This is a genomic window from Citrobacter sp. RHBSTW-01013, from assembly GCF_013781985.1.
GTDB lineage: Bacteria > Pseudomonadota > Gammaproteobacteria > Enterobacterales > Enterobacteriaceae > Citrobacter > Citrobacter braakii.
This window is the reverse complement of sequence record NZ_CP056185.1, coordinates 287,083-748,455: the sequence shown is the minus strand read 5'-3', so window position 1 is coordinate 748,455 and position 461,373 is coordinate 287,083. Positions and strand designations below refer to the sequence as shown.

At 52.5% G+C, this 461,373-nt stretch carries 453 protein-coding genes, 6 tRNA genes, 4 rRNA genes, 1 other RNA gene and 5 pseudogenes (2 of these 469 cut by a window edge); 221 read left to right on the top strand and 248 right to left on the bottom strand.

Annotation, left to right across the window (positions count from 1 at the left end):
- On the top strand, positions 1-323 hold the 3' portion of the coding sequence (locus tag HV350_RS03720; protein ID WP_181629800.1) for a multifunctional CCA addition/repair protein. Its footprint begins 913 nt before the window's first position; only the last 323 of its 1,236 coding nucleotides appear in the window; its start codon lies beyond the left edge, outside the window; the stop codon is at positions 321-323.
- A 52-nt stretch (positions 324-375) separates the two neighbouring features.
- Here the strand turns inward: HV350_RS03720 and bacA are convergent, their stop codons facing one another.
- Both bacA and folB read right to left on the bottom strand, forming a co-directional pair.
- Entirely contained in the window at positions 376-1,194 is an 819-nt protein-coding gene (bacA, locus tag HV350_RS03715; RefSeq protein ID WP_016154535.1) for an undecaprenyl-diphosphate phosphatase, read from the bottom strand.
- A gap of 86 nt (positions 1,195-1,280) precedes the next feature.
- The gene (gene folB / locus HV350_RS03710; protein ID WP_003828442.1) at positions 1,281-1,649 is read right to left on the bottom strand and encodes a bifunctional dihydroneopterin aldolase/7,8-dihydroneopterin epimerase; all 369 of its coding nucleotides are present in this window, start codon (positions 1,647-1,649) and stop codon (positions 1,281-1,283) included.
- Positions 1,650-1,755: 106 nt separating this feature from the next.
- Between folB and plsY the strand changes: the two genes are divergently transcribed.
- Positions 1,756-2,373, top strand: coding sequence for a glycerol-3-phosphate 1-O-acyltransferase PlsY (plsY, locus tag HV350_RS03705; RefSeq protein WP_016154536.1), 618 nt, complete (start codon positions 1,756-1,758; stop codon positions 2,371-2,373).
- Between the two features lie 31 nt (positions 2,374-2,404).
- Here the strand turns inward: plsY and HV350_RS03700 are convergent, their stop codons facing one another.
- Positions 2,405-3,346, bottom strand: a complete 942-nt coding sequence (locus tag HV350_RS03700) for a LysR family transcriptional regulator (protein ID WP_016154537.1) — start codon at positions 3,344-3,346, stop codon at positions 2,405-2,407.
- Positions 3,347-3,558: 212 nt separating this feature from the next.
- Between HV350_RS03700 and ttdA the strand changes: the two genes are divergently transcribed.
- The 10 genes and pseudogenes from ttdA (at position 3,559) to ureG (ending at position 11,635) form a co-directional block, all read left to right on the top strand.
- Positions 3,559-4,467, top strand: coding sequence for a L(+)-tartrate dehydratase subunit alpha (gene ttdA, locus HV350_RS03695; RefSeq protein WP_016154538.1), 909 nt, complete (start codon positions 3,559-3,561; stop codon positions 4,465-4,467).
- The gene (gene ttdB / locus HV350_RS03690; protein WP_016154539.1) at positions 4,464-5,069 is read left to right on the top strand and encodes a L(+)-tartrate dehydratase subunit beta; all 606 of its coding nucleotides are present in this window, start codon (positions 4,464-4,466) and stop codon (positions 5,067-5,069) included. Before ttdA ends, ttdB begins: the two co-directional genes overlap by 4 nt.
- 48 nt (positions 5,070-5,117) lie before the next feature.
- On the top strand, positions 5,118-6,581 hold the full coding sequence (locus tag HV350_RS03685; RefSeq protein WP_046276256.1) for an anion permease: 1,464 nt from the start codon (positions 5,118-5,120) through the stop codon (positions 6,579-6,581).
- 123 nt (positions 6,582-6,704) lie between these two features.
- On the top strand, positions 6,705-7,529 hold the full coding sequence (locus tag HV350_RS03680; protein WP_200011998.1) for an urease accessory protein UreD: 825 nt from the start codon (positions 6,705-6,707) through the stop codon (positions 7,527-7,529).
- 10 nt (positions 7,530-7,539) lie between these two features.
- A complete protein-coding gene (locus HV350_RS03675) occupies positions 7,540-7,842 on the top strand; it encodes an urease subunit gamma (protein ID WP_016154542.1) in 303 nt (100 codons plus the stop codon).
- Between the two features lie 9 nt (positions 7,843-7,851).
- Complete coding sequence (locus HV350_RS03670) at positions 7,852-8,172, top strand: urease subunit beta (protein WP_016154543.1); 321 nt, start codon at positions 7,852-7,854, stop codon at positions 8,170-8,172.
- Entirely contained in the window at positions 8,165-9,868 is a 1,704-nt protein-coding gene (ureC, locus tag HV350_RS03665; RefSeq protein ID WP_181630628.1) for an urease subunit alpha, read from the top strand. The genes HV350_RS03670 and ureC overlap by 8 nt, the downstream gene beginning before the upstream one ends.
- A gap of 9 nt (positions 9,869-9,877) precedes the next feature.
- Positions 9,878-10,337, top strand: a pseudogene (gene ureE / locus HV350_RS03660) (urease accessory protein UreE).
- Positions 10,337-11,008, top strand: coding sequence for an urease accessory protein UreF (locus tag HV350_RS03655; RefSeq protein ID WP_016154546.1), 672 nt, complete (start codon positions 10,337-10,339; stop codon positions 11,006-11,008). Before ureE ends, HV350_RS03655 begins: the two are co-directional and overlap by 1 nt.
- 9 nt (positions 11,009-11,017) lie before the next feature.
- The gene (ureG, locus tag HV350_RS03650) at positions 11,018-11,635 is read left to right on the top strand and encodes an urease accessory protein UreG (protein WP_016154547.1); all 618 of its coding nucleotides are present in this window, start codon (positions 11,018-11,020) and stop codon (positions 11,633-11,635) included.
- 48 nt (positions 11,636-11,683) lie between these two features.
- Here the strand turns inward: ureG and tsaD are convergent, their stop codons facing one another.
- Positions 11,684-12,697 carry a tRNA (adenosine(37)-N6)-threonylcarbamoyltransferase complex transferase subunit TsaD gene (tsaD, locus tag HV350_RS03645; protein ID WP_003024694.1) on the bottom strand — a complete coding sequence of 338 codons (1,014 nt, stop codon included), beginning with the start codon at positions 12,695-12,697 and terminating at the stop codon, positions 11,684-11,686.
- 235 nt (positions 12,698-12,932) lie between these two features.
- Here tsaD and rpsU point away from each other — a divergent pair, with 235 nt between their 5' ends.
- The 3 genes from rpsU (at position 12,933) to rpoD (ending at position 17,143) form a co-directional block, all read left to right on the top strand.
- Positions 12,933-13,148, top strand: coding sequence for a 30S ribosomal protein S21 (rpsU, locus tag HV350_RS03640; RefSeq protein ID WP_001144069.1), 216 nt, complete (start codon positions 12,933-12,935; stop codon positions 13,146-13,148).
- Positions 13,149-13,388: 240 nt separating this feature from the next.
- Complete coding sequence (gene dnaG / locus HV350_RS03635) at positions 13,389-15,134, top strand: DNA primase (RefSeq protein ID WP_019077713.1); 1,746 nt, start codon at positions 13,389-13,391, stop codon at positions 15,132-15,134.
- A gap of 164 nt (positions 15,135-15,298) precedes the next feature.
- The gene (gene rpoD, locus HV350_RS03630; RefSeq protein ID WP_016154549.1) at positions 15,299-17,143 is read left to right on the top strand and encodes an RNA polymerase sigma factor RpoD; all 1,845 of its coding nucleotides are present in this window, start codon (positions 15,299-15,301) and stop codon (positions 17,141-17,143) included.
- 45 nt (positions 17,144-17,188) lie between these two features.
- Here rpoD and mug read toward each other — a convergent pair whose 3' ends face one another.
- The gene (gene mug, locus HV350_RS03625; protein WP_103767095.1) at positions 17,189-17,695 is read right to left on the bottom strand and encodes a G/U mismatch-specific DNA glycosylase; all 507 of its coding nucleotides are present in this window, start codon (positions 17,693-17,695) and stop codon (positions 17,189-17,191) included.
- 125 nt (positions 17,696-17,820) lie between these two features.
- Between mug and HV350_RS03620 the strand changes: the two genes are divergently transcribed.
- Positions 17,821-17,896: transfer RNA gene (locus tag HV350_RS03620), tRNA-Ile, on the top strand.
- Between the two features lie 102 nt (positions 17,897-17,998).
- On the opposite strand, the gene HV350_RS03615 is transcribed toward HV350_RS03620, so the two are convergent.
- The 12 genes from HV350_RS03615 to HV350_RS03560 form a co-directional block, all read right to left on the bottom strand.
- Positions 17,999-18,832 (bottom strand): DUF4942 domain-containing protein, encoded by an 834-nt coding sequence (locus HV350_RS03615; RefSeq protein WP_046495848.1) that lies wholly within the window; start codon positions 18,830-18,832, stop codon positions 17,999-18,001.
- A gap of 115 nt (positions 18,833-18,947) precedes the next feature.
- The gene (locus HV350_RS03610; RefSeq protein WP_048215514.1) at positions 18,948-19,289 is read right to left on the bottom strand and encodes a TA system toxin CbtA family protein; all 342 of its coding nucleotides are present in this window, start codon (positions 19,287-19,289) and stop codon (positions 18,948-18,950) included.
- 20 nt (positions 19,290-19,309) lie between these two features.
- Complete coding sequence (locus HV350_RS03605; RefSeq protein ID WP_046495841.1) at positions 19,310-19,627, bottom strand: type IV toxin-antitoxin system YeeU family antitoxin; 318 nt, start codon at positions 19,625-19,627, stop codon at positions 19,310-19,312.
- Positions 19,628-19,645: 18 nt separating this feature from the next.
- Entirely contained in the window at positions 19,646-19,867 is a 222-nt protein-coding gene (locus HV350_RS03600) for a DUF987 domain-containing protein (protein ID WP_000691995.1), read from the bottom strand.
- 8 nt (positions 19,868-19,875) lie between these two features.
- The gene (locus HV350_RS03595; RefSeq protein ID WP_046495838.1) at positions 19,876-20,352 is read right to left on the bottom strand and encodes a RadC family protein; all 477 of its coding nucleotides are present in this window, start codon (positions 20,350-20,352) and stop codon (positions 19,876-19,878) included.
- Positions 20,353-20,367: 15 nt separating this feature from the next.
- Positions 20,368-20,826 carry an antirestriction protein gene (locus HV350_RS03590; protein WP_046495834.1) on the bottom strand — a complete coding sequence of 153 codons (459 nt, stop codon included), beginning with the start codon at positions 20,824-20,826 and terminating at the stop codon, positions 20,368-20,370.
- A gap of 78 nt (positions 20,827-20,904) precedes the next feature.
- The gene (locus tag HV350_RS03585; RefSeq protein WP_046495830.1) at positions 20,905-21,141 is read right to left on the bottom strand and encodes a DUF905 domain-containing protein; all 237 of its coding nucleotides are present in this window, start codon (positions 21,139-21,141) and stop codon (positions 20,905-20,907) included.
- A 77-nt stretch (positions 21,142-21,218) separates the two neighbouring features.
- Positions 21,219-21,629: a hypothetical protein gene (locus HV350_RS03580; RefSeq protein ID WP_046495825.1), complete on the bottom strand. Its 411-nt coding sequence runs from the start codon at positions 21,627-21,629 to the stop codon at positions 21,219-21,221.
- A gap of 88 nt (positions 21,630-21,717) precedes the next feature.
- Positions 21,718-22,332 (bottom strand): hypothetical protein, encoded by a 615-nt coding sequence (locus tag HV350_RS03575; RefSeq protein ID WP_046495819.1) that lies wholly within the window; start codon positions 22,330-22,332, stop codon positions 21,718-21,720.
- Positions 22,329-23,033 carry a WYL domain-containing protein gene (locus HV350_RS03570; protein ID WP_046495813.1) on the bottom strand — a complete coding sequence of 235 codons (705 nt, stop codon included), beginning with the start codon at positions 23,031-23,033 and terminating at the stop codon, positions 22,329-22,331. Before HV350_RS03570 ends, HV350_RS03575 begins: the two co-directional genes overlap by 4 nt.
- Before the next feature lie 201 nt (positions 23,034-23,234).
- Entirely contained in the window at positions 23,235-24,068 is an 834-nt protein-coding gene (locus HV350_RS03565) for a DUF932 domain-containing protein (RefSeq protein ID WP_048215513.1), read from the bottom strand.
- A gap of 91 nt (positions 24,069-24,159) precedes the next feature.
- Entirely contained in the window at positions 24,160-25,023 is an 864-nt protein-coding gene (locus HV350_RS03560; RefSeq protein WP_106105429.1) for a GTPase family protein, read from the bottom strand.
- Between the two features lie 471 nt (positions 25,024-25,494).
- On the opposite strand from HV350_RS03560, the gene HV350_RS03555 reads away from it, so the two are divergent.
- Genes HV350_RS03555 through HV350_RS03535 form a run of 6 tightly spaced genes read left to right on the top strand, consistent with a single transcriptional unit; the run spans position 25,495 to position 33,112 of the window.
- Entirely contained in the window at positions 25,495-26,067 is a 573-nt protein-coding gene (locus tag HV350_RS03555; RefSeq protein ID WP_094169381.1) for a restriction endonuclease subunit S, read from the top strand.
- Positions 26,068-26,114: 47 nt separating this feature from the next.
- Positions 26,115-27,722 (top strand): type I restriction-modification system subunit M, encoded by a 1,608-nt coding sequence (locus HV350_RS03550; protein ID WP_106105428.1) that lies wholly within the window; start codon positions 26,115-26,117, stop codon positions 27,720-27,722.
- Entirely contained in the window at positions 27,722-28,942 is a 1,221-nt protein-coding gene (locus HV350_RS03545; protein WP_106105427.1) for a restriction endonuclease subunit S, read from the top strand. Before HV350_RS03550 ends, HV350_RS03545 begins: the two co-directional genes overlap by 1 nt.
- A 58-nt stretch (positions 28,943-29,000) precedes the next feature.
- The gene (locus HV350_RS03540; protein WP_181544011.1) at positions 29,001-31,916 is read left to right on the top strand and encodes a type I restriction endonuclease subunit R; all 2,916 of its coding nucleotides are present in this window, start codon (positions 29,001-29,003) and stop codon (positions 31,914-31,916) included.
- A 35-nt stretch (positions 31,917-31,951) separates the two neighbouring features.
- The gene (locus HV350_RS26800; protein WP_256435588.1) at positions 31,952-32,086 is read left to right on the top strand and encodes a hypothetical protein; all 135 of its coding nucleotides are present in this window, start codon (positions 31,952-31,954) and stop codon (positions 32,084-32,086) included.
- Between the two features lie 45 nt (positions 32,087-32,131).
- Positions 32,132-33,112 (top strand): IS5-like element ISKpn26 family transposase, encoded by a 981-nt coding sequence (locus tag HV350_RS03535; RefSeq protein WP_000019450.1) that lies wholly within the window; start codon positions 32,132-32,134, stop codon positions 33,110-33,112.
- A gap of 38 nt (positions 33,113-33,150) precedes the next feature.
- Here HV350_RS03535 and HV350_RS03530 read toward each other — a convergent pair whose 3' ends face one another.
- On the bottom strand, positions 33,151-38,130 hold the full coding sequence (locus tag HV350_RS03530; protein WP_249418026.1) for a cadherin-like domain-containing protein: 4,980 nt from the start codon (positions 38,128-38,130) through the stop codon (positions 33,151-33,153).
- A gap of 400 nt (positions 38,131-38,530) precedes the next feature.
- Between HV350_RS03530 and HV350_RS03525 the strand changes: the two genes are divergently transcribed.
- Both HV350_RS03525 and HV350_RS03520 read left to right on the top strand, forming a co-directional pair.
- Positions 38,531-39,454 carry an IS5 family transposase gene (locus tag HV350_RS03525; RefSeq protein WP_346267098.1) on the top strand — a complete coding sequence of 308 codons (924 nt, stop codon included), beginning with the start codon at positions 38,531-38,533 and terminating at the stop codon, positions 39,452-39,454.
- 86 nt (positions 39,455-39,540) lie between these two features.
- The gene (locus HV350_RS03520; protein WP_181629798.1) at positions 39,541-40,128 is read left to right on the top strand and encodes a hypothetical protein; all 588 of its coding nucleotides are present in this window, start codon (positions 39,541-39,543) and stop codon (positions 40,126-40,128) included.
- A gap of 68 nt (positions 40,129-40,196) precedes the next feature.
- Here the strand turns inward: HV350_RS03520 and HV350_RS03515 are convergent, their stop codons facing one another.
- From HV350_RS03515 to HV350_RS03500, 4 genes are all read right to left on the bottom strand, one after another.
- Positions 40,197-40,817: an inovirus Gp2 family protein gene (locus tag HV350_RS03515; protein ID WP_025798974.1), complete on the bottom strand. Its 621-nt coding sequence runs from the start codon at positions 40,815-40,817 to the stop codon at positions 40,197-40,199.
- A gap of 191 nt (positions 40,818-41,008) precedes the next feature.
- Positions 41,009-42,415 (bottom strand): YfjI family protein, encoded by a 1,407-nt coding sequence (locus tag HV350_RS03510; RefSeq protein ID WP_106105424.1) that lies wholly within the window; start codon positions 42,413-42,415, stop codon positions 41,009-41,011.
- A gap of 124 nt (positions 42,416-42,539) precedes the next feature.
- Positions 42,540-42,776, bottom strand: a complete 237-nt coding sequence (locus tag HV350_RS03505) for an AlpA family phage regulatory protein (RefSeq protein ID WP_106105423.1) — start codon at positions 42,774-42,776, stop codon at positions 42,540-42,542.
- Positions 42,777-42,882: 106 nt separating this feature from the next.
- Positions 42,883-43,938 carry a hypothetical protein gene (locus HV350_RS03500; protein WP_106105422.1) on the bottom strand — a complete coding sequence of 352 codons (1,056 nt, stop codon included), beginning with the start codon at positions 43,936-43,938 and terminating at the stop codon, positions 42,883-42,885.
- 233 nt (positions 43,939-44,171) lie between these two features.
- Between HV350_RS03500 and HV350_RS03495 the strand changes: the two genes are divergently transcribed.
- The gene (locus HV350_RS03495; protein WP_106105421.1) at positions 44,172-44,330 is read left to right on the top strand and encodes a hypothetical protein; all 159 of its coding nucleotides are present in this window, start codon (positions 44,172-44,174) and stop codon (positions 44,328-44,330) included.
- Here the strand turns inward: HV350_RS03495 and HV350_RS03490 are convergent.
- From HV350_RS03490 to HV350_RS03460, 7 genes are all read right to left on the bottom strand, one after another.
- Positions 44,327-44,941 (bottom strand): Fic family protein, encoded by a 615-nt coding sequence (locus HV350_RS03490; RefSeq protein ID WP_181544015.1) that lies wholly within the window; start codon positions 44,939-44,941, stop codon positions 44,327-44,329. The two genes, HV350_RS03495 and HV350_RS03490, sit on opposite strands and share 4 nt — an antisense overlap.
- Before the next feature lie 4 nt (positions 44,942-44,945).
- Positions 44,946-46,262 carry a site-specific integrase gene (locus HV350_RS03485; protein ID WP_106105420.1) on the bottom strand — a complete coding sequence of 439 codons (1,317 nt, stop codon included), beginning with the start codon at positions 46,260-46,262 and terminating at the stop codon, positions 44,946-44,948.
- A 510-nt stretch (positions 46,263-46,772) separates the two neighbouring features.
- Complete coding sequence (locus tag HV350_RS03480) at positions 46,773-47,096, bottom strand: DUF1889 family protein (protein ID WP_071524484.1); 324 nt, start codon at positions 47,094-47,096, stop codon at positions 46,773-46,775.
- A 113-nt stretch (positions 47,097-47,209) separates the two neighbouring features.
- A complete protein-coding gene (locus HV350_RS03475) occupies positions 47,210-49,021 on the bottom strand; it encodes a diol dehydratase reactivase subunit alpha (RefSeq protein ID WP_181629796.1) in 1,812 nt (603 codons plus the stop codon).
- A 10-nt stretch (positions 49,022-49,031) separates the two neighbouring features.
- Entirely contained in the window at positions 49,032-49,460 is a 429-nt protein-coding gene (locus HV350_RS03470; protein WP_016154578.1) for a diol dehydratase small subunit, read from the bottom strand.
- A 2-nt stretch (positions 49,461-49,462) separates the two neighbouring features.
- Positions 49,463-50,047 carry a propanediol/glycerol family dehydratase medium subunit gene (locus HV350_RS03465; RefSeq protein WP_016154579.1) on the bottom strand — a complete coding sequence of 195 codons (585 nt, stop codon included), beginning with the start codon at positions 50,045-50,047 and terminating at the stop codon, positions 49,463-49,465.
- A gap of 11 nt (positions 50,048-50,058) precedes the next feature.
- Positions 50,059-51,726: a propanediol/glycerol family dehydratase large subunit gene (locus HV350_RS03460; RefSeq protein WP_016154580.1), complete on the bottom strand. Its 1,668-nt coding sequence runs from the start codon at positions 51,724-51,726 to the stop codon at positions 50,059-50,061.
- 391 nt (positions 51,727-52,117) lie between these two features.
- Between HV350_RS03460 and HV350_RS03455 the strand changes: the two genes are divergently transcribed.
- From HV350_RS03455 to HV350_RS03440, 4 genes are read left to right on the top strand one after another with little or no spacing between them, the layout of a single operon-like run.
- Positions 52,118-52,546, top strand: a complete 429-nt coding sequence (locus HV350_RS03455; RefSeq protein ID WP_181630627.1) for a heme-binding protein — start codon at positions 52,118-52,120, stop codon at positions 52,544-52,546.
- 22 nt (positions 52,547-52,568) lie between these two features.
- Positions 52,569-53,732 carry a 1,3-propanediol dehydrogenase gene (gene dhaT, locus HV350_RS03450; RefSeq protein WP_053389288.1) on the top strand — a complete coding sequence of 388 codons (1,164 nt, stop codon included), beginning with the start codon at positions 52,569-52,571 and terminating at the stop codon, positions 53,730-53,732.
- Positions 53,733-53,748: 16 nt separating this feature from the next.
- The gene (locus tag HV350_RS03445; protein WP_016157512.1) at positions 53,749-54,102 is read left to right on the top strand and encodes a glycerol dehydratase reactivase beta/small subunit family protein; all 354 of its coding nucleotides are present in this window, start codon (positions 53,749-53,751) and stop codon (positions 54,100-54,102) included.
- On the top strand, positions 54,103-54,633 hold the full coding sequence (locus tag HV350_RS03440) for a cob(I)yrinic acid a,c-diamide adenosyltransferase (RefSeq protein ID WP_181629794.1): 531 nt from the start codon (positions 54,103-54,105) through the stop codon (positions 54,631-54,633).
- Here the strand turns inward: HV350_RS03440 and dhaR are convergent.
- Entirely contained in the window at positions 54,611-56,536 is a 1,926-nt protein-coding gene (dhaR, locus tag HV350_RS03435; RefSeq protein WP_016154585.1) for a dihydroxyacetone kinase operon transcriptional regulator DhaR, read from the bottom strand. The genes HV350_RS03440 and dhaR overlap by 23 nt on opposite strands.
- 92 nt (positions 56,537-56,628) lie before the next feature.
- Entirely contained in the window at positions 56,629-57,726 is a 1,098-nt protein-coding gene (locus HV350_RS03430; RefSeq protein WP_016154586.1) for a glycerol dehydrogenase, read from the bottom strand.
- Between the two features lie 562 nt (positions 57,727-58,288).
- On the opposite strand from HV350_RS03430, the gene HV350_RS03425 reads away from it, so the two are divergent.
- Positions 58,289-59,947, top strand: a complete 1,659-nt coding sequence (locus HV350_RS03425) for a glycerone kinase (protein WP_181629792.1) — start codon at positions 58,289-58,291, stop codon at positions 59,945-59,947.
- A 65-nt stretch (positions 59,948-60,012) separates the two neighbouring features.
- Here the strand turns inward: HV350_RS03425 and cfa are convergent, their stop codons facing one another.
- The gene (gene cfa, locus HV350_RS03420) at positions 60,013-61,167 is read right to left on the bottom strand and encodes a cyclopropane fatty acyl phospholipid synthase (RefSeq protein ID WP_019077741.1); all 1,155 of its coding nucleotides are present in this window, start codon (positions 61,165-61,167) and stop codon (positions 60,013-60,015) included.
- A gap of 67 nt (positions 61,168-61,234) precedes the next feature.
- On the opposite strand from cfa, the gene HV350_RS03415 reads away from it, so the two are divergent.
- Positions 61,235-62,083, top strand: coding sequence for a helix-turn-helix transcriptional regulator (locus HV350_RS03415; RefSeq protein WP_016154589.1), 849 nt, complete (start codon positions 61,235-61,237; stop codon positions 62,081-62,083).
- Here HV350_RS03415 and HV350_RS03410 read toward each other — a convergent pair whose 3' ends face one another.
- A complete protein-coding gene (locus HV350_RS03410) occupies positions 62,084-62,857 on the bottom strand; it encodes a siderophore-interacting protein (protein WP_049040510.1) in 774 nt (257 codons plus the stop codon). It abuts the gene before it with no gap.
- A 236-nt stretch (positions 62,858-63,093) separates the two neighbouring features.
- Between HV350_RS03410 and HV350_RS03405 the strand changes: the two genes are divergently transcribed.
- Positions 63,094-63,768, top strand: a complete 675-nt coding sequence (locus HV350_RS03405) for a helix-turn-helix transcriptional regulator (RefSeq protein ID WP_181629790.1) — start codon at positions 63,094-63,096, stop codon at positions 63,766-63,768.
- 53 nt (positions 63,769-63,821) lie between these two features.
- Here HV350_RS03405 and HV350_RS03400 read toward each other — a convergent pair whose 3' ends face one another.
- On the bottom strand, positions 63,822-65,342 hold the full coding sequence (locus HV350_RS03400) for a PAS domain-containing methyl-accepting chemotaxis protein (protein WP_181629788.1): 1,521 nt from the start codon (positions 65,340-65,342) through the stop codon (positions 63,822-63,824).
- 430 nt (positions 65,343-65,772) lie between these two features.
- On the opposite strand from HV350_RS03400, the gene ygjG reads away from it, so the two are divergent.
- On the top strand, positions 65,773-67,152 hold the full coding sequence (ygjG, locus tag HV350_RS03395) for a putrescine aminotransferase (RefSeq protein ID WP_049259762.1): 1,380 nt from the start codon (positions 65,773-65,775) through the stop codon (positions 67,150-67,152).
- A 90-nt stretch (positions 67,153-67,242) separates the two neighbouring features.
- Here the strand turns inward: ygjG and HV350_RS03390 are convergent, their stop codons facing one another.
- Positions 67,243-67,575 carry a tRNA-binding protein gene (locus HV350_RS03390; protein ID WP_131380152.1) on the bottom strand — a complete coding sequence of 111 codons (333 nt, stop codon included), beginning with the start codon at positions 67,573-67,575 and terminating at the stop codon, positions 67,243-67,245.
- A 209-nt stretch (positions 67,576-67,784) separates the two neighbouring features.
- Between HV350_RS03390 and ebgR the strand changes: the two genes are divergently transcribed.
- The 6 genes and pseudogenes from ebgR to HV350_RS03360 form a co-directional block, all read left to right on the top strand.
- Positions 67,785-68,768, top strand: coding sequence for a transcriptional regulator EbgR (gene ebgR, locus HV350_RS03385; RefSeq protein WP_181629786.1), 984 nt, complete (start codon positions 67,785-67,787; stop codon positions 68,766-68,768).
- 207 nt (positions 68,769-68,975) lie between these two features.
- Positions 68,976-72,068, top strand: a complete 3,093-nt coding sequence (gene ebgA / locus HV350_RS03380; RefSeq protein WP_181629784.1) for a beta-galactosidase subunit alpha — start codon at positions 68,976-68,978, stop codon at positions 72,066-72,068.
- Complete coding sequence (locus tag HV350_RS03375; protein ID WP_016154597.1) at positions 72,065-72,514, top strand: beta-galactosidase subunit beta; 450 nt, start codon at positions 72,065-72,067, stop codon at positions 72,512-72,514. Before ebgA ends, HV350_RS03375 begins: the two co-directional genes overlap by 4 nt.
- A gap of 65 nt (positions 72,515-72,579) precedes the next feature.
- A pseudogene (locus tag HV350_RS03370) lies at positions 72,580-73,823 on the top strand (amino acid permease).
- Positions 73,824-73,873: 50 nt separating this feature from the next.
- A protein-coding gene (locus HV350_RS03365; protein ID WP_103215986.1) for an IS1-like element IS1A family transposase occupies positions 73,874-74,571 on the top strand; the annotation gives its coding sequence in 2 pieces (ribosomal slippage) (positions 73,874-74,123 and positions 74,123-74,571; 699 coding nt in all).
- A gap of 17 nt (positions 74,572-74,588) precedes the next feature.
- Positions 74,589-74,789, top strand: a pseudogene (locus HV350_RS03360) (amino acid permease); the annotation flags it as partial.
- A 211-nt stretch (positions 74,790-75,000) separates the two neighbouring features.
- On the opposite strand, the gene HV350_RS03355 reads toward HV350_RS03360, so the two are convergent.
- Genes HV350_RS03355 through HV350_RS03335 form a run of 5 tightly spaced genes read right to left on the bottom strand, consistent with a single transcriptional unit; the run spans position 75,001 to position 80,628 of the window.
- Entirely contained in the window at positions 75,001-76,059 is a 1,059-nt protein-coding gene (locus HV350_RS03355) for a glycoside hydrolase family 130 protein (protein ID WP_181629783.1), read from the bottom strand.
- The gene (locus HV350_RS03350; protein WP_181629781.1) at positions 76,043-77,626 is read right to left on the bottom strand and encodes an alpha-glucosidase; all 1,584 of its coding nucleotides are present in this window, start codon (positions 77,624-77,626) and stop codon (positions 76,043-76,045) included. Before HV350_RS03350 ends, HV350_RS03355 begins: the two co-directional genes overlap by 17 nt.
- A gap of 11 nt (positions 77,627-77,637) precedes the next feature.
- Positions 77,638-78,465, bottom strand: a complete 828-nt coding sequence (locus HV350_RS03345; RefSeq protein ID WP_016154601.1) for a carbohydrate ABC transporter permease — start codon at positions 78,463-78,465, stop codon at positions 77,638-77,640.
- Positions 78,466-79,332, bottom strand: coding sequence for a sugar ABC transporter permease (locus HV350_RS03340; protein ID WP_016154602.1), 867 nt, complete (start codon positions 79,330-79,332; stop codon positions 78,466-78,468). It abuts the gene before it with no gap.
- 9 nt (positions 79,333-79,341) lie between these two features.
- Positions 79,342-80,628 carry an ABC transporter substrate-binding protein gene (locus HV350_RS03335; protein ID WP_181629780.1) on the bottom strand — a complete coding sequence of 429 codons (1,287 nt, stop codon included), beginning with the start codon at positions 80,626-80,628 and terminating at the stop codon, positions 79,342-79,344.
- Between the two features lie 211 nt (positions 80,629-80,839).
- Between HV350_RS03335 and HV350_RS03330 the strand changes: the two genes are divergently transcribed.
- The 4 genes from HV350_RS03330 to HV350_RS03315 all read left to right on the top strand — a co-directional run bounded on the left by HV350_RS03330 (position 80,840) and on the right by HV350_RS03315 (position 86,524).
- Positions 80,840-81,886, top strand: a complete 1,047-nt coding sequence (locus tag HV350_RS03330) for a LacI family DNA-binding transcriptional regulator (protein WP_016154604.1) — start codon at positions 80,840-80,842, stop codon at positions 81,884-81,886.
- 25 nt (positions 81,887-81,911) lie between these two features.
- Positions 81,912-83,300 carry a phosphomannomutase CpsG gene (locus tag HV350_RS03325; protein WP_181629778.1) on the top strand — a complete coding sequence of 463 codons (1,389 nt, stop codon included), beginning with the start codon at positions 81,912-81,914 and terminating at the stop codon, positions 83,298-83,300.
- Positions 83,297-84,364 (top strand): sn-glycerol-3-phosphate ABC transporter ATP-binding protein UgpC, encoded by a 1,068-nt coding sequence (gene ugpC, locus HV350_RS03320; RefSeq protein WP_049040409.1) that lies wholly within the window; start codon positions 83,297-83,299, stop codon positions 84,362-84,364. The genes HV350_RS03325 and ugpC overlap by 4 nt, the downstream gene beginning before the upstream one ends.
- Before the next feature lie 141 nt (positions 84,365-84,505).
- Positions 84,506-86,524: an NADPH-dependent 2,4-dienoyl-CoA reductase gene (locus HV350_RS03315; protein ID WP_181629776.1), complete on the top strand. Its 2,019-nt coding sequence runs from the start codon at positions 84,506-84,508 to the stop codon at positions 86,522-86,524.
- Between the two features lie 56 nt (positions 86,525-86,580).
- On the opposite strand, the gene rlmG is transcribed toward HV350_RS03315, so the two are convergent.
- On the bottom strand, positions 86,581-87,717 hold the full coding sequence (gene rlmG, locus HV350_RS03310; RefSeq protein WP_016157532.1) for a 23S rRNA (guanine(1835)-N(2))-methyltransferase RlmG: 1,137 nt from the start codon (positions 87,715-87,717) through the stop codon (positions 86,581-86,583).
- Between the two features lie 83 nt (positions 87,718-87,800).
- On the opposite strand from rlmG, the gene HV350_RS03305 reads away from it, so the two are divergent.
- The 4 genes from HV350_RS03305 to sstT all read left to right on the top strand — a co-directional run bounded on the left by HV350_RS03305 (position 87,801) and on the right by sstT (position 92,099).
- Entirely contained in the window at positions 87,801-88,301 is a 501-nt protein-coding gene (locus HV350_RS03305; RefSeq protein ID WP_016154609.1) for a M48 family metallopeptidase, read from the top strand.
- Between the two features lie 72 nt (positions 88,302-88,373).
- The gene (locus HV350_RS03300) at positions 88,374-89,372 is read left to right on the top strand and encodes a Gfo/Idh/MocA family oxidoreductase (protein WP_181629774.1); all 999 of its coding nucleotides are present in this window, start codon (positions 88,374-88,376) and stop codon (positions 89,370-89,372) included.
- 271 nt (positions 89,373-89,643) lie between these two features.
- Entirely contained in the window at positions 89,644-90,612 is a 969-nt protein-coding gene (locus tag HV350_RS03295) for a TerC family protein (RefSeq protein WP_016154611.1), read from the top strand.
- Between the two features lie 242 nt (positions 90,613-90,854).
- Positions 90,855-92,099 carry a serine/threonine transporter SstT gene (gene sstT, locus HV350_RS03290; protein ID WP_016154612.1) on the top strand — a complete coding sequence of 415 codons (1,245 nt, stop codon included), beginning with the start codon at positions 90,855-90,857 and terminating at the stop codon, positions 92,097-92,099.
- Between the two features lie 14 nt (positions 92,100-92,113).
- On the opposite strand, the gene HV350_RS03285 is transcribed toward sstT, so the two are convergent.
- The 3 genes from HV350_RS03285 to uxaC form a co-directional block, all read right to left on the bottom strand.
- Positions 92,114-92,668: a YgjV family protein gene (locus HV350_RS03285; protein WP_016154613.1), complete on the bottom strand. Its 555-nt coding sequence runs from the start codon at positions 92,666-92,668 to the stop codon at positions 92,114-92,116.
- Between the two features lie 206 nt (positions 92,669-92,874).
- Positions 92,875-94,362: an altronate dehydratase family protein gene (locus HV350_RS03280; protein WP_016154614.1), complete on the bottom strand. Its 1,488-nt coding sequence runs from the start codon at positions 94,360-94,362 to the stop codon at positions 92,875-92,877.
- 15 nt (positions 94,363-94,377) lie between these two features.
- Positions 94,378-95,790, bottom strand: coding sequence for a glucuronate isomerase (gene uxaC / locus HV350_RS03275; RefSeq protein WP_016157535.1), 1,413 nt, complete (start codon positions 95,788-95,790; stop codon positions 94,378-94,380).
- 473 nt (positions 95,791-96,263) lie between these two features.
- Here uxaC and HV350_RS03270 point away from each other — a divergent pair, with 473 nt between their 5' ends.
- The 11 genes from HV350_RS03270 to HV350_RS03220 all read left to right on the top strand — a co-directional run bounded on the left by HV350_RS03270 (position 96,264) and on the right by HV350_RS03220 (position 103,542).
- A complete protein-coding gene (locus tag HV350_RS03270; protein WP_016154616.1) occupies positions 96,264-97,565 on the top strand; it encodes an MFS transporter in 1,302 nt (433 codons plus the stop codon).
- 134 nt (positions 97,566-97,699) lie between these two features.
- Positions 97,700-98,476 carry a transcriptional regulator ExuR gene (exuR, locus tag HV350_RS03265; protein ID WP_047499647.1) on the top strand — a complete coding sequence of 259 codons (777 nt, stop codon included), beginning with the start codon at positions 97,700-97,702 and terminating at the stop codon, positions 98,474-98,476.
- Between the two features lie 348 nt (positions 98,477-98,824).
- Positions 98,825-99,487 (top strand): DedA family general envelope maintenance protein YqjA, encoded by a 663-nt coding sequence (gene yqjA / locus HV350_RS03260; RefSeq protein ID WP_003024820.1) that lies wholly within the window; start codon positions 98,825-98,827, stop codon positions 99,485-99,487.
- Between the two features lie 18 nt (positions 99,488-99,505).
- The gene (gene mzrA, locus HV350_RS03255; RefSeq protein ID WP_029139667.1) at positions 99,506-99,874 is read left to right on the top strand and encodes an EnvZ/OmpR regulon moderator MzrA; all 369 of its coding nucleotides are present in this window, start codon (positions 99,506-99,508) and stop codon (positions 99,872-99,874) included.
- Positions 99,875-100,021: 147 nt separating this feature from the next.
- Positions 100,022-100,390, top strand: coding sequence for a DUF1090 domain-containing protein (locus HV350_RS03250; RefSeq protein ID WP_016154619.1), 369 nt, complete (start codon positions 100,022-100,024; stop codon positions 100,388-100,390).
- 33 nt (positions 100,391-100,423) lie between these two features.
- Positions 100,424-100,729 (top strand): YqjD family protein, encoded by a 306-nt coding sequence (locus tag HV350_RS03245; protein ID WP_003024832.1) that lies wholly within the window; start codon positions 100,424-100,426, stop codon positions 100,727-100,729.
- 2 nt (positions 100,730-100,731) lie between these two features.
- Entirely contained in the window at positions 100,732-101,127 is a 396-nt protein-coding gene (locus HV350_RS03240) for a phage holin family protein (protein ID WP_016157537.1), read from the top strand.
- The gene (locus HV350_RS03235) at positions 101,127-101,426 is read left to right on the top strand and encodes a YqjK-like family protein (protein ID WP_003024845.1); all 300 of its coding nucleotides are present in this window, start codon (positions 101,127-101,129) and stop codon (positions 101,424-101,426) included. Before HV350_RS03240 ends, HV350_RS03235 begins: the two co-directional genes overlap by 1 nt.
- Before the next feature lie 174 nt (positions 101,427-101,600).
- The gene (locus HV350_RS03230; protein ID WP_003024847.1) at positions 101,601-101,993 is read left to right on the top strand and encodes a DoxX family protein; all 393 of its coding nucleotides are present in this window, start codon (positions 101,601-101,603) and stop codon (positions 101,991-101,993) included.
- A gap of 72 nt (positions 101,994-102,065) precedes the next feature.
- Entirely contained in the window at positions 102,066-103,052 is a 987-nt protein-coding gene (gene yqjG, locus HV350_RS03225) for a glutathionyl-hydroquinone reductase YqjG (RefSeq protein ID WP_181629772.1), read from the top strand.
- 124 nt (positions 103,053-103,176) lie between these two features.
- Positions 103,177-103,542, top strand: a complete 366-nt coding sequence (locus HV350_RS03220; protein WP_016154623.1) for a DUF805 domain-containing protein — start codon at positions 103,177-103,179, stop codon at positions 103,540-103,542.
- A gap of 64 nt (positions 103,543-103,606) precedes the next feature.
- Here HV350_RS03220 and yhaJ read toward each other — a convergent pair whose 3' ends face one another.
- Complete coding sequence (yhaJ, locus tag HV350_RS03215; RefSeq protein WP_016154624.1) at positions 103,607-104,503, bottom strand: DNA-binding transcriptional regulator YhaJ; 897 nt, start codon at positions 104,501-104,503, stop codon at positions 103,607-103,609.
- A 104-nt stretch (positions 104,504-104,607) separates the two neighbouring features.
- Between yhaJ and HV350_RS03210 the strand changes: the two genes are divergently transcribed.
- A complete protein-coding gene (locus HV350_RS03210) occupies positions 104,608-105,309 on the top strand; it encodes a pirin family protein (RefSeq protein WP_016157539.1) in 702 nt (233 codons plus the stop codon).
- Positions 105,310-105,335: 26 nt separating this feature from the next.
- Complete coding sequence (locus tag HV350_RS03205; RefSeq protein ID WP_165501422.1) at positions 105,336-105,485, top strand: hypothetical protein; 150 nt, start codon at positions 105,336-105,338, stop codon at positions 105,483-105,485.
- 53 nt (positions 105,486-105,538) lie between these two features.
- On the opposite strand, the gene HV350_RS03200 is transcribed toward HV350_RS03205, so the two are convergent.
- The 15 genes from HV350_RS03200 to garP all read right to left on the bottom strand — a co-directional run bounded on the left by HV350_RS03200 (position 105,539) and on the right by garP (position 124,960).
- Positions 105,539-106,849 carry a serine dehydratase subunit alpha family protein gene (locus tag HV350_RS03200; protein WP_016154627.1) on the bottom strand — a complete coding sequence of 437 codons (1,311 nt, stop codon included), beginning with the start codon at positions 106,847-106,849 and terminating at the stop codon, positions 105,539-105,541.
- Between the two features lie 24 nt (positions 106,850-106,873).
- On the bottom strand, positions 106,874-108,205 hold the full coding sequence (locus HV350_RS03195; protein ID WP_016157542.1) for an amino acid permease: 1,332 nt from the start codon (positions 108,203-108,205) through the stop codon (positions 106,874-106,876).
- Positions 108,206-108,846: 641 nt separating this feature from the next.
- Positions 108,847-110,195 (bottom strand): IS3 family transposase gene (locus tag HV350_RS03190; RefSeq protein WP_181629770.1). Its coding sequence is split into 2 segments (ribosomal slippage): positions 108,847-109,745 and positions 109,745-110,195, totalling 1,350 coding nucleotides; the frame shifts between segments, so codons are not numbered across the junction.
- Positions 110,196-110,495: 300 nt separating this feature from the next.
- Entirely contained in the window at positions 110,496-111,860 is a 1,365-nt protein-coding gene (gene tdcG / locus HV350_RS03185) for an L-serine ammonia-lyase (RefSeq protein ID WP_047413964.1), read from the bottom strand.
- Positions 111,861-111,947: 87 nt separating this feature from the next.
- Positions 111,948-112,343: an enamine/imine deaminase gene (locus HV350_RS03180; protein WP_016157544.1), complete on the bottom strand. Its 396-nt coding sequence runs from the start codon at positions 112,341-112,343 to the stop codon at positions 111,948-111,950.
- A gap of 13 nt (positions 112,344-112,356) precedes the next feature.
- On the bottom strand, positions 112,357-114,651 hold the full coding sequence (gene pflB / locus HV350_RS03175) for a formate C-acetyltransferase (RefSeq protein ID WP_181629768.1): 2,295 nt from the start codon (positions 114,649-114,651) through the stop codon (positions 112,357-112,359).
- A 28-nt stretch (positions 114,652-114,679) separates the two neighbouring features.
- Positions 114,680-115,888, bottom strand: coding sequence for a propionate kinase (gene tdcD / locus HV350_RS03170; protein WP_016154632.1), 1,209 nt, complete (start codon positions 115,886-115,888; stop codon positions 114,680-114,682).
- Positions 115,889-115,919: 31 nt separating this feature from the next.
- Positions 115,920-117,251: a threonine/serine transporter TdcC gene (tdcC, locus tag HV350_RS03165; RefSeq protein ID WP_049282774.1), complete on the bottom strand. Its 1,332-nt coding sequence runs from the start codon at positions 117,249-117,251 to the stop codon at positions 115,920-115,922.
- Positions 117,252-117,273: 22 nt separating this feature from the next.
- Positions 117,274-118,263: a bifunctional threonine ammonia-lyase/L-serine ammonia-lyase TdcB gene (gene tdcB / locus HV350_RS03160; RefSeq protein WP_003828594.1), complete on the bottom strand. Its 990-nt coding sequence runs from the start codon at positions 118,261-118,263 to the stop codon at positions 117,274-117,276.
- Between the two features lie 98 nt (positions 118,264-118,361).
- A complete protein-coding gene (tdcA, locus tag HV350_RS03155; RefSeq protein ID WP_003828596.1) occupies positions 118,362-119,300 on the bottom strand; it encodes a transcriptional regulator TdcA in 939 nt (312 codons plus the stop codon).
- Positions 119,301-120,298: 998 nt separating this feature from the next.
- Positions 120,299-120,675, bottom strand: an RNA gene (gene rnpB / locus HV350_RS03150) — RNase P RNA component class A.
- Between the two features lie 32 nt (positions 120,676-120,707).
- On the bottom strand, positions 120,708-121,853 hold the full coding sequence (garK, locus tag HV350_RS03145) for a glycerate 2-kinase (protein ID WP_047358544.1): 1,146 nt from the start codon (positions 121,851-121,853) through the stop codon (positions 120,708-120,710).
- Positions 121,854-121,918: 65 nt separating this feature from the next.
- On the bottom strand, positions 121,919-122,809 hold the full coding sequence (garR, locus tag HV350_RS03140) for a 2-hydroxy-3-oxopropionate reductase (RefSeq protein WP_016154635.1): 891 nt from the start codon (positions 122,807-122,809) through the stop codon (positions 121,919-121,921).
- Between the two features lie 30 nt (positions 122,810-122,839).
- Positions 122,840-123,610, bottom strand: a complete 771-nt coding sequence (garL, locus tag HV350_RS03135) for a 2-dehydro-3-deoxyglucarate aldolase (RefSeq protein ID WP_005131731.1) — start codon at positions 123,608-123,610, stop codon at positions 122,840-122,842.
- Positions 123,611-123,625: 15 nt separating this feature from the next.
- The gene (gene garP, locus HV350_RS03130) at positions 123,626-124,960 is read right to left on the bottom strand and encodes a galactarate/glucarate/glycerate transporter GarP (protein WP_181629766.1); all 1,335 of its coding nucleotides are present in this window, start codon (positions 124,958-124,960) and stop codon (positions 123,626-123,628) included.
- A gap of 403 nt (positions 124,961-125,363) precedes the next feature.
- On the opposite strand from garP, the gene garD reads away from it, so the two are divergent.
- Positions 125,364-126,935: a galactarate dehydratase gene (gene garD / locus HV350_RS03125; protein WP_181629764.1), complete on the top strand. Its 1,572-nt coding sequence runs from the start codon at positions 125,364-125,366 to the stop codon at positions 126,933-126,935.
- Positions 126,936-126,994: 59 nt separating this feature from the next.
- Here the strand turns inward: garD and HV350_RS03120 are convergent, their stop codons facing one another.
- A complete protein-coding gene (locus HV350_RS03120) occupies positions 126,995-127,804 on the bottom strand; it encodes a DeoR family transcriptional regulator (protein WP_016157548.1) in 810 nt (269 codons plus the stop codon).
- Between the two features lie 267 nt (positions 127,805-128,071).
- On the opposite strand from HV350_RS03120, the gene kbaZ reads away from it, so the two are divergent.
- The 12 genes from kbaZ to HV350_RS03060 all read left to right on the top strand — a co-directional run bounded on the left by kbaZ (position 128,072) and on the right by HV350_RS03060 (position 138,496).
- Positions 128,072-129,349 (top strand): tagatose-bisphosphate aldolase subunit KbaZ, encoded by a 1,278-nt coding sequence (gene kbaZ, locus HV350_RS03115; RefSeq protein WP_232585341.1) that lies wholly within the window; start codon positions 128,072-128,074, stop codon positions 129,347-129,349.
- 19 nt (positions 129,350-129,368) lie between these two features.
- The gene (gene agaV / locus HV350_RS03110) at positions 129,369-129,842 is read left to right on the top strand and encodes a PTS N-acetylgalactosamine transporter subunit IIB (protein ID WP_181629760.1); all 474 of its coding nucleotides are present in this window, start codon (positions 129,369-129,371) and stop codon (positions 129,840-129,842) included.
- A gap of 10 nt (positions 129,843-129,852) precedes the next feature.
- Positions 129,853-130,632, top strand: coding sequence for a PTS N-acetylgalactosamine transporter subunit IIC (gene agaW, locus HV350_RS03105; protein WP_003839998.1), 780 nt, complete (start codon positions 129,853-129,855; stop codon positions 130,630-130,632).
- Positions 130,622-131,500: a PTS N-acetylgalactosamine transporter subunit IID gene (agaE, locus tag HV350_RS03100; protein WP_003024929.1), complete on the top strand. Its 879-nt coding sequence runs from the start codon at positions 130,622-130,624 to the stop codon at positions 131,498-131,500. Before agaW ends, agaE begins: the two co-directional genes overlap by 11 nt.
- A gap of 16 nt (positions 131,501-131,516) precedes the next feature.
- On the top strand, positions 131,517-131,951 hold the full coding sequence (agaF, locus tag HV350_RS03095) for a PTS galactosamine/N-acetylgalactosamine transporter subunit IIA (protein ID WP_065554769.1): 435 nt from the start codon (positions 131,517-131,519) through the stop codon (positions 131,949-131,951).
- Positions 131,948-133,081 (top strand): N-acetylglucosamine-6-phosphate deacetylase, encoded by a 1,134-nt coding sequence (nagA, locus tag HV350_RS03090; protein ID WP_181629758.1) that lies wholly within the window; start codon positions 131,948-131,950, stop codon positions 133,079-133,081. Before agaF ends, nagA begins: the two co-directional genes overlap by 4 nt.
- 301 nt (positions 133,082-133,382) lie before the next feature.
- Complete coding sequence (locus HV350_RS03085) at positions 133,383-134,537, top strand: AgaS family sugar isomerase (RefSeq protein WP_016157554.1); 1,155 nt, start codon at positions 133,383-133,385, stop codon at positions 134,535-134,537.
- Between the two features lie 12 nt (positions 134,538-134,549).
- A complete protein-coding gene (gene kbaY / locus HV350_RS03080) occupies positions 134,550-135,425 on the top strand; it encodes a tagatose-bisphosphate aldolase subunit KbaY (RefSeq protein WP_181629756.1) in 876 nt (291 codons plus the stop codon).
- A gap of 185 nt (positions 135,426-135,610) precedes the next feature.
- Complete coding sequence (agaB, locus tag HV350_RS03075; RefSeq protein ID WP_181629755.1) at positions 135,611-136,087, top strand: PTS galactosamine transporter subunit IIB; 477 nt, start codon at positions 135,611-135,613, stop codon at positions 136,085-136,087.
- 54 nt (positions 136,088-136,141) lie between these two features.
- Positions 136,142-136,942: a PTS galactosamine transporter subunit IIC gene (gene agaC / locus HV350_RS03070; RefSeq protein ID WP_016157557.1), complete on the top strand. Its 801-nt coding sequence runs from the start codon at positions 136,142-136,144 to the stop codon at positions 136,940-136,942.
- Entirely contained in the window at positions 136,932-137,723 is a 792-nt protein-coding gene (gene agaD / locus HV350_RS03065; RefSeq protein ID WP_047499692.1) for a PTS galactosamine transporter subunit IID, read from the top strand. The genes agaC and agaD overlap by 11 nt, the downstream gene beginning before the upstream one ends.
- 53 nt (positions 137,724-137,776) lie before the next feature.
- A complete protein-coding gene (locus HV350_RS03060) occupies positions 137,777-138,496 on the top strand; it encodes a galactosamine-6-phosphate isomerase (protein ID WP_016157559.1) in 720 nt (239 codons plus the stop codon).
- A 137-nt stretch (positions 138,497-138,633) separates the two neighbouring features.
- Here HV350_RS03060 and rsmI read toward each other — a convergent pair whose 3' ends face one another.
- The gene (gene rsmI / locus HV350_RS03055) at positions 138,634-139,497 is read right to left on the bottom strand and encodes a 16S rRNA (cytidine(1402)-2'-O)-methyltransferase (RefSeq protein WP_016154652.1); all 864 of its coding nucleotides are present in this window, start codon (positions 139,495-139,497) and stop codon (positions 138,634-138,636) included.
- A gap of 63 nt (positions 139,498-139,560) precedes the next feature.
- Between rsmI and HV350_RS03050 the strand changes: the two genes are divergently transcribed.
- Genes HV350_RS03050 through dolP form a run of 4 tightly spaced genes read left to right on the top strand, consistent with a single transcriptional unit; the run spans position 139,561 to position 143,175 of the window.
- On the top strand, positions 139,561-141,612 hold the full coding sequence (locus tag HV350_RS03050; protein WP_181629753.1) for a penicillin-binding protein activator: 2,052 nt from the start codon (positions 139,561-139,563) through the stop codon (positions 141,610-141,612).
- Positions 141,570-141,965, top strand: a complete 396-nt coding sequence (locus HV350_RS03045; RefSeq protein WP_016157561.1) for a YraN family protein — start codon at positions 141,570-141,572, stop codon at positions 141,963-141,965. Before HV350_RS03050 ends, HV350_RS03045 begins: the two co-directional genes overlap by 43 nt.
- Positions 141,966-141,999: 34 nt before the next feature.
- The gene (diaA, locus tag HV350_RS03040) at positions 142,000-142,590 is read left to right on the top strand and encodes a DnaA initiator-associating protein DiaA (protein WP_003024948.1); all 591 of its coding nucleotides are present in this window, start codon (positions 142,000-142,002) and stop codon (positions 142,588-142,590) included.
- Positions 142,591-142,599: 9 nt separating this feature from the next.
- Entirely contained in the window at positions 142,600-143,175 is a 576-nt protein-coding gene (dolP, locus tag HV350_RS03035) for a division/outer membrane stress-associated lipid-binding lipoprotein (protein ID WP_003024954.1), read from the top strand.
- A 49-nt stretch (positions 143,176-143,224) separates the two neighbouring features.
- Here the strand turns inward: dolP and HV350_RS03030 are convergent, their stop codons facing one another.
- Together HV350_RS03030 and HV350_RS03025 are read right to left on the bottom strand one after the other, a co-directional pair.
- Positions 143,225-143,860: an NAD(P)H-binding protein gene (locus HV350_RS03030; RefSeq protein WP_016154656.1), complete on the bottom strand. Its 636-nt coding sequence runs from the start codon at positions 143,858-143,860 to the stop codon at positions 143,225-143,227.
- 37 nt (positions 143,861-143,897) lie between these two features.
- Positions 143,898-144,326, bottom strand: coding sequence for a YhbP family protein (locus HV350_RS03025; RefSeq protein ID WP_016157562.1), 429 nt, complete (start codon positions 144,324-144,326; stop codon positions 143,898-143,900).
- Positions 144,327-144,369: 43 nt separating this feature from the next.
- Here HV350_RS03025 and HV350_RS03020 point away from each other — a divergent pair.
- Positions 144,370-144,679 (top strand): annotated as a pseudogene (locus tag HV350_RS03020) (GIY-YIG nuclease family protein).
- Here HV350_RS03020 and HV350_RS03015 read toward each other — a convergent pair.
- The gene (locus HV350_RS03015) at positions 144,666-145,169 is read right to left on the bottom strand and encodes an N-acetyltransferase (RefSeq protein ID WP_016157563.1); all 504 of its coding nucleotides are present in this window, start codon (positions 145,167-145,169) and stop codon (positions 144,666-144,668) included. The pseudogene HV350_RS03020 and the gene HV350_RS03015 overlap by 14 nt on opposite strands.
- Positions 145,163-145,687 carry an SCP2 domain-containing protein gene (locus tag HV350_RS03010; RefSeq protein WP_016154660.1) on the bottom strand — a complete coding sequence of 175 codons (525 nt, stop codon included), beginning with the start codon at positions 145,685-145,687 and terminating at the stop codon, positions 145,163-145,165. The genes HV350_RS03015 and HV350_RS03010 overlap by 7 nt, the downstream gene beginning before the upstream one ends.
- A 219-nt stretch (positions 145,688-145,906) precedes the next feature.
- Between HV350_RS03010 and HV350_RS03005 the strand changes: the two genes are divergently transcribed.
- From HV350_RS03005 to HV350_RS02995, 3 genes are all read left to right on the top strand, one after another.
- Entirely contained in the window at positions 145,907-146,902 is a 996-nt protein-coding gene (locus tag HV350_RS03005) for a peptidase U32 family protein (RefSeq protein WP_016154661.1), read from the top strand.
- An 8-nt stretch (positions 146,903-146,910) separates the two neighbouring features.
- Positions 146,911-147,789: a U32 family peptidase gene (locus HV350_RS03000; protein ID WP_151222276.1), complete on the top strand. Its 879-nt coding sequence runs from the start codon at positions 146,911-146,913 to the stop codon at positions 147,787-147,789.
- Positions 147,790-147,869: 80 nt separating this feature from the next.
- On the top strand, positions 147,870-148,877 hold the full coding sequence (locus HV350_RS02995) for an LLM class flavin-dependent oxidoreductase (RefSeq protein ID WP_016154663.1): 1,008 nt from the start codon (positions 147,870-147,872) through the stop codon (positions 148,875-148,877).
- 89 nt (positions 148,878-148,966) lie between these two features.
- Here HV350_RS02995 and mtr read toward each other — a convergent pair whose 3' ends face one another.
- The 12 genes from mtr to HV350_RS02935 all read right to left on the bottom strand — a co-directional run bounded on the left by mtr (position 148,967) and on the right by HV350_RS02935 (position 162,927).
- Positions 148,967-150,211, bottom strand: a complete 1,245-nt coding sequence (gene mtr, locus HV350_RS02990) for a tryptophan permease (RefSeq protein WP_016154664.1) — start codon at positions 150,209-150,211, stop codon at positions 148,967-148,969.
- A 153-nt stretch (positions 150,212-150,364) separates the two neighbouring features.
- Positions 150,365-152,296: a DEAD/DEAH family ATP-dependent RNA helicase gene (locus tag HV350_RS02985; RefSeq protein WP_181629752.1), complete on the bottom strand. Its 1,932-nt coding sequence runs from the start codon at positions 152,294-152,296 to the stop codon at positions 150,365-150,367.
- Entirely contained in the window at positions 152,289-152,369 is an 81-nt protein-coding gene (yrbN, locus tag HV350_RS02980) for a protein YrbN (RefSeq protein ID WP_010723222.1), read from the bottom strand. Before yrbN ends, HV350_RS02985 begins: the two co-directional genes overlap by 8 nt.
- 106 nt (positions 152,370-152,475) lie before the next feature.
- Entirely contained in the window at positions 152,476-153,360 is an 885-nt protein-coding gene (gene nlpI / locus HV350_RS02975; protein ID WP_003024982.1) for a lipoprotein NlpI, read from the bottom strand.
- 109 nt (positions 153,361-153,469) lie between these two features.
- Positions 153,470-155,602, bottom strand: a complete 2,133-nt coding sequence (gene pnp / locus HV350_RS02970) for a polyribonucleotide nucleotidyltransferase (protein ID WP_008785911.1) — start codon at positions 155,600-155,602, stop codon at positions 153,470-153,472.
- Positions 155,603-155,848: 246 nt separating this feature from the next.
- Entirely contained in the window at positions 155,849-156,118 is a 270-nt protein-coding gene (gene rpsO / locus HV350_RS02965) for a 30S ribosomal protein S15 (protein ID WP_000059465.1), read from the bottom strand.
- Between the two features lie 272 nt (positions 156,119-156,390).
- Positions 156,391-157,335: a tRNA pseudouridine(55) synthase TruB gene (truB, locus tag HV350_RS02960; RefSeq protein ID WP_047358518.1), complete on the bottom strand. Its 945-nt coding sequence runs from the start codon at positions 157,333-157,335 to the stop codon at positions 156,391-156,393.
- A complete protein-coding gene (gene rbfA, locus HV350_RS02955) occupies positions 157,335-157,739 on the bottom strand; it encodes a 30S ribosome-binding factor RbfA (protein WP_003024988.1) in 405 nt (134 codons plus the stop codon). The genes truB and rbfA overlap by 1 nt, the downstream gene beginning before the upstream one ends.
- A 220-nt stretch (positions 157,740-157,959) precedes the next feature.
- Positions 157,960-160,650 (bottom strand): translation initiation factor IF-2, encoded by a 2,691-nt coding sequence (gene infB, locus HV350_RS02950; RefSeq protein WP_016154667.1) that lies wholly within the window; start codon positions 160,648-160,650, stop codon positions 157,960-157,962.
- A 24-nt stretch (positions 160,651-160,674) separates the two neighbouring features.
- Positions 160,675-162,162 (bottom strand): transcription termination factor NusA, encoded by a 1,488-nt coding sequence (gene nusA, locus HV350_RS02945; RefSeq protein ID WP_003024992.1) that lies wholly within the window; start codon positions 162,160-162,162, stop codon positions 160,675-160,677.
- Between the two features lie 28 nt (positions 162,163-162,190).
- Entirely contained in the window at positions 162,191-162,643 is a 453-nt protein-coding gene (gene rimP / locus HV350_RS02940) for a ribosome maturation factor RimP (protein WP_003024996.1), read from the bottom strand.
- Between the two features lie 207 nt (positions 162,644-162,850).
- Positions 162,851-162,927: transfer RNA gene (locus tag HV350_RS02935), tRNA-Met, on the bottom strand.
- 334 nt (positions 162,928-163,261) lie between these two features.
- Here HV350_RS02935 and argG point away from each other — a divergent pair.
- Positions 163,262-164,605 (top strand): argininosuccinate synthase, encoded by a 1,344-nt coding sequence (gene argG, locus HV350_RS02930; protein ID WP_003024998.1) that lies wholly within the window; start codon positions 163,262-163,264, stop codon positions 164,603-164,605.
- Positions 164,606-164,810: 205 nt separating this feature from the next.
- Here argG and HV350_RS02925 read toward each other — a convergent pair.
- The 3 genes from HV350_RS02925 to HV350_RS02915 all read right to left on the bottom strand — a co-directional run bounded on the left by HV350_RS02925 (position 164,811) and on the right by HV350_RS02915 (position 166,300).
- Positions 164,811-164,897, bottom strand: a tRNA-Leu gene (locus HV350_RS02925).
- Positions 164,898-164,906: 9 nt separating this feature from the next.
- A complete protein-coding gene (gene secG / locus HV350_RS02920) occupies positions 164,907-165,239 on the bottom strand; it encodes a preprotein translocase subunit SecG (protein ID WP_003025000.1) in 333 nt (110 codons plus the stop codon).
- A 167-nt stretch (positions 165,240-165,406) separates the two neighbouring features.
- Positions 165,407-166,300: a LysR family transcriptional regulator gene (locus HV350_RS02915; RefSeq protein WP_181629751.1), complete on the bottom strand. Its 894-nt coding sequence runs from the start codon at positions 166,298-166,300 to the stop codon at positions 165,407-165,409.
- 148 nt (positions 166,301-166,448) lie between these two features.
- Here HV350_RS02915 and iadA point away from each other — a divergent pair, with 148 nt between their 5' ends.
- Together iadA and dcuC (HV350_RS02905) are read left to right on the top strand one after the other, a co-directional pair.
- Positions 166,449-167,582 (top strand): beta-aspartyl-peptidase, encoded by a 1,134-nt coding sequence (gene iadA / locus HV350_RS02910; RefSeq protein WP_181629749.1) that lies wholly within the window; start codon positions 166,449-166,451, stop codon positions 167,580-167,582.
- Positions 167,583-167,592: 10 nt separating this feature from the next.
- Complete coding sequence (dcuC, locus tag HV350_RS02905) at positions 167,593-169,059, top strand: C4-dicarboxylate transporter DcuC (protein WP_019077781.1); 1,467 nt, start codon at positions 167,593-167,595, stop codon at positions 169,057-169,059.
- Positions 169,060-169,103: 44 nt separating this feature from the next.
- On the opposite strand, the gene glmM is transcribed toward dcuC (HV350_RS02905), so the two are convergent.
- From glmM to rlmE, 4 genes are all read right to left on the bottom strand, one after another.
- Positions 169,104-170,441, bottom strand: a complete 1,338-nt coding sequence (gene glmM / locus HV350_RS02900) for a phosphoglucosamine mutase (RefSeq protein WP_047413953.1) — start codon at positions 170,439-170,441, stop codon at positions 169,104-169,106.
- Entirely contained in the window at positions 170,434-171,282 is an 849-nt protein-coding gene (folP, locus tag HV350_RS02895; protein ID WP_181629747.1) for a dihydropteroate synthase, read from the bottom strand. The genes glmM and folP overlap by 8 nt, the downstream gene beginning before the upstream one ends.
- Before the next feature lie 98 nt (positions 171,283-171,380).
- Entirely contained in the window at positions 171,381-173,315 is a 1,935-nt protein-coding gene (ftsH, locus tag HV350_RS02890) for an ATP-dependent zinc metalloprotease FtsH (RefSeq protein WP_019077783.1), read from the bottom strand.
- 99 nt (positions 173,316-173,414) lie between these two features.
- Complete coding sequence (rlmE, locus tag HV350_RS02885; protein WP_003025015.1) at positions 173,415-174,044, bottom strand: 23S rRNA (uridine(2552)-2'-O)-methyltransferase RlmE; 630 nt, start codon at positions 174,042-174,044, stop codon at positions 173,415-173,417.
- Between the two features lie 125 nt (positions 174,045-174,169).
- On the opposite strand from rlmE, the gene yhbY reads away from it, so the two are divergent.
- Positions 174,170-174,463, top strand: coding sequence for a ribosome assembly RNA-binding protein YhbY (gene yhbY, locus HV350_RS02880; protein ID WP_003025016.1), 294 nt, complete (start codon positions 174,170-174,172; stop codon positions 174,461-174,463).
- A gap of 153 nt (positions 174,464-174,616) precedes the next feature.
- Here the strand turns inward: yhbY and greA are convergent, their stop codons facing one another.
- On the bottom strand, positions 174,617-175,093 hold the full coding sequence (gene greA, locus HV350_RS02875; protein WP_016154674.1) for a transcription elongation factor GreA: 477 nt from the start codon (positions 175,091-175,093) through the stop codon (positions 174,617-174,619).
- Positions 175,094-175,341: 248 nt separating this feature from the next.
- On the opposite strand from greA, the gene dacB reads away from it, so the two are divergent.
- A complete protein-coding gene (gene dacB, locus HV350_RS02870) occupies positions 175,342-176,775 on the top strand; it encodes a serine-type D-Ala-D-Ala carboxypeptidase (protein WP_181629746.1) in 1,434 nt (477 codons plus the stop codon).
- Between the two features lie 95 nt (positions 176,776-176,870).
- Here the strand turns inward: dacB and cgtA are convergent, their stop codons facing one another.
- From cgtA to rplU, 4 genes are all read right to left on the bottom strand, one after another.
- Positions 176,871-178,043, bottom strand: a complete 1,173-nt coding sequence (cgtA, locus tag HV350_RS02865) for an Obg family GTPase CgtA (protein WP_016154676.1) — start codon at positions 178,041-178,043, stop codon at positions 176,871-176,873.
- A 15-nt stretch (positions 178,044-178,058) separates the two neighbouring features.
- On the bottom strand, positions 178,059-179,024 hold the full coding sequence (locus HV350_RS02860) for a DMT family transporter (protein WP_016154677.1): 966 nt from the start codon (positions 179,022-179,024) through the stop codon (positions 178,059-178,061).
- 127 nt (positions 179,025-179,151) lie between these two features.
- Positions 179,152-179,409 (bottom strand): 50S ribosomal protein L27, encoded by a 258-nt coding sequence (rpmA, locus tag HV350_RS02855; RefSeq protein WP_003025030.1) that lies wholly within the window; start codon positions 179,407-179,409, stop codon positions 179,152-179,154.
- A 19-nt stretch (positions 179,410-179,428) separates the two neighbouring features.
- On the bottom strand, positions 179,429-179,740 hold the full coding sequence (rplU, locus tag HV350_RS02850) for a 50S ribosomal protein L21 (RefSeq protein ID WP_003025032.1): 312 nt from the start codon (positions 179,738-179,740) through the stop codon (positions 179,429-179,431).
- A gap of 257 nt (positions 179,741-179,997) precedes the next feature.
- Between rplU and ispB the strand changes: the two genes are divergently transcribed.
- Both ispB and sfsB read left to right on the top strand, forming a co-directional pair.
- The gene (gene ispB / locus HV350_RS02845; RefSeq protein WP_046276012.1) at positions 179,998-180,969 is read left to right on the top strand and encodes an octaprenyl diphosphate synthase; all 972 of its coding nucleotides are present in this window, start codon (positions 179,998-180,000) and stop codon (positions 180,967-180,969) included.
- A 221-nt stretch (positions 180,970-181,190) separates the two neighbouring features.
- The gene (sfsB, locus tag HV350_RS02840) at positions 181,191-181,475 is read left to right on the top strand and encodes a DNA-binding transcriptional regulator SfsB (protein ID WP_016154679.1); all 285 of its coding nucleotides are present in this window, start codon (positions 181,191-181,193) and stop codon (positions 181,473-181,475) included.
- A 59-nt stretch (positions 181,476-181,534) separates the two neighbouring features.
- Here the strand turns inward: sfsB and murA are convergent, their stop codons facing one another.
- The 7 genes from murA to mlaF all read right to left on the bottom strand — a co-directional run bounded on the left by murA (position 181,535) and on the right by mlaF (position 186,383).
- A complete protein-coding gene (gene murA, locus HV350_RS02835; RefSeq protein ID WP_181629743.1) occupies positions 181,535-182,794 on the bottom strand; it encodes a UDP-N-acetylglucosamine 1-carboxyvinyltransferase in 1,260 nt (419 codons plus the stop codon).
- A gap of 53 nt (positions 182,795-182,847) precedes the next feature.
- Positions 182,848-183,102 (bottom strand): BolA family iron metabolism protein IbaG, encoded by a 255-nt coding sequence (gene ibaG, locus HV350_RS02830; RefSeq protein WP_003025040.1) that lies wholly within the window; start codon positions 183,100-183,102, stop codon positions 182,848-182,850.
- A 169-nt stretch (positions 183,103-183,271) separates the two neighbouring features.
- A complete protein-coding gene (mlaB, locus tag HV350_RS02825; protein ID WP_016154680.1) occupies positions 183,272-183,565 on the bottom strand; it encodes a lipid asymmetry maintenance protein MlaB in 294 nt (97 codons plus the stop codon).
- The gene (mlaC, locus tag HV350_RS02820; protein WP_016154681.1) at positions 183,565-184,200 is read right to left on the bottom strand and encodes a phospholipid-binding protein MlaC; all 636 of its coding nucleotides are present in this window, start codon (positions 184,198-184,200) and stop codon (positions 183,565-183,567) included. The genes mlaB and mlaC overlap by 1 nt, the downstream gene beginning before the upstream one ends.
- A gap of 18 nt (positions 184,201-184,218) precedes the next feature.
- Positions 184,219-184,776 carry an outer membrane lipid asymmetry maintenance protein MlaD gene (gene mlaD / locus HV350_RS02815; RefSeq protein WP_016154682.1) on the bottom strand — a complete coding sequence of 186 codons (558 nt, stop codon included), beginning with the start codon at positions 184,774-184,776 and terminating at the stop codon, positions 184,219-184,221.
- A gap of 4 nt (positions 184,777-184,780) precedes the next feature.
- A complete protein-coding gene (mlaE, locus tag HV350_RS02810; RefSeq protein ID WP_003025053.1) occupies positions 184,781-185,563 on the bottom strand; it encodes a lipid asymmetry maintenance ABC transporter permease subunit MlaE in 783 nt (260 codons plus the stop codon).
- Positions 185,564-185,570: 7 nt separating this feature from the next.
- A complete protein-coding gene (gene mlaF, locus HV350_RS02805; RefSeq protein ID WP_016154683.1) occupies positions 185,571-186,383 on the bottom strand; it encodes a phospholipid ABC transporter ATP-binding protein MlaF in 813 nt (270 codons plus the stop codon).
- Positions 186,384-186,597: 214 nt separating this feature from the next.
- Between mlaF and HV350_RS02800 the strand changes: the two genes are divergently transcribed.
- The 11 genes from HV350_RS02800 to npr all read left to right on the top strand — a co-directional run bounded on the left by HV350_RS02800 (position 186,598) and on the right by npr (position 194,517).
- Positions 186,598-187,575, top strand: a complete 978-nt coding sequence (locus HV350_RS02800) for a calcium/sodium antiporter (RefSeq protein ID WP_016154684.1) — start codon at positions 186,598-186,600, stop codon at positions 187,573-187,575.
- Between the two features lie 13 nt (positions 187,576-187,588).
- Positions 187,589-188,575, top strand: a complete 987-nt coding sequence (gene kdsD, locus HV350_RS02795; protein WP_016154685.1) for an arabinose-5-phosphate isomerase KdsD — start codon at positions 187,589-187,591, stop codon at positions 188,573-188,575.
- 20 nt (positions 188,576-188,595) lie between these two features.
- Positions 188,596-189,162 (top strand): 3-deoxy-manno-octulosonate-8-phosphatase KdsC, encoded by a 567-nt coding sequence (gene kdsC, locus HV350_RS02790; protein ID WP_181629742.1) that lies wholly within the window; start codon positions 188,596-188,598, stop codon positions 189,160-189,162.
- Positions 189,159-189,734 (top strand): LPS export ABC transporter periplasmic protein LptC, encoded by a 576-nt coding sequence (gene lptC / locus HV350_RS02785; protein WP_016154687.1) that lies wholly within the window; start codon positions 189,159-189,161, stop codon positions 189,732-189,734. Before kdsC ends, lptC begins: the two co-directional genes overlap by 4 nt.
- Positions 189,703-190,251, top strand: a complete 549-nt coding sequence (gene lptA / locus HV350_RS02780) for a lipopolysaccharide ABC transporter substrate-binding protein LptA (RefSeq protein WP_016154688.1) — start codon at positions 189,703-189,705, stop codon at positions 190,249-190,251. The genes lptC and lptA overlap by 32 nt, the downstream gene beginning before the upstream one ends.
- A gap of 6 nt (positions 190,252-190,257) precedes the next feature.
- On the top strand, positions 190,258-190,983 hold the full coding sequence (lptB, locus tag HV350_RS02775) for an LPS export ABC transporter ATP-binding protein (protein WP_003025073.1): 726 nt from the start codon (positions 190,258-190,260) through the stop codon (positions 190,981-190,983).
- 46 nt (positions 190,984-191,029) lie between these two features.
- A complete protein-coding gene (rpoN, locus tag HV350_RS02770) occupies positions 191,030-192,463 on the top strand; it encodes an RNA polymerase factor sigma-54 (RefSeq protein WP_016154689.1) in 1,434 nt (477 codons plus the stop codon).
- A 22-nt stretch (positions 192,464-192,485) separates the two neighbouring features.
- The gene (gene hpf / locus HV350_RS02765) at positions 192,486-192,773 is read left to right on the top strand and encodes a ribosome hibernation promoting factor (protein WP_003025078.1); all 288 of its coding nucleotides are present in this window, start codon (positions 192,486-192,488) and stop codon (positions 192,771-192,773) included.
- Positions 192,774-192,856: 83 nt separating this feature from the next.
- On the top strand, positions 192,857-193,348 hold the full coding sequence (ptsN, locus tag HV350_RS02760) for a PTS IIA-like nitrogen regulatory protein PtsN (RefSeq protein ID WP_016154690.1): 492 nt from the start codon (positions 192,857-192,859) through the stop codon (positions 193,346-193,348).
- Positions 193,349-193,393: 45 nt separating this feature from the next.
- Positions 193,394-194,248: an RNase adapter RapZ gene (rapZ, locus tag HV350_RS02755; RefSeq protein WP_003025085.1), complete on the top strand. Its 855-nt coding sequence runs from the start codon at positions 193,394-193,396 to the stop codon at positions 194,246-194,248.
- Positions 194,245-194,517, top strand: a complete 273-nt coding sequence (gene npr, locus HV350_RS02750; protein WP_003828770.1) for a PTS phosphocarrier protein NPr — start codon at positions 194,245-194,247, stop codon at positions 194,515-194,517. Before rapZ ends, npr begins: the two co-directional genes overlap by 4 nt.
- A gap of 86 nt (positions 194,518-194,603) precedes the next feature.
- Here npr and mtgA read toward each other — a convergent pair whose 3' ends face one another.
- The 4 genes from mtgA to HV350_RS02730 all read right to left on the bottom strand — a co-directional run bounded on the left by mtgA (position 194,604) and on the right by HV350_RS02730 (position 199,633).
- Positions 194,604-195,323, bottom strand: a complete 720-nt coding sequence (gene mtgA, locus HV350_RS02745) for a monofunctional biosynthetic peptidoglycan transglycosylase (RefSeq protein ID WP_016157575.1) — start codon at positions 195,321-195,323, stop codon at positions 194,604-194,606.
- Complete coding sequence (gene elbB, locus HV350_RS02740) at positions 195,320-195,973, bottom strand: isoprenoid biosynthesis glyoxalase ElbB (RefSeq protein ID WP_016154692.1); 654 nt, start codon at positions 195,971-195,973, stop codon at positions 195,320-195,322. The genes mtgA and elbB overlap by 4 nt, the downstream gene beginning before the upstream one ends.
- A gap of 229 nt (positions 195,974-196,202) precedes the next feature.
- The gene (gene arcB, locus HV350_RS02735) at positions 196,203-198,536 is read right to left on the bottom strand and encodes an aerobic respiration two-component sensor histidine kinase ArcB (RefSeq protein WP_181629740.1); all 2,334 of its coding nucleotides are present in this window, start codon (positions 198,534-198,536) and stop codon (positions 196,203-196,205) included.
- A 167-nt stretch (positions 198,537-198,703) separates the two neighbouring features.
- Positions 198,704-199,633, bottom strand: a complete 930-nt coding sequence (locus tag HV350_RS02730; protein ID WP_181630625.1) for a TIGR01212 family radical SAM protein — start codon at positions 199,631-199,633, stop codon at positions 198,704-198,706.
- Between the two features lie 684 nt (positions 199,634-200,317).
- On the opposite strand from HV350_RS02730, the gene gltB reads away from it, so the two are divergent.
- The 4 genes from gltB (at position 200,318) to HV350_RS02710 (ending at position 208,914) form a co-directional block, all read left to right on the top strand.
- Positions 200,318-204,778, top strand: a complete 4,461-nt coding sequence (gene gltB / locus HV350_RS02725) for a glutamate synthase large subunit (protein ID WP_049040924.1) — start codon at positions 200,318-200,320, stop codon at positions 204,776-204,778.
- 12 nt (positions 204,779-204,790) lie between these two features.
- Positions 204,791-206,209 (top strand): glutamate synthase small subunit, encoded by a 1,419-nt coding sequence (locus HV350_RS02720; protein ID WP_016154696.1) that lies wholly within the window; start codon positions 204,791-204,793, stop codon positions 206,207-206,209.
- Positions 206,210-206,393: 184 nt separating this feature from the next.
- Positions 206,394-207,644: a cytosine permease gene (gene codB, locus HV350_RS02715; protein WP_047358527.1), complete on the top strand. Its 1,251-nt coding sequence runs from the start codon at positions 206,394-206,396 to the stop codon at positions 207,642-207,644.
- Entirely contained in the window at positions 207,634-208,914 is a 1,281-nt protein-coding gene (locus tag HV350_RS02710) for a cytosine deaminase (protein WP_181629739.1), read from the top strand. Before codB ends, HV350_RS02710 begins: the two co-directional genes overlap by 11 nt.
- 60 nt (positions 208,915-208,974) lie before the next feature.
- On the opposite strand, the gene nanQ is transcribed toward HV350_RS02710, so the two are convergent.
- From nanQ to nanR, 6 genes are all read right to left on the bottom strand, one after another.
- The gene (nanQ, locus tag HV350_RS02705) at positions 208,975-209,442 is read right to left on the bottom strand and encodes an N-acetylneuraminate anomerase (protein WP_016154699.1); all 468 of its coding nucleotides are present in this window, start codon (positions 209,440-209,442) and stop codon (positions 208,975-208,977) included.
- Between the two features lie 2 nt (positions 209,443-209,444).
- Complete coding sequence (nanK, locus tag HV350_RS02700) at positions 209,445-210,314, bottom strand: N-acetylmannosamine kinase (RefSeq protein ID WP_181629737.1); 870 nt, start codon at positions 210,312-210,314, stop codon at positions 209,445-209,447.
- Entirely contained in the window at positions 210,311-211,000 is a 690-nt protein-coding gene (locus HV350_RS02695) for an N-acetylmannosamine-6-phosphate 2-epimerase (RefSeq protein ID WP_181629735.1), read from the bottom strand. The genes nanK and HV350_RS02695 overlap by 4 nt, the downstream gene beginning before the upstream one ends.
- 47 nt (positions 211,001-211,047) lie before the next feature.
- On the bottom strand, positions 211,048-212,538 hold the full coding sequence (nanT, locus tag HV350_RS02690) for a sialic acid transporter NanT (RefSeq protein WP_016154702.1): 1,491 nt from the start codon (positions 212,536-212,538) through the stop codon (positions 211,048-211,050).
- A gap of 116 nt (positions 212,539-212,654) precedes the next feature.
- Positions 212,655-213,548, bottom strand: coding sequence for an N-acetylneuraminate lyase (gene nanA / locus HV350_RS02685; protein ID WP_016154703.1), 894 nt, complete (start codon positions 213,546-213,548; stop codon positions 212,655-212,657).
- A 134-nt stretch (positions 213,549-213,682) separates the two neighbouring features.
- Entirely contained in the window at positions 213,683-214,474 is a 792-nt protein-coding gene (nanR, locus tag HV350_RS02680; RefSeq protein WP_047358532.1) for a transcriptional regulator NanR, read from the bottom strand.
- A gap of 359 nt (positions 214,475-214,833) precedes the next feature.
- Here nanR and dcuC (HV350_RS02675) point away from each other — a divergent pair, with 359 nt between their 5' ends.
- Positions 214,834-216,201, top strand: a complete 1,368-nt coding sequence (gene dcuC, locus HV350_RS02675; protein WP_181629733.1) for an anaerobic C4-dicarboxylate transporter DcuC — start codon at positions 214,834-214,836, stop codon at positions 216,199-216,201.
- Positions 216,202-216,245: 44 nt separating this feature from the next.
- On the opposite strand, the gene sspB is transcribed toward dcuC (HV350_RS02675), so the two are convergent.
- The 5 genes from sspB to zapE all read right to left on the bottom strand — a co-directional run bounded on the left by sspB (position 216,246) and on the right by zapE (position 219,892).
- A complete protein-coding gene (sspB, locus tag HV350_RS02670) occupies positions 216,246-216,749 on the bottom strand; it encodes a ClpXP protease specificity-enhancing factor (protein WP_016154706.1) in 504 nt (167 codons plus the stop codon).
- A 5-nt stretch (positions 216,750-216,754) separates the two neighbouring features.
- Positions 216,755-217,393: a stringent starvation protein SspA gene (sspA, locus tag HV350_RS02665; RefSeq protein ID WP_003025132.1), complete on the bottom strand. Its 639-nt coding sequence runs from the start codon at positions 217,391-217,393 to the stop codon at positions 216,755-216,757.
- Between the two features lie 316 nt (positions 217,394-217,709).
- Positions 217,710-218,102 (bottom strand): 30S ribosomal protein S9, encoded by a 393-nt coding sequence (gene rpsI, locus HV350_RS02660; protein WP_003025138.1) that lies wholly within the window; start codon positions 218,100-218,102, stop codon positions 217,710-217,712.
- Between the two features lie 15 nt (positions 218,103-218,117).
- Positions 218,118-218,546, bottom strand: coding sequence for a 50S ribosomal protein L13 (rplM, locus tag HV350_RS02655; RefSeq protein WP_003025141.1), 429 nt, complete (start codon positions 218,544-218,546; stop codon positions 218,118-218,120).
- A gap of 218 nt (positions 218,547-218,764) precedes the next feature.
- Positions 218,765-219,892: a cell division protein ZapE gene (gene zapE / locus HV350_RS02650; protein ID WP_047358535.1), complete on the bottom strand. Its 1,128-nt coding sequence runs from the start codon at positions 219,890-219,892 to the stop codon at positions 218,765-218,767.
- 192 nt (positions 219,893-220,084) lie between these two features.
- Here zapE and zapG point away from each other — a divergent pair, with 192 nt between their 5' ends.
- The 3 genes from zapG to degS all read left to right on the top strand — a co-directional run bounded on the left by zapG (position 220,085) and on the right by degS (position 223,176).
- Positions 220,085-220,483 carry a Z-ring associated protein ZapG gene (gene zapG / locus HV350_RS02645; RefSeq protein WP_003025147.1) on the top strand — a complete coding sequence of 133 codons (399 nt, stop codon included), beginning with the start codon at positions 220,085-220,087 and terminating at the stop codon, positions 220,481-220,483.
- Positions 220,484-220,651: 168 nt separating this feature from the next.
- Positions 220,652-222,019 carry a serine endoprotease DegQ gene (degQ, locus tag HV350_RS02640; protein ID WP_016154708.1) on the top strand — a complete coding sequence of 456 codons (1,368 nt, stop codon included), beginning with the start codon at positions 220,652-220,654 and terminating at the stop codon, positions 222,017-222,019.
- Between the two features lie 89 nt (positions 222,020-222,108).
- Entirely contained in the window at positions 222,109-223,176 is a 1,068-nt protein-coding gene (gene degS / locus HV350_RS02635) for an outer membrane-stress sensor serine endopeptidase DegS (protein WP_003025154.1), read from the top strand.
- A gap of 120 nt (positions 223,177-223,296) precedes the next feature.
- Here the strand turns inward: degS and mdh are convergent, their stop codons facing one another.
- Positions 223,297-224,232: a malate dehydrogenase gene (gene mdh, locus HV350_RS02630; RefSeq protein ID WP_008785953.1), complete on the bottom strand. Its 936-nt coding sequence runs from the start codon at positions 224,230-224,232 to the stop codon at positions 223,297-223,299.
- A gap of 436 nt (positions 224,233-224,668) precedes the next feature.
- On the opposite strand from mdh, the gene argR reads away from it, so the two are divergent.
- Positions 224,669-225,139, top strand: a complete 471-nt coding sequence (argR, locus tag HV350_RS02625) for a transcriptional regulator ArgR (protein WP_003025162.1) — start codon at positions 224,669-224,671, stop codon at positions 225,137-225,139.
- Between the two features lie 376 nt (positions 225,140-225,515).
- The gene (yhcN, locus tag HV350_RS02620) at positions 225,516-225,782 is read left to right on the top strand and encodes a peroxide/acid stress response protein YhcN (protein WP_003025165.1); all 267 of its coding nucleotides are present in this window, start codon (positions 225,516-225,518) and stop codon (positions 225,780-225,782) included.
- Positions 225,783-225,838: 56 nt separating this feature from the next.
- On the opposite strand, the gene HV350_RS02615 is transcribed toward yhcN, so the two are convergent.
- The 4 genes from HV350_RS02615 to aaeX form a co-directional block, all read right to left on the bottom strand.
- Complete coding sequence (locus HV350_RS02615; protein WP_016154709.1) at positions 225,839-226,117, bottom strand: barnase inhibitor; 279 nt, start codon at positions 226,115-226,117, stop codon at positions 225,839-225,841.
- Positions 226,118-226,236: 119 nt separating this feature from the next.
- The gene (gene aaeB, locus HV350_RS02610; RefSeq protein ID WP_047499757.1) at positions 226,237-228,204 is read right to left on the bottom strand and encodes a p-hydroxybenzoic acid efflux pump subunit AaeB; all 1,968 of its coding nucleotides are present in this window, start codon (positions 228,202-228,204) and stop codon (positions 226,237-226,239) included.
- Positions 228,205-228,209: 5 nt separating this feature from the next.
- On the bottom strand, positions 228,210-229,142 hold the full coding sequence (aaeA, locus tag HV350_RS02605) for a p-hydroxybenzoic acid efflux pump subunit AaeA (protein WP_016154711.1): 933 nt from the start codon (positions 229,140-229,142) through the stop codon (positions 228,210-228,212).
- A 7-nt stretch (positions 229,143-229,149) separates the two neighbouring features.
- Positions 229,150-229,353, bottom strand: a complete 204-nt coding sequence (gene aaeX, locus HV350_RS02600) for a p-hydroxybenzoic acid efflux pump operon protein AaeX (RefSeq protein ID WP_003025177.1) — start codon at positions 229,351-229,353, stop codon at positions 229,150-229,152.
- Positions 229,354-229,537: 184 nt separating this feature from the next.
- Here aaeX and aaeR point away from each other — a divergent pair, with 184 nt between their 5' ends.
- The gene (gene aaeR, locus HV350_RS02595; RefSeq protein WP_016157586.1) at positions 229,538-230,467 is read left to right on the top strand and encodes an HTH-type transcriptional activator AaeR; all 930 of its coding nucleotides are present in this window, start codon (positions 229,538-229,540) and stop codon (positions 230,465-230,467) included.
- Positions 230,468-230,561: 94 nt separating this feature from the next.
- On the opposite strand, the gene tldD is transcribed toward aaeR, so the two are convergent.
- The 8 genes from tldD to csrD form a co-directional block, all read right to left on the bottom strand.
- Entirely contained in the window at positions 230,562-232,007 is a 1,446-nt protein-coding gene (tldD, locus tag HV350_RS02590) for a metalloprotease TldD (RefSeq protein WP_016154713.1), read from the bottom strand.
- 147 nt (positions 232,008-232,154) lie between these two features.
- Entirely contained in the window at positions 232,155-235,955 is a 3,801-nt protein-coding gene (yhdP, locus tag HV350_RS02585) for an AsmA2 domain-containing protein YhdP (protein WP_181629732.1), read from the bottom strand.
- A gap of 114 nt (positions 235,956-236,069) precedes the next feature.
- Positions 236,070-237,539: a ribonuclease G gene (gene rng / locus HV350_RS02580; RefSeq protein ID WP_003828822.1), complete on the bottom strand. Its 1,470-nt coding sequence runs from the start codon at positions 237,537-237,539 to the stop codon at positions 236,070-236,072.
- The gene (locus HV350_RS02575; RefSeq protein WP_181629731.1) at positions 237,529-238,122 is read right to left on the bottom strand and encodes a nucleoside triphosphate pyrophosphatase; all 594 of its coding nucleotides are present in this window, start codon (positions 238,120-238,122) and stop codon (positions 237,529-237,531) included. Before HV350_RS02575 ends, rng begins: the two co-directional genes overlap by 11 nt.
- Before the next feature lie 7 nt (positions 238,123-238,129).
- A complete protein-coding gene (mreD, locus tag HV350_RS02570; protein WP_003025196.1) occupies positions 238,130-238,618 on the bottom strand; it encodes a rod shape-determining protein MreD in 489 nt (162 codons plus the stop codon).
- Positions 238,619-239,641, bottom strand: coding sequence for a rod shape-determining protein MreC (mreC, locus tag HV350_RS02565; RefSeq protein WP_016154716.1), 1,023 nt, complete (start codon positions 239,639-239,641; stop codon positions 238,619-238,621).
- Positions 239,642-239,705: 64 nt separating this feature from the next.
- Positions 239,706-240,749 (bottom strand): rod shape-determining protein MreB, encoded by a 1,044-nt coding sequence (gene mreB, locus HV350_RS02560; RefSeq protein WP_000913396.1) that lies wholly within the window; start codon positions 240,747-240,749, stop codon positions 239,706-239,708.
- Positions 240,750-241,055: 306 nt separating this feature from the next.
- On the bottom strand, positions 241,056-242,996 hold the full coding sequence (gene csrD, locus HV350_RS02555) for an RNase E specificity factor CsrD (RefSeq protein WP_016154717.1): 1,941 nt from the start codon (positions 242,994-242,996) through the stop codon (positions 241,056-241,058).
- A 225-nt stretch (positions 242,997-243,221) separates the two neighbouring features.
- Between csrD and HV350_RS02550 the strand changes: the two genes are divergently transcribed.
- The 12 genes from HV350_RS02550 to HV350_RS02495 all read left to right on the top strand — a co-directional run bounded on the left by HV350_RS02550 (position 243,222) and on the right by HV350_RS02495 (position 253,696).
- Positions 243,222-244,196 carry an MDR family oxidoreductase gene (locus HV350_RS02550; protein WP_016154718.1) on the top strand — a complete coding sequence of 325 codons (975 nt, stop codon included), beginning with the start codon at positions 243,222-243,224 and terminating at the stop codon, positions 244,194-244,196.
- A gap of 119 nt (positions 244,197-244,315) precedes the next feature.
- Positions 244,316-245,320, top strand: coding sequence for a protein-methionine-sulfoxide reductase catalytic subunit MsrP (gene msrP / locus HV350_RS02545; RefSeq protein ID WP_181629729.1), 1,005 nt, complete (start codon positions 244,316-244,318; stop codon positions 245,318-245,320).
- A complete protein-coding gene (gene msrQ, locus HV350_RS02540) occupies positions 245,321-245,920 on the top strand; it encodes a protein-methionine-sulfoxide reductase heme-binding subunit MsrQ (RefSeq protein ID WP_181629727.1) in 600 nt (199 codons plus the stop codon).
- Positions 245,921-246,312: 392 nt separating this feature from the next.
- Positions 246,313-246,783, top strand: a complete 471-nt coding sequence (gene accB / locus HV350_RS02535; protein ID WP_003025210.1) for an acetyl-CoA carboxylase biotin carboxyl carrier protein — start codon at positions 246,313-246,315, stop codon at positions 246,781-246,783.
- Between the two features lie 10 nt (positions 246,784-246,793).
- The gene (accC, locus tag HV350_RS02530) at positions 246,794-248,143 is read left to right on the top strand and encodes an acetyl-CoA carboxylase biotin carboxylase subunit (RefSeq protein ID WP_003828838.1); all 1,350 of its coding nucleotides are present in this window, start codon (positions 246,794-246,796) and stop codon (positions 248,141-248,143) included.
- 107 nt (positions 248,144-248,250) lie between these two features.
- Positions 248,251-248,493 (top strand): YhdT family protein, encoded by a 243-nt coding sequence (locus HV350_RS02525; RefSeq protein WP_016154721.1) that lies wholly within the window; start codon positions 248,251-248,253, stop codon positions 248,491-248,493.
- Positions 248,483-249,934 carry a sodium/pantothenate symporter gene (gene panF, locus HV350_RS02520; RefSeq protein ID WP_181629726.1) on the top strand — a complete coding sequence of 484 codons (1,452 nt, stop codon included), beginning with the start codon at positions 248,483-248,485 and terminating at the stop codon, positions 249,932-249,934. Before HV350_RS02525 ends, panF begins: the two co-directional genes overlap by 11 nt.
- A gap of 12 nt (positions 249,935-249,946) precedes the next feature.
- A complete protein-coding gene (gene prmA / locus HV350_RS02515; RefSeq protein ID WP_016154723.1) occupies positions 249,947-250,828 on the top strand; it encodes a 50S ribosomal protein L11 methyltransferase in 882 nt (293 codons plus the stop codon).
- 360 nt (positions 250,829-251,188) lie between these two features.
- Positions 251,189-252,154 (top strand): tRNA dihydrouridine synthase DusB, encoded by a 966-nt coding sequence (gene dusB, locus HV350_RS02510; protein WP_003025224.1) that lies wholly within the window; start codon positions 251,189-251,191, stop codon positions 252,152-252,154.
- Between the two features lie 25 nt (positions 252,155-252,179).
- Entirely contained in the window at positions 252,180-252,476 is a 297-nt protein-coding gene (gene fis, locus HV350_RS02505) for a DNA-binding transcriptional regulator Fis (RefSeq protein WP_000462905.1), read from the top strand.
- Between the two features lie 88 nt (positions 252,477-252,564).
- Positions 252,565-253,449: an adenine-specific DNA-methyltransferase gene (gene yhdJ / locus HV350_RS02500; protein WP_047499792.1), complete on the top strand. Its 885-nt coding sequence runs from the start codon at positions 252,565-252,567 to the stop codon at positions 253,447-253,449.
- 82 nt (positions 253,450-253,531) lie between these two features.
- Positions 253,532-253,696 carry a DUF2556 family protein gene (locus HV350_RS02495; RefSeq protein ID WP_003025279.1) on the top strand — a complete coding sequence of 55 codons (165 nt, stop codon included), beginning with the start codon at positions 253,532-253,534 and terminating at the stop codon, positions 253,694-253,696.
- A 46-nt stretch (positions 253,697-253,742) separates the two neighbouring features.
- Here the strand turns inward: HV350_RS02495 and envR are convergent, their stop codons facing one another.
- The gene (envR, locus tag HV350_RS02490) at positions 253,743-254,399 is read right to left on the bottom strand and encodes an acrEF/envCD operon transcriptional regulator (protein WP_181629724.1); all 657 of its coding nucleotides are present in this window, start codon (positions 254,397-254,399) and stop codon (positions 253,743-253,745) included.
- 413 nt (positions 254,400-254,812) lie between these two features.
- Here envR and HV350_RS02485 point away from each other — a divergent pair, with 413 nt between their 5' ends.
- The 7 genes from HV350_RS02485 to HV350_RS02455 all read left to right on the top strand — a co-directional run bounded on the left by HV350_RS02485 (position 254,813) and on the right by HV350_RS02455 (position 264,211).
- A complete protein-coding gene (locus HV350_RS02485; RefSeq protein ID WP_075848814.1) occupies positions 254,813-255,976 on the top strand; it encodes an efflux RND transporter periplasmic adaptor subunit in 1,164 nt (387 codons plus the stop codon).
- Positions 255,977-255,987: 11 nt separating this feature from the next.
- Positions 255,988-259,101 carry an efflux RND transporter permease subunit gene (locus HV350_RS02480; protein WP_181629722.1) on the top strand — a complete coding sequence of 1,038 codons (3,114 nt, stop codon included), beginning with the start codon at positions 255,988-255,990 and terminating at the stop codon, positions 259,099-259,101.
- A gap of 272 nt (positions 259,102-259,373) precedes the next feature.
- Positions 259,374-259,595 carry a lipoprotein gene (locus HV350_RS02475; protein ID WP_003025292.1) on the top strand — a complete coding sequence of 74 codons (222 nt, stop codon included), beginning with the start codon at positions 259,374-259,376 and terminating at the stop codon, positions 259,593-259,595.
- Between the two features lie 460 nt (positions 259,596-260,055).
- Complete coding sequence (locus HV350_RS02470; protein ID WP_003025295.1) at positions 260,056-261,081, top strand: amino acid ABC transporter substrate-binding protein; 1,026 nt, start codon at positions 260,056-260,058, stop codon at positions 261,079-261,081.
- 69 nt (positions 261,082-261,150) lie between these two features.
- Positions 261,151-262,332, top strand: coding sequence for an amino acid ABC transporter permease (locus tag HV350_RS02465; protein ID WP_141895670.1), 1,182 nt, complete (start codon positions 261,151-261,153; stop codon positions 262,330-262,332).
- Positions 262,333-262,341: 9 nt separating this feature from the next.
- Positions 262,342-263,445: an amino acid ABC transporter permease gene (locus HV350_RS02460; RefSeq protein WP_141875726.1), complete on the top strand. Its 1,104-nt coding sequence runs from the start codon at positions 262,342-262,344 to the stop codon at positions 263,443-263,445.
- A 7-nt stretch (positions 263,446-263,452) separates the two neighbouring features.
- Positions 263,453-264,211 carry an amino acid ABC transporter ATP-binding protein gene (locus HV350_RS02455; protein ID WP_016154732.1) on the top strand — a complete coding sequence of 253 codons (759 nt, stop codon included), beginning with the start codon at positions 263,453-263,455 and terminating at the stop codon, positions 264,209-264,211.
- An 84-nt stretch (positions 264,212-264,295) separates the two neighbouring features.
- Here HV350_RS02455 and rrf (HV350_RS02450) read toward each other — a convergent pair.
- The 7 genes from rrf (HV350_RS02450) to HV350_RS02420 form a co-directional block, all read right to left on the bottom strand.
- Positions 264,296-264,411: ribosomal RNA gene (gene rrf, locus HV350_RS02450) — 5S ribosomal RNA — on the bottom strand.
- 38 nt (positions 264,412-264,449) lie between these two features.
- Positions 264,450-264,525: transfer RNA gene (locus HV350_RS02445), tRNA-Thr, on the bottom strand.
- 14 nt (positions 264,526-264,539) lie between these two features.
- Positions 264,540-264,655: ribosomal RNA gene (gene rrf, locus HV350_RS02440) — 5S ribosomal RNA — on the bottom strand.
- Between the two features lie 98 nt (positions 264,656-264,753).
- Positions 264,754-267,660, bottom strand: a 23S ribosomal RNA gene (locus HV350_RS02435).
- Positions 267,661-267,868: 208 nt separating this feature from the next.
- Positions 267,869-267,944, bottom strand: a tRNA-Ala gene (locus HV350_RS02430).
- A gap of 108 nt (positions 267,945-268,052) precedes the next feature.
- A tRNA-Ile gene (locus tag HV350_RS02425) sits at positions 268,053-268,129 on the bottom strand.
- Positions 268,130-268,200: 71 nt separating this feature from the next.
- Positions 268,201-269,742, bottom strand: a 16S ribosomal RNA gene (locus HV350_RS02420).
- The 16S, 23S and 5S rRNA genes sit together here with 3 tRNA genes alongside, the layout of an rRNA operon.
- A gap of 469 nt (positions 269,743-270,211) precedes the next feature.
- On the opposite strand from HV350_RS02420, the gene HV350_RS02415 reads away from it, so the two are divergent.
- Complete coding sequence (locus HV350_RS02415) at positions 270,212-270,766, top strand: gamma carbonic anhydrase family protein (protein ID WP_046274602.1); 555 nt, start codon at positions 270,212-270,214, stop codon at positions 270,764-270,766.
- Here the strand turns inward: HV350_RS02415 and HV350_RS02410 are convergent.
- Genes HV350_RS02410 through dprA form a run of 6 tightly spaced genes read right to left on the bottom strand, consistent with a single transcriptional unit; the run spans position 270,742 to position 274,534 of the window.
- A complete protein-coding gene (locus HV350_RS02410) occupies positions 270,742-270,999 on the bottom strand; it encodes a DUF1488 domain-containing protein (RefSeq protein WP_101701259.1) in 258 nt (85 codons plus the stop codon). The two genes, HV350_RS02415 and HV350_RS02410, sit on opposite strands and share 25 nt — an antisense overlap.
- The gene (aroE, locus tag HV350_RS02405) at positions 270,996-271,817 is read right to left on the bottom strand and encodes a shikimate dehydrogenase (protein WP_016154735.1); all 822 of its coding nucleotides are present in this window, start codon (positions 271,815-271,817) and stop codon (positions 270,996-270,998) included. Before aroE ends, HV350_RS02410 begins: the two co-directional genes overlap by 4 nt.
- Before the next feature lies 1 nt (position 271,818).
- Positions 271,819-272,391, bottom strand: coding sequence for an L-threonylcarbamoyladenylate synthase type 1 TsaC (gene tsaC, locus HV350_RS02400; protein WP_019078184.1), 573 nt, complete (start codon positions 272,389-272,391; stop codon positions 271,819-271,821).
- Between the two features lie 4 nt (positions 272,392-272,395).
- A complete protein-coding gene (locus tag HV350_RS02395; RefSeq protein WP_016154737.1) occupies positions 272,396-272,938 on the bottom strand; it encodes a type I DNA topoisomerase in 543 nt (180 codons plus the stop codon).
- A 26-nt stretch (positions 272,939-272,964) separates the two neighbouring features.
- Positions 272,965-273,438, bottom strand: a complete 474-nt coding sequence (gene smg / locus HV350_RS02390; RefSeq protein WP_003031162.1) for a DUF494 family protein Smg — start codon at positions 273,436-273,438, stop codon at positions 272,965-272,967.
- Positions 273,410-274,534: a DNA-protecting protein DprA gene (gene dprA, locus HV350_RS02385; RefSeq protein WP_047358918.1), complete on the bottom strand. Its 1,125-nt coding sequence runs from the start codon at positions 274,532-274,534 to the stop codon at positions 273,410-273,412. The genes smg and dprA overlap by 29 nt, the downstream gene beginning before the upstream one ends.
- 129 nt (positions 274,535-274,663) lie before the next feature.
- On the opposite strand from dprA, the gene def reads away from it, so the two are divergent.
- The 5 genes from def to mscL all read left to right on the top strand — a co-directional run bounded on the left by def (position 274,664) and on the right by mscL (position 279,429).
- Positions 274,664-275,173 (top strand): peptide deformylase, encoded by a 510-nt coding sequence (def, locus tag HV350_RS02380; RefSeq protein WP_003031159.1) that lies wholly within the window; start codon positions 274,664-274,666, stop codon positions 275,171-275,173.
- 14 nt (positions 275,174-275,187) lie between these two features.
- Positions 275,188-276,135, top strand: coding sequence for a methionyl-tRNA formyltransferase (gene fmt, locus HV350_RS02375; RefSeq protein WP_016157603.1), 948 nt, complete (start codon positions 275,188-275,190; stop codon positions 276,133-276,135).
- A 51-nt stretch (positions 276,136-276,186) separates the two neighbouring features.
- Positions 276,187-277,476 carry a 16S rRNA (cytosine(967)-C(5))-methyltransferase RsmB gene (gene rsmB / locus HV350_RS02370; RefSeq protein WP_181629721.1) on the top strand — a complete coding sequence of 430 codons (1,290 nt, stop codon included), beginning with the start codon at positions 276,187-276,189 and terminating at the stop codon, positions 277,474-277,476.
- Positions 277,477-277,497: 21 nt separating this feature from the next.
- Positions 277,498-278,874 carry a Trk system potassium transporter TrkA gene (trkA, locus tag HV350_RS02365; protein ID WP_003031153.1) on the top strand — a complete coding sequence of 459 codons (1,377 nt, stop codon included), beginning with the start codon at positions 277,498-277,500 and terminating at the stop codon, positions 278,872-278,874.
- Between the two features lie 141 nt (positions 278,875-279,015).
- Positions 279,016-279,429: a large-conductance mechanosensitive channel protein MscL gene (gene mscL / locus HV350_RS02360; RefSeq protein ID WP_016154742.1), complete on the top strand. Its 414-nt coding sequence runs from the start codon at positions 279,016-279,018 to the stop codon at positions 279,427-279,429.
- Here mscL and arfA read toward each other — a convergent pair.
- The 33 genes from arfA to HV350_RS02195 all read right to left on the bottom strand — a co-directional run bounded on the left by arfA (position 279,426) and on the right by HV350_RS02195 (position 296,365).
- Positions 279,426-279,644, bottom strand: a complete 219-nt coding sequence (gene arfA / locus HV350_RS02355; protein WP_181629719.1) for an alternative ribosome-rescue factor ArfA — start codon at positions 279,642-279,644, stop codon at positions 279,426-279,428. The two genes, mscL and arfA, sit on opposite strands and share 4 nt — an antisense overlap.
- A 56-nt stretch (positions 279,645-279,700) precedes the next feature.
- The gene (gene zntR, locus HV350_RS02350) at positions 279,701-280,126 is read right to left on the bottom strand and encodes a Zn(2+)-responsive transcriptional regulator (RefSeq protein ID WP_016154744.1); all 426 of its coding nucleotides are present in this window, start codon (positions 280,124-280,126) and stop codon (positions 279,701-279,703) included.
- A gap of 10 nt (positions 280,127-280,136) precedes the next feature.
- Positions 280,137-280,505 (bottom strand): DUF1992 domain-containing protein, encoded by a 369-nt coding sequence (locus tag HV350_RS02345; RefSeq protein WP_016157606.1) that lies wholly within the window; start codon positions 280,503-280,505, stop codon positions 280,137-280,139.
- A gap of 106 nt (positions 280,506-280,611) precedes the next feature.
- The gene (rplQ, locus tag HV350_RS02340; RefSeq protein WP_001216370.1) at positions 280,612-280,995 is read right to left on the bottom strand and encodes a 50S ribosomal protein L17; all 384 of its coding nucleotides are present in this window, start codon (positions 280,993-280,995) and stop codon (positions 280,612-280,614) included.
- 40 nt (positions 280,996-281,035) lie between these two features.
- A complete protein-coding gene (gene rpoA / locus HV350_RS02335; protein ID WP_003031139.1) occupies positions 281,036-282,025 on the bottom strand; it encodes a DNA-directed RNA polymerase subunit alpha in 990 nt (329 codons plus the stop codon).
- A gap of 25 nt (positions 282,026-282,050) precedes the next feature.
- Entirely contained in the window at positions 282,051-282,671 is a 621-nt protein-coding gene (rpsD, locus tag HV350_RS02330) for a 30S ribosomal protein S4 (protein WP_003031138.1), read from the bottom strand.
- 33 nt (positions 282,672-282,704) lie between these two features.
- The gene (gene rpsK / locus HV350_RS02325; protein ID WP_003031137.1) at positions 282,705-283,094 is read right to left on the bottom strand and encodes a 30S ribosomal protein S11; all 390 of its coding nucleotides are present in this window, start codon (positions 283,092-283,094) and stop codon (positions 282,705-282,707) included.
- A 16-nt stretch (positions 283,095-283,110) separates the two neighbouring features.
- Positions 283,111-283,467 (bottom strand): 30S ribosomal protein S13, encoded by a 357-nt coding sequence (rpsM, locus tag HV350_RS02320; RefSeq protein WP_003031135.1) that lies wholly within the window; start codon positions 283,465-283,467, stop codon positions 283,111-283,113.
- A gap of 146 nt (positions 283,468-283,613) precedes the next feature.
- Positions 283,614-283,730, bottom strand: a complete 117-nt coding sequence (rpmJ, locus tag HV350_RS02315) for a 50S ribosomal protein L36 (protein WP_000868187.1) — start codon at positions 283,728-283,730, stop codon at positions 283,614-283,616.
- 30 nt (positions 283,731-283,760) lie between these two features.
- Complete coding sequence (secY, locus tag HV350_RS02310) at positions 283,761-285,092, bottom strand: preprotein translocase subunit SecY (RefSeq protein WP_001118864.1); 1,332 nt, start codon at positions 285,090-285,092, stop codon at positions 283,761-283,763.
- A 7-nt stretch (positions 285,093-285,099) separates the two neighbouring features.
- On the bottom strand, positions 285,100-285,534 hold the full coding sequence (gene rplO, locus HV350_RS02305; protein ID WP_003031132.1) for a 50S ribosomal protein L15: 435 nt from the start codon (positions 285,532-285,534) through the stop codon (positions 285,100-285,102).
- 3 nt (positions 285,535-285,537) lie between these two features.
- Positions 285,538-285,717: a 50S ribosomal protein L30 gene (gene rpmD, locus HV350_RS02300; protein ID WP_001140434.1), complete on the bottom strand. Its 180-nt coding sequence runs from the start codon at positions 285,715-285,717 to the stop codon at positions 285,538-285,540.
- Positions 285,718-285,720: 3 nt separating this feature from the next.
- Positions 285,721-286,224, bottom strand: a complete 504-nt coding sequence (gene rpsE, locus HV350_RS02295; protein ID WP_003031131.1) for a 30S ribosomal protein S5 — start codon at positions 286,222-286,224, stop codon at positions 285,721-285,723.
- A 14-nt stretch (positions 286,225-286,238) separates the two neighbouring features.
- Positions 286,239-286,592, bottom strand: coding sequence for a 50S ribosomal protein L18 (rplR, locus tag HV350_RS02290; RefSeq protein ID WP_000358960.1), 354 nt, complete (start codon positions 286,590-286,592; stop codon positions 286,239-286,241).
- A 9-nt stretch (positions 286,593-286,601) separates the two neighbouring features.
- Positions 286,602-287,135: a 50S ribosomal protein L6 gene (rplF, locus tag HV350_RS02285; protein ID WP_003031129.1), complete on the bottom strand. Its 534-nt coding sequence runs from the start codon at positions 287,133-287,135 to the stop codon at positions 286,602-286,604.
- 12 nt (positions 287,136-287,147) lie between these two features.
- Complete coding sequence (rpsH, locus tag HV350_RS02280; RefSeq protein WP_003031127.1) at positions 287,148-287,540, bottom strand: 30S ribosomal protein S8; 393 nt, start codon at positions 287,538-287,540, stop codon at positions 287,148-287,150.
- A gap of 30 nt (positions 287,541-287,570) precedes the next feature.
- Complete coding sequence (gene rpsN, locus HV350_RS02275) at positions 287,571-287,876, bottom strand: 30S ribosomal protein S14 (RefSeq protein WP_003031125.1); 306 nt, start codon at positions 287,874-287,876, stop codon at positions 287,571-287,573.
- 14 nt (positions 287,877-287,890) lie between these two features.
- Complete coding sequence (gene rplE, locus HV350_RS02270; protein WP_003031123.1) at positions 287,891-288,430, bottom strand: 50S ribosomal protein L5; 540 nt, start codon at positions 288,428-288,430, stop codon at positions 287,891-287,893.
- 14 nt (positions 288,431-288,444) lie between these two features.
- Entirely contained in the window at positions 288,445-288,759 is a 315-nt protein-coding gene (gene rplX, locus HV350_RS02265) for a 50S ribosomal protein L24 (RefSeq protein ID WP_003031122.1), read from the bottom strand.
- 10 nt (positions 288,760-288,769) lie between these two features.
- The gene (rplN, locus tag HV350_RS02260) at positions 288,770-289,141 is read right to left on the bottom strand and encodes a 50S ribosomal protein L14 (protein WP_000613954.1); all 372 of its coding nucleotides are present in this window, start codon (positions 289,139-289,141) and stop codon (positions 288,770-288,772) included.
- A 163-nt stretch (positions 289,142-289,304) separates the two neighbouring features.
- Positions 289,305-289,559: a 30S ribosomal protein S17 gene (rpsQ, locus tag HV350_RS02255; protein WP_003031120.1), complete on the bottom strand. Its 255-nt coding sequence runs from the start codon at positions 289,557-289,559 to the stop codon at positions 289,305-289,307.
- Positions 289,559-289,750 (bottom strand): 50S ribosomal protein L29, encoded by a 192-nt coding sequence (gene rpmC, locus HV350_RS02250; RefSeq protein WP_000644742.1) that lies wholly within the window; start codon positions 289,748-289,750, stop codon positions 289,559-289,561. Before rpmC ends, rpsQ begins: the two co-directional genes overlap by 1 nt.
- Positions 289,750-290,160 (bottom strand): 50S ribosomal protein L16, encoded by a 411-nt coding sequence (gene rplP / locus HV350_RS02245; RefSeq protein WP_000941212.1) that lies wholly within the window; start codon positions 290,158-290,160, stop codon positions 289,750-289,752. Before rplP ends, rpmC begins: the two co-directional genes overlap by 1 nt.
- 12 nt (positions 290,161-290,172) lie before the next feature.
- Positions 290,173-290,874 carry a 30S ribosomal protein S3 gene (gene rpsC / locus HV350_RS02240; RefSeq protein WP_000529945.1) on the bottom strand — a complete coding sequence of 234 codons (702 nt, stop codon included), beginning with the start codon at positions 290,872-290,874 and terminating at the stop codon, positions 290,173-290,175.
- A 17-nt stretch (positions 290,875-290,891) separates the two neighbouring features.
- Positions 290,892-291,224 carry a 50S ribosomal protein L22 gene (gene rplV / locus HV350_RS02235; RefSeq protein WP_000448832.1) on the bottom strand — a complete coding sequence of 111 codons (333 nt, stop codon included), beginning with the start codon at positions 291,222-291,224 and terminating at the stop codon, positions 290,892-290,894.
- Positions 291,225-291,238: 14 nt separating this feature from the next.
- Positions 291,239-291,517, bottom strand: coding sequence for a 30S ribosomal protein S19 (gene rpsS / locus HV350_RS02230; protein WP_001138115.1), 279 nt, complete (start codon positions 291,515-291,517; stop codon positions 291,239-291,241).
- A 16-nt stretch (positions 291,518-291,533) separates the two neighbouring features.
- Positions 291,534-292,355 carry a 50S ribosomal protein L2 gene (gene rplB, locus HV350_RS02225; RefSeq protein ID WP_016154746.1) on the bottom strand — a complete coding sequence of 274 codons (822 nt, stop codon included), beginning with the start codon at positions 292,353-292,355 and terminating at the stop codon, positions 291,534-291,536.
- A gap of 17 nt (positions 292,356-292,372) precedes the next feature.
- Positions 292,373-292,675 (bottom strand): 50S ribosomal protein L23, encoded by a 303-nt coding sequence (gene rplW / locus HV350_RS02220; RefSeq protein ID WP_000617546.1) that lies wholly within the window; start codon positions 292,673-292,675, stop codon positions 292,373-292,375.
- Positions 292,672-293,277 (bottom strand): 50S ribosomal protein L4, encoded by a 606-nt coding sequence (gene rplD / locus HV350_RS02215; RefSeq protein ID WP_003031119.1) that lies wholly within the window; start codon positions 293,275-293,277, stop codon positions 292,672-292,674. Before rplD ends, rplW begins: the two co-directional genes overlap by 4 nt.
- A 10-nt stretch (positions 293,278-293,287) precedes the next feature.
- Complete coding sequence (rplC, locus tag HV350_RS02210) at positions 293,288-293,917, bottom strand: 50S ribosomal protein L3 (RefSeq protein WP_003031117.1); 630 nt, start codon at positions 293,915-293,917, stop codon at positions 293,288-293,290.
- A gap of 32 nt (positions 293,918-293,949) precedes the next feature.
- Positions 293,950-294,261, bottom strand: coding sequence for a 30S ribosomal protein S10 (gene rpsJ / locus HV350_RS02205; RefSeq protein WP_001181005.1), 312 nt, complete (start codon positions 294,259-294,261; stop codon positions 293,950-293,952).
- Positions 294,262-294,467: 206 nt separating this feature from the next.
- Positions 294,468-294,851: a hypothetical protein gene (locus HV350_RS02200; protein WP_181629717.1), complete on the bottom strand. Its 384-nt coding sequence runs from the start codon at positions 294,849-294,851 to the stop codon at positions 294,468-294,470.
- Positions 294,851-296,365 carry a peptidoglycan-binding protein gene (locus HV350_RS02195; protein WP_181629715.1) on the bottom strand — a complete coding sequence of 505 codons (1,515 nt, stop codon included), beginning with the start codon at positions 296,363-296,365 and terminating at the stop codon, positions 294,851-294,853. The genes HV350_RS02200 and HV350_RS02195 overlap by 1 nt, the downstream gene beginning before the upstream one ends.
- Before the next feature lie 166 nt (positions 296,366-296,531).
- Between HV350_RS02195 and gspC the strand changes: the two genes are divergently transcribed.
- The 12 genes from gspC to HV350_RS02135 are packed head-to-tail and all read left to right on the top strand — an operon-like array spanning position 296,532 to position 307,299.
- The gene (gene gspC, locus HV350_RS02190) at positions 296,532-297,329 is read left to right on the top strand and encodes a type II secretion system protein GspC (protein WP_181629713.1); all 798 of its coding nucleotides are present in this window, start codon (positions 296,532-296,534) and stop codon (positions 297,327-297,329) included.
- A 50-nt stretch (positions 297,330-297,379) separates the two neighbouring features.
- Complete coding sequence (gspD, locus tag HV350_RS02185) at positions 297,380-299,332, top strand: type II secretion system secretin GspD (protein ID WP_225622916.1); 1,953 nt, start codon at positions 297,380-297,382, stop codon at positions 299,330-299,332.
- A gap of 6 nt (positions 299,333-299,338) precedes the next feature.
- Positions 299,339-300,829: a type II secretion system ATPase GspE gene (gene gspE, locus HV350_RS02180; RefSeq protein ID WP_181629712.1), complete on the top strand. Its 1,491-nt coding sequence runs from the start codon at positions 299,339-299,341 to the stop codon at positions 300,827-300,829.
- Positions 300,826-302,037 (top strand): type II secretion system inner membrane protein GspF, encoded by a 1,212-nt coding sequence (gspF, locus tag HV350_RS02175; RefSeq protein WP_181629710.1) that lies wholly within the window; start codon positions 300,826-300,828, stop codon positions 302,035-302,037. The genes gspE and gspF overlap by 4 nt, the downstream gene beginning before the upstream one ends.
- A 54-nt stretch (positions 302,038-302,091) precedes the next feature.
- Positions 302,092-302,484, top strand: coding sequence for a type II secretion system major pseudopilin GspG (gspG, locus tag HV350_RS02170; protein WP_047358922.1), 393 nt, complete (start codon positions 302,092-302,094; stop codon positions 302,482-302,484).
- A 5-nt stretch (positions 302,485-302,489) separates the two neighbouring features.
- Positions 302,490-302,981: a type II secretion system minor pseudopilin GspH gene (gene gspH, locus HV350_RS02165; RefSeq protein WP_181629708.1), complete on the top strand. Its 492-nt coding sequence runs from the start codon at positions 302,490-302,492 to the stop codon at positions 302,979-302,981.
- Positions 302,978-303,364 carry a type II secretion system minor pseudopilin GspI gene (gene gspI, locus HV350_RS02160; protein ID WP_181629707.1) on the top strand — a complete coding sequence of 129 codons (387 nt, stop codon included), beginning with the start codon at positions 302,978-302,980 and terminating at the stop codon, positions 303,362-303,364. Before gspH ends, gspI begins: the two co-directional genes overlap by 4 nt.
- Positions 303,348-303,920: a type II secretion system protein GspJ gene (locus HV350_RS02155; RefSeq protein ID WP_181629705.1), complete on the top strand. Its 573-nt coding sequence runs from the start codon at positions 303,348-303,350 to the stop codon at positions 303,918-303,920. Before gspI ends, HV350_RS02155 begins: the two co-directional genes overlap by 17 nt.
- Positions 303,917-304,903 (top strand): type II secretion system minor pseudopilin GspK, encoded by a 987-nt coding sequence (gspK, locus tag HV350_RS02150; protein WP_181629703.1) that lies wholly within the window; start codon positions 303,917-303,919, stop codon positions 304,901-304,903. Before HV350_RS02155 ends, gspK begins: the two co-directional genes overlap by 4 nt.
- Positions 304,904-304,913: 10 nt before the next feature.
- On the top strand, positions 304,914-306,059 hold the full coding sequence (gspL, locus tag HV350_RS02145) for a type II secretion system protein GspL (RefSeq protein ID WP_181629701.1): 1,146 nt from the start codon (positions 304,914-304,916) through the stop codon (positions 306,057-306,059).
- Positions 306,056-306,523, top strand: coding sequence for a type II secretion system protein M (locus HV350_RS02140; RefSeq protein ID WP_046274617.1), 468 nt, complete (start codon positions 306,056-306,058; stop codon positions 306,521-306,523). The genes gspL and HV350_RS02140 overlap by 4 nt, the downstream gene beginning before the upstream one ends.
- Positions 306,520-307,299 carry an A24 family peptidase gene (locus HV350_RS02135; RefSeq protein ID WP_151222258.1) on the top strand — a complete coding sequence of 260 codons (780 nt, stop codon included), beginning with the start codon at positions 306,520-306,522 and terminating at the stop codon, positions 307,297-307,299. The genes HV350_RS02140 and HV350_RS02135 overlap by 4 nt, the downstream gene beginning before the upstream one ends.
- A gap of 37 nt (positions 307,300-307,336) precedes the next feature.
- Here the strand turns inward: HV350_RS02135 and bfr are convergent, their stop codons facing one another.
- The 11 genes from bfr to fkpA form a co-directional block, all read right to left on the bottom strand.
- The gene (bfr, locus tag HV350_RS02130; RefSeq protein ID WP_016154761.1) at positions 307,337-307,810 is read right to left on the bottom strand and encodes a bacterioferritin; all 474 of its coding nucleotides are present in this window, start codon (positions 307,808-307,810) and stop codon (positions 307,337-307,339) included.
- 71 nt (positions 307,811-307,881) lie between these two features.
- Positions 307,882-308,076, bottom strand: coding sequence for a bacterioferritin-associated ferredoxin (gene bfd, locus HV350_RS02125; RefSeq protein WP_003031111.1), 195 nt, complete (start codon positions 308,074-308,076; stop codon positions 307,882-307,884).
- A 185-nt stretch (positions 308,077-308,261) separates the two neighbouring features.
- Positions 308,262-309,446 carry an elongation factor Tu gene (gene tuf / locus HV350_RS02120; protein ID WP_003031109.1) on the bottom strand — a complete coding sequence of 395 codons (1,185 nt, stop codon included), beginning with the start codon at positions 309,444-309,446 and terminating at the stop codon, positions 308,262-308,264.
- 69 nt (positions 309,447-309,515) lie between these two features.
- Positions 309,516-311,630 carry an elongation factor G gene (gene fusA / locus HV350_RS02115; protein WP_016154762.1) on the bottom strand — a complete coding sequence of 705 codons (2,115 nt, stop codon included), beginning with the start codon at positions 311,628-311,630 and terminating at the stop codon, positions 309,516-309,518.
- Positions 311,631-311,726: 96 nt separating this feature from the next.
- Entirely contained in the window at positions 311,727-312,197 is a 471-nt protein-coding gene (gene rpsG, locus HV350_RS02110) for a 30S ribosomal protein S7 (RefSeq protein WP_016154763.1), read from the bottom strand.
- A gap of 95 nt (positions 312,198-312,292) precedes the next feature.
- On the bottom strand, positions 312,293-312,667 hold the full coding sequence (gene rpsL / locus HV350_RS02105; protein WP_003023654.1) for a 30S ribosomal protein S12: 375 nt from the start codon (positions 312,665-312,667) through the stop codon (positions 312,293-312,295).
- Between the two features lie 125 nt (positions 312,668-312,792).
- Positions 312,793-313,080, bottom strand: coding sequence for a sulfurtransferase complex subunit TusB (tusB, locus tag HV350_RS02100; RefSeq protein WP_016157620.1), 288 nt, complete (start codon positions 313,078-313,080; stop codon positions 312,793-312,795).
- 7 nt (positions 313,081-313,087) lie between these two features.
- Positions 313,088-313,447 (bottom strand): sulfurtransferase complex subunit TusC, encoded by a 360-nt coding sequence (gene tusC / locus HV350_RS02095; RefSeq protein WP_047415984.1) that lies wholly within the window; start codon positions 313,445-313,447, stop codon positions 313,088-313,090.
- The gene (gene tusD, locus HV350_RS02090; RefSeq protein ID WP_016154766.1) at positions 313,447-313,833 is read right to left on the bottom strand and encodes a sulfurtransferase complex subunit TusD; all 387 of its coding nucleotides are present in this window, start codon (positions 313,831-313,833) and stop codon (positions 313,447-313,449) included. The genes tusC and tusD overlap by 1 nt, the downstream gene beginning before the upstream one ends.
- The gene (locus HV350_RS02085; protein WP_003023643.1) at positions 313,833-314,555 is read right to left on the bottom strand and encodes a transcriptional regulator; all 723 of its coding nucleotides are present in this window, start codon (positions 314,553-314,555) and stop codon (positions 313,833-313,835) included. Before HV350_RS02085 ends, tusD begins: the two co-directional genes overlap by 1 nt.
- 167 nt (positions 314,556-314,722) lie before the next feature.
- Positions 314,723-315,541: an FKBP-type peptidyl-prolyl cis-trans isomerase gene (fkpA, locus tag HV350_RS02080; protein WP_181547198.1), complete on the bottom strand. Its 819-nt coding sequence runs from the start codon at positions 315,539-315,541 to the stop codon at positions 314,723-314,725.
- Between the two features lie 233 nt (positions 315,542-315,774).
- Here fkpA and HV350_RS02075 point away from each other — a divergent pair, with 233 nt between their 5' ends.
- The gene (locus tag HV350_RS02075; protein WP_003023639.1) at positions 315,775-315,993 is read left to right on the top strand and encodes a protein SlyX; all 219 of its coding nucleotides are present in this window, start codon (positions 315,775-315,777) and stop codon (positions 315,991-315,993) included.
- A 50-nt stretch (positions 315,994-316,043) separates the two neighbouring features.
- On the opposite strand, the gene slyD is transcribed toward HV350_RS02075, so the two are convergent.
- The 4 genes from slyD to kefG all read right to left on the bottom strand — a co-directional run bounded on the left by slyD (position 316,044) and on the right by kefG (position 319,309).
- Positions 316,044-316,649 carry a peptidylprolyl isomerase gene (slyD, locus tag HV350_RS02070; RefSeq protein ID WP_003023634.1) on the bottom strand — a complete coding sequence of 202 codons (606 nt, stop codon included), beginning with the start codon at positions 316,647-316,649 and terminating at the stop codon, positions 316,044-316,046.
- A 94-nt stretch (positions 316,650-316,743) separates the two neighbouring features.
- Positions 316,744-316,944 (bottom strand): YheV family putative zinc ribbon protein, encoded by a 201-nt coding sequence (locus tag HV350_RS02065; protein ID WP_016154768.1) that lies wholly within the window; start codon positions 316,942-316,944, stop codon positions 316,744-316,746.
- A gap of 8 nt (positions 316,945-316,952) precedes the next feature.
- A complete protein-coding gene (gene kefB / locus HV350_RS02060; protein WP_016154769.1) occupies positions 316,953-318,758 on the bottom strand; it encodes a glutathione-regulated potassium-efflux system protein KefB in 1,806 nt (601 codons plus the stop codon).
- On the bottom strand, positions 318,758-319,309 hold the full coding sequence (gene kefG / locus HV350_RS02055) for a glutathione-regulated potassium-efflux system ancillary protein KefG (protein WP_181630623.1): 552 nt from the start codon (positions 319,307-319,309) through the stop codon (positions 318,758-318,760). Before kefG ends, kefB begins: the two co-directional genes overlap by 1 nt.
- Positions 319,310-319,441: 132 nt before the next feature.
- Here kefG and HV350_RS02050 point away from each other — a divergent pair, with 132 nt between their 5' ends.
- The 4 genes from HV350_RS02050 to HV350_RS02035 all read left to right on the top strand — a co-directional run bounded on the left by HV350_RS02050 (position 319,442) and on the right by HV350_RS02035 (position 323,654).
- Positions 319,442-321,343: an ABC transporter ATP-binding protein gene (locus HV350_RS02050; protein ID WP_053388946.1), complete on the top strand. Its 1,902-nt coding sequence runs from the start codon at positions 319,442-319,444 to the stop codon at positions 321,341-321,343.
- Between the two features lie 150 nt (positions 321,344-321,493).
- Positions 321,494-322,516: a hydrolase gene (locus HV350_RS02045; RefSeq protein ID WP_181629699.1), complete on the top strand. Its 1,023-nt coding sequence runs from the start codon at positions 321,494-321,496 to the stop codon at positions 322,514-322,516.
- Positions 322,513-322,731 carry a YheU family protein gene (locus HV350_RS02040; protein ID WP_153646687.1) on the top strand — a complete coding sequence of 73 codons (219 nt, stop codon included), beginning with the start codon at positions 322,513-322,515 and terminating at the stop codon, positions 322,729-322,731. The genes HV350_RS02045 and HV350_RS02040 overlap by 4 nt, the downstream gene beginning before the upstream one ends.
- 53 nt (positions 322,732-322,784) lie before the next feature.
- The gene (locus HV350_RS02035; RefSeq protein ID WP_003827751.1) at positions 322,785-323,654 is read left to right on the top strand and encodes a phosphoribulokinase; all 870 of its coding nucleotides are present in this window, start codon (positions 322,785-322,787) and stop codon (positions 323,652-323,654) included.
- 93 nt (positions 323,655-323,747) lie between these two features.
- Here the strand turns inward: HV350_RS02035 and HV350_RS02030 are convergent, their stop codons facing one another.
- Positions 323,748-324,155, bottom strand: a complete 408-nt coding sequence (locus HV350_RS02030) for an OsmC family protein (protein ID WP_016154773.1) — start codon at positions 324,153-324,155, stop codon at positions 323,748-323,750.
- 308 nt (positions 324,156-324,463) lie between these two features.
- Here HV350_RS02030 and crp point away from each other — a divergent pair, with 308 nt between their 5' ends.
- Positions 324,464-325,096 (top strand): cAMP-activated global transcriptional regulator CRP, encoded by a 633-nt coding sequence (crp, locus tag HV350_RS02025; RefSeq protein ID WP_000242758.1) that lies wholly within the window; start codon positions 324,464-324,466, stop codon positions 325,094-325,096.
- A 51-nt stretch (positions 325,097-325,147) separates the two neighbouring features.
- Complete coding sequence (locus HV350_RS02020; protein ID WP_016154774.1) at positions 325,148-327,235, top strand: YccS/YhfK family putative transporter; 2,088 nt, start codon at positions 325,148-325,150, stop codon at positions 327,233-327,235.
- Between the two features lie 42 nt (positions 327,236-327,277).
- Here the strand turns inward: HV350_RS02020 and HV350_RS02015 are convergent, their stop codons facing one another.
- From HV350_RS02015 to ppiA, 5 genes are all read right to left on the bottom strand, one after another.
- A complete protein-coding gene (locus HV350_RS02015) occupies positions 327,278-328,495 on the bottom strand; it encodes an aspartate aminotransferase family protein (protein WP_181629697.1) in 1,218 nt (405 codons plus the stop codon).
- An 85-nt stretch (positions 328,496-328,580) separates the two neighbouring features.
- Positions 328,581-329,144, bottom strand: a complete 564-nt coding sequence (gene pabA, locus HV350_RS02010) for an aminodeoxychorismate synthase component 2 (RefSeq protein ID WP_016154776.1) — start codon at positions 329,142-329,144, stop codon at positions 328,581-328,583.
- 31 nt (positions 329,145-329,175) lie between these two features.
- Positions 329,176-329,778 (bottom strand): putative adenosine monophosphate-protein transferase Fic, encoded by a 603-nt coding sequence (locus HV350_RS02005; RefSeq protein ID WP_019078159.1) that lies wholly within the window; start codon positions 329,776-329,778, stop codon positions 329,176-329,178.
- Positions 329,768-329,935, bottom strand: coding sequence for a YhfG family protein (locus HV350_RS02000; RefSeq protein WP_016157626.1), 168 nt, complete (start codon positions 329,933-329,935; stop codon positions 329,768-329,770). The genes HV350_RS02005 and HV350_RS02000 overlap by 11 nt, the downstream gene beginning before the upstream one ends.
- A 106-nt stretch (positions 329,936-330,041) precedes the next feature.
- On the bottom strand, positions 330,042-330,614 hold the full coding sequence (gene ppiA, locus HV350_RS01995) for a peptidylprolyl isomerase A (protein WP_003023595.1): 573 nt from the start codon (positions 330,612-330,614) through the stop codon (positions 330,042-330,044).
- A 264-nt stretch (positions 330,615-330,878) separates the two neighbouring features.
- Between ppiA and tsgA the strand changes: the two genes are divergently transcribed.
- The 6 genes from tsgA (at position 330,879) to HV350_RS01965 (ending at position 338,066) form a co-directional block, all read left to right on the top strand.
- Complete coding sequence (tsgA, locus tag HV350_RS01990; protein WP_016154778.1) at positions 330,879-332,060, top strand: MFS transporter TsgA; 1,182 nt, start codon at positions 330,879-330,881, stop codon at positions 332,058-332,060.
- Between the two features lie 327 nt (positions 332,061-332,387).
- On the top strand, positions 332,388-334,931 hold the full coding sequence (gene nirB, locus HV350_RS01985) for an NADPH-nitrite reductase large subunit (protein WP_016154779.1): 2,544 nt from the start codon (positions 332,388-332,390) through the stop codon (positions 334,929-334,931).
- Entirely contained in the window at positions 334,928-335,254 is a 327-nt protein-coding gene (gene nirD, locus HV350_RS01980; protein WP_016154780.1) for a nitrite reductase small subunit NirD, read from the top strand. The genes nirB and nirD overlap by 4 nt, the downstream gene beginning before the upstream one ends.
- A 139-nt stretch (positions 335,255-335,393) precedes the next feature.
- Positions 335,394-336,203, top strand: a complete 810-nt coding sequence (nirC, locus tag HV350_RS01975; RefSeq protein ID WP_016157627.1) for a nitrite transporter NirC — start codon at positions 335,394-335,396, stop codon at positions 336,201-336,203.
- A gap of 11 nt (positions 336,204-336,214) precedes the next feature.
- Positions 336,215-337,588, top strand: a complete 1,374-nt coding sequence (gene cysG, locus HV350_RS01970; RefSeq protein WP_016157628.1) for a siroheme synthase CysG — start codon at positions 336,215-336,217, stop codon at positions 337,586-337,588.
- A gap of 307 nt (positions 337,589-337,895) precedes the next feature.
- Positions 337,896-338,066, top strand: a complete 171-nt coding sequence (locus tag HV350_RS01965; RefSeq protein WP_016154783.1) for a YhfL family protein — start codon at positions 337,896-337,898, stop codon at positions 338,064-338,066.
- Between the two features lie 77 nt (positions 338,067-338,143).
- On the opposite strand, the pseudogene HV350_RS26585 reads toward HV350_RS01965, so the two are convergent.
- From HV350_RS26585 to HV350_RS01905, 13 genes and pseudogenes are all read right to left on the bottom strand, one after another.
- Positions 338,144-338,221, bottom strand: a pseudogene (locus HV350_RS26585) (hypothetical protein); the annotation flags it as partial.
- Between the two features lie 158 nt (positions 338,222-338,379).
- Complete coding sequence (trpS, locus tag HV350_RS01960; protein ID WP_016154784.1) at positions 338,380-339,384, bottom strand: tryptophan--tRNA ligase; 1,005 nt, start codon at positions 339,382-339,384, stop codon at positions 338,380-338,382.
- Positions 339,377-340,135 carry a phosphoglycolate phosphatase gene (gene gph, locus HV350_RS01955; protein WP_181629695.1) on the bottom strand — a complete coding sequence of 253 codons (759 nt, stop codon included), beginning with the start codon at positions 340,133-340,135 and terminating at the stop codon, positions 339,377-339,379. The genes trpS and gph overlap by 8 nt, the downstream gene beginning before the upstream one ends.
- Complete coding sequence (gene rpe, locus HV350_RS01950; protein WP_003023561.1) at positions 340,128-340,805, bottom strand: ribulose-phosphate 3-epimerase; 678 nt, start codon at positions 340,803-340,805, stop codon at positions 340,128-340,130. Before rpe ends, gph begins: the two co-directional genes overlap by 8 nt.
- A 17-nt stretch (positions 340,806-340,822) precedes the next feature.
- Complete coding sequence (dam, locus tag HV350_RS01945; RefSeq protein WP_016154786.1) at positions 340,823-341,659, bottom strand: adenine-specific DNA-methyltransferase; 837 nt, start codon at positions 341,657-341,659, stop codon at positions 340,823-340,825.
- A gap of 117 nt (positions 341,660-341,776) precedes the next feature.
- A complete protein-coding gene (gene damX / locus HV350_RS01940; protein WP_181629693.1) occupies positions 341,777-343,054 on the bottom strand; it encodes a cell division protein DamX in 1,278 nt (425 codons plus the stop codon).
- 96 nt (positions 343,055-343,150) lie between these two features.
- Positions 343,151-344,239 (bottom strand): 3-dehydroquinate synthase, encoded by a 1,089-nt coding sequence (aroB, locus tag HV350_RS01935; protein WP_047358161.1) that lies wholly within the window; start codon positions 344,237-344,239, stop codon positions 343,151-343,153.
- Between the two features lie 57 nt (positions 344,240-344,296).
- A complete protein-coding gene (aroK, locus tag HV350_RS01930) occupies positions 344,297-344,818 on the bottom strand; it encodes a shikimate kinase AroK (RefSeq protein ID WP_003023552.1) in 522 nt (173 codons plus the stop codon).
- A 404-nt stretch (positions 344,819-345,222) separates the two neighbouring features.
- The gene (gene hofQ, locus HV350_RS01925) at positions 345,223-346,470 is read right to left on the bottom strand and encodes a DNA uptake porin HofQ (protein ID WP_181629692.1); all 1,248 of its coding nucleotides are present in this window, start codon (positions 346,468-346,470) and stop codon (positions 345,223-345,225) included.
- Positions 346,373-346,786: a HofP DNA utilization family protein gene (locus tag HV350_RS01920; protein ID WP_181629691.1), complete on the bottom strand. Its 414-nt coding sequence runs from the start codon at positions 346,784-346,786 to the stop codon at positions 346,373-346,375. The genes hofQ and HV350_RS01920 overlap by 98 nt, the downstream gene beginning before the upstream one ends.
- Positions 346,776-347,231: a hypothetical protein gene (locus tag HV350_RS01915; RefSeq protein WP_016157632.1), complete on the bottom strand. Its 456-nt coding sequence runs from the start codon at positions 347,229-347,231 to the stop codon at positions 346,776-346,778. The genes HV350_RS01920 and HV350_RS01915 overlap by 11 nt, the downstream gene beginning before the upstream one ends.
- The gene (locus tag HV350_RS01910; RefSeq protein WP_181630622.1) at positions 347,215-347,754 is read right to left on the bottom strand and encodes a PilN domain-containing protein; all 540 of its coding nucleotides are present in this window, start codon (positions 347,752-347,754) and stop codon (positions 347,215-347,217) included. Before HV350_RS01910 ends, HV350_RS01915 begins: the two co-directional genes overlap by 17 nt.
- Positions 347,754-348,533: a DNA utilization protein HofM gene (locus HV350_RS01905; RefSeq protein WP_181629690.1), complete on the bottom strand. Its 780-nt coding sequence runs from the start codon at positions 348,531-348,533 to the stop codon at positions 347,754-347,756. The genes HV350_RS01910 and HV350_RS01905 overlap by 1 nt, the downstream gene beginning before the upstream one ends.
- Before the next feature lie 120 nt (positions 348,534-348,653).
- Between HV350_RS01905 and mrcA the strand changes: the two genes are divergently transcribed.
- The gene (gene mrcA, locus HV350_RS01900) at positions 348,654-351,206 is read left to right on the top strand and encodes a peptidoglycan glycosyltransferase/peptidoglycan DD-transpeptidase MrcA (protein WP_016157635.1); all 2,553 of its coding nucleotides are present in this window, start codon (positions 348,654-348,656) and stop codon (positions 351,204-351,206) included.
- 58 nt (positions 351,207-351,264) lie between these two features.
- Here the strand turns inward: mrcA and nudE are convergent, their stop codons facing one another.
- Complete coding sequence (gene nudE, locus HV350_RS01895; protein ID WP_016154795.1) at positions 351,265-351,825, bottom strand: ADP compounds hydrolase NudE; 561 nt, start codon at positions 351,823-351,825, stop codon at positions 351,265-351,267.
- A gap of 322 nt (positions 351,826-352,147) precedes the next feature.
- Between nudE and igaA the strand changes: the two genes are divergently transcribed.
- The 4 genes from igaA (at position 352,148) to hslO (ending at position 356,329) form a co-directional block, all read left to right on the top strand.
- Positions 352,148-354,283 (top strand): intracellular growth attenuator protein IgaA, encoded by a 2,136-nt coding sequence (igaA, locus tag HV350_RS01890; RefSeq protein WP_019078148.1) that lies wholly within the window; start codon positions 352,148-352,150, stop codon positions 354,281-354,283.
- Positions 354,284-354,345: 62 nt separating this feature from the next.
- Complete coding sequence (yrfG, locus tag HV350_RS01885) at positions 354,346-355,014, top strand: GMP/IMP nucleotidase (protein ID WP_019078147.1); 669 nt, start codon at positions 354,346-354,348, stop codon at positions 355,012-355,014.
- A gap of 10 nt (positions 355,015-355,024) precedes the next feature.
- Complete coding sequence (gene hslR, locus HV350_RS01880; RefSeq protein ID WP_019078146.1) at positions 355,025-355,426, top strand: ribosome-associated heat shock protein Hsp15; 402 nt, start codon at positions 355,025-355,027, stop codon at positions 355,424-355,426.
- Positions 355,427-355,450: 24 nt separating this feature from the next.
- Positions 355,451-356,329, top strand: a complete 879-nt coding sequence (gene hslO, locus HV350_RS01875) for an Hsp33 family molecular chaperone HslO (protein ID WP_016157640.1) — start codon at positions 355,451-355,453, stop codon at positions 356,327-356,329.
- A gap of 82 nt (positions 356,330-356,411) precedes the next feature.
- Here the strand turns inward: hslO and HV350_RS01870 are convergent, their stop codons facing one another.
- Entirely contained in the window at positions 356,412-358,130 is a 1,719-nt protein-coding gene (locus HV350_RS01870; RefSeq protein ID WP_181629688.1) for a DUF4153 domain-containing protein, read from the bottom strand.
- Between the two features lie 378 nt (positions 358,131-358,508).
- Between HV350_RS01870 and pckA the strand changes: the two genes are divergently transcribed.
- The gene (gene pckA / locus HV350_RS01865) at positions 358,509-360,131 is read left to right on the top strand and encodes a phosphoenolpyruvate carboxykinase (ATP) (protein WP_181629687.1); all 1,623 of its coding nucleotides are present in this window, start codon (positions 358,509-358,511) and stop codon (positions 360,129-360,131) included.
- Positions 360,132-360,205: 74 nt separating this feature from the next.
- Here pckA and envZ read toward each other — a convergent pair whose 3' ends face one another.
- Complete coding sequence (gene envZ, locus HV350_RS01860; RefSeq protein WP_006687412.1) at positions 360,206-361,558, bottom strand: two-component system sensor histidine kinase EnvZ; 1,353 nt, start codon at positions 361,556-361,558, stop codon at positions 360,206-360,208.
- Positions 361,555-362,274, bottom strand: coding sequence for a two-component system response regulator OmpR (gene ompR / locus HV350_RS01855; RefSeq protein WP_001157751.1), 720 nt, complete (start codon positions 362,272-362,274; stop codon positions 361,555-361,557). Before ompR ends, envZ begins: the two co-directional genes overlap by 4 nt.
- A 225-nt stretch (positions 362,275-362,499) precedes the next feature.
- Here ompR and greB point away from each other — a divergent pair, with 225 nt between their 5' ends.
- From greB to HV350_RS01825, 6 genes are all read left to right on the top strand, one after another.
- Entirely contained in the window at positions 362,500-362,973 is a 474-nt protein-coding gene (gene greB, locus HV350_RS01850) for a transcription elongation factor GreB (RefSeq protein WP_016157642.1), read from the top strand.
- A 98-nt stretch (positions 362,974-363,071) separates the two neighbouring features.
- Entirely contained in the window at positions 363,072-365,405 is a 2,334-nt protein-coding gene (locus HV350_RS01845; protein WP_181629685.1) for a Tex family protein, read from the top strand.
- 431 nt (positions 365,406-365,836) lie between these two features.
- On the top strand, positions 365,837-366,064 hold the full coding sequence (gene feoA, locus HV350_RS01840; protein WP_003023519.1) for a ferrous iron transporter A: 228 nt from the start codon (positions 365,837-365,839) through the stop codon (positions 366,062-366,064).
- Positions 366,065-366,082: 18 nt separating this feature from the next.
- Positions 366,083-368,401 (top strand): Fe(2+) transporter permease subunit FeoB, encoded by a 2,319-nt coding sequence (feoB, locus tag HV350_RS01835; RefSeq protein ID WP_016157644.1) that lies wholly within the window; start codon positions 366,083-366,085, stop codon positions 368,399-368,401.
- An 11-nt stretch (positions 368,402-368,412) separates the two neighbouring features.
- On the top strand, positions 368,413-368,649 hold the full coding sequence (gene feoC / locus HV350_RS01830; protein WP_047358169.1) for a [Fe-S]-dependent transcriptional repressor FeoC: 237 nt from the start codon (positions 368,413-368,415) through the stop codon (positions 368,647-368,649).
- Positions 368,650-368,885: 236 nt separating this feature from the next.
- Positions 368,886-369,848: an Rpn family recombination-promoting nuclease/putative transposase gene (locus HV350_RS01825; RefSeq protein WP_181629684.1), complete on the top strand. Its 963-nt coding sequence runs from the start codon at positions 368,886-368,888 to the stop codon at positions 369,846-369,848.
- A 44-nt stretch (positions 369,849-369,892) separates the two neighbouring features.
- On the opposite strand, the gene bioH is transcribed toward HV350_RS01825, so the two are convergent.
- Positions 369,893-370,663: a pimeloyl-ACP methyl ester esterase BioH gene (gene bioH / locus HV350_RS01820; RefSeq protein WP_016157646.1), complete on the bottom strand. Its 771-nt coding sequence runs from the start codon at positions 370,661-370,663 to the stop codon at positions 369,893-369,895.
- A 37-nt stretch (positions 370,664-370,700) separates the two neighbouring features.
- On the opposite strand from bioH, the gene gntX reads away from it, so the two are divergent.
- The 3 genes from gntX (at position 370,701) to gntT (ending at position 373,714) form a co-directional block, all read left to right on the top strand.
- Positions 370,701-371,384, top strand: coding sequence for a DNA utilization protein GntX (gene gntX, locus HV350_RS01815; RefSeq protein WP_181629682.1), 684 nt, complete (start codon positions 370,701-370,703; stop codon positions 371,382-371,384).
- Between the two features lie 58 nt (positions 371,385-371,442).
- On the top strand, positions 371,443-372,018 hold the full coding sequence (gene nfuA / locus HV350_RS01810; RefSeq protein WP_003023509.1) for a Fe-S biogenesis protein NfuA: 576 nt from the start codon (positions 371,443-371,445) through the stop codon (positions 372,016-372,018).
- Positions 372,019-372,397: 379 nt separating this feature from the next.
- On the top strand, positions 372,398-373,714 hold the full coding sequence (gntT, locus tag HV350_RS01805; RefSeq protein ID WP_003023507.1) for a gluconate transporter: 1,317 nt from the start codon (positions 372,398-372,400) through the stop codon (positions 373,712-373,714).
- A gap of 80 nt (positions 373,715-373,794) precedes the next feature.
- Here the strand turns inward: gntT and malQ are convergent, their stop codons facing one another.
- Both malQ and malP read right to left on the bottom strand, forming a co-directional pair.
- Positions 373,795-375,882, bottom strand: coding sequence for a 4-alpha-glucanotransferase (gene malQ / locus HV350_RS01800; protein ID WP_181629680.1), 2,088 nt, complete (start codon positions 375,880-375,882; stop codon positions 373,795-373,797).
- 9 nt (positions 375,883-375,891) lie between these two features.
- Complete coding sequence (gene malP, locus HV350_RS01795; RefSeq protein ID WP_019078139.1) at positions 375,892-378,285, bottom strand: maltodextrin phosphorylase; 2,394 nt, start codon at positions 378,283-378,285, stop codon at positions 375,892-375,894.
- Between the two features lie 629 nt (positions 378,286-378,914).
- On the opposite strand from malP, the gene malT reads away from it, so the two are divergent.
- Positions 378,915-381,620: an HTH-type transcriptional regulator MalT gene (gene malT / locus HV350_RS01790; protein WP_181629679.1), complete on the top strand. Its 2,706-nt coding sequence runs from the start codon at positions 378,915-378,917 to the stop codon at positions 381,618-381,620.
- Positions 381,621-381,661: 41 nt separating this feature from the next.
- Here the strand turns inward: malT and HV350_RS01785 are convergent, their stop codons facing one another.
- The 3 genes from HV350_RS01785 to glpE form a co-directional block, all read right to left on the bottom strand.
- The gene (locus HV350_RS01785) at positions 381,662-382,420 is read right to left on the bottom strand and encodes a DeoR/GlpR family transcriptional regulator (protein WP_003023499.1); all 759 of its coding nucleotides are present in this window, start codon (positions 382,418-382,420) and stop codon (positions 381,662-381,664) included.
- A gap of 15 nt (positions 382,421-382,435) precedes the next feature.
- Positions 382,436-383,266 carry a rhomboid family intramembrane serine protease GlpG gene (glpG, locus tag HV350_RS01780; protein ID WP_016154811.1) on the bottom strand — a complete coding sequence of 277 codons (831 nt, stop codon included), beginning with the start codon at positions 383,264-383,266 and terminating at the stop codon, positions 382,436-382,438.
- A gap of 170 nt (positions 383,267-383,436) precedes the next feature.
- A complete protein-coding gene (gene glpE / locus HV350_RS01775) occupies positions 383,437-383,763 on the bottom strand; it encodes a thiosulfate sulfurtransferase GlpE (RefSeq protein WP_049040656.1) in 327 nt (108 codons plus the stop codon).
- A gap of 198 nt (positions 383,764-383,961) precedes the next feature.
- Between glpE and glpD the strand changes: the two genes are divergently transcribed.
- Complete coding sequence (gene glpD, locus HV350_RS01770) at positions 383,962-385,470, top strand: glycerol-3-phosphate dehydrogenase (protein ID WP_016154812.1); 1,509 nt, start codon at positions 383,962-383,964, stop codon at positions 385,468-385,470.
- 108 nt (positions 385,471-385,578) lie between these two features.
- On the opposite strand, the gene glgP is transcribed toward glpD, so the two are convergent.
- From glgP to asd, 6 genes are all read right to left on the bottom strand, one after another.
- The gene (gene glgP / locus HV350_RS01765) at positions 385,579-388,026 is read right to left on the bottom strand and encodes a glycogen phosphorylase (RefSeq protein ID WP_181629677.1); all 2,448 of its coding nucleotides are present in this window, start codon (positions 388,024-388,026) and stop codon (positions 385,579-385,581) included.
- A 19-nt stretch (positions 388,027-388,045) separates the two neighbouring features.
- Positions 388,046-389,479, bottom strand: coding sequence for a glycogen synthase GlgA (gene glgA, locus HV350_RS01760; protein WP_016154814.1), 1,434 nt, complete (start codon positions 389,477-389,479; stop codon positions 388,046-388,048).
- Positions 389,479-390,774, bottom strand: a complete 1,296-nt coding sequence (glgC, locus tag HV350_RS01755) for a glucose-1-phosphate adenylyltransferase (protein ID WP_016154815.1) — start codon at positions 390,772-390,774, stop codon at positions 389,479-389,481. The genes glgA and glgC overlap by 1 nt, the downstream gene beginning before the upstream one ends.
- Positions 390,775-390,787: 13 nt before the next feature.
- Positions 390,788-392,764, bottom strand: coding sequence for a glycogen debranching protein GlgX (glgX, locus tag HV350_RS01750; protein WP_019078135.1), 1,977 nt, complete (start codon positions 392,762-392,764; stop codon positions 390,788-390,790).
- Positions 392,764-394,947, bottom strand: coding sequence for a 1,4-alpha-glucan branching enzyme (gene glgB / locus HV350_RS01745; protein WP_181629675.1), 2,184 nt, complete (start codon positions 394,945-394,947; stop codon positions 392,764-392,766). The genes glgX and glgB overlap by 1 nt, the downstream gene beginning before the upstream one ends.
- A gap of 364 nt (positions 394,948-395,311) precedes the next feature.
- Entirely contained in the window at positions 395,312-396,418 is a 1,107-nt protein-coding gene (asd, locus tag HV350_RS01740; protein WP_181629673.1) for an aspartate-semialdehyde dehydrogenase, read from the bottom strand.
- A gap of 191 nt (positions 396,419-396,609) precedes the next feature.
- On the opposite strand from asd, the gene yhgN reads away from it, so the two are divergent.
- The 3 genes from yhgN to HV350_RS01725 all read left to right on the top strand — a co-directional run bounded on the left by yhgN (position 396,610) and on the right by HV350_RS01725 (position 399,571).
- On the top strand, positions 396,610-397,203 hold the full coding sequence (gene yhgN / locus HV350_RS01735; protein WP_003023480.1) for an NAAT family transporter YhgN: 594 nt from the start codon (positions 396,610-396,612) through the stop codon (positions 397,201-397,203).
- A 162-nt stretch (positions 397,204-397,365) separates the two neighbouring features.
- Positions 397,366-398,714, top strand: a protein-coding gene (locus tag HV350_RS01730) for an IS3 family transposase (RefSeq protein ID WP_161623425.1) whose coding sequence is annotated in 2 segments (ribosomal slippage) — positions 397,366-397,816 and positions 397,816-398,714 — 1,350 coding nt in all. Because the reading frame shifts where the segments join, the coding sequence is not laid out codon by codon here.
- A 410-nt stretch (positions 398,715-399,124) separates the two neighbouring features.
- The gene (locus HV350_RS01725; RefSeq protein WP_181629672.1) at positions 399,125-399,571 is read left to right on the top strand and encodes a hypothetical protein; all 447 of its coding nucleotides are present in this window, start codon (positions 399,125-399,127) and stop codon (positions 399,569-399,571) included.
- Between the two features lie 94 nt (positions 399,572-399,665).
- On the opposite strand, the gene gntU is transcribed toward HV350_RS01725, so the two are convergent.
- The 5 genes from gntU to HV350_RS01695 all read right to left on the bottom strand — a co-directional run bounded on the left by gntU (position 399,666) and on the right by HV350_RS01695 (position 404,753).
- Positions 399,666-401,006 (bottom strand): gluconate transporter, encoded by a 1,341-nt coding sequence (gene gntU / locus HV350_RS01720; protein WP_016154820.1) that lies wholly within the window; start codon positions 401,004-401,006, stop codon positions 399,666-399,668.
- Entirely contained in the window at positions 401,006-401,536 is a 531-nt protein-coding gene (gene gntK / locus HV350_RS01715; RefSeq protein ID WP_003023475.1) for a gluconokinase, read from the bottom strand. The genes gntU and gntK overlap by 1 nt, the downstream gene beginning before the upstream one ends.
- A 141-nt stretch (positions 401,537-401,677) precedes the next feature.
- A complete protein-coding gene (gene gntR, locus HV350_RS01710; RefSeq protein ID WP_016157654.1) occupies positions 401,678-402,673 on the bottom strand; it encodes a gluconate operon transcriptional repressor GntR in 996 nt (331 codons plus the stop codon).
- A 223-nt stretch (positions 402,674-402,896) separates the two neighbouring features.
- Positions 402,897-403,592, bottom strand: a complete 696-nt coding sequence (yhhW, locus tag HV350_RS01700) for a quercetin 2,3-dioxygenase (RefSeq protein ID WP_016154822.1) — start codon at positions 403,590-403,592, stop codon at positions 402,897-402,899.
- Positions 403,593-403,715: 123 nt separating this feature from the next.
- Positions 403,716-404,753, bottom strand: coding sequence for an oxidoreductase (locus tag HV350_RS01695; RefSeq protein WP_046274517.1), 1,038 nt, complete (start codon positions 404,751-404,753; stop codon positions 403,716-403,718).
- A gap of 456 nt (positions 404,754-405,209) precedes the next feature.
- Between HV350_RS01695 and yhhY the strand changes: the two genes are divergently transcribed.
- The 6 genes from yhhY to HV350_RS01665 all read left to right on the top strand — a co-directional run bounded on the left by yhhY (position 405,210) and on the right by HV350_RS01665 (position 411,001).
- On the top strand, positions 405,210-405,698 hold the full coding sequence (gene yhhY, locus HV350_RS01690) for an N-acetyltransferase (RefSeq protein WP_016154824.1): 489 nt from the start codon (positions 405,210-405,212) through the stop codon (positions 405,696-405,698).
- A gap of 46 nt (positions 405,699-405,744) precedes the next feature.
- A complete protein-coding gene (locus HV350_RS01685) occupies positions 405,745-406,629 on the top strand; it encodes a hypothetical protein (protein ID WP_181629671.1) in 885 nt (294 codons plus the stop codon).
- 324 nt (positions 406,630-406,953) lie between these two features.
- Positions 406,954-408,168: a PfkB family carbohydrate kinase gene (locus HV350_RS01680; protein ID WP_049283108.1), complete on the top strand. Its 1,215-nt coding sequence runs from the start codon at positions 406,954-406,956 to the stop codon at positions 408,166-408,168.
- Between the two features lie 15 nt (positions 408,169-408,183).
- On the top strand, positions 408,184-408,945 hold the full coding sequence (locus tag HV350_RS01675) for a glutamine amidotransferase (protein ID WP_049283109.1): 762 nt from the start codon (positions 408,184-408,186) through the stop codon (positions 408,943-408,945).
- Positions 408,946-408,998: 53 nt separating this feature from the next.
- Positions 408,999-409,970 carry a DMT family transporter gene (locus tag HV350_RS01670; RefSeq protein ID WP_049283110.1) on the top strand — a complete coding sequence of 324 codons (972 nt, stop codon included), beginning with the start codon at positions 408,999-409,001 and terminating at the stop codon, positions 409,968-409,970.
- On the top strand, positions 409,967-411,001 hold the full coding sequence (locus tag HV350_RS01665; protein WP_049283111.1) for a phosphotriesterase: 1,035 nt from the start codon (positions 409,967-409,969) through the stop codon (positions 410,999-411,001). Before HV350_RS01670 ends, HV350_RS01665 begins: the two co-directional genes overlap by 4 nt.
- Positions 411,002-411,045: 44 nt before the next feature.
- On the opposite strand, the gene ggt is transcribed toward HV350_RS01665, so the two are convergent.
- Positions 411,046-412,791, bottom strand: a complete 1,746-nt coding sequence (gene ggt, locus HV350_RS01660; protein WP_046274514.1) for a gamma-glutamyltransferase — start codon at positions 412,789-412,791, stop codon at positions 411,046-411,048.
- Positions 412,792-412,909: 118 nt separating this feature from the next.
- Here ggt and HV350_RS01655 point away from each other — a divergent pair, with 118 nt between their 5' ends.
- Complete coding sequence (locus tag HV350_RS01655) at positions 412,910-413,350, top strand: DUF2756 family protein (protein WP_016154827.1); 441 nt, start codon at positions 412,910-412,912, stop codon at positions 413,348-413,350.
- Here HV350_RS01655 and ugpQ read toward each other — a convergent pair.
- The 11 genes from ugpQ to livK all read right to left on the bottom strand — a co-directional run bounded on the left by ugpQ (position 413,347) and on the right by livK (position 423,816).
- Positions 413,347-414,090 carry a glycerophosphodiester phosphodiesterase gene (gene ugpQ, locus HV350_RS01650; protein WP_181629669.1) on the bottom strand — a complete coding sequence of 248 codons (744 nt, stop codon included), beginning with the start codon at positions 414,088-414,090 and terminating at the stop codon, positions 413,347-413,349. The two genes, HV350_RS01655 and ugpQ, sit on opposite strands and share 4 nt — an antisense overlap.
- Entirely contained in the window at positions 414,087-415,157 is a 1,071-nt protein-coding gene (locus HV350_RS01645; RefSeq protein WP_016154829.1) for a sn-glycerol-3-phosphate import ATP-binding protein UgpC, read from the bottom strand. Before HV350_RS01645 ends, ugpQ begins: the two co-directional genes overlap by 4 nt.
- A 2-nt stretch (positions 415,158-415,159) precedes the next feature.
- Positions 415,160-416,005, bottom strand: a complete 846-nt coding sequence (gene ugpE, locus HV350_RS01640; RefSeq protein ID WP_181629667.1) for a sn-glycerol-3-phosphate ABC transporter permease UgpE — start codon at positions 416,003-416,005, stop codon at positions 415,160-415,162.
- The gene (gene ugpA / locus HV350_RS01635; RefSeq protein WP_016154830.1) at positions 416,002-416,889 is read right to left on the bottom strand and encodes a sn-glycerol-3-phosphate ABC transporter permease UgpA; all 888 of its coding nucleotides are present in this window, start codon (positions 416,887-416,889) and stop codon (positions 416,002-416,004) included. Before ugpA ends, ugpE begins: the two co-directional genes overlap by 4 nt.
- 112 nt (positions 416,890-417,001) lie before the next feature.
- Positions 417,002-418,318 (bottom strand): sn-glycerol-3-phosphate ABC transporter substrate-binding protein UgpB, encoded by a 1,317-nt coding sequence (ugpB, locus tag HV350_RS01630; RefSeq protein WP_016154831.1) that lies wholly within the window; start codon positions 418,316-418,318, stop codon positions 417,002-417,004.
- Between the two features lie 248 nt (positions 418,319-418,566).
- The gene (locus HV350_RS01625) at positions 418,567-418,848 is read right to left on the bottom strand and encodes a hypothetical protein (RefSeq protein WP_181629666.1); all 282 of its coding nucleotides are present in this window, start codon (positions 418,846-418,848) and stop codon (positions 418,567-418,569) included.
- A 101-nt stretch (positions 418,849-418,949) separates the two neighbouring features.
- Complete coding sequence (livF, locus tag HV350_RS01620) at positions 418,950-419,663, bottom strand: high-affinity branched-chain amino acid ABC transporter ATP-binding protein LivF (RefSeq protein ID WP_085951092.1); 714 nt, start codon at positions 419,661-419,663, stop codon at positions 418,950-418,952.
- A 17-nt stretch (positions 419,664-419,680) separates the two neighbouring features.
- Entirely contained in the window at positions 419,681-420,448 is a 768-nt protein-coding gene (gene livG / locus HV350_RS01615) for a high-affinity branched-chain amino acid ABC transporter ATP-binding protein LivG (RefSeq protein WP_003023438.1), read from the bottom strand.
- Positions 420,445-421,722 (bottom strand): branched chain amino acid ABC transporter permease LivM, encoded by a 1,278-nt coding sequence (gene livM / locus HV350_RS01610; protein ID WP_181629664.1) that lies wholly within the window; start codon positions 421,720-421,722, stop codon positions 420,445-420,447. The genes livG and livM overlap by 4 nt, the downstream gene beginning before the upstream one ends.
- Positions 421,719-422,645 (bottom strand): high-affinity branched-chain amino acid ABC transporter permease LivH, encoded by a 927-nt coding sequence (gene livH / locus HV350_RS01605; RefSeq protein ID WP_003023435.1) that lies wholly within the window; start codon positions 422,643-422,645, stop codon positions 421,719-421,721. Before livH ends, livM begins: the two co-directional genes overlap by 4 nt.
- Positions 422,646-422,706: 61 nt before the next feature.
- Positions 422,707-423,816: a high-affinity branched-chain amino acid ABC transporter substrate-binding protein LivK gene (livK, locus tag HV350_RS01600; RefSeq protein WP_016154836.1), complete on the bottom strand. Its 1,110-nt coding sequence runs from the start codon at positions 423,814-423,816 to the stop codon at positions 422,707-422,709.
- Between the two features lie 424 nt (positions 423,817-424,240).
- On the opposite strand from livK, the gene panM reads away from it, so the two are divergent.
- Positions 424,241-424,624 carry an aspartate 1-decarboxylase autocleavage activator PanM gene (gene panM, locus HV350_RS01595; protein WP_016154837.1) on the top strand — a complete coding sequence of 128 codons (384 nt, stop codon included), beginning with the start codon at positions 424,241-424,243 and terminating at the stop codon, positions 424,622-424,624.
- 157 nt (positions 424,625-424,781) lie between these two features.
- Here the strand turns inward: panM and livJ are convergent, their stop codons facing one another.
- A complete protein-coding gene (livJ, locus tag HV350_RS01590) occupies positions 424,782-425,885 on the bottom strand; it encodes a branched chain amino acid ABC transporter substrate-binding protein LivJ (RefSeq protein ID WP_181629662.1) in 1,104 nt (367 codons plus the stop codon).
- Between the two features lie 529 nt (positions 425,886-426,414).
- On the opposite strand from livJ, the gene HV350_RS01585 reads away from it, so the two are divergent.
- From HV350_RS01585 to dapA, 6 genes are read left to right on the top strand one after another with little or no spacing between them, the layout of a single operon-like run.
- Entirely contained in the window at positions 426,415-426,816 is a 402-nt protein-coding gene (locus HV350_RS01585; protein ID WP_047501419.1) for a PTS sugar transporter subunit IIA, read from the top strand.
- 6 nt (positions 426,817-426,822) lie between these two features.
- A complete protein-coding gene (locus tag HV350_RS01580; protein ID WP_049283116.1) occupies positions 426,823-427,308 on the top strand; it encodes a PTS sugar transporter subunit IIB in 486 nt (161 codons plus the stop codon).
- Positions 427,309-427,323: 15 nt separating this feature from the next.
- A complete protein-coding gene (locus tag HV350_RS01575) occupies positions 427,324-428,070 on the top strand; it encodes a PTS sugar transporter subunit IIC (RefSeq protein ID WP_101700397.1) in 747 nt (248 codons plus the stop codon).
- Positions 428,063-428,917 carry a PTS system mannose/fructose/sorbose family transporter subunit IID gene (locus tag HV350_RS01570; protein ID WP_101700398.1) on the top strand — a complete coding sequence of 285 codons (855 nt, stop codon included), beginning with the start codon at positions 428,063-428,065 and terminating at the stop codon, positions 428,915-428,917. The genes HV350_RS01575 and HV350_RS01570 overlap by 8 nt, the downstream gene beginning before the upstream one ends.
- A gap of 1 nt (position 428,918) precedes the next feature.
- Entirely contained in the window at positions 428,919-429,839 is a 921-nt protein-coding gene (locus HV350_RS01565; protein ID WP_181629661.1) for a phosphoglycerate dehydrogenase, read from the top strand.
- Positions 429,839-430,729 (top strand): 4-hydroxy-tetrahydrodipicolinate synthase, encoded by an 891-nt coding sequence (gene dapA, locus HV350_RS01560; RefSeq protein ID WP_101700400.1) that lies wholly within the window; start codon positions 429,839-429,841, stop codon positions 430,727-430,729. The genes HV350_RS01565 and dapA overlap by 1 nt, the downstream gene beginning before the upstream one ends.
- Positions 430,730-430,967: 238 nt before the next feature.
- Here the strand turns inward: dapA and rpoH are convergent, their stop codons facing one another.
- The 4 genes from rpoH to ftsY form a co-directional block, all read right to left on the bottom strand.
- Positions 430,968-431,822 carry an RNA polymerase sigma factor RpoH gene (gene rpoH, locus HV350_RS01555; RefSeq protein WP_003023425.1) on the bottom strand — a complete coding sequence of 285 codons (855 nt, stop codon included), beginning with the start codon at positions 431,820-431,822 and terminating at the stop codon, positions 430,968-430,970.
- 255 nt (positions 431,823-432,077) lie between these two features.
- Positions 432,078-433,136 carry a permease-like cell division protein FtsX gene (gene ftsX / locus HV350_RS01550; RefSeq protein ID WP_016154839.1) on the bottom strand — a complete coding sequence of 353 codons (1,059 nt, stop codon included), beginning with the start codon at positions 433,134-433,136 and terminating at the stop codon, positions 432,078-432,080.
- Complete coding sequence (gene ftsE, locus HV350_RS01545) at positions 433,129-433,797, bottom strand: cell division ATP-binding protein FtsE (protein WP_003023420.1); 669 nt, start codon at positions 433,795-433,797, stop codon at positions 433,129-433,131. Before ftsE ends, ftsX begins: the two co-directional genes overlap by 8 nt.
- A 2-nt stretch (positions 433,798-433,799) precedes the next feature.
- Positions 433,800-435,326: a signal recognition particle-docking protein FtsY gene (gene ftsY / locus HV350_RS01540; RefSeq protein ID WP_181629660.1), complete on the bottom strand. Its 1,527-nt coding sequence runs from the start codon at positions 435,324-435,326 to the stop codon at positions 433,800-433,802.
- 278 nt (positions 435,327-435,604) lie between these two features.
- Between ftsY and rsmD the strand changes: the two genes are divergently transcribed.
- Positions 435,605-436,201 (top strand): 16S rRNA (guanine(966)-N(2))-methyltransferase, encoded by a 597-nt coding sequence (gene rsmD / locus HV350_RS01535; protein WP_016157666.1) that lies wholly within the window; start codon positions 435,605-435,607, stop codon positions 436,199-436,201.
- Entirely contained in the window at positions 436,191-436,466 is a 276-nt protein-coding gene (locus tag HV350_RS01530; protein WP_016154842.1) for a DUF1145 family protein, read from the top strand. Before rsmD ends, HV350_RS01530 begins: the two co-directional genes overlap by 11 nt.
- A gap of 98 nt (positions 436,467-436,564) precedes the next feature.
- Here HV350_RS01530 and HV350_RS01525 read toward each other — a convergent pair whose 3' ends face one another.
- Positions 436,565-436,939: a DUF2500 domain-containing protein gene (locus tag HV350_RS01525; RefSeq protein ID WP_016154843.1), complete on the bottom strand. Its 375-nt coding sequence runs from the start codon at positions 436,937-436,939 to the stop codon at positions 436,565-436,567.
- A gap of 141 nt (positions 436,940-437,080) precedes the next feature.
- Between HV350_RS01525 and HV350_RS01520 the strand changes: the two genes are divergently transcribed.
- Both HV350_RS01520 and zntA read left to right on the top strand, forming a co-directional pair.
- Positions 437,081-437,707: a lysoplasmalogenase gene (locus HV350_RS01520; protein ID WP_016154844.1), complete on the top strand. Its 627-nt coding sequence runs from the start codon at positions 437,081-437,083 to the stop codon at positions 437,705-437,707.
- Between the two features lie 74 nt (positions 437,708-437,781).
- Positions 437,782-439,980, top strand: a complete 2,199-nt coding sequence (gene zntA, locus HV350_RS01515; RefSeq protein ID WP_047358183.1) for a Zn(II)/Cd(II)/Pb(II) translocating P-type ATPase ZntA — start codon at positions 437,782-437,784, stop codon at positions 439,978-439,980.
- Positions 439,981-440,026: 46 nt separating this feature from the next.
- Here zntA and tusA read toward each other — a convergent pair whose 3' ends face one another.
- A complete protein-coding gene (tusA, locus tag HV350_RS01510) occupies positions 440,027-440,272 on the bottom strand; it encodes a sulfurtransferase TusA (RefSeq protein ID WP_003827551.1) in 246 nt (81 codons plus the stop codon).
- A 168-nt stretch (positions 440,273-440,440) separates the two neighbouring features.
- Between tusA and HV350_RS01505 the strand changes: the two genes are divergently transcribed.
- Both HV350_RS01505 and HV350_RS01500 read left to right on the top strand, forming a co-directional pair.
- The gene (locus HV350_RS01505) at positions 440,441-441,106 is read left to right on the top strand and encodes a 7-cyano-7-deazaguanine/7-aminomethyl-7-deazaguanine transporter (RefSeq protein WP_019078120.1); all 666 of its coding nucleotides are present in this window, start codon (positions 440,441-440,443) and stop codon (positions 441,104-441,106) included.
- 72 nt (positions 441,107-441,178) lie between these two features.
- Positions 441,179-441,736: a DcrB family lipoprotein gene (locus tag HV350_RS01500; RefSeq protein ID WP_016154847.1), complete on the top strand. Its 558-nt coding sequence runs from the start codon at positions 441,179-441,181 to the stop codon at positions 441,734-441,736.
- 3 nt (positions 441,737-441,739) lie between these two features.
- Here HV350_RS01500 and HV350_RS01495 read toward each other — a convergent pair whose 3' ends face one another.
- A complete protein-coding gene (locus HV350_RS01495) occupies positions 441,740-442,957 on the bottom strand; it encodes an MFS transporter (protein ID WP_047358184.1) in 1,218 nt (405 codons plus the stop codon).
- 133 nt (positions 442,958-443,090) lie between these two features.
- Between HV350_RS01495 and HV350_RS01490 the strand changes: the two genes are divergently transcribed.
- The 20 genes from HV350_RS01490 (at position 443,091) to acpT (ending at position 460,336) form a co-directional block, all read left to right on the top strand.
- Entirely contained in the window at positions 443,091-444,137 is a 1,047-nt protein-coding gene (locus HV350_RS01490) for an AI-2E family transporter (protein ID WP_016154849.1), read from the top strand.
- Between the two features lie 470 nt (positions 444,138-444,607).
- Complete coding sequence (locus HV350_RS01485; RefSeq protein ID WP_029139728.1) at positions 444,608-444,985, top strand: hypothetical protein; 378 nt, start codon at positions 444,608-444,610, stop codon at positions 444,983-444,985.
- Between the two features lie 68 nt (positions 444,986-445,053).
- Positions 445,054-446,115 (top strand): class I SAM-dependent methyltransferase, encoded by a 1,062-nt coding sequence (locus HV350_RS01480; protein WP_153646704.1) that lies wholly within the window; start codon positions 445,054-445,056, stop codon positions 446,113-446,115.
- A gap of 40 nt (positions 446,116-446,155) precedes the next feature.
- Positions 446,156-446,878, top strand: a complete 723-nt coding sequence (locus HV350_RS01475; RefSeq protein WP_019078117.1) for a beta-ketoacyl synthase chain length factor — start codon at positions 446,156-446,158, stop codon at positions 446,876-446,878.
- Positions 446,875-447,690 carry a lysophospholipid acyltransferase family protein gene (locus tag HV350_RS01470; RefSeq protein WP_016154853.1) on the top strand — a complete coding sequence of 272 codons (816 nt, stop codon included), beginning with the start codon at positions 446,875-446,877 and terminating at the stop codon, positions 447,688-447,690. Before HV350_RS01475 ends, HV350_RS01470 begins: the two co-directional genes overlap by 4 nt.
- Positions 447,671-447,928, top strand: coding sequence for a phosphopantetheine-binding protein (locus tag HV350_RS01465; protein ID WP_016154854.1), 258 nt, complete (start codon positions 447,671-447,673; stop codon positions 447,926-447,928). The genes HV350_RS01470 and HV350_RS01465 overlap by 20 nt, the downstream gene beginning before the upstream one ends.
- Positions 447,929-447,940: 12 nt before the next feature.
- Positions 447,941-448,192, top strand: coding sequence for an acyl carrier protein (locus HV350_RS01460; protein ID WP_016154855.1), 252 nt, complete (start codon positions 447,941-447,943; stop codon positions 448,190-448,192).
- Positions 448,193-448,198: 6 nt separating this feature from the next.
- Positions 448,199-448,780 (top strand): hypothetical protein, encoded by a 582-nt coding sequence (locus tag HV350_RS01455; protein ID WP_016154856.1) that lies wholly within the window; start codon positions 448,199-448,201, stop codon positions 448,778-448,780.
- Complete coding sequence (locus HV350_RS01450; RefSeq protein WP_016154857.1) at positions 448,777-450,138, top strand: AMP-binding protein; 1,362 nt, start codon at positions 448,777-448,779, stop codon at positions 450,136-450,138. Before HV350_RS01455 ends, HV350_RS01450 begins: the two co-directional genes overlap by 4 nt.
- A complete protein-coding gene (locus HV350_RS01445) occupies positions 450,125-450,478 on the top strand; it encodes a hypothetical protein (RefSeq protein WP_016157672.1) in 354 nt (117 codons plus the stop codon). The genes HV350_RS01450 and HV350_RS01445 overlap by 14 nt, the downstream gene beginning before the upstream one ends.
- Positions 450,469-452,160, top strand: coding sequence for a glycosyltransferase (locus HV350_RS01440; protein ID WP_181629658.1), 1,692 nt, complete (start codon positions 450,469-450,471; stop codon positions 452,158-452,160). The genes HV350_RS01445 and HV350_RS01440 overlap by 10 nt, the downstream gene beginning before the upstream one ends.
- Before the next feature lie 3 nt (positions 452,161-452,163).
- A complete protein-coding gene (locus HV350_RS01435) occupies positions 452,164-452,586 on the top strand; it encodes a thioesterase family protein (protein ID WP_046274504.1) in 423 nt (140 codons plus the stop codon).
- Positions 452,583-453,188 (top strand): outer membrane lipoprotein carrier protein LolA, encoded by a 606-nt coding sequence (locus HV350_RS01430; RefSeq protein WP_019078114.1) that lies wholly within the window; start codon positions 452,583-452,585, stop codon positions 453,186-453,188. The genes HV350_RS01435 and HV350_RS01430 overlap by 4 nt, the downstream gene beginning before the upstream one ends.
- Entirely contained in the window at positions 453,157-455,475 is a 2,319-nt protein-coding gene (locus tag HV350_RS01425) for an MMPL family transporter (protein ID WP_181629656.1), read from the top strand. Before HV350_RS01430 ends, HV350_RS01425 begins: the two co-directional genes overlap by 32 nt.
- Complete coding sequence (locus HV350_RS01420) at positions 455,472-456,146, top strand: DUF3261 domain-containing protein (protein ID WP_225622923.1); 675 nt, start codon at positions 455,472-455,474, stop codon at positions 456,144-456,146. The genes HV350_RS01425 and HV350_RS01420 overlap by 4 nt, the downstream gene beginning before the upstream one ends.
- 1 nt (position 456,147) lies before the next feature.
- On the top strand, positions 456,148-457,317 hold the full coding sequence (locus tag HV350_RS01415) for a beta-ketoacyl-[acyl-carrier-protein] synthase family protein (protein WP_046274502.1): 1,170 nt from the start codon (positions 456,148-456,150) through the stop codon (positions 457,315-457,317).
- Positions 457,314-457,790: a hypothetical protein gene (locus tag HV350_RS01410; protein ID WP_016154864.1), complete on the top strand. Its 477-nt coding sequence runs from the start codon at positions 457,314-457,316 to the stop codon at positions 457,788-457,790. Before HV350_RS01415 ends, HV350_RS01410 begins: the two co-directional genes overlap by 4 nt.
- On the top strand, positions 457,787-458,518 hold the full coding sequence (locus tag HV350_RS01405) for a 3-ketoacyl-ACP reductase FabG2 (RefSeq protein ID WP_016157679.1): 732 nt from the start codon (positions 457,787-457,789) through the stop codon (positions 458,516-458,518). Before HV350_RS01410 ends, HV350_RS01405 begins: the two co-directional genes overlap by 4 nt.
- Positions 458,515-459,744 carry a beta-ketoacyl-ACP synthase gene (locus HV350_RS01400; protein ID WP_016157680.1) on the top strand — a complete coding sequence of 410 codons (1,230 nt, stop codon included), beginning with the start codon at positions 458,515-458,517 and terminating at the stop codon, positions 459,742-459,744. Before HV350_RS01405 ends, HV350_RS01400 begins: the two co-directional genes overlap by 4 nt.
- A gap of 1 nt (position 459,745) precedes the next feature.
- Positions 459,746-460,336 carry a 4'-phosphopantetheinyl transferase AcpT gene (acpT, locus tag HV350_RS01395; protein WP_046274499.1) on the top strand — a complete coding sequence of 197 codons (591 nt, stop codon included), beginning with the start codon at positions 459,746-459,748 and terminating at the stop codon, positions 460,334-460,336.
- Here acpT and HV350_RS01390 read toward each other — a convergent pair.
- Entirely contained in the window at positions 460,328-460,834 is a 507-nt protein-coding gene (locus HV350_RS01390; RefSeq protein ID WP_142418081.1) for a phenolic acid decarboxylase, read from the bottom strand. The two genes, acpT and HV350_RS01390, sit on opposite strands and share 9 nt — an antisense overlap.
- 99 nt (positions 460,835-460,933) lie before the next feature.
- On the opposite strand from HV350_RS01390, the gene HV350_RS01385 reads away from it, so the two are divergent.
- Positions 460,934-461,373, top strand: partial view of a LysR family transcriptional regulator gene (locus tag HV350_RS01385; protein ID WP_046274498.1) — the 5' portion only. 421 nt of this gene lie beyond the right edge of the window; 440 of the gene's 861 nt are visible here — the first part of the coding sequence; the start codon lies at positions 460,934-460,936; the stop codon falls past the right edge of the window.

Genomic DNA, 461,373 nt, shown 5'->3' with positions numbered 1-461,373 from the left:
ACGACCTCATTCATACCTTCCCGATCCTGCAGCCGAAAACCATCGTTAAGCTGTTTGATTCCATCGATGCCTGGCGCAAACCGCAGCGCGTGGAGCAAATCGCCCTGACCAGCGAGGCCGACGTGCGTGGGCGGACCGGTTTTGAAGCGGCGGATTATCCGCAAGGCAGGCTGTTGCGTGAAGCCTGGCAGGTTGCGCAGGCGGTACCAACGAAAGACGTCGTTGAGGCGGGATTCAAAGGTCAGGCTATTCGCGAGGAACTGACCCGGCGTCGGATCGCGGCGGTGGCCGCCTGGAAAGAACAACGTTGCCCAAAAGCGTAGACAGAGCATTGCCGGATAAGCGTTAACGCCGCTATCCGGCAAGCTAGCAAAATCAGAAGAACACGACGTAAACGGCTGCCGCCACAATAAAGCGGTAAATCGCAAACGGAATAAACGAGATGCGCTTAATCAGCTGCAGGAAGGTTTTGATCGCCACCAACGCCACGATAAACGCCGTCACGAAACCAACTGCAAACATCGGAATATCTGATGCGCTGAGGAACGTCCAGCTTTTGTAGAGATCCAGCGCCGTTGCGCCCATCATCATCGGCACGGCCAGCAGGAAGGAGAATTCGGAGGCCGCGTAACGGCTTACTCCCATCAGCATACCGCCAGAAATCGTCGCCCCGGAGCGAGAAAAACCCGGCCACAGCGCCAGACACTGGAAACAGCCAATCATAAACGCCTGGCGATAGGTCATATCATCCAGACCCGGCGCACGCGGCTCTTTCGGCTTCAGGCATTCTGCGGCAATCAGCAGCACGCCCCCTACCACCAGCGCATACATCACGTTGATCGGGTTAAACAGCGATTTGATGATGTCGTGGAAAATCAGTCCCAGTACGACGGCAGGAACCATCCCCAACAGGATATGGCCCAGCGTCAGCCGACCTTTGCCAGTGCCTTCATGTGGGACCTTACCGAAGTGAATGCCAATCAGGCCAAACAGACGTCGCCAGAACATCACCACGACCGCCAGGATAGAGCCCAACTGGATAACCACCTCAAATGTTTTTGCGGTGTCACCCTCAAAACCCAGCAAGTGGCCAACAATAATCATATGGCCGGTACTGGAAACGGGTAAAAACTCCGTCAATCCTTCGACCACACCCAAAATTGCCGCCACCAGCAGCGAGTGCATATCACTCATTAATGAACCTCTAGATAGATAAACCACGGCGAAAACGAGCCGACATAAAGACCCTTTTATACCCGTTTGGTTTAGATATTATTATTTTAATTATTTTCTTTCAGATTATTGCCACGCTCAATGATAACCCCGACGTTGGCCGCACGGGCTACCGCGCCAGGTTTACTGAGTTTGATCCGCACCCATGGAGAATTAAAACGGCTCAGCAGCAGATCCGCCACCTCTTCCGCCACGCGTTCGACCAGCGCAAAGCGCCCGCCTTCCACATGATTAACAACCGTTTGAGCAATATCAGCATAGCTCAGGCAATCAGCCACATCATCGCTTTTAGCCGATTTACGGTTGTCCCACGCCATTTCGATATCGAACACCAACTGTTGTTCGATCGTTTGTTCCCAGTCGTAAACACCAATAGTGGTGATTACAGAAAGTTGCTCTATAAATACAATATCCATCACGACCTGCCTGCTTTTTGGCTAACCCGGATACCACTTCCGGCGAAATATGCGTATTATCCACAGAAGTAGCGTTTTACACGACATTTTCAAAACGGAACAGCTTATGAGTGCAATCGCGCCTGGAATGATTATCTTCGCGTACCTCTGTGGCTCAATTTCCAGTGCTATTCTGGTATGCCGCCTTGCTGGATTACCGGACCCGCGTGACAGCGGATCTGGGAATCCGGGCGCGACAAACGTATTGCGCATCGGTGGCAAAGGAGCCGCCGTCGCGGTGCTGATTTTCGACGTCCTGAAAGGTATGTTACCCGTCTGGGGTGCCTATGCGCTAGGCATTAGCCCCTTCTGGCTGGGATTGATCGCGATCGCCGCCTGTCTGGGTCACATTTGGCCGGTCTTCTTCGGCTTTAAAGGTGGGAAAGGCGTTGCCACCGCCTTTGGCGCAATTGCGCCGATTGGTTGGGATTTAACCGGCGTGATGGCCGGAACCTGGCTGCTGACCGTCTTATTAAGCGGCTATTCATCATTAGGCGCTATCGTCAGCGCGCTGATCGCCCCCTTTTACGTCTGGTGGTTCAATCCCCAGTTCACTTTCCCGGTGTCCATGCTGTCGTGCTTAATTCTGTTACGCCACCATGACAACATTCAGCGTCTGTGGCGTCGTCAGGAGCCAAAGATCTGGACCAAGCTGAAGAAAAAACGCGAAAGAGACCCAGAGTGATTTTAATGTCGGATAGCGACGCAACAGCGTCTTATCCGGCGTGGGGAATGTGATACCCCTCTACCGGTTTGCCTAATCGGTGCTGGCACCACGTCGCCAGAAACTCCACGCACACCCGAAGCTTCACGCTGCGATACAGCGGCTCCTGATAAACCGCCCAGATATTGGCGCTTTGCGCATAGTCCGGCAGCACGCGCACCAGTTCACCGCTTGCCAGAAACGGCTGCAGGTCCCATTCGGAACGCAGCATAATCCCTTTTCCCTGTAGCGCCCACTGCAACACAATCTCGCCGCTGTTAGAGGAAAGATGTCCCGCCACCTTGACCGACTTTTTCTCCTGGCCGTTATCCAGCTCCCACACCCCGTGGGTCATATCGCGTTCTTTAGTGACCAGGCAATCATGACGACTTAATTCCTGCAGCGTTGTCGGCTCACCGTATTTTTGTAAATATGTCGGCGCTGCACATAATATCCTTCTATTTTTCGTTAACAAATGCGCAATATAATAATCCGGAATTTCGTCATTAATACGAATATCCAAATCGATATTATCCTGCGCCAAATCAATTTGCCGATCGTAAAGTTCAAAATGCACCTGTAATTCAGGATAGCTATGCATCAGTTCGGTAATAGCCGGTGCAATATAACTGCGCCCAAAGCCAAAGCTACAGCCGATACGAATCATCCCTGCCGGGCGCGTTTTGAGTTGCGTGACGTCATCGACCAGATGCTGATAGCCCGCAAGAATAGCCTGCGCATGTTCATAACAACGTTGACCACTCTCCGTGAGTGTCACGCCGCGCGCGGAGCGGCTTAGCAGCGTCGTCCCCAGCGTGGACTCAAGGATCTGAATGCGTTTCGTCACAAATGCGGGCGTTTGGCCGAGCGCCGCGGCGGCGGCACTGAAACTGCCGCTATGAACAATTTCAACCAGGACCTGCAGGTCTTTCGCGAGGGGATACGTGTTCAGCATGATCGGTATATCCGTAAAGTTGTTAACTGCAGTGTAATTCCCTCATGCGTATTAAACCCTGCCTTTGCGCAATTTTTATTGCTTATCTGAACATCATTCACGATCTGTTAATTGGATATTCACAGTGGCAAATAATATAAAACCACATTTTTAGTGGTAGTTTGTGGCGGAGAATTTATTTCCAGATAAATAAAAGAACTGGAGTTAACAAGATGAGCAATCAAAATAACCAAAATGCGATAACTACGCTGACAAACATTGTCGCCGATTTTACCGCCATGATTTCTACCCGCATGCCTGACGACGTCGTAGATAAATTAAAACAGCTGCGTGAAGGCGAAACTTCGCCGATGGGTAAAATCATCTACCACACCATGTTTGACAATATGCAGAAAGCTATCGACCTGAACCGTCCGGCCTGTCAGGACACCGGCGAGATTATGTTCTTTGTGAAGGTCGGCTCCCGTTTTCCGCTGCTGGGCGAACTGCAAAGCATCCTGAAACAGGCCGTTGAAGACGCCACGGTAAAAGCGCCGCTGCGCCATAACGCGGTCGAGATTTTTGACGAAGTGAATACCGGCAAAAATACCGGTACCGGTGTGCCGTGGGTCACCTGGGACATCATCCCTGATAACGACGACGCGGAAATCGAAGTCTACATGGCAGGCGGCGGTTGTACGCTGCCGGGACGTTCGAAAGTGTTAATGCCTTCTGAAGGCTACGAGGGCGTGGTGAAATTTGTCTTCGAAAATATCTCCACGTTGGCAGTCAACGCTTGTCCGCCGGTGCTGGTGGGCGTAGGTATTGCCACCTCTGTGGAAACCGCCGCCGTCCTTTCTCGTAAAGCGGTGCTACGTCCTATCGGATCACGTCATCCGAATCCAAAAGCGGCCGAACTGGAACTGCGTCTTGAAGAAGGGCTGAACCGTCTGGGCATTGGCCCGCAAGGGTTGACCGGGAATAGCTCGGTGATGGGCGTGCATATCGAATCCGCCGCACGCCATCCGTCGACTATCGGCGTTGCCGTTTCTACCGGCTGCTGGGCACACCGTCGCGGCACACTGTTAGTTCATGCTGACCTCTCCTTCGAAAACCTGTCTCACACCCGGAGCGCGTTATGAAAAAGATCCTCACAACCCCGATCAAAGCCGAAGATCTGGCCGACATTCGCGTTGGCGATGTCATCTACCTGACCGGTACGCTGGTGACCTGCCGTGACGTGTGTCACCGCCGCCTGATCGAACTGAAGCGCCCGATTCCTTATGACCTGAACGGCAAAGCCATTTTCCACGCGGGGCCCATCGTACGTAAGAACGGTGAAAAATGGGAGATGGTCTCCGTTGGCCCAACCACCAGCATGCGTATGGAAGCGTTTGAGAAAGACTTTATCGAGCAGACGGGCGTCAAACTGGTGGTCGGCAAGGGCGGCATGGGACCGCTAACGGAAGCAGGCTGCAAGCAGTTTAAAGCGCTGCACGTAATCTTCCCGGCAGGTTGTGCGGTCGTGGCGGCAACCCAGGTTGAAGAGATCGAAGAGGTACACTGGACCGAACTTGGCATGCCGGAATCCCTGTGGGTATGTCGGGTGAAAGAGTTCGGCCCGCTGATCGTTTCCATCGATACCCACGGCAATAACCTGATCGCCGAAAACAAAAAGCTGTTCGCTGAACGTCGCGATCCTATCGTCGATGAAATCTGCGAGCACGTGCACTACATCAAATAACCCTCCCGGAGAGGCGCTGCGCCTCTCCCTTTTCGTAGGGATACAACAATGGCACCTTTAGCTGGTTGGTGGCGATACCTGGCTCCGCTGGTGGTCATCGCCATTATTGCTGTACTGCCCGTCCCCAACGGTCTTGAGAACCACACCTGGCTCTATTTTGCCGTCTTTACCGGTGTGATTGTGGGCCTTATTCTGGAACCTGTACCGGGCGCGGTGGTAGCGATGATTGGCATTTCGATCATCGCCGTCCTTTCACCGTGGCTGCTGTTCAGCCCGGAGCAACTCGCGCAGGACGGTTTTAAATTTACCGCCAAATCGCTGTCATGGGCGGTATCAGGTTTTTCAAACTCGGTAATCTGGCTTATCTTCGCGGCCTTTATGTTTGGTACCGGCTATGAGAAAACCGGGCTCGGTCGACGTATCGCGCTGATGCTGGTGAAAAAGATGGGGCACCGGACGCTGTTTCTCGGCTATGCGGTGATGTTCTCTGAACTTATCCTCGCTCCCGTCACGCCATCCAACTCCGCGCGCGGGGCCGGAATAATCTACCCGATTATCCGCAACCTGCCGCCGCTGTATAACTCGCAGCCCAATAGCGCCAGTTCTCGCTCCATTGGCTCGTACATTATGTGGATGGGCATTGTCGCCGACTGCGTCACCAGCGCCATTTTCTTAACGGCGATGGCACCGAACCTGCTGTTAATCGGCCTGATGAAAGGCGCGTCCCACACGGCGCTGAGCTGGGGCGACTGGTTCTTAGGCATGCTGCCGCTGAGTATTTTACTGGTGCTGATTGTGCCCTGGCTGGCGTACGTGTTGTATCCACCGGTGCTGAAATCCGGCGATCAGGTTCCGCGCTGGGCGGATACCGAGCTAAAAGCAATGGGACCGCTCTGCGCACGCGAGAAAAAGATGTTGGTGCTGATGGTCGGCGCACTGGTGCTGTGGATCTTCGGCGGCGATTACATTGACGCCGCGATGGTCGGATACAGCGTAGTGGCGTTGATGCTGGTACTGCGCATCATTAGCTGGGATGACATCGTCAGTAATAAAGCCGCGTGGAACGTCTTTTTCTGGCTGGCCTCGCTGATAACGCTGGCGACCGGGCTCAATAACACCGGTTTTATTACCTGGTTCGGCAAGCTGCTGGCAAACGGGTTGAGCGGCTATTCGCCGATGATGGTGATGGTGGCGCTCATTGTGGTGTTCTATCTGCTGCGCTACTTCTTTGCCAGCGCCACGGCGTATACCTCCGCCCTGGCACCGATGATGATTGCCGCCGCGCTGGCGATGCCGGAAATTCCACTTCCGGTCTTCTGCCTGATGGTCGGCGCAGCCATTGGTCTCGGCAGCATTCTGACCCCGTATGCCACCGGTCCTAGCCCTATCTACTACGGCAGCGGCTATTTGCCGACGGTGGATTACTGGCGACTCGGTGCTATTTTTGGCCTGATTTTCCTTGTGCTGCTGGTGATTACCGGTCTGGTCTGGATGCCCCTCGTTTTACTGTAAAACCCCATTGGGGCGGCATATTGTCGCCCCTTTATCCATAAGCTTCTCATATGATCGATTTCCCGATGTGCTGAGGCATACTTTTTTGTATGCAAACACCCTCATGCTGATAAGGGAAACGCTCTGGACACGGTTGCGCACGAGACACTCACACGGGGCTGGCAGGCCGAACTGGATCTGCACTTCACCCGCACTGGGCACAACACGGTGCTCGCCTCGGCGCGTCATCATGGTCCATTGACGGTTCAGCGTCCGTTTTACCCGGAAGAGGACGTCTGCCACCTCTATTTGCTTCATCCACCCGCGGGGATCGTCGGCGGGGATGAACTACACATTGCCGTAACTCTCAACGAAAACAGCCATGCGTTAATCACCCAGCCCGGCGCGGGAAAGTTTTATCGCAGCGGTGGGCCGCAGGCGTTGCTGCGCCAACATTTCACGCTCGCCCCGCACGCCACGCTGGAGTGGCTCCCCCAGGATACGATCCTCTTTCCTGGCGCCAACGCCACTATCCAGTCCGTCTTTCACATCGCGTCGGAGAGTCGACTGCTGGCCTGGGATCTGCTGTGCCTCGGGCGACCGGTTATGCAGGAGTCCTTCAGCCACGGCACGCTGCAAAACCGTCTGGAAGTGTGGCGAAATGGGCAGCCGCTGCTGATAGAGCGCTTGCAGTTGCAGAAGGGGGAGCTGAGCGGCGTCGCGCACCATCCCTGGGTCGGCACGTTGCTGTGTTATCCGGCCACTGAAAACATGCTGGAAGGCACGCGCGAGCGGCTGACGCCGCTTGGCGATTACGCCGGGGCAACGCTTAACGACTCACTGCTGACGATCCGCTTTCTTGCCGACGACAACCTGATTGTTCAGCGCGTTATGCGTGACATTTGGCAATTTCTGCGCCCGCTTTTGACACACAAACCGCCCGTACTACCGCGAATCTGGCAAACCTAAGAGACCCCGTATGGAACTGACCCCCAGAGAAAAAGACAAGCTGTTGCTGTTTACCGCCGCGCTGGTGGCAGAACGTCGCCTGGCCCGCGGGCTGAAGCTGAACTATCCGGAATCGGTGGCGCTAATTAGCGCTTTCATCATGGAAGGGGCACGCGATGGTCAAACCGTGGCCTCGCTGATGGAAGACGGGCGTCACGTCCTGCGCCGCGATCAGGTGATGGAAGGCGTTCCGGAGATGATCCCAGATATTCAGGTTGAAGCGACGTTTCCGGACGGATCAAAGCTGGTCACCGTCCACAACCCGATCGTTTAAGGAGCGGCAATGATCCCTGGTGAATATCAGATAGCCAAAGGCAATATCGCGCTCAATCAGGGGCGGGAAACCTGTACGATCGTGGTGGAAAACCATGGCGACAGACCCATCCAGGTGGGATCGCACTATCACTTTTCCGAGGTGAACCCGGCGCTGCGCTTTGACAGGCGGGCTGCACGCGGCTTTCGTCTAAACATTCCTGCGGGCACGGCGGTACGTTTTGAGCCGGGACAAAAACGCGAAGTCGAACTGGTACGCGTCGCTGGCGCACAAAGGATCGTGGGTTTTCGCAGCGAAGTGATGGGCGCGCTGGAGGCAAATGATGAGTGAAATTTCACGGCAGGCGTACGCCGACATGTTTGGCCCAACCACCGGCGATAAGGTACGTCTGGCGGATACCGACCTGTGGATTGAGGTGGAAAAAGACTTCACCACCTACGGCGAAGAGGTCAAATTCGGCGGCGGGAAAGTGATCCGCGACGGCATGGGTCAGGGACAAATGCGCGCGCAAGCGTGTGTGGTTCTGGTGATAACCAACGCCCTGATCGTCGATCACTGGGGGATCGTGAAAGCGGATATCGGCATCAAGGACGCCAGGATCTTCGCCATCGGCAAAGCGGGTAATCCTGATATTCAGCCCGACGTCACGATCCCGATCGGCGTGGGAACTGAAGTCATCGCCGGGGAAGGCAAGATCGTCACCGCGGGCGGCGTGGATACGCATATTCACTGGATCTGCCCACAGCAGGCACAGGAGGCGCTGGTCTCCGGTGTAACGACGATGATCGGCGGCGGTACCGGCCCGGCAGCAGGAACTAACGCCACCACCTGCACGCCGGGCCCGTGGTACATCGCGCGCATGCTGCAGGCGGCAGACGCCTTGCCAGTTAACATCGGTTTGCTCGGCAAAGGCAACGGCTCAAACCCTGACGCCCTGCGCGAGCAAATCACCGCGGGCGCCATTGGCCTGAAAATCCATGAAGATTGGGGCGCTACGCCAGCCGCCATCAACTGTTCCCTGGAAGTAGCAGAGGAGATGGATATCCAGGTGGCGCTGCACAGCGATACGCTCAATGAGTCCGGTTTCGTTGAAGATACGCTGGCGGCGATTGGCGATCGCACCATTCATACCTTCCACACCGAAGGCGCGGGCGGCGGCCATGCGCCAGATATCATCACCGCCTGCGCGCATCCAAATATTCTGCCCTCCTCCACTAACCCGACGCTGCCCTATACCGTCAACACCATCGACGAGCATCTCGACATGCTGATGGTTTGCCACCACCTCGATCCGGATATCGCCGAAGACGTGGCCTTTGCCGAATCACGCATTCGCCGGGAAACGATCGCTGCCGAAGATGTGCTGCATGACATTGGCGCGTTTTCCCTGACCTCGTCCGATTCACAGGCGATGGGGCGCGTGGGCGAAGTGATCCTGCGCACCTGGCAGGTGGCGCACCGCATGAAGGTTCAGCGTGGTCCGCTGGCAGAAGAAACAGGCGACAACGACAACCAGCGCGTTAAACGCTACGTCGCCAAATACACCATCAACCCGGCGCTAACCCACGGCATCGCCCACGAAGTTGGCTCCGTTGAGCCTGGCAAACTGGCCGATCTGGTGCTGTGGTCCCCAGCCTTTTTTGGCGTAAAACCAGCGACGATCGTAAAGGGCGGGATGATCGCGTGTGCGCCGATGGGCGATATCAACGCCTCGATCCCCACCCCGCAGCCGGTGCATTACCGCATGATGTTCGGCGCACTTGGCGCGGCGCGGCATCGTACTCGGCTGACCTTTATTTCGCAGGCCGCTAACGCGCAAAACATCCCGCAGCAGCTCAATTTGCAAAGCGCCATCGCCGTCGTCAAAGGCTGTCGGACGGTGAAAAAGGCCGACATGATCCACAACGGCCTGCAACCCAATATCACCGTCGATGCTCAGACTTATGAGGTGCGCATTGATGGCGAACTTATCACCAGCGAACCGGCAGACGTTTTGCCGATGGCGCAACGCTATTTCCTGTTTTGAGGAGTGACGATGATTTATCTGACCCAACGCCTTGACCACGCCCACCGCGTCACCGCAAGCGTCACGCTACCCATTGATATTCGAGTAAAAAAGCCGTGCCAGAGTGACGCTGAACGACGGTCGCGAAGCCGGGCTAATGCTTCCGCGCGGTTTGCTGTTACGCAGTGGTGATCTGCTGACCACCGAAGATGGCAGCGAGGTGATCGAAGTGATCGCCGCGCCGGAGTCGGTTTCCGTGGTGCGCTGCGCCGATCCTTTCCAGCTCGCCAAAGCCTGTTATCACCTCGGCAATCGCCACGTTCCGCTGCAAATTCTGCCGGATGAGTTGCGCTACCATCACGATCATGTGCTGGACGCCATGTTGCGCCAGTTCAGCCTGGAGGTGACGTTCGCTCAACTACCGTTTGAACCGGAAGCAGGCGCTTATGCCAGTAAATCACACGGGCATCATCACGCCCATGCGCACTGATGCATAACATCCAACAGCTGCGTCTGATGCAGCTCGCCAGCAGCGCTCTCCCGGTGGGGTCGTTTACCTGGTCCCAGGGTCTGGAGTGGGCGGTTGAAATCGGCTGGGTGAAAAGCGCCGATGACTTCTCTGACTGGCAAATCCAGCAGATGGAGCAGAACTTCTTTACCGTCGACCTACCGCTACTGGCGAGACTGTATCGCGCCTGCGAGCAGGACGATCTCGCTGCAGCACGCCGCTGGAGCGCTTACCTGTTGGCCTGTCGGGAAACCCGCGAACTACGGGATGAAGAACGCAGTCGGGGCGCGGCGTTTACGCGGCTGGTCACCGACTGGGAAGCAGATTGCTCGCGGGAGTGGCGCGCGCTCTTTGTCGACAGCCAACTCTGCGGTATGGCCTGGCTGGGCGTGCGCTGGAAAATCCCCCTGACGGAGCTGGCATTAAGCCTCGGCTACAGCTGGATTGAAAGCGCAGTGATGGCTGGCGTCAAACTGGTTCCATTTGGGCAGCAGGCGGCCCAGCGTTTGATCATTGCGCTCTGCAATCGGTATGCGCAAGGTCTGGCACAGGCGCTGGCGTGTCCTGACGCCAGCCTCGGCTCCGCAACGCCGTTGGCGGCCATCGCATCTGCCCGGCATGAAACCCAATATTCCCGATTATTCCGCTCCTGAGGAGAAAAAATGAGTAACAACAAGCATCCCCTGCGCGTGGGCGTTGGTGGCCCGGTTGGCTCCGGCAAAACGGCGCTGCTGGAAGCGTTATGCAAATCCATGCGCAGCAGCTATCAACTGGCGGTGGTAACCAACGATATCTATACCAAAGAAGATCAGCGCATTCTCACCGAAGCAGGCGCACTGGAGCCAGACAGGATCGTCGGCGTGGAAACCGGCGGTTGCCCGCACACCGCTATCCGTGAAGATGCGTCGATGAATCTGGCCGCCGTTGAGGCGCTGAGCGAGAAATTCGGCAATCTGGATCTGATTTTTGTGGAAAGCGGCGGCGATAACCTGAGCGCCACCTTCAGCCCGGAATTAGCGGATCTGACGATCTATGTGATCGACGTTGCCGAAGGTGAGAAGATCCCGCGTAAAGGTGGCCCGGGGATCACCAAATCTGATTTTCTGGTGATCAATAAAACCGATCTGGCCCCTTACGTGGGCGCCTCGCTGGAGGTGATGGAGCGCGATACCCTACGCATGCGCGGCGAGCGTCCGTGGACGTTTAGTAATTTAAAATCCGGAGAGGGTCTGGAAAAAATTATCGCGTTTCTGGAAGAGAAAGGGATGCTGCGGGAGTAGAGTATTGCCCGGTGGCGCTACGCTTACCGGGCCTACAATATTATGTACTTATGCCGCCGGTAATTCCGCCAGCGGCCAGCGAGGACGCACGGTCACGCCAAGATCCGCCGTTGCACCCGCTTTAAAACGCACCATGCCCGCGTAGGCGATCATCGCCCCGTTATCGGTGCAAAATTCCGGACGCGCGTAAAACACTTCGCCACGACGCTTTTGCATCATCTCGGCCAGTTTTGCACGCAGCGTACGGTTAGCGCTCACGCCCCCCGCCATCACCAGACGTTTAAAACCGGTTTGATCCAGCGCGCGTTTACACTTGATCATCAGCGTATCAACCACAGCATCTTCAAACGCACGAGCGATATCTGCACGCGTCTGATCGTCATTTTCATTATTACGAATGGTATTCGCGGCGAAGGTTTTCAGGCCGGAGAAGCTGAAATCCAGACCCGGACGGTCAGTCATCGGGCGCGGGAAGACAAAGCGTTTTTCAACGCCTTGCGATGCAAGCTTTGACAGCATTGGGCCGCCAGGATAATCCAGCCCCAGCAGCTTGGCCGTTTTATCGAACGCTTCACCAGCGGCATCATCTATCGATTCACCCAGTAATTCATACTGCCCAATACCGGTGACGCTAATCAGCTGCGTGTGACCGCCGGAAACCAGCAGCGCAACGAATGGGAAAGCAGGGGGATTATCTTCCAGCATCGGCGCCAGCAGATGCCCTTCCATATGGTGCACAGGAATTGCCGGTACGCCCCAGGCGAACGCCAGCGAACGTCCTACGGTTGCGCCGACCAGCAGCGCGCCAACCAGACCAGGACCTGCGGTATACGCCACCGCATCAATCTCTTTTGCCGTCAGTCCCGCTTCTTTCAGCGCGGCCTGGATCAGCGGTACGGTTTTACGTACGTGATCGCGCGAGGCCAGTTCTGGCACTACGCCGCCGTAGTCAGCGTGTAATTTCACCTGACTATACAATTGGTTGGCTAAAAGACCTTTTTCATCGTCGTAAATGGCGATGCCGGTTTCATCGCAGGATGTTTCAATACCCAGTACACGCATGACTTGTTTTACCTCGCTCTATTACCGCGCAGTGTAGGACCAATGCGGGTTGATGTAAAACTTTGTTCGCCCCAGGAGTTCCGCTCGTGTATACTCCTTATCCTTATAAAAGTCCCTTTCAAAATCGCGTCGGTGCTTTACAAAGCAGCAGCAATTGCAGTAAAATTCCGCACCATTTTGAAATAAGCTGGCGTTGATGCCAGCGGCAAACCGAATTTATAAAGGTGAGAGTTACATGCCGGTAATTAAAGTACGTGAAAACGAGCCGTTCGACGTAGCACTGCGTCGCTTCAAGCGTTCATGCGAAAAAGCAGGTGTTCTGGCGGAAGTTCGTCGTCGTGAGTTCTATGAAAAACCGACTACTGAACGTAAGCGCGCTAAAGCTTCTGCTGTGAAACGTCACGCGAAGAAACTGGCTCGCGAAAACGCACGCCGTACTCGTCTGTACTAATCCATTGAGAGCCAAGGCTCTCAATTCAGACAGAGTTGTAGTTGTAAGGCCGTGCTTCCGGAAGGAATGCGCGGCTTGTTTTCGTTTATACGCGTCATCATTCAAGCTGCCTCTGCGTTGGCTGCAGTCGTTCCCTCCAGTCACGTACTGATGTACGCTCCTGAGGATTCGCTCCCTTGCCGTCTTGATGCATCTTGAATGATTTTGTGTATATAAGTCATAAAAAAATAAACGGGGCATATGGCTGGACGAATTCCACGCGTATTTATAAATGACCTGCTGGCAAGAACCGACATTGTCGATCTCATCGACGCGCGGGTAAAGCTGAAGAAGCAGGGCAAAAATTATCACGCGTGCTGTCCGTTCCATAACGAAAAAACCCCCTCTTTCACCGTAAACGGTGAGAAACAGTTTTATCACTGCTTTGGGTGTGGCGCACATGGCAACGCCGTCGACTTTCTCATGAACTACGACAAGCTCGAGTTTGTGGAAACCGTCGAAGAACTGGCCGCAATGCACAACCTTGAAGTGCCCTATGAAGCAGGCAGTGGCCCTAGTCAGATAGAGCGCCATCAACGGCAAAGCCTTTATCAATTGATGGACGGCCTGAACACTTTTTATCAACAGTCTTTGATGCAACCCGCCGCTACCCCCGCGCGCCAGTACCTGGAAAAGCGAGGATTAAGTAGCGACGTGATCACCCGTTTTGCTATTGGTTTTGCGCCCCCCGGCTGGGACAACGTCCTGAAACGGTTTGGCGGCAATGCTGAGAATCGTAAATCGCTGGTCGATGCGGGAATGTTGGTCACCAACGATCAGGGACGCAGTTACGATCGCTTCCGCGAACGGGTGATGTTCCCCATCCGCGACAAACGTGGGCGAGTCATTGGTTTTGGTGGACGCGTGCTGGGCGATGCCCTGCCGAAGTATCTCAACTCCCCGGAAACCGATATTTTCCATAAAGGTCGCCAGCTGTATGGCCTTTATGAAGCCCAGCAGGATAACGCCGATCCGCAGCGCCTGTTAGTGGTAGAAGGCTATATGGATGTGGTGGCGCTGGCGCAATACGGCATTAACTACGCTGTGGCATCCCTTGGGACGTCAACCACCGCCGATCACATCCAGTTGTTGTTCCGCGCGACGAACAACGTAATTTGCTGTTACGACGGTGACCGTGCCGGACGCGACGCAGCATGGCGCGCGCTGGAAACCGCACTGCCCTATATGACAGACGGACGCCAGCTACGCTTTATGTTTTTACCTGACGGCGAAGACCCCGATACGCTGGTGCGTAAAGAAGGGAAAGAGGCCTTTGAAGCCCGGATGGAGCAGGCGCTGCCACTCTCCGCGTTTTTATTTAACAGCCTGATGCCACAGGTGGATTTGAGTACTCCAGACGGACGCGCACAGCTCAGCACGCTGGCATTACCGCTGATTACTCAGGTACCAGGCGAAACGTTACGCATTTATCTGCGACAGGAGTTGGGAAACAAGCTCGGCATTCTGGATGACAGTCAGCTTGAACGTTTAATGCCAAAACTGGCAGAAAATGGGGCTTCCCGCCCTGTTCCACAGCTAAAACGTACGACCATGCGTATACTTATAGGGTTGCTGGTACAGAACCCGGGTCTCGCCCCGCTGGTTCCGCCGTTAGGCGCACTGGATAGCAATAAGCTGCCTGGACTTGGCTTATTCAGAGAACTGGTCAACACTTGTCTGGCTCAGCCAGGTCTGACCACCGGACAACTTTTAGAACACTATCGTGGCACAAATGATGCTGCGACCCTTGAAAAACTGTCGATGTGGGACGATATAGCAGATAAAGATATCGCAGAAAAAACCTTCACCGACTCACTCAACCATATGTTTGATTCGATGCTTGAGCTGCGCCAGGAAGAGTTGATAGCTCGTGAGCGCACACACGGTTTAAGCAGCGAAGAACGCCGGGAACTCTGGACGCTGAACCAGGAACTGGCCAAGAAATAACAGAAAGACAAAAGTATTTAACGGCTTAACTGCCGAATATCGCTCGGGAAGCCCCCGACAGCCGCACGGAGAGGCAGCGGCAAAATATAAGTATGCCCTCGTTTTGCCGTTGGCGGTTTTACCGCCCAACACCAATCAAACGAATTAAGTGTGGATACCGTCTTATGGAGCAAAACCCGCAGTCACAGCTGAAGCTACTTGTCCAACGTGGTAAGGAGCAAGGCTATCTGACCTATGCCGAGGTCAATGACCATCTGCCGGAAGATATCGTCGATTCAGATCAAATCGAAGACATCATCCAAATGATCAATGACATGGGTATTCAGGTGATGGAAGAAGCACCTGATGCCGATGATCTGCTGCTTGCTGAAACCTCCAACAGCACCGATGAAGACGCGGAAGAAGCGGCTGCCCAGGTTCTGTCCAGCGTTGAGTCTGAAATCGGTCGTACAACTGACCCGGTCCGCATGTACATGCGTGAAATGGGTACCGTTGAACTGTTAACCCGTGAAGGCGAAATCGACATCGCTAAACGCATCGAAGACGGGATTAACCAGGTTCAATGCTCCGTTGCCGAATACCCGGAAGCCATCACCTACCTGCTTGAGCAATACGATCGTGTAGAAGCTGAAGAAGCGCGTCTTTCCGATCTGATCACCGGCTTTGTCGATCCGAACGCGGAAGAAGACATGGCGCCAACGGCGACACACGTCGGTTCTGAACTCTCTCAGGAAGAGATGGATGACGATGCAGACGAAGATGAAGAAGATGACGACGACAGCAGCGATGACGACAACAGCATCGACCCTGAATTAGCGCGTGAAAAATTCGGTGAACTGCGTACTCAGTACGAAATCACTCGCGACACCATCAAAGCGAAAGGCCGCAGCCATGCTGCCGCACAGGAAGAAATTCAGAAGCTGTCTGAAGTGTTCAAACAGTTCCGCCTGGTGCCGAAGCAGTTCGACTACCTGGTAAACAGCATGCGCGTCATGATGGACCGCGTGCGTACTCAGGAACGTCTGATCATGAAGCTCTGCGTTGAGCAGTGCAAAATGCCGAAGAAAAACTTCATCACCCTGTTCACTGGCAACGAAACCAGCGAAACCTGGTTCAACGCGGCAATCGCGATGAACAAACCGTGGTCTGAAAAACTGCACGACGTGGCAGATGATGTTCACCGCGGACTGCAGAAACTGCAGCAGATTGAAGAAGAAACCGGCCTGACCATCGAGCAGGTTAAAGACATCAACCGTCGCATGTCCATCGGTGAAGCGAAAGCCCGCCGTGCGAAAAAAGAGATGGTTGAAGCGAACTTACGTCTGGTTATCTCTATCGCCAAGAAATACACCAACCGTGGTCTGCAGTTCCTGGATTTGATTCAGGAAGGTAACATCGGTCTGATGAAAGCGGTTGATAAGTTTGAATACCGTCGTGGTTACAAGTTCTCTACCTATGCAACCTGGTGGATCCGTCAGGCGATCACCCGCTCGATCGCGGATCAGGCACGTACCATCCGTATCCCGGTACATATGATTGAGACCATCAACAAGCTCAACCGTATCTCCCGTCAGATGCTGCAAGAGATGGGCCGCGAGCCGACGCCAGAAGAGCTGGCTGAACGCATGCTGATGCCGGAAGACAAGATCCGTAAAGTGCTGAAGATCGCTAAAGAGCCTATCTCCATGGAAACGCCGATCGGCGACGATGAAGATTCGCATCTGGGTGATTTCATCGAGGATACCACCCTCGAGCTGCCGCTGGATTCTGCTACCACCGAGAGCCTGCGTGCCGCAACGCACGACGTTCTGGCTGGCCTGACCGCCCGTGAAGCGAAAGTTCTGCGTATGCGTTTCGGTATCGATATGAATACCGACCACACGCTGGAAGAAGTCGGTAAACAGTTCGACGTTACCCGCGAACGTATCCGTCAGATCGAAGCGAAAGCGCTGCGTAAACTGCGCCACCCGAGCCGCTCTGAAGTGCTGCGTAGCTTCCTCGACGATTAATCTCGCCGCATAAGCATAAACGCCACCGCAAGGTGGCGTTTTTCTTTATAGTCCCCGCCTGGCCAGGGCGTCATTCACTTCCCGATACGCCTCCACCAGTTTATCCAGCGTAATCCGGCTTAACCCGCTGGGATTCGGCAAAACCCATATTTGCGTCGCGCCAATAGTCAGCGTTTGTTTTCCCCACTGCGCCCCACGCTGGCTGAGGCCCTGCTCAAATGCCTGCTTCCCAAGGATTGCGAGTGCGGCGGGCTGATACTCTTCTATTTTCTCAATGAGCTTACGACCGCCGTTGCGCATCTCTTGTAGCTTCACTTCATTGGCTTGCACCGTCGGTCTGTCGACAAATTTAGTCACGCCGCAACGGAAGTCCAGCAGGTGTTGTGCCTCTTCGGGTTTGAGCTGGCGATCGGTAAATCCCGCCTGATGGATGACCTTCCAGAAGCGATTAGCGGGATGTGCAAAGGGGAATCCTGTACCTGCGGAAGACAACCCCGGATTGATGCCGCAAAACACCACCCGCAGCCCCGGCGCCAGTATGTCCTTAACCATAATTACTCCCATCAATACATCAGAGGAACAAGTATAACGGACTGAAAATACATTGTTTATAAAAACAGCATCCGTACGCTTATGTCTGGATTGCAACGCGGAGTTACTTTATAATCCATCGCCACGGCCCCTTAGCTCAGTGGTTAGAGCAGGCGACTCATAATCGCTTGGTCGCTGGTTCAAGTCCAGCAGGGGCCACCAAATAAAACAAGGAGTTAGATGAGAAATCATCTGACTCCTTTTTCGTTTTATACGAATCAGGTCAGGTAATGGGTCAGGTAAGGAATTGCCTCCCTGCCCTCTTCATCTCGCTGCCAGCATCCCCGGATAGTGCTTCGCCACGATATCATTCATCTTTTCTGTCAGGTCGATACGTTTAAAAGTGATGTGCGCGGTTCCTTTCTGGAAGTAACGTATACTGAAAAAATCATCTTCGTAAATATCCTTCGAAGGGTTATCCCGAATATGTTCCATCAATCGAGTAGTAACATCGCCACGGTTATCGGGTATCGGTTTACCATCCAGCAGAAATAACATTCGTTCCAGGTCCGCTAATTGATCCCGCCGCCATCCCCAGTTCAAACTAAATCCCCAGCGGCTATGCGTCACCAGATTGTTGACGATGATCTTTTTACCAAAGCTGCAGGGACTATTGGTTTTGTAATCCCACGACAGCCCTTTGAAGACATTGATAATGCCACGCTCAAACACATCCATTTTGTTCAGATGTAGCTGCTCAAAAGTACTGAGGATATTTGCCTCGCTGATGGCGGGCAGATCCCCCTCCTCCAGGTTCTTATGCCACTGGTCACGGGCCTGAGCATCCATCAAGGCCATCATGCCAGACTTCAACATCAAGTCTCGCCAGATACTACGGTCAATATTGCGGGTAACGGAAGGCAGCGCTTTGTCTACCTTTTCGGTCATCCAGCTATCGTAACGGTGCCCGGCCTTCATCGCCCAGTCTTGCGCTGTGCCACCGCCAATTTCTGAGGTTAGCCGTGAAATGGCATCAAGCTGCTGAATGAGTTGTTCTATCTGTTTCAGTGCGGCATCGCGGCCAGTCACTATGCGTTCAATACTGGTCGAGCAAATCAGCTCGCTATGATCGGTTAATACTTCAGCTTTAGTTTGCATGACATTTTGTCCTTAAAAAGCAAACGCGCCCGCCGGGTAATGGCAGGCGCATTATGCAATATGTAAACAAGGGAGAAAGCTCAGAAATTTAAATCAGGAAGGTTGTACGCAATATTCACCGTACTACGTTGTTACGGCTTTGCCGCAACAAGCCAGTTGCCTGCCGTGCTCGCAGAATATCTGCTGCCCGAAGATAAGGTGATTGTTCCTGCCAACTAAACCTTCTGCGATCGATACGAACAAGCTCGTATTTTTCCACCAGAAAGTTAACGGCATTGGCCAGCGTGATACCTGCATCGATATGTTCCTGTATAACGGATTCATCCCTGAACGGCGTGTCGTTCAGGGTCAGGCCGTAGTGTTGTTCCAGCAGGCGTGTCAGTAGAATTTGCCAGATAGCCACGGGTGACAGGCAGGGTTTTACCGCCCGCGAAGTTGCTGCAGATTGAGGTTTCATGCTTGCTCTCGTGAAAGTAATTAGCGCTTAGTGGGGTAAATGGCGATGTATACGTAGCCGCAACTGCCGAGGGTGTCGGCTTCGCAGGTAAAACCGGTGTGGTACAGGGTGACGCAATGAACGTGTAGGGGATTCAGTTCACCGGAGGTCAGCATCGATTCCATCTGGCTGATAAAGTGCGGGAATGTTTCATCCAGCTTCTGGCATTCGGCGTCACTGAACTTACCGGTGATACTGGCCCGGTCAGCTAGGTAGTGCAGCCGGTTGCCCTCCTGCACCAGACGTGTTCCCAGGCGCGGCGTGATATCGCGCTGCAAGCCCCAAGTGATGTTGCTCATTACAGTTCTCCACTATTGTCAGTTTAGGGTGATGCTCATCAGGCAGGCATAAGGCCCGTTGCGGTCCTGGCGGCGTTCGGCGTACACAGCCAGGACTCCTGTGATATCCGGAACGTCCCTGCCGGTGTAATGGCAGACGCTACCGTGCCACTGATATTTTCCGGTGCAGTAGCGAAAGATTCGGGACTCAGGATGCTGGCGGTATATCGTCATTGCCCGGCGTTTACTGATAATTTTCATGTCATACCTCACAGCAGACCGTGTTCTGCGAACGAATAGATTTGCCTGCCGCCGACAATCAGGTGGTCAGGGACGCGGATATCCACCAGCTGAAGCACCTGCACCAGTCGCTGCGTGAGGGTTTTGTCAGCCTGGCTGGGTGTTGTCTCACCAGAGGGATGGTTGTGCGCGAGTATCACCGCCGCCGCGTTGAAGTATAGGGCACGTTTTACCACTTCCCGGGGATGCACCTCGGTACGGTTAATCGTGCCTGTGAAGAGCGTCTCATGGGCAATCAACTGATTCTGGTTGTCCAGATACAACACACGGAACTCTTCCCGCTCAAGCGCGGCCATATGCAGTCGCAGCCATTCACGTACGGCGTGGGTAGAGGTGAAGGCCACGCCGGGCTCATGCAGGTGGCGGTCCAGAGCCCTGAGCGCCCGCTGAATGAGACGCCGGTCCTGTGGCGTCATCTCGCCGGGTAAAAAGGAAAGCTGTTTCATCTGTTGCTCCTTCGGTCAGTCGATAATACGCAGAATGGCGTGGGCCTCTGGATGCTGCAGGGCGTAGTCCCGCAGGCGGTAATAGTGTTCAGTCATGGCATCGCATTGGGTGCGACAGGCGTGATGGCTGTACGCAATCAGGCAGACAGCAATACCTGCGGCTTCTGCACTCATTTGGGCATCGTTGCCGTTCAGGCAATTAAACAGACGCCATATCTCATCATTGTCAGACTCGGGAGCCATAAACGCCCCGCCATTGCTGAGGGTGTAAAAGGACCAGATACCACCGCTGTAGGTCGAACAGAAGCGATCCATCCAGGCGAAAATACGGGGTTCCAGCGTTATCCACTGCGGGATAGCGCCAAAGTGCAGTGGCCAGAAGCGGATACGTTGTTCGTCAGGTACTGGTGTTGCAGTAAGGTCTAATTGAGGTTCATTAGCGGATATCAATTCGCATTGAGTTTCTGTCGTCATGGATATTCTCCGTCAATAAAAAACGCCAGCGACGATGGCTGGCGTATGGGGGTATGCAGGAATGATGAATGGGTGTGGTCAGCAGGAGGATGCTCTGAGGATGCCATACTGCCGGATATAGCGGTTAAGTCCTTCACCGGCATCAGGTTCAAAACACCACGCCCGCCAGACCATTCGACCTTCAGCGTCACGAACCACCAGGCGGAAGTGACTGCGCTGGTCATCTTCAATAGAGATGTTTTGATACCGGCTGGTAACAGCTTCGGCCTGCTGTCGGGTGAAAGGTCCCGTTGGCAGTAATTGAAGTTCAGACATTCTGATAACCTTTAAAGACAAAGCCCCTGACGCAGACGCGTCAGGGGCTTTGAGAGAGTGTTGTTGTGCGGATTCAGTCAGAAACCCGTTTGCACCTTATACAAGCGCAAAGTTTTGCTGCCCCGGACAATCTTTACATACAGGGCATTATCTTTTGTGCCACGCACAAACCCGGCCTTCACATCCCCTTTGCAGTCGCCGCCGTCAAAAGGGATGTTAAGTCCGGTGTTAAATACCAGGTCAATAAGCCCGAAACTTAAATCTTCACAGGCTGGACCGGGCATGTCCTGAATCAGGGCAAACTTACGGTCATCACTGACATCGGCCATTGAGCAGACTGTAGTGTTGATGTCATTACCCTGGCACCAGTATTCCTGGCCGGGATTGTCTTTATCCATCAGACTTTCCGGAAGTTGCGCGGCACCGGCGCTGAAAGCCGCGAGCGAGAGAATTAAAGCCGGGATAACAGAGGTCACTATTTTTAGCATGGTCTTCTTCCTGAATAAATGCGAACCGGATTGCGCCAGATATACCTGCAAGCCATCTGGCGCGGTTAAAACATCTGTAACCAGATCCTCAACAGTTACCGGTTCGGCGGCAGAGTTCAGCCATACTCTGCTTTGCCACCCATTGCTGCAGCTCCCTATCTTTTTGAGAACGCTTAGCCTCCAGCGCGGCCTGTTGTTTGGGATTGACGCAGTTATCAGGCACGACCATCAGGGTGTTTGGTTTAAATTTTGTCCGGGCTAGTCGCACTGTCTCTGCCGGGTCATCAGTTCCACTCGCTCGCTGCTGCGCCTCGTCAAGCAATGCAGCCTGTGTATCAATCAGAACGAAACCACATGCCTTTCCCTCACCCTGGTAGACAGATGTCAAATCGGAGGAAGAACCACTGGCTGTTTTGAGCGCCAGTTTGCGTACCGTTTTAGTATTTTTATCGGCCAGAAAATAGCCTCCATTGTATCCCTGACGTAGCAGGAATTGCCGGGTCCAGGGATAATTATCGATCACTCTGGCACCATACAGCGCGTTGCTAAGGGTATGGTTGTCCAGACCATCAGCTGATTTCCAGCCATCTGCCTGCATGTACTGCCAGGCCTTAACCGTACCCACGATATTTTCAGCGGCTACTGGTAAAACTGTTCCGACGCACAGGCTGAGCGCCAGCGTGGTGGCAGTGAGTAATTTCATTTTTGCTCCTTAAAGGGTGAAAAACCGTCGTCACCGACAACGAAAAGTGAATGGAAAGTTTGAAAGTGAGGTAAAACCCGAAGAAAATCTGGGTGTGACAACAGGTTACGTACCTGTGTATCCGGGACAAAAAGCGCAGGGTTGAATGTGACCGTGTGAATATCACCCAGCGTGAAAACCGTTATATGTCCCTCATGTTCACCGGTCAGGTACCAGCAGCCGTCGCTGCACACCAGTCGATAGGGAGCCAGACCAGTGCAACGATGACCCTCTGCCAGTAGCGTTACCCGACGGTGTTCTGTGATGGCGCGAATAAGTCGCGTAAACACTTCAGGCCGTGCTTGCGTCCTGACGTTGGTGCTGTGCCAGATAAGGCAAGGAGACTCGCTGGCGCTCAACAGAGAGTTGACCAGTTGGTTGTCTATATCCGGAAAAAGCGCCTCCACACCGGACTGACGGACAAAGGTCTGCACCGTCAGCTCCCTCTGACGGCTGCCGGACAGCAGACGACATTGCCCGTTACGGAATTCCAGATCGAGATAGGCCAGACGCTCGCGAAAATCCCGACGCAATGTGCGCACTGACACGCCAAATTCGGCGGCCAGTGTCTGTATGATCAGCGTTTCTCCCGCCACAAGACGGCTGATAATCAGCGACAGCCGGACCGCGAGGCGCTCATGGCGGCGCTCAGACTGAGACATGAGAGGCGTTCTCCACCCTGTTAATGGACTGAAAATTAAGTGATTAGTGTAACGAGAGGGTCGGACAGGATACGGACAGCGGAAGCGGTATTTTTTCTGCAGGATGAATGCAATCAGAATGCGGCTTCATCGTCTTTTTGAGGAAAAAATGCCTGGAAATCGATCAACGAACGGACAGGAGGTGTCCGTATGCTGCCGGAGCTAACATCCGTTTGCCTCAAATCTGGAGAGCATAGCTTCCGCCATCACCCATAGCGCCCGGTTGAGCTTAACGTCGCCGTCAATGCCGCGCACGGCACGGGTATGCGTTCGCCCGCCTTTTGCACTACGTCCGCTGAGCCCGCCTTTAATCAGATTTTCCTGAATACGCTGGTAGGTAGTCCACAGGTCGTTACTCTCATCCTGCCAGCGGCGCGGGGAAAGTATCTGCGATTCAGTAACAGGCTGGTGGTCCTCACCAAAGCGATACGTAAGCGCGGCTTTTGCCAGTGCCTGCTGCGCAGGTGGCGGCAACCGCAACGACTGCATCGCATCCCGCTTCTCCTCCACCCGGTCAAAAATGCCCAGCACTTCATACGCGCCTTCAATCACCTGACTCACCACGTCCCCCTTGTGCGGCACCCTGACCTCACCAAACGACTCGCCGCAGACGAGGCCGTTCTGACACACGGCTCTAAATAATCCTGGCAACATCTGGTACGAGCTGGTGCCATCATGGGAGTTGAGAAGAATGATTTCCGGCACCTGTTTACCGGTGATCTGCCCCTCCCGACGCAGGCGCAGCATATGCTTCGTATGTTCACGACGACCCGGGTCACGCACGCGGGTCTGGCAGGCAAAGAACGGCTGGAAGCCCTCCCGCTGCAGGCTATCGACCAGAGAGATGGTGGGTATATACGTGTAGCGTTCACTGCGGGATGCGTGTTTGTCCTCGCTGAACACGCTGGGCACCACGCGAAACAGCTCTTCGCGGGTTAACGGGCGGTCGCGACGAATAAGGTTTGCAGCGCCAAAGCGCGAAGCCAGACGGGTCATAAGCAGACTCCTCATAACGGAAAAACAAATAAAAGAAAGCCCTGTCGCACAGGCGACAGGGCTCGGGAAAGAACAGACAATCGTTAAACGTTCAGAAGAAGAAATTCCAGACGGCCCGGGCAACCGACACCACGGTATCGCGCACCGCGCGTATGACTGCCCTCACCGGAGCCGGTATCAACGGCAGGGCACTTACCGCATCCAGCGCCGTGCCGATCGTTTCACCAAAATCGTCACGCGCTTTTTTCTGGACTGTCGGTGTGCGAAAGGAGGGCTTCAGTTGCGACACCACCGGGCTGCTGGCCTCACGCGGCAGGCACTTAATCATCCGCTCGGCCATCACCCGCAGTCCCCACTTAGCCCGAACTGAAATGGCACACACCGGATGCACGGGCTGGAACAACTCATGCAATAGGCAGATTTTACGGCTGATGTTTTGTTTCTGTTCTGTGGATAATCGTTCTCCTCTGCTGGTGGGTTCAGCCTTGTCCGACTGGCTGATAACAAACAGCACCTTATGCCGGTATGCCTCGCCAATCACCTTGTGATAAAAGTGCTCATCCACTGACAGCGCCCGGTCATCAGCCTTGATCAACCACAGTACCAAGTCGAGGCGAGGAAGCTGTTCACGGTAAAGAGCAGCATATTCGGTATCACGTGCGCCACTTTCCCCGACACCAGGCAAATCCACTAGTGTCATAAACCGCCCTCCAACCTGAAAACGAAAACGCAGTGGCTCACGGGTACAGGCTGCTACATCGCTGACCGGCGATACCTCACCGGCAAACAGAGCATTGCACAGACTGGATTTACCAGCCCCGGTTTTGCCCATAATGCCGACCATTGGTTCATAACTGGTTAACTGGCTTACCTGGTGCAAAATGCGTTCAGACACCCATTGCGGTAACCCAGAAAGTGAGTTCTGCAGCGAATGCAAGCCTTCCCGATTTCTCATGACATCTCCTGAGACAAATAAAACAAAAAAGGCGAATCCTTGAGGAATTCGCCGTAATGATGTTGCGTTCATGGAAATGATATATGTCTGAAAAATTTTAGAGTGCAGGTGTCTTATTAACAAAACCAGGGCTATACCCCAGCTTCGGCTTCGCGGAGAATACTGATGATCTGTTCGTCGGAAAAACGCTTCTTCATGGGGATGTCCTCATGTGGCTTATGAAGACATTACTAACATCGGGGTGTACTAATCAACGGGGAGCAGGTCAGTTCTCATGCTTTAAAACTTGAAGTTATGAATGATTTTTTTAGTGTTCAACCTGATATCTGAGCACTATATAACGCTATTCTTACCAGAAAAAATTTGATCACGATCGCGTGTAATAAATTTAAATTACTTGATTTAATCTATTCGGCATGAGTATGCTACACCGCACAAAGCATATGTAATTTATCTTTATTCGGAGTTTGAATGCTGCTCACCTACAAGGAAATAGCTACGTTTACGGCAGGCTCGCACATCAGCCGTATCCAGGAAAGCGCAGATGGGTCCGCATTTCGTTTCTATGCGACCGAACAGTTTCTGGTAGATGACTGGCAGTCAGCTATTGTGTCAGCCGAGAAAGAACAGTGGGTGAAAACGCATCAGGATGTTGTGCTGGCGCAGAAAGGAGATGTTGTCATCAGCTTGATTCATGGCAAGGCGGTTCGCGTGAGCACCGAAAATGCCGGACGTATTTTAGGTAATAACTACGTCAAAGTGGATGTTGATACCAGTCGGATTGATGCCGCGTGGTTCCTCTGGCATTTCAATGAAAGCCCGGAGGGACGACGTCAGCGGATTCAGACCACCCAGGGTTCTACCGTCGTACAGCGTATCGCGGTTAATGAACTGAAAAATTTTACCGTTACCCTCCCGCCACTCGCACAGCAAAAAGCGATGGGAGGGCTCTATCTGGCGGCGCGAGAAAAACGCTTTTATCAGCAGCGAATTGCCGCCCTGAGTGAACAACAGATCCTGAGCCTGCTCGGTGGTATGATTTGACTTATTACGTCACTCTTTCGTGACGAAGAAAAACAACAGGAACAACTATGTCTCCCCAGATTGAAGCGCAAAATTTAAGTGAACTGCAAGGCCGCCTGTGGAATATCGCCGATACCCTGCGCGGTAAGATGAATGCCGATGAATTCCGCGACTACTGCCTAGGTTTTATCTTCTACAAATACCTGTCAGAAAAATTTGTCGCGTATGCGAACAAAATTCTGGCGGAAGATAGCATTCAGTACAACGAACTGACTGCGGAACATCCCGCTTATCAGGATATCGTTGATGCGGTAAAAGAGGACAGTGTCCAGACCTTAGGCTATTTCCTGCCGCCAACGGATCTGTTCCACACCATGGCAGAACGTGTGGCTAAAGACCCCAAAGGCACAGGTACCGGCTTTATTCTGGAAGACCTCGCGACTACCCTACGCAGCATTGAACAGAGCACGCTGGGTACCGACTCCGCGGATGACTTCAGCAACCTGTTTGAAGATCTTGATTTAGGCTCCAGCAAGCTCGGTAACACGGCGAAAGCAAAAAACGAATTGATCGGCAAAGTCGTCACTGAACTCGACAAACTGAGCTTTAACCTGAGCGAAGCGAGTTCCGACATTCTGGGGGATGCCTACGAGTACCTGATCGGCCAGTTCGCCTCAGGCGCAGGTAAGAAAGCCGGGGAGTTCTATACCCCACAGCCGGTTTCCACCCTGCTGGCTAAAATCGTCACCACCCACAAATTGAAGCTGAAAAACGTCTACGATCCTACCTGTGGCTCGGGTTCATTGCTGCTGCGCGTAAAACGTGAAGCCTCGTCGGTAGGTAAAATCTACGGTCAGGAGATGAACCGTACTACCTATAACCTGGCACGTATGAACATGATCCTGCACGGGGTACACTATGCGGATTTTGAGATCATTCAGGAAGATACGCTGGAGCACCCGCAGCATACGCATCTGAAATTTGACGCTATCGTTGCTAACCCACCGTTCTCCGCCAAGTGGAGCGCCAGCCCGCTGTTTATGAACGATGACCGCTTTGCCCAGTACGGCAAACTGGCCCCTTCCAGCAAAGCGGATATGGCGTTTGTACAGCATATGTTCCATCACCTGGAAGATGACGGCACCATGGCGGTGGTATTGCCTCATGGAGTCTTGTTCCGTGGTGCAGCGGAAGGCCATATCCGTCAGTTTATGATTGAGAAGCTGAACTGCATTGATGCGGTGATCGGCCTACCTGCCAATATCTTCTACGGCACCAGCATTCCGACCTGTGTGTTGGTACTGCGTAAATGCCGCAAGCACAACGACAGCATTCTGTTTATCGACGCCAGCAATGACTTTGAAAAGGTGAAAACTCAGAACCGCCTGTTGCCGGAACATATCGATAAGATTGCCGATACTTATAACGACTGGAAAGCGATTGAGAAATACAGTCATATCGCAACGCTGGAAGAGATCCGTAACAACGATTACAACCTCAATATCCCGCGCTATGTCGATACTTTTGAAGCTGAAGAAGAGATTGATCTCAACGCTGTGGCGCAGGAAATTCGCGATCTGGAAGAGAAAGTGGCAGAGATTGATAAGACCATTGCCGGGTTCTGTAAGGAGCTGGGGATTGACACGCCGTTTGCAGTGGTGGAGGGAGATAAGTGATGGTGCCGAAGCTACGTTTCGAAGGATTCAATAAAAACTGGGCGGTAAAAAAATTAGATAGTATTTTTTCATTTAAGAATGGACTTAATGCCAGCAAGGAAATGTATGGTAAAGGTGTTAAGTTTATCAATGTACTGGATATTATCAATAACGATAAAATAACTTATGATGTTATTAATGAAAGCGTGGGCGCAACTGATGATCAAATATCATCTTATCAAGTAATGCAAGGGGACATTCTTTTTCAAAGAAGTTCAGAAACTAGAGATGAAGTTGGGCAAACTAACGTCTACGCTGACTCCAAAACTGTTTTGTTTGGAGGTTTTGTGATAAGAGGCAGACCGTTAATTAACATAAATAGCACTTTTTTAAATTATCAGTTGAAGACTGATGCGTTAAGAAAAGATATAACTCAGAGAAGTGGTGGTAGTACAAGGTATAACATTGGACAGGATTCTCTTGGGAAGGTCACTGCATTTTTTCCTGAGATTAGAGAGCAAGAAAAAATTGCTAATTTCTTATCCTCTGTTGATGAAAAAATGGCGCTACTGAACAAGCAGTACAACCTGCTATGCCAGTACAAAAAAGGAATGATGCAGAAGATTTTTAGTCAGGAAGTGCGGTTTAAGGATGAAAATGGGGAGGGTTACCCAGAATGGAAATATGTAGATTTAAAAGAAATAGCTTCTAAAGTTAATATTAAAAATAGAGAGGGTTTGGTCAACGTAGTACTAACTAACTCTGCGACACAAGGCATAGTTAGACAAGATAGTTACTTTGAAAGAGAGATTGTAACTGAAAGCAACTTACAAGGATATTATGTAGTTAGTGTTGGTGATTTTATATACAACCCAAGAATATCTGCAACAGCTCCGGTTGGCCCTATAAAAATGAATGAATTAATCCAGGGCGTGATGTCTCCTTTGTATACGGTATTTCGTTTTAAAAAAGGATTATTGAAGTTTTACCAATATTTTTTTGAAAGTTCAGTTTGGCATGACTATATGAAAAGTGTCGCTAATAGTGGTGCCAGACATGACCGTATGAATATTTCTGGAGCAGACTTTTTTGCCCTTCCAGTATCTCAACCTATTGAGGCAGAACAAAGCAAAATAGCCAACTTCCTTTCTGCTATCGATGAAAAAATATCCGCAAAAAAAGCGGAACTAGATAAATTAAAAAATTGGAAGCAAGGCTTGCTCCAGCAAATGTTTATATAATAATCGTGCAGCCCGACCGACTCCGGGCCTGCACAATAACTAAAGGCACTACACACTGATGGCAACGCAAAGCGAATACGAGTTAGAAACGCAGCTGGTGGAACAGCTGGTAGGCATGCACTACGAACGGGTGAATGTCACTGACGAAACCAGTATGAAAGCCAACCTGCGCAAGCAGATTGAAATCCATAACCGACTGGAATCAGCCCCACTAACGGACAGCGAATTTAACCGTATTTTCTTGCACCTGACAAAAGGTAATGAAGTCATCGATCGCGCCAAAATTCTGCGTGATCGCTACCAGTTATTGCGTGATGACGGCACCGAGAAGTGGCTCAGCTTTATCAATAAAGAGGAGTGGTGCCAGAACGAATTTCAGGTAGCGAGCCAGGTGAAGCAGTTCAACGCCGAGCAAAACACGCGTAAAACCCGCTTCGACGTCACGCTGCTGATCAACGGCCTGCCGCTGGTGCAGATCGAACTTAAGCGTCGCGGTCTGGGACTGAAAGAGGCCTTCAACCAGATCGATCGCTACCATCGGGATGCGTTCTGGGTCGGCAGCGGCCTGTTCCAGTATGTGCAGATCTTTATTATCAGCAATGGCGTGGATACCAAATACTACGCTAACAATCGTGCTAACCACTTCGAACAGACCTTCTTCTGGACCGATGAAAAGAATAACCCGCTCAAAGCGCTGGAAAAATTCACAGATGCATTTCTGAAGGTCTGTCACATCGCAAAAATGATCACCCACTACACGGTGCTGAACGAAACCCGTAAGTGCCTGATGGTGATGCGCCCGTACCAGTTTTATGCCTGTGAGGCGATGATCCGCCATGTGAAAGAGAATCTCCACAAGCAAGGGCGGCCGGAGAACGGCTATATCTGGCATACCACCGGCTCCGGTAAAACGCTGACATCATTTAAAGCCAGCCAGGTGATCATGGAGATGCCGGAAGTGGATCGGGTCATTTTTGTGGTCGATCGCCGGGATCTGGATTATCAGACGGCGAAAGAGTTCAACGGCTTTGCGAAAGACAGCGTGGATACCACCAACAACACCAGTACGCTGATAAAACATCTCAAGCAAAGCAGCACCAAACTGACGCTGACCACCATTCAGAAGCTGAATAATGCCATCACCCATGAAGGGTATAAAGCGCAGCTTGCACATCTGCGAAAAGAACGCATCGTTTTTATCTTCGATGAATGCCACCGCAGCCAGTTCGGTGATACGCATAAAGCGATCGTGAACTTCTTCGAGAACGCACAGCTGTTTGGTTTTACCGGGACGCCAATCTTTGCCGATAACGTCAATATCACCAACGGTGTCAAACAGACCACCGAACTGTTGTTCGATAAATGCTTGCATAAATACGTGATTGTCGACGCCATCCGGGATGAAAACGTACTGCGCTTTGCCGTGGAATATGTCGGTACTTACAAGCGTAAAGAGAGCAGCAATGAGATCGATATTGATGTTGAGGATATCGACACCAAAGAGGTGATGGAAAGCGATATCCGGTTGGGCAAAATCACTGACTATATCCTTGCTCATCATAACGCCAAGACCCGCAATCGCGAGTTCACCGCGATGTTCTGCGTCGGGTCAGTCGATATGCTGATCACCTACTACAAACTCTTTAAAGGCAAGCAGGCCGCACTGCAGGCGGCGGATGCTAACTACAAGCCGTTAAAAATTGCCACCATCTTCACATACGCCGCCAATGAAGCCGACAAAAGTGATAAAGAGGCGGTAAACGGTCTGCTGGATGAAGAGGATATTAGCCTGCCGCAAGGGGCTAAAGTTGACACCTCAAGTCGTGATCATCTGGATAGTTTTATCGAGGATTATAACGAGCTGTATGGCACCAGCTACTCGGCCAATGACTCAAAAAGCTTTTACAATTACTACAAAAATATTGCCCAGCGCACCAAAGAGAAAGGCATCGATATTCTGCTGGTGGTGAATATGTTCCTCACCGGTTTCGACAGCCCGGCGCTGAACACGCTGTACGTCGATAAAAACCTGCGTTTTCACGGCCTGGTACAGGCGTTTTCCCGCACCAACCGCATTCTCAACGAGAAGAAAAGCCACGGGAATATCGTCTGCTTCCGCAATCTGAAGAAAGCCACCGACGATGCTATTGCCTTGTTCTCGAATAAAGATGCCTCTTCTACGGTGCTGGTCAAACCCTTTGAGGAGTACTTCGGGGATTATCAGAACGCTGTCGATCGCTTGTTAACGCTGACGCCAACGGTGGAAAGCGTGGACGATTTGCCAGATGAGGAAGCACAGCTGGCATTTGTAACGGCATTCCGCGATGTGATGCGTTTGAAAAACATTCTCGAAAGCTTTGCCGATTTTGATGATGCGGCTAAACCGCTATCGGACCAGACGCTGGCGGATTTCACCAGTAAGTACCTCGATATCCACGACAAGGTGAAAAAACACTCCAGCAAGGAGAAAGTCTCGATTCTTGAAGACGTGGATTTTGAAGTCTCGCTGATTCATCGCGACGAAATTAACGTCGGCTACATTTTGCGTCTATTGGCTGGCATTCAGGCGATGCCGCCAAAAGAACAGCAGGAGCAGAAGAAAAAGATCATGGATATTGTCGACAGCGACGTCACGCTGCGCAGTAAACGTGAGCTTATCGATAACTTTATTGAAAAAAGCCTGCTGCATGCCTCGCATGACGAAGATATCACTCAGGTGTTTGAAGCTTATGTCGAACAGGAAAAAGGTAAGGCGCTGGCAGCCTTGTGTAGCGAAGAGCGACTCGATTCGATCAAACTGACCGGCTTACTGGATAACTACCTCTTTACCGACGTGATGCCGCGAGAGGATGAAGTGGCAGAAACGCTAACCTGGACGCCGAAGATTCTGGAACGCAAGAACGTGCGGGCACGTGTCTACGACCGTGTGCGCAATGTGATTGAAACGTTTATCAATGGGATGCGCGGGTTTTAAAAGATTTTGGTGACGAATATGGCAGAGGTATTTTCATGAGTGAGATAGATATCCAGGGTGATGACGCGTTGGTTCAACTGCTGTTGAACGCAGACAAAGGCGATATAGATCTGCTGATCGATTATGTCACTAACACCGGTAAGCTTGGGAAGGTGCGAACAAGTTCCTGATATGAGATCATCATATTCATCCGGAGCGCATCCCAGAGGGACATCATGAGCCATCAACTCACCTTCGCCGATAGTGAATTCAGCACTAAGCGCCGTCAGACCCGAAAAGAGATTTTCCTCTCCCGCATGGAGCAGATTCTGCCATGGCAGAATATGACCGCTGTCATCGAGCCGTTTTATCCCAAGGCGGGCAATGGCCGACGGCCCTATCCGCTGGAGACCATGCTGCGTATTCACTGCATGCAGCATTGGTACAACCTGAGCGACGGTGCCATGGAAGATGCCCTGTACGAAATCGCCTCCATGCGCCTGTTTGCCCGATTATCCCTGGATAGCGCCCTGCCGGATCGCACCACCATCATGAATTTCCGCCACCTGCTCGAGCAGCATCAACTGGCCCGTCAATTGTTCAAGACCATCAATCGCTGGCTGGCCGAAGCAGGCGTCATGATGACCCAAGGCACTTTGGTGGATGCCACCATCATTGAGGCACCCAGCTCTACCAAGAACAAAGAGCAGCAACGCGATCCGGAGATGCATCAGACCAAGAAAGGCAATCAGTGGCACTTTGGCATGAAGGCCCACATTGGTGTCGATGCCAAGAGTGGCCTGACCCACAGCCTGGTCACCACCGCGGCCAACGAGCATGACCTCAATCAGCTGGGTAATCTGCTTCATGGAGAGGAGCAATTTGTCTCAGCCGATGCCGGCTACCAAGGAGCGCCACAGCGCGAGGAGCTGGCCGAGGTGGATGTGGACTGGCTGATCGCCGAGCGTCCCGGCAGGGTAAAAACCTTGAAGCAGCATCCGCGCAAGAACAAAACGGCCATCAACATCGAATACATGAAAGCCAGCATCCGTGCCAGGGTGGAGCACCCGTTTCGCATCATCAAGCGGCAGTTCGGCTTCGTGAAAGCCAGATACAAGGGGCTGCTGAAAAACGATAACCAACTGGCGATGTTATTCACCCTGGCCAACCTGTTTCGGGTGGACCAAATGATACGTCAGTGGGAGAGATCTCAGTAAAAACCGGAAATAACGCCAGAAATGGTGGAAAAAATAGCCTAAATAGGCTGATTCGATGTGTTTGCGGGAAAAAAATCGGCCCAGATCCGCGAAATTTTAATCAGCGAGTCAGCTTGGGAAGAAATGACCTGCTTATTCGCACCTTCCCTAATGGTGATGTCGGATACGCCGGCGTTACTGTACTGCGCGGCGGTCAGCGGCACGCCGCTGGCGTCGGTGATGCGCACCGTCACCTGCATAAAATCGGTTTCGCCGTCGGTGTAATCCGGGTCGGAAATCACAAAGCCGCCGACTTTGGTGCCGTCGACTACCGCCGGATCGCTGTTGAGGTAAACCGTACCGCCCGTTGCAGAGACAACCGGCGCGTCGTTCACCGGCACAATGGTGAGGTTCAGCGTCTGGTCGGCCGGGTCGGCCTGCACGGTGTCGCCGATATGCGAGTCGCCGTCGTCCAGATGCAGGGTGATGGTGACATCGCCCGCCGCTGCGCCGTTCAGGTCGTGGTTGACGTTGGCGCCGCTCTGCCAGGTGAGGCCGAGCGCCGCGTCGTTCAGCAGCGCTTCAATGTCGCTGGCGCGACCGGTCAGCGTCAGCGTGCCGGAGTTGTCGCCGGAAATCGTAACCGGCTGGCTGCCGGCGGCGCTGGCGGTGGCGCTGGTGTTCACGTCCGCGCCGCCGATGCCGAGGGTGCCGGACGGCGCGGTGATGGTGACGGTCACCGGCGTGCCGAAGGCGGCGGATTCGGTGTCCTGCACCACGATATTGCCGCCGATAAAGCTTGCCTGATCTTCATAAACGGTACGGTCCAGGTTGGTCACGGTCAGCGTGCCCGGATCGTTGATTTCCGAGGCGCGAATGGTGACGGACGCCGCGCTCAGGTTGCCGCTTTTTTCCGGTACGGAGGCGCTGTACCAGTTGTACTCGGTGGCGTCGACGGCGGTGGCCGCCGCGCCTCTGCCAGGCGTCGCGGGCTGGTTCAGCGTGCCGCCGTTAGCGCCTGCCGTCAGCGTGCCGCTTGCGTCGCGCAGGCGGTCATCGGCGATAGTCTGCACCTGATAGGTGGCGTTGCGGTCGGTTCTGAAGGTCACCGTCAGGCCCGCCAGCGCCGCGTTCACCTGGGCGCGGGTGCCGCTCAAGACCAGATAGTCGTGCTGGCCGCCGTGGGCGGTAGAGATCGTCGCGCCGCTGCCGGTCGCGTAACCCAGGGTCACGTCGCTGTATTCGCTGGCCACGAAGGCGCTGCCGTCCGCATGCAGCAGACGCACGGTCACCTGCAAATAATCGCTCTCGCCATCGGTCACGCAGTCTGTCAGATCCCCATCTTTGACCGAGAAGCCCGGCAGGGCGTTGCTCGTCGCCGTGGCGCTGGCGATGTTCTTGATGCCCGACGGCGCGGTCACTTCCGGCGCGTCGTCGGTCGGGCGGGTGTAGATCCAGAACGCGTTGCCGGTCTGCTCTTTGTCGCCGTCAGAAATCGTGAAGGTGAACTTATCGTCCGGGGTGGCGGGTTCGCTGTTGCCGCTGCCTTCGGTGCCGTCGTTCAGGTAGTAAATGTACCCGTTCGCCACATCCTGCTGGGTGAAGGAGGAGCCTTTGCCGATGGGGCTGAAGTTCACACCATCTTTGGAATAGGCCAGGGTGCCGTGGGTCGGCGCGCCGGTGATGGTGTACTGCAGCTGCATTGAGCTGCTGTCGGAATCGTAGGCTTGCAGCATGGCGCTGGTTAGCTGGCCATAGCTTCCTTCGGTGACGTACAGCGGGTTGTTGACTGGCGTGCCGCCAATCAGGTTCGGCGAGCCTGCGGTCACCGTCGGGTCGGCCTGGGTCGGGTCTTTGGCGATCTGCGGCGCGTCGTTGACGTTAGTTATCTGGATTTTCACCGTCGCGTCGCTGGCGGAGGTGGCGCCCCAGCGGTCGGTGGCCGATACGGTAAAGGTGGTGGAGCGCACTTCCGAGCCGTCGCTGACGAAGCGCAGCCCGGTGGTCGAGGCGCTGGCGGTAAGCAGCGAGGCGTTGAGCGTCTGGCCGACGGTAACGTCAACCCACTGCGAGCCGTTGTAGTATTGCAGCGTGCAGCCGTCCGGCAGCGTTTTGATGGTGAACGTCAGGGCGTTGGCGCCGGTCGCGTCGTTGTTATAGGCGTAATTGTTGGCGCTGGCGCTGCCGTCTTTGATCGTCGCGCTCTCTTCCAGCCCGTTGCCGCTGTTGGCGTCGTCCGGGTCGCTTATCGCTATCTGGCCGGTGGTCAGGTAAGCGGTTTCGCCTTCGGCGATGACGGTGGAGGAGGAGCCGGTCACCACCGGCAGATCGTTCACTGGCGTGACGTAGATGTTCAGCGTCGGCGTCCAGATATTGGTCACCGGGTTGCCGTTGGCATCGAGCGTGGTCAGACCCGCCGAGACAGAGAACGCCGCGGCGTAGACAAAGGTCTCTCCGCCGTCGTGCTGGAAGCGAATATTGCCGCTGTCGAGGTCGGCCTGCGTAAAGGTGGCATATTCGCCGAGCGTCACCCAGCTGCCGCCGACATTTTTTTGCAGCTCGCCGCCTCTTGCGCCGTTCGAGAAACCGAGGAAGGTATAGACCACCTGCGAGGCGTCCACGCCCGTGGCGGTGTAGCTCAGGCCCGGCACGCTTGAGAAGTCGCCGCTGGTGCCGTTCAGCACGAGGGTGCCGCCTTCTTCTACTTCGCCGCGGGCGTTGCCGGAGGTGAAGTCCACGCCCGCCCAGGTGGAGTCGCGGTTGGTGATGGTGGTGACGCGATCCGGGATCGTGCCGGGACCGCCGCCCGTGACCACCGCAAGGCCGATGGTAAAGGTAAAGCTGGTCAGCGTTTCGGTGCCCGGCGTGTACACCCCGCCGATGCGGCTGTAGGTCGTGCCGTCGGCGTTCCAGCGCAGCGCAGCGGTGTTGTCCACCACCACAAAGTTGAAGCTGTCGGTGTCACCCGACGCGCTGGCGCTGGCGTACTGCACGTACTGCACTTTGTCGTCGACGATATCCTGCATGGTGAAGGTGCCGCCGTTTTGCAGGCGGTAGCCGTCCAGCGTCAGGTAACCGTGGGTGAGCTTGCTGTCGTCAACGATAAAGCTGAGGTGGTTATCGGTGGAATCCACGTCGCTTGCGCCGATCATCGCAGACGTAAGGGTGACGGCGTTCGCCAGATCGTCCACCTGCGCGTGCAGCGTTACGTTGTCCAGAGTCGGGTCGTCATCCACCGGGCGCACGGTCAGGGTAATGGTGCCGTCGGTGCTGGCCGGCACGCCGGTGCCGCCGCCCTGGTCGGTGACGCGTACGCCAAAGCTGTCGGTGCCCTGGTTTTCACTGCCGTCGTTAGCATAGGTCAGCAGATTGCGATCGGCATAGTCAAAGGTCTGGCCGACGGTGACGGCGACGCCGTTAAACCAGAGCGTGCCGTGGGTCGGCAGGGCGGTAATGGTGAGAGTCAGCGTTGTGTCGCCCGGATCGCCGCCGCCGTCCGCCTCTATATACTGGCCGACGTTGCCGGTGTTGACCGCATTGTTGGGCTGGCCTTCAAAGACCACGCCGCTGCCGCTAAGGATCGGCGCCTGGTTCTGCGGGGTAATGTTCAGCGTGACGTGGACGGTATCGGACTGCGCCTTCGGCGTCGCGCCGTCGTTGATGACCGCCGTAAAGCCGTCGGCGGCGTTCTGGTCTGCGCCCGTGGCGGTGTGGACATACTTCACCTTGCCGTCGATCAAATCCTGCTGGGTAAAGATAGAGCCGACGCCCATCCGGTCGCCGTTCAGCGTCAGATAGCCATACTGCGGCGGGTCGGTCAGATCATAGACAATCTGCACGGGCTGCTGGGTGCCCGCCGTTACTTCCGCATCGATGGCGTTAAGGGTCACGGTGGTGATGACGCTGCCGCCCGATTCGATCTCCGGCACGTTCTGGGTGGCGTCGGCCACGCTTACCGGGTCGTTCGACGGGGTCACGGTCACATCGATGGATTTGCTGGTGCTGACGCCCGCGCTGTCGCGCACCGTGACGTCCAGCTTGCCGCTGGCGGCGGTGTTGCCAAGCTCGACGTCAGCGGAGGTAAAGGTGATGCTGTTAAGCCAGGCCTGCGCTTCGCTGGCAGTGCCGGTCATGGTCAGCGAAGCGTTGCTGGTCTGGCTGTCGCTGAGTTTGCCGATGGCGCTGTTGCTCAGGCTCACCGTGACGATGACGGTTTCGCTGGCGTCCGTGGTGCTGACCTGCCAGCCGCTGAGCGTGGCGGTATCGGCGCCTGCGGCGTTAAGGCTGCTCGGCTCGGCGACGGTGATGCCTTTTTCCGGCGCGGTGACTTCCGGCCCGGCCAGCAGACCGTCGTAATCAAAGGCGAAGGTTTTCGCTTCAATGCTGCCGGTATGGTTTTCCAGCACCCAGTCGCCGGAAAGCGCCGCGCTGCCGGTCATGTCGCTGGAGGCCGCCACGTCCGCCTGAGTCACTTCGGCGAAGCGGGTGATAAAGGCGTTATCCTGGGCGGAGACGTCGCAGCCGTAAAGCAGGATGTCGCCGCTGTCGCTAAGGCTTGCGCCGATAGCGCTGAGCTGTGAAGACCACGCCGAGAGGTTGTCCGCCGTCAGCACATCGGTGCCAAGCGTAATGGTGTCGGACGCGCCGTGGCTCAGAATATGAATGGCGGAAATATTGGTTTCGCCTTTCAGCGCGTCGGCAAGCTGGCTCAGACCCGAGCTGTTTTCATCGATAATCACCACCTGGCTGCCCTGCGGCACCTGGTCCACCAGCGACTGCCAGCCGGAGATATGCTGGTCTATTACATAGACTTCGCTGGCGGCGCTGCCCGGTTTTTCGCTTGCGGCGTCGGCTGTGGCGGCGTGGGGAATATCCAGCGCCTTCGCGGGTTCGGTGGCGCTTTCATGGTGCACCAGATCGCTTGCCGATGCCTCATGGATGGCGGTTTCAGCCAGAGCGGCTCCATCAAAAAGCTGGCGAGACTCAAGAGCAAAACGATGCGCACGCGGACGTAAACGACGGTTCTTTATTGTAGTCATAGGTTTACTGCTCTTAAAAAATAGAGTGACTGGATAAATATTCTGAGTTCAGCGTTGCCAGGAGCGTACACCATGTCGCCAGGCCAGAGGAGGGCAAACAGGGGATATATTCATCGAAATTATCGAATGGACGCTTAGCGCACGAAGAATAAATAAATCTTAAAGGACAAATAAGACAGCGCCCCGCCAGCCCTGAAAAAACCAATACGACGAAAGGCTTAACCGTAAGCAAAATTCTATAATTAATTTCATTAACTTAGCATTTGAATACTTTTAAAACAACTCGCTTTTAGTAACCGAAAACTCTCCTTCACGCCAAATGGGGCTTTGTTGAATAAATCGAACTTTTGCTGAGTTGAAGGATCAGATCACGTATCTTCCCGACAACGCAGACCGTTCCGTGGCAAAGCAAAAGTTCAAAATCACCAACTGGCCCACCTACAATAAAGCCCTCATCAACCGTGGCTCCATAACTTTCTGGCTGGATGATGAAGCTATTCAGGCCTGGTATGAGTCGGCAACGCCTTCATCACGGGGAAGACCTCAGCGCTATTCTGATCTCGCCATCACCACCGTTCTGGTCATTAAACGCGTGTTCAGGTTGACCCTGCGGGCTGCGCAGGGCTTTATTGATTCCATTTTTACACTGATGAATGTTCCGTTGCGCTGCCCGGATTACACCAGTGTCAGCAAGCGCGCAAAGTCGGTTAATGTCAGTTTCAAAACGTTCACCCGAGGTGAAATCGCGCATCTGGTGATTGATTCCACCGGGCTGAAGGTCTTTGGTGAAGGCGAATGGAAAGTCAAAAAACACGGCAAAGAACGCCGTCGTATATGGCGAAAGTTGCATCTGGCAGTTGACAGCAAAACACATGAAATCATCTGTGCAGACCTGTCGCTGAATAATGTGACGGACTCAGAAGCCTTCCCGGGTCTTATCCGGCAGACTCACAGAAAAATCAGGGCAGCATCGGCAGACGGCGCTTACGACACCCGGCTCTGTCACGATGAACTGCGGCGTAAGAAAATCAGCGCGCTTATCCCTCCCCGAAAAGGTGCGGGTTACTGGCCCGGTGAATATGCAGACCGTAACCGTGCAGTGGCTAATCAGCGAATGACCGGGAGTAATGCGCGGTGGAAATGGACAACAGATTACAACCGTCGCTCGATAGCGGAAACGGCGATGTACCGGGTAAAACAGCTGTTCGGGGGTTCACTGACGCTGCGTGACTACGATGGTCAGGTTGCGGAGGCTATGGCCCTGGTACGAGCGCTGAACAAAATGACGAAAGCAGGTATACCTGAAAGCGTGCGTATTGCCTGAAAACACAACCCGCTACGGGGGAGACTTACCCGAAATCTGATTTATTCAACAAAGCCGCCGGTATACTGATTCTTTCGCAACTAAAGATGTTTAACGAAGCTGTTGTTTATTTTGAAAAGCATTTAAGCCCTGCCTTCTGGAAAAGCTTTGATCAGTGTGTTGAACGATTTATGAAAGACAACAGCTGGGTAGGTAAAGCAAATTATGAACATCAGGATTATTGCTGGCTGGCCCATCCAGCTTGGGTCATTGAAGGCGTTAACTGCAAATATTGGTTTGAAAACAGTTCGACTGTTACTGAAGGAAATGATTATATTTTAGCCGTCCTGACGGGTACGGGAACCGAGCAGGGGCTGTTTGGTTTTGAGTTTAAATTGAATGCCGGGTATTTTGGTGGAGTCAAAAAGATTGCTAGTTATGCGAGTAATGTTCAACAATCCTACCGTGAGCAACTGCAGACACTAGGGCTATTGGAACAAGGGAAAGGTAACTATTTCCTACCTGTCACGATTAAACCTAATTTACTCACTGAGTGCTGGAAAGAGCATGGTGAGTTTCCAGTGGAACATGAAGTATTTTTTCCATTGCAAACAGCTCTTGACAAGCTACTACAATCTACAAAAATTTTGGATGCTATATTTTTGTCCGAAGCGCAGATTGCAGTAAGTGAATAAGTTAAATAATTAACGTTATCTGGTTTGATTTGGCCTTTCTCGCATAAGAAAGGCCATTGCAGTAAAAATTATCCCCGACTACACCCGAAACTTCTATCTCCCTCACCAAATACCTTCGTATCAAGCTTGGTCAAGTAATCCAGTCGTTCAAGCAACTCATTGTATATGATGTCAAAATCAGGATCGTTTACGTTGAGCACATACCTGCAATTGTCCGGAAAATGTACAATTTCACGACAATCTTCAAGTTCCAAGCCGAGAGCGCTATACCACGCCCTGACTATCAGATTGCTAAGTGTACCACTATGTTTGAGATGCCCCAGATGGTAGTAAGCATCTTTGTTAAAGAACAAGCAAATGTGGAAATGGCATTTGCCATTCTTTGAGTATTCTCTTGCCCAGACATTACGTACAACGTTCTTATTGACTCTGATCCCAGCAAACTTTCTGCGATGTTCATGTGCTTCCAAAATCGCTTTCATCGAATCCAGAAATCGTGATATTGCACCGGGTTCAAGGTTAGGAAAACAGCATACCGTATCACCATTATCTAAAATAGGTGGGTAATGAAGATCCGCTCTTAATGCCATAGTACGTGGAAACTGATTGATAGCATTACTGACTGTCAGAGCAATTTTATCTCTGTAAGCGAGAATATGATCGCCATGAGTACCTTGGTAAAGTTTCATCATACATCTCTGATTTTAATATCCCTGCTATTCACAGGGATATGTTGTGAGTGATTTATCAAATAAATATATATTACCTTTCCAACATTTAAATTTAGGCAAAAGCTATCACCTGCCTGCGGTGGCAGTTCCAAAATAACTCTGCAATTAGTTAGAACAAGCAAGTATATCGATGGTATTTTTTTACTTCATTAAACCCCCCAGGTATCCATCGCCTGTATAAAGATAGTTTTTCCTTTTTTAGCAGCCTTTATCTTCCCTTGAGAATAAAGAGTGCTTAATAATTCATTTACTTTACCGCGGTCCCTGAACCGGTTAGGCCCATATTGCAGTATGGTATTCTTCCTCATATATGGTAAAAGATTTTGATTGCAATATTCTTTTATCCACCAATAAAGCTCATCTGCATCTGTATTGACCATATCTAGCTCCTGTTGTTTGGAAAATAATTTTATATACTCATCTACGTACCATGCACTTATTTCTATAGCAGCTTCAACAGCGGTAAGTGATACATCCCCTTCATCACCATTAAAATAGTGTAATAATGCAGCAATCCTTGCCATATTTTCAGCGATTTTAGATGCATAATCTTTAAAGTCTGAAAGAAACCCGAGTAACCGCATTTCTGTTTCAACTTGATTATAAAATACAATCCATCTCTGTCTTGCTTCTGGCGAGAAATGAAGGCAAATACGTTCATCTTTGTTTTCGATACTCTCATTGACGATCTCCATTAATCGCTCATGGAACACAGGCAAATGTTCACTTGAGACAACAGGATTAGTTATTTGTCTATATCCTTGTGTTGAAAAGGGACGACAAATAAGTGTACGAGCAAAAAATCCTATCCCTTTTGCTATATCCCCTTTTCTTTCAATATATCTATTGATAACTACAGACTGAACCTGTAGGGATAATGTCAATCTGGCATTTTTTATTAACCTCTCAGGTGCGTTTTTCCTTTCGACTGAATAGGTTGCGCCATCCCACATTTTGTTTACAAACGGCAATTCATTTAATGCATAACCATTAAATATGGTCCCAGCCTCATCTGATAAAATGCCAACTGATCGCCAGTCACCACAGAGATACTCTTTTATCGCCGCTGGTGTGGTATCATTAAACGTCAACTTATATCTGACAGGCTCTACAGGATAACTATCTTGCAGCATACTCAGACTTTCACGTGTTATGGTTGGATCTTTGCCACCACGGATCTCTGACTTCAGTTTTGACATCAAAGCTTTCTCTTCCGCCTTGAAAATCTTTACGTTATACCGCCACTTAATTATTTCTTGTTTATATAGGTCAAATAGCCGTTCCTCTAGTTGGTAAATGGGCTTCATTAACAACTTACTTACCGTGCTCTTCCGTTCCCCAGATTCCGCGATTGTCACAATAAACAGCGATGTAGGGCTACGCAGATTATTCAATCTACAAACATCAATTCTGTTCTGACAAGCAAGAGATATAACGCCAAGCATCTCTGCTGCAACCATGGGAAGCGGTGCATGAGTATGTTGTACTATCTCATAAATTGCATTTCCCACCCTCGCGGGGAACACATGTATGGGGAACTCTTGATCTCCCGACATAAATCCTCATCATCATTTAATGTAAAAAGTACCTCCGGTTGAGTTGCTATTCCGCTATTAATAGTGGAAATAGCAAGATGCATTCCCAACCATTAGATGAAAAATACTAAAAAAACCATGGTTCTTAGCGTTCATTAATCCAGTAGAGTAGATCGCTAAGCAACCACCCGCACGACTTAGCTCCAAGTGATTTGCGTTGAGGAAACCTCCCAGCCTTTTCGAGCTTCCAGGCTGTCGAGCGAGAAATCGAAGTGATATACTGTCGCTCTTTTTCACGCACCAGACGGTCACCTTTCTCACCGTAGACATGCAGAATTTGCAGTCGTTGTTCAGGGGTTGGAATGATAGATTTTGTATTCATATTGCCTCCTTTGTTTTGGTGGAAGCAGTTTGTACGATTCAGATAAAAATATAAAGAAGATAGGTGCTCACTTCATTATCACGCAATGAACACCTTATTGAGCACCTTATTGAGCAGAAAGTAACTTGATATCTTTTAGATAGTGTTTTAATTGTGACCCAGTAATTTCCCCAGGGAAATTTAATTTTTCAACTTCATCTAACAATGAGCTGACTAGCAATTCCAGAATCACATCAGGATTTTCATCCCAACAGTGCTCCTTAGCAACCAGATATATAACTTCGTCTTTTTCAGAAGACCACCGTCCATTTTTCATTTTAACAGATAAAGTACCATCATCATTTGTAAACTCATTAAACCATCGAGAGATGCTTGAGCGGCTTATTTTTTTAATTTCTTTGCAATGTTTTTCCCTGTAAAAATTCAATATATCCGCTGCGGTTAAAAACAAAAGCTTGTCATTATTTGATTTACAATATTTATTAATTAGAAGAATGACAATAACATTTTGAATGTAACTTCTCTCCATTGCAACAAACTCATTGCTTTGAGGTGCAGTTAATTTAAGAAGTTTTTTATAGCTGGCGCTATCAATCTGCAAGTCAGAGTGAGAAATTAAATCATCCTTATTAAAAATTAGATGATCATTGTCATCACGTCCATACACTATAACCTCACTAGGAATACTCCCCCAAACATCATTCGCATTCCTAAGGTTATAATTATCTCTTACCAAGTGGGTCATTTTGGTAGGTTTGATTTTCCAAAAGCCGCAGGCATACCCATCATAGGCATATTTAAAAAATGAACTACCGCTAAAAACTGGATACTCATTTATTTCAGACTGGTCACAAGGTATAAATGTTCTTACTGTAAACTGAGAGCTGCTCTCATGTTGATAAAAGTCCCCTCCAGCTCTGATATCAAATGTATCATAACGATGTTCTTTTTTATTCGCATAACGAATTATTCGGCAGTATTCTGAACGAAGATTAACATAAAGACTTATTTTATCATCCAGCCATATAGATATAATATCTTCCAGGCTCACATTAAATTTTTTCGAGAACTCGCCAGCACGACAAAAAATATCAGGGATATCGAATTGTTCAGATATATTAAACAGATCAGAAGCATCAAAAAAATCAGAGTTACTTGTCATTTATCGCCACCAATGAATTGACCCTATCAATTACAACGGATTGTATCAAGGTAACGCAATGAGTTTAAAAGCTATTTAATGACAAGTCAGTTTTTTCATCATCTCAAATCGAGTTATGTACAGCGCTACTCTGTGAACGATGCAGGCATTTACCGTGCTATCTCACTTGATACCAGCCTTGCGGGCAGTCCCTATCCACACTAGAATCAGAGCAACAAAACGAGGCTTTCACCATGACAAAAAAAACAGCATATAGTCAGATCACCAAGACTCAAATCTACCGCGCCGTTGCCAGCTCAACCGCGATCGAAACGGGTGCTTCTGTGCAAAAAATTGAGCAGCAACTCAAAAAAAACCAGGCACAGGCGAAAGCCGTTGGCCTCGCCCGTTAATCTGGCAAGATGTCGCTCACAAGTTGCTTCATAGGGCTGTAGTTCCCTGATACACCTGCCTGTATTGCCTTGAAGTAAAACGCCTTGTGCTCATCCCACAGGCTGTAATCCAGTAAGCCCTTCCCCGCCATAACCGACAGTGCATCGCAAAGTAGCCGCGACAGACGCCCGTTACCTTCTCTGAATGGGTGGATCAAAATAAACTCCACGTGGCATTCAGCCAGATAACTAACCAGCTCCGGGCGAGCTAGGGATTTCAGTTCACCAGACCGAGAAAGAAATTGCTTCTCGAAACCATCAAGAAGAAGCGGAATCCTGTCGGCAGCAGCAAACTGGAAACCGTCCTTAGTTAAATTGGCATTACGCAATCTCCCCGCCCAGTCGTACACGTTCCCCAGCCATTGACGATGCCAGCCACTGATATGGTCAAAAGCCAGCGCCGTTGGCGGCTGACCTTCGATAAATAGCAGTTCATAAAGCATCAGCAACAGGCCAGATTCCAGAGCCTCCATTTCCTCTTCATCAGTGATCCCTAACTTATTAGCCAGCACCAGGTCTCCAGAGCCCGGCTGATACCGCTCTTCTGCTGAATTAAGCTCATATTTTGCCAAGCTCTTACCTCCGTCCAAACAAGTTCACAACGTTGTTTTCCTGCTGTCGCTGATAGTTGTTGACCCTATCTTCCCAAATCTCAAGCGCCCTGCGCTTTTCAGGCAAGTAATCATAACGGTCATAGTGTTTCGAGCTGACGTCATTCAGAGCGTGATTCTGGATACGATCGCGGATCTCTTTGCTGATCCCCGCCTCCCCCATCAGCGTTTTACAAGTGCGGCGTAAATCTCGTGCTGTAAAAACTTTAAACTCGGGATTAAAGGCCCGAAAATACATAATGGAACGCGCCAGACTATCGGTACGCACCGGTCGTTCGCCGTTGGTCGAGAGCGGGAAGATATAGGGGCTGTTACTTTCCTTAGTCAGTTCTTTCACTGAGGCTAATTCACTTAATGCCGATTCAGTCAGCGGGATCAGGTGCTCCCGTTTGTTTTTCGATACATCGGCAATTACCAGGAGCGTCTTTTGCTGCCAGTCAATCGCGCTCCACTGGCTGGCAATCATTTCAAACGGACGCTGCCCGCCAGCATAAACACAGAAGCGGATTAGGTGCTGCATCAGTGGCCCAACGTTAGTTGCCTGAGCGAACTGCTCCATGACAAAACGTAGCTCTTCCAGCGTTAACCATGTATCACCCACTTTTTCCGCCGAAGACTGTTTCGGTATGGCCGATACCGGATTTACTTCAAGACCGAACGTAATACCCACACTGGTATTCATCGGATCGTTATCGGCTTTTAAGCCGTAGTTAAATGCTGCCATCAGATACGAGCGAATCCGGTTAGCATGCACCACCGCATCACGCTGGATAATGCCTGAGAGGATGGTTTTGATCTGCAGAGGTGTTACATCTTTCGCTTTGGTTTCTCGAGGGATAACCGTGTAGCACTCTTTTTCAAGACGCTTCAGGACATCAGCCCAGGTCCGCTTATTGTCGAGCTTCATCTTGTTAACGTAGCCATGCACCAGCTCATCAAACGATCCTTGAGAGCGATGGATCTGCATAAGGTGCTCTTCGGCCAGGCGTTGTTGCTCAAGCTCTTGTTGGGGCTCTTTTCCTTCAACAAGCCAGGCTCCATACTTTTTCGCCAACTCATTGGCCGTCACCAGCTTCATCTCAGGCCAGATGCCCAACTGGATGAACTTCTCTTTCTTCCCTTTCTCAACGTAATAACGGAAATAAAAAACTTTGCTGCCTGAAGGCTGAACCTTAACGCCAAGCCTGCCGGTGCCACGTTGAGCACTGTTGCTCCACACGTAGTACGACGTACTTTTTGTCTTCAATCCACGTATAGCAGTCTCGGTAAGATTAGCGGCCATGAGGTTACCTTTCTGAGGATAAGCGTTACCTGACCCAATGCCCATTTTGGGTCAGGTAATGGGTCAGGTAAGGATAGTACAATGGGGAAATGAGAGAACCAATCAGAAACAAAAATAACTTCATAACTGATTGATTATAGATAATTAAAAATACAAATAGAGACAATGACGAACAATTAAAAACATACCAATTTTATGACTCATAATCGCTTGGTCGCTGGTTCAAGTCCAGCAGGGGCCACCAAGATTCAAGGACTTGCGAGAAATCGCAGGTCCTTTTTTTTGGGGTTCTTCCGTAGATGTTGGCGCGAGCCAAAAGGATTCCTGCTGGAACAAATCAATATCTGTTCGCGCCAAAATGTGAAATGAGAGCCGGGAAGAATACGGCAGGCGGGGCCTGAAGATATATTACGGGATGCCTCTGTCCAGCAACAAGCTGGTCACTGTCCCCTTCTGGACGTCGCCATCCAGAGATGGAAACGTCCGTTAGAGTTTGATTCGATAGTCAGCTCAAACTAGCTCTTTGAGCTGCTCCTGCATATAAGTTGAAAAATACTCTGGGTTCTTGATAAGGATGCGGTTACCGGAGGCCACTTTTTCTGCCCATCCGGCCACTTTTTTCGTGAACTCTGGATTCCATCCCTCCTGCTCACCCCGTGCCATCACAGCTTCCGGACTTGCTGGCACACCTAAGTCATGCAAATACTTTAAGATTCCCTTAGCGGTACTTTCATCCATTGAATGGGGTACTGACGCCGAAGTGTTCATACCACCAATAAAATCCAATGCTTTCTCAATTGCTGTTGGCATGCTCTTATCCTTAAAATTAACCACGTGAGAGACACATTTATACTATGTACCCAACTCCGCCGGGATATCAAAGAGAACATCACCTTTATTTGATTTACCCCGCAGCTAAACGCTTGCGGCGGCTGTTTTCTGCACGATTAATTCGCTATCCCGGCCAAAACCAGCCCGGTCGCTACCGCATTACGCGGCCCTTCGGTACCACGGATGTTGCCCTGTCCGGCAACCACGCCGTAATGCGCCAGCGCGTCGGTGATCATCTGCGGGATTTCGAAATCCAGCGAGGAGCCGCCCACCAGCACCACAAAAGTCATATCGCGAATAGAGCCGCCGGGTGACACCTGGCGTAAAGCGCGCAGGCAGTTGGTCACAAAAACTTTCTCTTTGGCCTGTCGGCGCACCAACCGAATTTTTTCCAGCGAGGTCTGGTTATCTACTGGGATCAGCTCGCCGTTTTTCAGATAAACGACTTTGGCAAACACTGACGGACTGAGCGGTTCGCGAAAAAACTCCACCGCGCCGTTTTCGTGGCGAATGCTGAACAGGCTCTCCACTTTTGCCAGCGGGTATTTTTTAATTTCCTCCGCCAGAAACGGATCGCTTAAGCCCAGCTCGGTTTGAATCAACAGGCTGACCATATTCCCCGCGCCAGCCAGATGGACCGCTTTCACAACGCCATCGCTATTGATAATGGCGGCATCGGTGGAGCCTGCGCCTAAATCGAGGATCGCCAGCGGTGCAGCACATCCGGGCGTTGTTAACGCACCGGCGACAGCCATGTTGGCCTCCACTCCGCCGACTTCAACCGGGATGTTTAAACGGGCGCTCAGCTCACTGGCGATGGCCTGCATCTGTAAGCGATCGGATTTCACCATCGCCGCAATGCCAACGGCGTTCTCCATTGAACACTCCCCGGCAATACCGCCCTGCACCTTGCGCGGAATAAACGTATCCACCGCCAACAGATCCTGAATATACACCGCGTGCATGTCGTGACCGGTCAGCGAGGCCATCACTTTACGCACCCGCTCCAGCATGCCGCCTGCATGCGTACCTGCTTCACCACGAATATCGCACACGGACGCACAGGTGCTCATCGCCTGCATAATGGCCTGTGCGCCTTGCGCTACGTCGGCTTCACCGCCACGCTTTTCGCCGCGGATAAAGATCTTACCCGCCGGGATCACCCTTGAGCGCACATCACCCTGCGGGGTTTTCAGCACCACGGCGGAACGGTTGCCAATTAGCGCCCTGGCGATGGGGACGATAGTTTGCGTTTCCTCGGGCGTCAGGGTAAAAAAGGTCGCGATGCCGTAAGGATTCGACAGCACTCGCACCACCTGTCCTGGGGCCGCCACTTCCACCGCCGCCAGCACACCTTCCGGCACCTTCTCCAGCAGGGTGACTTCATCTACCACTGGCATTGTTCGACGCAGGCGATTGTTCACCAGCACGCCATCATCTTTTTTCAGGATCGCCGCCACCACGTTGACCCCGCGATCCAGCGCCTCATTGATAAACCAAACCGCCTCGAGGAAATCCCTCTCCTCACCGACCAGTGGGATCCAGCCCTGGGCAAACCGCTCTTCGCTCAACGCCGCCAGCTTCTCCACGGCGATAGTGGTTCCCATTCCCACGCCAACGCCGCCGGGCGTTTGCGGGTTATGCCCAATCATTGTTGATTCGGTAATGATGGTTTCAGTGATGGTTTCCATCGCCACATCGCCAATCACCGGTGCAGCCTCGTTGATGCAGATTTTCGCCACGTCCTGAAGCGACCACGGGGTGTTATTCAGCGCCTGCTGCAGGGAGGCCACCACCCCGGCAATATTGTCCCGTGTACCTTTCATACCGGTCGTAGCGACAATCCCGCTGGAGATAAACCGGCCATGCTGCGCCAACGCCACTTCGGTGGTGGCGTTGCCGATATCAATCCCTGCAATTAACGGCATACAACCTCCGTCACTGGCTGCCTTTACGCAGCTTGTTTCTCTGCTGATACACCTCTGCCGACTCGCGGACAAACCCGGCGTTCACCGTGGCATGCCAGGTATGTTCCAGTTCATCGGCAATGGCCTGAAGCTCGGCGAACGAAGAACGAAACGGCCGCAGCGCGTTGTAAATTTCAAGAATACGGGCATCCGGGATTGCTATAAGCTCCGCCGCACGACGGAAATTACGCGCCACGGCGTGACGCTGCATCTGTTCGGCAATCTGCGCCTGGTACTCCAGCGTTTGCTGAGAAATACGCACATCCTGCGGACCTACACGGCCCGCCAGCACATTCTCAAGGGTAATCTCGGTTAGCGGTTTGCCGGTAGGAGTCTGGATTTTCTCCGGGCAGCGGGTCGCTAATGGATAATCCTGCGCGGTCATGATGTTGTCGTTCATGGTCATTCCCTTACGAGTGCAATATGCAGCGTGACAGGCGCAGCATCCTGCACCACGTGTTTGGTTTCTTTGATATGAAACAGCGCGGCCTTGGCCATAAATTTGGGGCGTACCATCTGGTCATTAACCACTGGCACTGGCGAAGGCGACTCTTTACGTGCATAGCGCGCGGCGTTTTTACCAATCTGGCGATAGGTTTCCAGCGTCAGCAGCGGAGCCTGAGAGAACAGCTCAAGGTTGCTCAGAGGCAGCAGATCGCGCTGATGAATCACCGTGGTTCCTTTCGACTGGATACCAATCCCGATGCCAGAACCGCTGAGATTTGCCGCATCCCATGCCATAAATGAAACATCCGAGGTGCGCAGAATCCTCACCACCCGAGCATGCAGGCCCTCTTCTTCAATGCCGGCAACCAGTTCTTTCAAAATCGCTTTGTGCGGCATATCAATCAATGTTTTGTGCTGATACTTATCAAAGGCCGGGCCGACGCCTATCACGACTTCATCCACGCGTTCGTCCGCTTTAGCCGCCTCGCCTTCGCTCACCTGCAAGGTGAAAACCGGCTTACGTTCAGTTGTGCATTCCACTGTGTACCGCCTTATTCGATCGAGCCGGGCTGAACCACGCCCGCAATATTTTTAATTTCCGCCCAACGTTCGGCAGAGATGCGATAGCCGGTGCCGGGTCCCTGATAGTCGTTGATGTCATTAACGGCGCTGACGACGTCGAACTGACGATCCAGAATGGCCGACGTTTGCAGGTAATCACCAGTAACACGCTGCCTCAGCATGTTGAGGATATTGCTGGCGATGTCTTCGAAACCGCTGGAACTCAACGCGCCGACGATATCCAGCCCGGTGATATTGCGTTTCATCATCTCTTCCACGGCAGCCAAATCTTCCACCACATTGCGCGCGGGCATATCTTTGCTGCCGTGAGCGTAAGTGGCGGCTTCCACCTCTTCATCGCTAATCAGCGGCAGGCCCAGTTCGCGGAACACCGCCTGAATGGCGCGCGCGGCCTTATTGCGGATGGCGATTGTCTCCTCTTCCGTGACCGGACGCAGGCCCCCATCAACCATCAGATCGCGTTGCAGAATGTTGTAATCATCGAAGTCTTCAGCGTCGAAGTTCGACCCGGCAAACATGTTGTCGTAGTTCGGTACCGCGCTATAGCCGGAGAAGATAAAGTCGGTGCCCGGCAGCATCTGCATCAGGGTGCGAGCAGTACGACGAATATCGGAGTGGGAAAAGGTCTGGTCATTGGCGGAGGCCACTTCAAGGTCGAGCATCGAGGCAATCAGGTTTTCCGCCAGCACCGCGCGAATCCCCGACGGCACAGCGCCGGTCATGCCGATACAGCTGACCGCGCCGTTTTGTAACCCCTGTACGCCCGCGCCTTTGGTGATAAAAATGCAACGCGACTCCAGATAAAGCATCGATTTACTTTCGGAATAGCCCATCAGCGCTTCCGAGCCGGTGCCGGAGGTGTAGCGCATCTTCAGACCACGAGAAGCATACGCCGAGGCAAGAAACGCTTTTGACCACGGCGTATCATCGCCATCGGTAAACACCGACTCCGTGCCATATACCGACACCGTTTCGGCGTAGCTGGTTAGCCCGCGCATTCCCAGTTCCAGCTCCGTGGCCTCTTCAACGGAGCATTGCGTCAGCACGCCGGGGCGACCGCATTGGGACCCCACCAGCAGCGCCAGGGCGTTAAACGGCGCATAGCGGGCGATCCCGACCGTTGTTTCCTGTTCGGAAAAGCCACGGATCCCCGCTTCAGCAGCGTCGGCAGCAATCTGTACCGGGTTATCTTTCAGGTTGGTCACGTGGCACTGATTGGAGGGGGTGCGTCTGGCGCGCATTTTTTGCAGCGCCATCATCATCTCCACCACGTTCATTTGCGCCATCACCTCCACCGCTTTCGCCGGGGTGATGGCAGTCGTAATGGCAATGATCTCTTCCCGACTGACGTGGATATCCACCAGCATTCTGGCGATCTCCAGCGCGTCGAGCTGCATGGCGCGCTCGGCCTCGGGCACGTTAATCGCGTAATCGGCAATGAACCGGTCAATCATGTCGAACTCGGCGCGGCTCTTGCCGTCCAGCTCAACAATACGACCATTTTCCACCTTCACCGACGAAGCCGGATCGTAAGGGCTTTCCATTGCGATCAGCCCCTCTTCAGGCCATTCGCCAATTAGCCCATCCTGATTTACAGGCCGCTGGGCAAGCACTTCGAATCGTTTTGATCTTCTCATAGTTTATGGACTCAAAAGATAAAAAATAGGGACGCCGGGCCGTATTGCCGGGGACACAACACCCGGCATTCGCCTTTCATCAGCAATAGCCGAACTCTAAATGAGCAGGACAATAAAAAAATAAAATTAATTTCGTTCCAATTTGGCACGTAATAAAAAACCATCGTTTCATATTGAAACGCGGCGCAGGAATATTCACCGCGAATTGTGACGAGGTTAAATGATCATTATCAACAAACGCCACAACAGGAAACTGAACGTAATATTTTTGAAATCCCCACCCTATTGACTTAATAACGCGGGGCGAGAAAATAAGATAAAGCCAATGATAAAAATAGCTGTTGCGCGATATTTTCGTGACCTCAGCCCTACAACCTTTTCAGGAGAGACTGTGAATAAGAGCCAACAAATCGCCACCATTACGCTGGCGGCTGCAAAGAAAATGGCGCAGGCCGTCGAGGCTAAAGCGCTTGAAATCAACGTTCCGGTGGTTTTTTCCGTGGTGGATCACGGCGGGAACACGCTGCTAATACAACGTATGGACGACGCGTTTGTCACCAGCTGTGATATCTCTCTTAATAAAGCTTATACCGCCTGCTGCCTGCGACAGGGTACCCATGAAATTACCGATGCGGTACAACCAGGTGCCTCTCTATATGGCTTGCAGCTCACCAATCAACAACGAATTGTTATTTTTGGCGGCGGTTTACCTGTCATATTAAACGGCAAAGCAATCGGTGCCGTTGGTGTAAGTGGCGGTACCGTCGAACAAGACAGATTATTAGCAGAAACCGCATTGAATTGTTTCTCTGAATTATAATTTAAATCTAAGAAGGTATATTATGAGCTATCGTATGTTTGATTACCTGGTGCCAAATGTGAACTTCTTTGGCCCCAATGCTATTTCCGTGGTCGGCGAACGCTGCAAACTGTTGGGCGGTAAAAAAGCGCTGCTGGTCACTGATAAAGGTCTGCGGGCGATTAAAGACGGCGCGGTAGATAAAACCCTCACACATCTGCGTGAAGCCGGTATTGACGTCGTGGTTTTTGACGGCGTTGAGCCAAACCCCAAAGACACCAACGTGCGCGACGGCCTGGAGGTCTTTCGGAAAGAGCATTGCGACATCATCGTTACCGTTGGCGGCGGTAGCCCGCATGACTGCGGTAAAGGCATCGGTATCGCCGCGACTCACGAAGGGGATCTCTACAGCTATGCCGGGATTGAAACCCTGACCAACCCGCTGCCGCCGATCGTTGCGGTGAATACCACCGCCGGTACCGCCAGCGAAGTCACCCGCCACTGCGTGCTGACCAATACCAAAACCAAAGTGAAGTTTGTGATTGTCAGCTGGCGCAACCTGCCGTCGGTCTCCATTAACGATCCGCTGCTGATGCTCGGCAAGCCAGCCCCACTGACTGCGGCCACCGGGATGGACGCCCTGACCCACGCAGTGGAAGCCTACATTTCCAAAGATGCCAACCCGGTCACCGACGCTGCCGCTATCCAGGCGATCCGCCTGATCTCCCGTAACTTGCGTCAGGCCGTGGCGCTGGGCAGCAACCTGAAAGCTCGCGAGAACATGGCCTACGCCTCCCTGCTGGCGGGTATGGCCTTTAACAACGCCAACCTCGGCTACGTTCACGCGATGGCGCATCAGCTTGGCGGTCTTTACGACATGCCGCACGGCGTGGCGAATGCCGTACTGTTGCCGCACGTGGCGCGTTATAACCTGATCGCTAACCCGGAAAAATTTGCCGACATCGCAGAGTTTATGGGCGAAAACACTGACGGACTCTCCACCATGGATGCCGCCGAGCTGGCCATTCACGCTATTGCCCGCCTCTCCGCCGACATCGGTATTCCGCAGCATCTGCGCGATCTGGGCGTCAAAGAAGCCGATTTCCCGTATATGGCGGAAATGGCACTGAAGGACGGTAACGCCTTCTCCAACCCGCGCAAAGGGAACGAGAAAGAAATTGCCGAGATCTTCCGTCAGGCATTCTGATAACGCAGGGGGCGCAATGTTACTTTCATCACCGGGCGTACACCTGTTTTATCACTCACGCTGGCAGGGTACTCGCGTGCTTGACGAGTTGTGCTGGGGGCTGGAAGAGCAAGGCGTTCCCTGCCGGGCAATCTGTTGCGACGATCATGACTGCGCGCTGGCGCTCGGCAAACTGGCGGCCAAAAGTTCGGCGCTGCGCGTGGGTCTCGGTCTCAACGCCACCGGTGATATTGCCTTAACCCATGCCCAGTTGCCCGAGGATCGGGCGCTGGTCTGCGGACATACCCGCGCCGGGACAGCACAGATCCGCACGCTCGGCGCCAATGCCGGTCAACTGGTTAAAGTTCTTCCCTTCAGCGAGATAAAATAAATGTACCGCATCTATACCCGAACCGGTGATAACGGCACGACCGCGCTGTTTGGCGGCAGCCGTATCGATAAAGACGACATCCGCGTTGAGGCCTACGGCACGGTGGATGAACTGATTTCCCAGCTTGGCGTCTGCTATGCCAGCACGCGCCAGGCCGAGCTACGCCAGGAACTGCACGCTATGCAGAAGATGCTGTTCGTACTGGGGGCGGAACTCGCCAGCGATCAGAAAGGACTCACACGCTTAAAACAGCGTATTGGCGAAGAGGATATTCAGGCGCTGGAGCAGCTTATTGACCGCAATATGGCGCAAAGCGGCCCGCTCAAAGAGTTTGTTATTCCGGGGAAAAATCAGGCATCGGCACAACTGCACGTTGCGCGAACCCTGACGCGTCGGCTGGAGCGGATCCTCATCGCGATGGGCAGAACGCTGACGTTACGCGATGAGGCCAGGCGTTATATCAATCGACTGTCGGATGCGCTGTTCTCGATGGCCAGAATCGAAGAAACTACTCCAGATGTTTACGCTTAAACTGGCTGGCATCAATGTCGTACTGCTTCATCTTACGCCACAAGGTGGTGCGACCAATATTCAGCAGTTGCGACATCTCCTGAACACGCCCACTGGTCACGCGGGCGGCATGGATAATCGCCTCTTTCTCGATGGCGGTAAAGGTCAGGCTGGCGGGCAGCAGTGAAGATGCCGTCTCCAGACCAGGACGTTCGGCAAACAGATAATCCGGCAGATTGCTCAGCCGAATATGGCCGTTATCGCTGCTGATGGCGATGTTTTCAATAATGCTGTTCAGCTCAAAATCATTACCCGGCCACGAATAGGCCACCAGTTGTGCCAATGCGTCGTCGTCGATCTTCAGGCTGGATGAAAAGCGTTTTTTCAGGCTATTCAACCGCGTATAAATCAGCGATGGAATACTGTTACGCCGCGCCCGCAGCGGCGGGATTACGATCTCAAAAGAGTGCAGCGCGTAATACAACTGACGGCTAAAGCGGTTTTGCTCCACCAGATTCGCGAGATCAACCGTAGTGGTGGCGATCACTTTGACATCCACAGGAATCAGCCGCCGGGCATCCAGGCGGGTTAAAACGCCCTGCTTGATCACCTGCAGCAGCGCGGATTGTAACTCCGGCGCCAGATATTCAATTTTTTCCAGAAACAGCGTGCCGCCGTTCGCCAGTTCAAGACGGCTTAGCCGACCGTTTTCATCATCAGTAGGCGCACTGCCCATAAAATCCTGCCCCAGTACGCTGTTGGCATACAGCTGGCAGTTCACGGCGATATACGGCCCGCTGGCGCGTTCGCTTTCATTGTGAATGGCCTGACTCAATAGCTCTTTACCGACGCCCTCTTCCCCGCACAGCAGGATCGGGAAACTTCCCCTCGCCGCCTGACGACCAAAGTGGATCAAACGTCGGGTTTCTGGATCGTCTGTCGACATCTGCTCAAAGGTGTGGCTCACCTTGCCGAGCTGGCTGGTCATCAGCTGACGCATTTGCTCCACCGGATGCAGCAGCAGGATAAAGCTGTTGCCCTGCTCTTCAACAATCGGTTTCAGGGTGATGACGGCATCAACAAACTGGTGCTGGCTTTCAAAGGTGACTTCGACATGATTCAGGCCGCGGGCATGTTTGATCGCCCGACGCAGCAGCATGGGGAGATTGAGCAGGTCATTAATATTCTTCCCCTGGCTGGCCTGCGCGTCGAGATGCAAAAGCAGCGCCGCGCGCGCATTGAGGAACTGCAATACGCCCTGTTCGTTCCAGGCCATCACGCCATCATCCATACTCTCCAGCAGCCCGTACATCTGGTTCAGATGGCGGTTGGATTCAGCCAGCAGGCTGTCAGTCAGCAATGAGTTGCCGACTTCTCTGGCAATCGCCAGCGTCAGGGATAAATCAGAAACGCACTCATGCTCTACCAGACAGCACAGCGAGATGGAGCCAAACAGTCGACCATGGTTATCGAATACCGGCGTAGAGCAGAACGACCACGGATGCAACGCCTGTTTAAAGTGCTGATCGCCAGAGGTTTTTGTCGGCTGCCCCGGCATCGTCGCCAGCGACAATGCGCAGCTGCCAATAATGCTTTCCGCACAGTAACTGCCGTCGCGAAAACCGAGCTCCGCCAGTTGCTCCACCGTCTGCGGATCGCCGCAACGGCTGAGAATACAGGCCGATTCATCCAGAATTAGCAACGCGCACGGACGGCCGTCCATAAACTCCCAGGCATCTTCCAGCGCGGCCTGAGCAATCGTCAGCAGCGCCGTTTTGCGACGACAGATCGACTCAAAGGTCAGGCCCTGCGCCTGATGCGGCGCCTGCCAGGTTTCCCGCTGCATAAACTTGCTGCAACGATGCCATGACTGGGCAATGACCGAAGAGACTTCCTTCCCAATGTCCTGAGTGTGCGTCGTCATATCCCTTTCCGCTGTTTTACCATAGACAACCCCTCCGGCAGAGACTGTCAGAGGGGGGAGAAGATGCCGGATAAAAACTTACCGACGACTGATTAACGCGCCAGCCACTGCTGTCCCAGCAGGTCTGCCGTCAGAATCGCGGCATGTACGCTCTCAGGCGTCACCGGGAACGGCATATTGTGGATGGTTTCACCTTCTGCGCAGGTCGCTTTGGCCACGGCCATGATCTTGCCGTCAATGTCGTCTTTCACGCCCATTTCCGCTAACGTTACCGGCAGGCCTACTTTCTGACAGAAATTCAGCACGGTTTCGATCTCTTCCATCGGGCTGTTTTGCAGCACCAGCTGCGCCAGCGTACCAAAGGCGACTTTTTCACCGTGGTACAAATGGTGGCACTCTTCCAGAATCGTAAAACCGTTGTGGATAGCATGCGCCCCTGCAAGACCGCTGCTTTCAAAGCCGATGCCGCTGAGGTAAGTGTTCGCTTCGACAATACGCTCCAGCGCATCAGTCACCACGCCAGCCTGCGCGGCAAAGCGTGCCTTTTCGCCTTCCGCCAGCAGGGTATCATAGCACAGGCGCGCCAGGCTCAGCGCCGCTACGGTGGACTGTCCGCCCGCCATGCTGGTCGCTCTGGCGTCATAACAGGCTTTCGCTTCAAACCAGGTTGAGAGCGCATCGCCCATCCCGGCCACCAGCAGGCGTACCGGCGCTTTGGCAATGATTGCGGTGTCCATCACCACCATATCCGGGTTTTTCGGGTAGATCAGATACTCTTCAAACTCACCGGCTTCGGTATAGATAACGGACAGCGCGCTGGTTGGCGCATCGGTAGAGGCGATAGTCGGGATCACCACCACCGGTAGCTTCTGGTAGTAACCAATCGCTTTGGCGGTATCCAACGTTTTCCCGCCGCCAATCCCAACCACGCCGCGGCAACCATGCTGTTTCAGAATGGCAATCAGGCGATTAATTTCAATATGGCTGCATTCACCGTTGAAGCGTTCCGCGTGGCAGCTAATGTCGTGGCTGTGCAGGCCATTGAGTACCTTCTCTCCCGCCAGCTTCATCACGAAGTCATCCGCAATCACGAAAAAGCTGTCCGCCAGATTTTTAGCATATTGACCAAATAAGGTGGAAGCGTCAGGGCCCTGGAGATATTTGGCTGGAGATTGAATAACTTTTAGCATTCCTTTCATCCTCAAATAAGTACATGTTTTTACATGGTGAGCCCTGGCGTTAACCTGTTTGGCCTGTTGCTGTCGGCAAAAACAGGAGGTACCGGAGCGATGCAATAACTGTATGGCGAGGCGTGAACAAAAAAATCTTTCGTCATTTTGTTCTGATATGAAACAGATAAAAACGACGCACGTTCCATTTTGGAACGCTTATCCACAAAAATGATAAGGTTTGCGATCCCGATCCGTACATTTACCCCCAAATCTCCGGCAAACACGAAGCTCAGTTCCTCTTTTACTCATGCAGTTGTATTAAAACCGGCAAAAAAAAGGCTGGCTGCGCCGTATGAGCGGCGCTGATCGCAGGAGAAAAAAGTCGAGCGAGCTCGCATTATGATCATTCCCCGCTTTTTTAAGTTTCATTTCGGAACAAAAAACAGCATCAACGTTCCGTAATGAAACTCATTTTAGCGTTGTTTTTTTCCACGCTGACTTCGCCAGAATCTCTTCATTGCCTCCGCACCATGATCCTACATTCGGGGGTTTGTCTTTCACTCAACCTCGAGGAGCCGTTATGTCTCAATTCTTTTTTAACCAACGCACCCATCTTGTGAGCGACGTCATCGACGGGGCGATTATCGCCAGCCCATGGAATAACCTGGCGCGTCTGGAAAGCGATCCGGCCATTCGCATCGTGGTCCGTCGTGACCTTAATAAAAATAACGTAGCGGTCATTTCCGGCGGCGGTTCGGGACACGAACCCGCGCACGTTGGGTTTATCGGTAAAGGCATGCTAACCGCTGCGGTCTGCGGCGATGTTTTCGCCTCCCCGAGCGTGGATGCAGTACTGACCGCCATTCAGGCGGTGACCGGTGAGGCTGGCTGTTTGTTGATTGTGAAAAACTACACCGGTGACCGTCTTAATTTCGGTCTCGCCGCCGAGAAGGCGCGTCGCCTTGGCTATAACGTTGAAATGCTGATTGTCGGCGACGACATCTCCCTGCCGGATAACAAACACCCACGTGGCATTGCGGGAACTATCCTGGTGCATAAAATCGCAGGCTATTTTGCCGAACGCGGCTATAACCTCGCCACCGTCCTGCGTGAAGCGCAGTACGCAGCCAGCAACACCTTTAGCCTAGGCGTAGCTCTTTCCAGCTGTCATCTGCCGCAAGAAACCGACGCAGCCCCTCGTCATCATCCGGGTCATGCGGAGCTGGGTATGGGCATTCACGGCGAACCAGGCGCATCGGTTATCGACACCCAAAACAGTGCGCAAGTGGTGAACCTGATGGTGGATAAACTGCTGGCCTCCCTGCCTGAAACCGGTCGTCTGGCGGTGATGATTAATAATCTTGGCGGCGTTTCCGTGGCCGAAATGGCCATCATCACCCGCGAACTCGCCAGCAGCCCGCTGCACTCGCGTATCGACTGGCTAATTGGCCCGGCCTCGCTGGTCACTGCGCTGGATATGAAAGGCTTCTCACTGACGGCCATCGTGCTGGAAGAGAGCATCGAAAAAGCACTGCTCACCGAAGTGGAAACCAGCAACTGGCCGACGCCGGTCCCACCGCGTGAAATCAGCTGCATAGCGTCATCTCAGCGTAGCGCCCGCGTGGAATTCCAGCCTTCGGCAAACGCCCTGGTAGCCGGGGTTGTGGAGCTGGTCACCGCAACCCTTTCCGATCTGGAGACTCATCTGAATGCGCTGGACGCCAAAGTCGGCGATGGCGATACCGGTTCGACCTTTGCCGCCGGCGCGCGTGAAATTGCCAGCCTGCTGCATCGCCAGCAGCTGCCGCTGGATAACCTTGCCACGCTGTTCGCGCTGATTGGCGAACGTCTGACCGTGGTGATGGGCGGTTCCAGCGGTGTGCTGATGTCAATCTTCTTTACCGCCGCCGGGCAGAAACTGGAACAGGGCGCTAACGTTGTCGAAGCGCTAAATACGGGGCTGGCGCAGATGAAGTTCTACGGCGGCGCAGACGAAGGCGATCGCACGATGATTGATGCGCTGCAACCGGCCCTGACTTCGCTGCTCACACAGCCGAAAAATCTGCAGGCCGCATTCGACGCCGCGCAAGCGGGAGCCGAACGAACCTGTTTGTCGAGCAAAGCCAATGCGGGTCGCGCATCGTATCTGAGCAGCGAAAGCCTGCTCGGAAACATGGACCCCGGCGCGCACGCCGTAGCGATGGTGTTTAAAGCGCTAGCGGAGAGTGAGCTGGGCTAAGATGTAACAAGGAGCGCTTCTCAGGTATTTACTGCCTGATGGCGCTTCGCTTATCAGGCAGAACGTTAACGATAAACGCGGATCCCGCCCTCTACGCCGCGACTAAACAGCACCTGCCAAAGTTCAATATCTCTGGCGCGGAAAGCCCCGGCGCAGGCGCATAAATAGTAGTTAAACATTCTTCTGAAGGTGGCGGAATAACGTGATGACAGCTCCGGCCACGCTTGATTAAAGCGCTCGTGCCACGCCATCAGCGTTTTATCGTAATCGCTGCCAAAGTTATGCCAGTCTTCCATCACAAACCGTGATTCGCTGGCTTCGGCAATATGGGAGATCGCCGGTAAGCAGCCGTTCGGGAAAATGTATTTATTGATCCACGGATCGACGCTCATCCCTTTTTTATTGCTACCAATGGTGTGTAGCAGGAACAGTCCGTCCGGTTTTAAACAACGGTCGGCGATGCTGAAATAGGTGTCGTAGTTTTTTGGCCCGACATGTTCAAACATCCCCACGGAGACAATGCGATCGTAGTGTTTATCGAGGTCGCGATAATCCTGCAGCAGAATCTTAACGTCCAGTCCTTCACAGCGCTGCTGCGCCATTTTTTGCTGCTCTTTGGAAATGGTGACGCCTTCCACCGCCACGCCATAATGACGCGCCGCATATTCCGCCAGCCCACCCCAGCCACAACCAATATCGAGTAAACGCATACCCGGTTTCAGTTGTAGCTTCTCACAGATCATTTTTAATTTAGCATTTTGCGCATCGTCTAATGTGGTCGCATCTTTCCAGTAAGCGCAGGAATATTGCATATGCGGATCAAGCATCAGCGCAAAGAGATCGTTACCAATATCATAATGTTCTTTGCCGACAATCCACGCGCGGCTCCGCGACTGCAAATTAAACAGGCGTGCGCTGGCAATACGTAAAATATCTTTCAGGTTACCCGGCATCTGCTGGTCAAGTTTTGCTTTCAGGATTTTGCAGAACAGAATATCGAGCCGCTCGCAGTCCCACCAGCCTTCCATATAGCTTTCGCCAAGCCCTAACGAGCCTTGTTGCAGTACCCGTTTAAAGAAACCGGCATGATGAAGTTGAATGTCCCAGGCACGGGAGCCATTAATCCTGATATCTGCTTGCGAAAGCAGCTCTTTTCCCATTCGGGTCCAGTTATCATTTGTTTCATTGACGATGACAGCATCTGAACAAAGCGAGTTCATGGTATTTACCAAAGGTGGGCTAAAAATTCTTACGCAAGATTATTATGGAAAAAAGAGTGTATGTATTATGATCCGCGGACAAGATCTATCGAGCAGCGGACACACCATCGGGAGCATTGACGATCTATTTATGGAAACTCTCGTGCAAAAACAGTGGAACTCCTTCCCGGATAACTCCATGACGGAACTGCCGCAGGATGTTTACTTTCGCTCTTATGTCCTGGAAGCCAATCATCATGTTCCACAGCATTCACACTCTTTTATGCAGTTTCATTTCGCCCGCAAAGGCAGTATGCGTATTGATGTTGCCGGCAAGTGCTGGATAATCCCGGCGCATTATGGCATCTGGATCCCAAATCATACGGAGCATGCGGTTTGGGCATTGGATGATGTGCATTTAGAGAATCTGGATATTAAACCGAGCTTTCTTGAAGAGAGCATCAATGAATGTAAAGTGGTGGCTATCAGTGATTTCGCCAGAGAGTTTATTCATTACGCCACGAATTTAATTTCGGGCCATTATGATAGCCAGTCAAAAGAGGGCAAGCTGGTTAGCGTCCTGGTCGACATTATTCTGCAGCTTCCGGAAGTCGCTTTTGTATTACCCTGGCCGCAGGATCGCGAATTAACCAAAGTTTGCCGAACAATACAAGAATCCCCGGCGCTGGAGCATTCGGTTGAATACTGGGCGCAGCATCTGGGTATGTCTGCCCGTACCTTTTCACGCCATTTCAAAAAAGAAACCGGATTGCCTTTCAGCGTCTGGAAGCAAAAAATGCGTATTCTGGAATCCGTATTAATGCTGAAGAAAAATAAAAGCGTGACCGCCGTGGCACTCGACGTAGGGTATTCAAGCACCGCGGCATTTAGCTACGCATTCCGCCAGGCGTTTGGCGTGCCGCCATCTAATTACTGATTAACGACGCTGATGCCAGTAAGCCGCTGCGCGAACAAGTTGCTGATCGAACGCCTCGGTTTCAAAGCGAGCACTCAGGTTTTTGACCACCTTACCTTCGCCGGTAATCCAGATGTAATAATCATCTGCAGGTACGCTTAGCTGCGATAAGTGTTCATTCACCGCCTGTTCGTCATGGCCGATAAACCACTGAATAGTAAATCCGTCGAGATGGGCAAAATAGTCCTGGTACGCGGCATCCTGCACACTTACCAGCGCCGTGACGTTCGGACGTACCGCTAAACGGCTGAGCGACTCCAGGCGTCGGCGCAGCGCAGGCATTCCCGATTCATCACACACGTAAACCTGATACGCATAGTCCTCTGGCACCACCAAAGAACCGCGCGGTCCGCCTACCGTCAGCTTGTCACCCTCGCGGGCATTCATCGCCCACGTACTTGCCACGCCACCGTCATGAATATAGAAATCCAGTGCCAGCTCATGGCGTGCTTCGTCATACAACGGCGTGTAATCACGGGATATCGGACGCACGCCGTCAGCCCAGACAATACCTTCATCGGTGACAACCGGCGGCACAAAGTGGCTGCCCGGTTCAGGGAAAAAGACCTTGGTATGGTCGTCAAAGCCGTGTGAGCTAAAACCATCCAGAGCGTCACCGCCCAGTACAATGCGCTGAAAGCCCGCGCTAATACGTTCTACGCGCAGGACGGTAAGTTCCCGAAAACGCAGTTCATTGCGAACGCGCTGCGGGTAGCGTGAGGTGTTTTTTGTCATTTTTTCGCCTTCGGAAAGATAATACGATATATCTAAATTAATTTTTAAATGATAATGATTGCTAATCAGAAAGATTGCAAGCACTTTTTTGATATAGTCGACTTCTGATTAACCGGCTAAAACAACCTCTTTAAAACAGATAAAAATCATAAAGTTAAATAAAAAATATTTTATAGCCTTGCGCAAAAATGATATTTAGATATAAATTAGATATATCTAAAACACATCAGGAGACGATGATGCAAAACCATCATGAAGGTTGCTGCAAGCATACAGAGCACCAACACGAAGGCTGCTGCAAGGGTGAAGGACATCACCACGAAGGCCGCCACAACGAACACCATGCCGGTTGCTGCAAAGGTGAAGAACATCGCCATGAAGGCTGCAACAAAGAACATCACCACGAACAGGGTTGTGGACACCGCCACGGTCGCGGCGGCGGTCGTCGCCAGCGCTTCTTCGGTCACGGAGAATTACGCCTGGTCATTCTGGATATCCTGACCCGCGACGCCAGCCACGGCTATGAGCTGATTAAAGCGATTGAAACCCTGACTCAGGGCAACTATACCCCGAGCCCGGGCGTCGTCTATCCGACGCTGGATTTCTTGCAGGATCAAGAGCTGATCACTATCAGCGACGAGGAAGGTGGGCGTAAACAGATTGCGATCACAACCCAGGGCCAGCAGTGGCTGGATGAAAACTGTGAGCATCTGGAACATATCCACGAACGTATTAAAGCCCGCTGCGTGGGTTTTGAATTACGCAAGAACCCGCAGATGAAACGCGCGCTGGAGAACTTCAAAGCCGTGCTGGACCTGCGGGTCAATCATGGTGATACCAGCGATGCGCAGATCAAAAAAATCATCGGTATTATCGATCGCGCTGCGCTGGATATTACTCAACTGGATTAATCTACAGAGCAGGCGGAACGCGTTTGCCCTGCGTTCCGCCTTTATCGTTAATATTAATGCAGCACCGTAACCGCATCTTCCAGACGACCAGCGCGATGTTTCACCATCGCGGAAATCTGGGCGCTCTCTTCAACCAGTTCGGCGTTTTTCTGCGTAATGTTGCTTAATTCATTCACTGCGCGAGTCAGGCTCGAAAGACCATCTGACTGTTCCAGCGTTGAGTGACTGATTTGGGCGATCAACTGCGTCACGTTTTGCACCTGCGCCACAATATCCTCCATCGTGCGCCCTGCGGCGTGAACCTGGTCAGATCCGGACTGCACCTTATCGGCGCTGGCATCAATCAGCTTGCGGATATCATTGGCTGCACTGGCGCTGCGGCTGGCAAGATGACGCACTTCTCCCGCCACCACGGCGAACCCTTTCCCCTGCTCACCCGCCCGTGCGGCTTCAACAGCGGCGTTCAGGGCCAGAATATTAGTCTGGAAAGCAATATCGTTAATCAGCGTGGTAATGGTGCCGATCCGCTGGGTGCTGTTGGCGATATCGTCCATAGTTTTGATGACGGTATCCATCGCCTCGCCGCCGTGCGTCGCCGCGCTGCTGGCTGCAATGGAGAGCTTGTCGGCCGCGGCGGCGGTCTCTGAGTTTTGCTTCACCGATGCCGCCATCTGATTCATGGTGGTCACCGTTTCCTGCACGTTCTCAACGGTCTGCTGCGTATGCTTGTTTAAATCATCGCTGCCTTTCGCCAGCGTTTCGCTGTCGCTGCGCACACAGCTCACCTGACTGGAGACATCATGGATGAGCCAACGGCACATTAGCCCCAGTTGCCCAACCGCTCGCAGCATCAGGCCCAGTTCATCACTGCGGTTAAGATGCGACACGCTGTTTCGTTCACCGGTCGCCACTTTTAGCGCCTGACGAGCGACATTCTCAATAGGACGCACAATCTGCCATTCGAAAATAGCCGTTCCCAGCATCATCACCAGCGCGCTTATCAGCAGTAACGGCCATTCGGCGCCCATTTGCTGCAATGCGGCCGCCAGTACGATAAACATAATTGCCATTACGCTGCGCACTCGCCAGCGAATCGGCAGCGCCGGGAGTTTACCCAGCCAGCCTTTGCGTACCACCAGTCCTTTATGGATACGTCGGTTGCAACGCCCTTCATTCAGCGCTTTATATAAAGGCTCTACCGCCGCAATCTCCTCGTCAGTGGCCCGGGTACGAATCGACATATATCCGGTGACACGACCTTCCCGTACCATCGGCACCGCATTGGCCCTTACCCAGTAGTGATCGCCATTCTTACGCCGGTTTTTCACAATCCCGCTCCATGGCTCGCCCTGTTTCAGGGTGTACCACATATCCGCAAACGCCGCTTTTGGCATATCCGGATGACGAACCAGATTGTGCGGCTTATCAAGCAATTCATTCAGTTGATAGCCACTGACCTGGACAAAAGTATCGTTCGCGTGGGTGATATAGCTTTGTAAATCGGTGGTCGACATGAGGGTGATATCATCATCCAGCGGTGTATTTTGCTGACTAACGTAGGGATGAGAAGACATGATTGCGTCCTGTGCAGGTTATCTGGTTGTTAACTCTTTCGGCTTATGTTATTTCGGCGATAATTTTTTTATCTTTAGTTGTTAAATTTGATTTAGATCGCAATTTGCGATTAAACCTCAAAATCTGTACGCATTCTAATCCATTGATTTAAAATACTTTCATTCAGTAACTATTCAACTGCACTTCTACCAACGCACCGTCACAGTGCAAACATTGCTCACTTTTAGCGCAGAAAAGTGCTTTTCCGATCTGTTTTCGCGGTCTTAACCTGGGCAAAATGCCAGCAAATGTTAAACATCAGCATTAAATGTTGCGTGAATGAGATGTTTCCTGGTGTTTATCCCGATTTTTGCTAAGCGCGCCGGAATGGCGCAATCACTGCAATACTTAAATCAGTATCATGTGATACGCGAGCTCCGGGAGCATATTTTGAACAGGTTACCTTCCAGCGCATCGGCCCTGGCCTGCAGCGCACACGCACTGAATCTCATCGAAAAGCGCACGCTTGATCATGAGGAAATGAAATCTTTAAACCGAGAGGTGATTGAATACTTCAAGGAGCATGTCAATCCGGGGTTCTTAGAGTATCGAAAATCTGTAACTGCAGGCGGGGATTACGGAGCCGTAGAGTGGCAAGCGGGAAGCCTGAATACGCTTGTCGACACCCAGGGGCAGGAGTTCGTCGATTGCCTGGGTGGATTTGGAATTTTCAACGTGGGGCACCGTAATCCAGTCGTGGTTTCCGCCGTACAGAATCAACTCGCGAAACAACCTCTGCACAGCCAGGAGTTACTTGACCCTCTGCGGGCCATGCTGGCAAAAACCCTCGCCGCGCTGGCGCCAGGTAAACTGAAATACAGTTTTTTCTGTAACAGCGGGACCGAGTCGGTTGAAGCCGCTCTGAAGCTGGCGAAAGCGTACCAATCGCCGCGCGGTAAATTTACGTTCATTGCCACCAGTGGCGCATTCCACGGCAAATCACTGGGAGCACTGTCCGCCACGGCTAAATCAACCTTCCGCAAACCCTTTATGCCGCTGCTGCCGGGTTTCCGCCATGTGCCGTTTGGCGATATTAACGCGATGCGCACCATGCTCAGCGAGTGTAAAAAGACCGGTGACGACGTCGCAGCCGTGATCCTCGAACCTATCCAGGGTGAAGGGGGCGTGATCCTGCCACCGCAAGGGTATTTGCCCGCCGTGCGTAAACTTTGCGATGAGTTTGGCGCGCTGATGATCCTTGATGAAGTGCAGACCGGCATGGGTCGTACCGGCAAAATGTTCGCCTGCGAGCACGAAAATGTGCAGCCCGACATTATGTGTCTGGCCAAGGCGCTGGGCGGCGGCGTGATGCCAATTGGCGCAACTATTGCCACTGAAGAGGTGTTTTCCGTTCTGTTCGACAATCCCTTCTTGCATACCACCACGTTTGGCGGCAACCCGCTCGCTTGTGCGGCTGCGTTAGCCACCATAAACGTCCTGCTGGAGCAAAATTTACCGGCTCAGGCGGAGCAGAAAGGCGATATGTTGCTGGATGGTTTCCGCCAGCTTGCGCGGGAGTACCCAGACCTGGTGCATGATGTACGCGGTAAAGGCATGCTGATGGCAATTGAGTTTGTCGATAATGAAATCGGCTACAACTTTGCCAGTGAGATGTTCCGCCAGCGGGTACTGGTTGCCGGCACGCTAAACAATGCAAAGACGATCCGTATCGAACCGCCGTTAACGTTAACGATCGAGCAATGCGATCTGGTATTGCGATCGACGCGCAAAGCCCTGGCAGCATTACGGGTGAGCGTGGAGCAGGTGTAATACAGGTCGGATGGCGCTGCGCATCTCAGGCTTACGGGATCAAATGTAGGTCGGAGAAAAGCGTAGCCGCCATCCGGCAATTAGCACAACTTAAACAATCCGCACACCCGCAGGCATAAGGCGTTCTGGCGTCAGCAGCACGCTTTCGCTGCCATCTTCCGTCTCAGCGCACAGCAACATGCATTCTGACGTTTCCCCGCGCATTTTGGCCTTTTGCAGATTACACAGCACCACCACCGTTTTCCCCATCAATTCCTCTTCGCTGTAATAAGGCACCAGGCTGGTCACGGTTTGCAGCGTACGCTCTCCCACATCCACCTGCACGATATACAGCTTATCAGCATTGTCATGGCGCTTTACCTGTGCGATTTTTCCAACACGTATTTCCATTCGGGCAAAATCAGCAAATGCGACGGTATCCATTGTGTTCTCCTTTGGTAAAATTTTACTAAATACTAGCAAAATATTTTCTTGGCATGGTTCTCAAAAGCGGGAAAATGACGTAGTCATCACACTCTGAAAGCCCAGTTTTACCCCAGGCATATCAATTAAACGTACTTTTTTTACTGAAAACAGATGAATAGATAAGCACTTCATTTACAATGCGCAGGTAACTCAGGGAAAAGGCAAACATGGCAACACTTAAAGACATCGCAATCGAAGCTGGCGTGTCCCTGGCGACAGTGTCCCGGGTTTTAAACGATGACCCCACGCTGAATGTAAAAGAAGAGACCAAGCATCGCATTCTGGAGATCGCGGAAAAACTGGAGTACAAAACCAGCAGTGCTCGTAAAAACCAGACCTGCGCGCTCGGCCCCCAGCATATTCTGGCGCTCTACAGCTACCAGCAGGATTTGGAAATCAACGATCCTTACTATCTCGCTATCCGTCACGGAATAGAAACCCAGTGTGAGAAGCTGGGGATCGAACTGACCAACTGCTATGAGCACAGTGGGCTGCCGGAGAACAGAAACATTACCGGCATTCTTATTGTCGGCAAGCCTTCTCCGGCTTTGCGTAATGCGGCAACAGCGCTTACCGACAACATCTGCTTTATCGATTTCCATGAACCCGGCAGCGAATATGACGCCGTCGATATCGATCTGGCCCGCATCAGTAAAGAGAGCATCGACTACTTCATCGCCCAGGGCGTCACTCGCATTGGCTTCATCGGCGGTGAAGACGAACCCGGCAAGGCAGATATCCGTGAAGCCGCGTTTGTCGAATACGGTCGTCTGCAGCAGGTCGTTTCTGAACAGGACATCTATCGCGGCGGTTTCTCCAGTTCATCAGGGTATGAACTGGCCAAAAAAATGCTGGCGAAAGCCGACTATCCCGGTGCCCTGTTTGTGGCTTCAGACTCGATTGCTATTGGCGTTCTGCGCGCCATTCACGAGCGTGGCCTGAACATTCCGCAGGACATTTCGCTGATTAGCGTTAATGATATCCCGACAGCGCGCTTCACCTTTCCTCCGCTTTCCACCGTTCGCATCCATTCAGAAATGATGGGCAGTCAGGGCGTCAACCTGCTGTTTGAGAAAGCCCGCGATGGGCGTGCGCTTCCTCTGCTGGTTTTTGTTCCCAGCAAGCTGAAACTGCGCGGCACCACCCGCTAAAATCCCCAGTAAACACGCCCGGTTTCTTCAGATGCCGGGCGCGCATTGTCATGCATTATTTTCTGCGCCCCCATTATTTTCGTGATCCAGTTAAAGTAAATCACCTCACCCGCTATATTTTAGTAAAACTTTTACTAAAATCATCATCAATTACACTTACTCACCATTACAATGAATGGTTCCGATTTTTCTCCACCGGGAGGCCTTATGAATCGCTGGGAAAACATTCAGCTCACCCACGAAAATCGACTGGCGCCACGCGCATATTTTTTCTCTTATGACTCCGTTGCGCAGGCTCGCTCGTTTGCCCGCGAAACCAGCAGCCTCTTTCAGTTGCTAAGCGGTCAGTGGAATTTTCAATTCTTTGAGCATCCGCTGCAGGTGCCGGAAATCTTTACGTCGCAGTTGATGAATGACTGGGGCAGCATCACCGTCCCAGGCATGTGGCAGATGGAAGGACACGGCAAACTGCAGTATACCGACGAAGGTTTTCCTTTCCCGATTGATGTCCCCTACGTTCCGACCAATAACCCCACCGGAGCCTACCAGCGCATTTTCTCCCTCAGCGAAGGCTGGCAGGGCAAACAAACGCTGATTAAATTTGATGGCGTAGAAACCTACTTCGAAGTTTACGTGAATGGTCAGTACGTCGGTTTCAGCAAAGGCAGCCGCCTGACGGCTGAATTTGATATCAGCGCGGTGGTAAAGACCGGTGACAACCTGCTGTGCGTTCGCGTAATGCAATGGGCTGATTCCACTTACGTTGAAGACCAGGACATGTGGTGGTCGGCGGGAATTTTCCGCGACGTCTATCTGGTAGGCAAACAGGCGACCCATATTCAGGATTTTACCGTTCGCACCGAGTTCGATGATGACTATCGCGACGCCACCCTCACCTGCGACATTGCGCTGGAAAACCTGGCTTCCACGCCAGCGATGGCGTCGCTCGAATACACCTTGTTTGACGGTGAGCAGGCGCTGCATAGCGGCGTGATTAACAATCTGGCAGTGGATCAACACACCCGCACCGCTTTTAATTTCAAGGTTAGCGCGCCGCAGCAGTGGTCAGCGGAATCGCCGTATCTTTATCATCTGGTGATGACGCTGAAAGATGCCAACGGCAATCTCCTTGAGGTCGTGCCACAGCGGGTCGGATTCCGCGATATCAAAGTTCGCGACGGTCTGTTTTACATCAATAACCGCTACGTGATGCTGCATGGCGTTAACCGCCACGATAACGATCATCTTAAAGGCCGTGCGGTTGGCATGGATCGCGTTGAAAAAGATCTGCTGTTAATGAAGCAGCACAACATCAATTCCGTGCGTACCGCCCATTACCCGAACGATCCGCGCTTCTATGAATTGTGCGATATCTACGGTCTGTTCGTGATGGCCGAAACCGACGTTGAATCTCACGGCTTCGCCAATATCGGCGATATCAGCCGGATAACGGACGATCCGCTGTGGGAAAACGTCTACGTTGAGCGCATCGTGCGCCACATCCATGCACAAAAAAACCACCCGTCGATCGTCATCTGGTCGCTCGGCAACGAATCCGGATACGGCTGTAACATCCGCGCCATGTATCACGCCGCGAAAGCGCTGGATGACACGCGTCTGATCCATTACGAAGAAGATCGTGACGCCGAAGTGGTGGATATCATCTCCACCATGTACACCCGTGTGCCGCTGATGAATGAGTTTGGCGAATATCCACATCCTAAGCCGCGCATCATCTGCGAATATGCTCACGCCATGGGCAACGGTCCCGGCGGGCTGACGGAATATCAGAACGTCTTTTATCAGCATGACTGCATTCAGGGACACTATGTCTGGGAGTGGTGCGATCACGGGATTCAGGCCAAAGATGACGACGGCAACGTCTGGTACAAATATGGCGGAGACTACGGCGACTATCCGAACAACTACAACTTCTGCCTTGATGGCCTGATTTATTCCGATCAAACCCCGGGGCCGGGTCTGCAAGAGTACAAGCAGGTGATTGCGCCAGTAAAAGTACGCGCACAGGATCTGGCTCGCGGCGAGCTACGGGTAGAAAACAAATTGTGGTTTACCACGCTTGACGACTACACCTTGCATATTGAGGTTCGCGCCGAAGGAGATACGCTTTCTGCTCAGCAGATAAAACTGCGCGACGTCCCTCCTAACAGCGATACCCTGGTGCAATGCACACTGCCGGAACTGGATGCGCGCGAAGCGTTCCTCAACGTCATCGTGACGAAAGATTCCCGTACGGCATACAGCGAAGCCGGGCACCACATCGCGACTTATCAGTTCCCGCTGAAGGCCAGAACGGCGGCTGCCGTACCGTTTAGCCAGCAAAACGCTACCCCTCTGACGCTGGAAGACAGCCGCCAGAGCTGCACCATACGCGGTTATAACTTCCTTCTGACCTTCTCAAAACTGAACGGTAAGCCCATTAGCTGGACCGTTAACGGTGAGGAGCTGATTACCCGCGAGCCGAAGATTAATTTCTTCAAACCAACCATTGATAACCACAAACAAGAGTTCGAAGGCCTTTGGCAACCAAATCATTTACAGATTATGCAGGAGCATCTGCGCGATTTTGCCATTGAGCAAACCGATGACGCGCTGTTGATAACCAGCCAGACGATTATCGCCCCGCCGGTATTTGATTTCGGTATGCGCTGTACCTACCGCTGGCGGATTGCCGCAGATGGTCAGTTGAACGTGGAGCTTTCCGGCCAGCCTTACGGCGAGTACCGGGACATTATTCCGTGCATCGGCTTCACGATGGGCATCAACGGCGATTTGGGGCAGGTGGCGTATTACGGACGTGGTCCCGGTGAAAACTATGCCGATAGCCAGCAGGCCAACATCATCGATATCTGGCGCAGCAGCGTGGATGAGATGTTCGAAAACTATCCGTTCCCGCAAAGCAACGGCAATCATCAGGACGTGCGCTGGGCAACGCTAACCAACCGCCACGGCAACGGTCTGCTGGTGGTTCCGCAGCGCCCTGTCAACCTGAGCGCCTGGCGCTATACGCCAGAAAATATCTTTGCCGCACAGCACTGTAATGCGCTGCAGCGCAGCGATGACATCACCCTGAATCTGGACCACCAGGTGCTGGGCTTAGGCTCCAACTCCTGGGGAAGCGAGGTGCTTGATTCCTGGCGCGTCTGGTTCCGTTCGTTCAGCTACGGCTTCACGTTGTTGCCGGTTTCCGGTAGCGAATCTAGCGCTCAAACCGCCGCCAGCCGCGTCTTTGGTACCGGGTTCTTTTCCACGAATTTGCACAGCGAGAATACAAAATGAGGATCATCGACAACTTAGCGCAGTTCCAACAAATTTACGCATCCGGGAAGAAGTGGCAGCGCTGCGTCGAAGCGATTGAAAATATTGATAATATTCAACCAGGCGTTGCCCACTCTATCGGTGATTCCCTGAGCTATCGCGTGGAGACAGACTCCGCGACCGATGCACTGTTTACCGGTCATCGTCGTTATTTTGAAATCCATTACTACCTGCAAGGACAGCAAAAAATAGAGTATGCCGCCAAAGAGGATCTCCAGGTGGTTGAATATTATCGCGATGAAACCGATCGCGAATATCTGAAAGGCTGTGGAAAAACCGTAGAAGTGCGCGAAGGACAAATGGTTATTTGTGACAACCATGAAGCCTATCGTTTTATTTGTAATAACGCAGTGAAGAAAGTCGTACTCAAAGTCACCATCGAAGATGGTTATTTTCATAATAAATAAAAACACAGGCGGCGCCGACGTTGCGCCGCCAGTACCCTATAATAATCAGGAATCGGAGATGTGCTATGTCTGATACCAAACGTAATACCATCGGCAAGTTCGGCTTACTTTCACTCACCTTTGCCGCGGTTTATAGTTTTAATAACGTTATCAACAATAATATTGAGCTGGGTCTGGCATCCGCACCGATGTTTTTCCTCGCGACGATCTTCTACTTTATTCCGTTCTGCTTAATCATCGCTGAATTTGTTTCGCTGAATAAAAACTCCGAAGCCGGTGTCTATGCTTGGGTGAAAAGTTCGCTGGGCGGACGTTGGGCATTTATTACCGCCTATACCTATTGTTCGTTAACCTGTTCTTTTTTACCTCGCTGTTACCCCGTGTTATCGCCTACGCCTCATATGCTTTTTTAGGCTACGAATACATTCTGACACCGTTCGCAACCACGGTGTTAAGTATGGTGCTGTTTGCCTTCTCCACCTGGGTTTCGACCAACGGCGCAAAAATGTTAGGACCGATTACTTCGGTCACCTCCACATTGATGCTGCTGCTGACACTGTCCTACATCCTGCTGGCGGGTACTGCGCTGGTTGGCGGCGTACAGCCTGCTGACCCTATCACCGTAGACGCAATGATCCCGAATTTTAACTGGGCCTTCCTCGGTATCACCACCTGGATCTTTATGGCGGCAGGCGGTGCGGAGTCGGTGGCAGTGTACGTCAACGACGTCAAGGGCGGGTCAAAATCGTTCGTGAAGGTCATTATCATTGCCGGGATTTTTATCGGCGTGCTCTATTCCATCTCCTCGGTACTGATCAACGTCTTCGTGAGCAGCAAAGAGCTGAAATTTACCGGTGGTTCGGTACAGGTATTCCACGGCCTGGCGGCATACTTTGGCCTGCCGGAACTGATCGTTAACCGCTTTGTCGGCCTGGTCTCCTTTACCGCGATGTTCGGCTCTCTGCTGATGTGGACCGCAACGCCGGTGAAAATTTTCTTCTCTGAAATTCCGGCGGGTATTTTCGGTAAAAAAACCGTCGAACTGAATGAAAATGGCGTTCCGGCCCGCGCAGCCTGGATTCAGTTCCTGATTGTTATCCCGCTGATGATTATCCCTACGCTCGGCTCCAATACCGTGCAGGATTTAATGAACACTATCATCAACATGACCGCCGCCGCATCGATGCTGCCGCCGCTGTTTATTATGCTGGCTTACCTGAATCTGCGCGCAAAACTGGACCACTTACCGCGCGACTTCCGTATGGGTTCGCAAAAAACCGGCATTATTGTGGTATCGATGCTGAGGTGATGCTGCCAACTTACTGATTTAGTGTATGATGGTGTTTTTGAGGTGCTCCAGTGGCTTCTGTTTCTATCAGCTGTCCCTCCTGTTCAGCTACTGACGGGGTGGTGCGTAACGGCAAAAGCACTGCCGGACATCAGCGCTATCTCTGCTCTCACTGCCGTAAAACATGGCAACTGCAGTTCACTTACACCGCTTCTCAACCCGGTACGCACCAGAAAATCATTGATATGGCCATGAATGGCGTTGGATGCCGGGCAACCGCCCGCATTATGGGCGTTGGCCTCAACACGATTTTACGTCACTTAAAAAACTCAGGCCGCAGTCGGTAACCTCGCGCATACAGCCGGGCAGTGACGTCATCGTCTGCGCGGAAATGGACGAACAGTGGGGATACGTCGGGGCTAAATCGCGCCAGCGCTGGCTGTTTTACGCGTATGACAGGCTCCGGAAGACGGTTGTTGCGCACGTATTCGGTGAACGCACTATGGCGACGCTGGGGCGTCTTATGAGCCTGCTGTCACCCTTTGACGTGGTGATATGGATGACGGATGGCTGGCCGCTGTATGAATCCCGCCTGAAGGGAAAGCTGCACGTAATCAGCAAGCGATATACGCAGCGCATTGAGCGGCATAACCTGAATCTGAGGCAGCACCTGGCACGGCTGGGACGGAAGTCGCTGTCGTTCTCAAAATCGGTGGAGCTGCATGACAAAGTCATCGGGCATTATCTGAACATAAAACACTATCAATAAGTTGGAGTCATTACCCGATGCTGATTGTCCTTTTCACCATCGGGTTTATTGCCTCGACCTTCCCGACCGGCGGTAACATTATGACCATTATTTTCTATAACGTCGGTGGGATTGTTATTTTCCTCGGTTTTGCCTGGTGGAAATACAGTAAATACATCAAAGGGCTAACCAAAGAAGAAAAAGCTATTGAGGCGGCCCCCGCGTCAGATATTAATTAAAATATTAATAACGATAAGCGCAATCTGTTTTCTTGCGCACCTGAAATACAATGTGAAATTAAATATACAGACTTGCAGGGCATTTATTGCCCTGCTCTTCTGTTGTGTATTTTCATTATTTGCAGCAAAGATTCGTCCACCAGCGGTCGCAACGTGTGAATCCCCCCCCCTGCCAGAAGGAGGTTTAGCAACCCAGGACACTCTGCGGCATTTATTTAACCCCCAGATGCCGCCACAGTTTGTCCAGCGGCATTGTCGCCAGCGCCACACACTCATCGGCGGCGCCATACCAGACGTGCAGCGTCTCATCGCGGATCAGCGCCCCACAGGTGAACACCACGTTGCCGAAGAAGCCTTCGCGCTCGTAGGGCGCATCTGGCTCCAGCAACGGCACCGGTGATTTCGCCAGAATGCGGGTCGGATCGTTGAGATCCAGCAGCAGCGCGCCGAGGCAGTAGCGCTGATCGGCATCCACACCGTGGTAGATCTCCAGCCAGCCGCGATCGGTTTTTAACACCGGCGCGCCGCCGCCTGATTTACGGCAGTCCCAGGCATCGCCGGACCGTCCCAGCAGGTGGCGATGATTGCCCCAGTGCAGCATATCCGGCGACTCGCAGATCCAGATTTCCGGATGACCGAAGTGACACGGGGCCGGACGGGTCAGGGCGTGATATTTACCGGCGATCTTTTCCGGGAAAAAGCAGACGTCACGGTTGTCCGGACAGAGGATCAACCCTTTTTTCTCCACCGTGACAAAATCTTTGGTCACCGCCAGCGCGGTAGAGATCCCCAGCGACGACACCGCCGAGTAGTTGATGTACGCGATATCATCGATGCGGGTGATCCGCGCATCTTCGCAGCCGAACTCTTCATATTGCGTATCGGCGATGATAAACGGCTGGCTGTCAATCCGGAAGTTCACCCCGTCGCGACTGCGCGCCAGACGCAGATGCGACATGGAGGTCAGCCACACCCGCGCCGGATCGCTTTTCAGCACGATCACCCGCGGATCGCTGAAATCATAGCGTTCATCACGACGATCGAAACTCGCGGTGGCCTGTACCCAGCCCGCATCGGTTTTTTCCAACAGCGGTACGACACGCTGCTGCGGGTCGGGATTGATCACGCTTTCCGCCACCCGCAGCAGCAAAACGATCTCCCCGTCAAACTCCGTTACGCCAGCATTGAAAACACAATCGACCTTCCTGCCGGGCAGTGAAGGCGTCACGTCCGCCGGGGTAATCAACGGGTTTTTACTGTGCCTGTCCATGTACTCTCCTTTTGATCAAACATTGATTCTTGCCAATCCATTGCGCGTCCTCTCCGTACAGCACTTCAGCCTCAATCTCCTGCCACGGATTGCGAACGGGCGCACCAAAGTTGATGGCGACCCAGACCTGCTCCGCCGTCGTCGAACGGGTAAACCAGACGCATTCGTCAGTGAGGTCGAGTGAGTCCTGCTGTCCCTGATGCAGCGCCGCAACGCGGCGACGCAGGGCGATCAGCCGTCGGTACTGATGCCAGAACGATGTTTCATCCTGCTGCTGGCGCTCCGCGTTAATCAGGGCGATATCGCCGCCGACGGGCATCCACGGTGCGACGGAGGAAAATCCGCCAAAGGGGGCGTCGCGCCAGGGCAGCGGCGCGCGCGAACCATCCCGCGAATGTTCAATAGCCAGCGCCAGCGCCTGCTGCGGGCTGCTGCCTGCGGCAAGGGCGGTGCGGTAATGGGTTTTTCCCTGAATATCAAAAAGCTGCTCTGCCGTTTGCGGACGGTAGTCGGTCATCCCCAGCTCTTCGCCCTGGAAGATAAACGGCACGCCGCTCACCGTTAGCTGAAGCGCCAGTACCGCCAGCGCCCGCCCGGTATCGCGCTCGTTTTCGCCAAAGCGGCTGATCATCCGCGACATATCATGGCTGGAGAAAAACAGCGTCGGTAAACCCGGCTGCGCAGCCAGCGTGGTTTTTAACTGGCTGAAAAGACGGGAAACATCAAAGTTTTTCTGGCTACCGATATTAAAATTAAACACCACGTCCATCAGCTGCGGACTTTGATAGCGGCTGAGCACGTCAGGGTCTTCGCTGCCGATTTCGCCAATCAGGAAATAGTCCCCCTGCGCCCGAACATGGGCACACAGCCGTTGCAGCGTCTCCGGGAGTCGCGGCTGATTGATGTCAAATTCATGGCGCTGCTCGCCGTTCTCTTCCGGGTTATCAGGCCCAATGCCGTCGGTAGTAAGAAAGTTGATGACGTCAAAGCGAAAACCGTCCACCCCCTGCGTAACCCAGAAATCCACCACCCGGTAAATTTCCTGTTCCACCGCGGGGTTGGCCCAGTTGAGATCCACCTGGCCGGGCGCGAATTTATGGTAATAAAATTCGCCGGTGTCAGGCTCAGCGGTCCACGCGCTGCCGGAAAAGAAAGAACGCCAGTTATTCGGCTGGCGGCGAAAAAGGAAATAATCACGATAGCGGCTGCCCGGATTATTCCACGCATCGCGAAACCAGGGATGTTCTGAGGAGACGTGATTGACCACCAGATCGATAATCACCCGAATGCCTCTGGCGTGGCAGCCGTCAACCACCCGGCGGAAATCGTCGAGAGTGCCGAAACGGGCGTCAACGGCATAGTAATCGCTGATATCGTAGCCGTTATCCACCAGCGGAGAGGGATAAAACGGCGTGATCCACACCGCGCCGATGCCCAGCGCCTGCAAATAATCCAGCCGGGAAATCAGGCCCGGAAAATCGCCCAGCCCGTCGTTATTGCCGTCGCAAAACGAAGGCAGATAAATTTGATAACAGGTACACGCCTGCCACCACGGTTGCTTTTTCACCGTCACGTTCCTTATTTCAGTGATAACGACATGCCTTCGAGGAAGTATTTTCTGAACAGAATAAACAGGACAACGATTGGCAGCATCTGCACCACCGACCCCGCCAGCACCGGTCCCAGGTAGATGCCGTAGGATTTGCTGAAGGTGGCGAGCAGCACCGAAAACGGCATTTTGTCCACTTCGCGCATCACGATCAGCGGCCAGAGGAAGTTGTCCCATGAGCTGGAAAAGGTGAACAGTGCGACAATCGCCAGAATGGATTTATTCAGCGGCATCATCACATGCCGCAAGATCCCCCACAGGCTGGCGTGATCGAGCCTTGCGGCATACAGGTAATCATTCGGCGTGCCTTTAAAGCTCTGCGAAACCATAAAAATGCCCCAGGCGCTCATCGCATACGGCAGGATCATCGCCCCGTAGCTGTTGATCAGCCCCAGTTCACGCATCAGGACAAACTGTGGAATAATGAACATAAAGACCGGGAAAACCATCTGCACAATCAACAGGTTGCGAAACGCATTTTTGCCGCGAAATTCGGTTTTCGCGACGGCATATCCCACCAGCATTGAGGTCAGCGTGACGCAGACGGTAATGGTGAGCGACACGAACAGTGAGTTAACCAGGGTGCGCAAAAAAGGTTTGTCCGCCCGGTTGCTGTTATCGAACAGAAAAGCGTAATTCTCCAGCGTCAGATGACCGGAAAACAGCCCGGTCGTGTAGATTTGCGCCGTCGGTTTCAACGAGGAGATCACCATCCAGATAAAAGGATAGAGCCAGGTGAGCGCCAGCAAAAACATCACGGCGTGAATGAGCAGCGTTAAGGGAGTCAGTTTCTTCATTCACACAATCTCGATATGTTTTTCGAATACTTTGCGGAAGACCCAGATGGCGAGGAAACTGCATGCCGCAACGATAATCGACATGGTCGCCGCCCAGGTTGGCTTCATTTTCTGGAACGCCACTTCATACATCACCACCATCGGACTGGTGGTGCTGTTGAGCGGTCCACCGCCGGTGATAAGATACGGCTCGGTAAAGATGCTGAACGCCACGGTAATCGCCAGCACCATCACCATCACGATTTGCGCGTTCATCATCGGCAGGGTAATCGCCCAACTTTGCTTAAACTTCCCGGTTTTATCCAACTGCGCCGCGCTGTAAATATCCGCGGGGATCGCCACCATCCCGGAATAGAGAATCAGCCCGTAATAACCGACGAATTTCCAGGTGACAATTAACGCAATGGATAACATGGCGCAGTCAGGGTTGGTAAACCAGGGCACAGAGATGCCGAAACTGGCCTGTAAAAATTGATTGACCGGCCCGTATTCGCTGAACAGTTTTGCAAAGACGATGGAATAGGCCACCCCCGAAGAGATATTCGCCAGTAAAAAGCTCAGGGCAATAAAACTTTTCCCGTACTTAATTTTTCGTAATCCCGCGGCAAACAGCAGCGAGGCAAGAAAGACAATCGGGATATACCACATTAAAAAACGGCACACGTTCCACATCGACTGCCAGAATAACGCGTCATGAAACACGCCAATAATATTCTGTAATCCGCTAAACGTCGGCGTGCCAATAAATTGCCAGTTCGTCACGCTAAGCACGACCAGCCAGCACAGCGGATAAAACCAGAACAGCAACGAATAACCGATCCACGTGGAGGCCAACAGGCCTCCGGTGCGGGATTCATATCCAGCCATTTTTTCCCCTTATTTCGCCAGCAACGTGTTAATTTCCTGCGCGGATTTATCGAGGGTGGCTGCCGGATCGGCGTGGTTGAAAATGAACTGCTCCAGCATCTGCGTCATGCTGCGCTGAATCTCCGTGGTTTGCGTAGTGGCCGCTGGCGGCAGCGCGACGTCCACGTAAGAAGCGATCGCCTTCTCCAGCGGGTTTTTCTCAAAGTAATTCACAAACAGCGGATTACTCATTAAATCACTGCGTGCTGGCGGCATACCGGTCAGCTCCAGCCAGCTCCGGTCGTGCTCGGCGTTGTTAAAGACCCACTGAATAAACGCCCACGCCTGCGCTTTGCGCTTGCTGGAACTGAAGATCACCACCCCTTTGCTGTCGCCGAACGTATACGGGTGCGCGTCGCCTTTCTCGGTGAGCATCGGCCCAATTTGCAGCGTTTTGAGGATCTCCGGATACTGCTTGTGATAGCGAGCGATATCCCACGGACCGCGCGCGGATGCCAGCACCTGTCCGGTCGCTAACGGATCGTCGGCGGCGGTGAAGTCGTAGCTGCTCCACTTGCTGTTAAAGACTTTCCCCATAAAGGTCAGTACCGCCTGTCCGGCAGGATCGGCAAACGTCGCCTGATGACCCGCGAGGTAAGGTTTACCGCCGTTTTGCGCATAATAAAGCGGAATAAAATCGAACCAGCGTTCCCACCAGTTTTTCCCGGCAGTCATCTGGATAACATAGCCGTTATTATCCGCCGCCCGGCGCTCTGCCAGCTGATAAAGCTCATCATAACGGGTCGGAACATGGTCAAAACCATACTGCTTGAGTAAATCGCCCCGCCACCACCAGACGATAGGATTAATATAGATTGGCAGAACGTGTTGCTCGCCGTTTAATTGCCAGGCAGGAATAATTTTGCCCATCTGTCGGTTATTAACGAGTTCATTAAAACCACTCATTTTAGACAGGTCTTCAAGCTGACCAATTTCCACCAACTGGCTGGCAAAACCGATAAAGATATTACTGGAAATATCGGGTTCCGTGCCGGAAGCCAGCGCGTTCATTATTGCCTCTTCAGAACTGCTGGCGGCAGGAATGGGCGTAAATTCGACCGGGGTATGCGCCGGGTCTTTATTCCATTCTTTAACCATAGTATTCCAGAAGGCTTCTTCATTTTCGTTTGGTGCCACCCACATTTTAATTGGCGTTTTTGCTGTCTCTGCGGATTTTTTATCATCCGGACCGCAACCAGAAATACAAAATGCGAATAGTACACAGGCTGTTAATTTAGCTAATTTTACAACTCTCACGATAACTCTCCATTTACTTTCAATAAGTATTGATTTACCGCTACCCTGCTATTGAATGGAGCGTAAATTAACACCCCCTTTTTATGTTTAACGTTAAACAAATCACAAAACGATTTTTGTTTAACGTTAAACTTTGCATCAACGTTCAACGCAATGGACGATAGAAATAAATAATTCACGCCAATATATAAACCCAGCAAATATATTAAACATGAAAATAAACGTTAATGATAATAAAGATAAGAAACGTATTACGATAAAATCATTGGCCAAGATTATGGGTATTTCCCATACCACGGTGTCGAACGCATGGAATAATCCGGAAAAATTATCTCCGGAGCTGCGCCAGCGAATTTTGCAATATGCCAGCGAGCTTGGCTTTCAGGGACCGGACAAGCTGGCGCGCGCGCTGCGTACCGGCAAATCTGACACCATCGGCGTGATATTCAACGACTCTATGAGTTACGTGTTTATCGATCCCCACGACATTGCGCTGATGCGGGGGATCGCCGTCCAGTGTGAAGAACAAAACGTCAATCTGGTCTTGATCCCTTTGCGTAAGCGGCAACAGACGCCGCTCAACACCCTGGTTGATGGCTATATTCTCAACGCCACGCATAACAATGCGGCCATGATCCAGCACGCGCTGGCTCATGGGCGTCCGGTGGTCACGCTCGATTTTCAGTTTCCCGACCACAGCAGCGTCTCCATCGATAACGCCTGCGCCATGCGCGATATTGCCCGCTATCTGGCCGATAAAGGTCATCGACATTTCGGCATCATCGCCTTTCCGTCACAGCCCTCCGCGCAGGGAATGTGCGATCTGACCGCCCCCGTCACCGGCGACAACCTGCTGATGCTCTCCCGCGTGAATGCCTGCCGGGAGGTTTTCCAGCAGCGCGGCTTCGCCCTTGATACGTGCTGGCTGTATCAAACCCGACACGATGAAGAACACGGCGAACAGGCGGCCAAAGCGTTACTGGAAACCCATCCGGAGATCACTGCGCTTATCTGCCTTTCCGATCGCTTCGCCGTCGGCGCGATCCACTACTGCCAACGGCAGCAACTGGCGGTTCCGCAGCGGGTTGCCGTTACCGGTTTCGATAATCTCGCCGTTGAGGTAGCGGGAATACGCCTGACCACTATCGCGCAAGACGCGGAAAAGAAAGGGGAAATGGCCGTCAAATTGCTGCTCACCAGAGGACCGGTGACCCACTATGAATTGCCTTACCAGCTCATCATTCGGGAGTCAGCCTGACTCATTAATTACAGAAGAGTAGATTATGGATGAACTAACCTGTTTTAAAGCCTACGACATTCGCGGTGAGGTTGGCGTCAACCTGACGCCGGATATCGCCTTTCGCATCGGTCGCGCTTACGCCGCCTGGCGCCATCCGCGCCGGGTAGTGATCGGCGCCGACATTCGCCTTAGCTCGGAATCGTTAAAATCCGCCGTGACCGACGGGCTGATTTCCAGCGGCGTGGATGTTATCGACATTGGTCTGTCAGGCACCGAAGAGATCTATTTCGCCACCCGGGAACTGCGTGCCGACGGCGGCATTCAGATTACCGCCAGCCATAACCCGGCGCAGTACAATGGTATGAAACTGGTGCGCGAAGAGGCGCGTCCGATCAGTAACGACAACGGCCTGCTGGAGATAAAAGCGCTGGCGGAGCGCAATGACTTTGCTCCGATTGTCCATCGTGGCAGCCTCATCCCTTATGATAATCGCCCCGCCTGGATTTCCTGCCTGCTACGCTTCCTTCAGCATCCGCCGACTCGCCCGCTACGTATTGTGACCAACGCCGGACATGGCACCGTCGGGCCTGCGCTTGACGCGATCGCCGACGGACTGGCCCGTGCGGGCGTTCAGATTGAGTTTATTCGCCTGCACCATCAGCCGGACGGTCATTTCCCGGCGGGCGTGCCCAATCCGATGCTGACGGAAAACCGCCTCATCACCCAGCAGGCGGTTATCGAGAATCAGGCTGATTTCGGCATCGCCTGGGACGGCGATTTCGATCGCTGCTTCTTCTTTGATGAGTGTGGCCGCTTTATTGAGAGCTACTACCTGGTTGGCCTGTTCGCCGAACACTTCCTGCAACGCTCCGCAGGCAGTCATATCATTCTGGACCCGCGGCTGACGTGGAATACGCTGGACGTTGTAACTCGCTGCGGCGGAATCCCGGTCATCAGCAAAACCGGGCACGCCTTTATCAAAGCGCGGATGCGCGAAGAGGACGCGGTCTACGGTGGAGAAATGAGCGGCCACCACTACTTCCGCGATTTTGGCTATTGCGACAGCGGGATGATCCCACTGGTATTGCTGCTGCAAATTATCGGCAGCGACAGCCGTCCGCTGTCGGCGTATATCGAACACGCCCAGGTACGCTTTCCGGTTTCCGGCGAAATCAATCTGACGGTGGCCGATCCGCAATCGGTCATGCAATCCATCGCCTCTCACTATCTGCAAGCCGGCAGCCTGCGTGACGATTGCGATGGGTTGAGCATCGACTTCGTTGACTGGCGCTTCAACTTACGCGCCTCCAACACCGAGCCGCTGCTGCGCCTGAACGTGGAAACCCGCGCGGATACGGCACTGCTGGCGCGCAAAACCGATGAACTTTTAACGCTGATTGCAGCCTGGGATTCTGACAAGGAGAGGTTATGACCGCGCTAAGCCTGAGCAATATTCATAAAGCCTGGGGCAAGAACACCATCATTGAAAATCTGTCGCTGGAGATCGCCTCCGGGGAGTTCATTGTGCTGGTTGGCCCTTCCGGATGCGGGAAATCCACGCTGCTGCGGATCATCGCCGGACTGGAAATCCCCGACGGCGGTAAACTGGTGATGGGGGGAAAAGAGGTCACCAGGCTTGCAGCGGGCAAACGCAACCTGTCGATGGTGTTTCAGTCCTACGCCCTCTACCCGCATATGACCGTCAGGGAAAATCTGTCATTCGGTTTACGTAATATCAATACGCCCGCCGCCGAGATTGATAAGCGGGTCGCTCACGCCGCCAGCATGCTGAAGCTGGAAGAGATGCTGGACAGGCTGCCGCAGAATCTGTCCGGCGGGCAGCGCCAACGTGTGGCGATCGGGCGTTCTATTGTCCAGCAACCGGAACTGTTTCTGTTTGATGAACCGCTGTCTAACCTGGATGCCGCGTTGCGTGTCGGGATGCGCCAGGAGATCCAGCAGCTGCATAACACCCTGAAAAACACCATGATTTATGTAACGCACGATCAGGTGGAGGCGATGACGCTGGCCGATCGCATCGTGGTGCTTTACAAGGGAAAAATTGAGCAGGTGGGCACGCCGCTGGAGCTGTATAACACCCCGGCAAACCTGTTCGTCGCTGAGTTTATCGGCACGCCGAAAATCAATGTTCTACCAGCGGTATGGCGCGAAGGCGCGCTGCATATCGCCGATAACCTCGTCTTCCGCCTCACCCGTCAGCCCGCAGGCGTTAGCGACGGGGACAAACTGTTTGTCGCCATCCGCCCGGAGCATATGCAATACCAGCAGACCGGGGATTTCACATTGCAAGGGCGTACCCGGCTGTGTGAATTACAGGGCGACTCCACGCTGGTGTGGTTGGATTTAGCCGGCCACCCCGTGTGCCTGAAGTCTTTTCAACAGCTTAGCTTCATGCCGGATACACCGCTTACGCTCACCGTACAAGAGTCGCACCTGCACCTCTTTGACGGTCTGGGTAAACGACTGGCGTTCTGACCCACTTGCCCTTGCGGCCGCAGGGGCATTTTTTGAATCCCATCACAATCACGGCATTCCCCTTTTCCCTTTTACGCGGCGACGGCTAAATTATTAACTCATCCGACCACATAACAATAATTTTACATACTGGACACCTTTATGAGCTATCCGTCGCTGTTCGCCCCGCTCGATTTAGGCTTCACCACGCTTAAAAACCGCGTGCTGATGGGTTCAATGCATACCGGGCTGGAGGAGTATCCCGACGGTGCAGAACGGCTGGCCGCGTTCTACGCCGAACGCGCCCGTCACGGCGTAGCGTTAATTGTGAGCGGAGGTATTGCGCCTGCGCTTTCCGGCGTGGGGATGGAAGGCGGCGCGATGCTGAACGACACCAGCCAGCTTGCACATCATCGCGTCATTACCGACGCCGTGCATGACGAAGGCGGCAAAATCGCCCTGCAAATCCTGCATACTGGCCGTTACAGCTACCAGCCGCATCTGGTGGCACCTTCTGCCATTCAGGCGCCAATCAACCGCTTTACGCCGCATGAGCTGACGCACGATGAGGTGCTGCAGTTGATTGAAGATTTTGCCCACTGCGCTCAACTGGCGCGGGAAGCAGGCTATGATGGCGTCGAAGTGATGGGCTCGGAAGGCTATCTCATCAACGAATTCCTGACTCTGCGCACCAATCAGCGCAATGACGAATGGGGCGGCGAGTATGCCAACCGCATGCGTTTTGCCGTGGAAGTGGTGCGCGCGGTACGCCAGCGTGCCGGTAATGACTTTATTATTATCTTCCGCCTGTCGATGCTCGATCTGGTGGAAAACGGCGGAACCTTCGACGAAACCGTCCAACTGGCGCAGGCGATAGAAGCCGCAGGGGCGACCATTATTAACACCGGTATTGGCTGGCATGAGGCGCGTATTCCCACTATTGCCACCCCAGTGCCGCGCGGTGCGTTTAGTTGGGTGACACGTAAGCTGAAAGGGCATGTGACGATCCCACTGGTCACCACCAACCGCATTAACGATCCTCAAGTCGCCGATGACATTCTGGCCCGTGGCGATGCCGATATGGTGTCGATGGCCCGTCCGTTCCTCGCCGATGCCGAACTGCTGTCAAAAGCGCAAACCGGGCGAGCGGATGAGATCAATACCTGTATCGGCTGTAACCAGGCCTGCCTGGATCAGATCTTCGTCGGCAAAGTCACCTCTTGCCTGGTGAATCCACGCGCCTGCCACGAAACCAAAATGCCGATCGTTACCGCCACTGCGCCGAAAAATCTGGCGGTTGTCGGAGCAGGTCCTGCAGGCCTCGCCTTCGCCATTAATGCCGCCGCACGCGGTCATCACGTGACATTGTTTGACGCGCATAGCGAGATTGGCGGGCAGTTTAATATCGCTAAGCAGATCCCCGGCAAAGAAGAATTTTATGAAACCCTGCGCTACTACCGCCGGATGATCGACGTGACTGGCGTGTCGCTGAAGCTGAATCACTTTGTCAGCGCACGCGATCTGTACCCCTTCGATGAAGTGATCCTCGCCAGCGGGATCGAGCCACGTATGCCACCGATCGAGGGGATCGCGCATCCTAAAGTGCTGAGCTATCTCGACGTCCTGCGCGATAAAATGCCGGTGGGCAAACGCGTAGCGATCGTTGGCTGCGGCGGGATCGGTTTTGATACCGCCATGTATTTGAGCCAGCCCGGTGAGCCCACCAGCCAAAACATTGCGGAATTCTGCGTGGAATGGGGGATCGACACCAGCCTGCAACAGCCTGGCGGCTTACGCCTGGAAGGCCCGCACTTATCCCGCAGCCCGCGCCAGATAGTGATGTTACAGCGCAAAGCCAGCAAACCGGGACAAGGTTTAGGGAAAACGACGGGCTGGATCCATCGCGCCACCCTGCTCTCACGCGGCGTGAAAATGATCCCGGCAGTTAGCTATCAGAAAATTGATGATGATGGGTTACACGTCGTGTTGAACGGCGAACCGGTGATCTTTAACGTGGATAACGTGGTGATTTGCGCCGGACAAGAGCCGCGCCGTGAACTGGTTGATCCACTCCACGCAGCAGGTAAAACGGTGCATCTGATCGGCGGCTGCGATGTGGCGATGGAGCTGGATGCCCGACGCGCTATTGCCCAAGGGACGATGCTGGCGCTGGAAATTTAACAGTATGTATTTCGTAGGCCGGATAAGGTGGTCACGCCGCCATCCGGCACACACGATTAGCGGCGGCGACCGGTTTTGACCGCTTTTAGCACCACGAATTTATTATTGGTGGCGATGGTCACGCAGTTGCCGAAAATCTTTTTCAGCTTGTGGAAGTAGTCAAGGTGACGGTTAGCCACAATGTACAGCTCACCGTTGATTTTCAGGCAGCGGCGAGCGTGGTGGAACATCTCCCAGGCAATGTTATCCGTCAGCGCGTGCTTCTGGTGGAACGGTGGGTTACACAGCACGGCGTTAAAGCGGAACGGTTCGACGCCCGACAGCGCGTTGTTGATCATAAACTCACAGCGATCCAGCGCTTCAGGCATGTTACTTTCCACGTTCAAGCGGCTTGAAGCCACCGCCATCGGCGATTCATCAACAAATACCACGCTGGCTTCCGGGTTCTTCGCCAGCAGCGTCATACCGATGACGCCGTTACCACAGCCGAGGTCAACAATCTCCCCTTCGAGGTTTTCCGGCAGATGCTCGATAAAAAAGCGCGCGCCGATATCCAGTCCGGTACGGGAGAAGACGTTGGCGTGGTTATGGATAGTCCATTCGGTACCTTCCAGCTTCCAGCTTAGCGTTTGCGAGGCAGCGGCCAGCTCAGGTTTGCTGAACGTACAGTTGATTAAACGGGCTTTTTTCCACGCCAGCGTCGTGGTGGTTGGACCCAATACTTTTTCAAACAGCTCCAACGTCGAGGTATGCACATCACGCGCTTTTGCCCCGGCGATGATACGCGTTTGCGGCGTTACCACTTCGCGCAGTGCGCGCAGTTGCTGCTCCAGCAGCGCCATGGTTTTTGGCAGCTTAATCAGCACCACGCCCGGCGCCTGCGGGTAGTCAGCCGTACTGTCGAGGAACTTGACGCTCGACTCGGCAATATCGTTGTGACGCAGGTTCTCGCGTGTGGCAAGCTCGCTGAGATAAGAATCGCCGATGCTGTACGGCGAATGTTGCGCCAGCGCACAGCCCAGCGCGCCAAAGGTATCATTCAGGATTAGCACCGGGCCGCTAATCTCGGTATCGTCCAGCTGTTGCAGCAGATATTCATCTGCCGCTTCCCACGCCAGCAGCGGGTTAACGTCATCCGTTTCCGGGAAACGTTTAAGTGACAGCGAACGGAAACCGTTGTCTATGTGGCTCATCGGCCCTCCTGAATGGTAAAATTTCGGCGTATCCCTGAAAAGGGTGCGTGAGTATACACTTTTTATGATTGGCATGGGCAAAGATGAACCAACTAACTTATCTCCAGGGCTACCCGGAACATTTGCTTTCTCAGGTGAGAACGCTGATTGCTGAACAGCGTCTGGGCGCAGTGCTGGAGAAGCGCTATCCGGGGACGCATGATTTCGCGACCGACAAAGCGCTCTGGCAATATACTCAGGATCTGAAAAATCAGTTCCTGCGTAATGCCCCGCCGCTGAATAAAGTCATGTATGACAGCAAGATACACGTTCTGAAGAATGCGCTGGGGCTGCATACCGCCGTATCTCGCGTGCAGGGCGGTAAGCTAAAAGCCAAAGCGGAGATCCGCGTTGCCACCGTGTTTCGCAATGCCCCTGAACCTTTTTTACGCATGATCGTCGTTCATGAACTGGCGCATCTGAAAGAAAAAGAGCACGACAAAGCGTTTTACCAGCTGTGCTGTCATATGGAGCCTCAGTATCATCAACTGGAGTTCGATACCCGCCTGTGGTTAACGCAACAATCGTTAAAGCAAACTGCGTAGTCGCGCACTGGCTTTGTCTTCAGGGCATGCTAAATTGACGAAAGGATCCCTTTTCGCAGCCTGAAGGCCATTATGATACGTTTCGCAGTAATTGGCACAAACTGGATCACCCGCCAGTTTGTCGATGCCGCCCATGAAACCGGCAAATATAAGTTAACCGCGGTCTATTCCCGTAGCCTTGAACAGGCGCAGACCTTCGCCAACGATTACCCCGTCGAGCATCTGTTTACCTCACTGGAAGCGATGGCGCAAAGCGAGGCGATCGACGCCGTCTACATCGCCAGTCCAAACTCCCTGCACTTCCCGCAGACCGAGCTGTTTTTGCGGCACAAAAAGCATGTTATTTGCGAAAAGCCGCTGGCCTCAAACCTGGCGCAAGCCGAAGCCGCTATCGCCTGCGCGCGCGAAAATCAGGTCGTGCTGTTTGAAGCGTTTAAGACCGCCAGCTTGCCTAACTTCCTGCTGTTGCAGCAATCTCTACCCAAAGTCGGAAGAATCAGGAAAGCGTTTATTAATTACTGCCAGTACTCCTCGCGTTACCAGCGCTATCTGGACGGTGAAAATCCGAACACGTTTAATCCTGCTTTCTCAAATGGCTCGATCATGGATATCGGTTTTTACTGCCTGGCCTCAGCGGTTGCGCTGTGGGGTGAGTCGCAAAGCGTTCAGGCCAGCGCCAGTCTGCTGGAAAGCGGCGTAGATGCCCACGGCGTGGTGGTGATGAATTACGGTGATTTCAGCGTCACACTCCAGCACTCAAAAGTAAGCGACTCGGTGTTAGCCAGTGAAATTCAGGGTGAGCAGGGATCGCTGGTGATCGAGCATATCTCCGAGTGTCAGAAAGTGTGCTTCGTTCCTCGTGGGGGGAAAACCCAGGATCTGACGACGCCTCAGCACATCAATACTATGCTGTATGAGGCAGAGGCTTTTGCTCATTTGGTTGAATCCGGCGAAGTGGATCACCCCGCACTGGCCGTCAGCCGTATCACCGCCAAACTGCAAACAGAGATTCGCCGCCAGACCGGCGTGATTTTCCCGGCAGACGAAGCGGTAACATCGCTGACTGCGTAAAGGTATGTAAAACGAATGTTGCAGGCCATTGACTGAATGCATGGCCTGTAATATTTTGTAACCCGCAAAGGGGAGTAACTTCGTTGTCGGTTGATCGTCATTACGATGTGTGAAAAACCACATCCGGTCGCCGGGCGATAACAAAGGAATACGCCATCGTATTCCTTTGTTGTTGTAAGTGAGACCTTGCCGAATGGCAAGGTCTATGCATAAAAAGCAGCGGCTAACGTCATTCGGCGTTGGCCGTTTTTTTTATGCATGGGGAAATACAATGAATACTGTCGGCACACCGTTGTTATGGGGTGGCTTCGCTGTCGTGGTGGTAATTATGCTGGCCATCGACCTGCTGTTGCAGGGTCGTCGTGGCGCGCATACGATGTCGATGAAGCAGGCTGCGGCCTGGTCAATCGTTTGGGTAACGCTGTCGTTACTGTTTAACGCCGTCTTCTGGTGGTACCTGGCACAAACCCAGGGCCGCGCCGTTGCCGACCCACAGGCGCTGGCGTTCCTTACCGGCTATTTGATCGAAAAATCGCTGGCAGTAGATAACGTCTTTGTCTGGTTGATGCTGTTCAGCTACTTCTCCGTACCGCCTGCGTTGCAGCGTCGGGTACTGGTGTATGGCGTGCTGGGAGCCATTGTTCTGCGTACGATCATGATCTTCGCCGGCAGTTGGCTTATCACCCAATTTGAGTGGCTGTTGTACGTGTTCGGTGCATTCCTGCTGTTTACCGGCGTGAAGATGGCGCTGGCGAAAGAAGATGCTTCCGGTATTGGCGACAGACCGTTAGTACGCTGGCTGCGCGGTCATTTGCGCATGACCGATACCATCGAAGATGAAAAATTCTTCGTGCGTAAAAACGGCCTGCTGTTTGTTACGCCGCTGATGCTGGTGTTGATTCTGGTTGAGCTGAGCGACGTCATTTTCGCCGTCGACAGTATTCCGGCTATCTTTGCCGTCACTACCGACCCGTTCATCGTGCTGACCTCAAACCTGTTTGCTATTTTGGGTCTGCGCGCAATGTACTTCCTGCTGGCGGGCGTGGCGGAGCGTTTCTCCATGCTGAAGTACGGTTTGTCGGTCATTCTGGTGTTTATCGGTATTAAGATGCTGATCGTCGATTTCTACCATATCCCGATCGCTATCTCGTTAGGCGTGGTATTTGGCATTCTGTTTGTGACGCTGATTGTGAACGCCTGGGTCAACCACCAGCACGATAAAAAGCAACAAATACAGTAAGTTTCATCTGCTAGCTGAAAAGCCCGACAGCACACTGCGTGCGTCGGGCTTTTTGTTTATCATGTCAAAATAATGTTAACTCAAAGTTATAAAATATGATCTCAACGCGAAATCCAGGATATTTCGCTTCCAGAACCCTGTTCTTTCCTTATACTCAGCCATGCAAACATTTGCCTCATCCTGAAAGATGCGTCTACAGAACGCACAAAGGCAGGGCAACAACACAATGAAAGGATTACTACATGACTACGCAACGTTCATCGGGGCTATTCTCGCGCTTGGCGCAAGGGAGCCTGGTTAAACAAATTTTGATCGGTTTGGTTCTGGGGATTTTACTGGCACTGGTGTCAAAACCTGCGGCAGAAGCCGTTGGTTTACTGGGTACTCTGTTCGTCGGCGCGTTAAAAGCCGTCGCACCAATTCTGGTTCTGATGCTGGTAATGGCTTCTATCGCCAACCACCAGCACGGGCAAAAAACCAATATCCGCCCAATCCTGTTTCTCTACCTGCTCGGAACATTTTCCGCAGCGTTAGCGGCCGTTGTCTTCAGCTTCGCCTTCCCATCGACACTGCATCTTTCCAGCAGCGCCAGCGATATCGTACCGCCGTCCGGCATTATTGAAGTGATGCGTGGCCTGCTAATGAGCATGGTTTCTAACCCAATTGATGCACTGCTTAACGCCAACTACATCGGCATCCTGGTTTGGGCCGTCGGTCTGGGCTTTGCGCTGCGTCACGGTAATGAAACGACCAAAAATCTGGTCAACGATATGTCCAACGCTGTTACCTTTATGGTGAAGCTGGTGATTCGTTTCGCGCCGATCGGTATCTTCGGCCTGGTCTCCTCCACGCTGGCAACCACCGGTTTCGCCACGCTTTGGGGCTACGCACATCTGCTGACCGTGCTGGTAGGCTGTATGCTGCTGGTAGCGTTGGTGGTCAACCCGCTGCTGGTATTCTGGAAAATTCGCCGCAACCCATATCCGTTAGTGCTGGCCTGTCTGCGTGAAAGCGGCGTGTACGCCTTCTTTACCCGCAGCTCCGCGGCAAACATTCCGGTGAATATGGCGCTGTGTGAGAAGCTGAACCTGGATCGTGATACCTATTCGGTGTCTATCCCGCTGGGAGCCACCATCAACATGGCTGGCGCGGCGATCACCATTACCGTGTTGACGCTGGCGGCGGTAAATACGTTGGGTATTCCGGTCGATTTACCGACGGCGCTGTTACTGAGCGTGGTGGCTTCGCTGTGCGCCTGCGGCGCATCGGGCGTGGCGGGGGGGTCTCTGCTGCTGATCCCACTGGCATGTAATATGTTCGGTATCCCGAATGACATCGCCATGCAGGTCGTTGCCGTTGGCTTTATCATCGGCGTATTGCAGGATTCCTGTGAAACGGCGCTGAACTCTTCTACAGACGTCCTGTTTACCGCTGCGGCCTGCCAGGCTGAAGACGAACGTCTGGCAAATAACGCCCTGCGCGGCTAATCTCTTCCCCTCCGTCACCGGACGGAGGGGTTCTCTTCTTGTACGCTTTTTTCAATTTTGAATGGATCAATTCCGCGTTTTTGCATCCGCCGGAAGCGAATAATGTTCAGGCCGTTCATCACCAGAAAACTACCTTCGATCATCGTCCCACCAATCGATCCCAACCAGAAATTATGGATAACCCAACAGGCGGTTGCGCACCACATTACGCAGCGCACGGTCAGCCCCTGGCAGCGAAACAGCGCCCAGGTGCTGGCCAGCGTGCCAATAATCGGCAACAGCTCCATCGCATGCTGTAATTTCGCCAGCCCGAGAACCAGGGTGAGGATAATAAAAACGGTCATTACCCATAGTTTGCGGGTATGCATCGAGACGAGTGTGCGGATGGTGTTTAGCTCTGCACTCATTCCCGCAGGCCAGGCGCCCATCAGAAAAAAATGCACGCCAATGGTGGCGCTGTAGACGGCAAGTTGCAGCCGGAAACGGCGCTCATCTCGATTGAAAAAGGTGGTAATGCCGATCAAAAAGGCGATGACACCTACGCCCTGGGCCAGCCAATACGCGGTCATGGGAGATCCTTGTGAGGAAACGCAAAAACAAACGGCGCTCCATATTATGAAACGCCGTTTTTAAAATCCACTCCATTTCGATTACCCAAAAGATTTCGTGCTACCGCAAGGCGGTAAGTTCAGACATCCCCGGGAGCTTACTGGAGTAAGTGACCGGGGTGAATGGACGCAGCCAACGCGGCTGTCACGCGAAAGATGAAGGGTAATTACAATGTTACGCCGCTTTTGAAAATAGCCAGTTCCCGGAAATCGTTGCGCTCGTTGCAGGTTTGCTTGCCATTGGCGAACTCAACGATCGTATCGACAAACTCGCTCAGCAGCTGAGGCATCGCTTTACCGTGGATCAGCTGTCCGGCGTCAAAATCGATCCAGTGTTTTTTCTTGGCCGCCAGCTCGCTGTTGGTCGCAATTTTCACCGTCGGCACAAAACCGCCGTACGGCGTACCGCGGCCGGTGCTGAACAGCACCATATGACAGCCCGCGCCCGCGAGGGCACTGGTAGCAACCGCATCGTTACCCGGCGCGCTCAGTAAGTTCAGGCCGTGTGTCTTCAGGCGTTCGCCGTAGCGCAGTACGTCCACCACCTGGCTGGAGCCCGCTTTTTGCGTGCAGCCCAGAGATTTATCTTCCAGCGTGGTGATCCCGCCCGCTTTGTTGCCCGGCGATGGATTCTCGTAAATCGGCTGGTCGTGAGCAATGAAGTACTGCTTAAAGTCATTGACCATGGTCACCAGCTTGCCAAAGGTTTCTTCGTCACGGCAGTGGTCCATCAGCAGCTGCTCGGCACCGAACATTTCCGGTACTTCAGTCAGCACGGTGGTGCCGCCGTTGGCAATCACGTAGTCGGAAAAACGCCCCAGCATTGGGTTGGCGGTAATACCGGACAGGCCGTCAGAGCCGCCGCATTCCAGACCAAACTTCAGCTCGCCCAGCTTACCCGGCTCACGCTTATCGTTACGCATCACGTTGTACAACTGATGGAGATGTTCAATCCCCGCTTCCACTTCGTCTTCCTGATGTTGGCAGACCATAAAGTGAACACGCTCAGGATCGTACTCGCCTAAAGTTTCGCGGAAGGCATCAACCTGGTTGTTTTCACAGCCCAGGCCGACCACCAGCACCGCTCCCGCATTCGGGTGGCGCACCATATTTTGCAGCATGGTACGGGTGTTGATGTGGTCGTCACCCAACTGTGAACAGCCGTAGGTGTGACTGAAAAGATGCACGCCGTCGATACCCTCGGCGTCGTTGGTCTCTTTCAGAAAGCGGGTCTGCATCTGACGCGCCATGGCGTTGACGCAGCCGACCGTCGGCAGGATCCACAGTTCGTTGCGCACGCCGACCTCGCCGTTGGCACGACGGTAGATCTGGACATCGCGATCGGCGGGTTGAACAAGCTCTGCCTGAAAATCAGGGTGGTAGCTATACGTGTCCAGGTCGCTCAGATTCGTGCGCGTGTTGTGAGCATGAATATGCTCACCCGCCGCCACGTCCACCAACGTATGACCGATTGGCAAACCGTATTTAATGACGTTTTCGCCTTGCGCAATATCGCATAAAGCGAATTTATGGCCACGAGAAACCGCTTGGCGCAGGATTACCGCTTGCCCATCAACGGTGACTTCGGTTCCTTCAGCCAAATCAGCGAGCGCTACCGCGACGTTATCCAGCGTATGGATCTTGATGTATTGCATACCTTCACCCAGGCCTTAGTTCAGTTCAATGGCGAAATAATCACGCGCATTGTTGAAGCAAATATTTCTGACCATTTCCCCCAACAGCTGGATATCTGCCGGCGCTTCACCTGCAGCAACCCAACGGCCAATCATCTGGCACAGGATGCGACGGAAGTATTCATGGCGCGTGTATGACAGGAAGCTACGGCTATCGGTCAGCATGCCGACGAAACGGCTCAGCAGACCGAGCTGGGCCAGTTGCGTCATCTGACGTTCCATACCGTCTTTCTGATCGTTGAACCACCAGCCGGAACCGAACTGCATCTTGCCCGGCATACCTTCGCCCTGGAAGTTGCCGATCATGGTGCCCAGCACTTCGTTATCGCGCGGGTTCAGGCAGTAGAGAATGGTTTTCGGCAGCAGGTTCTGTTCGTTCTGCTTGCTCAGCAGTTTGGACAGCTCTTCGGCCATCGGGCGATCGTTGATGGAGTCGAAGCCGACATCCGCACCCAACAGTTTGAACTGACGCAGGTTGTTATTACGCAGCGCGCCGATATGGTACTGCTGTACCCATTCACGACGCGCGTATTCCGCACCGAGGAACACCAGCACCGCGGTTTTAAACTGGGCAACTTCATGCTCGCTCAGCGTTTCACCCGCCAGGCGGCGTGCCAGAATGCTATCCAGTTCAGATTCGTTAGATTCAGCAAACAGCACCACGTCCAGCGCGTGGTCAGAGACTTTACAGCCGTGAGCCGCAAAGTGATCCAGACGTTTGGTCAGCGCAGCTTGCAGGTCGCTGAAGCGGCGGATATCCGTGTCAGACACCTCACCGAGCTTCGCCATATAGTCATTAAAGGTCGCCTGCTCAATGTTAAAGGCTTTATCCGGACGCCAGCTCGGCAGCACTTTCACATCAAAGCTTGCGTCTTTAGCAACGGCCGCGTGATGCTCAAGAGAGTCGATTGGGTCATCGGTAGTACCGACCATTTTCACATTCATCTGCTGCATGATGCCGCGCGCGGAGAATTTGTCCTGCGCCAGCAGTTCATTGCACTGGTTCCAGATTTCGTCAGCCGTTGCCGGAGACAGCAGCTTACCTGTAATACCAAACGGGCGACGTAATTCGAGGTGGGTCCAATGGTACAGCGGGTTACCGATTGTGTGCGGAACCGTGGCGGCCCAGGCGTCAAACTTCTCGCGATCGGACGCATCGCCGGTACACAGGCGCTCAGCGACGCCGTTAGTACGCATCGCACGCCACTTGTAGTGGTCACCCTTCAGCCAGATGTCATACAGGTTATTAAAACGGTAGTTTTCCGCGATTTGTTGCGGTGGCAAATGGCAGTGGTAGTCGAAGATTGGCTGGTCTTTGGCGTAATCATGATACAGACGGCGGGCAAATTCGGTGTCCAACAGGAAATCTTCAGTCATAAACGGGGTCATTATCGTCTTCCTCTCAGCGAGTGCGTCAGATTGCTTATGTTTTGATGTTGACAAAGTTATCACACCAATTTCCATACACTGAAGATATTTTCGTGAGTTAGATCAACAAATGGCGACAAAAAAATTACTCTCAAAGAGGTAAACCTCGCGCCAAGCCGCACCAGCACTGGCTTTGCTGAATCGAAATAATGACCACACGAAGATTCACACTTTTGTGATGGCACTCACCTTTTAAAGATGTATGACAAGTTATCTTTTTGCCGTCGCGATACATAAGCCGACGGAATGCAAATTACCGATGTATCACCATCGGATTAACCGGTACGGAAACCGAATTAGCACAAATATTGACATGGCAGAGTTCGGGGAGTACCGGCTTTTTTTTCGGTTACCCCCTCGTAAAAGAACATCCTCCTCCCTGAACTGGAAGATGACCGCTCGTTCGCGGACATAACAAAACGATGAGGTTTTACATGCGTAAAATTAAAGGGTTACGTTGGTACATGATCGCACTGGTGACGCTTGGCACCGTGCTAGGTTACCTGACACGTAACACTGTGGCGGCAGCTGCGCCAACTCTGATGGAAGAGTTACACATCTCCACCCAACAGTATTCCTATATCATCGCAGCGTATTCTGCTGCTTACACCGTAATGCAACCTGTTGCCGGCTACGTGCTCGATGTGCTCGGCACAAAAATTGGTTACGCGATGTTCGCCGTTCTGTGGGCCGTCTTCTGTGGCGCGACCGCACTGGCTGGCAGCTGGGGTGGACTGGCGCTGGCGCGAGGCGCAGTCGGTGCCGCTGAAGCTGCGATGATCCCTGCGGGTCTGAAAGCCAGTTCTGAATGGTTCCCGGCAAAAGAACGTTCAATCGCCGTGGGTTACTTTAACGTCGGTTCCTCTATCGGCGCGATGATTGCTCCGCCGCTGGTCGTCTGGGCTATCGTCATGCACAGCTGGCAGATGGCATTCATTATTTCCGGTGCCCTGAGCTTTATCTGGGCCATGTGCTGGTTGGTATTTTACAAACACCCACGCGACCAGAAAAAACTGTCTGATGAAGAACGTGATTACATTCTGAATGGTCAGGAATCACAGCATAAAAACAGCACCGCCAAGAAAATGTCTCTCGGTCAGATCCTGCGTAACCGCCAGTTCTGGGGCATCGCGCTGCCGCGTTTCCTGGCAGAGCCGGCCTGGGGTACCTTCAACGCCTGGATCCCGCTGTTCATGTTTAAAGTCTACGGCTTTAACCTGAAAGAGATTGCGATGTTTGCCTGGATGCCGATGCTGTTTGCTGACCTGGGTTGTATCGTAGGGGGTTACTTACCGCCGCTGTTCCAGCGCTGGTTCGGCGTTAACCTGATCGTTTCCCGTAAAATGGTCGTCACCATGGGCGCATTGCTGATGATTGGCCCAGGGATGATCGGTCTGTTCACCAGCCCGTACATTGCTATCGCCCTGCTGTGCGTCGGCGGCTTTGCTCACCAGGCGCTGTCCGGTGCGCTGATCACGCTCTCTTCTGACGTATTTGGTCGTAATGAAGTGGCAACCGCGAACGGTCTGACCGGTATGTCCGCATGGCTTGCAAGTACGCTGTTTGCGCTGGTCGTTGGCGCGCTGGCTGACACCATCGGCTTCAGCCCGCTGTTCGCCGTACTGGCGGTATTCGACCTGCTCGGCGCGTTAGTCATCTGGACGGTATTGCAGAACAAATCGGCCAGCGAGGTAGAGTCAGCTTCGCAAACTGGCGATCCCGCTGCGCAAAGTTAACCAGACACGATTTAACAAGGTTATGTAATGCTAAGCCGCCAGTCATCTGGCGGCTTTTTTATCGCCGCGAGTGGAGCCGGAATCGCAAAAGTGGTATAACAAATAGAGTCTGCCGTATCATGCCTGGAGCGCATATGGAAATCACCGAACCACGACGTTTGTACCAACAACTTGCCGCTGATCTGAAAGAACGCATTGAGCAGGGTGTCTACCTGGTGGGTGACAAACTCCCCGCCGAGCGCTTTATCGCCGATGAAAAAAATGTCAGCCGCACCGTGGTTCGTGAAGCGATTATCATGCTCGAGGTTGAGGGCTATGTTGAAGTGCGTAAAGGATCGGGGATCCACGTCATTTCAAACCAACCCAAACACTATGTCGCGCCAGATGAAAGTCTGGAGTTCGCCAGCTACGGTCCGTTTGAGCTGCTCCAGGCTCGCCAGCTCATAGAAAGCAACATTGCCGAGTTTGCCGCCACCCAGGTGACCAAACAGGACATCATGAAACTGATGGAAATTCAGGAGAAGTCGCGTAACGAAAAAAGCTTTCGTGACTCCGAGTGGGATCTCCTGTTCCATGTGCAGGTCGCGCTGGCAACACAGAACTCTGCCCTGGCCGCGATTGTTGAAAAAATGTGGACTCAGCGTATTCACAACCCCTACTGGAAGAAGCTGCACGACCACATCGACCTGCGCACGATAGATAACTGGTGCGACGACCATGACCAGATCCTGCGGGCGCTGATTCGCAAAGATCCACACGCCGCCAAACTGGCGATGTGGCAGCATCTTGAGAACACAAAGCAGATGCTGTTTAACGAAACCAGCGATGATTTTGAATTCAACGCAGACCGTTATCTTTTTACCGATAATCCCGTCATTCATCTCGATACGGCAGCTAACGGCGCAAAATAAACAATCTTAACGATGCAGGCGCGACAAAGCGCCTGTTTCTGACGCTTGGTAAGCATTAGGTATAAAGTGTCAGCCTGTGTAAATCCTCTCGCCTCCCTCCATTGCGATAAGCAAAATCACAGGGCAACACCCGTAATTTCTATAACGGACTACGTTGACCTTTGTTACAATTAGTTGTTATTTGAATTTTTGTGTTTGAGAGCTTGCTTACTTCACAACTTTACAGGGAATAGTTCAGGCCGTGAATTTGTGTCAGACCGCGATCCATGTAAAAAACACCAATAAAATTGCGGCGTTACAAACTCCAGAATACCGGCATGACGACAACCGATTCTCCAGGAATATTGAATGGAACTACTGACTCAATTACTGAATGCTTTATGGGCTCAGGATTTTGAAACGCTGGCCAATCCCTCCATGATTGGCATGCTCTATTTCGTACTGTTTACCATTTTGTTTCTGGAAAATGGACTGCTGCCAGCAGCCTTTTTACCTGGCGACAGTCTACTGGTACTGGTCGGCGTACTTATCGCTAAAGGCGCGATGGGTTTTCCGCAAACGGTACTGCTGCTCACCACCGCGGCCAGCCTGGGTTGCTGGCTCAGCTATATCCAGGGGAGATGGCTGGGAAATACCCGCACCGTTCAAAACTGGCTGTCTCATCTACCCGCGCACTACCATCAGCGCGCACATCATCTGTTCCATAAGCATGGCTTGTCTGCCCTGCTGGTCGGTCGCTTTATCGCGTTTGTCAGAACATTACTGCCGACCATCGCAGGATTGTCCGGTCTGAACAATGCGCGCTTTCAGTTCTTTAACTGGATGAGCGGACTGCTTTGGGTTCTGATTCTCACAACGCTTGGCTATCTGCTGGGCAAAACGCCAGTGTTTCTCAAATATGAAGATCAGCTGATGTCTTGTCTGATGCTGCTTCCCGTGGTGTTACTGGTGTTTGGTCTGGCAGGTTCCCTGGTTGTGCTTTGGAAAAAGAAATACGGGAACCGAGGGTAAATTATGCTGAAATCATGCATAACACTCCGACGACTGGCCTGGACGACTACTTTTATGCTGTTTATCGGCGCGCTGCTCCTGACCTGGTCGGTCATCCGCCAGCAGGAGTCAACGCTTGCCATCCGTGCTGTAAACCAGGGAGCCACCATGCCTGATGGCTTCTCTATCTGGCATCACCTGGACGCCAACGGCATTCGCTTTAAAAGCATTACTCCGCAAAATGACGCGCTGCTGATCACCTTTGATTCCAGCGCGCAAAGCGCAGCCGCAAAGGTCGTGCTGGACCGAACGTTACCGCACGGTTTCGTTATTGCTCAGCAGGATGATGATAATCAGGCGGTACAGTGGTTATCCCGCTTACGTGATACCCCGCACCGTTTTGGTTAATCTCCAGGAATCTGAATTAGATCACTCACTTTGGTGATTTCATCATTTAGCGCCTATGATTAATAAACTGGGTTTATGACCCATTGCTTTATTATTCTGGAGCATCGGCCAAAGCCACAAGGTCGAATCACAATGGAAGGTTCAAGAATGAAATACCGCATCGCTTTAGCAATTAGTCTTTTCGCTCTCAGTGCCGGCAGTTACGCCTCCACCCTCTGTCAGGAAAAAGAACAGGATATTCAGCGGGAGATAAGCTATGCCGAAAAGCACAACAATCAAAACCGCATCAATGGTCTGAACAAAGCGCTGAGCGAAGTTCGGGCAAATTGTACTGACAGCAAACTGCGCGCCGACCATCAGAAAAAAATCGCCGAGCAGAAAAATGAGATAGCCGAGCGTCAACGTGATTTGGCCGAGGCGAAGCAAAAAGGCGATGCGGATAAGATAGCCAAGCGCGAACATAAGCTTGCTGAAGCTCAGCAAGAGCTGAAAGAACTCGAGACACGCGATTACTAAGTACGGTAACTAGCCACTCAACTGGAGAAAACTATGTCGAAAGATAATGCTACGGAAAACCTGCGCGCTGAGCTGAAATCTCTTGCGGATACGCTTGAAGAAGTACTTAGCTCCTCTGGCGATAAGTCGAAGGAAGAGATGAGTAAAATTCGCAGTAAAGCCGAACATGCGTTACGCGAGAGCCGCCATCGTCTGAGCGAAACCAGCGATGTGATTGCCAAACAGACCCGTGAGGCCGCGGCAAAAGCCGATAACTACGTACGCGAAAACCCATGGACAGGCGTCGGCATTGGCGCTGCAGTCGGTGTGGTGCTTGGTGTACTGCTGTCGCGCCGTTAATAATGGCAGACTCTCAACACGCGCAAGGTCCAGGCAAAGGCGTACTGGGTATTGGACAGCGGATCCTGACGATTCTCGTTGAGATCGTAGAGACGCGGCTGCGGCTGGCCGTCGTTGAGCTGGAAGAGGAAAAAGCCAATCTCATCCAGATCCTGCTGATGCTTGGGCTGACCATGTTGTTCGCGGCGTTTGGTCTGATGAGCCTGATGGTGCTTATCATCTGGGCCATAGACCCGCAGTATCGCCTGAACGCCATGATTGCCACCACCGTTGTGCTGTTGCTTTTAGCGCTTATCGGCGGGCTATGGACGCTGAGTAAAGCGCGTAAAACAACGCTGCTACGCCATACGCGCAATGAACTCGCTAACGACAGGCAGGCCCTGGAGGATGATGCATAATGAGCAGTAAAGTCGAACGTCAACAGCGTAAGGCGCAACTGCTTGGACAGATCCAGCAGCAAAGGCTGGATCTGTCGGCCACTCGCCGCGACTGGCTGGAAGCCACCGAAGTCTACGATCGTGGCTGGAAGACGCTGCTGAACCTGCGTGGCTGGGTGTTGGTCGGAAGCAGTATTATGGCGGTTCGCACCATCCGTAACCCGAATCTGCTGGTACGCTGGGCTAAACGCGGCTTTAGCGTGTGGAGCATCTGGCGTCTGGTTAAATCAACCATCAGACAACAGCAACTGCGCGGCTGATCACCTCTCCTCCCCCTAACCTCAAATTTTTTGAAAATTTCTGACAGTTTTCCTTGCTAACAATTGTCATTAGCCGCGTTTATGATTCTCTCCATCGACAGCAACGACGCACTCTGCGACGTCGTTGCACAAAAAAACACAATAAGCCGCCTGAGTGGTTTCCTGGAGAGTATGATGAAGAAATTAGAAGATGTTGGTGTACTGGTAGCGCGCATTCTGATGCCAATCCTGTTTATTACCGCAGGTTGGGGAAAAATCACCGGATATGCGGGTACCCAACAGTACATGGAAGCCATGGGCGTCCCAGGATTTATGTTACCGCTGGTTATCCTGCTTGAGTTTGGCGGCGGTCTGGCCATCCTGTTTGGTTTCCTGACCCGCACTACCGCGCTGTTCACCGCGGGCTTCACGCTGCTGACGGCGTTCCTCTTCCACAGCAATTTTGCGGAAGGTGTGAACTCTCTGATGTTTATGAAAAACCTGACCATCGCAGGCGGCTTCCTGCTGCTGGCTATCACCGGTCCGGGCGCATTCAGCATCGACCGTGTACTGAATAAAAAATGGTAAGCGAGCTATACTAAACGCATCAAAAAGCGAGGAGACATCTCCTCGCTTTTGCTATCTGAGGAGGCGAAAATCATGGGACAACTCATTGACGGCGTATGGCATGACACCTGGTATGACACCAAATCAACCGGGGGAAAATTTCAACGCTCTGCATCAGCTTTCCGTAACTGGCTCACCGCGGATGGCGCACCGGGTCCAACGGGCGAAGGGGGTTTCGCCGCCGAAAAAGACCGCTATCATCTCTACGTTTCTCTGGCCTGTCCGTGGGCGCATCGCACGCTGATCTTGCGTAAACTCAAAGGGCTGGAACCGTTTATTTCCGTTTCCGTTGTGCATCCGCTGATGCTGGAAAACGGCTGGACCTTTGACGATAACTTCCCGGCGGCAACCGGCGATACCCTGTATCAGCACGAATTTCTTTATCAACTCTATTTACACGCCGATCCGCAATACAGCGGTCGGGTGACCGTTCCGGTGCTGTGGGACAAAAAGAACCACACCATTGTCAGCAACGAATCTGCAGATATCATCCGTATGTTTAACACTGCGTTTGATGCGCTGGGCGCGAAAGCCGGGGATTACTATCCACCCGCTCTGCAAACTAAAATCGACGAGCTCAACGGCTGGATTTATGACAACGTCAATAACGGCGTGTATAAAGCCGGATTTGCCACCAGTCAGGAAGCCTACGACGACGCCGTAGAAAAAGTCTTTCAATCTCTGGCGCGACTGGAGCAGATCCTTGGGCAACATCGCTACCTGACCGGGTACCAGTTAACAGAGGCCGATATTCGCCTGTGGACCACGTTGGTGCGCTTTGATCCTGTGTATGTGACGCACTTCAAGTGCGACAAACACCGGATTAGCGACTATCTGAACCTGTACGGTTTCCTGCGCGATATCTACCAGATGCCAGGCATTGCGGAGACCGTTAATTTCGATCACATCCGCAATCACTACTTCCGTAGCCACAAAACCATTAACCCGACCGGCATTATTTCTGTCGGACCGTGGCAGGACCTCAACGAACCCCACGGGCGTGATGACCGTTTTGCCTGAATGACACGGGTCCCCTTTGGGGGCCAAATAATTAATACTGCAAATATTTACCAGTATTCCATTCACGGCTATTCTTAATTTGATTGCTTTAAAAACAAGTAATTGAATACAGAACGAGGCAAAAATGGATTGGTATTTAAACGTATTAAAGAACTACTTTGGTTTTGGGGGCCGCGCGCGTCGTAAAGAATACTGGATGTTTGTGCTGGTCAACATCATCTTTACGTTCGTGCTGGGCATTCTGGACAGAATGCTTGGCTGGGAACGCGCCGGAGGGGAAGGCATATTAACGACGATTTATGGGGTTCTGGTTTTTATCCCGTGGTGGGCGGTGCAGTTCCGGCGTTTACATGACACTGACCGCTCGGCCTGGTGGCTACTGGTGCTGCTGATCCCGATCGTAGGCTGGTTGGTAATCATCATTTTCAACTGTCAAAATGGGACTCAGGGGAGCAACCGCTTCGGCGCTGACCCGAAACAACTGTCCTGATGTAATACACCATCTTGTCGGCCGGATAAGGTGCATTTGCACCGCATCCGGCGTAACAGCCCTGCTATTTACCCGCAAACAGCTTGGGAATTTCCCGCAAACACCAGGATTTCGCTTCGCCCATGCTGTCTCGACGCCAGGCCATAATAATATCAATTTCGCTTGTCGATTCCGGGCTAACCACACGCAACCGACCCGCCGCAATGTCCTCTTCCACCAGCGGGTATGGCATCGTCGCCACGCCAAGGCCGGCCAACAGCGCCTGGCGTTTATCTTCTATCGAACTCACCGTCAGACGCGGCTGTTTATCCAGCAGTTGAACCGTCAGCACCGGACGTTCGCGGGCCGTGTCCGCCACCGCGATTCCACGGTACTTCACGCGGGTGACTTCCGATAACGGTTCCGGTTCCTGATGAATTGGATGATCCGGGGCCGCCACATATACGTTCATCAGCGAGTACAGCTTGCGCGAGTTGATTTCCGAAGATGAGCGAAAATGCATATCCGGCGCAATCACGATATCCGCCCGCCCCTGCTCCAGACGCTCCCACGCCCCGGCCAGAACCTCGGTAATAACGGAAAGCTGGGTATTGGCCTTCCCGGCAAGTCTGTCGATCAGCGGGAAAAACGCCGCCGTCGGCACCAGCGCTTCGGTGACGATGGTCAGATGCGTTTCCCAACCGCGAGCCAGCGCTTCGGCATCGGTGGTCAGCTTATCCGCAGCTTCCAGCAGTACACGCCCACGTTCCAGCAGCATACGCCCGACGTTGGTGAATTTTGTGCGATGACCTGAACGGTCGAACAGCACGACGTCCAGCTCTTCCTCCAGCTTCTGCATGGTATAGCTGAGCGCGGAAGGAACGCGCCCCAGTTCGTCCGCTGCGGCGGCAAAGCTGCCACGCCGGTCTATTGCGTCCATGACGCGTAACGCCTCAAGCGTTAAAGCCCTTTCTTTGGCCATCTCGTTCTCATTCAGGAAATTTGAACATACCGGGCAGAATATCTGGCTAACAATGCAGCGTCTAGCCATTTAACATAAAAGGAAGTAAAGAGAGGTCAAGATCTATGATTACTACCCGTACAGCCAAACAATGCGGGCAAGCAGACTACGGCTGGCTGCAGGCCCGTTATACCTTCTCCTTTGGACACTATTTTGATCCTAAACTGCTGGGTTATGCCTCGCTGCGTGTTCTGAACCAGGAAGTTCTGGCACCGGGAGCCTCTTTCCAGCCACGTACCTATCCGAAGGTGGATATCGTCAATCTGATCCTCGAAGGGGAAGCGGAGTACCGCGACAGTGAAGGTAACCATATCCAGGCCAAGGCAGGAGAAGTTTTACTGCTCGCCACACAGCCGGGAATTAGCTACAGCGAACACAATATCAGCAAAGATAAACCGTTAACCCGAATGCAGCTCTGGCTGGATGCCTGCCCGCAGCGCGAAAACGCCTGCGTACAGAAAGCCACGCTGAGTGCCGGTAAGCATCAGTTGCTCGCCTCGCCGGATGGTGAACAAGGCAGCCTGCATCTGCGTCAACAGGTATGGGTGCACCACGTTGAACTGCAACAAGGTGAATCGCTGAGTTTTCAGTTACATGGGCCGCGGGCTTACTTACAGTCGATCCACGGCAGATTCCATGCGGTGACATCTGGCGCCGAAAAGGAAGCGCTCACCTGCGGCGATGGCGCATTTATTCGTGACGAAACTAACATAACGTTAGTCGCCGATACCGCGCTGCGCGCTTTGCTGATAGATTTGCCCGTATAGTCAGGAAAAACAATGGAGTACGACTATTGAGCAAGAAATCATCAAAAAAATGCCAGCCGCAGGTTGAGCCGAAAAAACAGGATACTGTGACCTTCGGCTATGAAGAAATGCTGACAGAGCTGGAAGCGATTGTGGCGGATGCCGAGCTACGTCTGGAAGACGAAGAAGCCGCCTGAAAAGGCGGCTTAGAGTTATGCCGGGGGCGATTCCGCCTTACCCGGCCTGCAGATTAATGTGCCTTACTGGCCATGATCTCAATGATCTGCTTGTCGGTTTCCTGCATCGAGCGACATGCCAGCGCACACAGGTTCGTGATCGATTGCTCCACGTTGTGCGCCACAATCCCTTCATTGCCGGTCACTGCGGTGTCATCCAGCGCCATCAGCACCGCTTTCCACGCCGCAGATGCGCTGGTTGAAACTTTCATCGCGCAGCTGTTTGAGGCGCCATCGCAAATCATTCCGCTCACGTCGCCAATCATGCTGCTGATTGCCATCGCGATGGTGTTGTAGCGACCATCAACGATCCACGCCATCCCCGCCGCGGCGCCCATCGCCGCCGTGGTTGCCGCACACAGTGCAGACAAACGCGGAAGCTGATGATGGATGTAGATAGCGCTCAGGTGAGACAACATCAGCGCACGCGCCAGTTTCTCTTCATCCGCACCAAAGTGCTCAGCCACCACCATTACCGGAACGGTCGCGGTAATCCCCTGATTACCGGAGCCCGAGTTGCTCATTGCCGGAAGCGTCGCCCCGCCCATTCGCGCATCCGATGCCGCACTGGTGCGGATCAGAATAGAGGTGGAGAGATCGTTCGCCAGCAGGCCACGCGCGCACTGCTTCTCAAGCGTGGTTCCGATGTGCAAGCCCCAGTTACCGCGCAGCCCTTCCTGGGAAAGGGCACCGTTCAGTTTTGCCGCATCGAGAATAAAGCGGATTGACTCAAACGGTACCGCGTTCACGAACGCCAGAATCTCTTCCAGCGACGTGTGGGATAATACCGCCAGCGGTGACTCTTGTTCCTCTTCCTGAGCGTTCTGTTCTGTCGTGAACACCACGCCCTTATTGGTCTCAATGTGCACAATGTTGGTATGACCACCAACAATCGTCACGCACGCCCATCCTTCAGCGCTATAAACCTTCGCACGGGAGAAGAGAATGTCCTCGCATGGCTCCTGCAGCATCACCGCGACCTTCCCGGCGGTAAGCATCGCTTTCGCATCGGCAATCGCTTGAGGCGAGGCGTCTTTCAGTACCTCTAAACCGGCGTGGGCATTTCCCCCCAGCGCCCCCAGTGCCGCCGCGACAGGCAGCCCAACCATTCCGGTACCCGGCACGGTAACGCCCATGCCGTTTTTCATCAGGTTCGGTGAGACCCACGCATCAATGCGTTCAACCGCGCCGTCCAGCTCAGAGGAGGCGACCGCTGCCGCCAGAGCCAGAGAGATAGGTTCCGTGCAGCCCAGCGCAGGCTTAACTTCTTCCTGCACCGCGCGGATAAAACTATCCCATAATGGATTCAATGTAGTCTCAAACATAACAACAACCTTTGCTCAGATATCTCAGGAAAATGCCAGGAACGGAGAAACGCACAGCAGCAGGCCCGTGACAATAATCAGATACAGGGAAGCGCCTTTGTATTTGTGCAGTGCAGGAACTTTGTAGACCAACCAGGCCGGGATCAGACATCCCACCATGCCGAAGATAGGGCTACAAATAGAAGTGAAGCTCAGTACCGGCGCATTGAGCACAATGGCTCCCCACGCCAGCAGGATAGCGAAAACCATAATGCCGCGCTGAACCAGGGTCTCATTGATTTTCTCGGCTGGCATTTTGCGGCGCAGCACGTTCATCACGATCCCTTGAGTGGCTTCACGGAACCCTAAGTAAACGCCGAAGAAAGCGGTCATTACGGCAAAGATGTTCAGAATAACGCTGACGATTTTCACCCAGCCAGCACCCGCGCCGCTGATAAACTGCGCGGCAATCGCCAGAGCGGAAATGTTCTGCTCATAAGCTTTAACCGCTTCGTCATGGCCCATCGCCAGCGTGAAGGAAACGGCGTAGAAAAAGACGGTCACAAACAGAATACCGAACGCAATATTCATGGCTCGCAGGGCTTTATGGCGTGCCACTTCAATGGATTTATTGCGAGAACGATAGGAGATAACCATCGGGCTTAAGGTCTGAATAAACAGAATCGAGGTCAGGGTAAACGGCAGCGTGATAATCGCGTTTTTGATCAGCAGCGCCATCGGCGGCAGTGAACCTACGTTATATAAATGCCACATCCCAACCATCGACACGCCAAGCGCCGCCACCACCAGCAGCTTAGTCAGTACCATACCGGTGGAGATTTTAAACAGCAGTTTTTCCCCGCGGGACGAGATAGCCACCAGGATGCAAATCAGCACCAGGCCATAGAACGGGCTGTCGGACAGTAAACCTTCAGTAACGCCAAAAGTATGCAGGTAGGAGGCGCTATCGTTGGTGATGGCGGTGGAATAGACGAACATCCAGATAACCAGCATCACAAAATACAACGCACCTAACAGGATGCCCCAGTTCTTACCCAGATAGCCGCTGATTACGCTCGGGTAGTCTTTACACTCTGGGGACTCAGCCAGCGTATTAATAAACAGACGCTGGAACAGATACATGGCTGGGTAGCCGATGATAGAGGAGAGCAAAAACACCCACAGCCCCATCAAACCCACCTGGACGGGAAGAAAAACAATCCCCGCACCAATTGCCATACCGATACTCATAATGACCCAGCCGGTGTCCATGCTGTCGAATTTAATGGCTTCACGCCATTCACTTTCGGTCATTCCCGCCCGACGTGCCGGAGCAGATGCGTCGAGTATTACGCTGTTATTCGTTGCCGTTTCCATAATTTTCCGCTCAATGTGTAGGTAGAGGTTTTTATATTTTTTTCGTACTGCCTCAATGCGATACGCAGTACTACGGTGCAGGTGAGCTATTGGAGTAATGAGGAAATCATACGCGCAGGATCAGAGAAAAACTTCACAAACAAACCCCTGTAATTTCTAAAAGTTAAGAAATATTTTCTCTTTTATTTCCATATAAAGAATTGAATTTCTATATTTGAAGCAGATCACAACAAAAAAGGCGCACTAACATGTAATGCCAGTCAGTTAAGCATTATGGAGAACATGTGATTTCGGCTCAGGGTTCCGTTCACCTCAGTAGTATCACTTTTCTGAAGCGCTGATACCCGTGAACGTGCACGGTGCACTGACTTCCAGTTAACTCTGTTTTGCTGTTCAGATAAAAAACGCAGGTGGTCAGGTGTGGGCTGGTCCGGCTGAAAATTGCCGACGTGTTTCCGTAAGGCCGGGAGAACCCGCAGGGATGCGGGTTCAGGGCGCGTTTTGCAGGGACGCTACCTCGCGCCCGGCCCGGTAGCCTGGAGGAATAAACGGAGGGGACCGCGGAGCGGCAATTTTCCCGCCGGGAGCCGGGATTGTTAAGGGTACGGCGATTGTACTGAACCCCATAACCTGGACACTTTTTACATTTCTCTTGATGCCCGGTATTCCACCGGGCTCATACCTGTTTTGAGGCTGATCCTTTCATTATTGAAGTAACAGATATAGCCTTCGATATCCTGCATCAGCACATTCACTGAGTCATACCGGTTACGGTGATACATCTCCACCTTCAGATGGCTGAAGAAGTTTTCCATCACCGCATTATCCAGGCAGTTCCCTTTGCGTGACATACTCTGGGTCACTCCGGCATCTGCCAGCATTGAACGCCACATCGGCGTCCGGTACTGCCAGCCCTGGTCACTGTGTAGCATCAGCCCTGTTTTCCGGACTGGGGCTTTCAGCGCTTGTTCCAGCATCCCGCAGGTCAGGCTCAGCACCGGCTTCTGAGACATCTGCCACGCGATAATTTCGAGATTAAACAGGTCCTGCACCACAGACAGATACAGCTTCTCCTGTCCGATCCTGAACTCTGTCACATCAGTGCACCACTTTTTTCCGCTTTCTTCTGTTCTGAAGCGCCGGGCAAGAAGATTAAGCGAAGCCTGATTACTGTCGTTCATCCACGAACTGTACTTTTTGCGCCGAATCTGACAGAACAGACCCTGCCGCCTCATCAGCTTCCCCACCGTTTTATGGTTCAGTCGGGTACCCCTTCTTCTCAGCTCCGTAGTCATGCGACGATAGCCATAGCACTCCTTGTGTTGCCTGTGGATTGCCGCCATAAGCGGTATTACTTCCGCGTATTTGTCAGGCCTGCTGGCGGGTTTAGCCTGATGATAGTACCAGCTGCTGCGGGGCAGGCTGGCCGCCCGCAGCAGGCATCTCAGCGAGTGGTCAGGCAGCAGCAGGCGGACTAGCCGGGCTTTTTCTGCTGCTCCCTGAGCGCATTTTCCGCTCTCAGGGCCTTCAGCTTTTTTAAATATGCATTCTCCGCCCGCAGATATTCAAGCTCTCTGAGCAGCTCAGGATGCGTCATTTCACTGTAAGGTTTTGCTTCGGAAGGCTGTTTACGTTTGGTCATGGCGGAGCCTGCTCTGGACGGATTAAGTTCCACTGTGCCTTTTGTACGATATCTGTGCAACCAGTTCTGGATCAGCGTCTCATTGGGAATGGCAAAGAGCGCAGAAGCGTCAGCGCTGCTGCAGCGGTTTTCAAGGATATAGTGAACCACACGAAGTTTGAACTCTGCGGAATAAAAACGATGAGGACGATGCTCCAGACCTGTCTCACCCTGCTGCCTGAAGGCGCGTATCCAGCGGGAGAGTGGCGTCCTGCCGACTTTAAACTGGCGTGCAGCTTCAGCAATTCCGGCTTGGCCGGACAGAACGTGCTGAACAGCCGCCAGTCTGAGAGGAAAAGGATGTTTCATTTTGAACCTCCGGAGTCTGAACTGTTTGTCCAGGATCCGGGGTTCAGTACAGCGATAGCACCCTTAACACGTTCACAGGTCGTATTGTCTCAGAGAAGTGATATCACTAAGGTGAACGTAGCAATACGCCGGAGGCAACAGATTCATTACCTCCGTATGTGCCACTTTCCATTATCGCTACGGCCACTCATCCTCGTTAACTGACAAGCATTACGCACTAACGTGCACCTTTTTTTATCATGCCATATTGATTAATTTATTGCTGGATAGCGCTGCGCTGACCAGGCACGGCTTTACACCTCAGGTACAAACCACTTTAATTGCCAACCCACCGCGTGAGGTTTCACGGTATTTGTCGTTCATATCTTTGCCCGTTTCATACATGGTCTCGATCACTTTATCGAGCGAAACGCGTGGTTCTGACGTTCGACGTAGCGCCATGCGCGCGGCGTTGACGGCTTTTACTGCGTTGATCGCATTACGTTCAATGCACGGTATTTGCACCTGTCCGGCTACCGGATCGCAGGTCAGCCCCAGGTTATGCTCCATGGCGATTTCCGCTGCGATACAGACCTGCGACGGGCTACCGCCCAGCAGTTCCGTCAGACCGGCAGCCGCCATTGAACAGGCTACGCCAATCTCACCCTGGCAGCCCACCTCAGCACCAGAAATAGAGGCGTTCATCTTATACAGCGCGCCTATCGCCCCCGCGGCCAGCAAATATCGGGCAATGGAGTTCGCATTCACCGGACGGCGGAACTTGTCGTAATAGGCCAATACGGCGGGAATAATCCCACATGCACCGTTGGTCGGCGCCGTCACAACCCGGCAGCCGGCGGCGTTTTCTTCGCTCACGGCCAGCGCGAACATGTTGATCCAGTCAATAACGTTCATCGGGTCGCTGGACAGATTATCGCTGGAAACCAGCAACCGACGTAATGCCACGGCGCGACGCGGAACGTTAAGCGGCCCCGGCAGGACGCCTTCGGTGTTCATGCCGCGCTCAATCCCGGCGTGCATGACGTCCCAAATGGCGGCAAAGCCAGCATCGATTTCCTCTTTGCTGCGCATCGCCAGCTCGTTTTGCATCATCAAGCCGGAAACAGACAGCCCATTGCGCTCGCACAGTTTCAGCAGTTCGCTGGCGGAATGAAAATTGTAGGGCACGTGTGCTTCAACATCATGCACCTGCCCAAATTGCTCCTCTTCAATGATAAAACCACCGCCGACGGAGTAATAGGTTTTGCTTAATAGCCTCTCGGTGCCGTTCCACGCGGTGATACGCATGCCATTTTCATGGCGTGGCAGCGTTTCGGTATGAAAGAGAATATTTTCATCTGGAGAGAAATCGACAACATGCGCGCCCTCAGCAACCGGCAAACGTCCGGTACGGGCCACTTCCTGAGTAAAACCAGCGATTGAGTCTATATTAACGTTTTGCGGACTGTTACCGGCCAGCCCCATCATGATCGCGACATCTGTCGCATGACCTTTCCCGGTCAGGGAAAGCGATCCGTAAAGATCGACCACAATATGCGTGGTTCTGGGGAGTTCGCCGCTGCTGACCAACAGATCGATAAAGCTTTTACCTGCGTTCATTGGCCCCACGGTATGGGAGCTGGAAGGTCCAATGCCAATCTTGAAAATATCGAATGCGCTAATCATATCCACACCCTCGGATTGCCGTTCAGTGAAGACCAGGTTTCACACTCATTAAGGATTGGGGCGATCCTGAGATCGCCCCGCAAGGGATTACAGCGTGTCGCCACGTACGGCGATGGCTTCAATCTCCAGCTTCACATCCTTTGGTAAGCGGGCGACCTGTACGCAACTGCGCGTGGGGTAGATAGCCTGATGCTCATCAAAGAACTGCTGGTACACCTGGTTAATGGTGGCGAAGTCGTTCAGGTCGGATACGAAAACGGTAGTCTTCACGATATCGCTCACTTTCAAACCTGCGGACTCGACGATCGCTTTCACGTTTTCCAAGCTTTGACGTGCCTGATCGGCCACGTTTTCTGCCACTTCACCGGTCTGTGGACACACCGGGATTTGACCTGACGTCAACACCATGCTGCCCAGATCCACCCCCTGTACGTAAGGCCCAATCGCCCCTGGCGCACATTCGGTTGCAATAACTTTTCTCATAATCCCTCCGGCGTCAGAGCGCCTGGGTGAAAGTACGTGAAATAACATCCTGCTGCTGTTCACGGGTCAACGCGTTGAAGCGCACCGCATAGCCAGACACGCGGATCGTCAGGTTTGGATAGTTTTCCGGGTGCTCAATAGCATCCATCAACATTTCACGGTTCATAACGTTAACGTTCAGATGCTGCCCACCTTCCACATGCGCTTCATGGTGGAAGTAACCGTCCAGCAGACCAACCAGGTTGGTTTTACGCACCCCATCTTCTTTGCCCAGTGCAGCCGGCACAATGGAGAAGGTGTACGAGATGCCGTCTTTGGCATAGGTAAACGGCAGTTTGGCCACCGAGGTTAACGACGCAACCGCGCCTTTACGATCGCGACCGTGCATCGGGTTAGCCCCTGGTGCAAACGGCGTACCTGCGCGACGTCCGTCCGGCGTGTTACCGGTTTTCTGTCCGTACACCACGTTGGAGGTGATGGTCAGGATGGACTGCGTCGGCACTGCGTTACGGTAGGTTGGCAACACCTTAATTTTCTTCATGAAGCGTTCGACCAGGTCGCAGGCAATGCTGTCTACTCGCTCGTCGTTGTTGCCGTATTGCGGATAGTCGCCTTCGATTTCGAAATCGACAGCCAGGCCGTTTTCATCACGAATCGGTTTCACGCGGGCGTATTTGATAGCCGACAGAGAATCCGCCGCCACGGACAGACCCGCCATACCACAAGCCATCGTGCGATAGACATCACGATCGTGCAGCGCCATCAGCGAAGCTTCATAGCTGTACTTGTCGTGCATATAGTGGATGATGTTCAGCGCGCTGATGTACTGCACGGCCAGCCAGTCCATAAAGTGGTCCAGGCTCTCCATCACCGTATCGTAATCCAGCGCGTCATCCATCAGCGGTGCCGTTTTCGGCCCAACCTGAATTTTCAGCTTCTCATCCACGCCGCCGTTGATTGCGTACAGCAACGTTTTGGCGAGGTTGGCACGCGCACCGAAGAACTGCATTTGTTTGCCGATAACCATCGGGCTTACGCAGCAGGCAATGGCATAGTCATCGCTGTCAAAGTCGGCACGCATCAAATCGTCGTTTTCATACTGCAAAGACGAGGTGATGATAGACACCTGGGCGGCGTACTTTTTGAAGGCAATCGGCAGCGCTTCAGACCACAGCACCGTCAGGTTCGGCTCAGGCGCCGGTCCCATGGTGTGCAGCGTATGCAGGTAGCGGAACGAGTTTTTCGTCACCAGCGTGCGGCCATCCAGCCCCATGCCGCCGATAACTTCAGTCGCCCAGATAGGGTCGCCTGAGAACAGGGTGTCGAATTCCGGCGTACGCAGGAAGCGCACCATACGGATCTTCATAATGAAGTGGTCGATCAGCTCCTGCGCCTGCTGCTCGTTTAAAATTCCCGCTTTGAAATCGCGCTCAATATAGATGTCGAGGAACGATGCGGTACGGCCCAGCGACATTGCGCCGCCGTTCTGAGATTTCACCGCAGCCAGGTAAGCAAAGTAAACCCACTGCACCGCTTCCTGCGCATTACGCGCCGGGCGGGAGATATCGCAGCCGTACTTCGCTGCCATTTCCTGCATCTGCAGCAGGGCGCGACGGTGCTCAGACAGCTCTTCGCGCAGGCGAATCGTGGCTTCAAGATTCTGGCCCCACTCCAGGTTCGACTGGAGATCGGCAAACTGCAGTTCACGCTCACGTACCAGGTAGCGGATACCGTACAGCGCGACGCGGCGATAGTCGCCGATGATACGACCACGGCCATAGCCGTCCGGCAGACCGGTCAGCACGCCGGATTTACGGCAGCGCAGCATATCCGGAGAGTAGGCGTCGAATACGCCCTGGTTATGGGTTTTACGCAGTTCAGTAAACTGGTATTCAAAATCAGCATCCATCTCACGACCATAAGCATCAAAAGAGCTCTTGATCATGTTGATGCCGCCAAACGGATGCAGAGCACGCTTGAGCGGCTTATCCGTTTGCAGACCAACGATTTTTTCCAGTTCTTGTTCAATATAACCCGCATCATGTGCGGTTATCGTGGTGGCAATATTGGTATCGAAATCAACCGGCGCGTGCGTCGAGTTTTCAATACGGATGCCCGCCATAACTTTTTCCCACAATGCAGTGGTCGCTGGCGTTGCTTCGGCGAGGAAAGATTCATCCCCTTCATAAGGCGTATAGTTGTGCTGAATAAAATCACGGACATTAATTTCTTCTTTCCAGTCCGTACCTTTAAAGCCATTCCAGGCTTCGGCATACAGCATATCGCTGGTATCGATATTTACCTTCATGAAAAATAATCTCTCTGCTGAAAATTAATTATGCAAATTCTACTGGTATATTAATTTTGCCTAACGCAATGGCATCACGCGCAATCATTTTCTCTTCATTTGTGGGAATAACCGCACAAATAACACGAGCATCTTTATTAGAGATAATTCTTTCGCCATGGGAATTTGGCAGGCTATTCATCTCGCTGTCGATATTCACCCCTAAAACGGCGAGATGCTCGATAACCAGACGACGAATTAATACCGAGTTCTCACCTATTCCACCGGTGAAAATAATCCCATCAAGACGATGCAGCGAAGCGGCATGTCCGGCGATATGGCGCGCGATACGATGCACAAACGTTTTAATCGCCAGCTGCGCACGCTCATGTCCCTCGTGCCAGGCTTTTTCTAACGTACGTAAGTCAGAGGACAAACCGGAAATACCCAGTAAACCGGACTCTTTATTCACAACGCGCTCAAGGTCGCTCAGCGTCTGGTTGGTTTCGCTGGCAATCCACGCCATGGCGCCGAAATCGACGTCGCCGCTGCGTGTGCCCATCATCAGCCCTTCCAACGGCGTCATGCCCATTGAGGTATCAACGCTCTGCCCGTTACGCACCGCGCAGATTGACGCGCCGTTCCCCAGGTGAGCCACAACCAGACCGGAGTCATCACTCTGCAGCTCAAGAAGCTCATGCGCTCGCTGAGATACATAGCGGTGCGACGTACCGTGGAAGCCATAACGACGAACGCCTAACTCCTCAAAATATTTCCACGGTAGACCGTAAAGATAGGCCTCAGGGGCCATCGTCTGGTGGAAGCTGGTGTCAAATACCGCAACCTGCTGCACGCCTGGGAAAAGGTGCTGTGCGGACTCAATCCCACTGAGGTTCGCATAATTATGTAACGGTGCTAAAGGCGATACCCGGCGAATATTATCGATAACGTCGTCAGTAATAATTGCTGATTCGGTAAAGATATTTCCACCGTGGGCAATGCGGTGGCCAATTAAGGCCACGCTGTCCATTAAATTACGTTTTTCCAGTTCAACGGCGATTGCTTTTAATGCGTCTTCGTAGCTGTGGTGAGCCAGCTTAGCTGGCTCTCCTCCATTAATTGCTATGAACGCATTTTCAGAGTTAATACCGTCCGCGATTCCCGCCATTAAAACTTCACAGTTCGCTGCATCCAGCACTGAGAATTTAATGGAAGACGAACCACAGTTAATAACCAGTACTACCGGAAACTCATTCATTTCACTACTCCGCTCATCCTGAGCTTAAGGATTAAAACAGTTTGTAGACGATGTTCAGGATAGTCAGCAGACCAATCGCGGTAACAAACACGTTATCCAGACGGCCACGGTATTTCGCCAGTGATGGCGTTTTACGGATGGCATACATCGGCAGCAGGCAGAGCAGAGAGGCAATAATCGGCGCACCCATTGCTTCAATCAGGTCCAGGATGTTCGGGTTGGCGTAAGCCACAACCCAGGTGGAGCCCATGATGAAGATCATGCTGATGGTATTAAGTTTGCCAGCGGAAACCTTAGTTTTATCGCCTTTGTAACCAAACTTCAGCACCAGACCGTTCAGACCTTCCAGCGTGCCCAGGTAGTGGCCGAAGAAAGATTTGAAGATAGCAACCAGTGCGATGATTGAAGCGCCGTACTCCAGAACGGTCGCGAAGGTGGACTTCGAACCGGACAGTGAAGCGAAGTGGTTCGCCAGGTAAGACAGTACTGGAATGTTCTGCGCTTTCGCATCCGCCATGTTTGCCGGAGAGAGCGTGAACAGGCAGCTAAAGGCAAAGAACATCACCACGGCAACCATCAGCATACTGGCGCGGGAGATGATTTTTGAACATTTCTGCTCGGTAAATTCGCGACCGTAATCTTTCTCATACTCTTCACGTTTAGAGACCACGAAGGAAGAAACGATAGGTGAGAAGTTGAAAGAGAACACCATGATGGAAATACCCAGCCACACGGTAACCAGGATGCCGTCATGGCCAGTCAGAGCGATATTGCTGAGATCAACCTGATCGATAACCGCAGAGTTCCAGTAAGGAATCAGAGACAGAGAGATCAGCACCAGGCTGGCAATAAACGGCCATACCAGGTAGCTCATCACTTTAACCATCAGATCCTTACCAAACCAGATGACGAATGCCATCAACAGCAGCAGGAACAGTGCCACGAAGCCACGGTTTAACGCTGGCATCTGCAACTGGTTTTCCCAAAAGGTCATAAAGGTGTTGGTAATGGTGACGCCATAAATCCACAGCAGCGGACAAATCGCAAAGAAGTAGAGGAACGTGATAACCACGCCGCCCGTTTTACCAAAGTGCTCTTCAACCGTTTCTGTGATGTTACCGGAAGGGTTAGAACCGGAAAGACACAGGCGTGCCAGCGCCCGGTGGCAATAGAAGGCGATGGGGTATGCTAACACCAGCATTATCAGAATGGGGATCAGTCCGCCAAAACCTGCGCGGATAGGGAAGAACAGCACCCCGGCGCCGATGGCTGTACCAAATAAACCCAGTGTCCAGGTGGTGTCCGATTTGCGCCAGGACGACTGTTTTGTCTGGCTGGATACAATGCTATCAGTAGTACTCATATCCTATCCTCAACGAAGTATATTAAGCGTCAACTAAACCAGTAATTTGAGATACACGAGAAAGGTCGATATTACCGCCAGAAATAATGCTGACTGTTTTTCTGTTCTGGATATAGCTATCTAATTTCCCGCTTAATAATGCTGCGCAAGCCAGCGCGCCGGCACCTTCAGTCACAACTTTATTTCGCTGAATTAATGCCACCATGCTGTTGCGAATTTCATCTTCGCTGACCAGGACAATGTCATCCACCAACTCACGAACAATTTCATACGTTAAAGTACCCGGGCGGGAAACGTCACAACCATCCGCCAGGGTGCCGGTCGTTCGGTGCGTGGTTATTTCTCCAGCGTGGAAAGAAGCCGCCATGCCATGAACATTTTCAGACTGTACGCCAATAATTTTAATAGTCGGGTTAATAGATTTAATTGCCACCGCAATACCAGCAATCAGTCCGCCACCGCCAATTGGCACAATCACGTTATCGACATCGTACAGATCTTCCAGAATTTCCAGACCAATAGTGCCCTGACCAGCAATCACTTTCGGGTCATCATAGGGCGGAATAAAGATACGGCCTTCAGTTTCCACAATCTCGCTAACCTTAGCGATGGTGTCGTTGAAGTTGTCGCCGTGCAGCACAACCTCTGCGGAATAATCGCAGGTTGCAGCAACTTTAGACTTCGGCGCGCCTTTCGGCATGACCACTTTGCCGTCGATTCCGAGCATGGCGCAGGAGAGAGAAACCCCTTGCGCATGGTTACCTGCAGAGCAAGCCACCACGCCCTTACATCTTTCAGCTTCGGTTAATGAACTGAGCTTGTTAAACGCACCACGGATTTTAAATGAACCGGTACGCTGCATATTTTCAAACTTGAGGAAAATTTCCCCTTTGCAACGTTCACTAAAATAGTTAGAGCGAGGCATTCCCGTTTTATAAATTTTCCCCGCCAGTCTTTTTTTCGCTTCGAGGATATCTTCAATTGCAACTGGGAGATCGTATGTAATGTGCATTAGAACCTCTTACTAGGGTATTAAAGTAAATAGATAGCCGTGACCATTGTCAGAAATAGACAGATGGCGTTGATTTCGTGTTAAAACAAATTCAATCTTTAATCAATTTCAATTAATTGCCTTCGTCTCCGACAATTATATGATGAATACTCTTTGGCTAATTCCACCAAAATAGATGCTGCTTTTTTAATTCGATAATTTTTCGACCATACGGCGGCATAACGCGCGACGGGTAAGGTTTCTTCTACCGGGATAGTAATAAACTGGTTTGAGCCAAATGGTGTGGTCATATCGCAGGGAATTACTGTTAAGAAATCAGCATTGAGAACAAGATTATAAATCGTAACGACGGAGTCTGTTTTAACGATGTTTTCACTGCTGATGCCATTATTTTGTAACGTGGTTAGAAGTTCACTGTAGTACCCCATATTCGTTTGTGGCAACACCCACTGTTCGTTTTTCAACGCGCTCAGCGAGGTGATGCCGGTGCATGTTCGGGACTTGCTGGCAACCAGGATGAAGTCTGACTCAAAGAGCGGTTCAACATGCAGATCGTGCAGTTTCATCTCATCACTCAGCGTACCGATCGCGAAGTCCAGACGCCCGTCACGAATCGCAGGTAAGAACGAGGAGAGCTGAGCTTCATACATGGAAACCTGCGCTTTCGGGAACACTTCTTTGAATTTTTTAATCATGCCGGACATGATGGTGAAGGCAATCAGTGAAGGAAAGCCAAACGACACATCAACGACCGCATTGCTCGTCATGCTGTTCATCTCATCAACCATGTTCTTCATTTCACGGGTAATAGATTCAGACCATGAGAGCATAACCTGACCTGCCTGAGTTAATGTCACACCAGTATTTTTGCGTACGACTAACTCAATACCGAAATAAGCTTCTACATCATTAATGATTTTGCTGACAGCCGGTTGAGTTAAACCTAATTCTTTTGCAGCTGAGCCGATAGAACCACTTCTAATGACTTCCTGAAAGACCACTAAGTGCTGTGTTTTAGGGAGTGTAATAGTATTCATATCGACCTGCGCTAATTACTTTGTTGACGGCAGGAAGTGTACCAAATTAAGCGAACGAGGATATGTGCTACCACTCACAAATCCCCTTGACTTACATTTTGTAAGACTATTATTTAAATTGAAATCACTTAATAATCATATAGATATGAAATATCGATCTCACTTTATCCTGACTTTAATCAAAAAAAGATGGGGGGATAACGATTTTTTATGGCTATAACAACACCATTTCTCCTGCTATTTCTTAAAACCACGAAAGGCTATATTTCAATCAATTACAGAGTAATTACCAGGCAAAACAGCGCTTAAATTTAATAAGCAACTTATCAAATATAATTATATTTTATCGTTTATAGTGGTCAAATAACGTTATGCATCACGTTTTTTAGCCTTATTTGTTTGTAAAGAAACATTGCGTTTATTAATATTTAAACCAAAACATACAAATAATCATCATATGCAACATTGCATTAACAGTAGTTTTGTACAATTTATCAGCCAGTAATTTTGTGATGGCGATCGATTGCGTTCGATTATTCTCGATAAAAACGTATCGCGCAGCGTTTTGTGCTAGTCATCACAAAAAAGGAAATATCCCGCAAGACATTCCCTTAGATAAAAGAAGTTCAGCGCGTAAATAAATGTCAAATAACGATGAGATGAATGGGAAATAAAGGCCTGATTCGTGGTGAACCAACTACAACACGACAGGAAAAACGTCTGCCGGATGGCAGTGTAAACGTCTTATCCAGTCTATAAAGCAAAAACCCCGCCAAAGCGGGGTTTTATAAAGAGTGAATTTGACCGATAAGCCGCGTTCTTTTGAGTATAGCGTCGTGGACAGTCATTCATCTCACTTGCCTACAAAGCAAAAACCTCGCCGAAGCGGGGTTTTTATAAAGAGTGAAGTTGACCGATAAGCCGCGTTCTTTTGAGTATAGCGTCGTGGACAGTCTGCCTACAAAGCAAAAACCCCGCCGAAGCGGGGTTTTATAAAGAGGTGAAGCTGACCGATAAGCCGGGTTCTGTCGTGGACAGTCATTCATCTAGGCCAGCAATCGCTCACTGGCTCAAGCAGCCTACCCGGGTTCAGTACGGGCCGTACCTTGTGAACCCCTATTTGGCCTTGCTCCGGGTGGAGTTTACCGTGCCACGGACTGTTACCAGCCGCGCGGTGCGCTCTTACCGCACCCTTTCACCCTTACCTGATCCCACTTGCGTGGGCCATCGGCGGTTTGCTCTCTGTTGCACTGGTCGTGGGTTTCCCCCCCAGGCGTTACCTGGCACCCTGCCCTATGGAGCCCGGACTTTCCTCCCCTCCGCCCGTCTCCCCCGAAGAGGACGACGACGAAGCGGCGACTGTCTGGTCAGCTTCGGCGCGCAGTATAGAGGGTTTGCGGGGCATTGTCACCCCGCACTGCGCATTCCTATCGCCAACGTGGCGGCGATGTTTCTTGAAGCGCGATAAATATTATCAAATGCCCCACGAAAGGCCTCTTCCAGCGTGCTGATGGTGGTTAATACGCTAAACACCGCATCGATACCATATTGATGCACCACCTCCACATCGCGCGTCAGGCTGCCGCCAATACCAATTACCGGCTTGTGGTACTTCTTCGCGACATTCGCCACCCCCACCGGCACTTTGCCGTGAATGCTCTGGCTGTCAATCCGCCCTTCTCCGGTCACCACCAGCGTACAGTCATGAATATGCTCTTCCAGATTGAGCGCCTGGGTCACAATCTCAATACCACTGCGCAGCTCCGCACCTAAAAAAGCCATTAATGCGGCACCCATTCCGCCAGCCGCACCAGAGCCAGGAACGTCTTTCACATCAACCCGCAGCGATTTTTTAATGATGTCGGCATAGTGAGACAGATTGCGGTCCAGTTCGATAATGCGTTCTTCCGTCGCCCCTTTCTGCGGGCCAAAAATGCGCGAAGCGCCAGTATCGCCGGTGAGTGGATTGGTTACATCGCAGGCCACGCGAATTGAGCAGGTTTTTAAGCGCGGATCCAGGCCCGTTATATCGATGGTGTTCAGACTCTCCAGGCTTCCACCACCGTTGCCAATCTCTGTCCCGTTGGCGTCGCAGAGTTTCGCCCCCAGCGCCTGCACCATACCCGCGCCGCCGTCGTTGGTCGCACTACCGCCAATACCAATAATGATGCTCTGCGCACCGCTATCCAGCGCCTGCAAAATCAACTCCCCGGTGCCGCGCGACGTGGTGACTAACGGGTTACGCTTTTCAGGTGGAACCAACGCCAGACCGCTGGCTGCCGCCATTTCGATAAACGCGGTTTTACCATCTCCAGACATGCCCCAGCAGGCATTCACTTTTTCGCCCAGCGGCCCTGTCACCCACGCTGAATGTTCACTCCCCTGCGTAGCGGCAATCATGGCTTCGACCGTTCCTTCACCGCCATCGGCAACCGGGACAGAAACATATTGCGCATCGGGGAAAATTTCCCGAAATCCTTTTTCTATTGCCTGAGCTACCTCGGTGGCAGAAAGGCTTTCTTTATAAGAGTCTGGGGCAATTACGATTTTCATAGTTATGTAGCCTGACAGTGCCGCGCAAGGCAAGAAATACAGGGCGCGCATCCGCGCCCTTCTTGTTAGCGAGTGACTTCCACTTTCGCCAGTTTTTCGTAGTAGCATGCGAGTGCGCTATGATCGGCGGTGCCCAGCCCATCAGCACGTAGCGCCTGCATCATCTCCATGACTGCAGCAGTCAGCGGTAACTGAGCGCCAACGCCATGAGAGGTATCCAGCGCGTTCGCCAGATCTTTAATATGCAGGTCGATACGGAAACCCGGCTTAAAGTTTCTGTCCATAACCATCGGCGCTTTCGCATCCAGTACGGTGCTTCCCGCCAGCCCACCACGGATCGCCTGATACACCAGATCCGGGTTTACGCCCGCTTTGGTCGCCAGCGTCAGCGCTTCCGACATCGCCGCAATGTTCAGCGCCACAATCACCTGATTCGCCAGCTTGGTGACGTTACCTGCACCGATATCACCGGTATGTACCACGGAACCTGCCATCGCCTTCATCAGATCGTAATATTTGTCAAAAATCGCTTTATCACCGCCAACCATCACCGACAGAGTACCGTCGATAGCTTTCGGTTCGCCGCCGCTTACCGGCGCGTCCAGCATATCCACGCCTTTCGCTTTCAGCGCGTCGCTGATTTCACGGCTGGCTAACGGCGCGATGGAGCTCATGTCGATCAGCACTGTCCCCGGTTTCGCCCCTTCAATAATGCCGCCCTCTCCCAGCGCCACTTCTTTCACATGCGGAGAATTCGGCAGCATGGTGATGATCACATCGCACTGCTCGGCAATATCTTTCGCCGTGGCGGCGGTTTCTGCGCCTGCGGCAATCACTTCCGCAATGGATTCCGGGTTACGGTCAGCAACCACCAGCGAGTAACCTGCCTTGAGGAGGTTTTTACTCATTGGTTTACCCATAATACCGAGGCCAATAAAACCAACTTTCATTGTCATGTCTTTATCTCTCTCTACTGTCGAGGGGGGTTATTTCTTAAAAGAATCAGCCAATTTTTGCGTGGCTGAACGGAACACGCCAAGATCGCTGCCAACGGCAACAAACGTCGCGCCCCACTCCAGATAACGACGCGCATCCGCCTCTACCGGGGCCAGAATGCCGCTTGGTTTGCCGTGTGCTTTCGCGCGGGCAAAAATGTGCTGGATAGCTTTCTGCACATCAGGGTGTGACGCATTGCCGAGGTGGCCTAACGCCGCAGCCAGATCGCTTGGGCCGACGAAGACCCCGTCGACGCCTTCTGTCGCCGCGATTGCGTCAACGTTATCGACGCCCTGCTGACTTTCGATCTGCACGATGATGGTGATGTTCTTATTCGACTGCGCAAAGTAGTCCGGTACGGTGCCAAACATATTGGCGCGATGGGATACGGACACGCCGCGAATACCTTCCGGCGGATAGCGGGTCGACGCCACGGCGTTCACCGCCTCTTCTTCCGTCTCCACGAACGGGATCAGGAAATTGTAAAATCCGATATCCAGCAGGCGTTTGATAATTACCGGCTCGTTGGTCGGTACGCGCACTACCGGCGCGCTGGCGCTGCCTTTCAGCGCCATCAATTGCGGGATAAACGTCGATATGTCGTTCGGCGCGTGTTCGCCGTCCAGCACCAGCCAGTCAAAACCCGCCAGGCCTAAAACTTCGGTACTGATTGGGCTGGCTAATGCAGACCAGCAGCCAATCTGAATCTGTTGCGCCGCGAGAGCCGCTTTAAACTTATTCGGAAAAATCGTGTTATTCATCGCTTACACCTTTGTTTATTTCTGCAATTCCATACGTTTAATGTCACCGACAATAAACAGGTAGCAAACCATTGCCATCAGCGCCGAGCACCCTACAAACATCAGCGCAGCATTAAATGAGTGCAGCTCGCTCACCAGATACCCAATCACCAGCGGGGTGACGATGGAAGCCACATTGCCAAATACGTTAAATACCCCACCGCACAGACCGACAATCTCTTTCGGCGCAGTATCGGAAATCACCGGCCATCCCAGCGCCCCGAAGCCTTTACCGAAGAACGCCAGCGCCATCAGCGCCACCACCAGGGTGGTGTTATCGGTGTAGTTACACAGAATAATGGTCGAGGCGAGCAGCATTCCGAGCACAATCGGCAGCTTACGTGCCAGAGTGATGCTGAGGCCACGTTTAATCAGATAATCAGAGAACACGCCGCCGAGTACGCCACCGGCAAATCCGCACAGCGCAGGGATCGAAGCCACCAGGCCCACTTTCAGGATCGACATGCCTTTTTCCTGTACCAGGTAAATCGGGAACCAGGTGAGGAAAAACCAGGTAATTGTGTTGATAAAATACTGTCCGAAGAACACGCCGAGCATCATACGGTTAGTGAGCAACTGCTTGATATAATGCAATTTAGGACCGCCTGACTTCACATCACCCGGCTTTTTATGGTCCATATCCACGACCGCGCCGTTTTCAGAGATAAACTTCAGCTCTTCTTGCGACATACGCGGGTGATCGGTTGGGTTATGAATAAACTTTACCCACAGCACGGTGAGCACAAAACCAATCACGCCCATCACGGTAAAGACATGTTCCCAGCCCCAGGCGAAGGTCAGCCAGCCCAGCAGCGGCGAAAACAGCGCCAGAGAGAAATACTGTGCGGAGTTAAAAATTGCGGACGCCGTACCGCGCTCTTTCGTCGGGAACCAGGCCGCCACGATCCGGGCATTCGCCGGGAAGGACGGCGCTTCCGAGAAGCCCAGCATAAAGCGCATGATGAACATTGAAATACCCGCCCAGGCCAGCGGGAACATGTCGACAAAGCCCTGCAGGAAGGTAAACAGTGACCAGAAGAACAGGCTGTAGGTATAGACTTTCTTTGAACCGAACTTATCCAGCAGCCAGCCGCCGGGGATTTGCATTAACAGGTAAGCCCAGCCGAAAGCGGAGAAAATGTACCCCATTGAGATGGCACTGAGCTGTAACTCTTTCGCCACTTCCGTGCCGGCAATTGACAGCGTTGCACGGTCCGCATAGTTAACGGCTGTAACGATAAATATTATCAGCAATATTAAGTAACGGGTGTGCGTGCCTTTCTTTTTCTCGACTACTGTATCCAGAATCATTCTAATTACCTCGGGTACATTAAATTTTTATTATTATTGGGTAGATATTCCTGGTGATAACTTACTGATAATAAGAATGCATAATAATTTATCAGACGCTATGAAACCGTGATTTAGTATAATCAGCAGCGCAACGTTAATCATTGTGCAAGCGCTCATTAAACATGCGTTATTAAAATAATGTTTTGGGCATATGCACACATACATGGGCGCTAATGCACACATTTACGTATTGCTACCCCTGGTGGGGCGGCCTTGCTGAGTTTAAGTGATCATCATCACATTCTTGGCGATAAACTCCTGACATTCTTATTTCACGATACCGAATCTTTATTACTTATAATTAGATTCAAAATATTAATATCCACACTATTATCACCACCTTGTTGGAGAATACTGGACAATGGCCGACATCGAAATCAGACAAGAATCGCCAACGGCGTTTTATATTAAAGTTCACGAAACAGATAATGTGGCGATAATTGTCAATGACAATGGTCTGAAAGCTGGGACGCGTTTTCCAGACGGACTGGAACTCATTGAACATATTCCCCAGGGACATAAAGTGGCGCTCTTGGATATTCCTGTTCGCGGTGAAATCGTGCGTTATGGCGAAGTGATAGGCTATGCCGTTCGCGATATCCCACGCGGCAGTTGGATTGATGAATCAATGGTTGAGCTACCCAAGGCCCCGCCGCTGGAGACGCTGCCGCTGGCAACCAAAGTGCCAGAGCCGCTGCCGCCTCTTGAGGGTTACACCTTCGAAGGTTATCGCAATGCGGACGGTAGTGTCGGCACCAAGAATCTGCTCGGTATTTCCACCAGCGTGCACTGCGTGGCGGGCGTGGTGGATTATGTGGTGAAAATCATTGAGCGCGATCTGCTGCCCAAATACCCGAACGTTGACGGCGTGGTCGGACTCAATCATCTGTACGGCTGCGGCGTGGCGATTAATGCCCCAGCCGCCATCGTGCCGATTCGTACCATTCACAATATTGCGCTAAACCCGAACTTTGGCGGTGAAGTGATGGTCATTGGCCTCGGCTGCGAAAAACTGCAGCCAGAGCGCCTGCTGGAAGGCACGCACGATGTGAAAAGTATTCCGGTCGACAGCGCCAGCATCGTCAGCCTGCAGGATGATAAACACGTTGGCTTTCAATCGATGGTTGCCGATATTTTGCAGGTGGCTGAACACCATCTGGCAAAACTCAATCAACGCCAGCGTGAAACCTGCCCGGCATCAGAACTGGTGGTCGGCATGCAGTGCGGCGGCAGCGATGCGTTTTCAGGCGTGACGGCCAACCCGGCGGTCGGTTATGCCTCCGACCTGTTAGTACGCTGCGGCGCCACCGTAATGTTCTCTGAGGTTACCGAAGTGCGCGATGCCATCCATCTTCTGACCCCACGTGCGATTAACGAAGAAGTAGGTAAACGCCTGCTTGAAGAGATGGCCTGGTACGATAACTACCTTGATATGGGCAAAACGGATCGCAGCGCCAACCCTTCTCCAGGCAACAAGAAAGGCGGTCTGGCAAACGTGGTGGAAAAAGCGCTGGGTTCTATTGCCAAGTCTGGCAAGAGCGCGATTGTCGAAGTCTTGTCGCCGGGTCAACGCCCAACCAAACGCGGCCTGATTTACGCGGCTACACCCGCCAGTGATTTTGTCTGCGGTACGCAGCAGGTCGCTTCCGGGATCACCGTGCAGGTGTTCACCACCGGTCGCGGTACGCCGTACGGACTGATGGCCGTGCCGGTGATAAAAATGGCGACCCGTACCGAGCTGGCCAACCGTTGGTTTGACCTGATGGACATCAACGCAGGCACCATTGCTACCGGGGAAGAAACCATTGAAGACGTGGGTCTGAAACTGTTCGAGTTTATTCTCGACGTCGCCAGCGGGCGTAAGAAAACCTTCTCGGATCAATGGGGACTGCATAACCAACTGGCGGTGTTTAACCCGGCGCCAGTGACCTGATTCCTGAAAGCTAAATTCGATTACAGGTCGGGGAGTTCGCAAACTTCCCGACTTTTTTATCAGATACTCACCAGAACAACCTCAATCCCATGTTTACGTAAACCTTCCAGACTATCCTCTGGAATACCTTCATCAACAATAATCATATCAATCCGCTGGGTATCAATGATCTTATGCAGGCTGGAGCGGTTAAACTTCGTCGAGTCAGTAACGACAATGATACGCTCAGCTACTTCACACATCCGACGGTTGAGACGCGCTTCATCTTCGTTGTGTGTGCTAACACCACGCTCTAAATCGATAGCATCAACGCCAAGAAACAGCATGTCGAAGTGATAATTTTGTAGCGATTGCTCTGCCTGATCGCCATAAAATGATTGCGACTGACGACGCAAATGGCCGCCGGTCATCAGCAGCTCAACCCCTTCGGCTTCCAGTAACGCATTGGCGACATTCATACCGTTAGTCATAGCAATGACGTTGGTTTGCTGGCGCATCAGGCGGGCAATTTCATACGTCGTGGTACCGGAGTCGAGAATCACGCGGTGCCCCGGTTTGATCAACTCCGCAGCGGCTCTGGCAATACTGCGTTTTACCGCCGTATTGAGTGAGCTCTTATCTTCAACAGAAGGCTCCACAACAAGCGCATTGCTTTCGCAAATCAGCGCTCCACCATAGGCGCGTACCGCAATCCCCTGCTTTTCCAGAAAGGCGAGGTCGTTACGAATAGTGACCGTGGAGACGCCAAAAAATAAAGAAAGATCGTTAACCTGAACGCTTCCCTGCTGCCGTAATCGCTGGATGATCTGCTCACGTCTTTCGCTAGTGCCGATAACGCGCTTGTCTGCAGAGGACTCGGTGTTACTCATATGAAATCCTTTAGTTGAATCTTTCGTTTTATTTCGTTTTGTCTATTAACGCCTTTCTTTTACGTGAATGCAAGCCCCGCAAACGGGTAAGAGCCAGACAGATTTACGCTGAAACCTTTCATTGCGTTTCTTTTGTGAAACAGATCGGAAAACCATTATCTTTCGTTTTATTTTTATACCACCATGATGCAGTATTAAATGAAACAAAACGAAAGAATGATGTCGTAGTTACCTGACCTGGAGAGGAAAGTGAAACATCTAACTAAAATGGTCGAGCAGCATAAATGGGGGAAGGCAAACGGGATTTATGCCGTTTGTTCCGCACATCCAATCGTACTGGAAGCCGCAATACGCTACGCCCATGCCAATCATACACCGCTGTTGATCGAAGCAACCTCTAATCAGGTTGACCAGTTTGGCGGCTATACGGGGATGACTCCAGCCGATTTTCGCAGTTTTGTCTGCCGTTTAGCCGACTCGCTTAATTTTTCTCAGGATATGCTGATTTTCGGCGGGGACCATCTTGGGCCAAACCGTTGGCAAAATCTGCCAGCAGAAGAGGCAATGGCCAACGCTGACGATCTGATCAAGAGTTATGTCGCCGCAGGCTTTAAAAAGATCCACCTCGATTGCAGCATGTCGTGTACTAACGACCCGGTTCCCCTGACTGATGAAATCGTCGCCGAGCGCGCCGCACGCCTGGCAAAAGTAGCCGAAGAAACCTGTATGGCACATTTTGGTGAGTCTGACCTGGTCTATGTGATCGGCACAGAAGTTCCGGTACCTGGTGGCGCTCACGAAGCGTTAACCGAACTGGCGGTAACAACGCCGGATGCCGCACGTGCAACGTTACAGGCCCATTATCACGCCTTTGAAAAGCGCGGGCTGGAAGGTATCTGGCCGCGTATTATCGCCCTGGTGGTACAACCTGGCGTTGAATTCGACCACACACACATCATTGATTATCAACCGCAGAAAGCCGTGGCACTCAGCAAAATGGTGGAAGACTACGACACGCTGGTTTTTGAAGCGCATTCTACCGATTACCAAACGCCACACTCCTTGCGCCAACTGGTGATAGATCACTTCGCCATTCTGAAAGTGGGACCCGCGCTGACATTCGCCCTGCGCGAAGCACTGTTTTCGTTAGCCGCTATTGAAGAAGAATTGCTGCCAGCAAAAGCCAGTTCAGGCCTGCGACATGTGCTGGAAAGCGTGATGCTTGATCGACCAGAATACTGGCAGAGCCACTATCACGGCGATGGCAACGCGCGCCGTTTGGCCCGCGGTTATAGCTACTCCGATCGGGTTCGTTACTACTGGCCGGACAACCAGATTGATGAAGCATTCGAACGTCTGGTGCGTAATCTGGCGGATGACCCCATTCCACTGCCGCTAATTAGCCAGTATTTACCCTTGCAGTACGTAAAAGTGCGCGGGGGAGATCTCAACGCCACACCGCGAGAACTCATCATTAACCATATTCAGGACATACTGCAGCAATATCACTGCGCCTGCCTGGGTGCGCCAGATCGTAACGAATAACAAAAAAGAGAAAAATACCATGCCAAACATTGTATTAAGTCGCATTGATGAACGTCTGATTCACGGTCAGGTTGGTGTGCAATGGGTCGGATTTGCGGGGGCAAATCTGGTGCTGGTCGCTAATGATGAAGTGGCTGAAGACCCAGTACAGCAAAACCTGATGGAAATGGTACTGGCAGAAGGGATCGCCGTACGCTTCTGGTCACTACAAAAAGTGATCGACAATATTCACCGTGCCGCCGATCGCCAGAAAATTCTGCTGGTTTGCAAATCGCCTGCGGATTTCTTCCGTCTGGTTGAAGGCGGTGTTCCTGTTAACCGTATCAACGTTGGCAATATGCACTATGCCAACGGCAAGCAACAAATCGCCAAAACGGTTTCTGTAGACGCTACCGATATTACGGCGTTCAACGGGCTAAAAGCCGCTGGGGTGGAGTGCTTCGTTCAGGGCGTTCCAACAGAAGCCGCCCAGGACCTCTATAAACTTCTCTGAGGTATTCACAATGGAAATTAGTCTGTTGCAGGCTTTTGCGTTGGGTATTCTCGCCTTTATTGCAGGCCTGGATATGTTCAACGGGTTAACGCACATGCACCGCCCGGTTGTTCTCGGGCCGCTGGTCGGCCTGATTCTGGGCGATCTGCATACCGGTATTTTGACAGGTGGTACGCTGGAACTGGTGTGGATGGGCCTGGCCCCGCTGGCTGGGGCTCAGCCGCCAAACGTGATTATCGGCACTATCGTGGGAACCACGTTTGCCATAACGACAGGAGTAAAACCCGAAGTTGCCGTAGGAGTGGCGGTACCGTTCGCCGTAGCGGTACAGATGGGGATTACCTTCCTGTTCTCTGTGATGTCAGGGGTGATGGCTCGGTGCGATCGCATGGCAGCAAATGCCGATACCGCAGGAATTGAGCGGGTCAACTATTTGGCGTTGCTGGCGCTGGGGACCTTCTATTTTTTATGCGCGTTCCTGCCGATTTACTTTGGTGCGGAACATGCCAAAACCGCTATAGATGTTCTGCCGACTCGTCTGATTGACGGCCTCGGCGTGGCAGGCGGCATCATGCCAGCTATCGGCTTCGCCGTACTGCTGAAAATCATGATGAAAAACGTCTATATCCCCTACTTCATCCTGGGTTTTGTAGCCGCAGCCTGGCTCAAACTCCCTGTGCTGGCGATCGCAGCAGCAGCACTGGCAATGGCGCTGATCGATTTTCTGCGTAAATCACCTGAACCTACAGCTCCCGCAGCACAAAAAGAGGAATTCGAAGATGGCATCTAATCAAACGGCTCTGCCGAACGTTTCCGAAACCGAAGAAACGCTGCTGTCCGGCACCAATGAAAACGTCTACGAAGACCAGAATATCGGTGCTGAGCTGACGAAAAAAGATATCAACCGTGTTGCCTGGCGTTCAATGTTATTACAAGCCTCTTTTAACTACGAACGTATGCAGGCATCAGGATGGTTGTACGGCCTGTTACCTGCACTGAAAAAGATCCATACCAACAAGCGCGATCTGGCGCGTTCGATGAAAGGCCATATGGGCTTCTTCAACACGCACCCGTTCCTGGTCACGTTTGTTATCGGGATTATCCTTGCGATGGAACGCTCCAAGCAGGATGTCAACAGTATTCAAAGCACCAAGATTGCTGTAGGTGCTCCACTTGGCGGTATTGGTGATGCCATGTTCTGGTTAACGTTATTGCCTATTTGCGGTGGTATCGGGGCCAGTCTGGCGCTGCAAGGTTCTATTCTTGGCGCAGTTGTCTTTATTGTTATGTTTAACGTGGTTCATCTTGGTCTGCGCTTTGGGCTAGCACACTATGCTTATCGAATGGGCGTTGCTGCCATCCCGCTAATAAAAGCTAACACCAAAAAGGTTGGACATGCTGCATCCATCGTTGGGATGACGGTGATCGGCGCGCTGGTAGCGACCTATGTTCGCCTGAGCACTACGCTGGAAATTACTGCTGGCGACGCGGTTGTGAAACTGCAAACAGACGTTATAGACAAATTGATGCCAGCATTTTTACCGCTGGTCTACACATTGACTATGTTCTGGCTGGTCCGTCGTGGCTGGAGTCCTCTTCGTCTTATCGCCATTACCGTGGTGCTTGGCGTCGTAGGTAAGTTCTGTCACTTCCTGTAAATATAAGGGGTTGTAGATGTTAGGTATTATTTTGACGGGCCATGGCGGGTTTGCCAGCGGAATGGAAAAAGCGATGAAACAGATTTTGGGTGAACAGACTCAGTTCATCGCCATCGACTTTCCGGAAACCTCAACCACAGCCTTACTCACCTCGCAACTTGAACAGGCAGTGAGTGAACTGGATGCTCAGCAAGACATCGTGTTTCTAACAGACCTGTTGGGCGGGACGCCATTTCGCGTAGCTTCTACGCTGGCCATGCAAAGGCAAGGTACTGAAGTGATCACCGGTACCAATCTACAACTGCTACTGGAGATGGTGCTGGAGCGCGACGGCCTGAGCAGCGAAGCGTTTCGTGTGCAGGCGTTGGAGTGCGGACACAGGGGTTTAACCAGTCTGGTGGACGAGCTGGGACGCTGTCGCGAGGAAAAACCCGTTGAGGAAGGGATATGACAAAGCGATTGCGCGCCAGGCGTCTACTAACCGAACAAGGATGGCTGGATGATCATCAGTTATATATTGAAGACGGTATCATTGCAGCAATAGAGCCAATCCCATCCGGAGTTATGAAGCGCGACGCTGAACTGCTTTGTCCAGCTTACATTGATACCCACGTACATGGTGGTGCAGGCGTCGATGTGATGGATGAGGCACCGGATACGCTCGACAAACTGGCGATGCACAAAGCGCGTGAAGGGGTAGCCAACTGGCTACCCACTACCGTCACCGCTCCACTACCGGATATTCACAGTGCGCTGGAGCGTATTGCCCGTCGCTACCATTCCGGCGGGCCTGGCGCACAGGTGCTGGGCAGTTATCTTGAAGGCCCATATTTTACGCCGCAGAACAAAGGGGCGCACCCGCCTGAGCTTTTCAGGGAACTGGAGCTCAGTGAACTGGATGAACTGATTACGGTTTCCCAGCACACATTGCGCGTCGTTGCGCTGGCACCAGAAAAAACTGGCGCATTGCAGGCTATCGAATATCTGAAGCGGCGTAACGTTCGAGTGATGCTGGGCCACAGCGCAGCCAACTGGGAACAAACCCGCGCGGCCTTTGATGCAGGTGCTGATGGATTGGTTCACTGCTATAACGGTATGACTGGGTTACATCACCGGGAGCCCGGTATGGTTGGCGCAGGGTTAACCGACCCTCGCGCCTGGCTGGAGCTTATCGCTGACGGACACCATGTCCACCCGGCGGCCATGAAGCTGTGCTGCTGTTGCGCGAAAGAGAGACTGGTGCTGATCACAGATGCCATGCAGGCAGCAGGAATGCCTGACGGGCGCTATTCGCTCTGCGGTGAGCAAGTTGAAATGCGCAGCGGAATTGTGCGTACCACGTCCGGTGGCCTGGCTGGCAGCACGCTCTCGGTTGATGCAGCCGTACGAAATATGATCGAGTTCACCGGGATAACGGCAGAAGAGGCAATTCATATGGCCTCTCTCCACCCTGCGCGTCTGTTGGGAATCGATCACCTACTGGGATCGTTAGCGGTGGGTAAACGTGCCGACGCGATCGCGCTTAATAGCGGGCTGCATTTACAACAGATCTGGATTCAGGGTCAGGCTCTCCCCCTTTGACCTTTCATTTTGTCTTGTGTTGGCCTGCGATCCTTGATCGCAAGGCCTTTCTTTTCCTTTCGCTTAAGGAAATACTCAACCACCTTACAACAACTCTTATCTTTATAGATCAATAAGATAATTACATCCCTCGCTCTCACGATCACAATTTTCGTTTTATTTCATTTCATCTTATTGACCTTTCGATTTCTTTTCTATAGATTTTAATTAATAGATTATATGAGCAAGTGAAACGAAACGAAAGATAGCGATATTTTCGCCAGCGTCTTATGTGGATTTTACAAGACTAAGGACTTAAGTTATGCCAGAAACCTATACCCCTGTTACTGCGGTAACGGGCACCTGGACCGAAGAAGAGATCCGTCAACAACCTGCCAGTTGGATCCGTTCTCTCACCAATATCGACAATATTCGATCCGCCATTGATAGCTTTCTTGCGCCATTGTTGCGCAAAAACGATCTGCGGATCGTACTAACCGGGGCCGGGACCTCAGCATTCATTGGCGACATCATCGCCCCGTGGCTGGCAAGCTACACCGGAAAAAACATCACTGCCGTTCCGACCACTGACCTGGTCACCAATCCGATGGATTATCTGAATCCCGCACATCCACTGCTGCTAGTTTCTTTCGCTCGCTCAGGTAACAGCCCAGAAAGCGTTGCTGCAGTAGAACTGGCTAATCAGTTTGTATCTGAGTGTTATCACCTGCCAATCACCTGTAACGAAGCTGGTTGCCTGTATCAAAACGCAGTCGCAAGCGACAATGCCTTTGCTCTGTTAATGCCCGCAGAGACACATGACCGTGGTTTTGCCATGACCAGCAGCATTACCACCATGATGGCCAGTTGCCTGGCAGTATTCGCCCCAGAGAAAATCAATAGTCAGACCTTCCGCGACGTAGCCGATCGGTGCCAGGCGATCCTGACTTCACTGGGCGATTTCAGCGACGGTGTGTTCGGCAATGATCCGTGGAAACGGATCGTCTACCTTGGTAGCGGTGGATTACAGGGAGCTGCGCGTGAATCGGCACTGAAAGTTCTGGAACTGACTGCGGGTAAACTGGCTGCATTTTATGACTCCCCGACCGGCTTTCGTCACGGTCCAAAGTCGCTGGTTGATAACGAAACGCTGGTAGTGGTTTTTGTTTCCAGCCACCCCTATACACGTCAGTACGATCTCGATCTGTTGGCAGAGTTACGCCGCGATCGTCAGGCGCTACGAGTTGTCGCAATTGCCGCACAAACCCATGAAGTAATTGAAGCTGGCCCACATATTCTGCTGCCGCCAGCACGCTCTTTCATTGATATGGAATTAGCGTTCTGCTTCCTGATCTACGCCCAGGTCTTTGCTTTGACGCAATCCATTAACATCGGCAATACACCGGATACGCCTTCTGCCAGCGGCACTGTGAACCGCGTTGTACAGGGCGTTGTTATTCATCCCTGGAACGCCTAAAAGGAGCGTTATATGAGCATTATTTCCACAAAATACCTCCTGCTGGATGCACAAAAAAAAGGCTACGCCGTACCCGCCTTCAACATTCACAACGCCGAGACGATCCAGGCGATCCTTGAAGTATGCAATGAAATGCGATCGCCGGTGATCCTCGCCGGAACCCCAGGTACCTTTAAGCATATTGCACTGGAAGAGATCTATGCACTGTGCAGCGCTTATTCCAGCAGCTACGACATGCCGCTGGCGTTACATCTCGATCATCATGAGTCTCTGGACGATATTCGCCGCAAAGTAAATGCAGGAGTACGCAGCGCAATGATCGACGGCAGCCATTTCCCGTTTGAAGAAAACGTGAAGCTGGTGAAATCCGTCGTAGATTTTTGCCATGCCAAAGATTGCAGCGTCGAAGCAGAGTTAGGTCGCCTCGGCGGTGTTGAAGATGACATGAGCGTGGATGCCGAAAGCGCCTTCCTCACCGATCCACAAGAAGCCAAACAGTTTGTTGAGCGTACCGGCGTAGACAGCCTTGCAGTCGCCATTGGTACGGCTCACGGCCTCTACACCAAAACGCCTAAAATCGATTTCCAACGGCTGGGTGAAATTCGTGAAGTAGTCGACGTTCCACTGGTACTACATGGCGCAAGCGATGTCCCTGACGAATACGTCCGCCGCACGATCGAACTTGGTGTGTGCAAAGTTAACGTTGCTACCGAGCTGAAGATTGCCTTTGCCGATGCAGTCAAAGCGTGGTTTGCGGAAAATCCACAAGGTAATGATCCCCGTTATTATATGCGGGTCGGTATGGATGCGATGAAAGAAGTGGTGCGTAGCAAAATTAATGTATGCGGCTCAGCAAACAAATTGATGGCTGTCCGCGAATTATCGTGACTATCGTTATATTTCTTTTTTATTCTTGAGTGCTATCTGCATAATGTCTGTTAGCACTCATTATTCGAATAATAGAGATATATAGCATTTAAATTACGCTGAATAAATTCATAAACTTGATACTGCAATAATAATATATTTCAATAATCAATGTAATTCAATCTTTTTATGGTGAGGATTAAAATATGAGTGGTCCAAAAATTCTGTTAACCCGCATTGATAACCGATTAGTACATGGACAGGTTGGCGTCACATGGACATCCACAATTGGTGCTAACTTGTTGGTCGTTATTGATGATGACGTTGCTCAAGATGAGATTCAGCAGAAATTAATGAGCATCACTGCTGAAACTTACGGTTTTGGCATCCGCTTTTTTTCCATAGATAAAACCATAAACGTTATCGGTAAGGCCGCACCACATCAGAAAATCTTTCTTATTTGTCGGACGCCACAAACAGTAAGAAGATTGCTCGAAGGAGGTATTCAACTGAACGATGTCAATGTGGGTAACATGCATTTCTCTGAAGGCAAAAAACAGATAAGAAGCAAAGTTTACGTTAATGAACAAGATCTTGATGACCTGCATTTTATAAAAAAACAGGGTGTTCATATTTTTATTCAGGATGTCCCTGGAGATCAAAAAGAACAGATTCCTGATTAAAAGGCTAAACAACTTTTTCATAATAAAAGGATTTATTTTCTTGAGGTGATATATATGCATGAAATAACCCTTATTCAGGGTATATCCCTGGCTGCATTAGTTTTCTTTCTTGGAATCGACTTTTGGCTGGAAGCCTTGTTTTTATTCAGACCGATTATTGTATGTACTTTAACCGGCGCTATTCTGGGTGATATTCATATTGGCCTAATAACAGGTGGTTTGACCGAGTTGGCTTTTGCTGGCCTAACCCCCGCAGGAGGCGTACAGCCACCCAATCCAATAATGGCCGGTTTAATGACCACTGTTATCGCATGGTCTACCGGCGTGGATGCCAAAACAGCCATCGGTCTTGGTTTGCCCTTCAGCCTTCTAATGCAATACGTAATATTGTTCTTTTACTCAGCATTCTCTCTGTTTATGGCAAAAGCCGATAACTGTGCGAGAGAAGCAAACACAAGCGCATTTACGCGTCTGAACTGGCTGACAACACTGATTGTTGCTTCTTCATACGCCATCATCGCCTTCCTGTGTACGTATCTGGCACAGGGCGCTATGCAGTCACTGGTAAAAGCCATGCCCGCCTGGTTAACACATGGATTTGAAGTGGCGGGGGGCATTTTGCCTGCTGTTGGTTTTGGTTTGTTGCTCCGCGTGATGTTCAAAGCACAGTACATACCTTACCTGATTGCTGGCTTCCTCTTCGTCTGCTACATCCAGGTTAACAACCTACTGCCCGTCGCCGTATTGGGCGCAGGCTTCGCCGTATATGAATTTTTCAATGCGAAAGCCAAACAGCAGGCTCAACTTGCCACTAATAAAAACAATGAAGAAGAGGACTATAGCAATGGGATCTGAAATCAGTAAAAAAGACATTACTCGCCTTGGCTTTCGCTCGTCATTTCTTCAGGCCAGCTTTAACTATGAAAGGATGCAGGCAGGTGGTTTTACCTGGGCTATGCTCCCGGTACTAAAAAAAATTTATAAGGATGATAAAGCCGGTCTAAGCGCGGCGATGAAAGACCATTTAGAATTTATCAATACCCACCCTAATCTGGTCGGTTTTCTGATGGGATTATTGATCTCAATGGAAGAAAAGGGGGAAAACCGCGACACAATTAAAGGCTTGAAAGTGGCGCTATTTGGACCTATCGCCGGGATCGGCGATGCCATTTTCTGGTTCACCTTACTGCCTATTATGGCGGGGATCTGTTCATCTTTCGCCAGCCAGGGAAACATACTGGGACCAATTTTGTTTTTCGCCGTTTATTTGATGATCTTTTTCTTGCGCGTCGGCTGGACGCATGTCGGTTACTCGGTAGGTGTTAAAGCTATCGACAAAGTACGAGAAAATTCGCAAATGATCGCCCGCTCAGCAACGATCCTCGGGATCACAGTTATTGGCGGACTTATCGCATCCTATGTGCACATTAACGTTGTAACTTCTTTTGCAATCGACAGTACCCACAGCGTGGCATTACAGCAGGATTTTTTCGATAAAGTATTCCCGAATATTTTACCGATGGGCTACACGTTACTGATGTACTACCTGTTGCGGGTGAAAAAAGCACATCCAGTACTGTTAATCGGCGTGACGTTTGTACTGTCAATTATCTCTTCAGCACTCGGCATACTTTAAACGAAATAAGGGTGAAGCAGCCTGCAACACCCTACTTCAAAAGGACTCGAAAAATGCAATATATTCAGTATTGCGACAATTATGACGTATTGAGCGATCGCGCCAGCGAACAGTTAATTACGCTGATACAGAATAAACCTGATGCAACCATCTGTCTGGCAACAGGAGGCACCCCCCTTCTCACATATCGCTACTTTGTCGAGAAAATTAACCAACGTAATATCGATTTTAATCGAGTGGTTTTCGTGAAATTGGATGAGTGGGTCGGTATTCCGTTGAACTCTCCTGCAACGTGTGAATCTTTCCTGCAACAACACATCGCTCAACCGCTGGGTTTACGAGCTGAACAGTTGGTTGGTTTTCAATCTGAAAATGTTAACGAGCAGGAATGCGAGCGCATCACAGAGATTATTGCCAGCCGAGGCGGCCTCGATTTATGTCTGCTCGGAATAGGCAAAAATGGCCATTTGGGATTGAATGAACCCACAGAGCTCCTGGAGCCGTTTTGCCATATCAGCGTACTTGAGGAGAAAACACGCCATCATGACATGTTAAAAACAGCTGGTAGTCGTGTGACTCACGGCATTACGCTGGGATTGAAAGACATCCTGAATGCAAAAGAGATTTTGTTGCTGATAGCAGGTGAAGGGAAGCACGATGCGGTAGAAAAATACCTAGCCGCCTCCGTTACTACTACTATTCCTGCTTCATTTTTATGGTTGCACCGCAATGTCAGTTGCCTGATTGACGGCTCACAATATCCTGATAAATAAAATTTACAGCAACCGCCACATCCCCCTGACGCAGCAACGCGTTGCAGTTTGCCTTTTAACTGCAACGCTTTCAGCGATTTCTTCCGACATTTCTTCCGACATTTCTTCCGACAAGCCGGTGATTAATCCAGGCCTTCTTACTCCCCCTGCTGTTCCAGCGCGTACTTATACAGCGCATTCTTCTTCACGCCGTGGATCTCAGCGGCCAGTGCGGCGGCCTTTTTCAGCGGCAGCTCTGCCTGCAATAAGGCCAACGTACGCAGCGCATCAGCCGGAAGGTCGTCTTCTTGCGCTTTGTGTCCTTCGACAATCAGCACCATTTCGCCTTTACGACGGTTTTCATCTTCCTTGACCCACGCCAGCAGTTCGCCGACCGGCGCACCGTGAATGGTTTCCCAGGTTTTGGTCAACTCACGCGCCAACACCACGTAGCGGGATTCGCCCCAGACGGCAACCATGTCTTCCAGGCTATCCAGCAAACGGTGGGTGGATTCATAAAAAATAAGCGTACGCGGTTCAGCCTCAATGGCTTTCATCGCATCACGACGCCCTTTCGATTTGGCAGGCAGAAAACCTTCATAGCAAAAGCGGTCTGAAGGCAGACCTGCAGCGCTCAGGGCAGCAATCGCCGCGCAAGGGCCTGGCAGGGGAACAACGCGGATCCCTGCTTCGCGACAGGTCCGTACCAGATGGTAACCAGGATCGTTAATCAGCGGCGTTCCGGCATCGGAAACCAGCGCAATGTTTTGCCCTTCTTTAAGCTTCGCCACCAGCGTTTCGGCCTTTTGTTGCTCGTTGTGATCATGTAAAGCGAACAAACGCGCGTTAATCGCGAAGTGTTGTAACAAGAGTCCTGTATGACGAGTGTCTTCAGCGGCAATCAAATCAACGGCTTGTAAAACTTCGAGCGCTCGTTGGGTAATATCAGCCAAATTTCCTATAGGAGTAGGTACAATAAAGAGTTGGCCTTGAGAATTATCCGCCGATTCGTGTTGTTTCATTGTGTCGTCCGTATTGCCGATTTAATATTGAGCATTGAGTAAAAAAATATCACTGGATACAGTATGGTACCCTCAACATTTTCTCGTTTGAAAGCCGCACGCGCGCTACCAGTCATTCTGGCTGCACTGATTTTCGCAGGCTGTGGCACCCAGGCGCCAGACCAGAGTGCAGCCCATATGCAGGGCACTGCGCAGGCTGATTCCGGCTTTTATCTGCAACAAATGCAGCAAAGCTCAGATGATAGCAAGACCAACTGGCAATTACTCGCCATTCGTGCACTGCTGAAAGAAGGCAAGAGCCAGCAGGCTTTCGAGCTGTTCAACCAGCTACCACAGAAGCTAAGCGATACCCAGCGTCGTGAGCAGTCACTGCTGGCTGTCGAAATTAAGCTCGCGCAGAAAGATGTCGCTGGCGCACAGGCCCTGCTGGATAAGCTAACCCCCGCCGATTTTGATCAAAACCAGCAGGCGAGATACTGGCAGGCGCAAATTGACGTCAACCAGGGTCGTCCATCGCTGACTTTACTGCGCGCCCTGATCGCCCAGGAACCGCTGCTGGCCGCGAACGCTAAGCAGAAAAACATGGATGCCACCTGGCAGGCGCTGTCATCCATGACCCAGGAGCAAGCGCAGACGCTGGTCATCAATGCGGATGAAAACGTGCTGCAAGGCTGGTTAGATCTCCAGCGCGTCTGGTTCGATAACCGTAACGATCCAGACATGATGAAAGCCGGTATTGCTGACTGGCAGAAACGTTATCCACAAAACCCGGGGGCAAAACTATTGCCAACGCAGTTGGTTAACGTGCAGAGCTTTAAACCCGCTTCCACCAGCAAAATTGCTCTGCTGTTGCCGCTGAACGGTCAGGCCGCTGTATTTGGCCGTACTATTCAGCAAGGCTTTGAAGCCGCGAAAAATATGGGTACTCAACCCGTAGCGGACCCTGCTGTTGCCGCGCCTGCTGCGGATACAGCGGCTGCGACGACCACGGAACAGCCGCAAACGACTGACGGTGTTGCCAGTCCGGCTCAGGCGTCAGTAAGCGATCTGACCAACGAGACGCCAGCACAGCCAGAAGCTACAGCTCCACAACCAACAGCGCCTGCGCAGCCAACAACCGCCAGCGCACCAGCGAATCCGTCCGCGGAGCTGAAAATCTACGACACGTCATCACTGCCGCTGAATCAGATCCTGACTCAGGTTCAGCAGGATGGCGCCAGCATCGTGGTTGGCCCACTGTTGAAGAACAATGTTGAAGAGCTGATGAAAAGCAACACGCCATTAAACGTCCTGGCGCTTAATCAGCCGGAGTCGGTGAAAAACCTGCCGAACGTCTGCTACTTCGCTCTGTCGCCAGAAGATGAAGCGCGCGACGCAGCACGCCACATTCGCGATCAAGGAAAACAGACGCCGCTGTTGTTGATCCCGCGGAGTTCGTTAGGCGATCGCGTTGCCAACGCCTTTGCACAGGAGTGGCAAAAACTGGGTGGCGGCGTGGTGCTGCAGCAGAAGTTCGGCTCCACCGCTGAGCTGAAAATGGGCGTCAACGGCGGCTCGGGGATTTCCCTGACGGGCAGCCCGGTGGCCTCTTCTGTACCCGCGCAGCCTGGCGTGACGATTGGCGGTCTGACCATTCCGGCAGCACCTACCGATGCGCAAATCACCGGCGGCAGCGGTCGTGTTGATGCCGTATATATTCTGGCAACGCCGGAAGAAATTGCATTTATAAAGCCGATGATCGCCATGCGCAACGGTAGCCAGAGCGGTGCCACGCTGTACGCCAGCTCCCGTAGCGCGCAGGGAACTGCCGGCCCGGATTTCCGTCTGGAGATGGAAGGCTTGCAGTACAGCGAAATTCCGATGCTGGCAGGCGCTAACGCCCCTCTCATGCAGCAGGCGCTGGGCGCGGTTCGTAACGACTACTCGCTGGCACGTATGTACGCGATGGGCGTCGATGCCTGGTCGCTTGCCAACCACTTCTCGCAAATGCGTCAGGTGCAGGGTTTCGAAATTAACGGCAACACCGGAGCCTTAACCGCAACGCAGGATTGTGTGATTAACAGGAAGTTATCATGGCTCAAATACCAGCAAGGACAAGTCGTCCCCGCCAGTTAACGAGTAAACAGACCGGTGACGCATGGGAATCCACCGCGCGTGACTGGCTGCAGAGCAAGGGACTGCATTTTATCGCCGCCAACGTGCGTGAGCGTGGCGGCGAAATCGACCTGATAATGCGTGAAGGCAACACCACCGTATTTGTTGAGGTTCGCTATCGGCGCTCAGCCCAGTTTGGCGGTGCAGCGGCGAGTGTGACCCGGAGCAAACAACACAAATTATTACAGACTGCCCGCTTGTGGCTTGCGCGCCACAATGGAAGTTTTGATACTGTGGATTGCCGGTTCGATGTGTTAGCCTTCACCGGAAATGATGTTGAGTGGTTTAAGGACGCGTTCAACGACCGCTCATAGTTGAAGATTCAGAGCCTGGTTCTTAAGGATTAGCGTGTTAGATAGAATTAAAGTCTGCTTTACAGAAAGCATTCAAACTCAGATAGCTGCGGCTGAAGCACTTCCGGATGCGATCTCCCGTGCAGCCATGACGCTGGTTCAGTCCCTGCTCAATGGCAACAAAATTCTCTGTTGTGGTAATGGGACGTCCGCTGCCAACGCACAGCATTTTGCTGCCAGCATGATCAATCGTTTTGAAACAGAGCGCCCAAGTTTACCTGCGATTGCACTAAATACTGATAATGTGGTCTTAACTGCGATTGCCAACGATCGCCTGCACGATGAAGTTTATGCAAAACAAGTCCGTGCGCTGGGACATGCAGGTGATGTTCTGCTGGCAATCTCTACGCGTGGTAATAGCCGCGATATCGTAAAAGCCGTTGAAGCCGCCGTGACACGCGACATGACAATCGTCGCACTGACCGGGTATGACGGAGGGGAGCTGGCCGGGTTACTGGGGCCGCAGGATGTTGAAATCCGTATCCCTTCACACCACAGCGCCCGCGTTCAGGAAATGCATATGCTGACGGTCAACTGCCTTTGCGATCTCATCGATAACACGCTTTTCCCTCACCAGGATGATTAAGGAGTACACATGAAGGCATTTTCGCCGCTTGCTGTGATTATCGCTGCCCTGCTACTGCAAGGCTGTGTCGCTGCCGCCGTTGTCGGAACTGCGGCTGTCGGCACCAAAGCCGCGACGGATCCTCGCAGTGTAGGCACCCAGGTAGATGACGGAACCCTGGAATTACGCGTCAATACCGCGTTGTCGAAAGATGCCCAGATCAAGAAAGAGGCGCGTATCAACGTGAGCGCGTATCAGGGTAAAGTGCTGCTGGTCGGTCAGTCGCCAAATAGCGAACTGTCTGCACGGGCAAAACAGATTGCGATGGGCGTAGAAGGTACCACTGAGGTCTTTAATGAGATCCGTCAGGGTCAGCCAATCGGCCTGGGCGATGCGTCTAACGATACCTGGATAACCACTAAAGTACGTTCCCAGTTGCTGACCAGCGATCAGGTGAAATCCTCTAACGTGAAAGTCACCACCGAAAACGGGGAAGTGTTCCTGTTGGGTCTGGTAACTGAACGTGAAGCGAAGGCTGCGGCAGACATCGCCAGCCGGGTAAGCGGCGTGAAACGCGTCACGACGGCTTTTACGTTTATTAAGTAAGACTGCTACAAATGCCGGATGGCGACGCCAGAGCGTCCTCTCCGGCATTTTATTTGGCTCTTTCGCGCAGTTCGGAAGAGGTCAGGATCGAAACGCCTTCATGTCCAGGCGCCAGTGCCTCCGCCAGCATAGCCCGGGCTACATCACGCGCCTCAATCGACTTCCAGTTCCCCGGCAGCAGCCGAAATAACGGCGCTAAAAACCTCTCATTCGCCCGCTGTTTATCCCGTTCTCCGAGTAACATTGAAGGCCGAACAATCGTCAGCCGCGGCCAATTTTGCGCGATCAGGGCCTGCTCCATTTCCCCTTTCACCCGGTTATAAAAAAACGGTGAATTGGCGTTGGCACCCATCGAACTGACCACCAGCATATGCTGAGCGCCCAACCGACGCCCCGTCAGGGCCGTGTCCACCACCAGCGTATAGTCAGCATGGATAAACGCTTCTTTACTACCCGCTTCTCGCCGAGTGGTTCCCAGACAACAAAAGACAATATCTACCGGATCGGTGACCTGCGCCAGCGCATCGGTTAACTGCGGATCATAGGGATTATAGACGCCAGCCGTATCAGCCAGCGGTCGACGCGTCGGTGCCGTGATGGCATTGACCCGGGGTTCATTGAGCAGCATACGCAGCAAATTTCCGCCTACCAGCCCCGTTGCGCCTGTTATTAACACCTGACTCATCGCTAATCTTCCCCTGACTCTTTAATCACTCTATTAACTATAGATCACGTTGCCAGTGCATTTTTTTGCCAAAGCCCAGCGTGTTGTCCGTGAATTTGACTTCATCCAGTCGAATCTCCCACACGGGCGCAGGCAGCATTCTGGCGACCGGGAAACGGCGGTTGTAGGCGTTACGCGCGGCTTCACTCTCCTGCCCTTCAAGACGCCGGATTTCCCCTTTAAACTGTACGCCGCGAATCAGGGCGACCGTTTTGGGCTGACCATTTACCGTGCCGGCAATCGGCGCGCGCGGCCCGGACATCTGCGCATGGCGCGTTTTTTCTTCGGTCAGCACATAGAACACCATCTTCTGCGCATCAAACAGGTAAAACGCATTGGCGCACCATAATTCACCGTCATGATGTACACACCAGGTCACGACGTGCTGCTTTGCCAGCCAGCGGGTCACCGCAGTCAGTGTTTCCATTTCTGTTCTCTTTTATACTGTAGGCCTGAAAATTATCACGTCGATGGTGACAATGACACCCTGGTATCTGTACCTGATCCGTACTGCGGACAACGCCTTATACACCGGAATAACCACCGATGTGCAGCGCCGCTATAAGCAGCATCAAAGTGGGAAAGGCGCGAAGGCGCTGCGCGGAAAGGGAGAACTCACGTTGGCATTTGCGGCTCAGGTCGGCGACCGTTCGCTGGCCCTGCGCTTAGAATATCGCGTCAAACAGCTTACAAAGCGGCAGAAAGAGCGCCTTGTTGAAGGCGAAGGGCTTGAGGCACTACTGAGCAGCCTGCAAACCCCCGGCGCTTAAAAACGATTGAAGTAGTCGTGGTATTCCACAAGGCCCGTCACACCCTCCAGCGCATCGTCCGCCAGGCGATGAACCTGGAACGCGCTTTCGGTACCCGGCCAGCGGCAACGCAGGTCATGATGGGCAGCCAGCTCAAAACCAAAGCGGCTGTACAGCGCCGGATCGCCCAGCGTAACCACCGCGGCGTAACCAAACTCGTTCAGGGAATCGAGTCCTTCATAGACCAGCTGACGCGCCAGGCCCTGTCCACGGTAGTTTTCATCCACCGCGAGCGGTGCCATGCCGACCCATTGCAGGTCTTCGCCCTGGACATCGACAGGGCTGAACGCGACGTAACCCACTACCTGACCTTCGTCATCGGTAGCAACCAGACCCAGCGTTATGAAACCGTCTTCACGCAGGTCGTGCACTAATTTCGCTTCCGCATCGCTCTCAAATGAACGACGCAGCAATGCATCAATACCTGGGGCATCAATGGGAATTTCAACTCGAATCAGCATGGCTCACCTACCGAAGTCTGTTTGGTTTCTGGCGACGTTTTCATCCCCGCCTCAACAAAATCCGCCAACTGCATCAGCATGACGCGCAACGCTTTAGGCATCTGATCCAGTTCGATGGCGTCCATCAGATTTTTAACATACAGCCCTAATTCTGTATCACCTTCAATCACCAGGCGACGCTGGAAGAACAGCGTATCCGGATCCTGCTTACGCGCCGCGATCATCAGGAGATCGCTGGCATCCGCGCTAAAACTCACATCCGCCTCTGCATTCTGGCTGACGATAAGTTTATCGTTCTCAACAGAGGTATACCATTTAAGGCCAATGTCACGCACATGAATGCTCAGCCAGCGACCGTCGAGAAACTCCAGCTCCCCATCGGCCAGCGCCTGACTAAACTGCCAGCTCAGGACCTGCTCCAGAACCTGGCGCTTCAGCGCAAAGGGCGTCAGTTTAACCGGTACACTCATCAGAGAAGGACCAAAATGTACTAAGCGTGAACGCAGTTTATCCAACACGAGCTTTACTCCCTGTTTCAATTATCCTGCTATTTTGCCATATCAAATAAACGACATAGCGGCATAAATCAACAATTCGCTACGAAATTGTTACCTCTTATTGGTATCACCAATACGACTTTAACTGCCTCAAATCAAAAATTGTCTCAGCAAGGTTAACTAAAATCCCTCTTCGTTAACATTTCTGCGCCCTTTACGGCGCAACGTTCAGGATAAATTATGGAGCTGCTCTGCCCTGCCGGAAACCTCCCGGCGCTTAAGGCGGCCATCGAGAACGGCGCTGATGCGGTCTACATCGGGCTGAAAGATGATACCAACGCCCGTCATTTCGCCGGCCTTAATTTTACCGAGAAAAAATTGCAGGAAGCGGTGAGTTTTGTCCATCAGCACCGCCGTAAGCTGCACATCGCGATTAACACCTTTGCGCATCCGGATGGTTACGCGCGCTGGCAACGTGCCGTAGATATGGCGGCGCAACTGGGTGCGGATGCGCTGATCCTCGCCGACCTCGCCATGCTTGAGTATGCCGCAGAGCGCTACCCACATATTGAGCGTCATGTCTCTGTTCAGGCATCCGCAACCAATGAAGAGGCGATTAATTTCTATCATCGCAACTTTGATGTCGCCCGCGTGGTACTGCCGCGCGTACTGTCTATTCACCAGGTGAAGCAGCTCGCTCGCGTCACGCCAGTTCCCCTGGAAGTGTTCGCCTTTGGCAGTCTGTGCATTATGGCGGAAGGCCGCTGCTATCTTTCATCCTATCTGACGGGCGAGTCTCCTAATACGGTTGGCGCCTGCTCTCCTGCCCGTTTTGTTCGCTGGCAGCAGACCCAACAAGGGCTGGAATCCCGTCTTAATGAAGTGCTGATCGACCGCTATCAGGACGGAGAAAACGCCGGTTATCCGACGCTGTGTAAAGGCCGCTATCTGGTTGACGGCGAGCGCTATCATGCGCTGGAAGAACCCACCAGCCTGAATACGCTGGAGCTGCTGCCAGAACTGCTGGCGGCCAATATTGCCTCGGTGAAAATCGAAGGGCGTCAGCGTAGCCCGGCCTACGTCAGCCAGGTGGCGAAAGTGTGGCGCCAGGCGATCGACCGCTGTATGGCCGACCCGCAAAACTACGCCCCACAGGCCGCGTGGATGGAAACGCTCGGTTCAATGTCCGAAGGCACGCAGACCACGCTTGGCGCGTATCACCGTAAATGGCAGTGAGAGAAGCAATGAAATATTCCTTAGGGCCGGTGCTGTGGTACTGGCCGAAAGAAACGCTGGAAGATTTTTATCAGCAGGCCGCCACCAGCCAGGCCGACGTTATCTATCTTGGCGAAGCGGTGTGCAGTAAACGCCGCGCTACCAAAGTAGGCGACTGGATCGATATGGCGAAATCGCTCGCTGGCAGCGGTAAACAGGTGGTGCTGTCAACGCTGGCGCTGGTGCAGGCCTCCTCTGAGCTGGGAGAACTGAAGCGCTATGTCGAAAACGGCGACTTCCTGCTGGAAGCCAGCGATCTCGGCGTGGTAAACATGTGCGCCGAGCGTAAGCTGCCGTTTGTCGCCGGGCATGCGCTCAACTGCTACAACGCGGTAACCCTGCGTTTGCTGCTCAGGCAGGGCATGGTACGCTGGTGTATGCCGGTAGAACTGTCCCGTGACTGGCTGGTCAATCTGCTTAACCAGTGTGAAGAGCTGGGTATTCGCAATCAGTTTGAAGTAGAGGTACTGAGCTACGGGCATCTGCCGCTGGCGTACTCTGCCCGCTGCTTTACCGCACGCTCTGAAGACCGTCCAAAAGACGAGTGTGAAACCTGCTGCATCAAATACCCGAATGGGCGCGATGTGCTGTCGCAGGAGAATCAGCAGGTCTTTGTCCTCAACGGCATCCAGACTATGAGCGGCTATGTTTACAACCTCGGCAACGAGCTGACATCGATGCAGGGTCTGGTTGATATTGTGCGTCTGTCCCCTTCAGGCAGCGACACGTTCGCCATGCTCGATGCCTTCCGCGCCAATGAAAATGGCACTGCCCCATTACCGCTTGCCGCCCACAACGACTGCAACGGCTACTGGAAACGGCTGGCAGGTCTTGAACTACAGCCGTGATTAATAGCTCACTTTGTTAACAACATTCGCTAATCTTTAATGCAGTATTAAAAGATTAACCGGTAACAAAGTGAGCCGTTATGACTGACAAAACTATTCCGTTCTCGGTGCTGGATCTGGCGCCGATCCCTGAAGGATCTTCGGCAAAAGAGGCCTTCACACACTCGCTTGATCTCGCTCGACTGGCCGAAAAGCGCGGCTACCACCGCTACTGGCTGGCAGAACATCACAACATGACCGGCATCGCCAGCGCTGCGACCTCTGTGCTGATTGGCTATCTGGCTGCCAATACCACCACGCTGCATCTTGGTTCTGGCGGCGTTATGCTGCCCAACCATTCGCCGCTGGTGATCGCCGAGCAGTTCGGTACCCTGAATACGCTGTATCCGGGACGAATCGATCTCGGGCTTGGCCGCGCGCCGGGTAGCGACCAGCCGACCATGCGCGCGCTGCGCCGCCATATGAGTGGTGATATCGATAACTTCCCGCGCGACGTAGCTGAACTGGTGGACTGGTTCGACGCCCGCGATCCTAATCCCCATGTACGCCCGGTTCCCGGCTACGGCGAGCAGATCCCGGTCTGGTTATTAGGCTCCAGCCTGTACAGCGCACAGCTGGCAGCCCAGCTCGGCCTGCCATTTGCCTTCGCCTCGCACTTTGCTCCGGATATGTTGCATCAGGCGCTGCATCTGTATCGCACCCAGTTCAAGCCCTCAGCGCGTCTGGCAAAGCCGTATGCGATGGTGTGCATCAACATCATTGCCGCCGACAGCAACCGCGATGCCGAATTTCTTTTCACCTCAATGCAGCAGGCGTTTGTGAAACTGCGTCGTGGCGAAACCGGCCAGCTACCGCCACCGGTAGAGAATATGCATCAGCTGTGGTCCGCTTCCGAGCAGTACGGCGTACAACAGGCTCTGAGCATGTCGCTGGTTGGTGATAAGGCGAAAGTGCGACACGGTCTCGACGCCATTTTGCGTGAAACCCAGGCCGATGAAATTATGGTTAACGGCCAGATTTTTGATCATCAGGCACGGCTACATTCGTTTGACCTGGCGATGCAGGTGAAAGAAGAGTTGGTGGGGTAATCGTTGTTTTGCCCGGTGGCGCTTCGCTTACCGGGCTTACGAGACCGTATAGGCCGGATTAGGCGCAACCGCCATCCGGCACTAAAAGGTTACTGGTACACAGGCAACAAATTCACGCTCGACAGAATATGGATAACCGCGTTGCCGATACCGAATACCAGGATCAGCGCAATCATCGGCTTGCCGCCCCAGACACGGAATTTCGGGCTGCCAAAACGCTCGCGGGATTTACGGGCCAGCAGCGCCGGAACAATGGCGGCCCAGATGGTCGCGGCAAGCCCTGCATAGCCAATGGCGTACAGGAAACCGTTCGGCCACAGCAGGCCACCGACAATCGGCGGGACAAACGTCAGCAATGCCGTTTTAAAACGTCCCATTGCCGAGTCATCAAAGCCAAACAGATCCGCCAAATAGTCAAACAGACCGAGCGTGACCCCGAGGAATGAACTCGCCACCGCAAAGTTGGAGAACACCACCAGCAGCAGATCCAGACTACGGCTGTTCAGCACGCCGCTCAGCGCCTGTACCAGCACATCAATGTTACCGCCCTGCTGCGCAATACCGATAAATTCCGGACGCGGGATGTTACCCATCGTCCCCAGCAACCATACGGTATACAGCACCAGCGCCAGCAGCGTGCCGTACACCAGGCACTTAACGATGGTCTTCGGATCTTTGCCGTAGTACTTCATCAGGCTCGGGACGTTGCCGTGGTAGCCGAATGAGGCCAGGCAGAACGGTAACGTCATCAGCAGGTACGGCGTATACGAAGCGTTGCTCTGCGCCACGTTAAACAGCGTCGTGGGCGTAACATGCCCCAGCAGACTGCCGAAGGTCAGGAAAAAAGTAATCACCTTCGCGCCCAGCACAATCGCCGTCATGCGGCTAACCGCTTTGGTGCTTAACCACACCACGAACGCCACCAGCAGCGCAAAACCAAGACCCGCCGCACGCGCCGGAACGTTCAGCGACATCTCCGAGAAGGTGTGATGCAGGATCGAACCGCTCGCCGAGATATACGCATAGGTAAGGATATAGAGAACGAAAGCAATCGAGATGCCGTTCACAACGTTCCAGCCTTTGCCCAGCAGATCTTTCGTGATGGTGTCAAAGCTGGAACCAATGCGGTAATTGAGGTTAGCTTCAAGGATCATCAGCCCGGAGTGCAGCATGCAAAACCAGGTGAAGATCAGCGCCGCCATTGACCAGAAGAACCACGCCCCGGACATGACCACTGGCAGAGAAAACATCCCTGCGCCAATAATGGTGCCGCCGATGATCACCACGCCGCCAAGCAGCGAAGGTGACGTTTGGGTGGTGGTTAGTGTTGCCATTTAGCCATCTCTCCAGTCATTTATATTGTGACTACATTTCAATGTGCTGCACTGTACCAGTACACGAGTACAAATGAAATAAAAAAAGCCCCGATTGTTGAGATCGGGGCTGTATATTTTACTTTACGGTATTAAACCGTAATTTCGCATGGATTACGCATCACCACCGAAACGACGACGACCAGCGGAATCATCACGACGCGGAGCAGAAGAATCGTCACGACGCGGACCGCGGTTGCCTTCACGACGTTCGCCGCTGAAACGACGACCTTCGCTACGACCGCCTTCACGACGCTCGCCGCTGAAACCACGACCTTCTCCACGACCGCCTTCACGACGCTCACCGCTGAAACGGCCACCGCCACGACGCTCACCACCGGTGTGCGGAACTGCATCGCCAACCAGCTGCATGTTCATCGGCTTGTTCAGGATGCGAGTACGGGTAAAGTGCTGCAGCACGTCGCCCGGCATACCTTTCGGCAGCTCGATGGTAGAGTGGGAAGCAAACAGCTTGATGTTACCGATGTAACGGCTGCTGATATCGCCTTCGTTAGCAATCGCACCAACGATATGACGGACTTCAACACCGTCATCACGGCCCACTTCAATGCGGTACAGCTGCATATCGCCAACGTCACGACGTTCACGACGCGGACGGTCTTCACCACCACGCTCATTACGGTCACCACGCGGGCCACGATCGTTGCGGTCACGCGGACCACGATCGTCACGGTCGCGGAATTCGCGTTTCGGATGCATCGGCGCATCTGGCGGCAGGATCAGCGGACGTTCGCCCTGAGCCATTTTCAGCAGTGCGGCTGCCAGCGTTTCGATATCCAGTTCTTCTTCCGGCTGCATTTTCGCCAGCAGAGCACGGTACTGATCCAGATCGCTGCTTTCCAGCTGCTGCTGTACTTTAGCGGCGAATTTTTCCAGACGGCGTTTGCCCAGCAGGTCTGCGTTCGGCAGTTCTACTTCCGGAATAGTCAGCTTCATGGTGCGTTCGATGTTACGCAGCAGACGACGCTCACGGTTCTCAACGAACAGCAGCGCGCGACCCGCACGGCCCGCACGACCGGTACGGCCGATACGGTGAACGTAAGATTCGGAATCCATCGGGATGTCGTAGTTAACAACCAGGCTGATACGCTCAACGTCCAGGCCACGTGCCGCAACGTCGGTAGCAATCAGAATATCCAGACGGCCATCTTTCAGACGCTCCAGAGTCTGCTCACGCAGGGACTGGTTCATGTCGCCGTTCAGTGCAGCGCTGCTATAACCGCTACGCTCCAGCGCTTCTGCCACTTCCAGGGTCGCATTTTTGGTACGAACGAAGATAATCGCCGCATCAAAGTCTTCTGCTTCCAGGAAACGCACCAGCGCTTCATTTTTACGCATGCCCCAGACGGTCCAGTAGCTCTGGCTGATGTCAGGACGGGTAGTTACGCTGGACTGAATGCGTACTTCCTGCGGCTCTTTCATAAAGCGGCGGGTAATACGACGAATCGCTTCCGGCATAGTCGCGGAGAACAGAGCGGTCTGATGACCTTCCGGGATCTGCGCCATGATGGTTTCAACGTCTTCGATGAAGCCCATACGCAGCATTTCATCAGCTTCGTCCAGTACCAGACCGCTCAGTTTGGAGAGGTCCAGAGTACCGCGCTTCAGGTGATCCAGCAGACGGCCCGGCGTACCGACAACGATCTGTGGTCCCTGACGCAGGGCACGTAATTGCACGTCATAACGCTGGCCGCCGTACAGGGCAACCACGTTCACGCCGCGCATGTGTTTAGAGAAATCCGTCATGGCTTCTGCAACCTGAACCGCCAGTTCGCGGGTCGGTGCCAGCACCAGAATCTGAGGTGCCTTCAGCTCAGGATCAAGATTGTTGAGCAGCGGTAAAGAGAACGCTGCAGTTTTGCCGCTACCCGTCTGGGCCATACCCAGAACATCGCGGCCGCCCAGCAGATGCGGAATGCACTCTGCCTGGATTGGAGATGGTTTTTCGTAACCCAGATCGGTAAGGGCTTCAAGGATAGGAGCCTTCAGGCCCAGATCTGCAAAAGTGGTTTCGAATTCAGCCATGTAGTACGTGTGCCTCAAAATTAATGGCGGCCAGTCTACATAACTCATCATGAAATTGATCTGCAATTTTCATTGAAAAGTGTGAACCGGCTCAAAGTAGGTGTATTAACGAACAACAACGCCCTCACCCGTGAAGGTGATGGCAATCAAAAAAGATTACGGGCTGATGTGTACGTCAGCTATTGCTGGTCCGATTCTGCCAGGTCATCTTGGTCCTGGCCCAGGAGCGATAATTCCAACAATGCGTATCGGTGCTCAACAAAGTTATGAACGTTGTTAGCCACCGCCAGTTTGAACAATGCCGTAGCGTTGTCCAAATCCCCCAGACTTAGGTAGTACTTACCTAAATAGAAGTTGGTTTCACTGAGATGCTCAGCGAGCGAGGTGTTATCCGTTGCGTCCGCCTTTAGGCGTTCCATCAGCGTTGCTTCGCTAATGTTGCCCAGGTAGAACTCGACAATGTTCCATCCCCATTGCTCTTTATCCGATTTCTCAAAGCGTTGCTTTAACGCTTCTTTAGCCTGCTTCTCATCGAGCTTCTGCTCGGCGAGATAAAGCCACAGACTACGGAAAGGATCATTGGGATCGTCTTGATAAAACGCTAGCAGATCATCTTGCGCTAACTTGTCGCGACCGCCGTAATACAATGCGATACCGCGATTTAAGTGCGCGTAGTTGTAAGTTGGATCAAGCTCAAGTACAGAATCAAACGCTTCATAGGCAGCATCAAAATTGCCTGCCTGCGTTAAATATATACCTAAGTAATTGAATACTTCAGGCATATCTGGTCGGATTGCCAGCGCTTGTGAAAAATCATTTCGCGCCAGTGCCCTCAGACCGAGACTATCATACAACACTCCGCGCTCATATAAAAGCTGTGCGCGTTCGTCATCGGTTAAAGCCCGACTGGCAAGAATTTGTTCCATACGTGCCAGAATCACTTCCTGCTGCAAAGTCGGTTGCAATGGTACTGCGAGGACTTCACTCTTACGCCAGGCGGAATTACTGCATCCAGCCAGCGTGAGTGCTGTCGCAACGAAACACCAGCGCAAAAAAGGCTTCATTTCCCACTCCCGAAGACAACGATTGAATGAACGTCCAGGTTCCCCGGTTGCTAACAAGGCGTCCTGCCGGGTTAAAAGCCCTCCGCTTTCACGGAGGGCAATGGCAACCTTACTCGCCCTGGCTTGCCGGAGCTTCCGGTTCGCCTGCAGGCTGAGACTGCTCAGTTGCTTCTTTAATGCTCAGACGTACACGGCCCTGGCGATCTACTTCCAGAACTTTGACCGGTACTTCCTGGCCCATCTGCAGGTAATCGGTCACTTTCTCAACGCGTTTGTCAGCGATCTGAGAGATGTGTACCAGACCTTCTTTACCGCCACCGATGGCAACGAATGCGCCAAAGTCAACGATACGGGTCACTTTACCATTGTAGATACGGCCTACTTCGATCTCTGCGGTGATCTCTTCGATACGACGGATAGCATATTTCGCTTTCTCGCCGTCGGTCGCAGCAATCTTCACAGTACCATCATCTTCAATTTCAATGGTGGTGCCGGTTTCTTCGGTCAGAGCACGGATAACAGAACCGCCTTTACCGATAACGTCTTTGATCTTGTCCGGGCTGATCTTGATGGTGTGGATACGCGGAGCGAACTGAGAAATGTCACCACGCGGTGCGTTGATCGCTTGTTCCATCACACCCAGAATGTGCAGACGCGCACCTTTAGCCTGGTTCAGAGCAACCTGCATGATCTCTTTGGTGATACCTTCAATTTTGATATCCATCTGCAGTGCAGAGATACCGTCGCGGGAACCCGCCACTTTGAAGTCCATATCGCCCAGGTGGTCTTCGTCGCCCAGGATGTCAGACAGAACAACAAAGTTGTCGCCTTCTTTCACCAGACCCATCGCGATACCCGCAACGGCAGCTTTGATCGGCACGCCTGCGTCCATCAGCGCCAGAGAAGCACCACATACGGAAGCCATGGAAGAAGAACCGTTAGATTCGGTGATTTCAGAAACCACACGTACGGTGTACGGGAATTTATCCAGTTCCGGCATCACTGCCAGTACGCCACGCTTCGCCAGACGACCGTGACCAATCTCACGACGCTTCGGAGAACCGACCATACCGGTTTCACCTACGCAGTACGGAGGGAAGTTGTAGTGGAACAGGAAGTTGTCAGTACGCTCGCCCATCAGCTCGTCAAGGTTCTGCGCATCACGAGTGGTGCCCAAGGTCGCAGTAACCAGCGCCTGAGTTTCACCACGGGTGAACAGTGCGGAACCGTGGGTACGCGGCAGAACGCCAGTACGCACGTCCAGACCACGGATCATATCTTTTTCACGGCCATCGATGCGCGGCTCGCCTGCCAGTACGCGGCTGCGAACAACATTTTTCTCGATAGCGTGCAGGATTTCACCCAGTTCGTTAGCGTCCAGGGTTTCGTCTTCAGCCACCAGAGTTGCGATGGTTTCAGATTTGATCACGTCAACCTGAGCGTAACGCTCTTGTTTGTCGGTGATACGGTAAGCATCGCTCAGACGAGCTTCTGCAAGTGCGGCAACGCGTGCGTTCAGCGCTTCGTTGACGGCTTCTGGCTGCCAGTCCCAACGCGGTTTGCCAGCTTCTTTCGCCAGCTCGTTGATAGCCTGAATAACAACCTGCTGCTGTTCGTGGCCGAATACTACAGCGCCCAGCATCTGGTCTTCGCTCAGCAGTTCAGCTTCGGATTCAACCATCAGTACGGCAGCTTCAGTACCAGCAACAACCAGGTCCAGCTTGCTTTCTTTCAGTTCGTCCTGAGTCGGGTTCAGTACGTACTGGTCATTGATGTAACCAACACGTGCAGCACCGATCGGGCCGTTGAACGGGATGCCAGACAGAGTCAGCGCAGCAGATGCACCAATCATTGCCACGATATCCGGGTTAACCTGCGGGTTAACGGAAACAACGGTCGCGATAACCTGAACTTCGTTAACGAAGCCTTCCGGGAACAGCGGGCGAACCGGGCGGTCAATCAGACGCGCGATCAGAGTTTCGCCTTCACTCGGACGGCCTTCACGACGGAAGAAGCTACCCGGGATACGGCCAGCAGCGTAGGTACGCTCCTGATAGTTAACGGTCAGTGGGAAAAAGTCCTGGCCTGGTTTCGCTTTTTTCTGGCCAACAACGGTAACGAATACCGCAGTGTCATCCATGCTAACCATAACAGCGGCAGTCGCCTGACGCGCCATCATGCCGGTTTCCAGCGTAACGGTATGCTGACCGTACTGGAATTTACGAACGATCGGATTAAGCAAATTAATATCCTTTCTCTATTTTTTGACGACACATTTTTGCGCCATCGTTAATACCCGATCTTCTGCGCATCCTCGCGACTAATGACAACCCTAACCCATAAGCATGAGTAAAGCCTCTCATTAGCCGCGCGAACCTCTGCAACGGAAGATCATTCATAGCAACAATACATTAGTTTCCAGCGAATTGCTGCCATCTGCTGGAAAAAAGGGGCCATGAAGGCCCCCTCTTTCTGAAACTCGAAAGAATTAGCGACGCAGACCCAGACGCTCGATCAGCGCGGTGTAACGTGCAACATCTTTACGTTTCAGGTAGTCGAGCAGTTTACGACGCTGAGAAACCATGCGCAGCAGACCACGACGGCTGTGGTGATCTTTTTTGTGCTCTGCAAAGTGGCCCTGCAGGTGGTTAATCTGTGCAGTCAACAGAGCAACCTGAACATCGGTAGAACCGGTGTCGTTTGCATCACGACCAAACTCAGAAACGATTTTAGCGGTAGCTTCAGTACTTAGAGACATTTTAAAACTCCAAAGTGTTAAGAATGAAAGGATGCCGATCTCTAATTCAGCTATCCCAGTGTATACACGCCTTCTTCAAACTGACCCTGCGCTGGCTGTGTCCGCTCACCTCGGTCACTTACCTGAGTAAGCTCCTGAGGATCCTCAGACCTGCCGCCTTGATGCAGCTCGAATGATTTTGTGTACACGCCACGCAGATTGTTAAACAATTTACGCGACGTTAAGCGGCAGTATTCTACTCGCAGCGCCCTTTTATCGCAAGACAGAGAGCGCTATGCAGGATACTCAACCACCAGGCGACGAGGAGCGACACGACCTTCATCGTCCATCTCCCCCATGCCGATAAACTTGCCGTCATCGCCTTCCGTCACGCGCACCAGCCCTTCAAGCGGCGCACCTGACGTCCGTACCGGGTTACCATTTTTAAAGTAAACCGACGATGTTAAAGGCAAATTAACAACAGGGTAGTCCGATGCAGGACTGTCCATTGGCATCAGCAAAGGATCAAGCAGCTGCGCCGCCGGAATGTTCTGCTGTTCGGCCTGTTCAACCAGCTCATGCAGATGTTCCAGCGTAACCATACGATCCACCGGATACTTGCTGACCGTCAGACGACGCAGATACGTTACGTGCGCGCCGCAGCCCAGCTTCTCACCGAGATCGTCAACGATGGTGCGAATATAAGTGCCTTTGGAGCAGTGAACTTCCAGCTCCAGCTCGTTACCTTCGTGGCGAATAAACAGCAGCTCATAGACGGTAATCGGGCGCGCTTCACGCGGCACTTCAATGCCCTGACGCGCATATTCGTACAGCTTTTTACCCTGGTACTTCAGCGCCGAATACATTGACGGAATCTGCTCGATATCGCCGCGGAAAGTCTCCAGCGCGCTGGCAAGCTGCTCTGCGCTGAAGGTTACCGGACGCTCCTGCACGATTTGCCCATCGGCATCGGAGGTGTCGGTACGCTGGCCCAGACGGGCAACCACACGATAGCGTTTGTCAGAATCCAGCAAATACTGGGAAAACTTAGTCGCTTCACCGAGGCAGATAGGCAGCATGCCTGTCGCCAGCGGATCCAGCGCGCCGGTATGTCCCGCGCGGTTGGCATTGTAGATGCGCTTTACTTTTTGCAGTACGTCATTGCTGGACATGCCCTGCGGCTTATCCAGCAGCAGAACACCGTGAATGTCGCGACCACGACGACGAGGACGACTCATCAGTCCTCCTTGCTGTCGTCCGCTGGGTTCACACGACGCTCATCGTCATGTTTCACCACGCTGGTCACCAGGTTGGACATGCGCATCCCTTCAACTAACGAATTGTCGTAGAAGAAGGTCAGCTCAGGCACGATACGCAGACGCATTGCTTTACCCAGCAGAGAGCGGATAAAACCAGAGGCTTCCTGCAGTGCCTTAATGCCGTTTTTCACGGCAGCTTCGTCCTGATCGTTGAGGAAAGTCACGAACACTTTAGCGTATGCCAGGTCTCGGGACATCTCAACACCCGATACGGTGGTCATCATACCAACACGCGGGTCTTTGATTTCGCGTTGCAGGATGAGTGCGATTTCTTTCTGCATCTCCTGCGCGACACGCTGTGGGCGACCAAATTCTTTCGCCATAATAAATTCTCCAGAATAAAGACAAAAAAGGGGCCATAAGCCCCTTTTTAAATTTCTTGCCGGGTGGCGCTTCGCTTCCCCAGCCTACACTTAATCATCTTCTAAGGATTTTGGGTTGCAGCAAGGCGGCAAACTCGTAAATCCCCGGAAGCATAGATAACTATGTGACCGGGGTGATCGAGCGCAGCCAACGCAGTTGCGGCCCAAAAGACGACGAAGATTATGCGATGGTACGTTTGATCTCGATAATCTCGAACACTTCGATCATATCGCCAACGCGAACGTCGTTGTAGTTCTTAACGCCGATACCACATTCCATGCCATTACGGACTTCGTTGACGTCATCCTTGAAGCGGCGCAGGGATTCCAGCTCGCCTTCATAGATAACCACGTTGTCGCGCAGTACGCGGATTGGGTTGTGACGTTTAATCGTGCCTTCGGTAACCATACAGCCTGCGATAGCGCCGAATTTCGGTGATTTGAACACATCACGAACTTCAGCCAGACCAATGATCTGCTGTTTCAGTTCCGGAGACAGCATGCCGCTCATCGCTGCTTTCACTTCGTCGATCAGATGATAGATGACGGAGTAGTAACGCAGATCCAGGCTTTCTGATTCGATAACTTTACGTGCAGAGGCATCAGCACGGACGTTGAAGCCAACCAGAATCGCGTTGGATGCCGCAGCCAGGGTCGCGTCGGTTTCGGTGATACCACCTACGCCAGAACCGATAATCTTCACTTTTACTTCGTCGGTAGACAGTTTCAGTAAAGAGTCGGAAATCGCTTCTACAGAACCCTGAACATCGGCCTTCAGAACGATGTTCACTTCGTGAACTTCGCCTTCGGTCATGTTGGCGAACATGTTCTCCAGTTTAGATTTCTGCTGACGAGCCAGTTTAACTTCACGGAATTTGCCCTGACGGTACAGTGCAACTTCACGGGCTTTCTTCTCGTCACGAACAACGGTAACTTCGTCACCCGCAGCCGGAACACCGGACAGACCCAGGATTTCCACCGGAATGGATGGACCCGCTTCCAGTACTTCCTGACCCAGTTCGTTACGCATCGCACGAACGCGGCCGTATTCGAAACCACACAGTACGATGTCGCCTTTGTTCAGCGTACCTTCACGTACCAGCACGGTAGCAACCGGACCACGACCTTTATCCAGGAAGGATTCGATAACCGCACCGCTAGCCATACCTTTACGCACAGCTTTCAGTTCCAGTACTTCGGCCTGCAGCAGGATAGCATCCAGCAGTTCGTCGATACCGGTACCCGCTTTCGCAGAAACGTGAACGAACTGGCTCTCGCCGCCCCAATCTTCCGGCATGATGCCGTACTGGGACAGTTCGTTTTTAACGCGATCTGGATCCGCTTCTGGTTTATCGATTTTGTTGACTGCAACCACTACCGGCACACCTGCCGCTTTCGCGTGCTGGATAGCTTCGATAGTCTGCGGCATCACGCCGTCATCTGCTGCAACAACCAGAACAACGATATCCGTCGCCTGAGCACCACGAGCACGCATGGAGGTAAACGCGGCGTGACCCGGGGTATCCAGGAAGGTGATCATACCGTTGTCAGTTTCAACATGGTACGCACCGATGTGCTGAGTAATGCCGCCCGCTTCGCCAGAGGCAACTTTCGTGGAGCGAATGTAGTCCAGCAGAGAGGTTTTACCGTGGTCAACGTGACCCATGATGGTCACTACCGGTGCGCGCGGTTCTGCCGCAGCGCCGGTGTCACGGTCGCTCATTACTGCTTCTTCCAGCTCGTTTTCACGACGCAGGATAACTTTGTGGCCCATCTCTTCGGCAACCAGCTGTGCGGTTTCCTGGTCGATGACCTGGTTAATGGTCGCCATTGCGCCCAGCTTCATCATCGCTTTGATGACCTGAGAACCTTTGACTGCCATCTTGTTCGCCAGATCGCCAACGGTGATGGTTTCGCCGATCACAACGTCACGGTTAACGGCCTGAGCCGGCTTCTGGAAGCCCTGCTGCAGAGCGGAACCTTTACGCTGCTTACCGCCTTTACCGCCGCGAACCGCTGCACGCGCTTCTTCACGGTCAGCTTTAGATTCAGCGTGTTTGTTACCTTTCTTCGCCGGACGCGCTGCTTTCGTGCTGCGAGTACGACCACGGCCGCCTTCTACTTCACGATCGTTCTCGTCTTCTGCCTGGCGAGCATGCTGAGAGGTGGTGACGTGATAATCGCTGGTATCTTCAACAGGTTCAGCGTTATTCACACCATTCTTCTCGTTTTCTTCCGCCATACGGCGAGCTTCTTCCGCTACGCGGCGCGCTTCTTCTTCAAGCTTGCGACGTGCTTCTTCTTCCGCTTTACGCTTCAGTTCTGCGGCTTCATTTTCACGGCGGGCTTTTTCGGCCTGGGCGGTTTTAGTCATATCGTCGGTCTGTTGATTGCTCACTTTGTCTTTTTCCGCAGCTTCACGTTTCGCTTTATCAGCGGCTTCACGCTTAGCTTGTTCTGCGGCCTCACGTTCGGCTTTTTGTTGCGCCTCGCGTTTGGCAGCTTCTTCTGCCTCACGACGGGCTTGCTCTTCCGCTTCACGCTGCGCCTGCTCTTCCGCGGCAAGGCGTTCAGCCTCTTGCGGATCGCGTTTCACAAAGGTGCGTGTCTTGCGGACTTCGATTTGTACCGATTTGCTTTTTCCACCGGTACCTGGAATATTGAGAGTACTGCGCGTTTTACGCTGCAATGTCAACTTATCGGGCGCTGAGCCGTTTTCACGGTTCAGATGCGCCAGTAAGGTTTGTTTCTCTTGTGCGGACACAGAGTCGTCAGCAGACTTCGGGATACCTGCATCAGCAAATTGCTGTACCAGGCGATCCACGGAGGTCTGTATCTCTGCAGCCAGCGTTTTTACGGTTACATCTGTCATACTGTTCCTTCCTGCTACAGTTTATTACGCTTCGTCGCCGAACCAGCAAATATTACGGGCAGCCATAATCAGCTCACCGGCTTTTTCGTCGGTCAACCCTTCGATATCAGCCAGATCATCAATGCCCTGTTCAGCGAGATCTTCCAGCGTACAAACACCACGGGCAGCCAGTTTGAAAGCCATCTCACGATCCAATCCTTCCAGATTCAGCAGATCGTCAGCCGGTTTGTTATCACCGAGACTTTCTTCCTGGGCCAGTGCCAGAGTGGTCAGTGCGTTTTTAGCACGCTCGCGCAGCGCTTCAACGGTCTGTTCATCCAGGCCGTCAATTTCCAGCAGCTCTTTCATTGGCACGTAGGCCAGTTCTTCCAGCGTCGCAAAACCTTCTTCTACCAGAACCGTCGCGAAATCTTCATCGATATCGAGATATTTGGTGAAGGTATCAATGGCTGCATGTGCTTCAGCCTGATGCTTCGCCTGCAGGTCATCAACGGTCATCACGTTGAGTTCCCAACCGCTCAGTTGTGAAGCCAGGCGGACGTTCTGACCATTACGTCCAATCGCCTGAGCCAGGTTACCGGCTTCAACCGCGATATCCATGGTGTGTTTGTCTTCATCCACCACGATAGAAGCGACGTCTGCTGGCGCCATTGCGTTAATCACGAACTGCGCCGGGTTATCATCCCACAGGACGATATCGATACGCTCGCCGCCCAGTTCGGTAGAAACCGCCTGAACGCGCGCACCGCGCATACCCACACAGGCGCCGACCGGATCAATACGCTTGTCGTTGGTCTTAACGGCGATTTTCGCACGTGAACCTGGATCGCGAGCAGCCGCTTTAATTTCGATCACTTCTTCGCCAATTTCCGGCACTTCAATGCGGAACAGCTCTATCAGCATTTCCGGTTTGGAACGGGTTACGAACAGCTGCGCACCGCGCGCTTCCGGGCGTACAGAGTAAAGAACGCCACGAATACGGTCACCTGGGCGGAAGTTTTCACGCGGCAGCATGTCTTCACGCAGGATCACGGCTTCAGCATTGCTGCCCAGATCCAGAGAAATGTTGTCGCGGTTAACTTTCTTCACCACACCGGTGACGATTTCGCCTTCGTGTTCGCGGAACTGATCGACAACCATTGCGCGTTCGGCTTCACGTACTTTCTGTACGATAACCTGTTTCGCGGTCTGGGTGGTGATACGGTCAAAGGTGACAGATTCAATCTGATCTTCAACATATTCGCCCACGTTCAGACTTTCGTCTTCGAAGCGTGCCGCTTCCAGCGTAATTTCTTTGGTCGGCTGAGTAACTTCTTCTACGATTACCCAACGACGGAAGGTATCGAAATCACCGCTTTTACGATCGATTTCTACGCGAACGTCGATCTCTTGCTCATATTTTTTCTTTGTTGCTGTAGCCAGCGCACTTTCCAGCGCTTCAAAAATTTTCTCGCGTGGCAGCGCTTTTTCGTTGGATACGGCTTCAACAACAGCCAAAATTTCTTTGTTCATCGCGGGCTTTTCACCTCAATCCAGACTGTTAAAAGTGGGGAACCAGGTTCGCCTTCTGGATATTACTCAGCGCGAACACTTCATCTTTACCTTCGACTGTGACCGTGATCATCTCACCATCCACCGCTTTGATAACGCCCTGCCATTTACGACGGTTTTGTACCGCCATACGAAGAACCAGCGTCACTTCTTCACCCAGGAAACGCACGTAGTGTTCAGCTGTGAACAGAGGACGGTCGAGACCCGGAGAGGAGACTTCCAGGTTGTAGGCAACGGTGATTGGGTCTTCGACATCCATCACGGCGCTTACCTGATGGCTCACATCAGCACAATCATCAACATTGATGCCATCTTCACTATCAATATAGATGCGCAGTGTGGATGTGCGACCACGAATAAATTCGATGCCGACCAACTCGTAGCCCAGGGCTTCAACTGGCGCTGTAATCATCTCTGTTAATTTTTGCTCTAATGTGGACAAGCCCACCCCCAAGACATAAAAAAAGGGCCTAAAGCCCAGTTATTCTGTAGTCAGATAACAAAAAACCCCGATAAATCGGGGCTTTATATAACTGAACCCTATAACCGCACCTGCGGTTCGGAAAACCTTCCGAAAGAATTTTTTTCAAATCCAGCTACGAAGGCCTAAGTCTTCACAGTATATTTGAAAAAGAACTCTAAGGGAAAGTGGTTGCGGGGGCCGGATTTGAACCGACGACCTTCGGGTTATGAGCCCGACGAGCTACCAGGCTGCTCCACCCCGCGCCTGAAACGTGGCAAATTTTACTCGTTTTGGGTAAAAAATGCAAATACTGCTGGGATTTGGTACCGAGGACGGGACGTAAAATCTGCGCACAGTATATTGATTCACTATGCGGTATGTCAACCTTGTTACGACTATGCAAATCAATGAATGCTGCCCAGCGAATATTCGACCAGATAAATGTGTCACCCGCGCCGTTATTTAACGAAATTATCACTAAACTCTTCCTGTCATCCAGAAAAGATGATTAAATGAAAACTCACTTATTTTGCATAAAAATGCAATTAGTATAATAAGCCGACCTCTTCACCAGTCTATCAAGCAGGGTTTTATTTTATGACGACGATTCTCAAGCATCTCCCGGTAGGTCAACGTATTGGTATCGCTTTTTCCGGCGGCCTGGACACCAGTGCAGCACTGCTGTGGATGCGACAAAAAGGGGCTGTCCCATATGCATATACTGCGAATTTGGGCCAGCCGGATGAGGATGACTATGACGCCATTCCTCGCCGTGCAATGGAATATGGTGCTGAGAATGCTCGCCTGGTAGATTGCCGTAAGCAGCTGGTTGCCGAAGGGATTGCTGCGATTCAGTGCGGTGCATTCCACAACACCACCGGCGGACTGACCTATTTCAATACCACTCCGCTGGGCCGTGCTGTCACCGGCACCATGCTGGTTGCGGCCATGAAAGAAGATGGCGTAAATATCTGGGGTGACGGTAGCACCTATAAAGGTAACGATATTGAACGCTTCTATCGTTACGGTCTGCTGACCAACGCCGAACTGCAGATTTACAAACCATGGCTGGATACCGATTTTATCGATGAACTCGGCGGTCGCCATGAGATGTCCGAATTTATGATTGCCTGTGGTTTCGACTACAAGATGTCCGTTGAGAAAGCGTACTCCACGGACTCCAATATGCTCGGGGCGACCCACGAAGCAAAAGACCTCGAATTTCTGAACTCCAGCGTCAAAATCGTCAACCCGATTATGGGCGTGAAATTCTGGGATGAGAGCGTGAAGATCCCGGCAGAAGAAGTCACCGTGCGTTTTGAGCAGGGTCATCCGGTTGCGCTGAACGGTAAAACCTTCAGCGACGACGTTGAGATGATGCTGGAAGCCAACCGCATCGGCGGTCGTCACGGTCTGGGTATGAGCGATCAGATTGAAAACCGTATCATTGAAGCGAAAAGCCGGGGCATCTACGAAGCTCCGGGGATGGCATTGCTGCACATCGCCTATGAGCGTTTGCTGACCGGGATTCACAACGAAGACACCATCGAGCAGTATCACGCGCACGGTCGCCAGCTTGGTCGTCTGTTGTATCAGGGCCGCTGGTTTGACTCTCAGGCGCTGATGCTGCGTGACGGTCTGCAGCGTTGGGTTGCCAGCCAGATTACGGGTGAAGTGACGCTGGAACTGCGTCGCGGTAATGATTACTCCATCCTCAACACCGTGTCTGACAATCTGACTTACAAACCAGAACGTCTGACGATGGAAAAAGGCGACTCGGTATTCTCTCCGGATGATCGTATCGGTCAGTTGACCATGCGTAATCTGGATATCACTGATACCCGCGAGAAGCTGTTCGGTTATGCGCAGTCTGGTCTGCTGACCGCCTCTTCCACAACCGGCCTGCCGCAGGTTGAAAATCTGGAAAACAAGGCGAAGTAAATATTCATCATCTTCAGGCCGCGAAAGCGGCCTTTTTTATGCGCAGAAAATAGGGATGTTCTGTTACCCTGAGGCCTGATAAGCCAGGCATCATCAGGTATTGTAATAGTCGGACGGCGTCCTAAATGTCTTATCCGACCTACAGAACTACCACAAATGACAGACGAAAAAAAAGACGCTTTGCAGCGTCTTTTTTTTTGGAATTTGGTACCGAGGATGGGACTCGAACCCACAAGCCCGTTAGGGCACTACCACCTCAAGGTAGCGTGTCTACCAATTCCACCACCTCGGTACAGAATACTTAGCGTGGGATATCGCTGGTCGGCTGAGCCGGAGCAGCTGGCTGAGTTTGCTCGGTTTTCGCCGGTGCACTCAGATTTTCCCACTCACTTCCTTTATTGGTCTTATTGCTGTTCATGTTACCCAGCACCAGACTGATGATGAAGAACAAGGTTCCCAATACAGCTGTCATGCGGGTCATGAAGTTACCAGAACCACTTGAACCAAACAGAGTACCAGAAGCGCCTGCGCCAAAAGAGGCTCCCATATCAGCGCCTTTGCCTTGCTGCAGCATGATCAAGCCTACCAGGCCAATTGCCACAATAAGGAAAACTACTAAAAGAGCTTCGTGCATAATCAACCTGTTCCTTGCGGAGTTGCCGCGTACAATGCTTCGACCATTAAAGCGGGAATGTTTACTGTTTCCCACTGAAGCGGGTGTGAATACTAACCAAAGCGAATAACCTTCGCAAGGGCAATTTGTTGGCATTGTATCAACTGCGGAAAAAATCGCCATATCAATCAAAAACGCAGCAACTTCTCCCAGCATCTCTGCATGACGGCGCGTTGATCGTCAAGATTCGCCCATACCACAACGGGGATTTTACAAATCAGGTCAGCGTTTTCTGGCCAGCAGTGAATAATTTGCTGGTTCACCAACTCTTCCGCCACCATCGATTCGGGTAACCATGCCATTCCCATATGCCGCAGCACCATTTCTCGTATCGTTTCGCTTAAACCACTCTCAAACACTTTTTTCAGACGTGGGCGGACGCGTTGTTCAGCTGGCTCAATAATGCGTCTGACAAAGGTGTAGTCGCTATAGCATAGCCATGGGATCGGCACATGCGGATCGTTAAGCGCATTAGCCAACTGCGCAGAAATAACCGGTATAAATCGCTCATACCGCCATAGTGAACGTTTTAACCCTCCGGCAATCTCCAGCCCCGGCTGCGAAGATGGTAAATCGTAGGTCACCAGCAGATCGATTTGCCGATCTATCAAGGCGTTAAAGTGGTTGTCTATCCCCTGAATACTGGCATTAACCGTAAAATTTAACTGCGGTTCACTCTGTCGCAGATAGTTGATCATATCCGGCAGGATATTCACCGACAGCGTATGCAGGCTAACCATCACCAGCGTATTGTCCGTTGCTGGCGTCATCGCCGATAGCTCGTGGCGCGCCTCTGTTAGTGTACTGAGGACGTGCCGGGCATAGGGTTCAAAGCGTTCACCATAGCGTGTCAGCGTAACGGGGGTCGTGGTCCGGTCAAACAACGGCACCCCTAACACCTCTTCCAGCGCCTTTATACGCCGACTGAGTGCGGGTTGAGTAATATGCCGCTGCGCCGCGGCCTGAGAGTAGTTTCCATGCTGACTCAATGCCAGAAAATCTTCCAGCCACTTACAATCCACGTTGAACTCTCCACCATGCCATAACCGCATCCTCCAATACCAAATCGGTAATAGTCATAGTTATAGTAATGGCTTTATGGTGGGCATCATAACAACAATATTCCTTTTCACCTGCCGACTCTCACCCACGACGTTTGACAGGACCTATATGTTTACTTTATTGACCAATGCCCGTGTTTTTTCTCCCGAGGATTTAGGCCTCTGCTCCCTGCTCATTCATGCCGACCGAATTGTGGCGGTAGAAAAAGATATTTCCCTGTTTGATGGCGTCGACGAGGTCATCGATTGTCATGGTAAATGGGTTATCCCAGGCATAATCGATCAGCATGTCCATCTTACCGGTGGCGGTGGCGAGGCTGGATTTGCCAGCCGAACGCCAGCCGTCAAGCTACGCGATCTGATTCAGGCAGGTATTACCACGGTTGTCGGCGTGTTAGGTACCGATGCCATTTCTCGTTCGCCCAAAGACCTCTACGCCAAAATGCAGTCTCTCAACCTTGAGGGATTACGCGCATTTATGCATACGGGAGCCTACGCGGTACCCAGCCCAACCATTACGCGATCCATCCGCGGTGACATGACCTTCATTCCGGCGATTCTTGGCGTCAAAATCGCCCTCGCCGATCACCGTGGTTCTTACCCCTCTTTCCAGGAATTGCTGAGAATAGTAAGCGATATCCGCGTGGCTTCCCTGCTGGCAGGCAAAAAAGGGTTACTGCATGTACATCTTGGGAATCTGCCTGAAGGGATGTCACAGCTTATTGAGCTGTGTGATGCAGGCATTCCGATTCACCACATTTCACCGACCCATGTTGCGAGAACAGCGCCCTTGTTCGAACAGGCGATTGCGTTCGCTCATCGTGGCGGCCATATCGACGTTACGTCTGGCGGTAGTCGCTTTATGCCTCAGGAGCAGGCAATCCTCCACGCTCTGGAAGCCCAGGTTCCAGCCGATCGCATCACGATCAGCTCTGATGGTAATGGCAGTGTTCCGCGCTTTAACGCCCAGGGTATTGTGGAAGGCTTAAGCGCGGCACCGGTCGCAGGTAACCTTAATCTTCTTCCTCGCTTGATTGATGTGGGGATCCCGGTGCCACAAGCGATCGCGATGTTGACGGCAAACGTTGCGCGCTCGCTGGGTATTTCCGGCGGCGTGCTCTGCGCCGGGGAACGTGCCGATATCTGTGTACTCAATGATGACCTCTCGCTGGCCCATCTGTTCGCTGCGGGTAAGCCGTTGCTGCGGGATGGCGAGTGCCTGGTTACTGGCAACTTCGAGTAAGGGGGCAAGAATGTCATTATTACTGGCGCTAATTGCCATCATTTTTGCCGGACGTCTGATCCTCAAAAAATATCACCCCCAGTCAGTGTTACTGTTGACCGGGATTGTGCTGCTGCTTATCGCGCATTTTAGCGGGATGACCACGCTCAGTGACCTGGTGAAAAAAAGCACCGGATTCGGCCCCTTTGATGCCTTCGAGTTTATTCGCGATACCCTGAGCGTGCGCCTCGGCGGCCTTGGGCTGCAAATTATGCTGATTGGTGGTTTCGCTACATATATGTCGGCCATTGGCGCAAGCCAGGTGCTGGTTCGGGTGACGTCTCGCCCTTTGCAACGCCTGAACTCACCGTATCTGCTGTTGGGACTGGCGCTGTTGCTGGGTCAATTCCTGTCGCTGTTTATCAGCAGCGCCACCGGGCTGGGTCTGCTGTTGATGGCGACGCTCTACCCGCTGCTGACCCGTCTTGGCTGTAGCCGCGCTGCCGTTGCCGCCGTTATCGCCAGTACCTGTGCGGTTGAATTTGGTCCAGGTTCCGGCAACTCGGTTCTCGCCGCCAAAACCGCAGGCATCGAGGTGGTGAACTATTTCGTGCAGGATCAGTTGCCGATCGTCGTCCCCGTTATTCTGTTCATCGCCCTGTTACATATTGTTGTGCAACGCTTTTTCGACCATCGGGAAAGCGGTGACGGTGTGGCTCAGCAGATGCAGACATTAACGTCGACCGATGAAACTGAAGCACCGATCGCCTGGCTTTTTCTGCCCATGCTGCCGCTGGTGTTGATGCTGGTGTGCAGTGATTTAGTATTCAGTTCGCTCAAAATTACGCTGGATACCGCCGTACTGATAAGCCTCGCCATTACCCTGGTTTGTGAGTATTGCCGTCATCGTAAGGCGCGCGAGGTGATGGCAGGCGTACAAAAAGTCTTCGACAGCATGGGCAGCGTTTTTGCTACCGTCGTCACGCTGATTATCGCCGGTGAAGTCTTTTCAGCCGGACTGAAAGCTATTGGCGCCGTCGATGCGCTGCTGTCGCTTTCCGGTGAATTTGGCCTCAGCGCCGCCTCTATTATCCTGCTGATGACCCTTATCACCTTTGCAATTTCAGCGCTAATGGGCTCAGGAAATGCGGCGTTTTTCTCCTTCGCCCCGATGGTACCGGACATCAGCCGTCATATCGGTAGCGACATCGCAGTCATGATGTTGCCTATCCAGATATCGGCGGGTATTGGTCGTACGTTATCCCCCATTGCCGGCGTCATAATTGCTATCGCGGGAATTGCAGGCGTCTCGCCTGTGGATATTGTTAAGCGCACCGCGATTCCGATGCTGGGCGGTTGGTTACTGATGATTGCGCTGACCTTTGCCCGGTCAGGGCATTTGCTGGCGGTTCTGCCGTGGCTGGCAGTCCTTGTAATATTAATGATCGGTGGTTACTTCTGGCAGCGCCGACATAAACAGTCGCTTCCCGTACAGTAAAAAAAACCGGAGTCCCAGACTCCGGTTTTCACTGTTTTTAGTGATTACACCGCTTTGACGGCATCGGCAATACGGTGAGCGAATTCAGTCACCTGCGCTTCATCTTCACCTTCAACCATAACGCGAATTAACGGTTCTGTACCTGACTTACGCAGCAGAACACGTCCGCGATTGCCCAGTGCAGCTTCAACTTCAGCCATCACCGCTTTCACGTTTTCATGTTCCAGCGGATCGCCGCTACCTGCGGTGTAACGTACGTTAACCAGCAGTTGCGGGAACATTTTCATGCCGCTGCACAGGTCGTGCAAACTCATATGGTTGCGCACCATCGCCGCCAGTACCTGCAGACCTGCAACAATACCGTCACCGGTGGTGGTTTTGTCCAGCAGGATCACATGGCCTGAGTTTTCAGCACCGATACGCCAGCCTTTTTCCTGCATTTTTTCCAGTACGTAGCGGTCGCCGACTTTCGCACGGGCAAACGGAATACCCAACTGTTTCAGCGCCAGCTCGAGGCCCATATTGCTCATCAGCGTGCCTACCGCGCCACCGCGCAGTTGCCCCTGACGCAGGGCTTCACGGGCAATGATGTACATGATCTGATCGCCATCGACCTTATTGCCTTCGTGGTCAACCATAATGACGCGGTCGCCGTCACCATCCAGCGCAATACCCAGATCGGCTTTTTCCGCCATCACGCGCGCCTGCAGGGCGCGGACGTCGGTGGCACCGACTTCTTCATTGATATTCACACCGTTTGGCTCACAGCCAATAGCAATCACGTTTGCGCCCAGCTCACGCAGTACATTTGGCGCAATGTGGTACGTCGCACCATTAGCGCAATCCACCACGATTTTAAGCTCACTCAGACTCAATTCATTCGGGAAGGTGCCTTTGCAAAACTCGATATAACGACCAGCAGCATCAACGATACGGGTAGCTTTACCCAGGTCAGCCGAGTCCACGCAGGTGATCGCTTTTTCCATTTCGGCTTCGATAGCTTCTTCAACCGCATCCGGCAGTTTGGTCCCATCGATGGAGAAGAATTTAATCCCGTTGTCATAGTACGGGTTGTGCGAAGCGGAGATAACAATCCCGGCTTCAGCACGGAAGGCGCGCGTCAGATACGCAATGGCGGGTGTTGGCATTGGGCCCGTGAAAGAAGCCGACAGTCCGGCGGCAGCCAGACCCGCTTCCAGTGCGGACTCCAGCATATAGCCAGAAATACGCGTATCTTTGCCGATAATAATTTTACGTGAACCATGACGTGCCAGCACTTTTCCTGCAGCCCAACCCAGTTTGAGCACAAAGTCAGGGGTAATTGGGGCGTCGCCTACGCGACCACGGATCCCATCGGTGCCAAAATATTTACGATTACTCATAGCGTTTATTTTCCTTTGCAGACAATGTGGCTTCCACCACACGCATCGCTTCTACGGTTTCTTTGACGTCATGGACACGAACGATATGCGCCCCCTGCATTGCCGCAATGACCGCGCACGCAAGGCTCCCGCTCAGGCGTTCGGATGGCCCCACATTCAACAACTGGCCAACCATTGATTTTCGTGACATTCCAACCAGCAATGGCAGATTAAAATGATGAAACTCAGCCAAACGTGCCAGTAATGTGTAGTTGTGAGTGAGATTTTTACCGAATCCGAACCCGGGGTCGAGCAACAATTTATCTTTTGTGATTCCAGCCCGCTCGCAGCGTGCTATTTGTTCAACAAAGTAACGATTTACATCAGCAAAAACATCCTCGTACTTTGGTGCTTCCTGCATGGTTTTCGGCTGACCCTGCATATGCATCAGACAAACCGGTAATCCGGTTTCTGCTGCGGCTTCCAGCGCCCCAGGTTCCGAGAGTGAGCGAATGTCATTGATGATATGTGCGCCGACTCTGGCGCACTCGCGAATCACTTCTGCTTTTGAAGTATCGACCGAAATCCACACTTCAAAACGTTGAGCAATCGCCTCCACCACCGGGATCACTCGCAGCAACTCTTCTTCCACGCTCACATCGGCCGCGCCTGGACGCGTGGATTCACCACCCACATCAATGATAGTCGCCCCGGCGTTAATCATCAGGTTTGCGTGTTTTACCGCCTCAACCAGAGAGTTGTGCGCACCACCATCGGAAAAGGAATCTGGCGTGACGTTCAAAATCCCCATGACGTGCGGATGGCTGAGATCCAGTGAAGACCCCTGAGCAAAGAGTTTCATAGTTTTATCCCTGATAACATCTTGAATATACAAATAAGAAAAACCCCGGGGCAAGCCCCAGGGTTTTAAATTAAAACACGGTCATCATCAACGATAACTTATTTGTCGCCCAGTTGCTCTGACATGGTGCCAGAGTCCGGCGCACGCGGTTCATCAACCGGACGTGGCGCGCTCGGCTTGCCGGTGCTGCCAGAGTTGTTGTTAGAAGAACCCGGTTCTTCCCAACCCGCTGGCGGACGTACCTCGCGGCGAGCCATCAGATCATCAATCTGCGGCGCATCGATGGTCTCATATTTCATGAGCGCATCTTTCATCGAGTGCAGAATGTCCATGTTTTCGTTCAGCAGACGACGCGCACGGTCATAGTTACGCTCAATCAGCAGTTTAACTTCCTGATCGATAATACGAGCCGTTTCATCGGACATATGTTTAGCTTTCGCCACAGAACGTCCCAGGAACACTTCGCCTTCTTCTTCAGCGTACAGCAACGGACCGAGTTTCTCGGAGAAGCCCCACTGAGTAACCATGTTACGCGCCAGGTTAGTCGCGACTTTAATGTCGTTCGACGCACCGGTAGAAACATGTTCAACACCGTAGATGATCTCTTCCGCCAGACGACCGCCGTACAGCGTGGAGATCTGACTTTCCAGTTTCTGACGGCTGGCGCTGATAGCGTCGCCTTCAGGCAGGAAGAAGGTCACACCCAGCGCACGACCGCGCGGGATAATCGTCACTTTGTGCACCGGATCGTGTTCCGGTACCAGGCGACCGATAATCGCGTGGCCTGCTTCGTGATACGCGGTAGATTCTTTCTGCGCTTCCGTCATCACCATGGAGCGACGTTCCGCACCCATCATGATTTTGTCTTTCGCTTTCTCGAACTCAACCATCGATACAACACGCTTGTTGCCACGAGCTGCAAACAGCGCCGCTTCGTTGACCAGGTTCGCGAGATCTGCACCGGAGAAGCCAGGCGTACCACGTGCAATGATTGCCGCATCGATATCCGGAGACAGCGGTACGCGACGCATATGCACTTTCAGGATCTGTTCACGACCGCGGACATCCGGCAGACCAACCACAACCTGACGGTCGAAACGGCCTGGACGCAGCAGCGCAGGGTCAAGAACGTCCGGACGGTTAGTTGCCGCGATAACGATAATGCCTTCGTTACCTTCGAAGCCGTCCATCTCAACCAGCATCTGGTTCAGCGTCTGCTCACGTTCATCGTGACCACCGCCCAGACCTGCACCACGCTGGCGGCCTACGGCGTCGATTTCATCGATGAAGATGATGCACGGTGCCGCTTTCTTGGCTTGTTCAAACATGTCACGCACACGAGATGCACCGACACCCACGAACATTTCTACGAAATCAGAACCGGAAATGGTGAAGAAAGGAACCTTCGCTTCACCTGCGATAGCTTTCGCCAGCAGGGTTTTACCCGTACCCGGAGGACCGACCATCAGGACGCCTTTCGGGATTTTACCGCCCAGCTTCTGGAAACGGCTCGGTTCGCGCAGATACTCAACCAGCTCAGCAACTTCTTCTTTTGCTTCGTCGCAACCAGCAACGTCCGCAAAAGTCGTTTTGATCTGATCTTCCGTCAGCATGCGCGCTTTGCTCTTGCCGAACGACATGGCACCTTTGCCACCACCGCCCTGCATTTGACGCATGAAGAAGATCCAGACACCAATCAGCAGCAGCATTGGGAACCAGGAAATGAAGATAGAAGCCAGCAGGCTCGGCTCTTCAGGCGGTTCACCAACAACCTTGACGTTTTTGGTCAGCAGGTTATCAAGCAGCTTCGGATCGTTAACCGGAATGTAGGTCGTGTAACGGTTACTATCTTTCTTGGTAACGTTAATCTCACGTCCGTTGATCTTCGCTTCACGAACCTGGTCCTGATTGACCTCTTGCAGGAAGGTAGAGTAATCAACCTTACGGCCATTAGACTCGCTGGGCCCAAAGCTCTGGAATACTGACATCAGCACAACGGCAATGACCAGCCAGAGAATTAGGTTTTTCGCCATGTCACTCAAGGGATTAACCTCATATTACAACTGTGTTAAAAACAGCGTCAGGATACTCTATATCCAGTTTCTTTCAAACTTTCGTTTGAAATCTACCGGTTATGGTTTACGCCCGGTCGCTACAATATACACTTCACGCGAACGGGCGCGAGAAGAGTCCGGCTTACGAACTTTGACCTTCGTAAACAGGGAGCGAATCTCTCTTAGATACTCATCGAAGCCTTCGCCCTGGAACACCTTCACTACAAAACTACCACCTGGCGCTAATACATCACGAGCCATTCCAAGCGCCAGCTCTACCAGATACATGGCCCGGGGAATATCCACCGCCGGTGTTCCACACATATTTGGCGCCATATCAGACATGACAACTTGTACTTTACTGTCACCTACGCGCTCAAGTAACGCTTTCAGAACTAATTCATCACGAAAGTCGCCCTGAAGGAAGTCCACACCAACGATTGGATCCATAGGTAAAAGATCGCAAGCGATAATGCGGCCAGTGTTGCCGATCTGCGTAACCGCATATTGCGACCAGCCACCAGGAGCAGCACCGAGATCAACAATCGTCATCCCCGGTTTAAAAATTTTGTCACTTTGCTGTATTTCATCAAGTTTAAACCAGGCACGGGAACGTAACCCCTTTTTCTGCGCCTGCTGAACATATTTATCGCTAAAGTGTTCCTGAAGCCAGCGACTCGAGCTGGCAGAACGCTTTTTACCTGTCATTTCACATTCCCAAAGGGCAGTTCATCGTAACCAATGGTGTAAATTTCTACACAGCTATTTGGCGATATATGGGAGATGGCGGTAGAATGACCAGTTTTCAATCCCAACGTAAGCAAAAATATACGATGAATCTGAGTACTAAACAAAAACAGCACCTGAAAGGTCTGGCACATCCGCTCAAGCCTGTAGTTATGCTTGGCAACAATGGTTTGACCGAAGGGGTACTGGCCGAGATTGAACAAGCGTTAGAGCACCATGAACTTATCAAGGTGAAAATCGCCTCGGAAGATCGCGATACTAAAACCTTGATCGTGGAAGCTATCGTACGCGAAACCGGCGCCTGCAATGTACAGGTCATCGGTAAAACGCTGGTACTGTATCGCCCGACTAAAGAACGTAAAATCTCGCTGCCACGCTAAGAATATCCCAAAGTTGCACACGAAGTTTGTGTAAAACGCGGGATTTTCCGCTAGCAGGAGAGCAAAATGCCACGCTCTCTTCGTTGATAAAAGGCCGCTATGCGGCCTTTTTCCTTTCTTTACAATGTATCAACATCTTAACCAAGATGCGAATTACAGGTATTCTACCTTCGTTACTTCATATTCAACTTCACCGCCCGGCGTTTTAATAACCACCACGTCATCCTGTTCTTTACCGATCAGGCCACGAGCAATAGGCGAGTTCACCGAAATCAGGTTCTGTTTAAAATCGGCTTCATCATCGCCGACAATACGCCAGGTCTGCTCTTCGTCGTTATCGAGATTCAGCACGGTGACCGTCGCGCCGAAAACTACGCGACCATTGTTCGGCATTTTTGTGACGTCGATAACCTGCGCGTTGGACAGTTTAGCTTCGATATCTTTAATGCGCCCTTCGCAGAAACCCTGCTGTTCGCGCGCCGCGTGATACTCTGCATTTTCTTTCAGGTCGCCATGCTCGCGCGCATCTGCGATAGCGGCAATGATTTCAGGACGGCGCACCGATTTCAGAAAATCCAGCTCTTCGCGCAGTTTTTCAGCACCACGTAAGGTCATTGGGATAGCTTGCATTTGTTATACCTCTTGAACATTCCTGTAGGGGGCGGCTGCTCTCACCCCGGCTGCTAAGCCCACTCTGGCATACGCCATGCCAGAGTCAGAAGCAAAAAAATACCGACCCGGGGCTCAGGGTCCCAGGTCAGCTACAATTCTCTATTTGATGATCATTTTACCCTGGAGTTCCCTATGGGTCATCGTTTACTTTTTGGGGCGTTGCGCCGTAGTATGACGGCCTGTTTCCAGGTTGTTAGCGCGAGATTATGCGATTTTCCAGATTTACCATTGGATTGACTGCCAGTATAGCGTTCAGCGTTCAGGCTGCGAACGTCGACGAGTATATCAATCAGCTCCCTGCCGGGGCCAACCTCGCCCTTATGGTACAGAAGGTTGGCACACCTGCTCCTGCTATTGATTACCATAGCCAGCAGATGGCGCTGCCGGCCAGTACCCAGAAAGTGATCACCGCGCTGGCGGCATTGATTCAGCTCGGGCCTGACTTTCGTTTTACCACCACGCTTGAGACTAAAGGCAACGTGGAAGGCGGCGTTTTGAAAGGTGACTTAGTGGCGCGATTTGGTGCCGATCCGACGCTAAAACGTCAGGATATTCGCAATATGGTGGCAACCCTGAAAAAATCAGGTGTGACGCAAATTGCCGGAAATGTCATGATCGATACCTCCATTTTCGCCAGCCATGATAAAGCGCCGGGCTGGCCCTGGAACGACATGACGCAGTGTTTTAGCGCACCGCCCGCGGCGGCTATTGTCGATCGTAACTGTTTCTCGGTTTCACTCTATAGCGCGCAAAAACCTAACGATCTCGCCTTTATCCGCGTGGCATCTTACTACCCGGTCACCATGTTCAGTCAGGTGCGTACTCTCGCTCGTGGCTCTGCCGAAGCGCAATATTGTGAACTGGACGTGGTTCCAGGCGATCTCAACCGCTTTACGTTGACCGGATGCCTGCCCCAACGAGCCGATCCGCTGCCGCTGGCATTCGCTATTCAGGACGGTGCCAGCTATGCCGGGGCGATTATCAAAGATGAGCTAAAACAAGCCGGTATCACTTACAGCGGGACTCTGCTGCGCCAGACGCTGGTCAACGAGCCGGGGACCGTGGTAGCCAGTAAGCAGTCGGCGCCGCTGCACGACCTGCTTAAGATTATGCTGAAAAAATCGGACAACATGATTGCCGATACCGTTTTCCGTATGATTGGCCATGCACGATTTAACGTGCCAGGTACCTGGCGAGCAGGTTCTGATGCCGTACGCCAGATTCTGCGTCAGCAAGCGGGTATTGATATCGGCAACACCATTATTGCCGACGGTTCTGGTCTCTCGCGCCATAACCTGATTGCCCCAGCGACCATGATGCAGGTGCTGCAATATATCGCTCAGCACGATAACGAGCTGAATTTTATCACCATGCTGCCGCTGGCAGGCCATGACGGCTCTTTGCAATACCGTGCGGGTCTGCATCAGGCTGGCGTAGATGGCAAAGTATCGGCGAAGACAGGCTCACTGCAGGGGGTCTATAACCTGGCAGGCTTCATCACCACGGCAAGCGGTCAGCGCATGGCATTTGTGCAGTATCTGTCTGGTTATGCGGTAGAGCCAGCTGATCAGCGTAATCGCCGTATTCCACTGGTCCGCTTCGAGAGCCGGTTATACAAGGATATTTATCAGAATAACTGAGTATGTTTGCCGTATGGCAGCGCTAACGCACCTAATCCGGCCTTCTGAAACCTGGAAACAAAACCCCGGCAACATGGCCGGGGTTTTTAATGTGATTAACGCTTGTAGATGAACTCAACGCCTTCTTCGTCGTCTTCGTCCCAATCGTCATCCCAGTCATCTTCTGCTTCGTCTTCGACTTCAGCGAGTTGCTGGCGGTGATAATCATCCCACATGAACTCGACTTTCTCTGGCTGTTTCGCTTCTTCAGCCTGAACAATCGGGTTCTCGATGATAAAGGTCATCACATCCCAGCAGAGATCCTTCACGCCCAACTGGCTGGCGGCGGAGATCAGGTAATATTTACCTTCCCAGCCCAACGCTTCGGCGATCGCTTTCGCTTTCTCTTCCGCTTCAGCCTTGTCCAGCAAATCAATTTTGTTGAACACTAACCAACGCGGTTTAGACGCCAGATCCTGGCTGTATTTTTCAAGCTCGCCAATAATGATACGGGCATTTTCAACCGGATCGGAACCGTCAATCGGATCGATATCAATGAGGTGTAGCAGTACGCGGCAGCGTTCCAGGTGTTTCAGGAAGCGGATACCCAAGCCTGCGCCTTCAGCCGCGCCTTCAATCAGACCCGGAATGTCGGCAACCACGAAGCTCTTTTCGTTGTCCATACGTACCACACCCAGGCTCGGAACCAGAGTGGTGAACGGATAGTCAGCGACTTTCGGCTTCGCCGCGGACACCGCACGGATAAACGTCGATTTACCGGCGTTTGGCATGCCCAGCATCCCCACGTCCGCCAGTAGCATCAGCTCCAGCATCAGATCGCGTTTATCGCCCGGTGTACCCATCGTTTTCTGACGCGGAGTACGGTTGACCGAGGATTTGAAACGGGTGTTGCCCAGACCGTGCCAGCCGCCTTTAGCGACCATCAGACGCTGACCGTGTTTGGTCATGTCGCCCATGGTTTCGCCCGTGCCCTGATCGATTACACGCGTACCTACAGGCACTTTAATCGTGACATCTTTACCACGCTTGCCGGTGCAATCACGGCTCGCGCCATTCTGTCCACGTTCCGCGCGGAATGATTTTTCAAAACGGTAATCGATCAGCGTGTTCAGGTTTTCGTCGGCTTCCAGCCAAACGTCACCACCGTCACCACCGTCTCCACCGTCCGGACCGCCTTTTGGGATGTACTTTTCGCGGCGGAAGCTGACGCAACCATTACCGCCATCACCTGCAACGACCAGAATCGATGCTTCATCAACAAACTTCATTTTACTCTCCGTAAATCATTCGCCTGAGCGGGGCTGCGAAACCACCGTTTCATGCTTACGTAAACCGCCCCAAATTCGATGACCAATGGCGGAATACATCGCGCCCGCAACCACGATAAACGCACCGAGATAACCTAATAGGTTTAGCATCGGTCTGGCGAAGAAATCGGGCCAGGCCAGTGATAATAAATCTGAAAATAACAACGTAAACAGCGGAGTGAGCGTAATAATGGCGCTCACCTGTGCCGCCTGCCAACGCGCCATCGCTTCCGCGAGAGCACCGTATCCTACCAGCGTATTCAGGCCGCAGAATACAAGGCATGCCAGCTGCCAGTCACTGAGCTGCGTGATGACACCGGGTTTAGCCAACGGCAACAACGCAATCGTACATAAAGTGTACAGTAAAAACAGGATCTGCGGTGATGCCAGGCGGCGCAATAACACCTTTTGCGCGACCCCATAGCTCACCCAGACCATCGCCGCACCAACACCAAAGATAACGCCCCAGGTGTAATCGGTGAGACGGGTAAAAATTTCGATCAGACTGGTATTAAAAAACAGAACCAGACCGCTCAGAAGCATAATGGCGCCAATCACCTGCGTACCGCGCATCTTTTCTTTTAGGATAAAGACGCTGGCAATCATCATACCAACCGGTGACAGCTGACCGATAACCTGCGAAGCCGTTGGGCTCAAATATTGCAAGGATGAACTAAACAGAATGAAGTTACCGAACAACCCACCGGTAGCGATAGCCAACAGGATCAGCCAACGCGCTTTGCGAAAAATACGCAACGGAGGGAGCTTTTTTTTAACCGCAAGAATAGCGCCAAGGCCAATGCTTGCCATTAAAAAACGGTAGAACACCACGGTAGGAGGCTCCATCACCTCCAGCACTTGCTTCATCGCTATTGGCAAAGCGCCCCAACATACTGCCGTTGTGAGTGCTAACAGAATACCAATGCCTGCCTGCTGCTTCATGCCGTATTCCCTGCAAGGGCTCGTTTCCGGGTTATCACGGCGCGACGAGCGTATTTACCGGCCGTCGAATGTAAAAAGCCCCGCAACGTGTTGCGGGGCTTTTATCCGTTACCGTGACGCGAAAAACTTATTCAGCAACGATGCTGATGAATTTACGGTTTTTCGGGCCTTTCACTTCAAATTTCACTTTACCGTCTGCTTTAGCAAACAGAGTGTGGTCTTTGCCGCAACCAACGTTGGAGCCAGCGTGGAATTTAGTACCACGTTGACGAACGATGATGCTACCAGCCAGAACTGTTTCACCGCCGAAGCGTTTTACGCCCAGACGTTTAGCTTCTGAATCGCGACCGTTACGAGTCGAGCCGCCAGCCTTTTTATGTGCCATTTAATCTGCTCCCCTTAACTTAAGCGCTGATGCCAGTGATTTTTACATCAGTGAACCACTGACGATGGCCCTGCTGCTTACGGTAGTGTTTACGACGACGAAACTTAACAATTTTAACTTTCTCGCCACGACCGTGAGCAACAACTTCAGCTTTGATAACGCCGCCATCAACGAAAGGAACGCCGATTTTGACTTCTTCACCGTTTGCGATCATCAGAACTTCTGCGAATTCAACAGATTCGCCAGTTGCGATGTCCAGCTTTTCCAGGCGAACGGTCTGACCTTCGCTTACTCGGTGTTGTTTACCACCACTTTGGAAAACCGCGTACATAAAAAACTCCGCTTCCGCGCACACCTTTTTGATGATTCAGAGTGCGCTATAAATATTCACAATAGGGCGCGAATATTACGCAAAACGCGAGCCTTTGACAAGTGCTACGTCAATACATGAAGAAAAAAAACACAACACGTACGGTAACGTTTATCTATGGCGTTTTTTCAGTACAATCAGCATATATTTATAACCCTAAACCCGACGTTACCTTCCGATACAGTGAGGTAATCGGGGCGAGAAGCCCGGCTTTTGCGATGAATTTAGAAAAAATCAATGAGTTAACCGCGCAAGATATGGCGGGGGTCAATGCGACAATCCTTGAACAGCTCAATTCCGACGTGCAGCTGATCAATCAACTGGGGTACTACATCGTTAGCGGCGGCGGAAAACGCATTCGCCCAATGATCGCCGTACTCGCCGCGCGTGCAGTTGGCTACCAGCAAAATGCACACGTTACGATTGCAGCCCTCATCGAGTTTATCCACACCGCGACCCTGTTGCACGACGATGTTGTGGATGAGTCCGACATGCGCCGCGGAAAAGCCACGGCGAATGCGGCGTTTGGCAATGCGGCCAGCGTGCTGGTCGGCGATTTTATCTATACCCGCGCTTTTCAGATGATGACCAGCCTCGGTTCGCTGAAAGTGCTGGAAGTCATGTCGAAAGCGGTCAACGTCATCGCCGAAGGTGAAGTCTTACAGTTGATGAACGTCAACGACCCGGACATCACTGAAGAAAACTATATGCGCGTTATCTACAGTAAGACCGCGCGTTTGTTTGAAGCGGCTGCCCAATGCTCTGGCATTCTGGCTGGTTGCAGCGAAGAACAAGAGAAAGGGTTGCAGGATTATGGCCGTTATCTCGGTACTGCTTTCCAGTTAATTGACGATTTGCTGGATTACAACGCGGATGGTGAGCAACTGGGTAAAAACGTCGGTGATGACCTCAACGAGGGCAAACCAACGCTGCCGCTGCTGCATGCCATGCGCCACGGCACCCCTGAACAAGCACAAATGATCCGCCAGGCTATTGAGCAGGGTAATGGCCGTCACCTTCTGGAGCCTGTTCTGGAAGCGATGAACGCCTGTGGTTCCCTGGAGTGGACTCGCCAACGTGCAGAAGAAGAGGCTGATAAGGCCATCGCTGCGCTGCAGGTACTGCCTGATACGCCGTGGAGAGAAGCGCTGATTGGTCTGGCGCATATCGCCGTACAGCGCGACCGTTAATACCCTGCGGCATCTTTCATCATCCCGTGCCCTGCACGGGATGCTTTTATAAATTCCAATAAACACGTCCCCCTCTCCAGCAACCTTCGCATAAATTTGGCATATTCTGAATATACTCACACTTTACATGAACATTTTAGAACATTCGTTCTCCGGGCGTTATAGTATCTCCACAACCGATCGTGGAACCATAAGTCGATAACCAAAGGAGAGATGAGTTTATGGAAAACAAGCTGATTGACTGGCATCCGGCCGATATCATCGCCGGACTGCGCAAGAAAGGGACCTCAATGGCCGCTGAATCACGTAAAAATGGATTAAGCTCATCAACGCTGGCCAATGCGTTAACACGCCCATGGCCAAAAGGTGAGTTGATTATCGCCCGATCGTTGGGAACCGACCCGTGGGTGATTTGGCCGTCACGCTATCACGATGCAAAAACACATGAGTTTATCGACAGAACGCGGATGATGAGGGGACGCAAAGAGAAACAGAATCCTGAATGAACACTGATGAGTAGTAACCCCCGGTTCACAGAACTGGGGGTTACAAGAGACGTAGACGATTACTCGCCTTTCACGCGCTCAATGTTTGCGCCCAGCGCGCGCAGTTTATCTTCGATGCGCTCATAGCCGCGATCGATGTGATAAATACGATCGACTACCGTCGTACCTTCAGCAATACACCCTGCCAGCACGAGGCTTGCAGATGCGCGCAGATCGGTCGCCATAACCTGTGCGCCGGAGAGCGTTTCCACGCCGTGGCAAATCACGGTATTGCTTTCGATTTCTGCGTGAGCGCCCATACGGCTCAGCTCAGGCACGTGCATAAAGCGGTTCTCAAACACGGTTTCCGTGATGAAACCCGTCCCTTCTGCCACCAGGTTCAGCAACGTGAACTGGGCCTGCATATCGGTAGGGAACGCCGGGTGCGGTGCCGTGCGCACATTGACCGCTTTCGGACGTTTACCGTGCATATCCAGGCTGACCCAGTCGTCACCAACTTCGATATCCGCTCCCGCATCACGCAGCTTCGCCAGAACGGCATCCAGCGTGTCAGGTTGTGCATTGCGGCAGATAATTTTGCCGCGAGAAATTGCCGCTGCGACCAGGAAAGTACCGGTTTCGATGCGGTCAGGCAGAACGCGATACACACCGCCGCCGAGGCGCTCAACGCCTTCGATGGTAATACGATCGGTACCCTGGCCTGTGATTTTTGCGCCCAGCGCAATCAGGAAGTTCGCGGTATCCACGATCTCCGGCTCACGCGCGGCGTTTTCGATGATGGTAGTGCCTTCGGCAAGCGTTGCTGCGCACATGATAGTGACCGTCGCGCCGACGCTCACTTTGTCCATGACGATATGCGCGCCTTTCAGGCGGCCATCAACGGACGCTTTCACATAGCCTTCTTCAAGCTTAATAGTCGCGCCTAACTGCTCCAGACCAGTAATGTGCAGGTCAACCGGACGCGCGCCGATGGTGCAGCCGCCCGGCAGTGAAACCTGGCCCTGGCCAAAGCGGGCAACCAGCGGCCCAAGCGCCCAGATGGATGCACGCATGGTTTTGACCAGATCGTACGGCGCACAGAAGACGTTCACGTCACGTGCATCAATGTGCACAGAACCATTACGCTCAACTTTCGCCCCCAACTGGCTCAGCAGCTTCATTGAGGTGTCAACATCCTTCAGTTTCGGGACGTTCTGGATCTCTACAGGTTCTTCAGCCAGCAGCGCCGCAAACAGGATCGGCAGCGCGGCGTTTTTAGCGCCTGAAATTGTGACTTCGCCCTGGAGCTTGGTTGGCCCCTGAACACGAAATTTATCCATTATTCTGTTCTCTGTTAAGAATTTATCTTCGCTACCGGCATATCACCCGTAGCTCAAAAACCGTTAAGTTTGCGATCGCGCGCCCATTCCGCTGGAGTAAACGCCTTAATCGACACGGCATGAATGCGGTTGTCCGCAATGTACTCCATCAACGGGCCATAGACCGATTGCTGTTTCTTGACCCGGCTCATGCCTTCAAACATCTCACCCACGGCAATAACCTGAAAGTGACTGCCGTCGCCAGAAACGTGGACTTCCTGGAGGGAGAGTGCATTCATCAGCACGCTCTGAATTTCATTATTTTCCATGGGCTCTTCATTCGTCAGATAGTGAAAACAGCCCAACATCTTAGAGCAAAGTGGCGCTGTCATAAATAAGCAAAAAGCCCCGCTGATAAATCAGACAAGGCTTTAGTGGCAGATCCCCCGCAGAGGAGTTGCCGGATGGCGGCACAAGACCTTATCCGGCTTACAAAAATTAACGCGGAAGAACGTCGTCAGGCAAATTGTAAAGCTGCGCCAGCGTGTACACTTTATCGTTAACGCCAGCGAGCGAAACGCTGTTCCCCTGCTGCTTGCCCTCATTAATCAGGTGCAGCAGTAATGCCAGACCACCGGTATCCACCCGGGAAATCTGGTTCAGGTCGATGCAGGATACCCCTTTCATCGCCTCAACTCGCGCATCCCATAATGGGTTTAACACGTCCTGATCCAGCTCTCCCACCAGCACCAGCTTGTCGCCTTCACGCATCCAGGTGAGTGACTGCGTCATTATTTTTTCTCTTCCAGCGTGATTTTCTGCTGAGAAATAGATTTCAGCTGTGCCGTCAGGCCATCAATACCTTTCGTACGCAGCAGGTCGCTCCACTCATTCTGTTTGGTGGTGATCATACTTACGCCTTCAGCAATCATGTCATACGCCTGCCAGTTACCCGTCTGGGAATTTTTACGCCACTGGAAATCCAGACGTACCGGAGGACGACCGTTTGGATCGATGATGGTTACGCGGATAGGCACGATGGTCGCATCACCCAGCGGCTGCTCAGGGGCAATCTGATAGGTCTGGCCGTGGTACATCGCCAGCGCCTGACCGTAAGCCTGCTTCAGATATTCACGGAATGCGGCGAAATAGGCGTCACGCTGAGCCGGGGTCGCATCTTTGTAGTAGCGGCCAAGTACCAGTGCGCCTGCATACTTAACCTGCACGTAAGGCAGCAGTTCCTGATCGACCACCTGACGCAGGTAATCCGGGTTGGAACGGATTTTAGGTTGCTCGTTCTTCAGACGGTCAAACGTCTTCTGCGCCGCCTCATCCATCAGTTTGTACGGGTTCGTCTGGTCCGCTGCGGTTGCCGCGCTAAGTGGAGCAATCACCAGCATAGCCACCATCATCAATCGTTTAAACATACGTCGATTCTCCTGAGATTATTTCGTTGCGCCCGCAGGCGTAGTGGCTTCATTATTGCCTTCAGTTGCGGCTGGCGCATCGCCAGAATTCTTATTGTCATCACCTTTACTGTTGCTGTTGTAAAGGAACTGACCAATCATATCTTCCAGCACCATCGCAGATTTCGTGTCCTGAATCGTACCGCCATCTTTGAGGATAGACGTTCCCAGCTCAGGATCTTCAAAACCTACGTTCAATGCCAGATACTGTTCGCCCAACAGACCGGAAGTACGGATGCTCAGAGAACTGGTGTCAGGAATATGGTTAAAACGCGATTCAATTTCCAGCGTCACGCGCGGCAGGTACGTTTTCTGATCTAACGAGATGTCCGATACGCGTCCTACCACGACCCCGCCAATCCGCACCGGAGAGCGCTCTCTCAGACCGCCGATATTATCAAAGGTCGCATAAATCGTATAAGTCGGTTCAGTACGCATTGAGGTGACGTTCGCCGCCTTCAGGCAGACAAACAGCGCGGCCAGCAGCGCAACCAGCAGGAATAACCCGACCCAAATTTCATTTTTTTTCGTTTGCATGAACTCAATTCCCAAACATCAGTGCGGTCAGCACAAAATCCAGCCCCAGAACGGCAAGAGAGGCGTGCACTACGGTGCGTGTCGTTGCCCGGCTAATACCGGCAGAGGTCGGGATAGCATCATAACCATTGAACAATGCAATCCATGTGACCGTAATGGCAAACACCACGCTCTTAATCAGACAGTTGACCAGATCCAGACGCCAGTCGACGGCATTTTGCATAGCCGACCAGAAAAAGCCTGCATCAATACCTTTCCAGCTTACGCCAACCAACGACCCACCCCAGATCCCCACCGCGACAAATATAATCGTCAGCAGCGGCAATGAAATGACACCGGCCCAAAAACGTGGGGAGATCACTCGGCGCAGTGGATCGACGGCCATCATTTCCAGGCTGGAAAGCTGCTCGGTCGCCCGCATCAGGCCAATCTCTGCGGTTAAGGCCGATCCGGCCCGCCCGGCAAACAACAGCGCCGCAACCACCGGCCCCAGCTCACGTAGCAATGACAGCGCCACCAGCATACCGAGGCTGGTTTCCGCACTGTAGGTCGTCAGCACCAGGTATCCCTGCAACCCCAGCACCATGCCGATGAACACGCCAGAAACAATAATGATCAGCATCGATAAGACACCGACATTATAGAGCTGGCGTATCAGCAGCGGCGCATGTTTGCGAAACTCCGGCTTGCCGACAACTGCATTGAACAACATTAATCCGGCTCGCCCGAACGTCCTGAGGGTTTTTATTCCCCGATGTCCGAGTGATGCCAGCGCATTTAACAACATGGGTGGCTTAACTCCCTGTTTTGAGTAAATCGATGTGGTAGTCGCCCGCCGGGTAACGGAACGGAACCGGTCCATCGGCAATGCCATCGAGGAACTGACGCACACGCGGATCGGCATTTTCTTGCAGCGCCTGAGCACTACCGTAGGCCACTATTTTTTTGTCCGCCATAATATAGGCGTAATCCGCAATACTCAGCACTTCTGGCACATCATGGGAAACCACCACGCAGGTGACGCCCAGCGCGCTGTTCAGTTCAGAAATCAGCTTCACCAGCACGCCCATGGTGATGGGATCCTGGCCGACGAACGGCTCATCAAACATAATAAGGTCTGGCTCCAGCGCGATAGCACGTGCTAACGCGGCACGACGCGCCATCCCACCGGATAATTCAGAAGGCATTAATTTTGCCGCGCCCCGCAGGCCAACGGCCTCGAGCTTCATCATTACCGTGCTTTTCAGCAGCGGCGCAGGCAGTGTTGTATGCTCGCGCAACGGGTATGCAACGTTGTCAAACACATTCATATCAGTAAACAGCGCACCAGACTGGAATAGCATGCTCATGCGCTTACGCACGGTAAATAAACGCGAACGGGACATGGCCGGGACATTTTCGCCGTCAAACAGGATCTCGCCCTTATCGGGGGAGATTTGTCCGCCGATCAGACGCAACAGCGTCGTTTTGCCGATGCCTGATGGCCCCATGATCGCCGTCACCTTACCACGCGGCACCGTCAGGGAAATATTATCAAAGATGCAGCGGTCGCCTCGGGAAAAGCTGACATCGCGCATATCGATTAGATTCGCCACAGACTGACCCATTGATTCATCCTTTACTATTGCCTCGTTGATCGAAGAGCTTGGCGCTCAATTTAGCCCTGAACCCAACATATTTACAGATTATTACCTGTCCTGGTTAGCGAAAGCTGGCATTTGTTTTACTTTTTAGCCGCATAAAGTCAAAATTAAGAATTCGTGACGGCTTCCAGAAATCCTTCAAGTGGACCGGCGAGTATACCTGAAGAAAGGACTTTAGATGCTTTTAGCGACGGCGCTGTTAATAATTGGTTTACTTCTGGTGGTCTACGGTGCCGACCGACTGGTATTTGCCGCATCCATTTTATGTCGAAACTTCGGTATTCCCCCCATTATCATCGGGATGACCGTGGTCAGCATTGGTACATCGTTACCCGAGATAATTGTCTCCGTTGCCGCATCGATGAACGGGCAGCTTGATTTAGCCGTCGGTACCGCCATCGGCTCTAACATTACCAACATTCTGCTTATTTTAGGCCTGTCGGCGCTGATTCATCCTTTTACCGTGCATTCTGATGTTCTGCGTCGTGAATTACCGCTAATGTTGCTGGTAAGCATCTTAGCCGCATCGGTCCTGTATGACGGGCAATTGAGTCGCAGCGATGGTTTCTTTCTTCTGCTTCTGGCCGTGCTATGGCTGTTATTCATTGTTAAAATCGCCCGTCTGGCAGAGCGACAAGGTAACGACAGCCTGACCCGCGAGCAGATCGCGGAACTGCCGCGCGAAGGCGGGTTACCGGTCGCCTTTTTGTGGTTGGGTATTGCGCTAATTATTATGCCAATGGCAACGCGTATGGTGGTAGATAACGCAACCGTACTGGCGAACTACTTCGCCATGAGCGAACTCACCATCGGGCTGACGGTTGTCGCCATTGGTACCAGCCTGCCGGAGCTGGCAACGGCAATTGCGGGTCTGCGTAAAGGTGAAAACGATATTGCCGTCGGCAACATCATCGGCGCGAACATTTTTAATATTGTTATCGTCCTCGGACTGCCGGCGCTGATTACGCCGGGTGAGGTCAATCCGATGGCCTTCACCCGTGACTATAGCGTCATGCTGCTGGTGAGCGTAATTTTTGCACTACTCTGCTGGCGACGTCCGCGCCAGATTGGTCGCGGCGCGGGTGCGCTGCTGACCGGCGGTTTTATCATATGGCTGGCGATGCTGTATTGGTTATCGCCACTTCTCGTTGGATAACTGGAAACGCATTATGTCGCACTTAGAGTTGCAACCGGGTTTTGACTTTCAGCAAGCAGGCAAGGAAGTCCTGGCAATTGAACGTGAAGGCCTGGCGGAGCTTGATCAGTACATCAACCAAAATTTTACTCTCGCCTGCGAGAAAATATTCAGTTGCCCGGGCAAAGTTGTGGTGATGGGGATGGGGAAATCTGGACATATCGGGCGGAAAATGGCGGCCACATTTGCCAGCACCGGCACCCCCTCATTTTTCGTGCATCCAGGCGAAGCCGCACATGGCGATCTGGGCATGGTCTCGCCGCAGGATGTAGTCATCGCCATCTCTAACTCCGGTGAATCCAATGAGATAGCGGCGTTAATCCCGGTGTTAAAACGTCTTCATGTACCGCTTATCTGCATGACCGGTCGTCCGGAAAGCAGCATGGCGCGTGCGGCAGATGTGCATCTGTGTGTTAAAGTGCCCAAGGAAGCTTGCCCGTTAGGCCTGGCGCCGACCAGCAGCACGACCGCAACGCTGGTGATGGGCGATGCGCTAGCCGTGGCATTATTAAAAGCGCGTGGCTTTACCGCGGAAGATTTTGCGTTATCTCATCCCGGTGGCGCACTAGGCCGTAAGCTTTTACTGCGCGTTAACGATATTATGCATACGGGCGATGAGATCCCGCATGTGACTAAAAGCGCCAGCCTGCGTGACGCCTTACTTGAGATCACGCGTAAAAATCTCGGCATGACCGTCATTTGCGATGATGACATGAAGATTGACGGTATTTTCACCGATGGCGATTTACGTCGCGTCTTCGATATGGGCGTTGATGTTCGCCAGTTAGGCATTGCCGATGTGATGACCCCTGGCGGCATTCGCGTGCGTCCGGGCATTCTTGCCGTCGATGCCCTGAACTTAATGCAGTCCCGCCATATCACCTCGGTAATGGTTGCTGATGGCGACCGGTTACTTGGTGTGTTACATATGCATGATCTGCTGCGTGCAGGTGTAGTGTAAGAAACTCAAGGATAAAGAAAATGAGTAAAGCAGGTGCGTCGCTTGCGACCTGTTATGGACCCGTCAGCACAGACGTTATCACCCGGGCAGAGAACATCCGTTTTCTGATCCTGGATGTGGATGGCGTACTGTCTGATGGTCTGATTTATATGGGCAACAACGGTGAAGAGCTGAAGGCTTTTAACGTCCGCGATGGTTACGGAATTCGCTGTGCGCTCACTTCCGGTATCGAGGTTGCCATTATTACCGGACGAAAGGCTAAACTTGTAGAAGATCGCTGTGCCACATTGGGGATCACGCATTTGTATCAGGGGCAGTCAGACAAACTGGTCGCCTTTAACGATCTCCTTAGCAAACTGGCGATCGCTCCTGAAAATGTTGCGTACGTTGGCGATGATCTGATCGACTGGCCGGTGATGGCACAAGTGGGATTAAGCGTGGCGGTGGCGGATGCTCATCCTTTGCTGATCCCGCGGGCCGATTATGTCACCCGCATCGATGGGGGACGCGGCGCGGTACGTGAAGTCTGCGATTTATTACTCCTGGCGCAGGGCAAACTGGACGAGGCCAAAGGGCAATCGATATGAGCAAAACCAGACGTTGGGTTATCATTCTACTGTCGCTGGCTGTCCTTGTGATGATTGGTATTAATCTGGCAGACAAAGACGACACCGCTGAGGTCGTCGTAAATAACAACGAGCCAACCTATAAGAGCGAACATACTGATACCGTTGTGTATAGTCCCGAAGGCGCACTGAGCTATCACTTGATCGCGCAAAACGTTGAATATTATTCGGAACAAGCGGTTTCGTGGTTTACTCAACCGGTATTAACCACATTTGATAAGGATAAAGTACCGACCTGGACGATCAAGGCTGATAAAGCCAAATTGACCAACGATCGGATGCTATATCTGTACGGCCATGTTGAGGTCAACGCCCTGGTGCCCGACTCTCAACTACGCAGAATTACGACCGATAACGCACAGATTAACCTGGTGACACAAGACGTCACTTCCGATGATCTCGTCACGTTATATGGCACAACATTTAACTCCAGCGGACTGAAGATGCGCGGCAACTTACGCAGCAAGAACGCCGAGCTGATTGAAAAGGTTAGAACCTCATATGAAATCCAAAACAAACAAACTCAGCCTTAATCTTGTGCTTGCCAGCGCACTTCTGGCCGCCAGCATCCCGGCATTCGCCGTTACCGGCGATACCGAGCAGCCGATTCACATTGAGTCGGACCAGCAGTCTCTTGATATGCAAGGCAACGTGGTGACCTTTACTGGCAACGTGATTGTGACTCAGGGCACCATCAAAATTAACGCCGATAAAGTCGTCGTGACCCGCCCTGGCGGTGAAGACGGTAAAGAAGTCATTGATGGCTACGGTAATCCTGCAACCTTTTACCAGATGCAGGACAACGGTAAACCGGTTAAAGGCCACGCCTCACACATGCATTATGAACTGGCGAAAGACTTCGTCGTTCTCACCGGTAAGGCTTACCTGGAACAGCTCGATAGCAACATCACGGGCGATAAGATCACCTATCTGGTGAAAGAGCAGAAAATGCAGGCCTTCAGCGATAAAGGCAAACGCGTCACCACCGTTCTGGTACCGTCGCAGTTGCAGGACAAAAACAAGGCTCCGGCAGAGAAAAAAGGTAACTGATTCGTTATGGCAACATTAACTGCAAAGAACCTTGCAAAAGCCTATAAGGGCCGCCGTGTGGTGGAAGATGTCAGTCTGACCGTCAACTCCGGGGAGATCGTCGGTCTGCTCGGTCCTAACGGTGCGGGCAAGACAACGACCTTTTACATGGTGGTCGGCATTGTCCCGCGTGATGCGGGCAACATTATCATTGATGACGAAGACATCAGCCTGCTGCCTCTGCATGCGCGCGCGCGTCGCGGCATCGGCTACTTGCCGCAGGAAGCGTCTATTTTCCGTCGCCTGAGCGTGTTTGATAACCTGATGGCGGTGCTGCAAATTCGTGACGATCTTACCAGCGAGCAGCGGGAAGATCGCGCCAACGAGCTGATGGAAGAGTTCCACATCGAACACCTGCGTGACAGCATGGGACAGTCGCTCTCCGGTGGTGAACGACGCCGCGTGGAGATCGCCCGCGCACTGGCCGCGAATCCGAAATTTATCCTGCTGGATGAACCGTTTGCCGGTGTTGACCCGATTTCCGTTATTGATATCAAACGGATCATCGAACACCTGCGCGACAGCGGGCTTGGGGTGCTGATTACCGACCATAACGTTCGCGAAACGCTGGCAGTGTGTGAGCGCGCCTACATCGTGAGTCAGGGCCACCTGATCGCGCATGGCACGCCAACAGAAATACTGCAGGATGAGCACGTTAAACGCGTATACCTTGGGGAAGACTTCAGACTCTGATAGGGTAGAAGACTTCACGTCACCGCAGGAGAGAACAACTCTGAACATGAAGCAAGGTTTGCAACTCAGGCTTAGCCAACAACTGGCGATGACGCCTCAGCTACAACAGGCTATCCGTCTGTTGCAGCTGTCCACGCTGGAACTTCAGCAAGAACTTCAGCAAGCGCTGGAAAGTAATCCACTGCTCGAGCAAACCGATCTTCACGACGAAATTGATACCCAGGAAAAACAGGACAGCGAATCCCTCGACACCGCAGATGCTCTCGAACAAAAAGAGATGCCAGAGGAGCTGCCGCTTGACGCCAGTTGGGATGAAATTTACACCGCCGGTACGCCTTCTGGCACCAGCGGGGATTACATCGACGACGAACTGCCTGTGTATCAGGGTGAGACCACGCAATCGCTGCAGGATTACCTGATGTGGCAAGTGGAGCTGACCCCGTTCTCGGATACCGATCGCGCAATTGCGACATCCATTGTTGATGCGGTAGACGAAACCGGTTATCTCACCGTAACCCTGGACGATATTCTCGAAAGCATGGGCGATGACGACGTCGGCATGGACGAAATCGAAGCCGTGCTTAAACGCATTCAGCGTTTTGATCCCGTGGGCGTGGCGGCCAAAGATCTCCGCGACTGCTTATTGATCCAACTTTCCCAGTTTGATAAAGCCACGCCGTGGCTGGAAGAAGCGCGCCTGATCATCAGCGATCACCTCGATCTGTTAGCCAACCATGACTTCCGCACGCTGATGCGCGTAACCCGGCTGAAAGAAGATGTGCTGAAAGAAGCCGTCAATCTTATTCAGTCCCTGGACCCCAGACCTGGGCAGTCTATCCAGACCGGGGAGCCAGAATACGTTATTCCGGATGTACTGGTGCGTAAGCATAACGATCGCTGGGTGGTCGAACTCAACGGCGACAGCATTCCACGGTTGCAGATTAACCAGCACTACGCCGCCATGTGCAACAGCGCGCGCAACGACGCTGACAGCCAGTTTATTCGTAGCAATCTGCAGGATGCAAAGTGGCTGATTAAAAGCCTGGAAAGTCGCAATGATACGCTGCTGCGCGTCAGTCGCTGTATCGTTGAACAGCAGCAAGCCTTCTTTGATCAAGGCGAAGAGTTTATGAAACCGATGGTGCTGGCGGATATCGCCCAGGCCGTCGAGATGCACGAATCGACCATTTCCCGAGTGACCACGCAAAAGTATCTGCACAGTCCGCGCGGCATTTTTGAATTGAAGTATTTCTTTTCCAGTCACGTTAACACTGAAGGCGGAGGCGAAGCCTCATCCACAGCTATACGTGCACTGGTGAAGAAATTAATTGCTGCGGAAAACCCCGCGAAACCGCTGAGTGACAGCAAGTTAACCTCTATGCTGTCAGAACAGGGTATCATGGTGGCACGCCGCACTGTTGCGAAGTACCGAGAGTCTTTATCCATTCCGCCGTCGAACCAGCGCAAACAGCTGGTCTGACCCAACCGATAAGGAAGACACTATGCAGCTCAACATCACTGGAAACAACGTCGAAATCACTGAAGCCTTACGCGATTTTGTTAATACAAAATTCGCCAAGCTAGAACAATATTTCGACCGGATTAATCAGGTCTATATTGTGTTGAAAGTGGAGAAGGTGACACATATCTCGGACGCAACACTGCATGTGAACGGTGGCGAAATTCATGCCAGCGCGGAAGGTCAGGATATGTACGCCGCCATTGACGGTTTAATTGATAAACTGGCTCGGCAGTTAACAAAACATAAAGATAAACTGAAACAGCACTAACTTGTCCGGGCAGTTAGCGGGTGCAGGACGGCCTGTTGTGTCGCACAACGGGCCATTTGTACAGTTAGCGCTTAGGTGAAATTATGACAAATAACGATACGACTCTACAACTGAGCAATGTTCTTAACCAGGAATGTACACGCGCTGGCGTTCACTGCCAAAGCAAGAAACGCGCGCTGGAAATCATCAGCGAACTGGCGGCAAAACAGCTCAGCTTGCCCTCTCAGGTGGTATTTGAAGCCATTCTGACGCGTGAAAAAATGGGCAGTACCGGCATCGGTAATGGAATTGCTATCCCGCACGGAAAGCTGGAAGAAGACACGATGCGCGCAGTTGGCGTGTTTGTGCAACTTGAAACGCCTATTGCTTTCGACGCCATTGATAATCAGCCCGTCGATCTGCTTTTCGCCCTGCTGGTTCCGGCAGACCAAACCAAGACGCATTTGCATACGTTGTCGCTGGTCGCCAAACGTCTGGCCGATAAAACCATCTGCCGCCGCCTGCGCGCAGCACAGAGTGACCAGGAGTTGTATCAAATCATCACGGACACCGAAGGTGGACTGGATGAAGCATAACAACCCAATGGCATCCTTTTTTGTCGTTGTGAGGAGAAACAGTACATGGTACTGATGATCGTCAGCGGTCGTTCAGGGTCAGGAAAATCTGTCGCCCTGCGAGCGCTGGAAGATATGGGTTTTTACTGCGTGGATAACCTTCCCGTAGTGCTGTTGCCCGATCTGGCTCGTACTCTGGCCGATCGCCAGATTTCTGCGGCCGTCAGCATTGATGTGCGCAACATGCCTGAGTCCCCAGAGATTTTCGAGCAGGCAATGAACAATCTGCCTGAAGGCTTCTCACCACAGTTGCTGTTCCTTGACGCCGATCGTAACACCCTGATTCGCCGCTACAGCGACACGCGTCGCCTGCATCCTCTTTCCAGCAAGAACTTATCTCTGGAGAGCGCTATCGATAAGGAAAGCGATTTGCTGGAGCCTCTGCGCTCTCGTGCTGACCTGATCGTGGATACCTCCGAAATGTCCGTGCACGAACTGGCGGAAATGTTGCGTACCCGCCTGCTGGGCAAGCGTGAACGCGAATTGACGATGGTATTCGAATCCTTTGGTTTCAAACACGGTATCCCAATTGACGCGGATTACGTCTTTGACGTGCGCTTCCTGCCTAACCCGCACTGGGATCCGAAGCTGCGCCCGATGACCGGTCTTGACCGCCCCGTTGCCGCCTTCCTTGACAGGCACACAGAAGTACACAATTTTATCTACCAGACTCGCAGCTATCTTGAGCTATGGTTACCCATGCTGGAGACCAACAACCGCAGCTACCTCACCGTAGCTATCGGCTGTACCGGCGGGAAACACCGTTCGGTGTATATTGCAGAGCAGCTGGCAGACTACTTCCGCTCACGCGGTAAAAACGTACAGTCACGCCATCGTACGCTGGAAAAACGTAAATCATGACCGTGAAGCAAACCGTTGAAATCACGAATAAGCTGGGTATGCATGCTCGCCCAGCCATGAAACTGTTTGAATTGATGCAGGGTTTTGAAGCAGAAGTTTTGCTGCGTAATGATGAAGGAACGGAAGCCGAGGCAAACAGTGTTATCGCTCTGCTGATGCTGGATTCCGCCAAAGGGCGTCAGATAGAAGTTGAAGCCACGGGTCCACAGGAAGTGGAAGCCCTGGCAGCGGTGATTGCCCTGTTTAATTCAGGGTTTGATGAAGATTAGTCGAGTACCTGAAGCGCTGCGCTCATCAGGCCTACACTGCAACGTCACACTCCCCTAGGCCGGATCCGTATCCGGCAATAAACCCGTTAATACAGCTTATTTTCCCGCATAAACGACTCACCGCCTAGCTGGCGCATTTGGCGCATAATCCACGCCTGACGGCTACGTACATAACCAGAAGGCGCATTCGCTTTAAAACGCAAAGGATTGGGTAATACCGCCGCCAGCAAGGCCGCTTCAGACAGACTCAGCCGACTGGCTGGCTTATGGAAATAGCGCTGCGCCGCTGCCTCCACGCCGAAAACCCCATCACCAAACTCAGCAATATTCAGGTAAACGGTCAGAATACGCTTCTTGCTCCAGACGGTTTCCATACCCAGCGTTAGCCCGGCTTCGAGACCTTTACGCACCCAGCTACGTCCATCCCACAGAAAGAGGTTTTTTGCCGTCTGTTGCGATAACGTCGACGCCCCGCGAATACGGTTTTCATTACGTTCGTTGTGCGCCAGCGCTTTCTCTATGGCGGAGACATCGAATCCCCAGTGCTCGGGAAACTTCTGGTCCTCCGCGGCGATCACCGCCAGTCCCATCCACGGTGAGATCTCATCCATGCTCACCCAGTCTGAGTGCGCCACATAACCGAAATCACCGGACAGCCATGCGCTCAGTTGCCGCTCGACCATCACGGCAGAGAAAGGGACTGGCATCACGCTGAAAAGTGCGATGCCCCCGCCCCAGAATACGGCGAGGACAACGACCGCCCGCAGAAAGATACGTCGCAGAAAGGCGGTAACTCCTTTTCTCATTCAGCCAGCACCAGCACACGTGATACCAGTTTATCGATACCACTCGCGGCCTGAGCGATGTCCTGCGCCAGCATATAGGCGGGAGTGGTGACGATTTTGTTGTCTTCATCAACGACAATGTCATCAACCGGACAAGGCACATGCTCAGCGCCCATCTCTTCCAGCACCTCTGCCGTATCAATATCAGTACCGATGGTCAGACGCAGCGGAAAGTCAAAAATTTTAGGTAACATGGCAGGCGCAATGCACATAAATCCCAGCGGCTTACCCGCCTGATGCATAGCCACCGCCAGCGCAGCTAAGTCGCTATCAACCCGGCACTCACTGCCCTGGCTGGCAAAATTGCTCAAATTTTTGGCCGCGCCAAACCCGCCTGGCACGATCAACGCATCCAGTTCCGTTGAGACTGCCTGAGCAAGTGGGCGAATATCACCGCGTGTTATACGGGCGGCTTCAATCAGCACATTACGCGTTTCCTGCATCGGCTCGCCGGTCAGATGATTAATCACATCCGCTTGTTGTTTATCCGGTGCGAAACAGACGGCCTGAGCACCGTTGCGGGCAATCGCCAGAAGCGTGAGAACAGTTTCATGGATCTCTGCGCCGTCATACACGCCGCATCCGCTGAGCACTACACCCACTTTTTTCATCGTGATACTCCTTTCTCAATTGGCTGAAACATATTAGTTATTATGATTTAAATGCTACGCTTCACACATTTAACTGATTCATGTAACAAATTATTTAAGATTTGCTATCTTAACTGCGTGCGGCCTGAAAATTAGGGCTGCGCCCTTGTAAACAATGATAATAATTTACGGCGCAGCCACGATTTCCCTGGTGTTGGCGCAGTATTCGCGCACCCCGGTCAAGCCGGGGTCATTTTTTTTCCACGCTCGCCACCCAGGCCTTCAATACCGCCACGTCGTGCTGCCACTCCTGCTTCATCTCTTCAATCCATTCAGCAACATTATCTTCCCAGGCAGGAAGATCTGGCGACTGGATTTGCTGACCTAACTGTTGCAGATGGCGCAGCCCCACGGAACCTGCCGCGCCTTTAATTTTATGGCCTTCCTCAACAACGCCTTTTTTATCCCGTGCGGTCAGATTGGACTCCAGCACGCTCAAATATCCCGGCATCATCTTCTCAAACACCGCCAGCCCGTCGGTTATTAACTTCGGTCCCACCAGCTCGAGGTATTGTTCCAACATAGGAATATCTAACAGCGCTTGCGATTTACTGCTCTCTTCAGATGTCACAGTGCTCTCCTCTTTGTTTCGGGTATCCCAGTATTTTTTGATCATGGCGGTTAACGCCGGAACCGACAGCGGCTTACTCAGCACATCGTCCATTCCCGCGTCCAGATACTCTTTTTTATCTTTCAGAACGTTGGCGGTAAGCGCAACCAGCGGCGGCAGGTCCTCACGGGCGTATTTTTGCGTCAGCTCGCGCGAGATATCCAGACCGGTCATATCCGGTAGCTGAATATCCAGCAGCACCAAGTCATATTCGCCCGGCGTGAACATTTCCAGCGCGGCTTTCCCGGTCATGGCGACATCCACGCTGTTGCCCAGTTTTTCCAGCACTGAACGCGCGACAATAACGTTCAGTTCGATATCTTCCACCAGCAGCACATTCAGGGCTGGCAGCGGCATGTCGTCGTCTTCAAAGGCGTCTTCAATCTCTTCCGCTACCGCAGGCGCATGCACGGTCAGCGTAAAGATGGAGCCTTTGCCAGCCTGGCTGGAGACCGTAATATCACCGCCCATGTTTTTCGCCAGACGCTTCGATACGGCCAGTCCAATCCCGGTTCCCGTTGCCGGTTTGCCGCCATTGCTGTCCTTCACCTGATAATACATGGCGAAGATTTTATCTTGCTCATCCTGCGGAATACCGATCCCGGAATCTTCAACCTCGAAATGCAGTATATTCCCCTGGTCATAGCGCGCCCGCACGGTTACCTGCCCCTGCTGGGTAAACTTCACGGCGTTGCTGATCAGATTCCACAGAATCTGGCGCAAACGCGTGCCGTCGGTAATGACCTTATGCGGCAGTGGTAACGTCGGCTCAAGCACAAAACGCAGCCCTTTTTGCTGCGCCTGCAGGCCAGAGAGGTTTTCCAGATCCGCCATAAAGCTGGTGAAATCGATCGGCTGGTTATCGAGCTGAACTTTACGTCGCTCCATCTTATCCATGTCGATAATATCGTTGAAAATATTCCCCAGCGTCACGGCAGAGACGTGGATTGTTTTCAGGTATTTTTCCTGCTCAGCGGGATCCGTATCCAGCAGGATCCGGCTTAAGCCGACAATGCCGTTAAGCGGAGTGCGCAGTTCGTGGCTGATGGTAGAAATGAAGGTGGTCTTATCGCGGCTGGCGCGCTCTAACGCATCCTGATAACGCTTACGCTCGGTAATATCGCGCCCAAAGCCCATCAGACCATGCCGCTTACCTACGCGGTCATAGTAAGGCACTTTGCGAATTTCAAAGCAGGCTTTGCGCCCGTCCGGATAGTCCAGCCACTGTTCGTAGGTGAGCGAGACGTTATGACGGAACACCTTTTCGTCGGTTTCAATGACCTTTTCTGCCGCCTCAGGGGAGTAAACATCAGCCGGTTTTAAATTCACCAACTGCTTTTCGCTCTTGCCGGTCAGCAGTTCCATGGCACGGTTACAGCCGGAAAATTCTTTATCTTCATTACGATAAAAAACCAGATCCGGCGAGGCATCAAGGAAAGAGCGTAAAAAAGAAGACTGCTGCTCAAGCTGAATCTGCGCTTCTTCGCGCTCTTTGATTTCAACCTTCAACTGCTCGAACGTATCCTGGCGCTCCGCTTCGGCTTTTTCGCGCTCAACAATTTCCTGATTAAGCTGGGCAATATTATCTTTTAACTGCACATTGAGCTTGAGATCGCGCTCGCGCATCTCTTCCAGCTTTTGTACCAGTCGTGACAAGCGTTGCCGGGACTCTTCCAGTTGCTCCACCACCACTGACAGAAAATAGACGGCCCAGGGGGTAATTAACAGACCAAAAAAGATAGAGCGGATAACATCAATGCTTTCTACCTGGCCATGCAGCACCATGGTGACAGCCATCTGCACCACAATCGCCAACACGACCAGCGCCAGCGCCAATAACAGCGAAAAGCGCACCAGACCCAATTTCATCATCAGGTCGACGTAATATTGCGCCAGCATACGGATTTGCTTCATAGAGGGTTCCTTCACGACAACTTGGCACAATAATACTCAATTCTCAGCGTGACGTTGAAGATTGTGCAAGAAATGCGGAGGTTATCGGTGAAATGACCGAGGAGAGATTCAACGTGGGCCTGATAAGCGTAGCGTCATCAGGCAAGCAGGCGCAGATTGCCGGATGGTTAGCTCCCAGGCTGAATCCACGGAGTGCCAAGCGCAGAGCCTTGAACACCATGAGCATTGAGATAGCGATCCAGTTCGACCATCCCAGTCCAGCGGTTTTCACACCATAGCGGAGCCAACAGCATTGGGCGACGCGCGCTGGCAGAGATTCGATGATAAATCACCTCTGGCGGCGTATGGCGGATCATCTCCCCGGCGGTAACCGTGTAGTCGTCCAGTTCAATTCCGTTCAGACGTCCGGCTTCCCAGGCCTTTGCCATCGTACTGCCTTTCACAATATGCAGCGGATGCAGCTTAATACCGTCAACGCCCGTCTCCACCACACGTTCCATGGTTTGCAGACAGTCTGCCTGTCCTTCTCCCGGCAGGCCAACAATCAGGTGTGAGCACACTTTCAGCCCGCGCTCGCGCGCCAGCCGCGTGGTGTTCTGATAGCAGGCAAAATCATGGCCGCGGTTAATCCGGTGCAGAGTTTTGTCATGCGCGGTTTGCAGACCGAGCTCCAGCCATACCTCATAGCCGAGGTCTTTATACTCACAAAGCAGATCGAGTACCGCATCCGGCACGCAGTCGGGGCGCGTCCCAACGCATAACCCAACGATGTTGGCCTGGCTGACCGCCTGTTGATACATCGAACGCAGCACCTGTACTTCCGCGAAGGTGCTGGTATAAGCCTGGAAATAGGCCAGATAGCGTCTGGCGCGATTGACCAACTGCGCCTGATGCTCAAGCTGCTCGGCAATTGAATGGTGCTGCTGTGCTTCATCGGCAAACGAGGCGATATTACAGAAAGTACATCCGCCGCGTCCGATGGTGCCATCACGGTTTGGACAGCTAAATCCGCCGTGCAGCGTGAGTTTATGAACCTTTTGCCCATAACGGCGAGAAAGATCCCCACCAAACATATTGACTAATTTCTGTAACTGCATAATCTGGTAGACCGCGCCTTGAAAAGAGGCCAAAGCCTGCCATTTTTTGCCCCAGTCGGCGATGACCTGGATCAATCGCCCTGGCAAGCCTTTATTTATTGCATAACAAATCAAAATAATCGAAATTCCATTCACTCAAAATATAATTACTTTTCCTTATATCCAGCTGTTTTTTTTATCTTCTTATACTCTCAGCGTAAAAACAGTATCTTTAAGACGCCAAAACTCTAAAAACCAGCATAAAATGCCAAGTATATCGATAAACAAAGGGAGGACGAGAGATATCCGGCCTCTCTTACAGTGAGACAGATCACACTTCCCAGGGCATCCTCCTCAGGTTATATCAATGTATAAAACCCTTTTATTTCAATATTTTCATAAAGTTAATTGCCCAATAGCACATTTTTGCATAAATAAGATTGCCATTTGACCTGTGTGTGGATTCCCGATAACTTGGAAATCCGCTGGAAGCTTTCTGGATGAGCAGTCTGCTCATCATATTTATGCAGTAATTGAGATTCCCTCTGAAGCAAGTCCTCAAACTTGTTTGACCTGTGCGAAAAGGATAAAGAGGGCGAATGCGAGGTAAGCGTATGACACGCAAACCCCGTCGCCATGCTCTTGGTGTGCCCGTGCGCAACGGTCCAGATGGGAATCCCGCAGAGCCTGGGGAGGTTCACTGATATGTTGTACGATAAATCCCTTGAGAGGGATAACTGTGGTTTCGGCCTGATCGCCCACATAGAAGGCGAACCTAGCCACAAGGTAGTGCGTACCGCCATACACGCACTGGCCCGCATGCAGCACCGTGGCGCAATTCTTGCCGATGGAAAAACCGGCGATGGTTGCGGCCTGCTGTTACAAAAACCTGACCGCTTTTTCCGCATCGTAGCGCAAGAGCGCGGCTGGCGTTTAGCCAAAAACTACGCCGTCGGCATGATCTTTTTAAATAAAGACGCTGAGCTGGCAGCGGCTTCTCGTCGCATTGTAGAAGAAGAATTACAGCAGGAGACCCTGTCGATTGTCGGCTGGCGCGACGTGCCGACTAACGAAGGTGTTCTCGGTGAAATTGCGCTCTCCTCCCTGCCTCGTATCGAGCAAATTTTTGTTAATGCCCCTGCGGGCTGGCGTCCGCGTGATATGGAGCGTCGCCTGTTCATCGCGCGCCGTCGTATCGAAAAACGCCTCCAGGAAGATAAAGACTTCTACGTCTGTAGCTTGTCGAACCTGGTCAATATCTATAAAGGTCTGTGTATGCCGGCGGATCTGCCGCGCTTTTACCTGGACCTGGCGGACCTGCGTCTGGAATCGGCCATCTGCCTGTTCCACCAGCGCTTCTCCACCAACACCGTACCACGCTGGCCGCTGGCGCAACCGTTTCGCTACCTGGCGCACAATGGTGAAATCAACACCATCACCGGCAACCGCCAGTGGGCGCGCGCCCGTACCTATAAATTCCAGACGCCGCTGATCCCTGATCTGCACGACGCCGCACCGTTCGTTAACGAAACCGGCTCCGACTCCAGCTCAATGGATAACATGCTGGAACTGCTGCTGGCTGGCGGGATGGATATCATCCGCGCCATGCGTTTACTGGTGCCGCCGGCCTGGCAGAACAACCCGGATATGGACCCGGAGCTGCGCGCGTTCTTCGACTTTAACTCCATGCACATGGAGCCGTGGGATGGTCCGGCGGGTATCGTTATGTCCGACGGTCGCTTTGCCGCCTGTAACCTTGACCGCAACGGCCTGCGTCCGGCGCGCTACGTCATCACCAAAGACAAGCTGATTACCTGCGCTTCTGAAGTCGGGATCTGGGATTATCAGCCGGATGAAGTGGTTGAGAAAGGTCGCGTCGGCCCTGGGGAGTTGATGGTTATCGATACCCGCAGCGGGCGCATTCTGCATTCGGCTGAAACCGATGACGATCTGAAAAGCCGCCACCCCTACAAAGAGTGGATGGAGAAGAACGTCCGCCGTCTGGTGCCTTTCGAAGACCTGGCTGACGATCAGGTCGGCAGCCGTGAACTGGACGATGACACCCTCGCCAGCTACCAGAAACAGTTTAACTACAGCGCTGAAGAGCTGGATTCCGTTATCCGCGTGCTCGGTGAAAATGGTCAGGAAGCGGTCGGTTCAATGGGTGATGATACCCCGTTTGCCGTGCTCTCCAGCCAGCCGCGCATCATTTATGACTACTTCCGCCAGCAGTTTGCCCAGGTCACCAACCCGCCGATCGACCCGCTGCGTGAAGCGCACGTCATGTCGCTGGCCACCAGCATCGGTCGTGAGATGAACGTCTTCTGCGAAGCCGAAGGTCAGGCGCACCGTCTGAGCTTTAAGTCGCCGATCCTGCTGTACTCCGATTTCACCCAGCTCACCACCATGAAAGAGGAGCATTATCGCGCTGACCGACTGGATATCACCTTCGACGTGACGGAAACCACGCTCGAAGAGACCGTCAAAGCATTGTGCGATAAGGCTGAACAGATGGTGCGTAACGGCACGGTGCTGCTGGTGCTCTCTGACCGTAATATCGCAAAAAACCGCTTGCCGGTTCCGGCACCGATGGCCGTTGGCGCAGTACAAACACGTCTGGTAGAACAAAGCCTGCGTTGCGATGCCAACATCATCGTTGAAACCGCCAGCGCCCGTGACCCGCACCATTTTGCCGTTCTGCTCGGTTTTGGCGCGACGGCCATTTATCCGTATCTGGCGTATGAAACGCTGGGACGTCTGATCGACACTCAAGCAATTGCCAAAGATTACCGGACTGTGATGCTGAACTACCGTAACGGCATCAACAAGGGTCTGTACAAAATCATGTCCAAAATGGGCATCTCGACTATCGCCTCTTACCGCTGCTCGAAGTTGTTTGAAGCCGTTGGTCTGCACGATGATGTTGTGGCTTTATGCTTCCAGGGCGTGGTCAGTCGCATCAGCGGCGCGGGTTTTACCGACTTCCAGCAGGATCTGCTGAACCTCTCCAAACATGCCTGGCTGGCGCGTAAGCCTATCAGCCAGGGCGGTTTGCTGAAGTACGTCCACGGCGGCGAATACCACGCCTACAACCCGGACGTGGTGCGCACGCTGCAACAGGCAGTACAAAGCGGCGAGTACAGCGACTATCAGGAATATGCAAAGCTGGTCAATGAGCGTCCGGCGGCCACGCTGCGCGATCTGCTGGCGATTACACCTGGCGATGAAGCCGTAAGCATTAGCGAAGTAGAACCCGCAACCGAACTGTTTAAACGCTTTGATACCGCAGCGATGTCTATCGGGGCATTAAGCCCGGAAGCACACGAGGCGCTGGCCGAAGCCATGAACAGCATCGGCGGTAACTCGAACTCCGGTGAAGGCGGCGAAGATCCGGCGCGCTACGGCACTAACAAGGTGTCGCGCATTAAGCAGGTGGCTTCCGGTCGCTTTGGCGTAACCCCGGCGTACCTGGTCAATGCTGATGTCATTCAGATTAAAGTCGCTCAAGGCGCGAAGCCGGGCGAAGGCGGTCAGTTACCGGGTGATAAAGTCACCCCGTACATCGCCAAACTGCGTTATTCGGTGCCGGGCGTGACGCTGATCTCCCCACCGCCGCACCACGATATCTACTCTATCGAGGACTTAGCGCAGCTGATTTTCGACCTGAAACAGGTCAACCCGAAAGCGATGATCTCGGTGAAGCTGGTTTCCGAACCGGGCGTCGGCACTATTGCGACCGGCGTGGCGAAAGCCTATGCGGATCTGATTACCATTGCCGGCTACGATGGCGGTACCGGTGCAAGTCCGCTCTCCTCCGTGAAGTATGCGGGCTGCCCGTGGGAACTCGGTCTGGTGGAAACCCAGCAGGCACTGGTGGCTAACGGTCTGCGTCACAAGATCCGTCTGCAGGTCGATGGCGGTCTGAAAACCGGCGTCGATATCATTAAAGCGGCAATTTTGGGTGCAGAAAGCTTCGGTTTCGGCACCGGCCCCATGGTCGCGCTGGGCTGTAAATACCTGCGTATTTGCCATCTGAACAACTGCGCAACCGGTGTGGCAACTCAGGATGACAAACTGCGTAAGAACCACTATCACGGCCTGCCGTTCAAAGTGACTAACTACTTTGAATTTATCGCCCGCGAAACCCGCGAGCTGATGGCGCAACTGGGCGTGAAACGTCTGGTGGATCTGATTGGTCGTACCGACCTGCTCAAAGAGCTGGAAGGGTTTACCGCCAAGCAGCAGAAGCTGGAGCTGTCTCGTCTGCTGGAAACCGCTGAACCGCATCCAGGTAAAGCGCTGCATTGCACTGAAAACAATCCGCCGTTTGATAACGGCGTGCTCAACGCCCAGCTGTTACAGCAGGCGAAACCGTTTGTCGACGAGCGCCAGAGCAAAACCTTCTGGTTCGATATCCGCAACACCGACCGTTCCGTCGGCGCATCGCTGTCGGGCTATATCGCTCAGACGCATGGCGATCAGGGGCTGGCATCTGACCCGATTAAAGCGCACTTCAGCGGTACCGCAGGCCAGAGCTTCGGCGTGTGGAACGCGGGCGGCGTGGAGCTGTATCTGACCGGCGATGCCAACGACTATGTCGGTAAAGGCATGGCGGGCGGCCTGCTGGCAGTGCGTCCTCCGGTTGGCTCTGCTTTCCGTAGCCATGAGGCGAGCATCATTGGTAACACCTGCCTGTATGGTGCTACCGGTGGCCGCCTGTTTGCTGCGGGTCGTGCGGGTGAGCGTTTTGCGGTGCGTAACTCCGGCGCTATTACCGTGGTTGAAGGTATTGGCGACAACGGCTGTGAATATATGACCGGCGGCATCGTGTGTATTCTCGGCAAAACCGGCGTCAACTTCGGTGCGGGCATGACCGGCGGATTCGCCTACGTGCTCGACGAAGACGGTGAATTCCGCAAACGCGTGAACCCGGAACTGGTAGAAGTACTGAGCGTGGACTCGCTGGCTATTCATGAGGAACACCTGCGCGGTCTGATTACCGAGCACGTACAACATACCGGTTCTTCACACGGCGAAGAGATCCTGGCGAACTGGCCAGCATTCTCGGCGAAATTCGCGCTGGTAAAACCGAAATCCAGTGATGTAAAAGCACTGTTGGGTCACCGTAGTCGTAGCGCAGCAGAGCTGCGTGTGCAGGCGCAGTAAGGGGTAGCAGCAATGAGTCAGAACGTATACCAATTTATCGACCTGCAGCGCGTTGATCCACCGAAGAAACCGCTGAAGATCCGTAAGATCGAATTTATCGAGATCTACGAGCCGTTTTCCGAAGGCCAGGCCAAAGCACAGGCAGATCGCTGTCTTTCCTGCGGCAACCCGTACTGCGAGTGGAAGTGCCCGGTACATAACTACATCCCGAACTGGCTTAAGCTGGCGAATGAGGGACGTATTTTTGAAGCGGCAGAACTGTCGCACCAGACTAACACTCTGCCGGAAGTCTGTGGCCGAGTGTGCCCGCAGGATCGTCTTTGTGAAGGATCCTGCACGCTAAACGATGAGTTCGGTGCGGTAACTATCGGCAACATCGAGCGCTATATCAACGATAAAGCGTTCGAGATGGGCTGGCGTCCGGATATGACTGGCGTTCGCCAGACGGACAAGCGCGTGGCGATCATCGGTGCAGGTCCGGCGGGCCTGGCCTGTGCTGATGTGCTGACCCGCAACGGCGTGAAGGCGGTGGTATTTGACCGCCACCCGGAAATCGGCGGTCTGCTGACCTTCGGGATCCCGGCATTCAAGCTGGAGAAAGAGGTCATGACCCGTCGCCGTGAAATCTTCACCGGTATGGGCATTGAGTTCAAACTAAACGTGGAAGTGGGCCGCGACGTGCAGCTTAACGATCTGCTGAAGGATTACGATGCCGTGTTCCTTGGCGTAGGTACCTATCAGTCGATGCGCGGTGGGCTGGAAAACGAAGACGCTTCCGGCGTATTTGATGCCCTGCCGTTCCTGATCGCCAATACCAAACAGTTGATGGGATTTGGCGAAAGCAGTGACGAGCCGTACATCAGCATGGAAGGCAAACGCGTCGTTGTTCTCGGCGGTGGCGATACCGCGATGGACTGCGTGCGGACCTCGGTTCGCCAGAACGCGGCACACGTGATCTGCGCCTATCGCCGCGACGAAGAGAACATGCCGGGTTCCAAACGCGAGGTGAAAAATGCGCGTGAAGAAGGCGTCGAGTTCCAGTTCAACGTCCAGCCTTTAGGCGTGGAAGTGAATGCCAACGGTAAAGTGTGCGGCGTGAAAATGGCGCGCACCGAAATGGGCGAACCGGATGCGAAGGGTCGTCGCCGCGCGGAGATCGTCGCTGGTTCCGAGCACGTTGTTCCAGCTGATGCGGTGGTACTGGCGTTTGGATTCCGCCCGCACAGTATGGAGTGGCTGAAAGAGCACAGCGTCGAGCTGGATTCTCAGGGCCGTATTATTGCTCCGGAACGCAGCGATAACGCCTTCCAGACCAGCAACCCAAAAATCTTCGCAGGTGGCGATATCGTGCGTGGTTCGGATCTTGTAGTCACCGCGATTGCCGAAGGTCGTAAAGCGGCAGACGGTATCCTGAACTACCTGGAAGTGTAAGTAAGCGTCTTCTGGCATCTCATCTTCAAACGCTGATGAGATGCCAGATTCCTCGCAACCCCCCTGCCTCTCCCCTCTATCAACACCGTGAAAGAGAACTAAAAAAAGATACGGAAACGTTTGCTTTATTCTGAGAACTGTATATTATGCGGCGGATTTTTTGGGCAAAATTCATGGAGGCGTTGTGTCGCAGGACAACAATTATAGCCAGGGCCCCGTCCCTCTGGCGGCGCGGAAGGGCGTGATTCCACTAACGTTTGTCATGCTGGGACTCACATTTTTTTCCGCCAGTATGTGGACCGGTGGCACACTCGGTACCGGTCTTTCCTATAATGATTTCTTCCTTGCAGTTCTCTTCGGTAATCTTCTCCTCGGTATTTACACTGCATTTCTCGGTTTTATCGGCGCAAAAACAGGGCTCTCTACCCACCTTCTGGCACGTTACTCATTTGGTTTGAAAGGTTCATGGCTTCCCTCACTGCTCTTAGGCGGTACACAGGTAGGCTGGTTTGGCGTTGGTGTGGCCATGTTTGCTATCCCGGTTGGCAAAGCGACGGGGATTGACGTCAATATTCTGATTGCGGTTTCCGGTCTGTTGATGACCCTGACTATCTTTTTTGGCATCTCGGCGCTGACCGTTTTATCTATCATCGCCGTACCTGCCATCGTCGTTCTTGGCAGCTACTCCGTCTGGCTGGCGGTGAGCGATGTCGGCGGTTTAGACCATTTAAAAGCGATAGTGCCGCAGACACCGCTGAATTTCTCCACCGCACTGGCGCTGGTGGTCGGCTCATTTATCAGCGCAGGCACGTTAACCGCCGACTTTGTCCGCTTTGGCCGCAACGCCAAAGGTGCGGTACTGATTGCCATGGTGGCATTTTTCCTTGGCAACTCGTTGATGTTTATCTTCGGCGCTGCGGGTGCCGCCGCTGTTGGACAGGCGGACATCTCTGACGTAATGATTGCTCAGGGCCTGCTGCTGCCCGCAATTGTGGTGCTCGGCCTGAATATCTGGACCACCAACGACAATGCGCTCTACGCTTCAGGTTTGGGATTTGCCAATATTACCGGCCTTTCCAGCCGTTCGCTGTCGGTGGCTAACGGTATTATCGGCACACTGTGCGCACTGTGGCTTTACAATAACTTTGTCGGTTGGCTGACATTTTTGTCGGCAGCGATTCCTCCAATTGGTGGAGTGATTATCGCCGACTATCTGCTGAACCATCGCCGATATGCCGACTTCAGCAAAGCACAATTTATTTCCGTAAACTGGATAGCTATCCTGTCCGTTGCACTGGGCATTGCCGCCGGTCACTATATTCCCGGTATCGTGCCCGTCAACGCCGTACTCGGCGGCGTATTCAGCTATATCCTGCTGAACCCACTTTTCAATCGCAGCCTTGCTAAATCACCAGAGGTCAGCCATGCAGAATAATAACATCACCATTCGTCAGGCGCGTTTACAGGGACGCGAAGGATTGTGGCAGCTCACGGTTGAAAACGGACGCTTCAGCCGAATTGAGGCTCAGGACGCCGCTACGTTGCCGCAGGGGGAAGTGCTTGATGCCGAAGGTGGCCTGGCAATCCCACCGTTCGTAGAGCCACATATCCACCTGGATACCACGCAAACCGCGGGGGAGCCGAGCTGGAACCAGTCTGGTACGTTATTTGAAGGCATTGAGCGCTGGGCCGAACGTAAGGCAATGCTCACTCACGATGACGTCAAAGCGCGCGCCATGCAGACTCTTAAGTGGCAGATGGCCAACGGCATCCAGTATGTCCGCACTCACGTTGACGTTTCCGACCCTACGCTGACGGCGCTGAAAGCCATGCTGGAGGTGAAGCAAGAAGTCGCTCCGTGGGTAGAGCTGCAGATTGTCGCGTTCCCGCAAGAGGGCATTCTTTCTTATCCCAACGGTGAAGCGTTATTAGAGGAAGCCGTGCGTTTGGGTGCCGACGTCATTGGCGCTATCCCCCACTTTGAATTTACGCGTGAATATGGCGTGGAGTCGTTGCACAAAATTTTCGCCCTCGCGCAAAAATACGACAGACTTATCGACGTGCACTGTGACGAAATTGACGATGAGCAATCACGCTTTGTTGAAACCGTCGCGGCGCTGGCCCATCGCGACAATATGGGCGAGCGCGTGACCGCCAGCCATACTACGGCAATGCACTCCTATAACGGCGCGTATGCTTCCCGTCTTTTCCGCCTGTTGAAAATGTCCGGCATTAACTTTGTCGCGAATCCACTGGTGAATATTCACCTGCAAGGGCGCTTTGACACGTATCCTAAACGCCGCGGCGTCACACGCGTCAAAGAGATGCTGGAGGCAGAGATCAACGTCTGCTTCGGCCATGATGACGTCTTCGATCCGTGGTATCCGCTAGGCACCGCGAATATGCTGCAGGTACTGCACATGGGGTTACATGTGTGCCAGCTGATGGGATACGGACAAATTAACGATGGCCTGAATCTGATCACCACCCACAGCGCGAAAACCCTGCACCTGCAGGACTACGGTCTGAGCGTAGGGAATTCCGCGAACCTGGTGATTTTACCGGCAGAGAATGGATTTGACGCGGTTCGTCGCCAGACGCCTGCACGTTATTCCATTCGTCACGGGCGAATCATTGCCGAGACTGTGCCGAGCCAAACGACGCTGCATCTGACGCAGCCGGAAGCGATGACGTTTAAGCGCTAGGTTGTAATATCCGGTGTCGGATGGCGCAAGCCTTGCCATCCGACACCGTCACTCTCATCGTCAGGTGTGTAATAAACTGGCGCGCACCTTGATCACCACCTTTTTGATGTCCATCGGAGCCTGTACCACGCAGCCCGGCTTATGCGGCTCGCCCGGCATAAAAATCACAAATCTTCCCGGCTTCAGTACCATCGCCTGCTCATCGGCAATCTGGCTACACAGCTGATAATCATCCTCAACATGCATCTCTTCGCACTGACGAGCAGAATCAGTCATCCCGAACAGAATGCGTTCTTCACCGGATAACAGCACCTGAATATCAATGTATTCCCTGTGCAGTTCCGCTTTCTTTTGCTCCGGGCTCTGCGTTGCAAATTGCATAACATTCATAAAAATATTATCGCCCTGCAACTCGTAGCGCCCTGGCGTTTTCTCCTGCGGATTCGCCGCAACAGCCAGCGTTAACGCCTGCTGCAAAACCGGATGTAATCCGGCAGAAGGCAATGAACGCAACTCATCTGACATCATAATCAATCTCCCAGGGCCAACAGCGCGGCCCCCAGTAATCCAGCGTCATGACGGTAATGCGCCGCCCGTAACTCTACGTGGTAAGCCAAAGGCTCTTGTGCCAGATAGTTTTCCACCAGCGCCAGATACCCTTCTGCCAGCCCCACGCTGCCGCCAATCACCACAATCTGGCAATCGATCGTGGCCTTCACATCGGCGACAAGCCTTGCCAAAGTACGTGCCGAACGATGGATCAACCGCCGAGCCTGCTCATCACCCTGCCCGGCGCGGCTAAAAATGGTTTTGGCGTCGCATCCAGCAAGCGCGCCTTCGGCAGCCGCCGCGATCCCACGACCGGAAGCGATCGCTTCGACACAACCCACACGCCCGCAACCGCACACCGGCCCATGCGGATCAGCCAGCGTATGTCCCAGATGCCCGGCCAGACCGCCAATCCCGGTCAGCAGCTTCCCATCACTTACCACCCCGCCGCCTACACCGGTGGAGACGGTGATAAACACCATATCGCGGTACTCGCCGCCAAGCGCATGATACTCAGCCCACGCCGCGGCCTGCGCGTCATTGACTGCCAGCGTCGGCAAAGCGGTGAGATCTTTTAGCGTTTGCACCAGAGGAAAATGCAGCAGCCCGCCGAGGTTGTGCGGGTTCAGCGCCAGTAGAGAACCGTCGCGGATAATCCCCGTTGAGGCGATCGCCACCCGCGTTGCCTGCCCCTGTAGCGGCGCAACCAGTGCTTGTAACGCGGTACGCAGAGCATCCGGTGTTTTGCTGGCGGGCGTCGGCAATTCATGACGCTCTTGAATTTGCAGGCTGCTGTCTACCAGTGCGACAGCCAGTTTGGTGCCGCCAATATCAATCGACAGCGTGGTCATAGCACCGCCTTTTTAAGCGCTGTGTTGTACCACTGGCAAATGTGCTCCAGCCGGGTAATGGCTGAGCCGACTGTCACCGCCCAAGCGCCATGACGCATCGCCTCAGCGGCCTGCGCTGGCGTGTTGTAACGTCCTTCAGCAATCACCCGACAACCCGCGTTACTTAAAGACTTCACCAGAGCCAGATCCGGCTCTTCGGGCGTTTCTGGCGTGGTATAACCAGAAAGGGTAGTGCCAATGATTTCGGCACCGAGTTTCTGGCAGGCCATGCCATCCGCCATGGACGAACAGTCAGCCATCGCAAGGCGTTGGTGATGATGAATACGTGCCAGTAAGGTTTCTACAGGTACCGGACGTACGCGATCGGTACCGTCGATGGCGATGATGTCAGCGCCTGCCTGCGCCAGCGCATCAACATCCTCCAGATATGCGGTGATGCGAACCGGAGAGTCATCAAGGTCACGTTTGAGAATGCCGATAATCGGCACCGAAACTACCGCCCTGGTCGCTTTTAGGTTTTCCACCCCTTCAATGCGTAACGCCACCGCGCCAGCCTGTTCTGCGGCCAGCGCCATCGCCGCAACAATTTCCGGTTTATCTAACGGGCTGTCAGGAACAGGCTGGCAGGAGACAATCAGCCCGCCGTTCGCGGAAATCTTGATATCCAGTTGTTCAAGTAACGACATGCTTATTCCCTTATGACTATTGCCCGGCGCAGGACCGGGCAAACGGATTAACTTTTGGATTTCACCATGGTGCTTTTGTCACCGCCGAACGGCACGGCCCCGCTAAACGGTTTGCCATCAATGGCATCATGCGTACGCAATGCTTCAGGCCGCAGCCAGCGCTGTACGCGAGACGGCATATCGAGACCAATCAGCAGAATCACCACAAATGTCAGGCCGAAAGAGAGCGATCCCAACGCGGTGCCCAGATCCAGTCGTTGGGCAATCAGCGCACCGATGATCGGTGCCAGCGCCCCGCCCAGTGCACCCACGTTGTAGGTGAAGCCCAGACCCGCCGCACGCTGGTCGGTATCGAAATAGCCGCCAATCAGTTTTGGTAAGATCCCGGAGATCCCCTGACCGAGCATTTGCTGGAAAAACAGCAGTAAACCCAGTACCCAGACGTTTGAGCCGCCAATCGCAAACACTGGAATAATCAGCAACTGCGAAGCCAGCAGACTGCAGACATAGGCCTTACGCGTGCCCAGCCAGTCGCCAAGAAAACCACCGACGCAACAACCGACCGCCGCGCCAAAGCCGCTAAAGAAGAGCACCCTGGCGACAGTGGAAGGGTCATACAGCAGTTCAGTTTTCAGATAGGTTGGCAGCAGCGCCTGAATCGGCCATGAGTAAAGGAAGGCAAACAGCACAACCACCATCAGCATGACGCCCGTCGGCCAGCGTTTCCCGCTGCTTTGCACCATAAAACTAATGAAGATAAACGCGCATATCAGGCCAAGGACCGCCACAATAGCCGCATTTTGCAGGTTGCCTGCAAAGCAGAACCACAGCGCGGTTGCGGCGGCGAGAGTCATCACAATATTGATAACCCGATGTTCGCCCCGGTAGAGAATGTCCACCATCGTGCGTACCGGCGCTTTGCCTTCGTGTTTCTCTTTCCAGTCTTCCGCTTCCGGAATATTTTTACGCAGCCAGAGGGCGAAGATAATCGGCAAAATGCCGATGAAGAACAGCGCGCGCCATCCCCAGACCGGGACCACCAGGCTGTAAACCTGGGCGGCGATCACTGCGCCTACAGAGAAGCCGGAAATCAGGAAGCCGCTGGCTTTGTTTCGCAGGTGCCTGGGCCAGCTTTCAATAACATAAGTTGCGCTGGAGCCGTACTCACCAGCCATCCCCATACCGATAACCAGGCGGGCGATAAACATGGTGGTGTAGCCCGGCGCGAAGCCGCAGGCCAGCGTCCCCACAGAGAACAGAATGATACTGGTGACCATCGCCAGGCGGCGTCCATAACGGTCGCCCATCGCGCCCAGCATTAACCCGCCAAACCAGCGGGAGATAAAAGCGGCCGAGATCAGACTGGCCGCCTGCACCGTCGTCAGTCCGAATTCGCCTTGTACTTCCGTCAGCACAAGGGCGATTAATACAAAATCAAAACCATCAAGCAAATATCCCAGCCAGGCGGCGGAAAATGCCCGCCATTGCGCCCGATTGAGATGGCGATACCACGGGATGCTCTGGGTAGAAGTACTCATTTTACTCTCCCGACGATCTTTATTTTCGTTGTGGTGCCGGATGGCGGATTCGCCTTATCCGGCCTACGAGTCTTGTTTTTGCAGGCCGGATAAGCATTGTGCTATCCGGCGTCCGATCAGTCGCGTTCCAGCATTAATTGCTGGGCCAGCGCTTTCAGTTCCGGCAGATATTGTTCATCTACCGGGGCAAATGGTTTACGGCACAGCGGAACAGAAACCACGTCCATATAGTGCAATACCGTCTTCAGGCCGCGGAACACGCCAACCTTAATGAGCAGATCGATAACCTTATTGCACTCGGTTTGCAGCTTTTGCGCCGTCCGGATGTCGCCTTCTTTGAGCGCTTTCACAATTCCCTGATAACGCCATCCCATAATGTTGTAAGTGCTACCGATACCGCCATCTGCGCCCGCCAGCAGACCAGAAGCGAAGATCTCGTCATAACCGTTATAAAGCACCAGATCGGGGTGAGCGCGGCGGATCTGTTCCATCTGATAGAGATCGCCTGAGGTTTGCTTCAGCGCGCCAACGCCCGGCAACGTCACCAGCGTGTTGATCTGATCCAGCGTCAGTTTTACGCCGCTCAGCGCCGGGATGTTATAGACCACCATCGGCAAGCCATCAGCGGAATCAATAATTGCGCGGTAGTGATCGCAGTGCTCTTCAAAACTGAACGGATAGTAAAACGGTGTGACGGCCGAAACCGCATCAAAGCCGTAGCGATGCGCGGCACTCGCCAGCTGTTGGCTCTCTTCGGTACTCACTGTGCCAACGTGAGCGATCAGCGTCACCTTGCCTTTCGCTTCTTCGGCAACAATTTCCAGTACCTGCTCTCTCTCAGCGCGGTTTTGGACAAATGCCTCACCCGTAGACCCACCGACATAGAGCCCGTCGATCCCTTGCCCAATGTTGAAACGCACCAGGCGGCGCAGGCTCTCAATGTCCAGTCGCTGTTGGCTATCGAATGGGGTTAACAACGCTGGCATTACGCCTTTTAAATCTCTTGCCATAGCTACCTCTGATGATGATTAGTGTTATCTGACTGCATACCTTTATACCTGTTATACCAGATCAAATAAGCAGCAATACAATACAGAACGCTTATAGTGCGATCTGCCTCACTAAACGATCGTCAGGATCGCGATTACTTACGCAATTTTTTACTTTTGCTGAAGGCGTGCCAGGTAGCGGAAACGCTGTTGAGATGTTCTTGCAGTGCGCGGTCAGCTTCCTCAGGGTCGCGCTGACGAATCGCGTCGACAATAGCGATATGCTGCTGATAACTCACGTTATTGTGTTCATACAACTCTTGGTCGGCCACGGTCGGACGGGCGGCAATTAGCCAGTCTAACAGCGCAACATGGATAGCCATAAAGATGGGATTGCCCGGGATCTCCGCCAGTATGCGATGAAAATCAACGTCCGAGCGAATGAACAGCGTATTGTCATCGAGCGACTGGCTGTTGATCTCCAGTGCTTTCGCCAGTCTGTCGATTTGCTCATCCGTCGCATGTTCTGCGGCGTATCGTACCAGGCTGGATTCAAAGAACAGTCGCAGCTGTTCGAAGTGGGCAATGCCGCCGGGATGCGCGAGGAAATCTTTCGCCATACCGGACAGCTCGCTGATAATGGTATCAGCTGAAGGACGCGAAACGCGGGCGCGCTCGCCATTGTTGATTTGCACCAGACCTTTGCGTTTTAACGCTGCCAGCGCTTCTCGTACAGAAGGACGGCCCACGTTAAAGAAGGCCATCAGCTCCCGCTCAGACGGCAACTGTTCGCCCTCGCCAAATTCCCGACGACGAATCATCTGCTCCAGTTCTTCTTCAACCATTTCAGACAGCTTTTTACGCGCCAGCGGGCGGCTGCGTAAGCTACGGCCAATGGTGGATGGAGAGTCTTCAGCTTGCGAATCAAATGCGTTCATAGGGCCCATTCAGCTAAGTCGTGGTGACAAATAACAGCGGGTTTATCCTAACACAGGATCGAAAGCAGGGTGAAATGATGGTCAATCAGACTGTCGGGCTTATTGGCGGTCTAACGCATCCGGATATTTTGTTACGCTAAAACATTCAGCTTATCTTTAATTGAAAACAATCATATTCGCTTCGTGAAATTTATGAATATGAACGTGATAAATTATCATAACCATCTATTTTATAACGATAAATAATTTAAACATCGAATTAAAAATAAGATATTCACTCCATAAAAATCGCCCGAAAAAATATAACATCCGTTTGGACAACAGCGTTATTACCGGATTTATCTTCTTCTCTGGCATGGAGTGAAACAATGTTCGGCATCATTATCTCTGTCATCGTTTTATTAACGATGGGTTACCTGATCCTCAAAAACTACAAACCGCAGGTAGTGCTGGCAGCCGCGGGGATCTTCCTGATGATCTGCGGCGTCTGGCTAGGCTACGGCGCGCTGGTCGCTGACGACAAGAGCAGCGGCTATCTACTGGTCGATATTTACAACGAAATTCTGCGTATGCTTTCCAATCGGGCGGCCGGACTAGGGTTATCAATCATGGCGGTAGGTGGTTATGCCCGTTATATGGACAGGATGGGGGCCAGCAGAGCGATGGTTAGCCTGTTAAGCCGCCCGCTTAAGCTAATCCGCTCACCCTATGTTGTTCTTGCCGCCACCTATGTGATTGGTCAGATCATGGCGCAGTTCATCACCAGCGCTTCCGGGTTAGGCATGCTGCTGATGGTGACGCTGTTCCCGACGCTGGTCAGTCTTGGCGTGAGCCGTTTATCCGCGGTGGCAGTCATTGCCACTTCAATGTCAATTGAATGGGGCATTCTGGAAACCAACTCTATTTTTGCCGCGCAGGTGGCGGGCATGAAAATCGCTACCTACTTCTTTCACTATCAGTTACCCGTCGCATCGTGCGTTATCGTCGCCGTCGCTATTGCACATTTTTTCGTTCAGCGGCAGTTTGATAAAAAAGCATTCCCGGAAAGCTACGGATTCGCTGAACAAAAGACGCTGGAAAACGTGCCACCTCTCTATTACGCCATTCTACCCGTCATGCCGCTCCTTCTGATGTTGGGCTCGCTTGCCCTGGCGCATATGGGGTTAATGAAAACAGAGCTGAATCTGGTGGTGGTCATGCTGATGAGCATGACGCTGACGATGTTTGTCGAGTTCCTGCATAAACATAATCTGCGCGAAACGATGGATGACGTGCAGGCCTTCTTTGACGGCATGGGAACCCAGTTTGCCAACGTTGTCACGCTGGTGGTCGCAGGTGAGATCTTTGCGAAAGGGTTGACGACTATCGGGACTGTCGACGCCGTAATAAAAGGTGCAGAACATTCCGGCCTTGGCGGTATCGGCGTGATGATCATCATGGCCGTGGTCATTGCCGCCTGTGCGATTGTCATGGGGTCAGGTAACGCGCCGTTTATGTCTTTTGCCAGCCTGATTCCAGATATTGCCGCCGGACTACATATTCCTGCGGTAGTGATGATTATGCCGATGCATTTTGCTACTACGCTGGCCCGGGCGGTATCCCCCATTACAGCGGTCATTGTGGTGACATCAGGTATTGCGGGCGTATCGCCCTTTGAGGTGGTAAAACGTACGGCCATTCCGATGGCGGTGGGATTTGTGGTCAATATGATAGCCACCATCACGCTGTTTTACTGATCCCGAAGGCAGAAAACAGAACAGGCCCCAAAGGGCCTGTTTTTTTATTTCACTACGCGTAGCGCTGGACGCCCACCGCGTGGCGGCGGCGGAGTGTCATCCGGATCGTTGTCGTCGCCATTGTCAGGCTTATCGCCATCAATGACCGACATGACCGTTTCACTCTCAAAACCAGGTGCGTCGTTGTCGTCATCATTTAAGCTGGCGACATCTTCGTCGTAGGCGGCTTCCGGCTCGAACATAGTACCGGCGCCATTTTCACGAGCATAAATTGCCAGAACTGCCGCCAGCGGTACAGAAACCTGACGCGGCACACCACCGAAGCGCGCGTTAAAGCGCACTTCATCGTTAGCCAGTTCCAGGTTACCCACCGCACGCGGTGCGATATTCAGAACAATTTGCCCATCACGCGCATATTCCATAGGAACCTGCACGTCCTGAAGCGTCACATCCACCACCAGGTGCGGCGTAAGCTGGTTGTCTAACAACCACTCATAGAATGCGCGCAGCAGATACGGACGGCGTGGTGTTAGCTGTGGCAAATCCATACAGGTTAACCCCGGCCCAGACGCATTTCACGTTCAGGCTCAGTCAGAGAAGCCAGGAAAGAATCACGTTCAAAGACGCGAGTCATGTACCCTTTCAGTTCTTTCGAACCTGCACCGTTGAATTCAATGCCCAGCTGCGGTAAACGCCACAGCAGCGGCGCCAGGTAGCAGTCTACCAGGCTGAACTCATCGCTCAGGAAGTAAGGTTTCTGGCCAAATACTGGTGCAATTGCCAGCAGTTCTTCGCGCAGACGCTTACGCGCGACTTCGGCTTCAGAAGCAGAACCGTTCACGATGACGTTCATCAGCGTGTACCAGTCTTTTTCAATACGCTGCATGTACAGGCGGCTTTCACCACGCGCAACCGGGTAAACCGGCATCAGCGGCGGATGCGGGAAGCGCTCATCCAGGTATTCCATAATGATGCGAGATTCCCACAGGGTCAGCTCACGATCCACCAGTGTCGGTACGCTCTGATTCGGGTTGAGGTCGATCAGATCCTGCGGTGGATTGTCCTTCTCCACATGCTCAATCTCGAAACTAACACCTTTCTCAGCCAGCACAATGCGGACCTGATGGCTATAGATGTCAGTAGGACCAGAAAACAGCGTCATTACCGAACGTTTGTTGGCAGCGACAGCCATGAAAACCTCCAGGTATATTCAGAATTTTTACTGCTACCAGCCACTAAGTGGCCAGCCAGAAGTGATGTCACCCATATTCGGGAAAGCCATTACTGTTCAAAATACAAACAAAAAATGAACGATACCGGACATTTGGGCAGAAAATTGGATGATAGTTTACCAGATTTTGTGACCTTTGTGGTGAGTCGATTCTTGAAATGGGGAAAAAGAGGTGGCAATCAGCGGATTACCGTGGTTATACGGAGAGCAGTAACGATAAAAAAACCCGCCGAAGCGGGTTTTTTCGCAAATTGTTGTCTGCCGAAGCAGAGTACAATTAACGTTTGGAGAACTGAGGACGACGACGTGCTTTACGCAGACCGACTTTCTTACGTTCAACCTGACGAGCATCACGGGTAACGAAGCCAGCTTTACGCAGTTCGCCACGCAGGGATTCGTCGTACTCCATCAGAGCGCGGGTGATACCGTGACGGATCGCACCAGCCTGACCAGAGATACCACCACCTTTAACAGTGATGTACAGATCCAGTTTCTCAACCATGTCGACCAGTTCCAGCGGCTGACGAACTACCATGCGGGCAGTTTCACGACCGAAGTACTGTTCCAGAGAACGTTGGTTGATTACGATTTTACCACTGCCCGGTTTGATGAAAACGCGAGCTGCGGAACTTTTGCGGCGACCAGTGCCGTAGTATTGATTTTCAGCCATTGCCTATAATCCCGATTAGATGTCAAGAACTTGCGGTTGCTGTGCCGCGTGGTTGTGCTCGTTGCCAGCGTAAACTTTCAGTTTACGGAACATAGCACGACCCAGCGGGCCTTTTGGCAGCATGCCTTTAACCGCGATTTCAAGCACACGCTCAGGACGGCGAGCAATCATCTCTTCAAAGGTCGCTTGTTTGATACCGCCGATGTGACCGGTGTGGTGATAGTACACTTTGTCAGTACGCTTGTTGCCAGTTACAGCAACTTTGTCAGCGTTCAGAACGATGATGTAATCACCGGTATCTACGTGCGGAGTATATTCCGCTTTGTGCTTACCGCGCAGGCGCAGAGCCAGTTCGGAAGCCAGACGGCCCAGAGTTTTACCGGTCGCGTCAACAACATACCAGTCGCGTTTTACGGTTTCTGGTTTAGCTGTAAAAGTTTTCATTAAAAGCTTACCCAAATAAATAAGTTACACGTTGGTGAACACCCAAACGTTTTGTCAGTTGAGGTTCACACGACATTGTCCAGCAAACCTACCCCTTCGAATAGCCTATGCCGGCGCATAGAAAGTTTTGGGAAAAAAACTCTCTCGTAACGTGGGGTCGCAAGATTATAGAGAAGTCAGGGTCAAAGATCGACCCCTTTATGTGATTTGCGGCAGGTTTAACCGGCTAAATGTTCCCGCTTCAGATACTCTTCGCTTTGCATCTCCTGCAAACGTGACAAACAACGCTGAAATTCAAACTTCAGACGCTCGCCCTGATAAATTTCATAAAGTGGTGAGGCCGCACTGACCACCAGCTTAACGTGGCGTTCGTAGAACTCATCCACCAGTGCGATAAAACGCCGCGCCTCGCTCTCCATCAGCGTCGTCATGACCGGCACATCAGACAACAGCACCGTATGAAACAGACGCGATAGCGCAATGTAGTCATGCTGACTACGCGCATCGACACAGAGCGTGGTGAACGACACCGCCAGCGTTTGGTTTTCGACGGCCAGCGTCTGCATCGGACGATGATTGATCTCCAGCGTCGGCGCATGTTCACTTTTCGTTCCCGCTAATGCCAGCCAGAGCTTGTCCATCTGCTGGCGGGTTTCCTCATTCAGTGGCGACAACCACAAATGCGCCTGCGTTAAGGTGCGCAGACGATAATCGACGCCAGCATCGACATTCATGATGTCACAATGCTGTTTGATGGCATCAATGGCAGGAAGAAAACGCGTGCGTTGCAAACCGTTGCGATACAGCTCATCAGGCGGAATATTGGAGGTTGCCACCAGCGTAATACCACGGGCAAACAGCGCCTTCATCAGACCGCCGAGCAGCATGGCGTCGGTGATGTCAGAAACAAAAAATTCGTCAAAGCACAGCACGTCCGTTTCAGCCTTAAAGCGGTCGGCAATGATTTCCAGCGGATCACTCTGCCCCTGCAGGGCCGTAAGCTCTTCATGGACACGCAGCATAAAACGGTGAAAGTGCAAACGCTGTTTACGCCCGCCCGGCAGGCTATGGAAGAACAGATCCATCAGCCACGTTTTTCCTCGCCCGACTCCGCCCCACATATACAGACCACGCACTGGCGCGTTGGTCGGTGACTCACGCTTTCCCAGCAATTTGCCAAAACGCGCCATCAGTCCGCTCTCCTGCGGCGCAGGACGTGCTGGCGTCGAAAGCGCCTGGAAAATTGTTTCCAGTCGATTCACTGCTTCTTGTTGTACGTTGTCGGGCTGATGACTGCCGTCTTTGAGGGCTTGCTGGTAACGCGATGTCGGGGAAAGGCTTTGCATGATGTTATTGTTATTCCTTGAGAATCGATGTGCCGTCGCTCACGGTTGACGAAAAAAAGGCCGTTCTACATTACGTGATATAAACACGGGATTCCACTTCTACGGGATTAGCGGTTATAGTGGCATAATCAGGCGCAGGCATGGAGCCTAAAGCCAACAACCTACGGAAACACAAGACAACGGGAGATGTTCATGACCTGGGAATATGCGCTAATTGGGTTAGTCGTCGGTATCATTATTGGTGCTGTAGCCATGCGTTTTGGTAATCGTAAATTACGCCAACAGCAGGCATTGCAGTACGAACTGGAAAAAAATAAAGCTGAGCTGGAAGAGTACCGCGAAGAGCTGGTGAGCCACTTTGCCCGCAGCGCTGAACTGCTGGATAACATGGCGGACGATTATCGTCAGATCTACCAGCATATGGCGAAAAGCTCCAGCAACCTGCTGCCGGGTATGTCACCGGAAAATAATCCGTTCCGTAATCGTCTGGCAGAATCCGAAGCGGGTAACGATCAGGCGCCGGTTCAGATGCCGCGTGACTATTCTGAAGGCGCATCTGGCCTGCTGCGTAGTGGCGCAAAGCGCGACTAACCGCACATCGTTAAGAAATTTATTGGGCGCAGCAATTGCGCCCTCCGCTTCTCTTCCTGTCCCAGCTATTATTTAGTCGTTAGCCTCATTGTGACCAAACCGAAAATTCAATAACATCAAACTGTTTTGAATCATCTTCCGTTTACTCAAGGTACGAGAGCAGGATCCATGAAAAAACACACCCAGCTGTTGAGTGCATTAGCGTTAAGTGTCGGGTTAACTCTCTCGGCGCCATTCCCAGCCGCAGCGTCGATTCCCGGCCAGGTTCCCGGTCAGGCTGCGCTCCCCAGCCTCGCCCCGATGCTGGAGAAAGTGTTACCTGCCGTGGTGAGCGTAAGGGTCGAAGGCACCGCCGCTCAGGGGCAGAAAGTCCCGGAAGAGTTCAAAAAGTTTTTTGGTGATGAACTTCCCGATCAACCTGCACAACCTTTTGAAGGGCTGGGTTCCGGGGTCATCATTGATGCCGCCAAAGGCTACGTCCTGACCAATAATCACGTCATCAATCAGGCGCAAAAAATCAGCGTTCAGCTTAACGATGGCCGTGAGTTCGACGCTAAGCTTATCGGCAGCGACGACCAGAGCGATATCGCTCTGCTGCAAATTCAACACCCCAGCAACCTGACGCAAATTGCCATTGCCGACTCCGACAAACTCCGCGTCGGTGATTTCGCGGTGGCCGTGGGTAACCCGTTTGGTTTGGGGCAAACGGCCACCTCCGGCATCGTATCGGCTTTGGGTCGCAGCGGGTTGAACCTGGAAGGTCTGGAAAACTTTATTCAGACCGATGCCTCCATCAACCGGGGTAACTCCGGCGGCGCGTTGCTTAACCTCAATGGTGAGCTGATTGGCATTAACACCGCGATTCTGGCCCCCGGCGGCGGTAGCATCGGTATTGGTTTTGCGATCCCGAGCAATATGGCACGCACGCTGGCGCAGCAACTGATGCAGTTTGGTGAAATCAAACGTGGTCTGCTGGGAATTAAAGGCACCGAAATGACTGCCGATATCGCCAAAGCGTTCAAACTGGACGTGCAGCGCGGCGCGTTTGTCAGCGAGGTTCTGCCTAACTCTGGCTCCGCAAAAGCAGGTGTGAAGTCTGGTGATGTCATTACCAGCCTCAACGGCAAACCGCTCAACAGCTTCGCCGAACTGCGTTCACGCATCGCGACAACCGAACCAGGGACCAAAGTCAAACTGGGCCTGCTGCGTAACGGTAAACCGCTGGAGGTTGAAGTAACCCTGGATACCAGTACATCATCGTCCGCCAGCGCGGAGATGATTGCTCCTGCGTTGCAAGGGGCTACGCTCAGTGACGGTCAGCTTAAAGACGGCACCAAAGGCATCAAAATTGATAACGTTGAAAAAAGTAGCCCAGCCGCGCAGGCCGGTCTGCATAAAGATGACGTTATCATTGGCGTTAACCGCGATCGTGTAAACTCGATCGCCGAAATGCGTAAAGTGCTGGAAACGAAACCGTCGATCATTGCTCTGCAGGTAGTTCGTGGTAACGAGAGTATTTACCTGCTCCTGCGTTAACGCATGCAACCGGACATCAGCCCCCCGTGTGATGTCCGGTAAACTCGTGATATGCTGCTGCCGTTCCCTTTATTAATGACGCCGCCATCATGTTTGTGAAGCTTTTACGTTCGGTCGCGATTGGTTTAATCGTCGGCGCTATTCTGCTGGCCGCGATGCCCTCTCTGCGAAAAATAAATACGCTTACCGCGCCACAGTTCGACAGTGCAGATGAAACGCCCGCCAGCTATAACCCGGCGGTTCGCCGTGCAGCGCCTGCCGTCGTTAACGTTTATAACCGTAGTATGAACAGCACAGCACATAACCAGCTTGAGATCCGCACACTCGGCTCAGGCGTTATCATGGATCAGCGCGGCTATATCATTACCAATAAGCACGTCATTAATGATGCCGACCAAATCATCGTCGCGTTGCAGGATGGGCGTGTATTCGAAGCGCTGCTTGTGGGTTCTGATACGTTAACCGATCTTGCGGTGCTGAAAATCAACGCGACTGGCGGACTGCCGACAATTCCAATTAATAACAAACGCGTGCCGCACATCGGCGATGTCGTCCTCGCCATTGGTAACCCGTACAACCTTGGGCAAACCATCACTCAGGGGATTATCAGCGCCACCGGTCGTATTGGCCTGAACCCGACTGGACGGCAAAACTTCCTGCAAACGGATGCCTCCATCAACCACGGCAACTCCGGCGGCGCGTTGGTCAACTCGCTGGGCGAGTTAATGGGTATTAACACGCTGTCATTTGATAAGAGCAACGATGGCGAAACCCCGGAAGGGATCGGCTTTGCTATTCCGTTTCAGTTGGCAACCAAAATCATGGATAAGCTGATTCGTGACGGGCGCGTGATTCGTGGCTACATCGGCATCAGCGGTCGCGAAATTGCGCCACTGCACGCCCAGGGCGGCGGGATGGATCAAATTCAGGGGATTGTAGTTAACGAAGTAGCCCCAGACGGTCCGGCAGCACAGGCTGGAATTCAGGTTAACGATCTGATTATTTCGGTCAATAACAAACCGGCGGTATCTGCGCTGGAGACCATGGACCAGGTGGCAGAGATTCGCCCTGGTTCGGTTATCTCTGTTGTCGTGATGCGTGATGACAAGCAGTTGACGCTGCAGGTAACGATTCAGGAATACCCGGCTACAAACTAAATCACAAGCGAAATGATGTAAAAAAACCGGAGATAGCTCCGGTTTTTTTATGCGTCAAATTCGCGATATTTGTAGGACGGATAAAGCGTTAAACACCGCCATCCGGCCTACATAAAGGCGTTATTTAACGAACTCTTCACCCAGGGTGATATCTTTCTTCAGCGTATCCAGCATACCTTCCAGCGAGCTCTGCTCAAATGCGCTCAGCTTGCCGATAGACTGGCGTTCTTCTACGCCGTTTTTACCCAACAGCAGCGGCTGAGAGAAGAAGCGAGCATACTGGCCGTCGCCTTCAACGTAAGCACATTCAACCACGCCTTTTTCGCCGCTCAGCGCGCGAACCAGTGACAGGCCGAAACGTGCTGCAGCCTGACCCATAGACAGGGTTGCAGATCCGCCACCGGCTTTAGCTTCCACAACTTCAGTACCTGCATTCTGGATACGTTTGGTCAGGTCAGCCGCTTCTTGCTCAGTGAAGCTCACGCCAGGGATTTGTGACAGCAGCGGGAGAATGGTCACGCCAGAGTGGCCGCCAATAACCGGGACTTCAACGTCACCAGGCTGCTTGCCTTTCAGTTCCGCAACAAAGGTGTTGGAGCGGATGATGTCCAGCGTGGTCACGCCAAACAGTTTGTTCTTATCGTATACGCCTGCTTTTTTCAGCACTTCTGCAGCGATAGCAACGGTCGTGTTCACTGGGTTGGTGATGATACCGATACATGCTTTCGGGCAGGTTTTAGCAACCTGCTGCACCAGGTTCTTCACGATACCGGCGTTAACGTTGAACAGGTCGGAACGATCCATACCCGGTTTACGTGCGACACCCGCAGAGATCAGTACCACATCAGCACCTTCCAGTGCAGGGGTAGCGTCTTCGCCGCTGAAGCCTTTGATTTTCACAGCAGTAGGGATATGGCTCAAATCAACGGCCACGCCAGGCGTTACTGGAGCGATGTCGTACAGGGAGAGTTCTGAACCTGAAGGCAGTTGGGTTTTTAACAGTAATGCTAGCGCCTGACCGATACCACCAGCAGCGCCGAGGACTGCAACTTTCATCCTAAACTCCTTATTATATTGATAAGCAAAGTGTCTATTGCTCCGCGGCGGCGACCTTAATTCACAAATCCAACGAATACAACAACCACGCGTCAAGAATGCGTAGTCACGCAAATTTGGCTTTTATGCATTTAACTTACGTAAAATAAAACCTAAGTTACGTAATTCAAAACCACCCGCACAGTAGAGCAACTTTCCAACAGGTGCTGACAATATACCCTACCCACCTCTCAAAACAACATCAATTTGATAACATTTAATTTACTTTTAACCTTATTTGCGAGCCGTGACACAGGCATGTTTCTTGATAACGAAATTTGATAAAATTCCGCTCTTTCATAACATTATTTCAGCCTTGAACAAGGCAGACTGTTTGCATAAAAATTCATCTGTATGCACAATAATGTTGTTTCTACCGCCATATTACGGGTGACTTATGCGAAGCTCGGCAAAACAAGAAGAATTAGTAAAGGCGTTTAAAGCGCTGCTTAAAGAAGAAAAGTTCAGCTCTCAGGGCGAAATCGTCCTCGCGTTGCAGGATCAGGGCTTTGATAATATCAATCAGTCCAAGGTTTCTCGCATGCTGACCAAGTTCGGCGCCGTGCGTACCCGCAATGCGAAAATGGAAATGGTGTACTGCCTGCCGGCAGAGTTAGGGGTACCTACAACATCCAGTCCACTGAAAAATCTGGTATTGGATATCGATTACAACGATGCAGTTGTGGTTATTCATACCAGCCCTGGCGCTGCTCAGTTGATTGCACGTCTGCTGGACTCATTAGGTAAAGCGGAAGGTATTCTGGGTACAATTGCCGGTGACGATACCATCTTCACCACCCCAGCTAAGGGTTTTACGGTAAAAGATTTGTACGAAGCCATTCTGGAACTGTTCGAACAAGAACTGTAATACTTCCTCCCCGTCGCCTCGCGGCGGGGGAAAAACCTCTGTATCCACCCTCCTCCCTCTATTATCCACTGTCATTGATTTAACAAATGGTGCGTTTAACCGTCAAAAGTCATTCACATAGCGAATATGAAGAGTTAAAAACGCACATTTTGCAAAAATTCATATCTCAATGATTTAATTGAATTTATTATAAAAGCGATGTTTAAAATCCTATTTTTAATTCTGTTTGGTTATAAAAAATATTTTTCTTAACACTTAATCCGCATGGAAACAATTAGCGTGGTATTAATTTATCGAGTGATTAGTGTATACTTGATTTTGTGATGAGGGTCACGAAACGCAGACCCCAATAAAAGAATTCGACGAGGTAAATATCATGAAAATCAAAACAACTATTGCAACCTTAAGCCTTCTTTCTGTTCTCTCTTTCGGTGCAAGCGCCGCAGTGACTCAGGTGAACTCACAAGAAGCACAGAACCTGCAATCCATGGGCAGCATCTCCGTATCTCAGATCGGTAGCTCACCAATGGACATGCGTCAGGCTATCGCCGCTAAAGCTGAAAAAGCGGGTGCCAGCAGCTATCGCGTCACCGAACTCCGTGAAGGCGCTCACTGGCACGCGACTGCAGAACTCTACAAATAAACCCTCGTCGTCTAGTCCGACGACTTGCCCCCGCCTGCCGGGGGCTTTTTTATGCCTTACATTGAGTGACGAACGTTAAAGCGCAACTGTCCTTCCAGCTCTTCTTCCGCTTCATCGAACAGTAAAATCAGCGCGCCGTATCGCCTGCGTAGCTTGTCCGGCAAATGAACAAATTCAATCTCCAGCGGCAGCGGTAAAACGTCCCCGATAACCACCTCCCACAGAGAATCTAAATCAACCACCTTTTCCCGGGCGAGACCGAACGCGCGCGTAAACTCACGGTAGAAATCCCCCTGGTCTTCTATCTCGTCAAAATCAAATGTATAGATGTTCATCTATAGCCACCATCCCGACGCCAGTCACTCTACAGACCATCAATATGCAGGAACCTCCTGCATTTTCAGGTAAGTATAGCCATAAAAAAACCGACGCTTTTAGCGTCGGTTTCCAACTCTTAATTACTGGTCAGCGCATGCTGGTATTTGTGCAGCATCCCGCTAAGTCGTTTTACCGGCTCGGTCACCTGCGGTGGCGCTTGCCAGATGATTAATTTCTCCTGATAGATCTCAAGCTCCTCCAGCAACTGGCTAAAGTAGCGTCGGCGCTTGTCGTCGTTGCCTGCGGAAATCACGTGATCCGCAGTGCGACGAAGCTGGCGATGGAACGTGGATAGATCCTCGTTTACCGGTATCGGCGCATCGCGCAAGCGCTGATGCGCAATGATCATCGTCAGCGCCAGGCGAAACTTCGCCAGGTCGCCGGGAAATTTGTTCATCAGCAAAAACAGCTGCTGATAAAGCGCCGGGAGATGGTTTTCTTTACGACGTACCACGTTGGTGGTCATCGCTGAAACCGCCGCCGAGACAAACTGGTTGAGCAACACGCGACCCGTTCTGTCACGAGAGTTATCGCGCACCAACAGAATGACGATAAATGCCAGCACGCAGCCAACAATTTGCCCCAGCGCACTGTCAAGGAACTGGCTAAAGTGGAAGGTCATCGGGTTATCCAACACGATGATATTAATAGTGCTGGCCAGCGCCCCCATTGATCCCAGCCGTCGTTTCTGTACCTCTATACCCAGAAAGAACCCCAGCACCGCCAGGCTCAGGCACAGTAACAACATGCTTTGTTGCGTATTGGGGATAATCACCAGGAAATAGAGCGCCCCGAGCGGTAACGCCGCCAACGTACCGTAAATAAAGTCTATCGCCACCATGCGCGGGTTGGGCAAACGCATTGCCAGCGAAGTGACAACCGCAATCATCACCATTGCGCCGCTGCCGGAGGTCCATCCGGTCCACAGCCAGAATAAAGTTCCCAGGACACAAGAAAGCGTGGTGCGCCAGAAGTTGACCATCGCATGATGGCGCTCGGCAGACTCCACCTTCACTACTGGCTCACCTTGCAGGATCTCTTCTTCCGTGGCGCTAATTTTGGTATTACTCAGTACACCGCGTTTGAGCAACAGGTAGCGCGTCGCGGCGCCTGCCCAACTATATATCGTGATCGGCGTTTCGCGTTCGCCGGTCCAGGCAATCACCCGCCGCATCCGCTTCAACTGTTTATGAACATCCTGCACCGTCTCAACCGGCATATTGAACAACTCGCGGAAGGTATCAGTGATCAGTTCGGGTCGAGTGTTCTGAATAAGATAGGTTTCGCAGGACTGCGTGATGAGCGTGAGTGACAGCGTGTTCAATGCTTTGAGTCTGCGGTTAGCCCGCCCCCAGCGTGAGGACTCCATATTCAGGTTACTTCGCATGCCTTCCAGTGCCGCCGTACGCCGGACTAAATCGCCCCAGGCTTTGTCCACTTCTTCACTGTCACCATGCTTAATGCACAGCTGCATAAGCTGATACTGCGCCACCAGCAGGCTGTCCAGTTCGACATCAATCTCCTGTTTCACCGAACGGGGCGAAAAGAGCAGATCGGCCACAATAGCACAGACAATCCCCATCACTATTTCACTACAGCGTTCGAGCGCAAATTGCGGCGTCAGCAGCGGTTCAGCCTGGATGGTAATGACGATGATCAGCGCCGTATAGCCCGAAAGTCCCCAGGCATAGGAGTTTTCGATCTTCACAAGCGACGAGATCCAGGTACAAAAACCGGCCCAGATACAACACACCAGGATCATCAATAACGGGGCGCGGATCATGCTGATGATAATGATCAGTGCAGCAATACAGCCGATAAATGTCCCGACAATACGCAGCATGCCGCGATAGCGTATAGCACCAGAATAGGGCTCTCCGCCAGCGGCAAAGGCCGGGCCAGCCGCCACAATGGCGGCGGTCAGCACCGCCCAGCGCGGGGTCTCAAGTTGGAAGTGAAAGCCAACGAACAGCGCCAGTACAATCGCGCACGCCAGTTTTACCGCAAAGCGGATATGCTGGTTGGCAATAGAGAAAATGCCCATCACGATTAGCCAAACTCGCGCAGGCGGTGCGCCATTTTACGAAAGAAGGATTCCCGGCTTGCATCGCGATCCTGCTTGCCGGTAATGACGACGGTAGCCGTAGTCCCCGCAGGCCACAGGGTTCCCTGCTGCTCATCAAGACGAATTCGCACCGGTACACGCTGCGCCAGGCGCACCCATTCGAGATTGGAATCAATGGTCGCCATACCCTTTGCGTCCCGCGTGCTGCTGGCATTCGTTACGCCAGCCGCCACGCTATCAACGGTGCCCTTCAGCACATGATTACTGCCCAGCGGGGTGATCTCTGCGCGATACCCAGGGCGGACGCCTTCCAGCTTGGTTTCTTCCATATAGGCCAGCACATAAAAAGAATGCTGTTTGACCAACGCCACCGCCGTAGAGCCGCGAGTAATAAATTCGCCGCTGTAGACGTTCAGGTTAGTCACCCAGCCATCTGCTGGCGCGCGAATGACGGTACGTTCCAGATCTAATTTCGCCAGGTCGCGGGTCGCCTGCGCCTTCGCAAGCTGGTGTAATACGGTTTGCAGGACATTGTTTGACTGGTCGATCTCTTCACGAGACATAGCCTGCACGCCCAGCCGATTACGACGGCTGGCCTCCTGGCGTTTTTCCTGTGATAACACCTGATAGTAGGCGACGTCTGCTTCCGCTTCTTCGAGCGCTTTTTTATAGCGCGGCTGATCGATGGTAAACAGGACCTGGTCTTTCTTCACCAGTTGATTATCATGAACGTTAACGTTAGTGATAAGCCCGGCGACATCCGGGGCTATTGCCACAACGTCGGCGCTGAAGCGCGCATCACGCGTCCACGGCGACTCGGTGTAGAACACCCATGCGCGGAAAATGGCGATGAAGGCCAGAATGACCAGTACGAGAGTCGTGGCCGTACGGGAGAGTTTTCTTGTTAGTGTTTTCACTTCAACCTCAAACGAACAGGCGCGTTATTAAATAGAACAGGCAGCAATACAGCGCGGTGTTAAACAGAGCCGGGTGCCAGACAAAATCATAGATGCCAGTTGGAACCAGTACCCGGCGCACCAGCCAGAAAATCGCCAGTGACAAAAGTAATTCGAAAAAAATCGGTGGGAAGGACAGACCAAACACCACGATAACGGGAAACAGACTCATGTTGACCTTGGTAGCTTAAGAGAGTGCAGGTGATAGATTTTCTAGCGTATGTCACCGCAGAGAAGGGCAAGGATGAGCCAGGCGAGAGCGACATAGCTGTTATTTGAATAATAATATATTAACGTAACTGTTATGCTGTTATCTATATTATGTGATCTAAATCACTTTTAAGTCAGAGTGAACAATGGAACGATTAAAACGTATGTCGGTGTTTGCCAAAGTTGTCGAACTGGGCTCCTTCACCGCCGCCGCAAGACAGCTACAAATGAGCGTTTCATCGATAAGCCAGACGGTCTCTAAACTGGAAGATGAGCTACAGGTCAAGCTGCTAAACCGCAGCACACGCAGCATTGGGCTAACCGAAGCCGGTAAAATTTATTATCAGGGCTGCCGCCGGATGCTGCACGAAGCACAGGATGTTCACGAGCAGCTTTATGCCTTTAACAACACGCCCATCGGCACCTTGCGCATTGGCTGTTCTTCAACCATGGCACAAAATGTCCTCGCTGGGTTGACCGCAACGATGCTGAAAGAGTATCCAGGATTGACGGTAAATCTGGTAACAGGCATCCCGGCACCGGATTTAATCGCCGATGGTCTGGACGTGGTTATTCGCGTCGGCGCGTTGCAGGACTCCAGCCTGTTTTCACGTCGCCTGGGAACCATGCCGATGGTGGTCTGCGCCGCTAAAAGCTATCTCGCGCAGTTTGGCGTGCCGGAAAAACCCGCCGATCTCAGCAACCACTCGTGGCTGGAATACAGCGTGCGCCCGGATAATGAATTCGAACTTATCGCTCCGGAGGGGATCTCTACCCGCCTGATCCCGGAGGGGCGCTTCGTGACTAACGATCCGATGACGCTGGTGCGCTGGCTGGCCGCAGGCGCAGGCATTGCCTATGTGCCGCTGATGTGGGTGATCAATGAGATCAATCGTGGTGAAGTGGAGATCCTGCTGCCCCGCTACCAGTCGGATCCACGTCCGGTCTATGCGCTGTATACCGAAAAAGACAAACTACCGCTCAAGGTCCAGGTGGTGATTAACTATCTGACGGATTATTTTGTCGATGTGGCGCAGCTGTTTCAGGGGATGTACGGCCGGGGCAAAGAGAAATAAAAAAGCCCGGTAGCGCTTTGCTTACCGGGCCTACATTCAGTGCCAGCGCACATTCCAGGCCGGATACGCTGAGCGCTATCCGGCGACCGGGTCGTTACGCGGTGCCACCTACGGTCAAGTTATCCACCTTCAGCGTCGGCTGGCCCACGCCCACCGGCAAGCTCTGTCCTTCTTTACCGCAAACGCCAACCCCGTTATCCAGTTTCAGGTCGTTACCCACCATCGAAATCTGCTGCATCGCTTCGATACCGGAGCCAATCAGCGTTGCGCCTTTCACCGGTTTTGTCACTTTACCGTTTTCAATCAGGTACGCTTCGGACGTCGAGAATACAAATTTCCCGGAGGTGATATCCACCTGACCGCCGCCAAAGTTAGGCGCATAAATACCGTATTCAACGGATTCGATGATTTCCTGCGGCGTGGATTTCCCCGGCAGCATATAGGTGTTGGTCATACGCGGCATCGGCAGGTGCGCGTAAGATTCACGGCGACCGTTACCCGTTGGCGCTACGCCCATCAGGCGCGCATTCAGTTTGTCCTGCATGTAGCCTTTCAGAATGCCGTTTTCGATCAGCACGTTGTACTGACCCGGTGTCCCTTCGTCATCGATAGCCACGGAACCACGACGGTCCGCCATTGTGCCATCATCCACAACGGTACACAGTTCTGATGCCACCAGTTCACCCATGTGACCGCTGAATACCGAGGTGCCACGGCGGTTAAAATCACCTTCCAGACCATGACCGACCGCTTCATGCAGCAGAACGCCAGGCCAGCCAGCGCCGAGTACTACCGGCAGCGTACCAGCAGGCGCTGCTACCGCGGACAGATTGACTAACGCCATGCGTACGGCCTCTTTCGCCCACGCGTCGGCACGGACTTCACCATCGAGGTCGCCAAGGAAATAGTCATAGCCAAAACGACCGCCGCCACCGCTGGCGCCGCGCTCACGCTTACCGTCCTCTTCGACCTGTACGCTTACGGACAAACGTACCAGCGGGCGGACGTCAGCGGCCAGCGTACCATCAGTCGCGGCCACCAGGATCAGTTCATAAACACCGGTCAGGCTGGCGGTCACTTCCTGGACGCGTTTGTCGGCGGCACGGGCCACGTTGTCTACGCGGCGCAGGATATCCAGTTTTTCTTCGCGGCTCATGCTCTGCAACGGATCAACCGAGGTGTAAAGCGCCTGATGCTCCACGGCCCCCAGCGTTTTTACTTTGCCGTCACCGTTGTCACGCACGATAGTACGCGCGGCATGAGCGCTTTGTTCCAGCGCCAACAGGCTAATCTGGTCTGCATAGGCAAACCCTGTTTTCTCGCCGCTGATGGCGCGCACGCCAACGCCCTGATCGATATTGTAAGAACCATCTTTAATGATGCGGTCTTCTAAAACCCAGGATTCGTGATAGCTCGACTGAAAATAGAGATCGCCGTAATCAAGACGGCGTTCGGCCAGTTGGCCCAGGATGGCAAACAGATCCTGATGTTTCAGGCCATTTGCCGCTAGCAATTGTTCACTTACCAGGTTCAGACTCATCGTTTTGATTACTCATTTAATTCTGCCGGATAGCGGAAAAAACGCCTTATCCGGCCTACGTTGTTAGGCTGCTGTAGGCCGGATAAGCGCTGCGCCATCCGGCAATACTATGTACTGAGATTGGGGCAATTACTCGCCCCCGTCAAATCATTGCTGGCTTTCTTTGCGCGGCTGACGCAGAACTTCGTTAATTTGCGGCTTATCGACCGGACCAGTGATGCGATAGCGCAGAATCGAGACTTTGCTCCACAGCGGCCCCAGCACCTTACTGGCGGCAAACACCGCCGCACCAACAATCGGGTTGACGGCAAACGCGGCGGCAACGCCTACGGTGGCAGATATTTCTGGTGCAACAATGGCTTCCATGTCCAGATCCCGGCGTACCAGGTTCACTGAACCTTTCATCGCAATATCGGCTTCCAGACCGTCCACCAGCGTGTCGTCGGTATGCATCACACCATCTTTGATCCACGCCGTGCTGCGAATCGAGTCGAAATAGAAGCCTTCGCTGAAGGTGTCGCTAAAATCAAAGCGCAGTTTACGCAGTAACGCATCGAAGCTTAGCAGGCGTAACAGTTGCCCCGCATGTCCGGTACTGAGTTCGGTAAGTTCGCCTTTGCCCAGCCGGGTACGCAAAATACCATTCAGCGAGGCTACATCAGGATCCCACGGCGGATTACGCCAATGCAGATCATACTCCACGTTGAAGGAAGAATTGCGAATCGGCGTTGATACGCCAAAGAAACCGGCTGCGGAGTCAATTTTATTGCCGCTCAGTTTACCCTTCAGCGACGTTCGCTCCTTGCCCGGCGCATTCACCCACACGCCGTCGGTGGTCAGTCTGGCAAACCCCGTATCCAACAGACCGTTACTCAAGGTCAGCGTGTCGCCTTTAATCGCTACATCGGCGTCAATGCGCCCGTATTTCTGTCCCCACATCCAGCACTCGGCACAGCGCAGTTGAAGGTCCGGCCAGCCACGGAAGCTGACGTTGTCGATGGCTGAGAACGGCGAGGCTGGCGTACTATTTTGTGACGGTTTTGCCGCGCTTGGGTTGTAATAAAGATACTTAATATTGGCCAGCCACGGCGCATTATTGCGCATAGCCAGCGTGGCGTTAATTTCACGGCCCTGCGCCTGCACGGTGGAGCCATTGCTCGCAGGCTCAGAAACGATACTCAAATTATTCCACTGTTGACCGCCCAGGGATAACGATGGCGTACGCACCGTGATGCGCTGCGGGAAGTTAGCGTTGCTGCCCACGTTATCCACAGCGCCTTTCTGGAATAACGCCAGCCATTGCGCGCCATCCATAGGGGGAAGATTAAGCTCTATGCCTTGTTGATCGGGTAACGCGGGCACGGTGCGGCTTTCCGACGCCCAGATTGAGCGGTCAAGCGTCAGTTTCTGATTCAGCAGCCAGCGGCTATTAAAATGATTTTTACTGCCAGCGTTGCCGGTCAGATCAAAGCTGCGCAGATTGCCGTTGGCCTTAACGTTCACCGGCAACGCCTCACCGGCCGCCTTATTCAGCGGAGAAGGTAAGTGACTACTTACATTCTTGAGATCGCCCTTTAACTCAACGTTATAGGTCGGCCCGGCATGATACGGAAGATCGATTCCTACCTTGCCATTCCACGCTATGCTGCCGTTCAACGCGTCGTTGACCTGCGCCGGTAAAATCCCCATGCGGCTTGGCTGCCAGTCACCTTGCAGATTCACGGCTACCTGATAGGCTTTCGCCCCTTCGGTCGTGGAAAAGTCGACGTTCAGCGGCTGATTAAACCAGTTCGCGGTCATCGGCTCGCTCTTCAGATCGCCGTTGATAAAGCTGAATTTACCATTCAAATTCTTCAGCGTGCTGTCGAGCGGTTTAATAAACAGGCTGTTATTACGCAGGTTGACGTCACCTTTGGCGGTAACCAGCGAGCCGTCTAGCGGAATATCAAGATGTAAGCGAGCATTCACATCGCCGTCAATCTGCAACTGCTCAAGCGTAGCGCCAAGTGAATCCTTCAATGGCGTCTCATCAAAATAAGGTCCAACCGCCTTGCCCGGCCCGTTGATGTCGGCATCAATCAGCAGTTTTTCTTTGGCATAGTCGGGGATGTTAGCCGTCAGATTACTGGCCTTCACACCGCCCAGATTAACGCTATCGGTCTTCATCCACAGACCGTCGTTAATGAAGTTCAGTTCAATATTAAGGTCAGTCAGCGCGGGCCAGTCGGGCTGGAAAGCAAACTTCGCATTGCGAAGCGGCACCAGTACCTGGAACTGCCCTTCATTGTGTAGATACGGGAACAGATGCGGGTCGCCGCCATACACCAACGTGGCGTTATCCGCTTCGCCGCCCTGAATAGCGCCGCTGAGGTAATCAACAAGCTCTTTGCCCATCAGGTTTTCCGGGAAGTAACGCCAGGCCTGAGAGCCATCGTCGGTGCTGATACCTGCCAGAATGCCCAACCATGGCTCATCATTGGCGGGCTGCAGATAGCGAAAACCACCGCGTGCGTGTACCGCTTTCGCTTTAACATCAATGTTGCGCCCATCTAACTGGAAACCTTTATCATTCTTCAGCCAGCTTAGCGTCGCTACGCCATCCTCTATTTCCAGCGGTGCGCGAAAGACGGTTTCATACGGCATTTTAGCTTGCTTCATGGAAGCAGTGAGCGCCCCGTTTTCAACGCTGCCCGCAAGCGTACCGGAGAAATGCTCTGCCCCTGGCAGCAGCTTCCACTGTTTCCAGGCCAGATTGGTCCACGAGGACTGGAAGCGGGTTTTTTCTGTTGCCTGTAACGGGATATCCAGCGCCAGCACATCTATTTTGCCGCTCGGCTGCGTGGCCCGCCAGATATCACCCAGCGCAGGCGATAACTTGGCCGCCATCGGACGCAGCCCTTCTAACCCGGCCAGCTCCAGATTGCTGGCGCGGATGCGTAGCTCGTCGCTGCGTTTGTTATTCTCGCCGCCGACTTCCTGTTCAGGGATCCAGGCCAGCGTTAACGCCCCGCTTGGCCAGGGTTTATCATCCATCGTGATACGGGTATCGGGAATGGAGAATTGCCAGCCCGACTGTTCGCGGCTGATGTGCGCCGTCAGGTTATCGACGGAGAGCGTGTGCGTACGACTCTCTCCCAGCCAACTTGCCCCACCTTTTTTCAGCCAGACATCGCCGCCGGAAACGACACCTTTTCTGATCGTCATCCATGCTTCCAGGCTAAAACGCGCGGTTTGCAACGCGACATTATCCTGCATCCATTTACCCAGCCACGGCTTGACGTCGATATCGTCGGCCTGCAGCCAGACCCGACCGTTATTCAACAGCCCGTTGTCATCACGCAGATCCATTCGCACCTGCATAACACCGTGCTGCCCGGTCAAACTGGAGAGACTGACCAGGCCTTCAGCGCGATGTCGGTTTTTACCGTTAAGCCAGGTAAGCTGCGGGATCGCCAGTTCTGCACGCTGGCCTGAGAGGGTTAAAAAGCTAATCTGGCTGTCGCGTAGATCGAAATGATCAAACTGACGCAGGAAGAGATCGCTCAGGTGGCCGGCTTCAATTCCATCACCGCTTTCGCTGCGCTGGATGGGGGTATTAGTACGCAGCTGCAGCTGCCAGAAGGTGAGATCGCGAAACTGCCAGCGCATGTGCAGCAAGCTTTGCCAGACATCCAGCGCTAATGTGACGCGCTTTACCGAAAATTCACCGCCATCTTTAAGCTGCGCGTGGATATCGCGCGCTTCAAGAGTAGGCCCGAAATTTTGCCAGCTAGCGGAAAGTTGGCTGGCGGAGACGGGCAGACCGGTAGCGGATTCAATCTTGTCAAGGATGGCCGGACGCCAGCTATCAAGATGAGGCAGCGCAAGGCGCAGCCCACTGACCAGCAGCGCTGCGATGACAACGAATGCGGCTCCAGTGAGCAGTAATATCCCCGGCAATCGCCTCACGCGCCTCTCCTTGTCTACCAAAAAATGTGACTCACAAAACCGTCTTGCCGGATGGCGGCGTGAACGCCTTCTCCGGCCTGCAAGGTATCGCCATTGGGCGTTTACCAGGCCAGATTACATCATGACAACGTCGAACTGCTCCTGGTTATACAGCGGTTCGACTTGTACTTTAACCTGTTTGCCGACAAAGATTTCCACTTCTGCCAACGCATGTGACTCTTCACCCTTCAGGGTTTCAGCCACTGCCGGAGATGCATAAACCAAGAAACGATCGGAGTCATATGCATGGTGTACCCGCACGATTTCGCGCATGATTTCATAGCATACAGTTTCCACGGTTTTCACCGTACCGCGCCCATGACAGGTCGGACACTCGTTACACAGCACATGTTCCACGCTTTCACGCGTGCGTTTGCGCGTCATCTCCACCAGGCCCAGCTGAGAAAAACCGTTGATGCTGGTTTTTACGCGATCCTTGCTCAGCGCCTGTTCCAGAGAGTGCAGCACCCGTCGACGGTGATCTTCATTATTCATGTCGATAAAATCGATAATGATAATGCCGCCGAGGTTACGCAGACGCAGCTGACGAGCAATGGCCTGCGTTGCTTCAATATTAGTATTAAAGATAGTGTCGTCGAGATTACGATGCCCAACAAACGCTCCGGTATTGATATCGACGGTGGTCATTGCTTCAGTTTGATCGATGATCAGATAGCCGCCGGATTTCAGTTCAACCTTGCGTTCCAGCGCGCGCTGGATTTCATTCTCAACGTCAAAGAGATCAAAAATGGGCTGGCGCCCGCTGTAATGTTCCAGCTTGCTGGTCATCTCGGGGATATATTCCGCTGTGAACTCCAGCAACGCTTCATAGGTCAGACGAGAGTCAACGCGGATCCGGTCAAGCTGGGCATCGGCAAAATCACGCAACACGCGCTGCGCCAGCGCCAGTTCGCCGTACATCTGGTAGCGCGTTTGCGGGCGTTTTTTACGCTCCATGACTTTAGTCCAGACGCGCTTCAGGTAGGCAGCATCTGAGGCCAGATCCTCCTCGCAGACGCCTTCCGCCGCTGTGCGAATGATGAATCCGCCCTGTTCATCGCAGTAATCCGCCACCACTTTTTTCAGGCGTTCGCGTTCGGTTTCGCTTTCGATACGTTGGGAAACGCCAACGTGCGAAGCACCTGGCATAAAGACGAGGTAACGGGAAGGAAGCGTGATGTCCGTCGTCAGGCGTGCGCCCTTAGTACCCAACGGATCTTTTACCACCTGCACCATCAGATCCTGGCCCTGGCGCACCAGTTCAGAAATGTCGCGCACGGTGAACTGTTTTTGTTCTTCACCCGCCACGCATTCGGTGTGCGGCATGATGTCTGAAGCGTGAAGAAATGCGGCTTTATCCAGTCCAATATCTACAAAAGCCGCCTGCATACCCGGAAGTACACGACTTACACGACCTTTGTAGATATTGCCTACGATTCCGCGTCGCGCCTCACGTTCAATATGAATTTCCTGCAGAATACCGCCATCAATGTAAGCCACCCGAGTTTCCGATGGCGTTACGTTTACCAACAATTCAGCCGTCATGTTTATCCCTTTTCTCACGCAGTGCGTTAAAATTGGTCAGCAACTCATACGTTTCTACCAGCGGTAAGCCGACTACGGCGTGATAGCTGCCATTGATCTTCCTGACAAAACAGCCACCCAACCCTTGAATACCGTATGCACCTGCTTTATCCATTGGTTCACCGCTGGCAACATAGCCCGCGATGTCCTCATCGGTTAGTGCTCTGAACGTCACATCCGTCACCACCAGACAGTCCAGACTGTGCCGGCGGTCGGCCAATGCCACGGCGGTCATGACCTGATGCGTTTTACCCGACAGTTTGCGCAGCATTGCTGCGGCATGGGCGTCGTCGTGTGGTTTTTCCAGCACTTCGCCATTAAGGATAACAATGGTATCCGCACCCAATACCGGCAAATCGCGCTGCGCCAGCGCCACGCCAGCCTGCGCTTTTTCGCGTGCCAGACGCGAAACATACTGCTGCGCGCTCTCCTGCGGGTGTCGCTGTTCTTCAATCCCAGGCACCAGCCGTTCAAAGGTAACACCAAGCTGAGCGAGCAGCTCCTGACGACGTGGAGAACCTGAAGCAAGATACAGAGTATTCATATCAACCTTATTGCACCGCAAACTGCTGACGGACTTTACGCATCAGTAAGAATAGCCATGGCCAAAGCACACCATTCACTACACTACTCCAGAACACTTCGGGTCTGAAAGAGACATTGATCACTAAAAACTCGGCCCAGAAAACAATAATATCCACGACCAGTGATAACAACATGACCACCAGCGCCTGTTGCCAGAGCGCGAGGTTACGGAATAGCTGGAATTTCAGCGCGACCAGATAAGCAATGATACTCATCGACAATGCGCGCACGCCAAGCGTGGAGCCGCTGATGAGATCCAGTATGGCACCCACCACAAATCCCGTGCCCACATTTACGCGATGCGGCAGCGCCAGGATCCAGTACAACAAGATGAGCAGTACCCAGTTTGGCCGGAAAACCAGAATATCGTCCGGCCAGGGCATGACTTGCAGCAACAGTGCAATAAGGAACGAGAGCCAAATCACCCAACGTCCCTGGCTACGATAGCTTGCCACTTACTGTCCTCCCGGCTTACGCGGAGCAGGTTGTGGCGGCGTGGTACCCGCAGGCGCTGGAGTCACGCCTGTGGCGGGAGCTGGCACTGGCGCAGGCGGCCCCATGGCATCTGGTGCAGGCAGAACTTGCGGCATCATTTGCATCAGACGTTCATTGGCAACGCGGTGCACTTCTTCGGGCGTCATCGGATTTGCGCCGTTACGATCGGCGCCCCACAACAGCAGCAGATAACGCAGACGCTGCAGACCCGCGGTCGGGCGTGCCTGAATCACGGTATAAGCGCGCTGAGTGTCCAGCTTAACGGAAGAAACAACACCAACCGGATAGCCTTCAGGGAAACGTCCCCCCAGACCCGAGGTAACCAGCACATCGCCAACGCGAATGTCGGTGTTGGCCGGCAGGTGTTCGAGCTGAAGATCGTCGGTGCAGCCGTTACCGGCAGCGATCACGCGGATATCGTTACGCAGTACCTGAATGGGCAGAGCATGCGTCGCATCGCAAATCAGCAGCACGCGGCTGGTCAGTTTAGCCACCGCTACGACCTGACCCACAACGCCTTTGTCGCTAATAACCGGCTGACCTTCGTAGACACCGTTAACGCTCCCTTTGTCGATCACCACCTGATCGCTGTAAGGGTCATTAACCGTTGAGATGACCTGCGTCACCATCTTTTGTTCGTCCTGACGCAGCGGCGATCCCAGCAGCTCACGCAAACGCGCGTTCTCCTGTTTATACTGCCCCAGCATCAGCAGCTCGCTGTTTTTCAGCAGCAGTTCCTGACGCAACGCCCGATTTTCAAGTTCGAGTTGGTCACGCGAAGCCAGCGTTTGCGAAACGCCGTCGAGTAATTCACGAGGACCATTTGAGATAAAGTAGAAAGGACTGACGGCGGTATCCATGTACGTTCGGATTTGACTAAACGTACCCAGGCGGCTGTCGGCAATAATAACGCCGAGCGCCACCAGCACCGCCAGAATAAGGCGAATCTGTAGCGACGGGCCACGGCTAAAAATTGGCTTCATAGTCTATGCGTATTCTCGTATCAGAGCGGAAGGGCAACCCGCGGGCTACCCTACCTGCATCCGATTACTCTTCGCTGAACAGGTCGCCGCCGTGCATATCGATCATTTCCAGCGCCTTGCCGCCACCGCGCGCCACGCAGGTCAGCGGATCTTCAGCAACAACAACTGGAATACCGGTTTCTTCCATTAACAGACGGTCAAGGTTACGCAGCAGAGCACCGCCACCGGTCAGTACCATGCCGCGTTCGGAGATGTCAGACGCCAGTTCTGGCGGACACTGTTCCAGTGCAACCATCACCGCACTCACGATACCGGTCAGCGGTTCCTGCAGGGCTTCCAGAATCTCGTTGGAGTTCAGGGTAAAGCCGCGTGGAACACCTTCTGCCAGGTTACGGCCGCGAACTTCGATCTCGCGCACTTCGTCGCCCGGATAAGCGGAACCGATTTCGTGTTTAATACGTTCTGCGGTGGCTTCACCGATCAGAGAACCGTAGTTACGACGAACATAATTAATGATGGCTTCGTCGAAGCGGTCGCCGCCAATACGTACAGAAGAGGAGTAAACCACGCCGTTCAGGGAGATAACGGCAACTTCAGTTGTACCACCACCGATATCCACAACCATAGAACCGGTTGCTTCAGAAACTGGCAGACCCGCCCCGATCGCAGCCGCCATCGGCTCTTCGATCAGGAATACTTCACGGGCACCTGCGCCCTGGGCGGATTCACGGATCGCGCGGCGTTCAACCTGAGTTGCTCCAACCGGTACACATACCAGTACGCGCGGGCTTGGGCGCATGAAGCTATTGCTGTGCACTTGTTTGATAAAGTGCTGGAGCATTTTTTCAGTCACGAAGAAGTCAGCGATAACGCCGTCTTTCATTGGGCGAATGGCAGCGATATTGCCCGGTGTACGACCCAGCATCTGCTTCGCGTCATGGCCCACTGCGGCTACGCTTTTTGGCGAGCCGGCACGATCCTGACGAATGGCCACAACAGAAGGCTCATTCAATACGATGCCTTGTCCTTTTACATAAATAAGGGTATTCGCGGTACCCAGGTCAATGGACAGGTCATTGGAAAACATGCCACGAAATTTTTTCAACATACTAAGGGATAATCCTGAAAGCTGGGGCGGAAAACAAAATCCGCTTACTTTACCAACCACACGCAGCAGCGACAAGGCGCAAAAATCATCTGCTACGGTGAAAATTAGTGCAGTTCGTTTCCTTTGTTACAAAATCGGCCTGAGTCCATCAGGGCTGAATAAATCAGCAGCACTCCTCGCTTTTGTTTGCAACCTGTCAAAGGTCATTCACCTGCATGTTTGCTGTTACAACCTGGCGAGCAGACAAGCACACCCCCAGAAGGCACAGCGCGCGTTATTCTACGTGAAAACGAATTAAACGGCAGGTTAAACCGAGTATCTTTGCGAATATTTTTTCACGTTAGTGTCAAGTGGCTGTGATGCGGCAAAAAAATCCCCTTGCCCACCCGCAACTCCGCGTTCCGTCAGCGTATGCCACTCGCTACGCGAACGAACGCCCGTGGCGTAAACCTGCGTTGGTGTTCCAGAACAAGCCTCCACCAGGCTTTGCACCAGGAGCTGGTTTTCGGTTCGCTTATCAATATTCCTCACCAGGCTTGGATGCAGCTTCAATAACTCAACGTTAAGCTCTTTGATCCAACTGGTGCTCACCAGCGTTAAACCCGCCTGCGTAACGGCAATTCGCACACCCAGCGCATTCATCAATCTGATGACGGGCTGTAACCGGCTGATATGTTGACAGACATCTGCCTCAGCAAGTTCAATAATTATGCGTTTGCGTAATGATTTTTCGCACTGCATCAGCGTATCACGTAGCCAGCGCTGAAAACGTGGGCGAATTAGCGATTCAACCGTTGTCTGCATCGCCAGGTTTTCCTGCGGCCAGTAGCCCAACAGTAAGATCAGACGGCTGATTTGCAGACGGTCATATTCTTCAGCCAGGCCAAACTGCAGGACCATCGGCATATATTCCGCCGAAATAACCTCTTCGCTGCCATCAAAAATACGGCACATCAGCTCCCGGTGGTGCACCCGTCCTTCACGGGTTACCGCAGGCTTTTGATAAATTCTTGGTCCACCCCGGCTGAGCATCTGTTCGATCAGCGTTCGCCAGCGTACGTTACCCCGACCTTTTTCCGGTAGTGAGTCATCATAGACCGACCAACTGTTCCCACCCTGCAATACCGAGTTCCGCGTGGCGGCTTCGGCGTGATCCATCACTTGTTCCGTCGACTGACCGCTGCGGCAAACACAAATGCCAATATGAACCATATCGGCACGGTCGATCATTTTATTAGCCGGAAGCGCATCTACCGCTTTTAATAATTGCCCGGCAATACTTTCCGCCTCTTTCAGCGTGCGGTGTGGCAACAGGATGGCAAAATCGCTACGGTGGTAGCGCGCCAGCAACGCGCCCGGATAGCGCGTCATAAAAGTCGACAACAAATTGATTAGCGTTGAAATTTGTTCTTCCGCAAGGGTAATTCCCCAGCTATCGCGCAGCAGCGTAAAGTCCGGCAGGCGTACCATCATCACGACACCATGCGATCCCACTTTTTCCTGATCTTCCAGCAGCGTTGCCAGTTGGTTATCAAAGAACAGGCGGTTGCTTAGCCCGGTTTTTGTATCCTGCGCCACATAGGAACGAATCAGCGTATCCAGTCGGCTACGTTGCTCGCGGGCACTTTGAATTTCGGTCAGCAGCATATCGAGCGCGCTACTGGTACGCGCAGGCCATTCATAGACAGTCCCCCGCACGTTCGGTCCACGTTCGCCGTTAAGAATGCGCGTTGAACGAATCTCCAGCAACTCTTGACCTGAAAGCTGACGCTGAAGCCAGCGCACAGACAAAAAGAGCATCAGTATAATGAAAGCAATCGCCAACGTGAGCGGCGCGGTAGTCATCAGCGAATGGAAATAGTTGCCCATTGGATCCTGATAAACCAGACGCAGCGACATGCCCGGGTGTTTGACCAACGGGACGGTGACATCACGATACAGATTGTTCGTCCCCGCCGGGCGGTAGCTGCTGGTTCGGGAGTGGTCATACACCACGTGTTCGCCCTGAAGCAGTTCGACGCGCACGATATCAACCGAAACCATCAGTTCATCGATTTGCGGGGTTAGCGCAACGACATCGCGGGAGACAAGGTGCGTATCAATCGCCGTCGCCACCGCCTGAACACGGGTGGTGAACTTATATTGAATCGCGTTATAGAAACTCAGCGAGCAGCCGATCAGAGTCACGAAGATCGTTAACCCTGTAAGCAGCGTCACAAAAGCTGAAAATTTCGTCGTTAATCGCATCCTTGTGTTAACTCCGACAGTTATGAAACAGGCATGAAAGTGATAAAGCGGCGCGAAAATGCAAAACTGAACGCAAAATCCGTCCATTTATACAAACAGTGTGGGCATACTACCAAATTAGGTATATCTGGCAATTTATTGCGCGGAATCGGCATCATGTTTTGATTAGCGAGTATAGTCTTCATTAATAATTTTCCAATCCACTATACGAATTGAGGACAGGTTATGCAGGCTTTGATCTTAGAACAGCAGGACGGAAAAACCCTCGCATCCGTTCAACCCCTCGACGAAAATCAGCTACCGGAAGGCGATGTGACGGTGGATGTCCACTGGTCAAGCCTGAACTATAAAGACGCCCTGGCTATCACCGGCAAGGGTAAAATCATTCGCAATTTTCCGATGATTCCTGGTATCGATTTCGCCGGTACCGTGCGCACTAGCGAAGATCCCCGTTTTCATGCAGGTCAGGAAGTTTTACTGACCGGCTGGGGCGTGGGTGAAAATCATTGGGGTGGACTGGCCGAACGCGCACGCGTGAAAGGCGACTGGCTGGTTGCGCTGCCACAAGGGCTGGACGGACGTAAAGCCATGGTCATCGGTACCGCTGGCTTTACCGCCATGCTGTGCGTCATGGCGCTTGAAGATGCAGGTATTCGCCCGCAAGACGGTGAGATTGTCGTCACTGGCGCCAGCGGCGGCGTGGGCAGCACGGCCGTGGCGTTACTGCATAAGCTGGGTTATCAGGTTGCGGCGGTTTCGGGTCGCGAAAGCACTCACGACTACCTGAAGAGCCTGGGCGCTAACCGTATCCTTAGCCGCGATGAATTTGCTGAATCTCGCCCGTTGGAAAAACAGCTGTGGGCTGGTGCGGTTGATACCGTTGGCGACAAAGTTCTGGCAAAAGTCCTGGCACAGATGAACTACGGTGGCTGCGTTGCCGCCTGCGGTCTGGCTGGCGGTTTCGCTCTGCCGACGACGGTGATGCCATTTATTCTGCGTAACGTTCGTTTGCAAGGGGTGGACTCGGTGATGACCCCGCCGGCACGCCGGGCAGAAGCCTGGGCGCGTCTGGTTAAGGATCTGCCGGACTCTTTCTATGCTCAGGCCGCCACGGAGATTACGCTGGCGGATGCGCCGAAGTTTGCCGATGCCATCATCAATAACCAGGTGCAAGGTCGTACGCTGGTGAAGGTGAAGTAACAGGCTCCAGCGCAGAAATTTACACTTAATTAACGAAATTTCGCGGCATATCTACAGACTCCCTGCCATATTAACTACGCGTCCCCTGTCAGTTATGACGCGTAAGCCGGGAGTCTGTTATGAAGAAATTACGTCCATTTACAGAAGCCGACGTCACTGACGAGTCGGCTTTTTTTATGCAACGCCGCCAGGTACTGAAAGCATTAGGGATCAGCGCCGCCGCGTTGTCTTTCCCCCTCTCTGCGCAGGCTGACCTTCTTAGCTGGTTTAAGGGGAATGACCGCCCGCCCGCGCCCGCGGGTAAGCCGCTTGATTTCAGTAAACCCGCCGCCTGGCAAAATTCGCTTCCTTTAACGCCGGCGGATAAAGTTTCTGGCTACAACAACTTCTATGAGTTCGGTCTCGATAAAGCGGATCCGGCAGCCAATGCTGGCAGTCTGAAAACCGATCCGTGGACGTTAAAAATCAGTGGTGAGGTGGTAAAACCACTCACCCTCGATCACGATGCGCTGACCGCCCGTTTCCCACTGGAAGAACGGATTTACCGGATGCGCTGTGTGGAAGCCTGGTCAATGGTCGTGCCGTGGATTGGTTTTCCGTTACATAAACTGCTGGCGCAGGTTGAACCTACCAGCAACGCAAAATATGTCGCCTTCGAAACGATCTACGCACCGGATGAGATGCCCGGACAAAAAGATCGCTTTATTGGCGGCGGGCTGAAGTATCCCTATATTGAAGGACTGCGTCTGGATGAAGCTATGCATCCACTCACTCTGCTTACCGTGGGGGTTTATGGAAAAGCTCTTCCCCCACAAAATGGCGCGCCCATTCGCTTAATTGTGCCGTGGAAATACGGATTTAAAGGCATTAAGTCGATCGTGAGCATTAAACTAACCCGCGAACGCCCCCCGACAACCTGGAATCTGGCCGCCCCCAATGAATATGGATTTTATGCCAACGTGAATCCGCATGTTGATCACCCGCGCTGGTCCCAGGCCACTGAGCGTTTTATTGGCGCAGGCGGTATTCTGGACGTTCAGCGCCAACCCACGCTGCTGTTTAACGGTTACGCCGACGAGGTCGCTTCGCTGTACCGTGGTCTTAATCTGCAGGAGAATTTTTAAGTGCGCCTGACTGCAAAGCACATTACCGGACTGAAAGTTTGCCTGCATCTTGCCGGCTTTTTACCGTTTGTCTGGCTATTTTGGGCGGTGAATCACGGTGGTCTGAGCGCAGACCCGGTCAAAGATATCCAGCACTTTACCGGTAGGACAGCTCTGAAATTCTTGCTGGCGACCTTGCTGGTCTCTCCCCTCGCGCGCTACGCTAAACAGCCATTATTGATACGCACACGGCGCCTGTTAGGGCTATGGTGTTTCGCCTGGGCAACGTTGCATTTAACCAGCTACGCACTCCTGGAACTGGGCATTCATAATCTGGCGCTGTTAGGACGGGAATTAATCTCGCGACCTTATTTGATGCTGGGCATTGCCAGTTGGGGCATATTATTCGCCCTCACGTTAACCTCCACCCAGTCGGCTCAGCGAAAACTGGGCAAAAATTGGCAGTATTTGCACAACTTCGTCTATCTTGTGGCGATCCTGGCACCCATACATTATCTGTGGTCGGTAAAAATTATCTCCCCTCAACCGATTATTTATGCAGCACTCGCTGTGGTGTTGTTAGCCTGCCGTTACAAGAAGTTTCGCCAGTGGTGGCGGTAGTTTCACGTTATGTGCAGTGCGTTACAAAATGTGGACGATCCGATTTTCTTTACATGTTAACGGTTGATTATCTTCCCTGATAAGACCAGTATTTAGCTGCCAAATGCTACGAAATAGTTATAATGTGCGACTTTGCTATCCCCGGTAGCGTTTTTAGAGCGCTGAAAGGGTGACATTCGCATGTTGAAGGTATATTTTGTCTTTTACCCGAAAATGGCAGAAGATAGCCGCACAATGACTAACAAGTCTGGCAATCTCACTTAATGGCAACCGCACCCAGTGCAATGCCTGAGATGCGTGGCATCTTGTCACTCACTGTTATAAAAATGCTATACAGACGGCGGTAAAACGCTTGTCACAATCTCACTAAACAAAGAGTACGGAACCCACTCATGGATATTCGTAAGATTAAAAAACTGATCGAGCTGGTTGAAGAATCAGGCATCTCCGAACTGGAAATTTCTGAAGGCGAAGAGTCTGTACGCATCAGCCGTGCGGCGCCAGCTGCAAGTTTTCCAATGATGCAACAGGCTTATGCTGCACCAGTGATGCAGCAGCCAGCTCTGTCTAACGCTGTCGCACAAACTGCCTCTCCAAGTATGGAAGCTCCGGCAGCAGCGGAAATCAGTGGTCACATCGTACGCTCCCCAATGGTTGGTACGTTCTACCGCACCCCGAGCCCAGATGCGAAAGCGTTCATCGAAATCGGCCAGAAAGTGAATGCGGGCGATACCCTGTGCATCGTTGAAGCCATGAAAATGATGAACCAGATCGAAGCCGACAAATCCGGCGTAGTGAAAGCGATTCTGGTAGAAAGCGGTCAACCGGTAGAATTTGACGAGCCGCTGGTCGTCATCGAATAACGAGGCGAACATGTTGGATAAAATTGTTATCGCCAACCGCGGTGAGATCGCCCTGCGTATTCTGCGTGCCTGTAAAGAGCTGGGCATCAAGACTGTCGCTGTGCATTCAAGCGCGGATCGCGATTTAAAACACGTATTGCTGGCGGATGAGACGGTCTGTATTGGCCCGGCTCCGTCCGTAAAAAGCTATCTGAACATCCCGGCTATCATTAGCGCTGCTGAAATCACCGGCGCAGTGGCAATTCACCCGGGCTATGGCTTCCTCTCTGAGAATGCCAACTTTGCTGAACAGGTAGAACGTTCCGGCTTTATCTTCATCGGCCCGAAAGCCGACACCATCCGCCTGATGGGCGATAAAGTGTCCGCAATTACCGCGATGAAGAAAGCTGGCGTACCGACAGTCCCAGGCTCTGACGGCCCGCTGGGCGACGACATGGACGCTAACCGCGCTCATGCTAAACGCATCGGTTATCCAGTTATTATCAAAGCCTCCGGCGGCGGCGGCGGTCGCGGTATGCGCGTCGTGCGCAGCGATGCCGAACTGGCACAATCCATCTCCATGACCAAAGCGGAAGCGAAAGCGGCTTTCAACAACGACATGGTTTACATGGAGAAGTACCTGGAAAACCCACGCCACATCGAAATTCAGGTGCTGGCAGACGGTCAGGGTAACGCGATTTATCTGGCAGAACGTGACTGCTCCATGCAGCGTCGTCACCAGAAAGTCGTCGAAGAAGCACCAGCACCGGGCATTACTCCGGAACTGCGTCGCTACATCGGCGAGCGTTGCGCCAAAGCGTGCGTTGATATCGGCTATCGCGGGGCAGGTACTTTCGAGTTCCTGTTCGAAAACGGCGAGTTCTACTTCATTGAAATGAACACCCGTATTCAGGTTGAACACCCGGTAACCGAAATGATCACCGGCGTTGACCTGATCAAAGAGCAGCTGCGCATCGCTGCGGGACAACCGCTGTCCATCAAGCAGGATGAAGTTGTGGTTAAAGGCCATGCGGTAGAATGCCGTATCAACGCCGAAGACCCGAACACCTTCCTGCCAAGCCCGGGTAAAATCACGCGTTTCCACGCGCCGGGTGGCTTTGGTGTGCGCTGGGAGTCTCATATTTACGCAGGCTACACCGTACCTCCGTACTATGACTCAATGATCGGTAAGCTGATCTGCTATGGCGAAAACCGCGATGTAGCAATCGCCCGTATGAAAAACGCGTTGCAGGAACTGATCATCGACGGTATCAAAACCAACGTTGATCTGCAGATCCGCATCATGAATGACGAGCATTTCCAGCACGGTGGAACCAATATCCACTATCTGGAGAAAAAACTCGGACTTCAGGAAAAGTAAGCGTGCGTTAACTGAAAAGGCCGGAAATTCCGGCCTTTTGTTTTTCTCCCCTCCCGCACGTGCCATAAGGTACAATCCCCGCTTTCTTTATCCACAAGGGACAAAAAATGGACGCTCGTTTTGTTCAGGCCCATAAAGAGGCGCGCTGGGCGCTGTGGCTGACCCTTTTATATCTTGCCACATGGTTAGTGGCCGCTTACTTACCAGATTCCACGCTCGGTTTTACCGGCTTACCACACTGGTTCGAAATGGCCTGCCTGCTAACGCCGCTGGTTTTCATCGTGCTGTGCTGGGCGATGGTGAAGTTTATCTATCGCGACATTCCGTTGGAGGATGACGATGCAGCTTGAAGTTATTTTGCCGCTGGTCGCCTATCTGTTGGTGGTCTTCGGTCTTTCCGTTTACGCCATGCGTAAGAGATCGACCGGCACTTTCCTGAATGAATATTTCCTCGGCAGCCGCTCGATGGGCGGGGTCGTATTAGCCATGACGCTAACGGCAACCTACATTAGCGCCAGTTCGTTTATTGGCGGTCCTGGCGCCGCTTACAAATACGGGCTGGGATGGGTGCTGCTGGCGATGATCCAGTTGCCCGCCGTTTGGCTTTCTTTGGGGATTCTTGGTAAGAAATTCGCGATTCTGGCTCGCCGTTATAATGCCGTTACCCTCAACGATATGCTGTTTGCCCGCTACCAGAGTCGCCTGCTTGTGTGGCTGGCAAGCCTTAGCCTGCTGGTCGCGTTTGTCGGTGCAATGACCGTACAGTTTATTGGCGGCGCACGTTTGCTTGAAACCGCTGCGGGTATACCTTACGAAACCGGTCTGCTTATTTTTGGCGTCAGTATCGCATTGTATACGGCGTTCGGCGGTTTTCGCGCCAGCGTACTGAACGACACCATGCAGGGTATGGTGATGCTGATTGGTACTATTGTTCTGCTGGTCGGCGTCGTTCATGCTGCCGGTGGCCTCAGCAATGCGGTGGTAACCCTGCAAACTATCGACCCTAAACTGGTCTCGCCGCAAGGCGCGGATGACATTCTGTCACCCACGTTCATGACCTCATTCTGGGTACTGGTGTGCTTTGGCGTAATTGGGCTGCCGCATACAGCAGTACGCTGCATCTCTTATAAAGACAGCAAAGCTGTACACCGCGGCATTATCATCGGCACCATCGTAGTGGCAATCCTGATGTTTGGTATGCATCTGGCGGGTGCGTTGGGGCGTGCGGTGATCCCTGATCTGACAGTGCCGGATCTGGTTATCCCTACGCTGATGGTCAAAGTGTTGCCGCCGGTAGTTGCTGGGATCTTCCTCGCGGCCCCCATGGCCGCGATCATGTCGACGATCAATGCCCAATTGCTGCAAAGTTCCGCTACGATCATTAAGGATCTGTACCTGAACCTGCGTCCGGAACAGCTGAAAAACGAAACCCGGCTGAAGCGCATGTCGGCAGTAATTACCCTATTGCTCGGCGCGTTACTGCTACTGGCCGCCTGGAAACCGCCAGAGATGATTATCTGGCTTAACCTGCTGGCGTTTGGCGGGCTGGAAGCTGTCTTCCTGTGGCCGCTGGTACTGGGCCTGTACTGGGAGCGGGCAAACGCCGCGGGCGCTTTGAGCGCGATGATTATCGGCGGCGTTCTTTATGCCGTACTCGCTACATTTAACATTCAGTACCTGGGTTTCCACCCGATTGTGCCCTCGTTACTGATAAGCTTGCTGGCTTTCCTGATCGGCAACCGTTTCGGTTCTGCCGTCCCGCAAGCCGCCATATTGACTACTGATAAATAAAAGAGTTTTGCCATGCCATGGATCCAACTGAAACTGAACACGACCGGTGCCAACGCTGAAGAGTTGAGCGATGCGCTGATGGAAGCGGGCTCCGTTTCCATTACTTTCCAGGACACGCATGATACGCCGGTATTTGAGCCTCTGCCGGGCGAGACTCGCCTGTGGGGAGATACCGACGTTATCGGCTTGTTCGATGCAGAAACCGACATGAAAGAAGTGGTTGCCATCCTGGAGCAGCATCCGCTGCTGGGTGCAGGCTTCGCGCATAAAATCGAACAGCTCGAAGACAAAGACTGGGAACGCGAATGGATGGATAACTTCCACCCGATGCGCTTTGGTGAACGTTTGTGGATTTGCCCAAGCTGGCGCGATGTCCCGGATGAGAATGCCGTCAACGTGATGCTGGACCCAGGTCTGGCGTTTGGTACCGGCACTCACCCCACCACCTCCCTATGCCTGCAATGGCTGGACGGTCTCGATCTTAACGGCAAAACGGTCATCGACTTCGGCTGCGGCTCCGGCATTCTTGCCATTGCGGCACTGAAGCTGGGTGCCGCAAAAGCCATCGGCGTAGACATCGATCCGCAAGCAATTCAGGCCAGCCGTGATAACGCCCAGCGTAATGGCGTTTCTGAGCGTCTGGAGCTTTATCTGCCGAAAGACCAGCCAGAGGCGATGAAAGCCGACGTGGTGGTCGCAAACATCCTCGCAGGCCCATTACGTGAACTGGCACCGTTAATCAGCGTACTGCCCGTTGAGGGCGGTTTGCTGGGGCTTTCTGGCATTCTTGCCAGCCAGGCGGAAAGCGTCTGTGAGGCCTATGCCGAACTCTTTACGCTCGATCCGGTTATCGAGAAAGAAGAGTGGTGCCGCATTACCGGTCAGAAAAAATAATCCCCTCTCGTTACCGTTGGTAACGCAATAATCGCTCTTTTTTTCGCAAAAGGATTTGCGGAAATGAGAGCGAGATCGCATTACAAAGCCACTATTTGCTCACAAAAACAGCTTTTTATCCTGATAACCTGAGGCTGGCCGTAATAAAAAAAGAGAAGTTTTCGGAATTTATAAACGGATGAAAAATTAGCACAACCACGTATCAAACTGATTATTAAAGATTTTAATTTGAAACTGTGTACTTAACCAGCAATTCATTGATCCACCTCAGTGGATTGGTCAAAGTTTGGCCTTTCATCTCGTGCGAAAAATGCGTAATATACGCCGCCTTGCAGTCACAGTATGGTCATTTCTTAACTCATGCGCATCGGACAATACCAGCTCAGAAATCGCCTGATCGCAGCACCTATGGCTGGCATCACTGACAGACCATTCAGGACGCTGTGCTATGAGATGGGAGCAGGATTGACGGTATCCGAGATGATGTCTTCTAACCCGCAGGTTTGGGAAAGTGACAAGTCTCGTTTACGGATGGTGCACGTTGATGAGCCAGGAATTCGCACGGTGCAAATTGCCGGTAGCGACCCTGTTGAGATGGCCGATGCCGCACGTATTAACGTGGAAAGCGGCGCCCAGATTATTGATATCAATATGGGGTGTCCGGCTAAAAAAGTGAATCGCAAGCTCGCAGGTTCAGCCCTCTTGCAGTACCCGGATCTAGTGAAATCAATACTAACCGAGGTCGTCAATGCAGTGGACGTTCCTGTCACACTCAAGATTCGCACCGGCTGGGCTCCGGAACACCGTAACTGCGTAGAGATTGCCCAACTGGCTGAAGACTGTGGCATTCAGGCTCTGACCATTCATGGACGCACCCGCGCCTGTTTGTTCAATGGAGATGCTGAGTACGACAGTATTCGGGCAGTTAAGCAGAAAGTTTCCATTCCGATTATCGCGAATGGCGACATTACTGACCCGCATAAAGCCAGAGCTGTACTCGACTATACGGGGGCGGATGCCCTGATGATAGGACGTGCAGCTCAGGGAAGACCCTGGATCTTTCGGGAAATCCAGCATTATCTGGACACTGGGGAGCTGCTGCCCCCGCTGCCTCTGGCAGAGGTGAAGCGCTTGCTTTGTGCGCACGTTCGGGAACTGCACGACTTTTATGGTCAGGCAAAAGGGTACCGAATTGCGCGTAAACACGTATCCTGGTATCTCCAGGAACACGCTCCGGATGACCAGTTTCGGCGCACATTCAACGCCATTGAAGATTCCAGCGAACAGCTGGCGGCGTTGGAGGCATACTTCGAAAATTTTGCGTAAACAGAAATAAAGAGCTGACAGAACTATGTTCGAACAACGCGTAAATTCTGACGTACTGACCGTTTCTACCGTTAACTCTCAGGATCAGGTAACTCAAAAGCCCCTGCGTGACTCGGTTAAACAGGCACTGAAGAACTATTTTGCTCAATTGAATGGTCAGGATGTTAACGATCTCTATGAGCTGGTACTGGCTGAAGTAGAACAGCCCCTGTTGGACATGGTGATGCAATACACCCGCGGTAACCAGACCCGTGCTGCCCTGATGATGGGCATCAACCGTGGTACGCTGCGTAAAAAACTGAAAAAATACGGCATGAACTGATACTAATCAGCGAAATGTTTGTTTTAAAAGGCGCTACTCGGCATGGGGAAGCGCCTTTTTTATTAACGTCACACGGGAGGCTTTGGCGATGAACGCGAGATGTGAACCTGTCTATTTTGGCGATGAATCTAAAAAGATAATCCTGGGTGATGCACTTACCGAACTGAAAAAGCTGCCGTCAGAAAGCGTCGATCTCATTTTCGCCGACCCACCTTATAACATCGGTAAAGACTTTGACGGGATGGTGGAATCCTGGGACGAAGAGGCCTTTTTGGCATGGCTGTTTGAGTGCATTGACGAGTGCCATCGCATTCTCAAATCACACGGCACCATGTACATCATGAACAGTACGGAGAACATGCCGTATATCGATCTCAAATGCCGCCAGCTCTTTACCATCAAGAGCCGTATCGTGTGGTCATACGATAGCTCCGGGGTGCAGGCCAAAAATTACTTTGGTTCGATGTATGAACCGCTTCTGATGATGGTAAAAGATCAGAAAAACTACACGTTTAATCGTGATGATATTTTGGTTGAAGCCAAAACGGGCGCTAAACGTGCACTGATAGACTACAGAAAGAACCCGCCCCAACCTTACAACCAGAAAAAAGTACCAGGCAATGTCTGGGAGTTTCCACGCGTTCGTTATCTGATGGACGAATACGAAAATCACCCCACTCAAAAACCCAAAGCCCTCCTTGAACGCATCATTCTGGCTTCCTCCAGTCCAGATGACAGCGTGCTGGATCCGTTTGCCGGTAGCTTCACGACCGGTGCCACTGCCGTGGAATTAGGTCGCAAGTTTGTCGGGATTGAAATCAATGCCGAGTACGTAAAAATGGGGCTCAGAAGAATGAGCATTGGTTCGCATTTTTCAGAGAATGAACTTGCAAAGGTGAAAAAGCGGAAGACAAAAAATCTGTCTAAAAAGAGTCGATTAACAGCAAAGAGCGGCGATCTTTCAGCAAAGTAAAGGCATTGTAAGTCTGCTTTTCAGCTTGCAGATTTCGTGTATATTCCCTGCACGCTTGGGCATGAATACACAGGGTTTGGTAATGATTCGCAAGTATTGGTGGCTGGTTGTTTTTGCGGTCTTCGTTTTTCTCTTTGATGCGCTGCTCATTCAGTGGATAGAGCTGATGACAACGGAGCACGATAAGTGCCGGAATATGAATTCTGTAAACCCCCTCAAGCTGGTCAACTGCGTCGACCTCGAATAGCACGACGAAAAATACGTCGACAGCCGTCAGGCCCTGGCGGCTAAAACTACCCTTGCTGATTTTCACTCTGCATTAATTGCATTACACAGCCGTCTGGGCTTAACATTTTTAATACGTTATCAACTAATACTGGCGCTTGCCCATACAAATCATAACTCACTGGATTCATTAACCAGTTTTTTATTATCCCGCTAAAGCTACCGTGCAGAATAATGATGATGACATCTAAATCCAGACTGGTAGCAATCAGATTTTCATCCACGCACTTTTGCAGTGAATCACGAATGCTTTGATGACTGAGACCTATTTTATCGCGAATGGTCTGTTCTGATATCATATCGTTATGAAATTCACATTTATGATATAAAATTTGCATTAATGCCTGCTGGCGAGGATTCTGTGCAATATATTGCAATCCCACTACAAACTTTTCACGCAGTCGCTGTAAAGGATTATCCCCCCAACGACCAATAAGCTTATCCTGAATAAGATCGCGTAATGAAGGTTGTTGTAACCATAGCGCATTGAACAATTGCGTCTTATTTTCAAAATGCCAATAGAGCGCCCCCCGCGTCACGCTGGCGGCATCCGCAATATCGTTTAACGTCGTATTGCTAACACCACGCACGGCAAACTGCATAATCGCTGTTTCTATCAGGTGCTGTCGTGTTTTGAGGGCATCAGCTTTCGTTTTTCTGGCCATGGTTTCGACTGTCTGAGGTAAGGTAGAGAATGATTAACTTTCTTATGTAATATTTGCTAAACGGAACAAATGTATCACTTAGCGTTTATTTAGACGAGTTCTAAAACAGTTAATTATGGACATTGCACACGAATAAACAAAACAAATAACAACCACCAATATATTCACCAACCAAATACTTATTTCAATATGTGTTTATGCGCATCATAGCATTACTATTAAAACCATAATGAAACAACCGAAGATTAATCCTTTTTTGTTTTTACGTGCCGTGTATCGCGCCCATAAATAAGTATTGCTTACATCGCAAGCTAATAATTTGTAGGATAGCCAACCATTATTTTCACTTGTGCGCGTTATCGCCTCTGCGTTACCCGGTTAATAACGAGCGTTCGGTTTTTTAAGGAATAGAAATGACGAAAAATGCCAGGTTTTCACTCCTGCCCTCATTCATCATCATGTCCGCTGTATTACTCGCCGGTTGTAACGATCAGGGAGAAACACAAGCTCACCCCGCAGAGCCGCAGGTGACTGTCCATGTCGTCGAAAAGGCGCCTTTAGCCGTGACGACCGAATTACCAGGGCGCACAACAGCATTTCGTATTGCTGAAGTCCGTCCTCAGGTCAGCGGGATTGTACTTAAACGGAATTTTACCGAGGGAAGCGATGTTGAAGCCGGTCAGTCGCTTTATCAGATCGATCCTGCGACTTACCAGGCTGACTACGACAGCGCCAAAGGCGAACTGGCAAAGAGTGAAGCGGCAGCAGCTATAGCACATTTAACGGTAAAACGTTATGTCCCACTGGTTGGCACTAAGTACATCAGCCAGCAAGAGTACGATCAGGCCATTGCTGATGCTCGCCAGGCCGATGCCTCCGTTATCGCGGCAAAAGCGGCGGTCGAAAGCGCTCGTATCAACCTGGCCTACACCAAAGTGACATCGCCCATTAGCGGACGTATCGGTAAATCTAACGTCACCGAAGGCGCATTAGTCACGAATGGCCAGGCAACTGAACTTGCTACCGTGCAACAACTTGATCCTATTTACGTCGACGTAACACAGTCCAGTAATGACTTTATGCGCCTTAAACAGTCCGTTGAGCAAGGGAGCCTGCATAAAGACAGCGCCAGCAGTACCGTCGAACTGGTGATGGAAAATGGTCAGTCGTACCCGCTGAAAGGTGCGTTGCAGTTCTCTGATGTCACCGTTGATGAAAGTACCGGATCCATCACCCTCAGGGCCGTATTCCCTAACCCACAGCACACGCTGCTGCCGGGCATGTTTGTGCGTGCTCGTATTGATGAAGGCGTCCAGCCGAATGCCATTCTCGTTCCCCAACAAGGGGTAACGCGTACGCCACGCGGTGATGCAACGGTGATGGTTGTCAATGACAAGAGTCAGGTCGAGGCTCGCACCGTCATTGCTACTCAGGCGATAGGTGATAAGTGGTTAATCAGCGAGGGCTTACAGCCTGGCGATAAGGTTATCGTCAGCGGATTGCAGAAAGCGCGTCCCGGCATAAAGGTTAAAGCAACCACCGATACCGAAACTCCAGCCGCAAAAACTGCGCAATAAGGTAACCGGACATGGCTAACTTTTTTATCAATCGCCCTATTTTTGCCTGGGTTCTGGCCATCATTCTGATGATGGCAGGGGCTCTGGCAATCATGCAACTGCCCGTTGCACAGTATCCGACCATTGCACCTCCTGCGGTCGCTATTTCTGCCACCTACCCAGGTGCGGATGCGCAGACGGTACAAGACACGGTTACGCAGGTTATCGAACAGAATATGAACGGTATCGATAACCTGATGTATATGTCCTCCACCAGCGATTCCTCCGGGAGCGTCACCATTACTCTGACTTTCGAGTCAGGTACTGACCCGGATATCGCACAGGTCCAAGTGCAAAACAAATTACAGTTAGCGATGCCCTTACTGCCACAGGAAGTACAGCAGCAGGGGATCAGCGTCGAGAAATCCAGTAGCGGTTTCCTGATGGTGGCGGGTTTTGTCTCCGATAATAACAATCTGACACAGGATGATATTTCCGACTATGTGGCGTCTAACGTTAAAGACGCAATAAGCCGAACAGCAGGTGTCGGCGATGTCCAGATGTTTGGTGCACAGTACGCAATGCGCATCTGGCTCGACAGCAACGCAATGAACAAATATCAGTTGACTCCGCTGGACGTTATCAATCAACTGAGAACGCAAAACAATCAGATTGCCGCAGGCCAACTGGGAGGCGCACCATCCGTCCAGGGTCAACAACTTAATGCCTCAATTATTGCTCAGACACGCCTGAAAACGCCGGAAGAGTTTGGCCGCATAACGCTGAAGGTGGGCCAGGATGGCTCAATGGTTCACCTCAGAGATGTAGCCCGCATCGAACTCGGCGGCGAAAACTATAACATGGTGACGAAAATTAATGGTCAGCCCGCAACAGGTCTGGGCATTAAGCTGGCGACCGGTGCAAACGCGCTGGATACTGCCGCTGGTGTCAAAGCAAAGCTGGCTGAGTTACAACCTTTCTTCCCGCAAGGTTTGCAAGTGGTTTACCCCTATGACACTACACCATTTGTAAAAATCTCGATTAACGAGGTGGTGAAAACGCTGTTTGAAGCCATCATCCTCGTGTTCCTGGTGATGTACCTGTTCCTGCAAAATCTGCGCGCCACGCTGATTCCAACTATCGCAGTGCCTGTCGTGCTGTTGGGAACATTCGCGATCCTCGCCGCATTCGGATTCTCCATCAACACGCTAACAATGTTCGGAATGGTGCTGGCCATCGGCCTGCTGGTCGATGACGCCATCGTGGTAGTAGAAAACGTCGAACGCGTCATGGCGGAAGAGAAACTGCCGCCCAAAGAGGCGACGCAGAAATCCATGGTCCAAATCCAGGGCGCACTGGTCGGGATCGCGATGGTACTCTCGGCGGTATTTATCCCCATGGCGTTCTTTGGCGGCTCGACCGGCGCCATTTACCGCCAGTTCTCTCTGACCATTGTTTCAGCGATGGCGCTTTCTGTTCTGGTCGCCCTCATTCTTACGCCAGCGCTTTGCGCAACGCTGCTAAAACCCGTTTCCGCCGGACATGATGAAAAGAAAGGCGGTTTTTTCGGATGGTTTAACGCCCTGTTCGATAAAAGCGTCGGGCATTACAGCAATAGTATCAGCGGTATTCTGCGCAAAACCGGACGCTACTTGTTGCTATATGTTCTTATCGTCGGCGGAATGGCAGTTCTGTTTTTACGCCTCCCTACCTCCTTCTTGCCCGATGAGGATCAGGGGGTCTTTATGACAATGGTGCAACTTCCTGCCGGTGCGACACAGACGCGCACACAGCAGGTGCTGGATCAGATTCAGAATTACTACCTGAACCAGGAAAAAGCGAACGTAAAATCGGTGTTCACCGTTAATGGCTTCAGTTTTAGCGGCCAGGGACAGAACTCCGGTATCGTCTTTATTAGCCTCAAACCATGGGAAGAGCGTTCGGGCGATGAAAACGGCGTGACGGCTATCGTCGAACGTGCGACCAGGGCGTTCAGCCAGATTAAAGATGGACTGGTGTTCCCGTTCAACATGCCTGCCATTCTTGAACTGGGTACCGCGACCGGCTTTGATTTTCAGTTAATTGATCAGGCTAACCTCGGTCATACAGAACTGACGAAAGCCCGGAACCAGTTGCTGGGTATGGTGAGAGAGCATCCAGATTTACTGGTGCGTGTGCGCCCTAACGGTCTGGAAGATACCCCGCAATTTAAGCTGGATATTGATCAGGAAAAAGCCCAGGCGTTAGGCGTAAGTTTGTCGGATATAAACCAAACGATTTCCACGGCCCTTGGCGGCACCTATGTGAACGATTTTATCGATCATGGCCGAGTGAAAAAGGTATACGTTCAGGCTGACGCGCCGTTCCGTATGTTACCCAACGACATCAACAATCTCTACGTACGTAGTGGGAATGGTGAAATGGTGCCATTCTCTGCGTTCAGTTCGTCGCATTGGATTTATGGTTCACCCCGCCTGGAGCGTTACAACGGTATGCCATCAATGGAAATACTGGGAGAGGCCGCGCCGGGTCGAAGCACCGGTGAAGCCATGGCGCTCATGGAAAACCTGGCAGCACAGCTGCCAACCGGTATCGGCTATGACTGGACGGGGATGTCATATCAGGAACGGCTCTCCGGCAATCAGGCACCTGCGTTATACGCTATTTCGTTAATCGTCGTCTTCCTGTGTCTCGCCGCATTGTATGAGAGCTGGTCTATTCCATTTTCAGTCATGTTGGTTGTACCGCTCGGCGTGGTCGGTGCGCTTCTGGCGGCGTCCATACGCGGTCTGAATAACGACGTTTACTTCCAGGTAGGTCTGCTGACTACCATCGGTCTTTCCGCCAAAAACGCTATCCTTATCGTGGAGTTTGCCAAAGACCTGATGGATAAAGAAGGTAAAGGGTTGATTGAAGCCACACTGGAGGCGTCACGCATGCGTCTTCGTCCAATCCTGATGACATCCCTGGCGTTTATTCTGGGGGTTATGCCTCTGGTTATCAGCCACGGAGCGGGTAGCGGGGCACAGAATGCGGTCGGTACAGGCGTAATGGGAGGCATGCTGACCGCGACATTGTTGGCAATCTTCTTCGTCCCCGTCTTCTTCGTTGTCGTCAGACGGCGTTTTAGTCGGCGCAACGTTTAATTTGTAAAATAAAGGCGTCTTCGGACGCCTTTTTCACCTAAGATGCCCCTCTTTATTTATTAATAAGATAGCCATTTATTTCTAATAAACCCTTCCTGAAAAAATCGTGAATCACCTTTCTTTTTATCCATTATTTTTACAATCCACATGAATTGAGATTATTCCTCATGTCAGTATTTTTTTAAGAAGTGGTAAAATAATCGCCGAGTTCGCAGATGGCTTAGCGTTTGTCTTTGCTCAATTAGCGAAACGCTTATTTTTGAGGTAACACCATGAAAAGATTAATATCCGTTGCATTGCTTACCGCATTCCTGGCCGGCTGTGCACACGATTCTCCTTGCGTACCTGTATACGACGATCAGGGGCGCCTGGTTCATACCAATACCTGTATGAAAGGCACCACGCAGGATAACTGGGAAACAGCCGGTGCCATCGCCGGTGGCGCAGCAGCCGTTGCCGGGCTGACGCTTGGGATTGTCGCCCTGACCAAATAAATCTTCTTAAAAGCGCGGTGGGTACCGCGCTTTTTGCTATAAGAATTAAATCTTCATATAAGACAAAACGTTGGTATATAGCACTCAACGTATAATAAAATTATTATAGATTTGCCTCACATATCCACGATTTGAAATTAGCATTTTTTCAGTTCTTCGTAACAGCGCGCTTTCTTTTCATTATTCTCACGTCATCAATATTAACGTACGAAATCGTTATCACACGTCCGGTTTGATTTTTAAATTTTTTGCGCCGAAATGTGGCTTACGTTTCAATTTTGCACCACTTCAGGGCGCTGCATTTATTTTTTCCTGTCTACACTCTGGATATTGCGTCGAATAATCGTGCGCAAAAACCTGGCACTACCTTTGCTTAAAAGAGTATGGCCATAGCCACAGACAGGTAAAAGACGTTTTCAGAACGTTTCCATAACAATAATTCCTCCACACAGGATGCTCTATGAAAAAGATGATAATAGCCAGCCTGGCTGCGGCCGGCGTGCTGCTTGCGGTTGCAAATCAGGCACATGCCGGCGCAACACTTGATGCCGTAAAGAAAAAAGGTTTTGTGCAGTGTGGGATCAGTGACGGGTTGCCTGGCTTTTCTTATGCCGATGCAAGCGGTAAGTTCTCAGGTATTGATGTCGACGTATGTCGTGGCGTTGCCTCCGCCGTATTTGGCGATGATAGCAAAGTAAAATATACCCCGCTCACCGCCAAGGAACGCTTTACCGCACTACAATCAGGTGAGGTCGACATGCTCTCTCGTAATACCACCTGGACCTCCTCTCGTGACGCAGGAATGGGAATGTCTTTCACTGGCGTAACGTATTACGACGGCATTGGTTTTCTTACCCACAATAAAGCGGGTCTCAAGAGTGCTAAAGAGCTGGATGGCGCAACGGTTTGTATCCAGGCAGGAACAGATACCGAACTGAACGTGGCTGACTACTTTAAAGCCAACAACATGAAGTACACCCCTGTCACCTTTGACCGCTCGGATGAATCAGCTAAAGCTCTGGAATCTGGACGCTGCGACACGCTGGCTTCCGACCAGTCTCAGTTGTACGCCCTGCGAATCAAGCTGAGTAATCCTGCGGAGTGGATTGTCCTGCCAGAAGTTATTTCTAAAGAACCGCTGGGACCTGTTGTACGTCGTGGGGACGATGAGTGGTTCTCCATTGTTCGCTGGACGCTGTTCGCCATGCTGAATGCGGAAGAAATGGGCGTTAACTCGAAAAACGTCGATGAAAAAGCGGCTAATCCTGCAACGCCGGATATGGCACACCTGTTAGGCAAAGAAGGGGATTATGGTAAGGATCTGAAGCTTGATAACAAATGGGCTTACAACATTATCAAGCAGGTAGGTAACTACTCGGAGATCTTTGAGCGTAACGTGGGATCGGAAAGCCCACTGAAGATCAAACGTGGACAGAACAACCTCTGGAATAACGGTGGCATTCAATATGCGCCACCGGTGCGCTAATACGTAGTGATGTAACGGGCGCCGCGACTGCGGCGCTCAGTCCAGAGTCATAGTTACCGAGGTTTTCTTATGTTCCATCGCCGCTCAATCGTAAAAGGATCGTTATCCTTTTCTAACCCTGCGGTCCGCGCCTGGTTATTTCAAATACTTGCCGTCATTGCAGTCATCAGCATTGCGGTCTATCTCATCCATAACACGATAAATAACCTGAATAATAGCGGTATTACCTCGGGATTCTCTTTTCTCGATCGCAGCGCCGGATTTGGTATTGTCCAGCATCTGATCGATTACGAGCAAGGCGATACGTATGGCCGTGTCTTTATCGTTGGCCTGCTCAATACGCTATTAGTTTCTGCACTGTGCATTGTTTTCGCATCAATTATTGGTTTCTTTCTCGGACTGGCACGCCTGTCAGATAACTGGTTATTACGAAAGCTCTCGACGATCTACATCGAAACGTTCCGCAATATACCGCCGCTGCTGCAGATCTTCTTTTGGTATTTCGCCGTATTACGTAACCTGCCCGGCCCACGTCAGGCCGTTAACGCGCTGGACTTGATGTTTCTGAGTAACCGGGGGCTCTATATTCCGGCACCGCAAATAGGAGAAGGATTTTTTGCCTTTTGCGGCGCTGTAATTATCACTATCGTCGTCACTATCGGGCTATTTCGCTACAACAGAATGCACCAGACTAAAACCGGTCAGCTACGCCGGACCTGGCCCACGGCTCTGGCGCTGATCGTGCTTTTACCGATGATCTCACAGTGGCTGTTTGGCGCAGCGCTTCACTGGGATATCCCCGCCCTTCGCGGTTTTAACTTCCGTGGCGGTATGGTGCTTATTCCCGAACTGGCTGCCCTGACGCTGGCGCTTTCAGTGTATACCTCGGCGTTTATTGCAGAAATTATTCGAGCGGGAATCCAGGCCGTTCCTTATGGCCAACATGAAGCAGCACGCTCGCTGGGTCTACCAAATCCGGTGACACTGCGCCAGGTGATCATCCCACAGGCGCTGCGCGTCATCATTCCCCCATTAACCAGCCAGTATCTGAATATCGTCAAAAACTCCTCTCTTGCGGCCGCTATTGGCTACCCGGATATGGTTTCACTGTTTGCCGGCACGGTACTCAATCAAACAGGGCAAGCCATTGAAACCATTGCTATCACGATGTCGGTGTACCTGATCATCAGCCTGAGCATTTCTCTGCTGATGAATATTTATAACCGCCGTATTGCACTGATTGAGCGCTAAGGAGCCATGATGACAAAAGCACTGCTGTCTCACCCCTCGCGTCAGAACAGTAACCCGGCAAGCCGCAGTCTACTCTGGATGCGTAAAAACCTGTTCTCCAGTTGGTCAAATAGCCTGCTCACGCTGCTGTGCGTTTGGCTGATTTGGTCATTTCTTCCGCCACTGATGAACTGGGTATTCTTTCAGGCCAATTGGGTCGGTTCAACCCGCGCAGACTGCACCAAAGCAGGGGCTTGCTGGGTGTTCATTCATGAACGCTTTGGGCAATTCATGTATGGACTTTATCCCCACGATCAGCGCTGGCGCGTAAATCTGGCCCTGATCATTGGCCTGGCCTCTATCGTCCCTATGTTCTGGAAATCTATTCCTCACCGTGGCCGCTATATCGCCGTCTGGGCCGTCGTTTATCCCGTGGTGGTCTGGTGGTTGATGTACGGTGGTTTTTTCGGACTTGAGCGCGTAGAAACCCGACAATGGGGCGGATTAACACTGACGCTTATCATTGCATCCGTGGGGATTGCGGGCGCGCTTCCGTGGGGTATTTTACTGGCGCTTGGACGTCGGTCTCATATGCCAGTCGTGCGGATTTTATCCGTCATTTTCATTGAGTTCTGGCGCGGTGTGCCGTTGATTACCGTCCTTTTTATGTCCTCAGTCATGCTTCCTCTGTTTATGTCGGAAGGGACCAGTATCGACAAACTTATCCGGGCGCTGGTCGGCGTGATTCTTTTCCAGTCGGCGTATGTCGCAGAAGTGGTTCGCGGAGGGTTACAGGCCCTACCAAAAGGTCAGTATGAAGCCGCTGAATCACTGGCGTTAGGGTACTGGAAAACGCAAGGGCTGGTCATTCTTCCGCAAGCCCTCAAGCTGGTTATTCCGGGTCTGGTTAACACGATTATCGCCCTGTTTAAGGATACCAGTCTGGTCATCATCATCGGCCTGTTTGATCTCTTCAGTAGCGTGCAGCAGGCAACTGTGGACCCTGCATGGTTGGGTATGTCGACGGAAGGATATGTTTTCGCTGCACTGATTTACTGGATCTTCTGTTTTAGCATGTCGCGTTACAGCCAACATCTGGAAAAACGTTTTAACACCGGGCGTACACCGCACTGAGGAATTTATGAGCCAATTATTAATGCCGTCTACCGACGCGATGATTACGCTGGAAAACGTCAACAAATGGTACGGACAGTTTCACGTCCTGAAAAACATCAACCTGAAGGTAAAGCAGGGAGAACGCATCGTATTATGCGGACCTTCCGGTTCGGGTAAATCGACAACTATCCGCTGTATCAACCATCTTGAAGAGCATCAGCAAGGACGTATTGTGGTGGATGGGATCGAACTCAATGAAGATATCCGCAATATTGAGCGCGTCAGACAAGAAGTTGGCATGGTTTTTCAGCACTTTAATCTCTTTCCTCATTTGACGGTCCTGCAAAACTGCACGCTGGCACCGATCTGGGTGCAAAAGATGCCAAAAAAAGAGGCTGAAGCTCTGGCAATGCACTACCTTGAGCGAGTTCGCATTGCTGAACATGCGCATAAATATCCTGGGCAAATCTCTGGTGGGCAGCAACAGCGCGTGGCCATTGCACGCTCGCTGTGCATGAAACCTAAAATTATGTTATTCGATGAACCCACATCAGCGTTGGATCCTGAAATGGTAAAAGAAGTGCTTGATACCATGATAGGTCTGGCACAATCAGGCATGACCATGCTGTGTGTTACCCATGAAATGGGCTTTGCCCGCACAGTGGCCGACCGGGTGATCTTTATGGATCTTGGCGAGATTGTTGAACAGGCAGCACCGGATGAGTTTTTTGCTCACCCCAAATCTGAACGCACTCGTGCGTTTTTGTCGCAGGTTATCCATTAAAGCCATGCGCCGGATACAACCCGGCGTTTAACAGATAAAACAAAAGGCCCAGTCTTTCGACTAGGCCTTTTGTTTTTATTTGATGTCTGGCAGTTCCCTACTCTCGCATGGGGAGACCCCACACTACCATCGGCGCTACGGCGTTTCACTTCTGAGTTCGGCATGGGGTCAGGTGGGACCACCGCGCTACAGCCGCCAGACAAATTCTTTTCTAAGTGCCAAACTTTAACCGAAAAACTGGTGCTGATACCCAGAGTCGAACTGGGGACCTCACCCTTACCAAGGGTGCGCTCTACCAACTGAGCCATATCAGCACACTAAATTTGATGCCTGGCAGTTCCCTACTCTCGCATGGGGAGACCCCACACTACCATCGGCGCTACGGCGTTTCACTTCTGAGTTCGGCATGGGGTCAGGTGGGACCACCGCGCTACAGCCGCCAGGCAAATTCTGTTTATCAACACACCTCTCGGGCCTGTCGATGTAATCTGTAATCAAGCTGAATTTCGATGTCTCATCCGCCAAAACATCTTCGGCGTTGTAAGGTTAAGCCTCACGGTTCATTAGTATCGGTTAGCTCAACGTATCGCTACGCTTACACACCCGACCTATCAACGTCGTCGTCTTCAACGTTCCTTCAGGACCCTTAAAGGGTCAGGGAGAACTCATCTCGGGGCAAGTTTCGTGCTTAGATGCTTTCAGCACTTATCTCTTCCGCATTTAGCTACCGGGCAATGCCATTGGCATGACAACCCGAACACCAGTGATGCGTCCACTCCGGTCCTCTCGTACTAGGAGCAGCCCCCCTCAATTCTCCAGCGCCCACGGCAGATAGGGACCGAACTGTCTCACGACGTTCTAAACCCAGCTCGCGTACCACTTTAAATGGCGAACAGCCATACCCTTGGGACCTACTTCAGCCCCAGGATGTGATGAGCCGACATCGAGGTGCCAAACACCGCCGTCGATATGAACTCTTGGGCGGTATCAGCCTGTTATCCCCGGAGTACCTTTTATCCGTTGAGCGATGGCCCTTCCATTCAGAACCACCGGATCACTAAGACCTGCTTTCGCACCTGCTCGAGCCGTCACTCTCGCAGTCAAGCTAGCTTATGCCTTTGCACTAACCTCCTGATGTCCGACCAGGATTAGCTAACCTTCGTGCTCCTCCGTTACTCTTTAGGAGGAGACCGCCCCAGTCAAACTACCCACCAGACACTGTCCGCAACCCGGATTACGGGTCTACGTTAGAACACCAGCCATTAAAGGGTGGTATTTCAAGGTTGGCTCCATGCAGACTGGCGTCCACACTTCAAAGCCTCCCACCTATCCTACACATCAAGGACCAGTGTTCAGTGTCAAGCTATAGTAAAGGTTCACGGGGTCTTTCCGTCTTGCCGCGGGTACACTGCATCTTCACAGCGAGTTCAATTTCACTGAGTCTCGGGTGGAGACAGCCTGGCCATCATTACGCCATTCGTGCAGGTCGGAACTTACCCGACAAGGAATTTCGCTACCTTAGGACCGTTATAGTTACGGCCGCCGTTTACCGGGGCTTCGATCAAGAGCTTCTCCTTACGGATAACCCCATCAATTAACCTTCCGGCACCGGGCAGGCGTCACACCGTATACGTCCACTTTCGTGTTTGCACAGTGCTGTGTTTTTAATAAACAGTTGCAGCCAGCTGGTATCTTCGACTGATTTCAGCTCCATGAGTAAATCACTTCACCTACATATCAGCGTGCCTTCTCCCGAAGTTACGGCACCATTTTGCCTAGTTCCTTCACCCGAGTTCTCTCAAGCGCCTTGGTATTCTCTACCTGACCACCTGTGTCGGTTTGGGGTACGATTTCGTGTTACCTGATGCTTAGAGGCTTTTCCTGGAAGCAGGGCATTTGTTACTTCAGCACCGTAGTGCCTCGTCATCACACCTCAGCGTTAACAAGACTCCGGATTTACCTGGAATCTCCGCCTACATGCTTAAACCGGGACAACCGTCGCCCGGCTAACATAGCCTTCTCCGTCCCCCCCTCGCAGTAACACCAAGTACAGGAATATTAACCTGTTTCCCATCGACTACGCCTTTCGGCCTCGCCTTAGGGGTCGACTCACCCTGCCCCGATTAACGTTGGACAGGAACCCTTGGTCTTCCGGCGTGCGGGTTTTTCACCCGCATTATCGTTACTTATGTCAGCATTCGCACTTCTGATACCTCCAGCATGCCTCACAGCACACCTTCAACGGCTTACAGAACGCTCCCCTACCCAACAACACATAGTGTCGCTGCCGCAGCTTCGGTGCATGGTTTAGCCCCGTTACATCTTCCGCGCAGGCCGACTCGACCAGTGAGCTATTACGCTTTCTTTAAATGATGGCTGCTTCTAAGCCAACATCCTGGCTGTCTGTGCCTTCCCACATCGTTTCCCACTTAACCATGACTTTGGGACCTTAGCTGGCGGTCTGGGTTGTTTCCCTCTTCACGACGGACGTTAGCACCCGCCGTGTGTCTCCCGTGATAACATTCTTCGGTATTCGCAGTTTGCATCGGGTTGGTAAGTCGGGATGACCCCCTAGCCGAAACAGTGCTCTACCCCCGAAGATGAATTCACGAGGCGCTACCTAAATAGCTTTCGGGGAGAACCAGCTATCTCCCGGTTTGATTGGCCTTTCACCCCCAGCCACAAGTCATCCGCTAATTTTTCAACATTAGTCGGTTCGGTCCTCCAGTTAGTGTTACCCAACCTTCAACCTGCCCATGGCTAGATCACCGGGTTTCGGGTCTATACCCTGCAACTTAACGCCCAGTTAAGACTCGGTTTCCCTTCGGCTCCCCTATTCGGTTAACCTTGCTACAGAATATAAGTCGCTGACCCATTATACAAAAGGTACGCAGTCACCCCATAAAGAGGCTCCCACTGCTTGTACGTACACGGTTTCAGGTTCTTTTTCACTCCCCTCGCCGGGGTTCTTTTCGCCTTTCCCTCACGGTACTGGTTCACTATCGGTCAGTCAGGAGTATTTAGCCTTGGAGGATGGTCCCCCCATATTCAGACAGGATACCACGTGTCCCGCCCTACTCTTCGAGTTCACAACACATGCACTTTTGTGTACGGGGCTGTCACCCTGTATCGCCGGACTTTCCAGACCGTTCCACTACCACACATGCTGATTCAGACTCTGGGCTGCTCCCCGTTCGCTCGCCGCTACTGGGGGAATCTCGGTTGATTTCTTTTCCTCGGGGTACTTAGATGTTTCAGTTCCCCCGGTTCGCTTCATTACGCTATGTATTCACGTAATGATAGTGTGACGAATCACACTGGGTTTCCCCATTCGGAAATCGCCGGTTATAACGGTTCATATCACCTTACCGACGCTTATCGCAGATTAGCACGTCCTTCATCGCCTCTGACTGCCAGGGCATCCACCGTGTACGCTTAGTCGCTTAACCTCACAACCCGAAGATGTTTCGTAAAACATTTCAGTGTTGCGAAAATTTGAGAGACTCGGACACACCGCTTTTCATTTCTTGTTTACGGAGAAATGAAACAGTGTGTCGTTTCAATTTTCAGCTTGATCCAGATTTTTAAAGAGCAAAACTTCGCAGTGAACCTTTTCAGGTACACTCTGAAGTTTTCTTGTGTTTTTGCAGTAAGGAATGGTGGAGCTATGCGGGATCGAACCGCAGACCTCCTGCGTGCAAAGCAGGCGCTCTCCCAGCTGAGCTATAGCCCCATCGTAGTTAAATCTCGTTTAACCTTAATTTCTGTTGAGGCAAGGCGTGGTGACGCGAAGCATACTGAAGTATGTGAGCGTCGCCGCAACGCAGCATCAGCAGAAATTTGGTAGGCCTGAGTGGACTTGAACCACCGACCTCACCCTTATCAGGGGTGCGCTCTAACCACCTGAGCTACAAGCCTGCAGAGATTTTCTTACTGCTAATTTTCATCAGACAATCTGTGTGAGCACTACAAAGGTCGGTTCTTTAAGGTAAGGAGGTGATCCAACCGCAGGTTCCCCTACGGTTACCTTGTTACGACTTCACCCCAGTCATGAATCACAAAGTGGTAAGCGCCCTCCCGAAGGTTAAGCTACCTACTTCTTTTGCAACCCACTCCCATGGTGTGACGGGCGGTGTGTACAAGGCCCGGGAACGTATTCACCGTGGCATTCTGATCCACGATTACTAGCGATTCCGACTTCATGGAGTCGAGTTGCAGACTCCAATCCGGACTACGACATACTTTATGAGGTCCGCTTGCTCTCGCGAGGTCGCTTCTCTTTGTATATGCCATTGTAGCACGTGTGTAGCCCTACTCGTAAGGGCCATGATGACTTGACGTCATCCCCACCTTCCTCCAGTTTATCACTGGCAGTCTCCTTTGAGTTCCCGGCCGAACCGCTGGCAACAAAGGATAAGGGTTGCGCTCGTTGCGGGACTTAACCCAACATTTCACAACACGAGCTGACGACAGCCATGCAGCACCTGTCTCAGAGTTCCCGAAGGCACCAAAGCATCTCTGCTAAGTTCTCTGGATGTCAAGAGTAGGTAAGGTTCTTCGCGTTGCATCGAATTAAACCACATGCTCCACCGCTTGTGCGGGCCCCCGTCAATTCATTTGAGTTTTAACCTTGCGGCCGTACTCCCCAGGCGGTCGACTTAACGCGTTAGCTCCGGAAGCCACGCCTCAAGGGCACAACCTCCAAGTCGACATCGTTTACGGCGTGGACTACCAGGGTATCTAATCCTGTTTGCTCCCCACGCTTTCGCACCTGAGCGTCAGTCTTTGTCCAGGGGGCCGCCTTCGCCACCGGTATTCCTCCAGATCTCTACGCATTTCACCGCTACACCTGGAATTCTACCCCCCTCTACAAGACTCTAGCCTGCCAGTTTCGGATGCAGTTCCCAGGTTGAGCCCGGGGATTTCACATCCGACTTGACAGACCGCCTGCGTGCGCTTTACGCCCAGTAATTCCGATTAACGCTTGCACCCTCCGTATTACCGCGGCTGCTGGCACGGAGTTAGCCGGTGCTTCTTCTGCGAGTAACGTCAATTGCTGCGGTTATTAACCACAACACCTTCCTCCTCGCTGAAAGTACTTTACAACCCGAAGGCCTTCTTCATACACGCGGCATGGCTGCATCAGGCTTGCGCCCATTGTGCAATATTCCCCACTGCTGCCTCCCGTAGGAGTCTGGACCGTGTCTCAGTTCCAGTGTGGCTGGTCATCCTCTCAGACCAGCTAGGGATCGTCGCCTAGGTGAGCCGTTACCCCACCTACTAGCTAATCCCATCTGGGCACATCCGATGGCAAGAGGCCCGAAGGTCCCCCTCTTTGGTCTTGCGACGTTATGCGGTATTAGCTACCGTTTCCAGTAGTTATCCCCCTCCATCGGGCAGTTTCCCAGACATTACTCACCCGTCCGCCACTCGTCACCCAAGGAGCAAGCTCCTCTGTGCTACCGTTCGACTTGCATGTGTTAGGCCTGCCGCCAGCGTTCAATCTGAGCCATGATCAAACTCTTCAATTTAAGTTTGATGCTCGTGAATTAAACTTCGTAATGAATTACGTGTTCACTCAGAGACTTGGTATTCATTTTTCGTCTTGCGACGTTAAGAATCCGTATCTTCGAGTGCCCACACAGATTGTCTGATAAATTGTTAAAGAGCAGTTGCGACGCGCTTTAGCGCTCTGTCGCGAGGTGGCGTATATTACGCTTTCCTCTTTCAGAGTCAACCCTCATTTTCAGGTTTTTCTCTTCAACCGAACCGGCTGTTTGCGTGAAGTGATTCACATCCGCCGTGTCGATGGAGGCGCATTATAGGGATCCCATTTTTTAGCACAAGTATTTTTTGGATCTTTTTTGCTGAGTGCTTGTTTTTCACCCCTTTCGCTATATTCCTGCGCAATTTGGCTGATTTTTGATAGCTAAATCACTTGCACAGTCTCAATAATCCAACCAAAGTCTTCATTACTGCTCTATTTTCATTGAGGTAAACATGTCTGATGTATTACGTCCTTATAAGGATCTTTTCCCACAGATCGGAAAACGCGTGATGATCGACACCAGTAGCGTCGTCATTGGTGATACTCGTTTGGCTGATGACGTCGGGATTTGGCCGTTGGTTGCGATTCGTGGCGACGTCAACTATGTACAAATCGGCGCCCGTACAAACATTCAGGACGGCAGCGTTCTCCATGTCACACATAAATCCACATCTAATCCGCAAGGTAATCCATTGATCGTGGGTGAGGATGTGACGGTCGGTCATAAAGTCATGCTACACGGCTGCATCATTGGCAACCGCGTATTGGTCGGTATGGGATCAATTTTACTGGACGGCGTAGTGGTAGAAGACGACGTTATGATTGGGGCAGGAAGCCTGGTGCCGCAAAACAAACGCCTGGAGAGTGGATATTTGTACCTGGGTAGTCCGGTTAAACAAATCCGTCCATTAAGTGACGAAGAGAAAGCAGGCTTAAAATACTCTGCTAACAACTACGTTAAATGGAAAGATGAGTATTTAAATCAGAGTAACCAAACCCAACCCTGAGAGTTTTCCTGCTGGTCCTGGATCAATGCTTCGGCCTCTTCTTCCAGGTCCCAGCGATGCTGTTGAAAGGTTTCCAGCCATTGTTCAGGCGTGCAGCCGCCAAAGCGGGACGCCAACGTCTCCCCTGATATAGCGCATGTTAACTGCATACCATGGACCAACGCCGGGAAAACAACGGCGCTAATATCCGTCCGCCATTCTTCTCGATCGGGAAACTGGATCGCCTGATTCATGCCGACATTTCCTGTTGCATGCTTTTGATGACGGGCTCAATCTGTGGCAATACACCATGCCAGAGTAAAACGGCGTGCGCTGCTTGTCCCACCAGCATCCCCAGACCATCGGCATACTGTTTCGCCCCATGTTCAGCACACCAGGAAAGGAACGGTGTATTCCCTTGCTGATAAAACATGTCATAGCAATAGACAGATGAGTGAATAAGCGATGTCGGAATGGCTGGTACCTCACCGCTAATTCCGCTGGATGTCGCATTAATAATTAAATCAAAACTGTAATTATCAAGCTCGTCCATACCCACCGCCTGCACGCTGCCGGTATGGGAGAAGATTTGTGCCAGTTCTTCTGCGCGCGAAGCAGTACGGTTAACGATGGTTACCGCACAATCCAGAGAAAGAAGAGGTAATAAAACCCCACGGGATGCGCCACCGGCACCAATCAACAGAACCCGCGATCCGGGGCGAATGAAAGATAAACGTTCAAGATCGCTTAATAAGCCGATACCATCCGTGTTATCTCCCAGTAAACGCCCATCCTCAAGTCGTTTAAGAGTGTTGACCGCTCCAGCAAGCGATGCCCGCTCCGTTAATTCATCGGCACGCGCAAACGCCTCTTCTTTAAAAGGCACAGTGACATTTGCCCCCTTCCCACCCTCAGCAAAAAAGGCATTCAGCGTATTCACAAAATCATTGATAGGTGCCAGTACACGTCCATAGGAGTGATCAATTTTCAACTGCTCTGCAAATTGCTGATGAATAAAGGGCGATTTACTGTGCGCTATCGGATTACCAAAAACAGCATAGGCTTCTTTCATATTACCCCTGTCGAAACTGTTCACCGGTCAGAGCATCACGGATCTCCGAAGGATTCAAACGCCCTCCGGTCTCCCCTTCAACTACGGGAAAGTCTGTACCAAACTGCGCGCGGACTTCCTCTACCGTTCTGCAAGGCGGTAAGCCACTCAAATTAGCACTGGTGGAGACTAACGGTTTGCCATAAGCCTGGCACAATGCAACCACCAGCGGATGATCGGTGACTCGCACGGCCAGCGAGTCAAAACGACCGGTCAACCAACGAGGCGTAGTCGCGGGCGCAGGGAAAACGAAGGTGACAGGACCAGGCCAGCGAGCGAACACAGCCTCACGTTGAGCATCTGAAAGCGTGCTATCGTCAATATAGGGCTTGAGCTGGTCAAAATTTGCCGCAATCAAAATTAAGCCTTTATCGACTGGGCGTTGTTTTAGCGCCAACAGACGGGTAACAGCCGTTTCGCTGTCGGGATCGCAGCCGACACCAAATACAGCTTCTGTTGGATAGGCGATGACTTTTTCTTGTTTCAGAACCGCTATCGCAGCAGCGATAGGGCCTGTGGGCAGGTTATTATTCACTTTTTTATTCCGCCGAGAACGGCTTTCCACATTGTTTACTGGCACAGAAATGCTTCACACCCTGCGCGGTTTTCTTTTCGATGAGTAGCGGATAATGGCACTCAGGACACTCTCCGGCCAACGGTTTGAAGTTAATGACAAACTGGCACTCCGGATAGCGATCGCAGGAGTAAAACGTTTTGCCATAACGGGAACGCCGCTGGACCAGGTGGCCAGTCTGGCATTGAGGACAAACTATTGCTGTTTCATCTGGCTTGTCGATAAGTTCGGTGTGTTCACACGTTGGATAATCGCTGCATCCAATAAACATCCCGAATCTTCCCTGTCTCAGCACCAGCTCGGCGCCACATGCAGGACAAAGCTTACCCTCCAGAACTTTGACAATATGTCCGTCCGCGGAAGATTTCAGCGGACGGATGTAATCGCATTCTGGATAGTGTGAACAACCGAGAAACGGACCGTGTTTCCCGGAACGAATAACCAGTTCAGCCCCACATTGTGGGCAGGGCTCGTTTTTACGCACCGTAAACAGTGCTGATTTAGCCATAACAACTCATACTGAATGAAGATTGATTAATGCAGCATACCTTCATTCACTTCAAAGAGTAATTCTTCCATTTGCTGATAGGCATTTTCACAACCTGGAATATTGAAAAGCACCATCAGGATCACCCACTTCAGATCTTCCAGATCGAACTCTGCCGTATCCAGCGCGAGTACGCGCTCAATGACCATTTCTCGTGTTTCGAGGTTTAGCACCTGAATCTGTTCCAGGAATAGCAGGAACCCTCTACAGCTTGCATCCAGTCGATCACACTCTTCTGCGGTATAAATACGTATAGAAAGAGGATCGGATGCCAGCTGCATAGGTTCGGCAAGACCATCCTGATAATCAGCAAGCTTTTCCAGCCAAAGTAACGCGTTGTAGATGTCTTCTCGATCAAAACCAGCGTCGGTAAGATCCCGTTCCAGTTTGTCCTGATCCACACGCAGCTCAGCTTCGTTATGGATATATGTCTCAAACAAATACATTAGTACGTCGAACATGGCATGCCCTCCTCAATCGGACATAGCCGCCGGGTACAGCTGCGATCCATCCTGCTAACTCCAGTTCGAGCAGTTGAGCCACTACCTCTGGCACAGGTTGGCCGGCACGTTCAGCGACGACGTCAACAGGTGTTACCTCATCTCCTACGTTAGCCAGGAGCTCCGGAAATGGCAATGCCACCTCTTCGTGATCTGGCGAATAAATTGATTTTTCAGGTTCATCTGGCAACCATTGCAGCCCATATTGCAAATTTTCCAGAATTTCTTCTGGGGCCGTCACAAGCGTGGCTCCCTGCTGAATAAGCCAATGTGGACCTTCACTTCCCGGACTCCCAATCGGTCCAGGCAACGCAAAAACCTCCCGCCCTTGTTCCAGTGCACAACGCGCAGTGACCAGTGACCCGCTACGCTGAGCAGCTTCTACAACCAGGACTCCTTTACTTAGACCACTAATAATGCGATTTCGTCGGGGAAAATTGCGCGGCAAAGGAAGCGTATCTAATGGGAACTCAGACACCAGTGCGCCTCCAGCCTCAATCAGTCGTTTAGCCAGACTGACATGCTGTCGTGGATGAATGGTCTCAAGCCCATTTCCCAGCACCGCAATACTCGTGCCCTCTCGGTTTATCGCAGCATTGTGCGCCACACCATCAATCCCCCGGGCCAGGCCGCTGGTGATCGTCACGCCGCATGCTGCAAGCTTTTCACAAAACAGCCGCCCCCAGCGTTCGCCATACCAGGAGTGCTGTCGGCTACCGACGACGGCAACCTGAAACGAGCTAAGGCATATGGGATTTCCTGCAACAAAAAGCACCCCAGGATAATCCTCAATTGCACGGAGCTGTGCCGGATAATGCTCGCTGTCGGCAACCACAAAATGATGGTTGGGCTGTTCAAGCCAGCGCAGCGTTTTTTCCAGCGTCTGATCTGGAAAGGTTAAAAAGCGCCGGGCCTGGCGGGGAGAGAGTCCAGCATGATGAAGTACCACGTTGTTAATACACGGCTGAGTATTGAGCCAGTGGGCAACGCGCACCATCTCATCACCATACAGTTCATTCACTTGTGCTAAACGTAGCCAAATCTCGATTTTGGTCATCCCTGTTCCCCTGCCACAAGCAGTCCTGGCAATCTTTGCGATTGGTCACTGATGCTGTCAATCAGAGGGGGTTTTGTCTAGAATAGAGGTAATAATCTTTTCAACTCCTGAACACAACTCTGGATAACTATGTCAGTTTTGCAAGTGTTACATATTCCGGACGAGCGCCTTCGCAAAGTCGCAAAACCGGTCGAAGAAGTGAATGCAGAAATTCAGCGTATCGTTGATGATATGTTCGAAACGATGTACGCCGAAGAAGGTATCGGTCTGGCAGCAACTCAGGTCGATATTCATCAGCGCATCATTGTTATTGATGTCTCTGAAAATCGCGACGAGCAGTTGGTACTCATTAACCCAGAGCTGCTGGAAAAAGACGGCGAAACAGGTATTGAAGAAGGCTGCCTGTCTATTCCCGAACAGCGTGCGTTAGTACCGCGCGCAGAGAAAGTAAAAATTCGTGCGCTCGATCGCAACGGCAAATCTTTTGAACTGGAAGCCGATGGCCTGCTGGCTATCTGCATTCAACATGAAATGGATCACCTGGTCGGTAAACTGTTTATCGATTATCTGTCTCCGTTGAAGCAACAACGCATTCGTCAGAAAGTTGAAAAACTCGACCGCCTGAACGCCCGAGCTTAAGGACAAGAATCAACGTGTCAGACTCACTACGTATTATTTTTGCGGGTACACCTGACTTTGCAGCGCGTCATCTCGACGCGCTGTTGTCTTCTGGACATAACGTCGTTGGCGTGTTTACCCAACCGGACCGTCCGGCGGGACGCGGTAAAAAGCTGATGCCCAGCCCGGTAAAAGTGCTGGCGGAAGAAAAAGGGATACCGGTTTTCCAACCAGTCTCTCTTCGTCCTCAGGAAAACCAGCAGCTGGTTGCTGATTTACGCGCAGACGTGATGGTAGTGGTAGCATATGGCCTGATACTGCCAAAAGCCGTACTGGAAATGCCGCGTCTGGGTTGTATCAACGTTCACGGTTCCCTGCTTCCACGCTGGCGTGGCGCAGCCCCAATCCAGCGCTCACTGTGGGCAGGCGACGCCGAAACTGGTGTGACCATCATGCAGATGGATGTTGGCCTCGACACCGGTGATATGCTGCTTAAGCTGTCCTGCCCGATAACTGCAGAAGATACCAGCGGTTCGTTATACGATAAGCTGGCAGATTTAGGACCTCAGGGGCTGATTGAAACGCTAAAACAGCTGGCGGCTGGCACCATAAAACCCGTTGTACAAGATGAATCACTGGTTACGCATGCAGAAAAACTCAGCAAAGAAGAGGCCCGTATCGACTGGTCGCTTTCAGCCGCTCAGTTGGAACGCTGCATCCGCGCCTTTAACCCGTGGCCAATGAGCTGGCTTGAAATCGACGGCCAGCCAGTGAAAGTCTGGCAAGCTACGGTTATTACAGCGAACACACAGGTCGCACCAGGCACTATTCTTGAGGCGACAAAGCAGGGTATCCAGGTCGCAACGGGCGACGGCATCCTGAATCTCGTCTCTTTGCAACCTGCCGGTAAAAAAGCCATGAGCGCGCAGGATCTGCTTAATTCGCGCCGGGAATGGTTTGTACCCGGTAACCGTCTGGTATGACGGTTCATCTCGTTAAGCCCGGTATCTCCGGGCATTTTTATTTTTGCGCTTATGAAAAAACATCTTAATTTACGCAGTATGGCGGCCCAGGCCGTCGAACAGGTTGTCGAAAAGGGACAATCATTAAGCAACGTGCTGCCCGCCATGCAGCAAAAAGTTGCCGATAAAGACAAAGCACTGTTGCAGGAGCTTTGCTTCGGCGTGTTGCGTACACTCTCCCAACTGGAGTGGATGATCCAGCAGTTGATGGAACGTCCAATGACGGGCAAACAGCGCACTGTTCACTATCTGATCATGGTGGGCTTCTACCAACTGCTGCATACTCGTATTCCACCGCATGCTGCTTTGGCAGAGACCGTAGAAGGCGCAGTCGTTATTAAGCGTCCGCAGCTTAAAGGGCTGATCAACGGCGTGCTGCGCCAGTTTCAGCGCCGCCAGGAAGAGCTGCTGGCTGAATTCTCTCAAAGCGATTTACGTTTCTTACACCCCTCCTGGCTGGTGAAACGTATTAAGACCGCTTATCCGCAGCAGTGGGAAGGCATTCTTGAAGCCAATAACCAGCGACCGCCGATGTGGTTACGTGTCAATCGTAACCATCATACGCGCGATGCCTGGCTGGACCTGCTGACCGAAGCGGGATTAACCGGTTTCCCGCATCCAGATTACCCGGATGCAGTGCGTCTGGAAACGCCAGCTCCTGTGCACGCCCTCCCAGGTTTTGATGAAGGCTGGGTAACCGTCCAGGATGCTTCCGCTCAAGGATGCATAAACTATCTGTTGCCGGAGGACGGTGAACAGATCCTCGACCTATGCTGTGCGCCGGGGGGCAAAACCACTCACATTCTGGAAGTTGCTCCGCACACTAACGTAATGGCTGTCGATGTTGATGAAAAACGCTTATCGCGCGTTTTCGACAATCTAAAACGTCTGGGTATGAAGGCAACCGTAAAACAGGGTGATGGCCGCTATCCACAGCAGTGGTGCGGTGAACAACAGTTTGACCGTATTTTGCTGGACGCTCCGTGTTCTGCCACCGGAGTGATCCGTCGCCATCCGGATATCAAATGGCTGCGTCGCGACCGGGATATTGCTGAACTTGCCCAGTTGCAGGCTGAAATCCTGAATGCAACCTGGCCACATCTTAAACCTGGCGGCACGCTGGTTTATGCAACCTGCTCTATCCTGCCAGAAGAAAACCAACAGCAAATTGCCGCCTTCCTTGCGCGCACGCCAGATGCGGTATTAAGCGTCACTGGTACGCCGGAAAAACCTGGACGTCAGAATTTACCGAGTGCGGAAGATGGTGATGGCTTCTTTTACGCTAAGCTAATCAAAAAGTGATGAGATAACGGGTCGCGACTGATGAAAATTATCATTCTGGGCGCAGGGCAAGTTGGCGGTACGCTGGCTGAAAACCTGGTCGGAGAGAACAACGATATCACGGTAGTCGATACCAATGGTGAGCGCCTGCGTAGCCTGCAGGACAAGTTTGATCTCCGTGTCGTGCAAGGGCATGGTTCGCATCCCCGCGTTCTACGTGAAGCCGGTGCTGACGATGCCGATATGCTGGTTGCCGTAACCAGCTCAGATGAAACAAATATGGTTGCCTGCCAGGTAGCTTATTCACTGTTTAACACGCCTAATCGTATCGCTCGTATTCGTTCACCGGATTACGTTCGTGATGCGGACAAGCTATTTCAATCTGATGCGGTGCCTATCGATCACCTGATTGCGCCTGAGCAACTGGTTATCGATAGCATTTATCGCCTGATTGAATATCCGGGCGCATTGCAGGTAGTGAATTTTGCCGAAGGAAAAGTCAGCCTGGCCGTGGTGAAAGCCTATTACGGTGGGCCGCTGATTGGTAATGCGCTGTCGACAATGCGTGAGCATATGCCGCACATCGATACCCGCGTTGCGGCGATTTTCCGTCATGACCGACCGATCCGTCCGCAAGGTTCTACCATTGTTGAAGCGGGTGATGAAGTTTTCTTCATCGCGGCCTCGCAGCATATTCGCGCCGTAATGAGCGAATTACAGCGTCTGGAAAAGCCTTACAAACGCATTATGTTAGTGGGCGGTGGTAATATTGGCGCCGGGCTGGCACGGCGACTAGAAAAAGATTACAGCGTCAAACTGATTGAACGTAATCAACAGCGCGCATCCGAGCTTGCAGAGAAACTGCAAAATACGATCGTCTTTTTTGGTGATGCCTCGGATCAAGAGCTGCTGGCGGAAGAACATATCGATCAGGTTGATCTGTTCATTGCGGTAACCAACGATGATGAAGCGAATATCATGTCGGCGATGCTTGCCAAACGGATGGGCGCCAAGAAAGTGATGGTGTTGATCCAACGCAGAGCATACGTCGATCTGGTGCAAGGCAGCGTGATCGATATTGCGATTTCACCGCAGCAGGCAACCATCTCTGCGCTGCTCAGTCATGTGCGTAAAGCGGATATTGTTGGTGTATCTTCACTGCGCCGTGGCGTCGCGGAAGCCATTGAAGCCGTTGCACATGGTGATGAAACGACGTCACGGGTTGTGGGTCGCTCAATTGATGAAATTAAACTTCCACCAGGAACCATTATTGGCGCCGTTGTGCGTGGTAACGATGTGATGATTGCCAATGATAACCTGCGTATTGAACAGGGCGATCACGTAATTATGTTCCTGACAGATAAAAAGTTTATTACCGACGTCGAGCGACTATTCCAGCCAAGTCCGTTCTTCCTGTAATAATTTGGGCGCTGAAACTGCGCCTAAATTATTTCCCTTTATTTTTCATGGTTTAATAAATTTGTATTTAGGTAATACATAAATGGAAATTGCCTAAACATTTGTTAAACTTATAAACGTCAGCTGCATAGGGAGAATAAGATGAGCATTATTAAAGAATTTCGCGAATTCGCGATGCGCGGGAATGTTGTCGATTTGGCAGTGGGTGTCATTATTGGTGCGGCATTTGGGAAGATTGTTTCATCACTGGTTGCCGATATCATCATGCCGCCGCTGGGGTTGTTAATTGGTGGAATTGATTTTAAACAGTTTGCTTTAACACTACGTGATGCACAGGGAGATATCCCGGCAGTCGTTATGCATTACGGTGTATTTATTCAAAATATCTTTGATTTCGTTATTGTTGCGTTTGCTATCTTTATGGCAATCAAGCTGATCAACAAACTGAACCGTAAAAAAGCGGAAGAGCCAGCAGCACCGCCGGCGCCATCGAAAGAAGAAGTATTGCTGAGTGAAATTCGTGACCTGCTGAAAGAACAGAATAACCGCTCTTAAGCACTCACTGAAACAAGAAGACCAGTGGTAAAAAAGTGAATGACTTTCTTGCCACTGGCCTCCCAGTTAACCCGATTACCATGTTTACCTTTACGTAGATAACTTCCTTTCCCTTTCTTATTTTTCTCAACGCGCTGCCTGAACAGTGGGTCATGTAGAAGCGCCTCAATGGCGTTATCTTTTATCTGCCCTTTAGTGTGCTGATAACGACTCATAATACCTCCGGTTGTCGTAATTTACGCCGCGAGTGTAGACCTGACCGTTCAATAAATCAACAGCCTGATGGTGATCCACTGGCGCCTTGCTCAAGTGCTTCAAGGATAGAGCAGTACACGCTGCTGTGTGCCTTGCCACAACACGCGTCATTCAATCGCTGCAGCGACCGTTGCATCGCCTGAAGCTCAGCTATTCTCGCTTCCACTTCCTGCAATCTTTCCTGGACGATCCCTTTTGATTCCTGGCAGGTATGGTGTTCGGGATCGATGCGGATCGAAAGCAGCTCGCGGATCGATTCCAGCGTGAAACCAAGCTGACGGGCATAGCGAATAAACTTTAGACGCTGAAGATCGCTTTCCGTATAGAGACGAAACCCGCCTTCTGTACGTATTTCATGTTCCATCATCTGCTGCTTTTCATAGTAGCGGATAGTATCAGGCGTCACGTCAGCCAGTTTCGCTAATTCACCAATACGGTACATGCTATCTCCCCTATTCGTCGTTGATCTTCTGCAGCAACTTATCTGCGTATTCACCGTGTAAAAACTCGGTGCTGAGTCCAGCCTGCCGAAGTTTCAGTTCCAGTAGTGACAGTCTTCGACTCACTTCCTGATAATGGGGATCATCTTTGCGGATCCCTGCAAGTATTTCAAGCAGCTGTATTGCCTCTCTGCGCTGCTCTAGCTCAGGAGGAAGACATCCCGCATTTTTTAATAAACGGAATCCGGCTCGAAGTTCAGGCGGAATGTGGGAATCATCGTCAAGAACCAACGGTTCTCCTGTACCATGCAAACCATCAAACTCACCTTTAGACTGTGCATCAATAATATGGCGCTCTGCCCACTGGTCCAGTAACCACATACAACACTCCAGTGATGAACAAAAAGAGTACAGATATTGTAGGTAAGTGGGGATATGACGGATATAAAAAAACCCGCCGAGGCGGGTTTTTTTACGTTACTACAGATTACTCTGCAGCAGCTTCTGTTTTCTCTGAACGATCAACCAGCTCGATGTATGCCATCGGCGCGTTGTCGCCTGCACGGAAGCCACACTTCAGAATGCGAGTGTAACCACCGGCGCGGCTCGCGAAACGCGGGCCCAGTTCGTTAAACAGTTTTGCCACGATCTCGTTATCACGAGTGCGGGCGAATGCCAGACGACGATTAGCTACGCTATCAGTCTTGGCAAGAGTAATCAGCGGCTCAACTACGCGACGCAGCTCTTTCGCTTTCGGCAGAGTCGTCTTGATGATTTCATGACGAACCAGTGAACCTGCCATATTGCGGAACATAGCCTGGCGATGGCTGCTGTTGCGGTTCAGTTGACGACCACTCTTACGATGGCGCATGACCTTATCCTTCTCAGTAAAACCTTAACCTGTGATCCGGTTACTCGTCAGCGATGCTTGCCGGTGGCCAGTTTTCCAGGCGCATGCCCAGAGACAGTCCACGGGAAGCCAGCACGTCTTTAATCTCAGTAAGAGATTTTTTACCAAGGTTAGGCGTCTTAAGAAGCTCAACCTCAGTACGCTGTACCAGATCACCGATATAGTGGATAGCTTCTGCTTTGAGGCAGTTAGCAGAGCGGACAGTCAATTCCAGATCGTCAACAGGGCGCAGCAGGATCGGATCGAATTCTGGTTTCTCTTCTTTAACTTCCGGCTGACGTACATCACGTAAGTCAACGAAAGCTTCAAGTTGTTCAGCCAGAATGGTTGCCGCACGACGAATCGCCTCTTCAGGATCGATTGTACCGTTGGTTTCCATTTCGATGACCAGCTTGTCCAGGTCGGTACGCTGTTCTACACGCGCTGCTTCAACATTGTAGGCAATACGCTCTACAGGGCTGTAGCATGCGTCGACCAGCAGACGGCCGATTGGGCGCTCATCTTCTTCCGAATGAATTCGGGTAGAAGCCGGCACATAACCACGACCGCGCTGAACTTTGATACGCATGCTAATAGATGCATTCTCATCGGTCAGGTGGCAGATCACGTGCTGTGGCTTGACGATTTCGACATCACCATCATGGGTAATGTCGGCTGCAGTCACAGGGCCAATGCCAGATTTATTCAAGGTAAGAATAACGTCATCTTTACCCTGAACTCTCACCGCCAGCCCTTTCAGGTTGAGCAGGATTTCCAGGATATCTTCCTGAACGCCTTCTTTGGTGCTGTACTCATGTAGTACACCATCAATCTCAACCTCGGTCACCGCGCAACCCGGCATCGATGAGAGCAGAATACGGCGCAGTGCGTTACCCAAAGTATGGCCAAAGCCACGCTCTAAAGGCTCAAGGGTCACCTTGGCGTGCGTCGAACTCACTTGCTCGATATCTACCAGGCGCGGTTTTAGAAACTCTGTCACAGAACCCTGCATTGTGTCCTCTCTTTGGTACTAAGCTTTACTTGGAGTAAAGCTCGACGATCAGGTGTTCGTTAATGTCCGCAGACAGATCAGAACGCTCCGGCTTACGCTTGAACGTACCTTCCATCTTGCCAGCATCAACTTCCAGCCAGGTTGGCTTTTCACGCTGCTCAGCCAGCTCCAGAGCGGCTTTCACGCGAGACTGCTTCTTCGCTTTCTCACGAATGCTAACAACGTCATTCGGACTAACCTGATAAGAAGCGATGTTAACAACACGACCGTTTACCATAATTGCTTTATGGCTGACCAGCTGACGTGCTTCTGCACGAGTGGCACCGAAGCCCATACGGTATACAACGTTGTCCAGACGACCTTCCAGCAGACCCAACAGGTTTTCACCGGTGTTGCCTTTCAGACGTGCTGCTTCTTTGTAGTAGTTACGGAACTGACGCTCCAGCACACCGTAGATACGGCGAACTTTTTGCTTTTCACGCAACTGCACACCATAGTCAGACAGACGCGGTTTACGCGCACCGTGCTGGCCAGGAGCTTGTTCAATTTTACACTTGGTATCGATCGCGCGAACGCCAGACTTAAGGAATAAGTCAGTGCCCTCACGACGGCTCAGCTTGAGCTTAGGACCCAAATATCTTGCCATTTTCTTTCTCCAACAATCCTAGAAACGACAGCGTTATACGCGACGTTTTTTCGGCGGACGACAACCGTTATGAGGGATCGGAGTCACATCAGTAATATTAGTGATGCGGAAACCAGCGGCGTTCAGAGCACGAACAGTAGATTCGCGACCTGGACCCGGTCCTTTGACCATAACTTCCAGATTCTTGATACCGTATTCTTTTACGGCTTCAGCGCAACGCTCTGCTGCAACCTGAGCTGCAAACGGAGTGGATTTGCGAGAACCACGGAAACCGGAACCACCGGCTGTTGCCCAACCCAGTGCGTTACCCTGACGATCAGTAATGGTAACGATGGTGTTGTTAAAAGAAGCATGGATATGAGCCACGCCGTCAGAGACTTGTTTTCTTACACGTTTACGTGCACGAATTGGTGCCTTTGCCATTATTCAATCACCCCGATTATTTCTTGATCGGTTTGCGCGGACCCTTACGGGTACGTGCGTTGGTCTTGGTACGCTGACCGCGAACCGGGAGACCACGACGATGACGCAAACCGCGATAGCAACCAAGGTCCATAAGGCGCTTGATGCTCATGCTAACTTCACGGCGCAGATCACCTTCAACGACAAATTTGGCAACTTCGTCACGCAGCGTGTCGATTTGTTCTTCAGACAGCTCACTGATCTTAACATCTTCAGCGATACCCGCGGCAGCCAGAATGGCTTTAGAACGGGTCTTGCCGACGCCGTAGATCGAAGTTAATGCGATCACAGCATGTTTCTGATCAGGAATGTTAATGCCTGCTATACGGGCCACTATGCACTCCTACTATTTAATATGTACGCACCATGCTGAAAAGCCCGTTTTCAGGATACTCAAATGGAAACGCACAGACATACAAAAGATTGGCTGGCTAATCTAGCCAGCTCAACCCAACTTTGCAAGAAAAATATGCGAATAAATCAGCCTTGGCGCTGTTTATGCTTCGGCTCGGCACTGCAAATCACACGGATGACACCATCACGCTTAACGATTTTGCAGTTACGGCATAATTTCTTGACGGAAGCACGAACTTTCATTTTTACTCTCCGTAACTTCTCGGGCGACTGTTAACGGCCGTAGCCTTTCAGATTCGCCTTCTTCAATGCAGACTCGTACTGACTTGACATCATCAGAGTTTGCACTTGAGCCATAAAGTCCATAATCACGACAACAACGATAAGCAGTGAGGTCCCACCGAAGTAGAACGGTACTTTCATTGCATCACGCATGAACTCCGGGATCAGGCAGATAAAGGTAATGTAGAGCGCACCAACCAGAGTCAGGCGGGTCATTACTTTATCGATATACTTCGCCGTTTGCTCTCCCGGACGAATTCCTGGTACAAATGCACCGGACTTCTTCAGGTTATCTGCTGTTTCACGCGGGTTGAAAACCAACGCCGTGTAGAAGAAACAGAAGAATATGATTGCAGACGCATAGAGTAACACATAAAGCGGTTGCCCAGGCTGCAAATACAGCGAAATTGTTGTCAGCCAGTTCCAACCAGTCCCGCCCCCGAACCATGACGCGATGGTCGCTGGGAACAGAATAATACTGGAAGCGAAGATTGCCGGGATTACCCCCGCCATATTCACTTTCAGCGGTAAATGTGTGCTCTGTGCAGCATAGACACGACGACCTTGCTGACGTTTCGCGTAGTTTACCACAATGCGGCGTTGACCACGCTCAACAAATACAACAAAGAACGTCACTGCAAATACTAATACTGCAACCAACAGCAACACGAGGAAGTGCAGGTCGCCTTGACGCGCTTGCTCGATAGTATGGGCAATGGCTGGCGGGAGTCCCGCGACAATACCGGCGAAGATAATGATTGAGATACCGTTGCCGATACCACGTTCAGTAATCTGTTCGCCCAACCACATCAGGAACATCGTCCCTGTAACCAGACTTACAACAGCGGTGAAATAGAATGCAAAGCCTGGATTCATTACCAGGCCCTGCATACCAGGCATATTCGGCAGACCGGTAGCAATACCGATCGACTGGAATATTGCCAGCACCAGAGTACCGTAGCGGGTGTACTGGCTGATCTTACGACGACCAGACTCCCCTTCTTTCTTAATTTCTGCCAGCGTTGGATGAACCACCGTCAGCAGCTGGATAATAATCGACGCCGAAATATACGGCATGATCCCCAGAGCAAAGATAGAAGCACGGCTGAGAGCACCACCAGAGAACATGTTAAACATTTCAATGATGGTGCCTCGCTGTTGCTCAAGCAGTTTGGCAAGTACAGCGGCATCAATACCAGGGATCGGAATGAAAGAGCCAATACGGAACACAATCAGCGCGCCGATTACAAACAGCAGTCTGCGTTTCAGCTCGCCTAAGCCACCTTTGGCACTTTGAAAATCTAATCCCGGTTGTTTAGCCATCTGCTACTTATTCCTCGATTTTACCGCCAGCAGCTTCGATAGCAGCACGAGCGCCTTTAGTAACACGCAGGCCACGAACAGTTACCGGAGTAGTGACTTCACCAGCCAGAATCACTTTCGCGAACTCGATCTGGATACCGATAATGTTAGCTGCTTTCAGCGTGTTCAGGTCTACAACACCGCCTTCAACTTTAGCCAGGTCAGACAGACGAACTTCGGCTGTAATCGCTGCTTTACGTGAAGTGAAGCCGAATTTCGGCAGACGACGGTACAGAGGCATCTGACCACCCTCGAAACCGCGACGTACGCCACCGCCAGAACGAGACTTCTGACCTTTGTGACCACGACCACCGGTTTTACCGAGGCCAGAACCGATACCACGACCCAGGCGGCGAGCCGCTTTTTTAGAGCCTTCGGCCGGAGACAGAGTATTTAAACGCATCTCTTACTCCTCAACTTTAACCATGAAGGAAACCGCGTTGACCATACCACGAACAGCAGGAGTATCCTCGCGCTCTACGGTGTGACCAATACGACGCAGACCCAGGCCAAGCAGCGTTGCCTTATGTTTCGGCAGACGACCGATTGCACTGCGGGTTTGAGTAATTTTAATAGTCTTTGCCATGGTTTATTTCCCCAGAATTTCTTCAACGGATTTACCACGCTTGGCAGCGACCATTTCCGGAGATTTCATATTTTCCAGGCCATCGATAGTTGCACGAACCACGTTAATCGGGTTAGTAGAACCATAGGCTTTAGCCAGAACGTTACGAACTCCAGCGACTTCCAGAACGGCGCGCATTGCACCACCGGCGATGATACCGGTACCTTCGGAAGCCGGCTGCATGAATACACGAGAACCCGTGTGAGTACCCTTAACCGGGTGCTGCAGGGTGCCGTGGTTCAGCGCGACGTTAATCATATTGCGACGGGCTTTTTCCATCGCTTTCTGGATCGCTGCTGGAACTTCACGCGCTTTACCGTAACCAAAACCAACGCGACCGTTACCATCACCAACTACAGTCAGAGCTGTGAAGGAGAAAATACGACCACCTTTAACGGTTTTAGATACGCGGTTAACCGCGATCAGCTTTTCCTGCAGTTCGCCAGCTTGTTTTTCGATGTGAGCCATCTTACACCTCTACCTTAGAACTGAAGGCCAGCTTCACGGGCAGCATCTGCCAGTGCCTGGACACGACCATGATATTGGAACCCGGAACGGTCAAAAGAAACATCTTTGATGCCTTTTTCCAGAGCGCGTTCAGCAACAGCTTTACCTACAGCTGCAGCAGCGTCTTTGTTACCGGTGTACTTCAATTGTTCAGCGATAGCTTTTTCTACAGTAGAAGCAGCTACCAGAACTTCAGAACCGTTCGGTGCAATTACCTGTGCGTAAATATGACGCGGGGTACGATGTACCACCAGGCGAGTTGCGCCCAGCTCCTGGAGCTTGCGGCGTGCGCGGGTCGCACGACGGATACGAGCAGATTTCTTATCCATAGTGTTACCTTACTTCTTCTTAGCCTCTTTGGTACGCACGACTTCGTCGGCGTAACGAACACCCTTGCCTTTATAAGGCTCAGGACGACGGTAGGCGCGCAGATCTGCTGCAACCTGACCGATCAGCTGTTTATCAGCGCCTTTCAGCACGATTTCAGTCTGAGACGGACATTCTGCAGTAATACCCGCAGGCAGCTGATGGTCAACAGGGTGAGAGAAACCTAAAGCCAGGTTTACTACATTCCCTTTAACCGCTGCACGATAACCTACACCAACCAGCTGTAGCTTCTTAGTGAAGCCTTCGGTAACACCGACAACCATTGCATTCAGCAGGGCACGCGCGGTACCAGCCTGAGCCCATCCATCTGCGTAACCATCACGCGGACCGAAGGTCAGTGCATTATCTGCATGATTTACTGCAACAGCATCGTTGAGAGTACGAGTCAGCTCGCCGTTTTTACCTTTGATCGTAATAACCTGACCGTTGATTTTTACATCAACGCCGGCAGGAATAACGACCGGTGCTTTAGCAACACGAGACATTTTTTCCTCCGATTAGGCTACGTAGCAGATAATTTCGCCACCAAGACCAGCCTGGCGCGCTGCACGATCAGTCATAACACCTTTAGAGGTAGAAACAACTGCGATACCCATGCCAGCCATAACTTTCGGCAGCTCGTCTTTACGCTTATAAATGCGCAGACCTGGGCGACTGACACGCTGAATGCTTTCTACAACAGCTTTACCCTGGAAATACTTAAGAGTAAGTTCCAGTTCCGGCTTGGTGTCGCCTTCAACTTTAAAATCTTCAATAAAACCTTCTTCCTTCAGCACGTTGGCAATTGCCACTTTCAGCTTGGAGGAAGGCATGGTGACCGCAGCTTTATTCGCGGCCTGACCGTTACGGATACGGGTCAGCATATCCGCGATCGGATCTTGCATGCTCATCTGTCTTTACTCCCGTGATTCAATTGGTAATTACCAGCTAGCCTTTTTCAAGCCTGGTACTTCACCGCGCATAGCGGCTTCACGCAGTTTGATACGGCTCAACCCGAACTTGCCCACATAGCCATGCGGACGACCTGTTTGACGGCAGCGGTTACGCTGACGGGACGGGCTGGAATCACGCGGCAGAGACTGCAGCTTGAGAACTGCGTTCCAACGATCTTCGTCGGTCGCGTTCACATCAGAGATAATAGCTTTCAGTTCAGCGCGTTTTGCGAAGTACTTATCAGCTAAAGCTACGCGCTTTACTTCGCGTGCTTTCATTGATTGCTTAGCCATTCAGTAACCCTACCTTACTTGCGGAACGGGAAGTCAAAGGCAGCCAGCAGAGCACGGCCTTCTTCATCAGATTTCGCAGTAGTGGTAATGGTAATATCCAAACCACGCACGCGGTCGACTTTATCGTAGTCGATTTCTGGGAAGATGATCTGCTCACGGACACCCATGCTGTAGTTACCACGACCGTCGAAAGACTTAGCGGACAAGCCACGGAAGTCACGGATACGTGGAACAGCAATAGTGATCAGGCGCTCAAAGAACTCCCACATGCGTTCGCCACGCAGAGTTACTTTACAGCCGATCGGATAGCCCTGACGGATTTTGAAGCCTGCAACTGATTTGCGTGCTTTGGTGATCAGCGGTTTTTGACCGGAGATTGCTGTCAGGTCAGCTGCTGCATTATCCAGCAGTTTCTTGTCAGCGATCGCTTCACCAACACCCATGTTCAGGGTGATCTTCTCGACCCGAGGGACTTGCATGACAGAATTGTAGTTAAACTCAGTCATGAGTTTAGCGACTACTTCGTCTTTGTAGTAATCATGCAGTTTCGCCATCGTACTACTCCAAATTACTTGATAGTTTCGCTGTTAGATTTAAAGAAACGGACTTTTTTGCCGTCTTCGAATCTAAAGCCTACACGGTCAGCCTTGCCGGTTGCCGCGTTGAAGATAGCAAGGTTAGAGATCTGAATAGCTGCTTCTTTCTCTACAATGCCGCCTGGTTGGTTCAGGGCCGGAACCGGCTTCTGATGTTTCTTAACCAGGTTGATACCTTCAACAATGACCTTGCCGGAAGACAGGACATTCTTAACTTTACCGCGTTTACCTTTATCTTTACCGGTTAACACGATAACTTCGTCATCACGACGGATCTTCGCTGCCATGATTCGCTCCTTAGAGTACTTCTGGTGCCAGAGAGATAATTTTCATGAACTTCTCGTTACGAAGTTCACGAGTTACCGGCCCAAAAATACGCGTACCGATAGGTTGCTCGCTATTATTGTTTAAAATAACGCATGCATTACCATCGAAGCGAATGACAGAACCGTCCGGGCGACGAACACCCTTCTTGGTGCGCACCACTACCGCCTTCAGCACATCACCTTTTTTGACCTTACCACGCGGAATTGCTTCCTTGATGGTGATCTTGATGATATCGCCGACGCCTGCGTAGCGACGGTGCGAGCCACCCAGAACCTTGATACACATTACGCGACGTGCACCGGAGTTGTCGGCGACGTTCAGCATAGTCTGTTCTTGGATCATTTTAGTGCTCCGCTAATGTCAACTACTACTGAGACCCGAAAATCAGGTCGTTAAAAAAGCCCCATATCGGGGGCGCGGCATTATAACACCGCTTCAACGATATGGGTAGAAAAAATAAACGGCTCATCGCTGAGCCGTTTATTCGTTGAGAATGCCTACTGTATTACAGAACGGCTTTCTCTACAACGCGAACCAGCGTCCAAGACTTAGTCTTGGACAGCGGACGGCATTCGCGGATTTCAACCACGTCACCAGTACCGCATTCGTTGTTCTCGTCATGTACGTGCAGTTTGGTCGTACGCTTAATGAATTTACCGTAGATCGGGTGTTTCACAAAACGTTCGATAGCAACAACGATGGATTTCTCCATTTTATCGCTAACAACGCGACCTTGCAGAGTACGGATTTTATCGGTCATTACGCACCCGCCTTCTCAGTCAGTAAAGTCTTAACGCGTGCGACATCACGACGCACTTGCTTCAACAGGTGAGACTGTTGCAGCTGGCCACTTGCAGCCTGCATACGCAGGTTGAACTGCTCACGCAGCAGATTCAGCAGCTCGGTGTTCAGCTCTTCAACACTCTTCTCACGCAGCTCTTTTGCTTTCATTACATCACCGTCTTAGTTACAAAGGTGGTTTTAATCGGCAGTTTCGCTGCTGCCAGCTTGAATGCTTCACGGGCCAGCTCTTCCGGTACGCCGTCCATTTCATACAGGACTTTACCCGGCTGAATCAAGGCAACCCAATACTCCACGTTACCTTTACCTTTACCCATACGCACTGCCAGCGGCTTTTCAGTGATCGGTTTGTCCGGGAATACACGGATCCAGATCTTACCTTGACGCTTAACTGCACGGGTCATAGCACGACGTGCTGCTTCGATCTGACGGGCAGTCAGACGACCACGGCCAACAGCTTTCAGACCGAAGCTGCCGAAGCTAACATCCGTACCCTGCGCCAGACCGCGGTTACGGCCTTTGTGCATTTTACGGAATTTTGTACGCTTTGGTTGTAACATCAGCGACGCTCCTTATTTACGGCCTTTACGCTGCTGCTTTTTAGGTTGCGCAGCCGGTTTTTCCGGTTGTTCAACAGCAGCCATACCACCCAGGATCTCGCCTTTGAAGATCCACACTTTAACGCCGATTACACCGTAAGTGGTGTGCGCTTCAGAGGTGTTGTAGTCGATGTCAGCACGCAGTGTGTGCAGAGGTACGCGACCTTCGCGGTACCATTCGGTACGTGCGATTTCCGCGCCGCCCAGACGGCCGCTAACTTCAACTTTAATACCTTTAGCGCCCAGACGCATTGCGTTCTGTACAGCACGCTTCATAGCACGACGGAACATAACACGACGTTCCAGCTGAGAAGTGATGCTGTCAGCAACCAATTTTGCATCCAGTTCAGGTTTACGCACTTCGGCGATATTGATCTGAGCAGGAACGCCAGCAATATCCGCTACGACTTTGCGCAGTTTTTCTACGTCTTCACCTTTCTTACCGATAACGATACCCGGGCGAGCGGTGTGAATGGTCACACGGATGCTCTTAGCCGGACGCTCGATAACGATACGAGATACAGACGCTTTAGCCAGTTCCTTAGTCAGGTACTGACGTACTTTAAAATCGCTGTCCAGGTTGTCAGCGAATTCTTTGGTGTTCGCAAACCAGGTTGAGTTCCATGGTTTTACAATACCCAGGCGAATACCATTAGGATGTACTTTCTGACCCATTGCTAGTCTCCAGAGTCTCAGCGATCGGACACAACCACAGTAATGTGGCTGGTGCGCTTCAGGATGCGATCTGCACGACCTTTTGCACGCGGCATAATGCGCTTCATGCTCGGGCCTTCGTCTACGAAAATTTTCGTAACTTTCAGATCGTCAATGTCAGCGCCATCGTTGTGTTCAGCGTTAGCAATGGCAGATTCCAGGACTTTCTTGACCAGTACAGCCGCTTTCTTATTGGTGTAGGTCAGAATATCCAGAGCCTGCGACACTTTCTTACCGCGAATCAGGTCTGCAACAAGGCGAACCTTCTGAGCAGAAGAACGAGCATGGCGATGTTGAGCTAAAGTTTCCATCTCTTCCTCCTACCTTATTTCTTCTTCGCTTTTTTATCAGCAGCATGGCCGCGATAAGTACGAGTCGGTGCGAATTCACCCAGTTTGTGACCGACCATTTCGTCGGAAACAAATACCGGAACGTGCTGACGACCATTATGGACAGCGATGGTCAAACCGATCATGTTAGGAAAGATCGTTGAACGACGGGACCAAGTGCGCAGGGGCTTCTTGTCTCCGCTTTCCACCGCTTTCTCTACCTTCTTCAGCAAGTGCAGGTCAATAAAAGGACCTTTCTTGAGAGAACGTGGCATGGCTTATCCTCTAAAATTATTTGCTACGGCGACGTACGATGAATTTATCAGTACGCTTGTTGCTGCGGGTCTTCTTACCTTTGGTCTGAACGCCCCACGGAGTTACCGGGTGCTTACCAAAGTTACGACCTTCACCACCACCATGTGGGTGGTCGACTGGGTTCATCGCAGTACCGCGAACGGTAGGACGAACACCACGCCAGCGTGCAGCACCTGCTTTACCCAGAACGCGCAGCATATGCTCAGCATTGCCAACTTCGCCCAGAGTTGCACGGCAGTCTGCTTCGACTTTACGCATTTCACCAGAACGCAGACGCAGGGTGACATAAGCACCATCACGAGCAACGATCTGAACGTAAGTACCAGCGGAACGTGCCAGCTGACCGCCTTTACCTGGTTTCATTTCTACGTTATGAACGGTAGAACCAACCGGGATATTGCGCATCGGCAGGGTGTTACCTGCTTTGATTGCAGCATCAACGCCAGATTGAACCTGGTCGCCAGCTTTCAGGCCTTTAGGGGCCAGGATGTAACGGCGTTCACCGTCTTTGTACAGAACCAGCGCGATGTTCGCGGAGCGGTTCGGATCGTACTCAAGACGTTCAACAACTGCCGGGATACCGTCTTTGTTACGTTTGAAGTCAACAATACGATAAGCCTGCTTGTGACCACCACCGATGTGACGAGTGGTGATGCGGCCATTGTTGTTACGACCACCGGATTTGCTGTTTTTTTCAACCAGCGGAGCAAAAGGTTTGCCCTTGTGCAGCTCTGGGTTGACCACTTTAACAACGTGGCGACGACCCGGAGATGTCGGTTTACATTTAACAACTGCCATTGTATTACTCCTCCGACTTACTCAGCGCCGCCGACGAAGTCCAGATTCTGGCCTTCCTTCAGGGTGACGTAAGCTTTTTTCCAGTCGCTACGACGACCGATACGCTGTCCGTGACGTTTAACTTTCCCTTTAACTACCAGGGTGTTAACGACTTCGACTTCGACTTCAAACAGTTTCTGCACAGCAGCTTTGATTTCTGCTTTGGTCGCGTCTTTAGCAACTTTGAGAACGATGGTGTTAGTTTTTTCCATCGCAGTAGACGCTTTTTCAGAAACGTGCGGTGCGCGCAGCACTTTCAGCAGACGTTCTTCACGAATCATGCCAGCATCTCCTCAACTTGCTTAACAGCATCAGCAGTCATTACGACTTTGTCGAAGGCGATCAGGCTAACCGGGTCGATACCAGTTGCATCGCGTACGTCAACCTTATGCAGGTTGCGCGCAGCCAGGAACAGGTTTTCGTCCAGCTCACCGGTGATGATCAGCACATCTTCCAGAGCCATGTCTTTCAGTTTCTGTGCCAGCAGCTTAGTTTTAGGCGCTTCTACAGAGAATGATTCGACAACGATCAGACGATCCTGACGTACCAGTTCGGACAGAATGCTTTTCAGCGCGCCGCGGTACATCTTTTTGTTAACTTTTTGACTGTGGTCCTGTGGACGAGCAGCGAAGGTCACGCCACCTGAACGCCAGATCGGGCTCTTGATAGAACCTGAACGCGCACGGCCGGTACCTTTCTGGCGCCACGGCTTTTTGCCTGAACCAGTTACTTCAGCACGAGTCTTCTGAGCACGAGTACCCTGACGAGCACCAGCTGCATAAGCAACAACAACCTGGTGAACCAGCGCTTCGTTGAAATCACGACCGAAGGTAGTTTCGGAAACAGTCAGCGCGCTCTGCGCGTCTTTCAATACTAATTCCATTGCTATCCCCTTACGCCTTCACAGCTGGTTTAACGATCAGGTCGCAACCGGTCGCACCCGGAACACCACCTTTAACCAGCAGCAGGTTGCGCTCAGCGTCAACACGTACTACGTCCAGGCTCTGAACGGTTACACGTTCGTTGCCCAGCTGACCTGCCATTTTCTTGCCTTTAAACACTTTGCCCGGAGTCTGGTTCTGACCGATAGAACCCGGAACGCGGTGGGACAAGGAGTTACCGTGAGTAGCGTCCTGGGTACGGAAGTTCCAGCGCTTAACGGTACCAGCGAAACCTTTACCTTTAGAGGTACCGGTTACGTCAACTTTTTTAACGTCAGCAAACAGTTCAACGCTAATGTTCTGACCAACGGTGTATTCTTCACCATCTGCCAGGCGGAACTCCCACAGGCCGCGGCCAGCTTCTACGCCAGCTTTAGCAAAGTGACCAGCTTCCGGCTTAGTTACGCGGTTAGCTTTTTTAGCACCGGTGGTAACCTGAACAGCGCGATAGCCATCGTTAGCCAGATCTTTAACCTGAGTAACGCGGTTTGCTTCAACTTCGATAACGGTTACTGGGATAGATACGCCATCTTCAGTGAAGATGCGGGTCATACCCACTTTTTTACCGACTAAACCAATCATTGTATCAACCTCTCAATCGCTCGATGACCTGATTAACCCAGGCTGATCTGCACGTCTACACCGGCAGCCAGGTCCAGACGCATCAGAGCATCAACGGTTTTTTCAGTTGGCTCAACGATGTCAACCAGACGCTTGTGAGTACGGATCTCGTACTGATCACGCGCGTCTTTGTTGACGTGCGGGGAGATCAGAACGGTGAAACGCTCTTTGCGGGTCGGCAGCGGGATCGGACCACGAACCTGCGCACCAGTGCGCTTGGCAGTCTCGACGATTTCCGCGGTTGATTGATCGATCAGACGATGATCAAACGCTTTCAAACGGATACGGATTCTTTGGTTCTGCATGAGACCAGAGCTCCAATTATTTTATAGACGAAATAGTTACTCCTCAAACCCATTACGATTGATGGGAGAGTGTAACCGTTCTTACGTAGCCCCCTGATTGGGAGCGTTGTTGACGGTAAACCGCCACAGTTCATATCGAACTACCCGTCAGATTTGACAGGCTGCCGTATTATACGTATAGCCGGTACGGATGCAAGTGATTATGGCTATTTGCCATCGATTTCTCTCAACGCTTGTTGCACACGTGAGCGCAATACTTCGCCATCCGGCACTTCCTGCCCGGACGCTTCATCATAGGGTATCTCTTCCAGCATACTGTCACCCTCTTCGTTCTGGGTGGGTAAATCGATGCGTATCGGCAGAGGTTTCCGCTTAAAAATGTAATGCACATCCGAGAGTCGATACGCCTGAGAATCGGGCACTCCCTGCATGGCGGTTGTCGGATGGCGCACCAACCAGACATAATGTCCGTAGTAGCCGCACATTAGCATCAGGCTGACCCACAACAGCCAGCAACAGGAACGCAGCGCCTGCCGCCAGCGGCAACTCAACACTGTTTTCGCATCAATGGGTTGATAGATGTGCATCATCACATACGCTCCTTAGATGACACATGTGTGAGCACAGGTGCCGCCTCATTGATTAATACCGGCGCGTCTCCAAGACTCTGACGTAGCCTTATCAGCGTCTCTTTTCCCGGCTTACCATCCACAGGCAAATTCTCCCGCTGCTGGAATGCTTTGACCTTTTCGATTAACCATGGCGTCCATGAGCCTGATTTATCGCCGGGAACGCCCAGTGCGCGGCTCAGCATCGTATCAAACCAGATGATGGTTTCCGCCGGACTCTTTTCACCGATCTGCATTTTCCTGTCAGGCGTTAAATTGAGCATCAGGGTATAATTTCCCTGCCAGTGCTTCGCCAGCCACTCCTGACTGACGATCCAGGTTTTATTATCAATGATAAGATCCAGCTCGTTTCCTGATACACGCATCACAACACCGTAGACCGGTTGTTTATCGATATTCAAATGCGCGATCCACGGCAACCCGCGCCTGATGAGGTTATCTAAACGTTCCTTGCCGCTTTCGCACACCAACTCAGCGCGATCGGCCTGGTCACACCATGCCTCGTCATGCGCTGTGTCGAATCCCCAGACGCTGAATAATTGCTGCATGGCGTCGCGTAATCCTCCCCGTGCATCGCTAATATCCGGCAGGTTTTCCTTTTTTTGCGTCATCGCCACCGTTAACCCGGCAGGCACAGGAAGTTGAAGGGGAAAAACATCGACCGCCAGCCAACCGAACGTCAAAGCCAGCGCAGCGTAAAGTCCAGGCAATATTCCCTTGCGCAATACGCAAGAGCGGAGAGTAAATGTTTCCAGCAACAATCTTTCCTGTTGAGCGGTTAACACATCCGCTTGCCTGTCCGTTGCCATTTTTCTCGCCGCCCGGGCGATGTGCCTCAGCAACGCCAGGTTTCCCTGCACTGCCCGAACCGCTTTGCGCACAAATTCATGACGCATGCGCACAGGCTCGCCATCCGCCTCACGCAGTTGCTGTTGATGCATAAAATCAAGATATTCATCGTCCGTCGGCGCAGCGATGATCGCCGACAGCGTAATACGCCGTTTAAGTCGTCGGTTACGCCTGAGCGCTTCGCCCCCCACCAGTAGCAAGCTGGCGCCAGCGTCAAATGAAGCCGCCAGATGACGGAAATTATCGACAAATGCCGGAAGATGTCTGGCGAGTGCGTCAGCATTATCAATGACAATTATTATTGGTTGCGCTGCCGGACTAAGGGCAGGCATCAGCGTTGACCAGAAACGGCTAATTCTCACATCTCGCCAGTCTGGCTGGAGTTTTCCGTGCGTACACGCCGTGTGTGTCAATTGACAGAAACCAGATAAACCGGTGGCGGTAAACACCACTACCCTGCCGGGAAAATCCTTACCTAACTGATAAATAAGCGTCGATTTACCACACCCCGGTTTGCCGCATAATACGCCCACATCGCCAGCGCCCAGCTCATGAATAAAGATATTCTTGATAAGGGTATGTTGCGAAAAAGAGTAAATTGCATACGGTAATTCGCGTTCAGTCATCGATAAGTTCCAGTAATTGATGCGGGTATTTAACTTATTATATGCCAGGTAAATATTATCAATTTTTTATATTTTAATTAAACGACATGTTCCGACGATTAAATTGAAAACCTGAAAGTAAGCCTATATCATGCTTCTCCCGAAAAGAACAGGCGTGCTATTAACAATGGATGTTATCGCGAAGCAATTTACCTTTATATTTAAGAGAAAGCGTAACGATGTGCTGTACTGCGTTATGTTTTTTGTCGGTGCCATTGTTATTATTCATTCGTTATATACCTATAGATTATTTATTGATTCGACAAATACAAAAAACAAAACCAGTCACTCAATAACGTCCGTTGTCCTCAGGCTGCCAATGAATTTACCGAAAAACAGTAGGAAAAATGCGACTGATAATAAAGAAGATGTTTCAATTAAAAATTCGATGCTCGATCTCCAGCTAAATGGCATTATTGCGAGCACGCTAAAAACACGTTCACAGGCTATTATCACCATTAATGAGAAAGCAAAATTTTACAGTACCGGAGATAAACTTGACGATCTCCCTGACGTAAAAATTACGGACATTGATAATAATAGCGTGACGATTGATAACAATGGCTCCCGGCAACGCATCGCTTTTATTGATGAGCCTGATATATCCTCCAGGGTGCCGGCACCATCGCTGCCACATGACAGCGCGCCACATTCCCTCAGCGACATCATTATTACCAACTTTATCTATCAGCAGGAAGCGCTACAGGGCGTCAGATTAAACGCCCGTGGTCCGGTTGAACGTTTTATAGCAACCGGACTCAGGCCTGGCGATATTGCGATCAAAATGAACAACCATCCGCTAACTCAGGAAGCGTCAGCAAAAGCGGCACTACAGGAATTTGTAACCTTAAACTCTGCCCAGTTCACCGTAATACGAAACGGTCAGGAAGCGCTGGTGAATGTATCCGTTACTGAGAATGATTAACCTTAAGGACGACAAAATTGCGCAAAGGAATTAAAAAAACGGCTGCATGGATACTGGCGCTACAGTTTTGCTCCTTTCCATTTCAAACCATGTCAGCGCAATATTCGGCAAACTTCCAGGATGCGGATCTCCGGGAGTTTATTACCTCGGTCAGTAAGCAAATGGGCAAAACCATTCTGATCGATCCGTCCGTCCAGGGAAAAATCTCCGTTCGCAGCTTTGACAGTTTCAACGAGGAGGAATACTACCAGTTTTTTCTCAGCGTTCTCGATATCTACGGCTACTCGGTTATCACCCTGGATAACGGCCTGCTGAAGGTTGTTCGCTCCGCAACGCTTAAGACCGCGCCGGGAAAAGTATTGGCACAGTCGCAACCGGCGGTCGGCGATGAATTTATCACCCGCGTCGTGGCGTTGAAAAATGTCCCGGTACGCGATCTGGCTCCGCTATTACGCCAGATGATGGACAGCGGCGGCATCGGCAACGTCGTACACTATGATCCTTCTAATGCGCTGTTGATCACCGGTAAAGCCAATATAGTCAATCGCATCCTTGAGGTTGTGAAGCGGGTCGATGTTATCGGTACTCAGGAACGTGAGCTTATCAAACTGCGCTACGCCTCGGCAGTTGATTTATCTGACGTAATTAACAGCCTGATTCGCGAAGAGTCAAAGGAAAACCCAACGCAGATCCTGCTGCCTAAAATTGTCGCCGACAAGCGCACCAACGCCCTTCTTATCAGCGGGCCGGACAATGTGCGCCAGCGGATGAAATCTTTAATCGCTAAACTGGATATCGAACAGACCACGCAGGGCAATACTCGCGTGTTCTATTTGAAATACGCCAAAGCCACTAAAATCGTTGAAGTGCTGACCGGCGTGTCAACCAAACTGACGGAAGACAAGCAGTCGTCTTCGCAGAGCGTGGCTACCCCTTCCCGGGATGTCTCGATTAACGCCGATGAACAAACCAACTCGGTGGTCATTACCGCAGACCAGAGCACCATGCAGGAGCTGGAAAAAGTCATCGCTCGTCTGGATATTCGCCGCGCACAGGTACTGGTTGAAGCCATCATTGTGGAAGTCCAGGATGGCAACGGCCTGAATCTTGGCGTGCAATGGGCCAACAGCAACGTCGGCGGTCAGCAGTTTACTAAAACGGGGCTGCCGATTTTCGACGCCTCAAGAGGCGCGCGCCAGTTTGATAAAAACGGTTCGATGACCAGTGACAACCCTATTGCCAGCGCGTTAAGCAGTTTTAACGGCCTGGCGACGGGCTTCTTTGAGGGGGACTGGAGCGTCCTGCTCACCGCGATCTCCTCCGACAACAAAAACGATATTCTCGCCACCCCCAGCATTGTGACGCTGGATAACAAAGAAGCATCGTTTAATGTCGGCCAGGATGTGCCGGTGCTTTCCGGCTCGCAAACGACCTCCGGCGACAACGTCTTTAATACGGTCGAACGTAAAACCGTCGGCACCAAACTGAAGGTCACACCGCAAATCAACGAAGGCGACGCGGTGCTGATGGAGATCGAGCAGGAGGTGTCGAGCGTCGATACCGCCTCCGGTAACGCCAGCGATCTCGGTCCGACGTTCAACACCCGTACTATCCAGAATGCCGTGCTGGTCAAAAGTGGCGAAACCGTGGTGCTGGGTGGCCTGCTGGATGATTCAAGCAAAGAGCAGGTTTCCAAAGTACCGCTGCTGGGCGATATCCCTGTTCTCGGACAGCTATTCCGCTACACCTCAACGGAAAATGCGAAGCGTAATTTAATGGTCTTTATCAGGCCGACCATTATTCGCGACGACGAGGTTTATCGTTCGCTCTCAAAGGATAAGTACACCCGATTTCGTGATTTACAGCAGCAGCGTATTGATAAGCAATCCAGTGGATTGGTCGGCGTGAAGGACGAAGAACGCCCGATGCTTAAAGAGCTGAATTTCGATGTGCCGACCGACGCGCCCAACGACCAGCCATCGCGCAATCCCTTCCGGGAATGATCCAACATGACTGACTTATGGACGCGCATTCCTCCCCAGCATCCTCTGCCGCTTAATTACGCACAGGGGCAAAAATTTGGTATCGCGGTCGCGGTGGATGAATTGTTCTACCGCACCGACACGCCGCTGGAAAACGTGCTCGAGGCCAGCGTTGCCTGTCAGCGCTTCAGCCGCCTGACGCCAGCGCAATTTGACGACCACCTGGAGCAACTTTTCCAGCACGGCGCCGGAGAGTCCCGGCAGATTGCCCAGGATATCGATCAGGAGATCGACCTGACGGCGCTGAGCGAGGAGTTACCCGACAACGCCGATCTGCTCAGTGATGAAAACGACGCACCGGTTATCCGCCTGATCAACGCGGTTCTTCATGAAGCCGTGAGGGAAGGCGCGTCGGATGTGCATATCGAAACCTTCGAAAAATCGCTGGTGGTGCGTTTTCGTATCGATGGTGTCCTCAAGCCAGTCCTTCAGCCCGCTAAAAAACTGGCGCCGCTGCTGATTTCACGTATCAAAGTCATGGCGCGACTGGATATTGCCGAAAAACGACTGCCGCAGGATGGGCGTATTTCCCTGCGCCTCGGACGCAAAAATATTGATGTCCGCGTTTCGACGTTGCCCTCGCAGTATGGCGAAAGAGCCGTGCTGCGTCTGCTGGATAAAAACAGTCTGCGCCTGACGCTGGAGAATATGGGGCTATCGGCGGTGGATAGCCTGCGGCTGAAGGGTTTAGTACAGCAGCCGCACGGCATCATTCTCGTCACCGGCCCGACGGGGTCGGGAAAAAGCACCACGCTGTATGCAATTCTCGCCGAGCTGAATTCCCCCCAGCGTAATATCCTGACCGTCGAAGATCCCATCGAGTACGAGCTGGAAGGCGTCGGACAAACCCAGGTAAACAGCCGGGTGGATATGTCTTTCGCCAGGGGACTGCGCGCCATCCTGCGCCAGGATCCGGACATCGTCATGGTCGGCGAAATTCGTGACGCCGAAACCGCGCAGATAGCGGTTCAGGCATCGCTCACCGGACACCTGGTGCTTTCCACCCTGCACACTAACAGCGCTTGCGGTGCGATCACCCGATTACGAGATATGGGCGTTGAACCTTTCCTGCTCTCATCATCGCTAAGCGGCGTTATCGCCCAACGCCTGGTGCGTCGCCTCTGTCCGGCCTGCCGCGTGCATGCTCCCATTCCTGACTCTCAGAAATCCCTCCTGCACGCGCTCGATCCCACCGCTCAGACAATCTGGCAGGCTTGCGGATGCAGCGAATGTCGGGGAACAGGCTATCAGGGGCGACTGGCGATTCATGAAATTATGCTGGTGGATAAAACTATGCGCAGCATCATCCATCGCGACGCCGATGAACACGCGCTGGAACAGTGCCTGCGCCAGCAAAGCCGGAGCCTGCGGGAGAACGGCCTGCTGCGCGTGCTGGCGGGCGAGACCACGCTTGAGGAAGTCATGCGGGTCACCTCTGCGCAAGAGGATACGCAATGAAATATCAGTGGCAGGCAATGGATGACCGCGGCGCAACCCGCCGTGGAACGCTGGATGCCGCCAGCAGCAAAGAGGCGCGCGAGGCGCTACGCGCCCAGGGTCTGCACCCGCTGGTGTTAAATGAGAAAAAGGTCATTTCGCTGTTACGGACGGTAAAAAAAACGCCTCGTTTACGGCTTAGCGGCAGTGAACTGGCGCTGTTCACCCGCCAGCTCGCCACACTGGCCAACGCTTCACTACCGCTTGAAGAGGCGCTGTTCGTTATTGGCCGGCAGAACAAAAATAATAAACTGGGGCTGGTGCTACACGACCTGCGCGAACGGATCCTCGCCGGACATACGCTTTCCGAATCGCTGGCCGCCTGGCCGCGGATCTTCGATTCCGTTTACCGCACGCTGGTGAAAGCCGGCGAAAAAAGCGGACAGCTCGGCTGTGTGCTGGAACAGCTGGCTGACTACAATGAGTTACGACAGGCAACACGCAGTAAACTCATCCAGTCACTGATTTATCCTTCCCTGCTGACCAGCGTGGCGATCGCCGTCGTCGCTATCCTGCTCACCACCGTAGTGCCCAAAATCGTGGAGCAGTTTCTGCATATGAAAGAAGCGCTGCCGATATCCACGCGCGTGTTGCTGGCAATCAGTGGTGCCATGCGCCACTACGGATTGTGGGTAATCGCATTGCTGCTGATTGTCTTTTTCCTGTTTCGCCACTGGCTCACCCGCCCCGGCAAACGCCATCTGCTTGACCGCTGGCTTCTTGATTTCAAACTCAGTCGCGCCCTGCTGCGCGCTATCCACTGCGCCCGTTATTTGCGCACCCTGAGCATTCTTAATATCAGCGGCGTTCCGCTGCTGGAAGGGATGACGCTGGCAACCGAAGGCATCGGTAACCGAGAAATTAGTCAGCGGCTGGGTCAGGCTGCGGAGCGCGTGCGCCAGGGTTCAGGCTTTCATCTCGCCCTGGAAAAATGCGATCTCTTCCCGCCGATGATGCTCTACATGATTGCCTCCGGGGAAAAAAGCGGCCAACTCAGCGAGCTAATGGCGCGCGCCGCCGACCAGCAGGAAACACTGCTACAAAACCGAATTGCGCTGACGCTGGCGCTGTTTGAACCCGCGCTGATTATTACGATGGCGATGATTGTGCTGTTCATCATCATCTCGGTTCTGCAACCCATTTTGCAACTCAACTCATTGGTAAGTTAAGGATAAAACGTGAATAGTGATGCACATAAGCAGCGAGGATTTACGCTGCTGGAGATGATGGTGGTGCTGGTTATTTTGGGCATCCTCGCAAGCCTGGTCGTCCCCAGCTTAATGGGCAATAAAGACAAAGCCGATCACCAGAAAGCCGTCAGCGACATCGTGGCGCTGGAGAATGCGCTGGATATGTACAAACTGGATAACTATCGCTATCCGCTGACGGCACAGGGGTTAAAGGCGCTGGTCGAAAAACCGACCGCCAGCCCAATCCCGGAAAATTACAACGCGAAGGGCTATATCAAGCGTCTGCCACAGGATCCCTGGGGTAATGAGTATCTGCTGGTTAGCCCTGGTGAACACGGCGATTACGATATTCTCTCCGCAGGTCAGGACGGTGAACCCGGCACCGCTGACGACATTACTAACTGGGAACTGGGTAAAGCGAAATAATCGGAATGAGGCAGAAGGGATTCACGCTACTGGAAGTCATTCTGGTGCTGACGATTATCGCGCTTGGTGCCTCGCTGGTGATGATGACCTACGGGCGACAAAATGATACCGCGAAAGCTATTACTGCAGCCGAACAGCTGGCGGCACTGACTGAATATGCCGCTGACTGGTCAACCATGGAGGACCGCAGTACCGGTATTGAGATCCGCGAACAAGGCTGGCGCATCGTCACACCGATTGGCAATCGCTGGCAGACGCCAACCCAGTTCTATCGCCTGGCGACCGAGGGCAAGTGGGAAAGTGACTGGCAGGTGGCTCTGTTCCCGGCGTCGCTCGCCAGGCAATCCGTCGGCACGCCGCAAATTCTGATTCACCCGGACGGTGAAATTACGCCGTTTACGCTACACATCCGCAGCCGTAAAAATAATACGCTGCTGTTCACGCTCGCCAGCACCGGCGGGCTGCCGCTGGTGCTCACCCGAGGCGAAAGCCGATGAGCCAAAGGCAATCAGGAATGACGCTTCTGGAAGTGCTGCTGGCGATCTTCATTTTCGCCACCTGCTCCCTCGCGCTACTCAACAGCCGGCACGGTCAGGTTAGCGCCACTGCAAAAATGGAAGAACAGGTGCTTGCCGGTTGGGTAGCGGATAATACGCTCAAAACCTATCAACTGGCCGGGCAGAGCCTCGCTAAAACCGCCACAGGCAGCAGCATAATGGGTAAACGCCGCTGGGACTGGTCGTTGACAGTCTCACCCGCCGATGCTTCCGGCCTCAGCACCTGGACAGCAGACGTCGCTCTTGAGGACAAACAGCAGATCCGCCTGCAGCGCTTTATCCCCTCGCCGCAAGGAGGACCGCAAAATGTCTCCCCGCCCTGAGAAACAGCGCGGCTTTACCCTGCTGGAAGTTTTACTGGCTATTGCCCTGTTCGCCACGCTCAGCCTGCTGACGGCGCAGATGCTGACGACGACAATTGACAGTAACGAGCAGACCAAAAAGCATCAGCAGCGTTTTTCCGCTATCGTGCGTACCGTCAATTTGCTGGATAAAGATATCCGACAGCGGGTGCCGGTAACCCAATTGCAGGGCGAAAAAGAGACGCTGATGCTGACGACAGCCAGCAGTAACAGTTATCCTGGCGCCTGCTGCGCGCCCGATATCCAGCGAGTTCAGTGGTATCTGCAGGATCATACTTTATACCGCACGCTCTGGCGCTACCCGGAAGATGCAACCCCGGCCATCACTCAGCCGATGCTCAATGGTGTGAACGCCTTCACGTTGCGTTATTACAACAGTAAAGAGAAAGCGTGGACGGACACGGCGACAATCCCATCTCCTGGCGCGATGGAAGTCACTCTTAAACTTGCTGATTCCGGCACGATAACTCGTCTGACGCTGTTGCCAGAGAACCGCCAGCCAGGAGAACAGCAATGACCCAACAAAAGGGCGTGGCGCTGCTGGTAGTGCTGATGATCCTGGCAATTATGGCGGCGCTGGCCAGCGAAATGACCGTGCGCTACCAGATCAACCTCAAACGCACCAGCTACACCCGGATGCGGCTACAGCAAAACTGGCTGGCAGAGCTGGCTGAAAGCCAGGCCATGCGTATTCTTGAACAGGACCTGCGGGATAATGAGAAATACCTCACTCACGAGCAGCTCTGGGCGCAGCCGCAGCGTATTCAGCTCGCCAGCGGCGACGCTGTTAGCTGGCAGCTATCTGACGAGCAGGCCTGTTACAACATTAATGCGCTGATTAACGCCCCGACCGATCGAATGAAAGAGCCGCCCGCCAGCGTGAGCGTCTTTCTGGCACTGCTGGAAAACGTTGGCGTCACCAATGCCCAAGCTGAGGCGTTGGTTGATGCTATCGCCGACTACATCGATAACGACGATATCCCACGCGCCTCCGGTGCCGAAAATGAGTATTACCAGACAAGTAACGACCCCCACACCATTGGCGGACGACGTATCTGGTCAATCAGTGAGCTCAAACAAATCAAAGGGATGACGCTTTCTCTTTACCAGCAAATCTCCCCGCTACTCTGCGCGCTGCCTGATGATGAGCTAAAAATCAACATCAACACCCTGACGCGCCGGGATGCACCGTTGCTTGCGGCGATGCTCAGTAATGCTGTCACGCCACGCGAGATTGAACGCTTTTTTGATACCCCGCGCAAAGGACGCAAAATCAGCATTGAGACGCTGTTAAAGACATTCGATAAGGATAATCCAGCTCATAAGCTGTCGCAGACCACATTCAAAAGCATTGCGGTGGCGACCAGTCGTTACTTCCGCCTTGAAACGACTATCGAACAGGGCGATAGCGCCGGGAGCACCGTCAGCCAGCTGGAATACGATCCCAAAAGAAAGGCTCTGTTTATTACAGCCCGCAAAAGCGTGGCGCGCGACCATTAAAGGGAACTAAATGACGCCAGACACATTACTGCTACGTCCGCTGCCGGGAAAACTGGAATGGTGCGCCCCCATAGGGACACAGCCTCCGGTTATTGTTGAACAGGCGGATTACCTCCAGCCAAACGCGCTGGCCGACCTGCCGGATGCCGGTAACGCCTGCCTTTTCCTGTCGCCTGATTATTTCTGTTTTCGCCGCGTCGAATTACCGACGGAAAACTACAAAATCAGTGAACAAACGCTGGGCTGGCTGGTGGAGGACGCCGTTGTCGGTGATACAGATAGCCTGCACTGGACGGTTCTCGCCAGAGAAGAAAACACGCTCCATCTCGCCGGGATCGCCAGGACCACGCTGAACGATCTATTGACGACTTTCCACACAGCTGGCGTGACGTTGACGTATATCGTTCCGGATGGTTTCTGGCTGCCGTATGTCACGGATAGCTGGAGTCTGCTAAAACAAGATGAGCGATGGTTAATCCGTTACGACACGTGGAAAACAGGCGTGCTGAGTGAGGCACTGCTCATGCATTTACTCGCCAGCCATACAGAGCAGAAAATCATCAGCGCCAGCCCGCTTCCTGTGCCTCACGCTTATGTCGAATACCTTGACTGGCAGCCACCGCTGGCGTGCGCCTGCAATAGCGATAATATTCAGGACATTAACGTATTACACGGCAGCTTCCGCCCTTTGCCTCCGACACAACCGACCCCGCGTCTGCTGAAATATGCCGCCATAGCAACATTTGCCCTGGCAATAGCGCTCTTCTCAGGGCTGAAAGGGGTGATGCTCTGGCAGCTTCATCAACAGAAACAGGCACTCTCAGCGGAAGGTGCCACCCTGTGGAACCGCTATTTCCCAGGTGATAACCGCAACAGCAATTTTAAATATTTCTTCGAATCGTCCGCGAGGGATCGCTATCCGGATGTGCTGACGTTACTGACTCAGCTTCAGACCCGATTAAGCACATTGCCGGGGCTTACCATCCGCGAGGTCAACTACCGGCTCGAACAACGCCTTTTTACCCTGACGCTCAACGTTCGCGATCCGGAACATCTTCACCGCTTTATGGTGCAGACAAACGACGAATTTATCCTGACTCAACCGCCAGAAGGGACGACAGATAGCGTCCGGCTGACCCTGAAGGAGCGCAAATGAATATGAATAGCTGGTGGAGCGAAAAAAACGGCAGAGAGCAACGCAGTCTGATATTCCTCGCCGTTTTCTGTCTGCTGGCGGGATTCTGGTACGGCGTGGTTCAGCCCCTGGATAACGCTATTGCACAGCAGAGGCAGGAAAATGATCGTCTCAGGAGTGAGATCCTGTGGGTAAATGAGGCGATTCAGCGTCGCGGATTAGTTGCCAGTAGACCGGGCACAAAGACCGATCCGGCACTGATACAACATAGCGCGCAGCAGGCAGGTCTGAATATCAGCGTTGTGACATCCACTCCCGATCATTTTGCGATCTCGCTTCCCGTTGTCAAAACCGAACCATTATTTGCGTGGCTTAATACCCTACAAAATGAGGGAATACAGGTTTCGCAACTCACGTTTAGCGCCCGCCCGGTCGCCGGGGAGATTGCGGTGGAAGCCCTTGAACTCTATCCGGTGGGGAAATGACGGAACTCATTAACATTGCGGCAATGGCATTTGTCGGGCTGATAGTCGGCAGCTTTATGAATGTAGTGGTTTATCGACTGCCGATCATGATTGAGCATCGGCACAGCGAAACATGGAATATCGCCTGGCCTCCGTCGCACTGTCCGCACTGCCAGCACAGGCTATCGGTGCGTAACACTATTCCACTATTCAGTTGGCTGTGGCAGCGGGGGCGTTGCCAGGCCTGCGCTAAGCCAATTTCATGGCGTTACCCACTGACTGAACTGGCGTGTTCTTGTGTTTTTGCGCTTAGCGCCGCGTTTGTCCCTTCAATGTCAGATGCGATTGCCATCATGACGCTGTTCTGGTTTATTTTCGCGCTGGCGCAAATTGATCTCCGGACGTACCTGCTGCCGGATGTGCTGACGCAGCCGATGCTCTGGCTCGGTCTGATGTATCACAGCGTTTACGACAGAGAGATGTTATCCGACGCGCTGTACGGCGCTGTCGCTGGCTATCTGACGCTATGGCTGGTCTGGTGGGGATGCAAAATACTCGCGGGAAAAGAGGGCATCGGCCTGGGTGACGCTAAGCTACTGGCGGCGATGGGTGCCTGGTGTGGATGGCCAGCGCTACCGCCCATTTTACTCGCTGCATCATTGCTGGGCATTGTCTGGTGGCTGATCCTACGCCTTACCCGAAGGACGTCGATACCGCTTATCGCGTTCGGTCCGTGGCTTGGACTGGCAGGCTGGTTGATTTTCAGCGCGCAAAGCTCAGGTGTTATCGGGTACTGAAAGGAGCGGCAGGCCTGCCGCTCTGCAAAGTTTGCGTCTACGCTTCGCGAATCTGTGCCTGAAGATAGTTCTGGAGTCCCATCTTCTGGAGCAGATCCAGTTCCGTTTCCAGCCAGTCAATGTGACCTTCTTCATCAGCAAGGATTTCGATCATCATATCCCGGCTAACGTAGTCATGGACGCTGTCGGCATAGGCAATGGCTTCACGTAAATCTTTAGCTCCATCGAGTTCGAGTCGAAGATCGGATTGCAGCATCTCTTCAACATCTTCGCCTATACCCAACTTACCAAGATCCTGTAAGTTTGGGAGCCCTTCTAAGAATAAAATACGCTCGATATATTTATCAGCGTGTTTCATCTCATCGATAGATTCATGGTACTCAACATCATTGAGGCGAGTCAGTCCCCAGTTTTTGAACATACGAGCATGGAGAAAATACTGGTTGATTGCGACAAGCTCATTTCCCAATAGTTTATTGAGATAATTTATGATTTTAACATCACCTTTCATTTTATAGTCCCTCCGCTTCCACTCTTAGAGCGTAGATGGGGCTACAGGGATGTCAAAAAAAAGAGTGTGACTTAGGCGATCTCTTTAAATTCTGGCATTTGCGTTAATTCATCCTGCATGACTTCGCGGGCAGCACGAATGCACTTACCACATTGATTTCCAACAGGAATAAATTTACGCAATTGCTGAAAGGACTGAGGATGAAACTGGCGAACAGCCTGACGTATTTTTTTATCACTTATCGCATTACACAAACAAACGTACATGATCGCTCCCGTTCAATTTCTGCGCAAAGTGTAAATGAGAATAGTTATGATTACAATAGCACAACGCTATTTACGCAGCGGGAGAATGAATGAAAAATGCGAATAAATATGACAACTGCTAAATCGCGGACAGCAAAAAGGGCGCCGAAGCGCCCTTTTTAAGCTCAAAGCTAATTAATCAATAATTAGCTCATTACTTTAGCAACAACGCCCGCACCAACAGTACGGCCGCCTTCACGGATTGCGAAACGCAGACCGTCGTCCATCGCGATTGGGTGGATCAGGGTAACAACCATTTTGATGTTGTCGCCCGGCATTACCATCTCAACGCCTTCCGGCAGTTCGATGGTACCAGTCACGTCAGTAGTACGGAAGTAGAACTGCGGACGGTAGCCTTTGAAGAACGGAGTATGACGGCCGCCTTCGTCTTTGGACAGAATGTACACTTCAGATTCGAACTTGGTGTGCGGCTTGATAGAGCCCGGCTTAGCCAGTACCTGACCACGTTCGATTTCTTCACGTTTGATACCACGCAGCAGAACACCAACGTTCTCACCAGCACGGCCTTCGTCCAGCAGTTTGCGGAACATTTCAACGCCAGTACAGGTAGACTTAGCAGTCTCTTTGATACCAACGATTTCAACTTCTTCACCAACTTTGATGATACCGCGCTCTACACGACCGGTAACAACGGTACCACGACCGGAGATGGAGAATACGTCTTCGATAGGCAGCAGGAACGGCTTGTCAATCGCACGCTCTGGTTCTGGGATGTAAGAATCCAGGAAGCCAGCCAGTTCGATGATTTTCGCTTCCCACTCTGCTTCGCCTTCCAGCGCTTTCAGAGCAGAACCACGAACGATTGGAGTGTCGTCGCCCGGGAAATCGTACTGAGACAGAAGTTCACGAACTTCCATTTCTACCAGTTCCAGCAGCTCTTCGTCATCAACCATGTCGCATTTGTTCAGGAACACGATGATGTACGGAACGCCTACCTGACGACCCAGCAGGATGTGCTCACGAGTCTGCGGCATCGGGCCGTCAGTCGCAGCAACAACCAGGATCGCGCCGTCCATCTGCGCAGCACCGGTGATCATGTTTTTAACATAGTCGGCGTGGCCCGGGCAGTCTACGTGTGCGTAGTGGCGAGTCGGGGTGTCATATTCAACGTGAGAAGTGTTGATGGTGATACCACGAGCTTTTTCTTCCGGCGCGTTATCGATCTGGTCGAATGCACGAGCAGCACCGCCGTAGGTTTTAGCCAGTACGGTGGTGATTGCAGCGGTCAGGGTAGTTTTACCGTGGTCAACGTGGCCGATGGTGCCGACGTTAACGTGCGGTTTTGTACGTTCAAATTTTTCTTTAGACACGGCTATATTCCTTACTATAGTGCTCACCCCTGGGGAGAGAGCACGGGACTTAGGTTTTAATCCTGTGGTTTATTTACCACGGGCTTCAATAACGGCCTGAGCAACGTTGTTCGGCGCATCGTCGTACTTCAGGAACTCCATGGAGTAAGAAGCACGGCCTTTGGTCAGAGAACGCAGCTGGGTTGCATATCCGAACATTTCGGACAGCGGAACTTCAGCATGGATAACAACGCCAGTGACGTTGGATTCCTGACCACGAAGCATACCACGACGGCGGCTCAAGTCACCGATTACGTCACCGGTGTTCTCTTCCGGAGTCTCTACTTCAACCTTCATGATAGGCTCAAGCAGAACTGGTTTCGCTTTCTTAAAGCCATCTTTGAAGGCGATAGAAGCGGCCAGTTTAAACGCCAGCTCAGAGGAGTCAACGTCATGGTAAGAACCGAAGTGCAGACGCACGCCCAGATCAACAACCGGGTAACCAGCCAGCGGGCCAGATTTCAGCTGTTCCTGGATGCCTTTATCAACGGCCGGGATGTATTCGCCAGGAATTACACCACCTTTGATGTCGTTGATGAACTCGTAGCCTTTCGGGTTTGAACCCGGCTCCAGCGGGTACATGTCGATAACAACATGACCGTACTGACCGCGACCACCAGACTGCTTAGCGTGTTTACCTTCGATATCGGTAACTTTCGCGCGAATCGCTTCACGGTAAGCAACCTGAGGTTTACCGACGTTCGCTTCAACGTTGAATTCACGCTTCATACGGTCAACGATGATGTCGAGGTGCAGCTCACCCATACCGGCGATAATGGTCTGGTTAGATTCTTCGTCAGTCCAAACGCGGAATGACGGGTCTTCTTTAGCCAGACGGCCCAGAGCCAGACCCATTTTTTCCTGGTCAGCTTTGGTTTTCGGTTCTACCGCGATGGAGATTACCGGCTCAGGGAATTCCATACGCTCCAGAATGATCGGGTGATCCGGGTCACACAGAGTGTCACCAGTGGTCACGTCTTTCAGACCGATAGCAGCAGCGATATCGCCCGCGCGAACTTCTTTGATCTCTTCACGTTTGTTAGCGTGCATCTGTACGATACGGCCAAAACGCTCGCGTGCAGTTTTCACTGAGTTCAGGATGGTGTCACCGGAGTTAACCACACCAGAGTACACACGGAAGAAGGTCAGGTTACCCACGAACGGGTCGGTAGCGATTTTGAATGCCAGAGCAGCAAACGGCTCTTCATCGCTAGCATGACGCTCAGCCGGAGTATCTTTACCGTCGTCCAGAATACCGTTGATCGCAGGTACGTCGACTGGGGATGGCAGGTAATCAATTACCGCATCCAGCATCGCCTGAACACCTTTGTTCTTGAACGCAGAACCACAGGTTACCAGGATGATTTCGTTGTTCAGAACGCGCTGACGCAGAGCTTTTTTGATCTCTTCTTCAGTCAGTTCTTCACCACCCAGGTATTTCTCCATCAGCTCTTCTGAAGCTTCCGCAGCGGACTCGATCAGGTTCTGGTGCCATTCTTCAGCCAGTTCCTGCATGTCAGCCGGGATATCTTCATAAGTGAAGGTTACGCCTGCATCTTCTTCGTTCCAGTTGATGGCTTTCATTTTCACCAGGTCAACAACACCGGTGAACGCTTCTTCAGCGCCAATCGCCAACTGCAGCGGAACAGGGTTCGCGCCCAGACGGGTTTTGATCTGACCAACAACTTTCAGGAAGTTCGCACCCATACGGTCCATTTTGTTAACGAACGCAATGCGTGGAACTTTATATTTGTTTGCCTGACGCCATACGGTTTCAGACTGAGGCTGAACACCACCAACTGCGCAGTAAACCATTACTGCACCATCAAGCACACGCATGGAACGTTCTACTTCGATAGTGAAGTCAACGTGCCCCGGGGTGTCGATGATGTTTACGCGATGCGGTTCATACTGCTTAGCCATACCAGACCAGAATGCAGTAGTCGCTGCGGAGGTGATAGTAATACCACGCTCCTGCTCCTGTTCCATCCAGTCCATGGTGGCTGCGCCGTCATGAACTTCACCGATTTTATGGTTTACACCGGTGTAGAACAGAATACGTTCGGTAGTAGTGGTTTTACCGGCGTCGATGTGCGCACTGATACCGATGTTACGGTAGCGCGCGATGGGTGTTGTACGAGCCATTTGATTCCTCGTTTATCTTTTAGGCGTTCAATTTAAGTAGCCCAAAGCGGGCTGCTTACTAGAAGCGCCCGCCTGGTGACTAAAACTCCGAAGGGATTACCAACGGTAGTGTGCGAACGCCTTGTTGGCTTCTGCCATACGGTGAACGTCTTCACGTTTCTTAACTGCAGTACCTTTGTTTTCTGCAGCATCAGAAAGTTCGTTCGCCAGGCGCAGAGCCATGGATTTATCACCGCGTTTACGAGCAGCTTCAACGATCCAACGCATTGCCAGGGCATTACGGCGAACCGGACGGACTTCAACTGGAACCTGATAAGTAGAACCACCAACGCGGCGAGACTTAACTTCGACAGTCGGACGCACGTTTTCAAGGGCTACTTCAAAAGCTTCCAGGCCATCTTTACCAGAACGCTGAGCCAGGGTCTCCAGCGCGCTGTATACGATGGTTTCTGCAGTAGATTTTTTACCATCTACCATCAGGATATTTACAAATTTAGCCAGCAGCTCTGATCCGAACTTAGGATCCGGCAGAATTTTACGCTGACCAATGACGCGACGACGTGGCATGGGAATACTCCGTTGTTAATTCAGGATTGTCCAAAACTCTACGAGTTTAGTTTGACATTAATATAAAACGTTTGGCCTTACTTAACGGAGAACCATTAAGCCTTAGGACGTTTCACGCCATACTTGGAGCGTGATTGCTTACGGTCTTTAACGCCGGAGCAGTCAAGCGCACCGCGAACGGTGTGGTAACGAACACCCGGGAGGTCTTTTACACGACCGCCACGGATCAGGATCACGGAGTGCTCCTGCAGGTTGTGACCTTCACCACCGATGTAGGAAGTCACTTCAAAACCGTTAGTCAAACGCACACGGCATACTTTACGCAGTGCGGAGTTTGGTTTTTTAGGAGTGGTAGTATATACACGAGTACATACGCCACGTTTCTGCGGGCATGCTTCCAGTGCAGGCACGTTGCTCTTTGCAACTTTGCGTGCGCGTGGTTTGCGTACCAGCTGGTTAACTGTTGCCATTAAATAGCTCCTGGTTGTAGCTTTCGCTTCGTAAACACGTAATAAAACGACCTCATACAATATGAGGACGCAGAATTTTAGGTCGGTGTCGAAAAGGTGTCAAGAAATATACAACGATCCCACAATTACCAGGACATCTGGCTGGGATGCTTCACCGTAAGTCTGACGAAGTCAGTATAGCTAACCCTGACGACACTGTCTGAAATTTGACCACCTAAGCCGCGAGCTTTAATGTCTTCTTCCAGTACATAGACCTTAATGGAGGCATTTTGCAGACTTTCAAGGAAACGGCTCCCTTCTATTGCCGCGGTCACGCCATCCTGAAGCAATAAAAGTTCATCGTCTTTATCAATCAGGCGAAGAAGAGAGGAGAAATCGGTAAGCCACGCGGAGCGATGTAATGTGTGCAGCATGAGTATCTCAAAACCTTAAAATGACGTCATAGTTGCCTAGCTCACGGCGTAAATCTTCCGGTTCTAACGCTGTCGCATCGACCACAAAATTACCCCCCTGCTGGAGGCCCCGCTCACGTAATGAGGCGGCACAAAGCCAACATTGATCGATATCGTACAACCCTAACAGCTTGAAGGTTGCGATATAGTCGCGAGCCAACACGACATCCGGTTGTTGTCCCTGGAGGATTTGAAAAACGCCATCGCCGATAAAGAATACGCCGAGGTCTTCCGTTAATGCCGATGTCGCCAGTAAGGCATCTAACCCTTCGCGGCCAGACGAACTGCCATGCGGCACGGTAGAAAAGACAAAAGCAACACGTTTCATTAAAACTGCACCACGCGATCGCAGGTCAGGGATGCCTCAGCCAGCGAACCCAGCCCGCTGAGGTTAAAACCTGATTGTAAATTAGCCCCTGCCAGTCCCAGTCGCTTCGCTTCTGTTTCATCAACGACGCCGCGACGCAACGCCGCAGCTACGCAGATATTCAGCGTCACGCCATGCTGCTGGTTCAGCTGTTGCCAGGCCCGCACCAGATCATATTCATCACTGGCAGGTGAAGTCAGGAAGTTGGCGTTATACACACCTTCACGATAGAAAAAGACGCTGCAGAGCTCATGCCCTTCTTTGAGTAACGCATGAGCAAATTGCAACGCGCTGCTCGCCTGCTGCGTGCCATAAGCTGGCCCCGTCACCATAATGGCAAAACGCATTACTTGTCTTGCCCCTGGAAATCGCCGCTTTTGAACTGACGAATATAGAGGTAAACCGTGTGCTTGGAGATGTTCAGCCGATCGGCGACCTGGTTAATGGCATCTTTAATATCGAAGATACCTTTCTCATACAGATTCAGGACAATCTGGCGATTCTTGGCATTGTTGGAAACATTACGATCGGCATTCACTTCTTCAATCGTGAATTCCAACGTTTGGGTAACCAGGTCTTCCACCGAAGAAGCGAAGTTAACGGCAGAACCCACTTCCGGGGTTTCCGGTGGGATAAAGGTATTCATTATCTGCGAGAATGGAACATCAAGGTTCATGTTAATGCACAGCAGACCAATCACGCGATGCTCACGGTTGCGAATGGCAATCGTCACCGACTTCATCAAGACACCGCTTTTCGCACGTGTGAAGTAACACTTCGACACGCTGCTATCCGCACCCGTCATATCATGCAGCATACGCAACGCAAGGTCAGTAATCGGCGAGCCAATTTTGCGGCCCGTGTGTTCACCGTTAGCAATGCGAATGGCCGAGCATTTCAAATCCTGCAAAGAGTGCAATACGATTTCACAATGGGAACCAATGAGCATCGCCAACCCGTCCACAACCGCTTCGTAGGATTTGAGGATATCGAAATCGGTTTGATCGAAAGGACGTTGATCCAGTAAATCTAGCTCACTGGTTTCGTTGGTTAAAAGCGACCTGGACATGAAAAAAAGCACTCCTTTTCAGGAGCCTGTCGTTATGTTGTCAGGGCAGGCTCATCACTATTATAGGGGCATCTAAAGTAATACAGCGCACAAGGCGCTTTCCAGTATTAATTATATCCTGTCGATAATAAAAAACCGCCGCCCTGTGGGCGGCGGTATCTGGTTACTTACTTTTTGCTGCTGTCCGCAGCTTTAGCTGCCGGTGCAGCATCTGGCTGCGCATCGGCTTTCGGTGCCGGTTTGATGTCTAACAGTTCAACATCAAAGACCAGCGTAGAGTTAGCCGGAATGCCCGGTACGCCGGTTTTGCCGTAAGCCAGATCCGGCGGGATAACCAGCTGGATTTTGCCGCCTTTCTTGATGTTTTTCAGGCCTTCGGTCCAGCCAGGGATCACACCGTCAAGACGGAAAGAGAGCGGCTCACCGCGGGTATAAGAGTTATCAAACTCTTTACCATCAATCAGTGTACCTTTGTAGTTGACTACCACGGTATCGCTATCTTTCGGTGCAGCGCCGGTACCTTCTTTCTCTACTTTATAGACCAGGCCAGTAGAAGAGGTTTTAACGCCCTTCTCTTTAGCAAATTTCTCGCGGTAAACTTTACCTTTGGCTTCATTGTCAGCCGCGTCTTTTTCCATTTTCGCCTGAGCGGAGCTCTTCACGCGTGCTTCAAACGCCTGCAGAGTTTGTTCGATTTCCTGGTCAGACAGTTTGCTCTTGTCTGCAAACGCATCCTGAACGCCAGCGATCAGCTGATCTTTATCCAGTTTGATGCCCAGTTTTTCCTGCTCTTTCAGAGAGTTTTCCATATAACGACCCAGGGACGCGCCCAGCGCGTAAGCGGCTTTTTGGTCGTCATTCTTGAATGCTGCTTTGCTGTCAGCAGTAGCGGCTGGTTTCGCAGCGTCAGCAGCGAAGGTGATCGGGGCATACAGAGCAACAGCCATTGTGGTCGCCAGCAGCGTTACTTTAAACAGTGATTTCATCCATATCTCCAGGGCCGGGGCATCTCACCCCAAGGTTAGCTAACATAAAAATGTACTATAAAGCGTTGCAGAACAAATCAACATACGGGCACGCCCTATTATCACCACTTTTCAGACTCTTTTTGTTTAAATTAGTTTCGTGACCGAAGATTGAGTGCTGTGCAAACAGGCAAAGTTAAGTAGAATTCGCCGCAGTCCGCGATCTGCCGGAGAAAAAAAGAAAGAGGTGAATCATGCAGGATACAACAATGGAAACTCGCCTGGCTGAACTGGAAAGTCGCCTGGCATTTCAGGAGATAACCATTGAAGAGCTCAACGTGACGGTGACCGCGCATGAACTGGAAATGGCAAAACTCCGCGACCATCTGCGTTTATTGACGGAGAAGCTCAAGGCAACGCAGCCGTCCCACATCGCGTCGCAGTCTGAAGAGACCCCGCCGCCACATTATTGAGACATAAAAAAAGCGGGATATTCCCGCTTTTTTTTTATGCCGTATAACGATTAGTGGCAACCGCAACCGCCGCCGTTACCTTTACCGCCACCGCCGCAGCAGCCTTCACCACCGTGCTCGTGACCATGGTCGTGACCGTGACCACCGCAGCAACCGTCATGACCGTGGTCATGATCGTGGTCGTGACCGTGCGCACCGTGAACGTGGCCGTGAGCCAGCTCTTCTTCGGTCGCTTCGCGGATAGCGACAACTTCTACGTTGAATTTCAGATTCTGGCCAGCCAGCATGTGGTTACCGTCAACCACAACGTGGTCGTCTTCCACTTCGGTAATTTCTACCGGTACTGGACCCTGGTCAGTTTCAGCCAGGAAACGCATGCCAACCTGCAGTTCGTCAACGCCCATGAAGACGTCTTTAGGAACGCGCTGCACCAGGTTTTCGTCGTACTGACCGTATGCGTCGTTTGCGCCAACAGCAACATCGAATTTGTCGCCAACTTCATGACCGTCCAGCGCTGTTTCCAGGCCAGAAATCAGGGAACCGTGACCATGCAGGTAGTCCAGCGGTGCACTCACCGGAGACTCATCAACCAACACACCGTCTTCTGTACGTACCTGATAGGCCAGGCTGACCACCAGGTCCTTTGCTACTTTCATGATATCTCCTGAGCATGGAAAGAATAGTGGCGCAGATTGTAGCGGAATTCTGCACCCGTGTACCCTCTAGCTTAAAAAAAGCTGCGCCATATCGCTAGTCCGGATGAAAAATCCCGATCACTTGCTCTTCTTTGCGAACGTGCTCGCGCGCCTCTTTATCCGCTTCCCGCATCTGATGACCGCACTTAACACACTCAACAATATCGATATTATTTTCGCGCCACATCGCCAGCGTATCCTGCGCCTGGCAGGACGGACATTTTGCGCCTGCGATAAAACGTTTACGAATTGCCATGGTTACCTCTACTCAAATTCATCCCAGCCATCCAGCTGACGTCGCTCTTGCTGCATCTCTCGTTGGAAAATCTCCTCAAGCTCGCGCCGGGCTTCCCTGGCTCGGGAGATTTGTACCGTATCCGTGTGCATGGGGATCAGTTCCCGCAACATGCGCATATCCAGCCGCCGAAAATGCAGCTGAGCGCGCTGAGCCTGGTGCGGATGCATCCCTAGCGTAACCAGCGTTTTTCGCCCTAACTCCAGCGCACTGGAAAATGTTTCGCGGGAAAACTGCGTCACACCAGCCTGTAATAACTCATGCGCCTCTACACGTCCGCGCGCACGCGCAAGAATATGCAAATGCGGAAAATACTGTTGGCACAGCTCCACCAGCTTCATAGTGTCTTCAGGTTCATTACAGGTAATAACAATAGACTGTGCGGCTTCTGCACCCGCTGAACGCAACAGATCCACCTGCGTGGCATCACCGTAATAGACCTTATAGCCATATTTGCGCATTAGATTCACTGCGCTGATATCTCTTTCCAGGACGGTAATACGCATTTTATTGGCCATCAACAGACGACCAATAACCTGACCAAAGCGCCCAAAACCCACCACAATCACCTGCGGTTTATCATCTTCCACCCAAGGTTTTTCATCTTCTTCATCCGTACCGTTAAACTGGCGAGAGAGCCATTTATCAATCAACTTCATCACCAGCGGCGTGGTCATCATCGACAGCGTGACGGTCACCAACAACAGCGCCATTTGGTCACCCTGAAACAGCCGTTGAGAAGAGGCCGTTGAAAACAGCACGAAAGCGAATTCACCGCCCTGACTTAAAACCCCGGCAAACTGCATCCGTTCTGAGCTTCTCATGCCGTTAAGACGCGCCAGTACATACAGCACCAGCATTTTTACGACCACCAGCACCATCACGCTCGCCGCCACCCACAAAATATGGGTATAGAGCACGCCAAGGTTAAGCGACATACCTACGGAGATAAAAAACAGGCCAAGCAACAGGCCTTTAAACGGATCGATTGCCGTTTCCAGCTCATGTCGGTATTCGCTTTCCGCCAGCAGAACGCCCGCGATAAAGGTTCCCAGCGCCATCGACAAACCCAGCGCATCCATAAATAAAGCAGAACCCAGCACTAATAGCAGCGTGGCGGCGGTGAACACTTCCCGCACGCCAGAATCCGCAATAAAACGGAAAACCGGACGCAGCAAATAGCGCCCGCCAATCAGCATGCCGGCAAAGGCCAGCACCTTCATCCCCACTTTGATCCAGTCAAAATGTTCGTCAGCAGACCCCGCCAGCAACGGAACCAGCGCCAATGCGGGGATCACCGCCAGATCCTGAAATAGCAGCACCGAAAAGCCCAGTTGTCCGGATTCACTGCGATTCATGCCTTTTTCGCGCATCAACTGTAGCGCCATAGCGGTCGATGACATCGCCAGACCAATGCCGCCAACCACTGCCGCCTGCCAGGAGAACGCTGTAAGCATCAGTAGCCCTGCCAGCACGACCGCGCTTAGCATCACCTGCGCGGCACCGACGCCAAAAATTGAACGCCGCAATTGCCACAGTTTGGCTGGATTAAGTTCCAGCCCAATGATGAACATCAGAAAAACTACGCCCAGTTCGGAAAAGTGTAAGATTTCATCCACATCGCTGATGAACCCTAATCCCCATGGGCCAATAGCAATCCCCGCCAGCAAGTAACCCAGCACCGGACCGATACCCAGCTTTGAGGCCAGCGGAACGGCAGCCACCGCCGCGAAGAGGAACAACACGCCGGCTGTCAATAAATCAGAACCTTCCATCAGCGGCCTCCCACAGGGATCGGATTCGCCAGCCAGTCACCATACGCTTTCGCATGGCTGTCCAGCTCCTGTTTCGTTTGCCGTCTGGCCCAGTAGACAATGATAGGGCTCATCCAGTGCATGCGGCACATACCGGCCGTTAGCTCAAAAGGGCGCAGTACATCGCTCATTGGATAACGGTTTAGCGCGTCATAGCGGTAGGCGCTTTCCGGCTCGCCGGTAGTGATAACGCTCCGCCAGTACTTTCCCGCCAGTTGATTCCCCCCGGGGCCGCTGGCAAATCCTCGGCTCAGTACACGGTCAAGCCACTCCTTTAACAACGCCGGGCAGCTATAGGTGTAGAGCGGATGCTGAAAAACAATCACATCATGCTCGCGCAGCAGCGCCTGCTCATGCGGAATGTCGATAAAAAAGTCAGGATAGTGCGCGTACAGGTCGTGCACGGTAATATTGCTGAGCTGCATGGCCGGTTTAAGCAGTACCCGGTTCGCGACCGAGTCCTGAGATTCCGGATGGGCATACAGCAGCAAGACTTTCGCTGGCTGGAACATCATCCCCCTCCCGGTTTTGTCTTTTGTCTATTTTCGACGTTTTGGGCTACCATTGCGCCTCGGTGCGGCAAATAGCCCACACATTACATTATCATAATGATAAATTAACATAGTCTGAACATACGGCGCCTTATGATTGTTTTCTCATCGTTACAAATTCGTCGCGGCGTGCGCGTCTTGCTGGAAAATGCCACGGCCACCATTAATCCAGGGCAGAAAGTTGGCCTGGTAGGTAAAAATGGCTGCGGTAAATCTACCCTGCTGGCATTGCTGAAAAATGAACTCAGCGCCGACGCCGGAGGATTTACCTATCCGGGAAACTGGCAGCTCGCGTGGGTTAATCAGGAAACGCCTGCGTTGCCACAGCCGGCGTTGGAGTATGTGATTGACGGCGACCGCGAGTATCGTCAACTGGAAGCACAGTTGAACGATGCCAACGAACGTAACGATGGACACGCCATTGCCACCGTCCATGGCAAGCTGGATGCCATCGACGCCTGGACTGTGCGCTCACGCGCCGCCAGCCTGCTGCATGGCCTCGGCTTCTCCAACGAACAGCTTGAACGTCCCGTCAGCGATTTCTCCGGTGGCTGGCGTATGCGTCTCAACCTGGCTCAGGCGCTGATTTGCCGTTCAGACCTGCTGCTGCTCGATGAACCGACCAACCACCTCGATCTCGACGCGGTGATCTGGCTGGAAAGATGGCTGAAAAGCTATCAGGGCACGTTGATTTTGATCTCCCACGACCGCGACTTCCTCGACCCGGTGGTGGATAAAATTATTCATATCGAACAGCAAACGATGTTCGAGTACACCGGCAACTACAGCGCGTTTGAAATCCAGCGTGCGACCCGCCTCGCACAGCAACAGGCAATGTACGAAAGCCAGCAGGAGCGCGTGGCGCATCTGCAAAGCTATATCGATCGTTTCCGCGCTAAAGCCACCAAAGCAAAGCAGGCGCAGAGCCGTATCAAAATGCTGGAACGCATGGAGCTGATTGCCCCTGCACACGTGGACAACCCGTTCCACTTCAGCTTCCGCGAGCCGGAAAGCCTGCCGAACCCGCTGTTAAAGATGGAAAAGGTCAGCGCCGGCTACGGCGACCGCGTCATTCTCGATTCGATCAAACTGAATCTGGTGCCAGGGTCTCGCATCGGCCTGCTCGGACGCAACGGCGCGGGTAAATCTACGCTGATTAAGCTGCTGGCCGGCGAACTGGCCCCCATCAGCGGCGAAATTGGCCTGGCAAAAGGCATCAAGCTGGGTTACTTCGCACAGCACCAGCTGGAGTTTTTACGCGCCGATGAATCACCGATTCAGCACCTGGCGCGCATGGCGCCGCAGGAGCTGGAGCAGAAACTGCGAGACTACCTCGGCGGATTCGGCTTCCAGGGCGATAAAGTCAGCGAAGAGACTCGCCGCTTCTCCGGTGGTGAAAAAGCGCGTCTGGTGCTGGCATTGATCGTCTGGCAGCGCCCGAACCTGCTGCTGCTTGATGAACCGACCAACCACCTGGATTTGGATATGCGTCAGGCGCTGACCGAAGCGCTGATCGATTTCGAAGGCGCACTGGTTGTGGTCTCGCACGACCGTCACCTGATTCGCTCTACTACCGATGACCTCTATCTGGTGCACGACAAGAAAGTCGAGCCGTTTGATGGCGATCTTGAGGATTATCAGCAGTGGCTGAGCGATGTGCAAAAACAGGAAAACCAGAGCGACGAACCGGTAAAAGAGAGCGTTAACAGCGCCCAGGCACGTAAAGACCAGAAGCGTCGCGAAGCTGAACTACGCACCCTGACGCAACCGCTACGTAAAGAGATTTCCCGCCTGGAAAAAGAGATGGAGAAACTGCACGCACAGCTGGCGCAGGCGGAAGAAAAACTCGGCGATAGCGAACTGTACGACCAAAGCCGCAAAGCCGAACTCACAGCATGCTTGCAGCAGCAGGCCAGTGCGAAATCCGGACTGGAAGAGTGCGAGATGGCCTGGCTGGAGGCTCAGGAACAGCTTGAGCAGATGCTGGCCGAGTAATCATGAGCGCCGGATAAGGCGAAGCCGCCATCCGGCACTATAGCCGATGATTGCCTGCTGACTGACTCGCGACAAAATCACATATTGGCTAACCCACACGCGCTGTGCGCGGTATAGTTATTCTTTCCGATTATTAATTGCTCTGGTGTTATGGTTGAAATCACGTCCACAGAAATAACTCCACCTAACGACGATTCGCGAGAATTCCGCCCGATGCGCGGTATCAGTAACCGCCATCTGCAGACGATGCTGCCGCGTTTAATTCGCCGCAAGGTGAAGTTCGACGCCCACTGGCAGCGTCTGGAATTGCCCGACGGTGATTTTGTCGATCTGGCATGGAGTGAAGATCCGCAACAGGCGAAACACAAACCGCGCCTGGTGGTTTTTCACGGTCTGGAAGGCAGTCTGAACAGCCCGTACGCACATGGCCTGATTGAAGCAGCGCAAAAGCGCGGCTGGCTGGGCGTGGTGATGCATTTTCGCGGCTGCAGCGGCGAACCCAATCGTCTGAACCGTATTTATCACTCCGGTGAGACAGAAGATGGCACCTGGTTTTTACACTGGCTGGCTCGTGAGTTCGGTCGCGTGCCGACCGCGGCGGTAGGCTATTCGCTCGGTGGAAACATGCTGGCCTGCCTGCTGGCAAAAGAAGGTACTGAGATTCCAATTGATGCCGCGGTTATCGTTTCCGCGCCTTTCGTGCTGGAAGCCTGTAGTTACCATATGGACAAGGGATTCTCCCGGGTCTATCAGCGCTACCTGCTAAACCTGTTGAAAGCCAATGCCTCGCGCAAGCTAGAGGCATATCCAGGCTCGCTGCCGGTGAGTCTGGGCCAGTTGAAATCTCTGCGTCGCATTCGCGATTTTGACGATTTGATCACCGCTAAAATCCATGGTTTCGCCGATGCTATAGACTATTACCGTCAGTGTAGCGCTATGCCGTTGCTCAACCAGATCGCCAAACCCACGCTGATTATCCATGCCAAGGACGATCCGTTTATGGATCATCACGTGATCCCGAAACCGGAAAATCTGCCCTCACAGGTAGAGTATCAACTGACGGAACACGGCGGCCACGTCGGATTCATTGGCGGCACGGTGCGCCGTCCTGAGATGTGGCTGGAATCCAGAATCCCGGACTGGCTGACAACGTATCTGGAGACATCATCATGATCATCCCCTGGCAAGACATCTCCCCGGACGCGCTGGACAATCTGATTGAAAGCTTTGTCTTGCGCGAAGGCACCGATTATGGTGAACATGAACGCTCGCTCGAACATAAAGTCGCCGACGTCAAACGCCAACTACAATCTGGTGAAGCCGTGCTGGTATGGTCCGAACTGCATGAAACGGTCAACATTATGCCGAGGAAGCAGATTCACGAGTAATCCGTAGCCGACGGCCGACTATAATAAAAATTCAACCTATTCATGGAGTTGTTATGTCTGCCAAACATCCGGTGATTGCGGTAACAGGGTCCAGCGGCGCGGGGACCACCACCACCAGCCTCGCGTTTCGTAAAATTTTCGCGCAGTTAAATCTGCGCGCCGCCGAGGTGGAAGGTGACAGTTTTCATCGTTATACCCGTCCGGAAATGGACATGGCGATTCGCAAAGCGCGCGATGCCGGGCGGCATATCAGCTATTTCGGCCCCGAAGCTAATGACTTCGGTCTGCTGGAGCAAACCTTCATCGAATACGGCCAAACGGGCAAAGGTCAGTCGCGAAAATATCTGCACACCTACGATGAGGCCGTACCGTGGAATCAGGTTCCGGGTACATTTACGCCCTGGCAGCCGCTGCCTGAACCGACGGATGTACTGTTCTATGAAGGACTACACGGCGGCGTCGTAACCCCACAGCAAAACGTGGCGCGGCATGTCGATCTGCTGGTTGGCGTAGTGCCGATCGTGAACCTGGAATGGATTCAGAAGCTGACCCGCGATACCAGCGAGCGGGGACACTCGCGCGAAGCGGTGATGGACTCAGTGGTGCGCTCAATGGACGATTACATCAATTACATTACGCCGCAATTTTCCCGTACGCATATTAACTTCCAGCGCGTACCGACCGTTGATACCTCCAACCCCTTTGCCGCCAAAAGTATTCCATCCTTGGATGAAAGCTTTGTCGTGATTCATTTTCGGAATCTGGAAGGGATCGACTTCCCGTGGCTACTGGCCATGCTGCAGGGATCATTCATTTCCCATATCAATACGTTGGTTGTTCCTGGCGGGAAAATGGGTCTGGCGATGGAATTGATTATGCTGCCGCTGGTCCAGCGACTGATGGAAGGCAAAAAGATAGAGTAAGGTGTTATTTTGCCGGATGGCGGCTGATGCCTTATCCGGCCTACGCGTTTATATCCTGTAGGCCTGATAAGTGAAACGCCATCAGGCATGACATCACGAAGCAGCAACCACTTCATAGGAGTGGGTAATGTTCACCGCCTTTTCCAGCATCAGCGCCACAGAGCAATATTTTTCCGCAGAGAGATCGACTGCGCGCGAAACGGACGCATCTTTCAGATCGTTACCCGTTACGATGAAATGCAGGTTAATGTGGGTAAACAGGCGCGGCGCTTCATCACGACGCTCTGAGGTCAGTTTCACTTCGCAGTTGGTCACATCCTGACGGCCTTTTTGCAGGATCGAAACCACATCAATTGCGCTGCAACCACCCGCAGCCATTAATACCATTTCCATCGGGCTCGGCGCTTTATCACCGGAGTTACCGTCCATCAAAATTTGGTGGCCAGAGGCGGACTCACCGAGGAAGGTTAACCCCTCAACCCACTTTACACGCGCTTGCATATTTCGTAACTCCAATGTTTCAATTTTCCTGACAGATTACGCGTACATAACAATTCTCGCAACGGAAGGCGACCTGCGTCATGCTGAAGCGAGACACCAGGAGACACACGGCGAAAGCTATGCTAAAACAGTCAGGATGCTACAGTAATACATTGACGTACTGCATGTATGCAGAGGACATCACATTACAGGCTGCAGTTAATTTTTGACAGCCCCTTTCCCAGGTAGCGGGAAGCATATTTTTGCAAACCCAGAGGCAGCGTCGTTTTCTGGCTCTGGAGACAGCTTATAACAGAGGATAACCGCGCATGGTGCTTGGCAAACCGCAAACAGACCCGACTCTCGAATGGTTCTTGTCTCATTGCCATATTCATAAGTACCCATCGAAGAGCACGCTGATTCACCAGGGTGAAAAAGCGGAAACGTTGTATTACATCGTTAAAGGCTCAGTGGCAGTGCTGATCAAAGATGAAGAAGGGAAAGAAATGATCCTTTCTTATCTGAATCAGGGCGATTTTATTGGTGAATTAGGCCTCTTCGAAGAAGGTCAGGAACGTAGCGCCTGGGTACGTGCCAAAACCGCATGTGAAGTCGCTGAAATTTCATACAAAAAATTTCGCCAATTAATTCAGGTCAACCCGGATATTCTGATGCGCCTGTCTTCACAGATGGCTCGTCGCCTGCAGGTCACGTCTGAAAAAGTCGGCAACCTTGCCTTCCTCGACGTAACGGGTCGTATCGCGCAGACTCTGCTGAATCTGGCGAAACAGCCTGATGCGATGACCCACCCGGACGGCATGCAGATTAAAATCACCCGTCAGGAAATCGGCCAGATCGTTGGCTGCTCCCGTGAGACCGTTGGTCGTATTCTGAAGATGCTGGAAGATCAAAACCTGATCTCCGCACACGGTAAGACCATCGTCGTCTACGGCACCCGTTAACCCCATCGAAGTGGCGCGTTACTCAGTGATGCGCCACTTTTGTTTACACCGATGTGGCGAAGACTGATATACCACCCAGAGATCAACTACGCACTACGGCAGACGCTGGTGCTATGTTTACCTGTGGCTGTTGGTCTGATCATCGGTCAGCTTCATCTGGGGCTCCTCTTCTCCCTGGTCCCTGCCTGTTGCAACATTGCCGGCCTTGATACCCCGCACAAGCGCTTTTTCAAACGTTTAGCTATTGGCGCGTCTTTGTTTGCCGGTTGCAGTCTGATCATGCAGTTGCTGCTGGCACAGGCCATACCGCTGCCGCTTATCCTCACCGGGCTGACGCTGATTCTTGGCGTAACCGCCGAGCTCAGCCCTCTGCATGCCAGACTGTTACCGGCCTCACTTATCGCCGCGATTTTCACGCTAAGCCTGGTCGGGAACATGCCCGTCTGGGAACCGTTGCTGATCTATGCGCTGGGCACGTTATGGTACGGCCTGTTCAACTGGTTCTGGTTCTGGATGTGGCGCGAGCAGCCGCTCCGTGAATCGCTCAGCTTGTTGTACCGTGAATTAGCCGATTACTGTGAGGCCAAGTACAGCCTGCTGACCCAGCATGCCGATCCGGAAAAAGCGCTGCCTCCCCTACTGGTTCGCCAGCAGAAAGCGGTGGATCTGATTACCCAGTGCTACCAGCAAATGCATATGCTGTCGGCGCATCGCAACAACGATTACAAGCGCCTGCTGCGTGCCTTTCAGGAGGCACTGGACTTGCAGGAGCATATTTCCGTCAGCCTCCACCAGCCGGAAGAGGTGCAAAAACTGGTCGAACGCAGCCACGCCGAACAGGTGATTCGCTGGAATGCGCGCACCGTCGCCGAACGCCTTCGGGTACTGGCCGATGATATTTTGTATCACCGCTTGCCGACCCGTTTCTCGATGGACAAGCAGATTGGCACGCTGGAGAAAATCGCCAACCAGCATCCGGACAATCCGGTGGGACAATTTTGCTACTGGCACTTCAGCCGTATTGCCCGCGTGCTACGCACCCAGCGACCGCTGTACGCCCGAGATTTAATGGCGGACAAGCAGCGTCGGTTGCCGCTGATCCCGGCCCTGAAAAACTATCTGTCGTTGAAATCGCCGGCGCTGCGTAATGCCGGACGCATCAGTGTCATGCTAAGTATCGCCAGCCTGATGGGCAGCGCTTTACACCTGCCAAAGCCTTACTGGATTTTGATGACGATCCTGTTCGTCACGCAAAATGGCTACGGAGCAACCCGGGTACGTATTTTACACCGTTCAGCAGGAACGCTCGTTGGACTGGTCATTGCCGGGGTCACCCTGCACTTTCATATTCAGGAAGGTTACACGCTGGCAGGCATGCTGCTGATTACCCTGGGTAGCTATCTGATCATGCGCAAAAACTACGGCTGGGCTACCGTCGGCTTTACGGTCACGGCGGTATACACCCTGCAACTGCTGACGCTGAACGGAGAACAGTTTATCGTGCCGCGGTTTGTCGATACGGTTATTGGCTGCTTAATCGCCTTTGGCGGTACACTCTGGCTGTGGCCGCAGTGGCAGAGCGGCCTGCTGCGTAAGAACGCCCATGATGCGTTAGAAGCCGATCAGGAGGCCATTCGCCTGATCCTCAGTAACGATCCGCAGGCCACGCCGCTGGCGTATCAACGCATGCGGGTCAATCAGGCGCATAACACGTTGTTCAACTCACTGAACCAGGCGATGCAGGAGCCAGGATTCAACTCGCACTACCTGGCGGACATGAAACTGTGGGTCACGCACAGCCAGTTCATCGTCGAGCACATCAACGCGATGACCACACTGGCAAGGGAACACACAATGCTGACGCCGGATTTAGCGCAGCGGTATCTGGAATCCTGTGAAATTGCGCTCCAGCGCTGTCAGCAGCGGCTGGAATATGACGGACCGGGAAGCTCAGGCGATGTGAATATTCTCGAAGCGCCAGAGATGCTGTCCCACGGTCCGTTAAGCACCCTTGAGCAGCATCTGCAACGGATACTGGGGCATCTGAACACCATGCACACCATTTCGTCGGTAGCATGGCGTCAGCGACCGCACCACGGAATCTGGCTGAGCCGCCGTCTGCGGGACATGAAAGGTTAAGATCGACTGCCGGATGCGCTGTGCTTATCCGGCAACAGTTAATCAGGCAACGACTTTCACTACCGCTTGTGCGAAACGCTGCATCCCTTCATCGATATCCGCCTGCTCAACTACCAGCGACGGCGCGAAACGCATCACGTCCGGTCCGGCGTTGAGTACCATCACCCCTTCGTGCGCGGCGGCATACAGGAAATCGCGCGCCCGGCCTTTAAACTGCGGCTTCAGCTCGGCGCCAATCAGCAGCCCCATCCCGCGAATCTCGCTGAAAATGTCGAACTGTTGATCAATTTTGTGCAAATGTTGGACAAACGCCTGACGTTTAGCCTGAATACCTTCCAACACTTCCGGCGTGTTGATGATATCAAACGCGGCCCCCGCAACTGCGCAGGCCAGCGGATTGCCACCATAAGTGGAACCGTGCGAACCCACGTGAAATGCGGAGGCAATCTCTTGGGTGGTCAGCACCGCGCTCACCGGGAAGCCGCCGCCGAGAGCCTTCGCGCTGGTGAGGATATCCGGCGTCACGCCGTAGTGCATATAGGCAAACAGATCGCCGGTACGGCCCATCCCGCTCTGCACTTCATCCAATACCAATAGCGCCTGGTGTTGGTCGCAAAGTTCACGCAAACCTTGCAGGAATTCCGGCGTTGCCGCAGTGACGCCACCTTCCCCCTGAATAGGCTCAACCACCACCGCACAGGTGTGATCGTCCATCACCGCTTTGACCGCATGCAGATCGTTAAACGGTACATGGATGATATCCGCTGGTTTTGGTCCAAAGCCGTCAGAGTATTTCGGCTGCCCGCCGACGGATACGGTAAACAGCGAACGACCGTGAAACGCATTATGGAAGGCAATGATTTTGGTTTTGAACGGGCTATGGCGCACGCAGGCATAGTGGCGCGCCAGCTTAAAGGCGGTTTCGTTAGCTTCGGTACCCGAATTCATGAACAGCACGCGCTCGGCGAAGGTCGCATCAATGATTTTACGGCCCAGGCGCAACGCCGGTTCGTTGGTGAAAACGTTGCTGGTATGCCACAGGGTTTCACCCTGGGTTTTTAACGCCTCCACCAGGGCCGGATGGCAATGCCCTAGTGCAGTAACTGCAATGCCGCCCGCGAAATCAACATACTCTTTGCCCTGTTGATCCCAGACTCGACTCCCTTTTCCTTTTACCGGGATAAACTCAGCCGGTGCATAAATCGGCAGAATCACTTCATCGAATGTCGCGCGCGTAATTGCAGTTTGTTCAGTTGCCATGTCATTGCCACCCTGTTAAGCAGAAATGTTAGTGAAATTATAATCACAAAATATGAATAAAAAATCACTGAATAGCAACCACAAATCACCGGTTGAGGAAATTAGCGAGCAGTTGATGCCCCTGCTCGCTGAGAATACTCTCCGGGTGAAACTGCACACCTTCCATATCCCACTCGCGGTGACGAATGCCCATAATCTCCTGCGTTTCACTCCAGGCCGTCACCTCAAAGCAGTCAGGAAGCGTCGCGGGGGCAACCACCAGAGAATGGTAGCGCGTCACCGTTAATGGGTTGGCGAGCCCCTGAAAAACACCCTGCCCGTTATGCGTAATTGGCGAGGTTTTACCGTGCATCACTTTAGCTGCCCGAACCACTGTCGCGCCAAAGGCCTGCGCCATAGCCTGATGTCCCAGACAAACACCCAGCAGGGGCGTCTTGCCCGCGAAATGACGAATAACATCCAATGAGATACCAGCGTCATCCGGCGTGCAGGGGCCTGGGGATATTACGATTTTTTGCGGGCTTAGCGCGTCGATTTGCGCCAGCGTCAGTTCGTCGTTGCGCCTGACAAGGACATCAGCGCCCAGTTCGCAGAAGTATTGGTACAGGTTCCAGGTAAAAGAATCATAGTTATCGATAAGCAGGATCATGGCGGCTCCGGTACATAAGAACCGCGCTATTCTACTCAGTTTCCGGGGCTTCGCTTACCACTTTACGAAATATCGCCCGAAGCGCAGACAGGTCACCCATCGCCCCACTCTGATTAGCCAGGTTCCACTCCTCAACCGGAATGTCATCCCAGCTCAATATATACCCGGCATGAATCGCTAACTGTTCGAAAAAAATTCGCTGCGCCAGACCGCTGCCAATACGAAACGGATGCAGCATGTTGATTTCGCAATAATAGTGCGCAAGACGATCCACAAACTTATCTTCCGGTAACCCCACCAACCAGGACTCGTCTTCCAGGTCCTGCATCAGCGCATTGCCCTCTTTCTCGATATAAGCGAAATGACAAAAGCGGGTATCGCCCTGGTAAATATCCACTTCTCGCAGATGTCCCGCCCAGTCAAAAATATCCCGATACAGTTGGCGATGAATGGCGCACAGATGCGGCAAGCCCCGTTTAAGCGGGCCTAATTCGATAGTGGCCGCACGCAGCGCCGTCAGTTCATACGCCGCCTGCGCCAGGCGCTGCGCCTGATGAATCCCCAGACGGTTACGCATGACATTCAGGCCCGGATACAAATAGGGATCGCGTCCATCACCGAATTTATCGCTCATAGTGCCCCCTCAACTCTTCAAGACGCGCCAGGGCGTCTTCCGTGCTCAAAGTCACCCGTGGAATATCCACGCCTTCCAGCCGCCGACTGGCCTGGAAATTGGCATTTCGCCGTTGTTCCCAGAGTCTGGACTTTTGTTTATCGGTGAGTTTTTTCACGTGACCTCCCTGAATGAGCCGACACTTGCCACAAGTATAAGCGGCAATTTCAGGTTACGCAGAGAAGGGAAAGAACGCGGACAGGAACTGCCCGCGCAAAATACGTTTACGGCAGGACTTTGGCAGACAGGATAACAATCGGTTTTGACGGGACATTCTGGTAAGGACCAACATCATGGGTCTGCACCTGAGAGATCTTATCCGCGACATCCATACCTTTCACAACTTTACCGAAGACCGCGTACCCAAAGTCGCGCTGGCCGTGATCGAGGAACGCATTGTCTGCAATGTTGATAAAGAACTGGCTGGTCGCGCTGTCTTTATCTGCTGTACGCGCCATGGCAATCGTGCCGCGGGTATTACGCAGTCCGTTATCAGCTTCATTCTTGATTGGCGGGTTAGGTTTCTTCTGCTGCATCTGCTCGGTAAAACCGCCGCCCTGCACCATGAAGCCAGGGATCACGCGGTGGAACGTGGTGTTGTTATAGAAACCGCTGTTGACATAATCGACAAAGTTTTGCACTGAAACCGGGGCTTTCTGACTGTTCAGCTCCAGCTCAATGTTACCGGCAGAGGTTGTCAGCAGGACATGCGGGTCACCTTTTGCTGCCAGTGCTGCGGGAGAAAGAGCAGAAAGAGCGAGAACAGCTGCAACAGCCGCCAGAGTCGATTTGAGCATGAGAATTCCTTAACAAGAGCAGAAATGAAGCAAGTGAATTGATTCTAAAGAGCCTTCAAGAACAAGGCCATCCCTTTACTTAATTTTACGTACTTGAAACAAATGTAACCTTATAGCCTCAAGATTCAATGAGATCTAGATCACATAAAAAAATGTAACGTAGCAAGTAATTACCAATAAACATTTAAATGCATCACTAAAGCGCCTAAAATCTGCCCGCTCACGGCGCAGTCAATGCGCCTAACACTTCTATACAGGCCAGTCATGACTAACAGCAATCGCATCAAGCTCACATGGATTAGCTTTCTCTCCTACGCCCTGACAGGCGCGTTGGTAATTGTCACCGGGATGGTGATGGGAAACATCGCAGATTACTTCCATTTGCCCGTTTCCAGTATGAGTAACACCTTCACCTTTCTGAATGCCGGCATTCTGATCTCTATTTTTCTGAATGCCTGGCTGATGGAAATTGTGCCACTGAAAACCCAGTTGCGCTTTGGCTTTATCTTGATGGTTCTGGCGGTCGCCGGACTGATGCTCAGCCATAGCCTGGCATTGTTCTCAGCCGCCATGTTTGTACTGGGTCTGGTGAGCGGTATCACCATGTCGATTGGTACGTTCCTGGTGACTCAGATGTACGAAGGTCGCCAGCGCGGTTCCCGCCTGCTGTTTACTGATTCCTTCTTCAGTATGGCCGGCATGATTTTCCCGATGGTGGCAGCATTCCTGTTAGCGCGCAGCATCGAATGGTATTGGGTTTATGCCTGCATCGGCCTGGTATACGTCGCCATTTTCCTGCTGACCTTCGGCTGCGAATTCCCGGCGCTGGGTAAACACGCACAGCAACCGGACGCGCCAGTGGTAAAAGAAAAATGGGGCATTGGCGTGCTGTTCCTGGCAATCGCCGCGCTGTGCTACATCCTCGGTCAGTTGGGCTTTATCTCCTGGGTGCCGGAATACGCCAAAAGTCTGGGCATGAGCCTGAACGACGCAGGTAAACTGGTCAGCGACTTCTGGATGTCTTACATGGTTGGCATGTGGGCATTTAGCTTTATCCTGCGTTTCTTCGATTTGCAGCGCATCCTGACCGTACTGGCGGGTGTGGCTACCGTCCTGATGTATCTGTTTATCACCGGTACGCCGGAGCATATGCCGTGGTTCATTCTGACGTTGGGCTTCTTCTCCAGCGCGATTTATACCACCATCATTACCCTCGGCTCCCAGCAGACGAAGGTCGCATCACCTAAACTGGTTAACTTCGTTCTGACCTGTGGCACCATCGGTACTATGCTCACTTTCGTGGTCACTGGCCCTATCGTGGCGCACAGCGGTCCGCTGGCGGCATTGCAGACGGCTAACGGCTTGTATGCGGTCGTATTCGTGATGTGCTTTATTCTTGGGTTCGTCACGCGTCATCGCCAGCATAACGCACCCGCAACGCATTAATCTGAGTGCCGGAGGGCGATGCTAACGTATCTTATCCGGCCTACAAGACAAGCTGTTCGTAGGCCGGATAAGGCGCAGACGCCCTCCGGCCTATTCCCGCGCCCTCTTCTTTCTCTGGTGCTGTAGGCCAATTCTTACAAAAACCCCTTAATTTGTACGTTATTTATACAAACACGAAAAGCCTGTTAATTCCGTAACTTATAAAAATGCAGTTAAATCAGCCATATACCTCTTAAGGAGTATATAAAGGCGAATTTGATTTGCATCAATAAGCGGGGTTGCTGAATCGTTAAGGTAGGCAGTAATAGAAAAGAAATCGAGGCAAAAATGAGCAAAGTCAGACTCGCTATTATCGGTAATGGTATGGTCGGCCATCGCTTTATTGAGGATCTTCTTGATAAATCCGACGCTGCCAATTTTGATATTACCGTCTTCTGTGAAGAACCCCGCAAAGCGTACGACCGTGTCCACCTGTCGTCCTACTTCTCCCACCACACCGCCGAAGAACTTTCTCTGGTGCGTGAAGGATTCTACGAGAAGCATGGCGTTAAGGTGTTAGTGGGCGAGCGCGCAATCACCATCAACCGCCAGGAGAAGGTGATCCACTCCAGCGCGGGTCGTACGGTCTATTACGATAAGCTGATCATGGCGACAGGCTCTTATCCGTGGATCCCACCGATTAAAGGTTCGGAAACCCAAGACTGTTTCGTTTACCGCACCATCGAAGACCTCAACGCCATTGAGTCTTGCGCGCGCCGTAGCAAACGCGGTGCCGTCGTCGGCGGTGGCCTGCTGGGCCTGGAAGCCGCCGGTGCGCTAAAAAGCCTCGGCGTTGAAACCCACGTGATTGAATTTGCCCCAATGCTGATGGCCGAACAGCTGGATCACATGGGTGGCGAGCAGTTACGTCGCAAAATTGAAAGCATGGGCGTGCGTGTGCACACCAGCAAAAACACTAAAGAGATCGTCCAGGAAGGCACCGAAGCGCGCAAAACCATGCGTTTTGCCGACGGTAGCGAACTGGAAGTCGATTTCATCGTCTTTTCTACCGGTATTCGCCCACGCGACAAACTGGCCACCCAATGCGGTCTGGACGTTGCGCCGCGCGGTGGTATTGTGATTAACGATACTTGCCAGACTTCTGATCCGGACATCTATGCCATCGGCGAATGCGCCAGCTGGAACAACCGCGTGTATGGTCTGGTCGCTCCAGGCTACAAAATGGCGCAGGTTGCCGTTGACCATATTCTCGAAACCGAAAACGCCTTTGAAGGCGCGGATCTGAGCGCCAAGCTGAAGCTGCTCGGTGTTGACGTCGGCGGGATTGGCGACGCGCATGCGCGCACGCCGGGCGCCCGTAGCTACGTCTATCTCGACGAAAGCAAAGAAGTCTACAAACGCCTCATCGTTAGCGAAGATAACAAAACCCTGCTCGGGGCGGTTTTAGTCGGTGACACCAGCGATTACGGCAACCTGCTGCAGCTGGTACTGAACGCCATCGAACTGCCGGAAAACCCAGACTCACTGATTCTGCCAGCTCACGCGGGCAGCGGTAAGCCGTCTATCGGTGTCGATAAACTGCCGGACAGCGCGCAGATTTGCTCCTGCTTCGACGTCACCAAAGGCATGCTGATCGCCGCTATCAACAAAGGCTGCCACACCGTTGCGGCGCTGAAAGCTGAAACCAAAGCTGGTACCGGCTGCGGCGGGTGTATCCCGTTGGTAACGCAGGTCCTGAACGCTGAACTGGCGAAACAGGGGATCGAAGTTAACAACAACCTGTGTGAACACTTCCCGTACTCGCGTCAGGAACTGTTCCATCTGATCCGTGTAGAAGGAATTAAAACCTTCGAAGAGCTGCTGGCAAAACACGGGAAAGGCTACGGCTGTGAAGTGTGTAAACCAACCGTAGGTTCCCTGTTGGCCTCCTGCTGGAATGAGTACATCCTCAAACCACAGCACACGCCGCTGCAGGACACTAACGACAACTTCCTGGCGAACATCCAGAAAGACGGTACCTACTCCGTGATCCCGCGCTCTGCGGGCGGAGAAATTACTCCTGAAGGCCTGGTGGCCGTGGGCCGTATCGCGCGTGAATTTAACCTGTATACCAAAATCACCGGTTCTCAGCGTATCGGCCTGTTCGGCGCGCAAAAAGATGACCTGCCGGAAATCTGGCGTCAGCTGATTGAAGCGGGCTTTGAAACCGGTCACGCATACGCCAAAGCGCTGCGTATGGCGAAAACCTGCGTAGGCAGTACCTGGTGCCGTTATGGCGTCGGCGATAGCGTCGGATTCGGCGTGGAGCTGGAAAACCGCTACAAGGGCATTCGTACCCCGCACAAAATGAAATTCGGCGTCTCCGGCTGTACCCGTGAATGTGCGGAAGCACAGGGCAAAGACGTGGGTATCATCGCCACTGAGAAAGGCTGGAACTTGTACGTTTGCGGTAACGGCGGGATGAAACCTCGTCATGCAGACCTGCTGGCAGCGGATATCGACCGCGAAACGCTGCTCAAATACCTTGATCGTTTCATGATGTTCTACATCCGTACCGCTGACAAACTGACCCGAACCGCACCATGGTTAGACAACCTGGAAGGCGGTATCGAATATCTGAAATCGGTCATCATCGACGACAAACTGGGGCTGAACCAGCACCTGGAAGAAGAGATGGCCCGTCTGCGTGAAGCGGTGGTCTGCGAGTGGACAGAGACGGTTAACACCCCATCCGCACAGGTTCGCTTCAAACACTTTATCAACAGCGATCAACGCGATCCGAATGTCCAGGTTGTGCCTGAACGTGAACAACATCGTCCGGCCACGCCCTATGAGCGTATCCCGGTGACTCTGGTGGAGGAAAACGCATGAGCCAGTGGAAAAACATCTGCAAAATCGATGACATTCTGCCTGCAACAGGCGTCTGCGCCCTGTTAGGTAGCGAGCAAGTTGCGATTTTCCGCCCGTATCACAGCGACCAGGTGTTTGCGATCAGCAACATCGACCCGTTCTTTGAATCCAGCGTGCTTTCTCGTGGGCTGATTGCTGAACATCAGGGCGAATTGTGGGTCGCCAGCCCGCTGAAAAAACAGCGCTTTCGCTTAAGCGATGGTCTGTGCATGGAAGACGAACAGTTCTCCGTGAAACATTACGAAGCCCGAGTGAAAGACGGCACGGTGCAACTGCGCGGTTAATAACTTTTTGGGAGGCGCAACGCCTCCCCTTTTTTGACGTATTTGTAGGTCTTTTATTTGTAGGCCTGATAAGCGTAGCGCTATCCGGCCTACGGTTACGATTTCTTTTTATTGTTTGTACTTCAAGGATAATCAACACATGTTCACAGACACTATTAATAAGTGTGCGGCTAACGCTGCGCGCATCGCACGCCTCTCGGCTAATAACCCGCTCGGATTCTGGATCAGTTCGGCAATGGCAGGGGCCTACGTCGGTCTCGGCATCATTCTTATTTTCACCCTCGGTAATCTGCTCGACCCGTCCGTACGTCCTCTGGTAATGGGTGCAACCTTTGGTATTGCCTTAACGCTGGTTATTATCGCCGGTTCTGAACTGTTCACCGGACACACGATGTTCCTGACGCTTGGCGTTAAAGCGGGCACCATCAGTCACGGTCAGATGTGGGCAATCCTGCCAAAAACCTGGCTGGGTAACCTGGTCGGATCCGTGTTTGTCGCTCTGCTTTACAGTTGGGGCGGCGGTAGCCTGCTGCCGGTCGATACCAGCATCGTCCATTCGGTGGCGTTGGCGAAAACGACCGCGCCAGCAACGGTCCTGTTCTTTAAAGGCGCGCTGTGTAACTGGTTGGTTTGTCTGGCAATCTGGATGGCAATTCGTACCGAGGGCGCAGCAAAATTCCTCGCTATCTGGTGGTGTCTACTGGCGTTTATCGCTTCCGGTTACGAGCACTCGGTTGCCAACATGACGCTGTTTGCCCTCTCCTGGTTCGGCCACCACAGCGAAGCCTATACCCTGTCAGGAATTGGTCATAACCTGTTGTGGGTGACACTCGGTAATACTTTGTCCGGTGTCGTATTCATGGGATTGGGTTATTGGTATGCTACGCCAAAATCGGAGCGTCCTGCTCCGGCAAAAATCAACCAGCCAGAGGCTACTGCCAATAATTAAGGGGTAATGTCGTGGATCATTTGCCTATATTTTGTCAACTACGTGACCGCGACTGCTTGATCGTCGGCGGTGGTGATGTCGCAGAACGCAAAGCGCGGTTACTGCTGGAAGCGGGCGCCCGTATAACGGTTAATGCGCTGGCGTTTATTCCGCAGTTCACCGTATGGGCAGATGAAGGCATGCTGACGCTGGTTGAGGGACCGTTCGACGAGTCCCTGCTCGACACCTGCTGGCTGGCTATTGCCGCCACCGATGACGATGCCGTCAACCAAAGCGTCAGCACCGCCGCAGAATCACGTCGTATTTTCTGCAACGTGGTCGATGCGCCAAAAGCAGCCAGTTTTATCATGCCCTCCATTATCGACCGCTCGCCGCTGATGGTGGCGGTCTCCTCCGGCGGTACATCGCCGGTGCTTGCCCGTCTGCTACGTGAAAGACTTGAATCTGTGCTGCCTCAGCATCTGGGCCAGGTCGCGCAATATGCAGGCAAGTTACGCGCCCGAGTGAAAGAACAGTTTGCCAGCATGGGTGAACGTCGCCGCTTCTGGGAAAAATTGTTCGTGAATGACCGCCTGGCGCAGTCGCTGGCGAACAGTGACCAGAAAGCCGTCGAGGAAACCACCGAGCAGTTGCTCAGCGAACCGTTGGACCATCGAGGCGAAGTAGTGCTGGTTGGCGCCGGTCCTGGCGATGCCGGGCTGCTGACGCTGAAAGGTCTACAGCAGATCCAGCAAGCGGATGTCGTGGTTTATGACCGTCTGGTATCCGACGACATCATGAACCTAGTACGCCGCGATGCCGACCGGGTGTTCGTCGGTAAACGCGCGGGCTACCACTGCGTACCGCAGGAAGAAATTAACCAGATCCTGCTGCGTGAAGCGCAACAGGGCAAACGCGTCGTGCGCCTGAAAGGTGGCGACCCGTTCATCTTTGGCCGTGGTGGCGAAGAGCTGGAAACCCTGTGTCATGCCGGTATTCCATTCTCCGTTGTGCCAGGTATTACCGCAGCATCCGGTTGTTCCGCCTATTCCGGCATTCCACTGACCCATCGAGATTACGCCCAGAGTGTACGTCTGGTCACCGGGCACCTGAAAACCGGCGGCGAGCTGGACTGGGAAAATCTGGCGGCAGAGAAACAGACGCTGGTGTTCTACATGGGCCTCAATCAGGCGGCTACTATCCAGGAAAAACTGATCGAATTTGGCATGCAACCCGATATGTCTGTCGCGCTGGTAGAAAACGGTACCTCCGTGAAGCAACGCGTTGTTAACGGGGTGCTTTCGCAACTCGGCGAACTGGCGCAGCAGGTTGAAAGCCCGGCGCTGATTATCGTCGGCCGCGTGGTTGGACTACGCGATAAGCTGAACTGGTTCTCGAACCATTAATTGAATGCTCAAAAATGCCCTGATATTGGACTGCCCCCATAAAGTTGGACAGTTCGTATTCAGGGCATTTATTTATCTTCCGATAGAAATAAATAACCGATATACGCTATATACTCGCCTCAGTAGCCCAACCGTTAATCATTAATTAAATGTATTTTTAAAATATTTAAATTCATTGAAAGCATATTTTATATAAAACTTGTTATGTCCTAATCCGGACTACTTTAAGTTTATTTTAGTTGATATCTTAACCGCCGAGAAATGGATTTCATCCATTTAAAAATAGATATCTTACAAGGATTTTAACATGCTGAAATTTGCAAAAATCACTATCGTTGCTGGTGTTCTGGCTACGCTGACCGCGTGTACTGGTCATGTCGATAATAAAAAAGATAACTGCACCTACGATTACTTCCTGCATCCGGCAATTTCTATTTCTAAAATTATTGGTGGCTGTGGCCCGGCTGCAGATCTGTAACAGAAGCGATTGCGCAGATACAAAAAAACCGGGAAATCCCCGGTTTTTATATTTATAGGTTAAATGCTCATTCACACGTTACCGCACTTCTCGCCGAGCAGGTAGCGGGCCAGGGTTGTCAGTCCCTCCTCTCTCTTGATAAATATCCGACGCATTTTATATCTTCAGTAAATTGAATATTTATATCTTCATTAAAGTGATTGATATAAGGAAATATGCAAACGGCGAGGCGCTTCATATTTTTTGAGATTCACCAGCGAACAGGCGAAAAAAAACCGGGTAGAACCCGGTTTCTTCAGCAACGCAGAGCGCATTACGGCTTGGCGACAAAACCAATCGCTTCGTAAACCGCTTTCAGCGTAACAGACGCGCGTGCGCTGGCTTTTTCCGCGCCATCTTTCATCACCTGCTGCAGGAAAGCTTCATCGTTACGGAAACGGTGATAACGCTCCTGAAGCTCGGTCAGCATGCCGGAAACGGCCTCTGCGACTTCACCTTTCAGATGACCATACATCTTGCCTTCAAAGTGCTGTTCCAGCTCCGGAATGCTCTGGCCGGTAACGGCAGAGAGGATATCCAGCAGGTTGGAAACACCCGCTTTATTCTGCACGTCGTAGCGTACAACAGGCGGCTCTTCGGAATCGGTCATCGCACGTTTGATTTTCTTAACCACGGATTTCGGATCTTCCAGCAGGCCGATCACATTGTTGCGGTTGTCATCCGACTTGGACATTTTCTTCGTCGGCTCCAGTAGCGACATCACGCGCGCACCGGATTTAGGAATGAACGGCTCAGGCACTTTGAAGATGTCGCCATACAGGGCGTTGAAGCGCTGGGCGATATCGCGGCTTAGTTCCAGATGCTGTTTCTGATCTTCGCCAACCGGTACCTGGTTGGTCTGATACAGCAGGATGTCTGCCGCCATCAGCACCGGATAATCAAACAGACCGGCGTTGATGTTCTCCGCATAGCGTGCGGATTTATCTTTGAACTGGGTCATACGGCTCAGCTCGCCGAAATAGGTGTAGCAGTTCAGCGCCCAACCTAACTGTGCGTGTTCCGGTACATGAGACTGGACGAAAATGGTGCTTTTTTCAGGATCGATACCGCATGCCAGATACAGCGCCAGCGTATCGAGCGTTGCTTTACGCAACTGCTGAGCATCCTGACGAACGGTGATGGCATGTTGGTCAACGATGCAGTAGATGCAATGGTAGTCATCCTGCATGCTCACCCACTGACGCAGCGCACCCATATAGTTGCCAATGGTCAATTCACCTGAGGGCTGTGCGCCACTAAAAACGATGGGCTTAGTCATTTTTTGATTCCTGATTTTCGCTATGCGTAAGCCCGAGAACGGGCAGTAGTTCATTAATACGGTCGTAAATAACGTCGGGTTGGCTCAGCGCGATCGACTCGCCGTAGTTGTAGCCATAAGTCAGACCAACGGACGGACAGCCAGCAGCTTTTGCCGCCTGAATATCATTACGTGAATCCCCTACGAAGAGCAATTGCTCAGGCTTGATGCCAAGCTTGCTTGCTACCAGCAGTAGCGGATCCGGATGCGGTTTTTTATTCTGCACGTCGTCACCACCGATGACCACGCTAAAGTATTTGGCGATATCTAACGCCTCAAGCAATGGCGCGACAAACGGGGTCGGTTTGTTGGTCACCAGACCCAGCGGCAATCCTTTCGCATGCATCGCGCCCAGCGTGTCGGCAACATCAGGGAACAGGAATGTCCCCTCTTCTGCGACATCGCCGTAGTATCTGTCGAACAGCTTACGCAAAATACGCACCTGTTCTTCGGCGGGGATATCATCATCAACGGGCGGTTTACCCATTGTCTTACGTAGTGTGGCGCGCTCCTGACGCGACCACGCCAGCGCGCGCTCCATCAGTACATCTGCACCGTTGCCAATCCAGGTGATAACGCGTTCTTCACCGGCAATCGGCAGTTCCAGCGCATACAGCGCCATATCCACAGCTGCGGTTAATCCCGGCGCGCTGTCGACCAGCGTACCGTCGAGGTCAAATGCCACGCCCCGAATATCCTGAAACTTATCCATGACTTACCTTCGCCAGCTCATTGCGCATTTCATCAATGACTTTTTTGTAGTCTGGTTGGTCGAAAATAGCAGAGCCTGCGACAAACATATCTGCACCCGCCGCCGCGATTTCACCAATGTTGTTCACCTTGACGCCGCCGTCCACTTCGAGGCGGATATCGTAGCCAGATTCATCAATACGACGACGCACTTCGCGCAGCTTATCCAGCGTTTGTGGGATAAAGGACTGCCCGCCAAAGCCTGGGTTTACGGACATCAGCAGGATCACATCGAGCTTATCCATGACGTAGTCCAGATAGCTCAGCGGTGTTGCCGGGTTAAACACCAGGCCCGCTTTACAGCCATGCTCTTTGATCAGCTGTAAAGTGCGATCGACATGCTCGGAGGCTTCCGGGTGAAAAGTAATGATGCTCGCGCCGGCGGCGGCGAAGTCCGGGACAATACGATCGACCGGTTTCACCATCAGATGAACGTCAATCGGAGCGGTAATGCCATATTTACGCAGCGATTTCAGTACCATCGGGCCGATGGTCAGGTTCGGTACGTAGTGATTGTCCATGACATCGAAGTGTACGACGTCGGCACCGGCAGTCAGCGCTCTCGCGGTGTCCTCACCCAGGCGGGCAAAATCAGCCGACAGAATTGAGGGGGCGATCAAATACTGTTTCATCCGCTTCTCCTTAAGAATTATTTCTTCGCAGGCGTTACAACTCCTGGTTTATACAGTGCCAGCAGTTCGTTCACCTTTTTACGCGTGCCGCCATTGCTGCTAATGCTGCGCCGCACTTTGACCTGAAAATGTTTCGCCGATCGGTACCATTCGCGGGTATCGGGCGTGTCATGGTTCGAAATTAACACCGGGATCTGCTTACTGACCAGCTTTTCTGCCATCTCGGCCAGATGTGCCTGCTCTTTTGGGCTAAAGCTGTTGGTATGATACGCGGTGAAATTTGCCGTCGCCGAAAGCGGTGCATAAGGCGGGTCACAATAGACCACAGAGTTGCTATCCGCACGGTCCATGCACTCTTCATAGGAGAGACAATGGAACTCCGCATTCTGCGCTTTTTCAGCAAAATGGTACAACTCGGCTTCCGGGAAGTAAGGTTTTTTATAACGACCAAACGGTACATTAAACTCGCCGCGCAGGTTATAACGGCACAATCCGTTGTAACCAAAGCGGTTCAGATACAAGAACAGCACTGCACGGCGGAACGGATCCTGACTGGCATTAAATTCTTCTCTGAACCGATAGTACACCTCAGCCTGATTAGTTTCAGGCATAAACAGCTCACGCGAAGCCTGCACATACTCATCGGTACGTGTCTTCACGATGTTATAGAGACTGATGAGGTCGCTGTTGATATCGGCAAGAATATAACGAGAAAAGTCGGTGTTGAGAAACACCGACCCGGCACCCACGAAAGGTTCAATCAGGCATTCACCCTGAGGTAAATGCCGTTTGATATCATCAAGCAGGGGGTATTTTCCCCCTGCCCATTTCAAAAAAGCGCGATTTTTTTTCATGCTGACTAACTAATTACACCTTCTCCGGCTGTGGAGAAAGCTCCGACAGCATCCTGCGCTTTAGTCTTTGTCCCGCAATTGGGCGAAACAGCAAACCATTGCAGAACATATCCTATCTTACTTCAAATCGGCCTGAACCTGGTGCAGCGGTTTTGCCCACGGATTTTTCGCCTGAATATCGGCGGGTAGCGTAGACACTGCACGTTTCGCATCTTCTTTAGACGCATACACGCCTGTTACCAGAACATACCACGGTTGACCGTTACGCGTCGTCTGATACACCACGTAGTTCTTCAGATTTTCTTTCTTCGCCCAACCGTTGAGGTTGTCGTAATTAGAAGAACTGCTGAGCTGCAACGTGTAATGGCTGGACGGCGCAGATTTTAACGCTCCGACATTTCCAGCACTTTTCGCTCCACCAGCAACAGGTGTTGACGTTGCAGTTGGCGCAGGCGTTGTAGTCGCGGTTGCTTTCGGCTCAACGGTCGCCTTCGGCGTAGCGGTAACCACAGGTGCCTTGGTTGTGGTCGTCGGCGCAGTTGCAGTTGGTTTTGCCTGAGCAACAGGTTTCGGCTCTGTCTGCGTCGCTTTCACCGTAGTTTGCGGTTTGCTCTTCGGCTCAATAACGGCCTGTTTACGTTCCTGGTGTGTCGCAGCAGGGCGTTCAGCCGTTTCCGTTTTCGCAGTCTGGCGCACAGCATTACCATTACGAACTGGCGCAACGGTCGCAGGTTCGGTCGGCAGCGTAGAGTTAACCACTACATTGTTAACCTGCTCCTGGCCTTGCGGTTGCGTCAGAGCGTTGTTCAGATCGCCCTGCACTTCAACACGCTGCTGGCCTTCAGTTGCCGCAGGTGTCTGACCTTGAGTTGGGGTAGAGGAAATCGGCGGTAGGGAAACATCCTGCTGGGTATTGCCAGCGGTCTGCTCAGCGCCTGTTGCAGGCGTAGTCGTGCTCGCCTGATCCGTCGCATTGTTGCCAGAAAGATCGATGCTCTTCTCGCCAGATCCAGCCTGCTCACTGGGAGATGATGAGGGGGCTTTCAGCGCAGAACCGATACCGATGATCAGCAGCAACAGCACCAGGACACCGACACCCATCATCATATACTGACGAGAGGCAGGCTTGCTGGCGGGTTTCTTACGCTTGCGCGGACGGCGTTCTACACGCTCTTCATCCACGTCATCGTCCTCAGATTCATACTCTTCTTCAATGTCCCGTTCTTCTTCACGCTCTTTACGTGCGCGCGCAGGACGGCGATCGTCAGCATCCAGATCAACATCATCAAAATTGATTTGCGGCTCATTATCGCGTTCAGACGATTGACGAGAACGACCAGTACGACGATCGCTGGGATCGGGTTTCAGCTCGTCTTCTGGTTTGAATTCATCCATTTAACACCCCACTCAAAGGTTAATGCTTACGACTTTGCACATAACCTGAAGCTAAAAGACCTACGTTTCGCAACGCAAGCCAGACCTTTCTTGTTGTTACGCCGGCTGGCAATCAGCAATAGCGTTAAGAACCACCTCGTGCGACACTCCGCCGCGCACTTCACTCTTCCCTATAGCCCGCGGAAGCACTAAACGAATCTCTCCCGCTAACACTTTTTTATCTCGCAGCATGTGCGGTAGATAAGCCTCGCTGGACATTTCACGCGGTCCATTGACCGGCAAGCCCGCTCGCTGCAGCAGCGTAATGATGCGCTGCGTATCAGCGGAGGTAAACTGTCCAAGACGTTCTGACGTACGAGCAGCCATTACCATACCTGCTGCAACGGCTTCACCATGTAACCAATTGCCATAACCCATTTCAGCTTCGATCGCATGGCCAAACGTGTGCCCCAGATTCAGTAAAGCACGTAAGCCCATTTCACGCTCGTCCGCTGCGACAACTTCTGCTTTCAGCTCACAACAACGACGAATACAGTACGCCATCGCCGGACCATCCAGACGCAATAACGCATCCAGATTTTCTTCCAGCCAACTGAAAAATTCACCGTCAAGGATGATGCCGTATTTGATCACTTCCGCCAGCCCCGATGCCAGCTCACGCGCAGGAAGCGTTTTCAGACAATCGAGATCCACCACCACGGACGCCGGTTGGTAAAACGCGCCAATCATGTTTTTACCGAGGGGATGGTTTACGGCGGTTTTGCCGCCAACGGAGGAGTCGACCTGCGACAACAGGGTTGTCGGGACTTGAATAAAACGAACACCACGCTGATAGCTGGCTGCCGCAAAACCGGTCAGATCGCCTATCACGCCGCCGCCAAGTGCGACTAACGTGGTATCACGACCGTGCGGTTTTTGCAGTAACGCAGTGAAAACCGTATCCAGAACCGTCAGGCTTTTATACTGCTCGCCATCGGGAAGGATAACGCTATCAACGTTTACACCCGCCTGTTCAAGTACGCCGCGAACCTTATCGAGATAAAGGGGAGCCAGGGTTTCGTTGGTTACCAACATAACCTGATCGCCCGATTTCAGCGGTAAGAATGAAGCTGGCTCATTAAACAAACCAGCCGCGATGGTGATAGGGTAACTACGTTCCCCGAGAGTGACTGTGATCCTCTCCATTACGCGACATCCACCTTAGTTACTTGTACCCGCAGACGAGTGTGTATTCAGCCAGAATTAGTTGCTTTCCAACATATGAATAATCTGGTTTGCTACGACTTTTGCGCTCTGATCGTCGGTGCGAATGGTCACGTCAGCAATCTCTTCGTACAGAGGATTGCGTTCGTCAGCCAACGCTTCCAGAACTTCACGAGGCGGCGATTCTACCTGCAGCAGCGGGCGTTTCTTGTCACGTTGAGTTCGCGCAAGTTGTTTTTCAATTGTCGTTTCAAGATAGACCACGACGCCACGCGCGGAAAGACGGTTACGTGTTTCACGTGATTTAACAGAGCCACCGCCAGTTGCCAGCACAATACCCTGTTTTTCCGTCAACTCGTTGATGACTTTTTCTTCGCGATCACGGAAGCCGTCTTCACCTTCTACATCGAAGACCCAGCCCACATCAGCTCCGGTTCGTTTCTCAATCTCTTGATCAGAATCGTAAAATTCCATATTGAGTTGTTGAGCTAACTGGCGCCCAATAGTGCTTTTTCCGGCACCCATAGGCCCAACCAGAAAGATATTGCGTTTCTCTGCCATTTTTTCGGTACTACTAAGACTATTCGTTAATGGTAAACCCGCTTCGCAGACACTCAGCGCAGCAGGACATGAACTGAAACCTCATAAGATATTGCGAGAGTCAGACTGAAAATTATCTCAATACTCAAGCGGGTTTGGCAACTGAATAAATCACCAAACCTTACGCATTTCTGGTCGTGGCAGGCATGCTACCCTGCAAACATCAGACCTGGCGACGTATCGCGCAGCCAAATGACACCAAATAAGCCTATGACACACCACCAGAAAGGCAAAGCGTATTTACTGCCGCATAAGTAAAGAAAAGTACCGACACTCAAATCGGTACTCCTTGTATGCTAAATACACCCGCACGTCAAATCTCTGAAACGTGTTCAGTGCAAAAACAACGGCTTTTCATGCATAAGTTATTGCGTTGAAACCAGTCTGGGCGTAATAAAAACCACTAATTCACGCCGTTCGTCTTCTTTACCATCATGGCGAAAGAGAGAGCCAAGCCAGGGGATGTCCCCTAACAGCGGCACGCTGTCGGCTGCGGATTTATTCTTATGTGAAAAAATCCCGCCCAGCGCAATCGTCTCGCCGCTTTTTACCTCGACCTGAGTTTCAATCTCCTGCTTATCAATAGCCAGAACTTCGCCATCCGCCTGCTGTAGCACCTGCCCGGGAACATTCTGGCTGATATGCACTTTCAGTCTGATTCGTCCTTTCTGCAATACGGTGGGCGTGACTTCCATCCCTAATACAGCTTCCTTGAACTCGACGGATGTCGCGCCGCTTTCACCGCTGGAGACCTGATAAGGGATCTCACTACCCTGCTTAATACTGGCAGGTTGCAGGTGAGAAGCCAGTAAGCGTGGACTGGCGATGATGTCCAACTGCTGTTTTTGCTCCAGCGCAGACAGCTCCAGCTCGAGTAAACGACCGTTAATACGGCCAATGTTAAATCCCACACGGGATGTGGCTGTGGATACAGAAAGATCGCTGGCAAGCGTTGTGACGTTCCCCACCGCCCCCGATTGCTGTGCGTCAGCCAGCGACCACTTCACCCCCAGCTCACGCAAGCTTTTTTCATTAATCGTCACGATATGCGCCGCCAGTTCGACTTGTGCAACCGGCAGATCCATTTGCGCCACCCACGTTTCCAGTGCGTTAAGCGCAACGCTATTATCACGCAGCAGTAAGCGGTTGGTGCGTTTATCCACCGTCATGCTTCCTTTGGCGCTGAGCAGCTTTTCTCCGGCTTTTGCCAGCTCGGAGGCATCAGCATATTGCAAAATGATACTGCGATGTTCCAACGGCAGGCTGGCCTGAAGCCGTGCCTGCTCATTGTCCTGACGAGCCGCATTTTCACTCTGCCATTGAACAGAATGCACATGCAGAATGTTGCCTTCCTGACGTAATACCAGCCCGGCGCTTTTCACCACTGTTTGCAATGCCTGCTTCCAGGGCACATCCGTCAAATGCAGTGACAGCACACCGCTGACATCCGGTGAAACTACCAGGTTTTTCTTTTCCTGTTCGGCCAGCGCCTGCAATACCTGCACCACCGGCACATCATCGACCACCAGCGTCACGTTTTGCGATTTCGCCGCCAGTACGCTCTGAATCCCGACCACCAGTACGAGCACTATCCATGCCATCCATCGCTTCATTTATCGCTCCTTGTCGTTGCCACTGCCACTGCGGCGGCTCGCAGTTTTTCCCTGTGTCGAGGGTTACGCTCTGGGCCGTTATCTGCGTAACCGTCCAACCGTTTTTCAGGACATCATTTCGCTCAACCCGCTGCCATTTTTTCTGGCTATCCTGAACAATGCCAATGGGTCGCGCGCCCTGGCTCAATATTCCCTGATAGCGCCATGCCGACAGCTCAGCAATTTGGCAACGGTCCTCCGGCGGCAGGAAGGGATTACGCATACCGGTGAGTATCAGTACGCTTACGCACGCCAACAGCCAGCGTTCAACCATCATTCAGGCGCTCCAGTTGTAGTGTTAACAGCAGCTCCGCACCTTCTGCGTAAAGAGAAAACCGGCTGACGTTCATCCCTTGCTCCGCTAATTGGTCAAACATCGGCGGGATGACATCCCAGCCTGGCTTCAGCGTCATTTCTCCGCCCTGTGCGGAGGGTTGCCAGTGGATAAGATGTGCAAGAGGAGTCTGAAACAGCAGTGGGGAGAACGGAATCAGCGTCTCTTCAGGCTCTTCTGGCGATGCCGCCAGCAGATATAAATTTCGCCATTGTGCCTGAATGGCCGCTCGTTGCTGGTTTAGCGCCTCTTGTTGCATAACCCGTTTCTGCGCGGTGGAGCTGAGGCATAACATGACGACGATGAGCAGTCCCAGCATCCAGCCACAGCCGCAGATGAGCCGAAAGCGCGGCGACTGCGCTAACCAGCTATCACAAAGCGTTTTCATGCGCACCGCTCCGCATCAGTCGATAGTGGAATTGCCAGCGTCCCTGCGCATCCTGCTGCGTTTCGCCAGGGCTACCCAATTTAAACAGCGGCAGCTGGCGTAATTGCGCTTCCAGCGCCTTCAGCGCGGCAAAGCTCAGCGTGTTTCCCGTCAGTTCCAGTGTCTCCTGCTGCCAGGTGATTTTTGTTAACCACGCCTGCTCCGGCAGTAATTCCGCCAGCCCTTGCAAAACCCGCTGCCAGCTTCGGGTCTGCTCACGCTGTTTGTTCCGCGCTTGAACCTGTTGCCATCGTTGCTGGCGCTGCTGCACACGCGGCTTTAGCGCCATTAAAGCCTCGGCCCGCGTCTTTTCGGCATCCGCTAACAACAATTCGACCTGGTTTTCTACGCTCAAAACACTGTAATAGCGCAACAACACGCCAATACTAAGCAGTAGCGAAATGCCAAATAAAACACTCCAGAAGCGTAGGCAGGCGCGACGTCGCGCCTGGCGCCAGGGCAGAAGATTGATGGTCGCTATCATCAACATGTGCCTCCCATAGCGAGTCCCAGTGCAATGGTGAAGCGATGGCTTTGCGTTGGAATTGGCGGCTGGCGTACAGACACCACGCTTAAAGGATCGAAGCCGCTGGGATCGCATAGCGCAATGGCTGTTGTGGAAAGCGATAATGTCGCGGCAAGCTCGTCGATACAGCCAATATCGCCCGTTGATTTACGCCCCCATGCCGAACGGGTCGCCCATAGCCACTGGGTATCATCATGCCATACCAGACACTGATGACGTTCTGGCAGGTAAGGTATAAATCGCTGTAACGCGCTGGCATCCGGCGTAATCGCCGTAACCTGCACCTTCAACGTTTGGATAAGCGTCAGAAGCGCTGAAATCTCTTTGCTTTGCGCGGCAGTGACGTTAAACGCCGGGCTTAACGTGTCTTCGCTATAATCAAAATGCAGCGCATCCGGCGCCATATCCAGCTCACGCGCCATCGAACCGGATAACCATGCGGCTTGCTCCGGCTCGCCCAGCATCATTTCCGGACGAGGGTACTTTTTTTGTAACGTCCTGTTGGCAGGAAAAGAGAGATGAATATGGTGTCGGCGAGGAAGCTCCCGGCTCCACGGCAGTAGCGCTGCGACAAGCTGTTCAGGCTCGCGAATGTGGCCATCGACGATAACCTGAGGCGTCAGCGGTATACGCCACCAGCGCTGGAGAAACCGACCGGATGCGTCGTGAACTAAGGCGACAGCCAGCGCTTCATGTTGCTGAATATGCAGACCAATTTTCCAGATATTGAAAGCCATTGCTGATGATCTCCTTATCACCCGTTGCTTTAACGGGTATATCAATGCGTCTGGCTTGCCTTTATACTACCGCGCGTTTGTTTATAAACTGCCCAAATGCCACTAAATGGGAAATCTCCAGTGAAGTTCGTAAAGTATTTATTAATCCTTGCAGTATGTTGCATCCTGCTGGGAGCAGGCTCGATTTATGGCCTCTATCGCTATATTGAGCCGCAATTACCTGACGTCGCGACGCTCAAAGATGTGCGTTTACAGATCCCGATGCAGGTTTACAGCGCTGATGGCGAGCTGATCGCGCAATATGGCGAGAAACGTCGAATCCCGGTCACCCTGGATCAGATGCCGCCGGTAATGGTTAAAGCCTTTATCGCTACCGAAGACAGTCGCTTTTATGAGCACCACGGGGTAGACCCGGTGGGGATCTTCCGTGCTGCCAGCGTCGCGCTGTTCTCCGGCCATGCATCGCAAGGGGCCAGCACCATTACCCAACAGTTGGCGAGAAACTTCTTTCTGAGCCCGGAACGTACGCTGATGCGTAAGATCAAAGAAGTGTTCCTGGCGATCCGCATTGAACAACTGCTGAGTAAAGATGAGATCCTCGAACTGTATCTGAACAAGATTTACCTGGGGTATCGCGCTTATGGCGTAGGTGCTGCCGCGCAGGTCTATTTCGGTAAGACGGTTGATCAGCTCAGCTTAAGTGAAATTGCGGTGATTGCCGGTCTGCCAAAAGCGCCGTCAACCTTCAACCCCCTCTATTCGATGGAAAGGGCAACCGCGCGACGTAACGTCGTACTGTCGCGTATGTTGAGCGAAAACTACATCACGCAGGCCCAGTACGATCAGGCGCGCGGCGAAGCCATTGACGCCAACTACCACGCGCCGGAAATCGCCTTCTCCGCGCCGTATCTCTCTGAGATGGTGCGCCAGGAGATGTATAACCGTTATGGCGAGAAAGCCTATGAGGACGGGTATCGCATCACCACCACTATTACGCGCAAAGTACAGCAGGCTGCTCAGCAGGCAGTACGTAACAACGTGATGGATTACGACATGCGCCACGGTTACCGCGGCCCGTCGAACGTGCTGTGGAAAGTGGGCGAAAGCAGTTGGGACAGCAAGAAAATCACCGATACGCTGAAAGCGCTACCGACTTATGGTCCCCTGCTACCGGCGGTTGTTACCAGCGCCAATCCGCAGGAAGCCATTGCCGCGCTGGCGGATGGTACGTCAGTGTCATTACGGATGGATGGCATGCGCTGGGCGCGTCCTTACCGCTCGGATACCCAGCAAGGCCCGACGCCGCGCAAAGTGACTGATGTGGTGCAAACCGGGCAGCAAATCTGGGTACGCCAGGTTGGCGATGCCTGGTGGCTGGCGCAAGTACCGGACGTCAACTCCGCACTGGTCTCCATCAATCCGCAAAACGGCGCGGTGCTGGCGCTGGTCGGTGGTTTTGACTTCAACCAGAGCAAGTTTAACCGTGCAACCCAGGCGTTACGCCAGGTGGGTTCCAACATCAAACCATTCCTGTATACCGCCGCGATGGATAAAGGTCTGACGCTGGCGAGCATGCTCAACGACGTGCCGATCTCCCGATGGGATGCAGGCGCGGGTTCCGACTGGCAGCCGAAGAACTCACCGCCGCAATACGCCGGTCCTATCCGCTTACGTCAGGGGCTGGGTCAGTCGAAAAACGTGGTGATGGTACGCGCCATGCGCGCGATGGGCGTGGATTACGCGGCAGAGTATCTGCAACGTTTCGGCTTCCCGGCACAAAACATTGTGCACACCGAGTCGCTGGCGCTGGGTTCTGCCTCATTCACGCCGTTGCAGGTGGCGCGCGGTTATGCAGTGATGTCTAACGGCGGCTTCCTGGTCGATCCGTATTTCATCAGTAAAATAGAAAGCGATATGGGCGGCGTTATCTTCGAGGCGAAGCCGAAAATTGCCTGTCCGGAATGCGATATTCCGGTGATTTATGGTGATACCCAGAAATCTAACGTGCTGGAGAACAGTAACGTCGAAGATGTCGCCGTATCGCAGGAACAGCAGAATGCCGCCGTGCCTATGCCTCAGCTTGAGCAGGCAAACCAGGCGCTGGTCGCGCAAAGCGGAACACAGGAGTACGCTCCACATGTGATCAACACGCCGTTGGCCTTCCTGATTAAAAGCGCCCTGAACACCAATATCTTTGGTGAGCCGGGCTGGATGGGAACCGGTTGGCGTGCAGGTCGCGATTTACAGCGCCATGATATCGGCGGGAAAACCGGGACCACCAACAGCTCTAAAGATGCATGGTTCTCCGGCTACGGGCCTGGCGTGGTGACGTCGGTATGGATCGGGTTTGATGACCATCGCCGCAATCTCGGACACACGACGGCTTCTGGGGCGATCAAAGACCAGATCTCCGGCTACGAAGGCGGCGCAAAGAGCGCACAGCCTGCCTGGGATGCCTATATGAAGTCCGTGCTGGAAGGCGTGCCTGAGCAGCCGCTGACACCGCCGCCGGGTATCGTGACGGTCAATATCGATCGCAGCACCGGTCAACTGGCAAGCGGTGGCAACAGCCGCGCAGAATACTTCATTGAAGGCACTCAGCCGACGCAACAGGCGGTGCATGAGGTGGGGACGACCATTATCGATAATGGTGAGACGCACGAACTGTTCTGATCCCTGACCGATCAAAAAAAGGCGCTTCGGCGCCTTTTTTATTCTTTGCGAAGAGAAATTAAAGCCGCCCTTGTCCTTTCAGCCATTCGCGCACGAGGAACAGCGCACTCACATTACGCGCTTCGTGAAAGTCAGGATCTTCCAGCAGATCCATCAAATGCGCCAGCGGCCAGCGCACCTGCGGTAATGGTTCAGGCTCATCACCTTCCAACGATTCAGGATATAAGTCCTCCGCCACCACGATGTTCATTTTGCTGGAGAAATAGGAAGGCGCCATGCTGAGTTTCTTTAAAAACGTCAGATCTTTTGCGCCAAACCCCACCTCTTCTTTCAGCTCCCGATTCGCCGCTTCGTACACGCTTTCGCCAGGATCGATTAACCCCTTGGAAAAACCCAGTTCGTAAGATTCGGTCCCGACCGCGTATTCGCGGATGAGGATCAGGTGGTCGTCCACAATCGGCACAATCATTACCGCTTCACGCGTGGACGGGCGCATACGTTCATAAACGCGGCGTACGCCATTGCTGAACTCAAGGTCCACGCTTTCGACTTTAAACAGCCGGGATTGGGCGACGGTTTCCACTTTCAAAATCGTGGGTTTCTGTAATGATTTGCTCATTGTGAGGATCTTTGCTGTGAAATCTGGGGTTATTGTGCGATATACCGCACGGTTTCGGCAATGTGAATTGCCGTTTATTTACATTTATGTAACGTACTAAAAGTTAATCCCTATTTCAAATTAAAAGTCAATAGGTTGAAATAACTCCAGGAATTTGCTGATATTCCATTTTTAGTGATTTTGCTATGATTCGCATTTACTGGGCTGTACTTAAAGATGCTCAAGTTCGACTCCACACTTGCCGATAGCCAACCACAGAATCACGAATATTGAACAGGGTGCGACTGACCACGCCTGACAGACTAAGTAAGATGGGGAAAGCATGAGCACCATTCTGATTTTTTTAGCTGCTTTGCTGGCCTGCTCATTGCTTGCAGGATGGCTACTCAGAACGAAATCCAGACGGAAAAATTTACCCTTGAGCAACGTCTTCTCAGACGCCTCGAAGCGTAAACTCACGCCTGAAGAGCGCAGTGCAGTCGAAAACTATCTCGAAAGCCTTAGTCAAATTCAGCAGGTACCTGGTCCAACGGGCGCCAGCTCCGCGCCGGTGTCATTAACGCTGAATGCCCAAAGTAATAGCGTCATCGTGCTTACGCACGCGATTACACGTTACGGCATTACTACCGACGATCCTAACAAATGGCGTTACTATCTTGATTCCGTTGAGGTACATCTTCCCCCTTTCTGGGAACAATACATCAATGACGAAAACAGCGTTGAGCTAATCCACACCAATACGATACCGCTGGTTATCTCCCTGAACGGCCATACGCTGCAGGAATATATGCAGGAAGCGCGTGGCTATGCGTTACAGCACACCGCCTCTACCCAGGCGTCCATTCGCGGTGAAGAAAGCGAGCAGATTGAACTGCTGAATATTCGCCAGGAAACCCATGAAGAATATGCGCTTAGCCGCCCATCGGGATTGCGCGAGGCGTTACTGATTGCCGCATCGTTCCTGCTGTTCTTTTTCTGTTTGATAATCCCGGATACGTTTGTTCCGTGGACAGTTGGTGGCGCGGTGCTGCTGCTAGCTGCGGGTCTGTGGGGGCTGTTCGCCCCACCGTCTAAAACCGCCCTGCGGGAAATTCATTGTCTGCGCGGTACGCCGCGTCGCTGGGGGCTGTTTGGCGAAAACGACCAGGAGCAAATTAATAATATCTCACTAGGTATTATTGATCTGATTTATCCACCGCACTGGCAGCCTTACATCGCACAAGATCTTGGCCAGCAAACGGATATTGATATTTATCTCGATCGCCACGTTGTTCGCCAGGGACGTTTTTTATCGCTGCATGACGAAGTCAAAAACTTCCCGTTACAGCACTGGCTGCGCAACGCCGTCATCGCGGGCGGCTCGTTGCTGGTGCTGCTGATGCTGCTGTTTTGGATCCCGCTGGATATGCCGATAAAGCTTACGCTTTCCTGGATGAAGGGCGCACAAACTATCGAAGCCACCAGCGTTAAACAGCTTGAAAACGCGGGCGTTCGCGTGGGTGACACGCTGCATCTGAGCGGTACGGGTATGTGTAACATTCATACCCAAGGGAGCTGGAATGCGCAGCCTTCCGCGCCGTTTATGCCTTTCGATTGCACGCAAATTATCTGGAATGACGCGCGCGCATTACCGCTGCCTGAGTCCGACCTGGTGAATAAAGCCACCGCGCTCACGCAGGCGGTGAACCGCCAACTACACCCCAAAGCGGATGATGACTCTCGCGTCAGCGCGTCGTTACGCTCGGCAATTCAAAAGTCCGGAATGGTGTTACTGGACGATTTTGGCGAGATCGTCCTGAAAACGGCCGATCTGTGCGCGGCCAAAGATGAATGTGTACGTTTAAAAAATGCACTGGTTAACCTTGGTAACAGTAAAGACTGGACGGCGCTGGTGAAACGGGCGAACGCAGGCAAACTGGATGGCGTGAACGTGCTGCTGCGTCCGGTAAGTGCGGAGTCGTTGGATAATCTGGTGAATACCTCTACGGCGCCGTTTATTTCACGCGAGACTGCGCGAGCGGCCCAGACGCTGAATAGCCCAGCCCCTGGCGGTTTCCTGATTATCAGCGACGAAGGCAGCGATCTGGTCGATCAGCCGTGGCCGACAACCTCGCTATATGACTATCCCCCACAGGAACAGTGGAACGCCTTCCAGCGTCTGGCGCAGATGCTGATGCAGACGCCGTTTCGCGCGGAGGGGATCGTCACCAATATTTCGACCGACGCCAATGGCACCCAGCACATTGGCCTGCACCGTATCCCGGATCGTTCAGGATTATGGCGCTACCTTGGCACGACGCTGCTGATGTTCTCCATGCTCGGATGCGCTGTCTACAACAGCATACAGGCTTTCAGACGCTACCAGCGTCACCGCTCCCGCATCACGGAAATTCAGAGCTACTACGAAAGTTGCCTGAATCCAACGCTGATTGACAACCCAGAAAGCCTGATTCGATAACACGCTCGCGCGACAGGATATGCTACCCTGTCGCGCATCATGTTTTCTTCTGGGGAGTTTCCATGCAGATCAATATTGCCTGGCACGATGTCGATACCGTGTTGTTAGATATGGACGGCACGCTGCTCGACCTGGCATTCGATAACTATTTCTGGCAAAAACTGGTGCCGGAAACCTATGGCGCGAAACAGGGTATCTCTCCCCAGGAAGCCCAGGACTATATTCGTCAGCAGTATCATGCCGTGCAACATACGCTAAACTGGTACTGCCTGGATTACTGGAGCGAATGCCTGGATCTTGATATTTGCGCCATGACAACGGAACAGGGACCGCGCGCCGTTTTGCGTGAAGATACCGTACCGTTTCTTGATGCCTTAAAAGCCAGCGGCAAGCGCCGTATTTTGCTCACCAACGCGCATCCCCATAACCTGGCGGTGAAGCTGGAGCATACCGGTCTGGCCTCACACCTTGATTTATTACTTTCCACCCACACATTTGGTTATCCCAAAGAGGATCAGCGGTTATGGCACGCTGTGGCTGAAGAAACGGGAATGAGTGCAGAGAAGACGCTGTTTATTGATGACAGCGAACCCATTCTCGACGCCGCTGCTCTGTACGGTATTCGTTACTGCCTCGGCGTGACCAATCCCGACTCAGGCATCGCGGAAAAACAGTACGCACGCCATCCGTCACTGAATGACTACCGCCGACTGATCCCCTCACTGATGTGAAGGAGACGCCATGAAAGAAAAGCCCTCTACTGAAGTCAGGCTGGATAAATGGCTGTGGGCTGCACGCTTTTACAAAACGCGTGCGCTAGCCCGCGAAATGGTTGAAGGCGGTAAGGTGCATTACAACGGCCAGCGCAGCAAACCGAGCAAGATTGTCGAGCTGAACGCCACCCTCACCCTGCGCCAGGGAAATGACGAGCGAACGGTCATTATCAAGGCTATTACTGAGCAGCGTCGCCCGGCCACGGAAGCCGTTACGCTGTATGAAGAAACTGCGGAAAGCGTAGAAAAACGCGAAAAAGTGGCTCTGGCGCGTAAACTTAACGCGTTAACCATGCCGCACCCGGACAGGCGACCGGACAAGAAAGAGCGCCGCGACCTGTTACGATTTAAACATGGCGACAGCGAGTGACTGTCACCTGCAAGAGAGATGATTATGCCGCAACATGACCAATTACATCGTTATCTGTTTGAAAACTTTGCCGTGCGCGGCGAGCTGGTGACCGTTTCGGAAACCCTGCAACAGATCCTCGAAAATCATACTTACCCGCAGCCGGTCAAGAACGTACTGGCTGAACTGCTGGTCGCCACCAGCCTGCTCACCGCCACGCTGAAGTTTGCCGGTGATATCACCGTACAGCTGCAGGGCGATGGTCCGCTGAGCCTGGCCGTCATCAACGGCAACAACAATCAGCAGATGCGCGGCGTGGCCCGTATGCAGGGCGATATCCCTGAAGGCGCTGATCTCAAAACGCTGGTAGGCAACGGCTACCTGGTGATCACCATTACCCCAGAAGAAGGCGAGCGCTATCAGGGCGTGGTTGGTCTGGAAGGCGACACGCTGGCCGCCTGTCTGGAAGATTACTTCATGCGTTCTGAACAGTTGCCGACACGTCTGTTTATCCGTACTGGCGACGTCGATGGCAAACCCGCTGCTGGCGGGATGCTTCTGCAGGTAATGCCGGCGCAAAACGCGCAGGCAGATGATTTCGATCACCTGACAGCCCTGACCGAAACCATCAAAACTGAAGAGCTGTTAACGCTCCCGGCCAACGAAGTGCTGTGGCGCTTGTACCACGAAGAAGAGGTTACTCTCTACGATCCGCAGGACGTTGAGTTCAAATGCACCTGTTCACGCGAACGCTGCGCTGGCGCACTGAAAACGCTGCCGGACGAAGAAGTGGACAGCATTCTGGCGGAAGAAGGCGAGATCGATATGCACTGCGATTACTGCGGGAGCCACTATCTGTTTAATGCCATGGACATTGCTGAGATCCGTAGCAACGCTTCCCCGGCGGACCCGCAGGTACATTAATCACCACTGCCTATCCGGCCCACAATCGTCGACCGGATAGGCGTTCGCACCGCCATCCATCAAAACGCTATCTGCAACACGCTCACTCGTTGTAATAATTCATCGGCAATCGGGTGCCATCAATGGTGATATCACGCCAAACTCTGGGGGCTGAATTCAGTTGATGATTCGCCACCGCCTGCAGCAGTTTATCCTTATTGAATCCTGCAGGTAGCTGACCTGATGCGATGAGTTCCCATTTATCCTCTTTCCTGGCAAAGACCAGACTCTCACCATCGCCAAAAGCATACAGCACCTGCTCAGGCTTACCATCCGCATTAAGGTCCTGATCGACCAGGACGCATGCATCCTGCTCAACGCAGGATGTAATGCGGTAGCTCTGCCCTTTGACAAACGCCCAGAAGGCCTCATCGGGTTGCCTGCTACCTGGAGCGATCATCACTTTCGGCGCTAGTTGAGTGGCAGTCAGGTTCTGCATGGGATCGCGACGTCCTTGCAGCAGAGAATTTAAGTCGCGCCGGCGCTTACTGTCTTGGTTAAACGCCGCATCTTTTTGTAATGCCTCCAACGCCGCACGTCCCGGTTTTCCGCTATTACCCAACATATACAGGCTGACCTGATCCGGCTTAATTTTGCCACTGTGATACAGCCCCATATGGCTTTTGACGCTGATGCGCCAGGCATCAATAACCGGCGACGACAGCAAAATCAACAGCCCCAACGCCAGCAACGAGACGCAAAGAATCACCTTCCCCTGAAGCTCAAGCGAATTGCGCCCACGGCGTAAAATACTCGCCAGATAGCCAAACGACCAGAGCAGCAGCACGCAGACCACCAGCACGCCATATAAACGCTCGGGCGTCCAACCGTACTGTTGAATTCGCACCCACAGTGACCAACCGGCAATCAGCATATAGATGGGCGCGACAACCAGGGCGCATTTGATCAGGTAGCGTAACGCGGCTGGATAGGGAAGCGCCTCTTTCTGCGGCTCGCGAACGATAGCCATCAACAGCAGCAGGAGCAGCGCCAGCGTTGACATCAACCCGGCCGCAGACACCCGCTGCGAGATAGCCTCCAGGCCGGTGAAGGGCAAGGTCAGTACAAACATCAGCGCCAGCAGCGCGACCAGGGGTAACAGACCGGTGGCGATCAAAGTCAGTAACTTTTGGACCGCCGCAACCAGACGCGACTGCGTGCGGGTCAGTACCACCGCCAGTGCGGTAACCAGGCCAAAGGCCACGTAGCCAAACCAGTCGGTATCAAAGAAAAGCGTGTCGAAGAAGGTAATACCAACGAGCTTAAACATCTCGCTCCATAGCAGGAGCACCATCCAGAACAGACCGTTGGCGACAAAGACAATCAGTAACGTCAGCGCGTTAAGCCACAAACTAGCATAAAACTGCGCATAGCGGGCCTGCTGGCGGGATGCGTGGAGCGAGTACTGAATCCATGGCAATGCCAGCATCGCCATCAGCAGTAAGCGCCAGCCGTACAACATAAAAATATCATTTTGCCGCCACTTATCGCTGCCCTCGACTTGCCACTTTAGCCAGACGCTCATCGCCAGCACGACAACAAAGATCAGCGCCATCCAGTACCACAGCGCGCGTTGTTTGAAAGAGACAACAGTGAGTAAAAGCGCCGAGGAGAGAGCAATTGTCGCGGGCATGCCATAGAACAGCCAGCCGTCATTATGCGGCACCAGATATGTCATCAGCAGGTAGCACAATATCCCCTGTAACAGGCCGATAGATATCATGCCCCAGCGAGTAGTACGTGAAAGCTCAACACTATCCATGTCGTCACCCAGAATGAAGAGAAAAGGTAATTATCGCATCAACTTCACAATTTTGAGCATTGATAGGCCGATCCCGGACCACTGCGGCGGGAAGTGAATCGATATTGTTTATGTATGAGTTACGTTATTTTCTTACGTGAATGCGATTACACTCACAAGTTTCCCGCCAAAAACACTCTCTATTAACGTTTTAAGAACATTTTCCACAACAAAAAAGGGTTTCCTGCCATAATATCCGCCTCTTTGTGACAGGAGTCGCAGCGCATTCGGTTATCCGTGATTTTCCCGGATGCGTAAATCTATGAGCCTTGTCGCGGTTAGCAATCCCTAAAAAACCTTACTATTCCAGGTAATACATATTGGCTAAGGAGCAGTGAAATGCGTGTGAACAACAGTTTAACCCCGCAAGATCTCAAGGCTTATGGTATCAATGACGTTCAGGATATCGTTTACAATCCAGACTACGACACGCTTTTCCAGGAGGAACTTGATCCAAACCTGGAAGGTTATGAGCGTGGCGTGTTAACAAACCTGGGCGCCGTTGCCGTTGATACCGGTATCTTTACCGGACGTTCGCCAAAGGATAAGTATATTGTCCGTGACGACACCACGCGCGACACGCTCTGGTGGTCCGACAAAGGTAAAGGTAAGAACGACAACAAACCGCTCTCCCCGGAAACCTGGCAGCATCTGAAAGGATTAGTCACCCAGCAGCTTTCCGGCAAGCGTCTGTTTATCATTGATGCATTCTGCGGCGCTAACGCCGATACCCGCCTTTCCGTACGCTTCATTACCGAAGTAGCCTGGCAGGCGCATTTTGTTAAAAACATGTTCATCCGCCCAAGCGACGAAGAGCTGGTTGATTTCAAACCTGATTTCATCGTGATGAACGGCGCTAAATGCACTAACCCGCAATGGAAAGAGCAGGGTCTGAACTCCGAAAACTTCGTGGCTTTCAACCTGACTGAGCGTATCCAGTTGATTGGTGGCACCTGGTACGGCGGCGAAATGAAGAAAGGTATGTTCTCCGTAATGAACTACCTGCTGCCGCTGAAAGGCATTGCCTCCATGCACTGCTCGGCAAACGTCGGGGAAAAAGGTGATGTGGCAGTCTTCTTTGGCCTGTCCGGTACGGGTAAAACAACGCTGTCCACCGATCCGAAACGCCGCCTGATTGGCGATGACGAACACGGCTGGGATGACGACGGCGTGTTTAACTTTGAAGGCGGTTGCTACGCGAAGACCATCAAACTGTCTAAAGATGCCGAGCCGGAAATCTACAACGCAATCCGTCGTGACGCGCTGCTGGAAAACGTCACCGTGCGCGCAGATGGTTCCATCGACTTCGACGACGGTTCCAAAACCGAAAACACCCGCGTGTCCTACCCGATTTATCACATCGATAACATCGTTAAGCCGGTGTCAAAAGCGGGTCACGCCACCAAAGTGATCTTCCTGACCGCCGACGCGTTTGGCGTGCTGCCGCCGGTCTCTCGTCTGACGGCAGACCAAACCCAGTACCACTTCCTGTCTGGCTTCACCGCCAAACTGGCCGGTACCGAACGTGGCGTCACCGAACCGACCCCAGCCTTCTCAGCCTGCTTTGGCGCAGCATTCCTGTCACTGCACCCAACGCAGTACGCAGAAGTACTGGTGAAACGTATGCAGGCGGCAGGTGCGCAGGCATATCTGGTTAACACCGGCTGGAACGGTACCGGCAAGCGTATCTCTATCAAAGATACCCGCGCGATTATCGACGCTATCCTGAACGGTTCGCTGGATGACGCAGAAACGTTCCGTCTGCCGATGTTTGACCTGGCTATCCCAACCGAGCTGCCGGGCGTAGATACTCGCATTCTCGATCCGCGTAATACCTATGCTTCTCCGGAGCAGTGGCAGGAAAAAGCCAACGCGCTGGCAAAACTGTTTATCGAGAACTTCGAGAAATACACCGATACCCCTGCAGGTGAAGCGCTGGTTAGCGCCGGACCGAAGCTGTAACGAAGAGTGCCGGATGGCGGTTTCGCCTTATCCGGCCTACAGCAACAAAAAGGGAGGCATTTCGCCTCCCTTTCTTATGCGTCTTTCGTGGTGCCCTGCGCGCGAGTGAAGGGAACCGGAAGCCAGGCGCGGATCGACAACCCTCCTCGTTCACTGGTGCCAATTTCCAGCATACCGTTATGGTTATCGATAATACGCTGCACAATCGCCAGACCCAGGCCCGTGCCGCTGGTACTACGCGCGCTGTCGCCGCGGACAAATGGCTGGAACAGGTGTTTACGCTGCTCCGGCTTGATGCCAGGACCATCATCTTCTACCTGGAACCAGGCGCGATGCGTCTCCGTACCGCTGCTGACCTTAATCCAGCCGTTGCCGTAACGGGCGGCGTTAACCACCATATTGGCAACCGCACGCTTGATCGACAGCGGGTGCATTTTCACCTGAATGCTGCCCGGCAGCAGCGCAGTTTCGATTTCACGTTCATAGCCGCTTTCCGCTGCGACCACTTCGCCTAACACCGAGTTCAGATCCGCCATCTCCATCGGCATCTCCTGACCGGTACGCAGATAATCGATAAACTGCTCGATAATGGCATTACACTCTTCGATGTCCTTATTGATGGATTCCGCGAGATAACCATCCTCTTCGCCCATCATTTCGGTCGCCAGACGAATACGCGTCAGCGGAGTACGTAAATCGTGGCTCACGCCCGCCATTAACAGCGTACGGTCATCGGCCAGTTGCTTCACCCCCGCGGCCATATGGTTAAAGGCTCGGGTAACGGAGCGCACCTCTGAAGCGCCATACTCACGCAGCGGCGGCGGAATGATACCTTTCCCCACCTGCAGCGCCGCATGTTCAAGATCCACCAGCGGTCGGTTCTGGATACGGATAAACAGCCACGCGCCACCGATAGCCAACAGCATAATCGCCAGCGTGTAGCGGAACAGCGGTGAGAAATCGCCCTGATGGATCTCCGTCAGCGGCACGCGTACCCAGATATTGGGCGACAGCCAGGTTTTCAGCCATACGACCGGCGAGCTTTTGTTCACCTCAACGCGGACTTCCGTCGGACCGCCCAGCTGCTGCGCCATCTGATGGCTTAAGAATTCATAGTGTTGCGCCCAACGCAGTCCAGCTTCTTCAGCTGCCTCGTTGGAATAGAGGGAAATACCCAGCTCACGATAAATTTCCCGGCGGAATGCGGGCGGCACCACCAGTTGCGTACCGTCCTCCAGCTGCAGTTTATCGGTCATCAGCATACGAACTTCGTAGGCCAGGACCTTATTAAACTGCTGGAGGCTCGGCAGTATCGCGAAGTTCAGCACTACCAGGTAAGTCGTCACCAGGCTGGCAAACAGCAAGGTGACGATGAGCAATAACGTGCGGGCAAACGAACTTCGTGGCGAGAAGCGCATTCGCCTCATGCTTTAGAACCGTCCGGAACAAAGACGTAGCCGAGACCCCACACGGTCTGAATGTAGCGCGGATGCGCCGGGTCCTCTTCCACCATACGACGCAGGCGAGAAATCTGGACATCGATAGAACGCTCCATCGCCGAATATTCACGACCACGGGCCAGGTTCATCAGCTTGTCGCGGGACAGCGGCTCGCGCGGGTGGCTTACCAGCGCTTTCAGTACTGCAAATTCCCCGCTGGTGAGCGGCATTGGCTCATCTTCACGGAACATTTCACGCGTACCGAGGTTCAGTTTAAACTTACCAAAAGCAATGACCGCTTCTTCCTGAGAAGGCGCGCCCGGCAGTTCGTTCGCCTGACGACGGAGTACAGCGCGAATACGGGCCAGCAGTTCTCGCGGGTTAAACGGTTTCGGAATGTAATCGTCAGCGCCGATTTCCAGCCCAACGATACGATCGACTTCTTCACCCTTCGCCGTGACCATAATGATCGGCATCGGGTTGCTTTGACTGCGCAGGCGACGGCAAATAGACAGGCCATCTTCTCCCGGCAGCATTAAATCCAGCACCATCAGGTGAAAGGACTCACGGGTCAGCAGACGATCCATCTGCTCAGCGTTAGCGACGCTTCGAACCTGGAAGCCCTGCTCGGTCAGATAACGCTCCAGAAGCGCACGCAAGCGCATGTCGTCATCGACCACCAGAATCTTATAGTTCTCTTGCATTGTTATTACTCCCAAAGGTTCGCAACAATTAAGTGTATATTCTTAAGAAAGCTAACGTGAGTCACCAGCGAATTCTGGTATGAATTCCAGGCTAAATTGTTACAAAGCATATTAAACAGCAGCTTAAGTATACAATGTTTCTCGCAATACATTATTTATTCTGTTGATATGCTCGCGTAATACTAATTGTGCGCATCATCACAGAGTCGAAGGTAAAACAATAAGATGAAAACGCCCCTGATAACCCGCGAAGGGTATGAAAAACTCAAACAAGAGCTGAATTACCTCTGGCGTGAAGAGCGCCCGGAAGTCACCAAAAAGGTTACCTGGGCCGCAAGTCTGGGTGACCGCAGCGAAAATGCCGACTACCAGTATAATAAAAAGCGTCTGCGTGAGATCGACCGCCGTGTCCGTTATTTGACCAAGTGCATGGAGAATTTGAAAATCGTCGATTACTCCCCGCAGCAAGAGGGCAAAGTCTTCTTTGGCGCGTGGGTCGAGATAGAAAATGACGATGGCGACATCCGTAAATTCCGCATTGTCGGCTACGATGAGATCTTCGGTCGTAAAGATTACATTTCTATCGACTCACCGATGGCGCGGGCGCTGCTGAAAAAAGAGGTCGGCGATCTCGCGATAGTCAACACCCCTGGTGGTGAAGCCAGCTGGTACGTGAACGAAATTAAATACGTTAAGTGAGACCGGAACAATCCGAAGCCCCGGTAGATGACTGGCATTTTTGCCAGTCAATCCGTATAACTATCCCCTGATTTTTTATCCTATAGACGAAGCTATCCATGATGAATGATTCTTTCTGCCGCATTATCGCAGGTGAAATTCAGGCTCGTGCTGAACAGGTAGAAGCTGCCGTTCGCCTGCTTGACGAAGGGAACACCGTGCCGTTTATCGCACGTTATCGTAAGGAAATCACCGGCGGTCTGGACGATACGCAACTGCGTAATCTGGAGACCCGTCTGGGATATCTGCGTGAACTGGAAGACCGCCGTCAGGCAATCCTGAAATCTATCGGCGAGCAAGGCAAACTGACCGACGATCTGGCGAACGCGATCAACGGCACGTTAAGTAAGACCGAACTCGAAGATCTCTATCTGCCGTACAAACCTAAGCGCCGCACCCGTGGGCAGATAGCCATTGAGGCCGGACTGGAGCCGCTGGCAGATCTGCTGTGGAACGAACCATCCCACGACCCGGAAACAGAAGCTGCAAAATATCTCAACGCTGAAAACGGCGTGGCCGATACCAAAGCTGCCCTCGATGGCGCACGCTACATTCTGATGGAGCGCTTCGCCGAAGACGCTGCGCTGCTGGCAAAAGTGCGTGATTATTTGTGGAAAAACGCCCACCTGGTTGCCGCCGTGGTTAGTGGGAAAGAAGAGGAAGGCGCTAAGTTCCGCGATTACTTCGATCACCACGAACCTATTTCTACCGTTCCATCCCACCGTGCGCTGGCCATGTTCCGTGGTCGTAACGAAGGCGTGTTGCAGCTTTCACTAAATGCCGATCCGCAATTCGATGAGCCGCCAAAAGAGAGCCACGGCGAGCAGATTATCCAGGATCACCTGGGACTGCGCCTGAACAACGCCCCCGCTGACAGCTGGCGTAAAGGCGTTGTTAGCTGGACGTGGCGCATCAAAGTGCTGATGCACCTTGAAACTGAGCTGATGGGTACCGTGCGTGAACGTGCGGAAGATGAAGCGATCAACGTCTTTGCCCGTAACCTGCATGACCTGCTGATGGCCGCCCCGGCCGGGCTGCGCGCCACAATGGGTCTCGATCCGGGTCTGCGTACCGGTGTAAAAGTGGCGGTGGTTGACGGTACCGGCAAGCTGGTCGCGACCGACACTATTTATCCGCATACCGGCCAGGCAGCCAAAGCCGCCGTTGCCGTGGCGGCGTTGTGTGAAAAATACAACGTTGAGCTGGTCGCGATTGGTAACGGTACGGCGTCGCGCGAAACCGAGCGTTTCTTCCTCGACGTCCAGAAGCAGTTCCCGAAAGTGACCGCGCAGAAAGTGATTGTCAGCGAAGCCGGGGCATCGGTTTACTCTGCTTCCGAGCTGGCGGCGCTGGAGTTCCCGGATCTCGATGTTTCGCTGCGTGGCGCGGTGTCTATCGCCCGTCGTTTGCAGGATCCGTTGGCGGAGCTGGTGAAAATCGATCCGAAATCTATCGGCGTGGGCCAGTATCAGCACGATGTAAGCCAGACGCAGCTGGCGCGCAAGCTGGATGCGGTGGTGGAAGACTGCGTGAATGCCGTCGGCGTCGATCTGAATACCGCTTCCGTGCCGCTGCTGACCCGCGTTGCTGGCCTGACGCGCATGATGGCGCAAAACATCGTCGCCTGGCGCGATGAGAACGGTCAGTTTCAGAACCGTCAGCAACTGCTAAAAGTTAGCCGCCTGGGGCCAAAAGCCTTTGAACAGTGCGCAGGCTTCCTGCGTATCAACCATGGCGATAACCCACTGGATGCTTCTACCGTTCACCCGGAAGCTTATCCGATTGTGGAACGCATTCTGGCCGCAACCGAGCAATCGCTGCGTGACCTGATGGGCAACAGCAACGAACTGCGCAATCTGAAAGCAGCCGATTTTACCGACGAACGCTTCGGGGTGCCGACCGTCACCGACATCATCAAAGAGCTGGAAAAACCAGGCCGCGACCCGCGTCCTGAATTTAAAACCGCGCAGTTTGCTGATGGCGTAGAAACCATGAACGATCTGCTGCCGGGAATGATTCTGGAAGGGGCAGTCACTAACGTCACGAACTTCGGCGCGTTTGTTGATATTGGCGTTCATCAGGATGGTCTGGTGCATATCTCTTCATTGTCGAATAAGTTCGTCGAAGATCCACACACCGTGGTGAAAGCGGGCGACATTGTGAAAGTGAAAGTGCTGGAAGTTGACCTGCAACGTAAGCGTATCGCACTGACCATGCGTCTGGACGAGCAGCCGGGTGAAACCAATGCGCGTCGCGGCGGCGGGAATAACGATCGCACTCAAAGCAATCGCCCGGCGCCAAAAGCCGCGAAACCTCGTGGTCGTGACGTACAGCCTGCGGGTAACAGCGCCATGATGGATGCGCTGGCGGCGGCAATGGGTAAAAAACGCTAGTATGGCTTTTGTGCCGGATGGGGGTGTAACCTCCTTATCCGGCTGACTTGTCGCAATTAATTTGTAAGCCGGATAACACGCGTGAGCGTCGCCATCCGGCATATTTAGTCTATTTCCCGCTTTCTACCGCCATATATTTATCACTTCATTAACAGATGAAACCTTAATTAAACATTAAGATCCTCACTAATTATTTCCGTGAATCATTCGTTCTCAACCAGAATAAATATTGAGGAATATCAAAATTGGCGCAAATTATTATCCAATTGTACATTCCGTCACATTTATTCTATTGATGATAGAAACCATTCTCATTATCATTGATCTGTTGATTATTTACTCTTTCCTTACGTTGGCTAATCATCTGGCCTCATGCCGCCTTGCCGCCCCATGAGGTAATCATCCAGTTAGCGAGATATAAGTAGGTCCCTATGCAATTCACTCCTGACAGTGCGTGGAAAATTACCGGTTTTGCCCGTGAAATCAGCCCGGCTTATCGTCAGAAACTGTTGTCACTTGGCATGCTACCCGGCTCCTCTTTCAACGTGGTACGCGTCGCCCCACTCGGCGATCCTATCCATATCGAAACGCGTCGCGTAAGTCTGGTATTGCGTAAGAAAGATCTGGCGTTATTAGAAGTGGAAGCGGTTTCCTGTTAATACAGTGAGTCTATAAAAATGAAAAAACTAACCATTGGTTTAATTGGCAATCCTAATTCCGGCAAGACAACTTTATTCAACCAGCTTACCGGCGCCCGCCAGCGTGTAGGCAACTGGGCTGGCGTTACCGTTGAGCGTAAAGAAGGTCATTTCGCAACGACGGACCACCAGGTCACGCTGGTTGATTTACCCGGCACCTATTCTCTGACGACAATCTCATCCCAGACCTCTCTCGATGAGCAGATCGCCTGTCACTATATTTTAAGCGGCGACGCGGATCTCTTGATCAACGTGGTCGATGCTTCAAACCTTGAACGCAACCTCTACCTGACGTTGCAACTGCTTGAGCTGGGCATCCCCTGCATCGTCGCGTTGAATATGCTGGATATTGCCGAGAAGCAGCAAATCCGTATTGATATCGATGCCCTCTCCGCTCGCCTTGGCTGCCCGGTGGTTCCGCTGGTATCCACCCGCGCCCGCGGCATTGAAGCGCTGAAACTGGCGATCGATCGCTACAAAGAAAACGACACCGTCGAGCTGGTACATTATGCCCAGCCGCTGCTGCAGGAAGCGGATTCCCTCGCCGATGCGATGGCCAAAGATATGCCGTTAAAACAGCGCCGCTGGCTGGGCCTGCAGATGCTGGAAGGCGATATCTACAGCCGGGCCTACGCGGGTGATGCCGCGCAAAACCTTGATGCCGCCATTGCACGTCTGAGCGAGACAATGGATGATCCGGCACTGCATATCGCCGATGCGCGCTATCAGTGCATTGCCGCTATCTGTGATACCGTCAGCAACACCCTGACGGCAGAGCCGAGCCGCTTCACCACCGCAGTAGATAAAATCGTCCTCAACCGCTTCCTCGGTCTGCCGATTTTCCTGTTCGTGATGTACCTGATGTTCCTGCTCGCCATCAACATTGGCGGCGCGCTGCAACCGTTGTTTGATGTCGGCTCCGTAGCGCTCTTTATCCATGGTATTCAGTGGATTGGCTACACGCTGCACTTCCCGGACTGGCTCACTATCTTTTTGGCGCAAGGTCTTGGCGGCGGGATTAACACCGTGCTGCCACTGGTACCGCAAATCGGCATGATGTACCTGTTCCTCTCCTTCCTTGAAGACTCCGGTTACATGGCGCGCGCCGCGTTTGTAATGGACCGTCTGATGCAGGCGCTGGGACTGCCGGGCAAATCGTTTGTCCCGCTGATCGTCGGCTTTGGCTGTAACGTACCGTCAGTGATGGGCGCACGTACGCTGGACGCCCCGCGTGAACGTCTGATGACTATCATGATGGCACCGTTTATGTCCTGTGGCGCTCGCCTGGCGATTTTCGCCGTCTTTGCCGCAGCGTTCTTTGGTCAGAACGGTGCGCTGGCGGTCTTCTCACTGTACGTACTGGGTATCGTTATGGCGGTATTGACCGGTCTGATGCTCAAACACACCATCATGCGTGGCGAAGCAACGCCGTTCGTGATGGAGCTGCCGGTGTACCACGTGCCGCACATTAAGAGTCTGATTATTCAGACCTGGCAACGCCTGAAAGGCTTCGTTCTGCGTGCGGGTAAAGTCATCATCATCGTCAGCATTTTCCTCAGCGCGTTTAACAGTTTCTCGCTGAGCGGAAAAATCGTCGACAACATCAACGACTCTGCTCTGGCTTCCGTCAGCCGCGTAATCACGCCGGTCTTCAAGCCGATTGGCGTTCACGAAGATAACTGGCAGGCAACCGTAGGTCTGTTCACCGGCGCGATGGCGAAAGAAGTGGTTGTCGGTACGCTGAACACGCTCTATACCGCAGAAAACATTCAGGAAGAAGAGTTCAACCCGGCAGATTTCCACCTCGGTGACGAGCTGCTCGGCGCGGTAGATGAGACCTGGCAAAGCCTGAAAGACACCTTCAGCCTGAGCGTACTGGCTAACCCTATTGAAGCCAGCAAGGGCGACGGTGAAATGGCTACGGGTGCAATGGGCGTGATGGGCGAAAAATTTGGCAGCGCTGCCGCCGCTTACAGCTACCTGATTTTCGTGCTGCTGTATGTGCCGTGTATTTCGGTAATGGGCGCTATTGCACGTGAATCCAGCCGTGGCTGGATGAGCTTCTCGATTCTGTGGGGCCTGAACATCGCCTACTCTCTGTCGACGCTGTTTTATCAGGCGGTCAGCTACAAAGAGCACCCGACCTACAGCCTGGTGTGCATTTTAGCTGTCATCCTGTTTAACATTGTGTTGCTGGGCCTGCTGCGTCGAGCTCGCAGTCGCGTGGATCTCGCACTGCTGGCGACCAACAGGACGGCAAGCTCCTGCTGTTCCAGCACCACTGGCGACTGCCACTAAGGTTATCGACAATGGCATCGCTTATTCAGGTTCGTGATTTATTGGCTTTGCGGGGACGCATGGAGGCAACTCAGATTAGCCACACGCTGCACACCCCGCAGCCCATGATTGACGCCATGCTGAATCAGTTAGAAAAGATGGGCAAAGCGGTGCGGATTCAGGACGATGCCGACGGGTGTCTTTCCGGAAGCTGCAAGAGTTGTCCGGAAGGTAAAGCCTGCCTGCGCGAGTGGTGGGCTTTGCGCTAGTTCGATGCCGGATGGCGCTACGCTTCCGGTCTAAAAATGACTGCAAACGTCCTGGCCGGATAAAGCGTTTATGCTGATATCCGGCTTTTTGCGTAATGGATTCCACAAAGATGTCCCTGTTTCAGCAAAGCTGATCTATCCTCCAGCCTGTCGCGCATCGTTATCAACTCGTGGATGATTACTGGCGACCAGGGAAGTAGAGTCTCGTCATCTTGTTTCTCAGGTGACGGATCGCCATGAATACTGACACGACTGCTACGCCGCATGACGCGATTTTCAAAACGTTCTTAAACCACCCTGCTACCGCACGCGACTTTCTTCGGCTCCACCTTCCAGCCTCTTTGCAAAAACTGTGCGATCTGAAAACGCTACAACTGGAATCGGGCAGCTTTATTGAGGACGATTTGCGCGCGTACTATTCCGATGTGCTGTGGTCATTAAAAACCCGCGAAGGCGATGGCTATATTTACACCATCATTGAGCATCAGAGTACCGCCGATGCCCATATGGCATTTCGGCTGATGCGTTATGCCATTGCGGTTATGCATCGTCATTTGGCTGCAGGTCACAAGAAACTCCCGCTGGTGATACCCATGCTTTTTTATCATGGCGCGGCAAGCCCATACCCCTACTCACTCTGCTGGCTGGACGAATTTGACGACCCAAAGGCTGCCAGACAACTTTATACCGCAGCGTTTCCACTGATCGATATCACCGTGGTTCCCGATGACGAGATCATGCAGCATCGCCGGATGGCGCTGTTGGAACTCATCCAAAAACATATTCGTAAACGCGATTTGATGGGGCTGGTAGAAAAACTGGTCATCCTGCTTATTAAAGGACACGCTAATGACAGCCAGTTGAAAGCCTTGTTTAATTATCTAATGCAGGTCGGGGACACCGCACATTTTACCGAGTTTCTTCATGAGGTCGCCGAACGTTTACCCCAACATAAGGAAAAGTTGATGACTATCGCCGAAAGATTACGACAAGAAGGGCATCTTAATGGTCTTCAGGAAGGTCATATGAAAGGGTTACAAGAGGGATTACAAGAAGGGTTACAAACGGGCTTGCAACAAGGTAAACGAGAGGAAGCTTTACGTATTGCATCAACCCTGCAGGCTGATGGTATCGACCCGCTGACCATCTTCAGAATTACCGGCCTGACCGCTGAGGATCTGGCTACGCGCAGCCATTAATCTCAAGCCCGGTAAGCGCGGCTCTACCGGGCAACACAACAGATTTATAGGCGTTTTTTTAACGCCACCAGCGCTGCGCAGAACTCTGCAGGATGCGAGATAAACGGTGCATGCGCCGCTTTAGCAAATATCAACGACTCGCTATGCGGCCACAGGGCATCGAGCATTGGGACCACTTTGCGCGGAACCAGTCCATCGAGATAGCCGTACAACCGCAGAAAAGGCATGTCCACAGCGCACAGAGGCTCACGCAGATCGACCGTTTTCAGGATCTCCAGTCCGCCATTGAGCACCTCGACCTTCGGCATGGGTAACGCCAGCACTGTTTTCTTCAGTGCTCGCGCATCCTGACGCGCGGTGTCCGTGCCCATCGTCTGCAACGCCAGAAAACGTTCCACCGTACGCTGGAAATCTTCGCTCAACTGCTGCTGGAAACCTGCCAGCACTTCTGGCTTGATACCCGGCCACTCGTCGCGCGCGCTAAAGCAAGGGGAAGACGCCACGGTCACCAGCGCCTGAACACGTTCAGGATGGGTTAACGCCACCTGGCTTGCGACCAGCCCGCCCAGACTCCAGCCGAGCCAGATGGCTTTCTCCGGCGCCTGTTTTACTACCCGCTCAGCCATCTCTTCCAGCGACATTGCGCCGAACCCCTGGCTGCGACCAAATCCCGGTAAGTCGACAAGATGCAGCGTGAAATGCGAACTCAGTTCCTCGCTTATGCAATGCCACACTTGCGCATTCAGTCCCCATCCGTGCAGCAGCACAAGATGGCAATTTCCCGAACCCTGGGTCTGCCACCAGATGTCATTCATCAGTTATTGTTCTCTTTTAGCCTGAAAGGATGCTTCTATGCTAACAGTACCGGGATTGTGCTGGCTATGCCGAATGCCCCTGACGTTAGGGCATTGGGGGATCTGTTCAGTCTGCACACGGGCAACGCATCAGCACGTCAGCCGGTGCCCTCAATGTGGACTCCCTGCCGCGCATACCGTCGTTCCCTGTGGGCGCTGTCTGCAAAAACCACCGCCGTGGCAGCGGCTGGTTACCGTCAGCGACTATGCTCCGCCGTTGAGCGGGCTTATCCACCAGTTCAAGTTTTCCCGACGTGGCGAAATGGCCCCCGCTCTTTCACGCTTGCTGTTGCTGGAGGTATTACAGGCCCGGCGCGTCAGCGGTCTTCCTCTGCCGGACAGGCTCGTCAGCGTCCCGCTCTGGCAACGCCGGCACTGGCGCAGAGGGTTTAATCAGAGCGACTTACTGTGTCGTCCCCTGGCCCGCTGGCTGGGCTGCGACTGGGACAGCCGGGCCATCACGCGGGTTCGGGCAACCGCCACACAGCACCATCTCAGCGCCCGATTACGTAAACGTAACCTGAAAAACGCCTTTCGCCTTGAATTGCCAGTGCAGGGACTCCATATGGTCATTGTGGATGATGTCGTCACTACCGGAAGTACCATCGCGGAAATCGCGCAGCTGCTTTTACGCAATGGCGCGGCGACTGTCCAGGTATGGTGCCTGTGTCGAACCTTGTAGAGCCTCGATGATGGGCGTATTATAACCAAGTAAAATAGTCAACTATTAGGCCATTACTATGATCCATATTTCCGATGCTGCACAAGCGCACTTTGCCAAACTGCTGGCAAATCAGGAAGAAGGGACACAAATCCGCGTATTTGTGATTAATCCCGGCACGCCTAACGCTGAATGCGGCGTTTCTTATTGTCCGCCGGACGCCGTGGAAGCAACCGACACTGCCATTAAATTTGACCTGCTGACCGCATATGTTGATGAACTGAGCGCACCGTATCTGGAAGATGCAGAAATCGATTTCGTTACCGACCAGTTAGGCTCCCAGCTGACCCTGAAAGCACCAAACGCCAAAATGCGTAAAGTTGCCGATGATGCGCCGCTGATGGAACGCGTGGAGTACATGCTGCAATCGCAGATCAACCCACAGCTGGCAGGTCACGGTGGTCGCGTCTCTCTGATGGAAATCACCGATGAAGGCTACGCTATTCTGCAGTTTGGCGGCGGATGTAACGGCTGTTCAATGGTGGATGTAACGCTGAAAGAAGGTATCGAGAAGCAGCTGCTGGCTGAATTCCCTGAACTGAAAGGCGTTCGCGATTTAACCGAACACCAGCGCGGCGAGCACTCTTACTACTAACGCCTCAACCTGTAGAGTTTCCGTAGGCCCGTTAAGACGCATCCGCGCCGCCATCGGGCATTGATGCCGGATGGCAGCGTAATCGCGTTATCCGGCCTACAACCTTGCATTTCTCCGCATATTTCCTGCAACAATCCCCCTCATAATTTGACCAGCCTCTCATAATTTAAATTTTGCCTGCCCAGGTGATTTTCAAGCGCCGTATGTTACCCGTATCATTCGCATCAGCACCTAACACACACATAACAGCCAGCTAAACTGATTAGTTTTGAAGGCAACCAGCATTGGTGCTGAGAATGCTCTGTTCCCGGTCGGGACAATCGGAATTTGTCATCTAAACACTGACGTTACCCATAACAAAGTAAAGGCCAGGTAAATCATGCCATTAGTCATCGTTGCTATCGGTGTAATCTTGTTACTCCTCCTGATGATCCGTTTCAAAATGAACGGTTTCATCGCTCTCGTCCTGGTGGCGCTTGCTGTCGGATTGATGCAAGGGATGCCACTGGATAAAGTCATCGGTTCGATTAAAGCCGGTGTCGGCGGAACCCTTGGCAGCCTCGCCCTGATTATGGGTTTTGGCGCCATGCTGGGCAAAATGCTGGCGGACTGCGGCGGCGCACAGCGCATCGCAACCACTCTGATTGCTAAATTCGGCAAAAAACATATTCAGTGGGCGGTGGTATTAACCGGCTTCACCGTCGGTTTTGCCCTGTTCTACGAAGTCGGCTTCGTGCTGATGCTGCCGCTGGTGTTCACCATCGCCGCTGCTGCCAACATCCCGCTGCTGTATGTTGGCGTGCCGATGGCTGCAGCGCTGTCCGTAACTCACGGCTTCCTGCCGCCGCACCCAGGTCCGACCGCTATTGCCACCATTTTCCACGCAGATATGGGTAAAACCCTGCTGTTTGGTACGATTCTGGCAATCCCGACCGTTATTCTCGCCGGTCCGGTGTACGCTCGCTTCCTGAAAGGCATCGATAAGCCAATCCCGGAAGGTCTGTACAGCGCGAAAACGTTTACCGAAGAAGAGATGCCTGGCTTTGGCGTCAGCGTCTGGACCTCCCTGGTACCGGTTATCCTGATGGCGATGCGCGCCGTGGCGGAGATGATTCTGCCAAAAGGCCACGCTTTCCTGACGGTGGCAGAATTCCTGGGTGACCCGGTTATGGCAACGCTTATCGCGGTGCTGATTGCGATGTTCACTTTTGGTCTGAACCGTGGACGTTCGATGGATCAGATCAACGACACGCTGGTGTCCTCAATCAAAATCATCGCGATGATGCTGTTGATCATTGGTGGTGGCGGTGCCTTCAAACAGGTCCTGGTGGATAGCGGCGTGGACAAGTACATCGCGTCAATGATGCACGGTTCAAACGTTTCTCCGCTGCTGATGGCATGGTCTATCGCTGCGGTACTGCGTATCGCACTGGGCTCCGCAACCGTTGCAGCGATCACCGCTGGTGGGATTGTGGCACCGCTGATTGCAACGACCGGCGTAAGCCCTGAGCTAATGGTTATTGCGGTTGGTTCCGGTTCCGTCATTTTCTCCCACGTGAACGATCCAGGCTTCTGGTTGTTCAAGGAGTACTTCAACTTGACCATCGGTGAAACCATCAAGTCATGGTCAATGCTGGAAACCATTATCTCCGTCTGCGGTCTGGTAGGGTGTCTGCTGCTGGGTATGGTGGTCTGATAAAACTGTGCCGGGTGGCGCTTCGCTTACCCGGCCTACCTGCTATCACCCTAAAAAAGCCGGGGAAATCCCCGGCTTTTTTACTTCTTCTTCGCGGCCGATTTTCGGCGCTTATCCAAATCCTTAATCAGCTTGTTCACACCGTCATCGGCAAACATCTGCTCCAGCGTGGCGGTGAGCTTACGCCGCCAGTTTTTGTACTGGTCGCTGGTCCCGGGAATATTGACCGGCTCAGCCATATCCAGCCAGTCTTCCGGTTGCAGGCCCAACAGCGCACTGTTGCTGTCAGCGATGTAGCGTTGCATGCCACGATTAAGAATCGGCGTCATCGACATCAGTGACGCCTTGTGACCAGCACGTTTTGGCAGGCACCCGTATTTGTGCAGCGCGTCCAGCAGCCCCTGTTTCGCCAGTTCTCTGTCCTGATACAACCCACGCAGCACGACTTCATCCGGGTACAGACCCAGCGCCTTACCCAGCGTCAGATCGCCGCTATCCCAATAACCTTTAAGCGTAGGAAGGTCATGCGTCGCCGCGACTGCCATTGATTGTTCCGGGTACGCTTTCGGCGCGCGGAAATTTTTCTCATGGTCATTCTCAAAATAAAGCACTTTGTAGGAGTACACGCCGCTGTCACGCAGCTTGCTGACGATCTCTACCGGCACAGTCCCCAGATCTTCACCAATTACCATGCAGTGATGACGTTTACTTTCCAGCGCCAGAATTGAAAGCAGATCGTCGACCGGATAATGCACGTAGGCGCCGTGATCGGCAGTTTCGCCGTAAGGGATCCACCACAGACGCAGCATCGACATAACATGGTCGATACGCAACGCACCGCAGTTCTGCATATTGGCACGCAGCAGTTCGATAAACGGTTCGTAAGCGCGTGCCGTGATGATATGCGGATCCATCGGCGGCAATCCCCAGTTTTGCCCGAGCGGACCGAGAATATCCGGCGGTGCGCCAACCGAGGCTTTCAGGCAATACAACTCGCGGTCGCACCAGGTTTCCGCCCCGCCTTCGGCCACGCCGACAGCCAGATCGCGATATAATCCAATCGGCATCGCAAAGCCCTGGCTGGTTTTCCAGCAATCAGCAAACTGGGTATACGCCAGCCACTGCAACCACAGGTAGAAATCCACTTCATCACGATGCTCTTCGCAAAAGCGTTTTACCTCTGGCGAATCCACCGACTGGAAAGCTTGCGGCCACACCGGCCAGCCCCAGCGCAGTGCGTCCTCTTTCACCTGATGCGCATGCAGCGCATCAAAGGCCGCCTGCCAGTACAGGCTATCCCCTTCCTGAATCACAAACTGGCGAAATGCCGCCATCTGCTCATCGTCACGTGCAGAGAAGCTTTTCCATGCCATACGCAGCGCTGTCATCTTCAATGCGGTAACGGCAGAATAATCAACCCACTCGGTATCACGCGCGCGTTGCAGAGCTTGCTGAGTCGCGGGTTTCTGCCACCAGGCCTGCGCCTCTTTACTCAGGCGAAAATCGTCTACTGCGTTCACATCAATATAAATAACGTTCAACCAGCGGCGTGACGACGGGCTGTACGGACTGGCACTCTCCGGGTTCGCCGGATACAGCGCGTGAATCGGATTCAGGCCAATAAACGCGCCGCCGCGTTGCGCCACCTCCACCAGCATGGCACGGAGATCGCCAAAGTCGCCAATCCCCCAGTTTTTTTCTGAACGCAGGGTATAGAGCTGAACGCATGCGCCCCACAGCTTCTGCCCGGCTAATAGAGCCTGCGGCTCATAGCAGCGTTTCGGCGCGACGATGATGCGGCAATGGGTACGCAACTCCCCCTGGGTGAGGGTAAGCGTGTGATACCCTTCCGGCAGCTTCGCAGGAAGGTTGAACGATTTACCGCCGACGGCATGTCCTTTGTGCTGCACGCCCTCTTCGGTGGTCAGCAGCCAGGTAAACTCTCCGCGTCCCTCAACTGCCAGCGGCATTTTCTTACCAGCGGTATAAACCATGACATTCGGCACCGGGGTCACCGCCACCTGAGCGGTGGCGGTGGAGCGATGCATAGCGTCAAGCAAACGCCGCTTGGTTTCGACGCCAATAGACTGCGGTTTACCGTGGGCATTAATGTAATTGGGGCTGATCCCCGCCGCCAACGCGGCATTATCCAGACGTTTGCTTTCCATCGCGATTCCTTAACGTTTCGCCTGCCAGATACGAGTCTGATAATCGCGGATGGAGCGATCCGAACTGAACATGCCGCAACGCGCGGTATTCAGAATCGCCGCCCGGGTCCAGGCTTCCTGGTCACGATACAACACGTCAACCTGCTTCTGGGCTTCAACATAGGCCGCGAAGTCCGCCATTACAAGATACGGGTCACCGCCCTGCTTGCCGATACTGTGCAGCATCTGGTCGAAGGCATGTTTATCGCCGTCGCTATACTTCCCGCTTTCCAGCTCTTTCAGAACAGCATCCAGCACTTTATCTTTCTTACGCCATTTCACCGGGTCGTACCCTTTGGCCTTGAGCGCCTTCACCTCTTCCACGGTATGACCAAAGATAAAGATATTCTCGTCACCGACCTTCTCGGCGATTTCGACGTTTGCGCCATCCAGCGTACCGACGGTTAACGCACCGTTCAGCGCCAGCTTCATGTTACCGGTGCCGGAAGCCTCTTTCCCTGCGGTGGAGATTTGCTCAGAGATATCCGCCGCTGGGATCAACATTTCCGCCGCCGAGACACAATAATCCGGCAGGAATACGACCTTCAGCTTGTCGCCCACTTGCGGGTCGTTATTGATGGTTTCTGCAACCTTGTTAATGGCGAAGATGATATTTTTCGCCAGGTAGTAACCCGGAGCGGCTTTCGCGCCAAACAGGAATACGCGCGGCACGCGATCGGCCTGCGGGTTCTCACGGATTTCTTTGTATAACGCCAGAATATGCAGCAAGTTGAGGTGCTGACGCTTGTACTCATGCAGGCGTTTAATCTGAATATCAAAGAGAGCGTTAGTCGTTATCTCAATACCGGTACGCGCTTTAATAAACTTCACCAGACGCACTTTGTTCGCCAGCTTGATGTCACGATACTGCTGACGAAACTTCGCGTCGTCGGCGTATTTTTCCAGGTTAATCAACTGATCGAGGTCGTTGGCCCACTCTTTTTTCAGCGATTTATCCAGCAGCGCGGCAAGTGCCGGGTTGCACTGCTTAATCCAGCGACGCGGAGTAATCCCGTTAGTGACGTTATGGAATTTGTTCGGCCAGAGCTGATGATATTCCGGGAACAGATCCTTCACCACCAAATCGGAGTGCAGCGCCGCCACGCCGTTAACCGCAAAGCCGCTGACCACGCACATGTTGGCCATACGCACCTGTTTGTTGTGCACCACCGCCAGCTTCGCCCAAACTTCAGCGTCACCCGGCCAGGTTTTATCGACCAGCTTCTTAAAGCGGTCGTTAATCTCTTTGATGATTTGCATATGGCGCGGCAGTAGTGCTTTCACCAGCTTCTCGTCCCAGCACTCCAGCGCCTCTGGCATCAAAGTGTGGTTGGTATAAGCAAAGGTCTTGCTGGTAATAGCCCACGCATCGTCCCAGCTCATCTGGTGCTCATCAATCAGTACACGCAGTAGCTCAGGGATGGCGATGGTCGGGTGAGTATCGTTGAGCTGAATCACCTCAAAATCAGCCAGCTCATGCAGTTTACGCCCAGCCAGATGATGGCGGCGCAGAATGTCAGCTACGGAGCAAGCGCACTGGAAGTATTGCTGCATCAGGCGCAGCTTTTTACCCGCGGTGTGGTTGTCGTTCGGGTACAGCACTTTGGTGAGTTTTTCAGCGTCGATGCCCTGCTGCTCTGCGCGCAGGAAATCGCCGTCATTAAATTTGGTCAGGTTAAACGGATGCGCGTGGCTGGCCTGCCACAGACGCAGCGGTTGCGCCACGCCGTTACGGTAGCCGAGAACCGGTAGATCCCAGGCCTGGCCGGTGATAATAAACCCCGGCTCCCAGTGCCCTTCTTTGGTGACCTTGCCGCCAATCCCTACTTGCACATCCAGTGCTTCGTTGTGACGGAACCACGGATAGCTGCCGCGATGCCAGTCATCCGGGGCTTCCATCTGCTGCCCATCGGCAAATGACTGACGGAACAGGCCGTACTGGTAGTTGAGACCATAGCCCGTCGCCGATTGACCGACTGTCGCCATCGAATCAAGGAAGCAGGCCGCCAGGCGCCCCAATCCACCGTTACCCAGCGCCGGGTCGATCTCTTCTTCCAGCAGGTCGGTCAGGTTGACGTCATGCGCTTTCAGCTCATCGCTCACCGCCTGATACCAGCCGAGATTGAGTAAGTTGTTGCCAGTCAGACGGCCAATCAAAAACTCCATCGAGATGTAGTTAACATGGCGCTGATTTTTTGCCGGCTTCGCCGCAGGCTGGGCGCTGAGTAACTCAGCCAACGCCCCACTCACTGCCTGCCACCACTGGCGCGACGTCATTTCTTGAGCCGACAGTAAACCGAAGCGCTGCCACTGACGCGTCAGGGCAGCCTGAAATTGATCTTTGTTGAAAGTAGGCTGTGACATAGGGGTTCCAGATCCTTAGGTAATAAAACAACGTTATCGCTAGTTTGCCAGGCTCGTTGTTGACCTTCCTCATCCTGGCACGGATTAGGCAGGGAGGAGGAGCGGGGATGAGCATAAAAGTGTGATCGCTGCCACTTAAAGGGGGTGTTATCGCCCGTAAATTCGCGTAAGTCCGGCATAACGCCCCTGTAATGCCCAACGGACGACGCATTAATAACAAGAGATAAATCGACAATATCAAATAGAGGGGTGACGATGGGAAACAATCTGTAAACAGAGAAATAGTTTCTAACCTGAAATATCCAAGGTGGATAAGATAATTCACATAAAACTTTTAAGTCGGCCACAAAATTCGGCTCTTTACATTAAGCAACTGAGTAACCTTATAAAAAGGGAGGTATTTTTCGGCTCAGCCAAAATACCGACGGATCCAGTCGCCACGCCTGTTGTGACTCTTTAAAGCAATTAATGTAATAGATGTATAGATTTGTGACATAGTGCAAAATCAGACACACAAAAAGTCCGCTTAGCTTGCATAAAACACTAATCTGGCCGACCTTATATCTATTAATTACGAAGCGCAAAAAAAATCATTTTTCCCCATTTTCACACAGTGAAGTGACTAACTTATGTTGATTCCGTCTAAATTAAGTCGTCCGGTTCGACTCGACCATACGGTGGTTCGTGAGCGCCTGTTGGCTAAACTTTCCGGCGCGAACAATTTCAGGCTTGCCCTGATAACAAGTCCTGCTGGTTATGGAAAAACGACGTTGGTTTCACAATGGGCAGCGGGGAAGAACGACTTAGGCTGGTACTCTCTGGATGAAGGCGATAATCAACAAGAGCGCTTTGCCAGCTATCTGATCGCCGCTATCCAACAGGCAACCGGTGGACACTGCACCACCAGCGAAGCGATGGTGCAAAAGCGCCAATACGCCAGCCTGACGTCACTGTTTGCGCAGCTATTTATTGAACTGGCCGAGTGGCACCGCCCGCTCTACCTGGTAGTGGATGATTATCATCTCATCTCCAATCCGGCAATTCACGAAGCGATGCGTTTCTTCCTGCGTCATCAGCCTGAGAACCTCACGCTGGTCGTGCTGTCGCGCAACCTGCCACAGTTGGGTATTGCCAACCTGCGAGTACGCGATCAGTTGCTGGAGATAGGCAGCCAACAGCTGGCGTTTAACCACCAGGAAGCCAAACAATTTTTCGATCGACGTTTGTCCTCGCCTATCGAAGCGGCAGAAAGCAGCCGGATGTGCGATGACGTTGCTGGCTGGGCCACGGCGTTACAGCTGATTGCCCTCTCCGCCCGCCAGAACAACCACTCTGCACACCAGTCCGCACGCCGCCTCGCCGGGATCAACGCCAGCCATCTGTCCGATTATCTGGTTGATGAAGTGCTGGACAGCGTCGACCTCGGCACCCGTCACTTCCTGCTGAAAAGTGCCATTCTGCGCTCAATGAACGACGCACTGATCGTCCGGGTCACCGGGGAAGAAAACGGCCAGATGCGGCTGGAGGAGATTGAACGCCAGGGATTATTCTTGCAGCGGATGGATGACGTCGGTGAGTGGTTCAGCTATCACCCACTGTTTGGCAGCTTTTTACGCCAGCGCTGTCAGTGGGAACTGGCAAGCGAACTGCCCGAAATACACCGCGCCGCCGCTGAAAGCTGGATGGCGCAAGGTTTCCCCAGCGAAGCTATCCACCACGCGCTGGCGGCAGGCGACGCCCATATGCTACGCGATATCCTGCTTAACCATGCGTGGGGACTGTTTAACCACAGCGAACTGACATTACTGGAAGAGTCGCTGAAAGCCCTGCCGTGGGAAAGTCTGCTGGAAAATCCGCGTCTGGTTCTGCTGCAAGCCTGGCTGATGCAAAGCCAGCACCGCTCCGGCGAGGTTAATACCCTGCTGGCGCGCGCTGAGCAGGAAATGAAAGGCGACATGGAACCGACGCTGCACGCCGAATTTAACGCCCTGCGTGCGCAGGTCGCGATTAACGACGGAAATCCTGACGAAGCCGAGCGCCTGGCAAAGCTGGCGCTGGATGAGTTACCCATCGCCTGGTTCTATAGCCGTATCGTCGCCACCTCGGTACACGGTGAAGTCCTGCACTGTAAGGGCGATCTCACGCGTTCTCTGGCGTTAATGCAGCAAACCGAGCAAATGGCGCGCCATCATGACGTCTGGCATTACGCGCTGTGGAGTTTAATCCAGCAAAGCGAAATTTTGTTTGCCCAGGGCTTTTTACAGGCCGCCTGGGAGACTCAGGAAAAAGCGTTTCAGCTGATCAAAGAGCAGCATCTGGAACAGCTGCCGATGCACGAGTTCCTGGTGCGTATTCGCGCGCAACTGCTGTGGGCATGGGCGCGCCTGGACGAATCGGAAACGTCTGCCCGCGCGGGTATTGAACTGCTTTCCACATTCCAGCCGCAGCAACAGCTACAGTGCCTGGCGCTGCTGATTCAATGTTCGCTGGCCCGGGGGGATCTGGATAATGCGCGTAGCCTGCTCAACCGCCTGGAAAACCTGCTGGGTAACGGTCACTATCACAGTGACTGGATCTCGAACGCCGATAAGGTACGGGTGATTTACTGGCAAATGGTGGGCGACAAAAACTCGGCCGCCAACTGGCTGCGCCACACGCCGAAACCCGAATTCGCCAATAACCACTTTCTGCAAAGCCAGTGGCGCAACATCGCCCGCGCGCAGATCCTGCTGGGCGAGTTTGAACCGGCTGAGATTGTGCTGGAAGAGTTGAATGAAAATGCGCGCAATCTGCGCCTGATGAGCGATCTGAACCGTAACCTGCTGCTGCTTAATCAGCTCTACTGGCAGGCAGGGCGCAAAAATGACGCACAGCGCGTGTTACTCGACGCGCTGCAGCTGGCGAACCGCACCGGATTTATCAGTCACTTTGTCATTGAAGGTGAGGCCATGGCGCAGCAACTGCGTCAGCTGATTCAGCTCAATACCTTACCGGAACTCGATCAGCACCGCGCCCAGCGCATTTTGCGTGAGATTAACCAGCATCACCGCCATAAATTCGCCCACTTCGATGAAGGATTCGTTGAGCGTCTGCTTACTCACCCGGAAGTACCGGAGCTTATCCGCACCAGCCCGCTGACCCAGCGCGAATGGCAGGTTCTGGGACTGATTTATTCGGGCTACAGCAACGAGCAGATCGCCGGAGAATTGGCCGTCGCGGCAACGACCATCAAGACGCACATCCGCAATTTGTATCAAAAGCTCGGCGTCGCACACCGCCAGGATGCGGTGCAACATGCGCAGAAACTGCTGAAAATGATGGGGTATGGGGTTTAGTTAATGCCTGATACGCTACGCTTATCAGGCTTGGAATTAACTTAGCACAGCTCTAACTGAATATGATGGTCCGCAATAACCTGCATCACGCCAGCTGGCGGCAGCGTGTCGGTATACACCGCATCCACCATGCTGATACTGCCCATATTCACCATCGCGTTACGCCCAAACTTCGAGTGATCCACCACCAGCATCACATGCCGTGAATTCTCAATAATCGCGCGCTTGGTGCGAACTTCGTGATAATCAAACTCCAGCAGGGAGCCATCGCTATCGATACCGCTAATCCCTAAGATGCCGAAGTCCAGGCGGAACTGAGAAATAAAGTCGAGGGTCGCTTCGCCCATAATACCGCCGTCGCGGCTACGCAGTTCGCCACCGGCGAGTATGATGCGAAAATCCTCTTTCGCCATCAGCGTATTCGCCACATTGAGGTTGTTGGTCACAATGCGTAAATTGCTGTGATTGAGCAGCGCGTGAGCCACCGCTTCCGGCGTGGTGCCGATATCAATGAACAACGTAGAACCGTTCGGGATCTGCGTGGCAACTTTGCGGGCAATGCGCTCTTTTTCCGCCGTCTGTGTCGCTTTACGGTCATGCCACGGGGTGTTGACCGAGCTGGAGGGCAGCGCCGCGCCACCGTGATGGCGCAAAATCATGTTCTGATCGGCCAGATCGTTAAGATCGCGGCGAATCGTCTGCGGACTGACGGAGAAATGCTCCACCAGCTCCTCAGTACTGACGTATCCTTGTTTCTTTACCAGCTCGATGATCGCGTCATGTCGTTGTGTTTGCTTCATTATTGTTCCCTGAAATTACGTTCGTTTTCGTACATTCATAGTATCGGCAAACGCCATTGCCAGACCCACGGCCAGCCCGGCGATATGTGCGCCGTTCGCCATCGACATGCCGAACACATCAAACCAGCCGGCAACAATCCAGATCAAAGCAAAGATAATCAAACCACGCTGCAGGAAAATACCACTTTGGGGATCGCGCTCGCCGCGCAACCACACATAACCCATCAGCGCATATACCACGCCAGACAGCCCACCAAACCACGGGCCGCTAAATTTCTGCTGAACGTAGCCGCTTAGCAGGGCGCTGATCACGGTAATTACAATCAGTTTTCCGCTGCCCAGACGCTTTTCTACCGCACCACCGAGATACCACCACCACAGCAGGTTGAACAGAATATGCATCAGCGAGAAGTGCATAAAAGCGTGGGTGAAATAACGCCAGAATTCAAATTTCAGCGAAGGATCAAACGGCCATGCCAGCCAGAGCATCACAGTCTGGTCGCCCAGCGTGTTCATCGCGATAAACACCAGCACACACGCGGCCATCACCACCCAGGTTACCGGGCCTGCGCGTTCGCGCAATGTTGCCAGGAACGGATAACGCTGATAGCGCAGACCGCTGTCGGTATGACCCGACTGCCAGCTTGCCGCGAGGTAACGCGGATCGCCTGGATTCTCCAGAAACCGCGCCAGTTCAGCATGCACGCGCTCAGCCTGGGACTCATCCGCCAGCCAGACATCCGTTTGCTGATGTTGTTGAATCGTCAGGATAACGCCCTGTGTCGCCATATAATCAACAAATGCCTGCGCCACGCGGGGGTTAGCAAAAGAGGTAATCATCAACATGGTTGCTGTCGCTTATTCCACACAAAAGAGGACAGTATATATACCCTTCTTACTTCGAGCTGCATCTTTGTTGGCTTTCCTCACTCACTCCGGTCACATACTGTTCGTACGCGCCCGGAGATTTGCTGCGTCGCCGTCGCGATGCAACTCGAATTAATTTGGGTATAGTCTTACGAACCGTATGCCACTTCTGCCGGAAAATGTCGATGCCAGGCGTCGAAGCCGCCGTCAACACTGTAAACCACGTCATAGCCCTGCTGAAGAAGATATTGCGCCGCGCCTTTACTGCTGTTGCCGTGATAACACATTACTAACACGGCGGTGTCGAAATCATGCTCGCGCATAAATGACCCCAGCGTGTCGTTCGTCAGATGAAACGCCTGTGGGGCGTGACCCATCGCATAGCTTTGCGGGTCGCGGATATCCACTAACACCGCGGCCCCCTGGTGCAGCTTCTGATGCGCTTCTTCGACATTAATACATTCAAACTGATCCATTGCTCTCTCTTCTTTATATTGCAGGTGACGCTTTTCAGACATGTTACTTCTTAGTGTACGTCCCGACGGCAGTTAAACGCCATAATGTTATATGTATCACTGTAAATTGTTTATCCGATGTTACCAATGGCGCGATTCTTTGCTATTATGCTCGATAACGAACATTAATGAGCTATAACGAAAGTGCGAGAGGCCAGTATGGAAACCAAAGATCTGATTGTGATAGGTGGAGGCATCAACGGTGCCGGTATCGCGGCAGATGCCGCTGGACGCGGTTTATCCGTGCTGATGCTGGAAGCGCAGGATTTAGCCTGTGCCACCTCTTCCGCTAGCTCTAAACTCATCCACGGTGGCCTGCGCTACCTGGAACACTACGAATTTCGCCTGGTGAGCGAAGCGCTGGCCGAACGTGAGGTGTTGTTGAAAATGGCACCGCATATCGCCTTCCCGATGCGCTTTCGTCTGCCCCATCGCCCGCACCTGCGTCCAGCGTGGATGATCCGCATTGGTCTGTTTATGTACGATCATCTGGGCAAACGCACCAGTTTGCCGAGTTCAACCGGTTTGCGTTTTGGCGCAGATTCCGTAATGAAACCTGAGATTGTGCGCGGTTTCGAATATTCTGACTGCTGGGTAGACGATGCGCGGCTGGTTTTGGCAAACGCCCAAATGGTCGTACGCAAAGGCGGAGAGGTATTAACCCGCACTCGCGCTACCTCCGCTCGCCGTGAAAACGGTTTGTGGATTGTTGAAGCTGAAGATATCGATACCGGTAAAAAGCACACCTGGCAGGCGCGTGGTCTGGTCAATGCCACCGGCCCATGGGTGAAAGAGTTCTTCGACGACGGCATGCATCTGCCATCGCCGTACGGTATTCGTCTGATTAAAGGCAGCCACATCGTGGTACCGCGCGTCCATACCCAGAAGCAAGCTTATATACTGCAAAACGAAGATAAACGTATTGTGTTTGTCATCCCATGGATGGACGAATTCTCGATCATCGGGACGACTGACGTCGAATACAAAGGCGATCCGAAAGCGGTAAAAATTGATGAGAGTGAAATCAATTACCTGCTGAAGGTCTACAACGCGCACTTTAAGAAACAGCTGGGCCGTGACGATATCGTCTGGACCTACTCGGGCGTACGTCCGCTGTGCGATGACGAGTCCGACTCGCCGCAGGCTATCACCCGTGATTACACGTTGGATATCCACGACGAAAACGGCAAAGCGCCGCTGCTGTCGGTCTTTGGCGGTAAGCTGACGACCTATCGTAAGCTGGCCGAACACGCGATGGAAAAACTGGCGTCGTACTATCAGGGAATCGGTCCGGCGTGGACAAAAGAGTGCATTCTGCCAGGCGGTGACATCGGCGGCGATCGTGAAGATTACGCGGCCAAACTGCGCCGTCGCTACCCGTTCCTGACCGAGTCGCTGGCGCGCCATTATTCGCGCACCTACGGCAGTAACACCGAATGGATTATCGGGGAAGCCACCTCGCTTGCCGAGTTAGGTGAAGACTTCGGCCATGAGTTCTATGAGGCCGAGCTGAAATATCTGGTCGATCACGAATGGGTGCGCCGTGCGGAAGATGCGCTGTGGCGTCGCACGAAAGAAGGTATGTGGCTGAACGCTGAACAGCAGTCGCGCATGACCCAGTGGCTGGCGGAGTACATTGAGAAACAGCAGCTGTCGCTGGCGTCTTAAGACACTCGATATAAAACTGTAGGCCCGGTAAGCGTCAGCGCTACCGGGCCTTTTGCCGGATGGCGGCTAACGCCTTATCCATCCGGCCGACAGATCATCCTGCCCTTGTTACAACCGCACCGAGTCGATATGCCAGATGTTTTCGGCGTACTCTTTGATCGTCCTGTCCGACGAGAAGTAGCCCATGTTGGCGATATTAATCATCGACTTGGTGGTCCACTCTTCCGGGTGGCGATACAGTTCGTCAACCTTATCCTGGCAATCAACGTAGCTGCGATAATCCGCCAGAACCTGATAGTGGTCGCCAAAGTTGATCAGAGAGTCAACCAGGTCACGATAGCGCCCCGGCTCCTCAGGGCTGAATACGCCGCTGCCGATCTGCGTCAGCACCTGATGCAGCTCTTCGTCTTTCTCGTAATACTCACGCGGCTTGTAGCCCTGGCTGCGTAAGGCTTCGACCTCTTCCGCCGTATTACCAAAGATAAAGATATTTTCTGCGCCCACATGCTCCAGCATCTCGACGTTGGCACCGTCCAGCGTCCCAATGGTCAGCGCACCGTTGAGGGCAAACTTCATATTACTGGTACCAGAGGCTTCGGTCCCGGCCAGCGAAATCTGCTCAGACAGGTCGGCAGCAGGAATAATCACCTGCGCCAGGCTGACGCTGTAGTTAGGAATCAACACCACTTTCAGCTTGTCACCAATTTGCGGATCGTTGTTGATCACTTTCGCGACGTCGTTGATCAGGTGAATGATGTGCTTCGCCATGTAATAGGCCGAAGCCGCTTTACCGGCGAAGATATTCACACGCGGCACCCACTCGGCGTCAGGATCGGCCTTAATGCGGTTGTAGCGAGTGATCACATGCAGCACGTTCATCAACTGGCGTTTGTATTCGTGAATACGCTTGATCTGCACATCAAACAGCGATTTCGGGTTCACCACCACGTTAAGCTGCTGGGCAATGAGCGTTGCCAGACGCTTTTTATTCTCCAGCTTCGCACGGCGCACCGCCTGGTTTACCAGCGGGTAATCGCAGTGCTGTTCAAGCTCGCTTAGCTGGCTGAGATCGGTTCGCCAGGTGCGGCCAATGTTCTCATCCAGTACCTCAGAGAGCGATGGGTTAGCCAGCGCCAGCCAGCGGCGCGGCGTCACGCCGTTGGTGACGTTACAGAAGCGAGTCGGGAAAATCTTCGCAAAGTCAGCAAACAGCGACTGCACCATCAGGTTGGAGTGCAGCTCAGAAACGCCGTTAACCTTGTGGCTCACCACCACTGCGAGCCATGCCATACGCACCCGGCGGCCGTTGGATTCATCGATAATCGACGTCCGTCCCAGCAGACTGGTATCGTTCGGATACTGTTCCTGCAACGTCTTCAGGAAGTAGTCGTTAATCTCAAAGATGATTTGCAGATGGCGCGGCAGAATTTTGCCCAGCATATCGACAGGCCAGGTCTCCAGCGCCTCGCTCATCAAGGTGTGGTTGGTATACGAGAAGACCTGGCAGCAGACCTCAAACGCATTATCCCAACTGAATTTGTGCTCATCGATCAGCAGACGCATCAGCTCAGGAATCGACAGTACCGGATGGGTGTCGTTGAGGTGAATGGCGATCTTATCTGCCAGGTTGTCGTAGGTTTTGTGCAGCTGATAATGACGGTTCAGGATGTCCTGCACCGTGGAGGAGACCAGGAAATACTCCTGGCGCAAACGCAGCTCGCGTCCGGAATAGGTGGAGTCATCCGGATACAGCACGCGGGAGACGTTCTCGGAGTGGTTTTTATCTTCCACCGCCGCAAAGTAGTCGCCCTGGTTAAATTTACCGAGGTTGATTTCGCTACTGGCCTGGGCATTCCACAAGCGCAGCGTATTGGTGGCGTCTGTGTCATAACCGGGAATAATTTGGTCGTAGGCTACCGCGAGGATCTCTTCAGTTTCTATCCAGCGCGTTTTCTTGCCTTCCTGCTGAATACGCCCGCCAAAGCGCACTTTGTAGCGCGTATTGTGGCGTTTGAATTCCCACGGGTTACCGTATTCCAGCCAGTAGTCCGGTGACTCTTTCTGTCGGCCATCAACAATGTTCTGTTTGAACATGCCGTAGTCATAACGAATACCGTAGCCGCGTCCCGGCAGACCCAACGTTGCCAGTGAGTCCAGGAAGCAGGCCGCCAGGCGCCCGAGGCCACCGTTGCCAAGACCAGGGTCGTTTTCTTCATCGATCAGATCTTCAAGATCCAACCCCATACCTTCCAGCGCATTTTTGACATCGTCATAAATACCCAACGATAACAGTGCATTGGAAAGTGTGCGCCCAATCAGAAACTCCATTGACAGATAATAAACCTGTCGAGTTTCCTGGGATAATTGCGCACGGTTAGAACGCAGCCAGCGCTCCACGAGACGATCGCGCACCGCGAACAACGTGGCGTTCAGCCACTCATGTTTATTGGCAATGACCGGGTCTTTACCAATCGTGAACATCAGCTTGTAGGCGATAGAATGCTTAAGTGCCTCTACGCTGAGTGTGGGCGATGCATAAGTAAATGGAGCATTCATATAGGTGATTCCTGGATATCTATTTCAAACGATAGTAAAGCTCACGGTATGACTTCGCCGCGACTTGCCAGCTAAAATCCATGGTCATGGCCTGACGTTGTACAAACCGCCACAACGAAGGCCGGGACCACAATACGAAAGCACGCCGGATCGCGCGTAGCAGCGACCAGGCATTACTATCTTCAAATACAAACCCACTGGCGATACCATCCGCCAGGTTTTCCAGCGAACTGTCAGAGACCGTATCAGCCAGCCCACCGGTGCGCCGCACCAGCGGCAGCGTGCCGTACTTCAGTCCATACAACTGCGTTAAGCCACACGGCTCAAAACGGCTGGGAACCAATATAACGTCGGCTCCACCCATGATGCGGTGCGAGAAGGCTTCGTGATAGCCAATCTGTACGCCCACCTGTCCCGGATGTTCCGCCGCCGCGGCGAGGAAACCTTCCTGTAAAACCGGATCGCCCGCACCAAGCAATGCCAGCTGTCCACCCTGCTCTAACAACCCCGGTAGCGCTTCCAGCACCAGATCCAGCCCTTTCTGACTGGTCAGGCGGCTGACTACGGCAAATAACGGCACTTTGTCGTTAACCTTAAGTCCCATCGCGATCTGTAGCTGGCGTTTGTTCTCCGCCTTCTCTTCCAGCGTTTCACGCGTATACCGCGACGCCAGCAGCAGATCGGTTTCCGGGCTCCAGATTTTTTCATCAACGCCGTTCAGCACACCGGAAAGACGTCCTTCACGATGACGCTGCTGCAACAGACCTTCCATGCCGTAGGCAAACTGCGGCTCGGTAATTTCCCGCGCGTAGGTCGGACTGACCGCCGTAATGTGGTCGGCGTAGTACAACCCGGCCTTCAGGAAAGAAATCTGCCCGTTAAACTCCAGTCCGTGCACGTTAAAGAACGACCATGGCAATTGGATGTCATCCATATGCTTTGCATAAAACATGCCTTGATACGCCAGGTTGTGCACGGTGAACACCGATTTCGCCGGATGGCCGCGCGCCGCCAGATACGCCGGGGCCAGACCGGCATGCCAGTCGTGCGCATGCACCACATCCGGGCGCCAGAATGGGTCAAAGCCACAGGCCATTTCACTGCCGACCCAACCCAGCAGCGCAAAACGCAGCACGTTATCGGTATATGCAAACAGGTTAGTGTCGTGATACGGGCTACCGGGACGGTCATAGAGATGCGGCGCGTCAATCAGGTAAATGCCCACACCGTTGAAATGCCCGAACAACAGCGTAATACGTCCGGCGAAGGTATCGCGACGCGTCACTACCTGCGCATCGGGAATGCCGCGACGGATATCAGGAAACGCCGGGAGCAGCACGCGGGCATCCACACCGTCCGCGATTTGCGCTGCGGGTAACGCCCCAATAACATCCGCCAGTCCCCCGGTTTTTAACAAAGGGAACATCTCTGAACAAACGTGTAAAACCTGCATTATCGCTCCTGTTTGATCTGCAGTTTGCGCAGCATTTCACGCGTGACCAGTACAATACCTTCCTCTGAACGGTAGAAACGACGAGCATCTTCTTCCGCGTTTTCACCAATCACCATGCCTTCAGGAATAACGCAGGCGCGGTCGATAATGCAACGACGTAAGCGGCACGAACGTCCCACCCACACTTCAGGTAACAACACTGCCGAATCAATGTTACAGAATGAATTCACCCGCACTCGCGGGAACAGAACGGACTGCACTACCACCGAACCAGAAATAATACAGCCGCCGGAGACCAGCGAGTTCAGCGTCATTCCGTGGCTACCGGAACGGTCCTGAACAAATTTCGCCGGCGGCAGTGATTCCATATGCGTACGGATTGGCCAGTCCTGGTCGTACATATCCAGTTCAGGCGTCACCGAAGCCAGATCGAGGTTTGCTTTCCAGTAGGCTTCCAGCGTTCCCACATCGCGCCAGTACGGCTCGGATTCCGGGTCAGACTGTACGCAGGACAATGGGAATGGATGAGCATATGCCATGCCAGCTTCGGTGATTTTCGGGATGATGTCTTTGCCAAAATCGTGACTGGATTTTTCATCGAGATCATCTTCCGCCAGCAGTTCATACAGATAATCGGCGTCGAAGATGTAGATCCCCATACTGGCAAGCGATTTGGTCGGATCATTAGGCATCGCTGGCGGGTTGGCAGGTTTTTCAACGAACTCGATAATTTTATCGGTGTCGTCCACGTCCATTACGCCAAACGCGCTGGCCTCTTCAATAGGCACTGGCATACAGGCCACTGTGCAACGCGCGCCTTTCTCAACGTGGTCGATCAGCATGCGTGAGTAGTCCTGCTTATAAATATGATCGCCCGCGAGGATCACCACATATTCCGCTTTATAGCGTCGAATGATGTCCAGGTTTTGGGTCACCGCATCCGCCGTACCGCGATACCAGTTTTCACCCTGCATCCTCTGCTGGGCAGGCAGCAGATCGACGAACTCGTTCATCTCTTCACTAAAGAACGACCAGCCGCGCTGAATATGCTGCACCAGCGTGTGTGACTGGTACTGAGTGATCACGCCGATACGGCGGATCCCGGAATTAAGACAGTTGGATAAGGCAAAATCGATAATGCGGAACTTACCGCCAAAGTGCACGGCAGGCTTGGCACGCTTATTGGTTAAATCTTTCAGGCGAGTACCGCGGCCACCGGCCAGGATCAGGGCAACAGATTTTAATGGCAGCTGGCGCGCCAACATTACACGATCGTTCTTCTCTAAACTTACCATGACTAACTCCTTTTTATCTTCTCTGGAACACACACAGTCCGTGCGCAGGTCCCTGCCAGACCGCCGTAAGCACCGGATTATCCTCTCCGGCAAATGGGGGAATGGCGTGCCATTCCCCTTCAGGTAAAACGATATCTGTCACCTCAAGCGTGGCGTTTATTGCAATCAGGAAACGATCTGAAAGCAGGATTTGCATCTGCCTCGGGCCGTTATGCCACTCATCCGCACTTAAGGGTTGTGCGTACTTATTCAGCCAACGAACATTGCCATCGCCCTCTTCCCACCAGCAATCGCCTGTTAATGCAGGTATTTGCCGACGCAGATGAATCAACGCGGCGGTAAATGTGGTTAGCCCACTGTTTGCCTGCTGCCAGTCCAGCCAGGTTAAGGCGTTATCCTGGCAGTAAGCGTTATTATTACCGTGCTGGCTATGACCATGCTCATCACCCGCCAGCAGCATCGGCGTCCCCTGGGAGAGCAACAGCGTGGTTAACAGCGCATGAATGCTGTCGCGCCGCCGCTCAATCAGGTCCAGCGAGCCGCCTAATCCTTCTTTACCATGATTGTCACTGTAGTTATTGCTAGTGCCGTCGCGATTTTCCTCACCATTCGCTTCATTGTGCTTATTTGTGAAGCAAACGCAGTCGCGTAGCGTAAAACCGTCATGCGCGGTCACCAGATTGACCGTGGCGCTGGGATTGCGGCCCGGGCGTTTAAACACGTCGCTGGATGCGGCAAAACGTCCGGCAAACTCGCCCAACGAAAGATTACGCTGGAGCCAAAAACGTCGCGTCGCATCGCGGAAATGGTCATTCCACTCGGCAAACGGCGGGGGGAAATTCCCCACCTGATACCCGCCTTCACCAATATCCCACGGTTCCGCAATCAGCTTGGCGCGTGAGAGCAGCGGACAGTTTTGGATCGCGGTAAACAGCGGAGCATCCTGACGAAACTCAGGCGTACGCCCCATGACGGAAGCCAAATCAAAACGAAAACCATCCACATGGCAGGTTTCAACCCAGTAGCGCAGACACTCGCATGCGTATTCCACAACGCCAGGATGGCTTAGATTGATGGTGTTCCCACAACCGGTCCAGTTGTAGTAATCGCCATCATCTCTGATCCAATAATAGCTACGGTTATCAATTCCGCGCAGCGAGAAGACAGGTCCTTCGAGATCCAGCTCGGCGCTGTGGTTTAAAACGATGTCGAGAATGACCTCAATACCCGCTTTATGCAGCGCTTTTACCGCGTCGCGAAACTCATCAAGCGCACTCTCCGGCGAGCTGGCATAGGCCGGATGCAGCGCGTACATCGCCACCGGGTTGTAGCCCCAGTAGTTTGACAGGCCCAGCCGCTGAAGCCGCGGTTCGCTGGCGAAATGCGCCACCGGTAACAGCTCCAGCGCGGTAATGCCGAGGCGCTTGAAATAGTCGATCATCACCGGATGACCCAGCGCTTTGTAGGTCCCGCGAATTTCTTCCGGCAGGTCAGGATGCAAATACGTCAGCCCTTTGACATGCGCTTCGTAAATTACGGTATTGCCCCACGGCGTGCGCGGCGGGGCATCATCCTCCCAGTCATAATGGTCGGACACCACCACGCCCTTCAGCGCGATGGCGGCATTATCATGATGATCCGGTTCATTCAGCCCACCGTGCAGCAGTGGGTTATCTTTTAACTCGCCATCCACCCGACGCGCGCAAGGGTCAAGCAGCAGTTTCGCCGGATTAAACCGGTGGCCCTGCTGCGGTTGCCACGGACCATGTACGCGATAGCCATAGCGTAGACCGGGACGGGCGTTGGCCAGATAGCCGTGCCAGACATCGCCGCTACGCCCCGGCAGGTCGTAGCGGAGTTCGCAGCCTTGCTCATCGAATACGCATAATTCAACGCGTTCAGCGTGGGCCGAAAAGAGGGTGAAATTGACGCCATGGCCGTCATACGTTGCACCATGGGGGGTGGCGTTGCCGGTTGCCAGTTGCGTCATTATCCCTCCCGCACCAGCCAGATCGTTGCCAGCGGTGGCAACGTCAGGCTCAGTGAGTGCTGACGACCATGACTGGCGATTTCATCGCTGTGCACCGCGCCGCCGTTACCGGTATTGCTACCGTGATAATGCATCGAGTCGGTATTGAGGATCTCGCGCCATTTGCCCGGCTGATTGATACCGAAGCGATAGCCGTGGCGAGGCACTGGCGTAAAGTTGCTGATAACGATGATTTCATTACCGACTTTGTCACGACGAACGAAAGCCAGCACCGAACGTTCTTTGTCATCCACCACCAGCCACTCGAAGCCATAGGCGTCAAAATCAAGCTCGTGCAGCGCTTTGTGATGACGATAAGTAAGGTTTAGATCGCGCACCAAACGCTGTACGCCGTGGTGCCAGTTATCGCCGCCTTCCAGCAGATGCCAGTCGAGGCTGGCGTCATGGTTCCACTCACGCCCCTGAGCAAACTCGTTGCCCATAAACAGCAGTTTCTTGCCTGGGAAGGCCCACATCCAGCCGTAGTAGGCGCGCAGGTTGGCAAACTTCTGCCATGCGTCCCCCGGCATGCGATCGAGAATTGATTTTTTACCGTGTACCACTTCATCGTGCGACAGCGGCAGGACAAAGTTTTCGGTGTAGTTGTACAGCATGCCGAAGGTCAGCTTATCGTGATGGAACTGACGATGAACCGGATCCAACTTCATGTAGTCCAGCGTGTCGTGCATCCAGCCGAGGTTCCACTTATACCAGAACCCTAAACCGCCCATATCCTGTGGCCTTGAAACGCCGGCAAAGTCGGTGGACTCTTCCGCCATGCTCACGGCCCCCGGCACCTGCTCGCCAAGAATACGGTTGGTATTGCGTAAAAACTCAATGGCTTCGAGGTTTTCACGACCGCCAAATTCGTTCGGGACCCACTCCCCTTCTTTACGGCTGTAGTCGCGATAAATCATCGACGCCACGGCATCTACGCGCAGCGCATCGATACCAAAACGTTCAATCCAGTACAGGGCATTGCCCACCAGATAGTTACTGACTTCACGGCGACCGTAGTTGTAGATCAGCGTGTTCCAGTCCTGGTGATACCCTTCGCGCGGGTCGCTGTGCTCATACAGATTGGTGCCATCAAATTCTGCCAGACCAAAGTCGTCCGACGGGAAATGGCCCGGCACCCAGTCGAGAATGACGTTCAGTCCGGCCTGATGCGCGGCATTCACAAAATAGCGGAAATCATCACGCGTCCCGAAACGACGGGTCGGCGCATACATACCGGTAGGTTGGTAGCCCCAGCTACCGTCGAACGGATGCTCATTAATCGGCAACAGTTCGAGATGGGTAAAGCCCATCCACTTGACGTAAGGCACCAACTGATCCGCCAGTTCGCGGTAGCTCAGCCAGAAGTTGTTATCGGTATGACGACGCCATGAGCCCAGGTGCACTTCATAGATAGAGATCGGCGCATCAAACTGGTTGGCTTTTTTTCGCTCCTCGCTTTGCACCACTTTTTCCGGCAGACCGCAGATAAGCGACGCGGTTTCCGGGCGCATTTGCGCTTCGAAGGCGTAAGGGTCCGCTTTGATTCGCAGCTTACCGTTCGCATCGATCATCTCGTATTTATACAGTTGACCATGCTGCGCGCCGGGGATAAACAGCTCCCAGATACCGCTTTCTTTACGCAGGCGCATCGGGTGGCGACGTCCATCCCAGTAGTTGAACTGCCCAACCACTGAAACGCGTTGAGCGTTAGGCGCCCAGACGGAGAAGCGCGTACCGGTTACGCCATCCATGGTATCCGCATGCGCGCCCAGCGTTTCGTAAGGTCGCAAGTGCGTACCTTCAGATAACAGCCAGGCATCCATATCCTGGATCAGCGGGCCAAAACGATAAGGGTCATCAATCAGATTCTCCTGTCCATGCCAGACAACAGCTAACTGATAGCGAAAGAAATTTTTACGGTGGGGAAGTACAGCACAGAAAAAACCGCGAGAGTCGAGGCAGTCCAGCTTGCCGACTTTGCGTCCGGTTTTGGGTTCGATCACCCACACTTCGGTGGCGTCAGGTAATAGGGCGCGGACTTCAAGTCCAGCGTCAGTTTGGTGCATACCGAGTACGGAAAAAGGATCCGCAAAATGGCCTGCAATTAGCGCATTAATCACGTCTCTATCGATACGAACGGACATGGTTGTCATCCTGTTTTATGGTGTCACGCCTTCCAACTGATCTTCGACATCAGGTAGTGACACTTTTTTTGACCTGAACGGCGCAGCACAATTGTGCATCCTCTCTGCGTCGTCCCACCTTCAGGCAACAACTTAATACCTCCGGTACTAAGTCACCCTTAAAGAATAGCCAATGCTTTATCTTACTCCTGGTAAAAAATGAAACATCTGCGCTTACTCCTGTATTACGCAAAAAAATGGGTGACTCAGCACCCATTGTTAAAACACGCAATCACTCTGCCGGAGAGCCGTATTGACTGATCCGGCCAGGTGGTTCGCGTCGTTTGTAGGCCTGATAAACGTGGCGTCATCAGGCCGTCCCACATTACGCCAACTGACGCAGCATACGGCGCAATGGCTCCGCAGCACCCCACAGCAACTGGTCGCCCACGGTAAAGGCTGACAGGAACTCCGGTCCCATATTCAGCTTACGCAGACGGCCTACTGGCGTGGTCAGCGTGCCGGTAACGGCCGCCGGGGTTAACTCACGCATGGTGATATCCCGATCGTTTGGCACGACTTTGGCCCACGGATTGTGCGCTGCCAGCAGTTCTTCCACGGTCGGAATAGACACATCTTTTTTCAGTTTAATGGTGAACGCCTGGCTGTGGCAGCGCAGCGCACCGACGCGCACGCACAGACCATCAACCGGGATCACGGAAGAGGTGTTAAGAATTTTGTTGGTTTCAGCCTGTCCCTTCCACTCTTCGCGGCTCTGACCGTTATCAAGTTGTTTGTCGATCCACGGAATCAGGCTACCGGCCAACGGTACGCCAAAGTTATCAACCGGCAGTTTACCGCTGCGGGACAGGGTCGTCACTTTACGTTCGATATCGAGAATAGCAGAGGAAGGGGTTGCCAGTTCATCGGCCACATGGCCATACAGATGACCCATCTGGGACAGCAGTTCGCGCATATGGCGCGCGCCGCCGCCGGAGGCCGCCTGATAGGTCGCCACAGAAACCCAGTCAACCAGGTCATTAGCAAACAGGCCACCGAGGGACATCAGCATCAGGCTAACGGTACAGTTACCGCCGACAAAGGTCTTAATACCTTTGTTCAGGCCGTCAGTGATGACATCCTGGTTAACCGGATCGAGAATGATGATGGCATCGTCTTTCATACGCAGCGAAGAGGCCGCGTCAATCCAGTAACCCTGCCAACCGCTTTCACGAAGCTTTGGATAGATTTCGTTGGTATAATCGCCGCCCTGACAGGTCACGATGATATCGAGCGCCTTCAGCGCATCCAGATCAAAAGCGTCCTGAAGCGTGCCGGTCGTGGTTCCACCGAATGTCGGTGCCGCCTGCCCGAGCTGGGAAGTAGAAAAGAAAACAGGGCGAATGGCGTCGAAGTCACGCTCCTCAACCATGCGTTGCATGAGAACAGAGCCGACCATACCGCGCCAGCCGATAAAACCAACATTTTTCATAGCGTTTTTTTCCTGCAGAGATGTGTGCTGTGTATGCTAACCAGTATCCTACTGGCCTATCCTTCACCATACAAAAAGCAGCCAAAGTCGCAAGTGAAATTAATCAATGATAGCGAAGCCATCAGTAATGCGACTTATCCCGCTGCGCAAGCAAGCAGAAAGTCCGCGGTAATAGTAAGGGAATTTGAGTTATGAATGAAATCATTTCAGCGGCAGTTTTATTGATCCTTATTATGGACCCGCTCGGAAATCTGCCCATTTTCATGTCCGTATTGAAACATACCGAACCGAAACGCCGCCGCGCGATTATGATTCGCGAGCTGTTCATTGCGCTGTTGGTGATGCTGATATTCCTGTTTGCTGGCGAGAAAATACTGGCATTTCTTAACCTGCGCGCGGAAACCGTTTCGATCTCCGGGGGCATCATTTTGTTCCTGATCGCCATCAAGATGATTTTCCCCAGCGCCACCGGGAATAGCACCGGGCTTCCGGCAGGCGAAGAGCCGTTTATCGTGCCACTGGCGATTCCGCTGGTAGCCGGTCCGACAATCCTGGCTTCATTAATGCTGTTATCACATCAGTATCCGAACCAGATGGGGCATCTGGTGATTGCGCTGCTGATCGCCTGGGGTGGTACTTTTGTGATTTTGCTGCAGTCTTCGCTGTTTTTACGCCTGCTGGGCGAGAAAGGGGTGAACGCACTGGAGCGCCTGATGGGGCTGATTCTGGTGATGATGGCTACCCAGATGTTCCTCGACGGCGTAAGGATGTGGATGAAGGGGTAATCTCTCCTTTTTGGCTCAGATAGCATGTTACCCGGAGAACAGTTCCGTTCACGTTATGCTCATTGCTTCTCTGAGATCTCGTCACCAGTGAACGTGTTAAGGGGGCTACGCTGTACTGAACCCCGGATCCTGGACAAACAGTTCAGACTCCGGAGGTTCAAAATGAAACATCCTTTTTCTCTCAGACTGGCGGCTGTTCAGCACGTTCTGTCCGGCCAAGCCGGAATTGCTGAAGCTGCACGCCAGTTTAAAGTCGGCAGGACGCCACTCTCCCGCTGGATACGCGCCTTCAGGCAGCAGGGTGAGACAGGTCTGGAGCATCGTCCTCATCGTTTTTATTCCGCAGAGTTCAAACTTCGTGTGGTTCACTATATCCTTGAAAACCGCTGCAGCAGCGCTGACGCTTCTGCGCTCTTTGCCATTCCCAATGAGACGCTGATCCAGAACTGGTTGCACAGATATCGTACAAAAGGCACAGTGGAACTTAATCCGTCCAGAGCAGGCTCCGCCATGACCAAACGTAAACAGCCTTCCGAAGCAAAACCTTACAGTGAAATGACGCATCCTGAGCTGCTCAGAGAGCTTGAATATCTGCGGGCGGAGAATGCATATTTAAAAAAGCTGAAGGCCCTGAGAGCGGAAAATGCGCTCAGGGAGCAGCAGAAAAAGCCCGGCTAGTCCGCCTGCTGCTGCCTGACCACTCGCTGAGATGCCTGCTGCGGGCGGCCAGCCTGCCCCGCAGCAGCTGGTACTATCATCAGGCTAAACCCGCCAGCAGGCCTGACAAATACGCGGAAGTAATACCGCTTATGGCGGCAATCCACAGGCAACACAAGGAGTGCTATGGCTATCGTCGCATGACTACGGAGCTGAGAAGAAGGGGTACCCGACTGAACCATAAAACGGTGGGGAAGCTGATGAGGCGGCAGGGTCTGTTCTGTCAGATTCGGCGCAAAAAGTACAGTTCGTGGATGAACGACAGTAATCAGGCTTCGCTTAATCTTCTTGCCCGGCGCTTCAGAACAGAAGAAAGCGGAAAAAAGTGGTGCACTGATGTGACAGAGTTCAGGATCGGACAGGAGAAGCTGTATCTGTCTGTGGTGCAGGACCTGTTTAATCTCGAAATTATCGCGTGGCAGATGTCTCAGAAGCCGGTGCTGAGCCTGACCTGCGGGATGCTGGAACAAGCGCTGAAAGCCCCAGTCCGGAAAACAGGGCTGATGCTACACAGTGACCAGGGCTGGCAGTACCGGACGCCGATGTGGCGTTCAATGCTGGCAGATGCCGGAGTGACCCAGAGTATGTCACGCAAAGGGAACTGCCTGGATAATGCGGTGATGGAAAACTTCTTCAGCCATCTGAAGGTGGAGATGTATCACCGTAACCGGTATGACTCAGTGAATGTGCTGATGCAGGATATCGAAGGCTATATCTGTTACTTCAATAATGAAAGGATCAGCCTCAAAACAGGTATGAGCCCGGTGGAATACCGGGCATCAAGAGAAATGTAAAAAGTGTCCAGGTTATGGGGTTCAGTACAACGCAACCCCCTTAACAATCCAGGCTCTCCGGCACCGCTGTAATTTCAGGTATTCCTTACGCTTTTAACTCGCTGAAAAAACGTATTTTCATTTCTGCGAGGTGCCTTCCGGAATGCCCTCTTGTCAGCATCGCGGATAAACATTATCTTCTCGCTGCACCTGCGAAACCAGGTGCCAGAATTAGCCTTCTGAAAATCATACTGGCGACATATACTTCTATGTCGTGCGACCGATTTCGTCTCAATGGCGGGTCGAGCGGGGGCGTCGCAAGACGCGCCGGTATCCAGTATGACCGGTAAGGCTAACTCCGCTCGATTCCGCCACCCGCGAGATTAGCCTCTCCGGTGGTGGTTTAAATAAAACATACTGGAGGCTGCCCTATGGCGACTACCCCTCTCTTTTCACACTCTTTATTTACCCTGCCCTTTAGCCCTGCCACGGATTTCACCGAACTGGCGGATAACTGCGAGCGTTTTGTCGAAGGGCTGGTTGAATGCCATGACCCGGTTGAAAAACTGGCGATTTGTGCACGTCTGTCGGCCTGTCTCGCGTTATTGCAACCGACCTTAACAGAACCTGTACCGCAGCATCTGCAAGCGAGCCTGACGGTAGAAACATTCCCGACCCGTTTTCCCCTTTTCGAGCCGGAACCAGACCAGATGGGGCGCTACTGTCAGTTATTAACACACCTGCTGATGAGTAAAACGCTGTCTGACGAGATGGAACGAGTGGCGGGTGACTTACTGCAGGATCTGGTGGGCTATTTCGCCGATACGCTAAAAGCGCCGCGCTGGCTGAAAACAGAAGAAGGGCTGGTCGTGCTATAAAAAAGCCGGGTAGCGCTTGCGCTTACCCGGCCTACGGTGTGGATGTGTGCTCGTTTCCAGGCCCGGTAAGCGCAAGCGCCGCCGGGCAATGCCATCAGCTCAACAGCTGAAAGGCAATCATACCGACAATCGCACCGACCGTGCCGAGGATGGTTTCCATCATCGTCCAGGTCTTCAGGGTTTGCGCTTCGGTCGCACCGGTAAATTTACCGAACAACCAGAAACCGGCGTCGTTAACGTGGCTGACCACGATAGAGCCGCCCGCGATACAGATAGACAGTGCCGCCATCTGGGCACCGGAGTAGTTCAGTTGCTCAATCACCGGCATCACCAGACCGACCGCCGTTAAGCAGGCTACAGTCGCGGAACCCTGAATGATACGCACAGCCGCCGCCAGCACGAAGCAGGTGATGGCAATCGGCAGGCCCATACCGGTTAACGCTTCGCCCAGCGCCGGACCGACGCCAGAATCAACCAGAACCTGTTTGAACACACCGCCCGCACCAATCACCAGCAGAATAATCCCCGCCGGCTGCAGCGCATGGCCACAGATCTCCATCACGCGGTCTTTTGGCATGCCCTGGCGCACCGCCAGACCGTAAATCGCCACCAGACAGGCAACCAGAATCGCGGTAAACGGGTGACCGATAAACTCGAACCATTCATAGGTTGTAGAACCGACCGGAACAAAGCGTGCGGCGATGGTTTTCAGCCCCACCAGTACCAGCGGCAGCAGGATAAGCGATAAGCTGAAGCCAAAGGACGGCATTTTGCCTTCGCCCAGATGCGGCTCGGAAATATCTTCCGGTACGTGCAGCTCGACGTAACGGCTGATGAAATTCCCCCACAGCGGCCCGGCGATAATCATGCCCGGAATCGCGGCACACAGGCCAATCAGGATCATCCAGCCAAAGTCGGCGTGCATCTGAGAGGCCAGCAGCATCGGCGCAGGCCCAGGCAGCAGGAATGCCGCAGCAGCCGCTACGCCCGCAAACAGCGGGATCACAAGCTTAACCAGGTTTGTCCCCGTATGGCGCGCCATTGAGAATGCCACGCTAATCAGCAGCACAATCGCCACCTCAAAGAATAGCGGCAGCGCGCAAATCAGACCGGCCAGGCCAATCGCATAATGTGCGCGGCTGTGACCGAAGGATTTCAGCATTTTGACGGCAATCTGATCGACAGCTCCGGTCTCATGCAAAATCTTGCCGAACATCGCCCCCAGCGCCACAACAATCGCCAGGAAACCGAGCGTGCCTCCCATTCCTTTTTCCATGGTCGCCGCGATTTTATCGAGCGGCATACCGGAAAAGAGACCTGCACCAATGGATACCACCATCAAAGCAACGAAGGCGTGCATACGCGCCTTCATCACTAAAAACAGCAGTAATAAAACGGACCCTACTGCTGTTAAAACAAGCGTTAATGTACTCACTACTTACTGCCCTGGTTAATAACCTCAATGGTGCTGGCGACCACACCGTCCAGTGGTTGATCGATATCGACCACCAGTACATCGTTTTCATTCGCACCCGGTTCTTCCAGCGCTTCAAACTGGGTCACCAGCATCTGCGTTTTGAAGAAGTGGCCTTTACGCGCTTTCAGGCGGCTTTCGATAACGTCAAAATCCCCTTTCAGATAGATGAAAGAGAGGTTCGGGTTACCGTCGCGTAGCTGGTCGCGATAGACTTTTTTCAGGGCGGAACAGACGATCAGCGAAACCTTGTTGGTACGCTGCATCGCAAAGGCGGCGTCATTCAACGCCTGTAACCACGGTTTGCGGTCGTCATCGTTGAGTGGCTCACCAGAAGCCATTTTCATGATGTTGCTGCGCGGATGGAGAAAATCGCCATCAAGAAACGCGGCCTGCAGTTGATGCGCCACTTCGCTGGCGACAGCAGATTTACCGCTGCCCGATACGCCCATCAGAACGTAAACGTGGTGATCATGATTAGTCGTGCTCAAAGCGTTGCCCCCACTGGTACAAGAATCAGGAAATTGTTACGGGTAACTGTTATCGGTAACATTGTCCAGCCGGATAAATAGAGAAGCAATATCCATTCGTGCTCGAAGTGTATAAGTGTGAGCTACTTCAAACTTGTTGGCTTAAATAGATCCACCCGGTGACAAGGTGAAACCTAAATCTAACATTTTAGGTGTGACGGCTTCACCGCGGATGCGCGCCAGCAGACGTTCTGCGCCAATGCTGCCCATGCGTTCACGCGGCGTGAGCACGCTCGCCAGACGCGGCTCCATCACCTGCCCGATGTCGTGACCGTGGAATCCGGCAATCGCCATGTCATCAGGGATTTTCAGCCCTAAACGCTGGCATTCGAAGGCCGCTCCTACCGCCAGGTCATCGTTGGTACAAAAGACACCATCAAGCTGCGGGTATTCACGCCGCGCCTGACGGATAAGTTCAATACCGGAGGAGTAGGAAGAGGACTGCTCCACCATCACGCTGTACGGCACCAGGTCGGCATCGCGCATTGCCTGCTCGTAGCCTCTCTGTTTGATGATAGTACGTTCATCAAGGCGTGCGCCAAGATAGGCAACATGACGGTGCCCGCGGGCGATGATAGCGGCTGTCATCTGACGCGCGGCTTCGAAGTTGTCGAATCCCACGGCAATATCAAGACACGGGGACTGGCTGTCCATCAGCTCAACCACCGGGATACCGGCAACCTCAATCATTTTCAGCGTACGGGGCGTATGGCTACGTTCGGTGAGGATCAGGCCATCAATATTCCACGACAGCATCGATTCCAGACGCTCTTGTTCCATCTCAGGCTTATAGCCGTAGTGCGCCAGCATGGTTTGATAACCATGAGCGTCAGTGACAGCCTCAATGCCGCGTAGCACTTCAGCAAAAACCTGGTTAGTAAGAGACGGTAACAGCACGCCGATAGCGCGGCTGGTGGCGTTAGAAAGGATATCAGGAGCGCGATTGGGAATATAACCCAGCTCATCAAGTGCAGCGGCAATTTTGCCCCGCAGCGCCACGGAGACCTGCTCCGGGTTACGCAAAAAGCGGCTGACCGTCATTTTGGTTACGCCCACGCGGTCGGCTACATCCTGAAGTACGGGTCTTTTCTTTTTCATCGTCCTGAAGCGTTAAAAAGGGATAGATTCCCCCAGTTTACCACGGACGTGCGTGAACCTTTGCAGAGAAAAAAAGGAGTTTTTTATTGTGAGAAATACACAAAATCATTCGAGTTGCATCAAGGCGGCGACGCAGTAAATCCCCGGGAGCGTACATTAAGTACGCGACCGGGGTGAGCGAGGAAAGCCAACACAGATGCGGCTTTAAGCATGCCGTGTATTTTTATACTGGCGGCAGATCAAACAACAACACTTCGCTGTCGCTGTCGGCATGAATAGAAATGGCCTGCTCATCCCAGATTGCCAGACCATCGCTGGTGGTCGCTTTGGTCCCGTTAATTGTCACGTTACCTTTTACTACCTGGATCCAGACGCGGCGTTCAGCGGCAATCTGATGCACCGACTGCTCATCTTTGATCAGTGCCCAACGGTAAAGCTCCATATCCTGGTACACTTTCAGCGAGCCATCACGGGCATCCGGCGACAGCACCAGTTGTTTACCCTGAGCGGCATCAAAACGGCGCTGCTCATAGCGTGGGGTAATACCGTTTTCCTGCGGCATGATCCAAATCTGATACAGATGCAGCTTCTCAGTATTGCTCGGGTTGTACTCCGAGTGACGGATCCCCGTCCCGGCGCTCATAATCTGGAACTCACCGGCCGGAACCTGCTCTTTGTTCCCCATGCTGTCCTGATGTTCCACCGCGCCTTCCAGCACGTAAGTCAGGATTTCCATGTCTTTATGGGGGTGAGTGCCAAAGCCCTGACCTGCGTCGATCACGTCATCGTTAATCACGCGCAGTGCCGAGAACCCCATAAAATTTGGATCATAGTAGTTGGCAAAAGAGAAGGTATGCCAGGAATCGAGCCAGCCATGATTAGCGTGGCCACGGTCATTAGCTTTGCGTAAGTAGATCATTGTGTTCACCCCCAGATGTTTTCGATGGAGTAAGTGTGGACTCAATCCGCCGGGGATCATAGAGGGTGAAAATTGACTCCTCTGTTCAAAAAAAATGAACAAGCCCAGAGGAGTCTGCGCAGGCTATTTGGCGAGAGTTATCGTCGCCGGAGAAGCCTGTTCAAAGGCGCGTTCGAGGAGTTCCAGGTTGGTAAGAACTTCAGATTCCTTGACGTAATTAGGCGTACCGGCTGTCAGCGTCTGGTAAAGCGCATCATAGACGCGACCATAATCCCCCACTTCCGGCTGCACCTCTTCTTTTACCGTCAGGCCGTCATCGTTAACGTACTCCAGCATCCCAATGGAATCGTCAGCAGCGAAACCTGGCTCACCTGGCATGATATTGGCCTTCAGGCTGGTTTCCTGCTGGTCGATGCCGTACTTCACAAACGAGCCTTTGGTACCGTGAACGATAAACTTCGGATAGTCGATTTTCACCAAGTGACTGGTTTTAACAATGGCTTTCAGGGAGCCGTAGAACAGCTGTGCTTCAAAGGTATCGTCCGGGTTCGCTTTGTTGCGCAGGCTGCGGATGTCATAGGCCACGCAATCGGGACGACCGAACAGCGAGATAATCTGATCCATGGTGTGTACGCCCAGACCATAGAATGCGCCGTCCTGCGGCAGTCCCGGCTTGGTTTCCGCCTCGGGGCGGTAGTAATCGAAATGGCTTTCAACCTCAACAATTTCGCCGAGCTTGCCGCTCTCAATCGCTTTTTTAGCGGTGAGGAAGCAGGAATCAAAACGACGGTTCTGATATGGCGTAACGGTCAGTCCTTTGCTTTGCGCCAGTTCGAACAGTGCTTTTGCTTGCGCAAGCGTCGGCGTGAAGGGTTTCTCAACCAACACGTTTTTACCCGCTTCCAGCGCGCGTTTGGCGTATTCAAAATGGCTGTCAGCATGGGTACAGACGATCACCAGCTTCACCTGCGGATCGTTTAAGATCTCGTCAAGGTCACTGGTGAAGTGAATATGTGAATATTGTGGTGCCTGCTCTTCCGGCTTGGCGTGGCGGCGAAAAATGTGCGCGACATGCCAGCTATTTTTGCGGTTGAGGACGTACGGCAAATGGTAGCGAGTGGTGCTTTTACCAAAACCAATAAATGCGCAGTGTAAGGTCATGAGACGATCCTTTCGAAGGTGATTGTCTACACCATAGCGCAAAGCGGCTGGAGACTGAATGTTGGATTCTTTGCCGGATGGCGCTTGAACTGCACCACAGGGCGACAGGATCGGCCGTCGGCGTCGCAGGCAGTTTGTTCACGGCAAGCGCGCAGGGCCCGGAGCGTACTAAATGTACGTGAGGAGCACGAGCACTTCCCGGGGACGAAATGGCAAGTAAGCCAGGCAGACACAAAACCTCAAAAAAAAAGCCAGCAAAAGCTGGCTAAAGTAATACTGGAAGCAATGTGAGCAATGTCGTGCTTTCAGGTTCTCCGTAGGGGTTCCCCTGAACGCAGAGCAATAATAATCATTCTCATTCGCACTTGTCTACTTCTTTTTGCAAAAAAATGCAGTTGACGGAATTTTCTTTCTCAGCGAGTGTAAATACACAATTAACCCTGCTGGAGATAAGGAATGAGTGAGATAGTGATACGCCACGCTGAACCGAAAGATTACGACGCAATTCGTCAGATCCACGCCCAGCCGGAGGTGTACCACAACACGCTACAGGTTCCTCATCCTTCCCTCGAGATGTGGCAAGCGAGGCTAACCGAGCAAGCCGGGGTCAAACAACTGGTTGCCTGTATTGACGATATCGTCGTGGGGCATCTCTGTATTGAGGTCGCGCAACGCCCGCGTCGCAGCCACGTGGCTGATTTTGGTATCTGCGTGGATGCACGGTGGCACAATCGCGGCGTTGCCAGCGCGTTGATTCGCACGATGATCGACATGTGCGACAACTGGCTGCGCGTCGAGCGTATTGAGCTAACGGTATTTGTTGATAATGAGCCGGCCGTGGCGGTGTATAAGAAATACGGCTTTGAAATCGAAGGCACAGGTAAGAAATACGGCCTGCGCAACGGTGAATACGTTGATGCCTACTTTATGGCGCGTATGAAATAAATGTAAGGGCGAGTCTTATCGCCCTTCTTATTGAAAGGACGCAAGAGTGAAAAAGTACCTTCCCCTGGTGTTGCTGGCAGCACTCTCCCCTGCTTTCGCCACTACCGTACAAAATCTCGATTCCGTGCCCAGCACCATTCAACACCCGGAAGGTAAACAGATTTTTGCTGAGCAAATGGCAGGAGCAACATCTGCCAAAGGATTTGGCGAGCTTCCACAGGGATTATCTGAGAACGCGTGGATTGCCTGGGTTGCGCCGAATGAAGATCCTGACAACCTGATCCTCACGGGTGCCAAAGCCTGGGGCAAAGACGGCAAATATATCGGTGTCGCCTGTTTCGCCGACAATCCGGCCGACGCCGGGCAGGCAAAGAAATACGCGGATAACAACTGTCCGGAAAACTACAGCAACGGGCGCGCCAATAAATTATATCTCGGCGTTTTTTCCTGGCAGAACCAACAGCTAACGCCGATTGCACGCTCGGAAAAACCATTAAACCAACTCTCTGAGTGGAATAAAACCGCCGAAAAAGAGAGCGATGATGAGTCCGTCAGACCGCTGGCCTATTATACAAAACTGGATCTGGCACCGTACCGGATCGCACCCGATACGCTGGCGTTTGGGGTGCGCGGTGGATACTCTGAGGCGTATTCCGGCGGCGGCGCATTTTATGAAGTGCTGGAGCTCTATGCGATCAAAGACAACAGGATAATCAACGTGTATTCCGACCTTGTTTATCAATATACGGACATCGCCGGAGAGTGGAATAAAGACGGTACAAGACAGCACGACATCAGCGAAAGTAAATATATCCTCAAAATGCGTTCGGCAAAAACGCACGGGTTTTATGATTTAGAGCGCGTAAACCTGCAGGATAAAAGCAGCCAAATATTCCGCTGGTCTGAGTCACTGCAGGGATATGCGCCATAACCAACCAATAAGGCCGACATCGTTCTGAACGCTGTAGGCCATTATCCTTTATATCTCGCCGTTAAATTCAGGAGCGGAAGCGCTATCCGGCCCTGGCATAGAGTTTTTGATTGCAGTCTATCGTTTCCCCCGCCGTCATGTTCAGGCCTAACAACCACCTGAATTATATGGTTATTCATCTTTTTATCTTCATCGCTATTTTTCGTAACGTTAATAATATTAATATTACATTTTTGTTTTTTTTTGGTTTCTGCCATCACTTTATGGTGACAATCACAACAATATACTTCTCCTGGGACTAACTTAACCACGGTGAGGTAAAAAATGAAATTTGAACGCCATCATAGAATATTGAAAGAAATCAGTATTTCGGGAGTTGTAAAAGTTTCAAATCTGGCGAAAAGTCTCAAGGTAACAAAAGAAACCATTCGCTCAGATCTCAATGAACTTGCCGGACAGGGATATCTCACTCGCTGTCATGGTGGTGCATTTATTACCCTTGATTCTCTTGATAACGTTGCAAAAAACGAAATTGCTTATGTGCTGGAAAAATATGAATCAGCGCAGAAAATAAAAAAAGGTCTCTCTGCCATGAAAAATAATGTATGTGTTATTGGCTCGTTCAATGTTGATATTATCAGTTACCTACCGAGGCTACCCTCGACAGGAGAATCATTACTTGCCGATAAATTTATTTTTTCGCCAGGCGGGAAAGGATGTAATCAAGCTTTAGCGGCAAGCTATGCCGATTCTGATGTGCATTTTATTACTAAAGTAGGGTCAGACCATTTTAGTGATTACGCCATTAATTTTATAAACTCATCAAAAATCCATAAAAGTGTAATCTACCAGACCAAAGAAACACAAACTGGTACAGCTACCATCATGGTGAATGGAGATACCGGGGATAACGTCATCGCTATCTATCCCGGTGCTAATATGACAATTTCACCTGATGAAATCACCATACAAAAAGAAGCCATTATTCATTCAGATATTGTTCTTGTACAACTGGAGACAAATTACGAGGCGCTTCAGCAAACAATTCGTCTCGCACAAAAAAATGACATACCGGTAATTATCAATCCAGCGCCATACAATGAAATGGTCAATACCATCATTGATGACATCGATTATATTACGCCAAATGAAACCGAAGCGGGTCTCCTGGCAAACATGTCCGTCAATGACATTGAGTCAGCCAAATGTGCAGCGAAGATTATTCATCAGAAAGGTGTAAAAAATACCATTATTACTTTAGGTAGCAAAGGATCTCTCGCTTATGACGGAACGCAATTCATCTATTCTCCGGCATTCCCGGCAGTTGTAAAAAACACCGCAGGAGCTGGCGACGCCTTCAATGGCGCACTCGCATCTGGCCTTGCTAAAGGAAAATCACTGGCATCCGCATTATGCTACGCCAGCGCATTCGCCTCGCTTGCTGTTGAAACACCCAATGCCTCTGACATGCCAGAAAACGAATCCGTTCTACATCGCATTCAGAGTTCACATTACAAACAAACTATCTCAACTCACTAAATCAAGGAGCAGACTATGAACAATACGCAGAAAAAACTAAAGGTGCTCTTTATTGGAGAATCCTGGCATATTCACATGATTCATTCAAAAGGTTATGACAGCTTTACCTCCAGTAAATATGAAGAAGGCGCTACATGGTTACTGGAATGCTTAAAGAAAGGTGGTGTGGAAATTGATTACATGCCTGCTCACACCGTACAAATCGCATTTCCAGAAAGCATTGATGAACTAAACCGTTATGATGTCATTGTCATTAGCGATATCGGCAGCAATACATTCCTGTTGCAAAACGAGACATTCTATCAGCTCAAAATAAAGCCAAATGCTCTGGAATCAATTAAAGAGTACGTCAAAAATGGTGGTGGTCTGCTTATGATTGGCGGCTATCTGTCATTTATGGGTATTGAGGCAAAGGCCAATTACAAGAACACCATTCTTGCCGAGGTCTTGCCAGTTATTATGCTTGACGGCGATGACCGAGTAGAAAAACCAGAGGGTATCTACGCTGAGGCTGTCTCGCCTGAACATCCTGTTGTAGACGGATTCTCAGACTACCCGATATTTCTTGGATATAACCAGGTTGTCGCCAGAGAAGATGCTGATGTCGTATTAACAATAAATAATGACCCTCTATTAGTGTTCGGTAAATACCAACAGGGTAAAACCGCCTGTTTTATGAGTGACTGTTCGCCGCACTGGGGAACTCAGCAATTCATGTCCTGGCCGTTTTATACCGACCTGTGGGTTAACACGCTTCAATTCATCGCCAGAAAATAAAAAACAATGGAGTAACGAAAGTTACTCCTTTTATAAAATATAAGGATTGATGTATGAACAAGAATAAGTACTCAACCCCCTTACTGATGCTTGCAACCATCTTAGCCGGTATGCTTTCCCCAATGCAGTCTGCCGTTAATGGGCAATTGGGACACTGGTTGCAGGATGGTAATGCTTGCGCAGTAATCTCTTTCGCCAGCGGTCTGGTCGTCATGTTTTTTATTATTATTGCGCGTAAAGAAACACGCCATCAATTCGCGTCGATCCCTACGCTGATTAAAAAGCGGAAAATCCCCTTGTGGAATTGGTTTGCCGGGTTATGCGGGGCGATGGTCGTATTTTCTGAAGGCGCATCAGCCAGCGCGTTAGGCGTTGCCACTTTTCAAACTGCTTTAATTTCCGCCCTGCTCCTTTCCGGCCTGTTGTGCGACCGCTTTGGCGTCGGTGTGGATGAGAAGAAATATTTCACGCCATGGCGCGTTACTGGCGCATTGTTCGCTGTTATTGCCACGATTTTTGTCGTGTCGCCACAGTGGCACTCAACCTCGTTTATCCTACTGGCTATCCTTCCATTTTTGGCAGGATTACTCGCTGGCTGGCAGCCTGCGGGGAATGCCAAAGTCGCCGAGGCAACGGGATCCATGCTGGTTTCCATTACCTGGAACTTCATCGTCGGCTTTTGTGTCCTGGGTGCAGCGCTGGCGATACGTGTCGCATTAGGGCATGTCACCGTCCAGTTACCCGATACGTGGTGGATGTATCTCGGTGGCCCGCTGGGTCTGCTGTCCATCGGGCTGATGGCGATTCTGGTCAGAGGCTTAGGACTATTAATGCTGGGTGTCGCCTCTACCGCGGGTCAGTTACTGGGATCGGTGTTGATTGATGAGTTAATCCCATCATTAGGCAATACGGTCTATCTGGTCACCATCATCGGTACATTATTCGCGTTAGTAGGTGCAATTGTTACCACCATCCCCGAATACAGAGCATCCAAAATGGCGAAAAAAATGGAGGTGTCAGGATGAAAGGCTTCCTGCAAACCGTAACGGGCCCAGTGGCACACTCAGAAATGGGTCTGACGCTACCGCATGAGCACCTGTTTAACGATTTGTCATCCGTTGTTGACGAGCCACAGTATGCTTTTTCACAGCAGTTGGTGGGAAAGAAAGTCAGTGCTGACCTGCAGTGGGGACTGAAACACGACCCGTACTGCTGCGCCGATAACATGGACAGAAAAGAGATTGATGATGTCATCTTTGAAATCAATAACTTCATGTCACTGGGAGGCAGGACGATTGTCGACGCGACGGGTTCTGAATCTATTGGTCGGGACGCCACTTCATTGCGGGAAGTGGCATTAAAAACTGGTTTGAATATCGTTGCTTCATCAGGACCTTATCTGGAAAAGTTTGAAAGCGCCAGGATCCACAAACCTGTCGAGTTATTAGCCTCACTTATTGATAAGGAACTGAATCAGGGGATTGGCGAGACGGATATTCGCGCCGGTATGATCGGTGAAATTGGCGTATCACCCGCTTTTACCCAAGCTGAGCGCAACAGCCTGCGCGCGGCGTCTCTGGCACAACGTAATAATCCCCATACGGCAATGAATATCCATATGCCAGGGTGGCTGCGGCTGGGTGATGAGGTACTGGATATTGTCCTTGAAGAGATGAACGTCTCTCCGGCAAAAGTTTCGCTGGCGCACTCAGACCCTTCAGGAAAGGATGTTGCCTATCAACGTAAAATGCTTGACCGCGGCGTATGGCTTGAATTTGACATGATTGGTCTGGACATTACTTTCCCCAAAGAAGGTATCGCCCCAGGTGTTCAGGACACCGCAGATGCGGTAGCACATCTGATTGAACTGGGTTACGCCGACCAGATCGTATTAAGCCATGATGTTTTTCTCAAACAGATGTGGGCAAAAAATGGGGGGAATGGTTGGGGATTTGTCCCAAATGTTTTCCTCGCCTATCTGGCTGCCCGTGGCGTAGATAACGATACTCTTCGCAAGCTCTGTATTGATAATCCGGCGCGGTTACTCACGGCGTAACTAACATATAGCCCGGCGCCTGATGCCGGGCTATTAATCAACAATCAATACCCCGCCGTTAAATCATCCACGGAACGTGGGTCGGACGCGCCATACAGTGCACCATCCGGTCCAACCATAATGCTCTGCGTGCTGCCCATCGCTTCTTTCAGCGCCACTTTCTGTCCTTTTTGCTCCAGCAGCTTAATTGTATCCGGGCTGAAGCCCTTCTCAATACGAAGCTCATCCGGCAACCACTGATGATGGAAGCGTGGTGCGTTGGTCGCTTCGGCGACGTTCATCCCGAAATCAATGCTGTTGACCACCATTTGCAACACAGTAGTGATAATTCGACTCCCGCCTGGGCTGCCGGTAACCAGCCAGGTTTTCCCATCTTTTACCACGATAGTCGGCGACATAGATGACAGCGGACGCTTCTTCGGTCCGACCGCGTTGGCATCGCCGCCTACCAGACCGTATACGTTCGGTACGCCCGGCTTGGCAGAGAAGTCGTCCATTTCATTATTGAGCAGAATGCCAGTGTTACCCGCCACAATACCGGTCCCGAAGGTGGTATTCAGGGTATAGGTCACCGCCACGGCATTGCCGTCTTTATCCACCACCGAGAAGTGAGTGGTCTGATTGCTTTCATACGGGGCGAGCTTGCCAGGCTTAATCTGGCTGGAAGGCTTAGCCTTGTTGATATCAATCTGATCGGCAAGCGTTTTAGCATAGGCTTTGTTGGTCAGAGCCTGCCATGGCACTTTCACAAAATCGGGATCGCCCAGATACTCCGAGCGGTCAGCGTAGGCATATTTCTCCGCTTCAGCCATGACCTGCATGGCGTCGGCGCTACCAAACCCGTACTTCTTCATATCAAAGTTTTCAAGAATATTGAGGATCTGCACGATGTGAATACCGCCAGAGGACGGCGGCGGCATGGAGAAGACCTGATACCCGCGATAGTCACCGCTAATCGGCGTACGCTCCACGGCTTTATAGCTGGCTAAGTCCTCTTTGGTCATCAGCCCGCCGTTCTTCTGCATTTCCCCGGCGATCTGATCGGCAATAGCCCCTTTATAAAACGCATCCGGGCCGCTTTCGGCAATCATTTCCAGGCTTTTCGCCAGGTTCTTTTGTACCAGCTTATCGCCTTTTTTCAGTGGCTCGCCGTCTTTCCAGAAAATGGCTTTGCTGTTCTCGTGATTAGGGAGCACTTCACTGCCATAGGTTTTCAGATCGTCGGCCAGTGCGTCATTAACCACAAAGCCCTCTTCCGCCAGCTTCATCGCCGGACGTACCACTTTGTTCAGCGGCATCGTGCCGTATTTCTCCAGCGCCAGCGAGAAACCCGCGACGGTACCCGGCGTACCGGATGCCAGATGCGACGTCAGCGACTTTTTCGCATCGGCGTTGCCCTGCTCATCAAGGAACATGTCGCGGGTCGCGCCAGCAGGGGCCATTTCGCGAAAATCAATCGCCGTGGTGTTACCGTCTTTGGTACGCAGCAGCATAAAACCGCCACCGCCCAGATTGCCCGCCTGGGGATGCGTCACCGCCAGCGCGTAGCCAACGGCCACGGCGGCATCGACGGCATTCCCACCCTGTTTAAGAATATCCACCCCCACCTGAGTGGCAAGCGCATCCACGGAGGCCACCATCCCCTGCTGCGCACGCACGGGATGGAACACATCCTCCTCAACACCGTATGATACCGGCGGCGGTGCAGCCGGAGCGGCAGCAACGCTAAAACAACTTCCTGAGAGCAGAGCAGCAATGGCTACCCGGCGTAAAAACGTCGGTTTTATCATCGTTATTCTCCAGATGTATGGGGGTCAGCCCCCACTAAGCCTGGTGCATAACTCTGAAATAATCATCGTAACGGCGAGAAAGGAGTAAACTTAAGAGATCCCCGAGAGGAGAAAAGCGATGAAACGACTCTTACTTTTAGCCATGCTGTTGCCGTTTGCAGGCTTTGCGCAGCCCATCAACACCATGAATAACCCGAATCAACCCGGTTATCAGATCCCGAGCCAGCAGCGTATGCAAACCCAAATGCAATCGCAGCAGATTCAGCAGAAAGGGATGCTCAATCAGCAGTTGCAAACGCAGACGCGTATGCAACAACAGCATATGGAAAACCAAATCAATTCCAACTCCCAGCGCGTCCTTCAGTCTCAGCCTGGCGAGTTTAATTCCAGCCAGCAGCAAATGCTGCCCAACAGCAACGGTGGGATGTTAAGTGGACCCCGTAACCCGGACAGCTCGCTGAATAAGCAACATATGCTGTCGGAGAAAAAGAACGGCGACATGCTGAAGCCCTCCAGCACGCCGCAGCCTAACGTTCCGTTAAAAACAATTGGGCCTTAACAGGGCTGGAAATCCGGACAAATCGTATCAATGGCATCGGTACAGATGCAGTCCACTCCCCAGCGCAGCAGTTCCGCCGCGCGCTGGGGTCGGTTGACGGTATACACCAGAATACGCAGCCCTGCGTCGCGCAGCGCATCCACGCGCGCTTCATCCAGCAGCTTGTGATTAAGATGAATAGAGACGCAACCCAGCCGCGTTGTCAGCTCACGCCAGTCCTCGCGCCACTCATCAAGCAGTAAGCCTCTCGGCAGTTCAGGCGCCGCCTGCTGCGCCGCTGCAAGCGCGTCAATTTCAAAGGATGACAACAGCGGTGGTGTCATTCCCGCCCACAGTTCCCAAGCGGCCAGCGCTACGGCTTTGCCGGTTAACGTTCCGGTGCCGGTGGTGGGTTTAATTTCAATATTCGCCATCATACCGTGCTGACGGCAGCGCTCGGCCACTTGCGAGAGCAGCGGTAGCGGTTCGCCTTTAAACTCACCGCTAAACCAGCCACCGGCGTCCACGCGCAATAAATCCTGCCAGTTCAGCTCGCCTGCCACACCCCAACCATTGCTGGTGCGTTCCAGGTTGTCGTCATGCAGCAAGAAGATCTCACCGTCTTTCGACAATTTAGCGTCAAACTCAATCATGGTATGCCCGTATCGCGCCCCCATGTCGATCGCCGCCAGGGTGTTTTCCGGTGCCAGCTTACCGCCGCCGCGATGGGCGACGATATGGGGGTAAGGCCAGTTACTCATACGCGTTGTCCTGTTTCGCCATCAAAAAGATGCAGATGATTTTCTGGCAGATGCAGCCACAGCGTGCTGCCTGCCGTCGGGCGATGCTGATGCGCCAGTCGCACCACCAGCTTTTGCTCACCCCAACGTCCGTGTGCCAGGTTATCCGCTCCCAGCATTTCCAGCGTGTCGACGACCAACGGCACGCCGCCTTCGGCCTGCGAGCTTAGCGCAATATGCTCCGGGCGGATACCCAACGTCATGTTACGCCCACCAGACTCCCTCGCGCTTCTGCCGAGGGGCAACGTCATGCCGTCATCCAGCTCAAAATGGGTGCCCGAGGCGCTGATGCGCCCGTCCAGCAGATTCATCGCCGGGCTGCCGATAAAACTCGCCACAAAGCGGCTGGCAGGCTTTTCATATACCTCAACCGGCGTGCCGATCTGCTCGGCAATGCCTTTGTTCATCACCATCACCCGCTGGGCGAGGGTCATCGCTTCAACCTGATCGTGCGTCACATACAGTGAGGTGGTTTTCAGTCGGCGATGCAGATGTTGTAACTCCAGACGCATCTGTACGCGCAGCTTGGCATCGAGGTTAGACAGCGGCTCATCAAACAGGAATACCGCTGGGTCACGGACAATCGCCCGCCCCATCGCCACACGCTGGCGCTGACCGCCGGAAAGCTCGCGCGGACGACGCTTGAGCAGTTCACCCAGCTCGAGAATACGCGCCGCTTCTTTCACCCGTTCGGCAATATGCTCCTTGCCCATCCCACGGATTTTCAGCCCCCAGGCCATATTTTCTTCCACGCTCATATGTGGGTAGAGCGCGTAGTTCTGAAAGACCATCGCAATGCCGCGATCCTTAGGCTCCATTTCGGTGACGCGTTTATTATCAATCCAGATATCGCCGCCGCTCACCCGTTCAAGCCCGGCCACCATCCGTAGCAGCGTTGACTTACCGCAGCCGGATGGGCCAACCATCACGATAAATTCTCCGTCCGCGACATCCAGCGTCAGCGGTTTAATCACCTGGGTTTTGCCGTCCCAGCTTTTGGTTACTGCCTGTAGTTTTAAACCAGCCATTTTTATTTCTCACTATCGACCAAGCCACGTACGAAGGCACGCTGCATGGCTAACACGATGATTACCGGAGGGATGATCGTCAGCAGCATGGCTGCCATTACCTGATTCCACTGCGTGGTGCCTTCACCAGTAGCAATCATGCCTTTGATACCTGCCACCGCAGTGCCCAAATTGACATCGGTAATAATTAACAACGGCCACAAATACTGGTTCCAGCCGTAGATAAAGGTGATCACAAACAGCGCCGCCAGATTGGTTTTTGACAGCGGTAGTACAATATCGCGGAAAAAACGCATCGGTGACGCGCCGTCAATACGCGCCGCCTCAACCAATTCATCCGGCAGGGTCATAAAAAACTGCCGGAACAGGAACGTCGCAGTCGCCGATGCCATTAACGGCAGCGTCAGACCCGCATAGCTGTCGAGCATTTTCAGGTTGGCGATCACTTCCACCGTCGGGAAAATACGCACCTCGACCGGCAGCATCAGCGTGATAAAAATCATCCAGAAGAACAGGTTACGCAGTGGAAAGCGGAACCAGACGATGGCGAATGCGGAGAGCATAGAGACGGTGATTTTCCCTACCGTAATACTGAACGCCATGATGAAACTATTGAGCATCATCAGCCAGAACGGCGCGCTGTTAACGCCCACGCCGTTGACCCAGATGTATTTCATGTTTTCCAGCAGCTGTGTGCCGGGAACCAGTGTCATCGGCGTTTCAAAGACAGCTTTGTTATCCAGCGTCGCCGCGACAAACGCAACGTACAGCGGAAACAGGATCACCATGATCCCCATAATCAACATGGCATGGCTGAATATTGTCAGCCCACGACGATTCTCAATCATTGGTAACGCACCTTACTTTCCACATAGCGGAACTGCACCACCGTCAAAATAATGACCAGGAACATCAGCACTACCGATTGGGCGGCCGAGGCGGAGAGATCCAGCCCGACAAAGCCTTCGCGATAGATCTTATAAATCAACGTAGTGGTCGCCTGTACCGGCCCACCCGCCGTGGCGGCATCGATCACCGGGAAGGTATCAAAGAAGGCATAAACCAGATTCACCACCAGCAGAAAGAAGCTGACCGGTGCAATCAGCGGCAGCGCCAGCTTAAAGAAGCGGCGAACCGGTCCCGCACCATCAATCGCGGCGGCTTCAATCAGCGACCGCGGAATAGACTGTAGTGCGGCAAAGAAGAACAGGAAGTTGTAACTAATCTGCTTCCAGACCGACGCAAACACCACCAGAAACATCGCCTGACCGCTGTTTTGCGCATGGTTCCAGTCATAGCCAAACTCACCGAGAAAATGGGTAATCAGCCCGCGCCCTGGGTTAAACAGGAAGATCCACAATACGGCGGCGACGGCGGGCGCAACGGCGTAAGGCAACAGCATCAGCGTCTGGTAAAAACGGCTACCGCGTACCACGTAATTCACCAGCGCCGCAAAAAATAACGACACCAGTAAACCGCTTACCGTGACTAACGTACTGAACTTAATGGTGGTCCAGAATGAATCAAGGTAGTACGGGTCATGAAACAGCGCGATAAAGTTTTCCAGTCCGACAAACTGGCTAGAAAGACCAAACGGATCAACGGATTGTAGTGAATACCACAGCGCTTCACCGGCGGGCCAGATAAAGAAAATAACGGTGATAACCAACTGCGGGGCCACCAGCAAATAGGGAAGCCAGCGCGAGCGGAACACCGGACGGGATGAAGACATGTAGGTTCTTTTCCTGGAAGGTGCCAGATTGCGGTGCACACACCGTATCCGGCCTACAAACTATACGCATTTGTAGGCCGGGTGAGTCGCAGCCGCCACCCGGCATTTCACATTACGATTTAGTCGATTGCTCAAAGCGGCGCAGTAACTGATTGCCACGCTCAACGGCAGCATCCAGCGCCTGCTGCGGGGTTTTCTTCCCGGTCCAGACGCTTTCCAGTTCTTCATCTACGATGGTGCGGATCTGCGGCATGTTGCCCAGACGCAGCCCTTTGGTGAACGGCAACGGTGGCTTGTTCAGCATCTGGCGGGTGGCGATATCAGCCCCAGGGTTCTTATCATAGAAGCCCTGCTCGCGGGTCAAGTCGTACGCGGCGGTGGTAATGGGCAGGTAGCCGGTCTTCTGGTGCCATTCGGCAGCAATTTCAGGCTTCGCCAGGAAGTTGAGGAACTGCGCCACGCCTTCGTAGGTTGCTTTGTCTTTACCCTGCATCACCCACAGGCTGGCTCCCCCGATAATCGCGTTCTGCGGCGCGCCCTTCACATCGGCATCGTACGGCATCATGCCGACGCCATAGTTGAATTTGGCGTAGTGGCGGATGTCAGCCAGAGAACCGGAAGAGGCGGTGGTAATGGCACAATCCCCGTTATAGAACTTCTCGGTAGACTCGTCTTTACGCCCGAAGTAGCTGAAATCCCCTTTTTTGTTCAACTCTTCCAGCAGGGCGATATGTTTCACCTGTTCCGGTTTATTGAATTCCAGCACCGCGTCAGTACCGTCAAAGCCGTTGTTTTTGGTGGCTACCGGCAGACCATTCCAGGCGCTGAAGTTTTCAATCTGAATCCATCCCTGCCAGCCGCTGGCGTAGCCGCACTTCATGCCTGCTGCTTTCAGCTTCGCGGTGTATTCCGCCAGATCCTGCCAGGTTTTTGGCGGCTGCTCAGGGTCTAAACCGGCTTTTTTGAAGGCATCTTTGTTGTAGTACAGCACCGGCGTGGAGCTGTTAAACGGCTGGGAGAGTAAGTGTCCGCTTTTAGAGTCGGTGTAATAACCGGAAACCGTCGGCACGAACTGAGACTCATCGAAGTTAATACCAGCCTCTTTGAATACTTCATAGACCGGTTTAATGGCTTTCGAAGCCATCATCGTTGCCGTGCCCACTTCATAAACCTGTAGTAACGCAGGTGCGTTTCCGGTACGGAAAGCCGCAATACCTGCGCTCAGGCTCTGCTCGTAGTTGCCTTTGTACTGCGGAACAATTTTGTAGTCGGGATTGGCGGCATTAAAACGTTGCGCCAGTGAATCAACTTCTTTACCCAGTTCACCTTCCATTGAGTGCCAGAACGGGATAGTGGTGACGGCCAGAGCCTGACCTGCAAACGCCAGGCTAAGTGCCAGTCCTAAAGCTGTATGTCGTAACGATATCATCGGTTATCTCTCTTGTTGTGCCGGATGCGCGATATCACGCGTTTTATGCTCGCGGGGGTAACATGACATGCTCGAATGACAGAAAAATAACTTTTTTATTACAAAAAAAAGATAGTAAGGCGACAAACAGATGGCAAGGCGGTGAAAGCGTAGTGACAGGAAAATGCGGGGTGGTGCACAACAAAGCCGGGTAACGCTATGTCTTACCCGGCCAGGATGACGTTATCTGTTGCAGCCAGCAAGGAACATTAATCTTTACGCCAGCGTCGTTCATATTCATTCTGTAAACGCTGCTGTTCCCGCCGCTCTCGTTCGCGCTGAATATCCGATTTCTCATCTTCCCAGCCCGGGCAGACAGAGGTGGTGAACACTTCACAGGGCGAGCTGGACTGGGCTAACGAGTTGTCCGGTTTCTCTTCCCAGATTGAAGGGTGGCGCGGGTCGAACGCAGGCGGTGCTAAGGCCAGGGTATTTGATGAAAGTGTCAAAAACAAACCGCCAATCATCATGCAGATACCGGAACGTATCATCCTTTCTCCATGTTCACTTTTATTATTGATAACTATTCTCAATAATAACATAGAGCAATAAAAAGGGGCCATATCAGGCCCCCTTATCCATTCAGAGAATGTTAACCGCCCAGATACGCGCTGCGCACTGCTTCGTTAGCCAGTAACGCATCACCGGTGTCTTCCAGCACCACATGACCATTTTCCAGCACGTAGCCGCGATCGGCGAGCTTCAGCGCCTGGTTAGCGTTCTGTTCGACGAGGAAGATTGTCATCCCCTGCTCGCGCAGTTGTTCGATGGTGTTGAAGATCTGCTGGATGATAATCGGCGCCAGACCCAGCGACGGTTCATCAAGCAGCAGCAGCCGCGGCTGACTCATCAGCGCACGGCCTATCGCCAGCATCTGCTGTTCACCGCCGGACATCGTGCCCGCACGCTGAATTCGACGTTCATGCAGGCGGGGAAACAGGTCATACACCCACTTGATGCGTTCCTGAAACTGGTCCTTTTCGGCAAAGAAACCGCCCATCGCCAGGTTCTCTTCCACCGTCATGCGGGAAAACACGCGACGCCCTTCCGGAACAATCGCTACCGCTTCGCGCATGATTTTCGCCGTCTGCCAGTCGGTAATGTCTTTACCATCAAAGACAATTCGCCCACTTGTCGCACGCGGATCGCCACACAGCGTACCAAGCAGCGTGGTTTTTCCCGCGCCGTTGGCGCCGATAAGCGTCACGATTTCACCTTGATTGATATACAAGCTGACGTCGTGCAGCGCCTGTATCTTGCCGTAGTGGGCGCTGACTTTGTCAAAGGACAACATGACTTTTTCCATATTATGCGTCACCACCATTATGCTTCACCTAAATAGGCGCGGATCACGTCCGGGTTGTTACGAATCTGTTCCGGCGTCCCGTTCGCCAGCGGCGTGCCCTGATTCACCACGTAAATACGGTCGGAAATACCCATCACCAGCTTCATGTCGTGCTCAATCAACAAAATGGTGGTGTTGTGATGGTTACGCAGTTCAGCAATCAGCTCGTCCAGCTCTTTGGTCTCTTTCGGGTTGAGGCCTGCGGCGGGTTCGTCGAGCATCAGGATTTCCGGCTGGGTCACCATGCAACGTGCAATCTCCAGACGGCGCTGGTCGCCGTAGGCCAGGTTACTGGCCTGACGGTTGGCGTGCTCCAGCAAACCAATACGCTCCAGCCAGGTGGCGGCGCGATCCAACGCTTCACTCTGCGCGCGACGGAACGACGGGGTTTTCAACAGGCCGGAGAAGACGCCGGTTTTCAGCTGCTGATGTTGCGCCACCAGCAGGTTTTCAATCACCGTCATTTCGCGAAACAGACGCACGTGCTGGAAAGTACGCACCACGCCCATCCGCGCAATTTGTTGACCCGGCAGCCCTTCCAGATGCTGGTCGCGCAGCTTAATCGTCCCACCCGTCGGCTTATAAAAACCGGTCAGGCAGTTAAAGACCGTGGTTTTTCCCGCACCGTTTGGCCCGATTAACGAGACGATCTCCTGTGGTCTCAGCTCCAGTTCAACGTTGTTTACCGCCAGCAGACCGCCGAAGCGCATCATCAGGCCGTTGACGGATAATAATGGCTGACTCATGCCTGCTCTCCTTTTGCTTCCCCGTTTTTCAGCTTCAACTGCGGACGGGTCATCGGCAACAAGCCCTGCGGACGCCAGATCATCATCAGTACCATTAAACCACCCAGCATTAACATGCTGTATTCATTGAAATCACGCATCAGCTCGCGTGACACCACCAGCAGGATGGCCGCGAGGATCACTGCAAACTGTGAGCCCATTCCGCCCAGTACCACAATCGCCAGCACAAAGGCCGACTCGGCAAAGGTGAAGGATTCCGGGCTGACAAAACCCTGACGCGCGGCAAACAACGTACCGGCAAAACCGGCAAACGCGGCGCTGATGGTAAAGGCGGTCAGCTTGATGCGCGTAGGGTTTAAGCCCAACGAGCGACAGGCTATTTCATCTTCGCGCAGCGCTTCCCACGCACGACCCAACGGCATACGCAGCAGACGGTTGATGACAAACAGCGAGAAGACCACCAGCAGCAGCGCCACCAGATAGAGGAAAATAACGCGGTCAGAGGGATCGTACTTCACGTTAAAGAAGTTGCTGAAGGTATCCCAGCCACCTTCACGGGCAGTACGGCTGAACTCCAGACCGAAAAAGGTCGGTTTCGGGATCTGGCTGATACCGTTCGGACCACCGGTCACTTCGGTGTTGTTGAGCAGCAGGATACGGACGATTTCGCCGAAGCCTAAAGTCACAATCGCCAGATAGTCACCGCGCAGGCGCAGTACCGGGAAGCCGAGCATAAAGCCCGCAGCAGCGGAAACCAGCCCCGCCAGCGGCAGACAGGTCCAGAAGCCGAGTCCGTAATAGTGGTTCAGCAGCGCGAAGGTGTAAGCACCGATGGCATAGAAGCCGCCGTAACCCAGCACCAGCAGACCGGAAAGCCCCACCACCACGTTTAAGCCGAGGCCGAGGATGATATAAATCATCGTCAGCGTGGCAATATCAACCGTACCGCGCGACACCATAAACGGCCACGCCACGGCAATCACCAGCAGCGCGACCAGGAACAGCTTCTGTTTAACGGTGGAGCCATCAATCGCCGGCAGAATAAACTTCGGTCCGGAGACGCTCTTCAGGCCCTTCTGGAAAGCTGGACGCAACAGTTGGTAGAGAAAGACCACGCCAGTGCCGATAAACACCCACTGCCAGCGGATATCCGCGGCGGTATCCACCACCAGTTTGGTGCCGTCAAGCTCCAACTGGACGCCCATAAAGACGCCCGCCAGGATGAAGAACATAGCGGCAGAGAGCAGCGCCATTGCAAAATGCATCGGTTTCATACTTTCTCTACCTCCGGGCGACCCAGAATACCGGTCGGCATCACCAGCAGCACCAGAATCAGCAGCGCGAATGAAACCACGTCTTTGTATTCGGTACTCAGATAAGCAGAGGAGAGCGCTTCCGCGACACCCAGAATCAGGCCGCCGATCATCGCCCCAGGAATGCTGCCGATGCCGCCCAGTACCGCCGCGGTAAAGGCTTTCATTCCGGCCATAAAGCCGATATAGGGGTTAATTACGCCGTAGAACTGGCCGAGCAGTACGCCCGCTACCGCCGCCATTGCCGCGCCAATCACAAAGGTCAGCGCAATCACGCGATCGGTATTTATGCCGAGCAGGCTGGCCATTTTCAGGTCTTCCGCGCAGGCACGGCAGGCACGGCCCATACGGGAGTAACGGATAAACAGCGTCAGCGCCAGCATCGCCAGGAAGGTTACAATCCAGATAACCAACTGCATGGTGGTGATGGAAGCAGAGAAGTTTTCGCTACTGCCGACAGTCCACTGGCCGTTAAACAGGCTGGGCAGCGCCACATCGCGCGAACCTTCCGTCAGGCTGACGTAGTTTTGCAGGAAGATGGACATCCCGATAGCGGAAATCAGCGCGATCAGGCGCTTAGAGCTGCGCACGGGCCGATACGCTACGCGTTCAATGCTCCAGCCGTAGGCGCTGGCAATCACAATCGCGCCGACAAAGCCCGCCGCGACCAGTAGCCAGCTGGAATCAATACCCATCATCATTAGCGCAGCGATGATCATAAAGGAGACATAGCTGCCGATCATATACACCTCGCCGTGGGCGAAGTTGATCATGCCGATAATGCCGTACACCATCGTGTAACCGATGGCGATCAGCGCGTAGGTGCTTCCCAGCGTGACGCCGTTAAACATCTGCTGCAAGAAATAGAGGAACTGCTCGGACATAAGGTAACCTTTCTTAACCCGCCCGTTTTGCACGGGCGGTGGGATAACTCGTCTTCAGCTATTACTTCGCGACGGTCGATGATCCGTCCGCGTGCCACTGGAAGACACCAAACTCAAATCCCTTCAAATCGCCTTTTTCGTCCCATTTCAGCGGCCCAATCACGGTGTCAGCACCGTGTGCTTTCAGATCTTTCACCAGCTCCAACGGCTCTTTGCTACCGCTGCGATCCATTGCTGTCGCCAATGACTGGACGGCTGCATAAGTGATCCACACGTACGGTCCGGTTGGATCTTTCTTGTCAGCTTTGAGCGCATCGACGATAGCTTTATTCGCCGGATCCTGGTCATAGCGTTTTGGCATGGTCACCAGCATGCCTTCAGCGGCATCACCGGCAATATTAGACAGCGACGCATTGCCCACGCCCTCAGGTCCCATAAACTGGGTATTCAGCCCGACGGAGCGAGCCTGGCGCAGCATTTGTCCCATTTCCGGGTAGTAGCCGCCGTAATAAACAAAATCGATATTTTCTTTTTTCAGGCGGGCGATCAGCGCAGAAAAATCTTTTTCCCCGGCAGTGATCCCGTCAAAGAAGACGATATTGGCTTTGCCCGCTTTCAGGCTCTCCTGCACTGAACGCGCCAGGCCTTCACCGTATTGCTGTTTATCGTGAATGATGGCGATGCGTTGCGGCTTCACCTTCTCCAGAATGTATTTCGCGGCGGTCGGCCCCTGAGAGGAGTCCAGGCCCGCTGTACGCATAATGTGTGCGTAACCGCGCTGGGTCAGTTCCGGGTTGGTCGCGCCCGGGGAAATCATCAGAATGCCTTCGTCTTCATAGATATCTGATGCGGGCTGCGTGGAAGATGAGCACAGATGACCAATAACGTACTGAATGCCGTCATTGACGATTTTGTTCGCTACCGCAACGGCCTGTTTCGGATCGCAGGCGTCGTCATATTCGACGGCAACCAGTTTGTCGCCTTTGACCCCGCCTTTGGCATTGATATCTTTAATGGCCTGACGTGCGCCATTAAATTCCATATCACCCCACTGCGCGACCGGACCTGACATCGCCCCGACAACAGCGACCTTGATATCCTCCGCCATGACCGCGTGTGACATTGCCAGTGCTATCACCCCTGCGATGATTGTTTTCGCATTCCGTTTCATTTTCCTGAATCCCCATTCGTGATGATGTATATATTTTGTATTTATGTGGTTAAAAAGCAGACTGTGCTTTTTTTGAACTGTACTATTTTTACCAGTCTCGTTAATGGTTTAGCGCAGTTTTTTAAGCAAATTACGGCTAAAATCTCTATTTTTCAGTCGATTAAGAAAAGATAATATTCTGCTTTTCACTATAGATAAACAAAAAAAAGTGCATTTGTCAGCATAAAATAACGGCACAAAGAGCGGAATAAAATGCTGCATTCCAGGGTATTATCCTGCCTGTTTTTCAATCTCTACTGTTTCAATCTGTCATTGTCGTTGTTACAAAACTATTAACCTGGTTAATCGCATTAAAAAGAGAAAGCATCCGGGCGAATTATTTCGGTACACTGATTCCATCTTTTGTGATTTGGACATGCTGTTAATGAAGCTGACCATCGTTCGTTTAGATAACTTTAGCGACCAGGACCTGATTGATCTGGGCAAAATCTGGCCGGAATATTCCGCCTCATCATTAAGCGTAGATGAAACGCACCGGATCTACGCCGCACGCTTTAACGAGCGTCTGTTAGGTGCCGTGCGGGTAACCCTGAGCGGCACACAAGGCGCACTGGATTCATTGCGCGTGCGCGATATCACCCGCCGTCGCGGCGTCGGGCAGTATTTGATCGAAGAAGTGATCCGGGAAAACCCTGACGTGAGTTCGTGGTGGATGGCCGACGTCGGCGTTGAAGACCGCAGCGTGATGGCCGCATTTATGCAGGTGTTAGGGTTTACGGCCCAGGAAAATGGCTGGGAGAAACGGTAGAAAACCGCCCCCAACCAATTGTATTACGAGTATTTTCCCAAGAATTTTGTGTTGCAGGCAGGCGGCAAGTTATAAAATCCCCGGAGCTTACATAAGTAAGTGACCGGGGTTGAATAACGCAGCCAACACACCTGCGGCACGAAAGGCGCCGGGAAAATCACTTGGCGTCTGTCGCCGTCCCGTTTGCATGCCAGTCAAACACACCGAATTCGAAGCCTTTCAGGTCGCCCTTAGCATCCCAGGACAGTGGTCCCATGACGGTTTCCACCGAGTTTGCTTTCAGATACTTGGCAATTTCAGCCGGTTCGTCAGACTGGTTCAGACCGGCCTGCAAAGATTGCAGCGCGGCGTAGGTGGTCCATACGAATGCGCCGCTCGGATCCTGTTTCTTAGCTTTGATAGCATCTACGATGGGTTTGTTCGCCGGAACCTGGTCGTAGTTCTTCGGTTTCGTTACCAGTAAGCCTTCTGCAGATTCACCGGCGATGTTAGACAGCGACACGTTCGCTACACCTTCTGGCCCCATAAACTGGGTTTTCAGACCCGCGGCGCGTGCCTGGCGCAGGATTTGCCCCATTTCCGGGTGGTAACCGCCGTAGTAAACGAAATCGATGTTCTCTTTCTTCAAACGCGCTACCAGCGTAGAAAAATCTTTTTCCCCGGCGGTGATCCCGTCAAAGAACACCACATTGGCGTTACCCTTTTTCAGGCCATCCTGCACCGCGCGGGCCAGACCTTCACCGTACTGCTGCTTATCATGAATAATCGCGATGCGCTGCGGCTTCACTTTTTCAACGATATATTTGGCGGCCGTTGGGCCCTGATCGGAATCCAGACCAGTGGTACGCATTACCAGGCTATAGCCGCGCGCGGTCAGCTCCGGCGCCGTTGCCGCTGGGGTGATCATTAGAATGCCTTCGTCTTCATAGATGTCTGAAGCAGGCTGAGTGGAAGAAGAGCACAGGTGACCGATTACGTATTTAATCCCGTCGTTGACCACTTTGTTCGCAACCGCTACCGCTTGTTTCGGGTCACAGGCATCGTCATATTTCACCATGACCAGTTTGTCACCTTTCACGCCGCCCTTGGCGTTGATATCCGCAATTGCCTGCTCTGCGCCGGTAAATTCCTGATCGCCATACTGCGCTACCGGGCCAGACATCGCCCCCACAACAGCAATTTTTATATCTTCTGCTAATGCCATGTTGCTGAATGCGAGTGCAATACATCCTGCCAGTAACGCTTTACCCTTCATTTTCATCCTGAGGTTCCTCATTGTTATGGTTGTTGCATTTGTTGTGATGTTGTTATTTAGCACATTATTCTGATATTGGCGTCACACCAAGTATAAGACATTGATATTTAGGCATGCTGATCGTGCATTTTCAGCATACTCTGCTAAAACATACCCCATTTTTATGGATTTGAAACGTGAATTTTTGCGATGACATAACATATAGGTGACAAAACTATAAATATCAATTTCATCTCCATAATATGACCTTATATCATCGATATAAAATATTATCTTAATTAAGATGCATTGTTGAATATATATAAATGACAATATTAATTATAAAAACCAAATATTATATTATTTTGTTATGCGTTATATTCATCCGCTAGAAATAGCCATATTAGTCAATACATTCAATATGTGATCTTGGTAACGTTTAAAAATCCATAAAACAATATATATTCAAAGAACAGAAACCACTCTCAAGAACGGAATCTGTTACATACAAAATATAAATCAAACATATGGATTATATATATAAGGAAGATAACCATTGAATCTCTATGATATCATCATATTAACACATGGTGACGCAGGTAAAGAGTTATTAAACAGTAGTGAAATGATTGTTGGCAAAACGAAAAATACAACGGCTATTTCTCTGATCATCGGGATGTCACCAGAAACGTTAATGGAGCAAACAAGGAAAATACTCAGACCCAATATTAAAACCGTCATTCTTACCGATATATATGGTGGAACACCATCAAATGTAGCGACGGTTCTCTCCAGAGAATACCCTATTCATTGTATTAGCGGCGTAAACCTTGCCATGCTGCTTGAAGCGAATATGTTACAAGACTCCGATAAAGAAATCACCATCGAAGAATATGTTCAATGTATTCATGATGCCGGTAAAGATATGGTTCAAAGTTATCAATTTAATAAAGGATAATAGAGTATGAGTATAGTACATGCCCGCATTGATTATCGACTAATTCATGGACAGGTTATCACCAAATGGCTGAAAAGGAGCAACGCCGATAAAATAATAGTTATTGATGACGAATTATATAATGATCCTTTTTTAGCCGAAGTTTATAAAATGGCGGCCCCCAGCGGCATCGAAGTAATCATGACATCCATTGAGGAAACGACAACCCGCTGGAATGAGAAAAATTTCTATACTGGCAAACTTTTAATCCTTTTCAAATCTATTGATTCAGCATTAAAGACTATTCAGGGCGGATTAGAACTTGAAGAGTTGCAAGTAGGCGGCATAGAAAACATCCCTGGCAGAAAAATCGTCTTTAATCAGATATCAATAAATAAAGAAGATGCAGAAAAACTACAAGTAATAGAAGACAGGAATATTAAAGTTTATTTCCAGACTATCCCAGAAGAAGAACCAGCCAGTCTGCAAAAAATAAAGAATAAGTTACCTTAAAAAGGAGAGGAACTTATGGGCGTTTCTACAGCAATATTGATTGGTTTAGTTTATTGGATATCACAAGCGAAGGTATGGTATGGCTTTTCAATCATGCGCATGCCGTTATCTATTGCCCCCATTATGGGAATTATCTTTGATGATATGCCGACTGCATTATCAGTCGGCGCGACATTACAGATGATCTATATAGGTAGTATTGCTCCTGGTGGGAACCCGCCAGCAGATGAGGGATTGGCCTCCTGCATCGCTATACCTATTGCTCTTACTGCGGGGATAAAACCTGAAATAGCTATTTCGTTGGCAATCCCAATAGGTTTATTAGGGGTTGTCCTCGAAAACGTTCGTAAAACGGTTAATACCACATTTGTTCATATGGCCGATCGCTATGCCGAAAAAGCAGATATCAAAGGGATTCAGCGGGTAGCAACTATCTATCCTATTCTGTTGGCCTTCCCTATGCGCTTCGTTCCTGTTTTCGTTGCCTGTTTGTATGGCCCAGATGCTATTGCCTCATTTGTCAAACTGTTACCCTCCTGGACCACCAACGGCTTAGCTATCGCTGGTAATATTCTTCCAGCATTAGGTTTTGCTATCACTATCATTGTGATCGGGAAAAAACAATACATCCCGTTATTCATCATTGGTTTCTTCTTGGTCACATATTCAGGGCTAAACACCATAGGGATATCCATTTTTGGTTTATGTGCTGTTCTCTTATACATGCAATCAAAAACTGCGAAAGGAACACAAAATGGCTAATAATATCGACTTAAAGGAAGCCGAAAGCTCACCAATTACGAATAGAGATGTGCAGATTGTCTGGTTAAAATGGCATGCTTTCTCGGAAACATCATTAAATTTTGAACGGTTACAGGCTCTAGCCTTTTGTAATTCAATGACAGGGATTTTAGCTAAGCTATACCCAAATGAGAGGGATCTTTCAAAAGCGTTACAGCGCCATTTGACGATGTTTAACACACAAGCTAACTGGGGCTCAGTGGTAAACGGCATCACTATCGCACTAGAAGAAAAAGCATCCCAGGAACCGGAAGAACAGCGAACAGCCACAACCCAATTAGTGACCAGTTTAAAAACGGGGCTAATGGGTCCAGTCTCAGGTATCGGGGATACGTTAGATTTTGGCACATTGCGACCTATTGTTATTGGGGTATGTATTCCTTTTGTATTGCAAGGGTACGTATTAGCCGCGTTACTGCCATTGATCTATCAAGTTGTCTATATGTTCTTCGCTAGCCGATTTGCGCTAAATATTGGCTATAAAAAGGGGAAAGAGTCAATTTTAGAGATACTCCACTCTGGCAGTATCCATAAAATTATTGAAGGCGCAGGTATGTTCGGCCTGTTGATGATGGGGGCGCTTTCTGCCACTTATGTAAAGATTAAGACACCACTACATATTACTACTGGTGGGGGGAATACTATTGTCCTGCAGGACATGTTAGACAAAATTGTGCCTAACTTACTCCCCCTGGTTGCGGTTCTCGGTATTTATATATACATCCAGAAGTGTGGACCGCATTTCCTACGAATACTGGTAGCAATCCTCTCTTTAAGCCTTATTTTTTCATTCTTCGGTTTATTGTAATATGAAAAAAATACTTATAACGCCCAGGCCCTTTCTTAGTAAGGGGCAAAAATATCTGGATGAATTACAGGCAGCAGGTTATATCGTCGAATGTAATACGAGCGGCGGACGTTTTAGTAAAGAAGAGTTGATGGTAAAAATTAAAGATGCCGATGCTATTATTACAGGCAACGACCCTTTAGATCAAGACGTTATAGATTGTGCGAAAAAACTAAAAGTAATCTCAAAATATGGTGTTGGTTTAGATAATATAAACGTTGAGTATGCGAACAGCAGAAATATTGTGGTGCATAAAGCACTCAACGCCAATTCTGTATCGGTAGCAGAAATGGCTATTCTAATGATGCTATCCAGTGCCAGAAAGTATGTTGAAATCGAACAACAGGCTAAATGCAGTAATGATGTCAGATTGGTGGGTACTGAGTTACATAAAAAGACATTAGGGCTGATTGGCCTTGGTGCTATTGGCAAACATGTAGCCCACATCGCTAACGCTATGGGTATGGAGATCATTGCATACGACCCTTATATCAATCAGAGTCAGGTTTTTCCGTATATAAACTTTAAAAAGTTAGATGAGGTGTATCAGCTCAGTGATGTTATCTCGCTTCATTTGCCTTTACTAGATAGCACCAGGCACATGATTGATCAGCACGCATTCGAAAAAATGAAACCTTCCGTAATATTAATAAATACTGCACGAGGCGGTTTGATTGATGAAGATAGTTTATACAATGCTTTAATCACTCATAAAATTTCTTTTGCTAGTGAAGATATTGAACTTAAAGAACGAAAAGAAACAACAAAACAACTCATGAATTACTCGATCACGCCACATGCGGCTTCGTTTACTCAGGAAGCAGATCTTAACACAATTCAAATCTCGATTAAAAATGTTACCAACGAACTGGAGAAAAGATAATGAAAGAACTTAAGGGAATTATTACTGCGATGGTGACACCATTTGATGAAACGGAAAAAATGGATATCCCGGCAGCAAGAAAGATGGCTCGCTGGTTAGTCAATAATGGTGTTCATGGATTATTTATTTGTGGCACCAATGGTGAATTTCATCTGTTATCAGATGATGAAAAAGTAGAACTCACCAAAGCAGTTGTTGATGAAGTGGGTGATGACGTAACTATTTGCGCCGGTGCCGGTTGCTGTAGCACACAGCAAACTATTGCTCTGACTCAACGACTCGTTGATGCTGGCGCAGATTACATTTCAGTTGTAACCCCCTACTATCTGGTGCCTAATCAGGAAGATTTATATAAACATTACTATGATATTGCGGCCAGCACAGCAGCACCTATTATTCTATACAATCTCCCAGGGCAAACGGGCCTAAGTATTGAATACGAAACAGCGAATCGCCTGGCTGATATCGATAATATCGTGGCAATCAAAGATAGCAGTGGCAAATTTGAAGTACAAAAACAGTACCTTGAGATTTCAAAACACAAAAATTTTAAAGTATTGAACGGTTCAGATTCGCTGATGCTTGATGCATTTAAAGAAGGTTCAGTAGCCAGCGTCGCAGCCACATCAAATGTTTTACCGAAGATTGAAGTAGATTTGTATAACTACTTTATCGCGGGGCAGTTGGATCAAGCACAGGAAGAGCGTAATAAGATCGATGCGCTGCGTATGAACATTAAGAAAATGACCGCACCTGCAGTAATGAAAGAGGCTCTTAACTTAATGGGGATCACCGCAGGCATTACCAGAAGACCAATACATATGCCGAATGAAATCATCACTCAGGATATCAAAGAGATGCTGGCAGCCTATAATCTCCTGCCACAATAAGTTTTACCGACAGTATTCGTCTGCATTAAGGTGACATGTTTGCCCAGAAACCGGGCAAACATGTCACCTTGTCAAGCGCAGGGGCATCAATCACTTCGCCCCCCCCTCCACAACACCAGAGAGGCAAAAGCAAACCTGGCAGAGGAAAGCGTGATAGCAGTTTGAAGTATCAATGAGACATAAAAAACCCCCGAATGGGCATCCAGGGGTTATAGGGGCAATGCGTTAAACGGCGTGATTACGCTTCGATCGCCGCACGCAGTTTTTTCATGGCGTTCTTTTCAAGCTGACGAACACGTTCAGCAGAGACGCCGTAGCGATCGGCCAGTTCTTGCAACGTCGACTTGTTGTCTTCGTCCAGCCAACGGGCGCGAATGATGTCCTGGCTACGCTCGTCCAGACCCTCCATTGCGTGGGTCAGTTTGTTCGCGGCCTGATCTTCCCAGTTATCTTCTTCAATGCCGTCGGCAAAGTTAGATGATTTATCCTGCAGATACAGAACCGGTGCCATCGGCTGGCTGTCAGACTCGTCGTCTGAAGACATGTCAAACGTCATGTCCTGCGCCGCCATACGGGATTCCATTTCGCGCACGTCTTTGCTGGAAACACCCAGCTCACGAGCAACCATTTCAACTTCGTCCTGATTGAACCAGCCCAGACGCTGCTTGGTTTTACGCAGGTTAAAGAACAGCTTACGCTGCGCTTTGGTGGTCGCGACTTTTACGATACGCCAGTTACGCAGAACGTATTCGTGGATCTCAGCTTTGATCCAGTGCACGGCGAAAGAAACCAGGCGCACACCCACTTCCGGGTTGAAACGGCGCACGGCTTTCATCAGGCCGATATTACCTTCCTGAATCAGATCCGCCTGCGGCAGGCCATAGCCCGCATAATTACGAGCAACATGAACAACAAAGCGCAGGTGAGACAGGATCAGCGTTTTAGCTGCTTCCAGATCGCCCTGGTAATGCAGCTTTTCAGCCAGTGCCCGCTCCTCGTCAGCCGACAACATCGGCCACGCGTTCGCAGCCCGGATGTAAGATTCCAGGTTACCAACAGGGGCTAAAGCTAAATTTTGCATTTCTTTGGTCATTCAAATCCTCTCAATCTTTTCATCTGACGCGTTGGCTAAAACCAATAGCAACAACCATGCCAGAGCTTATGAGCAACGAGAATATCATTCAATCTTTTATCAGACAGTGATTTTATCCACAAGTTCCATGTCGTAATGTGTATAGATTACGCACAAAATGTGACATCACAATGAATACGCTGGGAAGAGATAACAGGGACTCTTTCCCTGCAGAGCGAACTACTCAGTGCAGGGAAAGATTATACCAGAGATTTTTTAATCGGGGGTAAAGTGACGTAAATGTTGAACCGTGGCAAGCCAGGCTGCCACCCAGCCAATCATCGAGCACACCAGCAGTAATAACAGGCATTCATCGAATGATAAGCCGTTGATATCAAACTTAGTTCCAAAAACCTGCGCCACCTCAGTAACCGCTGACGACAGGCGCATCACCAAAATTTCTGACAAAATCAGTGAAAGAAATGCGCCGGAAAAACCGAGCAGCGCACCGCCATAGAGGAACGGACGCAGGATAAACCCATCCGTCGCGCCAATCAGTTTCTGCACGTTAATGGTATCGCGACGCGCAAAAATACTCAGGCGCACACTGTTACCGATGACGAGGAAGACCGCCGCTACCATCAGCACGCCAATCATCGCGGAGACGCGTCCGACAAGGCCCGTCAGAGCCGCCAGACGGGCAAACCAGCTGTCATCCATGCGCACTTCATCAATACCGTTGATTTGTGCGATACGGTCGCGCAGCGTGTTCAGCGACTCCGTGCCCTGGAAGTCCAGTTTCGGGATAACCACCGCCACGGCCGGTAGCGGGTTCTCTTCCAGCATATCCAGCGCGCCGCCAAAGCCGGACCAGTTACGGAATTCGCCCAGCGCGTCATCGCGGGAAAGGTAATTCACTTTCTCAACGCCCTGCTCGGCCTGCAACTGACCAACCACCCGCGCCGCTGCATCATCATCCAGCGTTTTTTGCAGGTAAACGGTGATCTGCGGAGAAGGATAATACTGGCTTGCCGCATGGTCGACGTTCTTATAAACCATGTAGCATACGCTTGGCAGCGTCAGGGAGATGGCAATAACCATCACCGTCAGGAACGTCGCCAGCGGCTTGCTTTTCAGGTCCTGTAACGCGCCCTGGAACGCGTAGCGTACCTGCTCGTTAAAGACATTGGTTTTACGCGAGTTCGGCTTTGGCGCGGCTTTCGCCCGCTTTGGCGCGTTACGACCGCCATCTCCCGGCGCGCCGCCCGATTTACGGAAGCGATCCAGTCGGCCACCGAACTGTTTGATTTGATTAATAGCGTCACGTCTATTCATGGGCCAGGCCTCCATGCAGATGTCCATCGCTCAGAACCATTTGGCGATAGGAGCGACGGGAGATCAGGCCAATATCGTGCGTGGCCATTAATACCGTGACCCCGACGCGGTTAAACTCTTCAAACAGGCGAAGGATCCCTTCCGACAACGCGTCATCCAGGTTCCCTGTTGGTTCATCCGCCAGCAATACCGCCGGTTTGTTCACCACCGCACGGGCGATGCCCACGCGCTGTTGTTCACCGCCGGAGAGCTGAATAGGGAAGTTTTTCGCTTTGTCCAACAGTCCGACCTTATCCAGCGCCGCTGACACGCGACGACGAATATCGTCCCCGCTGGCGCCCGCGATGATCAGCGGGATTGCCACGTTGTCAAACACGGTTCTGTCCATCAACAGGTGGTGATCCTGAAAAATCATGCCAATCTGACGACGCAGAAACGGCACTTCACGGTTTTTCAAACGGCTGATGTCATGCCCGCTGAAGTAGATTTTCCCGGCGCTGGGCCGTTCAATTCCACAAATCAGCTTCAGCAGGGTACTTTTCCCCGCGCCAGAGTGGCCGGTCAGAAATGCCATCTCGCCAGGCTGCATATGGAAGGTAACTCCCTGCAGCGCTTGTCTCCCACCGAGATAGGCCTTGCTGACATGTTCAAAGCGAATCATTGTTAATCCTCTCGGGCAAAAAGTGCCTCTATAAAATCGTCCGCTTTAAACGGACGTAAATCCTCGATACGTTCGCCCACACCGATATAGCGGATAGGGATGCCAAACTGATCGGCAACCGAGAAGATGACCCCGCCCTTCGCTGTACCGTCCAGCTTAGTCAGGGTGATACCGGTTAAGCCCACGGCTTCATGGAACAGTTTGGCCTGGCTTATCGCATTCTGCCCGGTGCTGGCGTCGATAGTCAGCATAACTTCATGCGGCGCATCTTCGTCGAGCTTCTTCATGACGCGAACGATTTTTTTCAATTCTTCCATCAGGTGCGATTTGTTCTGCAAACGCCCTGCGGTATCAGCGATCAGCACATCTACATTACGCGCCTTCGCCGCCTGGATAGCATCAAAGATGACGGACGCGGAATCCGCGCCGGTATGCTGAGCAATCACCGGGATGTTGTTACGCTGACCCCAGACCTGCAGCTGCTCTACCGCCGCCGCACGGAAGGTATCGCCCGCCGCCAGCATCACCGATTTACCCTTCTGCTCAAACTGACGCGCCAGCTTTCCGATAGTGGTGGTTTTACCCACGCCGTTGACCCCAACCATTAAGATAACAAACGGCGTCTTGCCATCAACATTCAGCGGTTCTTCCACCTTCGCCAGAATCTCGCCCATCTCTTCTTTCAGCAGGCCGTACAGCGCTTCCGCGTCTTTGAGCTGCTTACGACTGGCACCTTCCGTCAGATTCGCAATAATCTTGCGGGTCGTTTCTACGCCCACGTCGGCGATCAGCAGTTGCTCTTCCAGCTCTTCAAACAGATCATCGTCGATCTTTTTACCACGGAACAGACTGATAAATCCGGAACCAAGGTTTTCTTTTGTTTTCAGGAGGCTGCGTTTCAGACGCGCAAAGAAACCTTCTTTCGTTGGTTTTTCCTGCTCCTGGACTCCCTCTTCTTCTGTCGGTGCTTCTACGGCAGGTTCTTCTACCGGCACCACCATCACGGCTTCTTCAGTTGCCTCAGCAGCCAGCGCCTGCGCTTCCAGCTCTTCATCAGTCAGGTGCGGTTCGTTTTCGGCTTCCTCTTCAACCGCCTCAACGATTTCCACGGTTTCCGCTTCGGCCTGCCACTCTTCGGCAGAAACCTCTTCGGTTTTCACCTCTTCCGGCAGCGGCAATTCTTCGCGTTCGATAACCGTCGCCGCTGGCGTTTCCACTACGGGTTCAGCAGCGGGTTCAGCAACCCGCTCAATCTCCGGCTGCGATTGTTCGGCAACAGGTTCTGCTTCCGGCTGCAGTTTTTCGATTTCCGCAACCTGTTCAGTCACTTCAACAACTTCAGCTGCAAAAGCTTCCGTTTCCGCCTCGCTACGGGTTTCCTCGGCGCGCGGCTGTTCGTCAACGACGGTAGTTTCTTCAGCAACCGGTTGTTGTTCTTCGTTTTTTAATTCTGTCTCGTTTTCCGGTGCCTGCTCTTTTTGACCAAAGCCCAGCCAGGAAAAAAAGCCACGTTTTTTCTCTTTCGCCATTTGCGACTACACTCCCCCGCTGTTGCTTCATGGCACAGCGTCAACGCTATGTACATAGCAGCTAAAAAAATGATGAAATAGTCTATCACTTATACCCAATGAATTTCGAGTTACGTCAAGGTGGCAAGCGCACGAATCCCGATGAGCTTACTTTTTTAGTAAGTGATTCGGGTGAGTAAGTGCAGCCAACGAAGAGGTAACTTGAAAGGCGACGGGTTAACTTAACTCACATCACCGCCTGGAATGACACGTCAGCAGCGGATTGAGCAATAATTGAAATGAAAAAACCGAATCACTCTGGTAGCGGCCAGATCCGCATTATTGGCGGTCAATGGCGTGGCCGTAAACTCCCGGTTCCGGATAGTCCCGGTCTGCGCCCAACCACCGACCGCGTACGCGAAACCTTATTTAACTGGCTGGCCCCGGTAATGGTCGATGCTCACTGCCTGGACTGCTTCGCCGGCAGCGGCGCGCTGGGGCTGGAAGCCCTCTCTCGCTATGCAGCAAATGCGACGCTTCTGGAAATGGATCGCGCGGTATCACAGCAGCTACAAAACAATCTCGCCACGCTGAAAGCCCCCCATGCCCGGGTCGTCAACACCAATACCCTGACATTTTTGGCCCAGACGGGTACGCCGCATAACGTGGTGTTTGTTGACCCGCCGTTTCGCAAAGGATTACTGGAAGAAACATTAACTCTTCTGGAAACTCATGGCTGGCTGGCAAATGAAGCGTATATTTACGTTGAAAGCGAAGTAGAAAACGGTTTGCCGCCGGTTCCGGTGAACTGGTCGCTGTACCGCGAAAAAGTCGCCGGACAGGTCGCCTATCGCCTTTACCAACGTGAAGCACGAGGAGAACACGATGCTGATTAACCTGGGACGCCTGCTGATGTTGTGCGTCTGGGCATTTTTACTACTCAATATTTTCCAACCCTTTCCACGCCCGCTTAACATCTTCGTTAACGTCGCACTGATTTTTATGGTGCTAATGCACGGCATGCAACTGGCGCTGTTAAAAAGCACCATGCCTAAAGATGGCCCGCAGATGACTCGCGGAGAGAAAATCCGTATTTTTCTGTTCGGCGTCTTTGAGTTACTGGTTTGGCAGAAGAAGATTAAAGATCAGTTGAAAAAGTAACTGTGATCTTTTCGCCCGGCGGCGCTTAGCAGGCCGGGGCGACAAAATCTCCAGGCCGGACAAAGCGTAAGCCGCCATCCGGCATCCGGCATCCGGCATCAGTCAGATGAAACCTTAGCGTTCACTGTAAAATCAACAAAACGCGAACCTTTATAACTCAGCGTTCCCTTATCCCCGACCGTTAACGCATGGTACTGCTGGGCATCCAGACGAAACGTCTGCTCGAAGCCGCCACTTTGTGGCTTAAAACTGACTTCATAGCGCATGCTGGTCCCCGCCGGGCTCACTTCCTGCTGGCGGGATCGCCGATCGTTAAGCGGTTTTTCCCGTTTGTTACTCACCACCACCTGCTTTTGCACTAACGGCGCAGTATCATTATCGGCTTTTTCACGCCGCTGCTGAACGAAGCGAAACGACGCAGCAACAACGATTAAAACAATGATAACTATGAAAAAAAGTGGTGGTTTGCTCATATTATTAACCCATCAGAAAATGCGGAAATAAGCATACATTGCCTGTTATGGTGTTGTCATCTGGCGGTGTCGACCTCTACACTGAACAGTAGAGCCGTGAGCACCCCGCTTACGAAAAAATAACGAATTCAAGGAACTAAGATGCTTTGGTCGTTTATCGCTGTCTGCCTTTCCGCATGGTTGTTCGTGGATGCTTCCTATCGTGGGCCCGCCTGGCAACGCTGGGTCTTTAAACCCCTAACCTTACTTCTGCTGGCGCTGCTGGCCTGGCAGGCGCCAATGTTTAATGCTGTCAGCTATCTGGTGCTGGCTGGCCTGCTTGCCTCGCTGCTGGGCGATGCGCTGACGCTGTTACCGCGCCAACGCCTTTTGTATGCCGTGGGGGCATTCTTCCTGTCGCATCTGCTGTATACCATTTACTTCGCCAGCCAAATGACGCTGTCGTTCTTCTGGCCTTTGCCGTTGGTGCTGGTGGTGCTGGGGGCGTTGCTGATTGCCGTGATCTGGACACGTCTGGAAGAGCTACGCATCGCTATCTGTACCTTTATTGGTATCACGCTGATGATGGTCTGGATGGCTGGTGAGCTGTGGTTCTTCCGCCCGACCGCTCCGGCGCTGTCGGCCTTTATGGGCGCATCACTCCTGTTCATCGGCAACATTGTCTGGCTGGGTAGCCATTACCGTCGCCGCTTCCGCGCCGATAACGCAATTGCTGCCGCCTGCTACTTCGCCGGACATTTCCTGATTGTTCGTTCGTTGTATCTTTAAAACGCTTGACTCTGGAGTCGACTCCAGAGTGTATCCTCCGGTTAATATGAAATGATTATCAACCGGAGGATGCCATGTCGACACCCGATTCCAGTGGCAAAAAAGCCCCACAATTTTCTTCTTTCAAGCTAGCGCCTGCGCCACAAAAGGCTGACGACTGCTGCTGCGAAGGAAGTTGCTCCACCCCACCACCCGTATCCGGTACCGTAATGGGTACCCGCTACTCCTGGAAAGTGGCAGGCATGGACTGTGCAGCCTGCGCCCGAAAAGTGGAGAATGCGGTCCGCCAGGTCAACGGCGTCAACCAGGTCCAGGTTCTGTTCGCCACCGAAAAACTGGTAGTCGATGCGGGTTCCGATATCCGCCTGCAAGTTGAAAGCGCAGTGCAAAAGGCAGGCTATACCCTGCGCGATGAGCAAGCGCCAGACGCCGCCCCCGAGTCGCGGTTTAAAGAGAACCTGCCGCTGATTTCGCTGATTATCATGATGGCGATTAGCTGGGGGCTGGAGCAGTTCAATCACCCCTTTGGCCAGATAGCATTTATCGCCACCACGCTGGTAGGTCTGTATCCCATTGCCCGTCAGGCCCTGCGTCTGATGAAAACCGGCAGCTACTTTGCCATTGAAACGTTGATGAGCGTGGCCGCCATTGGCGCACTGTTTATCGGCGCGACGGCAGAAGCCGCCATGGTGCTGCTGCTGTTTTTAATTGGCGAACGCCTGGAAGGATGGGCCGCCAGCCGCGCCCGTAAAGGGGTCAGCGCACTGATGGCGCTCAAGCCGGAAACCGCCACGCGCCTGCGTAACGGCGAGCGCGAAGAGGTTGCTATCAATACTCTCCAGCCAGGCGATGTTATCGAGGTTGCCGCGGGTGGGCGTTTACCTGCCGATGGCAAGCTGGTCTCCGGATTTGCCAGCTTTGATGAAAGCGCCCTGACCGGCGAATCGATACCGGTTGAGCGCGCCACCGGCGAGAAAGTCCCGGCGGGCGCCACCAGCGTGGACCGTCTGGTAACGCTGGAAGTACTCTCCGAACCGGGTGCCAGCGCCATTGACCGTATTCTGAAATTGATTGAAGAAGCGGAAGAACGCCGCGCCCCCATTGAGCGCTTTATTGACCGTTTCAGCCGGATTTACACCCCAGCCATTATGGCGGTTGCGTTGTTGGTCACCCTTGTACCACCGCTGCTGTTTGCCGCATCCTGGCAGGAGTGGATTTATAAAGGGCTGACGCTGCTGCTGATTGGCTGCCCATGTGCGCTGGTGATTTCCACACCCGCCGCCATTACCTCTGGCCTTGCCGCCGCGGCACGTCGTGGCGCGTTAATCAAAGGCGGGGCCGCGCTGGAGCAGTTGGGTAGGGTAACGCAGGTCGCGTTTGATAAAACCGGCACCCTGACCATCGGTAAACCTCGCGTCACGGCGATTCACCCGGCAAGCGGTATTGGCGAGGCAGAACTGCTGGCGCTGGCGGCAGCAGTAGAGCAAGGCGCGACGCATCCGCTGGCGCAGGCGATTGTTCGGGAAGCCCAAACGCGCGAACTGACGATCCCTGTCGCAAAAGATCAACGGGCGCTGGTTGGCTCTGGCATTGAAGCACTGGTCAACGGCGAACGCGTGCTGATTTGCGCCGCCGGTAAGCAGCCTGCCGATGCTTTTGCCGGGCAGATAAGCGAGCTGGAAAGCGCGGGTCAAACGGTGGTGCTGGTGCTGCGTAACGATGCCGTTCTCGGCGTGCTGGCCCTACAGGACACGCTGCGCGACGACGCCCGTAGCGCCATCAGCGAGCTTAATCAGATTGGCGTGAAAGGGGTGATCCTGACGGGTGATAACCCGCGAGCGGCGGCAGCTATTGCCAGTGAATTGGGTCTAGAATTCAAAGCGGGTCTATTACCGGAAGATAAAGTACAGGCCGTTACCCATCTTAACCAACAGTCGCCGCTGGCGATGGTCGGCGACGGCATCAACGACGCTCCGGCAATGAAAGCAGCCACCATTGGCATTGCGATGGGAAGCGGGACCGATGTCGCGCTGGAAACCGCCGATGCCGCCCTGACCCACAACCGCCTGCGTGGTCTGGTGCAAATGATTCAGTTAGCCCGCGCCACCCACGCCAATATTCGCCAGAACATTGCGATTGCGCTAGGCCTGAAGGGGATTTTCCTCGTCACCACGCTGCTCGGGATAACCGGACTGTGGCTGGCGGTGCTGGCAGATACGGGGGCGACGGTACTGGTGACCGCTAACGCGCTGCGGTTACTACGTAAAGGATAATGCGTCTGTGCCGGACGGCAGTTGCATTAGCGCCATCCGGCTGAGATTACTGGCCTTTGCGCACCAGATAGCGGTACGGCAGAGAGTCGGTCTCTTTTGCTACCAGCTCATGCTCCATAAAGGTACAGAAGCCGGGAATGTCACGGGTTGTCGCCGGATCGTCGGCGACAATCAGCAGCGTTTCACCCGCCTGCATGCCACGCACGGTTTTACGCACCATCATTACGGGTTCCGGGCAGCGCAGCCCCTGGGCATCAAGAGTATGGTCGGGAGAGGTAAACAGATCGCTCATCGTAGTCTCGTTCATTCAAAAACGGCGTTATTTTACGCTCTGTTGTGGCGTAAGCCAATCAGGTTAACGATTGCGTGAAAAACAACCATTGCAATGTGCTCTTAAAGCAGTATCATGCGACGGTTTTTTATTGGGTTCCCTCACCCCATCCAACAAAAAGGTCACAATATGACTCCGTTTACACAATCTCAACGCGTAAAAGCGTTGTTTTGGCTATCGCTATTTCATCTGCTGGTGATCACCTCCAGCAACTATCTGGTGCAGCTACCGATCTCCATTTTTGGTTTCCATACCACATGGGGCGCTTTCAGCTTTCCGTTTATTTTCCTCGCGACCGATCTGACCGTGCGTATTTTTGGCGCTCCGTTGGCACGACGTATCATCTTTGCGGTAATGATCCCCGCGCTGCTGATCTCCTATGTCGTTTCATCACTGTTCTATATGGGATCGTGGCAGGGATTCGGCGCACTGCTGCACTTTAATCTGTTTGTCGCCCGTATCGCCGCCGCCAGCTTTATGGCTTACGCGTTGGGTCAAATTCTGGATGTGCATGTCTTTAACCGCCTGCGTCAGAACCGTCGCTGGTGGCTGGCGCCAACGGCTTCGACGCTGTTTGGCAACATCAGCGATACGTTAGCCTTCTTCTTTATCGCTTTCTGGCGCAGCCCAGATGCCTTTATGGCCGAGCACTGGATGGAAATCGCGCTGGTCGACTACTGCTTCAAAGTGCTGATCAGCATTATTTTCTTCCTGCCGATGTACGGCGTGCTGCTGAATATGTTACTGAAAAGGCTGGCAGATAAATCCGAAATCTCTGCATTGCAGACGAGTTAAAGGTTCATTTTCCGAGTTGTGATAAGATGGACGAATGAGCCGTTATGGCCGTTTATCGAAAGGAAGAAGTCAATGCGCAATCTGGTTAAATATGTCGGTATTGGCCTGCTGGTTATGGGGCTTGCGGCCTGTGATAATAGCGATACAAAAGCGCCAGCAGAGGGTGCTGCCGCAGAAAGTAGCGCCACCGGACAACCGGTCAGCCTGTTGGACGGTAAACTCAGTTTTTCCCTGCCAGCGGATATGACCGATCAGAGCGGCAAACTGGGCACCCAGGCGAACAATATGCACGTTTATTCTGACGCAACCGGCCAGAAAGCGGTGATTGTGATTGTTGGCGACAATACCAACGAAGACCTGGCTGTGCTGGCAAAACGCCTTGAAGATCAGCAGCGTAGCCGCGACCCGCAGTTGCAGGTCGTCACCAATAAATCTATTGAGCTGAAAGGCCACACGCTGCAGCAGTTAGACAGCATCATCTCGGCCAAAGGCCAGACCGCTTACTCTTCCGTGGTGTTGGGTAAAGTCGATAACCAACTGCTGACTCTGCAAATCACGCTGCCTGCTGACGATCAGCAAAAAGCGCAGACTACCGCAGAAAACATCATTAACACGCTGGTTATCCAGTAACGGTTAAGACGATGACTCGGCCTCCGGTGACACCACCTGAGGCCGTTTTTTTAATCGCCAGGTCAGCAATAACGCCACCGCCACCAACCCTGCCGCCGCCAGATAGATAACCGGCACGCCCGCCCACGTCATGACCAGCCCGGCCAGCGGCCCCGTAACTCCCAGTGATAAATCCATAAACACCGTATACGTCGCCAGCGCAGCGCCCTGATTTTGCTGCGGGACGGCTTTTACCGCCACCACGCCCAGCGCCGGGAACACCAGCGAGAACCCTGCACCGGCCAGCAGGACGCCGCTTTTCGCCATCCACGGCATGGAAGCCATCCCGACCAGCAGCAGCCCAACAATCTCGACGCTAAAGCAGATCATCGCCACATTTAGTCCACCTAAACGGTTGATACCATTTGGGAATAACAGGCGGGTCCCCACAAACGTGCAGCTAAAAAGCGTCAGCGCGAAAGCGGCGCCGTCCCAGCCTTTGGCATCATAAAACAGGGTAATGAAAGTGGCGATCACGCCAAATCCGGCTGAGGCCAGGGCCAGCGCCATGCCGTACAACCAGACACGCCCAAGCACCGCGCGAAACGGTAACGGTTTGCCTTTGCTGGCCTTCACCGCCGGACGAGGGAGCGCCAGCAGTATTGCCAACAGCGCCACGCCCATCACGGTCAGCGCCAATCCCTGTAAGCCACCCCAGGCATAAAACAGAACGCCCAGCGGAGCGCCTATCGCCATCGCGCCATAGGTCACGATGCCGTTCCACGAAATCACCCGTCCGATGTGCATTGAACCAACGACCCCAACCCCCCACAGCGTAGAGCCAGTCCCGGCAAAGCTTTGCCCGATCCCTAGAATCACGCGCCCCAGGCATAACAGCAGCAGGCTGGCCAGCGGCCAGCCATTCGTGAAGCCCGCCAGGAAGTAGCCCAGACCACTTAAAAAACAGCCACACAGTCCGAATACCACAATCTTCTTTGGCCCCAGCAGGTCGGCATAGCGACCTGCATGTGGACGGCTCAGCAGCGTAGCGAAATATTGCAGGCTGATGACCAGCCCTGCCCAAAAAGCGCTAAATCCCATCACATCATGGACATAGCCTGGCAATACAGCGAGCGGCAGACCAATGGTCAGGTAGCTGGCGAAGTTAAACATCACCACAGAGACAATACGCAGATTAAGGCGTAAACCGCTAAGCGTCGGTTCAGCGACGGGTTCGGGCATGGAGGATCACCACGTTTTCACAACAGTGTTTCATTTCTACCATGTTGCCGGGCAGAAATCAGTAGTCAGTTTAGGAATATCAGTCGCAAGCCAGCCGCTACACTTAATGCAAAAACGCAAACAGGAAGACGACATGACAACCGCCCAGCCCGATAAAACGGGTTTGCACATTCTGCTCAAACTGGCCGCTCTGGTGGTGATCCTCGCGGGTATTCATGCCGCGGCGGATATCATCGTACAGCTTCTGCTGGCCCTTTTTTTTGCCATTGTATTGAATCCGCTGGTCACCTGGTTTATTCGCCGGGGTGTACGTCGGCCAGTCGCGATAACGTTAGTCGTGGTGGTGATGCTGATCGTTCTTACGGCGTTAATCGGCGTTCTGGCATCGTCCATCACTGAATTCATGGCCATGCTGCCAAAATACAACAAGGAGCTGACGCGCAAGGTTCTGTATCTGCAAGAGATGGTGCCTTTTCTGAATCTGCATATGTCCCCGGAGCGCATGCTGCAACGTATGGACTCCGACAAGCTGATGACCTTCACAACCACGCTGATGACAAGTCTTTCCGGTGCCATGGCCAGCGTCGTTCTGCTGGTGATGACGGTGGTCTTTATGTTGTTTGAGGTGCGTCATGTCCCCTATAAGCTGCGCTTTGCGCTGAACAACCCACAAATCCATATTGCGGGGCTGCATCGGGCACTGAAAGGTGTTTCTCACTATCTGGCGCTGAAAACGTTGCTCAGCTTATGGACCGGAGCCATCGTCTGGCTGGGGCTGGCGCTAATGGGTATTCAGTTTGCTCTGATGTGGGGTGTGCTGGCATTCCTGCTAAACTACGTGCCCAACATTGGCTCGGTCATTTCCGCCGTTCCACCCATGATCCAGGCGCTGCTGTTCAACGGCGTTTACGAATGCGTGCTGGTTGGGGCGCTGTTTCTGGTGGTGCATATGGTAATTGGCAACATCCTTGAGCCCCGCATGATGGGGCACCGGCTGGGATTATCGACGCTAATCGTCTTTCTCTCTCTGTTGGTGTGGGGATGGCTGCTTGGTCCGGTAGGTATGCTGCTCTCCGTGCCGTTAACCAGCGTGTGTAAAATCTGGATGGAAACCACCACAGGCGGTAGCAAACTGGCAATTTTGCTGGGACCCGGCAGGCCCAAAAGTCGGCTACCCTGAAAACTACCAACCGAGGTAGTTATTATATTTCCATATTGACGTTAAAATGACGTCAACACAGCTATATACAGTGGCTTATCTTAAATAAAGAGTGAAAAGGAATTCATTCTTTTATAAAGGAAATATATAATCCACATGCATTATTCTTTGCCAAAAAACATAAAAGTAATGAACACATCCAAAGCATTTAACTTAAACTATCCACTTAGATTTAAAGGTTATTTTATTTGATACGTTTTCTCTAAAAATCTATACTTCTCGCCGATGATGATGCTGAAAAGTTTCTGTTGAAGAAAGTCATAGAATATTATCATCCGGTCATCTCATTGCCTCGCTATCAACAGAGTGAAATAAAACGCTAATTTAGTTTAAATAAAATTGCAGGTGATAAAGGGTGCATCATGATTCCGGAGCTTATAAGTTAACATGTATAAACGGTACTTTGAGAGGGAGTTTTAATGAAACAGTATATTAAGTGGTTTGCAGCCATTGCCGTTGTCGGTGCACTGGCGGGTTGTGCACGTACTGCGCCGATTGATCAAGTTCACACCAGTGTGAGCGCGGGACATACTCAGGACCAGGTTAAAACCGCGATCCTAAAAGCCGGTATTCAACGCCAATGGGTCATGTCCGAAGCCGGACCAGGTATTATTAAAGCTCGCCAACAAACCCGCGATCATGTGGCTGAAGTCCGTATCACTTATACCGCCACCAGCTATGACATCAAATATGACAGCAGCCTCAACCTGCAGGCTTCTGGTGGAAAGATTCACAAAAACTACAACCGCTGGGTACGCAATCTGGATAAAGACATCCAGCTTAATCTGTCAGCCGGCGCCAATCTGTAATTACGCCTAAAGTCGGGCCGAAAAGGCCCGATACTCTTACTATCTGCCATTTAACAGGTTGTCCCCACATGTACGAACAGGATTCGCTTAGCGCACTGGATGCCATTACTGAAGCACAACGTATCGCCTTTGCCCCTATGCTATTTCAAACCGCGTTGTGTCTGCGAAATGCTGGAGTACTCACCTGGCTGGACAAGCAAGGTAAACGCGGCGCCACGCTCGACGAGATTACCGAAAACAGCACCATCAACGAATATGCCGCCAGCATCCTGTTGGATATGGGGTTAAGTGGGCGCATCATTACCCACAAAGAGGGATATTATTACCTCGCTAAAGTTGGTCATTTTCTTTTACATGACACGATGACGCGTGTGAATATGGACTTCACCCAGGATGTTTGTTATCAGGGGCTGTTCTATCTGGAAAATGCACTTAAAGAAGGAAAACCCGTAGGGTTAAAAACTTTTGGCGACTGGTCAACAATCTATCCTGCACTATCACAATTACCGCTGGCGGCGCGTGAAAGTTGGTTTGCTTTCGATCATTACTATTCAGATGGAGCATTTGATGCCGCATTGCCATATGTATTCGCCAGCGCCCCTGCAACCCTGTACGATGTCGGCGGAAATACCGGGAAATGGGCATTACGTTGTTGTCAACATGATGACAATATTACTGTCACCCTATTAGATTTGCCGCAACAAATTGCACTTGCCCGCGAAAATATAGAAAATGCAGGATTATCTCATCGCATAAATTTCCATGCTGTGGATATGCTTAGCGACTCGCCTTTACCTGCCGGCGCTGATATCTGGTGGATGAGTCAATTTCTGGACTGTTTTTCTCCGGAACAAATTATCGCTATGCTGCGCAACGTTGCCCGGGTGATGAAACCGGGCGCGAAGCTGTTCATTATGGAACTGTTTTGGGATGCCCAAAAATTTGAAGCGGCCTCATTTAGCCTGAATGCGTCTTCGCTTTATTTTACCTGTATGGCGAATGGCAACAGCCGTTTCTACAGCGTAGAGAGGTTTTATCACTATCTGAATCTGGCAGGTTTTCAGGTAGATGAACGCCACGATAACTTAGGTGTTGGGCATACTTTATTGATATGTCAGAAGAAAAAATAAGAAACAATCGGAACAACCGATTTACCGCGGATACGCGTTGATGAAATTTGCTTTCAACATTATAGACTGGCAGGCCAGGGCGCCAGGGTTAAGCGAAACAGAACAGTGGCATGAATGGTCACGGCTTTCGCACGCCATCGATCCCACTGCGCCATTGGCTAAGCTCAACGAGTTACCGATGATGACGGCTCGCCGACTCAGTTCCGGCAGCAAACTGGCCGTCGATTGTGGGCTGGCGATGCTACGCCGCCATGATATCAATGCTGTTTTGTATACAAGCCGCCATGGTGAACTGGAGCGTAACTACAGGATCCTGCACGCCCTGGCGACTGGGCAGGCACTCTCACCAACCGATTTTGCCCTCTCTGTACATAACTCTGCTGTGGGTAACCTGACGATCGCTGCGAAAAAACCGATTGCCTCCTCCTCGCTTTCTGCTGGCAGGGATACGTTCCAGCAAGGGCTATGTGAAGTCATCGGGCTGTTGCAGGCGGGATATCAGCGCGTATTGATGGTCGATTTCGACGGTTTTCTGCCCGAGTTTTATCACCCACAGTTACCACCAGACATGCCAACATGGCCGTTTGCCGTCGCGCTGGTCATTGAATCCGGTGATAGCTGGCAATGTGAAACCCGTCCGCACTGCGGGCGGGGTGAGACAACGTTGCCGCAAAGCCTATTGTTTTTACAACATTACTTGCAAGATACCAAGGCGTTTACCCTGTCTGGTGAACGCGTACAATGGCAGTGGAGTCAGGGATGAACACGATGCTCCTGCGACTTAACCGGGTATGGCGACTGGTGATGACCGGTCTTTGCTTTGCCCTGTTTGGCCTAGGCGGACTCCTTCTTTCTACGTTCTGGTTTAACGTCTTGCTGATCGCGATATGGGATAAAGCCCGACGTCGGCGTATCGCCAGACGCAGCATCGCCGCCAGTTTTCGCCTCTTTTTAACGGTGGCGAAACGGCTTGGTGTGTTGGACTACCAAATTGAAGGACGAGATATTTTACGCAATGAACAAGGATGCCTGGTCGTCGCCAACCACCCGACGCTCATCGATTACGTGCTACTGGCATCGGTAATGCCCGAAACCGACTGTCTGGTGAAAAGTGCACTACTAAAAAATCCGTTCCTCAGCGGCGTGGTCCGGGCGGCAGATTATCTGATTAACAGCCAGGCTGACGCGCTATTGCCCGCGTGCCAGCAACGTCTGGAACAAGGCGATACTATTTTAATTTTCCCCGAGGGAACCCGTACACGCCCCGGAGAGGAAATGACGTTACAGCGTGGTGCGGCGAATATCGCCGTGCGCTGCAGCAGTGATTTACGCATAGTGACCATTAAATGCAGCGAACAAATGCTGAACAAAGAAAGCCAATGGTACGACGTCCCATCGGTAAAACCCATGTTTACCATTTCAGTACACGAGCGGGTTAAGATCGACCAATTTTACGACGCAAATTCACAAGAACCGGCGCTGGCCGCAAGGCAGTTGAACCGGCATCTTTTGCTTCAATTACAACCAGGTACTTTACCTCTTTCAGGAATTAATGATGCAAGCGCTTTATCTTGAAATCAAAAATCTCATTATAACGACATTGAATCTCGACGAACTAACAGCTGACGATATTGAAACCGAAGCGGCACTCTTTGGCGATGGCTTAGGCCTGGACTCAATCGATGCCCTGGAGCTGGGTCTGGCGGTGAAAAACGAGTATGGCGTGGTCCTCTCAGCGGAGAGCGAAGAAATGCGTCAGCACTTCTTCTCCGTCGCCACGCTGGCATCTTTCATTCACGCGCAACGTGCCTGAGGATAGTCCGTTATGACCGAACAAAAAGCCATTTACGAAGAAGTCTCCTCACTGCTGGTCAAGCTGTTTGAAGTTGACCCGCAAGATATTAAGCCTGAGGCGCGCCTGTACGAAGATCTGGAACTCGACAGCATCGACGCAGTCGACATGATCGTGCATCTTCAAAAGAAAACCGGTAAGAAAATCAAGCCGGAAGAGTTCAAAGCAGTACGCACCGTACAAGATGTCGTCGATGCGGTTGAACGCCTTCTCATAGAAGCGTAATTCACCGTGTCAGGCACTCGCTCCCTGCCAGTCGTACAACTGCTGACAGGTCTACTGTTGTTGGCCTGGCCGTTTTTGATCTGGTTTGGCCTGGCGCATAACAGTCTGCACTGGTTGCTGCCGTTAATGGCGCTACTCCTTTTTTTACGCTTTCGCCAGGTCCGGCGACAGGCGGGACCGTTGCGCGTCGTGACACAGGTAGTGGTGATCGCGGGTATCACCTTATGCATTGCCAGTTATCTGCTCAAAACGCACCAGCTGCTGCTGTTTTATCCCGTAGTGGTAAACGCCGTCATGCTGTCGGTTTTTGGTGGTTCTCTGTGGTCAGCGATGCCCATCGTTGAACGTCTGGCGCGGCTGCGCGAACCAAATCTGCCCGAAGCAGGCGTGCGCTACACGTACCTTGTGACACTAATCTGGTGCGCCTTTTTCATCATCAATGGCAGCGTTGCGCTCTTTACTGCATTGAATGGCGATATGACCCTGTGGACGACCTGGAACGGTATGGTTTCCTATCTGCTGATGGGAACATTGATGGTAGGCGAGTGGTTAGTTCGCCAACTGGTGATAAAGCGAGATACCCAATGAAGCAGCCCCTCACACTTGCTCAATGGCTCTGTGCCCCACGACCGGACGACATTCCTGTTGCGTGGCAAGAAGATCATACGTGGACGCTTGGCCATCTGCGCCATGATGTGGCCCAGTTGATAACGCAACTGCAGCAGCAGGAAGGTGAACGCTGGGCATTATGCTTCGAGAACAGCTATTTATTCATCGTCGCGTTGCTGGCAACGCTCCATGCTGGCAAAACACCGGTGATCCCGGGACATTGTCGCGTTTCGTTGTTAAACGAGCAGCACTTGCTGTTTGATGGCGTACTGAGCGATAAAGCGCTGGACTGGCAGGGAACGCTGCGAGTGGTCAGCTCTGCCATGACATCTGTGGCCCACGACATCACATTCCCGATAATACGCAGTGACGCCTTTGTGGAGCTATTCACTTCCGGTTCGACCGGCCAGCCGAAACGCGTAATCAAACCGATTGCTCGTCTGGATAGCGAAGCAGCATTGCTCGCTACGCGTTTTGCTGATCGTCTGGCAGGTTGCCGGGTCGTCGCCTCAGTGGTACCGCAACACCTGTATGGTCTGACGTTTCGTATCTTCTTGCCGATGGCTTTAGGCCTCCCGCTGCATGCGGCGATGCTTTGGTATGCCGAACAACTGGCGGCACTGAGCCCTGATCATCGGTATGCGTTTATCAGCAGTCCGGCGTTTCTGAAACGCCTCGACCACCACCTGACACCGCCGCCAATCGAGTTGATTCTTTCCGCGGGCGGCATGCTGTCCTGGCAGGACGTCAAGCAGGCTGCTGACTGGCTGAATGTCTGGCCCGATGAGATCTACGGCAGCACTGAAACCGGAATCCTCGCGTGGCGCTATCGCCATCAGGATGATGTGACATGGCTGCCTTTTCCCGGAGTCAGATTCCAGTCAGAAGACGACGCGTTTCGTGTGTTTTCACCACTAATTGCAGCTGATGATGGCCTGTTACTCGATGATATTCTTCAGTTTATCGAAAACGGACAGTTCCGCCTGATGGGCAGACGCGGGCGGGTGGTCAAGATTGAAGAGAAACGCATTTCACTCAGCGAAGTGGAGCAACGTTTACTGGCACTGGACGGTATCCGTGAAGTCGCAGCATTGCCCGTCTCACGCGGAGGACGTCAGGGCGTTGGTGTCCTGCTGGTACTGGATGACGAAGCCCGGCAACGCTGGCTTGAGTGCGGTGGTAAACCGCAAGAACTGACCTGGCGACGTTCGCTGCTGCCCTGGCTGGAGCCGGTCGCTGTTCCCCGCTACTGGCGGGTGATTGATGAGATTCCGGTCAACAGTATGAACAAGCGTGTCTATGCGCAATTACAGGAGTTATTTCATGAAACCCCATGAAATCGAGCGCCATCAGGCACTGCCTCATCAGGCTGAGATTGTTTTACAACTCGACCCTTCTCTGTTTTGGTTCAGCGGGCATTTTAGCGTGCAGCCACTGCTGCCGGGCGTTGCACAGCTAAACTGGGCGATGGATTACGCCACCACGCTGCTGGTCCCTGGCTGGCGTTTTCACAGTATTCAAAACGTGAAGTTCCAGTCACCGCTATTGCCAGAGGCCACCGTCACCCTGAGTCTGAGCTGGCAGGAAGCGCGTCAGATGCTCACTTTTAGCTACCAGCGCCACGACGGTGACGTGCGCCATACCGCCAGCAGCGGGAAGATTCGGTTATGCCGCTGACCTTTTCCCCATGCGTGTTGATCCCCTGCTACAACCACGGCGCGATGATGTCGGACGTGTTGGATCGTCTTCGGCCGTTCAATCTCCCCTGCATTGTGGTGGACGATGGCAGCGACGAGACTACACGAGATGAACTGGCACGCCTGGCGACAGAATACAGCAATCTGACGTTAATTCGCCTGCCCATCAACGCAGGAAAAGGCGCGGCGGTTATTCGAGGAATGCAGACGGCAGCAGATGCCGGGTTCAGTCATGCAGTGCAGGTCGATGCCGATGGGCAACATGCCATTGAAGATATTCCCAGGCTGCTTGCATTGGCAAAAGAACATCCGACAGCACTGATTTCCGGACAACCGATTTACGATGATTCGGTTCCTCGCTCGCGCCTGTACGGTCGTTGGGTAACCCATATCTGGGTGTGGATAGAAACGCTCTCGTTGCAGCTCAAAGACAGTATGTGCGGCTTCCGGGTGTATCCGGTGGCTCCCACGCTGCAACTGGCACAGCGCGTAACGCTCGGCAAACGGATGGATTTTGATACTGAAGTGATGGTGCGCCTCTACTGGCAAGGCAACACCAGCTATTTTATCCCCACGCGAGTCACCTATCCGCAGGACGGGCTATCCCATTTCGACGCGCTTAAAGACAATCTGCACATTTCATTGATGCACACTCGCCTGTTCTTTGGCATGTTGCCGCGCATCCCCTCCCTGCTGTGTCGTCGTTCATCGACACACTGGGCGCAGCAACAGGAAGTCAAAGGGTTGTGGGGAATGCGTCTGATGCTGCTGGTCTGGCGTGTACTGGGTCGCAAAGCCTTCTCCCTGCTGCTGTATCCGGTCGTCGGCGTATACTGGCTCAGCGCTTCAACTGCCCGAAAAGCCTCTCAACGCTGGATTAGCCGCGTAAGAGCGCAACTGATCACACGCCGGATGCCAGTACCGCCAAACCTGACCAGTTATCAGCATTTCCTGCGTTTTGGCAGCGCGATGCTGGATAAGATTGCCAGTTGGCGCGGTGAACTGCACTTCGGTCGCGATGTGATTTTTGCACCAGGCGCAGAAAAAACGCTAAATGTCAGCGATCCTCGGGGAAAACTGCTGCTGGCTTCACATCTTGGCGATGTCGAAGCCTGTCGGGCACTGGCCCAGCTACAGGGCAGTAAAACAATCAATGCGCTGGTATTTAGCGATAATGCCCAACGCTTTAAACAGATCATGCAAGAGATGGCGCCGCAGGCTGGATTAAATCTGCTCCCGGTGAACAGTATTGGTCCAGATACTGCCATTCTGCTCAAAGAGAAACTGGAGCGCGGTGAATGGGTAGCCATCGTAGGCGATCGCATCGCAGTCAATCCCCAACGCGGCGGCGAGTGGCGTGTGTGCTGGAGCCGCTTTATGGGGCAAAACGCGCCATTCCCTCAGGGCCCGTTTATTCTTGCGTCTATTTTACGCTGCCCTGTAGATCTGATTTTTGCCCTGCGCCAGCAGGAGAAACTCCACATCTACTGCGAACCGTTTGCCGACCCGCTGCTCTTACCGCGCGCCACACGACAACAGGCATTACAGAATACTGTCGATCGCTACGCCGAACGCCTTGAGCACTATGCGCTTCAGTCGCCCCTCGACTGGTTTAACTTTTTCGATTTCTGGCAACAGCCGGACACCAATGACAAGGAGTAAAGGGTGCTTAACGATCCCCGTTTTACGGCTGAAGTCGAGCTAACTATTCCGTTTCACGACGTCGATATGATGGGCGTAGCGTGGCATGGTAACTACTTCCGTTACTTCGAGATTGCCCGTGAGGCACTGCTGAACCAATTCGATTATGGCTATCGGCAGATGAAAGAATCTGGCTATCTGTGGCCCGTGGTCGACACTCGGGTGAAGTATCGCAATGCGCTGACTTTCGAGCAGCGTATCCGTGTACGCGCCCAAATTAAAGAGTACGAAAATCGCCTGCGAATCGGCTACGAAATTTTTGATGCCGAAACAGGTAAACGTGCTACAACAGGCTACACCATCCAGGTCGCCGTCGACGAAAAAAGCCGTGAACTGTGCTTTGTCAGCCCGAATATTCTGTTTGAACGGATGGGAGTGACACCATGAAATTATGGCCATTGCTCGTGCTGCTCGTCAGCCCTTTCGTCAGTGCCCTGACGCTCGACTCCCTACAACAGCGTTTTACCGAACAACCGGTGGTTCGCGCCCACTTCGATCAAACCCGGACGATAAAGGATCTACCACAACCGCTGCGATCTCAGGGCAAGATGTTGATCGCCCGCGACAAGGGGTTGCTGTGGGATCAAACGTCCCCGTTCCCGATGCAGCTGCTGCTGGATGACAAACGGATGGTTCAGGCAATTAACGGTCAACCACCGCAGACCGTTACCGCTGAGAATAACCCGCAAATGTTCCAGTTTAATCATCTGCTGCGGGCGTTATTCCAGGCGGATCGTAAAGTGCTGGAACAAAACTTCCGCGTGGAGTTCGCAGACTTAGGAGAAGGTCGCTGGACGCTACGCCTGACGCCAATCACCACACCGCTGGATAAGATTTTTGCGACGATTGATTTAGCAGGAAAGACCTACCTGGAGAGCATTCAGCTCAATGATAAACAGGGCGATCGCACCGATATCGCGCTTTCCCAACACCAACTAACGCCAGCGCAACTGACCGATGACGAACGCCAACGCTTTGCCGCCCAGTAAACGTCCCGCGCTGTTATGGGGAGTCATCTGCCTGCTTCTGCTGGGCATCTTTCTGACGCTGCTACCTCAGGCCCGCCTTAACAGCAGCGTGCTGGCCATGTTGCCAAAGCAGACGCTGGGCGCTATACCTCCGGGTCTGAACGAGGGATTTATGCAGCGCCTTGACCGTCAGGTGGTCTGGCTGGTGAGTCCCGGTAAGCAACCGGACCCAGCGATAGCCCGGGACTGGCTGGCTTTACTGCAAAAATCGCACGCGCTAGCCCAGGTAAAAGGTCCAATGGATGCCGACAGCCAGCAGGCCTGGGGGGCATTCTTCTGGCAACATCGTAACGGCCTGATAGATAACGAGACCCGCGCCCGGCTGCAAAACGGCGGCGAAGCGCAGGGCCAGTGGATCCTGTCCCAACTTTACTCCGCATTCTCTGGCGTCAGTGGCAAAGAGCTACAAAACGATCCCTTCATGCTGATGCGTGGCTCGCAGCTGGCCATGGCCAAAACTGGGCAGCGTCTGCGCCTGATGGACGGCTGGCTGGTCACCCAGGATGAACAAGGCAACTATTGGTATCTGTTACATGGCGAACTGACCGGTTCATCGTTTGATATGCAACAGACGCACCAATTGGTCACCACGTTGAATACGCTGGAAGGTGAGCTCAAAGCCCACTATCCACAGGCTCAACTGCTGTCTCGCGGGACGCTGTTCTATAGCGATTACGCCAGCCAGCAGGCGAAAAAAGATATCTCTACTCTCGGCATAGCCACTGTGCTCGGGGTGATCCTGCTCATCGTGGCTGTATTTCGTTCGCTGCGTCCGCTGCTGCTGTGCCTGATTTCGATTGGCATTGGTGCGCTGGCGGGGACCGTCGTCACGCTGCTGATTTTTGGCGAGCTCCATCTGATGACGCTGGTGATGAGCATGAGCATCATCGGTATTTCCGCCGACTATACGCTCTACTATTTGACCGAACGGATGGTGCACGGTGCGGAAACATCGCCATGGCAAAGCCTTGCCAAAGTGCGCAATGCCCTGCTCCTGGCGCTACTCACCACCGTAGCAGCTTATCTGATTATGATGCTCGCCCCCTTCCCCGGTATTCGCCAGATGGCGGTATTCGCGGCGGTAGGTCTGAGCGCCTCCTGCCTGACGGTCATTTTCTGGCACCCGTGGTTGTGTCGTCGGTTGCCGGTACGCCCGGTGCCGGCAATGGTACTCATGCTACGCTGGCTTGCTGCATGGCGACGCAATAAAAAACTCTCCGTTGGCCTGCCGCTGGCACTGGCGTTGTTCTCGCTGGCAGGAATAGCGACGCTGCGCGTAGATGATGATATCTCCCAGTTACAGGCGCTGCCGCAGGAAATTCTCGCTCAGGAAAAAGCGATTACCGCCCTGACCGGGCAAAGCGTCGACCAGAAGTGGTTTGTGGTGTACGGCAAATCCGCTCAGCAAACGCTGGAGCGGCTGGAAACCTTTACCCCCGCGCTGGAACAGGCAAAAAAAGACGGGTTACTCAGCGGATATCGCACTATTCCGCTCAATTCACTCGCCCGGCAACATCAGGATCTCTCTCTGCTAAAAGATGCTTCTCCCGCCATCACGAAAGCCCTAAACAACGCCGGGCTGGCAACGGTGAACCCCGATCTTAGCGCCATGTCTGTAACCGTCGATGCCTGGCTTGCCAGCCCAGCCAGTGAAGGCTGGCGCTTGCTATGGCTGTCTCTGGCTGATGGCGAAAGCAGCGTATTGGTTCCCGTTGAAGGGGTGAAACAAAGTGATGCTTTAAATACGCTCAGCGCGAAATATTCCGGCGTGGCGTGGGTGGATCGCAAGAGCAGCTTTGACAACCTGTTTGCCCTTTATCGCCATATTCTGACCGGCCTGCTGTGCATTGCGCTGGCGGTGATTGCCTGTGGCGCCATCATTCGGCTTGGCTGGCGTAAGGGCTTAATTAGCCTGGTGCCCTCAGTGCTGTCTTTAGGTTGTGGTCTGGCAGTACTGGCCCTGAGCGGTCATGCGCTCAACTTGTTCTCGCTGCTGGCACTGGTGCTGGTACTGGGAATTGGCATTAACTACACGCTGTTTTTCAGTAATCCACGCGGTACGCCACTGACGTCGCTGCTGGCTATCACGCTGGCGATGATGACCACGCTCCTGACGCTCGGCATGCTGGTCTTTAGTGCCACTCAGGCAATCAGCAGTTTTGGCATTGTGCTAGTAAGCGGTATTTTCACCGCATTTTTGCTGTCACCGCTGGCGATGCCAACGAAAAGAGAGAAGAAAAAACGATGAGTAAACCGATATTTCGTTGGTTGAGTGGGCTTTTGCAGAATGGCGGCATTGCCTTATCCGATCTACGTCAGCACACCATTTGTAGACCGGATAAGCGCAGCGCCATCCGACAGGGCCTGCTCGTCGCCACATTGCTGCTGGCAGGTTGCAGCCACTCACAGCCGGAACAGAAAGGCCGCCCGCAAGCCTGGTTAGAGCCGGGTATTCGTGTAACGCTACCTGCTCCGGGTATTTCTCCCGCGGTGAATTCGCAACAACTACTAACCGGTAGTTTTAACGGCAAAACTCAGTCACTGTTGGTCATGCTCAATGCTGATGACAAGAAAATCACACTTGCCGGGCTGTCATCAGTCGGCATTCGCCTGTTCCTCGTGACTTACGATGAAAAAGGACTGCACACCGAGCAATCGATCATCGTTCCACAATTGCCGCCAGCCAGCCAGGTGCTGGCTGACGTGATGCTTAGCCATTGGCCGATTAGCACCTGGCAACCGCAATTACCCACAGGCTGGACGCTCGTCGATACGGGTGATAGGCGTGAGCTGCGCAATGCACGCGGCAAAGTGGTCACGGAAATCACGTATCTGAATCGAAAAGGAAAACGCGAACCGATCAGCATTGAGCAGCACGTTTTTAAATACCACATCACCATTCAATATCTGGGTGACTGAGATGATCTACATTTCTGCCGTTGGCATGATTAACGCGTTGGGCAATAACACTGATGAAATCGCAGCCAACCTCACTCGTGGCATAGCGCCGGGAATGCGCCCGCGCACGGGCTGGCTGCAAGGACACCCATCCGCCGTGTTAGCAGGCGTTGACGGTGAGTTACCCGCTATTCCTCAGCACTTTAGCGCTCATCGTTCGCGCAACAACCAGCTATTGCTGGCAGCACTGATGCAAATCCAGCCGCAGGTGGACGACGCTATCGCCCGATTTGGTCGCGATCGTATTGCTGTTGTTCTCGGCACCAGCACCTCCGGCCTGGATGAGGGTGACGTTCACGTTGATTTGATGCTCAACGGCAAAGAGAGCACTGACTGGCGCTATCCGCAACAGGAACTGGGCGATCCGTCGCGTTTTCTTAGCCACTGGCTGGCGCTGGATGGCCCGGCCTTTACGCTCTCAACCGCCTGCTCGTCCAGTGCAAGGGCTATTATGAGCGGACGTCGTTTGATCGAATCTGGTCTGGTCGATATCGCCATTGTCGGCGGTGCGGATACGCTAAGCCGAATGCCAATCAACGGATTCCACAGTCTGGAATCACTCTCCCCAACGCTGTGTCAGCCGTTTGGCCGTGACCGTTGTGGGATCACCATTGGCGAAGGCGCCGCCTTGATGGTATTAACCCGCGAGCCACAGCCTATCGCGCTCCTTGGCGTCGGCGAATCCAGCGACGCGTACCATATTTCGGCTCCCCATCCACAGGGGGAAGGTGCCATTCGCGCCATCGACCAGGCACTTAACGACGCAGGAATGACGCCGGAACACGTGGGCTATATCAATCTGCACGGTACCGCCACACCGCTAAACGATCAGATTGAGTCCAACGTCGTGAGCGCGCTATTTGGCGAAACGGTCCCGTGCAGTTCAACCAAACACCTGACCGGGCACACACTGGGCGCCGCGGGGATCACCGAAGCAGCTATCGGTGTGTTGATTCTGCAACGCGACCTGCCGCTACCACCGCAGGATTTTAGCCAGTCACCACGCGATGAAACATTGCCAGCCTGCGGCATCATTGAACAGCCGCAGTCACTGACTCGCCCGGTTATCTTGTCAAATTCGTTTGCCTTCGGCGGTAATAATGCCAGCATCCTGCTCGGGAGAATCTCATGAGCCACTATTTATCACCGGGCGACTATTTGCCGCATGATGCGCCAATGCTGCTCCTTGAAGAGGTCGTCAGTGTGGCGGACGAAACCGCCATCTGCCACGTGACGGTATCAGCAAACAGCGTACTGGCCCCTTTCCTCGACCCCGATGGCAATCTACCTGGCTGGTTCGCACTGGAACTGATGGCGCAGACCATTGGCGTCTGGTCTGGCTGGCACCGCCAGCAACAAGGTCAGGCGAGTATTACGTTAGGCATGGTACTGGGCGCACGTGAGTTAGTCTGTGCCACAGGTGTTCTGCCTGCCGGGAAGAAGCTGAGCATCCATGTCAAATTGCTGATGCAGGATGCACGATTCGGTAGCTTTGAATGTGCCATCCAGGCAGACAACGAGACGTTGGCGACCGGTCGCGTCAACACCTTCCAGCCGACATCAGAAGAAATTAACACGCTATTTCAACAAGGAGCGTCCACATGAGCCGTTCAGTTTTAGTTACGGGTGCCAGCAAAGGTATCGGTCGCGCCATCGCCAGACAACTGGCCGCGGACGGTTTTGTGGTCGGCGTACACTATCATCGCGATGTGCAAGGAGCACAAGAAACGCTGGATGCTATCCTCGCCGCTGGCGGCGCAGGGCGCCTGTTGACATTTGATGTTGCCAATCGCGAGCAGTGCCGCGAAATACTGTCGCAAGATATTGAGGCAAACGGCGCATGGTACGGCATTGTTAGCAACGCTGGGGTCACTCGTGATGCCGCTTTCCCTGCGCTCAGTGATAACGACTGGGATGCGGTGATCCATACCAACCTCGACAGCTTTTACAACGTCATTCATCCGTGCATTATGCCGATGATCAGTGCACGCAAGGGGGGCCGTATCATCACACTGTCTTCGGTTTCGGGCGTGATGGGCAACCGCGGTCAGGTCAATTACAGTGCGGCAAAAGCCGGAATTATTGGTGCCACTAAAGCGCTGGCCATCGAACTGGCAAAACGCAAAATTACCGTAAACTGCATTGCACCGGGACTCATTGATACCGGGATGATCGAGATGGAAGAAGCCGCATTGAAAGAGGCGATGTCGATGATCCCCATGAAACGGATAGGTCAGGCTGAAGAAGTGGCCGGGCTTGCCAGTTATTTAATGTCGGATGTGGCGGGCTATGTAACTCGCCAGGTGATTTCCATCAATGGAGGGATGTTATGACACGTCGTGTCGTGATTACAGGCATGGGCGGCGTCACCGCCTTTGGGGAAAACTGGCAGGCTGTCTCCGCCAGGTTATTGGCATATGAAAATGCGGTACGCAAAATGCCGGAGTGGCAGGTTTATGACGGACTGCACACACTGCTGGGTGCGCCGATCGACGACTTCACTCTACCGGAACACTATACCCGCAAGCGAATTCGCGCCATGGGTCGCGTATCGCTGATGTCCACCCGCGCAACAGAGCTGGCGCTTGAGCAGGCCGGGCTGATTGGCGATCGGGTACTGACTAACGGTGAAACCGGGATCGCTTATGGTTCATCAACCGGTAGTACCGGTCCAGTGAGCGAGTTCGCGACCATGCTGACCGAGAAGCATACTAATAACATCACCGGCACGACCTACGTGCAAATGATGCCGCACACCACTGCCGTTAACACTGGATTATTTTTTGGTCTGCGGGGGCGAGTCATTCCGACATCCAGCGCCTGCACATCCGGTAGCCAGGCAATTGGTTACGCATGGGAAGCCATTCGGCACGGTTATCAAACAGTGATGGTCGCCGGCGGTGCAGAAGAACTGTGTCCTTCCGAAGCCGCCGTGTTTGATACACTGTTCGCTACTAGCCAGCGCAACGACGAGCCGAAAACCACCCCCTCCCCGTTCGATGAAAAACGCGATGGTCTGGTCATCGGAGAAGGCGCAGGTACGCTGGTGCTGGAAGAGCTGGAACACGCTAAAGCGCGCGGAGCAACGATTTATGGTGAAATCGTTAGCTTTGCCACTAACTGCGATGCTGCCCATATCACCCAGCCACAGCGCGAAACAATGCAGATTTGCATGGAAAAATCGCTGAATATGGCCGGTATTAGCGCCCGTGATATCGGATATATTTCAGCGCACGGTACCGCAACCGATCGCGGTGATATTGCAGAAAGTCAGGCAACCGCTGCAATTTATGGTGATAATGTGCCGCTATCCTCGCTTAAAAGCTATTTTGGACATACCCTTGGCGCTTGTGGCGCACTAGAGGCCTGGATGAGTCTGCAAATGATGCGAGAAGGCTGGTTTGCGCCTACGCTCAATTTGAGTCAGCCAGATGCTAATTGTGGAGCGCTGGATTACATTATGGGTAAAGCCCGCAAGATTGATTGCGAATTTTTGCAGAGCAATAACTTTGCGTTTGGCGGCATAAATACTTCTATCATCATTAAACGTTGGCCCTGATATGTACCGGATCGTTCTTGGGAAAGTTTCTGTTTTAAGCGCTGGCACACTGCCTGCCGCACTGCGTGAGCAGGCCCCGCAAGGCGCTCGTCGTGCGCGCTGGCTGGCAGGTCGCGTGCTGCTTTCCCATACTCTTTCGCCATTACCGGACATCGTCTACAGCGAGCAAGGAAAACCGGCCTTTTCCGCTGACACACCGCTGTGGTTCAATCTCAGCCACAGCGGTGATGATATTGCCCTGCTGCTCAGCGACGAAGGGGAAGTCGGCTGTGATATTGAAGTCGTTCGCCCGCGCGATAACTGGCAGACGCTGGCAAATACGGTGTTCAGTCTCAGGGAACATGCCGAAGTTGAGGCCGAACGCCCGGAGCAACAGCTGGCGGCGTTCTGGCGCATCTGGACGCGTAAAGAAGCTATCGTGAAACAGCGTGGCGGCAGCGCCTGGCAAATTGTCAGTGTCGACAGCACCGCGCTAACCTCCTCACTCTCAGTCAGCCAGTGCCAGCTCGATACCCTGAGCCTGGCGGTGTGTACGCCCACGCCGTTTACTCTGACCGCCGACGCCGTGCAGCGTCTGGAAGCCTTAGCGTAAATTTTCCGGGAAGTTTTCCGGCAATTCACTGGCCGCACAGGCAATAACGCTGTCATTATTCGCCCCACAGTCACGCACGAAGGTGATGGTCGCAAACTCGTCAATCACCTCAGTTGGATATGCCGGACCCGCATCGCGATATGACATCATCAGCGGAATATGGTCATTCTGGAAACAGACCGTTTTTTGCGGATGGTTAATCACCCAGCGTGGGAAAAAGATGGTGCCGTGAAAGAGTTTGTCGCCCAGATTTACGATCAGGCTGACGTCGGTCCCGGTCGGTTCGGTCCATGAAATTTTATAAACACTCTCGCCAACCCGCACAATGTACGCCCGCTGATCCTTCACCCAACGATTCCCCACAATGCCGCTGTGAATACGGTAATCCAGAGTGGTGTCGTTTTTCACGTAGATCTCGTAATTCCAGCCATTATCGTAGGTATAGACCAGATGTTTGCCGACAAAGCCGCTCAAATCATGTTTATCAAAAGTGCTCATATTCGTTCTCCTCTTACTTGATGCGAGGATCTTACCGCTTCAAAAATTGGATGAATAACGCTATGTTTACATCATATTCATTCAATTTTTAGATGAGTTATGCACAAGACAACGCTGGAGCAATGGGCCTTACTGGAGAAAGTCGTGGAGCTGGGCAGCTTTGCGAAAGCTGCGGAAGAGACCAACCGTAGCCAGTCTTCGGTGAGCTACAATCTGGCGCTACTGCAGGAGCGGCTTGGCGTGACGCTGCTGACGCCGGAAGGTCGCAGGGCGGTATTAACCCCTGCGGGAGAGCTACTGTTGGGCCAGGTCAAACCGTTACTGAAGTCCTTTTTATGGGTGGAAACCCGGGCAGCAACGTTGCAAAACGGCACGCGAACGCGGCTGGATTTCATGGTAGATAGCATCTTCCCACGCAAACGCCTGTTCGCGATCCTCAAGCAGTTTCAGCAGGCGTGGCCGCAGACGCAGGTACGTTTGACCGAAGTACTGGAGAATGGTGACGATCGACTGGCAGCGCATGCCGATGCGGACGTGAT

Bases quoted from the DNA above. Each gene is read 5' to 3' on its own strand.
- dnaG (WP_019077713.1), top strand. From the start codon at position 13,389: ATGGCTGGACGAATTCCACGCGTATTTATAAATGACCTGCTGGCAAGA.
- HV350_RS03000 (WP_151222276.1), top strand. From the start codon at position 146,911: ATGAAATATTCCTTAGGGCCGGTGCTGTGGTACTGGCCGAAAGAAACG.
- gntT (WP_003023507.1), top strand. From the start codon at position 372,398: ATGCCATTAGTCATCGTTGCTATCGGTGTAATCTTGTTACTCCTCCTG.
- gspL (WP_181629701.1), top strand. From the start codon at position 304,914: ATGACGCCAGACACATTACTGCTACGTCCGCTGCCGGGAAAACTGGAA.
- rplX (WP_003031122.1), bottom strand. From the start codon at position 288,759: ATGGCAGCGAAGATCCGTCGTGATGACGAAGTTATCGTGTTAACCGGT.
- rpoH (WP_003023425.1), bottom strand. From the start codon at position 431,822: ATGACCAAAGAAATGCAAAATTTAGCTTTAGCCCCTGTTGGTAACCTG.
- HV350_RS03030 (WP_016154656.1), bottom strand. From the start codon at position 143,860: ATGAGTCAGGTGTTAATAACAGGCGCAACGGGGCTGGTAGGCGGAAAT.
- HV350_RS02695 (WP_181629735.1), bottom strand. From the start codon at position 211,000: ATGTCGTTACTTGAACAACTGGATATCAAGATTTCCGCGAACGGCGGG.
- garP (WP_181629766.1), bottom strand. From the start codon at position 124,960: ATGATTCTGGATACAGTAGTCGAGAAAAAGAAAGGCACGCACACCCGT.
- rpsD (WP_003031138.1), bottom strand. From the start codon at position 282,671: ATGGCAAGATATTTGGGTCCTAAGCTCAAGCTGAGCCGTCGTGAGGGC.
- nirC (WP_016157627.1), top strand. From the start codon at position 335,394: ATGTTCACAGACACTATTAATAAGTGTGCGGCTAACGCTGCGCGCATC.
- nanT (WP_016154702.1), bottom strand. From the start codon at position 212,538: ATGAGTACTTCTACCCAGAGCATCCCGTGGTATCGCCATCTCAATCGG.
- slyD (WP_003023634.1), bottom strand. From the start codon at position 316,649: ATGAAAGTAGCAAAGGACCTGGTGGTCAGCCTGGCCTATCAGGTACGT.
- HV350_RS02140 (WP_046274617.1), top strand. From the start codon at position 306,056: ATGAATATGAATAGCTGGTGGAGCGAAAAAAACGGCAGAGAGCAACGC.
- HV350_RS03250 (WP_016154619.1), top strand. From the start codon at position 100,022: ATGAAATACCGCATCGCTTTAGCAATTAGTCTTTTCGCTCTCAGTGCC.
- HV350_RS03005 (WP_016154661.1), top strand. From the start codon at position 145,907: ATGGAGCTGCTCTGCCCTGCCGGAAACCTCCCGGCGCTTAAGGCGGCC.
- HV350_RS02020 (WP_016154774.1), top strand. From the start codon at position 325,148: ATGTGGCGAAGACTGATATACCACCCAGAGATCAACTACGCACTACGG.
- def (WP_003031159.1), top strand. From the start codon at position 274,664: ATGTCAGTTTTGCAAGTGTTACATATTCCGGACGAGCGCCTTCGCAAA.
- plsY (WP_016154536.1), top strand. From the start codon at position 1,756: ATGAGTGCAATCGCGCCTGGAATGATTATCTTCGCGTACCTCTGTGGC.
- nanK (WP_181629737.1), bottom strand. From the start codon at position 210,314: ATGACCACGCTGTCGATTGATATTGGCGGCACCAAACTGGCTGTCGCA.
- zntR (WP_016154744.1), bottom strand. From the start codon at position 280,126: ATGTACCGTATTGGTGAATTAGCGAAACTGGCTGACGTGACGCCTGAT.
- damX (WP_181629693.1), bottom strand. From the start codon at position 343,054: ATGGATGAATTCAAACCAGAAGACGAGCTGAAACCCGATCCCAGCGAT.
- HV350_RS02155 (WP_181629705.1), top strand. From the start codon at position 303,348: ATGTCTCCCCGCCCTGAGAAACAGCGCGGCTTTACCCTGCTGGAAGTT.
- nanR (WP_047358532.1), bottom strand. From the start codon at position 214,474: ATGGGCCCTATGAACGCATTTGATTCGCAAGCTGAAGACTCTCCATCC.
- mtgA (WP_016157575.1), bottom strand. From the start codon at position 195,323: ATGAGAAAAGGAGTTACCGCCTTTCTGCGACGTATCTTTCTGCGGGCG.
- crp (WP_000242758.1), top strand. From the start codon at position 324,464: ATGGTGCTTGGCAAACCGCAAACAGACCCGACTCTCGAATGGTTCTTG.
- HV350_RS03220 (WP_016154623.1), top strand. From the start codon at position 103,177: ATGGATTGGTATTTAAACGTATTAAAGAACTACTTTGGTTTTGGGGGC.
- tdcA (WP_003828596.1), bottom strand. From the start codon at position 119,300: ATGAATACTATTACACTCCCTAAAACACAGCACTTAGTGGTCTTTCAG.
- HV350_RS03685 (WP_046276256.1), top strand. From the start codon at position 5,118: ATGGCACCTTTAGCTGGTTGGTGGCGATACCTGGCTCCGCTGGTGGTC.
- livH (WP_003023435.1), bottom strand. From the start codon at position 422,645: ATGTCCGAGCAGTTCCTCTATTTCTTGCAGCAGATGTTTAACGGCGTC.
- HV350_RS01870 (WP_181629688.1), bottom strand. From the start codon at position 358,130: ATGGATAGTGTTGAGCTTTCACGTACTACTCGCTGGGGCATGATATCT.
- HV350_RS01655 (WP_016154827.1), top strand. From the start codon at position 412,910: ATGAAACGACTCTTACTTTTAGCCATGCTGTTGCCGTTTGCAGGCTTT.
- glgX (WP_019078135.1), bottom strand. From the start codon at position 392,764: ATGACGCAACTGGCAACCGGCAACGCCACCCCCCATGGTGCAACGTAT.
- zapE (WP_047358535.1), bottom strand. From the start codon at position 219,892: ATGCAAAGCCTTTCCCCGACATCGCGTTACCAGCAAGCCCTCAAAGAC.
- HV350_RS03315 (WP_181629776.1), top strand. From the start codon at position 84,506: ATGAGCTATCCGTCGCTGTTCGCCCCGCTCGATTTAGGCTTCACCACG.
- agaC (WP_016157557.1), top strand. From the start codon at position 136,142: ATGCATGAAATAACCCTTATTCAGGGTATATCCCTGGCTGCATTAGTT.
- HV350_RS01415 (WP_046274502.1), top strand. From the start codon at position 456,148: ATGATCTACATTTCTGCCGTTGGCATGATTAACGCGTTGGGCAATAAC.
- HV350_RS02995 (WP_016154663.1), top strand. From the start codon at position 147,870: ATGACTGACAAAACTATTCCGTTCTCGGTGCTGGATCTGGCGCCGATC.
- garL (WP_005131731.1), bottom strand. From the start codon at position 123,610: ATGAATAACACGATTTTTCCGAATAAGTTTAAAGCGGCTCTCGCGGCG.
- HV350_RS03230 (WP_003024847.1), top strand. From the start codon at position 101,601: ATGAAGAAATTAGAAGATGTTGGTGTACTGGTAGCGCGCATTCTGATG.
- sspB (WP_016154706.1), bottom strand. From the start codon at position 216,749: ATGGATTTGCCACAGCTAACACCACGCCGTCCGTATCTGCTGCGCGCA.
- acpT (WP_046274499.1), top strand. From the start codon at position 459,746: ATGTACCGGATCGTTCTTGGGAAAGTTTCTGTTTTAAGCGCTGGCACA.
- ugpE (WP_181629667.1), bottom strand. From the start codon at position 416,005: ATGATTGAGAATCGTCGTGGGCTGACAATATTCAGCCATGCCATGTTG.
- HV350_RS01425 (WP_181629656.1), top strand. From the start codon at position 453,157: ATGACGAACGCCAACGCTTTGCCGCCCAGTAAACGTCCCGCGCTGTTA.
- rsmD (WP_016157666.1), top strand. From the start codon at position 435,605: ATGAAAAAACCGAATCACTCTGGTAGCGGCCAGATCCGCATTATTGGC.
- nusA (WP_003024992.1), bottom strand. From the start codon at position 162,162: ATGAACAAAGAAATTTTGGCTGTTGTTGAAGCCGTATCCAACGAAAAA.
- dacB (WP_181629746.1), top strand. From the start codon at position 175,342: ATGCGATTTTCCAGATTTACCATTGGATTGACTGCCAGTATAGCGTTC.
- garD (WP_181629764.1), top strand. From the start codon at position 125,364: ATGGCCGACATCGAAATCAGACAAGAATCGCCAACGGCGTTTTATATT.
- HV350_RS01670 (WP_049283110.1), top strand. From the start codon at position 408,999: ATGAACAAGAATAAGTACTCAACCCCCTTACTGATGCTTGCAACCATC.
- ugpA (WP_016154830.1), bottom strand. From the start codon at position 416,889: ATGTCTTCATCCCGTCCGGTGTTCCGCTCGCGCTGGCTTCCCTATTTG.
- HV350_RS03495 (WP_106105421.1), top strand. From the start codon at position 44,172: ATGACAAAAAAAACAGCATATAGTCAGATCACCAAGACTCAAATCTAC.
- rpsJ (WP_001181005.1), bottom strand. From the start codon at position 294,261: ATGCAGAACCAAAGAATCCGTATCCGTTTGAAAGCGTTTGATCATCGT.
- HV350_RS01475 (WP_019078117.1), top strand. From the start codon at position 446,156: ATGAAATTTGCTTTCAACATTATAGACTGGCAGGCCAGGGCGCCAGGG.
- HV350_RS03050 (WP_181629753.1), top strand. From the start codon at position 139,561: ATGGTACCCTCAACATTTTCTCGTTTGAAAGCCGCACGCGCGCTACCA.
- gspK (WP_181629703.1), top strand. From the start codon at position 303,917: ATGACCCAACAAAAGGGCGTGGCGCTGCTGGTAGTGCTGATGATCCTG.
- HV350_RS03270 (WP_016154616.1), top strand. From the start codon at position 96,264: ATGCGTAAAATTAAAGGGTTACGTTGGTACATGATCGCACTGGTGACG.
- livK (WP_016154836.1), bottom strand. From the start codon at position 423,816: ATGAAACGGAATGCGAAAACAATCATCGCAGGGGTGATAGCACTGGCA.
- ebgA (WP_181629784.1), top strand. From the start codon at position 68,976: ATGAATCGCTGGGAAAACATTCAGCTCACCCACGAAAATCGACTGGCG.
- dcuC (WP_181629733.1), top strand. From the start codon at position 214,834: ATGTTCGGCATCATTATCTCTGTCATCGTTTTATTAACGATGGGTTAC.
- cgtA (WP_016154676.1), bottom strand. From the start codon at position 178,043: ATGAAGTTTGTTGATGAAGCATCGATTCTGGTCGTTGCAGGTGATGGC.
- dhaT (WP_053389288.1), top strand. From the start codon at position 52,569: ATGAGCTATCGTATGTTTGATTACCTGGTGCCAAATGTGAACTTCTTT.
- HV350_RS02480 (WP_181629722.1), top strand. From the start codon at position 255,988: ATGGCTAACTTTTTTATCAATCGCCCTATTTTTGCCTGGGTTCTGGCC.
- agaD (WP_047499692.1), top strand. From the start codon at position 136,932: ATGGGATCTGAAATCAGTAAAAAAGACATTACTCGCCTTGGCTTTCGC.
- HV350_RS03545 (WP_106105427.1), top strand. From the start codon at position 27,722: ATGGTGCCGAAGCTACGTTTCGAAGGATTCAATAAAAACTGGGCGGTA.
- HV350_RS01845 (WP_181629685.1), top strand. From the start codon at position 363,072: ATGATGAATGATTCTTTCTGCCGCATTATCGCAGGTGAAATTCAGGCT.
- HV350_RS01580 (WP_049283116.1), top strand. From the start codon at position 426,823: ATGAGTATAGTACATGCCCGCATTGATTATCGACTAATTCATGGACAG.
- yhhY (WP_016154824.1), top strand. From the start codon at position 405,210: ATGAGTGAGATAGTGATACGCCACGCTGAACCGAAAGATTACGACGCA.
- zntA (WP_047358183.1), top strand. From the start codon at position 437,782: ATGTCGACACCCGATTCCAGTGGCAAAAAAGCCCCACAATTTTCTTCT.
- rpsH (WP_003031127.1), bottom strand. From the start codon at position 287,540: ATGAGCATGCAAGATCCGATCGCGGATATGCTGACCCGTATCCGTAAC.
- tsaD (WP_003024694.1), bottom strand. From the start codon at position 12,697: ATGCGTGTACTGGGTATTGAAACATCCTGCGATGAAACCGGCATCGCC.
- rpsC (WP_000529945.1), bottom strand. From the start codon at position 290,874: ATGGGTCAGAAAGTACATCCTAATGGTATTCGCCTGGGTATTGTAAAA.
- HV350_RS03300 (WP_181629774.1), top strand. From the start codon at position 88,374: ATGATACGTTTCGCAGTAATTGGCACAAACTGGATCACCCGCCAGTTT.
- gspF (WP_181629710.1), top strand. From the start codon at position 300,826: ATGAAATATCAGTGGCAGGCAATGGATGACCGCGGCGCAACCCGCCGT.
- rplB (WP_016154746.1), bottom strand. From the start codon at position 292,355: ATGGCAGTTGTTAAATGTAAACCGACATCTCCGGGTCGTCGCCACGTT.
- HV350_RS03550 (WP_106105428.1), top strand. From the start codon at position 26,115: ATGTCTCCCCAGATTGAAGCGCAAAATTTAAGTGAACTGCAAGGCCGC.
- folP (WP_181629747.1), bottom strand. From the start codon at position 171,282: ATGAAACTCTTTGCTCAGGGGTCTTCACTGGATCTCAGCCATCCGCAC.
- ureG (WP_016154547.1), top strand. From the start codon at position 11,018: ATGAGTAACAACAAGCATCCCCTGCGCGTGGGCGTTGGTGGCCCGGTT.
- HV350_RS02495 (WP_003025279.1), top strand. From the start codon at position 253,532: ATGATTCGCAAGTATTGGTGGCTGGTTGTTTTTGCGGTCTTCGTTTTT.
- ispB (WP_046276012.1), top strand. From the start codon at position 179,998: ATGAATTTAGAAAAAATCAATGAGTTAACCGCGCAAGATATGGCGGGG.
- ttdA (WP_016154538.1), top strand. From the start codon at position 3,559: ATGAGCAATCAAAATAACCAAAATGCGATAACTACGCTGACAAACATT.
- csrD (WP_016154717.1), bottom strand. From the start codon at position 242,996: ATGCGATTAACGACGAAATTTTCAGCTTTTGTGACGCTGCTTACAGGG.
- HV350_RS03485 (WP_106105420.1), bottom strand. From the start codon at position 46,262: ATGGCCGCTAATCTTACCGAGACTGCTATACGTGGATTGAAGACAAAA.
- yhdJ (WP_047499792.1), top strand. From the start codon at position 252,565: ATGAACGCGAGATGTGAACCTGTCTATTTTGGCGATGAATCTAAAAAG.
- prmA (WP_016154723.1), top strand. From the start codon at position 249,947: ATGCCATGGATCCAACTGAAACTGAACACGACCGGTGCCAACGCTGAA.
- HV350_RS03415 (WP_016154589.1), top strand. From the start codon at position 61,235: ATGATCCGCGGACAAGATCTATCGAGCAGCGGACACACCATCGGGAGC.
- HV350_RS03410 (WP_049040510.1), bottom strand. From the start codon at position 62,857: ATGACAAAAAACACCTCACGCTACCCGCAGCGCGTTCGCAATGAACTG.
- agaV (WP_181629760.1), top strand. From the start codon at position 129,369: ATGCCAAACATTGTATTAAGTCGCATTGATGAACGTCTGATTCACGGT.
- HV350_RS26800 (WP_256435588.1), top strand. From the start codon at position 31,952: ATGAGTGAGATAGATATCCAGGGTGATGACGCGTTGGTTCAACTGCTG.
- degS (WP_003025154.1), top strand. From the start codon at position 222,109: ATGTTTGTGAAGCTTTTACGTTCGGTCGCGATTGGTTTAATCGTCGGC.
- kdsD (WP_016154685.1), top strand. From the start codon at position 187,589: ATGTCGCACTTAGAGTTGCAACCGGGTTTTGACTTTCAGCAAGCAGGC.
- rpsL (WP_003023654.1), bottom strand. From the start codon at position 312,667: ATGGCAACAGTTAACCAGCTGGTACGCAAACCACGCGCACGCAAAGTT.
- dolP (WP_003024954.1), top strand. From the start codon at position 142,600: ATGAAGGCATTTTCGCCGCTTGCTGTGATTATCGCTGCCCTGCTACTG.
- rpsN (WP_003031125.1), bottom strand. From the start codon at position 287,876: ATGGCTAAGCAATCAATGAAAGCACGCGAAGTAAAGCGCGTAGCTTTA.
- murA (WP_181629743.1), bottom strand. From the start codon at position 182,794: ATGGATAAATTTCGTGTTCAGGGGCCAACCAAGCTCCAGGGCGAAGTC.
- HV350_RS02415 (WP_046274602.1), top strand. From the start codon at position 270,212: ATGTCTGATGTATTACGTCCTTATAAGGATCTTTTCCCACAGATCGGA.
- HV350_RS03470 (WP_016154578.1), bottom strand. From the start codon at position 49,460: ATGAACGACAACATCATGACCGCGCAGGATTATCCATTAGCGACCCGC.
- HV350_RS02550 (WP_016154718.1), top strand. From the start codon at position 243,222: ATGCAGGCTTTGATCTTAGAACAGCAGGACGGAAAAACCCTCGCATCC.
- rpsO (WP_000059465.1), bottom strand. From the start codon at position 156,118: ATGTCTCTAAGTACTGAAGCTACCGCTAAAATCGTTTCTGAGTTTGGT.
- HV350_RS02800 (WP_016154684.1), top strand. From the start codon at position 186,598: ATGCTTTTAGCGACGGCGCTGTTAATAATTGGTTTACTTCTGGTGGTC.
- glpD (WP_016154812.1), top strand. From the start codon at position 383,962: ATGGAAACCAAAGATCTGATTGTGATAGGTGGAGGCATCAACGGTGCC.
- HV350_RS02470 (WP_003025295.1), top strand. From the start codon at position 260,056: ATGAAAAAGATGATAATAGCCAGCCTGGCTGCGGCCGGCGTGCTGCTT.
- HV350_RS03060 (WP_016157559.1), top strand. From the start codon at position 137,777: ATGCAATATATTCAGTATTGCGACAATTATGACGTATTGAGCGATCGC.
- HV350_RS03085 (WP_016157554.1), top strand. From the start codon at position 133,383: ATGCCAGAAACCTATACCCCTGTTACTGCGGTAACGGGCACCTGGACC.
- HV350_RS03655 (WP_016154546.1), top strand. From the start codon at position 10,337: ATGCATAACATCCAACAGCTGCGTCTGATGCAGCTCGCCAGCAGCGCT.
- HV350_RS02035 (WP_003827751.1), top strand. From the start codon at position 322,785: ATGTCTGCCAAACATCCGGTGATTGCGGTAACAGGGTCCAGCGGCGCG.
- HV350_RS03015 (WP_016157563.1), bottom strand. From the start codon at position 145,169: ATGCTGATTCGAGTTGAAATTCCCATTGATGCCCCAGGTATTGATGCA.
- HV350_RS02455 (WP_016154732.1), top strand. From the start codon at position 263,453: ATGAGCCAATTATTAATGCCGTCTACCGACGCGATGATTACGCTGGAA.
- hslR (WP_019078146.1), top strand. From the start codon at position 355,025: ATGAAAGAAAAGCCCTCTACTGAAGTCAGGCTGGATAAATGGCTGTGG.
- gspG (WP_047358922.1), top strand. From the start codon at position 302,092: ATGATGGTGGTGCTGGTTATTTTGGGCATCCTCGCAAGCCTGGTCGTC.
- ttdB (WP_016154539.1), top strand. From the start codon at position 4,464: ATGAAAAAGATCCTCACAACCCCGATCAAAGCCGAAGATCTGGCCGAC.
- HV350_RS03585 (WP_046495830.1), bottom strand. From the start codon at position 21,141: ATGTCTGAACTTCAATTACTGCCAACGGGACCTTTCACCCGACAGCAG.
- sstT (WP_016154612.1), top strand. From the start codon at position 90,855: ATGACTACGCAACGTTCATCGGGGCTATTCTCGCGCTTGGCGCAAGGG.
- dprA (WP_047358918.1), bottom strand. From the start codon at position 274,534: ATGACCAAAATCGAGATTTGGCTACGTTTAGCACAAGTGAATGAACTG.
- accB (WP_003025210.1), top strand. From the start codon at position 246,313: ATGGATATTCGTAAGATTAAAAAACTGATCGAGCTGGTTGAAGAATCA.
- HV350_RS01525 (WP_016154843.1), bottom strand. From the start codon at position 436,939: ATGAGCAAACCACCACTTTTTTTCATAGTTATCATTGTTTTAATCGTT.
- glpE (WP_049040656.1), bottom strand. From the start codon at position 383,763: ATGGATCAGTTTGAATGTATTAATGTCGAAGAAGCGCATCAGAAGCTG.
- HV350_RS03355 (WP_181629783.1), bottom strand. From the start codon at position 76,059: ATGGACAGGCACAGTAAAAACCCGTTGATTACCCCGGCGGACGTGACG.
- HV350_RS01505 (WP_019078120.1), top strand. From the start codon at position 440,441: ATGACTCCGTTTACACAATCTCAACGCGTAAAAGCGTTGTTTTGGCTA.
- HV350_RS03405 (WP_181629790.1), top strand. From the start codon at position 63,094: ATGATGCAAAACCATCATGAAGGTTGCTGCAAGCATACAGAGCACCAA.
- rpsE (WP_003031131.1), bottom strand. From the start codon at position 286,224: ATGGCTCACATCGAAAAACAAGCTGGCGAACTGCAGGAAAAGCTGATC.
- ppiA (WP_003023595.1), bottom strand. From the start codon at position 330,614: ATGCTCAAATCGACTCTGGCGGCTGTTGCAGCTGTTCTCGCTCTTTCT.
- nirD (WP_016154780.1), top strand. From the start codon at position 334,928: ATGAGCCAGTGGAAAAACATCTGCAAAATCGATGACATTCTGCCTGCA.
- HV350_RS02525 (WP_016154721.1), top strand. From the start codon at position 248,251: ATGGACGCTCGTTTTGTTCAGGCCCATAAAGAGGCGCGCTGGGCGCTG.
- mtr (WP_016154664.1), bottom strand. From the start codon at position 150,211: ATGGCAACACTAACCACCACCCAAACGTCACCTTCGCTGCTTGGCGGC.
- HV350_RS03235 (WP_003024845.1), top strand. From the start codon at position 101,127: ATGAGCAGTAAAGTCGAACGTCAACAGCGTAAGGCGCAACTGCTTGGA.
- ompR (WP_001157751.1), bottom strand. From the start codon at position 362,274: ATGCAAGAGAACTATAAGATTCTGGTGGTCGATGACGACATGCGCTTG.
- degQ (WP_016154708.1), top strand. From the start codon at position 220,652: ATGAAAAAACACACCCAGCTGTTGAGTGCATTAGCGTTAAGTGTCGGG.
- HV350_RS01440 (WP_181629658.1), top strand. From the start codon at position 450,469: ATGCCGCTGACCTTTTCCCCATGCGTGTTGATCCCCTGCTACAACCAC.
- agaE (WP_003024929.1), top strand. From the start codon at position 130,622: ATGGCATCTAATCAAACGGCTCTGCCGAACGTTTCCGAAACCGAAGAA.
- HV350_RS03515 (WP_025798974.1), bottom strand. From the start codon at position 40,817: ATGAAACTTTACCAAGGTACTCATGGCGATCATATTCTCGCTTACAGA.
- ugpQ (WP_181629669.1), bottom strand. From the start codon at position 414,090: ATGAGTAACTGGCCTTACCCCCATATCGTCGCCCATCGCGGCGGCGGT.
- sfsB (WP_016154679.1), top strand. From the start codon at position 181,191: ATGGAAAACAAGCTGATTGACTGGCATCCGGCCGATATCATCGCCGGA.
- HV350_RS01905 (WP_181629690.1), bottom strand. From the start codon at position 348,533: ATGGCTTTCAATATCTGGAAAATTGGTCTGCATATTCAGCAACATGAA.
- sspA (WP_003025132.1), bottom strand. From the start codon at position 217,393: ATGGCTGTCGCTGCCAACAAACGTTCGGTAATGACGCTGTTTTCTGGT.
- hslO (WP_016157640.1), top strand. From the start codon at position 355,451: ATGCCGCAACATGACCAATTACATCGTTATCTGTTTGAAAACTTTGCC.
- glgP (WP_181629677.1), bottom strand. From the start codon at position 388,026: ATGAATGCTCCATTTACTTATGCATCGCCCACACTCAGCGTAGAGGCA.
- HV350_RS02710 (WP_181629739.1), top strand. From the start codon at position 207,634: ATGCAGAATAATAACATCACCATTCGTCAGGCGCGTTTACAGGGACGC.
- rpmA (WP_003025030.1), bottom strand. From the start codon at position 179,409: ATGGCACATAAAAAGGCTGGCGGCTCGACTCGTAACGGTCGCGATTCA.
- HV350_RS03240 (WP_016157537.1), top strand. From the start codon at position 100,732: ATGGCAGACTCTCAACACGCGCAAGGTCCAGGCAAAGGCGTACTGGGT.
- tusA (WP_003827551.1), bottom strand. From the start codon at position 440,272: ATGAGCGATCTGTTTACCTCTCCCGACCATACTCTTGATGCCCAGGGG.
- rplV (WP_000448832.1), bottom strand. From the start codon at position 291,224: ATGGAAACTTTAGCTCAACATCGCCATGCTCGTTCTTCTGCTCAGAAG.
- pabA (WP_016154776.1), bottom strand. From the start codon at position 329,144: ATGATCCTGCTTATCGATAACTATGATTCTTTTACCTGGAACCTGTAC.
- igaA (WP_019078148.1), top strand. From the start codon at position 352,148: ATGAGCACCATTCTGATTTTTTTAGCTGCTTTGCTGGCCTGCTCATTG.
- bacA (WP_016154535.1), bottom strand. From the start codon at position 1,194: ATGAGTGATATGCACTCGCTGCTGGTGGCGGCAATTTTGGGTGTGGTC.
- HV350_RS03330 (WP_016154604.1), top strand. From the start codon at position 80,840: ATGAAAATAAACGTTAATGATAATAAAGATAAGAAACGTATTACGATA.
- gph (WP_181629695.1), bottom strand. From the start codon at position 340,135: ATGGATAAGTTTCAGGATATTCGGGGCGTGGCATTTGACCTCGACGGT.
- HV350_RS03345 (WP_016154601.1), bottom strand. From the start codon at position 78,465: ATGAAGAAACTGACTCCCTTAACGCTGCTCATTCACGCCGTGATGTTT.
- agaF (WP_065554769.1), top strand. From the start codon at position 131,517: ATGTTAGGTATTATTTTGACGGGCCATGGCGGGTTTGCCAGCGGAATG.
- HV350_RS03500 (WP_106105422.1), bottom strand. From the start codon at position 43,938: ATGACAAGTAACTCTGATTTTTTTGATGCTTCTGATCTGTTTAATATA.
- HV350_RS03590 (WP_046495834.1), bottom strand. From the start codon at position 20,826: ATGACGACAGAAACTCAATGCGAATTGATATCCGCTAATGAACCTCAA.
- dcuC (WP_019077781.1), top strand. From the start codon at position 167,593: ATGTCATTATTACTGGCGCTAATTGCCATCATTTTTGCCGGACGTCTG.
- aaeB (WP_047499757.1), bottom strand. From the start codon at position 228,204: ATGGGCATTTTCTCTATTGCCAACCAGCATATCCGCTTTGCGGTAAAA.
- HV350_RS03670 (WP_016154543.1), top strand. From the start codon at position 7,852: ATGATCCCTGGTGAATATCAGATAGCCAAAGGCAATATCGCGCTCAAT.
- nirB (WP_016154779.1), top strand. From the start codon at position 332,388: ATGAGCAAAGTCAGACTCGCTATTATCGGTAATGGTATGGTCGGCCAT.
- HV350_RS01480 (WP_153646704.1), top strand. From the start codon at position 445,054: ATGTACGAACAGGATTCGCTTAGCGCACTGGATGCCATTACTGAAGCA.
- fkpA (WP_181547198.1), bottom strand. From the start codon at position 315,541: ATGAAATCACTGTTTAAAGTAACGCTGCTGGCGACCACAATGGCTGTT.
- tdcC (WP_049282774.1), bottom strand. From the start codon at position 117,251: ATGAGTACTACTGATAGCATTGTATCCAGCCAGACAAAACAGTCGTCC.
- glpG (WP_016154811.1), bottom strand. From the start codon at position 383,266: ATGTTGATGATTACCTCTTTTGCTAACCCCCGCGTGGCGCAGGCATTT.
- envZ (WP_006687412.1), bottom strand. From the start codon at position 361,558: ATGAGGCGAATGCGCTTCTCGCCACGAAGTTCGTTTGCCCGCACGTTA.
- gspI (WP_181629707.1), top strand. From the start codon at position 302,978: ATGAGCCAAAGGCAATCAGGAATGACGCTTCTGGAAGTGCTGCTGGCG.
- HV350_RS03535 (WP_000019450.1), top strand. From the start codon at position 32,132: ATGAGCCATCAACTCACCTTCGCCGATAGTGAATTCAGCACTAAGCGC.
- HV350_RS03510 (WP_106105424.1), bottom strand. From the start codon at position 42,415: ATGTCGGGAGATCAAGAGTTCCCCATACATGTGTTCCCCGCGAGGGTG.
- ftsY (WP_181629660.1), bottom strand. From the start codon at position 435,326: ATGGCGAAAGAGAAAAAACGTGGCTTTTTTTCCTGGCTGGGCTTTGGT.
- HV350_RS03540 (WP_181544011.1), top strand. From the start codon at position 29,001: ATGGCAACGCAAAGCGAATACGAGTTAGAAACGCAGCTGGTGGAACAG.
- accC (WP_003828838.1), top strand. From the start codon at position 246,794: ATGTTGGATAAAATTGTTATCGCCAACCGCGGTGAGATCGCCCTGCGT.
- mug (WP_103767095.1), bottom strand. From the start codon at position 17,695: ATGGTTAAGGACATACTGGCGCCGGGGCTGCGGGTGGTGTTTTGCGGC.
- HV350_RS03565 (WP_048215513.1), bottom strand. From the start codon at position 24,068: ATGACCCGTCTGGCTTCGCGCTTTGGCGCTGCAAACCTTATTCGTCGC.
- HV350_RS02345 (WP_016157606.1), bottom strand. From the start codon at position 280,505: ATGTGGTTACTGGACCAGTGGGCAGAGCGCCATATTATTGATGCACAG.
- rpoD (WP_016154549.1), top strand. From the start codon at position 15,299: ATGGAGCAAAACCCGCAGTCACAGCTGAAGCTACTTGTCCAACGTGGT.
- rplQ (WP_001216370.1), bottom strand. From the start codon at position 280,995: ATGCGCCATCGTAAGAGTGGTCGTCAACTGAACCGCAACAGCAGCCAT.
- zapG (WP_003025147.1), top strand. From the start codon at position 220,085: ATGACCTGGGAATATGCGCTAATTGGGTTAGTCGTCGGTATCATTATT.
- envR (WP_181629724.1), bottom strand. From the start codon at position 254,399: ATGGCCAGAAAAACGAAAGCTGATGCCCTCAAAACACGACAGCACCTG.
- smg (WP_003031162.1), bottom strand. From the start codon at position 273,438: ATGTTCGACGTACTAATGTATTTGTTTGAGACATATATCCATAACGAA.
- yhbY (WP_003025016.1), top strand. From the start codon at position 174,170: ATGAATCTGAGTACTAAACAAAAACAGCACCTGAAAGGTCTGGCACAT.
- kdsC (WP_181629742.1), top strand. From the start codon at position 188,596: ATGAGTAAAGCAGGTGCGTCGCTTGCGACCTGTTATGGACCCGTCAGC.
- feoA (WP_003023519.1), top strand. From the start codon at position 365,837: ATGCAATTCACTCCTGACAGTGCGTGGAAAATTACCGGTTTTGCCCGT.
- HV350_RS01530 (WP_016154842.1), top strand. From the start codon at position 436,191: ATGCTGATTAACCTGGGACGCCTGCTGATGTTGTGCGTCTGGGCATTT.
- malP (WP_019078139.1), bottom strand. From the start codon at position 378,285: ATGTCACAGCCTACTTTCAACAAAGATCAATTTCAGGCTGCCCTGACG.
- mlaB (WP_016154680.1), bottom strand. From the start codon at position 183,565: ATGACGCAGTCACTCACCTGGATGCGTGAAGGCGACAAGCTGGTGCTG.
- HV350_RS02030 (WP_016154773.1), bottom strand. From the start codon at position 324,155: ATGCAAGCGCGTGTAAAGTGGGTTGAGGGGTTAACCTTCCTCGGTGAG.
- HV350_RS03440 (WP_181629794.1), top strand. From the start codon at position 54,103: ATGTACCGCATCTATACCCGAACCGGTGATAACGGCACGACCGCGCTG.
- HV350_RS01565 (WP_181629661.1), top strand. From the start codon at position 428,919: ATGAAAAAAATACTTATAACGCCCAGGCCCTTTCTTAGTAAGGGGCAA.
- rpe (WP_003023561.1), bottom strand. From the start codon at position 340,805: ATGAAACAGTATTTGATCGCCCCCTCAATTCTGTCGGCTGATTTTGCC.
- rplE (WP_003031123.1), bottom strand. From the start codon at position 288,430: ATGGCGAAACTGCATGATTACTACAAAGACGAAGTAGTCGCTAAACTC.
- HV350_RS01695 (WP_046274517.1), bottom strand. From the start codon at position 404,753: ATGACCTTACACTGCGCATTTATTGGTTTTGGTAAAAGCACCACTCGC.
- HV350_RS02015 (WP_181629697.1), bottom strand. From the start codon at position 328,495: ATGGCAACTGAACAAACTGCAATTACGCGCGCGACATTCGATGAAGTG.
- gspE (WP_181629712.1), top strand. From the start codon at position 299,339: ATGACTGACTTATGGACGCGCATTCCTCCCCAGCATCCTCTGCCGCTT.
- pflB (WP_181629768.1), bottom strand. From the start codon at position 114,651: ATGAAGGTAAATATCGATACCAGCGATATGCTGTATGCCGAAGCCTGG.
- dapA (WP_101700400.1), top strand. From the start codon at position 429,839: ATGAAAGAACTTAAGGGAATTATTACTGCGATGGTGACACCATTTGAT.
- HV350_RS01450 (WP_016154857.1), top strand. From the start codon at position 448,777: ATGAAGCAGCCCCTCACACTTGCTCAATGGCTCTGTGCCCCACGACCG.
- HV350_RS03120 (WP_016157548.1), bottom strand. From the start codon at position 127,804: ATGAGTAACACCGAGTCCTCTGCAGACAAGCGCGTTATCGGCACTAGC.
- HV350_RS01645 (WP_016154829.1), bottom strand. From the start codon at position 415,157: ATGGCTGGTTTAAAACTACAGGCAGTAACCAAAAGCTGGGACGGCAAA.
- glgC (WP_016154815.1), bottom strand. From the start codon at position 390,774: ATGGTAAGTTTAGAGAAGAACGATCGTGTAATGTTGGCGCGCCAGCTG.
- HV350_RS03475 (WP_181629796.1), bottom strand. From the start codon at position 49,021: ATGCCGTTAATTGCAGGGATTGATATCGGCAACGCCACCACCGAAGTG.
- HV350_RS01725 (WP_181629672.1), top strand. From the start codon at position 399,125: ATGGCGACTACCCCTCTCTTTTCACACTCTTTATTTACCCTGCCCTTT.
- garK (WP_047358544.1), bottom strand. From the start codon at position 121,853: ATGAAAATCGTAATTGCCCCAGACTCTTATAAAGAAAGCCTTTCTGCC.
- tusB (WP_016157620.1), bottom strand. From the start codon at position 313,080: ATGCTGCACACATTACATCGCTCCGCGTGGCTTACCGATTTCTCCTCT.
- HV350_RS03555 (WP_094169381.1), top strand. From the start codon at position 25,495: ATGCTGCTCACCTACAAGGAAATAGCTACGTTTACGGCAGGCTCGCAC.
- rpoA (WP_003031139.1), bottom strand. From the start codon at position 282,025: ATGCAGGGTTCTGTGACAGAGTTTCTAAAACCGCGCCTGGTAGATATC.
- exuR (WP_047499647.1), top strand. From the start codon at position 97,700: ATGGAAATCACCGAACCACGACGTTTGTACCAACAACTTGCCGCTGAT.
- HV350_RS01520 (WP_016154844.1), top strand. From the start codon at position 437,081: ATGCTTTGGTCGTTTATCGCTGTCTGCCTTTCCGCATGGTTGTTCGTG.
- nagA (WP_181629758.1), top strand. From the start codon at position 131,948: ATGACAAAGCGATTGCGCGCCAGGCGTCTACTAACCGAACAAGGATGG.
- rplD (WP_003031119.1), bottom strand. From the start codon at position 293,277: ATGGAATTAGTATTGAAAGACGCGCAGAGCGCGCTGACTGTTTCCGAA.
- HV350_RS01920 (WP_181629691.1), bottom strand. From the start codon at position 346,786: ATGATGGTTGAACGCTGGCTGTTGGCGTGCGTAAGCGTACTGATACTC.
- livJ (WP_181629662.1), bottom strand. From the start codon at position 425,885: ATGAAAATGAAGGGTAAAGCGTTACTGGCAGGATGTATTGCACTCGCA.
- elbB (WP_016154692.1), bottom strand. From the start codon at position 195,973: ATGAAAAAAGTGGGTGTAGTGCTCAGCGGATGCGGCGTGTATGACGGC.
- aaeR (WP_016157586.1), top strand. From the start codon at position 229,538: ATGGAACGATTAAAACGTATGTCGGTGTTTGCCAAAGTTGTCGAACTG.
- rpsQ (WP_003031120.1), bottom strand. From the start codon at position 289,559: ATGACCGATAAAATCCGTACTCTGCAAGGTCGCGTTGTTAGCGATAAA.
- HV350_RS02485 (WP_075848814.1), top strand. From the start codon at position 254,813: ATGACGAAAAATGCCAGGTTTTCACTCCTGCCCTCATTCATCATCATG.
- aroB (WP_047358161.1), bottom strand. From the start codon at position 344,239: ATGGAGAGGATCACAGTCACTCTCGGGGAACGTAGTTACCCTATCACC.
- HV350_RS03280 (WP_016154614.1), bottom strand. From the start codon at position 94,362: ATGCAATACATCAAGATCCATACGCTGGATAACGTCGCGGTAGCGCTC.
- livM (WP_181629664.1), bottom strand. From the start codon at position 421,722: ATGAAACCGATGCATTTTGCAATGGCGCTGCTCTCTGCCGCTATGTTC.
- folB (WP_003828442.1), bottom strand. From the start codon at position 1,649: ATGGATATTGTATTTATAGAGCAACTTTCTGTAATCACCACTATTGGT.
- nudE (WP_016154795.1), bottom strand. From the start codon at position 351,825: ATGAGCAAATCATTACAGAAACCCACGATTTTGAAAGTGGAAACCGTC.
- gspH (WP_181629708.1), top strand. From the start codon at position 302,490: ATGAGGCAGAAGGGATTCACGCTACTGGAAGTCATTCTGGTGCTGACG.
- rplP (WP_000941212.1), bottom strand. From the start codon at position 290,160: ATGTTACAACCAAAGCGTACAAAATTCCGTAAAATGCACAAAGGCCGT.
- HV350_RS02040 (WP_153646687.1), top strand. From the start codon at position 322,513: ATGATCATCCCCTGGCAAGACATCTCCCCGGACGCGCTGGACAATCTG.
- HV350_RS02065 (WP_016154768.1), bottom strand. From the start codon at position 316,944: ATGGCAATTCGTAAACGTTTTATCGCAGGCGCAAAATGTCCGTCCTGC.
- rng (WP_003828822.1), bottom strand. From the start codon at position 237,539: ATGACGGCTGAATTGTTGGTAAACGTAACGCCATCGGAAACTCGGGTG.
- HV350_RS01910 (WP_181630622.1), bottom strand. From the start codon at position 347,754: ATGATAGCGACCATCAATCTTCTGCCCTGGCGCCAGGCGCGACGTCGC.
- pckA (WP_181629687.1), top strand. From the start codon at position 358,509: ATGCGTGTGAACAACAGTTTAACCCCGCAAGATCTCAAGGCTTATGGT.
- argR (WP_003025162.1), top strand. From the start codon at position 224,669: ATGCGAAGCTCGGCAAAACAAGAAGAATTAGTAAAGGCGTTTAAAGCG.
- rpoN (WP_016154689.1), top strand. From the start codon at position 191,030: ATGAAGCAAGGTTTGCAACTCAGGCTTAGCCAACAACTGGCGATGACG.
- yqjA (WP_003024820.1), top strand. From the start codon at position 98,825: ATGGAACTACTGACTCAATTACTGAATGCTTTATGGGCTCAGGATTTT.
- feoC (WP_047358169.1), top strand. From the start codon at position 368,413: ATGGCATCGCTTATTCAGGTTCGTGATTTATTGGCTTTGCGGGGACGC.
- HV350_RS01400 (WP_016157680.1), top strand. From the start codon at position 458,515: ATGACACGTCGTGTCGTGATTACAGGCATGGGCGGCGTCACCGCCTTT.
- HV350_RS03295 (WP_016154611.1), top strand. From the start codon at position 89,644: ATGAATACTGTCGGCACACCGTTGTTATGGGGTGGCTTCGCTGTCGTG.
- rlmG (WP_016157532.1), bottom strand. From the start codon at position 87,717: ATGAGCCACATAGACAACGGTTTCCGTTCGCTGTCACTTAAACGTTTC.
- HV350_RS03025 (WP_016157562.1), bottom strand. From the start codon at position 144,326: ATGGAAACACTGACTGCGGTGACCCGCTGGCTGGCAAAGCAGCACGTC.
- HV350_RS03180 (WP_016157544.1), bottom strand. From the start codon at position 112,343: ATGAGAAAAGTTATTGCAACCGAATGTGCGCCAGGGGCGATTGGGCCT.
- rpsU (WP_001144069.1), top strand. From the start codon at position 12,933: ATGCCGGTAATTAAAGTACGTGAAAACGAGCCGTTCGACGTAGCACTG.
- HV350_RS03520 (WP_181629798.1), top strand. From the start codon at position 39,541: ATGTTTAACGAAGCTGTTGTTTATTTTGAAAAGCATTTAAGCCCTGCC.
- trpS (WP_016154784.1), bottom strand. From the start codon at position 339,384: ATGACTAAGCCCATCGTTTTTAGTGGCGCACAGCCCTCAGGTGAATTG.
- HV350_RS01665 (WP_049283111.1), top strand. From the start codon at position 409,967: ATGAAAGGCTTCCTGCAAACCGTAACGGGCCCAGTGGCACACTCAGAA.
- HV350_RS01465 (WP_016154854.1), top strand. From the start codon at position 447,671: ATGCAAGCGCTTTATCTTGAAATCAAAAATCTCATTATAACGACATTG.
- HV350_RS02395 (WP_016154737.1), bottom strand. From the start codon at position 272,938: ATGGCTAAATCAGCACTGTTTACGGTGCGTAAAAACGAGCCCTGCCCA.
- HV350_RS03595 (WP_046495838.1), bottom strand. From the start codon at position 20,352: ATGAAACAGCTTTCCTTTTTACCCGGCGAGATGACGCCACAGGACCGG.
- rplF (WP_003031129.1), bottom strand. From the start codon at position 287,135: ATGTCTCGTGTTGCTAAAGCACCGGTCGTTATTCCTGCCGGCGTTGAT.
- glmM (WP_047413953.1), bottom strand. From the start codon at position 170,441: ATGAGTAATCGTAAATATTTTGGCACCGATGGGATCCGTGGTCGCGTA.
- arcB (WP_181629740.1), bottom strand. From the start codon at position 198,536: ATGAAGCAAATCCGTATGCTGGCGCAATATTACGTCGACCTGATGATG.
- rpmC (WP_000644742.1), bottom strand. From the start codon at position 289,750: ATGAAAGCAAAAGAGCTGCGTGAGAAGAGTGTTGAAGAGCTGAACACC.
- HV350_RS03505 (WP_106105423.1), bottom strand. From the start codon at position 42,776: ATGAATACAAAATCTATCATTCCAACCCCTGAACAACGACTGCAAATT.
- HV350_RS01575 (WP_101700397.1), top strand. From the start codon at position 427,324: ATGGGCGTTTCTACAGCAATATTGATTGGTTTAGTTTATTGGATATCA.
- mlaF (WP_016154683.1), bottom strand. From the start codon at position 186,383: ATGGGTCAGTCTGTGGCGAATCTAATCGATATGCGCGATGTCAGCTTT.
- gntR (WP_016157654.1), bottom strand. From the start codon at position 402,673: ATGAAAAAGAAAAGACCCGTACTTCAGGATGTAGCCGACCGCGTGGGC.
- rplU (WP_003025032.1), bottom strand. From the start codon at position 179,740: ATGTACGCGGTTTTCCAAAGTGGTGGTAAACAACACCGAGTAAGCGAA.
- HV350_RS03575 (WP_046495819.1), bottom strand. From the start codon at position 22,332: ATGAAATTACTCACTGCCACCACGCTGGCGCTCAGCCTGTGCGTCGGA.
- HV350_RS01420 (WP_225622923.1), top strand. From the start codon at position 455,472: ATGAGTAAACCGATATTTCGTTGGTTGAGTGGGCTTTTGCAGAATGGC.
- HV350_RS01570 (WP_101700398.1), top strand. From the start codon at position 428,063: ATGGCTAATAATATCGACTTAAAGGAAGCCGAAAGCTCACCAATTACG.
- HV350_RS01430 (WP_019078114.1), top strand. From the start codon at position 452,583: ATGAAATTATGGCCATTGCTCGTGCTGCTCGTCAGCCCTTTCGTCAGT.
- rplC (WP_003031117.1), bottom strand. From the start codon at position 293,917: ATGATTGGTTTAGTCGGTAAAAAAGTGGGTATGACCCGCATCTTCACT.
- panF (WP_181629726.1), top strand. From the start codon at position 248,483: ATGCAGCTTGAAGTTATTTTGCCGCTGGTCGCCTATCTGTTGGTGGTC.
- uxaC (WP_016157535.1), bottom strand. From the start codon at position 95,790: ATGACCCCGTTTATGACTGAAGATTTCCTGTTGGACACCGAATTTGCC.
- HV350_RS01675 (WP_049283109.1), top strand. From the start codon at position 408,184: ATGAACAATACGCAGAAAAAACTAAAGGTGCTCTTTATTGGAGAATCC.
- ftsX (WP_016154839.1), bottom strand. From the start codon at position 433,136: ATGAATAGACGTGACGCTATTAATCAAATCAAACAGTTCGGTGGCCGA.
- HV350_RS02005 (WP_019078159.1), bottom strand. From the start codon at position 329,778: ATGAGCGATAAATTCGGTGATGGACGCGATCCCTATTTGTATCCGGGC.
- ftsH (WP_019077783.1), bottom strand. From the start codon at position 173,315: ATGGCGAAAAACCTAATTCTCTGGCTGGTCATTGCCGTTGTGCTGATG.
- gltB (WP_049040924.1), top strand. From the start codon at position 200,318: ATGTTGTACGATAAATCCCTTGAGAGGGATAACTGTGGTTTCGGCCTG.
- yhcN (WP_003025165.1), top strand. From the start codon at position 225,516: ATGAAAATCAAAACAACTATTGCAACCTTAAGCCTTCTTTCTGTTCTC.
- HV350_RS02075 (WP_003023639.1), top strand. From the start codon at position 315,775: ATGCAGGATACAACAATGGAAACTCGCCTGGCTGAACTGGAAAGTCGC.
- HV350_RS02465 (WP_141895670.1), top strand. From the start codon at position 261,151: ATGTTCCATCGCCGCTCAATCGTAAAAGGATCGTTATCCTTTTCTAAC.
- infB (WP_016154667.1), bottom strand. From the start codon at position 160,650: ATGACAGATGTAACCGTAAAAACGCTGGCTGCAGAGATACAGACCTCC.
- greA (WP_016154674.1), bottom strand. From the start codon at position 175,093: ATGCAAGCTATCCCAATGACCTTACGTGGTGCTGAAAAACTGCGCGAA.
- kbaZ (WP_232585341.1), top strand. From the start codon at position 128,072: ATGGTCGAGCAGCATAAATGGGGGAAGGCAAACGGGATTTATGCCGTT.
- HV350_RS02085 (WP_003023643.1), bottom strand. From the start codon at position 314,555: ATGTCCAGGTCGCTTTTAACCAACGAAACCAGTGAGCTAGATTTACTG.
- mlaD (WP_016154682.1), bottom strand. From the start codon at position 184,776: ATGCAAACGAAAAAAAATGAAATTTGGGTCGGGTTATTCCTGCTGGTT.
- tldD (WP_016154713.1), bottom strand. From the start codon at position 232,007: ATGAGTCTGAACCTGGTAAGTGAACAATTGCTAGCGGCAAATGGCCTG.
- rpsG (WP_016154763.1), bottom strand. From the start codon at position 312,197: ATGCCACGTCGTCGCGTCATTGGTCAGCGTAAAATTCTGCCGGATCCT.
- rplW (WP_000617546.1), bottom strand. From the start codon at position 292,675: ATGATTCGTGAAGAACGTCTGCTGAAAGTGCTGCGCGCACCGCACGTT.
- HV350_RS03430 (WP_016154586.1), bottom strand. From the start codon at position 57,726: ATGCTAAAAGTTATTCAATCTCCAGCCAAATATCTCCAGGGCCCTGAC.
- HV350_RS01445 (WP_016157672.1), top strand. From the start codon at position 450,125: ATGAAACCCCATGAAATCGAGCGCCATCAGGCACTGCCTCATCAGGCT.
- HV350_RS03560 (WP_106105429.1), bottom strand. From the start codon at position 25,023: ATGAGAAATCGGGAAGGCTTGCATTCGCTGCAGAACTCACTTTCTGGG.
- mscL (WP_016154742.1), top strand. From the start codon at position 279,016: ATGAGCATTATTAAAGAATTTCGCGAATTCGCGATGCGCGGGAATGTT.
- HV350_RS01500 (WP_016154847.1), top strand. From the start codon at position 441,179: ATGCGCAATCTGGTTAAATATGTCGGTATTGGCCTGCTGGTTATGGGG.
- HV350_RS02575 (WP_181629731.1), bottom strand. From the start codon at position 238,122: ATGAATACTCTGTATCTTGCTTCAGGTTCTCCACGTCGTCAGGAGCTG.
- HV350_RS02475 (WP_003025292.1), top strand. From the start codon at position 259,374: ATGAAAAGATTAATATCCGTTGCATTGCTTACCGCATTCCTGGCCGGC.
- malT (WP_181629679.1), top strand. From the start codon at position 378,915: ATGTTGATTCCGTCTAAATTAAGTCGTCCGGTTCGACTCGACCATACG.
- lptC (WP_016154687.1), top strand. From the start codon at position 189,159: ATGAGCAAAACCAGACGTTGGGTTATCATTCTACTGTCGCTGGCTGTC.
- rplR (WP_000358960.1), bottom strand. From the start codon at position 286,592: ATGGATAAGAAATCTGCTCGTATCCGTCGTGCGACCCGCGCACGCCGC.
- HV350_RS03340 (WP_016154602.1), bottom strand. From the start codon at position 79,332: ATGGCTGGATATGAATCCCGCACCGGAGGCCTGTTGGCCTCCACGTGG.
- mreB (WP_000913396.1), bottom strand. From the start codon at position 240,749: ATGTTGAAAAAATTTCGTGGCATGTTTTCCAATGACCTGTCCATTGAC.
- glgA (WP_016154814.1), bottom strand. From the start codon at position 389,479: ATGCAGGTTTTACACGTTTGTTCAGAGATGTTCCCTTTGTTAAAAACC.
- HV350_RS02615 (WP_016154709.1), bottom strand. From the start codon at position 226,117: ATGAACATCTATACATTTGATTTTGACGAGATAGAAGACCAGGGGGAT.
- HV350_RS03580 (WP_046495825.1), bottom strand. From the start codon at position 21,629: ATGCTAAAAATAGTGACCTCTGTTATCCCGGCTTTAATTCTCTCGCTC.
- gspC (WP_181629713.1), top strand. From the start codon at position 296,532: ATGGATGTTATCGCGAAGCAATTTACCTTTATATTTAAGAGAAAGCGT.
- HV350_RS01390 (WP_142418081.1), bottom strand. From the start codon at position 460,834: ATGAGCACTTTTGATAAACATGATTTGAGCGGCTTTGTCGGCAAACAT.
- bfd (WP_003031111.1), bottom strand. From the start codon at position 308,076: ATGTACGTTTGTTTGTGTAATGCGATAAGTGATAAAAAAATACGTCAG.
- HV350_RS03530 (WP_249418026.1), bottom strand. From the start codon at position 38,130: ATGACTACAATAAAGAACCGTCGTTTACGTCCGCGTGCGCATCGTTTT.
- HV350_RS02720 (WP_016154696.1), top strand. From the start codon at position 204,791: ATGAGTCAGAACGTATACCAATTTATCGACCTGCAGCGCGTTGATCCA.
- HV350_RS01625 (WP_181629666.1), bottom strand. From the start codon at position 418,848: ATGATACGTTCCGGTATCTGCATGATGATTGGCGGTTTGTTTTTGACA.
- HV350_RS03610 (WP_048215514.1), bottom strand. From the start codon at position 19,289: ATGAAACCTCAATCTGCAGCAACTTCGCGGGCGGTAAAACCCTGCCTG.
- panM (WP_016154837.1), top strand. From the start codon at position 424,241: ATGAAGCTGACCATCGTTCGTTTAGATAACTTTAGCGACCAGGACCTG.
- agaW (WP_003839998.1), top strand. From the start codon at position 129,853: ATGGAAATTAGTCTGTTGCAGGCTTTTGCGTTGGGTATTCTCGCCTTT.
- yrfG (WP_019078147.1), top strand. From the start codon at position 354,346: ATGCAGATCAATATTGCCTGGCACGATGTCGATACCGTGTTGTTAGAT.
- HV350_RS03285 (WP_016154613.1), bottom strand. From the start codon at position 92,668: ATGACCGCGTATTGGCTGGCCCAGGGCGTAGGTGTCATCGCCTTTTTG.
- HV350_RS02200 (WP_181629717.1), bottom strand. From the start codon at position 294,851: ATGATGCACATCTATCAACCCATTGATGCGAAAACAGTGTTGAGTTGC.
- ureC (WP_181630628.1), top strand. From the start codon at position 8,165: ATGAGTGAAATTTCACGGCAGGCGTACGCCGACATGTTTGGCCCAACC.
- HV350_RS01785 (WP_003023499.1), bottom strand. From the start codon at position 382,420: ATGAAGCAAACACAACGACATGACGCGATCATCGAGCTGGTAAAGAAA.
- yrbN (WP_010723222.1), bottom strand. From the start codon at position 152,369: ATGAAAATTGCAGATCAATTTCATGATGAGTTATGTAGACTGGCCGCC.
- HV350_RS02730 (WP_181630625.1), bottom strand. From the start codon at position 199,633: ATGCAGTTACAGAAATTAGTCAATATGTTTGGTGGGGATCTTTCTCGC.
- secG (WP_003025000.1), bottom strand. From the start codon at position 165,239: ATGCACGAAGCTCTTTTAGTAGTTTTCCTTATTGTGGCAATTGGCCTG.
- HV350_RS03425 (WP_181629792.1), top strand. From the start codon at position 58,289: ATGTCTCAATTCTTTTTTAACCAACGCACCCATCTTGTGAGCGACGTC.
- HV350_RS03445 (WP_016157512.1), top strand. From the start codon at position 53,749: ATGTTACTTTCATCACCGGGCGTACACCTGTTTTATCACTCACGCTGG.
- kefB (WP_016154769.1), bottom strand. From the start codon at position 318,758: ATGGAAGGTTCTGATTTATTGACAGCCGGCGTGTTGTTCCTCTTCGCG.
- agaB (WP_181629755.1), top strand. From the start codon at position 135,611: ATGAGTGGTCCAAAAATTCTGTTAACCCGCATTGATAACCGATTAGTA.
- HV350_RS01965 (WP_016154783.1), top strand. From the start codon at position 337,896: ATGCTGAAATTTGCAAAAATCACTATCGTTGCTGGTGTTCTGGCTACG.
- HV350_RS02135 (WP_151222258.1), top strand. From the start codon at position 306,520: ATGACGGAACTCATTAACATTGCGGCAATGGCATTTGTCGGGCTGATA.
- HV350_RS03600 (WP_000691995.1), bottom strand. From the start codon at position 19,867: ATGAAAATTATCAGTAAACGCCGGGCAATGACGATATACCGCCAGCAT.
- livG (WP_003023438.1), bottom strand. From the start codon at position 420,448: ATGAGTCAGCCATTATTATCCGTCAACGGCCTGATGATGCGCTTCGGC.
- livF (WP_085951092.1), bottom strand. From the start codon at position 419,663: ATGGAAAAAGTCATGTTGTCCTTTGACAAAGTCAGCGCCCACTACGGC.
- ggt (WP_046274514.1), bottom strand. From the start codon at position 412,791: ATGATAAAACCGACGTTTTTACGCCGGGTAGCCATTGCTGCTCTGCTC.
- HV350_RS01405 (WP_016157679.1), top strand. From the start codon at position 457,787: ATGAGCCGTTCAGTTTTAGTTACGGGTGCCAGCAAAGGTATCGGTCGC.
- bfr (WP_016154761.1), bottom strand. From the start codon at position 307,810: ATGAAAGGTGATGTTAAAATCATAAATTATCTCAATAAACTATTGGGA.
- dam (WP_016154786.1), bottom strand. From the start codon at position 341,659: ATGAAAAAAAATCGCGCTTTTTTGAAATGGGCAGGGGGAAAATACCCC.
- npr (WP_003828770.1), top strand. From the start codon at position 194,245: ATGACCGTGAAGCAAACCGTTGAAATCACGAATAAGCTGGGTATGCAT.
- rplM (WP_003025141.1), bottom strand. From the start codon at position 218,546: ATGAAAACTTTTACAGCTAAACCAGAAACCGTAAAACGCGACTGGTAT.
- msrP (WP_181629729.1), top strand. From the start codon at position 244,316: ATGAAGAAATTACGTCCATTTACAGAAGCCGACGTCACTGACGAGTCG.
- rsmI (WP_016154652.1), bottom strand. From the start codon at position 139,497: ATGAAACAACACGAATCGGCGGATAATTCTCAAGGCCAACTCTTTATT.
- HV350_RS02045 (WP_181629699.1), top strand. From the start codon at position 321,494: ATGGTTGAAATCACGTCCACAGAAATAACTCCACCTAACGACGATTCG.
- rplN (WP_000613954.1), bottom strand. From the start codon at position 289,141: ATGATCCAAGAACAGACTATGCTGAACGTCGCCGACAACTCCGGTGCA.
- fusA (WP_016154762.1), bottom strand. From the start codon at position 311,630: ATGGCTCGTACAACACCCATCGCGCGCTACCGTAACATCGGTATCAGT.
- rapZ (WP_003025085.1), top strand. From the start codon at position 193,394: ATGGTACTGATGATCGTCAGCGGTCGTTCAGGGTCAGGAAAATCTGTC.
- iadA (WP_181629749.1), top strand. From the start codon at position 166,449: ATGTTTACTTTATTGACCAATGCCCGTGTTTTTTCTCCCGAGGATTTA.
- nanQ (WP_016154699.1), bottom strand. From the start codon at position 209,442: ATGATGTCAGATGAGTTGCGTTCATTGCCTTCTGCCGGATTACATCCG.
- hpf (WP_003025078.1), top strand. From the start codon at position 192,486: ATGCAGCTCAACATCACTGGAAACAACGTCGAAATCACTGAAGCCTTA.
- HV350_RS01680 (WP_049283108.1), top strand. From the start codon at position 406,954: ATGAAATTTGAACGCCATCATAGAATATTGAAAGAAATCAGTATTTCG.
- bioH (WP_016157646.1), bottom strand. From the start codon at position 370,663: ATGAATGACATCTGGTGGCAGACCCAGGGTTCGGGAAATTGCCATCTT.
- rplO (WP_003031132.1), bottom strand. From the start codon at position 285,534: ATGCGTTTAAATACTCTGTCTCCGGCCGAAGGCTCTAAAAAAGCGGCT.
- yhgN (WP_003023480.1), top strand. From the start codon at position 396,610: ATGAATGAAATCATTTCAGCGGCAGTTTTATTGATCCTTATTATGGAC.
- lptB (WP_003025073.1), top strand. From the start codon at position 190,258: ATGGCAACATTAACTGCAAAGAACCTTGCAAAAGCCTATAAGGGCCGC.
- HV350_RS03700 (WP_016154537.1), bottom strand. From the start codon at position 3,346: ATGCTGAACACGTATCCCCTCGCGAAAGACCTGCAGGTCCTGGTTGAA.
- nanA (WP_016154703.1), bottom strand. From the start codon at position 213,548: ATGGCAAGAGATTTAAAAGGCGTAATGCCAGCGTTGTTAACCCCATTC.
- tusD (WP_016154766.1), bottom strand. From the start codon at position 313,833: ATGCGTTTTGCCATTATGGTGACGGGGCCAGCTTATGGCACGCAGCAG.
- mreC (WP_016154716.1), bottom strand. From the start codon at position 239,641: ATGAAGCCAATTTTTAGCCGTGGCCCGTCGCTACAGATTCGCCTTATT.
- feoB (WP_016157644.1), top strand. From the start codon at position 366,083: ATGAAAAAACTAACCATTGGTTTAATTGGCAATCCTAATTCCGGCAAG.
- mlaE (WP_003025053.1), bottom strand. From the start codon at position 185,563: ATGTTGTTAAATGCGCTGGCATCACTCGGACATCGGGGAATAAAAACC.
- greB (WP_016157642.1), top strand. From the start codon at position 362,500: ATGAAAACGCCCCTGATAACCCGCGAAGGGTATGAAAAACTCAAACAA.
- rpmJ (WP_000868187.1), bottom strand. From the start codon at position 283,730: ATGAAAGTTCGTGCTTCCGTCAAGAAATTATGCCGTAACTGCAAAATC.
- HV350_RS03195 (WP_016157542.1), bottom strand. From the start codon at position 108,205: ATGGAAACGGCAACGAATAACAGCGTAATACTCGACGCATCTGCTCCG.
- HV350_RS03375 (WP_016154597.1), top strand. From the start codon at position 72,065: ATGAGGATCATCGACAACTTAGCGCAGTTCCAACAAATTTACGCATCC.
- aroE (WP_016154735.1), bottom strand. From the start codon at position 271,817: ATGAAAGAAGCCTATGCTGTTTTTGGTAATCCGATAGCGCACAGTAAA.
- HV350_RS03460 (WP_016154580.1), bottom strand. From the start codon at position 51,726: ATGAGAAGATCAAAACGATTCGAAGTGCTTGCCCAGCGGCCTGTAAAT.
- HV350_RS02860 (WP_016154677.1), bottom strand. From the start codon at position 179,024: ATGAAGCAGCAGGCAGGCATTGGTATTCTGTTAGCACTCACAACGGCA.
- rbfA (WP_003024988.1), bottom strand. From the start codon at position 157,739: ATGGCGAAAGAATTTGGTCGCCCACAGCGTGTCGCGCAGGAGATGCAG.
- arfA (WP_181629719.1), bottom strand. From the start codon at position 279,644: ATGAGTCGTTATCAGCACACTAAAGGGCAGATAAAAGATAACGCCATT.
- HV350_RS03605 (WP_046495841.1), bottom strand. From the start codon at position 19,627: ATGAGCAACATCACTTGGGGCTTGCAGCGCGATATCACGCCGCGCCTG.
- kefG (WP_181630623.1), bottom strand. From the start codon at position 319,309: ATGTTCCAGCCAGCGAAAGTCTTGCTGCTGTATGCCCATCCGGAATCT.
- rpsI (WP_003025138.1), bottom strand. From the start codon at position 218,102: ATGGCTGAAAATCAATACTACGGCACTGGTCGCCGCAAAAGTTCCGCA.
- HV350_RS03675 (WP_016154542.1), top strand. From the start codon at position 7,540: ATGGAACTGACCCCCAGAGAAAAAGACAAGCTGTTGCTGTTTACCGCC.
- HV350_RS03210 (WP_016157539.1), top strand. From the start codon at position 104,608: ATGATTACTACCCGTACAGCCAAACAATGCGGGCAAGCAGACTACGGC.
- HV350_RS03200 (WP_016154627.1), bottom strand. From the start codon at position 106,849: ATGTTTGAGACTACATTGAATCCATTATGGGATAGTTTTATCCGCGCG.
- glgB (WP_181629675.1), bottom strand. From the start codon at position 394,947: ATGTCCGTTCGTATCGATAGAGACGTGATTAATGCGCTAATTGCAGGC.
- dhaR (WP_016154585.1), bottom strand. From the start codon at position 56,536: ATGACGACGCACACTCAGGACATTGGGAAGGAAGTCTCTTCGGTCATT.
- gntX (WP_181629682.1), top strand. From the start codon at position 370,701: ATGCTAACAGTACCGGGATTGTGCTGGCTATGCCGAATGCCCCTGACG.
- HV350_RS03390 (WP_131380152.1), bottom strand. From the start codon at position 67,575: ATGGATACCGTCGCATTTGCTGATTTTGCCCGAATGGAAATACGTGTT.
- ugpB (WP_016154831.1), bottom strand. From the start codon at position 418,318: ATGATATCGTTACGACATACAGCTTTAGGACTGGCACTTAGCCTGGCG.
- HV350_RS01470 (WP_016154853.1), top strand. From the start codon at position 446,875: ATGAACACGATGCTCCTGCGACTTAACCGGGTATGGCGACTGGTGATG.
- HV350_RS03400 (WP_181629788.1), bottom strand. From the start codon at position 65,342: ATGTCTTCTCATCCCTACGTTAGTCAGCAAAATACACCGCTGGATGAT.
- mlaC (WP_016154681.1), bottom strand. From the start codon at position 184,200: ATGTTTAAACGATTGATGATGGTGGCTATGCTGGTGATTGCTCCACTT.
- HV350_RS01915 (WP_016157632.1), bottom strand. From the start codon at position 347,231: ATGAAAACGCTTTGTGATAGCTGGTTAGCGCAGTCGCCGCGCTTTCGG.
- malQ (WP_181629680.1), bottom strand. From the start codon at position 375,882: ATGGAAAGCAAACGTCTGGATAATGCCGCGTTGGCGGCGGGGATCAGC.
- aaeX (WP_003025177.1), bottom strand. From the start codon at position 229,353: ATGAGTCTGTTTCCCGTTATCGTGGTGTTTGGTCTGTCCTTCCCACCG.
- tdcB (WP_003828594.1), bottom strand. From the start codon at position 118,263: ATGCACATTACATACGATCTCCCAGTTGCAATTGAAGATATCCTCGAA.
- hofQ (WP_181629692.1), bottom strand. From the start codon at position 346,470: ATGAAGCGATGGATGGCATGGATAGTGCTCGTACTGGTGGTCGGGATT.
- rpmD (WP_001140434.1), bottom strand. From the start codon at position 285,717: ATGGCAAAGACTATTAAAATTACTCAAACCCGCAGTGCAATCGGTCGT.
- aroK (WP_003023552.1), bottom strand. From the start codon at position 344,818: ATGGCAGAGAAACGCAATATCTTTCTGGTTGGGCCTATGGGTGCCGGA.
- secY (WP_001118864.1), bottom strand. From the start codon at position 285,092: ATGGCTAAACAACCGGGATTAGATTTTCAAAGTGCCAAAGGTGGCTTA.
- tsgA (WP_016154778.1), top strand. From the start codon at position 330,879: ATGACTAACAGCAATCGCATCAAGCTCACATGGATTAGCTTTCTCTCC.
- ugpC (WP_049040409.1), top strand. From the start codon at position 83,297: ATGACCGCGCTAAGCCTGAGCAATATTCATAAAGCCTGGGGCAAGAAC.
- dusB (WP_003025224.1), top strand. From the start codon at position 251,189: ATGCGCATCGGACAATACCAGCTCAGAAATCGCCTGATCGCAGCACCT.
- HV350_RS03570 (WP_046495813.1), bottom strand. From the start codon at position 23,033: ATGTCTCAGTCTGAGCGCCGCCATGAGCGCCTCGCGGTCCGGCTGTCG.
- tusC (WP_047415984.1), bottom strand. From the start codon at position 313,447: ATGAAACGTGTTGCTTTTGTCTTTTCTACCGTGCCGCATGGCAGTTCG.
- HV350_RS02410 (WP_101701259.1), bottom strand. From the start codon at position 270,999: ATGAATCAGGCGATCCAGTTTCCCGATCGAGAAGAATGGCGGACGGAT.
- argG (WP_003024998.1), top strand. From the start codon at position 163,262: ATGACGACGATTCTCAAGCATCTCCCGGTAGGTCAACGTATTGGTATC.
- rpsK (WP_003031137.1), bottom strand. From the start codon at position 283,094: ATGGCAAAGGCACCAATTCGTGCACGTAAACGTGTAAGAAAACAAGTC.
- HV350_RS01460 (WP_016154855.1), top strand. From the start codon at position 447,941: ATGACCGAACAAAAAGCCATTTACGAAGAAGTCTCCTCACTGCTGGTC.
- HV350_RS02050 (WP_053388946.1), top strand. From the start codon at position 319,442: ATGATTGTTTTCTCATCGTTACAAATTCGTCGCGGCGTGCGCGTCTTG.
- ebgR (WP_181629786.1), top strand. From the start codon at position 67,785: ATGGCAACACTTAAAGACATCGCAATCGAAGCTGGCGTGTCCCTGGCG.
- trkA (WP_003031153.1), top strand. From the start codon at position 277,498: ATGAAAATTATCATTCTGGGCGCAGGGCAAGTTGGCGGTACGCTGGCT.
- HV350_RS03045 (WP_016157561.1), top strand. From the start codon at position 141,570: ATGGCTCAAATACCAGCAAGGACAAGTCGTCCCCGCCAGTTAACGAGT.
- rsmB (WP_181629721.1), top strand. From the start codon at position 276,187: ATGAAAAAACATCTTAATTTACGCAGTATGGCGGCCCAGGCCGTCGAA.
- HV350_RS01410 (WP_016154864.1), top strand. From the start codon at position 457,314: ATGAGCCACTATTTATCACCGGGCGACTATTTGCCGCATGATGCGCCA.
- HV350_RS03305 (WP_016154609.1), top strand. From the start codon at position 87,801: ATGAACCAACTAACTTATCTCCAGGGCTACCCGGAACATTTGCTTTCT.
- yqjG (WP_181629772.1), top strand. From the start codon at position 102,066: ATGGGACAACTCATTGACGGCGTATGGCATGACACCTGGTATGACACC.
- kbaY (WP_181629756.1), top strand. From the start codon at position 134,550: ATGAGCATTATTTCCACAAAATACCTCCTGCTGGATGCACAAAAAAAA.
- ptsN (WP_016154690.1), top strand. From the start codon at position 192,857: ATGACAAATAACGATACGACTCTACAACTGAGCAATGTTCTTAACCAG.
- truB (WP_047358518.1), bottom strand. From the start codon at position 157,335: ATGAGTCGTCCTCGTCGTCGTGGTCGCGACATTCACGGTGTTCTGCTG.
- fis (WP_000462905.1), top strand. From the start codon at position 252,180: ATGTTCGAACAACGCGTAAATTCTGACGTACTGACCGTTTCTACCGTT.
- nlpI (WP_003024982.1), bottom strand. From the start codon at position 153,360: ATGAAGCCTTTTTTGCGCTGGTGTTTCGTTGCGACAGCACTCACGCTG.
- nfuA (WP_003023509.1), top strand. From the start codon at position 371,443: ATGATCCATATTTCCGATGCTGCACAAGCGCACTTTGCCAAACTGCTG.
- HV350_RS01825 (WP_181629684.1), top strand. From the start codon at position 368,886: ATGAATACTGACACGACTGCTACGCCGCATGACGCGATTTTCAAAACG.
- HV350_RS03615 (WP_046495848.1), bottom strand. From the start codon at position 18,832: ATGCAAACTAAAGCTGAAGTATTAACCGATCATAGCGAGCTGATTTGC.
- HV350_RS03245 (WP_003024832.1), top strand. From the start codon at position 100,424: ATGTCGAAAGATAATGCTACGGAAAACCTGCGCGCTGAGCTGAAATCT.
- rpsS (WP_001138115.1), bottom strand. From the start codon at position 291,517: ATGCCACGTTCTCTCAAGAAAGGTCCTTTTATTGACCTGCACTTGCTG.
- HV350_RS03325 (WP_181629778.1), top strand. From the start codon at position 81,912: ATGGATGAACTAACCTGTTTTAAAGCCTACGACATTCGCGGTGAGGTT.
- HV350_RS01490 (WP_016154849.1), top strand. From the start codon at position 443,091: ATGACAACCGCCCAGCCCGATAAAACGGGTTTGCACATTCTGCTCAAA.
- garR (WP_016154635.1), bottom strand. From the start codon at position 122,809: ATGACAATGAAAGTTGGTTTTATTGGCCTCGGTATTATGGGTAAACCA.
- HV350_RS02460 (WP_141875726.1), top strand. From the start codon at position 262,342: ATGACAAAAGCACTGCTGTCTCACCCCTCGCGTCAGAACAGTAACCCG.
- cfa (WP_019077741.1), bottom strand. From the start codon at position 61,167: ATGAACTCGCTTTGTTCAGATGCTGTCATCGTCAATGAAACAAATGAT.
- mdh (WP_008785953.1), bottom strand. From the start codon at position 224,232: ATGAAAGTTGCAGTCCTCGGCGCTGCTGGTGGTATCGGTCAGGCGCTA.
- yhhW (WP_016154822.1), bottom strand. From the start codon at position 403,592: ATGATCTACTTACGCAAAGCTAATGACCGTGGCCACGCTAATCATGGC.
- tdcD (WP_016154632.1), bottom strand. From the start codon at position 115,888: ATGAATGAGTTTCCGGTAGTACTGGTTATTAACTGTGGTTCGTCTTCC.
- rlmE (WP_003025015.1), bottom strand. From the start codon at position 174,044: ATGACAGGTAAAAAGCGTTCTGCCAGCTCGAGTCGCTGGCTTCAGGAA.
- HV350_RS02195 (WP_181629715.1), bottom strand. From the start codon at position 296,365: ATGACTGAACGCGAATTACCGTATGCAATTTACTCTTTTTCGCAACAT.
- lptA (WP_016154688.1), top strand. From the start codon at position 189,703: ATGAAATCCAAAACAAACAAACTCAGCCTTAATCTTGTGCTTGCCAGC.
- HV350_RS02985 (WP_181629752.1), bottom strand. From the start codon at position 152,296: ATGGCTGAATTCGAAACCACTTTTGCAGATCTGGGCCTGAAGGCTCCT.
- asd (WP_181629673.1), bottom strand. From the start codon at position 396,418: ATGAAAAATGTTGGTTTTATCGGCTGGCGCGGTATGGTCGGCTCTGTT.
- HV350_RS01495 (WP_047358184.1), bottom strand. From the start codon at position 442,957: ATGCCCGAACCCGTCGCTGAACCGACGCTTAGCGGTTTACGCCTTAAT.
- yhaJ (WP_016154624.1), bottom strand. From the start codon at position 104,503: ATGGCCAAAGAAAGGGCTTTAACGCTTGAGGCGTTACGCGTCATGGAC.
- ftsE (WP_003023420.1), bottom strand. From the start codon at position 433,797: ATGATTCGCTTTGAACATGTCAGCAAGGCCTATCTCGGTGGGAGACAA.
- ibaG (WP_003025040.1), bottom strand. From the start codon at position 183,102: ATGGAAAATAATGAAATTCAGAGCGTGCTGATGAATGCACTCTCCCTC.
- tdcG (WP_047413964.1), bottom strand. From the start codon at position 111,860: ATGATTAGCGCATTCGATATTTTCAAGATTGGCATTGGACCTTCCAGC.